496 protein-coding genes, 15 tRNA genes, 3 pseudogenes, 7 riboswitches and 3 other annotated features (1 of these 524 only partly in view) are annotated in these 461373 nt (G+C 38.8%); of the genes and pseudogenes, 416 read left to right on the top strand and 98 right to left on the bottom strand.

Annotated elements, in window-relative coordinates; translation table 11 throughout:
- Both sigK and FBF83_RS13290 read left to right on the top strand, forming a co-directional pair.
- On the top strand, positions 1–56 hold the end of the coding sequence (gene sigK / locus FBF83_RS13295) for an RNA polymerase sporulation sigma factor SigK (RefSeq protein ID WP_136947627.1). Its footprint begins 658 nt before the window's first position; 56 of the gene's 714 nt are visible here — the last part of the coding sequence; its start codon lies beyond the left edge, outside the window; it ends in the stop codon at positions 54–56.
- A 126-nt stretch (positions 57–182) separates the two neighbouring features.
- A complete protein-coding gene (locus FBF83_RS13290) occupies positions 183–413 on the top strand; it encodes a hypothetical protein (RefSeq protein ID WP_136947626.1) in 231 nt (76 codons plus the stop codon).
- A 137-nt stretch (positions 414–550) separates the two neighbouring features.
- On the opposite strand, the gene FBF83_RS13285 is transcribed toward FBF83_RS13290, so the two are convergent.
- Both FBF83_RS13285 and yfkAB read right to left on the bottom strand, forming a co-directional pair.
- On the bottom strand, positions 551–1297 hold the full coding sequence (locus FBF83_RS13285; protein WP_136947625.1) for a GDSL-type esterase/lipase family protein: 747 nt from the start codon (positions 1295–1297) through the stop codon (positions 551–553).
- 114 nt (positions 1298–1411) lie between these two features.
- On the bottom strand, positions 1412–2533 hold the full coding sequence (yfkAB, locus tag FBF83_RS13280) for a radical SAM/CxCxxxxC motif protein YfkAB (protein WP_136947624.1): 1122 nt from the start codon (positions 2531–2533) through the stop codon (positions 1412–1414).
- A 186-nt stretch (positions 2534–2719) separates the two neighbouring features.
- On the opposite strand from yfkAB, the gene FBF83_RS20925 reads away from it, so the two are divergent.
- Positions 2720–2896 (top strand): hypothetical protein, encoded by a 177-nt coding sequence (locus FBF83_RS20925; protein WP_169525442.1) that lies wholly within the window; start codon positions 2720–2722, stop codon positions 2894–2896.
- Between the two features lie 87 nt (positions 2897–2983).
- Here FBF83_RS20925 and mnhG read toward each other — a convergent pair whose 3' ends face one another.
- Genes mnhG through FBF83_RS13250 form a run of 6 tightly spaced genes read right to left on the bottom strand, consistent with a single transcriptional unit; the run spans position 2984 to position 8241 of the window.
- Entirely contained in the window at positions 2984–3346 is a 363-nt protein-coding gene (gene mnhG, locus FBF83_RS13275) for a monovalent cation/H(+) antiporter subunit G (protein WP_169525440.1), read from the bottom strand.
- Positions 3318–3608: a Na(+)/H(+) antiporter subunit F1 gene (locus FBF83_RS13270; RefSeq protein WP_136947622.1), complete on the bottom strand. Its 291-nt coding sequence runs from the start codon at positions 3606–3608 to the stop codon at positions 3318–3320. The genes mnhG and FBF83_RS13270 overlap by 29 nt, the downstream gene beginning before the upstream one ends.
- Positions 3605–4081 carry a Na+/H+ antiporter subunit E gene (locus tag FBF83_RS13265; protein WP_136947621.1) on the bottom strand — a complete coding sequence of 159 codons (477 nt, stop codon included), beginning with the start codon at positions 4079–4081 and terminating at the stop codon, positions 3605–3607. Before FBF83_RS13265 ends, FBF83_RS13270 begins: the two co-directional genes overlap by 4 nt.
- A 5-nt stretch (positions 4082–4086) precedes the next feature.
- The gene (locus FBF83_RS13260) at positions 4087–5568 is read right to left on the bottom strand and encodes a Na+/H+ antiporter subunit D (RefSeq protein WP_136947620.1); all 1482 of its coding nucleotides are present in this window, start codon (positions 5566–5568) and stop codon (positions 4087–4089) included.
- Positions 5561–5899 carry a Na(+)/H(+) antiporter subunit C gene (locus FBF83_RS13255; RefSeq protein ID WP_136947619.1) on the bottom strand — a complete coding sequence of 113 codons (339 nt, stop codon included), beginning with the start codon at positions 5897–5899 and terminating at the stop codon, positions 5561–5563. Before FBF83_RS13255 ends, FBF83_RS13260 begins: the two co-directional genes overlap by 8 nt.
- On the bottom strand, positions 5899–8241 hold the full coding sequence (locus FBF83_RS13250) for a Na+/H+ antiporter subunit A (RefSeq protein ID WP_136947618.1): 2343 nt from the start codon (positions 8239–8241) through the stop codon (positions 5899–5901). The genes FBF83_RS13255 and FBF83_RS13250 overlap by 1 nt, the downstream gene beginning before the upstream one ends.
- A 178-nt stretch (positions 8242–8419) precedes the next feature.
- Here FBF83_RS13250 and FBF83_RS13245 point away from each other — a divergent pair, with 178 nt between their 5' ends.
- A complete protein-coding gene (locus tag FBF83_RS13245; RefSeq protein WP_136947617.1) occupies positions 8420–8872 on the top strand; it encodes a hypothetical protein in 453 nt (150 codons plus the stop codon).
- 46 nt (positions 8873–8918) lie between these two features.
- Here FBF83_RS13245 and FBF83_RS13240 read toward each other — a convergent pair whose 3' ends face one another.
- A complete protein-coding gene (locus FBF83_RS13240; protein WP_136947616.1) occupies positions 8919–9062 on the bottom strand; it encodes a sporulation histidine kinase inhibitor Sda in 144 nt (47 codons plus the stop codon).
- 354 nt (positions 9063–9416) lie between these two features.
- Here FBF83_RS13240 and FBF83_RS13235 point away from each other — a divergent pair, with 354 nt between their 5' ends.
- The 8 genes from FBF83_RS13235 to FBF83_RS13200 are packed head-to-tail and all read left to right on the top strand — an operon-like array spanning position 9417 to position 14447.
- Positions 9417–9932, top strand: coding sequence for a YqeG family HAD IIIA-type phosphatase (locus tag FBF83_RS13235; RefSeq protein ID WP_136947615.1), 516 nt, complete (start codon positions 9417–9419; stop codon positions 9930–9932).
- A 2-nt stretch (positions 9933–9934) separates the two neighbouring features.
- On the top strand, positions 9935–11044 hold the full coding sequence (gene yqeH / locus FBF83_RS13230) for a ribosome biogenesis GTPase YqeH (RefSeq protein ID WP_136947614.1): 1110 nt from the start codon (positions 9935–9937) through the stop codon (positions 11042–11044).
- A 13-nt stretch (positions 11045–11057) separates the two neighbouring features.
- The gene (aroE, locus tag FBF83_RS13225) at positions 11058–11900 is read left to right on the top strand and encodes a shikimate dehydrogenase (RefSeq protein WP_136947613.1); all 843 of its coding nucleotides are present in this window, start codon (positions 11058–11060) and stop codon (positions 11898–11900) included.
- Entirely contained in the window at positions 11901–12191 is a 291-nt protein-coding gene (gene yhbY, locus FBF83_RS13220) for a ribosome assembly RNA-binding protein YhbY (protein ID WP_136947612.1), read from the top strand.
- Positions 12191–12781, top strand: a complete 591-nt coding sequence (locus tag FBF83_RS13215; RefSeq protein WP_240688093.1) for a nicotinate-nucleotide adenylyltransferase — start codon at positions 12191–12193, stop codon at positions 12779–12781. The genes yhbY and FBF83_RS13215 overlap by 1 nt, the downstream gene beginning before the upstream one ends.
- A complete protein-coding gene (gene yqeK, locus FBF83_RS13210; RefSeq protein ID WP_136947611.1) occupies positions 12768–13334 on the top strand; it encodes a bis(5'-nucleosyl)-tetraphosphatase (symmetrical) YqeK in 567 nt (188 codons plus the stop codon). Before FBF83_RS13215 ends, yqeK begins: the two co-directional genes overlap by 14 nt.
- A 20-nt stretch (positions 13335–13354) precedes the next feature.
- Positions 13355–13708 (top strand): ribosome silencing factor, encoded by a 354-nt coding sequence (gene rsfS / locus FBF83_RS13205; RefSeq protein ID WP_136947610.1) that lies wholly within the window; start codon positions 13355–13357, stop codon positions 13706–13708.
- Position 13709: 1 nt separating this feature from the next.
- Positions 13710–14447 (top strand): class I SAM-dependent DNA methyltransferase, encoded by a 738-nt coding sequence (locus tag FBF83_RS13200; RefSeq protein WP_136947609.1) that lies wholly within the window; start codon positions 13710–13712, stop codon positions 14445–14447.
- Between the two features lie 97 nt (positions 14448–14544).
- Here FBF83_RS13200 and comER read toward each other — a convergent pair whose 3' ends face one another.
- On the bottom strand, positions 14545–15381 hold the full coding sequence (comER, locus tag FBF83_RS13195; protein WP_136947608.1) for a late competence protein ComER: 837 nt from the start codon (positions 15379–15381) through the stop codon (positions 14545–14547).
- Between the two features lie 101 nt (positions 15382–15482).
- Here comER and FBF83_RS13190 point away from each other — a divergent pair, with 101 nt between their 5' ends.
- From FBF83_RS13190 to FBF83_RS13180, 3 genes are all read left to right on the top strand, one after another.
- Positions 15483–16106 (top strand): helix-hairpin-helix domain-containing protein, encoded by a 624-nt coding sequence (locus FBF83_RS13190; protein ID WP_240688092.1) that lies wholly within the window; start codon positions 15483–15485, stop codon positions 16104–16106.
- A gap of 63 nt (positions 16107–16169) precedes the next feature.
- Positions 16170–16736: a ComE operon protein 2 gene (locus FBF83_RS13185; protein WP_136947607.1), complete on the top strand. Its 567-nt coding sequence runs from the start codon at positions 16170–16172 to the stop codon at positions 16734–16736.
- The gene (locus FBF83_RS13180; protein ID WP_136947606.1) at positions 16736–19015 is read left to right on the top strand and encodes a DNA internalization-related competence protein ComEC/Rec2; all 2280 of its coding nucleotides are present in this window, start codon (positions 16736–16738) and stop codon (positions 19013–19015) included. Before FBF83_RS13185 ends, FBF83_RS13180 begins: the two co-directional genes overlap by 1 nt.
- 27 nt (positions 19016–19042) lie before the next feature.
- Here FBF83_RS13180 and FBF83_RS13175 read toward each other — a convergent pair whose 3' ends face one another.
- Positions 19043–19174: a YqzM family protein gene (locus FBF83_RS13175; protein WP_136947605.1), complete on the bottom strand. Its 132-nt coding sequence runs from the start codon at positions 19172–19174 to the stop codon at positions 19043–19045.
- A 400-nt stretch (positions 19175–19574) separates the two neighbouring features.
- Between FBF83_RS13175 and holA the strand changes: the two genes are divergently transcribed.
- On the top strand, positions 19575–20597 hold the full coding sequence (gene holA, locus FBF83_RS13170) for a DNA polymerase III subunit delta (RefSeq protein ID WP_136947604.1): 1023 nt from the start codon (positions 19575–19577) through the stop codon (positions 20595–20597).
- Between the two features lie 45 nt (positions 20598–20642).
- On the opposite strand, the gene rpsT is transcribed toward holA, so the two are convergent.
- The gene (rpsT, locus tag FBF83_RS13165) at positions 20643–20909 is read right to left on the bottom strand and encodes a 30S ribosomal protein S20 (RefSeq protein ID WP_048312761.1); all 267 of its coding nucleotides are present in this window, start codon (positions 20907–20909) and stop codon (positions 20643–20645) included.
- Positions 20910–21065: 156 nt separating this feature from the next.
- On the opposite strand from rpsT, the gene gpr reads away from it, so the two are divergent.
- The 12 genes from gpr (at position 21066) to deoC (ending at position 34959) form a co-directional block, all read left to right on the top strand.
- Positions 21066–22184, top strand: coding sequence for a GPR endopeptidase (gpr, locus tag FBF83_RS13160; protein WP_136947603.1), 1119 nt, complete (start codon positions 21066–21068; stop codon positions 22182–22184).
- A 71-nt stretch (positions 22185–22255) separates the two neighbouring features.
- On the top strand, positions 22256–22606 hold the full coding sequence (locus tag FBF83_RS13155) for a DUF3679 domain-containing protein (RefSeq protein ID WP_136947602.1): 351 nt from the start codon (positions 22256–22258) through the stop codon (positions 22604–22606).
- Positions 22607–22773: 167 nt separating this feature from the next.
- Positions 22774–24606 carry a translation elongation factor 4 gene (gene lepA / locus FBF83_RS13150; protein WP_136947601.1) on the top strand — a complete coding sequence of 611 codons (1833 nt, stop codon included), beginning with the start codon at positions 22774–22776 and terminating at the stop codon, positions 24604–24606.
- Positions 24607–24709: 103 nt separating this feature from the next.
- Positions 24710–25855 (top strand): radical SAM family heme chaperone HemW, encoded by a 1146-nt coding sequence (gene hemW / locus FBF83_RS13145; protein ID WP_136947600.1) that lies wholly within the window; start codon positions 24710–24712, stop codon positions 25853–25855.
- A gap of 136 nt (positions 25856–25991) precedes the next feature.
- Entirely contained in the window at positions 25992–27032 is a 1041-nt protein-coding gene (gene hrcA, locus FBF83_RS13140; protein ID WP_136947599.1) for a heat-inducible transcriptional repressor HrcA, read from the top strand.
- A gap of 92 nt (positions 27033–27124) precedes the next feature.
- Positions 27125–27697, top strand: coding sequence for a nucleotide exchange factor GrpE (grpE, locus tag FBF83_RS13135; protein WP_136947598.1), 573 nt, complete (start codon positions 27125–27127; stop codon positions 27695–27697).
- 31 nt (positions 27698–27728) lie between these two features.
- Positions 27729–29564, top strand: coding sequence for a molecular chaperone DnaK (gene dnaK / locus FBF83_RS13130; RefSeq protein WP_136947597.1), 1836 nt, complete (start codon positions 27729–27731; stop codon positions 29562–29564).
- Between the two features lie 395 nt (positions 29565–29959).
- Positions 29960–31069, top strand: a complete 1110-nt coding sequence (gene dnaJ, locus FBF83_RS13125) for a molecular chaperone DnaJ (RefSeq protein WP_136947596.1) — start codon at positions 29960–29962, stop codon at positions 31067–31069.
- A gap of 85 nt (positions 31070–31154) precedes the next feature.
- The gene (gene prmA, locus FBF83_RS13120) at positions 31155–32099 is read left to right on the top strand and encodes a 50S ribosomal protein L11 methyltransferase (protein ID WP_136947595.1); all 945 of its coding nucleotides are present in this window, start codon (positions 31155–31157) and stop codon (positions 32097–32099) included.
- A 12-nt stretch (positions 32100–32111) separates the two neighbouring features.
- Positions 32112–32864: a 16S rRNA (uracil(1498)-N(3))-methyltransferase gene (locus FBF83_RS13115; protein ID WP_136947594.1), complete on the top strand. Its 753-nt coding sequence runs from the start codon at positions 32112–32114 to the stop codon at positions 32862–32864.
- 4 nt (positions 32865–32868) lie between these two features.
- Positions 32869–34224, top strand: a complete 1356-nt coding sequence (gene mtaB / locus FBF83_RS13110) for a tRNA (N(6)-L-threonylcarbamoyladenosine(37)-C(2))-methylthiotransferase MtaB (protein ID WP_136947593.1) — start codon at positions 32869–32871, stop codon at positions 34222–34224.
- A 63-nt stretch (positions 34225–34287) separates the two neighbouring features.
- Complete coding sequence (gene deoC, locus FBF83_RS13105; protein WP_136947592.1) at positions 34288–34959, top strand: deoxyribose-phosphate aldolase; 672 nt, start codon at positions 34288–34290, stop codon at positions 34957–34959.
- Between the two features lie 35 nt (positions 34960–34994).
- Here deoC and FBF83_RS13100 read toward each other — a convergent pair whose 3' ends face one another.
- Positions 34995–35930, bottom strand: a complete 936-nt coding sequence (locus FBF83_RS13100; RefSeq protein ID WP_136947591.1) for a Na/Pi symporter — start codon at positions 35928–35930, stop codon at positions 34995–34997.
- Between the two features lie 192 nt (positions 35931–36122).
- Between FBF83_RS13100 and rpsU the strand changes: the two genes are divergently transcribed.
- From rpsU to FBF83_RS12975, 25 genes are all read left to right on the top strand, one after another.
- Positions 36123–36299 carry a 30S ribosomal protein S21 gene (gene rpsU / locus FBF83_RS13095; RefSeq protein ID WP_048312787.1) on the top strand — a complete coding sequence of 59 codons (177 nt, stop codon included), beginning with the start codon at positions 36123–36125 and terminating at the stop codon, positions 36297–36299.
- Positions 36300–36316: 17 nt separating this feature from the next.
- Entirely contained in the window at positions 36317–36760 is a 444-nt protein-coding gene (locus tag FBF83_RS13090; protein WP_136947590.1) for a GatB/YqeY domain-containing protein, read from the top strand.
- A gap of 532 nt (positions 36761–37292) precedes the next feature.
- Positions 37293–38573, top strand: a complete 1281-nt coding sequence (locus FBF83_RS13085) for an NfeD family protein (RefSeq protein ID WP_136947589.1) — start codon at positions 37293–37295, stop codon at positions 38571–38573.
- A gap of 20 nt (positions 38574–38593) precedes the next feature.
- On the top strand, positions 38594–39583 hold the full coding sequence (gene floA / locus FBF83_RS13080) for a flotillin-like protein FloA (RefSeq protein WP_136947588.1): 990 nt from the start codon (positions 38594–38596) through the stop codon (positions 39581–39583).
- Positions 39584–39618: 35 nt separating this feature from the next.
- Positions 39619–40053 (top strand): hypothetical protein, encoded by a 435-nt coding sequence (locus tag FBF83_RS13075; RefSeq protein WP_136947587.1) that lies wholly within the window; start codon positions 39619–39621, stop codon positions 40051–40053.
- Between the two features lie 135 nt (positions 40054–40188).
- On the top strand, positions 40189–40479 hold the full coding sequence (gene yqfC, locus FBF83_RS13070) for a sporulation protein YqfC (RefSeq protein WP_048312793.1): 291 nt from the start codon (positions 40189–40191) through the stop codon (positions 40477–40479).
- Between the two features lie 44 nt (positions 40480–40523).
- Entirely contained in the window at positions 40524–41711 is a 1188-nt protein-coding gene (yqfD, locus tag FBF83_RS13065; protein WP_136947586.1) for a sporulation protein YqfD, read from the top strand.
- Between the two features lie 6 nt (positions 41712–41717).
- Positions 41718–42680, top strand: a complete 963-nt coding sequence (locus tag FBF83_RS13060) for a PhoH family protein (protein WP_136947585.1) — start codon at positions 41718–41720, stop codon at positions 42678–42680.
- Between the two features lie 138 nt (positions 42681–42818).
- A complete protein-coding gene (locus FBF83_RS13055) occupies positions 42819–44948 on the top strand; it encodes an HD family phosphohydrolase (RefSeq protein ID WP_338109129.1) in 2130 nt (709 codons plus the stop codon).
- Positions 44945–45418 carry an rRNA maturation RNase YbeY gene (gene ybeY / locus FBF83_RS13050; protein WP_136947584.1) on the top strand — a complete coding sequence of 158 codons (474 nt, stop codon included), beginning with the start codon at positions 44945–44947 and terminating at the stop codon, positions 45416–45418. Before FBF83_RS13055 ends, ybeY begins: the two co-directional genes overlap by 4 nt.
- A 22-nt stretch (positions 45419–45440) precedes the next feature.
- Positions 45441–45791: a diacylglycerol kinase family protein gene (locus tag FBF83_RS13045; protein WP_240688091.1), complete on the top strand. Its 351-nt coding sequence runs from the start codon at positions 45441–45443 to the stop codon at positions 45789–45791.
- Positions 45792–45802: 11 nt separating this feature from the next.
- The gene (locus FBF83_RS13040; protein ID WP_136947583.1) at positions 45803–46201 is read left to right on the top strand and encodes a cytidine deaminase; all 399 of its coding nucleotides are present in this window, start codon (positions 45803–45805) and stop codon (positions 46199–46201) included.
- On the top strand, positions 46194–47102 hold the full coding sequence (gene era, locus FBF83_RS13035; RefSeq protein WP_136947582.1) for a GTPase Era: 909 nt from the start codon (positions 46194–46196) through the stop codon (positions 47100–47102). Before FBF83_RS13040 ends, era begins: the two co-directional genes overlap by 8 nt.
- A gap of 100 nt (positions 47103–47202) precedes the next feature.
- Positions 47203–47340 (top strand): YqzL family protein, encoded by a 138-nt coding sequence (locus FBF83_RS13030; RefSeq protein WP_136947581.1) that lies wholly within the window; start codon positions 47203–47205, stop codon positions 47338–47340.
- Positions 47341–47382: 42 nt separating this feature from the next.
- Positions 47383–48132: a DNA repair protein RecO gene (recO, locus tag FBF83_RS13025; protein WP_136947580.1), complete on the top strand. Its 750-nt coding sequence runs from the start codon at positions 47383–47385 to the stop codon at positions 48130–48132.
- A gap of 149 nt (positions 48133–48281) precedes the next feature.
- Positions 48282–48923 carry a helix-turn-helix transcriptional regulator gene (locus FBF83_RS13020; RefSeq protein WP_136947579.1) on the top strand — a complete coding sequence of 214 codons (642 nt, stop codon included), beginning with the start codon at positions 48282–48284 and terminating at the stop codon, positions 48921–48923.
- Positions 48924–48937: 14 nt separating this feature from the next.
- Complete coding sequence (locus FBF83_RS13015) at positions 48938–49762, top strand: pyruvate, water dikinase regulatory protein (protein ID WP_136947578.1); 825 nt, start codon at positions 48938–48940, stop codon at positions 49760–49762.
- A 256-nt stretch (positions 49763–50018) separates the two neighbouring features.
- Positions 50019–50510, top strand: a complete 492-nt coding sequence (locus FBF83_RS13010; RefSeq protein ID WP_136947577.1) for a YaiI/YqxD family protein — start codon at positions 50019–50021, stop codon at positions 50508–50510.
- 19 nt (positions 50511–50529) lie between these two features.
- On the top strand, positions 50530–52347 hold the full coding sequence (gene dnaG / locus FBF83_RS13005) for a DNA primase (protein WP_136947576.1): 1818 nt from the start codon (positions 50530–50532) through the stop codon (positions 52345–52347).
- Positions 52348–52393: 46 nt separating this feature from the next.
- Positions 52394–53509, top strand: a complete 1116-nt coding sequence (rpoD, locus tag FBF83_RS13000; protein ID WP_048308854.1) for an RNA polymerase sigma factor RpoD — start codon at positions 52394–52396, stop codon at positions 53507–53509.
- A 568-nt stretch (positions 53510–54077) separates the two neighbouring features.
- The gene (locus tag FBF83_RS12995; protein ID WP_136947575.1) at positions 54078–55217 is read left to right on the top strand and encodes an acyl-CoA dehydrogenase family protein; all 1140 of its coding nucleotides are present in this window, start codon (positions 54078–54080) and stop codon (positions 55215–55217) included.
- A 56-nt stretch (positions 55218–55273) separates the two neighbouring features.
- Positions 55274–56917 carry an AMP-binding protein gene (locus FBF83_RS12990; protein WP_136947808.1) on the top strand — a complete coding sequence of 548 codons (1644 nt, stop codon included), beginning with the start codon at positions 55274–55276 and terminating at the stop codon, positions 56915–56917.
- A 217-nt stretch (positions 56918–57134) separates the two neighbouring features.
- A complete protein-coding gene (gene cccA, locus FBF83_RS12985) occupies positions 57135–57497 on the top strand; it encodes a cytochrome c550 (RefSeq protein WP_136947574.1) in 363 nt (120 codons plus the stop codon).
- A 140-nt stretch (positions 57498–57637) separates the two neighbouring features.
- Entirely contained in the window at positions 57638–58348 is a 711-nt protein-coding gene (locus FBF83_RS12980; RefSeq protein WP_136947573.1) for a tRNA (adenine(22)-N(1))-methyltransferase, read from the top strand.
- Positions 58345–59466, top strand: coding sequence for a Nif3-like dinuclear metal center hexameric protein (locus tag FBF83_RS12975; protein WP_136947572.1), 1122 nt, complete (start codon positions 58345–58347; stop codon positions 59464–59466). The genes FBF83_RS12980 and FBF83_RS12975 overlap by 4 nt, the downstream gene beginning before the upstream one ends.
- 42 nt (positions 59467–59508) lie before the next feature.
- Here the strand turns inward: FBF83_RS12975 and FBF83_RS12970 are convergent, their stop codons facing one another.
- Positions 59509–60453, bottom strand: a complete 945-nt coding sequence (locus FBF83_RS12970) for a 4-hydroxy-3-methylbut-2-enyl diphosphate reductase (RefSeq protein WP_136947571.1) — start codon at positions 60451–60453, stop codon at positions 59509–59511.
- Between the two features lie 94 nt (positions 60454–60547).
- Entirely contained in the window at positions 60548–61159 is a 612-nt protein-coding gene (gene vrrA, locus FBF83_RS12965) for a VrrA/YqfQ family protein (protein ID WP_136947570.1), read from the bottom strand.
- Between the two features lie 193 nt (positions 61160–61352).
- On the opposite strand from vrrA, the gene FBF83_RS12960 reads away from it, so the two are divergent.
- Both FBF83_RS12960 and FBF83_RS12955 read left to right on the top strand, forming a co-directional pair.
- Positions 61353–62630 (top strand): DEAD/DEAH box helicase, encoded by a 1278-nt coding sequence (locus FBF83_RS12960; RefSeq protein ID WP_136947569.1) that lies wholly within the window; start codon positions 61353–61355, stop codon positions 62628–62630.
- 98 nt (positions 62631–62728) lie between these two features.
- Positions 62729–63622, top strand: coding sequence for a deoxyribonuclease IV (locus tag FBF83_RS12955; protein WP_136947568.1), 894 nt, complete (start codon positions 62729–62731; stop codon positions 63620–63622).
- A 266-nt stretch (positions 63623–63888) separates the two neighbouring features.
- On the opposite strand, the gene FBF83_RS12950 is transcribed toward FBF83_RS12955, so the two are convergent.
- Complete coding sequence (locus FBF83_RS12950; RefSeq protein ID WP_136947567.1) at positions 63889–64149, bottom strand: DUF2624 family protein; 261 nt, start codon at positions 64147–64149, stop codon at positions 63889–63891.
- A gap of 147 nt (positions 64150–64296) precedes the next feature.
- Here FBF83_RS12950 and FBF83_RS12945 point away from each other — a divergent pair, with 147 nt between their 5' ends.
- From FBF83_RS12945 to FBF83_RS12925, 5 genes are all read left to right on the top strand, one after another.
- Entirely contained in the window at positions 64297–65163 is an 867-nt protein-coding gene (locus FBF83_RS12945) for a YitT family protein (RefSeq protein WP_136947566.1), read from the top strand.
- 189 nt (positions 65164–65352) lie between these two features.
- Positions 65353–66045, top strand: a complete 693-nt coding sequence (locus tag FBF83_RS12940; protein ID WP_240688090.1) for a lytic transglycosylase domain-containing protein — start codon at positions 65353–65355, stop codon at positions 66043–66045.
- 220 nt (positions 66046–66265) lie between these two features.
- Positions 66266–67042 carry a metal ABC transporter ATP-binding protein gene (locus FBF83_RS12935; protein WP_136947565.1) on the top strand — a complete coding sequence of 259 codons (777 nt, stop codon included), beginning with the start codon at positions 66266–66268 and terminating at the stop codon, positions 67040–67042.
- A complete protein-coding gene (locus FBF83_RS12930; RefSeq protein ID WP_136947564.1) occupies positions 67043–67882 on the top strand; it encodes a metal ABC transporter permease in 840 nt (279 codons plus the stop codon). It begins immediately after the preceding gene.
- 17 nt (positions 67883–67899) lie between these two features.
- Positions 67900–68316 carry a Fur family transcriptional regulator gene (locus FBF83_RS12925; protein WP_136947563.1) on the top strand — a complete coding sequence of 139 codons (417 nt, stop codon included), beginning with the start codon at positions 67900–67902 and terminating at the stop codon, positions 68314–68316.
- A gap of 15 nt (positions 68317–68331) precedes the next feature.
- On the opposite strand, the gene FBF83_RS12920 is transcribed toward FBF83_RS12925, so the two are convergent.
- Positions 68332–68910: a hypothetical protein gene (locus FBF83_RS12920; protein WP_136947562.1), complete on the bottom strand. Its 579-nt coding sequence runs from the start codon at positions 68908–68910 to the stop codon at positions 68332–68334.
- Between the two features lie 160 nt (positions 68911–69070).
- Between FBF83_RS12920 and FBF83_RS12915 the strand changes: the two genes are divergently transcribed.
- A complete protein-coding gene (locus tag FBF83_RS12915; RefSeq protein ID WP_240688089.1) occupies positions 69071–69478 on the top strand; it encodes a DUF4190 domain-containing protein in 408 nt (135 codons plus the stop codon).
- Positions 69479–69550: 72 nt separating this feature from the next.
- On the opposite strand, the gene ispG is transcribed toward FBF83_RS12915, so the two are convergent.
- Both ispG and FBF83_RS12905 read right to left on the bottom strand, forming a co-directional pair.
- Positions 69551–70669 (bottom strand): flavodoxin-dependent (E)-4-hydroxy-3-methylbut-2-enyl-diphosphate synthase, encoded by a 1119-nt coding sequence (gene ispG / locus FBF83_RS12910; RefSeq protein WP_136947561.1) that lies wholly within the window; start codon positions 70667–70669, stop codon positions 69551–69553.
- Between the two features lie 159 nt (positions 70670–70828).
- A complete protein-coding gene (locus FBF83_RS12905; RefSeq protein WP_136947560.1) occupies positions 70829–71131 on the bottom strand; it encodes a LysM peptidoglycan-binding domain-containing protein in 303 nt (100 codons plus the stop codon).
- A gap of 184 nt (positions 71132–71315) precedes the next feature.
- On the opposite strand from FBF83_RS12905, the gene FBF83_RS12900 reads away from it, so the two are divergent.
- Positions 71316–72191 carry a DUF1002 domain-containing protein gene (locus tag FBF83_RS12900; protein WP_136947559.1) on the top strand — a complete coding sequence of 292 codons (876 nt, stop codon included), beginning with the start codon at positions 71316–71318 and terminating at the stop codon, positions 72189–72191.
- 72 nt (positions 72192–72263) lie between these two features.
- Complete coding sequence (locus tag FBF83_RS12895; RefSeq protein ID WP_136947558.1) at positions 72264–72920, top strand: NfeD family protein; 657 nt, start codon at positions 72264–72266, stop codon at positions 72918–72920.
- 370 nt (positions 72921–73290) lie between these two features.
- Here FBF83_RS12895 and metH read toward each other — a convergent pair whose 3' ends face one another.
- The 5 genes from metH to FBF83_RS12870 form a co-directional block, all read right to left on the bottom strand.
- Positions 73291–76728 carry a methionine synthase gene (gene metH / locus FBF83_RS12890; RefSeq protein WP_136947557.1) on the bottom strand — a complete coding sequence of 1146 codons (3438 nt, stop codon included), beginning with the start codon at positions 76726–76728 and terminating at the stop codon, positions 73291–73293.
- Positions 76709–78565 carry a bifunctional homocysteine S-methyltransferase/methylenetetrahydrofolate reductase gene (locus FBF83_RS12885; protein ID WP_136947556.1) on the bottom strand — a complete coding sequence of 619 codons (1857 nt, stop codon included), beginning with the start codon at positions 78563–78565 and terminating at the stop codon, positions 76709–76711. Before FBF83_RS12885 ends, metH begins: the two co-directional genes overlap by 20 nt.
- Entirely contained in the window at positions 78562–79755 is a 1194-nt protein-coding gene (gene metC / locus FBF83_RS12880; RefSeq protein WP_136947555.1) for a cystathionine beta-lyase, read from the bottom strand. Before metC ends, FBF83_RS12885 begins: the two co-directional genes overlap by 4 nt.
- The gene (locus tag FBF83_RS12875; RefSeq protein WP_136947554.1) at positions 79748–80872 is read right to left on the bottom strand and encodes a methionine biosynthesis PLP-dependent protein; all 1125 of its coding nucleotides are present in this window, start codon (positions 80870–80872) and stop codon (positions 79748–79750) included. The genes metC and FBF83_RS12875 overlap by 8 nt, the downstream gene beginning before the upstream one ends.
- Before the next feature lie 75 nt (positions 80873–80947).
- Positions 80948–81057, bottom strand: a riboswitch (SAM riboswitch).
- A 98-nt stretch (positions 81058–81155) separates the two neighbouring features.
- Positions 81156–81953: a DUF1189 domain-containing protein gene (locus FBF83_RS12870; RefSeq protein ID WP_136947553.1), complete on the bottom strand. Its 798-nt coding sequence runs from the start codon at positions 81951–81953 to the stop codon at positions 81156–81158.
- A gap of 233 nt (positions 81954–82186) precedes the next feature.
- On the opposite strand from FBF83_RS12870, the gene FBF83_RS12865 reads away from it, so the two are divergent.
- From FBF83_RS12865 to FBF83_RS12820, 10 genes are all read left to right on the top strand, one after another.
- Positions 82187–83815 carry a Na/Pi cotransporter family protein gene (locus tag FBF83_RS12865; RefSeq protein WP_169525435.1) on the top strand — a complete coding sequence of 543 codons (1629 nt, stop codon included), beginning with the start codon at positions 82187–82189 and terminating at the stop codon, positions 83813–83815.
- A 117-nt stretch (positions 83816–83932) separates the two neighbouring features.
- Positions 83933–84415 (top strand): DUF456 domain-containing protein, encoded by a 483-nt coding sequence (locus FBF83_RS12860; RefSeq protein WP_136947551.1) that lies wholly within the window; start codon positions 83933–83935, stop codon positions 84413–84415.
- 139 nt (positions 84416–84554) lie between these two features.
- Positions 84555–84629: transfer RNA gene (locus tag FBF83_RS12855), tRNA-Asn, on the top strand.
- A gap of 3 nt (positions 84630–84632) precedes the next feature.
- Positions 84633–84709: transfer RNA gene (locus tag FBF83_RS12850), tRNA-Met, on the top strand.
- A gap of 24 nt (positions 84710–84733) precedes the next feature.
- A tRNA-His gene (locus tag FBF83_RS12845) sits at positions 84734–84809 on the top strand.
- Positions 84810–84822: 13 nt separating this feature from the next.
- A tRNA-Ile gene (locus FBF83_RS12840) sits at positions 84823–84899 on the top strand.
- Between the two features lie 10 nt (positions 84900–84909).
- Positions 84910–85002: transfer RNA gene (locus tag FBF83_RS12835), tRNA-Ser, on the top strand.
- A 213-nt stretch (positions 85003–85215) separates the two neighbouring features.
- Positions 85216–85292 (top strand) — tRNA-Met (locus tag FBF83_RS12830).
- 205 nt (positions 85293–85497) lie between these two features.
- Positions 85498–85573 (top strand) — tRNA-Phe (locus FBF83_RS12825).
- Between the two features lie 236 nt (positions 85574–85809).
- Entirely contained in the window at positions 85810–86421 is a 612-nt protein-coding gene (locus FBF83_RS12820) for a superoxide dismutase (RefSeq protein ID WP_136947550.1), read from the top strand.
- Positions 86422–86465: 44 nt separating this feature from the next.
- Here the strand turns inward: FBF83_RS12820 and FBF83_RS12815 are convergent, their stop codons facing one another.
- The gene (locus FBF83_RS12815) at positions 86466–86756 is read right to left on the bottom strand and encodes a hypothetical protein (protein ID WP_136947549.1); all 291 of its coding nucleotides are present in this window, start codon (positions 86754–86756) and stop codon (positions 86466–86468) included.
- 101 nt (positions 86757–86857) lie between these two features.
- On the opposite strand from FBF83_RS12815, the gene FBF83_RS12810 reads away from it, so the two are divergent.
- The 16 genes from FBF83_RS12810 to FBF83_RS12740 all read left to right on the top strand — a co-directional run bounded on the left by FBF83_RS12810 (position 86858) and on the right by FBF83_RS12740 (position 103107).
- Positions 86858–88108: an MFS transporter gene (locus FBF83_RS12810; protein WP_136947548.1), complete on the top strand. Its 1251-nt coding sequence runs from the start codon at positions 86858–86860 to the stop codon at positions 88106–88108.
- 110 nt (positions 88109–88218) lie between these two features.
- Positions 88219–90261, top strand: a complete 2043-nt coding sequence (locus FBF83_RS12805; RefSeq protein WP_240688088.1) for a peptidoglycan D,D-transpeptidase FtsI family protein — start codon at positions 88219–88221, stop codon at positions 90259–90261.
- 277 nt (positions 90262–90538) lie between these two features.
- Entirely contained in the window at positions 90539–91492 is a 954-nt protein-coding gene (locus FBF83_RS12800) for a PstS family phosphate ABC transporter substrate-binding protein (protein WP_136947547.1), read from the top strand.
- Between the two features lie 80 nt (positions 91493–91572).
- On the top strand, positions 91573–92505 hold the full coding sequence (gene pstC, locus FBF83_RS12795; protein ID WP_136947546.1) for a phosphate ABC transporter permease subunit PstC: 933 nt from the start codon (positions 91573–91575) through the stop codon (positions 92503–92505).
- Entirely contained in the window at positions 92505–93383 is an 879-nt protein-coding gene (gene pstA / locus FBF83_RS12790) for a phosphate ABC transporter permease PstA (protein ID WP_136947545.1), read from the top strand. Before pstC ends, pstA begins: the two co-directional genes overlap by 1 nt.
- A gap of 54 nt (positions 93384–93437) precedes the next feature.
- On the top strand, positions 93438–94247 hold the full coding sequence (gene pstB / locus FBF83_RS12785; protein WP_136947804.1) for a phosphate ABC transporter ATP-binding protein PstB: 810 nt from the start codon (positions 93438–93440) through the stop codon (positions 94245–94247).
- A 22-nt stretch (positions 94248–94269) separates the two neighbouring features.
- Positions 94270–94929: a phosphate signaling complex protein PhoU gene (phoU, locus tag FBF83_RS12780; protein ID WP_136947544.1), complete on the top strand. Its 660-nt coding sequence runs from the start codon at positions 94270–94272 to the stop codon at positions 94927–94929.
- 129 nt (positions 94930–95058) lie between these two features.
- Entirely contained in the window at positions 95059–97038 is a 1980-nt protein-coding gene (locus FBF83_RS12775) for a glycoside hydrolase family 15 protein (protein ID WP_136947543.1), read from the top strand.
- Between the two features lie 76 nt (positions 97039–97114).
- Complete coding sequence (gene rpmG, locus FBF83_RS12770) at positions 97115–97264, top strand: 50S ribosomal protein L33 (protein WP_136947542.1); 150 nt, start codon at positions 97115–97117, stop codon at positions 97262–97264.
- 78 nt (positions 97265–97342) lie between these two features.
- Complete coding sequence (locus tag FBF83_RS12765) at positions 97343–97909, top strand: 5-formyltetrahydrofolate cyclo-ligase (protein ID WP_136947541.1); 567 nt, start codon at positions 97343–97345, stop codon at positions 97907–97909.
- Between the two features lie 14 nt (positions 97910–97923).
- Positions 97924–98679 (top strand): DUF92 domain-containing protein, encoded by a 756-nt coding sequence (locus tag FBF83_RS12760; RefSeq protein WP_205665322.1) that lies wholly within the window; start codon positions 97924–97926, stop codon positions 98677–98679.
- A complete protein-coding gene (locus FBF83_RS12755; protein ID WP_136947539.1) occupies positions 98676–99275 on the top strand; it encodes a molybdenum cofactor guanylyltransferase in 600 nt (199 codons plus the stop codon). The genes FBF83_RS12760 and FBF83_RS12755 overlap by 4 nt, the downstream gene beginning before the upstream one ends.
- On the top strand, positions 99276–100295 hold the full coding sequence (locus tag FBF83_RS12750; protein WP_136947538.1) for a ThiF family adenylyltransferase: 1020 nt from the start codon (positions 99276–99278) through the stop codon (positions 100293–100295). It begins immediately after the preceding gene.
- Positions 100296–100407: 112 nt separating this feature from the next.
- Positions 100408–100599, top strand: a binding site (T-box leader).
- An 85-nt stretch (positions 100600–100684) separates the two neighbouring features.
- Positions 100685–102070 (top strand): Na+/H+ antiporter NhaC, encoded by a 1386-nt coding sequence (nhaC, locus tag FBF83_RS12745; RefSeq protein ID WP_240688086.1) that lies wholly within the window; start codon positions 100685–100687, stop codon positions 102068–102070.
- A gap of 54 nt (positions 102071–102124) precedes the next feature.
- Entirely contained in the window at positions 102125–102298 is a 174-nt protein-coding gene (locus FBF83_RS20920; protein ID WP_169525433.1) for a hypothetical protein, read from the top strand.
- Between the two features lie 104 nt (positions 102299–102402).
- The gene (locus FBF83_RS12740) at positions 102403–103107 is read left to right on the top strand and encodes an HAD family hydrolase (protein WP_136947537.1); all 705 of its coding nucleotides are present in this window, start codon (positions 102403–102405) and stop codon (positions 103105–103107) included.
- 330 nt (positions 103108–103437) lie between these two features.
- On the opposite strand, the gene FBF83_RS12730 is transcribed toward FBF83_RS12740, so the two are convergent.
- Positions 103438–104328 carry a hypothetical protein gene (locus tag FBF83_RS12730; RefSeq protein WP_136947536.1) on the bottom strand — a complete coding sequence of 297 codons (891 nt, stop codon included), beginning with the start codon at positions 104326–104328 and terminating at the stop codon, positions 103438–103440.
- Between the two features lie 110 nt (positions 104329–104438).
- On the opposite strand from FBF83_RS12730, the gene FBF83_RS12725 reads away from it, so the two are divergent.
- The 15 genes from FBF83_RS12725 (at position 104439) to FBF83_RS12655 (ending at position 118387) form a co-directional block, all read left to right on the top strand.
- Positions 104439–105491 (top strand): M42 family metallopeptidase, encoded by a 1053-nt coding sequence (locus FBF83_RS12725; RefSeq protein WP_136947802.1) that lies wholly within the window; start codon positions 104439–104441, stop codon positions 105489–105491.
- Between the two features lie 108 nt (positions 105492–105599).
- Entirely contained in the window at positions 105600–107063 is a 1464-nt protein-coding gene (locus FBF83_RS12720; RefSeq protein WP_136947535.1) for a spore germination protein, read from the top strand.
- Between the two features lie 99 nt (positions 107064–107162).
- Positions 107163–107363, top strand: a complete 201-nt coding sequence (locus FBF83_RS12715; protein WP_136947534.1) for a YqgQ family protein — start codon at positions 107163–107165, stop codon at positions 107361–107363.
- A complete protein-coding gene (nfsA, locus tag FBF83_RS12710; RefSeq protein WP_136947533.1) occupies positions 107360–108109 on the top strand; it encodes an oxygen-insensitive NADPH nitroreductase in 750 nt (249 codons plus the stop codon). The genes FBF83_RS12715 and nfsA overlap by 4 nt, the downstream gene beginning before the upstream one ends.
- Positions 108110–108133: 24 nt before the next feature.
- On the top strand, positions 108134–109111 hold the full coding sequence (locus tag FBF83_RS12705; protein WP_136947532.1) for an ROK family glucokinase: 978 nt from the start codon (positions 108134–108136) through the stop codon (positions 109109–109111).
- Between the two features lie 294 nt (positions 109112–109405).
- On the top strand, positions 109406–111277 hold the full coding sequence (locus FBF83_RS12700; RefSeq protein WP_136947531.1) for an LTA synthase family protein: 1872 nt from the start codon (positions 109406–109408) through the stop codon (positions 111275–111277).
- A 116-nt stretch (positions 111278–111393) separates the two neighbouring features.
- Positions 111394–112581 carry a M14 family metallopeptidase gene (locus tag FBF83_RS12695; RefSeq protein ID WP_136947530.1) on the top strand — a complete coding sequence of 396 codons (1188 nt, stop codon included), beginning with the start codon at positions 111394–111396 and terminating at the stop codon, positions 112579–112581.
- A gap of 55 nt (positions 112582–112636) precedes the next feature.
- A riboswitch (TPP riboswitch) is annotated at positions 112637–112752 on the top strand.
- 97 nt (positions 112753–112849) lie between these two features.
- Positions 112850–113485 carry a thiamine phosphate synthase gene (gene thiE / locus FBF83_RS12690; RefSeq protein WP_136947529.1) on the top strand — a complete coding sequence of 212 codons (636 nt, stop codon included), beginning with the start codon at positions 112850–112852 and terminating at the stop codon, positions 113483–113485.
- Positions 113482–113679 (top strand): sulfur carrier protein ThiS, encoded by a 198-nt coding sequence (gene thiS / locus FBF83_RS12685; protein ID WP_136947528.1) that lies wholly within the window; start codon positions 113482–113484, stop codon positions 113677–113679. Before thiE ends, thiS begins: the two co-directional genes overlap by 4 nt.
- Before the next feature lie 5 nt (positions 113680–113684).
- Positions 113685–114446 (top strand): thiazole synthase, encoded by a 762-nt coding sequence (locus FBF83_RS12680; protein WP_136947527.1) that lies wholly within the window; start codon positions 113685–113687, stop codon positions 114444–114446.
- Between the two features lie 21 nt (positions 114447–114467).
- The gene (gene thiO, locus FBF83_RS12675; RefSeq protein ID WP_136947526.1) at positions 114468–115562 is read left to right on the top strand and encodes a glycine oxidase ThiO; all 1095 of its coding nucleotides are present in this window, start codon (positions 114468–114470) and stop codon (positions 115560–115562) included.
- Between the two features lie 9 nt (positions 115563–115571).
- Positions 115572–116390 (top strand): bifunctional hydroxymethylpyrimidine kinase/phosphomethylpyrimidine kinase, encoded by an 819-nt coding sequence (gene thiD, locus FBF83_RS12670; protein WP_136947525.1) that lies wholly within the window; start codon positions 115572–115574, stop codon positions 116388–116390.
- 219 nt (positions 116391–116609) lie between these two features.
- Positions 116610–117305: an ABC transporter ATP-binding protein gene (locus FBF83_RS12665; protein ID WP_136947524.1), complete on the top strand. Its 696-nt coding sequence runs from the start codon at positions 116610–116612 to the stop codon at positions 117303–117305.
- 3 nt (positions 117306–117308) lie between these two features.
- The gene (locus tag FBF83_RS12660; protein ID WP_136947523.1) at positions 117309–118082 is read left to right on the top strand and encodes an ABC transporter permease; all 774 of its coding nucleotides are present in this window, start codon (positions 117309–117311) and stop codon (positions 118080–118082) included.
- Positions 118082–118387 carry an MTH1187 family thiamine-binding protein gene (locus tag FBF83_RS12655; RefSeq protein WP_136947522.1) on the top strand — a complete coding sequence of 102 codons (306 nt, stop codon included), beginning with the start codon at positions 118082–118084 and terminating at the stop codon, positions 118385–118387. Before FBF83_RS12660 ends, FBF83_RS12655 begins: the two co-directional genes overlap by 1 nt.
- Positions 118388–118414: 27 nt before the next feature.
- Here the strand turns inward: FBF83_RS12655 and FBF83_RS12650 are convergent, their stop codons facing one another.
- Complete coding sequence (locus FBF83_RS12650; RefSeq protein ID WP_136947521.1) at positions 118415–118600, bottom strand: DUF2759 domain-containing protein; 186 nt, start codon at positions 118598–118600, stop codon at positions 118415–118417.
- 146 nt (positions 118601–118746) lie between these two features.
- Entirely contained in the window at positions 118747–119223 is a 477-nt protein-coding gene (locus FBF83_RS12645; protein WP_136947520.1) for a hypothetical protein, read from the bottom strand.
- Between the two features lie 77 nt (positions 119224–119300).
- On the opposite strand from FBF83_RS12645, the gene FBF83_RS12640 reads away from it, so the two are divergent.
- Together FBF83_RS12640 and FBF83_RS12635 are read left to right on the top strand one after the other, a co-directional pair.
- Positions 119301–119942 (top strand): MBL fold metallo-hydrolase, encoded by a 642-nt coding sequence (locus FBF83_RS12640; protein ID WP_136947519.1) that lies wholly within the window; start codon positions 119301–119303, stop codon positions 119940–119942.
- A 75-nt stretch (positions 119943–120017) separates the two neighbouring features.
- Positions 120018–121025, top strand: a complete 1008-nt coding sequence (locus FBF83_RS12635) for an SAM-dependent methyltransferase (protein WP_136947518.1) — start codon at positions 120018–120020, stop codon at positions 121023–121025.
- Positions 121026–121065: 40 nt separating this feature from the next.
- Here FBF83_RS12635 and FBF83_RS12630 read toward each other — a convergent pair whose 3' ends face one another.
- On the bottom strand, positions 121066–121311 hold the full coding sequence (locus FBF83_RS12630; RefSeq protein ID WP_136947517.1) for a DUF2626 domain-containing protein: 246 nt from the start codon (positions 121309–121311) through the stop codon (positions 121066–121068).
- Between the two features lie 251 nt (positions 121312–121562).
- On the opposite strand from FBF83_RS12630, the gene FBF83_RS12625 reads away from it, so the two are divergent.
- Complete coding sequence (locus tag FBF83_RS12625) at positions 121563–121946, top strand: Spx/MgsR family RNA polymerase-binding regulatory protein (RefSeq protein WP_136947516.1); 384 nt, start codon at positions 121563–121565, stop codon at positions 121944–121946.
- A 6-nt stretch (positions 121947–121952) separates the two neighbouring features.
- Here the strand turns inward: FBF83_RS12625 and FBF83_RS12620 are convergent.
- Positions 121953–122027 (bottom strand) — tRNA-Gln (locus FBF83_RS12620).
- A 340-nt stretch (positions 122028–122367) separates the two neighbouring features.
- Between FBF83_RS12620 and FBF83_RS12615 the strand changes: the two genes are divergently transcribed.
- The 10 genes from FBF83_RS12615 to FBF83_RS12575 all read left to right on the top strand — a co-directional run bounded on the left by FBF83_RS12615 (position 122368) and on the right by FBF83_RS12575 (position 128049).
- Positions 122368–123234, top strand: coding sequence for an alpha/beta fold hydrolase (locus FBF83_RS12615; protein WP_136947515.1), 867 nt, complete (start codon positions 122368–122370; stop codon positions 123232–123234).
- Between the two features lie 111 nt (positions 123235–123345).
- The gene (comGA, locus tag FBF83_RS12610) at positions 123346–124428 is read left to right on the top strand and encodes a competence type IV pilus ATPase ComGA (RefSeq protein ID WP_136947514.1); all 1083 of its coding nucleotides are present in this window, start codon (positions 123346–123348) and stop codon (positions 124426–124428) included.
- Positions 124403–125431, top strand: a complete 1029-nt coding sequence (comGB, locus tag FBF83_RS12605; protein WP_136947513.1) for a competence type IV pilus assembly protein ComGB — start codon at positions 124403–124405, stop codon at positions 125429–125431. The genes comGA and comGB overlap by 26 nt, the downstream gene beginning before the upstream one ends.
- Before the next feature lie 14 nt (positions 125432–125445).
- Positions 125446–125781: a competence type IV pilus major pilin ComGC gene (gene comGC / locus FBF83_RS12600; protein ID WP_255436058.1), complete on the top strand. Its 336-nt coding sequence runs from the start codon at positions 125446–125448 to the stop codon at positions 125779–125781.
- Entirely contained in the window at positions 125762–126217 is a 456-nt protein-coding gene (comGD, locus tag FBF83_RS12595) for a competence type IV pilus minor pilin ComGD (protein WP_169525431.1), read from the top strand. Before comGC ends, comGD begins: the two co-directional genes overlap by 20 nt.
- A complete protein-coding gene (locus FBF83_RS20915; RefSeq protein ID WP_169525429.1) occupies positions 126204–126524 on the top strand; it encodes a type II secretion system protein in 321 nt (106 codons plus the stop codon). Before comGD ends, FBF83_RS20915 begins: the two co-directional genes overlap by 14 nt.
- Positions 126514–126939 (top strand): ComGF family competence protein, encoded by a 426-nt coding sequence (locus FBF83_RS12590; RefSeq protein WP_169525479.1) that lies wholly within the window; start codon positions 126514–126516, stop codon positions 126937–126939. Before FBF83_RS20915 ends, FBF83_RS12590 begins: the two co-directional genes overlap by 11 nt.
- A complete protein-coding gene (gene comGG, locus FBF83_RS12585) occupies positions 126890–127315 on the top strand; it encodes a competence type IV pilus minor pilin ComGG (protein WP_136947509.1) in 426 nt (141 codons plus the stop codon). Before FBF83_RS12590 ends, comGG begins: the two co-directional genes overlap by 50 nt.
- The gene (locus tag FBF83_RS12580) at positions 127312–127809 is read left to right on the top strand and encodes a shikimate kinase (RefSeq protein ID WP_136947508.1); all 498 of its coding nucleotides are present in this window, start codon (positions 127312–127314) and stop codon (positions 127807–127809) included. The genes comGG and FBF83_RS12580 overlap by 4 nt, the downstream gene beginning before the upstream one ends.
- Positions 127810–127866: 57 nt before the next feature.
- On the top strand, positions 127867–128049 hold the full coding sequence (locus FBF83_RS12575; RefSeq protein WP_136947507.1) for a YqzE family protein: 183 nt from the start codon (positions 127867–127869) through the stop codon (positions 128047–128049).
- A gap of 33 nt (positions 128050–128082) precedes the next feature.
- On the opposite strand, the gene FBF83_RS12570 is transcribed toward FBF83_RS12575, so the two are convergent.
- Positions 128083–128874, bottom strand: a complete 792-nt coding sequence (locus tag FBF83_RS12570; RefSeq protein ID WP_136947506.1) for a YqhG family protein — start codon at positions 128872–128874, stop codon at positions 128083–128085.
- Positions 128852–130531 carry a DEAD/DEAH box helicase gene (locus tag FBF83_RS12565; RefSeq protein WP_136947505.1) on the bottom strand — a complete coding sequence of 560 codons (1680 nt, stop codon included), beginning with the start codon at positions 130529–130531 and terminating at the stop codon, positions 128852–128854. The genes FBF83_RS12570 and FBF83_RS12565 overlap by 23 nt, the downstream gene beginning before the upstream one ends.
- A 209-nt stretch (positions 130532–130740) precedes the next feature.
- A riboswitch (glycine riboswitch) is annotated at positions 130741–130829 on the top strand.
- Positions 130830–130983: 154 nt separating this feature from the next.
- On the opposite strand from FBF83_RS12565, the gene gcvT reads away from it, so the two are divergent.
- Genes gcvT through gcvPB form a run of 3 tightly spaced genes read left to right on the top strand, consistent with a single transcriptional unit; the run spans position 130984 to position 134913 of the window.
- Complete coding sequence (gene gcvT, locus FBF83_RS12560) at positions 130984–132084, top strand: glycine cleavage system aminomethyltransferase GcvT (protein ID WP_136947504.1); 1101 nt, start codon at positions 130984–130986, stop codon at positions 132082–132084.
- A gap of 25 nt (positions 132085–132109) precedes the next feature.
- Positions 132110–133453, top strand: coding sequence for an aminomethyl-transferring glycine dehydrogenase subunit GcvPA (gene gcvPA, locus FBF83_RS12555; protein ID WP_136947503.1), 1344 nt, complete (start codon positions 132110–132112; stop codon positions 133451–133453).
- Entirely contained in the window at positions 133450–134913 is a 1464-nt protein-coding gene (gene gcvPB / locus FBF83_RS12550; RefSeq protein ID WP_136947502.1) for an aminomethyl-transferring glycine dehydrogenase subunit GcvPB, read from the top strand. Before gcvPA ends, gcvPB begins: the two co-directional genes overlap by 4 nt.
- A 172-nt stretch (positions 134914–135085) precedes the next feature.
- Here gcvPB and FBF83_RS12545 read toward each other — a convergent pair whose 3' ends face one another.
- Entirely contained in the window at positions 135086–135463 is a 378-nt protein-coding gene (locus tag FBF83_RS12545) for a rhodanese-like domain-containing protein (protein WP_136947501.1), read from the bottom strand.
- A 287-nt stretch (positions 135464–135750) separates the two neighbouring features.
- Here FBF83_RS12545 and FBF83_RS12540 point away from each other — a divergent pair, with 287 nt between their 5' ends.
- The 4 genes from FBF83_RS12540 (at position 135751) to FBF83_RS12525 (ending at position 141222) form a co-directional block, all read left to right on the top strand.
- A complete protein-coding gene (locus FBF83_RS12540) occupies positions 135751–136581 on the top strand; it encodes a lipoate--protein ligase family protein (protein WP_136947500.1) in 831 nt (276 codons plus the stop codon).
- A gap of 415 nt (positions 136582–136996) precedes the next feature.
- Entirely contained in the window at positions 136997–139561 is a 2565-nt protein-coding gene (locus tag FBF83_RS12535; RefSeq protein WP_136947499.1) for a vitamin B12-dependent ribonucleotide reductase, read from the top strand.
- 247 nt (positions 139562–139808) lie between these two features.
- Positions 139809–140240, top strand: a complete 432-nt coding sequence (gene mntR, locus FBF83_RS12530) for a transcriptional regulator MntR (protein ID WP_136947498.1) — start codon at positions 139809–139811, stop codon at positions 140238–140240.
- Between the two features lie 79 nt (positions 140241–140319).
- Entirely contained in the window at positions 140320–141222 is a 903-nt protein-coding gene (locus tag FBF83_RS12525) for a patatin-like phospholipase family protein (RefSeq protein WP_136947497.1), read from the top strand.
- A gap of 37 nt (positions 141223–141259) precedes the next feature.
- Here FBF83_RS12525 and FBF83_RS12520 read toward each other — a convergent pair whose 3' ends face one another.
- Positions 141260–141649, bottom strand: a complete 390-nt coding sequence (locus tag FBF83_RS12520; protein WP_136947496.1) for an SA1362 family protein — start codon at positions 141647–141649, stop codon at positions 141260–141262.
- A 22-nt stretch (positions 141650–141671) separates the two neighbouring features.
- Positions 141672–142619, bottom strand: a complete 948-nt coding sequence (locus tag FBF83_RS12515; protein WP_136947495.1) for a DUF1385 domain-containing protein — start codon at positions 142617–142619, stop codon at positions 141672–141674.
- Positions 142620–142842: 223 nt separating this feature from the next.
- Between FBF83_RS12515 and FBF83_RS12510 the strand changes: the two genes are divergently transcribed.
- The 30 genes from FBF83_RS12510 to spo0A all read left to right on the top strand — a co-directional run bounded on the left by FBF83_RS12510 (position 142843) and on the right by spo0A (position 168236).
- Positions 142843–143373, top strand: a complete 531-nt coding sequence (locus tag FBF83_RS12510; protein ID WP_136947494.1) for a YqhR family membrane protein — start codon at positions 142843–142845, stop codon at positions 143371–143373.
- 103 nt (positions 143374–143476) lie between these two features.
- Positions 143477–143896: a type II 3-dehydroquinate dehydratase gene (gene aroQ, locus FBF83_RS12505; RefSeq protein ID WP_136947493.1), complete on the top strand. Its 420-nt coding sequence runs from the start codon at positions 143477–143479 to the stop codon at positions 143894–143896.
- A gap of 20 nt (positions 143897–143916) precedes the next feature.
- Positions 143917–144984, top strand: coding sequence for a M24 family metallopeptidase (locus FBF83_RS12500; protein WP_136947492.1), 1068 nt, complete (start codon positions 143917–143919; stop codon positions 144982–144984).
- 18 nt (positions 144985–145002) lie between these two features.
- Complete coding sequence (efp, locus tag FBF83_RS12495; RefSeq protein WP_136947491.1) at positions 145003–145560, top strand: elongation factor P; 558 nt, start codon at positions 145003–145005, stop codon at positions 145558–145560.
- A 133-nt stretch (positions 145561–145693) separates the two neighbouring features.
- On the top strand, positions 145694–146416 hold the full coding sequence (locus FBF83_RS12490) for an ABC transporter ATP-binding protein (protein ID WP_136947490.1): 723 nt from the start codon (positions 145694–145696) through the stop codon (positions 146414–146416).
- Positions 146413–147432, top strand: a complete 1020-nt coding sequence (locus tag FBF83_RS12485; RefSeq protein WP_136947489.1) for an ABC transporter permease — start codon at positions 146413–146415, stop codon at positions 147430–147432. Before FBF83_RS12490 ends, FBF83_RS12485 begins: the two co-directional genes overlap by 4 nt.
- Before the next feature lie 15 nt (positions 147433–147447).
- Entirely contained in the window at positions 147448–148101 is a 654-nt protein-coding gene (locus FBF83_RS12480) for a TetR/AcrR family transcriptional regulator (protein WP_414635127.1), read from the top strand.
- A gap of 101 nt (positions 148102–148202) precedes the next feature.
- A complete protein-coding gene (locus tag FBF83_RS12475; RefSeq protein ID WP_136947488.1) occupies positions 148203–148463 on the top strand; it encodes a DUF2619 domain-containing protein in 261 nt (86 codons plus the stop codon).
- A 75-nt stretch (positions 148464–148538) separates the two neighbouring features.
- Entirely contained in the window at positions 148539–149474 is a 936-nt protein-coding gene (spoIIIAA, locus tag FBF83_RS12470; protein ID WP_136947487.1) for a stage III sporulation protein AA, read from the top strand.
- Between the two features lies 1 nt (position 149475).
- Positions 149476–149988, top strand: coding sequence for a stage III sporulation protein SpoIIIAB (gene spoIIIAB / locus FBF83_RS12465; RefSeq protein WP_136947486.1), 513 nt, complete (start codon positions 149476–149478; stop codon positions 149986–149988).
- 19 nt (positions 149989–150007) lie between these two features.
- Positions 150008–150214 carry a stage III sporulation protein AC gene (spoIIIAC, locus tag FBF83_RS12460; RefSeq protein WP_048308951.1) on the top strand — a complete coding sequence of 69 codons (207 nt, stop codon included), beginning with the start codon at positions 150008–150010 and terminating at the stop codon, positions 150212–150214.
- Positions 150215–150226: 12 nt separating this feature from the next.
- Positions 150227–150616, top strand: a complete 390-nt coding sequence (gene spoIIIAD / locus FBF83_RS12455) for a stage III sporulation protein AD (RefSeq protein ID WP_136947800.1) — start codon at positions 150227–150229, stop codon at positions 150614–150616.
- 33 nt (positions 150617–150649) lie between these two features.
- Positions 150650–151822, top strand: coding sequence for a stage III sporulation protein AE (spoIIIAE, locus tag FBF83_RS12450; RefSeq protein WP_136947799.1), 1173 nt, complete (start codon positions 150650–150652; stop codon positions 151820–151822).
- Between the two features lie 10 nt (positions 151823–151832).
- A complete protein-coding gene (gene spoIIIAF / locus FBF83_RS12445; RefSeq protein ID WP_136947485.1) occupies positions 151833–152447 on the top strand; it encodes a stage III sporulation protein AF in 615 nt (204 codons plus the stop codon).
- 5 nt (positions 152448–152452) lie between these two features.
- Positions 152453–153091, top strand: a complete 639-nt coding sequence (gene spoIIIAG / locus FBF83_RS12440; RefSeq protein WP_169525427.1) for a stage III sporulation protein AG — start codon at positions 152453–152455, stop codon at positions 153089–153091.
- Position 153092: 1 nt separating this feature from the next.
- A complete protein-coding gene (locus FBF83_RS12435) occupies positions 153093–153647 on the top strand; it encodes a SpoIIIAH-like family protein (protein ID WP_136947483.1) in 555 nt (184 codons plus the stop codon).
- Between the two features lie 384 nt (positions 153648–154031).
- A complete protein-coding gene (gene accB, locus FBF83_RS12430; RefSeq protein ID WP_136947482.1) occupies positions 154032–154517 on the top strand; it encodes an acetyl-CoA carboxylase biotin carboxyl carrier protein in 486 nt (161 codons plus the stop codon).
- Positions 154518–154528: 11 nt separating this feature from the next.
- Positions 154529–155896, top strand: coding sequence for an acetyl-CoA carboxylase biotin carboxylase subunit (gene accC / locus FBF83_RS12425; RefSeq protein WP_136947481.1), 1368 nt, complete (start codon positions 154529–154531; stop codon positions 155894–155896).
- A gap of 10 nt (positions 155897–155906) precedes the next feature.
- Positions 155907–156302 (top strand): Asp23/Gls24 family envelope stress response protein, encoded by a 396-nt coding sequence (locus FBF83_RS12420; protein WP_136947480.1) that lies wholly within the window; start codon positions 155907–155909, stop codon positions 156300–156302.
- Positions 156303–156429: 127 nt separating this feature from the next.
- Positions 156430–156816 (top strand): transcription antitermination factor NusB, encoded by a 387-nt coding sequence (gene nusB / locus FBF83_RS12415; protein ID WP_136947479.1) that lies wholly within the window; start codon positions 156430–156432, stop codon positions 156814–156816.
- Positions 156817–156836: 20 nt separating this feature from the next.
- Entirely contained in the window at positions 156837–158195 is a 1359-nt protein-coding gene (gene xseA, locus FBF83_RS12410) for an exodeoxyribonuclease VII large subunit (protein WP_136947478.1), read from the top strand.
- Positions 158182–158418, top strand: coding sequence for an exodeoxyribonuclease VII small subunit (locus FBF83_RS12405; protein ID WP_136947477.1), 237 nt, complete (start codon positions 158182–158184; stop codon positions 158416–158418). The genes xseA and FBF83_RS12405 overlap by 14 nt, the downstream gene beginning before the upstream one ends.
- A 20-nt stretch (positions 158419–158438) precedes the next feature.
- A complete protein-coding gene (locus FBF83_RS12400) occupies positions 158439–159296 on the top strand; it encodes a polyprenyl synthetase family protein (RefSeq protein WP_136947798.1) in 858 nt (285 codons plus the stop codon).
- Between the two features lie 775 nt (positions 159297–160071).
- Positions 160072–160680 carry a hypothetical protein gene (locus FBF83_RS12395; protein ID WP_136947476.1) on the top strand — a complete coding sequence of 203 codons (609 nt, stop codon included), beginning with the start codon at positions 160072–160074 and terminating at the stop codon, positions 160678–160680.
- An 18-nt stretch (positions 160681–160698) separates the two neighbouring features.
- Positions 160699–162591, top strand: coding sequence for a 1-deoxy-D-xylulose-5-phosphate synthase (gene dxs / locus FBF83_RS12390; RefSeq protein WP_136947475.1), 1893 nt, complete (start codon positions 160699–160701; stop codon positions 162589–162591).
- 6 nt (positions 162592–162597) lie between these two features.
- On the top strand, positions 162598–163404 hold the full coding sequence (locus FBF83_RS12385; RefSeq protein ID WP_136947474.1) for a TlyA family RNA methyltransferase: 807 nt from the start codon (positions 162598–162600) through the stop codon (positions 163402–163404).
- Positions 163405–163591: 187 nt separating this feature from the next.
- Positions 163592–164041, top strand: coding sequence for a transcriptional regulator AhrC/ArgR (gene ahrC / locus FBF83_RS12380; protein WP_136947473.1), 450 nt, complete (start codon positions 163592–163594; stop codon positions 164039–164041).
- 32 nt (positions 164042–164073) lie between these two features.
- Entirely contained in the window at positions 164074–165768 is a 1695-nt protein-coding gene (recN, locus tag FBF83_RS12375; RefSeq protein ID WP_136947472.1) for a DNA repair protein RecN, read from the top strand.
- Positions 165769–165904: 136 nt separating this feature from the next.
- Positions 165905–167188 carry a SpoIVB peptidase gene (gene spoIVB, locus FBF83_RS12370; protein WP_169525476.1) on the top strand — a complete coding sequence of 428 codons (1284 nt, stop codon included), beginning with the start codon at positions 165905–165907 and terminating at the stop codon, positions 167186–167188.
- 244 nt (positions 167189–167432) lie between these two features.
- Positions 167433–168236, top strand: a complete 804-nt coding sequence (gene spo0A, locus FBF83_RS12365) for a sporulation transcription factor Spo0A (RefSeq protein WP_136947470.1) — start codon at positions 167433–167435, stop codon at positions 168234–168236.
- Between the two features lie 87 nt (positions 168237–168323).
- On the opposite strand, the gene FBF83_RS12360 is transcribed toward spo0A, so the two are convergent.
- Positions 168324–168584 (bottom strand): DUF2627 domain-containing protein, encoded by a 261-nt coding sequence (locus tag FBF83_RS12360; RefSeq protein WP_136947469.1) that lies wholly within the window; start codon positions 168582–168584, stop codon positions 168324–168326.
- A 188-nt stretch (positions 168585–168772) separates the two neighbouring features.
- Between FBF83_RS12360 and FBF83_RS12355 the strand changes: the two genes are divergently transcribed.
- From FBF83_RS12355 to FBF83_RS12290, 14 genes are all read left to right on the top strand, one after another.
- Positions 168773–170839, top strand: coding sequence for a sigma 54-interacting transcriptional regulator (locus FBF83_RS12355; protein ID WP_136947468.1), 2067 nt, complete (start codon positions 168773–168775; stop codon positions 170837–170839).
- 117 nt (positions 170840–170956) lie between these two features.
- On the top strand, positions 170957–171853 hold the full coding sequence (gene yqiS, locus FBF83_RS12350) for a phosphate butyryltransferase (protein ID WP_136947467.1): 897 nt from the start codon (positions 170957–170959) through the stop codon (positions 171851–171853).
- A gap of 31 nt (positions 171854–171884) precedes the next feature.
- The gene (gene bcd / locus FBF83_RS12345; RefSeq protein WP_136947466.1) at positions 171885–172982 is read left to right on the top strand and encodes a branched-chain amino acid dehydrogenase; all 1098 of its coding nucleotides are present in this window, start codon (positions 171885–171887) and stop codon (positions 172980–172982) included.
- Positions 172983–172996: 14 nt separating this feature from the next.
- Positions 172997–174103, top strand: coding sequence for a butyrate kinase (buk, locus tag FBF83_RS12340; RefSeq protein ID WP_136947465.1), 1107 nt, complete (start codon positions 172997–172999; stop codon positions 174101–174103).
- A 24-nt stretch (positions 174104–174127) separates the two neighbouring features.
- Positions 174128–175549 (top strand): dihydrolipoyl dehydrogenase, encoded by a 1422-nt coding sequence (gene lpdA / locus FBF83_RS12335; protein ID WP_136947464.1) that lies wholly within the window; start codon positions 174128–174130, stop codon positions 175547–175549.
- A 28-nt stretch (positions 175550–175577) separates the two neighbouring features.
- Positions 175578–176570, top strand: coding sequence for a thiamine pyrophosphate-dependent dehydrogenase E1 component subunit alpha (locus FBF83_RS12330; RefSeq protein ID WP_136947463.1), 993 nt, complete (start codon positions 175578–175580; stop codon positions 176568–176570).
- 12 nt (positions 176571–176582) lie between these two features.
- Entirely contained in the window at positions 176583–177566 is a 984-nt protein-coding gene (locus tag FBF83_RS12325; protein ID WP_136947462.1) for an alpha-ketoacid dehydrogenase subunit beta, read from the top strand.
- Positions 177567–177593: 27 nt separating this feature from the next.
- Positions 177594–178907, top strand: a complete 1314-nt coding sequence (locus tag FBF83_RS12320; RefSeq protein ID WP_136947461.1) for a dihydrolipoamide acetyltransferase family protein — start codon at positions 177594–177596, stop codon at positions 178905–178907.
- A 129-nt stretch (positions 178908–179036) separates the two neighbouring features.
- Positions 179037–179465, top strand: a complete 429-nt coding sequence (locus FBF83_RS12315; protein ID WP_136947460.1) for a BrxA/BrxB family bacilliredoxin — start codon at positions 179037–179039, stop codon at positions 179463–179465.
- 225 nt (positions 179466–179690) lie between these two features.
- Positions 179691–180491: a transporter substrate-binding domain-containing protein gene (locus tag FBF83_RS12310; protein WP_136947459.1), complete on the top strand. Its 801-nt coding sequence runs from the start codon at positions 179691–179693 to the stop codon at positions 180489–180491.
- Positions 180492–180517: 26 nt separating this feature from the next.
- Positions 180518–181177, top strand: coding sequence for an amino acid ABC transporter permease (locus FBF83_RS12305; protein WP_136947458.1), 660 nt, complete (start codon positions 180518–180520; stop codon positions 181175–181177).
- The gene (locus tag FBF83_RS12300) at positions 181170–181892 is read left to right on the top strand and encodes an amino acid ABC transporter ATP-binding protein (RefSeq protein ID WP_136947457.1); all 723 of its coding nucleotides are present in this window, start codon (positions 181170–181172) and stop codon (positions 181890–181892) included. The genes FBF83_RS12305 and FBF83_RS12300 overlap by 8 nt, the downstream gene beginning before the upstream one ends.
- A gap of 157 nt (positions 181893–182049) precedes the next feature.
- Entirely contained in the window at positions 182050–183015 is a 966-nt protein-coding gene (locus FBF83_RS12295; RefSeq protein ID WP_136947456.1) for an aromatic acid exporter family protein, read from the top strand.
- A gap of 52 nt (positions 183016–183067) precedes the next feature.
- Positions 183068–183577: a L,D-transpeptidase gene (locus tag FBF83_RS12290; RefSeq protein WP_136947455.1), complete on the top strand. Its 510-nt coding sequence runs from the start codon at positions 183068–183070 to the stop codon at positions 183575–183577.
- Between the two features lie 90 nt (positions 183578–183667).
- Here FBF83_RS12290 and prli42 read toward each other — a convergent pair whose 3' ends face one another.
- On the bottom strand, positions 183668–183760 hold the full coding sequence (gene prli42 / locus FBF83_RS12285) for a stressosome-associated protein Prli42 (protein WP_136947454.1): 93 nt from the start codon (positions 183758–183760) through the stop codon (positions 183668–183670).
- A 220-nt stretch (positions 183761–183980) separates the two neighbouring features.
- Between prli42 and FBF83_RS12280 the strand changes: the two genes are divergently transcribed.
- The 6 genes from FBF83_RS12280 (at position 183981) to FBF83_RS12255 (ending at position 191168) form a co-directional block, all read left to right on the top strand.
- Entirely contained in the window at positions 183981–185639 is a 1659-nt protein-coding gene (locus tag FBF83_RS12280; protein ID WP_136947453.1) for an acyl-CoA mutase large subunit family protein, read from the top strand.
- A gap of 21 nt (positions 185640–185660) precedes the next feature.
- Positions 185661–186497: a methylmalonyl-CoA epimerase gene (mce, locus tag FBF83_RS12275; RefSeq protein WP_136947452.1), complete on the top strand. Its 837-nt coding sequence runs from the start codon at positions 185661–185663 to the stop codon at positions 186495–186497.
- The gene (locus tag FBF83_RS12270) at positions 186497–188044 is read left to right on the top strand and encodes an acyl-CoA carboxylase subunit beta (protein ID WP_136947451.1); all 1548 of its coding nucleotides are present in this window, start codon (positions 186497–186499) and stop codon (positions 188042–188044) included. The genes mce and FBF83_RS12270 overlap by 1 nt, the downstream gene beginning before the upstream one ends.
- 25 nt (positions 188045–188069) lie before the next feature.
- Entirely contained in the window at positions 188070–189191 is a 1122-nt protein-coding gene (locus tag FBF83_RS12265) for a M20/M25/M40 family metallo-hydrolase (RefSeq protein ID WP_136947450.1), read from the top strand.
- Between the two features lie 131 nt (positions 189192–189322).
- Complete coding sequence (locus FBF83_RS12260) at positions 189323–189811, top strand: transcriptional regulator, SarA/Rot family (protein WP_136947449.1); 489 nt, start codon at positions 189323–189325, stop codon at positions 189809–189811.
- 73 nt (positions 189812–189884) lie between these two features.
- Complete coding sequence (locus FBF83_RS12255) at positions 189885–191168, top strand: DNA polymerase IV (RefSeq protein WP_240688083.1); 1284 nt, start codon at positions 189885–189887, stop codon at positions 191166–191168.
- Positions 191169–191218: 50 nt separating this feature from the next.
- On the opposite strand, the gene FBF83_RS12250 is transcribed toward FBF83_RS12255, so the two are convergent.
- Positions 191219–191812, bottom strand: coding sequence for a CPBP family intramembrane glutamic endopeptidase (locus tag FBF83_RS12250; protein WP_136947448.1), 594 nt, complete (start codon positions 191810–191812; stop codon positions 191219–191221).
- Between the two features lie 92 nt (positions 191813–191904).
- On the opposite strand from FBF83_RS12250, the gene rnz reads away from it, so the two are divergent.
- On the top strand, positions 191905–192837 hold the full coding sequence (gene rnz / locus FBF83_RS12245) for a ribonuclease Z (protein ID WP_136947447.1): 933 nt from the start codon (positions 191905–191907) through the stop codon (positions 192835–192837).
- A gap of 25 nt (positions 192838–192862) precedes the next feature.
- Here rnz and namA read toward each other — a convergent pair whose 3' ends face one another.
- Both namA and FBF83_RS12235 read right to left on the bottom strand, forming a co-directional pair.
- Positions 192863–193882 (bottom strand): NADPH dehydrogenase NamA, encoded by a 1020-nt coding sequence (namA, locus tag FBF83_RS12240; RefSeq protein WP_136947446.1) that lies wholly within the window; start codon positions 193880–193882, stop codon positions 192863–192865.
- A gap of 76 nt (positions 193883–193958) precedes the next feature.
- Entirely contained in the window at positions 193959–194744 is a 786-nt protein-coding gene (locus FBF83_RS12235; protein ID WP_169525422.1) for a glycerophosphodiester phosphodiesterase, read from the bottom strand.
- A 154-nt stretch (positions 194745–194898) separates the two neighbouring features.
- On the opposite strand from FBF83_RS12235, the gene FBF83_RS12230 reads away from it, so the two are divergent.
- The 3 genes from FBF83_RS12230 (at position 194899) to copZ (ending at position 197278) form a co-directional block, all read left to right on the top strand.
- Positions 194899–196515: a M20/M25/M40 family metallo-hydrolase gene (locus tag FBF83_RS12230; RefSeq protein ID WP_136947444.1), complete on the top strand. Its 1617-nt coding sequence runs from the start codon at positions 194899–194901 to the stop codon at positions 196513–196515.
- A 66-nt stretch (positions 196516–196581) separates the two neighbouring features.
- Positions 196582–196977: a DoxX family protein gene (locus FBF83_RS12225; protein ID WP_136947443.1), complete on the top strand. Its 396-nt coding sequence runs from the start codon at positions 196582–196584 to the stop codon at positions 196975–196977.
- 94 nt (positions 196978–197071) lie between these two features.
- A complete protein-coding gene (gene copZ, locus FBF83_RS12220; protein ID WP_136947442.1) occupies positions 197072–197278 on the top strand; it encodes a copper chaperone CopZ in 207 nt (68 codons plus the stop codon).
- Between the two features lie 63 nt (positions 197279–197341).
- On the opposite strand, the gene FBF83_RS12215 is transcribed toward copZ, so the two are convergent.
- Both FBF83_RS12215 and FBF83_RS20910 read right to left on the bottom strand, forming a co-directional pair.
- Positions 197342–197977, bottom strand: coding sequence for an FMN-dependent NADH-azoreductase (locus tag FBF83_RS12215; protein WP_136947441.1), 636 nt, complete (start codon positions 197975–197977; stop codon positions 197342–197344).
- 276 nt (positions 197978–198253) lie between these two features.
- Positions 198254–198400 (bottom strand): hypothetical protein, encoded by a 147-nt coding sequence (locus FBF83_RS20910; RefSeq protein WP_169525420.1) that lies wholly within the window; start codon positions 198398–198400, stop codon positions 198254–198256.
- 221 nt (positions 198401–198621) lie between these two features.
- On the opposite strand from FBF83_RS20910, the gene cls reads away from it, so the two are divergent.
- The gene (gene cls / locus FBF83_RS12210; RefSeq protein ID WP_136947440.1) at positions 198622–200067 is read left to right on the top strand and encodes a cardiolipin synthase; all 1446 of its coding nucleotides are present in this window, start codon (positions 198622–198624) and stop codon (positions 200065–200067) included.
- Positions 200068–200283: 216 nt separating this feature from the next.
- Complete coding sequence (locus FBF83_RS12205; RefSeq protein ID WP_136947439.1) at positions 200284–202320, top strand: peptidoglycan D,D-transpeptidase FtsI family protein; 2037 nt, start codon at positions 200284–200286, stop codon at positions 202318–202320.
- A gap of 69 nt (positions 202321–202389) precedes the next feature.
- Here the strand turns inward: FBF83_RS12205 and FBF83_RS12200 are convergent, their stop codons facing one another.
- Both FBF83_RS12200 and FBF83_RS12195 read right to left on the bottom strand, forming a co-directional pair.
- Positions 202390–203733: a sodium-dependent transporter gene (locus FBF83_RS12200; protein ID WP_136947438.1), complete on the bottom strand. Its 1344-nt coding sequence runs from the start codon at positions 203731–203733 to the stop codon at positions 202390–202392.
- Positions 203734–203806: 73 nt separating this feature from the next.
- Positions 203807–204011: a binding site (T-box leader), on the bottom strand.
- A 205-nt stretch (positions 204012–204216) separates the two neighbouring features.
- The gene (locus FBF83_RS12195) at positions 204217–205869 is read right to left on the bottom strand and encodes a BCCT family transporter (RefSeq protein WP_136947437.1); all 1653 of its coding nucleotides are present in this window, start codon (positions 205867–205869) and stop codon (positions 204217–204219) included.
- Positions 205870–206233: 364 nt separating this feature from the next.
- On the opposite strand from FBF83_RS12195, the gene FBF83_RS12190 reads away from it, so the two are divergent.
- On the top strand, positions 206234–206554 hold the full coding sequence (locus tag FBF83_RS12190; RefSeq protein WP_136947436.1) for an MGMT family protein: 321 nt from the start codon (positions 206234–206236) through the stop codon (positions 206552–206554).
- 52 nt (positions 206555–206606) lie between these two features.
- On the opposite strand, the gene FBF83_RS12185 is transcribed toward FBF83_RS12190, so the two are convergent.
- The 3 genes from FBF83_RS12185 to FBF83_RS12175 all read right to left on the bottom strand — a co-directional run bounded on the left by FBF83_RS12185 (position 206607) and on the right by FBF83_RS12175 (position 208051).
- Positions 206607–207059, bottom strand: a complete 453-nt coding sequence (locus FBF83_RS12185; protein ID WP_136947435.1) for a DUF2269 family protein — start codon at positions 207057–207059, stop codon at positions 206607–206609.
- A 195-nt stretch (positions 207060–207254) separates the two neighbouring features.
- Entirely contained in the window at positions 207255–207641 is a 387-nt protein-coding gene (locus tag FBF83_RS12180; protein ID WP_136947434.1) for a DUF302 domain-containing protein, read from the bottom strand.
- A gap of 101 nt (positions 207642–207742) precedes the next feature.
- Positions 207743–208051 (bottom strand): MerR family transcriptional regulator, encoded by a 309-nt coding sequence (locus FBF83_RS12175; RefSeq protein ID WP_136947433.1) that lies wholly within the window; start codon positions 208049–208051, stop codon positions 207743–207745.
- Between the two features lie 265 nt (positions 208052–208316).
- Between FBF83_RS12175 and FBF83_RS12170 the strand changes: the two genes are divergently transcribed.
- Positions 208317–208580 (top strand): HPr family phosphocarrier protein, encoded by a 264-nt coding sequence (locus FBF83_RS12170; RefSeq protein WP_136947432.1) that lies wholly within the window; start codon positions 208317–208319, stop codon positions 208578–208580.
- A gap of 96 nt (positions 208581–208676) precedes the next feature.
- Here the strand turns inward: FBF83_RS12170 and proC are convergent, their stop codons facing one another.
- On the bottom strand, positions 208677–209507 hold the full coding sequence (gene proC / locus FBF83_RS12165; protein WP_240688102.1) for a pyrroline-5-carboxylate reductase: 831 nt from the start codon (positions 209505–209507) through the stop codon (positions 208677–208679).
- A 375-nt stretch (positions 209508–209882) separates the two neighbouring features.
- Here proC and FBF83_RS12160 point away from each other — a divergent pair, with 375 nt between their 5' ends.
- From FBF83_RS12160 to FBF83_RS12130, 6 genes are all read left to right on the top strand, one after another.
- Positions 209883–210893, top strand: a complete 1011-nt coding sequence (locus tag FBF83_RS12160; protein WP_169525418.1) for an MBL fold metallo-hydrolase — start codon at positions 209883–209885, stop codon at positions 210891–210893.
- A gap of 12 nt (positions 210894–210905) precedes the next feature.
- Positions 210906–211700 (top strand): SDR family NAD(P)-dependent oxidoreductase, encoded by a 795-nt coding sequence (locus tag FBF83_RS12155; protein WP_136947430.1) that lies wholly within the window; start codon positions 210906–210908, stop codon positions 211698–211700.
- A 129-nt stretch (positions 211701–211829) separates the two neighbouring features.
- The gene (locus tag FBF83_RS12150) at positions 211830–212279 is read left to right on the top strand and encodes a GNAT family N-acetyltransferase (RefSeq protein WP_136947429.1); all 450 of its coding nucleotides are present in this window, start codon (positions 211830–211832) and stop codon (positions 212277–212279) included.
- Positions 212280–212375: 96 nt separating this feature from the next.
- Entirely contained in the window at positions 212376–213002 is a 627-nt protein-coding gene (locus FBF83_RS12145; protein WP_136947428.1) for an NUDIX hydrolase, read from the top strand.
- 133 nt (positions 213003–213135) lie between these two features.
- A complete protein-coding gene (locus FBF83_RS12140; protein WP_136947427.1) occupies positions 213136–213495 on the top strand; it encodes a DUF805 domain-containing protein in 360 nt (119 codons plus the stop codon).
- Positions 213496–213623: 128 nt separating this feature from the next.
- Positions 213624–213866, top strand: a binding site (T-box leader).
- A gap of 75 nt (positions 213867–213941) precedes the next feature.
- A complete protein-coding gene (locus tag FBF83_RS12130) occupies positions 213942–214484 on the top strand; it encodes a GNAT family N-acetyltransferase (protein ID WP_420875135.1) in 543 nt (180 codons plus the stop codon).
- 22 nt (positions 214485–214506) lie between these two features.
- On the opposite strand, the gene FBF83_RS12125 is transcribed toward FBF83_RS12130, so the two are convergent.
- From FBF83_RS12125 to FBF83_RS12110, 6 genes and pseudogenes are all read right to left on the bottom strand, one after another.
- On the bottom strand, positions 214507–215349 hold the full coding sequence (locus tag FBF83_RS12125; protein ID WP_136947424.1) for an STAS domain-containing protein: 843 nt from the start codon (positions 215347–215349) through the stop codon (positions 214507–214509).
- Between the two features lie 354 nt (positions 215350–215703).
- The gene (locus FBF83_RS12120) at positions 215704–216507 is read right to left on the bottom strand and encodes an SDR family NAD(P)-dependent oxidoreductase (protein ID WP_136947423.1); all 804 of its coding nucleotides are present in this window, start codon (positions 216505–216507) and stop codon (positions 215704–215706) included.
- 113 nt (positions 216508–216620) lie between these two features.
- Positions 216621–217820 (bottom strand): M4 family metallopeptidase, encoded by a 1200-nt coding sequence (locus FBF83_RS12115; protein ID WP_420875134.1) that lies wholly within the window; start codon positions 217818–217820, stop codon positions 216621–216623.
- Positions 217778–217876 (bottom strand): annotated as a pseudogene (locus FBF83_RS21450) (hypothetical protein); the annotation flags it as partial. The gene FBF83_RS12115 and the pseudogene FBF83_RS21450, both read right to left, overlap by 43 nt.
- Before the next feature lie 22 nt (positions 217877–217898).
- A pseudogene (locus FBF83_RS21445) lies at positions 217899–218171 on the bottom strand (peptidase M4 family protein); the annotation flags it as partial.
- 250 nt (positions 218172–218421) lie between these two features.
- Positions 218422–218613 (bottom strand): YqzH family protein, encoded by a 192-nt coding sequence (locus FBF83_RS12110; protein ID WP_136947421.1) that lies wholly within the window; start codon positions 218611–218613, stop codon positions 218422–218424.
- A gap of 151 nt (positions 218614–218764) precedes the next feature.
- Here FBF83_RS12110 and FBF83_RS12105 point away from each other — a divergent pair, with 151 nt between their 5' ends.
- The 5 genes from FBF83_RS12105 to FBF83_RS12090 all read left to right on the top strand — a co-directional run bounded on the left by FBF83_RS12105 (position 218765) and on the right by FBF83_RS12090 (position 223304).
- On the top strand, positions 218765–220027 hold the full coding sequence (locus FBF83_RS12105; RefSeq protein ID WP_136947420.1) for a DNA polymerase thumb domain-containing protein: 1263 nt from the start codon (positions 218765–218767) through the stop codon (positions 220025–220027).
- 17 nt (positions 220028–220044) lie between these two features.
- Positions 220045–220374, top strand: a complete 330-nt coding sequence (locus FBF83_RS12100) for a YolD-like family protein (protein ID WP_136947419.1) — start codon at positions 220045–220047, stop codon at positions 220372–220374.
- Positions 220375–220531: 157 nt separating this feature from the next.
- The gene (locus tag FBF83_RS12095; RefSeq protein WP_136947418.1) at positions 220532–221371 is read left to right on the top strand and encodes an alpha/beta fold hydrolase; all 840 of its coding nucleotides are present in this window, start codon (positions 220532–220534) and stop codon (positions 221369–221371) included.
- Positions 221372–221411: 40 nt separating this feature from the next.
- Positions 221412–221564 carry a hypothetical protein gene (locus FBF83_RS20905; RefSeq protein ID WP_169525416.1) on the top strand — a complete coding sequence of 51 codons (153 nt, stop codon included), beginning with the start codon at positions 221412–221414 and terminating at the stop codon, positions 221562–221564.
- Positions 221565–221701: 137 nt separating this feature from the next.
- Positions 221702–221805, top strand: a riboswitch (SAM riboswitch).
- A 194-nt stretch (positions 221806–221999) separates the two neighbouring features.
- Positions 222000–223304 (top strand): Na+/H+ antiporter NhaC family protein, encoded by a 1305-nt coding sequence (locus FBF83_RS12090; protein ID WP_136947417.1) that lies wholly within the window; start codon positions 222000–222002, stop codon positions 223302–223304.
- Between the two features lie 48 nt (positions 223305–223352).
- Here the strand turns inward: FBF83_RS12090 and FBF83_RS12085 are convergent, their stop codons facing one another.
- The gene (locus FBF83_RS12085; RefSeq protein WP_136947416.1) at positions 223353–224030 is read right to left on the bottom strand and encodes a hypothetical protein; all 678 of its coding nucleotides are present in this window, start codon (positions 224028–224030) and stop codon (positions 223353–223355) included.
- A gap of 293 nt (positions 224031–224323) precedes the next feature.
- Here FBF83_RS12085 and FBF83_RS12080 point away from each other — a divergent pair, with 293 nt between their 5' ends.
- From FBF83_RS12080 to FBF83_RS12070, 3 genes are all read left to right on the top strand, one after another.
- Entirely contained in the window at positions 224324–225952 is a 1629-nt protein-coding gene (locus FBF83_RS12080) for an SLC13 family permease (RefSeq protein WP_136947415.1), read from the top strand.
- A gap of 35 nt (positions 225953–225987) precedes the next feature.
- A complete protein-coding gene (locus tag FBF83_RS12075; protein ID WP_136947414.1) occupies positions 225988–227220 on the top strand; it encodes an MFS transporter in 1233 nt (410 codons plus the stop codon).
- A gap of 107 nt (positions 227221–227327) precedes the next feature.
- Positions 227328–227648 carry a GNAT family N-acetyltransferase gene (locus tag FBF83_RS12070; protein ID WP_205665321.1) on the top strand — a complete coding sequence of 107 codons (321 nt, stop codon included), beginning with the start codon at positions 227328–227330 and terminating at the stop codon, positions 227646–227648.
- A 45-nt stretch (positions 227649–227693) separates the two neighbouring features.
- Here the strand turns inward: FBF83_RS12070 and FBF83_RS12065 are convergent, their stop codons facing one another.
- Together FBF83_RS12065 and FBF83_RS12060 are read right to left on the bottom strand one after the other, a co-directional pair.
- Complete coding sequence (locus FBF83_RS12065) at positions 227694–228155, bottom strand: hypothetical protein (protein ID WP_136947412.1); 462 nt, start codon at positions 228153–228155, stop codon at positions 227694–227696.
- A gap of 91 nt (positions 228156–228246) precedes the next feature.
- Positions 228247–228783, bottom strand: a complete 537-nt coding sequence (locus FBF83_RS12060; RefSeq protein WP_136947411.1) for a topology modulation protein — start codon at positions 228781–228783, stop codon at positions 228247–228249.
- A gap of 143 nt (positions 228784–228926) precedes the next feature.
- Here FBF83_RS12060 and FBF83_RS12055 point away from each other — a divergent pair, with 143 nt between their 5' ends.
- The 9 genes from FBF83_RS12055 (at position 228927) to FBF83_RS12015 (ending at position 236564) form a co-directional block, all read left to right on the top strand.
- The gene (locus FBF83_RS12055; protein WP_136947410.1) at positions 228927–229637 is read left to right on the top strand and encodes a nucleotidyltransferase domain-containing protein; all 711 of its coding nucleotides are present in this window, start codon (positions 228927–228929) and stop codon (positions 229635–229637) included.
- A gap of 168 nt (positions 229638–229805) precedes the next feature.
- Positions 229806–230378 carry a M15 family metallopeptidase gene (locus tag FBF83_RS12050; RefSeq protein WP_420875131.1) on the top strand — a complete coding sequence of 191 codons (573 nt, stop codon included), beginning with the start codon at positions 229806–229808 and terminating at the stop codon, positions 230376–230378.
- A gap of 230 nt (positions 230379–230608) precedes the next feature.
- A complete protein-coding gene (locus FBF83_RS12045) occupies positions 230609–231190 on the top strand; it encodes a cell wall hydrolase (protein ID WP_136947409.1) in 582 nt (193 codons plus the stop codon).
- 169 nt (positions 231191–231359) lie between these two features.
- On the top strand, positions 231360–232523 hold the full coding sequence (locus FBF83_RS12040; RefSeq protein ID WP_169525414.1) for a serine hydrolase domain-containing protein: 1164 nt from the start codon (positions 231360–231362) through the stop codon (positions 232521–232523).
- Positions 232524–232575: 52 nt separating this feature from the next.
- Complete coding sequence (locus FBF83_RS12035; protein ID WP_136947407.1) at positions 232576–233529, top strand: heme-dependent oxidative N-demethylase family protein; 954 nt, start codon at positions 232576–232578, stop codon at positions 233527–233529.
- A complete protein-coding gene (locus FBF83_RS12030) occupies positions 233526–233969 on the top strand; it encodes a hypothetical protein (RefSeq protein WP_136947406.1) in 444 nt (147 codons plus the stop codon). The genes FBF83_RS12035 and FBF83_RS12030 overlap by 4 nt, the downstream gene beginning before the upstream one ends.
- Positions 233970–234011: 42 nt before the next feature.
- A complete protein-coding gene (locus FBF83_RS12025) occupies positions 234012–234956 on the top strand; it encodes a PDR/VanB family oxidoreductase (protein WP_136947405.1) in 945 nt (314 codons plus the stop codon).
- A gap of 87 nt (positions 234957–235043) precedes the next feature.
- Complete coding sequence (locus FBF83_RS12020; RefSeq protein ID WP_136947404.1) at positions 235044–235592, top strand: DUF4871 domain-containing protein; 549 nt, start codon at positions 235044–235046, stop codon at positions 235590–235592.
- 63 nt (positions 235593–235655) lie between these two features.
- The gene (locus FBF83_RS12015) at positions 235656–236564 is read left to right on the top strand and encodes a GNAT family N-acetyltransferase (protein WP_136947403.1); all 909 of its coding nucleotides are present in this window, start codon (positions 235656–235658) and stop codon (positions 236562–236564) included.
- A gap of 155 nt (positions 236565–236719) precedes the next feature.
- Here FBF83_RS12015 and FBF83_RS12010 read toward each other — a convergent pair whose 3' ends face one another.
- Positions 236720–237859 carry a S8 family peptidase gene (locus tag FBF83_RS12010; RefSeq protein ID WP_136947402.1) on the bottom strand — a complete coding sequence of 380 codons (1140 nt, stop codon included), beginning with the start codon at positions 237857–237859 and terminating at the stop codon, positions 236720–236722.
- A gap of 859 nt (positions 237860–238718) precedes the next feature.
- Between FBF83_RS12010 and FBF83_RS12005 the strand changes: the two genes are divergently transcribed.
- The 4 genes from FBF83_RS12005 to FBF83_RS11990 all read left to right on the top strand — a co-directional run bounded on the left by FBF83_RS12005 (position 238719) and on the right by FBF83_RS11990 (position 242194).
- On the top strand, positions 238719–239591 hold the full coding sequence (locus FBF83_RS12005) for an HAD family hydrolase (protein WP_136947401.1): 873 nt from the start codon (positions 238719–238721) through the stop codon (positions 239589–239591).
- A gap of 620 nt (positions 239592–240211) precedes the next feature.
- Complete coding sequence (locus FBF83_RS12000; protein WP_136947400.1) at positions 240212–240442, top strand: hypothetical protein; 231 nt, start codon at positions 240212–240214, stop codon at positions 240440–240442.
- A 102-nt stretch (positions 240443–240544) separates the two neighbouring features.
- Positions 240545–241084, top strand: coding sequence for a GNAT family N-acetyltransferase (locus tag FBF83_RS11995; protein WP_136947399.1), 540 nt, complete (start codon positions 240545–240547; stop codon positions 241082–241084).
- A 111-nt stretch (positions 241085–241195) separates the two neighbouring features.
- On the top strand, positions 241196–242194 hold the full coding sequence (locus tag FBF83_RS11990) for an LCP family protein (RefSeq protein WP_136947398.1): 999 nt from the start codon (positions 241196–241198) through the stop codon (positions 242192–242194).
- A 123-nt stretch (positions 242195–242317) separates the two neighbouring features.
- Here the strand turns inward: FBF83_RS11990 and ltaE are convergent, their stop codons facing one another.
- Both ltaE and FBF83_RS11980 read right to left on the bottom strand, forming a co-directional pair.
- Complete coding sequence (gene ltaE, locus FBF83_RS11985; protein ID WP_136947397.1) at positions 242318–243343, bottom strand: low-specificity L-threonine aldolase; 1026 nt, start codon at positions 243341–243343, stop codon at positions 242318–242320.
- Between the two features lie 266 nt (positions 243344–243609).
- Positions 243610–245775 carry a GDYXXLXY domain-containing protein gene (locus FBF83_RS11980; RefSeq protein WP_136947396.1) on the bottom strand — a complete coding sequence of 722 codons (2166 nt, stop codon included), beginning with the start codon at positions 245773–245775 and terminating at the stop codon, positions 243610–243612.
- A 242-nt stretch (positions 245776–246017) separates the two neighbouring features.
- Here FBF83_RS11980 and FBF83_RS11975 point away from each other — a divergent pair, with 242 nt between their 5' ends.
- The 6 genes from FBF83_RS11975 (at position 246018) to FBF83_RS11945 (ending at position 249686) form a co-directional block, all read left to right on the top strand.
- On the top strand, positions 246018–246503 hold the full coding sequence (locus FBF83_RS11975; protein WP_136947395.1) for a GNAT family N-acetyltransferase: 486 nt from the start codon (positions 246018–246020) through the stop codon (positions 246501–246503).
- A 112-nt stretch (positions 246504–246615) separates the two neighbouring features.
- Complete coding sequence (locus FBF83_RS11970) at positions 246616–247257, top strand: Type 1 glutamine amidotransferase-like domain-containing protein (RefSeq protein ID WP_136947394.1); 642 nt, start codon at positions 246616–246618, stop codon at positions 247255–247257.
- 44 nt (positions 247258–247301) lie between these two features.
- Entirely contained in the window at positions 247302–247802 is a 501-nt protein-coding gene (locus FBF83_RS11965) for a GNAT family N-acetyltransferase (RefSeq protein ID WP_136947393.1), read from the top strand.
- A gap of 93 nt (positions 247803–247895) precedes the next feature.
- Positions 247896–248132 (top strand): hypothetical protein, encoded by a 237-nt coding sequence (locus FBF83_RS11960; protein ID WP_136947392.1) that lies wholly within the window; start codon positions 247896–247898, stop codon positions 248130–248132.
- Positions 248133–248686: 554 nt separating this feature from the next.
- Positions 248687–249196 carry a GNAT family N-acetyltransferase gene (locus tag FBF83_RS11950; protein ID WP_169525412.1) on the top strand — a complete coding sequence of 170 codons (510 nt, stop codon included), beginning with the start codon at positions 248687–248689 and terminating at the stop codon, positions 249194–249196.
- A 118-nt stretch (positions 249197–249314) separates the two neighbouring features.
- A complete protein-coding gene (locus FBF83_RS11945; protein ID WP_136947391.1) occupies positions 249315–249686 on the top strand; it encodes a VOC family protein in 372 nt (123 codons plus the stop codon).
- Positions 249687–249813: 127 nt separating this feature from the next.
- On the opposite strand, the gene FBF83_RS11940 is transcribed toward FBF83_RS11945, so the two are convergent.
- On the bottom strand, positions 249814–250713 hold the full coding sequence (locus FBF83_RS11940) for an ArsR/SmtB family transcription factor (protein WP_136947390.1): 900 nt from the start codon (positions 250711–250713) through the stop codon (positions 249814–249816).
- 139 nt (positions 250714–250852) lie between these two features.
- Between FBF83_RS11940 and FBF83_RS11935 the strand changes: the two genes are divergently transcribed.
- The 10 genes from FBF83_RS11935 (at position 250853) to FBF83_RS11885 (ending at position 259078) form a co-directional block, all read left to right on the top strand.
- Positions 250853–251809, top strand: a complete 957-nt coding sequence (locus FBF83_RS11935) for an alpha/beta hydrolase (RefSeq protein ID WP_136947389.1) — start codon at positions 250853–250855, stop codon at positions 251807–251809.
- 423 nt (positions 251810–252232) lie between these two features.
- Positions 252233–252580: a VOC family protein gene (locus tag FBF83_RS11925; RefSeq protein WP_136947388.1), complete on the top strand. Its 348-nt coding sequence runs from the start codon at positions 252233–252235 to the stop codon at positions 252578–252580.
- A gap of 36 nt (positions 252581–252616) precedes the next feature.
- On the top strand, positions 252617–252820 hold the full coding sequence (locus FBF83_RS21180; protein ID WP_240688081.1) for a hypothetical protein: 204 nt from the start codon (positions 252617–252619) through the stop codon (positions 252818–252820).
- Between the two features lie 166 nt (positions 252821–252986).
- The gene (locus FBF83_RS11915) at positions 252987–253889 is read left to right on the top strand and encodes an EamA family transporter (RefSeq protein ID WP_136947387.1); all 903 of its coding nucleotides are present in this window, start codon (positions 252987–252989) and stop codon (positions 253887–253889) included.
- Between the two features lie 151 nt (positions 253890–254040).
- Positions 254041–254598, top strand: a complete 558-nt coding sequence (locus FBF83_RS11910; protein ID WP_136947386.1) for a PadR family transcriptional regulator — start codon at positions 254041–254043, stop codon at positions 254596–254598.
- Positions 254599–254600: 2 nt separating this feature from the next.
- A complete protein-coding gene (locus FBF83_RS11905) occupies positions 254601–255071 on the top strand; it encodes a DUF4188 domain-containing protein (RefSeq protein WP_136947385.1) in 471 nt (156 codons plus the stop codon).
- 211 nt (positions 255072–255282) lie between these two features.
- Complete coding sequence (locus FBF83_RS11900) at positions 255283–255660, top strand: GntR family transcriptional regulator (RefSeq protein WP_136947384.1); 378 nt, start codon at positions 255283–255285, stop codon at positions 255658–255660.
- Positions 255653–256552: an ABC transporter ATP-binding protein gene (locus FBF83_RS11895; RefSeq protein WP_136947383.1), complete on the top strand. Its 900-nt coding sequence runs from the start codon at positions 255653–255655 to the stop codon at positions 256550–256552. Before FBF83_RS11900 ends, FBF83_RS11895 begins: the two co-directional genes overlap by 8 nt.
- Positions 256527–258545, top strand: coding sequence for a DUF6449 domain-containing protein (locus FBF83_RS11890; protein ID WP_136947382.1), 2019 nt, complete (start codon positions 256527–256529; stop codon positions 258543–258545). Before FBF83_RS11895 ends, FBF83_RS11890 begins: the two co-directional genes overlap by 26 nt.
- An 11-nt stretch (positions 258546–258556) precedes the next feature.
- Positions 258557–259078: an RNA polymerase sigma factor gene (locus FBF83_RS11885; RefSeq protein WP_136947381.1), complete on the top strand. Its 522-nt coding sequence runs from the start codon at positions 258557–258559 to the stop codon at positions 259076–259078.
- A 57-nt stretch (positions 259079–259135) separates the two neighbouring features.
- Here FBF83_RS11885 and FBF83_RS11880 read toward each other — a convergent pair whose 3' ends face one another.
- Both FBF83_RS11880 and FBF83_RS11875 read right to left on the bottom strand, forming a co-directional pair.
- Complete coding sequence (locus FBF83_RS11880; RefSeq protein WP_136947380.1) at positions 259136–261778, bottom strand: MMPL family transporter; 2643 nt, start codon at positions 261776–261778, stop codon at positions 259136–259138.
- Positions 261775–262227, bottom strand: a complete 453-nt coding sequence (locus FBF83_RS11875) for a MarR family winged helix-turn-helix transcriptional regulator (RefSeq protein ID WP_136947379.1) — start codon at positions 262225–262227, stop codon at positions 261775–261777. Before FBF83_RS11875 ends, FBF83_RS11880 begins: the two co-directional genes overlap by 4 nt.
- Before the next feature lie 292 nt (positions 262228–262519).
- On the opposite strand from FBF83_RS11875, the gene FBF83_RS11870 reads away from it, so the two are divergent.
- Positions 262520–262825 (top strand): AbrB/MazE/SpoVT family DNA-binding domain-containing protein, encoded by a 306-nt coding sequence (locus FBF83_RS11870; protein WP_136947378.1) that lies wholly within the window; start codon positions 262520–262522, stop codon positions 262823–262825.
- Positions 262826–262970: 145 nt separating this feature from the next.
- On the opposite strand, the gene FBF83_RS11865 is transcribed toward FBF83_RS11870, so the two are convergent.
- Complete coding sequence (locus FBF83_RS11865; protein ID WP_136947377.1) at positions 262971–263729, bottom strand: TrmB family transcriptional regulator; 759 nt, start codon at positions 263727–263729, stop codon at positions 262971–262973.
- Positions 263730–263875: 146 nt separating this feature from the next.
- Between FBF83_RS11865 and FBF83_RS11860 the strand changes: the two genes are divergently transcribed.
- The 3 genes from FBF83_RS11860 (at position 263876) to FBF83_RS11850 (ending at position 267068) form a co-directional block, all read left to right on the top strand.
- Positions 263876–265051, top strand: coding sequence for an MFS transporter (locus FBF83_RS11860; protein ID WP_136947376.1), 1176 nt, complete (start codon positions 263876–263878; stop codon positions 265049–265051).
- Between the two features lie 61 nt (positions 265052–265112).
- Entirely contained in the window at positions 265113–265757 is a 645-nt protein-coding gene (locus FBF83_RS11855; protein ID WP_136947375.1) for an SDR family oxidoreductase, read from the top strand.
- A gap of 381 nt (positions 265758–266138) precedes the next feature.
- The gene (locus FBF83_RS11850) at positions 266139–267068 is read left to right on the top strand and encodes a manganese-dependent inorganic pyrophosphatase (protein ID WP_136947374.1); all 930 of its coding nucleotides are present in this window, start codon (positions 266139–266141) and stop codon (positions 267066–267068) included.
- Between the two features lie 139 nt (positions 267069–267207).
- Here the strand turns inward: FBF83_RS11850 and fabL are convergent, their stop codons facing one another.
- Positions 267208–267963: an enoyl-[acyl-carrier-protein] reductase FabL gene (fabL, locus tag FBF83_RS11845; protein WP_136947373.1), complete on the bottom strand. Its 756-nt coding sequence runs from the start codon at positions 267961–267963 to the stop codon at positions 267208–267210.
- Between the two features lie 345 nt (positions 267964–268308).
- Between fabL and FBF83_RS11840 the strand changes: the two genes are divergently transcribed.
- The 5 genes from FBF83_RS11840 to FBF83_RS11820 all read left to right on the top strand — a co-directional run bounded on the left by FBF83_RS11840 (position 268309) and on the right by FBF83_RS11820 (position 274869).
- Positions 268309–268881 carry an RNA polymerase sigma factor gene (locus FBF83_RS11840; protein ID WP_136947372.1) on the top strand — a complete coding sequence of 191 codons (573 nt, stop codon included), beginning with the start codon at positions 268309–268311 and terminating at the stop codon, positions 268879–268881.
- Positions 268865–269620 (top strand): anti-sigma factor, encoded by a 756-nt coding sequence (locus FBF83_RS11835; protein ID WP_136947371.1) that lies wholly within the window; start codon positions 268865–268867, stop codon positions 269618–269620. Before FBF83_RS11840 ends, FBF83_RS11835 begins: the two co-directional genes overlap by 17 nt.
- A 422-nt stretch (positions 269621–270042) precedes the next feature.
- On the top strand, positions 270043–271572 hold the full coding sequence (locus FBF83_RS11830) for a glycine betaine uptake BCCT transporter (RefSeq protein WP_136947370.1): 1530 nt from the start codon (positions 270043–270045) through the stop codon (positions 271570–271572).
- 127 nt (positions 271573–271699) lie between these two features.
- Entirely contained in the window at positions 271700–273949 is a 2250-nt protein-coding gene (locus FBF83_RS11825) for an FUSC family protein (RefSeq protein ID WP_136947369.1), read from the top strand.
- 143 nt (positions 273950–274092) lie between these two features.
- The gene (locus FBF83_RS11820; RefSeq protein WP_136947368.1) at positions 274093–274869 is read left to right on the top strand and encodes a 3-hydroxybutyrate dehydrogenase; all 777 of its coding nucleotides are present in this window, start codon (positions 274093–274095) and stop codon (positions 274867–274869) included.
- A 49-nt stretch (positions 274870–274918) separates the two neighbouring features.
- On the opposite strand, the gene FBF83_RS11815 is transcribed toward FBF83_RS11820, so the two are convergent.
- Positions 274919–275542: a LysE family translocator gene (locus FBF83_RS11815; RefSeq protein WP_136947367.1), complete on the bottom strand. Its 624-nt coding sequence runs from the start codon at positions 275540–275542 to the stop codon at positions 274919–274921.
- Between the two features lie 146 nt (positions 275543–275688).
- On the opposite strand from FBF83_RS11815, the gene FBF83_RS11810 reads away from it, so the two are divergent.
- The 12 genes from FBF83_RS11810 (at position 275689) to FBF83_RS11755 (ending at position 287052) form a co-directional block, all read left to right on the top strand.
- Positions 275689–276252 (top strand): GNAT family N-acetyltransferase, encoded by a 564-nt coding sequence (locus tag FBF83_RS11810; RefSeq protein WP_136947366.1) that lies wholly within the window; start codon positions 275689–275691, stop codon positions 276250–276252.
- A gap of 122 nt (positions 276253–276374) precedes the next feature.
- Positions 276375–276806: a GNAT family N-acetyltransferase gene (locus FBF83_RS11805; RefSeq protein ID WP_048309142.1), complete on the top strand. Its 432-nt coding sequence runs from the start codon at positions 276375–276377 to the stop codon at positions 276804–276806.
- Positions 276807–277005: 199 nt separating this feature from the next.
- Complete coding sequence (locus tag FBF83_RS11800) at positions 277006–277485, top strand: GNAT family N-acetyltransferase (RefSeq protein WP_136947365.1); 480 nt, start codon at positions 277006–277008, stop codon at positions 277483–277485.
- 233 nt (positions 277486–277718) lie between these two features.
- Positions 277719–279101, top strand: a complete 1383-nt coding sequence (locus tag FBF83_RS11795) for a copper amine oxidase (RefSeq protein ID WP_420875133.1) — start codon at positions 277719–277721, stop codon at positions 279099–279101.
- A gap of 236 nt (positions 279102–279337) precedes the next feature.
- Positions 279338–280576 carry an ABC transporter substrate-binding protein gene (locus FBF83_RS11790; RefSeq protein ID WP_136947364.1) on the top strand — a complete coding sequence of 413 codons (1239 nt, stop codon included), beginning with the start codon at positions 279338–279340 and terminating at the stop codon, positions 280574–280576.
- Positions 280545–281429: an ABC transporter permease gene (locus FBF83_RS11785; protein ID WP_136947363.1), complete on the top strand. Its 885-nt coding sequence runs from the start codon at positions 280545–280547 to the stop codon at positions 281427–281429. Before FBF83_RS11790 ends, FBF83_RS11785 begins: the two co-directional genes overlap by 32 nt.
- Positions 281429–282244 (top strand): ABC transporter permease, encoded by an 816-nt coding sequence (locus FBF83_RS11780; RefSeq protein WP_240688080.1) that lies wholly within the window; start codon positions 281429–281431, stop codon positions 282242–282244. Before FBF83_RS11785 ends, FBF83_RS11780 begins: the two co-directional genes overlap by 1 nt.
- A gap of 13 nt (positions 282245–282257) precedes the next feature.
- On the top strand, positions 282258–283247 hold the full coding sequence (locus tag FBF83_RS11775; protein WP_169525408.1) for an ABC transporter ATP-binding protein: 990 nt from the start codon (positions 282258–282260) through the stop codon (positions 283245–283247).
- The gene (locus FBF83_RS11770) at positions 283244–283900 is read left to right on the top strand and encodes a TVP38/TMEM64 family protein (protein ID WP_136947361.1); all 657 of its coding nucleotides are present in this window, start codon (positions 283244–283246) and stop codon (positions 283898–283900) included. The genes FBF83_RS11775 and FBF83_RS11770 overlap by 4 nt, the downstream gene beginning before the upstream one ends.
- 17 nt (positions 283901–283917) lie before the next feature.
- On the top strand, positions 283918–284499 hold the full coding sequence (locus FBF83_RS11765) for a CDP-alcohol phosphatidyltransferase family protein (protein WP_136947360.1): 582 nt from the start codon (positions 283918–283920) through the stop codon (positions 284497–284499).
- A gap of 15 nt (positions 284500–284514) precedes the next feature.
- A complete protein-coding gene (locus tag FBF83_RS11760) occupies positions 284515–285942 on the top strand; it encodes a dihydrolipoyl dehydrogenase family protein (protein WP_136947359.1) in 1428 nt (475 codons plus the stop codon).
- An 18-nt stretch (positions 285943–285960) separates the two neighbouring features.
- Positions 285961–287052, top strand: coding sequence for an FAD-dependent oxidoreductase (locus FBF83_RS11755; RefSeq protein WP_136947358.1), 1092 nt, complete (start codon positions 285961–285963; stop codon positions 287050–287052).
- 68 nt (positions 287053–287120) lie between these two features.
- On the opposite strand, the gene FBF83_RS11750 is transcribed toward FBF83_RS11755, so the two are convergent.
- A complete protein-coding gene (locus FBF83_RS11750) occupies positions 287121–290213 on the bottom strand; it encodes an efflux RND transporter permease subunit (protein WP_136947357.1) in 3093 nt (1030 codons plus the stop codon).
- 146 nt (positions 290214–290359) lie between these two features.
- Between FBF83_RS11750 and FBF83_RS11745 the strand changes: the two genes are divergently transcribed.
- From FBF83_RS11745 to FBF83_RS20900, 3 genes are read left to right on the top strand one after another with little or no spacing between them, the layout of a single operon-like run.
- The gene (locus tag FBF83_RS11745; protein ID WP_136947356.1) at positions 290360–290920 is read left to right on the top strand and encodes a PadR family transcriptional regulator; all 561 of its coding nucleotides are present in this window, start codon (positions 290360–290362) and stop codon (positions 290918–290920) included.
- A gap of 1 nt (position 290921) precedes the next feature.
- On the top strand, positions 290922–291236 hold the full coding sequence (locus tag FBF83_RS11740) for an iron-sulfur cluster biosynthesis family protein (protein WP_136947355.1): 315 nt from the start codon (positions 290922–290924) through the stop codon (positions 291234–291236).
- A gap of 20 nt (positions 291237–291256) precedes the next feature.
- Positions 291257–291418, top strand: coding sequence for a hypothetical protein (locus FBF83_RS20900; RefSeq protein WP_169525406.1), 162 nt, complete (start codon positions 291257–291259; stop codon positions 291416–291418).
- Positions 291419–291475: 57 nt separating this feature from the next.
- Here FBF83_RS20900 and FBF83_RS11735 read toward each other — a convergent pair whose 3' ends face one another.
- Positions 291476–292393, bottom strand: coding sequence for a hydroxymethylglutaryl-CoA lyase (locus FBF83_RS11735; RefSeq protein WP_136947354.1), 918 nt, complete (start codon positions 292391–292393; stop codon positions 291476–291478).
- 163 nt (positions 292394–292556) lie between these two features.
- Here FBF83_RS11735 and FBF83_RS11730 point away from each other — a divergent pair, with 163 nt between their 5' ends.
- From FBF83_RS11730 to FBF83_RS11720, 3 genes are read left to right on the top strand one after another with little or no spacing between them, the layout of a single operon-like run.
- Positions 292557–293741 carry an acetyl-CoA C-acetyltransferase gene (locus FBF83_RS11730; RefSeq protein WP_136947353.1) on the top strand — a complete coding sequence of 395 codons (1185 nt, stop codon included), beginning with the start codon at positions 292557–292559 and terminating at the stop codon, positions 293739–293741.
- Positions 293742–293766: 25 nt separating this feature from the next.
- Positions 293767–294453 carry a CoA transferase subunit A gene (locus tag FBF83_RS11725; protein WP_136947352.1) on the top strand — a complete coding sequence of 229 codons (687 nt, stop codon included), beginning with the start codon at positions 293767–293769 and terminating at the stop codon, positions 294451–294453.
- 7 nt (positions 294454–294460) lie between these two features.
- On the top strand, positions 294461–295132 hold the full coding sequence (locus tag FBF83_RS11720) for a CoA transferase subunit B (RefSeq protein ID WP_420875130.1): 672 nt from the start codon (positions 294461–294463) through the stop codon (positions 295130–295132).
- Between the two features lie 80 nt (positions 295133–295212).
- On the opposite strand, the gene FBF83_RS11715 is transcribed toward FBF83_RS11720, so the two are convergent.
- Positions 295213–296124 (bottom strand): aldo/keto reductase, encoded by a 912-nt coding sequence (locus FBF83_RS11715; RefSeq protein ID WP_136947350.1) that lies wholly within the window; start codon positions 296122–296124, stop codon positions 295213–295215.
- Positions 296125–296270: 146 nt separating this feature from the next.
- Here FBF83_RS11715 and FBF83_RS11710 point away from each other — a divergent pair, with 146 nt between their 5' ends.
- Positions 296271–296810, top strand: coding sequence for a cysteine hydrolase family protein (locus FBF83_RS11710; RefSeq protein WP_136947349.1), 540 nt, complete (start codon positions 296271–296273; stop codon positions 296808–296810).
- A gap of 81 nt (positions 296811–296891) precedes the next feature.
- Here the strand turns inward: FBF83_RS11710 and mciZ are convergent, their stop codons facing one another.
- Complete coding sequence (gene mciZ, locus FBF83_RS11705; protein WP_136947348.1) at positions 296892–297050, bottom strand: Z-ring formation inhibitor MciZ; 159 nt, start codon at positions 297048–297050, stop codon at positions 296892–296894.
- Between the two features lie 117 nt (positions 297051–297167).
- Here mciZ and FBF83_RS11700 point away from each other — a divergent pair, with 117 nt between their 5' ends.
- The 27 genes from FBF83_RS11700 (at position 297168) to FBF83_RS11570 (ending at position 319598) form a co-directional block, all read left to right on the top strand.
- Positions 297168–297701 (top strand): NUDIX domain-containing protein, encoded by a 534-nt coding sequence (locus tag FBF83_RS11700; RefSeq protein ID WP_136947347.1) that lies wholly within the window; start codon positions 297168–297170, stop codon positions 297699–297701.
- 11 nt (positions 297702–297712) lie between these two features.
- A complete protein-coding gene (locus FBF83_RS11695) occupies positions 297713–298867 on the top strand; it encodes an endonuclease Q family protein (protein WP_136947346.1) in 1155 nt (384 codons plus the stop codon).
- An 81-nt stretch (positions 298868–298948) separates the two neighbouring features.
- Positions 298949–299590, top strand: coding sequence for a stage II sporulation protein M (spoIIM, locus tag FBF83_RS11690; protein ID WP_136947345.1), 642 nt, complete (start codon positions 298949–298951; stop codon positions 299588–299590).
- Positions 299591–299710: 120 nt separating this feature from the next.
- Positions 299711–300190 (top strand): Fur family transcriptional regulator, encoded by a 480-nt coding sequence (locus FBF83_RS11685; RefSeq protein WP_136947344.1) that lies wholly within the window; start codon positions 299711–299713, stop codon positions 300188–300190.
- 95 nt (positions 300191–300285) lie between these two features.
- Complete coding sequence (locus FBF83_RS11680; RefSeq protein ID WP_240688079.1) at positions 300286–300513, top strand: YqzK family protein; 228 nt, start codon at positions 300286–300288, stop codon at positions 300511–300513.
- 12 nt (positions 300514–300525) lie between these two features.
- Entirely contained in the window at positions 300526–301416 is an 891-nt protein-coding gene (gene xerD / locus FBF83_RS11675; protein WP_136947343.1) for a site-specific tyrosine recombinase XerD, read from the top strand.
- A 142-nt stretch (positions 301417–301558) separates the two neighbouring features.
- Entirely contained in the window at positions 301559–302737 is a 1179-nt protein-coding gene (gene deoB, locus FBF83_RS11670) for a phosphopentomutase (RefSeq protein WP_136947342.1), read from the top strand.
- Between the two features lie 22 nt (positions 302738–302759).
- Entirely contained in the window at positions 302760–303587 is an 828-nt protein-coding gene (locus tag FBF83_RS11665) for a purine-nucleoside phosphorylase (protein WP_136947341.1), read from the top strand.
- 22 nt (positions 303588–303609) lie between these two features.
- Positions 303610–304911 (top strand): pyrimidine-nucleoside phosphorylase, encoded by a 1302-nt coding sequence (locus tag FBF83_RS11660; RefSeq protein WP_136947340.1) that lies wholly within the window; start codon positions 303610–303612, stop codon positions 304909–304911.
- A 196-nt stretch (positions 304912–305107) separates the two neighbouring features.
- Complete coding sequence (locus FBF83_RS11655) at positions 305108–306286, top strand: D-alanyl-D-alanine carboxypeptidase family protein (protein ID WP_136947339.1); 1179 nt, start codon at positions 305108–305110, stop codon at positions 306284–306286.
- A gap of 99 nt (positions 306287–306385) precedes the next feature.
- Positions 306386–306736: an anti-sigma F factor antagonist gene (spoIIAA, locus tag FBF83_RS11650; RefSeq protein WP_136947338.1), complete on the top strand. Its 351-nt coding sequence runs from the start codon at positions 306386–306388 to the stop codon at positions 306734–306736.
- Complete coding sequence (spoIIAB, locus tag FBF83_RS11645) at positions 306736–307176, top strand: anti-sigma F factor (RefSeq protein ID WP_136947337.1); 441 nt, start codon at positions 306736–306738, stop codon at positions 307174–307176. Before spoIIAA ends, spoIIAB begins: the two co-directional genes overlap by 1 nt.
- A gap of 12 nt (positions 307177–307188) precedes the next feature.
- Positions 307189–307944 (top strand): RNA polymerase sporulation sigma factor SigF, encoded by a 756-nt coding sequence (gene sigF, locus FBF83_RS11640; RefSeq protein ID WP_136947336.1) that lies wholly within the window; start codon positions 307189–307191, stop codon positions 307942–307944.
- Positions 307945–308110: 166 nt separating this feature from the next.
- Positions 308111–308728, top strand: a complete 618-nt coding sequence (locus FBF83_RS11635; RefSeq protein ID WP_136947335.1) for a stage V sporulation protein AA — start codon at positions 308111–308113, stop codon at positions 308726–308728.
- Positions 308725–309156, top strand: coding sequence for a stage V sporulation protein AB (locus tag FBF83_RS11630; RefSeq protein WP_136947334.1), 432 nt, complete (start codon positions 308725–308727; stop codon positions 309154–309156). Before FBF83_RS11635 ends, FBF83_RS11630 begins: the two co-directional genes overlap by 4 nt.
- Positions 309156–309614 carry a stage V sporulation protein AC gene (gene spoVAC / locus FBF83_RS11625; protein ID WP_136947333.1) on the top strand — a complete coding sequence of 153 codons (459 nt, stop codon included), beginning with the start codon at positions 309156–309158 and terminating at the stop codon, positions 309612–309614. The genes FBF83_RS11630 and spoVAC overlap by 1 nt, the downstream gene beginning before the upstream one ends.
- 13 nt (positions 309615–309627) lie before the next feature.
- A complete protein-coding gene (gene spoVAD, locus FBF83_RS11620) occupies positions 309628–310641 on the top strand; it encodes a stage V sporulation protein AD (protein ID WP_136947332.1) in 1014 nt (337 codons plus the stop codon).
- Entirely contained in the window at positions 310641–310991 is a 351-nt protein-coding gene (gene spoVAE / locus FBF83_RS11615; RefSeq protein ID WP_136947331.1) for a stage V sporulation protein AE, read from the top strand. Before spoVAD ends, spoVAE begins: the two co-directional genes overlap by 1 nt.
- Before the next feature lie 5 nt (positions 310992–310996).
- On the top strand, positions 310997–311578 hold the full coding sequence (locus FBF83_RS11610) for a stage V sporulation protein AE (protein ID WP_136947330.1): 582 nt from the start codon (positions 310997–310999) through the stop codon (positions 311576–311578).
- Entirely contained in the window at positions 311559–313052 is a 1494-nt protein-coding gene (locus FBF83_RS11605; protein ID WP_136947329.1) for a spore germination protein, read from the top strand. The genes FBF83_RS11610 and FBF83_RS11605 overlap by 20 nt, the downstream gene beginning before the upstream one ends.
- Before the next feature lie 46 nt (positions 313053–313098).
- Positions 313099–313287: riboswitch (Lysine riboswitch) on the top strand.
- Between the two features lie 101 nt (positions 313288–313388).
- Positions 313389–314708: a diaminopimelate decarboxylase gene (lysA, locus tag FBF83_RS11600; RefSeq protein WP_136947328.1), complete on the top strand. Its 1320-nt coding sequence runs from the start codon at positions 313389–313391 to the stop codon at positions 314706–314708.
- Between the two features lie 92 nt (positions 314709–314800).
- The gene (locus FBF83_RS11595) at positions 314801–315238 is read left to right on the top strand and encodes a peptidylprolyl isomerase (protein ID WP_048309178.1); all 438 of its coding nucleotides are present in this window, start codon (positions 314801–314803) and stop codon (positions 315236–315238) included.
- Positions 315239–315265: 27 nt separating this feature from the next.
- Positions 315266–315413, top strand: a riboswitch (FMN riboswitch).
- 138 nt (positions 315414–315551) lie between these two features.
- Entirely contained in the window at positions 315552–316637 is a 1086-nt protein-coding gene (gene ribD, locus FBF83_RS11590) for a bifunctional diaminohydroxyphosphoribosylaminopyrimidine deaminase/5-amino-6-(5-phosphoribosylamino)uracil reductase RibD (protein WP_136947790.1), read from the top strand.
- On the top strand, positions 316637–317290 hold the full coding sequence (ribE, locus tag FBF83_RS11585) for a riboflavin synthase (RefSeq protein ID WP_136947327.1): 654 nt from the start codon (positions 316637–316639) through the stop codon (positions 317288–317290). Before ribD ends, ribE (FBF83_RS11585) begins: the two co-directional genes overlap by 1 nt.
- A 22-nt stretch (positions 317291–317312) precedes the next feature.
- Entirely contained in the window at positions 317313–318506 is a 1194-nt protein-coding gene (locus FBF83_RS11580; RefSeq protein WP_136947326.1) for a bifunctional 3,4-dihydroxy-2-butanone-4-phosphate synthase/GTP cyclohydrolase II, read from the top strand.
- A gap of 31 nt (positions 318507–318537) precedes the next feature.
- Positions 318538–319008: a 6,7-dimethyl-8-ribityllumazine synthase gene (ribE, locus tag FBF83_RS11575; protein ID WP_136947325.1), complete on the top strand. Its 471-nt coding sequence runs from the start codon at positions 318538–318540 to the stop codon at positions 319006–319008.
- A 227-nt stretch (positions 319009–319235) separates the two neighbouring features.
- The gene (locus FBF83_RS11570; RefSeq protein ID WP_136947324.1) at positions 319236–319598 is read left to right on the top strand and encodes a GNAT family N-acetyltransferase; all 363 of its coding nucleotides are present in this window, start codon (positions 319236–319238) and stop codon (positions 319596–319598) included.
- Positions 319599–319622: 24 nt separating this feature from the next.
- Here FBF83_RS11570 and FBF83_RS11565 read toward each other — a convergent pair whose 3' ends face one another.
- A complete protein-coding gene (locus FBF83_RS11565; protein ID WP_136947323.1) occupies positions 319623–320150 on the bottom strand; it encodes a DUF309 domain-containing protein in 528 nt (175 codons plus the stop codon).
- Positions 320151–320280: 130 nt separating this feature from the next.
- Between FBF83_RS11565 and FBF83_RS21060 the strand changes: the two genes are divergently transcribed.
- From FBF83_RS21060 to FBF83_RS11490, 16 genes are all read left to right on the top strand, one after another.
- On the top strand, positions 320281–320424 hold the full coding sequence (locus FBF83_RS21060; protein ID WP_205665320.1) for a hypothetical protein: 144 nt from the start codon (positions 320281–320283) through the stop codon (positions 320422–320424).
- A gap of 297 nt (positions 320425–320721) precedes the next feature.
- A complete protein-coding gene (locus FBF83_RS11560) occupies positions 320722–321468 on the top strand; it encodes a segregation/condensation protein A (protein ID WP_136947789.1) in 747 nt (248 codons plus the stop codon).
- Complete coding sequence (gene scpB / locus FBF83_RS11555) at positions 321465–322049, top strand: SMC-Scp complex subunit ScpB (RefSeq protein ID WP_136947322.1); 585 nt, start codon at positions 321465–321467, stop codon at positions 322047–322049. Before FBF83_RS11560 ends, scpB begins: the two co-directional genes overlap by 4 nt.
- Before the next feature lie 29 nt (positions 322050–322078).
- Positions 322079–322429, top strand: a complete 351-nt coding sequence (locus tag FBF83_RS11550; RefSeq protein ID WP_136947321.1) for a hypothetical protein — start codon at positions 322079–322081, stop codon at positions 322427–322429.
- A 122-nt stretch (positions 322430–322551) separates the two neighbouring features.
- Positions 322552–323643 carry a type III polyketide synthase gene (locus tag FBF83_RS11545; protein ID WP_136947320.1) on the top strand — a complete coding sequence of 364 codons (1092 nt, stop codon included), beginning with the start codon at positions 322552–322554 and terminating at the stop codon, positions 323641–323643.
- A gap of 3 nt (positions 323644–323646) precedes the next feature.
- Positions 323647–324195, top strand: a complete 549-nt coding sequence (locus tag FBF83_RS11540; RefSeq protein WP_136947319.1) for an isoprenylcysteine carboxyl methyltransferase family protein — start codon at positions 323647–323649, stop codon at positions 324193–324195.
- A 66-nt stretch (positions 324196–324261) separates the two neighbouring features.
- Complete coding sequence (locus FBF83_RS11535) at positions 324262–325425, top strand: D-alanyl-D-alanine carboxypeptidase family protein (protein WP_136947318.1); 1164 nt, start codon at positions 324262–324264, stop codon at positions 325423–325425.
- Positions 325418–326005: a nucleoside recognition domain-containing protein gene (locus FBF83_RS11530; protein ID WP_136947317.1), complete on the top strand. Its 588-nt coding sequence runs from the start codon at positions 325418–325420 to the stop codon at positions 326003–326005. Before FBF83_RS11535 ends, FBF83_RS11530 begins: the two co-directional genes overlap by 8 nt.
- A complete protein-coding gene (locus FBF83_RS11525) occupies positions 326002–326526 on the top strand; it encodes a spore maturation protein (protein ID WP_136947316.1) in 525 nt (174 codons plus the stop codon). The genes FBF83_RS11530 and FBF83_RS11525 overlap by 4 nt, the downstream gene beginning before the upstream one ends.
- Positions 326527–326669: 143 nt before the next feature.
- Positions 326670–327407, top strand: coding sequence for a pseudouridine synthase (locus FBF83_RS11520; RefSeq protein ID WP_136947315.1), 738 nt, complete (start codon positions 326670–326672; stop codon positions 327405–327407).
- A gap of 63 nt (positions 327408–327470) precedes the next feature.
- Positions 327471–327998 carry a thiol-disulfide oxidoreductase ResA gene (resA, locus tag FBF83_RS11515; protein ID WP_136947314.1) on the top strand — a complete coding sequence of 176 codons (528 nt, stop codon included), beginning with the start codon at positions 327471–327473 and terminating at the stop codon, positions 327996–327998.
- A 12-nt stretch (positions 327999–328010) separates the two neighbouring features.
- The gene (resB, locus tag FBF83_RS11510; RefSeq protein WP_136947313.1) at positions 328011–329633 is read left to right on the top strand and encodes a cytochrome c biogenesis protein ResB; all 1623 of its coding nucleotides are present in this window, start codon (positions 328011–328013) and stop codon (positions 329631–329633) included.
- Positions 329634–329666: 33 nt separating this feature from the next.
- Positions 329667–330866, top strand: a complete 1200-nt coding sequence (gene ccsB, locus FBF83_RS11505; RefSeq protein ID WP_136947312.1) for a c-type cytochrome biogenesis protein CcsB — start codon at positions 329667–329669, stop codon at positions 330864–330866.
- A gap of 131 nt (positions 330867–330997) precedes the next feature.
- A complete protein-coding gene (locus FBF83_RS11500; protein ID WP_136947311.1) occupies positions 330998–331714 on the top strand; it encodes a response regulator in 717 nt (238 codons plus the stop codon).
- Positions 331714–333507 (top strand): ATP-binding protein, encoded by a 1794-nt coding sequence (locus FBF83_RS11495; RefSeq protein ID WP_136947310.1) that lies wholly within the window; start codon positions 331714–331716, stop codon positions 333505–333507. Before FBF83_RS11500 ends, FBF83_RS11495 begins: the two co-directional genes overlap by 1 nt.
- A gap of 191 nt (positions 333508–333698) precedes the next feature.
- Positions 333699–334508: a histidinol-phosphatase gene (locus tag FBF83_RS11490; protein ID WP_136947309.1), complete on the top strand. Its 810-nt coding sequence runs from the start codon at positions 333699–333701 to the stop codon at positions 334506–334508.
- 209 nt (positions 334509–334717) lie between these two features.
- Here the strand turns inward: FBF83_RS11490 and serA are convergent, their stop codons facing one another.
- Positions 334718–336298, bottom strand: a complete 1581-nt coding sequence (serA, locus tag FBF83_RS11485; RefSeq protein WP_136947308.1) for a phosphoglycerate dehydrogenase — start codon at positions 336296–336298, stop codon at positions 334718–334720.
- 164 nt (positions 336299–336462) lie between these two features.
- On the bottom strand, positions 336463–336711 hold the full coding sequence (locus FBF83_RS11480; protein WP_048309199.1) for a ferredoxin: 249 nt from the start codon (positions 336709–336711) through the stop codon (positions 336463–336465).
- Between the two features lie 219 nt (positions 336712–336930).
- Here FBF83_RS11480 and FBF83_RS11475 point away from each other — a divergent pair, with 219 nt between their 5' ends.
- The 4 genes from FBF83_RS11475 (at position 336931) to FBF83_RS11460 (ending at position 340815) form a co-directional block, all read left to right on the top strand.
- Positions 336931–337977 carry a helix-turn-helix domain-containing protein gene (locus FBF83_RS11475; RefSeq protein WP_136947307.1) on the top strand — a complete coding sequence of 349 codons (1047 nt, stop codon included), beginning with the start codon at positions 336931–336933 and terminating at the stop codon, positions 337975–337977.
- A complete protein-coding gene (locus FBF83_RS11470) occupies positions 337977–339518 on the top strand; it encodes a RecQ family ATP-dependent DNA helicase (protein ID WP_136947306.1) in 1542 nt (513 codons plus the stop codon). The genes FBF83_RS11475 and FBF83_RS11470 overlap by 1 nt, the downstream gene beginning before the upstream one ends.
- On the top strand, positions 339499–340077 hold the full coding sequence (locus FBF83_RS11465; RefSeq protein WP_136947305.1) for a CPBP family intramembrane glutamic endopeptidase: 579 nt from the start codon (positions 339499–339501) through the stop codon (positions 340075–340077). The genes FBF83_RS11470 and FBF83_RS11465 overlap by 20 nt, the downstream gene beginning before the upstream one ends.
- A gap of 288 nt (positions 340078–340365) precedes the next feature.
- Positions 340366–340815, top strand: a complete 450-nt coding sequence (locus tag FBF83_RS11460) for a DUF2663 family protein (RefSeq protein ID WP_136947304.1) — start codon at positions 340366–340368, stop codon at positions 340813–340815.
- Between the two features lie 3 nt (positions 340816–340818).
- Here the strand turns inward: FBF83_RS11460 and FBF83_RS11455 are convergent, their stop codons facing one another.
- A complete protein-coding gene (locus tag FBF83_RS11455; RefSeq protein WP_048309205.1) occupies positions 340819–341034 on the bottom strand; it encodes a hypothetical protein in 216 nt (71 codons plus the stop codon).
- A gap of 210 nt (positions 341035–341244) precedes the next feature.
- Here FBF83_RS11455 and FBF83_RS11450 point away from each other — a divergent pair, with 210 nt between their 5' ends.
- From FBF83_RS11450 to FBF83_RS11430, 5 genes are all read left to right on the top strand, one after another.
- A complete protein-coding gene (locus tag FBF83_RS11450; RefSeq protein WP_240688078.1) occupies positions 341245–341880 on the top strand; it encodes a CBS domain-containing protein in 636 nt (211 codons plus the stop codon).
- A gap of 59 nt (positions 341881–341939) precedes the next feature.
- Positions 341940–342338: a hypothetical protein gene (locus FBF83_RS11445; protein ID WP_136947303.1), complete on the top strand. Its 399-nt coding sequence runs from the start codon at positions 341940–341942 to the stop codon at positions 342336–342338.
- Entirely contained in the window at positions 342335–343093 is a 759-nt protein-coding gene (locus FBF83_RS11440) for a metallophosphoesterase (RefSeq protein ID WP_136947302.1), read from the top strand. The genes FBF83_RS11445 and FBF83_RS11440 overlap by 4 nt, the downstream gene beginning before the upstream one ends.
- Positions 343094–343187: 94 nt before the next feature.
- Positions 343188–344111 (top strand): MerR family transcriptional regulator, encoded by a 924-nt coding sequence (locus tag FBF83_RS11435; RefSeq protein ID WP_136947301.1) that lies wholly within the window; start codon positions 343188–343190, stop codon positions 344109–344111.
- 139 nt (positions 344112–344250) lie between these two features.
- On the top strand, positions 344251–344841 hold the full coding sequence (locus FBF83_RS11430) for a genetic competence negative regulator (RefSeq protein ID WP_136947300.1): 591 nt from the start codon (positions 344251–344253) through the stop codon (positions 344839–344841).
- Positions 344842–344870: 29 nt separating this feature from the next.
- Here FBF83_RS11430 and FBF83_RS11425 read toward each other — a convergent pair whose 3' ends face one another.
- A complete protein-coding gene (locus FBF83_RS11425) occupies positions 344871–345587 on the bottom strand; it encodes a PIG-L deacetylase family protein (RefSeq protein WP_136947299.1) in 717 nt (238 codons plus the stop codon).
- A gap of 201 nt (positions 345588–345788) precedes the next feature.
- Here FBF83_RS11425 and FBF83_RS11420 point away from each other — a divergent pair, with 201 nt between their 5' ends.
- From FBF83_RS11420 to FBF83_RS11410, 3 genes are all read left to right on the top strand, one after another.
- Entirely contained in the window at positions 345789–346706 is a 918-nt protein-coding gene (locus FBF83_RS11420; protein ID WP_136947298.1) for a D-alanine--D-alanine ligase family protein, read from the top strand.
- A 284-nt stretch (positions 346707–346990) separates the two neighbouring features.
- Positions 346991–348271 carry a Glu/Leu/Phe/Val family dehydrogenase gene (locus FBF83_RS11415; RefSeq protein ID WP_136947297.1) on the top strand — a complete coding sequence of 427 codons (1281 nt, stop codon included), beginning with the start codon at positions 346991–346993 and terminating at the stop codon, positions 348269–348271.
- A 117-nt stretch (positions 348272–348388) separates the two neighbouring features.
- Positions 348389–349384, top strand: a complete 996-nt coding sequence (locus tag FBF83_RS11410; protein WP_136947296.1) for a YpdA family putative bacillithiol disulfide reductase — start codon at positions 348389–348391, stop codon at positions 349382–349384.
- Positions 349385–349419: 35 nt separating this feature from the next.
- Here FBF83_RS11410 and FBF83_RS11405 read toward each other — a convergent pair whose 3' ends face one another.
- The gene (locus tag FBF83_RS11405; RefSeq protein WP_136947295.1) at positions 349420–350391 is read right to left on the bottom strand and encodes an asparaginase; all 972 of its coding nucleotides are present in this window, start codon (positions 350389–350391) and stop codon (positions 349420–349422) included.
- A 125-nt stretch (positions 350392–350516) separates the two neighbouring features.
- Between FBF83_RS11405 and prsW the strand changes: the two genes are divergently transcribed.
- From prsW to rpsA, 7 genes are all read left to right on the top strand, one after another.
- Positions 350517–351203, top strand: a complete 687-nt coding sequence (prsW, locus tag FBF83_RS11400; protein ID WP_136947294.1) for a glutamic-type intramembrane protease PrsW — start codon at positions 350517–350519, stop codon at positions 351201–351203.
- Positions 351204–351415: 212 nt separating this feature from the next.
- Entirely contained in the window at positions 351416–352207 is a 792-nt protein-coding gene (gene sleB / locus FBF83_RS11395) for a spore cortex-lytic enzyme (RefSeq protein ID WP_136947293.1), read from the top strand.
- A 15-nt stretch (positions 352208–352222) separates the two neighbouring features.
- Positions 352223–353572, top strand: coding sequence for a germination protein YpeB (gene ypeB, locus FBF83_RS11390; RefSeq protein ID WP_136947292.1), 1350 nt, complete (start codon positions 352223–352225; stop codon positions 353570–353572).
- Between the two features lie 21 nt (positions 353573–353593).
- Complete coding sequence (locus FBF83_RS20890) at positions 353594–353761, top strand: DUF5359 family protein (protein ID WP_169525402.1); 168 nt, start codon at positions 353594–353596, stop codon at positions 353759–353761.
- A gap of 148 nt (positions 353762–353909) precedes the next feature.
- Positions 353910–354581, top strand: a complete 672-nt coding sequence (cmk, locus tag FBF83_RS11385) for a (d)CMP kinase (protein ID WP_136947291.1) — start codon at positions 353910–353912, stop codon at positions 354579–354581.
- 4 nt (positions 354582–354585) lie between these two features.
- Positions 354586–355170 (top strand): lysophospholipid acyltransferase family protein, encoded by a 585-nt coding sequence (locus FBF83_RS11380; RefSeq protein WP_136947290.1) that lies wholly within the window; start codon positions 354586–354588, stop codon positions 355168–355170.
- A gap of 182 nt (positions 355171–355352) precedes the next feature.
- Positions 355353–356498 (top strand): 30S ribosomal protein S1, encoded by a 1146-nt coding sequence (rpsA, locus tag FBF83_RS11375; RefSeq protein ID WP_136947289.1) that lies wholly within the window; start codon positions 355353–355355, stop codon positions 356496–356498.
- Positions 356499–356711: 213 nt separating this feature from the next.
- Here the strand turns inward: rpsA and FBF83_RS11370 are convergent, their stop codons facing one another.
- Positions 356712–356849 (bottom strand): YpzI family protein, encoded by a 138-nt coding sequence (locus FBF83_RS11370; RefSeq protein WP_136947288.1) that lies wholly within the window; start codon positions 356847–356849, stop codon positions 356712–356714.
- 136 nt (positions 356850–356985) lie between these two features.
- Between FBF83_RS11370 and FBF83_RS11365 the strand changes: the two genes are divergently transcribed.
- From FBF83_RS11365 to ndk, 17 genes are all read left to right on the top strand, one after another.
- Complete coding sequence (locus tag FBF83_RS11365; RefSeq protein WP_136947287.1) at positions 356986–357588, top strand: hypothetical protein; 603 nt, start codon at positions 356986–356988, stop codon at positions 357586–357588.
- Positions 357585–358475, top strand: a complete 891-nt coding sequence (locus FBF83_RS11360; RefSeq protein WP_136947286.1) for a YIEGIA family protein — start codon at positions 357585–357587, stop codon at positions 358473–358475. Before FBF83_RS11365 ends, FBF83_RS11360 begins: the two co-directional genes overlap by 4 nt.
- Positions 358472–358657, top strand: coding sequence for a capping complex subunit for YIEGIA (locus FBF83_RS11355; RefSeq protein ID WP_136947285.1), 186 nt, complete (start codon positions 358472–358474; stop codon positions 358655–358657). The genes FBF83_RS11360 and FBF83_RS11355 overlap by 4 nt, the downstream gene beginning before the upstream one ends.
- A 195-nt stretch (positions 358658–358852) precedes the next feature.
- Positions 358853–360166 carry a ribosome biogenesis GTPase Der gene (der, locus tag FBF83_RS11350; RefSeq protein WP_136947284.1) on the top strand — a complete coding sequence of 438 codons (1314 nt, stop codon included), beginning with the start codon at positions 358853–358855 and terminating at the stop codon, positions 360164–360166.
- 52 nt (positions 360167–360218) lie between these two features.
- On the top strand, positions 360219–360818 hold the full coding sequence (plsY, locus tag FBF83_RS11345) for a glycerol-3-phosphate 1-O-acyltransferase PlsY (protein ID WP_136947283.1): 600 nt from the start codon (positions 360219–360221) through the stop codon (positions 360816–360818).
- Positions 360819–360830: 12 nt separating this feature from the next.
- Positions 360831–361886: an NAD(P)H-dependent glycerol-3-phosphate dehydrogenase gene (locus tag FBF83_RS11340; RefSeq protein WP_136947282.1), complete on the top strand. Its 1056-nt coding sequence runs from the start codon at positions 360831–360833 to the stop codon at positions 361884–361886.
- A gap of 69 nt (positions 361887–361955) precedes the next feature.
- Entirely contained in the window at positions 361956–362207 is a 252-nt protein-coding gene (locus tag FBF83_RS11335) for a stage VI sporulation protein F (protein ID WP_136947281.1), read from the top strand.
- Positions 362208–362660: 453 nt separating this feature from the next.
- Positions 362661–362858 carry a DUF2768 domain-containing protein gene (locus tag FBF83_RS11330; RefSeq protein ID WP_136947280.1) on the top strand — a complete coding sequence of 66 codons (198 nt, stop codon included), beginning with the start codon at positions 362661–362663 and terminating at the stop codon, positions 362856–362858.
- 31 nt (positions 362859–362889) lie between these two features.
- The gene (locus FBF83_RS11325; RefSeq protein ID WP_136947279.1) at positions 362890–363609 is read left to right on the top strand and encodes a hypothetical protein; all 720 of its coding nucleotides are present in this window, start codon (positions 362890–362892) and stop codon (positions 363607–363609) included.
- 220 nt (positions 363610–363829) lie between these two features.
- Positions 363830–365308: a stage IV sporulation protein A gene (gene spoIVA, locus FBF83_RS11320; RefSeq protein WP_136947278.1), complete on the top strand. Its 1479-nt coding sequence runs from the start codon at positions 363830–363832 to the stop codon at positions 365306–365308.
- Positions 365309–365808: 500 nt separating this feature from the next.
- A complete protein-coding gene (locus tag FBF83_RS11315) occupies positions 365809–366081 on the top strand; it encodes an HU family DNA-binding protein (protein WP_048309232.1) in 273 nt (90 codons plus the stop codon).
- Between the two features lie 118 nt (positions 366082–366199).
- Positions 366200–366766, top strand: a complete 567-nt coding sequence (folE, locus tag FBF83_RS11310) for a GTP cyclohydrolase I FolE (protein ID WP_136947277.1) — start codon at positions 366200–366202, stop codon at positions 366764–366766.
- Positions 366767–366789: 23 nt separating this feature from the next.
- Positions 366790–367011 carry a trp RNA-binding attenuation protein MtrB gene (gene mtrB, locus FBF83_RS11305; protein WP_048309234.1) on the top strand — a complete coding sequence of 74 codons (222 nt, stop codon included), beginning with the start codon at positions 366790–366792 and terminating at the stop codon, positions 367009–367011.
- A 214-nt stretch (positions 367012–367225) separates the two neighbouring features.
- A complete protein-coding gene (locus FBF83_RS11300) occupies positions 367226–368056 on the top strand; it encodes a heptaprenyl diphosphate synthase component 1 (RefSeq protein ID WP_136947276.1) in 831 nt (276 codons plus the stop codon).
- A gap of 3 nt (positions 368057–368059) precedes the next feature.
- Positions 368060–368773 (top strand): demethylmenaquinone methyltransferase, encoded by a 714-nt coding sequence (locus FBF83_RS11295; protein ID WP_136947275.1) that lies wholly within the window; start codon positions 368060–368062, stop codon positions 368771–368773.
- Positions 368774–368815: 42 nt separating this feature from the next.
- On the top strand, positions 368816–369787 hold the full coding sequence (hepT, locus tag FBF83_RS11290; RefSeq protein WP_136947274.1) for a heptaprenyl diphosphate synthase component II: 972 nt from the start codon (positions 368816–368818) through the stop codon (positions 369785–369787).
- 102 nt (positions 369788–369889) lie between these two features.
- Entirely contained in the window at positions 369890–370333 is a 444-nt protein-coding gene (ndk, locus tag FBF83_RS11285) for a nucleoside-diphosphate kinase (RefSeq protein ID WP_136947273.1), read from the top strand.
- Between the two features lie 78 nt (positions 370334–370411).
- Here the strand turns inward: ndk and FBF83_RS11280 are convergent, their stop codons facing one another.
- Complete coding sequence (locus tag FBF83_RS11280; protein WP_136947272.1) at positions 370412–371833, bottom strand: amidase; 1422 nt, start codon at positions 371831–371833, stop codon at positions 370412–370414.
- 441 nt (positions 371834–372274) lie between these two features.
- Between FBF83_RS11280 and aroC the strand changes: the two genes are divergently transcribed.
- The 23 genes from aroC (at position 372275) to FBF83_RS11165 (ending at position 393726) form a co-directional block, all read left to right on the top strand.
- A complete protein-coding gene (gene aroC / locus FBF83_RS11275) occupies positions 372275–373447 on the top strand; it encodes a chorismate synthase (RefSeq protein ID WP_136947271.1) in 1173 nt (390 codons plus the stop codon).
- Positions 373448–373449: 2 nt separating this feature from the next.
- Positions 373450–374523 (top strand): 3-dehydroquinate synthase, encoded by a 1074-nt coding sequence (gene aroB / locus FBF83_RS11270; protein WP_136947270.1) that lies wholly within the window; start codon positions 373450–373452, stop codon positions 374521–374523.
- 2 nt (positions 374524–374525) lie between these two features.
- Positions 374526–374888, top strand: a complete 363-nt coding sequence (gene aroH, locus FBF83_RS11265) for a chorismate mutase (protein ID WP_136947269.1) — start codon at positions 374526–374528, stop codon at positions 374886–374888.
- A 280-nt stretch (positions 374889–375168) separates the two neighbouring features.
- On the top strand, positions 375169–376680 hold the full coding sequence (gene trpE, locus FBF83_RS11260; RefSeq protein ID WP_136947268.1) for an anthranilate synthase component I: 1512 nt from the start codon (positions 375169–375171) through the stop codon (positions 376678–376680).
- On the top strand, positions 376673–377698 hold the full coding sequence (gene trpD, locus FBF83_RS11255) for an anthranilate phosphoribosyltransferase (protein WP_136947267.1): 1026 nt from the start codon (positions 376673–376675) through the stop codon (positions 377696–377698). The genes trpE and trpD overlap by 8 nt, the downstream gene beginning before the upstream one ends.
- Positions 377691–378461: an indole-3-glycerol phosphate synthase TrpC gene (gene trpC / locus FBF83_RS11250; RefSeq protein ID WP_136947266.1), complete on the top strand. Its 771-nt coding sequence runs from the start codon at positions 377691–377693 to the stop codon at positions 378459–378461. The genes trpD and trpC overlap by 8 nt, the downstream gene beginning before the upstream one ends.
- Positions 378409–379086 (top strand): phosphoribosylanthranilate isomerase, encoded by a 678-nt coding sequence (locus FBF83_RS11245; protein ID WP_240688077.1) that lies wholly within the window; start codon positions 378409–378411, stop codon positions 379084–379086. Before trpC ends, FBF83_RS11245 begins: the two co-directional genes overlap by 53 nt.
- A gap of 2 nt (positions 379087–379088) precedes the next feature.
- On the top strand, positions 379089–380276 hold the full coding sequence (trpB, locus tag FBF83_RS11240) for a tryptophan synthase subunit beta (RefSeq protein ID WP_136947265.1): 1188 nt from the start codon (positions 379089–379091) through the stop codon (positions 380274–380276).
- Complete coding sequence (gene trpA, locus FBF83_RS11235) at positions 380269–381096, top strand: tryptophan synthase subunit alpha (RefSeq protein ID WP_136947264.1); 828 nt, start codon at positions 380269–380271, stop codon at positions 381094–381096. Before trpB ends, trpA begins: the two co-directional genes overlap by 8 nt.
- Positions 381097–381105: 9 nt before the next feature.
- Positions 381106–382209 carry a histidinol-phosphate transaminase gene (hisC, locus tag FBF83_RS11230; protein WP_136947263.1) on the top strand — a complete coding sequence of 368 codons (1104 nt, stop codon included), beginning with the start codon at positions 381106–381108 and terminating at the stop codon, positions 382207–382209.
- Positions 382206–383312, top strand: coding sequence for a prephenate dehydrogenase (locus FBF83_RS11225; protein ID WP_136947262.1), 1107 nt, complete (start codon positions 382206–382208; stop codon positions 383310–383312). Before hisC ends, FBF83_RS11225 begins: the two co-directional genes overlap by 4 nt.
- 13 nt (positions 383313–383325) lie before the next feature.
- Positions 383326–384612 carry a 3-phosphoshikimate 1-carboxyvinyltransferase gene (gene aroA / locus FBF83_RS11220; RefSeq protein WP_240688076.1) on the top strand — a complete coding sequence of 429 codons (1287 nt, stop codon included), beginning with the start codon at positions 383326–383328 and terminating at the stop codon, positions 384610–384612.
- 482 nt (positions 384613–385094) lie between these two features.
- A complete protein-coding gene (locus tag FBF83_RS11215) occupies positions 385095–386054 on the top strand; it encodes a hypothetical protein (RefSeq protein WP_136947261.1) in 960 nt (319 codons plus the stop codon).
- Complete coding sequence (locus tag FBF83_RS11210) at positions 386024–387298, top strand: tetratricopeptide repeat protein (RefSeq protein WP_136947260.1); 1275 nt, start codon at positions 386024–386026, stop codon at positions 387296–387298. Before FBF83_RS11215 ends, FBF83_RS11210 begins: the two co-directional genes overlap by 31 nt.
- A 71-nt stretch (positions 387299–387369) precedes the next feature.
- Positions 387370–387906 (top strand): ReoY family proteolytic degradation factor, encoded by a 537-nt coding sequence (locus tag FBF83_RS11205; RefSeq protein WP_136947259.1) that lies wholly within the window; start codon positions 387370–387372, stop codon positions 387904–387906.
- A gap of 73 nt (positions 387907–387979) precedes the next feature.
- The gene (locus FBF83_RS11200) at positions 387980–388798 is read left to right on the top strand and encodes a GNAT family N-acetyltransferase (RefSeq protein WP_169525400.1); all 819 of its coding nucleotides are present in this window, start codon (positions 387980–387982) and stop codon (positions 388796–388798) included.
- Between the two features lies 1 nt (position 388799).
- On the top strand, positions 388800–389270 hold the full coding sequence (locus FBF83_RS11195; protein ID WP_136947257.1) for a YpiF family protein: 471 nt from the start codon (positions 388800–388802) through the stop codon (positions 389268–389270).
- Positions 389271–389405: 135 nt separating this feature from the next.
- Entirely contained in the window at positions 389406–389903 is a 498-nt protein-coding gene (locus FBF83_RS11190) for a ubiquinol-cytochrome c reductase iron-sulfur subunit (protein WP_136947256.1), read from the top strand.
- Positions 389904–389915: 12 nt separating this feature from the next.
- Positions 389916–390587, top strand: a complete 672-nt coding sequence (qcrB, locus tag FBF83_RS11185) for a menaquinol-cytochrome c reductase cytochrome b subunit (RefSeq protein WP_048309255.1) — start codon at positions 389916–389918, stop codon at positions 390585–390587.
- Positions 390588–390649: 62 nt separating this feature from the next.
- Positions 390650–391417, top strand: a complete 768-nt coding sequence (locus tag FBF83_RS11180) for a menaquinol-cytochrome c reductase cytochrome b/c subunit (RefSeq protein ID WP_136947255.1) — start codon at positions 390650–390652, stop codon at positions 391415–391417.
- Between the two features lie 87 nt (positions 391418–391504).
- Entirely contained in the window at positions 391505–392101 is a 597-nt protein-coding gene (locus tag FBF83_RS11175) for a DUF1405 domain-containing protein (RefSeq protein ID WP_136947254.1), read from the top strand.
- A 64-nt stretch (positions 392102–392165) separates the two neighbouring features.
- Positions 392166–392939: a sporulation protein YpjB gene (locus FBF83_RS11170; RefSeq protein WP_169525398.1), complete on the top strand. Its 774-nt coding sequence runs from the start codon at positions 392166–392168 to the stop codon at positions 392937–392939.
- A 109-nt stretch (positions 392940–393048) separates the two neighbouring features.
- On the top strand, positions 393049–393726 hold the full coding sequence (locus tag FBF83_RS11165; RefSeq protein ID WP_136947252.1) for a zinc metallopeptidase: 678 nt from the start codon (positions 393049–393051) through the stop codon (positions 393724–393726).
- A 43-nt stretch (positions 393727–393769) separates the two neighbouring features.
- On the opposite strand, the gene FBF83_RS11160 is transcribed toward FBF83_RS11165, so the two are convergent.
- Positions 393770–394639 (bottom strand): YitT family protein, encoded by an 870-nt coding sequence (locus FBF83_RS11160; protein ID WP_136947251.1) that lies wholly within the window; start codon positions 394637–394639, stop codon positions 393770–393772.
- A 181-nt stretch (positions 394640–394820) separates the two neighbouring features.
- Between FBF83_RS11160 and FBF83_RS11155 the strand changes: the two genes are divergently transcribed.
- The 19 genes from FBF83_RS11155 to FBF83_RS11065 all read left to right on the top strand — a co-directional run bounded on the left by FBF83_RS11155 (position 394821) and on the right by FBF83_RS11065 (position 412313).
- Positions 394821–395165, top strand: a complete 345-nt coding sequence (locus tag FBF83_RS11155) for a nucleotide pyrophosphohydrolase (protein WP_136947250.1) — start codon at positions 394821–394823, stop codon at positions 395163–395165.
- Positions 395162–395962, top strand: a complete 801-nt coding sequence (dapB, locus tag FBF83_RS11150; RefSeq protein WP_136947249.1) for a 4-hydroxy-tetrahydrodipicolinate reductase — start codon at positions 395162–395164, stop codon at positions 395960–395962. The genes FBF83_RS11155 and dapB overlap by 4 nt, the downstream gene beginning before the upstream one ends.
- An 11-nt stretch (positions 395963–395973) precedes the next feature.
- Entirely contained in the window at positions 395974–396387 is a 414-nt protein-coding gene (gene mgsA, locus FBF83_RS11145) for a methylglyoxal synthase (RefSeq protein WP_136947248.1), read from the top strand.
- Positions 396374–397081 (top strand): bacillithiol biosynthesis deacetylase BshB1, encoded by a 708-nt coding sequence (gene bshB1, locus FBF83_RS11140; protein WP_136947785.1) that lies wholly within the window; start codon positions 396374–396376, stop codon positions 397079–397081. Before mgsA ends, bshB1 begins: the two co-directional genes overlap by 14 nt.
- Positions 397078–398214, top strand: coding sequence for an N-acetyl-alpha-D-glucosaminyl L-malate synthase BshA (gene bshA, locus FBF83_RS11135; RefSeq protein ID WP_136947247.1), 1137 nt, complete (start codon positions 397078–397080; stop codon positions 398212–398214). The genes bshB1 and bshA overlap by 4 nt, the downstream gene beginning before the upstream one ends.
- On the top strand, positions 398211–399398 hold the full coding sequence (locus tag FBF83_RS11130) for a CCA tRNA nucleotidyltransferase (protein WP_136947246.1): 1188 nt from the start codon (positions 398211–398213) through the stop codon (positions 399396–399398). Before bshA ends, FBF83_RS11130 begins: the two co-directional genes overlap by 4 nt.
- Positions 399383–400360, top strand: coding sequence for a biotin--[acetyl-CoA-carboxylase] ligase (locus FBF83_RS11125; protein WP_136947245.1), 978 nt, complete (start codon positions 399383–399385; stop codon positions 400358–400360). Before FBF83_RS11130 ends, FBF83_RS11125 begins: the two co-directional genes overlap by 16 nt.
- Positions 400361–400633: 273 nt before the next feature.
- Positions 400634–401473, top strand: a complete 840-nt coding sequence (gene panB / locus FBF83_RS11120; protein WP_136947244.1) for a 3-methyl-2-oxobutanoate hydroxymethyltransferase — start codon at positions 400634–400636, stop codon at positions 401471–401473.
- Entirely contained in the window at positions 401470–402330 is an 861-nt protein-coding gene (gene panC / locus FBF83_RS11115; RefSeq protein ID WP_136947243.1) for a pantoate--beta-alanine ligase, read from the top strand. Before panB ends, panC begins: the two co-directional genes overlap by 4 nt.
- 2 nt (positions 402331–402332) lie before the next feature.
- Positions 402333–402716 carry an aspartate 1-decarboxylase gene (panD, locus tag FBF83_RS11110; RefSeq protein WP_136947242.1) on the top strand — a complete coding sequence of 128 codons (384 nt, stop codon included), beginning with the start codon at positions 402333–402335 and terminating at the stop codon, positions 402714–402716.
- A gap of 143 nt (positions 402717–402859) precedes the next feature.
- Complete coding sequence (dinG, locus tag FBF83_RS11105) at positions 402860–405655, top strand: ATP-dependent DNA helicase DinG (protein ID WP_136947241.1); 2796 nt, start codon at positions 402860–402862, stop codon at positions 405653–405655.
- A gap of 42 nt (positions 405656–405697) precedes the next feature.
- Positions 405698–406522, top strand: a complete 825-nt coding sequence (locus tag FBF83_RS11100; RefSeq protein WP_136947240.1) for a ComEC/Rec2 family competence protein — start codon at positions 405698–405700, stop codon at positions 406520–406522.
- 317 nt (positions 406523–406839) lie between these two features.
- Positions 406840–407010: a YpmA family protein gene (locus tag FBF83_RS11095; protein WP_136947239.1), complete on the top strand. Its 171-nt coding sequence runs from the start codon at positions 406840–406842 to the stop codon at positions 407008–407010.
- A 13-nt stretch (positions 407011–407023) separates the two neighbouring features.
- Positions 407024–407521, top strand: coding sequence for a DUF5590 domain-containing protein (locus tag FBF83_RS11090; RefSeq protein WP_136947238.1), 498 nt, complete (start codon positions 407024–407026; stop codon positions 407519–407521).
- Positions 407522–407541: 20 nt separating this feature from the next.
- On the top strand, positions 407542–408729 hold the full coding sequence (locus tag FBF83_RS11085) for a pyridoxal phosphate-dependent aminotransferase (protein WP_136947237.1): 1188 nt from the start codon (positions 407542–407544) through the stop codon (positions 408727–408729).
- Between the two features lie 170 nt (positions 408730–408899).
- Positions 408900–410192, top strand: coding sequence for an asparagine--tRNA ligase (gene asnS, locus FBF83_RS11080; RefSeq protein WP_136947236.1), 1293 nt, complete (start codon positions 408900–408902; stop codon positions 410190–410192).
- Positions 410193–410383: 191 nt separating this feature from the next.
- Positions 410384–411103 carry a DnaD domain-containing protein gene (locus FBF83_RS11075; RefSeq protein ID WP_136947235.1) on the top strand — a complete coding sequence of 240 codons (720 nt, stop codon included), beginning with the start codon at positions 410384–410386 and terminating at the stop codon, positions 411101–411103.
- Positions 411104–411163: 60 nt separating this feature from the next.
- Positions 411164–411826 carry an endonuclease III gene (nth, locus tag FBF83_RS11070; RefSeq protein ID WP_136947234.1) on the top strand — a complete coding sequence of 221 codons (663 nt, stop codon included), beginning with the start codon at positions 411164–411166 and terminating at the stop codon, positions 411824–411826.
- A complete protein-coding gene (locus FBF83_RS11065) occupies positions 411816–412313 on the top strand; it encodes a YpoC family protein (RefSeq protein WP_136947233.1) in 498 nt (165 codons plus the stop codon). The genes nth and FBF83_RS11065 overlap by 11 nt, the downstream gene beginning before the upstream one ends.
- A 74-nt stretch (positions 412314–412387) precedes the next feature.
- Here FBF83_RS11065 and FBF83_RS11060 read toward each other — a convergent pair whose 3' ends face one another.
- Both FBF83_RS11060 and recU read right to left on the bottom strand, forming a co-directional pair.
- A complete protein-coding gene (locus FBF83_RS11060) occupies positions 412388–415093 on the bottom strand; it encodes a PBP1A family penicillin-binding protein (RefSeq protein ID WP_136947232.1) in 2706 nt (901 codons plus the stop codon).
- Positions 415094–415173: 80 nt separating this feature from the next.
- Positions 415174–415776 (bottom strand): Holliday junction resolvase RecU, encoded by a 603-nt coding sequence (recU, locus tag FBF83_RS11055; protein ID WP_136947231.1) that lies wholly within the window; start codon positions 415774–415776, stop codon positions 415174–415176.
- A gap of 98 nt (positions 415777–415874) precedes the next feature.
- On the opposite strand from recU, the gene FBF83_RS11050 reads away from it, so the two are divergent.
- From FBF83_RS11050 to FBF83_RS11030, 5 genes are all read left to right on the top strand, one after another.
- Positions 415875–416840: a DUF2515 family protein gene (locus FBF83_RS11050; RefSeq protein ID WP_240688075.1), complete on the top strand. Its 966-nt coding sequence runs from the start codon at positions 415875–415877 to the stop codon at positions 416838–416840.
- Between the two features lie 335 nt (positions 416841–417175).
- Entirely contained in the window at positions 417176–417673 is a 498-nt protein-coding gene (locus FBF83_RS11045) for a MerR family transcriptional regulator (protein WP_136947230.1), read from the top strand.
- Positions 417674–417785: 112 nt separating this feature from the next.
- Positions 417786–418148, top strand: coding sequence for a YppE family protein (locus FBF83_RS11040; protein ID WP_136947229.1), 363 nt, complete (start codon positions 417786–417788; stop codon positions 418146–418148).
- Positions 418149–418273: 125 nt separating this feature from the next.
- Positions 418274–418528 carry a DNA alkylation repair protein gene (locus FBF83_RS11035; RefSeq protein WP_136947228.1) on the top strand — a complete coding sequence of 85 codons (255 nt, stop codon included), beginning with the start codon at positions 418274–418276 and terminating at the stop codon, positions 418526–418528.
- A 51-nt stretch (positions 418529–418579) separates the two neighbouring features.
- The gene (locus tag FBF83_RS11030; protein WP_136947227.1) at positions 418580–419077 is read left to right on the top strand and encodes a hypothetical protein; all 498 of its coding nucleotides are present in this window, start codon (positions 418580–418582) and stop codon (positions 419075–419077) included.
- A 50-nt stretch (positions 419078–419127) separates the two neighbouring features.
- Here FBF83_RS11030 and FBF83_RS11025 read toward each other — a convergent pair whose 3' ends face one another.
- The gene (locus FBF83_RS11025) at positions 419128–419331 is read right to left on the bottom strand and encodes an alpha/beta-type small acid-soluble spore protein (protein WP_136947226.1); all 204 of its coding nucleotides are present in this window, start codon (positions 419329–419331) and stop codon (positions 419128–419130) included.
- A 546-nt stretch (positions 419332–419877) separates the two neighbouring features.
- Here FBF83_RS11025 and FBF83_RS11020 point away from each other — a divergent pair.
- The gene (locus FBF83_RS11020) at positions 419878–421080 is read left to right on the top strand and encodes a D-alanyl-D-alanine carboxypeptidase family protein (RefSeq protein ID WP_169525394.1); all 1203 of its coding nucleotides are present in this window, start codon (positions 419878–419880) and stop codon (positions 421078–421080) included.
- A 48-nt stretch (positions 421081–421128) separates the two neighbouring features.
- Here the strand turns inward: FBF83_RS11020 and FBF83_RS11015 are convergent, their stop codons facing one another.
- The 7 genes from FBF83_RS11015 to kynU form a co-directional block, all read right to left on the bottom strand.
- Positions 421129–422049 carry an NAD(P)/FAD-dependent oxidoreductase gene (locus FBF83_RS11015; protein ID WP_240688074.1) on the bottom strand — a complete coding sequence of 307 codons (921 nt, stop codon included), beginning with the start codon at positions 422047–422049 and terminating at the stop codon, positions 421129–421131.
- 10 nt (positions 422050–422059) lie between these two features.
- Complete coding sequence (locus FBF83_RS11010; RefSeq protein ID WP_136947224.1) at positions 422060–422593, bottom strand: 5' nucleotidase, NT5C type; 534 nt, start codon at positions 422591–422593, stop codon at positions 422060–422062.
- A gap of 105 nt (positions 422594–422698) precedes the next feature.
- The gene (locus FBF83_RS21340; RefSeq protein ID WP_276528442.1) at positions 422699–422860 is read right to left on the bottom strand and encodes a YjcZ family sporulation protein; all 162 of its coding nucleotides are present in this window, start codon (positions 422858–422860) and stop codon (positions 422699–422701) included.
- Positions 422861–422978: 118 nt separating this feature from the next.
- On the bottom strand, positions 422979–424358 hold the full coding sequence (locus FBF83_RS11000; protein WP_136947223.1) for an alanine/glycine:cation symporter family protein: 1380 nt from the start codon (positions 424356–424358) through the stop codon (positions 422979–422981).
- 174 nt (positions 424359–424532) lie between these two features.
- Positions 424533–424814 carry a spore coat protein gene (locus FBF83_RS10995; RefSeq protein WP_136947222.1) on the bottom strand — a complete coding sequence of 94 codons (282 nt, stop codon included), beginning with the start codon at positions 424812–424814 and terminating at the stop codon, positions 424533–424535.
- A gap of 11 nt (positions 424815–424825) precedes the next feature.
- Entirely contained in the window at positions 424826–425011 is a 186-nt protein-coding gene (locus FBF83_RS10990; RefSeq protein ID WP_136947221.1) for a hypothetical protein, read from the bottom strand.
- Positions 425012–425075: 64 nt separating this feature from the next.
- Positions 425076–426353, bottom strand: a complete 1278-nt coding sequence (gene kynU / locus FBF83_RS10985; RefSeq protein ID WP_136947220.1) for a kynureninase — start codon at positions 426351–426353, stop codon at positions 425076–425078.
- A 189-nt stretch (positions 426354–426542) separates the two neighbouring features.
- Between kynU and FBF83_RS10980 the strand changes: the two genes are divergently transcribed.
- The 9 genes from FBF83_RS10980 to FBF83_RS10940 all read left to right on the top strand — a co-directional run bounded on the left by FBF83_RS10980 (position 426543) and on the right by FBF83_RS10940 (position 429666).
- Positions 426543–426627 (top strand) — tRNA-Leu (locus tag FBF83_RS10980).
- A gap of 8 nt (positions 426628–426635) precedes the next feature.
- A tRNA-Arg gene (locus FBF83_RS10975) sits at positions 426636–426712 on the top strand.
- 14 nt (positions 426713–426726) lie between these two features.
- A tRNA-Met gene (locus FBF83_RS10970) sits at positions 426727–426803 on the top strand.
- 17 nt (positions 426804–426820) lie between these two features.
- Positions 426821–426905: transfer RNA gene (locus FBF83_RS10965), tRNA-Tyr, on the top strand.
- 4 nt (positions 426906–426909) lie between these two features.
- Positions 426910–426984, top strand: a tRNA-Gln gene (locus FBF83_RS10960).
- A 4-nt stretch (positions 426985–426988) separates the two neighbouring features.
- Positions 426989–427062: transfer RNA gene (locus FBF83_RS10955), tRNA-Gly, on the top strand.
- Positions 427063–427149: 87 nt separating this feature from the next.
- Positions 427150–427223: transfer RNA gene (locus tag FBF83_RS10950), tRNA-Arg, on the top strand.
- 326 nt (positions 427224–427549) lie between these two features.
- Positions 427550–427632, top strand: a riboswitch (ZMP/ZTP riboswitch).
- Between the two features lie 45 nt (positions 427633–427677).
- Positions 427678–428520, top strand: a complete 843-nt coding sequence (locus tag FBF83_RS10945; protein WP_136947782.1) for a bifunctional 5,10-methylenetetrahydrofolate dehydrogenase/5,10-methenyltetrahydrofolate cyclohydrolase — start codon at positions 427678–427680, stop codon at positions 428518–428520.
- 207 nt (positions 428521–428727) lie between these two features.
- Positions 428728–429666 (top strand): HNH endonuclease, encoded by a 939-nt coding sequence (locus FBF83_RS10940; RefSeq protein ID WP_136947219.1) that lies wholly within the window; start codon positions 428728–428730, stop codon positions 429664–429666.
- A 121-nt stretch (positions 429667–429787) separates the two neighbouring features.
- On the opposite strand, the gene FBF83_RS10935 is transcribed toward FBF83_RS10940, so the two are convergent.
- Positions 429788–430858, bottom strand: coding sequence for a DUF3900 domain-containing protein (locus FBF83_RS10935; protein WP_136947218.1), 1071 nt, complete (start codon positions 430856–430858; stop codon positions 429788–429790).
- A gap of 214 nt (positions 430859–431072) precedes the next feature.
- Between FBF83_RS10935 and FBF83_RS10930 the strand changes: the two genes are divergently transcribed.
- The 3 genes from FBF83_RS10930 to FBF83_RS10920 all read left to right on the top strand — a co-directional run bounded on the left by FBF83_RS10930 (position 431073) and on the right by FBF83_RS10920 (position 434768).
- Positions 431073–432377, top strand: coding sequence for an acetamidase/formamidase family protein (locus FBF83_RS10930; RefSeq protein WP_136947217.1), 1305 nt, complete (start codon positions 431073–431075; stop codon positions 432375–432377).
- A gap of 195 nt (positions 432378–432572) precedes the next feature.
- Complete coding sequence (locus FBF83_RS10925; protein WP_136947216.1) at positions 432573–434060, top strand: UDP-N-acetylmuramoyl-L-alanyl-D-glutamate--2,6-diaminopimelate ligase; 1488 nt, start codon at positions 432573–432575, stop codon at positions 434058–434060.
- 105 nt (positions 434061–434165) lie between these two features.
- On the top strand, positions 434166–434768 hold the full coding sequence (locus tag FBF83_RS10920) for a trimeric intracellular cation channel family protein (protein ID WP_136947215.1): 603 nt from the start codon (positions 434166–434168) through the stop codon (positions 434766–434768).
- A 27-nt stretch (positions 434769–434795) separates the two neighbouring features.
- Here the strand turns inward: FBF83_RS10920 and FBF83_RS10915 are convergent, their stop codons facing one another.
- Both FBF83_RS10915 and FBF83_RS10910 read right to left on the bottom strand, forming a co-directional pair.
- On the bottom strand, positions 434796–435587 hold the full coding sequence (locus FBF83_RS10915; RefSeq protein ID WP_169525392.1) for a DUF817 domain-containing protein: 792 nt from the start codon (positions 435585–435587) through the stop codon (positions 434796–434798).
- A 189-nt stretch (positions 435588–435776) separates the two neighbouring features.
- Positions 435777–436196, bottom strand: a complete 420-nt coding sequence (locus tag FBF83_RS10910) for a VOC family protein (RefSeq protein WP_136947214.1) — start codon at positions 436194–436196, stop codon at positions 435777–435779.
- A 167-nt stretch (positions 436197–436363) separates the two neighbouring features.
- On the opposite strand from FBF83_RS10910, the gene FBF83_RS10905 reads away from it, so the two are divergent.
- Together FBF83_RS10905 and FBF83_RS10900 are read left to right on the top strand one after the other, a co-directional pair.
- Positions 436364–437500 (top strand): NAD(P)/FAD-dependent oxidoreductase, encoded by a 1137-nt coding sequence (locus tag FBF83_RS10905; protein ID WP_136947213.1) that lies wholly within the window; start codon positions 436364–436366, stop codon positions 437498–437500.
- 383 nt (positions 437501–437883) lie between these two features.
- A complete protein-coding gene (locus FBF83_RS10900) occupies positions 437884–438318 on the top strand; it encodes a hypothetical protein (protein WP_136947212.1) in 435 nt (144 codons plus the stop codon).
- 484 nt (positions 438319–438802) lie between these two features.
- On the opposite strand, the gene FBF83_RS10895 is transcribed toward FBF83_RS10900, so the two are convergent.
- A complete protein-coding gene (locus FBF83_RS10895) occupies positions 438803–439042 on the bottom strand; it encodes a hypothetical protein (protein WP_136947211.1) in 240 nt (79 codons plus the stop codon).
- Between the two features lie 294 nt (positions 439043–439336).
- On the bottom strand, positions 439337–439468 hold the full coding sequence (locus FBF83_RS21290) for a hypothetical protein (protein ID WP_255436020.1): 132 nt from the start codon (positions 439466–439468) through the stop codon (positions 439337–439339).
- A gap of 440 nt (positions 439469–439908) precedes the next feature.
- Here FBF83_RS21290 and FBF83_RS10885 point away from each other — a divergent pair, with 440 nt between their 5' ends.
- A complete protein-coding gene (locus FBF83_RS10885; RefSeq protein ID WP_136947210.1) occupies positions 439909–440196 on the top strand; it encodes a hypothetical protein in 288 nt (95 codons plus the stop codon).
- A gap of 145 nt (positions 440197–440341) precedes the next feature.
- On the opposite strand, the gene FBF83_RS10880 is transcribed toward FBF83_RS10885, so the two are convergent.
- Complete coding sequence (locus FBF83_RS10880) at positions 440342–440740, bottom strand: hypothetical protein (protein ID WP_136947209.1); 399 nt, start codon at positions 440738–440740, stop codon at positions 440342–440344.
- Between the two features lie 211 nt (positions 440741–440951).
- Between FBF83_RS10880 and FBF83_RS21440 the strand changes: the two genes are divergently transcribed.
- The 6 genes from FBF83_RS21440 (at position 440952) to FBF83_RS10855 (ending at position 444349) form a co-directional block, all read left to right on the top strand.
- A complete protein-coding gene (locus FBF83_RS21440) occupies positions 440952–441164 on the top strand; it encodes a DUF3221 domain-containing protein (protein ID WP_169525472.1) in 213 nt (70 codons plus the stop codon).
- 88 nt (positions 441165–441252) lie between these two features.
- A complete protein-coding gene (locus FBF83_RS10875; protein WP_136947208.1) occupies positions 441253–441714 on the top strand; it encodes a hypothetical protein in 462 nt (153 codons plus the stop codon).
- Positions 441715–441800: 86 nt separating this feature from the next.
- Positions 441801–442277, top strand: coding sequence for an HIT family protein (locus FBF83_RS10870; protein WP_136947207.1), 477 nt, complete (start codon positions 441801–441803; stop codon positions 442275–442277).
- A 96-nt stretch (positions 442278–442373) separates the two neighbouring features.
- Positions 442374–442559, top strand: a complete 186-nt coding sequence (locus tag FBF83_RS10865) for a hypothetical protein (protein WP_136947206.1) — start codon at positions 442374–442376, stop codon at positions 442557–442559.
- Between the two features lie 348 nt (positions 442560–442907).
- The gene (locus FBF83_RS10860) at positions 442908–443231 is read left to right on the top strand and encodes a PadR family transcriptional regulator (RefSeq protein WP_206895019.1); all 324 of its coding nucleotides are present in this window, start codon (positions 442908–442910) and stop codon (positions 443229–443231) included.
- Positions 443228–444349 (top strand): DUF2812 domain-containing protein, encoded by a 1122-nt coding sequence (locus FBF83_RS10855; RefSeq protein ID WP_136947204.1) that lies wholly within the window; start codon positions 443228–443230, stop codon positions 444347–444349. Before FBF83_RS10860 ends, FBF83_RS10855 begins: the two co-directional genes overlap by 4 nt.
- 355 nt (positions 444350–444704) lie before the next feature.
- Here FBF83_RS10855 and FBF83_RS21175 read toward each other — a convergent pair.
- The 3 genes and pseudogenes from FBF83_RS21175 to FBF83_RS10830 all read right to left on the bottom strand — a co-directional run.
- Positions 444705–445620 (bottom strand): annotated as a pseudogene (locus tag FBF83_RS21175) (DDE-type integrase/transposase/recombinase); the annotation flags it as partial.
- A 562-nt stretch (positions 445621–446182) separates the two neighbouring features.
- Complete coding sequence (locus FBF83_RS21435; RefSeq protein WP_136947201.1) at positions 446183–446497, bottom strand: transposase; 315 nt, start codon at positions 446495–446497, stop codon at positions 446183–446185.
- Positions 446498–446833: 336 nt separating this feature from the next.
- Complete coding sequence (locus tag FBF83_RS10830; protein ID WP_136947200.1) at positions 446834–447061, bottom strand: hypothetical protein; 228 nt, start codon at positions 447059–447061, stop codon at positions 446834–446836.
- Positions 447062–447459: 398 nt separating this feature from the next.
- Here FBF83_RS10830 and FBF83_RS10825 point away from each other — a divergent pair, with 398 nt between their 5' ends.
- The 15 genes from FBF83_RS10825 to FBF83_RS10755 all read left to right on the top strand — a co-directional run bounded on the left by FBF83_RS10825 (position 447460) and on the right by FBF83_RS10755 (position 461041).
- Complete coding sequence (locus FBF83_RS10825) at positions 447460–447906, top strand: hypothetical protein (RefSeq protein ID WP_136947199.1); 447 nt, start codon at positions 447460–447462, stop codon at positions 447904–447906.
- 332 nt (positions 447907–448238) lie between these two features.
- On the top strand, positions 448239–449162 hold the full coding sequence (locus FBF83_RS10820) for a hypothetical protein (RefSeq protein WP_136947198.1): 924 nt from the start codon (positions 448239–448241) through the stop codon (positions 449160–449162).
- Complete coding sequence (locus FBF83_RS10815) at positions 449146–450420, top strand: YcaO-like family protein (RefSeq protein WP_136947197.1); 1275 nt, start codon at positions 449146–449148, stop codon at positions 450418–450420. The genes FBF83_RS10820 and FBF83_RS10815 overlap by 17 nt, the downstream gene beginning before the upstream one ends.
- 19 nt (positions 450421–450439) lie before the next feature.
- Entirely contained in the window at positions 450440–451246 is an 807-nt protein-coding gene (locus tag FBF83_RS10810) for a SagB/ThcOx family dehydrogenase (protein WP_169525383.1), read from the top strand.
- Complete coding sequence (locus FBF83_RS10805; protein WP_169525381.1) at positions 451239–452864, top strand: ABC transporter ATP-binding protein; 1626 nt, start codon at positions 451239–451241, stop codon at positions 452862–452864. Before FBF83_RS10810 ends, FBF83_RS10805 begins: the two co-directional genes overlap by 8 nt.
- A 19-nt stretch (positions 452865–452883) precedes the next feature.
- Entirely contained in the window at positions 452884–453900 is a 1017-nt protein-coding gene (locus FBF83_RS10800) for a BtrH N-terminal domain-containing protein (RefSeq protein ID WP_136947194.1), read from the top strand.
- 38 nt (positions 453901–453938) lie between these two features.
- Positions 453939–454625: a CPBP family intramembrane glutamic endopeptidase gene (locus FBF83_RS10795; RefSeq protein WP_136947193.1), complete on the top strand. Its 687-nt coding sequence runs from the start codon at positions 453939–453941 to the stop codon at positions 454623–454625.
- Positions 454626–454796: 171 nt separating this feature from the next.
- Positions 454797–455252, top strand: coding sequence for a GNAT family N-acetyltransferase (locus FBF83_RS10790; RefSeq protein ID WP_136947192.1), 456 nt, complete (start codon positions 454797–454799; stop codon positions 455250–455252).
- A 161-nt stretch (positions 455253–455413) separates the two neighbouring features.
- The gene (locus FBF83_RS10785) at positions 455414–455866 is read left to right on the top strand and encodes a hypothetical protein (protein WP_136947191.1); all 453 of its coding nucleotides are present in this window, start codon (positions 455414–455416) and stop codon (positions 455864–455866) included.
- Between the two features lie 1068 nt (positions 455867–456934).
- Entirely contained in the window at positions 456935–457171 is a 237-nt protein-coding gene (locus tag FBF83_RS10780) for a DUF3953 domain-containing protein (RefSeq protein ID WP_136947190.1), read from the top strand.
- A gap of 164 nt (positions 457172–457335) precedes the next feature.
- The gene (locus FBF83_RS10775) at positions 457336–457566 is read left to right on the top strand and encodes a hypothetical protein (RefSeq protein WP_136947189.1); all 231 of its coding nucleotides are present in this window, start codon (positions 457336–457338) and stop codon (positions 457564–457566) included.
- 254 nt (positions 457567–457820) lie between these two features.
- Positions 457821–458033: a hypothetical protein gene (locus tag FBF83_RS10770; RefSeq protein WP_136947188.1), complete on the top strand. Its 213-nt coding sequence runs from the start codon at positions 457821–457823 to the stop codon at positions 458031–458033.
- Between the two features lie 153 nt (positions 458034–458186).
- A complete protein-coding gene (locus FBF83_RS10765; RefSeq protein WP_240688073.1) occupies positions 458187–458630 on the top strand; it encodes a pyridoxamine 5'-phosphate oxidase family protein in 444 nt (147 codons plus the stop codon).
- Between the two features lie 206 nt (positions 458631–458836).
- A complete protein-coding gene (locus FBF83_RS10760) occupies positions 458837–459661 on the top strand; it encodes a DUF4037 domain-containing protein (protein WP_136947186.1) in 825 nt (274 codons plus the stop codon).
- Between the two features lie 144 nt (positions 459662–459805).
- A complete protein-coding gene (locus tag FBF83_RS10755; RefSeq protein WP_136947185.1) occupies positions 459806–461041 on the top strand; it encodes an aminopeptidase in 1236 nt (411 codons plus the stop codon).
- Positions 461042–461373 lie beyond the last annotated feature (332 nt).

Genomic DNA, 461373 nt, shown 5'->3' with positions numbered 1-461373 from the left:
TGAAACTTTTTCATGAATTTTATCGAAATCGTAAAGAAAAAGAGAGTGGTGCATAACCCTGCTTAGCAGGGTTTTTTTTGCATATAAATCATTACCACATTTTACATCATTAAAAAAAGTGGTAAAGAACGTATGTTCGTCATATGATAAGAACAAATGATCGTGTGAGGGAGAGAACTATTATGCAAAGCATCATGCGGAAAGCTCTACTTAAGCAGGAGCCGGTTGAAATCATTTACTTATCACAAGACAATGTGACAACTCAAAGGTTTGTAACATTTCATAGTATGAATGATCTTGAAGCGACAGGATATTGTCATCTAAGAAGAAGCTTGAGAACCTTTAAACTGGAGCGTATCCTAGCCGTTTATCCTTATCGGTTTAGGTTAAGAACCAAACAATTATACGCATGAAACATAGGAATATAATACAAAAAAGCTATGAAGGTCTCCCTTCATAGCTTTTTTTAAGGTTGGTCACTGTTAGTTTAACACACAAAAGCGAAAAAGCAATAAAATCGTAAGTATAAATATTGTAATTGAAGGTTTTATTACGATTTCACTTTTTCATTTGTGTTATAAGTCGATAGGATTACACGTGTCCATATCTTATATCCTTCTCCATTAAGGTGAAGACCGTCGAAGGTATAGTTTTTGTTAAGCTGACCAAATTCGACTAACTCTTTGTGAATGTCTATATACTGATAATTATAGAGTGAAGCGAGATCCTTAAGACGCTCATTCATTTCTTTAATTACATTATTATTTATTGGATGTCCAGTTAATGCTGTATTGACTGGAAAAAGGCTTTGTACATATACTTCAGTGTTAGGTGAGTTTGTTTTGAGAGTATCAAGAATTTGCTTGTAATTTGTCTCAATTTTGTTAACCGATTGGCCCGCAATCATGTCATTTATGCCAACTAATAAATACACACGGTCAGGCTTTGCAGCTATAACTTCATCAATACGATTTAAGACTCCTGTCGTCGTATCCCCAGCGATACCTCTATTCAAAACTTTATAATCACTGAGTGCTTCACCCCACTCATAATAATCTGTCAGGCTATCTCCAAGAAAAATCGTTTCACTATCTTGATGGGTATAAGAGTCGTAAATACTCTTCTTGGTCTGATAATACTTAGTATAATACGTAATATTTTTCTTCTTGGATTCTGAATCATTCTCAGGCATCTCGTTTGCATTTGTTCTTAGAAAATCTGATTGATTCTCTGCCAGTGCAAGTAAGATAGCTAGTGAACCAACCATTAGAACCAGAATCCATATTCTTCTTTTCACAACAATCACACTCCTATAGATTACGATAGGTATTATACCCTATCTTCACTTAAGTGAAAGGTAAAAGTGCAATTATACATGAAAATGAGTAAAAAAACCCCCTTATTTGGAGGTCTAGAGAGAAAGATTCGTTTTCTGTTTGAGAAAATCGATGTCTTGATAGTATGCATCTTTGACGAGTAGATTGGGGCCAAGACACTTCACAGCCGGGCAGTGACAGCTAATACTTTTAGCGATTTTACTATCTACCCACTTAGAATAAGCATCGTTTAAATTCGTATCTTTAATATTTCCAAGTGGTGGTGTATCACCGAAATCCGTTACGATAATGTCTCCATCAAAAATATTCATATTTAAGCGGGAGCGACCATCAGGATCATTTCGTACTGTAACATTTTTTTCATTATACAATCGTTCGAGAAGTTTCAAATCTTCTGGATTTGAACTACATGGATAGAAAGGGAGTGTGCCAAACAAAAGCCAAACATTTGGGTCTCGGTGATCTAAAAGACGATGAATGCCTTCTCGCATTTCTGATAGAGATGCAATATCTAAATCTGATGCGAAATCAGAGGGATACATCGGATGTACCTCATGTCGTTGGCACCCCATATCTGCAATTTGTCGATGGATATTTTCGATATTTGGCAGTGTTCTTCGGTTAATCATCGTTTCTGCAGAAACGATCACACCCTGTGATGTTAGATTTTGAGCATTTTCGACCATGCGATGGAAATAGGCTTCTCGTTGTTCGATAGATGGTTTTCGATCCATTACAGCAAAGCCGATATCTGTAAAGTCTGCAATGCTACCATAATTATGAGAGATATGTAGCACATCAAGGTAAGGTAATATGAGATCATATCGCTTCCGATCAAGCGTTAAATTAGAATTAATTTGCGTTCTTGCTTCTCTTTCATGAGCGTATTTCAAGAGAGGTACTACGTATTGCTTCACCGATTTCATTGAAAGCATTGGTTCACCACCTGTAATACTCAATGCACGTAGTTCTTTAACTTCATCAAGTCTACGTGTTATCAGATCAAGAGGAAGTGGTTCGGGATCCTTTGATTGAAGGGTGTATCCAACTGCACAATGTTCGCATCTCATATTGCATAATGTAGTAGTTGTAAGCTCTATATTGGAAAGGACCATTCTTCCATGTTCTTCAACATCCATATAAGCTTCCCACGGGTCATAGGTGGGAGTAATCGCTCTCATAGGTTTTGTTACCATATCATCGACCCCTTTATGTAGTTAACAGACGTTAAGTCTTCTACAATTGTAGAGCATCCGAACAAGGTTGAACAGTCATTACAATGAATTTAGAAAACTCCGCCAATCCCCAGACAAAACTGTCCATCCTATCATAGACTATACTATCTACCAGAATGATGTCTGCGAGAGAGAAGGAGGGGGAATATGAAAGGCTATGGCTACGGTTACCCAGGTTGTGGTTATCCCTATCCGCCATACCCATATCCATATCCAGGCTATGGTGGCGGGTATTATGCATTAATCGTTGTCCTACTTGTTTTATTGCTCGTGATAGGCGGCGGCTACTATTATTATACAAATCATTATGGGAATTACAGATAATTATATAGTACCGAACAGAAAATAGAATTACAATGACCAAACTTTTGACAAGATTAATTCCCTATAGAAAAAGCAAGCACGATAGGATTATCCTTTCGTGCTTGCTTTTTTGTGTTCTTTTTTTTCTAGATCATTTCTTGTTGTCTTTTCCCAGAGAGGAACGCCTTTCTGATAGGCAGCCCTTGAGATCATATGCCCAGAAACTGGTGCAGTCATCAAAATAAAGATGATACCAAGAATCAGTTTGCCGCTTACCATCTGTTGCTCAAAGATAAAGTAAAGAAAGGCTGCTATTAAAATTCCAGCAACTCCGAGTGTTGCACTCTTTGAAGCAGCGTGAAGCCGAGTATAAACATCAGGCAGCCGAAAAATACCTAGTGCTCCCGAGAAAAGAAAAAATGTTCCGATAAGCAATATGATGCTAATCACGACTTCTTTCAATGATAACACCCTTTTCCAAGAATTTTGCAATAGCGACTGTTCCAATGAAAGCAAGAATACCGATCAATAGAATAATGTCGTTGAAATATTGTGTTTCTAACTTTATTGCTAGAATACCTGCTATTGCCATCAGGTTAATACCGATTGTGTCAAGTGCAACGGCGCGATCAGGATTAGACGGTCCTTTAATTGCGCGATAGAGAAGAAAAAGAGTAGAGATGGCGATGACTACAATACAAATAGTTGAAACAATTGATAATAGTGAAGTCATCTTGTCACCTCCATAATAGCTTTTTCGAATGTGCCCTTAATTTCCTTAATGACTTCGTCTGCATCCGGAGCATCCATAGCATGAATGTAAATATGCATATTATCTGGTGCTACAGAAACGGTTAGTGTTCCAGGTGTTAATGTAATCAAATTAGCCAACATTGTGATTTCCCAATTTGTGCGAACTTCAATTGGTACAGCTATAATTCCTGGTTCCATATTGAGTTTTGGAGAATAGACAAGCTTAACAACCTGTACATTTGCCATAATCAATTCTTTTATAAACAAAAACAGTAATTTCATAATGGACCAAAGTCGATAGAAGTAAAATCGATCTGGAATAAATCGCTCCATTAATAGGAGCAATCCTATTCCGAATAAGTAACCGACAAAGAATGTACTAAAAGAGTAACTTTCAAAAAGAAACATCCAGAGCACGGCAATAATTAGATTTATGATAATTTGAATTGGCATGCCATCTACTCCTTCATTACGGAATCAATATAGTTTGCTGGATCAATCATTTGATCAGCTATCATTTGTACAGTTGGATAAATGAACTCAGCACCTAATCCAAGCGTAATGGTAAACACAAGAAGAAAGGCAGCAGGTACAATTTTTCCTTTAGTAGGGTTAACGTCTGGTACTTTATCTTGCTTAGCTTCGCCCCAAAAACCGTTAATAAAGATACGGATGACGGATAAGAGAATCAACAGACTTGTAATCAGCCCAATGACAGCTAGGACATAATGTCCTTCTTCAAACGCCCCACGAAGAATTAGAAGCTTTCCTACAAATCCGCTAAATGGGGGGAGTCCTGCTAACGCAAGTGCGGCGATGAAAAATAGCCAGCCGAGCAGGGGTTGATTCTTAATTATTCCTCCCATTTTTCTGAGATCTGATGTACCAGCATAGGCAGCCATAGCACCTACTAAGAAGAACAGAGCTGCTTTAATAATCATGTCATGAAGCAAGTAATAAATTGTTCCCGCTAATGCAGTTGATGAAAAGACCCCAATGCCAAGAATCATATAACCAACTGCAGGTATGATATTGTATGCAATAATAAGTTGAACATTATTTGTTGAAAGTGCCCCTATTACTCCAAATACTAGGGTGAAACCTGCCAAAATCAGTAGAATTTGATGAGTGACAGTAAGGTTGTAAACAAAAATCAACGTAAATACCCTTAGTATTGAATATACCCCGACTTTAGTAAGTAAAGCTCCAAATAATGCTGAAATCACTGTAGGAGGAACAGTGTATGATTTCGGTAGCCAGAAATAAAGTGGAAACAAAGCTCCTTTTGTAGCAAATACAATCAATAATAGAATCGCAATGGTTGTTAATATACCATCCTGCTTTATTTCACCTACTCGCTCTGCAAGCTGTGCCATGTTTACAGTACCTACTACTGCATAAAGGAATGACACCGTCGTAACAAAAAGAATTGATGAAAATAAGTTAATGATAATGTACTTAAATGATTCCCTGAATTGCTCTTTCGTTCCACCAAGTACAATCAAACCGTAAGATGCAATCAGAAGTACTTCGAAGAATACGAAAAGGTTAAAAAGGTCTCCAGTTAGGAAGGCCCCACTTACTCCTGCAATAAGAAGCTGAAAGAGAGGATAGAAGTAGTATCTCTCTCTTTGTTCATCAAGTGAATTAAACGCATAAAAGGCACAAGCAACAGCTATAAGATTTGCTGTTACAACAAGTACAATGGCAAGCGGATCAGCCACAAGGACGATACCGTAAGGAACTGCCCAATCTCCTGCTTTTAGAACAATTGTGCCATTTTGAAGTACGTTATATGCGATCCCCGAAACCACGACAAGATTAATGATGACCATAATGCGAGTGATCATCCTTACAAGTGGCAACCTTTTATTAAGAAAGACTAATATGATCCCCGTTAGAAGCGGTAATAGAATTGGAAGTATAGCTAAATTACTCATTGTCGTTTCCCCTCAACTTCTCCATATTATCGGTACCATTCGTCTGATATGCCCGATACGCCAACACAAGAAGAAATGAAGTCACACCGAAGCTAATGACGATGGAAGTCAGGATAAGTGCCTGTGGAAGCGGATCAACATAATTCGTTACGTCTTCTGAGAGAATTGGTGGTTTTCCGCGATTCAGTTTACCCATTGTAATAATGAAAAGGTGGGCTCCGTGAGACAGAAGTGCTGTACCGATTACAATTTTAAGAATTTGTTTTTGTAGCATCATATAAACTCCTGCTGTGAATAGCATTCCTGCAAGCACTGACATGATGATTTCCATTAATCATTCCCCTCCTTCTTGCCAGGACGTAGTTTAATCATGGTGAAGATCCCGAGTGCAGCAAGGCCGAGTACAAGGATTTCGAGCATTGTATCTAGACCACGGAAGTCTACGAGGATGACGTTAACAACGTTGTCTCCCCCACCCATTTTGTAGGAGTTTTTAAGAAAGTAATCTGAAATTGGTTCAAAGAACTTTGTACTGTGTGAGGCAATGCCTATCATCGTAACAAGCACCCCAACTGAAATGGAGATAATCCAATTCACCGCGTTTGTTCGCTTTGATTCTTTTTCTTTTCCGAAATTCGGAAGATGGTAGAAACAAAGTAGGAATAGCGCAACAGTAACAGTTTCAACAATAAGCTGAGTTAACGCAAGGTCAGGAGCTCGGAAGAATACAAAGAGAAGAGATAATCCGTACCCAACAATACCAAGCACAAGAATTGCAGCTATTCGGTTGTTCATAAAGATAGTTCCAAATGCTGCAATTGCCATTACGATTGCAATGAGTATTTCTGGTGCAGCAAGAGGTGCTAAATCATCAAATGCGATTCGAAATCCACCTGTAATGCTCATCGTAAATCCTACTAGACCAACAAAAAAGACAAGAATATAGATCATGTAATGTCTAAGTGAACCAGTCATGTAGACATTTGTCAGCTTTTTCGATCCAGTGATTAAACCATTTATGATACCGTCATATGCTTTAGCTGCAGATAGCTTACCAGGCAACACGTTGTATACGCGTTCCCATTTAGTGCGGGTTAAGTATAAGGCGGTACCGAGCGCAAGAACAGCGAGACTCATATAGAGCGGCGGTCCAAAGCCATGCCAGAATTTAATATGCGTTTCACCGACATCACCAGTAATCGAATCAACCATAGGTGAAAGTAACGCATGAGCAAATATGTCTGGAACAAGCGCAATAATGATAACGAGCAGAATGAGTGCAATTGGTGATAACAACATCCCAATTGGTGCTTCATGTGGTTTCTGAGGTAATTCATCTCTTTGTTTACCTGTAAACGTTCGGAAGAATAACATAACAGAATAAACAAATGTGAAAATACTACCGCCCACTGCCAAATAAGGAAAGAATGGTGATACGGACTCAACAATGGTTGAAGCGTTCTGGAATTTGAGAGAAGAGTCAAAGAACATTTCTTTACTTAAAAATCCGTTTAAGAATGGAAGCGGGAACCCTGCCATCGAAAATGTTCCAAATAAGGCTAATGTAGCTGTGATTGGCATGAATGTGAATAATCCACCAAGACGCCTTATATCACGCGTACCTGTTTCATGGTCAATGATACCTGCTACCATAAACAGACTTCCTTTAAATGTTGCATGGTTTAAAATATGGAACACTGCTGCAAGAACAGCAAGTTCAGTTCCAAAACCGAGCATAGCCATAATCATGCCAAGCTGACTAATCGTAGAGTAAGCAAGAATTGCTTTCAGATCTGTCTGCCTGACTGCCATATAAGAACCCCAACAAAGAGTCAACAAGCCAAAGCCACTTACGATTAAGAAGAAAAGATCTGTGCCTGCAAATATTAGGCTAAGCCTTGCAACTAGATAAATGCCAGCTTTCACCATTGTTGCTGAATGTAGAAATGCACTAACTGGCGTAGGTGCTTCCATTGCATCAGGTAACCAAGTGTGGAATGGGAATTGAGCTGATTTTGTAAACGCACCTAGAAGAATCATAATTAATATGAATGGGAAGAGGGAAGACTGAACAACCATCTCTGCATTCTCAATAATCCCCCTGATGCTAGTCGTTCCTGTAATGTCTGCCATCATCAAAAATCCACCAAGCATGGCAAGACCACCAAAAACGGTAATCATCATTGATTTAAGAGCACCAGAAGTAGATTTCTCCCTTTGATACCAATATCCGATTAAGAGAAACGACGAAATACTTGTGAGCTCCCAAAATGTATAAAGTACAAAAAGATTATCCGACAAAACAACCCCAAGCATTGCGCCCATAAATAACAGAAGATAAACATAAAAATGGCCAAGTTTCTCGGCTTTACTTAAGTAATAGATGGAATAAAGAACAACAAGTGATCCAATTCCCGTAATTAAAAGCGCGAAAAACAGGCCAAGACCATCGATGAAAAATGTAACATTAACGCTGAGAGATGGAATCCACTCAAACGTTTTTAGTGTATGTACACCTTGTAAGACGTTTTCTATAAACGTAAGAAAATACCCGAATAAAACAATCGGAACTAATAGAACAAACCAGCCTAAATGGACCTGTTTGACGCCCCGATAAATAAACGGGATGAAAAACGCTGCCAGAAAAGGTAGCAAGACAGCCGCATGAAGCATTCTACAAAACCCTCCCCAATAATCCTCAATATGATAAAAGTTCACATGAACTCATATTGCAATAACTCAATTGTAATCAAAAACAGTCTAATTTATCAACTTTTCATGTTTGTAAAAGAAACTTACCCGTATAAGTTTACCAATCAACGCCGATTCTATTTGCGAAAGGAGTATGCACATGATAAAATCCATTTCTATACTTTTTACAGGTATGGTTCTTCTTACTGCCTGCCAATCGATTTATACAAGTGAAGATAAATCTCCATATGCCCCTAGAGAATACTTCAGAGCAATTGATGTAGAACCAATTGGCACAGCCATCTTGAAAGAAGACAAATCTATTTCTGCACTTAACCATATAAAAAATAAAATGCAAAATGAAGGTGCTATTAAGGATGTTATTGTTTTAACACATAATAACCAGGCTGTTGTTGTATTAAAACCTTTTGCATATGAAAGAAGACAATTGGATGAGATACTTTCCGAGTATCGCAAAAAATTAGATGAAGAAAAGATAGCTGCTGTTTTATTAACAGAGCCAGTTGATTATCGTAAGGCGAAGAAAATGAAGAATATGGAAGACGTTACTGGTGAAGAGTGGCAAAATCAGTGGGGAAGCTATTTTAATTAAAGATTGAAACAAAAAACCAACCTTTAAAAGATCAAGGCTGGCAAAATTAAATCCCGATGAGAGGAACTTGCTTATCAAGGCTTCGTCTTTCAATTTCTCTTAGAATTAATCCAATAAAGTCATTGCTAAGCTTAAGTTCCTTTGCTTTATAAAAGGATTCAATCAATAAGTCATCTGATAACTTCTCCAAGATTAAGCACCTCCTAAATAAGGTTCTAGTTTCCGTCTATTCCGCATATTGTGTATGTGGATCTTTTATTTGCAGTTAGCTTACCACGGATATAAAGCAAGAACAACCGTTCCGTTATCCACAGTTAAAGGTGGATAATTTGTGGGTAAACTGTTTATATCTAAATTATTAGTAATGAATTTATAGTCTACAAATGTGCATAATGTTATCCACAATTTGGGCGAACATCAGAATTTGTCGAAAAATTTTGATATTATTTAGATTTTTTCTTCTGCAACGTACAGAAGTTAATTGTTGTACGTGTGAAAAATATTGATACAATAGGTATGTCACAAATAGTAGGAGTGTTGATAGTTGTTAAATACTTTTTTACCTAACGAACATGTTCAAGACATTTTTCAAATTAGTCCTAAGATGCTCAAAGATCGTGGAGTAAAAGGGATTATTACTGATCTTGATAATACACTTGTTGAGTGGGATAGAGCTGATGCAACGCCAGAACTTACAAAATGGTTTAAGCAAATGCGTAATGAGGGCATTCTTGTTACAATTGTTTCGAATAACAATAGGACAAGAGTCGAAAAGTTTGCTTCGCCTGTAGAGGTGCCTTTTATATATGAAGCTCGAAAGCCAATGACCAAAGCTTTCCGAAAAGCCCTAAAGGATATGAAGATAGAGGCTAACGACGCTGTTGTTATCGGGGACCAAATCTTTACTGATGTTGTTGGGGGGAATCGTATGGGCCTTCATACAATTCTTGTTGTACCTGTAGCAAGTACGGATGGTTTCTTTACGAGGTTCAATCGCAGAATGGAAAGTGTTTTCTTAGCATGGATGAAACGTAAAGGGAAGATAAATTGGGAGGAATAGGTTTGAACAACGAACAAATTATTTGCGCTGGATGTGGCGTGCATATTCAAACAGAAGACAAAAACGCACTTGGTTATGCTCCACCATCTGCTCTCAAAAGAGATGTAATCATCTGCCAGCGCTGTTTTCGCTTAAAGCATTATAATGAAATACAGGACGTAGCACTAACAGATGATGATTTCTTGAAGATCCTAAATGAAATTAGCCAGACTGACGCACTTGTTGTTAAAATCGTAGATATCTTTGATTTTAATGGTAGTTGGCTTCCTGGCATTCAGCGGTTTGCAGGCAATAACCCTGTCTTGCTCGTAGGGAATAAAGTTGATCTCCTTCCTAAGTCTGTTAATCAGTCTAAGTTAATTAAGTGGATGCAATCAAGTTCTAAAGAGAACGGCTTAAAACCTGCTGATGTTATGCTAATGAGTGCGTCTAAAGGCGATGGAGTTATGGATGTTGCGGCAGAAATTGATCGCATGAGAGATGGCAGAGATGTGTATATCATCGGATGTACAAACGTCGGAAAATCTACATTCGTCAATCGTTTAATACAGGAGTTTGGCGGAGACGAGGAACAAATGATTACAACTAGTCAGTTTCCTGGGACAACGCTTGATTTAATTGATATCCCACTTGATGATGGTCATACGCTCTATGATACCCCTGGTATTATTAATCATCATCAGATGGCTCATTTTGTAGATGCTGAAGAATTAAAGATTATTAGCCCTAAAAAAGAAATTAAGCCAAAAGTATTCCAGTTGAATGAAGGGCAGTCGCTGTTCTTTGGAGGACTTTCTCGCCTTGATTTTGTAGAAGGTGGACGTCAGTCCTTTATTTGTCATGTTTCTAATGATCTCTACATTCATCGTACAAAGATGGATAAAGCAGATGATCTTTATGCCGAGCACCTTGGTGAACTTCTTTATCCACCTGGAGAGCAATCCAAAAAGGAGCTTCCAAAGCTTGTTAGCCATGAACTCAGAATCAAAGAAGAGAAGATGGATATCGTATTTTCTGGTTTAGGCTGGGTAACAGTATCAGGTAAAGGGACTACTGTAAAAGCGTATGCACCTGAGGGTGTTGGAGTATCAATACGTAAATCGCTAATCTAGGAGGCTTTTGGTAATGGGGAAACTATACGGACTGCTTGGTCATCCTGTAGGTCATTCAATGTCACCGGTTATGCATAACTGTGAATTCAGAGAACTTGGGCTCTCCCATCATTATCAGGCTTTCGATCTCTCGCCAGAACAGCTTGAGGATGGTGTGGAAGCAATGAAAATACTTGACGTTCAGGGGTTCAATGTTACCATTCCACATAAAGTTGCCATTATGCCTTTACTAGATGAAGTTGAACAAGAAGCTCTTGAGATTGGCGCTGTAAATACTGTATTTAAAAGCGGTGGTAAACTTATAGGAACGAATACTGACGGAAGAGGTTATTTAATGTCCCTTCTTTCAGTAACTGGTGAGAAAAGCCTCCAAGAAAAGAGAATTCTTGTGATTGGTGCTGGTGGTGCTGCGAGAGCAGTAGCGGTTTCGATTTGTCGCTCGGGTGTTGCCTCATTAACGATCGCGAATCGAACCATAGAAAAAGCAGAAGAATTAAGTAGCGTGTGCAATAAATACGCTAGAACGGTTGCGACATCTCTTTCTGAAGCAGAAACAACACTGAGTAACTTCGATATTGTCATTAATACAACATCCATTGGGATGAGTCCCTATTTAAATCATATTCCTCTAAAGTTGGATCAATTGAAAGCAGGTACTGTGCTTAGTGACTTAATTTATAATCCACTTGAGACACAGTGGATGAAAGAGGGTAAAGAAAGAGGCGCCGTTGTAGATAATGGAGTTTCAATGTTTGTCGAGCAAGGGGCACTTGCCTTTGAAAAGTGGACTGAAGTCGCACCAAATCGACAACGAATGAGAAGAACGGTTTTAAAAGAGTTAGGAGGACATAAATAAATGTTAACAGGTAAACAAAAACGTTTTTTACGAGCAAAAGCTAATCGTCTTAATCCTATTTTTCAAGTAGGTAAGGGCGGCGTTAATGAGAATATGACAAAGCAAATTGAGGAAGCACTTGAAGCGAGAGAGCTTATTAAGGTGAGCATTCTTCAAAATTGTGATGAAGACCGTAACACAGTGGGTAAACAATTATCGAGTGAAACGGGTGCAGAGCTTGTTCAAATTATCGGTAATATGATTGTTCTGTACAAAGAATCAGAAGAGAATAAAGAAATTATACTTCCATAATGACTGCTCAACAAAGAATGAAGGTCGGTCTACTTGGTGGAACATTTGATCCGCCCCATTTGGGGCACTTGGCACTTGCTCAAGGAGTGTTAGAGACGTGTGAGCTTGATGAAGTTTGGTTTATGCCTAGCCACCGTCCCCCACATAAAAATGGTAGTGATATTACAGAGAATCACCACCGAGTGGAGATGGTTCAGCGAGCGATAGAAGGTAACCCAAATTTTAAGATCTCCTTAATAGAATTTGAACGAAATGGACGGTCCTTCACAATCGATACAATTGAAATCCTAAAAGCTAATTATCCAAATATCGATTTTTATTTTATTATAGGTGGAGATATGATTGAGGATCTTCCAAATTGGCATCGAATAGATGAATTATCCAAGATGATATCATTTATTGGTGTCAATCGTCCTGGTTATAATCCGGACAAAGAACAGTACGAGGTCTCATTAATTGATGTTCCTCAAATCGATTTGTCTTCTAGCGAAATCAGGAAAGATTTGTATTTTGGTAAAAGTGGTCGATATTTACTTCCAGAATCTGTCCGAATCTTTATTGAAGAGAAGGGATTATATGAATCGAGCTAAGGCCTTAGAACTAGTAAAACCTCACTTAACTGAGCATCGATATGTTCATACGGTAGGTGTTACAGACACCGCAGTTGAACTTGCTGAAAAATACGGTGCAAATATTGAAAAAACAGAGCTAGCTGCGATTTTTCATGATTATGCGAAGTTTCGTCCTAAAGATGAAATGAGAAGAATAATTGTTGAACAATCTATGCCTGAAGATTTACTTGAGTATTCTTCAGAACTCTGGCACGCTCCAGTTGGGGCTTATCTCGTAAAATGCGAAATCGGAATAACAGATGAAGAAATACTTGGTGCAATTAAATACCATACCTCTGGTCGTCCTAATATGACCTTGATGGAGAAATGTGTCTTTATTGCTGACTATATAGAGCCTGGACGAGCATTCCCAGGAGTTGAAGAAGTTAGAGAAATGGTTCAACAAGATCTCGATAAAGCGATTGCGTTGTCTCTCAGGAATACTGTGCAGTTCCTAATGAAAAAGAATCAGCCTGTTTATCCGGCGACGTTCTATACCTATAACAGCATTGTAAAAGCACATAACTCCTGAGAAGAAATGGAGGAAACAACATGAATGAAAAACAAATGATTACACTTGCTGCGAAGGCAGCTGATGATAAACGTGCAGAAGATATCGTTGCATTAAACATGAATGGTGTCTCATTAATAGCAGACTACTTCTTAATTTGTCACGGTAACTCCGAGAAACAGGTTCAAGCAATTGCCAAGGAAGTGAAAGATCAGGCTCTTGAGAATGGAATGGATGTAAAGCGCCTTGAAGGATTTGATCAAGCGAGATGGGTTCTCGTTGATCTTGGATCTGTCATTGTGCATATTTTCCATAAGGATGAGAGAAATTATTATAACCTTGAAAAACTATGGGGCGATGCACCACATTTATCGCTGGATGAGATCCTAGCTTAACATGCACTCATATGAACGTTTTTCTTATGTTTACGATCGCCTAATGGAGCACGCTCCCTATAATGATTGGGCCCAGCTTGTTAAGAATGAAATGTCTTCTGGGAATGTTCTTGATTTAGGATCAGGAACGGGAGAATGTTCGCTTCGCCTTGCTGAGTCTGGTTTTAACGTCACGGCAGTTGACCTTTCTGAACATATGCTCTCTGTAGCACAAGATAAAGCAATGCAAAAGAAGTTGTCTCTTAAATTCCTTCATCAAGATATGCGTGAGCTTGAAACAGGCGAAATGTATGACGTGATTACAATCTTTTGTGATTCATTGAATTATATTACGGATATTGACGGCGTTAAAGAGGTTCTTCGTCGTGTTTATGATCACTTGAAACCACAAGGTATTCTTTTATTTGATGTTCATTCTCTTCATAAAATCAAAGAGTTTATTGGACAAACTTTTGCTAGCAATGAAGAAGAAATTTCATATATATGGAATAGTTTTGCGGGAGAAGAACAAGGCTCGGTTGAGCATGAGCTAAGCTTCTTTTTAGAAAATGAAGAAGGATTATATGAACGCTTTGATGAACTACATCTCCAACGAACCTTTCAAATCGCTGACTATAAAACGTGGTTGACTGAAGTCGGTTTCGAGATAATTTCCATTAAAGCAGATTTCACAGAACAATCACCAACAGAAGATTCAGAGAGAATATTTTTTAGAGCGATTAAACCACAAAAAGGTTGATTTCATATGAAATCAACCTTTTTACTATTTTCTTGAAGGTTTTTACTATTTTCTTGAAGGTTTTTACTATTATCTGACGAACTCATTTAAATGGCTCCTAGTTCTGCTTCGATTCCTCTTTAAATTGCAACTTAATTCCTCTTCTATCTTCTTCAAATTTCTTATGAGTTCTCTGTATCAAATGGTGAAACATTTCTCCGGTTTCTTGTTCTAATACTTTCAAACCTTCTCCTGTTACCCCACCTTTAACAGTTACTTTCTTTTGTAGTGTTTCTAGAGAAAAATAATCCTTTTCAAGAAGTTTACCCATACCAATAAGCATTTCCGTAGCAAGAACGGACGCTTGTTCAGCAGATAGCTCTGTTTCCGCTACGGCTCCTTCTATGAATTGTTGAATGAGGTAGCTTAGAAATGCAGGACCGCAGCTTGCGATGTCGGATGAGACTCTGGTTACTTCTTCATTTGTTTCAATTGGCGTTGAAATGTGTGACATTAAATAAAGTAATCGTTCTTTATTTGATTCTGAACATTGGCTGCTGAAAGTAACTAACGAGGGACCACTCAACGCTCGATTTGTAATGCTTGGTATAGCTCTTGCAACGTCACATGGAACAAACGTTTCGAGTTCACTCACTTTTATTGGACTAGTAATTGAAACAATCAATTGCTTTTGTTTCAATCCGGGACGTATCTTTTTAAGAAGCGGAAAATATTCATGAGGTTTTACACAAATGAAAATAATATCAGATCTACTTACGACTTCTTCTGCATTTATTGCAACATAGAGAGCCGGGTATTGATTCTTCAAATTCGTCGCCTTTTCAATTGTTCGATTTACAATACTGAGATGGGAAGGTTTTACGGCCCATGAGTCAATAAAGGAAGAAATAAGAACCGTCCCCATATTGCCGGTACCAATTACACCGATTTTCAATCGTCTTCCCCTCCTTCCATACTCATTTCTCCTAAAACATATGTAAGAAAGTCACATTATATGTTTATCTCTGAGTAACATTCGAAAGGAATGACTAAAGATTGAAGTATATTCAAAGTTTTACGGTCCGAGAGAAAATTCTATTAGCCATAGTCGTAGTAGGTCTTGGTGCTTGGTTATTTTATCATTTTGAATCGACGAAAGCAGCGAAAGAAGAGATACTATTTAGCATGCAAGATTACAGCAATAACGTGGAGAGTGATGATCTTGCTAACCAAGAAGAGACAGCTAAAGAACCTGAATTAATTATGGTAGATGTAAAAGGAGCAGTGGTTCAACCTGGCGTTTATGAAATGAAGAGTGTGAGCCGTGTAAAGGATGTTATTACGAGAGCAGGGGGGTTTGTTCAAGATGCCGATCAATCCCAGCTAAATCTAGCAGGAAAAGTAGCTGATGAAATGGTAATTTACGTCCCAGTTGTTGGTGAGGTTAGCACGATGCCTCAAATGGGGAATTTATCAGAAGGTACAGAACTCATATCAATTAATACAGCAGATCTTAATGAACTACAGGAACTTCCTGGGATTGGACCATCAAAGGCTGAAGCGATTATTCAATACCGTGAGGAGAATGGAGCTTTTAAAGCAATTGAAGAATTACAAAACATAAGCGGTATTGGTGAGAAAACCTTTGAGAAATTAAAGGATTTAATTAGTATTCAGTGAGAGATTGACGTGGAGACACGTTTCAATCAAACTAAAAGAAGATAAAACATTGGGGGGAAATCAATGGATCGAATTTCTTGGGATCAATACTTTATGGCTCAAAGCCATTTGCTCGCACTTAGAAGTACATGTACACGTTTGACTGTAGGAGCAACAATTGTGAGAGATAAGCGGATGATTGCCGGAGGATATAACGGTTCTGTTTCCGGAGGTGTGCATTGCATTGATGAAGGATGTTATGTGATTGATAATCATTGTGTCCGGACCATTCATGCAGAAATGAATGCTATTATCCAGTGTGCTAAATTTGGCGTCCAAACAACAGGCGCAGAAATTTATGTTACCCATTTTCCCTGCCTAAACTGTTGTAAGGCAATCATTCAAGCGGGTATTAAAACAGTCATTTATGCCGCTGATTACAAAAATCATCCATATGCAATAGAGCTTTTTGAAGATGCGGGCGTTACTGTTCGTCAGGTGGAACTAGAAGAAATGATTCTGGACACTAACAGTCAAGAAAAGCTGAATTTAACGGCAGATTTATTGGAAAAGCTTGCTGATTCAGGTTTGGATGCAGCAGAGGTAAGGCCGTTATATGAAAAAGCTTCAAAACTGTATAGCAAGATGTAATGAAAGGACGGCTCTGGGTTTTAGCAGTTTCTGCATTAATCGGCGTGGCGAGTGTAGAGACTTTCCACGCTATTTTCCTTGAAATTGTTCTAATTGCTTGGTTCTTAAAGAAAGATCAACGACTTTCGGCCTTTGCGGTTGCTACTTTTTTATTGTTTTTCACTTATATGTTTGTCATTGATCAAGCCAACCAGACTGTATTAGTTGAAGGGGAAAATCAACTAATAGGTGTAATTTCCACTATACCAGCTGTTAACGGAAATCAATTGTCATTTGAAATAAAAACGAATGAAGAGAAACTCCAGGTTAACTATTACATCTCTTCGGAAGACGAAAAACTAGAAATGCAGCAGTTACAGGTTGGCTTAACGTGCCATCTTTCAGGTGCACTTGAATCCCCCTCACAGCTCCGCGTACCCTCTCTCTTTGATTATAAACAGTTCCTCTACTACAAAGAAATTCACTGGATCTATACACTTAATAAGAAACCCACATGTCGGCATGTTGCTACATCCATGATGATGTCGATTCAACAGTTTCGACAACAAATGCTTTCTGCTATTAAAAATGATTATCCTGTTGAGCTCCAAGGTATAGCATCGTCACTTCTTATAGGTGACAGAAGTCTTTTGACGAATGACCTTGAGAGTGCATACCAAGATCTTGGCTTAAGCCATGTGCTCGCTGTCTCAGGTTTACATGTAGGAGTGACTGGAGGGCTGTTGTTCTGGTTCCTCATTCGTATTGGTATTACGAGGGAACGAGTTTATGTTATTCTTCTGTTTTTCTATCCTGTCTATATGGGGGTGACGGGCTTTGCGCCTTCAGTGATAAGGGCTTCCCTCATGGCCATGGGTGTTGTTCTGAGCATGCGTTTGCGAATGAAGATCAATCCGCTCGACGGCATTTCATCAGCATGTATTGCGATTCTTGCTGTTAATCCATTTTATGCATTTCATATCGGTTTTCAACTTTCTTTTCTTATTGCATTTGCACTAATCGTATCATCAAGCCGGTTGCTGAAACGTTACAAAACGCCATTTACACAGTTGCTTGCACTCTCAAGCTTGGCTCAAATCGTGTCTTTTCCAGTTGTTATTTATCATTTTCATGAAATTTCTCTGCTAAGTCTTCCTCTAAATCTTATCTACGTACCAATTGTGTCGGTTATTATTCTTCCTATGCTTCTTATTCTAACTTTCATTCGAACTTTTCATATTATGTTTCTTTTTGATTTGTTATCCAATGTATTATCCCCATTTGTTGAATTTTTTCACCACGTTTTTATATGGGCAACGAACCTTCATTACACGGTTATATTCGGGAAACTCTCGGAAGTGGAATTGTTGGTTGCGACTTTTATTTGTCTTTTAGTCCTTCTTCAATGGGAAGTCGGAAAGGTGAGAAATGGAATAGTAATCTGGTTGCTATTCTCTGCAACGCTATATGTTCTACCTTATATTAACCCATATGGAGAAGTGACATTTCTTGATGTAGGACAGGGGGACTGTATTGTAATAACGTTACCATACCAACAACAAGTCATATTAATTGATACTGGTGGCAAGCCCTCATATGGTGAAAAGGAAGAGTGGCAACAGAAGAGTTCATCATTTGATGTTGGTGAGGATATCGTTGTGCCTTATTTAAAATCAAGAGGTATTCGCGCAATTGATCTGCTGATTTTAACTCATGGAGATTATGATCATGCAGGAGGTGCAGCTGCTGTTCTAGATCAGCTCAACGTTAAGCGAATGATAATCGATCATAGTCCTGTTCAAACAGACATCGAAAATAATCTTATTGAAACGGCTCACAGAAAAGGGACAAAGGTTTCACAAGCTCTTACAGGGCAGTCATGGAGGAAAGGAAAGGCTTCTTTCTCAATTCTTCAGGCGCTTGAAGAAGGGGAAGAAAACAATGGAAGTGTTGTATTGTTTGCAGTGATAGGAGGGTATAAATGGCTTTTTACAGGCGATCTTGAAGAGCCTGGGGAGCGATTACTCCTTACAAGTGAATTGCTACCAGAAATCGACATCTTAAAGGTGGGACATCATGGAAGTTCAACATCGAGTTCAGAGGCCTTTTTAAAGAAATTAAATCCATCAATCGCTATTATTTCGGCTGGGGTTGACAATCGATATGGGCATCCAAACGGTGATGTAATTGAACGATTAAAGAAGTTTGGCATTGGAACGGTTAGAACTGATCAAAGTGGAACAATAACCTACAAGTTTATAACAAATCGTAATGGCAAATGGATCACAATGCTTAAATAGAAAATAGACTGCCTGTGGGCAGTCTATTTAGCCAAGTGCTTTAATAATTACAGCTGTGAAGAAAATGATGGAAAAGAATAGAAATGGAACAACGAAACCAACAGCTGATTGAACAGCATCATTTGACTTCATCTGAACATCTTTTTCAAACTCGTTCATTTGGCTTTCCCTCCTGCTTCCCCGTTAGTATTTACTTTCAACTACTCGAGTAGTCTTTATGTAGGGGATTTCCTATAAAGGTGCATTTCAAACCATATTGTAACATGTTTTGTTAGCGGTGTCTTTATTTCCACGAACTGATTAAGTTTGAAAATAGAATTTATTCATTGAATCCGCTCCCTTTCCTGTAAAGAGTTGTCACCCATACTTTATCTTTGCATAGGATATCCTATCTACTACACACCGATCATCGTTGTTGGGCGGGAGTCCTAGGACCCATTCAGCAGCGTTTACTATAAATGGGAGGCTGATTATAGCAGTCAGCTTCCCTTTTCTACTTGCCAACCAAGCGCTCTGCCATTAGGATAGGAATGGACGAAAAAAAACGAGGTGTACATAGATGTCCATTTCAGACTTAAAAAAGAAAATTAAACAGGACAAGCTTGATCCCCTTTACCTCATAACGGGGACGGAAGCTTTTCTTATTGATGAGCTTCAAAAATTGATCGTTGAAAAAGCACTTCCTGAAGAGGAAAGGGAATTTGGCCTTGCTTATTATGATTTAAATGAGACGCCAGTTCAATCAGCTGTTGAAGATGCGGAAACGATGCCATTTCTTGGTGAGAAGAGAGTCATTATCCTAAAAAATCCATTATTTTTAACAGCGGCTAAGGATAAAAGTAAAGTCGAACATGACCTTGAATCGCTTCAACGTTATGCAGAGGACCCGTCTCCTTTTACCATTCTCATTATTGAAGCGCCTTATGAAAAATTGGATGAACGAAAAAAATTAGTGAAGACAATTAAAAAAGCAGGAGCGTTTGTAAAAGCGGAAGCACTTCAAGAAAGTCACTTAGGCGACTGGCTAAGAAAACGCGCTGACGAACTTCATGTTACTCTTGAAAAAGAAGGGGAAGAGCGTCTCGTTCAGTTAACTGGAAGTCACTTGCTACTACTACAGCAAGAAATTGATAAAATGGCACTTTATGTTGGTGAGGGCGGTGTCGTTAATGAGGAGGTCGTTGATCTTCTAGTAGCGAGAACGCTTGAGAACGATATTTTTGCTCTTATTGATCGTATTGTAAAAAAAGACCTCAATAGAGCCTTTCGAATTCTTTATGATCTTCTTAAAATTAACGAGGAGCCGATAAAAATATTATCTTTAATCGGTAGACAGTTTAGGATTATTTATCAAGTTAGTGAGCTTTCTAAACGAGGATACGGTCAAAAACAAATGGCATCAACTCTTAAGCTTCATCCATATGCAGTCAAAATTGCACAGCAGCAAAGTAAAAGTTTCGACGAAGATAAGCTTACGTTTATTTTAGACCAAATTGCAGAATCTGATTATGAAATGAAAACAGGTAAAATGGATAAAAAGCTTATTCTTGAATTGTTGCTAACAAAAATTAAAAACAAATAAAAAAGCTGTTGGGTTGCCCCAACAGCTTTTAATTGTTTTAAGGAATTACGCAGAAATCTCGTTGTACATTTTAGTTAGACGAGATTTTTTACGTGCTACTGTGTTTTTATGAATGATTCCTTTATCAGCAGCTTTGTCGATGCGCTTAGAAGCTTGGCTAAGAGCTGTTTTCGCAGCTTCAACGTCTTTAGCTTCTACTTTCGCTTCAAAAGTCTTGATTGCAGAACGCATTTCAGATTTGAAAGCGATGTTGTTAGCGCGACGATCTGATGAAGTTCTAACGCGTTTAACCGCAGATTTAATATTTGGCATACCTTTCACCTCCTTGCAAGGCTTAACAATTCCATGTCATATCCGTGCATAGAACAAGAAACATTCTATCAAATAACCCAAGGGAATGCAATAGAGAATGAAATCCTGATTTCGAGGTTACCCTAACAGGTAACAGATAGAATACGAGGTGATCTTATGGGCCACATAGATTTAGAAAAATATCAGGTAAGAACAGATCTTGCGGTGGAAGCGCAGGAAATGGTGAAGGAAAAGAAAGCGAAGAGTATGAAGGAAGAGAAACCTGATTCGCTTAAAGGTGTCATTGTTAAAGAAAGAGATGAGCAAGGAGTGAAGATTACAACCGTTGAAGTTACTGAGCAAGGGGCAGAAGAGATTGGAAAGAAAGCAGGGAATTACTTAACATTCGAAGTGCAAGGTATCCGTAGAAAGGATTCAGCACTACAGCAAACTGTTCAAGATGTTTTCGCTCATGAGTTTGCGGCGTTCCTCAATCAGCAAGGCATTACAAAAGATGCAAGTTGCTTAATAGTGGGGCTTGGGAATTGGAACGTAACACCAGATTCATTAGGACCATTAGTCGTTTCTAATTTACTTATTACGAATCATTTGTTTGAACTTCAACCCGAAACCGTTTCGGAAGGTTTTCGGCCGGTTAGTGCTATTACTCCCGGTGTAATGGGGATTACAGGTATTGAAACAAGCGATATTATTCATGGCGTTATCGAAAAAGCGAAACCAGATTTTGTTGTTGCGGTTGATGCTCTTGCTTCAAGATCAATTGAGCGAGTAAATACAACTATCCAAATTTCTGATACAGGTATTCATCCTGGGTCAGGTGTCGGTAATAAGCGAAAGGAACTAAGCTTTGACACGCTTGGAATTCCAGTCATAGCAATTGGCATACCTACTGTTGTGGATGCTGTTTCGATTACTAGCGATACAATTGATTTTATTTTAAAACATTTTGGAAGAGAGTTAAAAGAAAAGGACAAACCTTCAAAATCACTTTCTCCAGCAGGGATGACTTTCGGTGAGCGAAAAACGTATACGGAAGAAGATTTGCCAAATGAGGAAAAACGTCAGACGTTTTTAGGTATGGTAGGAACGCTTGAAGATGCAGAGAAGCGCAATCTAATTCGAGAAGTACTTGCTCCGATGGGCCATAATTTAATGGTAACGCCGAAGGAAGTCGATGTATTTATTGAAGATATGGCAAATGTTTTGTCAGGTGGACTAAATAGTGCTCTTCACGGTGAAGTTGATCAGCAAAACAGCGGAATGTATACACATTAAGTCATAAGTAAAGTTTGAAAACATAGTTATAGGAGTAGGACAAGCTTTGGTTTAGGAAGGGGTAGGGGGTAATGGCATCGTTTTTTCTTAAATGCTTTCTCCTCGTTTCATTGTTATTATTTGGCGTGCTTCTCGGTATGGAACAGGCCTCTAAAAATATGAATCACATGCAGGCTAGCGAGAATACAGGTGCATTTCAGGTGAAAAATGCTTCTACTGGCGTTGAAGCTGAAATTCTTGGAACGTCTATTAAGCAAGATGATCTTAAAAAGAAGCAAGAAACCCTTAATCATGCGAATGAATTTAATGTACTTGGCGAATTAGGTGCTACACTAAGTAAATGGATATCCACTGTCATACAAGCTATTTTGTCGTTTGTTTTTACTCTTGTAACAACATTCTTGTCATTTTTTCAATCTTAAAAGGTCGCTTACGCGGCCTTTTCTTGTGTTTTTTTCCATCATACTTTTAAAAATTAAATCATTATTCTTTCAAGTGACTGAATAGATAGGCGGATTGCGGATTGAATCTCGACAGTGGTATTGCTATAATCTATACTAGCGTAGTTTCGCCTTAGGAGTGATTGTAGATGAACCGTGAAGAAATGTTAAAAAGACAGTCAAAGATTCGAAATTTTTCCATCATTGCTCATATTGATCATGGAAAATCGACTCTTGCCGACCGTATTTTAGAACGGACGGGCGCGTTGACTGACCGTGAAATGAAAGACCAAACGCTTGATGCGATGGATCTTGAACGTGAAAGAGGAATTACGATTAAACTGAATTCTGTTCAGCTTACTTATAAAGCGAAAGATGGCGAAGAGTACATCTTTCATTTAATCGATACACCTGGACACGTCGATTTTTCTTATGAAGTATCAAGAAGTCTTGCAGCCTGTGAAGGGGCATTACTTATTGTTGATGCTGCACAGGGAATTGAAGCACAGACACTAGCGAACGTGTATCTCGCTCTTGATAATGATTTAGAGATCTTGCCTGTTATCAATAAAATTGATTTACCAAGTGCCGAACCAGAACGCGTTCGTCAGGAAGTAGAAGATGTTATTGGACTCGATGCATCTGAGGCTGTATTGGCTTCTGCAAAGTCTGGGATTGGGATTGAAGAAATTCTTGAACAAGTCGTAGAAAAAGTACCTGCTCCACAAGGAGATCCTGAGGGATCTTTACAGGCGCTGATCTTCGACTCTTTGTATGATCCTTACAGAGGCGTTGTAGCATATATCCGAATTACTGAAGGAACAGTAAAAGTCGGTGATAGAATTCGTATGATGGCTACTGGAAAGGAATTCGAAGTAAACGAACTTGGTGTCTTTAATCCTAAGCCAGTCTCTAAAGATTATCTTTCAGTAGGCGATGTTGGTTTCCTAACTGCTGCAATTAAAAATGTAGGAGATTCCCGAGTGGGAGATACGATCACATCCGTTAAGAATCCTGCGGACAAACCGCTTCCTGGTTATCGTCGTATGAATCCGATGGTTTATTGTGGTCTATATCCAGTCGATTCAGCTCAGTATAATGACCTACGCGAGGCACTTGAACGACTCGAGTTAAATGATTCATCGCTTCAATATGAAGCAGAAACGTCACAAGCCCTCGGATTTGGTTTCCGCTGTGGATTCCTTGGTTTGCTTCATATGGAAATCGTTCAAGAAAGAATTGAACGTGAATTTAATATCGATCTAATTACAACCGCTCCAAGTGTTATTTACCAAGTAAAGCTAACAGACGGAGAAGAAGTAATCATCGATAACCCAGCAATGATGCCAGATGCTCAATCTATTACAGAGGTTCAAGAACCTTATGTGAAAGCGACTATTATGGCGCCGAACGACTATGTGGGAGCTATTATGGAACTTTGCCAGGGGAAACGTGGAGATTTCATTGATATGCAATATATGGATGAGAGTCGTGTGAATATTGTTTATCACCTTCCCCTTTCCGAAATTGTCTATGATTTCTTTGATCAGTTGAAGTCGAGCACGAAGGGTTATGCATCATTTGATTACGAGTTGATCGGCTATCGTGCATCGAACCTAGTGAAGATGGATATCTTACTAAACGCTGAGAAAATTGATGCGCTCTCTATTATCGTGCACAGAGATTTTGCTTACGATCGAGGTAAGGATATTACCGAGACGCTCAAAGATTTAATCCCAAGGCAGCAGTTCGAGGTGCCAATCCAGGCATCAATTGGGCAAAAAATTGTTGCTCGTTCAACAATTAAAGCAATGCGTAAAAACGTACTTGCTAAGTGTTATGGTGGAGACATCTCTCGTAAAAGAAAGCTTCTGGAAAAGCAAAAAGAGGGTAAAAAGCGCATGAAGACGGTTGGGAAAGTTGAAGTTCCTCAAGAAGCCTTTATGGCTGTACTTCGTCAGGATAATACGAAGAATAATTAATGCGCTTTGGTTGAAGAAGCAATTTGATTTATATACGATGTAGGTTAGAAGACCGCAGAGCGTTTCTGCGGTCTTTACATTATGTTAGAAAGCAGTGATCGAAATGGTAAACGCTGTTTATTTGCACATTCCTTTCTGTGACTATATTTGTCACTATTGTGATTTTAATAAAATTTTCATGCAGGGGCAGCCTGTAATTGATTACCTAGAACATATGGACGTAGAAATGAAGAACACACTAGACCGTTTTCCAACAAACAAAATTGACACGATTTTTGTTGGGGGCGGAACACCGACAGCATTGAGTGAAGAGCAACTTAAGAAGTTTTTAAAAGATGTCCAGTCTCGTTTTGGCCCTTATGTTACGAATGAACTTGAATTTACAATGGAAGCAAATCCAGGGAGTGTTACTCCGGAGAAGCTACGGATCATGAAAACTTACGGTGTGAACCGACTTAGTATTGGTGCCCAGGCGTTCCAGGATTCTTTATTAAATCGTTTAGGAAGAGGCCATTCCGTAGAAGAAATCGGTGAGATCGTTCGAATGGCACAGCAGGAAGGCTTTATAAACCTTTCGCTTGATTTGATGTTCGGACTACCTGATCAAACGATTGATCAATTTTCAGAATCTATTACAAAAGCACTCGAACTTGGTATTACACATGTATCGTCTTATTCGCTTCAGGTTGAAAAGAAAACAGTCTTCTATAATCAATGGAGAAAAGGTGAGCTTCCGCTTCCTACTGAAGAAGCAGAAGCTGATATGTATGCACTGCTCATAAGTCGCCTAGAGGAAGCTGGACTTTCTCAATACGAAATTAGTAATTTCGCAAAAGAGGGTTTTGAAAGTAAGCATAATATAACGTATTGGAAAAACGATGAGTATTATGGAATTGGTGCAGGGGCGCATAGCTATATTGATGGTGTAAGAAGAGCGAATGCAGGGCCATTAAAGCAATATATGAATCGAATTGACGAAAATGGTTTTCCTTATATAGATGACAATGTTTTAACGAAAGCAGAACGGATGGAAGAAGAAATGTTTATGGGGCTACGTATGAGAGAAGGCGTCTCCAAGCAAAGGTTTGAAGATAAATTTGGTCAGCCGATGTTTAGTGTTTTTGGTAAACAAATTGAGAACTTAACAAGTAAAAACCTTTTACAAGATACTGGAACACACATTTCGCTAACTGAAAAGGGCTTTTTCTTAGGGAATGAAGTCTTTCAGGAATTTCTTGCAATAGATTGATCTTCCTCACTAAACCAATCTTATAACAAGTTTAAAGAACTATACCGTAAAGATTGACAACCAAAATAATTTTCTGTTACCTTATTATTAGATTTAGCACTCAATCACTTAGAGTGCTAACAGAGGTGATGAGGGGATGTTAACAGAACGTCAACTATTCATTTTGCAATTGTTGATTAACGACTACATTCAAACTGCTGAGCCAGTTGGTTCGCGAACGATTTCGAAGCGCGAAGATGTAACCTTTAGCTCTGCAACGATACGTAATGAACTTGCGGATCTTGAAGAGATGGGGTATATCGAGAAAACACATAGCTCATCAGGTCGAGTTCCATCGGAAAAAGGCTATCGTTTCTATGTAGATAACCTTCTATCACCACCTGTACTCTCCAAGTATGAAGTGAACAACATCCAATCACTTTTTGCAGAGAGAATGGTTGAGGTAGAGAAGGTCATTCAGCAGTCTGCAGGAATTCTTTCTGAACTTACGCAATACACGTCGATTATTCTTGGCCCTGAAGTATTTGAAACAAAGCTTCGCCAGATTCAAATCATTCCTCTTTCGAAGGATACGGCTGTCGTTATTCTGGTAGCTGACAGTGGCCATGTAGAGAACCGCACAATGAAAATTCCACCTTCAGTTAGCATGTCTGATATTGAAAAAGTTGTTAATATCATGAATGAGCGATTGAAGGATGTTCCATTAATTTCTTTAAAGTCGACAATGATGAAAGAAATGGCGACTGTACTGAAGAAACATATTGAGAATTACAATGAAGTTAATACGATGCTTGAAAATCTTTTTCTCTATACCAATGCAGAAAAAGTCTATTATGGCGGTAAGACCAATATTTTAACTCAACCTGAATTTAAGGACATTGATAAAGTGAGGCTTTTATTAAACACTTTTGAACAGGATGAAGTCATGTACAATGTACTTCGACCTGAGAAGAATGGTATTGAGGTTAAAATTGGCCAAGAGAACGATCTTGAGGCAATGCAGAATTGTAGTATTGTTACCGCGGACTATTTCATCGAAGGCAAGCGAATGGGTTCAATTGCATTGTTGGGGCCTACTAGGATGGAATATCAACGATCCATGGGTATCCTTGGTTTTCTAGCAAATGATCTAACCAGAACGCTTACTGATCGATACCAAAGTTTCAAACACTGGTAAATTGGTAATAGTGAAGAAGGTGGGAGAAATAATTCTTCCATCCTTTTCTATGAGAGAACGATTTGGTATATTTCGATAGGGAGGTGAAATTCGTGGAAAAGCAAAACAGTCATCAAGAGGAAGAAGAACTTCTAACGGAAGAGAACGATAATCTTGAGCAGGATGCTGAAGAGAATGAAGAACCTGAAGTTATTGAAGTATCTGAAACCAATGAAAATGAAGAGCTTGAGAACTTGCAGAAGCAAGTAGAAGAGCTTGAGAATAGATATATGCGTACACAGGCAGAATACGACAACTTCCGCCGTAGAACGCGCGAGGAACGTAGTGCTGACGCTAAGTACCGTTCACAGAAGCTTGCTGAAGAGCTGCTTCCTGCTATCGATAACTTTGAACGAGCACTTGCTGTTCAAAGTGATAATGAGCAGGTCACGTCATTGCTTACTGGAATGGAAATGGTGTACCGCCAATTGAAAGATGCACTTGCAAATGAAGGAATTGAAGAAATTGGAACTGTAGGAGAAGCTTTCAATCCACATCTTCATCAAGCTGTTATGCAGGTTGAGTCAGATGAACATGATTCAGATGTGGTTGTTGAGGTCTTGCAAAAAGGCTATCAATTAAATGATCGTGTCCTTCGACCTGCAATGGTGAAGGTAAGTTCGTAACTACATATTAAGAAATTGGAGGTAGAAAACAATGAGTAAAATTATCGGTATTGACCTTGGTACAACAAACTCTTGTATTGCAGTAATGGAAGGCGGAGAAGCGACGGTTATTCCTAACCCGGAAGGTAGTCGTACAACTCCATCGGTTGTTGCTTTTAAAGATGAAGAACGTCTAGTGGGTGAGGTTGCAAAGCGTCAAGCAATCACGAACCCAAACACGATTCAATCAATTAAGCGTCATATGGGTACAGACCATAAAGAAGACGTGAATGGTAAAACATTTTCACCACAAGAAATTTCAGCAATCATTCTTCAGAAATTGAAGTCATATGCAGAAGACTACCTAGGTGAAGGCGTAGAGAAAGCAGTTATTACAGTACCTGCTTACTTTAACGATGCTGAGCGTCAGGCTACAAAAGACGCTGGTAAAATCGCTGGTCTTGAAGTAGAGCGTATTGTAAACGAACCGACAGCTGCAGCACTCGCTTACGGTCTTGATAAAGAAGATGAAGATCAAACAATTCTAGTATTTGACCTTGGTGGCGGTACTTTTGACGTATCGATCCTTGAACTTGGTGGAGGCGTATTTGAAGTTAAGTCTACTGCTGGTGACAACCGCCTTGGTGGTGACGATTTTGACCAGGTTATTATCGATCACCTAGTAGCTGAATTCAAGAAAGATACAGGTGTTGATCTTGGTCAAGATAAGATGGCACTTCAACGTTTGAAAGACGCTGCTGAAAAAGCGAAGAAAGATCTTTCAGGAGTAGCACAAACGCAAATCTCTCTTCCATTTATCACAGCAGATGCTTCAGGACCTAAACACCTTGAGCTTAACTTGACTCGTGCTAAGTTTGAAGAGCTTTCTGCAAATCTTGTAGAGCGTACAATGGCACCTACTCGCCAAGCTCTTAAAGATGCTGGAATGTCTCCATCTGAACTAGATAAAGTTATTCTTGTTGGTGGTTCTACTCGTATTCCTGCAGTACAAGAAGCCATTAAGAAAGAAACTGGACAAGATCCACATAAAGGCGTTAACCCTGATGAAGTTGTTGCTCTTGGTGCAGCAATTCAAGCAGGTGTAATTGCTGGTGATGTGAAAGACGTTGTTCTTCTTGACGTAACTCCACTTTCTCTTGGTATCGAAACAATGGGTGGCGTATTTACAAAGCTTATCGAGCGTAATACAACAATCCCGACTAGTAAGTCACAGACTTTCTCAACTGCTGCAGATAACCAACCTTCAGTGGACATTCATGTCCTTCAGGGTGAGCGTGAAATGGCTCAGTATAACAAGACTCTTGGTCGCTTCCAACTGACTGATATTCCTCCAGCTCCACGAGGAACTCCGCAAATCGAAGTATCATTTGATATCGACAAAAACGGTATCGTGAACGTTCGTGCGAAGGATCTTGGTACAAATAAGGAACAATCTATTACAATTAAGTCTTCAAGCGGTCTTTCTGATGACGAGATTGAAAACATGGTGAAAGACGCTGAAGCGAACGCTGAAGAAGATAAGAAGCGTCGTGAAGAAGTTGAAACACGTAACGAAGCTGATCAGCTCGTATTCACTACTGAAAAAACTCTAAAAGATCTTGAAGGTCAAGTAGAGGAAGAAGAAGTGAATAAAGCTAACGAAGCTAAAGATAAAGTAAAAGCAGCCCTAGAGAATGATGACATTGAAGAAATTCGTACAGCTAAAGACGAACTTCAAGAAGTTGTTCAAGCTCTAACTACTAAAATGTATGAGCAAGCTGCTCAAGCTCAACAGGCTCAAGCTGGCGAAGAAGGCGGCGCTGAGCAAGCTGACGACAACGTTGTCGATGCTGAATACGAAGAAGTAAACGAAGACGACAAAAAGTAAGAATATGATACGAAAAAAGTCAAAGTCAGGCGTATCTTGGCTTTGACTTTTTTCATAGTTAAGGAAATGTTTGTTTAACTATGAAAAATCTACATTGTATTACAACATTTTGAAGAACCAACCTTTTACAAAATAATCACATTCTGTCATGTCTAGCTTCAGCACCTTACTGGTTAAGCTCATATTGAGCCTGATTGGAGGAAGTAAGGCGCTTAAGCTTTTCTTATGCTTTACAAGAAAAAACGGAAGCTTACACCGTAAGAACAATGGTGATAAGGCACGTTTTACTACTGTTTGCTGTTCAACGTTCACTGGTGCTAACGATATAGTATTGCAGAGCGTATAAACTCAATGATATGATAAACGTTATGTGAAGAGAATCGGGAGTGGATACGATGAGTAAACGAGATTATTATGAAGTACTTGGCGTAAGCAAGGATGCTTCGGAAGCCGAGATGAAAAAGGCTTATCGCAAGCTTGCCAAGCAATACCATCCTGATATTAATCAGGAACCGGGTGCAGACGAAAAGTTTAAAGAAGTGACAGAGGCGTATGAGGTCCTAAGTGACTCTCAGAAAAGAGCTCAGTATGATCAGTTTGGCCATGCCGATCCAAACCAAGGCTTTGGCGGTGGCGGTGCTGACTTTGGCGGCTTTGGCGATATCTTTGATATGTTCTTTGGCGGCGGCGGTCGCAGAAACCCGAATGCACCGAGACAGGGTGCTGATCTGCAATATTCAATGGAACTAACATTTGAAGAAGCTGCTTTCGGAAAAGAAACGGATATTTTCATTCCTAAAGAAGAGGAATGTTCAACTTGTGATGGCTCTGGTGCAAAGCCAGGAACCTCACCTGAAACATGCTCACACTGTGGTGGTGCTGGTCAGCTAAATGTTGAACAGAATACACCATTTGGTCGAGTAGTAAACCGTCGCGTTTGTCATCATTGCGAAGGTACAGGTAAACTCATTAAAGATAAATGTAAAACATGCCGTGGTAAAGGCAAGGTTGAAGTGAAGAAGAAGATTCACGTGAAAATCCCAGCTGGTATTGACGAAGGTCAACAAATCCGAATTACTGGTAAAGGTGAAGCGGGAGTTAATGGTGGCCCTCCTGGGGATCTATTCGTTGTCGTTTATGTGAGGTCTCATGACTTCTATGAGCGAAGTGGTGACGATGTGTTATGTCAGATGCCAATTACATTCTCTCAAGCAGGTCTTGGTGATGAGATCGAAGTACCGACTCTGCATGGTAAAGTTAAGCTTAAAGTTCCAGCTGGAACGCAAAGTGGAACGAATTTCCGACTTAAAGGAAAAGGAATTCAGAACGTTAGAGGATATGGCCAGGGAGATCAGCATGTTAAGATACAGGTTATAACACCGAAACACTTAACTGATCGTCAAAAAGATTTGCTACGTGAATTTAGTGAAATCTCCGGACAGGTGCCTGACGAGCAGCACGAGAATTTCTTCTCTAAAGTGAAGAAAGCATTTAAAGGTGATTAAAACTGAAAGCTGGTAACAGAATGCAGGCCGACATGGCCTGCCTGTTTCCTTTCCGAAAAAAGGATCCAAAGAGGAGTGGGCAATAATGAAATGGTCTGAAATAAGCATTCATACAACGAATGAAGCGATTGAAGCAGTATCAAATATCCTGCATGAAGCCGGTGCCAGTGGGGTTGTCATTGAAGACCCTATGGATCTTGTGAAAGCTTGGGATACTACTTTCGGAGAGGTTTATCAGCTTAATCCAGATGATTACCCTGAAGAAGGGGTTATTTTGAAAGCGTATATGCCAGTAAATAGTTTTCTTGGTGAAACGGTTGAACAAATCAAAGAAGCGATTAATGGACTACTCGTTTATGACATCGATTTAGGACATAACACTGTTCAAATAAGTGAAGTAAATGAAGAAGAATGGGCTACAGCATGGAAGAAGTACTATAAACCTGTCAAAATTTCAGAACGAATTACGATTACACCAACTTGGGAAGAGTATTCACCTGTAAAAACGGATGAAATCATTATTGAGCTTGATCCAGGAATGGCTTTTGGAACAGGAACACACCCTACAACCGTTCTGTGTGTTCAGGCACTTGAGAAAATTATCCAACCTGGTCAACGCGTCATTGATGTCGGTACAGGTTCAGGTGTGCTAAGTATTGCGGCAGCAAGCCTTGGTGCAGATTCAGTAGATGCGCTTGACTTAGATGAAGTAGCAGTTAAGAGTGCTAGATTAAATACTAAACTAAATAAGGTGCATAGTAAGATTCATGTAAGCCAAAACAATCTTCTCGATAATATTCAAGAAGAATACGATGTAGTTGTGGCTAATCTTCTCTCTGAAATTATCATTCGTTTCACAGATGACGTGGCTAGAGTACTAAAGCCAGGTGGTGCGTTTATTACTTCTGGGATAATTACTGCGAAAAAGCAGGAAGTAAAGCAATCAATTATCGAGCAAGGTCTCGTGATTGAAGAAACGCTTCAAATGGAAGATTGGGTTGCATTTATCGCAAGAAAGCCTCACGAGTAAAGGGAGAGTCTAATGCAACGATACTTTATTCCTGAATCGAAAATGACCGAGAATCAAGTTACAATTGAAGGTGAAGATGTTAAGCACATCTCAAGAGTAATGCGAATGACAACAGGTGACCATATTATTTGTTGTTCGGAAGAAGGAAGATCAGCTCTTTGCCGAATTATAGAGATTGAGTCTGATCTGGTATCAGCTGTTCCAGAGCAATGGCTTGATGAGAAGAAGAAACTGCCTGTTCATGTTACAATCGTGCAGGGTATGCCAAAGGGTGACAAACTCGAAACGGTTATACAGAAAGGTACGGAGCTCGGTGCGGATACGTTCTTACCTTTTAAAGCAGAGCGGTCTGTTGTAAAATGGGATCAGCAAAAAAGCAGTAAAAAGCTTCAAAGGCTGAGGAAAATTGCGAAAGAAGCAGCTGAGCAATCACATAGAACAACGATTCCTTCCATTGAGGAGCCTTATTCAATTACATCACTTATTGAAATTAGCAAGTCCTATGAACATAAATTGATCGCTTATGAAGAAGAAGCAAAAGCAGGTGAGTCTGCTGCGCTAGTTCAAGCGCTCCACGAGGCAAACGTGAATGACCGTTTCATGATTGTATTCGGACCAGAGGGTGGACTATCTGACAAAGAAGTGGATTGGCTGAAGGATGCCGGTTTTACTTCCTGTGGTCTCGGCCCAAGAATTTTGCGAACAGAGACGGCTGCCATGTATGTACTGGCAGCAATCTCTTATCATTTTGAATTAATGAGGTGATTATATGCCTTCAGTTGCTTTCCATACATTAGGTTGTAAAGTGAATCATTACGAAACGGAAGCGATCTGGCAGTTGTTTAAAGACCATGATTACGAACGAGTAGAGTTTGATCATGCGTCAGATGTCTATGTAATTAATACGTGCACGGTTACGAATACTGGTGATAAGAAAAGTAGGCAGGTTATTCGTCGTGCGATACGAAAAAATCCTGATGCTGTCATCTGTGTGACGGGTTGTTATGCTCAAACTTCACCTGCTGAAATCATGGCGATTCCAGGTGTGGACGTTGTAGTCGGAACCCAGGATCGTGTGAAAATGCTCGATTATATCGACCAGTACAAACGTGAGAGAGAACCAGTTAACGGCGTTGGTAATATTATGAAAGCTCGTGTCTATGAAGAGCTTGAAGTACCAGCGTTTACTGATCGTACGCGAGCGTCACTTAAGATACAAGAAGGTTGCAATAACTTTTGTACATTCTGTATCATTCCATGGGCTAGAGGTCTTCTTAGATCTCGTGAACCAGAAGCTGTTATCACACAAGCGCAACAACTTGTTGATGCGGGTTATAAAGAGATCGTATTAACAGGTATTCACACAGCTGGATATGGAGAAGATTTAAAGGACTATAACTTTGCTCAACTTCTTCGTGATTTAGATGCTAAAGTACAAGGTCTTAAAAGAATTCGCATTTCTTCTATTGAAGCAAGTCAGGTTACAGACGAAGTGATTGAAGTATTAAATGCATCTGATAAAGTGGTGCCGCATCTTCATATCCCACTACAATCTGGTTCCAACACTGTTCTTCAGCGTATGAGAAGAAAGTATACGATGGAAATGTTTGGGGAGCGTCTTGATCGACTTAAAGAAGCACTTCCAGGCCTTGCAATCACATCAGATGTTATTGTAGGTTTTCCTGGTGAGACTGATGAGGAGTTTCAAGAAACGTATGATTTTATTGCGAATCATAAATTTTCGGAACTTCATGTATTTCCATTTTCTAAGCGTACTGGTACACCAGCAGCTCGCATGGAAGATCAGGTAGATGATGATGTTAAGAATAAACGTGTCCATCATCTTATTGAGCTTTCCAATCAGCTTGCTAAAGAGTATGCATCCAATTATGAAGGTGAAGTACTCGAGGTGATTCCAGAAGAAAAATTCAAAGATGAGCCTGATTCTAACTTATATGTAGGTTATACTGCAAACTATATGAAAGTTATCTTTGAAGCAACAGAAGAAATGGTTGGTAGTATTGTTAAAGTGAAAATCACTAAAGCTGGTTACCCTTATAATGAGGGACAATTTGTTCGCGTCATGAGTGAGGATGAGCCAACTACAGCAGTTGCTTCATTTTAACTAAATAAATTCGGATTTTTAAGATCCGGATTACATAAAACAGTATTGAAGGGATGAAATATGATGAATAAAGAATTAGCGAGAATGATAGACCACACAGCTCTTAAACCAGATACAAGCCGTGAGCAAATTGAGAAGCTTTGCGAAGAAGCGAGAGAGTTTAACTTTGCTTCTGTATGTGTAAATCCTACCTGGGTATCACTAGCAGCGAAGAGATTACAGGGTGCTGAAGCTAAAGTATGTACAGTTATTGGTTTTCCTCTTGGAGCCGTAACAACTGAAACAAAAGCATTCGAAACAAAGGATGCCATTGAGAAAGGTGCTACTGAAGTTGATATGGTTATTAACATTGGTGCACTAAAAGACGGGGATAACAACCTTGTTGAACAGGATATTAAAGCTGTTGTTGAAGCAGCAAAAGGAAAAGCACTTGTGAAAGTGATAATCGAAACGTGCCTCCTTACTGATGAGGAGAAAAAACGCGCTTGTGAACTATCTGTAAAAGCTGGAGCAGATTTTGTTAAAACTTCTACAGGTTTTTCAACTGGTGGTGCAACAGTTGAAGATATTAAATTGATGAGAGAAACTGTCGGTCCTGATCTTGGAGTAAAAGCTTCAGGTGGTGTGCGTGATCTTGAAGGATCACAAGCAATGATTGATGCAGGAGCAACTCGAATTGGTGCAAGTGCTGGAGTAAAAATCGTTCAGGGTGAGACAGCTGACACTGACTACTAAGAAAATCAAACAACCGTCCTAGGGCGGTTGTTTTTTTATGCTAAACGATTTCCTTTATGAATCTTTTCAATAGCAGATGCTAAAACTCCAGCTAATGGAAGAAATAATAGTGAAGAAAGCACATTGAAAATTAGAGATACATGTGCAAGTTGTACATCAGGTAGGGTAGTGACATAAGCTACTATTTCCCCGAATTTAGTAATTAAAGGGAAGAATAGTGTTACACCAATAATATTAATCCAGACATGTGCATATGCGGCGAGTTTTGCTTCCCTTGCACTCCCGATGCTTGCGATAATAGCTGTAATACATGTTCCTATATTAGCACCGTATACGATTGCGATTGCGGAAGGTAGAGTAAGAAGATCCTGGTTAATAAAGCTCATAGTGATTCCGGTTGTCGCTGTACTGGATTGGATTAGTGCGGTTAATAACGTTCCAACACCTATTCCATAAAATAAACTTGAATTGGATTCGCTAATGATATGATCAAAGAATGTGAGAGTTGAGAGAGGAACTGCCATGGCCTCAAGTCCATGCATCGCTACAAAAATACTTCCAAGTCCAAAAAGAACAGTCCCTATACTAAATAATAACTGATTCCTTATTTGCAGTAAGAGAAAGCCGACTAATAGAAGTGGAATTGTAAATTGATCTGGATTCAATGTCATAAGTTCCGCTGTAACTGTTGTACCGATATTTGCGCCAAGTATGATGCCTATGGATTGCCTGAATGTGAGAACTTTTGCTGTAATTAATCCAATCGTAATAACCATAACAGCTGAACTACTCTGCAGAATTGAAGTAACGATAATTCCGGTAATTAATCCACGAAAAGGTGTTGAAGATGCTTGATGTAGAATCTTTTGCATCCTGCTATTTGAAAGGGACTTTAAACCAATACGAAGAGTGGCCATCCCAAATAGAAAGATACTAATAAAGACGATAAAGGATGCAACGTATGGACTCATTAACTTGTACATCTCCTTTCCATTGAAAGTTTATGGGGAGGAAGATCGACACATGCTTGTTTTTTATTGCGATTTAAAATTAGTGAAAGAAATGTTGATAAATTGGACGTGATGTATTATAATTGCAGGTGACATGTCTTTGTTAGAAAGTCATGTGTTATGATTGTGTATGTTTTGGAGGGAGGGATAGAGATGGCGGAAACTCGCGTGCGTAAGAACGAGTCGATCGATGATGCTCTGCGTCGCTTCAAGAGAACGGTTTCTAAAGAAGGCACTATGGCTGAAGTTAAGAAGCGCAAGCACTATGAAAAGCCAAGTGTTAAGCGTAAAAAGAAATCTGAGGCAGCAAGGAAAAAGCGTAAGTTCTAAGAGAGGGTGTTAGGTCAGTGAGTCTAAATGACCGTTTAACAGCAGATATGAAAGTAGCGATGAAGAACAAAGAGAAAAACAAACTATCTGTTATTCGGATGGTGAAATCTTCTATTCAGAATGAATCCATTAAGTTGGGTCATGATTTAACTGAAGAAGAGGAACTTACCGTTCTCACTCGCGAAGTCAAGCAACGCAAAGACTCCCTCCTTGAATTTGAAAAAGCTGGTCGAAGTGATCTTGTACAGAATCTTGATGAAGAGCTGTCGATCTTATCTGTCTATCTGCCGAAACAACTCTCTGAAGAAGAAGTGGAGCAAATTGTTCAGGAAGTTATTTCTGAAACAGGCGCTTCTTCGAAGAAAGAAATGGGCAAGGTGATGGGTGCGCTAATGCCTCGTGTAAAAGGTAAAGCGGACGGCGGACTTGTAAACCGTATTGTACAAAAGAACTTATCATAAAGTGAAACTTTCAACATTGTGAGATGTATCTTCTCCAGTGCAGTAAGTTGAACCAATCAGACCTTTAGGGTAGCTGATTTTGGCTCTTAATTTCTATATTATATATTTTGAGCTACAAATCTTACTGTCCTAATTGTGGGATAAATATGATCAAGCGTAAGCACGTCCTGTTTCGACAGGACGTGCTTTTTTCTATATTAATAGCTTTTTTCGAAGACATTGTTGTGATAAAGCGTTTAATTTCCGCTCATACCCGCTTCCACAAGGGGGAGCACTTTTAGCTTCAATCAACTATGATGTGTGGATTATTATGCAAATGTCTTTCAAAACAACAATCTTTCAGAAAAGAGCTACTGGTTTTAATATGAATGCCATTTCAAACTAGTATTTCGGTAAACATTTTGGCATACTTAAACTACATCGTTTACATAAACTTGAAACCTTATTGTTGTTTCATACGTAAAGAAGGAAGCAGGAAGGAGGGAGCGATATCACAAAGGTAAAATGGAGGCTACTCGTATCAATTTGTTTGATGTTGGCTGTTCTCCCGTTTCTTGGACAATATGCTTCAGGTGAAGGTGATGGAAAGTTAGTTTCCTTTATTCCTGTAGAGCAGGAAGTAGAGCGAGGTTTGGAAGCGTTCCTGAAAAGATCCATTCAGGAAGCTGAGGATGAAGGTGCTGATCATATTGTATTGGAAATCGATACACCAGGCGGTGCGGTAAATGCTGCGGATAATATTGCAACCATAATTAAAAGTTCAGAGGTACCAATTACAGCCTATGTAGCAGATCGTGCTCTTTCAGCAGGGGCATATATTTCACTAAATGCCGATCAGATTATTATGGAGCCGGGTGCATTGATGGGGTCTGCAGCTATCATCGATCAGTCTGGAAATACAGCAGGTAAAAAAGCAGAGTCATTTTGGCATGCTGCTATGAAATCTGCTGCCGAATTAAATGATCGTGATCCTAAATATGCGCTTGCAATGGCAGATCCTGATGTGGACCTTCCTGACTATAACGCTCCTAAAGGCGAACTTTTAACGTTGAATGCAGAAGAAGCGGTTAAGGTTGGTTACGCTGAAGGAATTGCCGAGGATCGGACAGAAGTTTTAAGTTTACTTAACCTTGAAGATGCAGAAGTCATTGATTCAGAAGTCAGTATTGCCGAAAGAATTGCTCGATTTGTTACAAACCCAATTATTATCCCGATTTTATTATCGATTGGAAGCCTTGGCCTTGTTCTAGAACTGTACTCTCCTGGGTTTGGAGTACCTGGATTTATGGGAGCGGGAGCATTATTGCTATTTTTCTTCGGCCATATGATTGCTGGATTCGCTGGTTGGGAATCATTATTGCTCTTGTTAGTTGGTGTCATTCTCATTGTCGTGGAAATATTTATACCGGGTTTTGGTATATTTGGAGTGCTAGGAGCCGTTGGGATTGTTGCAAGTATCGTTCTTGCATCAGGGCAATCCATGCAATATGTACTTCTTGCTGTCCTAATTGCAGTGGCGGTTACAGTTGGAGGATCTTATCTTTTCATAAGGATTTTCGGCTCTAAAGGTTTCTTTAAGAAAATCATCCTATCTGACTCGACTAAATCTGATAAGGGATATGTTTCAAACACTACTCGAAATGAATTAGTTGGGCTTGAGGGAGTTGCTGTTACGCCACTTCGTCCTTCTGGAATTGCTGATTTTGGAGATGAACGGCTTGACGTTGTCACTGAGGGAGGATTTTTATCCGCAGGGACTGAAGTGAAAATAATAAAGACGAACGGCTCTAGAGTAATCGTAAGAGCACTTTAATTCAATCAAGGAGGAAAATTATGGATACTGGAACACTCGGTTTATTGGTTATTGTTGGCTTAGTTATTATTGGTCTCGCGATTTTATTCACATTTGTACCTGTTATGCTTTGGATATCTGCACTTGCAGCTGGAGTTAGGGTAAGCATATTCAATCTCGTTGGGATGAGATTACGTCGTGTTATTCCTTCTCGCGTCATCAACCCGTTAATTAAAGCGGTAAAAGCAGGTCTTGATCTTAATACGAATCAACTCGAAAGTCACTATCTTGCAGGTGGTAACGTTGACCGCGCTGTTAATGCGTTAATTGCAGCTCACCGTGCAAACATTGAACTTAGCTTTGAGCGCTGCGCAGCGATTGATCTTGCCGGCCGTGACGTACTTGATGCCGTTCAAATGAGTGTTAACCCAAAAGTAATTGAAACACCTTTCATAGCTGGTGTGGCGATGGATGGGATTGAAGTAAAAGCAAAAGCAAGAATTACTGTTCGAGCTAATATTGACCGTCTCGTTGGTGGTGCTGGTGAGGAAACCGTTATTGCACGTGTCGGAGAAGGGATTGTTAGTACAATCGGTTCTTCAACAAATCACAAAAAAGTTCTGGAAAATCCAGATATGATATCTCAAACCGTTCTTTCAAAGGGTCTAGATGCAGGTACAGCATTTGAAATTCTGTCCATTGATATTGCAGACATTGACATCGGTAAAAACATTGGAGCCGTTCTTCAAACCGATCAAGCTGAAGCAGATAAGAACATTGCTCAGGCAAAAGCGGAGGAAAGACGTGCTATGGCAGTAGCTCAAGAGCAAGAAATGAGAGCTCGAGTAGAAGAAATGCGTGCGAAAGTAGTTGAAGCTGAAGCTGAAGTACCAATGGCTATGGCAGAAGCACTTCGCTCAGGAAACATTGGTGTCATGGATTATATGAACCTTAAGAATATTGAAGCTGATACTGATATGCGTGATATGATTGGTAAACCTAATCAGGAAGAAGATGAGGATGATCGCTAAGATCTTAACTATCTTCGGCTTTGGAGGTGACAATATTGGATAATATTATTGAGTTAATTCTTAACAATATTGTTTTCGTCATTATCGCGATTGGAGGAATTTTGAGTTTCTTTAAACGCATGGGAAACGAAGACCAAAATCAGAATCAGCAGCAAAATGAACGTCCAAGAAGACAAGCGGCCGGACCGGGTGCCAGTCGTCCTCCTCAGCAAAGGGAAGAAGCCAGTGATGAGATTCAATCTGAAAATGTTAGTGCTTATAAAGAAGCTCTTGAGAGAATTTCAGAACGAGAAAATGCACAATATGACATAAAAGTTCAAAAGCCGAAAAGAAGTTCAGCTAAGCAAAAAGGAATTTCTGTGAGCAAAAGAAATGTACAAAACGGAATCATCTGGGCCGAAATTCTTGGACCACCACGTTCGAGGAGACCTCATCCTTCGATGACAACGGTAAAGCAATCGAAAAGATAATAATGTGTAAAGCGCCCTCCGGCGCTTTTTTGTTTGGAAAGAAAAAGTAATAAGTAAAACAAGTCATTCAATAAAATGAAAAAGTGATAGTTTTAGCTTCTCGCTCATAAAGATGAGATGAGAGGGGGAGTATCCATGGCAAAGTGGAAGCACAATCTAAAAACCTGGCTTACTCGAAGATTAGAGCTTCCCGCGGATGCGGTCATGGATTTACCGCGAATTACGATGGTTGGACAGCTTCATATTTACATAGAGAACCATCAGGGAGTCTTGAAGTTCTCGAATGAGGAAGTACGTCTACTCCTTAAACAGGGGCAGCTTTTGATAAAAGGGAAGGATTTTATGCTGAAAACAATTCTGCCAGAAGAAATACTGCTTGAGGGTAAAATAGAACATGTTTCCTATCTTGAGAGACCTGAAAACTGATTAAAGGCCTTTCTAATCCCAGGCTAACTATATAGGGGGCTATTATGAAGGAGTATATTCGAGAGCTTTTTTCAGGATACGTACGGATAAAGGTGATTGGTTCTTATACAGAGTTATTTATAAACCGTTGTATCGAGTATAAAATTCCGATTTGGGATATTGCTAGGCTTGACCATGAAACAATTATTCTATCGTTATATATTTCGGACGTACGTCGGATAAGGCCACACTTAAAACGGACAAGGTGCAAAGTTAGAATACATGAGAGGAAAGGCTTCCCATTTATTCTGAAACGAGTCATCTACTCAAGAGGGTTTCTTACAGGTGCCATAAGCTGTCTTTTATTATTATTTATTCTATCGAATATGGTGTGGTCTATTACTGTTAATGGTGCTACACCGGAAGTAGAGCACAAGCTTAAACAAGCAGCGGTTGAGATAGGTGTTACGAAAGGGAAGTTTATCTTCCAACTTCCATCCAATCAGGAACTTCAGCGACAGATTACGGAAAAGATGGAGGAAATCACTTGGGTAGGGGTAAAGCGGAGTGGAACAACATATCATTTCGAAGTTGTTCAAAAGCAACTGCCAGAAAAACAGCCTGCGCTTAGTCCTAGACATATTGTGGCAAAAAAGAAAGCGATCGTTACAAAGATGTATGTAGAAGAAGGACAGGCACAGGTAGAAGAGAATGCCTATGTGAAACCAGGACAACTCCTCATTTCAGGGTTTATCGGTAAAGAGGATAAGAGTGAACTTGTTCCTGCAAAAGGAGAAGTTTTTGGGAGAACATGGTATATTTCGAACGTATCCGTTCCACTTACATCAACGTTTTTAACAAATACTGGAGAAAGAAAAACAAGCTATTCAATCGGTTTGAGGCATTTTCACATTCCGATTTGGGGATTTCTAAAACCTGAATTCAGTGAATTTGAAACGGTAAAGCATAAAACAAATTTACGATTCCTGAAATGGGATCTTCCCCTTACTTTTCAAACTAAAAAGATGCTTGGTACTGAAGAAGTGACGAGAACATATTCCAAAAGTGAAGCCCTTGAAGCAGCACGTTCTGTTGCTAGAAAAGATATTGAGGACAAAACATCAGATAAAGCAGAAATTAAAAAGGAAAAGATTTTGCACCATGAGGAAGAGAATGGTAAAGTAAACGTAAAGATACACTTTGAAGTGATTGAGCAGATTGGGAAAGACATACCAATTATTCAAGGAGATTGAGGTCTATTGACAGAACGATACGTTGATCTTACATTACAGTTAGAGAATTCGAATGAAGCTCAAACTCTATTTGGTCCTGGAGATGAGCATTTAAAGATAATTGAGGAAGCCCTCGATGTGTCGTTAGTTACTCGCGGTGAAGGCATATCAGTAAAAGGCGACGAAGAAAAAATTGCGATGGTTAAAGAAGTCGTTATGACTCTTCATTCCCTCATTAAACGAGGTGCAAGTATATCCGGTAGAGATGTCGTATATGCCTGTCAGCTCGTGCAGCAGGGAATGCTTGATCAACTTCTTGAACTCTATCAAGAAGAGATTACGACCAATGCAAAAGGAAAGCCAATCAAAGTGAAAACGCTCGGACAGCGACATTATGTATCCGCCATGAAGAAGACCGATTTAGTATTTGGAATTGGTCCAGCTGGAACTGGTAAGACTTATCTTGCTGTCGTGATGGCTGTTGCTGCATTAAAATACAATAGGGTTAAAAAGATCGTTCTAACACGCCCGGCTGTAGAAGCGGGAGAGAGCCTAGGCTTTCTTCCAGGGGATCTAAAGGAAAAAGTCGATCCGTATTTACGCCCATTGTATGATGCCCTTCATGATGTTTTAGGAGTCGAGCAGACTACCCGTCTAATTGAACGAGGAACGATTGAGATTGCTCCACTTGCTTATATGAGAGGGAGAACGCTTGATGACAGCTATGTCATTTTAGATGAAGCTCAAAATACGACTTCACAACAAATGAAAATGTTTTTAACGAGACTTGGTTTTGGTTCGAAAATGGTCATTACTGGAGATATCACTCAAATTGACCTGCCAAAAGGAAAAGAGTCAGGACTAGCAGCAGCTGAAAAAATTCTTAAACGAGTTAAAGATGTTTCGTTTATTTATCTTCAACAGACAGATGTTGTACGTCATCCATTAGTTCAAAAAATCATTGATGCATATGAGCATGATACGAAATAAGCTTGAAGGCCCGTTACGTAACGGGTCTTCTTTTGCTCTTGTGAAGAACTTATTAAGGGAATCTCGTCCTTTTAATAGGAAATTCTGATAAAATATGAAGTAGAGTAATAGAAGGCTTGAACTTGTGAGGTGAAGCAATTGGTTGCGAAGATTAAACGTATAGTGCAGGATAATCTCCGTAATATAGAACGCATTAAAATGATTAAGTGGTCCCTTTACGGACTGATTGCCATCATTATGTATTTGACAATGCTTACGAATGTTATTCCTGAATCTCTTGACGTGTCCCTTTATTCTCGTGCCGATCATGATATTGCTTCACCTATTACGATTGAGAACAAAACTGCAACAGAAGACGAAAGATCAAAAGCTGCTCAGGTTGAGGCGAAATATGTATACCGTGATCAAGTAGCTCAATCTCAATTAGATAAGCTCAATGACTTATTCTCAGGCATTGAGAAGGTTAAGAAGAGTGATGCGGACAATGATTCTTCTATTCAAGAAGACTTAAAGGACTTGAAAGATCTGTTATCTGTTTCAATGGCTGATGAAATGAAAGACGAAACACTCGTTCCTTTATTGCAAGCAGAAATGTCGCAAGTAACCTTAATTAAAGAACTTACGCTATCTGAAGTGATGGAAGTTATGACTGATAGGGTATCAATCGATAATTTGGAGAAGTCTAAGAATGATGTTGAGGACCGCTTATCACTTACCTCTATACCGAATGATCAAAAGAAGGCAATGATTACTGTAGCACAACAAAGCATTATTCCTAACTACTTCCTTGATCCAGAACAAACTGAACAAAGCAGACAAGAAGCTATTGAAGCCGTTCAGCCTGTCATGATCAGAGAAGGACAAATCATTGTTGAAGAGGGGGCAATGATTAATCGTGAGGTCATGGAGCAGCTTCGATTGGCAGGATTGCTCGATGATGGTTTCGATGCAATTCCTTATGTTGGTCTTGCACTTCTAGTTCTACTACTTACCGGTTATTTGTACTATTTCTTCCAGGACGTTAGATCACGTGTCCGCACATCCAATACAAATTTATTTATTATCGTATTGATTTACTTTAGTACACTGCTAGTTCTCAAATTAACTAGTTTGTTGCAGGGGATTGAACTGCCAGGCATTGCTTATATCGTTCCTGCTGCAGTAGGAACCATGCTTATTAAAATGCTATTTAATGAGCAGCTCGCAATAGCTTCAGGTCTACTTTTTGCCGTATGTGCTGGAGTGTTTTTTAACGGAGAAATTACTGGTCCGATGAATGCTTCTCTAGCTTTCTATGTTCTAATGAGTTCCTTATCTGGAGTGTTTTTCCTCGGAAAACGTAATCATCGTGCAAACATCCTGAAAGCAGGATTACTGGTCTCATTGATAAACATTGTTTCTGTGGCTATATTATTAATGTTGAAAAATGGTCAGTACAGCGGTGTGGAGCTAACTTATCATATGGTATTTGCTTTTCTGTCGGGATTTCTATCATCTATGTTAACGCTTGGATTAATGCCATTTTTTGAAGCTGGATTCAGAATTATTTCAACAACACGACTTATTGAGCTTTCCAACCCAAATCATCCACTTTTGAGGAAAATCCTTGTTGAAACGCCTGGAACATATCATCATAGTGTGATGGTTGCTAATTTGTCTGAGGCGGCATGTGAATCGATTGGAGCTAATGGGCTTCTCGCAAGAGTCGGGGCGTATTATCATGATATTGGTAAAACAAAGCGACCTCATTTTTTTATTGAAAATCAGATGAATATGGAAAATCCGCATGATAAAATTTCGCCACATTTAAGTAAAACCATTATTATTTCTCATGCTACTGATGGTGCTGAAATGCTAAGAAAACATCGTTTACCAAAAGAAATAGTCGACATAGCAGAACAGCATCACGGGACAACATTGTTGAAGTACTTTTATTACAAAGCTAATGAACAAGCAGGTCAGTCTATATCTGAAGTTGATTTTCGATATCCTGGTCCAAGAGCACAAACAAAAGAAGCTGCCGTTGTAGGAATTGCAGATTGTATAGAGGCGGCAGTTAGATCCATGAATAAGCCAAATCCTACAGCTATTGAATCGCTCGTAAGAAAAATCATTACAGAACGTCTAGAAGATGGGCAGTTTGATGAATGTGATTTATCATTGAGAGAATTGGATCTTGTAGCAACAACTATACTAGAAACGTTAAATGGAATTTTCCATAGTCGCATTGAGTATCCAACAGAAATTAAAAAGAAGGTGACTTTATGAACCTGACAATTGACTTTAATGACGAAACAAACTCCATCACAGAAAAACAATTTAAAATGCTTGAACAGCTGGTTAATCATGCTGCTAATGAAGAAGGCGTTGAGTCTGGTAGTGAAGTGTCTATTATGTTTGTAGACAATGACAAGATTACTGAAATTAATCGTGATTACCGTGGAAAGGATCAGCCCACAGATGTTATATCATTTGCACTTGATGACGAAGAGGAGGGGGATGAACCAATTATTTTTGGTGAGCATCTACCTCATCTATTAGGTGAAATTGTAATATCAGTGGAAAAAATAGCAGAACAAGCGAATGACTATGGACATAGTTTTGATCGAGAGCTTGGATTCTTAACTGTTCACGGCTTTCTTCATTTACTCGGTTATGATCATATGACCGATGAAGATGAAAAAGAAATGTTCGAAAAACAAAAGGTACTTCTTGAGCAATATGGCCTCACGAGGTAATGGATCGCGGTTGTCACGATTTTTGCACAGCTTCAATTATGCATCACAGGGTTTTCGCTATTTAATCCGTAATGAACAGAATTTCTTATTTCACCTTATTGCAGGTGGCTTGGTTCTGCTAGCTGCGGTATTACTTGGTTTGTCTATTATCAAAATAACAATATTACTAACTGTAATCGGTGCCATGTTGAGTCTAGAGGCAATCAATACCGGAATTGAGCGATCGATCGATTTAATAACGGAAGAAGAGCATCCTATCGCCAAAACAGCGAAGGATGTATCGGCAGCAGCCGTCTTTCTTTTTGCGATCGTATCAGTTATAATCGGTATCCTTCTCTTTTTTGAACCGATTACTCATTTGATACAGTCATAAGGAGGATATTTATGGATAAGCAAATGTTGATTGAAGAAGCTAAAAAGTCGAGAGAAATGGCTTATGTTCCATATTCTAAGTTTAAAGTCGGTGCAGCTCTACTTTCTGAAGATGGAACGGTATTTGGTGGTTGTAACATTGAGAATGCTGCTTACAGCATGTGTAACTGTGCTGAACGTACAGCGTTATTCAAAGCATATTCAGAAGGACATAAGAAGTACAAAGCCATCGCTGTTGTAGCAGACACCAAGCGTCCTGTCCCGCCATGTGGTGCATGTAGACAGGTTATTTCTGAACTATGTGATCCTAACATGCAAGTGATTTTAACGAATTTAGATGGAAAAATACATGAATTAACCGTCAGTGAACTCTTACCTGGCGCATTTTCACCGGAGGATTTGAATGAGTAAAGATGTTTTTAAATCGGGGTTTGTCTCAATTGTCGGCAGACCTAATGTTGGAAAATCTACCCTATTAAATGAAGTGATCGGACAAAAGATTGCCATTATGAGTGACAAAGCTCAAACAACTCGTAATAAAGTACAAGGCGTTTATACAACAAATGATGCACAGGTTGTTTTCATTGATACACCAGGAATTCATAAGCCAAAACACAAGCTAGGCGATTTTATGATTAAAATGGCCCAAAGCTCTTTAAATGAAGTAGATCTTATTTTGTTTGTTATCAATGCAGAAGAAGGCTACGGCGCAGGCGATCAATATATTATTGAGCGACTTCAAAATGTTGAAAGTCCTGTTTTCCTTGTCATCAATAAAATTGACCAAGTTCATCCTGAACAACTATTTCCAATGATTAATTTCTATAAAGATAAATACCCATTCGCTGAAATTGTACCCATCTCTGCCTTGCAAGGTAACAATGTTAATACATTGCTTGAACAGGTAGTTGACTATCTAGAAGAAGGGCCACAATATTATCCAAGCGATCACGTGACAGATCACCCTGAACGCTTTATTGTTGCGGAACTTGTAAGGGAAAAAGTTCTTCATCTAACAAGAGAAGAGATCCCTCATTCTGTAACTGTAGTAACAGAACAAATGATAAAGCGAGAAGGTTCAGATGTCATTGATATCCATGTGACAGTTGTGGTAGAACGATCTTCTCAAAAAGGCATCATCATAGGAAAACAAGGTAAGATGCTGAAGGAAGTTGGCAAGCGTGCAAGGCAGGATATTGAAGCACTTCTTGGTTCACGCGTGTTTATGGAGATTTGGGTGAAGGTTGTAAAAGATTGGCGCAATAAACCTTCTTCTTTACGAGATTACGGTTACCGAGAAGATGACTATTAAGATAAATTTTGTTAAATATTCCATCACATAAACAAACAAGTGTAAGGTCAAGCTATAGGTAAGAGGAAAGCTTTTTACAAACTGAAAGGTGGGATCTTAAGTGTTAGAGTTTACCTGGAAAATATTTTGTGAAACGGGAAACATCGATACTTATCTTCTTTTGAAGGAAATGCAAACACCGAACGATGAAGAATGTGATTCTCTCGCCGATGTGGAAGAAGCAACTCGCCTTACTTGACCTTTTGATGGAATATTAACAAGAAACGGTTGGTGAAAGTTCTTGTTAAAAAAGGTTGAAGGAATTGTGATTCGAACCGTGGACTATGGTGAAACAAATAAAATACTCACGCTTTATACTAGAGAGACGGGTAAGGTTGGCGTCATGGCAAGAGGCGCAAAAAAACCAAAAAGCCGTCTTTCTGCTATTTCTCAACTTTTTGTGTACGGACAGTATCTATTTCAGCATACTTCAGGTCTTGGTGGACTTAATCAGGGAGAAATTATTGACTCTTTCCGTTCCATCCGCAATGACTTATTTCTTACATCGTATGCAGCGTATGCAGCAGAGCTTGTTGATAAATTAACAGAGGAAAGAAAGCCCAATCCGTACTTGTTTGAAATGCTATATCAGGTTCTCCATGCTCTTGATGAAGAAAAGGATCCAGAGGTTGTGTTATTTATCTTTGAATTGAAAATGCTACGTGTAGCCGGGATTACACCTCAATTAGATCGCTGTGCAAATTGTGGTTTGAATGAAGGGAAATTCCATTTTTCAATCAATGAGGGTGGTTTGCTTTGTCATCGGTGTCTATCCGTAGATCCATATCATATACCTATGACGAAGCGTACATCAGAACTTCTTCACCTTTTCGCTCATATTGATCTCAGTAGGTTGGGAAATATCTCATTGAAAGAAGAAACAAAAAAAGAAATTAGACATATTCTTAATTTGTATTTTGATGCATATTCAGGTCTATATTTAAAGTCAAAACGATTTTTAGACCAGCTGGACCGTTTTAATCTTGAATGAAGAGCCCATGAGATATGGGCTCTTTATTCGTTTTTATACGAATTTGAAAACGAAGAATACTATCGTTTTTCTAAAATTAGGCTGAGTACTTTCGTCTAGATGGTATAATCGTATATAATAATGAAAATAAAGTATAACATTATAAGAAGGTGGTGAGTCATATCCAACTTAATAATCGACAGGAAACAATTCTTCAAATTGTCAAAAATGAAGGCCCGATAACAGGCGAGCATATTGCTGAGAAGCTTAGCTTAACAAGAGCAACACTAAGGCCGGATCTTGCAATCCTAACAATGGCTGGCTATCTTGACGCGAGACCCAGAGTAGGATATTTTTATACTGGTAAAACGGGATCGCAGCTTCTAACTGAAAAAATCAGAAAAATTAAAGTGGATGATTATAAGTCTATTCCAGTAGTGGTACAGGAGAATGCAAGCGTTTATGATGCGATTTGTTCTATGTTTCTAGAGGATGTAGGGACTTTATTTGTGGTGAATGAGCGCGCGCACCTAGTAGGAGTACTATCAAGGAAAGATCTTCTAAGAGCTGCACTTGGCAAGCAGGATTTAGAAAGCATTCCAGTAACTATTATTATGACAAGAATGCCTAATATTACGGTTTGTTCTAAAGATGACCTTTTAATAGAAGTAGCAAACCAATTAATTGAAAAACAAATTGATGCCTTGCCAATTGTAAAAGAAGTAGAGGATGGGATCGAGGTAATCGGTCGAATTACTAAAACGAATATCACTAGATCTCTTGTTGATCTTGCCAAAGATGAAATTATTTAGCATAGGAGGTTTTTATGACAAATACAGCTAATCGAGCAATTGTGTATGTTATATCAGATTCGGTCGGTGAAACAGCAGAGCTAGTAGTAAAAGCAGCTACTAGCCAGTTTGATCCCACTGACTTTGATGTACGAAGAGTACCATATGTAGAGGATACCGCTACAATTCATGAAGTAATGACGCTTGCGAAAGAGACAAAGGCAATTGTTGCTTTCACGCTGGTTGTTCCAGAATTGCGTGACTTTCTTCTTGAGGTCGCAGGTAGAGAGAATATTCACGCAGTTGATATTATAGGCCCAATGATTGACCACATGGAAACTGTGATAGGGAAAGCCCCTCGCAATGAGCCTGGACTTGTACATAAGCTCGATGAGGATTATTTTCGAAGAGTAGAAGCGATTGAATTTGCTGTAAAATATGATGATGGCAGAGACCCACGAGGAATTGCTCTTGCTGATATTGTATTAGTTGGTGTTTCACGAACATCTAAAACGCCATTATCCCAATATTTAGCGCACAAACGATTAAAAGTTGCAAATGTTCCTATCGTACCGGAAGTTGATCCTCCAGAAGAGTTATTTAATGTTGCGGAAGGAAAATGCTATGCTTTGAAAATTAGTCCAGAGAAATTAAACAATATTCGTAAAGAACGCTTAATAGCACTTGGACTTAATGCAGAAGCTAGCTATGCTAATATGTCGCGTATTAATGAAGAACTGGAGTATTTTAATTCGATCATTAATAAGATGAATTGTCAGGTGATTGATGTATCAAATCGTGCCGTAGAGGAGACAGCGAATTTAATTTTAAGTCTTTATAAAGGCAAACATTCTTCCTAATAAAATAATTTCTTAAATGGACCATCATCGACATGAAAAAAATGATACGATGATGGTGTTTTTTTATGGTTTTTATCTGTTCAATTTAATTAATTTAGTATATAATCAAATATTGTCAATAAAAATTGTCTATAATCATAAAGTAAGGCTTTTAGATGAATTGTCAGATTTATTAAATAGTCTGAACTAAAATTCTGAAAGTTAAAACATAAATCTCAAAAGAAGGATAACTCAGGGAGATGTAGAATAGAGAATTATGACGAAAAAGAAACTGACGCTTTTTGTCGATGCAGATGCCTGTCCAGTTCCAGTTAAAGAAGAAATCATGTCTTTTAACAAAGCTTTATCAGATGTTGAAATTATTTTTGTTGCTTCTTATGCTCATATGAGCACAACATTCAGAGAAGCGAAGTGGGTTATGGTAGACTCTGAGAAGGAAGAAGCAGATCTCTACATTCATCGCCATTCGAGCAAAGGAGACATTGCAGTGACTCAGGATTATGGGTTAGCAAGCCTGCTACTGCCTAAGGGTGTATTTGTTCTTTCTCCGCGAGGAAAAAGTTATACCGAAGAGAACATTTCAACTCTTCTACATACTCGGTACCTTGCTTCTAAAAGTAGGAGGGCAGGAAAGCACACAAAAGGTCCTCGTAAATTCACTGGTGATGATCGAGTTCAATTTCGAAAAAAATTAATTGAAATTTTGTCGAATTATGAAGGAGATTATTTTTATTTGTCGAAATTATAAAACCTGTTGGTGATAATTAATGAGTGGCAGAATCCCAGAAGATAAAATTGAAGCGATTCGCCGTTCCACAGACATCGTTGATGTGATTAGCGATTATGTCCAGCTGAAAAAACAAGGAAGAAATTTCTTTGGCCTTTGTCCTTTTCACGGCGAAAGCACTCCTTCTTTTTCAGTAGCACCTGATAAACAAATCTATCACTGCTTTGGGTGCGGCACAGGCGGTAACGCTTTTTCGTTTTTAATGGAAATTGAAGGGTATAACTTTATAGAGGCCGTTCAAGTACTTGGACAGAAATCAGGTATTGAATTGCCTGAAGTCCAAGATCGAGAGAGCAGTGGGTCAAAAGCATCGGAAAACGATGTGATATACAAAGCGCATGACTTCCTTGCTAAGTTATACAATCACTGTATGGTGAAAACTCCTGAAGGAAAAGGAGCTCGTGAATACTTAAATAATCGAGGCTTTACAGATGAAATGATTGAAGAATTTCAACTAGGCTTCGCACCTGATTCTTGGGATTATGCAACGAGCTATTTACAGAAGAGAAATTATCCTCTTCCTAAAGTAGCGGATGCAGGTCTTTTAGCTAAGAGAGAGTTTGACGGCAAGTATTTCGATCGTTTTAGAAATCGCATTATGTTTCCAATATGGGATCCAAAAGGTAGACCTGTTGCTTTCGGTGGTAGAATCATTGGAAACGGTGAACCAAAGTATTTAAATAGTCCAGAGACTGCTCTCTTTCAAAAAGGAAAGTTTCTCTACGGTTTTCACCTAACTCGTTCAGCAATTCGCATGAAAGATCAAGCAATTCTTCTTGAAGGATATGTTGATGTGATTACTGCTTACGGGAATGGGGTACAAAATGTTGTAGCAAGTCTTGGAACAGCCTTAACGAAAGATCAAGCTAAACTCATCAGAAGACAAACCGAAACCGCAGTAATTTGTTATGACTCTGATAAAGCGGGTACTCAGGCTGCAATTAGAGCTGCAGATGAATTAATTGAAGCTGGTTGCTATGTGAGAATTGCTAAAATGCCTGATGGACTAGATCCCGATGACTATATCCAAACATACGGAGCAGAACGTTTTGAGAAGGATGTAATAGGGGCAGCGCCAACGGTTATGGCTTTTAAAATGGAGGTTCTCAGATCAGGAAAAAACCTATCAGATGAAGGAGAACGAATCCGCTATATCGAAGAAGTACTTAAAGAAATTAGTGGCCTCACGAAAGCTGTTGAAAGAGATCATTATCTTAGACAGTTATCAGAGGAGTTCTCGCTTTCACTTGATGCATTAAAGCAGCAGGTATTCCAATTTCACAAGGAGGGGAAGAATAAGAAGGATAATGCTCCTCCAAAAAGGGATAATAATGCTAGGAAAAATTTCTATGTGAAGAAAAAACTCCTGCCTGCCTATCACAATGCAGAACGAATTCTGCTTGCATACATGATGCGTGACTTGAATGTAGCAGAAAAAGTGCAGGAAGAGGTTGGCGGTTCGTTTAATATTGATGAGCATAGTGCGATCGCTGCTTACTTGTATAGCTTTTACGCTAATGGACATGATGCGGATGTTAGCCAATTCATGGAGCAGCTTACTGATCCTAACCTTGTCAAAATTGCTTCTGAATTGGCCATGATGGATTTAAATGAAGACGTGTCGGATAAAGAACTTCAAGATTACGTCCGACAGGTGTTAAATTATCCAGAATGGATAAAGATAGAAGAGAGAGAAAAAGAGAAAAAAGAAGCGGAAATGAAGCAAGACTTTGTCCAGGCAGCTAAGATCGCCATGGAAATTCTCGAGATGAAGAAGAATATTAAAAAATCATTTTGAGAAATGACTATCTTTATTGTTGAGATGTATGGAAGGAGGGGATCGAATGGCTGAAAAACCAACTCGCCAGCCGGCGGAAGGTGAATTAACCATCGATCAAGTGAAAGAGCAGTTAGTAGAGCTTGGAAAGAAAACAAGCTTAATTACTTACTCTACGATCGTAGAACGGTTGTCCCCGTTTGAACAGGATTCCGATCAAATGGATGAATTCTTTGAATATCTAGAGGAACAGGGTGTTGAAGTTATCGAAGATAATTCTGATAACCCTTCGCCTCAAGAAGTTAATAAAGAAGAAGAATTTGATTTGAACGACTTGAGTGTTCCTCCGGGTGTCAAAATAAATGATCCGGTTCGTATGTACCTTAAAGAGATTGGCCGAGTAGATCTTCTTTCTGCAAAGGAAGAGATCAGTTTAGCACAACGTATCGAAGAAGGTGACGAAGAGGCTAAGCGTCGTCTCGCTGAAGCAAACCTTCGACTTGTTGTTAGTATTGCGAAAAGATACGTTGGACGAGGCATGCTCTTCTTAGATTTAATTCAAGAAGGTAATATGGGTCTTATTAAAGCAGTTGAGAAATTCGATTATCGAAAAGGGTACAAATTTAGTACGTATGCAACGTGGTGGATTCGTCAGGCAATTACACGAGCAATTGCAGACCAAGCAAGAACCATCCGTATTCCGGTTCATATGGTCGAAACAATTAACAAATTGATTCGAGTTCAGCGTCAACTTCTTCAAGACCTTGGACGCGAACCATCTCCTGAAGAAATTGGTAAAGAAATGGACCTTTCTCCAGAGAAAGTGCGTGAAATCCTGAAGATCGCTCAAGAACCTGTCTCACTTGAAACACCTATTGGTGAAGAAGATGACTCTCACCTTGGTGATTTTATTGAAGACCAGGATGCTCTTGCACCATCAGACGCAGCCGCTTATGAGCTTCTTAAGGAGCAGCTGGAGGACGTACTCGATACCTTAACAGATCGAGAAGAAAATGTTCTTAGACTGCGCTTCGGACTTGATGATGGACGTACTAGAACTCTAGAAGAGGTAGGACGTGTATTTGGTGTTACCCGTGAGCGAATTCGCCAAATTGAAGCGAAAGCACTACGTAAGCTTCGTCATCCAAGTCGTAGCAAGCGACTTAAAGATTTTCTGGAATAGATTGAATATCCTCTCCGTCTGCATTTGCAGGCGGAGAGTTTTTTTGAGGAATTTTAATCGTTATAAAACATGGCTCTTTTCTAAAAGATTGGTGCTTTTGAAAGAAGTTTTGTATAAAGAACCACACTTAGCTAATTGGAGCGGAAGGATGCTCGACTCCTGCGGGATTAGCGGGACAGGTGAGACCCCACAGGAGCGTTAGCGACGAGGAGGCTCACCGCCCGCCCCGAGGAAAGCGAGCATCCTGAAGCGGAAACCCTCTCACTCTTATAGCAACAATGTTTACGAAAGCAGCCTAAAACATTAAATGTATAAACGAGTCCATACGTAAGCGAATACATTTCTTGTCATTTATTTTACTGATTTTTCATTCGTTTTGCAAATCCGCCTTTTTCCTTGAAAAGCGCACATGCTTATAAATAAAGGGTTTATTAATAAATGAACAAAAAAATAATATATTTAATTATTTTTATTTTCTAAAATGTTGAAAAAATAATTACTTAAAGAGATAATGAAATGTAAGCGCATTCACATTATGGAGTAGTTATTAACAGGAGGTTATTTTTACATGAACTTTGACTTGACGAAAGAACAAAAGATGATTCAAAAAATGATTAGAGAATTTGCTGATGAAAAGGTTGCACCTGGTGCTGAACAAAGAGATAAGGAAAAGCGATTTCCAAAAGAAATCTTTCAGCAATTGGGCGATCTTGGAATTATGGGTCTTCCGTTTCCTGAGGAGTATGGTGGAGGCGGTGCCGATACAATCAGCTTTGCAATAGTTGTAGAAGAGTTAAGTCGAGCATGTGGTTCGACAGGTATTACGTATTCAGCACATGTTTCGCTTGGTGGAGCGCCACTTAATTTATTTGGTACTGAAGAACAAAAACAAAAATATCTTGCTCCCATTTGCTCAGGTGAATCTCTTGGTGCGTTTGGACTAACTGAACCTAATGCTGGATCTGATGCGGGTGGAACAGAAACAGAAGCTGTCATGGATAACGGAGAATGGGTAATCAACGGAAGTAAATGCTACATTACAAATGCTTCATATGCTGATCACCTTGCCTTAACTGCTATTACAGATCGTAAAGATGGTAATAAAGAAATAAGTGCAATTATAGCGCCTACATCAGCCCCAGGCTTTAGGGTAGTCGATAACTATGAAAAGCTAGGACTTCATTCTTCCAATACAACGGAACTAGTTATGGAAGACGTAAGAGTGCCAGAAGAGAATTTGCTCGGTAAGCGAGGAGACGGTTTCAGACAGTTCCTTATTACCCTTGACGGAGGACGTATTGGAATAGGTGCAATGGGAGTTGGAATTGCTCAAGCGGCTTATGAGAAGGCGTTACAATACGCAAATGAAAGGAAACAATTCGGTCGCGCAATTTCAAGGTTTCAAGCGATCCAATTTAAGCTCGCTGATATGGCGATGAAGATTGAACTAGCACGTACAATGGTATATAAAGCGGCTTGGTTAAAAGATCAGGGCAAAAAATTTACTAAGGAAGCATCGATCTGCAAACTTTATGCATCTGAAATATGTATGGAGGTTTGCGATCAAGCGGTACAAATACACGGCGGTAATGGTTATATGCGTGACTACCATGTAGAGAGGTATTTCAGAGATGCAAAGCTTCTTGAAATTGGAGAAGGTACTTCTGAGATTCAGAGGATGGTAATTGCTCGTGAAATTGGCTGTTAAACTGAACGAGCGCTCGGTTAGCTAAGATTATAGATAGGGGTGTGTCTATGACAGAAATGCTACATGAGACAATAGGCTCGATGCTTGAAAGGCAAGTAAAACAATTTGGATCAAGAGAAGCTGTCGTTTACTCAAAAGAAGAGGTTCGTTATACATTTAATGAATTTAATGAAGAAGTTAATCGGACAGCAAAAGCCTTGTTACAGTTAGGTGTTACAAAAGGAGAACATATTGCAGTATGGGCAACGAATGTGCCAGAATGGCTCCTGCTTCAATTTGCAACAGCTAAGATTGGAGCGGTTTTAGTTACTGTAAACACGAATTACCAGACAACAGAGCTTGAATATGTTTTGAAGCAGTCTGAAGCAACTCGGTTGTTTTTAATTAGTGGATTTAAAGGAACCTCTTATCCTGAAGCATTTCTAAAGCTTCAAAAAGATGGCGATTACGTAGTGAATGGGAAATGCGCCATTGAAATGCTCCCACATTTAGAGGATGCTATTTTCATTGGCAATGATCCACATCCTTCATTTCTAGGATGGGATATGTTCATGGGCGAAAGTCGTTCAATTAGTGATGACGAGTTAGCCAATCGAAAAAAAGAGCTGCAACCAGATGATGTAATTAACATGCAGTACACTTCAGGGACTACTGGTTTTCCGAAAGGCGTTATGCTTACTCATTCGAATATTTTAAATAATGGACATCAAATTGGACAATGTATGGAACTCACTGAAAATGATCGTCTTTGTATACCAGTTCCATTTTTTCACTGTTTCGGGTGTGTGCTAGGGACACTTGCTGCTTTTTCTGCAGGAGCGGCAATATTTCCGATCGTTGAATTTGATCCAGAACTGGTCCTGAAAACGGTAGAAAAAGAACAGTGTACAGCACTACATGGTGTACCAACCATGTTTATTTCTGAGCTTAGTCTACCTGGATTTGACTCTTATGATTTAAGCTCACTTCGAACTGGGATAATGGCAGGAAGTCCATGTCCAATTGAAGTAATGAAAAAGGTTATGAACCATATGAATATGTCAGAAATCACAATTGCATATGGTCAAACAGAGTCTTCACCAGTTATCACCCAAACAAGAACCAATGATCCGATTGACTATAGAGTGAATACGGTAGGTAAAGCACTGCCAGGCGTGGAAGTGAAAATTATTGATCCTGTAACAGGCAATGAAGCAGAGCATGGCTTTACAGGTGAATTATGTACAAGGGGATACCATGTCATGAAGGGATATTATAATATGCCTGAAGCGACAAATGAAGCAATTGATGATGAAGGATGGCTTCATACAGGTGACCTTGCGAAAATGGATCAGAAGGGCTATGTACAGATAACAGGACGGCTAAAGGATATGGTGATACGTGGAGGGGAGAATATTTATCCACGTGAAATTGAGGAGTTTCTTTACACACATCCTGCTGTACTTGATGTTCAAGTTATCGGGTTGCCTGATGAAAAATACGGTGAGAAAGTCGTTGCTTGTATTCAACTCAAAGAAAATGAATCAGTTTCTGAAGCAGATATTCGATCGTATTGTGAAGGGGAAATCGCTAGGTATAAGATTCCTAGTGATGTATTTTTTGTAAATGAATACCCTATGACCGCGTCGGGTAAAATTCAAAAATACCTTCTCAGGGAATCTGCAGCTGATTGGGCAAAGAATAAGACAAAAACCATGTAAGTATAAATGGAAGGCATCAGTGATTGTGCTGATGCCATTTTGTTTTATCGTTAAAATTTGCTATGATAGAAGCAGAGTGAAAACTATGACAAATATGTGATTTGCCACGGTTCCCCTTTTCATTCATAGCGTTTTCAAGTAAAATAAGTTATGATTTGTTTACTCTTACATAATTGGGGAAAACGACATCAGCGAATCGGTACAAGGAGGAAAAGAAATGAAAAAAAATCCGCTTATCCCATTTGCGTGGACAGCAGTTATTGGATTAATTCTCATTATTGGTGTTTCTTTCTGGGCATTGCAACAGGGTGGCGAGGAAAGTGCTGAAGGCCATGGTGAAAAGCAGGAGCAAGCTGAGGCAGCAGCACCTGAAGAAATTTATGCTCAGAACTGTGCTTCCTGTCACGGTGGGGACCTAGGAGGCCAAGTAGGGCCAGCTCTAACTGCAGTTGGAGGAAAGTATTCCAAAGACGAAATTCTCGGAATTATCAAGAATGGTAAAGGTAGCGGAATGCCTGCTGGACTTATTGAAGGCGAACAGGCTGAGGCAGTAGCGAAGTGGCTTTCTGAGAAAAAATAAGAAGAAAAAGAAGCTTTCTGTGAGAACAGAAGGCTTTTCTATTTGTATTTCATACTAGACCTCTCTGTACTCTTTTATGTTAAGTCCGATACTGAGAGGGTAAACTAAACTAAAGAAACTAGATAAGTAGTGGTGAATAAATGAACGATAAATTATTATCAGAAAGACTTAAACTAGTGGCGAACTATGTTCCTGTAGGAAGTAGAGTTGCAGATATCGGTTCAGATCATGCATACTTGCCGTGTTATTTAATGAATCATAATCGAATTACTGGTGCAGTTGCAGGTGAAGTCAATGAAGGACCTTACCAATCTGCAGTTAGTCAAGTGAAAAGAAGTGGGTTTTCTAATCAAATTGCTGTTCGGAAGGGGAATGGACTGGAAGTTCTTTCTCCAGGAGAAGTCGATGTAATTACAATTGCAGGAATGGGAGGGCAACTTATCCGCGATATATTGCTCGGTGGTCTCGAGAAACTAGAAGGCGTGAAACGTTTAATACTTCAGCCTAATGTTGCAGCTCATCTTCTACGTGAACGACTTTCCGACTTGAATTGGGAGCTTGTAGAAGAATCCATCATAGAGGAAGATGATAAAATTTATGAAATACTAGTATTCGATGCAGGTAATGGGAAGAAACCTTACGAAGGATTTGATGGAAAGGAACTTCAGAAACAATTACTTGCTGGCCCAATTTTAATGAAAGAGAAAAACGATGCGTTTATGAAGAAATGGCAGAATGAGTTAAAGAAACGTGAACGTATTCTTCTCTCACTAGAACGTGCAGAGGGAATCTCAGAAAAAGAGGCACAAGTGAAAAATGAACGTGACTTGATTAAGGAGGTACTTTCATGAGTAAGCTAGCATCAGGTCAGGCTATTATTCAGGAATTCGAGTCCTGGTCAAAAAAGAAATATGCAGAGGATGGCGATCCAATCGGTTTGCAGGTTGGAAGTCTAAATAAGAAGATAAATAAAGTAATGACTGCTCTAGATGTCTTGCCAAATGTGGTAGACGAGGCAATTAGAGAAGGTGTGGATTTGATTATAGCTCATCACCCGATTCTATACCGCCCCCTTAAGAAAATAAACTTAGATACTGAACAGGGAAAGATGATTGAAACATTAATTAAGAACAATATCACTGTTTATGCAGCGCATACGAATTTGGATGTGGCTCCTGGTGGAGTAAACGATATGCTTGCTGACGCACTTTCGTTAAAAAATACGAAAGTTCTTGTAGAAACGTTCCAAAACCATTACAAGAAAATAGCGGTCTTTGTACCGGCCACTCATGAGGAAGAAGTAAGAGAAGCACTTTCAAACGCTGGGGCTGGCTATATTGGTGCATATAGTGACTGTACATTTAGTTCGGAAGGCACTGGGAGATTTAAGCCGACAGAGGGGACAACCCCATATCTTGGAGAAACTGGAAAATTGGAAGCAGTAGAAGAAATGAAGATAGAAAGTATTTTCCCTGCTGACTTGCAGAGTAAAGTACTACGAGCGATAACAAAAGCACATCCCTACGAAGAAGTAGCTTATGACATTTATCCGTTGGAGAATGAACCAGAGAAGCTTGGACTTGGAAGGATTGGGTACTTAGAAAATGATATGACGCTTGAGGAATTTGCTAGCTTCGTTAAAGAGAAGCTAGGGGCTAGCGGTGTGCGAATTGTTGGTGATCTTCAATCAACGATTAAGAAAGTAGCTGTACTGGGTGGAGATGGAAATAAATTTATAAATGCTGCTCGTTTTAGTGGTGCAGATGTTTTCGTGTCCGGGGATATTTATTACCATGTAGCACATGATGCGATGATGGAAGGTCTCCAAATAATCGACGCTGGTCATAACATTGAAAAGATTATGATTGAAGGCGTACAGAAGAAATTACAATCGTTTGTTAAAGAGAAGCATTATGATACTGAAATCATTGCATCTAAAGAAATAACGGATCCTTTTCAATTTAGATAATAAAGACAGAGAAGCCCACCTCATATGAGGTGGGCTTCTCTGTTATTTTTTAACCTTCACTTTAGGGAGTATTTTGGAAGCAGGAACTTTTCGCTCACGAGTCCATGTAGAAGTATCTTCAGGATCATATTGATCGAGGAATCGAATTACTTCTTTGGTAATCGGTGTAGGGGTTGAAGCTCCGGCTGTTACACCAACTGTTTCTACTCCTTTTAACCACTCAATCTCGATTTCTGAAACATCAGCAATTCGATAGGCAGGTGTTCCAGCAACTTCAATTGAAACCTGTGCAAGTCGATTGGAGTTATTACTTTTAGGATCGCCAACTACTAACACAAGATCAGTGTCGCCGGCTTGCTCTGCAACAGCTTCTTGACGAACTTGAGTTGCATTACAAATTTCATTATGGATGACAGCGTGAGGATAGCGTTCCATTGCTCTTTCCATAATTTCTTGTACGTCCCACTGACTCATTGTCGTCTGGTTCGTAATAATAATTCGTTCAGAATCAATCGAAAGCTCATCAACTTCTTCTGGCTTCTCAACTAGGTGAACAATGTCAGGGGCAATCCCCATAGCACCTTCTGGTTCAGGGTGCCCTTTTTTGCCAACATAAATGACGTGATAGCCTTCCTTTTGCTTTTCGCGAATTAAATCATGAGTCACTGTAACATCAGGACAAGTCGCATCAAGAACGGTTAAGCCTTTTTCTTCGGCGAGCTCTCGTACTTGAGGTGAAACTCCATGTGCTGTGAAAATGACTGTGCCAGATTCAACATTTTTTAAAATTTCCATTCGATTTGGTCCATCGAGTGTAATAATGCCATCATCTTCGAAGGCATCTGTAACATGTTTATTATGAACAATCATCCCAAGAATAAAAATAGGACGTGGTAGTGTTTTATCAAGAGCGGCATTTCTTGCTATAACCATAGCGTCTACTACACCATAGCAGTAACCTCTTGGTGAAATTTTTGTAACTTTCATCGAGTACCTCCTCAACCCATATAAGGATTGTTGTATAACTAATCTACATCAATTATAAAGGAGTTGACCTGATAACTCAATGAATGGCGATTGTTTAAACATACAGTCTTGGCTTTGACTTTCTAACGTTTTCTTCTGAAATCGATTCTTTTTTCTTTTTAGTAGCTGCTAAAGGCGGTTTATTTGGCTTACTCTTGTTTGTCTTTTTCTTCGTTTTAACAGGTTCATCATTTGAATCCTCATCTTCACTATCGTCAGTAGAGCCTGAAGACTTCTGATACTCTTTGAAAAGTGCAATCATTTCAGGAAGCTGCTTAACCATAGGCCCATATTGCTGAACCATTGGTTTAATGGTGTCTGCTGCTTGCATAACCTTTTGTACGTTTTGAATCATTCCCATCATATCCATACCGCCCTGGCCAGCTCCAGGAAGAAGCCTTGAAAGCATTCCACCGGCTTGCTGAGGAGCGCCTGGAATAACGCCGCGCTGAAGAGCAGGAAACGAACCAGGAGGCATAGGAAGCGATTGAGGTGATGCTCCACTTCCGCCTAGAATTCTAGAAAGGAGCCCTCCTGTTCCGGTTTGAGGTGGTTGTGGGCCTCCTGGGCCACCTGGAAATCCACCGCCAGAAAATCCACCTCCTGAGAATGGGAAACCCATTCCAGGTCCCGGACCACCTTGAGGGGATGGAGGAAATTGGTTCATGTGATACCCTCCTTTTCATAACTTGACCAATTTATACTGTTGTTACTAAATAAGATATGCCAAAAAAATCGAAGGTGTGAGAACAAGAGATATTGGGCATGACAGTTATAGATTGGTGTTTTTTGACGTATGGCGCTTTTGGGAAAATTGGTCTATAATATAAGGTGGATTAATGGATGGAGGAGCAATAATAATGAAACATTTTGATAGATTAGGATTAAAGCCTTTTTTAATTGAGGCACTTGAAGCACAGAAATTTACAAGACCAACTGAAATACAGGAACGATTGGTACCAGCTATTCGAAATGGCGAAAGTGCCATTGGTCAATCCCAGACTGGATCAGGTAAAACGCTAGCGTTCTTACTTCCTCTGATTCATCGAATTAATCACGAGAAGAATGAATGTCAGGCTGTAATTACAGCGCCTACTCGTGAGTTGGCGGACCAAATTTACAATGAAGCTCTAAAGTTGGTTACAACTTTACCTGAAGAAGAAGCGATATCGATTAAGAAGGCTGTAGGCGGTACGGATCGCAAACGCATGATTAGTCGAATGAAGAATACACCTCATATTGTTATTGGAACACCAGGTCGAATCAAGGACCTTGTTGAGGAACAGGCATTGAGTGTTTTCCCTGCTACAATGCTAGTTGTGGATGAAGCGGATCAAATGTTAGATATGGGCTTTATTGAAGATGTAGATTATATTGCCTCAAGAATGGCGAAGGATTTACAAATGTTAGTCTTCTCAGCTACAATTCCGAAAAGTCTACAACCATTCTTGAAAAAGTATATGGACAATCCGAAGTTCGTTGAAGTGAACGCTGAACAAGTGACGGCTGACAAGGTCGAAAACATTTTTATTCCTGCACGATACCGTGAGAAGAAAGAGTTACTTCTAAATGTTACTAAAGCAATTAATCCTTATTTAGCTCTTGTGTTTACAAACACAAAACAAACAGCTGATGAAGTAGCTGATTTTCTAATTGAAAATGGCCACAACGTTGAACGTTTGCACGGTGGTGTACAAGCACGACAGCGTAAACAAATCATGAAGAAGATACAAGAGGCCGAGTGCCAGTATGTTGTAGCGACTGATCTTGCCTCAAGAGGTATTGATATTAAAGGCGTTTCTCATGTTATTAACTTCGAACTTCCGAAAGATCTTGATTTCTATATCCACCGAGTAGGGCGTACAGCTCGCGCAGGTCAGGATGGAATTGCTTATACTTTAGCAGAGCCTTCAGACCAGCAAGCTGTCCAGAAGCTATCTGCAAAAGGTATTCAGATTGAATACAAAGAAGTGAAGAACGGTGAATGGGTAGAAGCGAAGCCTGTAACACCTAGGAAGAAACCTACTTCATCTAAACCAGAAGTATTCGTTCCGAAGCCAAAGAAAGTAAAACCAGGCTATAAGAAAAAAATGCAGCAAGAACGAGACCGCATCCAACACAAGCGCGGAAGAAAATAACTCAAGAAACCCTCTTTCACAGGAGGGTTTTTGTTTGCTTTACCTTGTAAAAGGCTCTGTGCTATTATATGGAGTGATTAAAGGAAGGAATGAATGGTATGTTGAAAATAGGCTCGCACGTTTCTATGAGTGGAGATAAAATGCTACTAGGTGCAAGTGAAGAAGCAGTTTCATATGGTGCAACTACTTTCATGATTTATACAGGTGCGCCCCAAAATACAAGACGAAAAGCGATCGAAAAGCTTAACATAGAAAAAGGGACAGCTCACATGAAGGAGCATGGGATAAGCAATATTGTCGTGCATGCCCCTTATATCATTAATATCGGAAATACAACAAAGCCAGAGACATTTCAACTTGGTGTGGACTTTCTTCGGTCAGAAATTGAACGGACTCATGCATTAGGAGCAAGACAAATTGTATTGCATCCAGGTGCACACGTAGGAGCAGGTGCTGAGCAAGGCATTAAGAAAATTATTGAAGGGCTTAATGAAGTTCTCACTTCTGATCAAGAAGTTCAAATTGCACTTGAAACGATGGCTGGAAAAGGATCTGAGTGTGGGAGAAGCTTTGAAGAGCTTGCTCAAATTATCGATGGTGTTACTCATAACGAGAAATTATCCGTTTGTTTTGACACTTGTCATACTCACGATGCTGGTTATGATATTGTTAATGACTTCGATGGTGTTCTAAATGAATTTGACCACATTGTAGGAATTGATCGTCTGAAAGTACTTCATGTTAATGATAGCAAGAATGAGCGAGGCGCCTCAAAAGACCGCCATGAGAACATTGGATTTGGCTATATCGGTTTTGAATCCCTAAATAAGGTGATCCATCACGATCAATTGAAGGATATACCTAAAATTTTGGAGACGCCATATGTAGGTGAAGATAAGAAAAGCAAAAAAGCCCCTTACAAACTCGAGATCGAAATGCTTCGCAACCAAACATTTGATGAAAAGCTTAAAACTAAACTAACAACTTCTTAACAAAAGGCTCTTTTCTAAAAAATTGTTGCTTTTGAAAGAAGTTTTGTATAAAAAACCCCACTTAGCTAATTGGAGCGGAAGGATGCTCGACTCCTGCGGGACTAGCGGGACAGGTGAGACCCCACAGGCGCAATGTTTTGTGCGCCGAGGAGGCTAGGCGCCCGCCCCGCGAAAAGCGAGCATCCTGGAGCAGAAATTCCTCTCACTCTTATTGCAACAATGTTTACGAAAACAGCCTAACAAAAAACCGCACTAGCGGTTTTTTGTTATTCATTAAGAAATGAGAGGATTAACCTGTTAACTTGAGAAGCAACAGCTGGACTAACTTCACGGCTGATCTTCATCAAAATACGTTTTCTTTGTGTTTGATTGGCAATATCAATATTCTCTTGCTTTAAGATCTGAACAATTTTCTTTGCATCCTTTTCAGAAAGTGAGATGCTATATTGTTTGGATAGTTGAAGAAGTTCATCGGTTGTTATACGATTCAATTTAAAGTTAACCAGTTGAAGTTGAATTGGATTCATCACGTTGCCCCCTTTGCCTACCTCATACTATGCAGGTCGCTCAAGGAAGTGTTCAATTATACTTTGAATGGACTTCATTGCTTTAAGAAGCTTGTTATTTCTTATATAATATAGAAAAAGTATACATAGATTGCCTAGGAGGGCGAAATGCAAAAAAAACAACACAGGAAAGAAAGTAAAACGCACCTGATCTATCGTTTGTTAATGATTATGATCGGAGCATTTCTTGCAGCAGCGGCTATTGAATTATTCCTTGTTCCAAATCAGTTGATTGACGGTGGTATTATAGGTGTATCTCTAATTCTAGATCATTTAACTCCGTTTAACTTTGCTACTCTCGTTATTGTTTTAAACCTTCCATTTATGTACTATGGCTACAAGCAAATTGGTAAAACGTTTGCGTTCTCAACTTTGTTTGGAATTATTGGGCTTGCCGTTTATGAGACATTACTTCATCATACAGAGCCATTTACTAACGAACCGATTTTAGGAACCGTATTTGGGGGACTTACACTTGGTCTTGGAGTCGGACTTGTTATCAGGCATGGGGGTTCAATGGATGGAACTGAAATACTTGGCATTTTATTAACCAAGAAAATCCCGTTCTCCATCGGAGAGTTTGTAATGTTTACGAATATTTTCATTTTTACATGGGCTGGTTTCGTTTTTAGCTGGGAAAATGCGATGTATTCTGTTATGGCTTACTATATTGCATTTAAAACCATCGATACGGTTATCCAGGGTCTTGATGAAACGAAAGCCGTTCTTATTGTATCTGATCATTATGAAGAAATTTCAAATGCCATTCTTGATCGACTTGGGAGGGGAACAACCAAGCTTATTGGTAAAGGTGGTTACACAGATGAAGAGAAAGAAGTTATCTATGTGGTAATTACTCGTCTTGAGGTAACTAAGCTTAAAGGTGTTATTTATGACATAGATACGCAGGCTTTCATTACCATTATGAATACTCAAGAAACAAGAGGTGCGAAATTTAAATCTCCAATCCACTAAGACTTCCTAATTCAGGGGGTCTTTTTTCTTAAGGAAATGGTCAATTTACCGAGCAGAATAGTAGAAAGGTTTGAGACTTAAATGATAGGGTATATACTTAACTGGTGCTCTCCAGCTTTATTAATACCAGTTGAAAAGGAGTGCAAGACTATCAATTTTATCAAAAATCATTTCAAAAAATCTCTGTCAATGATCACTGCTATTGTTCTAACTCTCGTCCTAGCACTAGTTCTCGTACAATCTCATTTATTCAATGAGCAAGTGGCCGATGCAAAAACAAAAGTCGGGGAATTGGATCAAAAGACATCCAAGAACGATCAGATGAAAACTCATACAGCTCTAACTAAATTAGAAAACGAAACAGGTTATTCACTTGACCCAGGTTCTGTCAATGTAGAAGAGTGGAAGCAAGCTAAAGCTTACTCGCAACAATTCTACGATGACAGTGACGGGAAGTTCAGCAAAAAATGGGGTCTTTTCTTAGCGTATCAATCCATGAAGGTAGATATTGATCCTGCGATCGCATATGAACTTCTAAAAGTAGAAACAGGTAACACATTTGATCCTGAACTAACAGGACCTGAAACAAAATATGGACATGCATATGGTATGGCTCAGTTTATGACCAACACTGCTCCTTGGATTGCAGACATGGCAGGTGTAAGCTACTCTGAGGAAAAATTATTTGATCCTTATTTCTCAATGACTCTCTCAGTCACATACCTTGATTATCTTTATGATAAGTATGGCAACTGGGATGAAGCCCTGACTGCATATAATCGCGGCATTGGCGGATTGAAGGCTTATGTATCTGAGAAAGGTACACCTAAAAGTGGCTATTCAGAAGAAATTCTAGAAATGGCAAGCCTTCATGAGTTATAATCGTCCCAATAGCACCTTCGCTTCTCTTATAGAAGCGTAAAGAAATCCCCCATTCCTAAATAGAAATGGGGGATTTTATCTACAGTTAAGTTGATTTAAGTACAAATTGTATTTGAAAACTTCTTAATTCCTTCTAAAACAAAATTTACAAATTGTCATCATATACGGTATACTACATAATGTAAATCGTAATCATTCTTATAAATGGCAGGTTTTGTTTATGAAAAATTCTAACTCAATTATTAATCTACAAAACATTTCGTTTCACTATGGAGACGATTATGTTCTGGATGATATCACCTTTTCAATTCCTAAGGGAGCTTTTGTTGGGCTTGTAGGACCAAACGGCTCAGGAAAATCAACATTAATTAAAATCATATTTGGTCTGCTTAAACCTCAAAAAGGGTATGTGAATATTTTCGGGCAGAAAATTAATAAATTTCATGATTGGAGTAAAATTGGTTACGTTTCTCAAAAAGCCAATAGTTTTAATTCTGGATTTCCTGCTTCAGTATTTGAAGTCGTATCAATGGGACTAACAAGTAAGTTGGGATTATTTAAGTTTATGAAGGCTAGTCATCGAGAGGCGGTACTCGATGCTCTTCAGCTTGTTGGTATGAAAGAGTATAGTTCCAGTAATATAGGTGATCTTTCAGGTGGTCAACAACAAAGAGTCTTTATTGCAAGAGCACTTGTAAGTAACCCAGATATTCTTATTCTAGATGAACCAACCGTTGGTGTGGATGCAAACTCCACAAGTGATTTCTACCAGCTTCTTGGTAAGCTAAATAAGGATAATGGCATTACTCTACTACTTGTTACACACGACATAGGAACAATTACAGATAAGGTTACTCATGTAGCCTGCTTAAACAAATCGCTTCATTTCCATGGCGAAACGGAGGAATTTGAACAGTTTAATGATCGTGAGCTTTCAGGATTTTATGGACACCATGTTCACGTTTTAAATCACGATCATGGTCATGGAGGAGTATAAATGATTCAGGCTTTATGGAAATTTGAGTTTTTACAAAACGCATTTATGGCAGGAGTTTTAATCGGGGTTATTGCACCTTTACTAGGCGTGTTTATCGTTGTTAGAAGGCAGGCCTTAATAGCAGATGCCCTTTCTCATATTACGCTAGCTGGGATTGCAGCAAGCCTGCTTATTGGAAAGTATTCTACATTTTGGCAGGGCATTAACCCAGTTTACATGGGTATGGCGTTTTCTGCAGCCGGTTCGTTGTTTATAGAACAGCTTAGGAAAGTATATAAACACTTTGAAGAACTTGCGATTCCTATCACATTATCTGGTGGTATAGGACTTGGCGTTGTTTTCTTATCACTTGCAGATGGATTTAATTCAGATTTGTTTAATTATCTATTTGGAAGTGTAATTGCCATTAGTCGCACTGATTTAATGGCAGTAGCAGTTATTACAGTAGTGGTTCTGCTTGTCGTAACTTTATTATATAAGGAATTATTCTTTCTTTCATTCGATGAAGAGCATGCGGTTGTTTCAGGTATAAGAGGGAAATCGATTCAATTTATTTTCATATTACTCGTTGCTTTTGTCATTGCTGTTTCGATGCAAATAGTTGGCGTGCTCCTTGTTTCAGCTCTAATGACGCTTCCTGTTGCAGCAAGTATTCGAATCGCTAAAGGGTTTAAACAAACGATTGGTTTTTCGATCTTGTTTGGGGAAATGGCTGTACTTGGTGGGCTTGTTCTTGCATATTATCTCGACATCGCCCCAGGAGGCACAATTGTGCTATTATCTGCGCTAATTCTTGTAGCCGTTCTTTTATTTAAGCGATTAAAACAAAGGAAATCTTAACATATTGAGGTGTAAGTATGAATGTATCTACTGCATTGCGGATTTTAAAAGAGGAGGGTTTTAAATATACAGAAAAACGCGAAGATCTAGTTACACTATTTGCAAAAGAGAAAAGGTATTTATCTGCAAGGGATGTACTCATCTATATGCAGAAAAGCTATCCTGGAATGAGTGTAGATACGATCTACCGGAATCTAACGCTATTTAAAGACCTTGAGATACTAGAAGAGACAGAGTGGAACGGCGAAAAACGCTATCGACTTAGTTGTTCGACTAATCATCATCATCACCATTTGATCTGTTTGCAATGTGGAAGAACAAGGCAAATTGAATCCTGCCCGATGGAAGATATTCCAGTAGGTGATTCTGAGTTCAAAGTAACAGGTCATAAATTCGAGGTATATGGAAGATGCGGAGAGTGTCAGGCACAGTAACAAAAACGGAAGAGCTTAAGCTCTTCCGTTTTTGTGATATTGTTGAAGCCAATTTCTGGCTTCTGGCCAAGTATCTAATCGTTTAACATTTGATGGAACAATGCCCTGGTTGTAGGGAGTATTAAAAAGAATAACGGGTATATTACATTCTTCAGCTATATCACAAGCATTATCATGTTTATCTTCAAAGAAAACATCGACTTTGTGCTTTTTAATGGAACTTATTTTGTCGTGTTTACCTATCAAATCAATGTGATGATACGGAACGCTATTTGTAGTAAACCAATTTCTAGTTGTATCAAGTAAATGATCACCTCTAGCACTTATATAAAATAGTTCGTAATTCCCTTTCCAATCCTCTAATATGGGGTGTGCATCTTCAGCTATGATGGCATTTGAATAAATGGTTTCTTCATTGTCTTTCAACCACTCATAGAATTCTTTATGTGAAATGCCGAGAAGGTTTGCCAGATTATATTGAGTAATATCCGAAAGAGATAGCTGTTTGTTGAACGAAGAATTTAAGTAAGGAAGAAAGGTTTTGGGACTTGTAACAGTCCCGTCAATATCAAGACCCAGTCGTTTAATTGTCATAACAGAACTCCTTTATGTTTGCTCTTCCTTCATCATATCATACATTGCAGGCTCTTTAGCTTGAGAAATTGGCAGTATCTTACTGATGTATAAAACATATTCTCCTATCCACTTACGAATACTAATCATGCTCCACAACATGCTAAAGTGAGGGATGTATATGACAGAAGACAGACATGATGAGGATCTGGATTTCATCGAGGAACGTGGGTTGCACAGCAAATCTGAAGAGGAATACCTTGAAGAAGCTGCAGCCGAAGTAGCACCAGGTGTATTAGACCGTCCTTATTTGCAGTCGCCTGAAAATGAACGTCCAACTTCTGAGGAGCGTCAAGAACACTTTGAAGCTAAGAGAAAGGAACAGGAAACGACAGGTGTAGGAGTTGGTGTAGCCGCACTAGCTTTATCGATCCTTTCGCTGTTTATTCTACCCGTTATACTTGGAGCAGCGGGTATTGTCGTAGGATTTGTTGCGAGAAGAAAAGGACTCACAACGCTGGGTTCTTGGGCAATTGGTGTCGGTGCCGCTTCAATGATCATCAGTTTATTCTTCGCACCATTTTTTTAGTGAAAATGTGTTCTAGAAAAAAGCCTGACATCCACTGGATGTCAGGCTTTTCTTCGTAAGGAAATGGATTAATCAAGTGTTAGCTTCAGCTTTCGCCTTTTCTTCTTCCATTTTCTTGTAATGTTCTTCAGCTATTTTATCGACTTCTTTTTTGAGCTCTTCGACCATTGTTTCTTCTGGAACTTTACGGATAATTTCACCGTGGCGGAAGAGCAGTCCCTCACCACGAGCTCCTGCAATACCAATATCTGCTTCGCGAGCTTCACCTGGACCGTTAACGGCACAGCCGAGCACTGCCACTTTAATTGGTGCTTTAATTGTTGAAATATATTCTTCAACTTCATTTGCAATTGAGATGAGGTCGATTTCAATACGGCCACAAGTCGGACAAGAGATTAATGTTGCTGCATTGGCTGCAAGACCAAATGACTTAAGAAGTTCTCTTGCTACCTTAACTTCCTCAACGGGGTCTGCACTTAGTGAAATACGTGCGGTATTACCAATTCCTTTTGAAAGGATAACGCCAAGGCCAGCTGCACTTTTTACTGTACCTGCAAAAAGTGTACCAGACTCGGTAATTCCAAGATGCAGTGGGTAATCGAATGAACGTGCTGCAAGCTCGTACGCCTCAGTAGCAAGATTCACGTCAGAAGCCTTCATGGATACGATAATATCGTAGAAATCAAGGTCTTCAAGAATTTTGATATGATGCAGTGCACTTTCCAACATACCTTCAGCAGTTGGGTACCCGTATTTCTCAAGAATTTTTCTTTCAAGAGAACCAGCATTAACACCAATTCTAATTGGGATGCCCTTTTCTTTAGCTGCTTTTACAACAGCTTCGACTTTCTCGCGACGACCGATATTACCAGGGTTAATTCTGATTTTATCAGCTCCACCTTCAATTGCTTTGAGTGCTAGCTTGTAATTAAAGTGGATATCAACAACGAGTGGGATGTTAATTCGCTTTTTAATTTCTGGTATTGCATCTGCTGCTCGATCATCTGGACAAGCTACGCGGACAATCTGACATCCTGCTTCTTCTAGACGATTAATTTCTGCAACTGTTGCCTCAACGTCATGCGTTTTGGTTGTTGTCATACTTTGAATAATAACTTCGTTGTTACCGCCTATTGTTAAAGGACCTACTTTAACAGGTCTTGTTTTACTACGGTGGGTAATTTCATTCATGCGAAAATCGCTCCTTTTACATGTAGGATTGCTTACCTCATGATTTAGATCGCTTTGTATATACTCCCCGAATAGGGAATAAGACTCATCTTTAGTACTACCCCATTGTAGCAACTTTAGAGAGCTATTGACAAGAAATAATGATTGACCTAATCGTCTTCAGTATGTTGGAATTCTATATTTCTTTCCGATTTGTATACGGTTAGGGGGGATTTCGTTTAATGTTTCGAAATCGTGAACAATTGTATCGATAGAAACAGGAATCGTCCCGTTTGCTTTTTCAACCAATGAAAGAACTGTATCGCCAGCCTTAACTTGATAAATAATGAAAGGTTCGGTTTCCTTTTGGATTGGCTTATCTACTACTGAGACAACAGGAGTGGCTAGAGTACCTGTTGTTAAATCATAATATGTGGTATGAAGGACCAGCAGAAAAAGCGAGATAGACAGAAGTTTACGCATAACTTTCACCGCTCCCCTTGAAAGAGTATTTTAGTTCTACTCTATGCTTGTCCATCCAGAATATGTCACAGTTCTAGTGGAATTATCTTTTCTTTCATCAAAGGGTCGAGTAAAATAACAGAGAGGTAAGGAGTAAAAGCACACTTTATCTAAGGAAGCCTAACGTTAAAAAGGAGATCATAACATGCTAAAAAAAGTAATGCCATTTATCCTGTCTATGTTGTTGATCATGTCAATTATGCCTGTTGTTGCTCTAGCAGATGCTAGTGTTGGAGATGTTATTGTCACTCTTGGAGAAGATTTATCGGAAGATCAAAAGCAGAACTTGTTAGAAGAAATGAAAGCTCCTAAAGATGCAATGACGGTTACTGTAACAAATGAAGAGGAGCATAAATACCTCGGAGAATATATAAGTAAAGCACTGATTGGAACACGCGCCCTTTCTTCATCTTCCATAACAATTGGAGAAAAGGATGCCGGTTTAAGTGTTGAAACGAATAATATTAATTGGGTAACAGATGAAATGTACGCGAATGCATTAATAACTGCCGGTGTGAAAGATGCAGATATTTATATCACAGCACCAACTGAAGTGTCTGGAACTGCAGCTCTTACAGGGCTTATTAAGGCATATGAACTTAGTTCTGACAAAGTCATCCCTGAGGAACAAAAGCAAGTAGCAAATGAAGAGCTTGTCACAACTGCAAAGCTAAGCGATAGTGTAGGAGCAGATAAAGCTACTGAATTAATGACGAAGATTAAAGATGAGATTGCGACGAACCCTCCAGAAACAGAAGAAGAACTTAGAACACTTATCAAGCAAATTGCTAGTGATTCAGGGATTGAACTGACACAGGATGAACTTGATGGTTTGGTCGCATTATTTAATCGTATGAAGAACCTTGATATTGATTGGGATCAAATGAAGAGTCAATTAGAGAATGCAAGAGAGAATCTTGATGAATTCCTAAATAAAGAAGAAACGCAATCGTTTATTAGAAAGATCCTAGATTTTTTTATTGCACTTATTGATGGTCTAAAAGGGATATTCCAATCTTAGATTGTTAATAAACTGAAACTTTATACACTCCTAAACGTAATAGAAGAGAGAAGGGAAAAGGAGGGAGCGAGGATGGGAATTTTATCGTTGCCGATTGTTGGTTTTCTTGTCATTCTAGTTAGTGTGCTCTTCTTATTTGGCGAATTACTCGTGCGTGTAAAAGGGTTTTTTGGATTGATTGGAATTCTAATGCTAACGTTCTACTTTAGCTTTCATCTTACATCACTATCTTCAATGCTCTGGATGGGGCTTGTCTTTGCAGTAGGCCTTGGTCTGGTTATTCTTGATGGAAAGCTATTAAACGATGGGACGTTCGGGTTAATTGGACTCTTGATGATGGTTACTGCTGTTGCTATACCTTCGCCTTCGTTCATTTACGGGCTACTTGTATCAAGCGGGTTCTTAATCGGTACAGCAGCGTCATTTCTTTTTCTACGCGTTTTCAAAGCTCGTTCAATGTGGACTAAGATGACGCTAAAGGATCGACTAAGTAGCGAGATGGGCTATAACTCCATGAATGAAGAGTATAAGGGCTTAATTGGGGAAACGGCTACAACCATTACGGCGTTCAGACCAAGTGGTACGATTCAATTAAATGACAAGAAATACAGTGCAATTTCAGCAGGAAACTGGATCAACAAAGATGTCGAGGTCATTATTACGTCTGTTGATGGGACGCGTATTGTCATCGAAGAACACAAGGAACAGAGCAAACGACACCCTATTTAATATGTATTGGCCCCGAGTCTTGGATTCGGGGTTTTTATCATTCGTTTAGCCTTCATTTTCACGATCATAAAAAGGGTTTACAGAGAATCGGAGAGACTAGACAGATGAAGTTAGTTGCTAGAAAAAGCTTGGTGAATGGTTAAGCGAATCTATACCTAGTTAAAAAGATAGGCTGTTTTCGTAAGCATTGTTGCTATAAGAGTGAGAAGGATTTTCGCTCCAATTAGCTAATTGTGGTTCTTTATACAAAACTTCTTTCAAAAGCAACAATCTTTTAGAAAAGAGCCAAAAGATAAGAAAATGTTACATATATATTTTCTGCAAATTAAGAAAGAGCATTTGAAAAGTACAAATGCTCCTTCTTTGATGCTTATAACACGTTGAAATATCTTCCTTCTGGATGAGCAAATACCATAGCTGTCACTGATGCTTCAGGTTCCATCATACATCCGTCGGTGAGTTCTATACCAATTTCACCTGGATTAATGAGGTCGAATAATTTCTTTTGATCATCGAGCTCCGGGCATGCAGGATAGCCAAATGAAAAACGTTGTCCCTGATATTTAGCAGAAAAGCGATTCTGCATAGTGAAATCTGTTGGATCTGGGAACCCCCATTTGTCACGCATAAGTTGATGAACATGCTCAGCAAGACCTTCGGCAGTTTCAAGTGCAAGTGCTTGTAGTGCATGACTTTCAAGGTAGTCACCTTGATTTTTGAGTTCCACAGACCGTTCTCTAATTCCACTACCAGCTGTTACTGCAAAAAATCCAACATAATCCATTACGCCGCTTGAAAAAGGACGCAGGTAATCCGAAAGACATAAAAACGGTTCTTTGTATTGCCTGGGGAATGTAAATCGCTCAATGATTGTTTTGTGATCGACTGGGTCATAGATTATGACATCATTCCCATCAGACTGAGCGGGGAAAAACTGATATTTTGCAGAAGGCTTTATCCACTTTTCCTTTTTGGCGCGTGTTAAGAGTTGGTCAACAACCCCTTTCAAATGGAATGCCTTTTCGTTCTTTTCGCTAAGAAGTCTTGATACTTTTCCTTTAAGCCCTAGATGGTGCCCAATTAACATTTGCATATTAATATATGGTTCGATGTGGGCGACTGAATAATTCCTTAAGACATGAGGGGCGAAATCATAAGGTGTAAATACTGGTGCTAAAGGTACAGTGGACTCTTTCTTAATCGCCACAGCTGTACCTGCTCCGGAAGAGGATGGAATACTAGTTGGGATAGAAGTTATTTTTCTAGAATGCTCGTCAACCAAAATTCTTTTCTCTTCTTCATTACTAAGCTTGTTCGAAATAGCCAATCCGGACATTGCATCTTTTGCATAAAATACGGGTCCGTCATACTCAGCTGAAATTTTATTATCGGTGAACTTTCTTGATAGTGCAGCACCACCAACGAGAATTGGTATAGAAATTTTTGCTTGTTTCATATCCTGAGCAGTTAATACCATCTGTTGAGCGGATTTTACAAGTAAACCAGAAAGCCCGATGAAATCAGGTTTGTGTTCTTCAATCTGTTTGATTAGATCGGTCGAGGTTACTTTGATTCCTAGATCAAGGACCTCGAAACCATTGTTACTCAAAATAATTTCAACCAAGTTTTTTCCAATGTCATGCACATCACCTTTTACAGTAGCTAATAATACTTTACCCTTCGAGTGTGACGAATCTTCTTTCTCCATATGAGGTTCAAGGTACGCAACAGATGCTTTCATAACTTCAGCACTCTGGAGAACTTCAGCTACGATTAATTGATTTTCATTGAAAAGCTTCCCAACCTCGGCCATACCCGTCATTAACGGTCCATTAATAATTTTGAGCGGAGAGGAATACTCTCTTAGAGCTTTTTCTAAGTCAGGAATTAAGCCTTCTTTTGTTCCTTCAACTACATACATTGCAAGGCGTTCTTGAAGTGTGAGAGTGGACTGCACCTTGGTTTCTTTTTTCTTACCTCTATAAAAAGCAGTGAAATCTGCGAGAGTTTGGTCAGTTGTCTTGAAAAGTAATTCATCCGCGAGCAAAACTTCTTTTTCAGAAATCGATGCATATCGTTCAAGTTTTTCGGTGTTAACGATCGCATAATCTAGACCAGCTTTTGTACAGTGGTACAAATAAGAAGCATTCAGAACTTCCCTACCCACTGGTGGTAAACCAAAAGAGACATTACTGATGCCTAGAATCGTTTGACAATCAGGTAGTTCTTCCTTAATTTTTCTAATTCCCTCAATTGTTTCGGCTGCTGAACCAATATATTGCATATCACCAGTACCTATTGGGAAAACGAGCGGATCAAAGATGATATCTGAAGACTTTAGTCCATATTTAGAAACGAGTAAGTCATGAGACCGCTTTGCGATTTCAAGCTTTCGTTCTGCCGTGATGGCCATGCCTGTTTCGTCAATGGTTCCTACGACTACTGCAGCACCATACTTGTGAATTAATGGTACGACGGATTCAAAACGTTCTTCCCCATCTTCAAGGTTAATAGAATTAATAATAGCTTTACCTTGAGAATAGGAAAGAGCTTTTTCAATTACAGCGTCATCGGTCGAGTCAATAATCAAAGGTGTTTTCACTTTATTAACAACGTATTTCATAAAGTTCTCGATATCAGCCAATTCGTCACTATCGGGATTAGCAAGACAGATATCAATAACCTGAGCACCCTTTTTCACCTGTGATCGGGCAATTTCTGATGCTTCCTCAAATTTTCCTTCAGCAATGAGACGCTTGAATTTTCGTGAACCTATCACATTTGTGCGCTCACCTACGAGAATGGGTCTTGTACTTTCGTCATAGATAAAAGGCTCAATACCTGAAATCGCATGAGGATGTGAGGGAGGTGCAATTCTAGGATTAATATTTTTTACAGATTCGGCAATTGCTTCAATATGTGCTGGAGTTGTACCACAACAACCACCTACAAGGTTTAACCACCCTTTTTTAGCGAAACCTGAAATTTTGGCAGCTAGCGTTTCGGGTGTTTCGTGATAATTTCCTTCTTCATCCGGAAGGCCAGCATTTGGATAACAGCTGACAGCTGTAGTAGCAAGGTCAGAAAGTGAACGGAGGTGGTCTCTCATAAACTCTGGACCAGTAGCGCAGTTTAGCCCTACAACTGCTGGATTCATATGTTCAAGAGATAAGTAGAACGCCTCGATACTCTGGCCAGCAAGAGTTGTTCCCATTGGTTCTATAGTACCTGATATGATCAGTGGGACAGTTAGATTAAGTTCGTTGAAAGATCTTGTAATTCCAATATAAGCTGCTTTAACGTTCAACATATCCTGACTTGTTTCAATCAGAAGAAGGTCGACACCGCCTTTTAGCAGTCCTTTTGCTTGTAAAGCATAAGAATTGCAAAGGGCTTCAAACGTTGTGCCACCTGTTACGGATAATGTTTTGGTAGTTGGTCCCATTGCACCTGCAACGTAGCGTGGTTTAGAAGGCGTGGAAACTCTAGATACCGCTTCCTTGGCAAGGAGGGCAGAAGTATAATTGATTTTTTCTGCATAATGACCGAGTTTATATTCGTCTAAAACAAGATCGGTTGCTCCAAACGTGTTCGTTTCAATAATATCAGCTCCAGCTGACAAATAGTCATCATGTATTGATCTAATGAGGTCTGGCCTTGTTAAAGACAGGTATTCGTTACAGCCATCATAAGCCTCGCCACCAAAATCATCTGCTGTTAGATTGGCCTGTTGAATCATTGTTCCCATAGCTCCGTCTAGAACTAGGATTTTCTTCTGTAGATGATCTTTAAACGATGTGTAGGCCATTACGAATCTTCCTTTCATCTTCCAAACGAGTTTTTTCTTTAATATATCGAGCTAATTCCACTGTGAGTTCGTAACGTAAAAATGGAGTAATTAAATATAGTCCATTAAATAAATCAAAAGCCGCATCAATAAGTGACTTGGCTATGGCTAGTCCTTCATTTTGAGCTTCTTGTTGATCAGAAGCTTTTGCCATTCTATTTCGTATGGTATCGGATAGTTTAATTCCAGGTACTTCATTATGAAGAAATTCAGCATTACGAGAACTTGTTAATGGCATAATTCCAATATAAATTGGACATGTTAAATGCTTTGTTGCCTCATATACCTCCACTAATTGTTCTTCACTGAATATAGGTTGACTTATAAAATAATCTGCACCATATTGTTGCTTCTTCTCAAGTCTTGAAACGGCACGATCAAGGTGCCGAATGTTCGGATTAAAAGCGGCAGCAACTGAAAATGAAGTTTTAATGCCTAGTGATTTACCTGAATAAGATAGTCCTTTATTAAATTGTTTAATTAATTTTATGAGATCAAATGATGAAACATCATAAACCGATGTGGCACCAGGAAAATCTCCTATTTTCGTTGGATCTCCTGTAACAGCAAGAACCTGATTGATTCCTAGTGTATGAAGGCCCATTAAGTGAGACTGGAGACCAATGATATTTCGATCACGACATGCGATATGCACAAGAGGCCGAACATTATATTGTGTTTGGATGGTTGAAGCCATTGCAGTATTGCAAATTCGAGGTGAAGCAAGTGAATTATCTGCAAGCGTAATAGCATCAACCCCAATATCTTGAAGTGCTTTTGCGCCTTTAAGGTATTTATCAATAGATAATTTCTTAGGTGGGTCAAGTTCTACAATGATCGATTTCTGGTAATAGGCAATCTCATGAAGATGTGGTAAACGGTCACTTTCAGATTCGAAAATGAAAGAGTCGTTATCTTTGACAGTAACCTCTTTAGAGGTGATAGGCTTTATTCCTTTTAATGCGCTCGCAGCTGCTGCGATGTATTCAGGAGTTGTACCGCAACATCCCCCAATTAATCTTGCCCCTTGTTGATGTAGGGCGAGGGCACTTTCTCTGAAATAATCCGGTGCAGTTGGATAGACCAAACGTCCATCTTCATAATCGGGCAAACTTGCATTTGGATATGCTGATAGAAAACTTTGTGACAACGGAACCTGTTCTAAAGATTGGATCATATGATAGGGCCCGAGGCGACAGTTAACTCCTGTCACATCTGCTCCTGCAGTTTCTAGTTGTTTCAAAGCAGATGAAAGTGAAGTACCATCCTGAAGAACGCCTGGTTCGTGCATGGAAACCTGTGCGATAAGAGGGAGATTAGTATGTTTCCTAGCGATTTCTAATACTGTTGTCAATTCCTCTAAATCGTAATAAGTCTCAAGCATTATTCCGTCTACGCCTTCAAGAAGGAGACAATAAAGCTGTTCTCGAAAACTACGTTTCACTTCATCAAGAGCAGTTGCTCGTGTATTTATCCCTCGTATTCCACCTATTGTTCCAAGTATATATGTTGATTCTTTCGAAGCCTTTCTTGCTAATTTAACTGCTTCCGTATTTATTTCTTTAACAAAATCCTCAAGACCATACCGCACTAATTTACTGTAATTCGCGCCATATGTATTGGTTTGTATAACATCTGAACCAGCATCAATATAAGCGCGATGAATATTCAATACCTGTTCTGGATGTGAAAGGTTTAATTCTTCAAAACATTGATGGATGCCATAGGAGTATAAGAGTGTTCCCATTGCTCCATCACCAATCAAGACGTTATTTTCTAATTCACTTAGTAGACTCATACGTGTAAGCCTCCTGACGCCAGTGTGTCATATTGATTCATTGCGTCTAGAGCATTTTTGAAATCTTCGAGCAAGTCATCGGCGTTTTCAAGTCCTACGGAAAGACGCAGTAATCCATCTGTAATCCCACGTTTTTTTCTTTGATCAGATGGCATGGAGGCGTGAGACATTCTAGCAGGATAAGAAAGTATTGATTCAACTGCCCCCAGACTAACCGCATAAACAGGAATTTGAACGTGTTTTGTAAACAATCGAACAGCGTTTTCATCTGCAAGGCGAAAGGACAGTACTGCACCAGGACCTGCCGCTTGATAAACATGGGTAGAATGACCTGGATGAAATGAGAAACCAGGGTAATAGACTTCTTCCACCATCGATTCTTTTGCCAGTGCATGTGCAAGACGGAAGGCTGATCTAGATGATTGCTCAAGTCGACAATGCAACGTTTTTAACCCTCTAAGAACAAGCCACGAATCATGTGGACTTAAAATTGCGCCAAAAGAATTTTGGAGAAATGAAAGCTTCTCGGCTAGTTTTTCATCTCTAACAACGGCAAGACCTGCCACAACATCACTATGGCCAGCTATAAACTTCGTCGCACTATGAAGAACGATATCTGCTCCGAAGTCTAAAGGACGTTGAAGTGCTGGAGTCATAAACGTGTTATCTACAAAAGTTAAACATCCATTCGCTTTAGAAAGTTTAACCACGGCCTGTATATCAGTGATTTTAAGAAGAGGATTTGATGGTGTTTCGATAAAAACGACTTTGGTGTTAGGTTGAATGGCGGTAGCCACACTTTCTAGATTCGTCATATCCACAAAAGTATGCTCGATTCCAAATCGACAAAGGACATCTTGAATCATGCGGTAAGTACCCCCGTATACATCTTCAGATACTAGTACGTGATCATGTTGAGATAGCAGCATAAACGAAGTAGAAATAGCAGCCATTCCTGAAGCAAATGCAAAGCCTTTTACACCACCTTCTAGATTAGCGATCGTCGTTTCCAATGCTTCCCGAGTTGGATTGCCAGAACGGCTGTAATCATAGCGACCAGAATGATCGAAATCGGTTTGATGAAACGTAGAAGCATGTTGGATCGGAACGCTAACGGCTCCAGTTCCCTCATCAAATTTATGGTCGTTATGAAGTAGTCTTGTTTGGAATGTATAAGAATGCTCAGTCATGTTGTACGCCCTCCCCTATAAAAATAGCCAGTGCCTGATTTAGATCTTGCAAGAGATCATCAATTTGTTCGATTCCGACTGAGAAGCGAAGTAGTCGATTGCAAATCCCTTTTTCTAATCTAATTACCTCTGGAATTTCAGCGTGTGTTTGAGTAGCAGGGTAGGTAATGAAGCTCTCGACTCCTCCGAGGCTTTCGGCGAAAGTAACAACCTTCAGATTTCTTAGGAAACTATCGATCCATTTTTCTGAACGTAAACGGAAGGAGAGCATTCCGCCCTTACCTGGATAGAAAACATCTGTAATTGCATCATGCTTCATTAAGTACTCTGCAACGAGTCGTGCATTAGCTTCATGCTGCTTGAGTCTAAGAGGTAGAGTTTTCATTCCACGGATTACTAACCAGGAATCGAATGGTGAAAGAACAGCACCTGCGCCATTCTGATATAGTTCAAGATCAGCACAAAGGGACTCTCCTCTTGCTACAACAAGACCTGCTAGAACGTCATTGTGTCCTGCAAGATACTTCGTTGCGCTATGAACGACGATATCTGCTCCTATAACAAGAGGATTCTGTAAGAGAGGAGTAAATAGCGTATTGTCCACGATGAAATGCAAGTTATAATTATGAGCAACATGAGCGATTTCACTTATATCGGCCAGTTTCATTAACGGATTTGATGGATTTTCAACAAAAATAGCCTTTGTTGTTTTGGTAACAAGTGTTTGAATGTGATCAATATTCCCACTGTCGAAATAAGTGAATTTGATACCGAAATGATTTTCAGCGTGCGAGAATAGTCTAAACGTGCCACCGTATAAATCGTCAGACACGAGTATATGATCACCGGATTTAAAGAGGGAGAGGACAGCTTGAATGGCTGCCATCCCAGAGCTGAATGCAAAACCCTGATCTCCTTGTTCAAGCTCAGTTATAGCTGTTTCGAGAATTGAACGAGTCGGATTTTTCGTTCTTGAATAATCAAAGCCTGTTGACTGGCCGATCCCTTCATGACTATATGAAGTAGAAAAGTAAACGGGTGGATTTACAGCCCCTGTTTGTGGATCAGATCTGTTACCTAGTTGGACGAGTGACGTTTCATACTGTTTTTTTGACATCATCATTCTCCTTTTCAATAAGTAAAGGGCAATAAAAAAAAGCCCTCTATAAGAAGAAGACTTTGGCTGCTCTTCTTCTTATCGTTCAAGTTGAATTCAACTTGCTGGAATTAGCACCTTTCCTGAATAATCCGGTGGTTGCTGAAGCTTCATAGGGCCAGTCCCTCTGCTTCTCTTGATAAGAATAAAAATGATATGAAGTTGTTGTAATAATTCTTGTTCATTAATCTACATGATGTGAAAATGAATTGCAAGTTTTTTTGTAAATAATCTGAAATTTACTTTATTTCAATTCCTCAGTTCGCTCATTTGTTACACGCTTTTTCGGGAGCGGTATTTCTTTAATCGTTAAGTATAGAAGCGCGATTGCTACAAACCAGTATAGCAAGAATCCTAATGGTACTGTAGTTTTTAAAGTTGCCATGATAGCAAAAAATAGAGTTGGAATTGTAACCGCATAAACAGAGAGTACCCATAGTTGTTTATAAGAAACTTTACGTTTGGAGATACTTCTCAATAGTAAACCGATTGTGGCAAGAACCGTAATGCCAATAAACTTAAGGCCAGTTTGAAATAAATAGACCACAAAAATAAGTAATGGAATAAAAATTGGCAGCAGACTATCAAGGTTTTGAGAAAGTTCACTCACATCCTGTTTGGTAAGTGTCATCGTACTGAAATTACTATAATCAAACTCCTGATTTGTACCAGCATCATTTACTATAATTCGATCTTCTAAAAAGGCGATGGCTGATTTATATTCTATAACGTCATCAGGTTTAGTTTCTCCAGTCGCATCGAATATAAAAGTTTGCCCATCATTATTTCGTACGAGCGGTTCTGATTGATCAGATGTTAGCTTCCCATCTTCCAATGTAAATTCAGGTACATCTGTCATGTGCGTTTTAAGCTCATCATAGGCATTTGTAAACGAAACAGCCGTGATAATCCCGACAGGAACAGAAGTAAGTAGCATAAGCAGAAAGACATAAAGAATAGGCTTTCCAAGCTTTTGGAAACGAAAGCGAGCCATCATTTTTGGTGAATATAAACTGAAATAGAGTTGTTTAAAAATGTTCAAATCATAATCTCCTCTCCATCTGGAGGGTCTACCCTCCAAAACCAGTTTAGCTTAAATTGACGGATGGGAACAATAAGGTTGTTGAAACTTTTCTGAAACAATTTTGATATATCAATAATATATTTACAAATCTATATTAACTCTTTACAAAGGGGGTATCGATGTAGATAATAGACAAGGGACTTTGTTGAGTATTGTCGAAAAAATAAATCTAGGTGCAAGGGGTTGAAATGATGGAACTCAACGTTCAGGAGATGATCTTTCAGTTTGTGGGAGGTCTAGGTATATTCCTGTTTGGACTTAAGTATATGGGAGATGGCCTTCAACGATCAGCTGGCGATCGCTTAAGAGACATTCTTGATCGGTTTACAACAAATCCGTTTATGGGTGTTCTCGCTGGTATTATTGTAACGATTCTGATTCAAAGTAGTTCAGGAACAACAGTTTTAACCGTTGGACTTGTTAACGCAGGGTTCATGACGTTAAAACAAGCTATTGGTGTGGTAATGGGAGCGAATATCGGAACGACCGTTACCGCTTTTATAATAGGTTTTCCTATTAAAGACTACGCACTTCCGATTATTGCTGTAGGTTCTTTATTGATTTTCTTCTTTAAGAAGAAGAAAATTAATTACGTAGGCCAAATCGTATTTGGTTTCGGAGCATTATTCTTTGGGCTTGAACTTATGAGTTCGGGTATGAAACCACTACGCAGTCTGGAAGCGTTCCAGGAGCTTACTGTAAGTATGAGCTCAAACCCAATATTGGGTGTTGTTATTGGTACTGTATTTACTGTAATTGTTCAAAGTTCAAGCGCAACAATTGGTGTGCTACAAGGGCTTTACTCTCAAAACGCCCTCGACCTTCAGGCTGCATTGCCAGTTCTGTTCGGTGACAATATCGGGACAACAATTACGGCAGTGCTAGCATCTATTGGCGCATCTGTAGCAGCAAGACGTACCGCTCTTACTCACGTTATTTTTAACTTAATTGGTACAGCGATCTTCTTAATTTTCTTATTCGCTTACACACCGTTTATCGAGTACCTTAGGGATTCGTTAAATTTAAACCCAGAGATGACGATTGCTTTCGGACACGGAATTTTTAATATCACAAATACAGTAATTCAGTTTCCATTTATAGCTGGACTTGCAATTCTTGTGACCAAGATCATTCCTGGTGAAGATTCAGAAATTGAATACAAACCTAAGCACCTTGATCCAGTATTTATTGAGCGTTCTCCTTCAGTAGCACTTGGACAGGCTAAAGAAGAAGTAATTCGTATGAGTGAATTTGCGTATAAAGGCGTTAAAGAAGCGTCTAACTATTTAACTTCTAGAAGTCAGAAGAGTGCTGAGAAAACAGTTCAATATGAAGAAGCAATCAACAACCTGGATAATAAGATTACAGACTACCTTATTCAGTTGTCTGCTACATCTCTTTCTGGGGATGAATCGACTAGACATGGCATGTTGATGGACTCTGTTCGTGATATTGAGCGAATTGGTGATCACATGGAAAACATTGTAGAACTCGTTGATTATCAAATTAGTAACAAAGTCAAAATGACTGAATTAGCAATGAACGACTTAGATACTATGTTTAACCTTACACTTTCGGCTCTTCAAGAAGCCTTTGATTCACTTGATAAGTGGGATGTCGAAAAGGCACAGGAAGTCGTTAAACTCGAAGATAAAATTGACAAAATGGAAAGAACCCTACGCAAACAACATATTCTTCGATTAAATGAAGGCGAATGTACTGGAAGCGCAGGAATCGTATTTGTCGACATCATCAGTAACTTAGAACGAATTGGTGATCACGCTGTTAATATTGCGGAAGCTGTTATTGGCGAAGAATAAAGATTCGTAGATGGAAGTAGGGAATTCCCTACTTCCATTTTTTTATGGTCTTTAGCTGATTTTTATAGAAGGTAAAAAAACTGTGTGTATATAATAGAAGGAAGAGGGGGTGAAAATATGGAAATTTTATTTTGGTCAGTAATTAGTGTTGCTTTTGTAGTAGCTTTCGTGGGATTAATTTATCCCATTATACCTGCTGTGCTATTTGTATATATAGGGTTTGTTTTGTACGGTGTGTTTTTTGAATTTGTCCCTATGACGATTGATTTCTGGATTATTCAGATTCTGCTTACTGTTTTATTGTTCGTAGCAGATTATGCAAGTAACTTATTCGGAGTAAAGAAATACGGAGGTTCAAAAGCAGCAATATGGGGAAGTACAATTGGGTTATTAATTGGACCCTTTATCATTCCGTTTGTTGGAATCCTACTGGGACCATTTATAGGAGCTGTAGGAGCAGAATTAGTTATTCACCGTAAGCCGTTTAAAGAATCTGTTCAAGTTGGAGTAGGATCACTTCTTGGATTTCTAGGAGGAGCATTAATGAAAGGTGTGCTTCAAGCAATCATGGTGATTGTCTTCTTGATATATGTAATATAACTTGGAGTTCTTGATGAGTAAAAGAAAGAATGGTATAGTGTTTTCAGAATTAATTTTGGGTGAGCGAAATAAATTTCAAATAAGTTATTGACGCTTTAATTCCTGGTATGGTATATTAGTTCTTGTCGTTAAGAAATATTCCACAGTAGCTCAGTGGTAGAGCTATCGGCTGTTAACCGATCGGTCGTAGGTTCGAATCCTACCTGTGGAGCCATATGGCGGTGTAGCTCAGCTGGCTAGAGCGTACGGTTCATACCCGTGAGGTCGGGGGTTCGATCCCCTCCGCCGCTACCATTTATTTTCATACGACACACAGTGGCGGTTGTGGCGAAGTGGTTAACGCACCGGATTGTGATTCCGGCATTCGTGGGTTCAATTCCCATCAGCCGCCCCACTTTATTACATAAGGACCCTTAGCTCAGCTGGTTAGAGCTGACGGCTCATAACCGTCCGGTCGCAGGTTCGAGTCCTGCAGGGTCCACCAAATGAATATCGGAGGAATACCCAAGTCTGGCTGAAGGGATCGGTCTTGAAAACCGACAGGGGCTTAATCGCCCGCGGGGGTTCGAATCCCTCTTCCTCCTCCATTTTTAACTTTCAAAGTTAAAAACAGTACACTGTATAATGAAACAGGCACAGCATATATTTATTCATATCGTCGCGGGGTGGAGCAACGAGCGTTACATCATTGAAACAGCAACGAGTTGTTTCGACGGATACGCATCGGAGCATAACCTTGTAGAGGAAGAAACAGTGCGCTGCATAATGAAGCAGGCACAGCATATATTTATTCATATCGTCGCGGGGTGGAGCAGTTCGGTAGCTCGTTGGGCTCATAACCCAAAGGTCGCAGGTTCAAATCCTGCCCCCGCAACCAATAACCAAATTTTCACTACGTGGAATAAGTTTCTACGTTTAAATTTAATTCGGAGTCCCTTTAGGGGCAACCTAAACTCATATCTATGTGCTATTTCCCTCAAACGTAAATGTACAATATATAAATACTGATTTTATTGTGTAGAGATTAACTTATTGTTTTTAAAGTATAAGTACATACAGCAATTACACGTTATACATTCCTCGGCTCTGTAGCTCAGTCGGTAGAGCAGTGGACTGAAAATCCACGTGTCGGCGGTTCGATTCCGTCCGGAGCCACCACTTAATAAAGATCCCACTCGTCAGTTATGGCGAGTTTTTTTGTTGCAATTTTATAATGGAATGTTTAATTTTAAATTTAGCGGGGAAAATCTATATGTGTTATGGAGATTCAAATGTTTATTATTTGAAAACGCATGACAAATCTGCTACTGTAAACTTGTGACGTTATCATGTCCATGTGACGGGCTTCCCGTCGTGACAGCAAGTTACATATTATTTTAAGGAGGAGATTCACAATGGCTAAATTTGAACTACCAGAACTACCTTACGATTACAACGCACTAGAACCACATATTGACGAAGAAACAATGAAGATCCACCACGACAAGCATCATAACGCATATGTAACAAAATTGAATGGTGCACTAGAGGGTCACGAAGACCACGCATCTAAGAGCCTTGAAGATCTTCTTGGTAACCTTGATGCTCTACCTGAAGGCATCCGTACTGCTGTTCGAAACAATGGCGGTGGTCATGCTAACCACTCACTTTTCTGGCAACTTCTAAGCCCTAATGGCGGCGGAGAGCCATCTGGTGACCTAAGTGAAGCAATCAAAAAGAAATTCGGTAGCTTTGAAAGCTTTAAAGAAGATTTCGCTAACGCTGCTGCAGGACGTTTCGGCTCAGGCTGGGCATGGCTTGTAGTTAAAGGCGGAGAACTTGAAGTAACAAGCACACCTAACCAGGATACACCTGTAATGGAAGGTGTTACTCCTATTCTAGGTCTTGATGTTTGGGAGCATGCTTATTATCTTAAGTATCAAAACAAGCGTCCTGATTACATCAGCGCATTCTGGAATGTTGTAAACTGGGATGAAGTTGCTAAGCGTTACGAAGCAGCTAAATAATAAAAGCTATTTGGTTAACCCCGACAACTCTGTTGTCGGGGTTTTTAGTATTCAATACGAACGGAGATCGAACCAAAAATATCCATTGCCTTTTCAATGACGAGATCTGTAATAGTTGAACCGTCTTCAAAGTCGTAATTACTAAATATAAGAATTTGTCTTTCCGACATGGTAATAGTAAGTTCATCCATTCCTTTATTGATGATTATTGTATAGTGATTTTTATGAAATCCATAAGGGCGGTTAAGTTGATTAAGTGCTTCTTCCAACCTTATAAGAAATTGATTTCTAACTTCAGGAATGATTGATTTGTGTTGATGTATAAAGCAGAACATATCATATCCCCTTTCAAAAACAGTTTATCCTTTTTGAAACATCCGCATAACGAGCCGGAATTAATACAAAATAAGGGTGGATGAAAAAAGGGGAGTTTGTTATGAAAGTCATTAAACACATGATTGGTGATATAGAAGTAACAAAAGACTTGTTATTATTGCTTACAATCGGTGGATTATATGCATTGAGCATCGCGCTCTCAAATACGTTTGTAAATGTATACCTGTGGAAACAGTCCGGTGAATTTACCGATATTGGTATTTATAATCTTGCAGTTGTCATAAGTCAGCCCTTGACCTTTATATTGGCTGGTAGGTGGGCAAAAAAAATGGACAGGGTAATTGTATTAAGGATAGGCGTAATATTTCTTGCGCTTTTCTATATTACGGTACTAGCTCTCGGTCAGAATGCAAGTCACTTACTCATCTTACTAGGTGCATTACTTGGCATTGGTTTTGGATTTTATTGGCTAGCTTTTAATGTGTTAACATTTGAGATTACAGAGCCAGAGACAAGAGATTTTTTTAACGGGTTTCTAGGACTACTTACATCCTTTGCAGGGATGATTGGACCGATTTTCGCAGGATTTGTTATTTCAAGTCTTGAAGCATTTACAGGTTATAAAGTGATTTTCGGAGTTTCACTTGCTTTGTTTTTTGCAGCAGTAATCTTAAGTTTCTTCTTGGAAAGACGTTCTGCAAAAGGCACATTTTCATTCAGACGGGTCTTTCAAGAAAGGAAAGCGAATTCAGATTGGTTAAACATATTGCATGCTCACTTCTTTCAGGGAATTAGAGAAGGAACATTTATTTTCATTATTGTCGTGCTTGTCTTTATCACAACTGAAAGTGAACTCGCTATCGGAACGTTCGGACTTGTAAATTCAGCAGTTGCCTTTCTTGCGTATTACTTGGCAACACGATTGATTAAACCACGCTTTAGAAAAAAAGCAATATTATATGGGGGAATCATACTTTATGCCTCTGTTTTTCTTCTCGTATCTGATTTAACTTTTGGGAAGCTGCTGGTGTATGGAATATGTATTTCTCTTGCTTATCCTTTACTTCTTGTGCCATATATTTCGTTAACGTACGATGTTATTGGGAAAGCTTGGAATGCAGCTGAAATGCGAATTGAATATATTGTCGTTCGAGAGGTATATCTCAACTTGGGAAGAATTGTTTCCATTATCCTTTTTCTAATTGCTGTGTCTTTATTTAACGATGCGGAAAGCATCCCCATTTTATTGTTGATTGTAGGTGCAGGGCACTCGTTCATTTATGTGTTTATTAGAAAGCTCAAAAGCAAACCAGTTTCAAAAACAGAATCGCCGCCTGAAGTGTTACAATAGCTCCTTAGTCCCTTTACTTTTGGAACACCAGTAAGTATAGTTAGGAGAAGAGATTACAGAAGGACACCTGTCTGGAACAGGTGTCTATATGTGTTGGAGGGGAGTTTATCTTGAAACATAATAAAAAGAAAAGCCATGTTCCATTCCGGCTTAATATATTGTTTCTATCCGTTTTTCTATTGTTCTCAACGTTGATTTTGCGATTAGGAGTTATCCAAATCGTGAATGGTGAAGAATACCAGCGTGTGTCTGAACAAACAGAAAATGTTACTGCAGAATCGACTGCACCACGGGGTAAAATGTATGATCGATATGGACGGGTACTTGTTGATAATAATCCAGAATTCGCGCTTACATATATTCGTACGCAAAATACTAAACAAGCTGAACGATTAGAGTTAGCAAAGAAATTAGCTGACTATATTGAAAAAGATACAGACGATGTGATTGATCGAGACTTGAAAGATTATTGGATCATTGTCAATCCTGAAGAGGCAAAAGCAAAATTAACAGAAAAAGAATGGGAAGAAATGGAGTCTAGTGATGCTTATCAGCTTCAAATCGAGCGCATTACAGATGAAGATCTAAACACCATTAAAGAAAATCCAGCTGAATTGGAAGTAGCAGCGATTAAAAGAGCGATGGATAGTGGATATGCACTTTCTTCCCAAACCATCAAAGTTGGTTTAACTAAGGATGAAATTGCAAAGGTTAGTGAAAATCTTGGAGAGCTCCCAGGCGTGGAAATTCAGGCTGATGCGACACGAGAGTATCCGTATGGAGACACCCTTCAAACAATCTTTGGTAATGTTGGGCCTATTCCACGGGATGAACTGAGTTACTATGGATTAAGAAACTATGAACGAAACGACCAAGTTGGCATTAGCTATCTTGAGAAAGAATATGAAGAATATTTAAAAGGACAAAAAGAAAAGCTTACTTACGTTACTGATAAATCTGGAGAACCAATCGGTGAGCCAGAAGTGATTGAAGGTAAGAGAGGAAATGACCTTGTTCTGTCGCTGAATATTGAATTGCAACAGGAAGTAGAAAAGATTCTTGATGAAGAGTTGCGTGATGCCAGACAGTATGGAGCTACTCGTGGTTATGTAGTCATGATGAATCCAAAAACTGGCGAAATCCTTTCCCTTGCAGGTAAGGAATATAGCAACGGTAAATTAAAGGACCGCACTTTTGGAGTCATTGGTGACGCATATGCAATGGGGTCGACTGTTAAGGGTGCTACCGTATTAACGGGTTATCAGTATGATGTAATTAACCCAGGGAGGATGCTTGTTGATGAACCATTGTATTTCCCTGGAGGATTAAGGAAGGCGTCCTATACTCCTAAGCCAATGGGATCTATCTCAGATCTTGTGGCTTTACAAAGATCTTCAAACGTTTATATGTTTAGAATTGCAATGATGATGGCTGATTATGATTACGTTCCAAGACAAAGAAATTCATACAATGTCTCAGCTTATGGTCAGATGAAAGAGTCATTTTCTCAGTTTGGACTTGGTGTTAAAACAGGAATTGACTTGCCAGGTGAAGGAACGGGCTTAGGTGGAAATGTGCAAGAGGTAGGTAATATTCTTGACTTTGCGATTGGCCAGTTCGATACGTACACACCAATGCAAATGGCTCAATACATTTCTACAATTGCAAACGGAGGATACAGAGTGGAACCGCACCTCCTAAATGAAGTTCATGAACCATCAGCAGATGAAGGATTGTCGAATACTATTCTTTACCAAAAAACGCCAAAAATTATGAACAAAATCAAAATGAGTGATAGTGAAGTGGCTCATGTTCAAAAAGGCATGTGGATGGTCATGAATACACGCGATGGAACAGCAGGAACGAAATACCCTTATTTCCAAAGCAATAAATACGTTGCAGCTGGTAAAACAGGTACTGCGCAAATTGGAAAAGATGAAGGATACAACCTTACCCTTGTAGGTTATGCCCCTTATGGTGATAACCCTGAAGTAGCTTTCTCAGTCGTCGTTCCAGATGTAAACGACTCAGATTCTGGTAAAGTAAATAAAAAAATCGGAGGACGTATTCTTGACGCATACTTCGATTTAAAAGATGAAGCCAAAAAGCCAAAACCTTCTGAAGAAGAAGGTTCAGAAGAAGATACGAATTAAGAAAACCGCTGAAAAGCGGTTTTTTTATTTGTTAAGGGACACATTAAAAAAAGATGCATCTCAAATATTAAAGAATTCAGATGTGCTGAATGTGTATAAAATCACTTAAATCCCCAAAAAAATACAAATTTAAACGTTTTCCCACATACATTTACAATATCTTTACATTCGGTTTATATGTCATTAATATCTGAGCTGTATTCTTAGACTTGTGATCGGGAGATGGGTAACGGCATCTCGCGAACAAAGTACAAACATCCATTTAGGGGGAAATTACATGAAGTTCAAAGGCATTATGCTTATGCTAGTTATGTCAATGATTTTAGTTTTCGCATCAGCTTGCGGAAACGGTGGTAATTCTAGCAACGGCGAAGGTTCTTCTGATCAAGTTTCTGGAAATGTGTTAATGGACGGATCTTCTACAGTATTTCCGATCATGGAAGCTATTGCGGAAGAATACGCTGCTGAACAACCTGACGTAAAAGTAAGTGTTGGTGTATCTGGTTCTGGCGGTGGATTTGAGAAATTCGCAGCTGGTGAAACAGACATCACTAATGCTTCACGTCCTATTAAAGAAGAAGAAGTAAAAGCACTTGAAGAAGCTGGTATTGACTTTACTGAATTTGAAGTCGCTAAAGATGGACTTTCTATCGTCGTAAATAAAAAAAATGACTGGGTAAATCAGCTTACAGTTGAAGAACTTCAAAAGATTTGGACAGGCGAAGCTACTATGTGGAGCGATATTAACTCTGAATGGCCTAAAGAAAAGATTCAACTATTTAGCCCAGGTACTGACTCAGGAACGTATGACTACTTCAATGAAGTTGTACTAGATGAGCAGCAAATGAATAAAGAAGCAACGCTTTCTGAAGATGATAACGTACTTGTAAATGGTGTAACTGGTTCTAAGAATGGAATGGCATTCTTTGGTTATGCTTACTACCTTGAAAATAAAGAAAACTTAAATGTAGTACCAATTGTAAACGGTGATGGAAAAGCAGTTAAGCCTAATGCTGAGACAATTCAAGATGGAACATACGAGCCACTATCTCGTCCACTTTACACTTATATAAAGCATTCTGCTGTTAAAGATAACCCGGCTGTTTATGATTTCTCTAAATATGCACTAGAAAACGCTGGTGCAATGGCTGATGCTGTTGGTTATGTAGCACTTCCTGAAGAGAAGTACACAGAAGCAACGGATAAGCTTAACGAAATCGCTGGTAAGTAATATTAAATGGAAACAGATTGGTGAGGAGGTGAAGCTCCTCACTTTATCCTGTTTTGCTCTTTTGTGAGGGGGAGTAATATATGCAAGGGTCAGTTCGTCAAATGATAAAAGATAAAAAAGAGAAGCAACAGTCTCGTTCAAAGATTGTAGAAAAACTCGTTCCAGGGTTTTTACTTCTTTGTGCGATCATTTCTGTTTTAACAACACTTGGGATTGTATTTACACTGATTGTTGAAACGATCACATTCTTTAACCACGTTTCAATTATTGAATACTTTACAAGCAAAGACTGGTATCCGTTTTTTGAAAGTGATCCGGACTATGGAATTTGGCCATTGATTTCTGGAACGCTTTTAATTACAGGTATCGCTATGTTAGTAGCAGTTCCATTTGGACTTGGAGCAGCCATTTATTTGAGTGAATATGCAACTGATAGAGTAAGACGAATCATTAAACCGATTCTAGAAGTTTTAGCAGGTATTCCTACTATTGTGTATGGTTTCTTTGCTTTAACCTTTGTCACTCCTGTATTGCAGAATGTTATTCCAAGCCTCCCAGTGTTTAATGCACTGAGTCCAGGTATCGTTATTGGTATCATGATTATCCCTATGATTGCTTCTCTTTCAGAGGATGCGATGAGTTCTGTACCAAATGCGATTCGTGAAGGGGCGCTTGGTCTAGGTGCTACTCGATTTGAGGTTGCTGTTAAAGTAGTTCTTCCAGCAGCGCTATCAGGAATTGTCGCTTCGGTTGTACTTGCTATATCTCGTGCAATTGGTGAGACGATGATCGTAACAGTAGCAGGTGGGGCAACACCGAAACTTACGTTTGATGTAACAGAGTCTATCCAAACAATGACATCTTACATTGTACAAGTAAGTCTTGGTGATGCAGGGTACGGAACAACAATCTACTACAGTATTTATGCCGTTGGTATGACACTGTTCTTATTTACTCTCATTATGAACCTTGTTGCCCAATATATTTCTCGTAGATTCAGGGAGGAATACTAATGCAATTAGTTGATCAGACAAAAGTTAAAAGTAGAATGCAAACCAGGCTTAAACAAAATAAGATTCTTAAAGGGGTTTTCTTTGGAACAACCATTTTTGCACTCGTTGTTCTAGTCATCTTGCTATATCGGATATTGACTCAAGGAATTGGTTATCTAGACTTACAGTTCTTCCAAAATTTCGCTTCAAGGTTCCCAGAAAAAGCAGGGATTAAAGCAGCGTTTTTCGGATCTTTATGGTTAATGGCCGTTATTGCTCCAGTATCATTAATACTTGGGGTAGGAACAGCGATTTACCTAGAGGAATACGCAAAGAAGAACCGATTTACGACATTTATTCAAATTAATATATCTAACCTCGCAGGGGTTCCATCTATTGTATTTGGTTTATTAGGACTAACTGTATTTGTAAGAATGCTTGAGATGGGCAGGAGTGTTCTTGCAGGTGGGTTAACGATGAGTTTGTTGATCTTGCCAATCATTGTAGTAGCAGCTCAAGAGGCAGTTCGTTCTGTACCGAAAGAATTACGTGAAGCATCTTATGCAATGGGTGCAACAAAGTGGCAAACGATTAGAAGAGTTGTCTTACCTGCTTCAATTCCTGGGATATTGACTGGAGGAATTCTAGCATTATCACGAGCGATAGGTGAAACTGCTCCACTTCTTATGATTGGTGCACTTACGTTTGTTGCATATCTACCAGAGAATTTATTATCTGGATTTACTGTTATGCCAATTCAAATATTTAACTGGACAAGTCGTCCACAAACCGAATTCCATGATGTTGCTGCTGCAGGTATTATTGTGTTATTAGCAATGCTTCTTATCATGAACTCAATTGCGGTCTTGATTCGGAATAAATTTTCAAAACGATTATAAGAGAATAGATGCTCTCATCATCAAGTAAAGGGGATTTTGATCATGAAGACAATTATGGATGAAAAGAAGGTTGTAAAAGCTCCTCGTCCGGAAGAAAAGAAAAAAGAAGGCAATACGGTCTATAGTATCGAGAATTTTAACCTGTGGTACGGGAAGGATCAGGCGCTTAAGGATATCAAATTTAACATTCCTGAGAAGCAAGTTACAGCGATCATCGGTCCTTCAGGTTGCGGTAAGTCTACGTTTATTAAAGCACTTAACCGTATGGTTGAAATGGTGCCGATTGTGAAAATGTCTGGTGACATTAACTATCGCGGGAAAAATATCTTTGATAATAAGTACAAAGTAGAAGACCTCCGTACTAAGGTTGGAATGGTTTTCCAGAAACCAAATCCATTCCCTAAATCAATTTATGAAAATGTTGTTTACGGTCCAAAGATTCATGGCATTAAAAACAAGAAGGTCCTTGATGAAATTGTAGAGAAAAGCCTAAAAGGTGCTGCACTTTGGGAAGAAGTTAAAGATCGTTTAAACGAGAATGCATATGGACTCTCAGGTGGTCAGCAACAACGTCTGTGTATTGCACGCTGTCTTGCGATCGAACCAGATGTTATTCTCATGGACGAACCAACTTCTGCGCTTGACCCAATTTCAACACTGAAAGTAGAAGAGCTTGTACAGGAACTGAAAAAGGAATTTAGTATTATCATTGTGACGCACAACATGCAGCAGGCTGCTCGTATCTCTGATAAAACTGCATTTTTCCTAAATGGAGAGGTAGTTGAGTACTCTGATACAAATCAGTTGTTCTCAAACCCTACTGACAAGCGTACGGAAGACTACATCACAGGTCGTTTCGGTTAATATTACTCGGGGGTGAGCATACATGGCAGTTAGAGAGAATTTTCAGGAACAATTAGATGAAATTAAATCACAGCTACTAGAACTAGGTTCTTTAGCGCAAATTGCTGTTGATGAAGCGATCACAGCACTTAAAGATCAAAATGTTGATAAGGCACTAGAGATCATTGATAACGATTATAAAATCAATCGACTTGAAGAAGAAATCAATGAAAGAGCGATCTGGCTTATTGCAAAGGAGCAACCTCTTGCCACTGACCTTAGACGATTAATTTCAGCATTGAAAATTACGACTGATGTCGAGCGCGTTGGAGATCTTGCAGTTAATATTGCGAAGTCGATCATCCGTATTGGTGATAAACCTTTCGTTAAACCAATTGAAGAGATTCCAGCCCTCGCTCAAAAAACGAATAATATGCTTAGAGAAGTACTTGCTTCATTCTACGATGAAGATGTTAACCAGGCGATGGCTGTTGCAGACGCAGATGATGAAATTGATAACATGTATGGTCGCCTTGTTAAAGAATTGCTTGAACTGATGACAAAGCATCCTGAAAGTGTTAGCCAAATTCAGCAGCTTTCCTTTATTTGTCGTTATATCGAGCGGATTGGTGATCACTGTACGAATATTTCAGAAAGTGTCATTTATGTTGTTAAGGGCAAACGTTATGACCTTAATGCTTAAGAAAGAAGTTAGCCACATTCCATTTGGAATGTGGTTTTTCTATTGGTTGAACTTAATTTGAGACCGACAGTAATGACCTGTCTTTTTCTGCAATACACTAATGTAGGAGATGGACAAGGGGGCGTTTAGATGCCAAGACATTTAGTGATTGGGAACGGTCAACTACTTATTAATATGGATCAGTTTTTACAAATTCGTGATATTTACTATCCATATGTAGGACAGCAGAATCACGTACAGGGGCACGCAAACCGAATCGGGGTTTGGGTAGATGGAAAATTCTCATGGCTTCACTCATCTGAATGGGAAATTAATCCTGACTATGATCAGGATACGCTCGTGACGTATAGCACGGCTTATCATCCTCACCTTGGAATTAAACTTGTTTTTGAAGAGGGCGTACACCAGAGAGAAATGTTAATGATTCGTAAAATAACGATTCATAATTTGGAGGATCGGAGCCGTGACGTAAGACTTTTTTTTCATCAAGATTTGAATATCTATGAAACTGAAGTTGGAGACACAGCGTATTACTGTCCTGATACGAAATCCGTTATCCATTATAAGCGGTATCGATATTTTCTATTTAATGGGGAACTCGACGGAACGGGAATCAAGCAATATACAACTGGTGTGAAACGATTTCAGGCAGCGGAAGGAACATGGCGTGATGCAGAGGATGGACATTTACACGTTAATCCAATTGCACAAGGGTCAGTTGATAGTACATTTTCTCTTGAAACAAAATTAGAAGCTAATAATAAGAAAACAGCGTATTACTGGATGACTGTAGGGAGAACAAAAGAGGAAGTTACCAACATTCATGAATACGTAAGTGAGATAGGAACACTTTTAACTGTTGAAAAGATCAGAATGTACTGGAATCGTTGGGTAAACAAGTCTGTTCTACCGGATTCAGACTTGGAACCTGAGCTCCTTTCGTTATATAAGCGCAGTTTGTTAATAGTGCGTACTCAAACGAATCAGAACGGGACAATTATAGCAGCCAATGACTCAGATATCTTACATTATAATCGGGATCATTATAGCTATATGTGGCCAAGAGATGGCGCTCTAATTGCTTCAGCCATGTCAAAGGCAGGTTACCACGGTATGGTTTCCAATTTCTATCGTTGTTGCGCAGAACTTCTCTCGAAGGAGGGATATTTGCATCATAAATACAATCCTGATGGATCTGTAGGATCAAGTTGGCACCCTTATATTGATCGTTCCCAACATTCACAGCTTCCCATCCAAGAAGATGAAACAGGTCTTGTGTTATGGGCATTCTGGGAGCATTACAAATCTACAGGGGATATCGAATTTGCCCAATCTCTATATAAATTTCTTGTAAGACCAGCAGCGAAGTTTTTACTTGAGTTTATGGATGAGAATCTGAATTTACCCCTACCATCCTATGATCTCTGGGAAGAACGCTTTGGAATCTTTAGTTTCACGTCTGCAGCTTGTTATGGTGGATTAATGGCGGCACATTCTTTTGCCAGGCTGTTTGGAGAAGACGACCGAGCAGACAGTTATTATGAGGGAGCGGAGCGTATCAAGACTGGGATTGAAACGCATCTTTACGATAGTGATTGTGCTTGCTTTATTAGAGGACTTTATACAAACAACGAAACAGGAGAAGTTACGAAGGATTATACAATAGAGAGCAGTGTTTTTGGACTGTTTGCTTTTGGTGTTCTGCCTGCTGATGATCCTCGAATTGTTCGAACAATGAAAGAGGTGGAAAAGCGATTGTCAGTCAAAACGAGTATAGGGGGAGTTGCTCGGTATGTAAGCGATTATTATTTTCAGCAATCCCAAAATGTCGACGAAGTTCCAGGGAATCCATGGGTGATTTGCACGCTCTGGATTGCTAAGTGGAAAATTGCTCGTGCACAAACGATTGAACAGTTGTGTGAAGCAAAGACGCATATCAATTGGGTATTTAAACAGGCGCTCTCAAGTGGTATACTACCAGAGCAGGTTCATCCATATACAGGTAAGCCGCTTTCTGTAGCACCACTTACCTGGTCACATGCAACCTATGTTGATGTGGTTAAGGATTATCTTGAGAAATATGAAGAGTTATCAACAAAAACAACTTGATTGAATAAGATTTGTTTGTTATCATAATGAAGTATGTTGTTAAATGAACAGTTTGATAGGATTTGGAGGGATATTCATGCGCGTACAAATTACATTGGCTTGCACTGAAACAGGCGATCGTAACTACATCACGACGAAGAACAAACGTACTAACCCTGATCGTCTTGAACTTAAAAAATACAGCCCAAGACTTAAAAAGCATACGTTACACCGCGAAACAAAGTAAGCAGTAGGATATCCTACTGCTTTTTTATTTGCTCAATATCCCTTAAACTAGAAGTAAAGATAAGTAGGAGGAATGATTGTGCAATCCAAACATGAGTGGCGTACGAATATGAAAGCGCGATTAAATGAAATCACAGCGCATGATAAAGAAACTCTAGATAAAGAAATAGTGGAACGACTGTTTACATATGAACCTTACCTAAAGGCAGAGACAATTGGACTAACAATTGCAATGAAAAGCGAAGTCGATACTAAGAAAATTATTGAATCTGCTTGGGCTGATGGGAAGAAGGTAGCTGTACCAAAGTGTAATCCGAAATCTAAGCAAATGACGTTTTATTACTTAACGGGTTGGGATCAACTTGAAACGGTATATTTCGGCTTAAAGGAACCTAAGCCTGAAGAGACATTCATTTGTCATAGTCATGAGATAGATCTCCTAGTTGTCCCTGGCCTTATTTTTGATCATAAAGGATATAGAATTGGATTTGGCGGAGGGTTTTATGATCGATTCTTGCAGAAGTATCCAAACGAAACAGTCTCTCTTGCTTATGAATTTCAATTAGTGGATTCGGTTCCAGTCGAATCTTTTGATTTACCTGTACAATCAATTATTACAAATGAACAAATTCTAAACGTCAAATGATACTCCTATACTTCTTGTTAAGTGGAATAACAGGTTTTATAGGATTTAAAGTTAATGCACTTACAAAAGGTGGAGCGATCGCTGCTACAATAGTTGGGACTGCGATCGCTTATGGTTTTGAATGGAGAGGACTTCTTCTTCTGGGAATTTTCTTTCTATCTTCGACTATATGGAGTAAATACAAAGCCAGGAAGAAAGAAGCGATAGGAGATATTGTAGAAAAAGGATCTGCAAGAGATCAATACCAGGTAATAGCGAATGGCGGTGCTGCCGCATTTGCGGGTATTATGATGGCGTTCTTTCCATCTAATTGGTGGCTGGTCTTTTTTCTATCGGTCCTTGCAGCTTCTAATTCCGATACCTGGGCTTCTGAGCTTGGCGTTCTTTCTAAACGACCACCATTTCACATTAAGAAAAGACAGTTTGTGCCTCCTGGAACATCTGGAGCAGTTAGCTTGTTTGGCTTAATCGCATCTTTTCTTGGAGCACTGTTGATTGGTAGTGTAGGTGCTCTAGTGTTTGATGTTTCGTTGGCAATTTTGTTATTCGTAACTCTGGGTGGGTTCATTGGGTGTCTCTTTGATACGCTAATTGGTGCGTCGTTACAAGAAGAGTTCCGTTGCCAAATATGCGGGATAAAGACTGAACGTCATGAACATTGTCAAACCGCTACACTCAGAATAAAAGGATTCTCAGGTTTAAATAACGATGTTGTTAATTTTATTTCCTCCATTATCGGTGGACTTTCGGGAGGTATCTGGTTTCTATGAAGATTAATGGTCTATTGCTTGCTGGTGGAGAATCGAGAAGGTTTGGTTCACCAAAAGCTTTTGCGACAATCAACGGGTTACCCTTTTATCGTATTGTTTTGAATCAACTTCTTCCGATTGTAAGTGAAACTGCTATCATAGCAAAGAAAGACTTAATGGATCGGTTTACTATTGATGAGGACGACAGAGTGACACTATTAACTGATAATGAGTCATTTGTAGGTATGGGTCCTCTTGCGGGCATTTATTCTGCTATGGAAAAAACTGAGGGCGATTATTATGTCACTGTTGCATGTGATATGCCCTTACTAACAGAAGGTCTATTATCCATGCTTATAAATGAAATGATGCTCCATCCGGATGCAGTAGCTATTGTACCTGTAAAGGATGGAAGGGTACAGCCACTTTGTGCAATCTATCATTCTTCTTGTGAGAATGTAATTAAAAATCATTTACAAGCTGGTAGAAAGCGAATGATTGATTTACTTAATGAAATTAAGGTGCACTATGTTTCTGTTAACGCATCTAATCAACGTCATTTTATGAATGTGAATACGATCGACGAATATGAGATCCTTCAAAAGGAGATAGACTAAATGGGAGACTTTAAACGTTACTCACGCCAGATGCTTTTTTCACCTATTGGAGAAGAAGGACAGTACCAATTTAGTCAATCAAGTGCTTTGATTGTAGGGATGGGAGCACTTGGAACAGCAATTGCTAATCATCTTGTCCGAGCAGGGTGTGGTTATGTAAGAATAGTTGATCGTGATTACGTAGAGCAAAGCAATTTGCAAAGGCAAATGCTCTTTGACGAAGAAGATGTAGCAGCCTCATTACCGAAAACTGTTGCAGCAAAGAAGAAACTTGAAAAAATGAACTCTTCCATTACGATTGATGCAGTAACAGCAGATGTAAATGCGAGCAACATCATCGAACTCCTCGATGGAATTGACTTTGTTATGGACGGGACCGATAACTTTTCGACTCGCTTTCTTTTAAATGACGCATGCTTTAAGAAGAAAATCCCATTTGTATATGGTGGTGCTGTAAGCTCAAGGGGAATGACAGCTCTGTTTGTACCTGAAGAAACGCCTTGTCTTCGTTGTTTTATACAGAGTGGAGAAGGTTCGTCAGGTGAAACGTGTGACACGATTGGTGTGATTTCACCTATTGTTGATATAATTGCATCTTATCAGGTAACAGAAATCATGAAATATGTATCCGGTGCTCATGATAAACTTCATCGCAGTTTACTTACGTTGGATATTTGGAATAACCATCGTTATGCTATGAAGTTCTCAACGCCAAAAGAAGGTTGCCCAACCTGTCAAAAGCATGAATTTCCAGCGTTAAAGATGGGAAATAGACAAGAAGTAACATCAATGTGTGGCAGAGAAACGATTCAAATTCACCTTGAATCTCAGTTTGATCTACAGGAATGGGCTACAAAACTCGATAAAACAACAACTATTAAGAAAACCCCCTTTCTTCTTAGGGCTCAGCTAGAAGAAGGTGAAAGACTTGTGCTTTTTCCTGATGGTCGAGTTCTCATTCAGGGGACAGAGGATAGTGGAAGAGCAAAAGCCTTATATGCAAGATATATAGGAATGTAGAAATGCATCAGCCTTATGGCTGATGCATTTTCTGTAAACGAATAGATCTTGACAGAGATACAGATCGGTTATAGAATAACAATGTTACTTAAACGCGCAAAAGCATAAAAGTATGAAAGTGATGATTTAGAGGAGTAACTTCTAAGAGAGCAGTAGCAGAGACCTGATGGATGGTGTGAATCAGGGCATCTAGAAGTGAATTTACGTCTAATGAACTTTGTCGGGTCCTCCCGCTATAGAGGATTTAAGGTGGACAGTTTACACTGTCAAAAAGGGTGGTACCGCGAATTCGTTCGTCCCTTCAATTAATGAAGGGCTTTTTTTAATGGAGTAGTAAAGAGAAAGCAACACTATAGATAGGACAACATAGATTGAGGGAGAGAAAGCAATTGAAGAAATTATCATTTTCTATGGCGCTAACTGTAATCGCGCTTCTGATGAGCTGGATGCTTTTTAGTATCATCGTATTAAAAGTAGAGCCACATATGCCATTGCTCGCTGGTATTGTAGGAATGGGTATACTTGGCTTATTACTCGGAATGAAGTGGGAAACAATTGAGAAAGGACTTCTTGAAAGTATAACGACTGGACTAAAACCAATATTAATTTTGTTTATTGTAGGTATGATGATTTCAGTTTGGATGCAAAGCGGGACGGTTCCAACATTATTATATGGTGGTCTTCAGTTTATTCAACCAGAGTGGTTTTTAATTAGCGCACTTATTGTGACGATTATCGTATCCAGTTTTACTGGCAGTTCCTTCACGACAATAGGTACGATCGGAATCGCGATGATGGGAATTGGATCAGCGATGGGAGTAAACCCTGCACTTGCTGCAGGAGCTGTTATATCTGGAGCATGTTTTGGGGACAAAATGTCTCCTCTTTCAGATACCACGAATTTTGCTCCAGCCGTAGCAAAAGTAGATCTGTTCACCCATATTCGTCATATGATGAGAACAACAATCCCAGCTATCATCGTGACGGTTATCTTCTTCTTCATGATGAGCAAGAACTTATCAACTTCGGTTAATCCCGAGGATATGCAGAATGCGATTAAGGTATTAAAGAGTGAATTTAACTTATCGATCTGGACGTTAATTCCTCCTTTAATTGTACTTGTACTTGCTGTGCGTCGGGTACCTGTACTGCTTACCTTATTTGCTGGACTCTTAGCTGGAATTGTTGTGGCCGTATTAACTCAAAGTGTGTACTCTGCCACAAGTATTCTTTCTACTATGCAAAATGGTTTTGTAAGTGAGACATCCAGTGACCTTGTTAATGGCATTATTAACAGAGGCGGGCTTCAATCTATGATGTGGAGCGTTTCCCTTATTGTTCTAGCTCTTGCATTAGGTGGCGTTCTTCAAGTCATGGGGATCATTCAATCGCTAATGAGTGGACTAACTAAACTTCTTAGTAGAAGAGGACATTTAATTTCTGCAACAGCCGGCTCTTCCATTGGTGTCAACCTGCTAACTGGGGAGCAGTATTTATCTATTCTCCTTCCAGGTCAAACGTTTGAACCTTTTTATGATAAAGCAGGTGTAGATCGTAAGTACTTATCTCGTACGCTTGAAGATGCTGGAACATTAGTGAATCCACTGATACCATGGGGAGTTTCAGGAGCGTTTTTTGCTGAAACTCTAGGAGTATCAGTACTGAGCTATCTTCCTTTTGCAATATTTCTATGGTTGTCACCTATATTTACAATCATTCTAGGATATTGGAATGATTTTAAGATGCGTAAAGCGTCACCTATAAAAAATGGATAAAAAAGAACCCTCCTGTAAACAGTAGAACTAAAGTACTTTTTCAGGAGGATTCTTATGAGAATATCGAAACTCATTGTGATATTATCTTTGCTCGTAGTGATCTATGAATACCGTTATCGGATTCTTAATGGGGTGCTGGGTATAGCCGTTATAAGACGCTTTGTTGTTGGAAACACCTTGAAGGTACCTGGGATAAGAAAAAAGCTTTTCACATCCTTTTTGTCTTGAACCTCTCCATCGTGGAGAGGTTTTTTACTTTTATTAAGCAGGTGGAAGGGTTAGAATAATATGGTAAACGAAAGGTCGATTGGTGTATGGAGGTGGTGTGATAAATGAAGTGGACACATATATATTTTGATTTAGATAATACGCTTTATGATCATGAACTAGCTTTTCAAAAAACCATCAAGCATTGTGCAAAGGAAATGCTTGATAGAAAAGGTTCTGAAATTTCACCAGCTCAGTGGTTTAATGTATTTAAAAGATATTGTGACCAATTCTGGGAGAATTACGAGAATGGAAAGTGGTCAAGGGGTACTTATCAAATTCAACGCTATTGCAAAGCGAACGAAGAATTTGATTTATCATGTTCAGAAGAAGAAGCTCTCGCATTCCAGAGAGAATATCAATTAAAGGTGGCGTCTTATGCAGAACTTTATTCAAAAGCTTCTCTTCTGTTATCTCGTCTTCAACTTAGAAACATTCACTTAGGTATCATTACAAATGGTCGAAAGCAAACTCAAATGGCAAAAATAGAAGCGCTTCGCATGTTACAGTGGTTTCCAAGAGAAAATATATTTATTTCAGAGGAAGTCGGTCTAGCTAAGCCGGAAATTGATTTCTTCAACTATGTGAGGAAAGAGGAGGGGCGTTACCTGTACATAGGTGATACATGGGAGCATGACATAGAGCCAGCTATAGAAGCTGGCTTCGATACCATTTATTTTAATTCACGAAATGAGCAAATTGAACAGTCCATTAAACACGTTCCTGAAGTTTCTACATACCAACATTTGTTGAATCTTCTACGTGTTTAAAAATAGAACTTTCTTTTTGGCTCTTTTCTATAGGCTCTTTTCTCTAAGATTGTTGCTTTTAAAAGTATTTTTTTATAAAAAATCAAACATGGCTGATTGGAGCGGAAGGTGCTCGACTCCTGCGGGACTAGCGGGACAGGTGAGACCCCACAGGCGCAATGTTTTTGTGCGCCGAGGAGGCTCACCGCCCGCACCAAGGAAAGCGAGCATCCTGGAGCGGAAATCCCTCACTCTTATAGCAACAATGTTTGCGAAAAGAGCCTTTCTATAAGATGGTTGTTTTGATAAGGTTTTTATATGAAAAATTACACATCAAAGTTGATTGGAGCTCTATCTATCTAAAATAGGCTCATTGAGATATTGAATGAGCTCAATATTTCTTCCGCTCTTACTTTGGAATAAAACCAGGAGGTATGGGGATTGCTTATGGAGTAAGATAATAGGAATCGTGCTGCCTATTGGTGATTCAGTTTGTCCTCCTGTTGTCTCAATTCCGAGAAAATAATTCTTATAAAGCCCCTCCCATATCCCCCCGATTACGTCTGTTGTCTGGTTCATAGATAAACCAGGTAGAGGTTTATCTTTATAAAGGTAAAGAGACGTTAAAGGGATGATGTAGTAGTCTTCGGGATGAATCTTATATTCTGTTATCATGGCTTTGAAAATCAATTGTGATTGTTGAATCATCGCATGGTCAAGGATATATTCCCATTCTTTTTCTTCCTCATTTGTTGCTTTTTTAAATGATTCAAGTGGGGTCATCGGTGAGTCGATCACATAGAGTTGATCATAACTCATTTCCTGTGCACTTCTAATGATGTCGTTAGGGTAATGAATTTCACCATAATGATAGCTGATTGCCTCATAATGACCGCTGTCTTCGCTAGTGAATTTCTCTTTTTGGAGAATCGTAGCCGTATTTTCTTTCCATGTGGAGATCGTATCAATTAAGCGACCTTCTTCATATAGAAAAGATAGATCCTGGCGAAGGTAGGCTACTTCACTAAGAGTAGATTCTGACTTCCAATTCAAGGTGTATTCATCTTCATCTTCCTGCGTTAGAATAGATAGAGAAGTATTTGCTGATATAAATGAGACGTCTGGATCGGGAGGGAAATACGTAAATGACTCTCGAACAGGATTATTATTTGTGTTAACAAGGATGAGAGCAAAAACTCCAATCATTCCTAACATTATCGTGTATTGTACTTTTTTGATCATCCCAAACCTCCAAATCATTAAGCTTGTCATCATATTTATGATGCTTAAAGCCAATTTATGAAGAGGGAATAACAATGAACGAGATTAAGCCTAAAGAGAGGATGAATGCAATGAATGACTATTTTCAAGCAGAAGAGCTTCTAAACACAACAAGGGATTTAGTGCGTATTCCAAGTCCGTCTGGCTTTACTGATGAAGTAATTAGTTGGGTAGAAGGTAGAATGCAGGAACTTAACGTCCCAACATACCGAAATAATAAGGGTGGACTTATTGCGACGATTGAAGGTGCTGATGCTTCTAAGCATCGCATGTTAACTGCACATGTGGATACCCTCGGTGCAATGGTTAAAGAAATTAAAAGTGACGGTCGTCTTCGCCTTTCTCTAATTGGAGGATTTCGCTTTAACGCTATTGAAGGAGAGTACTGTGAAATCGTTACTTCGACTGGGAAGCGTTATACAGGCACAATTCTTTTGCATCAGACATCTGTTCACGTGTACAAAAATAATGGCGATGTAAAACGTGATGAGCAGAATATGGAAGTTCGCCTGGATGAGCGTGTATTCTCGGTAGAAGATGTTGAAAAACTTGGTATTCGCGTTGGTGATTTCATTGCATTTGACCCACGAGTACAACTAACAGAGAGCGGATTCATTAAATCGCGACACCTTGATGACAAAGCAAGTGTTGCACTATTGCTCGCAAATATTAAAAAACTAAAAGAAGACAATATTACTCTTCCATATACTACGCATTTTTTGATCTCAAACAATGAAGAAATCGGTTACGGCGGAAATTCAAATATTCCGGAAGAAACAGTTGAATACATAGCGGTTGATATGGGAGCACTTGGTGACGGTCAATCTTCAGATGAATATACGGTGTCCATTTGTGCAAAAGATTCAAGCGGTCCCTATCATTATCGTTTGCGTAAGCATCTTGTTAGCCTGGCAGAAGAGTTTAATATCGCTTATAAGTTGGATATTTATCCTTACTATGGTTCAGATGCTTCTGCTGCGATTCGAGCAGGTGCAGACGTCCGCCATGCCTTAATTGGACCAGGAATTGATGCTTCACACGCATACGAACGCACGCATCAGGATTCAATGTTGCATACAGCTAATTTGATTTATAAATATCTTCAATCATCAATGATTGATTGAATTTCGGAAAGCCAGTCTCATTCATGAGGCTGGCTTTTTTGTGCCCAATTATTCAGCAGGTATGCAATGGTAAAGAATGGTGAATGATGGATATGAGGAGGGGGATCTATGTCTGATAAAAAAATAATTCATCCAGTTAGTCAGTCTTTTGAGAAGAATATAGATTTTCTACATAATGAGCTCGGCGTAGAAAAAAGCTTTGATGTTATTCAGCTTGATCTAGAGTATGCAGGAAGAAAAATGGCTATGTTTTTAATAGATGGATTTGTTAAAGATGATATTCTCCATTATTTGATGAAGCTTCTATCAAGACTTGAACCAGATCAGCTTGAACCAGATCCTCTTGAAAAGTTAATGAAAGTTCATATCCCGTATGTGGAAATTGACAGGCAGAAGGACCTTGATGTTGTTATGGACTTAGTGCTTGCAGGACCTACAGCACTAGTCGTAGAGGGTATGAGCGAAATTATTATGATTGATGCCAGAACGTATCCTGTTCGAGGTCCACAAGAACCAGATTTGGAACGAGTGACGAGAGGGGCACGGGATGGATTTGTTGAAACGATAATATTCAATACATCACTGACGAGAAGAAGAGTAAGAGATAAGACACTACGTATGGAATACATGCAGGTAGGCAGAAGATCAAAGACGGATATTTGTATCAGTTATATTGAAGATATAGCTGATCCGGAAATTGTGAAAAAAATTAAAGATTCCGTTAGTAAGATTGATACGGACGGCTTACCAATGGGTGAAAAAACGATTGAGGAGTTTATTTGTGGACGGCCACTAAATCCATATCCACTCGTTAGGTACACAGAAAGACCTGATACTGCAGCAATTCATCTTTATGAAGGGCATGTTTTGATTTATGTAGATGGTTCTCCTAGTGTATTAATAACGCCTACAACCTTCTGGCACCACCTTCAGCACGCTGAGGAATATAGACAAAAGCCTTTGGTTGGAGCATATATGAGACTAGTAAGATTTATTGCAGTGTGGATTGGTATCTTCATTCTGCCTCTCTGGTATTTGTTTGCTACAAATCCAAGGTTACTTGGTTCGAACATGCAGTTTATAGGAGTTGATGAGAGTGGCACTCTCCCACTATTTGTGCAGTTCCTTTTGATCGAATTAGGACTTGATATTCTGCGGATGGCTACGATACATACACCATCCGCATTAGCGACAGCGCTTGGTCTTGTTTCAGCTATTCTAATTGGTCAAGTTGCTGTAGAAGTTGGATTGTTTATAAATGAAGTTATTTTGTATCTTGCGCTTGCTGCAATGGGTACATTTGCAACTCCTTCTTATGAGTTAAGTCTTGCGAATCGACTATTTCGACTTGCTCTATTACTCCTAACGGCTGTCTTTGGAGTATCTGGATTTGTTGTTGGATTTACACTCTGGATGGTTCTTTTGGTCCGAACAAAGTCATTTCATATTCCTTATCTTTGGCCGTTTATCCCATTCTCTTATCGAGCCTTTAGAGACGTTATCTTCCGCTCTCCAATGCCAATTAAAAACAGAAGACCAACTGTGCTTCACCCGAAAGATCCAGATCGTTAAATCTAGAATGCATTCACTTCATAGAGGTGAATGCATTCTATTTGTGCTTAATCATTTTTTTTACAGTGAGGGATTGCTATAATAAGTGTGGTGAGGAAAATGAAAACAATATTTGATGTACAACAGCTTTTAAAGCGATTTGGTATGATTGTCTATACTGGGAATAGGTTAGGCGATCTTGAATTAATGGAAGAAGAGCTTCAAGAGATTTATGAGATGAAAATGGTTGAACAAGATGATTATCTTGTCGCTAAAATGATTCTTCGAAATGAAATCAGCAGGGAGAGAGACAAACCATGAATCAAACAATTGAAACCATGCTCGCTCATCGCTCGATTAGAGCTTTTAAAGATGAACAGCTGACTGATGAACAGGTCTTTACGCTTGTAAAAGCGGCTCAAGCTGCATCAACATCGAGCTACATCCAAGCGTATTCAATTATAGGCGTTAAGGATCAAGAGAAAAAGAAGAAGCTAGCCAAACTAGCCGGTGAACAAAGTTACGTTGAAAAAAATGGTCATTTCTTTATTTTCTGCGCTGATTATCATCGTCATCATGCCGCAGCTGAAATGCATGGGACATCCATTACAGAAACAACTCAAACAACTGAGAAGTTTATGGTTGGATTGATTGATGCTGCACTAGCAGCTCAAAATACTAGCGTTGCGGCCGAATCGATGGGTCTTGGTATTTGTTATATTGGAGGAATTCGGAATTCACTTGAAGAGGTTAGCGAACTATTAAACCTACCGAATTATGTTGTTCCATTATTTGGGCTTAGTGTTGGCTATCCTGATCAAGAGCCCGACGTAAAACCTCGTTTACCGCTTGATAATATTTATCATGTTGATGAATACGAGCAGGATAACGATGCGTTTAAAGATAGTTTAAGAGAATACGATCAAACGATTTCCGCTTATTACGAAGCTAGAACGGGTGGACAACGCAAAGCTGGATGGTCTTCACTTATGGCGAATAAATTAACCACTCCGGTTCGAACATATATGAAAAAGTTTCTCGAGAACAAAGGTTTTCCATTGAAGTAGTGATAATACTGTTAAAAAGGGTGGATGAAGATGAGAGATGAGAAGTGGTTAATTGGTGTTGATTTAGGTGGAACGACAATTAAACTTGCCTTCCTAAATTATTATGGTGAAATTCAACACAAATGGGAAATACCAACAGATAAATCGGAAGAAGGTCGTCATATTACGATGCATATTGCTCGCGCGATTGACGATAAAATAGAAGAGATCGGTGTTAAAAAAGATCATTTTGCTGGAATTGGAATGGGTGCACCTGGGTTTATTGAAATGGAAACAGGGTTTATCTACCACGCAGTTAATATAGGGTGGAGGGATTTTCCATTAAAAGATAAGTTGGAGCTAGAAACTGGGCTTCCTGTGATTATTGATAATGATGCAAATATAGCTGCACTCGGTGAAATGTGGCGCGGTGCAGGTGATTGTGCAAGAGATTTACTTTGCGTTACGCTAGGTACCGGTGTTGGTGGGGGAATTATCACCAATGGTACAATAATTCATGGTACGAATGGGATGGCTGGAGAGATTGGTCACATCACATCGATTCCTGAGGGAGGAACATCGTGTAACTGTGGTAAAACGGGTTGTCTTGAAACGGTAGCGTCTGCAACAGGAATTGTTCGCATTGCAATGGAGGATCTCCAATCTCATAAAGAAAGTAAGCTTTATGTTACATACCAGGACAATCATGAGTTAACTTCTCGCGATATTTTTGAAGCTTCAGAATCACAAGATGATTATGCGATCAATGTGGTGCAAAATGTGACATTCCACCTCGGTCTTGCCATAGCGAACCTAGCCAATTCATTAAATCCATCTAAAATAGTAATTGGTGGGGGAGTTTCTAAAGCAGGCGAAGCTTTGCTAACTCCATTAAGGGAACAATTTGAGAAATACGCGCTCCCACGAGTTAAAGAGGGTTCCGATTTCGCGATTGCTACTCTGGGTAATGATGCTGGCGTTATTGGCGGCGCGTGGCTCGTAAAAACAAAATTGATCAAATAGTCCCGACACACCTCTCAAACCCTATAATAGCAAGGTTTATGAAGCGGTCAATCGATTTTGACTGCTTCTTTTTTTGTGAAGTAGAGAAACAAATGAAACTTTTTACAGGGCTCGTTCGTTATATGTAATGGACAAGGAAGACAGAATCAGAATCTAGAAGTAAAGAAATAATAAAAATAAGGACAAAAGTTAGTTGATTAAATTTCTTAAACATACTACAATTGCGTTTATGTATGGTCGAAGAAACACATGGTAGCTTTTCCTTATAATCAACTAAGGGGGTACTAAGAAAATATGAAAAAGCTACAAAATAAGTATTCATTCTTTTTCATCGTAGCCTTTATGCTATGGTTAAAAACGTATCTAGTGTATGAATTCGCATTTAACATTGAACCAGAAAATAAAATGGAAGGGTTTATCCTATTCCTTAATCCGATTAGTTCTGTTTTGTTATTCCTCGGTTTTGCACTATTCGCCTCACCAAAATATCGCAACAGAGTCCTACTAGTTATCAATTTTATCGGATCGTTTATTCTATTTGCTAACGTAGTATACTATCGAGAATTTACAGATTTCATCACAATTCCATTGTTGTTCCAAACAAATAACATGGGCGAACTTGGTAACAGTATTGCAGAGCTTGTAAGCGGTTTTGATTTCTTATTGTTCTTTGATGTGGTTATTCTAGCTGTATACTTATTCGTTCGCAAAACAAAAGTGTATGCAGTGAAAAAGAAAGAAATTGCAATTGTATTTGCAAGTGCAATAGCACTCTTTGCAATTAACGTTGGACTTGCTGAAACAGAACGTCCGCAGCTTCTAACGCGTACATTTGATCGTGAAATGTTAATCAAGTACATTGGCACATACAATTACCATGTTTACGATGCTGTCCTTCAATCGAAAGCGAAAGCACAGCGAGCATTTGCTGACGGAAGTGAAATAGTTGATATTGAGAACTATGTGAAAGCCAACCATGTAGAGCCAAATCCTGAAATGTTTGGAAAAGCAGAAGGAAAGAACATCATTCTTGTTTCATTAGAGTCTACTCAGAGTTTTGTAGTGAATGAAGAAATTGATGGAGAAGAAATTACACCTTTCCTAAATGATTTAATTGATGAAAGTTATTATTTCCCTAACTTTTATCATCAAACAGCACAGGGGAAAACATCTGATTCAGAGTTTATTCTTGAGAACTCTCTTTATGGACTACCGAGTGGAGCTGTATTCTTCACGCATTCTGGAAATGAATACAACGCTTCTCCAGAAATCTATAGTGAACACGGCTATTATAACGCTGTATTCCATGCAAACAACAAAAGTTTCTGGAATCGTGATGTGATGTATGATTCACTTAAGTACGATAAGTTCTATGATATCAATGATTTTACAGTAACACCTGATAATTCAATTGGTTGGGGATTAAAAGACGAGTATTTCTTTGACCAATCAATTAAATACCTTGAAACGTTACCTGAACCATATTATGCAAAGTACATTACGCTAACAAATCATTTTCCTTTCTCACTCGAAGCAGAGGATGAATATATTCCTGAGTGGACATCAGAAGATGGAACTGTTAATCGATTCTTCACAACCGTTAGGTATCAGGATGAAGCAGTGAAGAAATTCTTTGAGCGCATGAAAGAAGAAGGTCTTTACGAGGATTCTATCTTTGTTATGTTTGGAGACCATTACGGGATTTCTCAGAACCATAATAAAGCAATGGGAGAGTTTCTAGGAAAAGAAATTACTCCGTTTGAAACAACAGAGCTTCAGAAAGTACCGTTGGTTATTCATATTCCTGGTCAAGAAGGAAAAGTAATGGAGCAAGTGAGCGGACAAATTGATCTAAAACCAACAATCATGCATCTACTTGGGATTGATACGAAAGATATGATTAAATTCGGTAATGATCTATTTGCAGAGGAACAGGATAATTTTACAATCCTTCGAGATGGAAGTTTTATTACCAAAGACAATTTGTATACCAATAACGTCTGCTACGATAAAGAAACAGGAGAGGAAACGGATAAAGCTGCCTGTGAACCATACATGGAAAAAGCGAAAACCGATCTAGCCTATTCTGACAAAATTGTTTACGGCGATTTACTCCGTTTCTTAGGAAAACATGATGATCAATCACCTAAGACAGAAGACAACTAATTTTACTTTACTAACCATACCTTTCTAAGGTATGGTTTTTCTTTTGTATCAACGCATATACCCAAATACAGGTCTCATATCATAGTATGAAGGCAATAATTGCGGGGGGATACAGAATGCAAATAAGAGTGAAAAGTGGGGACAGCCTTTGGAAATACAGTCGTGTATTTCAAATACCACTCAGGCTTATATTAGATAGCAATAACCTGGAGGACCCTAATCAGCTCATGATTGGTGAAATGATTCAAATTCCAGGATATGTGACGAAGGGCTATACAATTAAGAAGGGTGATACCCTGTGGAAGATTGCTGGTTGGTATCAGGCACCGCTTGACGGTGTACTTTTGCTTAATGATGCCAATCCGTTCGCATTAATGCCAGGTGAAAAAGTAAATATCCCTATTCGTGTTACATGGTCCCTCGTTAATCCAATCCAAAGTTATGACTATAATACCTTAGTTAAAGATATCCGTAAGCTACTTGCCGTGTATCCATTTATGAAACAAGGCGTGATAGGTGAATCGGTTATGGGAAAACCGCTGCCTGAATTAGTGTTAGGAAATGGAAAAAAGAAGGTACACATGAATGCTTCCTTTCATGCCAATGAATGGCTTACTTCAGCTCTGTTGATGAAATTCATAAATGATTATGCTCGCGAACTCACAAATAGCCAAATGTTAAGTGGCGTATCACTTCCACCGCTTTATGAGTCTACATCATTGTCACTTGTACCAATGGTCAATCCGGATGGGGTCAATATTGTCATTAATGGCTTACCTGAGGAAGAGCCTTATCGGACGCTGGTAGAAGATATCAATAATGGAAGTGATCAATTTAATCGATGGAAAGCAAACGTTCGAGGCGTAGATTTAAATAATCAATATCCTGCTAAATGGGAAGTAGAAGCACAGCGGAAGCCAACTAAACCATCTCCAAGAAATTACCCGGGAAAAGCCCCTCTAACTGAACCAGAAGCGATTGCCATGGCAGATTTGTCAAGACGAAAGAAGTTTGATCGTGCTCTCGCATTTCATTCCCAAGGTGAAGTCATTTATTGGGGATATGAGGGAATGGAACCACCTGAGTCAGAAAGACTTGTTACGGAATATTCGCGCCTAAGTGGATACACCGGCGTCCGCTATGTTGATAGTTATGCGGGTTATAAAGATTGGTTTATTAAAGAATTTCGAAAGCCAGGTTTTACAGTAGAGATTGGGAAAGGCGAAAGTCCTCTTCCCCTTTCACAATTTAGTAAAATATATCAGGATACGATTGGGATATTTCTTTCTTCTTTATACATGTAAGAGCATTGCTTGTATTTTAGGCTATTTTTTGTAATAATAAAACTAATTTCATAATGTTTAAGACTAGGGGTGCCTTCAAATTGGAGAGGCTGAGAAAAGGAAACCGTTATTTCCTTTACCCTTGAACCTGATCTGGTTTGTACCAGCGTAGGGAAGTCGGTAGCGGTTATTATACTACCCCATTCCATACGTGGAATGGGTTTTTTTAGTTATTGAAGTATTTTTCATGAATGAACTCACTATTTTATTATCTTCGAGGAGGGTACCTATGAAAGATTTTCAATTGTATGTTATTACAGGGGAAGAATTTCATCCCACACGTGATGTAGTAGAGGTGATGGAGGAAGCCATTCAAGGTGGAGCAGATTTAATTCAGTTACGTGATAAGACGAATTCCAAACGGATCGTACTAGACAAAGCAATGAGACTCAGAGAGTTAACAAGAAAATATAATATTCCTTTTATTGTGAATGACCATATTGATATTGCAATTGCAGTTGATGCAGATGGCATTCATCTTGGTCAGGATGACATGCCGCTAAACCTTGCAAGAGAAATTGTAGGTAAGGATAAAATAATTGGCCTTTCTACTCATCGCATTGAAGAAGCTCGAGAGGCTGAGCGAGGTGGAGCAGATTATATAGGGGCTGGGCCAATATTCTCTACTAAAAGTAAGAGCGATGTAGTCGATCCTGTCACAACATCTTATCTTAAAGAAGTTGTTTCAGAAATCAGCATACCATTTGTTGCAATAGGTGGAATTAAACTGCATAACGTAGATGAAGTCGTGAGTGCTGGAGCGAATCGCATCTGTGTAATTAGTGAAGTGGTTGGGAGTGTTGATGTTAAAGGAACGTGCGAACTGTTCGTCCAGAAGATTGAAAAAAGGGTGAATCAGTCATGAATCTTTTAATAAATGGAGAAACGTATCATCTTGATGTAACAACATTAAAAGAAGTTGTTACATATTTTGGGCTCCAAGAAGGATTAGTTGTGACAGAAATAGATGGGAAGATCATAGATCGATCTAAATGGCTGAATACAAAAGTCGAGGATGGTATGACAATTGAGCTAGTTCATTTTGTTGGGGGAGGGTGAAATACATGGAAGATAAGCTAACGATTGCTGGTATACAGTTATCATCACGTCTTTTTCTAGGAACAGGAAGGTATCCCAATCCATATGTTCAGAATCAAGCAATAGAAGCATCTGAAGCAGAAGTTCTTACTTTCGCAATTAGAAGGGTGAATTTAAGTGATTCTAGTGAAGATGCTATCCTTCAACATATTGAAGGCAAGTCATTTCGTTATTTACCTAATACCTCTGGTGCAACAACGGCAAAGGAAGCGATCCGGATTGCGCGCTTAGCAAAAGCATCTGGATTAAGTAATTGGATTAAAATTGAGATTAGTGATAATGAGAAAACGCTTATGCCAGATCCTATTGAAACCTTAAAGGCGACAGAGGTTCTTGCTCAAGAAGGGTTTATCGTTCTTCCGTATACGTCAGATGATCCAGGACTTTGCTACAGACTTCAGGAGGCTGGAGCGGCGGCAGTTATGCCAGGTGGTTCACCAATTGGTACAGGACTCGGAATATTAAATCCCTATAACATTGAAAGGATCACGGAACAGCTTAATGTTCCTGTTATCGTAGATGCAGGACTTGGAAGCGCCTCAGATGTGACGAAAGCGATGGAACTCGGGGCAGAAGGCGTTCTTCTTAACACTGCAATTGCAAAAGCAAGAAATCCAGTAAAGATGGCTGAAGCTGTTAAGCATGCCATTAATGCGGGAAGATTATCTTATTTAGCTGGCAGGATTCCAAAGAAAAAATATGCAACCGCAAGCAGTCCAATTCTTTAAAAAGGCAAGAGGGAGGCTTATATGGCAAGGATAACGATCGTAGGTGGAGGGGTTATTGGACTATCAATTGCATATGAGTGCCAGAAAAGAGGGCATGACATGACCATTGTTGAAGCAGAGGAATGTGGAGGACAGGCTTCAGGAGCCGCTGCAGGTATGCTCGCTCCTTATTCTGAGATTGAAGAAGATCCCGATGACTTTTTTAGACTGTGTCAGCGAAGTCTTCAGTTATTTCCTGCATGGCAGAATGAAATTAAACTGGCTGCACAGGTGGACTTTGAATATAACGAAAGTGGAAGTCTTTATTGTATTTTTCATGAAGCCGATCGTCTATCGCTTGAAACAAAGAAAGCCTGGCAGGAGAAATTCGGAGTTGAATCATATCTTCTGAGTGGCAACGATATCAGAGAAAAAGAACCGGAGTTATCTCAAGAAATTGTAGCTGGTCTATGGTGTCCAGAGGAATCACATATCTATGCACCTGATTACGTTTCAGCTCTACTTCAAGCTTGTCGAAATACAGGTGTTCGAGTAATTGAACATGCGGGAGAAGCGACGCTTGGAGACGATAACGTAGTCTTAGCTGAGCATTATGAAATAGAAGCTGATTATACAGTTATTGCAACTGGGGCCTGGACAATGAACTGGGAAGAGAAGCTTGGTTGTTCTTTGCCTGTATACCCAATCAGAGGGCAAATTTGTGCTTATGAAGGCCCTTCGCTTCAGCACATCATTTTTACAAGTCAGGGTTATCTTGTTGCAAAAGAAAACGGATCATTGGTGGCAGGTGCTTCTGAAGATATTGCGGGATTTAATACAGATATTACTGCACATGGAATTGGTCGTCTTGAGAAGTGGAGCAAGAAAATAGTTCCAAAGCTAATTAAGGAAACACCATTTCATACATGGGCCGGTTTGAGACCTGCAACACAAGACGGGTTCCCTCTTATTGGGAGGTTGCAGCATAATCCAAAGATTATTCTAGCAACAGGACACTATCGAAATGGTATTTTGCTTAGTCCTGTTACAGCAAAGATTATTGCAGATGAAATTGAAGGAAAAGCACAGGAATTAGCGATAGACGATTTTCGACCAGAACGTTTTCAGCTTACTTAATAGGGAGGGATGGAAATGAGAAAAACATTAACGATAGCGGGTTCAGATAGTGGGGGGGGCGCTGGGATTCAGGCGGATTTAAAGACATTTCAAGAGCGAGATGTATTTGGTACAAGTGTTATTACAGCTATAACAGCACAAAATACGCTTGGCGTCCACAAAGTATACCCTCAAACAGTAGAGGCAGTTCGTTCCCAACTTGATGCAGTGCTTTCAGATATAGGAACGGATTCAGTGAAAACAGGCATGCTTTTCTCAAAAGAAATAATTCTTACTGTGGCAGAGAAAATAAGAGAGTATCAAGTGCCTAATTTAGTAATTGATCCTGTTATGGTTGCAAAAGGTGGAGCATCTCTTCTTCGAAAAGAAGCCATTCTTGCTTTAAAGGAAGAGTTAATCCCACTGGGGAAAGTTATTACTCCTAACCTTCCGGAGGCATCTGAGCTACTAAATGGTCAGCCAATTACGTCGATTGGCGAAATGGAACAAGCAGCTAAAGCGTTACATCGAAGTGGAGCGGAAGCTGTTTTAATAAAAGGCGGTCATATGGAAGGCGCTACTTCTATTGATGTGCTGTATATCAATAATCGATTTCATCATTTCGAATCTAATCGAATTGATACGAAGCATACACATGGGACTGGCTGTACGTATTCAGCATGTATCGCAGCAGAACTTGCAAAAGGTAAAACGGTGCCAGAAGCTGTTTCAATTGCAAAAGATTTCATCACTGCGGCGATTACACATTCTCTACCTATTGGAAAAGGAATAGGTCCTACAAACCACTCAGCCTATCGCCATTTTGTGGCTACAGCAATTGAACGATAACCCTGCATTCATTGCAGGGTTTTTTAAATCCTATTTTGTAATGGATTGTACTTTTGAAAGAAGTTTTCTATAAAAACTCACACTTAACTGGTTTGAGCGGAAGGTGAACTTTGAAAAGGTAAGGTGTAAGTGTTGATTTTAAAACCATTTAGAATGGTGAATAGAAACATAATATGATATAAACGATAAGAGAAACCTATTTTATAGAAAGGTTGTCCAATGAAAACAATAATTGAAGCAAGAAATGTGAAAAATGAACGAGTGGATGATGTTCATTTCGAATTGATGGAAGGAACACTAACCACTATCATTGGTCCATCAGGTTCTGGTAAGAGCAGTTTATTAATGTTACTAAATAGACTAGAAGATCCTGATGAGGGAGAAATTTATATCAAGAGTAAGAAAATCGACCAGTATCCAATTAGTGAATTAAGGCGCGATATAGGTATGGTTTTTCAACAAGCCCATTTATTTGATGGCACAGTAGAAGATAATTTGAAATTCGGTCCTCGTCTTAAAAAGCAATGGAGTAAGAAAATGGGATCTGAACTACTTGAGAAAGTGCAGCTGCCTGTTGATATTTTAACGAAAGATGTTAGTCATTTGTCGGGTGGTGAACAGCAAAGAGTGGCCTTTGCTAGAACGCTCGCGAATGATCCTGAAGTGCTATTGCTTGATGAGGTGACAAGTGCGTTGGATATGCGTACAGTCGAGTGGATGGAAAAGTTATTACATAGGCTCGTTGATGAAGAGGGGAAGACCATTCTTATGATTACTCATGATTTGAAACAGGCGGAACGGTTGGGGAGCTATACCTTGTTTATGAATGAAGGGCGTTTGGAAGAACAAGGCGAAACGAGTGAATTGTTTCGTCATCCAAACTCTAATGCTCTAAAGAAATTTATTGAGGCTTAGCGTATGACAAATATATCCAACCTATCGCTGTTAACGATGATTCTTTTTGTCATGATACCCGTATCCCTTTCTTATCTATATTCACTTGGAATTGGTAAATCGGCCATCTGGTCGTCGCTTCGTGGTGTAATTCAACTATTTTTGATAGGCTATATTCTGACTTTCCTGTTTTCCATACCTGATTGGCAGGGAATAGGATTGTGGGTAGCTGTTATGTTAGTGATTGCTTCATTGCAGGCTAGCAGGAGAGGGAAAGGCATTCCATATGCATTTCTTTTGTCATTAAGTTCATTAATTTTAATTGAGGTTTTTGTTCTTTCACTATGGATTGTATTTGATATCATCCCGTTTCGTTCTGAACAGGTTATCCCTATGAGTGGGATGATTATTGGAAATAGCATGGTAGCCGCAGGACTAGCATTTGAACGAATGAAGAATGAGTTTCAAAGTAATCAAGGTAAGGTTCTTGCTGCGTTGTCACTTGGAGCTAATGCTTCTCAAGCGTCACAAATGATTATACGAAAGACGATTCGAGCAGCGATGATACCAAATGTAGATAGGTTGAAAACGATAGGACTTGTTCAACTCCCTGGTATGATGACTGGGTTAATTCTTGGGGGTGCTTCGCCTATTCAAGCGATCCGATATCAAATTGTGATATCCATTAGTGTCTTTTCAACAGTTTCTATATGTGCGATGATCATATCACTTGTTACTTATCGCTTTTTCTTTAATAAGAATATGCAGTTACAAACGATTGAAGGAGGGAATGACTAATGGCAATTGTAGACGTTACAGTAATTCCGATTGGCACAGAAAGTCCGAGTGTTAGTAAGTATGTAGCAGATGTACAGAAAATACTTGATTCTTACACCGATCGAATTTCATATCGTTTAACACCAATGAGTACACTCATTGAAGGAGATTTACAAGATCTTCTAGAGGTAGTACAAGCTATACATGAAGCGCCATTTCAAGCTGGAATTGAGCGTGTTGCAACGAACATCCGAATTGACGATCGACGTGATAAGAAAGTGAAGATGGATGATAAACTTAATTCTGTAAAAAAACATTTAACATAAAAAAAACAGCCTTAATGGCTGTTTTTTTTAGTGGCCTCCGCCGCCCCCAGATCCGAAAAGAATATCGATCATTGTAGCAACAGTGAAAGCTCCAAAGACTAGAACCGTTAGTCCTGCAAAGGCAAGACCCATAAAGTTCTTTTCACGAAGTGAGCGGAATACGCCCCATACGCAAAAAATTGTAACGATTGCAAAAATAATGGCTAAACCCATTCGGAATACCTCCCTATCCATGCACTCTTAATCAGTATACCCGGAAATATGCTATGGCATGGTTAAATCTGAAATTTTTTAACTTGAAGGGTATGTACTATAAGTCCTTTCTTATTTTAACCGTTTTCTTTTCGTTTGTCGAGGTGTTATTCGACCATAAATTTAAGTTGAATGCCATATGCTCGAGCAATTCCCTCTACTAATTCAATGTAACTTTGATCAATATAGAAAATATTTTGATCTTGGGCAATTAAATGTTCTTCAAACTGAAGCTTAGCCATTTTAATTTCCTCTTCTTCTCCTTGTTTTATGCTAAAACTTGTCACCATATTATTGTAGAGGTAATAGTCATGATTCTGAGATATGAAACCATAATCTGTGAAAATGGCAGTAGGTGTGGCAACTTTTGAAAGGGGAAGGAGTGTATAGCATTCTTCATATACGCCTTTGGAGATATAGTAATCTTTAAGAGCACGTGCTTCTTGCTTATTCGAAATAATAACAAGTTGTTTATCGCGGTCAATCACTGTTGCCAGTTCAGCTGTTTTTTTAACAAGTTGCGCTGTAAATCCAGGTAACTTCCCTTTAGGTGGTTTCATTTCAACTCCGTAAACGGGGTTCATTCCGAACATCTCCTTTTGTACAACCTTTTGTATAGTGTAGAATAAGAACCATAATCTTTCAATGGAGGCGATTGACAATGGAATGGAAGCAAATGCCTGTCGGTCCTGTACAAGCGAATGCTGGATTGCTGTGGAATGATAAGAACGAAGCACTACTAATTGATCCTGGTGCAGAAGGAGGCAGAATAAAGCGGAAAATCGAAAAGTTAGAGTTAAAACCTATAGCTATTCTCTTAACACATGCCCATTTTGATCACATTGGTGCTGTTGATTTAATGCGAGAGACATACCAAATTCCAGTTTATGTCCACCAATATGAAGAGAAGTGGCTGTCAGATGCATCATTAAACGGTTCGAAGCTATTTCCTGCTGTTGAGAATATTGAAGGGAAACCCGCAGATCATCTCATTGATCATGAAGGCGAAATGACAATCGGTTCATTTACGTTTCAAGTCCTACAGACCCCTGGCCATTCTCCTGGTAGTGTCTCATTCTATTTTAAAGAATCAAATATAGTATTCTCTGGAGATGCTTTATTCGCAGGAAGTATTGGTCGAACTGATCTTCCAGGTGGAAATCAGAAACAGCTGCTAGAAAGTATACATACTCGCCTTCTTGAACTACCTGAGCAAACGATTGTCGCATCTGGACATGGACCTGTCACAACAATTGAACAGGAAATGGTGGGAAATCCGTTCCTTAATGGGTTCTCTTTATAAGTGAAGGACCTTCTAGAAATTATAAGGAGCGAGATTAGGCATAGTGTCGATAATTCGATAACTTATGAAAAGTACATGTCATTAGCTTTATATCACGAACGATTTGGGTACTATCGTATTGATAAGCAAAAAGTAGGGCGTAACGGTGACTTTTACACGTCTACAACAGTTCATGACGTATTTGCACGTGTTATGGCAAGTGTAATTTGTAAGGATTTTTCAAACAACCTAATGGACCCCGTGATTGTTGATGTTGGATCAGGAGACGGAAGATTCATACAAAGTTTTCTTAAAGAAGTTAAGAAAATTGATGCCTTGTTATATAGAAAGCTCACTTATTATGTTATTGAATCAAGCCCGTATCATCAAAGATTAATTAAGGAACGAGCAGATTCAGCTAATATAAGAATTTTTTCTTCTCTTACGGATCTTCAAGAGGAAATGCCAAAGTTAAATGGTCTTATTTTCTCAAATGAATTGTTAGATGCTTTCCCTGTTAGAGTATTAGAACAATATGAAGGTGAATTATTGGAAGTATGCGTCGGTCTTGATGATGAAAATAAGCTTATAGAGGTTTACAAACCATGTACAGACGTAGAAACAGGAACATGGATGAAGCAATATGGATATCCAATCTCTCGTAATCAACGTTTTGAAGTGCCTTTAAAAATGACGGACTGGTTGCACCGCACTTGTAAGTGGTTATCGAGTGGGAAAATCTATACCATTGATTATGGTTATTCAGATGTAGAATGGAAAGATCCTGCTAGAAGGAGAGGGAGCTTGCGTGGCTATCACAATCATCAGCTTATCACTGATGCACTTCGATATCCTGGTCAGATGGACTTAACAACGCACATTCCAATCGACACTGTTCGAAAGGTTGGAGAACAACATGGGGTTAACTGGATTTCTTGTGAACCACAGGGAACGTTTCTTTCAAAAAATGGTCTGTGGGATTATCTCATAAAGCCAAATCCTGATAAGCCATTTTCACTTGAACAGAAACAGAATCGAGCGGTAAGATGGCTTGCAGAATCCAACCAATTTCATGTTATGGTGCAAGAGAAAAATAAACATTAAAAAGACGATGCCGCTAAGCATCGTCTTTTTAATGTTCTAATTAATGTCCACCTGAGCCAGGTGTCATCATGAACACAGACCAGTATGAAAACCCGACCATAAATAATGTTAAGTATACACCAAAAATATACAAATAAGTACGTTCTGTTAAGTTTAAGTAACTTAACGCTAAAAACATGCCGGCCTGGCCAAGGAACAGCAATCCTAATACTGGCATCCCACCGACAAAGCCCATTAGTGAGAAAATGCCGGTCCAGAAAGCTAAAACTCGGTACATTCTAGGCATAAAAAGTTCCTCCCTTGCTCGTTCATTCCCCATACATATCGTATTATATATGAGTTCCTGTCAAAAAGTAAATGCTAGTCTTATGGCAAAATCGTGTCTTTCATTAATTAACCTTGAAAAGGGTTCCAATTTATTATCCCAAATCGTTCACAAAAATACAAATCTTTTTCTTGTACAATATTTGTTTAACTGTTGTATAATGTGGGTAAATATTAATCATCAACGGAAAAACGAAATCGGGAGGAATTAAAATGGAAGATAAATTATTATTTTATACGTACCCAAGTTGCACATCGTGTCGTAAGACAAAAGCGTGGTTGAAAGAAAATGGTGTGGATTTTGAAGAACGTCATTTATTTAAAGACACTCCATCAATCGAAGAACTGAAAGAAATTATTACCTTGTCTACTGAAGGTATTGAAGAGATCCTCGCTAGAAGAAGTAGTTCATTTAAAGGGCTTGATATTGAAATTGAAGATCTAACTCTATCTGAAATGTTAGAACTAATGCATAATGAACCGAAATTACTTAGACGACCTATAGTAACAAATGGTAAAAAACTAATTGTTGGATATAACAAATCTGGTTTACAGAACTTAAAGCAACGCAAAAAGAAACTTGCAGTTGTTTCCTAAATGAAATGGCTGGGCTAGCTGGATTCGAACCAGCGCATGACGGAATCAAAATCCGTTGCCTTACCGCTTGGCCATAGCCCAAGAGTTAATTTCCCTGTTAGTATGATCAATGAAAAAAGATCTTATACAAAAGGTCCGATTTTTTTCTAACCAGCTTAATTTAGAGTGTTTCAGTATAGGTAGTGGAATATTTATCTTATAAATAAATTCAACTACCAATAATTTAGGTTAAAAGGAATGTCCTATAGAATTGGTGAATAAGATAAACCATAATCCATGTCACAGCGATATGTGGAAAATATTCCGCGTGTCGCTTTTTTGTGTGTGATGAGAAAGTGATGACTGATTAAAGAAAGTTCGAGATTATCAATCTGAAATAAGTTATTCTGAGAGTATAAGTGTGAGAAGGGTGTGATGCTATATGACATGGAATCAGAACTTCATAGAAACAGATCGAGGTACTTTTGAAGTATTCTCAAAAGGGGATGGACCACCTCTCTGTGTAACACATCTGTACTCTGAGTTTAACGAGAGCGGTGATTACTTTGCGGATACTTTCTCCGAGAGTCATACGGTGTATTTAGTTAATTTAAGGGAAGCTGGAAGGTCAGATGTTTCAAGGGCACCACATGAACTATTTATGATCGAATCAGTCTTTGACCTAGAAAGTATTCGAAGAGCACTACGAATAAACCAATGGGTATTTGCGGGTCATTCTACAGGAGGAATGCTTGCTTGCGTATATGGTATCCATGCTTCCTCATCGCTTAGAGCAATGATTGCTGTCGGAGCAGCAGCAAGAGAATATGGGTCATCTTCAGAAGCATGTATTTATCACGAGGAACATCCCGACTATCATTTAATGCAAGATTACATTGAAACATTGAAAGACCCAGAACTTGATGAGAAAAAGCGGAAGTTTATTTCAGAAGCACGAACAAAGCTCTCGCTGTATAAACCTGAACAGTATGATAACTATTTCTCTAAATCTATACATAAAAAGATGGCAACAGCTCGTATGAACTTTTTTGCGAGAGAAATTCTTCAGTTTGACGTAACAAAGCAACTTCACCATGTGAACGCACCAACATTAGTGATGTGTGGGAAGTATGATGTCCAGTGTCCTCTTGTGTTTTCAGAAGAGATGGCTGCAGAAGTACCTGGAGCACAACTGGCGGTTTTCAATAATAGTAATCATTATCCATTTCTTGAAGAAGAACAGACATTCAAAAGAGTGGTCCATCAGTTTATTGAAGAAGTTAATGAACTCTCTTCATTTCAATTATAATTTTTTTCAGGATGAGAAGGAATTGTCACGTAGCTGGCGAATCCTTCTTCTTACGGTTTTAAAAATCTTGACTGATTTTGCCGTCAATCGAACTGGAAGGAAGGTGTGTAATTGCTGAACATTGAAAAAAAAGGTCAGGAGATCATTAAACAAGCAATGGAGGTAGGGGCGTCAGATGTCCATTTCCATCCGAAAGAAAAGGGAGCGCTCATACAGTTTCGCGTCGATCATCGACTTTATGATGCAATGTGGCTTCCGTTAACAGTGTGTGAAAAGCTTTTATCACATTTTAAATTCCTGAGTGGCATGGACATTGGTGAAAAGCGTCGCCCTCAGAATGGTGCAATGGACATGATTCTCTATCCTCGAAAGCTTCACCTTCGTTTGTCTACCATCCCCACTCCGTATCATGAAAGTCTCGTTGTTCGAATTCTTCCACAGGATGAAACCCATACCTTTAAAGAGCTATTTCTTTACCCCTCAACAGCTAATCGACTCCTCCAAATTGTTAGTTGCAACAGTGGGCTTTTTATGATTACAGGTCCAACGGGATCAGGTAAAACGACCACTATGTATTCACTTCTCCAAACGTTAAGCATTAAGCGCCATAGACGCGTCCTCACAATCGAAGATCCCATTGAGAAAAGAAATCCTGATTTTATACAAATGGAAGTAAACGAGAAAGCGGGTCTCTCCTATTACGAAGGCTTTAAAGCAGGTCTTAGACACGATCCAGATATTCTAGTTGTCGGTGAAATACGTGACGAGCAAACAGCTCAACTCGCCATAAGAGCGAGTATGACCGGGCATTTAGTCGTTTCTACACTTCATACTGGTAGCACGCTTGAATGCATTCCAAGACTTCTTGAATTTGGAATTCCTCTCCATTACATTGCCCAAACATTAAAGGGTGTCGCTACACAAAGACTTGTGCCTCTAAAATGTCCTTATTGTAAGGTTTGTTCTTTAGAATGCTTAAAGCGACGGAGTCGTAGAAAGCTTGCTGTTGTTGAAATCCTTGCAGGTTTGCATCTACAAAAAGCTCTCAACGAGCCTGAGACCTTATCAATACCAGGTCAATCCACCATTAAAGATTTAATTCTTCGAGCATATGCACTTGGTTATATTCAAAAAGAAACAGTAGAAAAAGAACTGGGGTTATGGAATCGTGAAACGATCCAATTGGAAGCTTGATCGGAAAGCGGATTTTCTCTCCCGCATAGGAAAAATGCTGGAAGAGGGATATTCTCTTGCGAAGGCACTTGAAGTATATGCGCTATATCAGAATGATCAAACACGCACCAACATAGAAACAATCATGAACAGGCTGAAGGAAGGGGATTCATTTCACGCTGTGCTGTCTGATTTCCAATTCCCACCTGATATTCTTTCTTACTTGTATATGTCTGAGCAACGAGATTTTGCTACTGGAATATCAGCCTCTGGACAATTAATGAAAACGAGAAGTGAATGGCAAAAGCGGCTTAGAAGTACTTTAGCTTATCCAATCTTTCTCTTCTGGATGACCGCGATAATGTTATTCGTGGTAGGAAAGTACTTATTGCCTCAGTTCAATACACTGTATGAATCCCTCGATGTTCCTTTACCGCTTGTATCAAGAATTTTCATGAAGCTCGTTCAAATTATGCCTGCGATTGTAGGAATTGTTTTTCTTATTTGTATCGCGTATTACCTCTCATCATTAATGAAAAATAAGCGAACTTCGGCAGTTAACAAAATGCTCTTCTATAGTAAACTCCCTTTGGCGCACCTTTTCATTCCCCTTTACCTCACGCACCATACTTCTCTCCATCTCGGACTTCTTCTTCAAAGCGGTCTCTCAATTTCTGAAGCATATGTGTTACTTAAAAAACAATCTCATTTTATATTCTTTCAGGAGGAAGCTGAGCGCGTCTCAAGGTCGTTAATGCGAGGGGAGCGACTCGAAGTTTTATTTGATAACAGTCGATTATATGTTCCGGAGTTTAAAGAGATCCTCATGCATGGCCAGGCTAGTGGGAATCTAGGAAGTGAATTAATTCTATATGGGGAGGTGGTAGGTGAAAGATTCCAGGAATTAGTAAAGAAAGGATTTGTCATTCTCCAACCCGTTAGCTTTGTTGGTGTCGGCCTCGTCGTAATGCTGATGTTTATGTCTATTTTATTGCCAATGTTTTATTACTTACAATCCATTTAGGGAGGAAATTGAACGTGAGAAAATTAGTTCATTTAGTGAAACAGGAAAAGGGATTTACGCTTATTGAAATGATGATTGTTATTATGATCATTTCCGTATTGTTACTCATTGCTGTACCGAGTTTAACGAAAAACAATGAGGTAGTTGAGGATAAGAGTTGTGAAGCGACTGCAAAAGTTGCCCAGACACAGGTGGCTGCATATAAAGCAGATCATAAGACCTATCCTGCTTCAATCGAAGTCCTAGTTACTGACGATTATTTAGATATGGATGATGCATCATGCCCTGGTGGACAACCACTAATTTTAACAGGGGGAAAAGTGACAATTGGTGCTAAACCGACATCGTAATTGGCTTACTCCAAAAGGTTACACGCTTATTGAAATGCTCATCGTTCTCTCCGCATTCTCCATTCTCCTTTCACTTGTCTTTCTTCAAATTTCACCAACCCAAACGGCCTCCTCGACTCGTCATTTTATCGAAGAGATGCAAGCGGATATTCGATATGCTCAGGAACTGTCTTATACAGATGGAAAATCGCACCGATTTTCCATCTCAGCTGATACCCATACGTATAGTATCCAAAGTACCGCTTCAAACGTTATTAAAACACGTGATATCCCGAAACATATTTCAATTGAGAAAGGGACGCTTGGATATCAGATTGTATTTGGTGCAAATGGTAACGTCCAAAAAGCAGGAACTCTTTTTATCAAGGCTGAAGAGGAGGAGTATAAGCTTGTTGTTCAGGTTGGCGCCGGTCGTTTCTATCTTGAGAAACTGTAAAGGATATACATTACTTGACGCGTTAACGGCTTTATCGATTTTAAGCGTTTTATCCGCAAGTGTACTTCCACTATATACCAACATTTATGAAGAGCGCTCAACCATTAGAGAAAGAAAAGAGGCTACGATTCTGCTAGGACAATTTTGGAATGAACTTGTGTTAGAAGAAATGGCACCACCTAAAGAGCGAACAACAGATGATGTCACGTACACTATTAAGGAATCTTCAAATCAGCTTTGTGTATTCTTTCAAGGTACTCCAAAAAGAAATACAGTCATTTGTAGGAGTTTGCCACATGAGGAATAGTCAAAAGGGTATGACATTGCTTGAATTAATGCTCACAGTGACGATTCTTGTGGCAATTGTAAGTGTACTGCCTATTCTCATGAATGCAGCAGTTAAAAGTACAGGTGGTGATCTTCAGCATCAGGAAGCGCAATTGTTTTTTCGTCTTTTCTGTAAAGAAGTAAGGGAAGCTTCTCGGATAACAATAGTCGGTGATAACGTAGAACTATTGAAAACGGATGGAACACGTGCACTATATGAACGTTATGGATCGTCAATCAGAAGAAGGGTGAATGGAACTGGGCATGAGATTGTACTACAGCATATTAGGAAGTTGAAAGTTGTACAAATAGGAAAGAAAGTGACAATTGAGGTGGAGCTTCAAAATGGAGAAAGTCAGAAACGTATTGTTTTCCAGATTGCAGATGAGGCTTAATGAGCTAGGGTATATGACAGCTATGGTGATGCTCATTAGCACACTTTCCGTTGGATTCATTTTACATTTATGCACGATCACACAAAACGAAAGAGAGTTTCTTAATCGAGAAGAAGAGCAAGATAGAAAGGAATCCTTGCTAGTCCTAGGGATGAAAGATACAATTTCATATATAACTAAAAGTGGCAGTGCAGCTACTGAACAAACGTATACTTATGAAGAAGGTTCAGTCACGTCAGTTATTTATTTGCAATCGACTGATGAATTGAAAATAAAGCTGAATGCAGCTACGCAAACAGGTACCCGTATAGCAGCTACATTTTACTATAATGTAGTAAAGGGAAAAGTCACGAAGTGGGGAGAAGAATTAGGATGAAGGCAATATATTTAACAGGATTTATGGGGTCGGGCAAAACGACAGTTGCTGAAAAGTTATCATTCGAGTTAGCCGTACCTGCTATTGATACGGATCACCAAGTTGAGGAAGTAACGGGTAAAGCGATTCCAGACATCTTTTCATCAGAAGGAGAAGAGGCCTTTCGTAAGTATGAAACTGAGTCACTCAAGACCATACCAAATAAAAATGTCGTTATTAGTACAGGTGGAGGAATTATTCTTAAGAAACAAAATAGAGAATTTATGCGGAAACACGGAACCGTTATTTACTTGCATTGTGAGCCTGAAGAAATTTTAAAGCGTCTTGAAGGTGATTCCTCAAGACCATTGCTCTCGGGTGAAAACAGACAAGCGAAGATTCAGTCGATTTTCTCTGAACGTCTTCCATTATATCGTGAAGCGCATTTTGAGATTGATACGACTAATCGTTCTGTTAGTGAGATCGCTAACGAAATACAAGGTTTTATTGGTTAAATTGATTAAAATCTGGGCATCCTAATGGTAGAACATACTTACAAAAGGATGAGTACAATGTCATCAAATGATCTAGTGAAATATATGACGCAGCAAGTGGTTTCTTATATTGATCAACCAAAAGAAAAACGGAAGGATCAGCGTGCTGAACGTAAAGCATCGAAACAGCCCTTTTTGTTCCGTTGGTTTGGCATCATTCCTATGGCGATCTCCATGTTTGTGAAGAAGGAAAATCGTTAAGCTCGGACAATTGTCCGAGCTTTTTTTATGGCGTTAAGCTTCCGATTCAACTCCTGGTCCAAGATAGAATATGCCGCCATTAATGATGTCTACCGTGATGACGGGCTCGTATTGCTTCCTAAGCGCCTCTTTCTCAACTTGGTAGCTTTCTACATCCGTGCTTCCATCATAGAACTGATCAAGGAGAAGTTGGTCAGCTGCCCATCGTTTTTTCGCCTCGTCTGCCCAACTATGCTCTTCTTGTGAGACAAGCATATCAACAACACCTTCAAGGCGAGTTAAGCCACTTGATGGTTTTATAATTGGACTGATCGTGAAGGTGTAATCTGGAATTTTTGGTGTAAGTGATTTAGTGAGTAGTAAATCATGAAAGTCACTTACGACTGCACCACTTACAAGATGCAAACCTAGTGATAACAAGCGATGCTTTTTTCGATCGCATTGATAAGACACCTTAATATTGAGCCCAAGCCACGGGTGCAGTGGAAGCTGTTGATGCGGTGAGGTTGGAATCTCTTCATACAGCCGGATATATGACGCAAGCTTCTTGGTTGAAGAAAAAATTTGATGAAGCCTTGGTGCTCCGAAATGAATAAACTCACCATTTTCTTCAATGTGCTGGTTTGTTATGAGAGAAAGTGACATTGGACGTGGAGTTCCGCCGATTTTCTCTAAATAATGCCAGTAGAACGGACGATTCATCAATTCTTTATCGAGTTGAACTGTTAGTTGGACGGAAAGAGCACCGGGCCTTTCATTTAAAATGGCACAGTCGTTGGCAACGAAATACGAGCGTAGGTAATTATGAATATTTTCTTGTCGCATCCGTATCCTCCTTCTGATTCTGCTGGTAGTTAATTAATTCCTTAATGTTCTCCATCTTAATACGAATTTCACCTTCACTTTCAGAGTGAAGTAAAATATCTGAAATATGCTTTTCGATATCACGCATGCCAAGTCGTGTTAGAATTTCATCCAGTTGCCCAATGACGCTTTCAAAGAGTTGGATTTTTTCATAAAGCAGGGTTAGGATGTGCTCTTCCACTGTATGTTTTGTAGCAAAGTTATAAATATGAACATCGCTTTCTTGACCAAGGCGGTGGATACGTCCAATTCGTTGTTCAATTCTCATTGGATTCCATGGAAGATCATAATTGATAACATGCTGACAGAATTGAAGGTTGATTCCTTCACCACCTGCTTCTGTTGCAATTAGCACTTTTGCATGATTCTTAAATAGTTCTTTCATCCAATCCTTTTTGCCGCGCTTAAAGCCACCTCTGAAGGGAACAGAAGTGATACCGTGTTCTTTAAGGAACCATTGTAGATAGATTTGTGTTGCTCGATATTCAGTAAAAATAATCACTTTACCTTCAATTGATTGGATGAGTTCAAGAGCTTTTTGAGCTTTAGAGTTAGTTGGTACGCCTTCAATCTTCTTAATCAGCTCATTCATTAATGCACGAGCGTGATCACTGACGTTTTCTTTCTCTAGCATTTTCTTAAGTGTCATATAAGCGGCTTCTCGGCTTGAGCATATTTCTCTTAATAACGTAATAATTGAAAATTGACTACGTGTAGCGACAGGTTCTTTCTTTAATGCTTCAACGGATCGATAAAGATCCTCTTCCTCAGGGCTTAACGTAATTGGTACCGTTTCGACAATACGTTCAGGCCAGTCCATACCAGTATCCTCACGACGGTTTCGTACCATTACCTTCTGGATTAGTGCTTTCAGTCTTTCTTCATCCTCAACACTTTTTTCTTTTCCTTTATAATCTTTCTCAAAGTTCTCGTAGCTTCCTAGGTGACCTGGTTTTAGAAGTGAGACAAGATTAAATACTTCGTCCAATCGATTTTGGACAGGTGTGGCTGTTAAGAGAAGGCAGAATTTTTTAGGAAGATGCTGGACAAACTCATAGTTTTTTGTTCGGTTGTTTTTAAGTCTATGTGCTTCATCGATAATAACCATATCGTATTGCTGGTCATAAACAATAGAGCGGTGGGGCTCCCTTTTTGCTGTATCAATTGAAGAAACAATCACATCACACTGATCCCAAACATAGCTTTTTCGTTGAACAACTGCAGGGATATAGAACTTTTGATTTAACTCAATAGCCCACTGGGAAACGAGTGATGCTGGAACAAGAATCAAAACCTTTTTGACTAGTCCTCTAATCATGTATTCTTTAATAATAAGGCCAGCTTCGATGGTTTTCCCTAGTCCTACTTCATCGGCTAAGATTGCTTTTCCATTCATTTCCTCTACAACCCGCCGTGCAGCTTCAAGCTGGTACGGGTGAGGAGTTAGATGTGGTAGGTGCGCAGGTGCCTGCAAACCTGTAAAAGATGGAATTGCTGTATGCTTTTCTGCTTCGATTGCAAGTTTAAACAGCTCCCAATTTGCCCATGGCCCGTCCTCTTCTATTTGCTTAATAAAGTTATTTGTCCAATCTTGATCGAAATGCAGTTCTGTCCTCATTATGAAAACCCTTTCTAGCAAGATGTTAATTACGAATGATATTTTTTTAATATGTATTAATGTTCGCTTTTTGTTAATTAGTACAAATACTTTCAATCTTAAAAAGATTGTTGCCAACCTTACTCTGGTAGTGGTAGGATTGAAATCGAAAGCATTACTAGTATGAATCAAACGATGAAATCCAATACCTTAAAACTGAAAATAGGCGAATGAAAGCAAGAGGAGAGACTGCCATGTGCAGCGCCGAAGGAGCAAGCAAATTTGTGAATCTCTCAGGCAAAAAGACTCTTGCTAGACGCACCTCTGGAGAGAGCTATTATAGCCGCCAAAGATGTAATTCTCGCTATTGTGAGAAGAAACTTTCAGGTCAACGGGACAGAGAAACTGCGCTTTTTACAGCGGGTTTCTCTGTCCTTTTTTTGTACTGATAAATGACTCAGGGAGGTAATAAGATGAATTCCTTATTAAAAACACCATTATATGAAACTTATCAAGCAATGGGAGCAAAAACGATTGACTTTGGAGGTTGGGCACTTCCTGTTCAATTTTCGAGTATTAAAGAAGAACACGAAGCGGTTCGAACTCGCGCTGGTCTCTTCGATGTTTCTCATATGGGAGAAGTTGAAGTAAGAGGTGAGCAGGCCCTTGCTTACCTTCAGAAAATGATGACGAATGATGTGAGTAAGCTTAAGGTAAATGGTGCTCAATATACAGCCATGTGCTACGAAGATGGTGGAACAGTTGATGATTTGCTTGTTTATAAGCATGCAGATGATCATTATTTACTCGTTGTCAATGCAGCGAATACTGAGAAAGATTACGAATGGTTAGAGAAGCATATTGAACCTGGGGTTTCCATTAAGAATATTTCAAGTGAGATGGCACAACTTGCTATTCAGGGACCTAAAGCGGAGACTATTTTACAACGTCTCACAAGTACAGATTTAAGTTCAATTGGCTTCTTTAAGTTTCAAAATGACGTGAAGATTGATGGAATCAATACACTTGTCTCAAGAACGGGATATACAGGAGAAGACGGATTTGAACTATATACTGCATGGGAAGATGCACCTGCTCTATGGAACATCATTCTAGCTACTGGAGAGCCTGAACACATTCTACCTTGTGGCCTCGGCTCACGAGACACGCTTCGTTTTGAAGCAAAGCTTGCTCTTTATGGTCAAGAATTAACAAAAGATATTTCGCCTCTTGAAGCTGGAATTGGTTTTGCTGTTAAGACCGCTAAAGAAGCAGAATTTATTGGGAAGAGTGCACTTGTAGCGCAACGGGAAAACGGACTTGAACGGAAGCTAGTCGGAATTGAAATGATTGATCGAGGTATTCCTCGCACGCATTATCCGGTATATAAAGGCGAAGAGCTTATTGGTGAAGTAACGACAGGAACACAGTCACCTACTCTAAAGAAAAATGTAGGTCTTGCTTTACTTAAGAAAGAGTATACAGAGATTGGAACTGAACTAGATGTAGAGATCAGAAAGAAACGTGTAAGTGCAAAAGTCGTTCCATCACCATTCTATAAGCGAGAGAAATAAAGGGATACCGAGGAGGAGAAGAGACATGAAACATCGTTACCTGCCAACAACTGATCAAGACCGCAAAGAAATGCTTGAAACCATTGGAGTAGAATCTGTACAGGAGCTTTTTGCTGATATTCCAGAAGCTATTCGCTTCAAAGGTGAACTTAATGTAGAGAAGCAGCTTTTTGAACCGGAACTTATTCGCTATATGTCTAAACTCGCTTCAAAGAATGCGAATACACAAGAGAACGTTTCGTTTTTGGGTGCTGGAGTTTATGACCATGCTATTCCTTCGGTCGTTGACCATGTCATTCGCCGCTCTGAATTCTACACAGCGTATACACCATATCAGCCTGAAATTTCGCAGGGTGAGTTACAAGCTATCTTTGAGTTCCAGACTATGATTAGTGAACTTACAGGAATGGAAGTTGCGAATTCATCTATGTATGATGGACCAACTGCACTAGCTGAAGCTGGTTTATTAAGTGCAGGTCAAACAAAGAAGAAGAAAATTATCGTTTCAAAAGCTGTGCATCCAGAAGCTCGCGCGGTTATTGATACGTATGCAAGAGGACAGCACCTTTCTGTTACTGAAGTAGATTCACTCAATGGTGTGACAGATCTTGATAAACTGAAGAGTGAAATTGACGAAGATACAGCGTGTGTGATGATTCAATATCCAAACTTCTTCGGGCAATTAGAGCCGTTACCAGAGATTGAGAAGCTTGTTCATGAGCAAAAAGCAATGTTTGTTGTATCGAGCAATCCCCTTGCACTAGGACGTTTAACACCTCCAGGAGAAATGGGGGCAGATATTGTAGTAGGAGATTGTCAACCATTTGGAATTCCAGCACAGTTCGGAGGACCTCATTGTGGTTATTTTGCAGTAACGAAAAAGCTCATGCGTAAGGTGCCGGGTCGACTAATCGGCCAAACCACTGATGATGAAGGACAGCGAGGTTTTGTTCTTACCCTTCAAGCGCGGGAGCAACATATTCGTCGTGATAAAGCAACATCCAACATTTGTTCCAATCAAGCACTAAATGCACTCGCTTCGTCAGTAGCAATGAGTGCACTTGGTAAGGAAGGTGTTCGGAACATGGCTGAGCAGAACATCAAAAAGGCTCATTACGCAAAGGCTCAACTAGAAAAAGCTGGTGTGGAAACAGTGTTTGATGGAGTATACTTTAATGAATTCGTCGTTAAATTGAATGGTTCAGTTAAAGAACTAAATCGTAGGCTTATGAAAAAGGGCATTATTGGTGGGTATGATCTTGGCCGTGACTATCCTGAGCTAGCAAACCACATGTTGATTGCAGTAACAGAGAATCGTACGAAAGATGAAATTGATGCATTTGCAGAAGAAGTGGGGGGAGCACAATGAACACAACTAAAGACCAGGCTTTGATTTTTGAACTGAGCGAGCCAGGACGAATTTCGTATAGTCTTCCAGAACTTGATGTGCCTGATGTTGATCTTGATGAATGGCTACCTGAAGAATTTAACCGCAAAAACGAACCAGAGCTTCCCGAAGTGTCAGAACTTCAACTTATGCGTCATTATACTGCGCTATCAAAGCGTAACCATGGTGTAGACTCAGGTTTCTATCCACTTGGCTCTTGTACGATGAAGTACAACCCCAAAATTAACGAGGACGTAGCAAGATATCCTGGATTTGCATTTATTCATCCACTACAGGAAGAAGAAACGGTGCAGGGAGCACTTGAAATGATGTATAACCTTCAACAGAACCTTGTAGCTGTTACAGGTATGGATGAAGTTACACTTCAGCCTGCTGCAGGTGCGCATGGAGAGTGGACGGGACTTATGATGATTCGCGCTTATCATGAGGCAAACGGAGATTATAACCGTACAAAAGTCATTGTTCCTGACTCAGCTCATGGAACAAATCCAGCTTCAGCAACGGTTGCCGGATTTGAAGCTGTAACTGTAAAGTCAAATGAAAAAGGCATTGTTGATCTTGAAGATTTGAAGAGAGTAGTAGACGGAGATACTGCTGCGCTTATGCTCACTAACCCGAATACACTTGGCTTGTTTGAAGAACAAATTATAGAAATGGCTGAAATTATTCATAATGCTGGCGGAAAGCTTTATTATGATGGTGCGAACATGAATGCAATTATGGGAGCAGCTCGTCCAGGAGACATGGGCTTTGATGTTGTGCATTTGAATCTTCATAAAACATTCACTGGCCCTCACGGAGGAGGAGGTCCTGGATCTGGCCCGGTAGGTGTGAAAGCTGATTTGATCCCTTATCTACCTAAGCCTGTGCTAGTAAAAGAGGATGGTGCGTATCGTTTTGAATACGATCGACCTCAATCAATTGGTCGCGTTAAACCTTACTACGGTAATTTTGGCATTAATGTTCGTGCATATACGTACATCCGCACGATGGGTCCTGAAGGATTGAAGCAAGTTTCAGAGAATGCTGTATTGAACGCAAATTACATGATGAGACGGTTGCAGGATGCATTTGTTCTTCCGTATAAACAGCATTGTAAGCATGAGTTTGTTATTTCAGGGAAGAACCAGAAGAAGCTTGGTGTTCGTACGCTTGATATGGCAAAGAGGCTGCTTGACTTTGGATATCATCCTCCAACCATCTACTTCCCTATTAATGTAGAGGAATGTATGATGATTGAACCAACAGAAACAGAATCTAAAGAAACCTTAGATGAGTTTTGCGATCGTCTGCTTCAAATTGCAAAGGAAGTAGAAGACAATCCTGAAATTGTACAAGAAGCACCGCACACCACCGTTATCGGTCGCCTTGACGAAACCACAGCAGCAAGAAAACCTATTTTACGTTATCAAAAAGCGTAATAAAACCACCAAGTAAAGGCTCAATTCGAAAAGAGTGTTGTTTTTGAGTGAGTTTTTTTATAATAAAACCCCACTTACCTGATTGGAGCGGAAATCAACCACTACTCTTAAGGCAACAATATCTTCGAAAACAGCCTATAAAAAAGCAGCTGCGCGCATGCAGCTGCTTTTTCTACTTCTTTTTAACTTTGCCGCCCCATTTTTTGAAGCCGCCTTTCAATTGATACAGGTCTTTAATACCGTGTTTTCTTAGAATGCTTGCAGCACGAGCTACAATAATGCCATTGTAATCGTACATATAGACCGGCTGATCTTTACGAATTTCTTTAATGCGCATTTTTAACTGACTGACAGGAATATTTCTAGCGCCAAGAATATGGCCATTGTCAAACTCATTTGGTTCGCGTACATCAATAAGTTGAGCTTTGCGATACCCTGCGCGGAATTCTTCTTCCGTTAACGTTTTCACATTCTTTTTTTGCATGAATCGCGAAATGACAATATAGACAATAAACGCGACGAGTAGTGCGATTGCGATAATCCATTCCATAAAATGTGTTACACCCTTTCAAATAAAATCGACAACTTTAAGTTTACACGTCTTTTCAGCTTTCCGCAAAAGAAAATAACAATGAAAGAAAAAATGTGATTGATTGACTCTTATAGAAACAATGTCTACGAAAACAGCCTTATTAATAGTATGGATAAAGAAAAGTAGTTGGAATTATTTAAGCTAGTTAATTAGTCATAAATAAGTAAGTTCAATGGTCATCTATTTTATCCTCTGCTAGAATAAAATAGGAGTTAGAATATTGACGTGGTAAAGGAGTTCCTGTAATGAAGCAATGGGCATTTATTGATTCGGGAGAATGTTCTCCAGAGTATAATATGGCGCTTGATGAAGCGTTACTTAAATGGCACAGTGAAGGTTTAATTCCACCAGTAATACGTTTCTATGGTTGGGATCCTGCAACCTTATCGATTGGATATTTTCAACAAGTTGAACGTGATATTAATTTAGAAACTGTCAAAGAGTATGAACTCGGGTTTGTAAGAAGGCCAACTGGTGGACGAGCTGTTCTACACGATAAAGAAGTGACTTACAGTGTGATCGTTTCGGAAGACTACCCCGATATGCCTTCAACTGTGACAGAAGCTTATCGCGTGATTTCTGAAGGTCTTTTAATAGGGTTTCAAAAGTTAGGACTTGATGCGTACTTTGCTGTTCCTAAGACGGAAGAAGAAAAAGCAGAGCTTCGCGCACCTCGATCTGGCGTTTGTTTCGATTCACCTTCCTATTATGAGCTTGTTGTAGAAGGCAGAAAAGTAGCTGGAAGTGCACAAACGAGACAGAAAGGTGTAATTCTCCAGCACGGTTCCATTCTACTTGATATCGATGAGGACAAGCTTTTTGATTGCTTTAAATTTAAAAATGATCGGATAAGGGAACGAATGCAGCGAGGATTTCGTAAAAAAGCGGTAGCAATTAACGCACTTCGTCCAACGCCAGTATCTATGGAAGAAGCTGTAGAGGCTTTTTACGCTGGATTTGAAAAAGGACTTAACATTGATCTTGTACCATACCGATTATCTGAAGAACAAGAGAACTTTGTGAACCAACTTGCAGAAGAAAAATACGCAAGTGATAAGTGGAATTACAGCAAATAAGCACCTATACAGGGTGCTTTTGCTATTGACTTAATAGGAACAAGTGTTCTAATGTTATAGATGGTACATAAGGTAAAGAAATAAAAAGAATTGGGATAGTAGAGGAGTTGAGTGGACAGAGATACGCGTGATGTGCAATGGACAAAATTCCTCTTTTTTCATTGTTCTTCGTAGTAAATCTCGATTTATCGAGTAAAAACTTTTATTTTCATTGTATTTGAAAGTTGACAAATGCACTTCGTCTATCGTCATTTCACTATATGTAGTGTTATCTGAATATTTATTAATACTATATATGGTGGAAAATGATTGTCTGCATGATGGACATGTGCTAATATTAATCAATAAGATTTATTGCTTTTATACACATCTAGATAAACCTATATATGTATAAATGTCGAAATGGAGGGGTTATATGACTATTCAAACTGATGAAAGAAGAAGGTCAATTAACATTGAGCAGTTAAATAAAGACATTGAAATGTTTACACAGGTTCATCCAATCACTGAAGATATGCATCTTTCCCACAAAGGTGTTAGTCGTCTGGTTATGCTTGATCGCTATGCGTTTAAAGATACAGAAAAACGCACGCTACAAAAAGGTGATTTCGTTGTCCTAACGATTAAAGAAGACCCTAAATTTCCTGCACGAGGTCTTGGTTTTGTTGAAGAACTCCATTATGAATTGAATAAAGCGACTGTAGCTGTTCATGAAGATTATGTTGGTGTACTGGATACAGAAGAAGAACGTGAGTCAGGCATGATTGTTCGATCACTTGATGTGATTGAGAAACCTCTTGAAGTTTTCTATGAACAGATTGCGCGTCGAAATGCACGCGGTCTCGCAGATGTAGAGAAAACAGAAGGAGAGAAGAAATACTGGGAAGACCGCTTCTATAATGAGCTCTCTTCCTTGAATTTTGTTCCGGCGGGTCGTGTTCTTTACGGTGCAGGAGCTGACACAGAAGTAACCTACTTCAACTGTTATGTTATGCCGTTTCCCCAAGATTCAAGAGAAGGTATTTCGGAGCACCGCAAACAGGTTATGGAAATAATGAGCCGAGGCGGTGGAGTCGGAACGAACGGCTCAACGCTGAGACCTCGAAATACGCTTGCAAGAGGGGTTAACGGTAAATCTTCAGGATCAGTATCTTGGCTTGATGATATCGCGAAGTTAACACATCTTGTGGAACAGGGCGGGTCCAGACGTGGAGCTCAAATGATTATGCTAGCTGACTGGCATCCAGATATTGTTGAATTTATTATTTCTAAGATGCAAAACCCACGTATTCTACGTTTCCTTGTTGAGAATACGAAGGACGAACAAATTAAAAAACTTGCCGAAGATAAATTGAAATTCACACCTCTATCTGAATCAGAAAGATCGATGTACCAAAGCATTCTAAACTATCGAAGTATTCCTGGTACTGGTGGATTTGAAGAAAAGGTTATGCAAGATGCACAGGAAAAGCTTCTTACAGGAGGCACCTATTCTGTTCATAATCCTGACTTTTTGACAGGTGCAAATATCTCAGTTTGCCTTACGAAAGATTTCATGGATGCTGTTGAGAATGATGGAGAATACGATCTTAGGTTCCCAGATGTGGAGAACTACTCTAAGGAACAAATGGCTCTCTACAATGAGAATTGGCATGAATCCGGTGATGTACGTGACTGGGAGGAGCAAGGATTCCCTGTTAGAACGTACCGCAAAGTAAAAGCGAAAGAACTTTGGGACTTAATTAACATTTGTGCAACGTATTCTGCTGAACCTGGTATTTTCTTTATCGATAATGCGAATGAAAAAACCAATGCTACATCTTACGGACAAAAAGTAGTCGCAACAAACCCTTGTGGAGAGCAGCCGCTCGCGCCATATTCGGTATGTAACTTAGCAGCAGTAAACCTTGCAGAAATGGCAAACAAAGAAACAAAAACCGTTGATTTTGATAAGTTAAAGGAAACTGTCGAAGTTGGCGTACGTATGCAGGACAATGTTATAAACGCAACACCCTATTTCCTTGACGAAAATGAGAAACAGGCTCTTGGTGAACGCCGTGTGGGTCTTGGTGTTATGGGCCTTCATGACCTTCTAATCTATTGCGAAACAATATACGGATCTGAAGAAGGAAATAAGTTAACTGATCAAATCTTCGAAACGATTGCGACCACGGCTTATCGTGCATCAGTTGATCTAGCGAAAGAAAAAGGTAGCTTCCCGTTCCTTGAAGGATCAACACTAGAAGAAACAAATCGCCTTCGTGAAGCGTTTGTTAACACTGGTTACATGCAACAAATGCCAAATGATATTCGTGAGAGTATTCTAGATTATGGAATTCGAAACTCACACCTACTGACAGTTGCACCAACTGGAAGTACCGGTACGATGGTAGGGGTATCAACTGGACTTGAGCCTTACTTCTCTTTCTCTTACTATAGGAGTGGAAGACTCGGTAAATTTATTGAAGTTAAAGCTGATATTCTTGCTGAGTATTTTGAAAGAAATCCAGAAGCTGACACAGAGAAACTACCTGAATGGTTTGTTTCAGCAATGGAGCTTGCTCCTGAAGATCATGCTGATACACAATGTGTTATTCAGCGATGGGTAGATAGTTCTATTTCCAAAACAGTTAATGCACCTAAAGGCTATACAGTTAAGCAAGTCGAAGCTGTATATGAGCGTCTATATAACGGTGGTGCAAAAGGTGGAACTGTTTATGTAGACGGCAGTCGTGATTCTCAAGTTCTAACTCTTAAAGCGGAAGAAAACTCGTTTGAACAACTTGAGTTCGATGATGGTATGCAAGAGAAAAAGCAGGTTGTTCTTGTAGATACGATTACTGATCTCCGTTCAACAGACGTTACCATTGGTTCAGAAGTAGGTAATACTTGTCCTGTATGTAGGAAAGGACAAGTTAAAGAAATCGGTGGATGTAACACCTGTGACAACTGTAGTGCACAGTTAAAATGCGGACTGTAGAATAGTGAAGATTGAAGGATAGGCGATATTGTTTATCCTTCAATCTTTTTGTGTTGTTATACAATCTCAAACCCTAGGTAATACGTATTGGAAATTCTGAATTTCATGTTAAACTGCCTAGATAAAGCTTGTCTTAACTGTTTATGTTAGTGGTAAAAGCGAATGGAACCTTTCCTTGTATCAGCCCATACTATGGTGTATGCTTTTATTGTCTGGCTTAAATGGAATAAAAGATGGAGGGAATCCAATGGCCACTACTCCAAGTATGGAAGATTATATCGAACGAATTTATGCACTAATAGACGGAAAAGGTTATGCCCGCGTATCTGACATCGCGGAAGCATTAGAGGTACATCCCTCCTCGGTAACCAAAATGATTCAAAAATTAGATAAAGGTAAATATGTCGTTTACGAAAAATATCGCGGCTTCATGCTTACTCCTAAAGGAAAAAAGCTTGGCAAGCGTCTCGTTGATCGCCATGCTTTGCTTGAACAATTTTTAAGTGTTATCGGGGTCAATGAGGAAAATATATACGAAGATGTTGAAGGCATTGAACATCATCTTAGCTGGGATGCAATCGATCGAATAGGCGATCTTGTACAGTATTTTGAAGAAACAGGTAAACGAGTAGAGGAGCTGCGTGAAGTGCAGCGGAAAAACGAAGAGCAATCCGAATAATCATTCGGATTGCTCTTTTTATGTACTAAAAGTCATCAAGGAAGCTTACGCTGTAATAAGGTAGAAAGGGGGCGTGCATGTGTTTATTGACGGCGTGTTTTCTGGTGGTGGCGTGAAGGGAATAGCACTAGTCGGAGCCCTTCAAGCCGTCGAGAAAAGGGGTCTCACATTTAAACGAACAGCAGGAACAAGCGCTGGAGCCCTGATGGCTTCTCTTATTATAGCTGGTTATAAAGGAAGTGAGCTAGAGAAGATATTGCTTGATACGGATCTTACAACATTGCTAGAACGAAACCCTGGCTTCACTTTTCCAATGATGAGATGGTTAATGCTCTATTGGAATTTAGGGCTTTATTCAGGGAAGGATTTAGAAAATTGGGTTGGAGAACTTCTGAAGGAAAAAGGAATAGAAACGTTTGGAGACTTACCTGAGGGATCCTTGAAGATCATAGTGTCCGATATTACAAAGGGGCGATTGGTAGTCATACCTGATGATCTTGATCAATATGGATTTGTACCAGAGCAGTTTTCTGTTGCTAAGGCGGTGCGGATGAGTGCGAGTTTACCATTCTTTTTTAAGCCACAACCACTTTACACCATTGGTGGAAAAAAACACTTCATTGTAGATGGGGGTATTTTAAGTAACTTTCCATTGTGGGTTTTTCAACCTAAAGAGAAAAAGAAAGCAGTGAGACCTGTATTGGGATTTCAATTAAGCGCAAATTTCGAACACACTTCGGAACATAAAATAACCAATGCAGTGGATATGTATCATGCCCTTTTTGAAACCATGAAACAAGCCCATGATGCAAGATATATTGAAGAGCAGAAAGCTCAGAATATCGTCTTTATACCTGTAAATCAAGATGTGACGACTGAATTTAAATTAGAAAGACAGGGTCAAAAGAAGTTAATCCAGCTTGGAAAAGATCGCACAACACAGTTCTTGGATACGTGGAGGAAACTACCTGATTTCACATAAAGAAAAGCTAGCTGAAAGGACTCAGCTAGCTTTTCTTCTAAAAAAGAGCTCTATTTTTCTTTTTCCCTTTGCGGCCTTCAATGACTGTAAAGGGATTTTGCTTTTTATCATCTTGTAAAGATCGTTTTTTAGGCATGAGTCGTTTTGATGGTATAACGCGCAGGTGAGGCGCATTTCTACGTGATGCACTTTTCTTTTTCTGCATTTTGGATGATTGCTTTGCGGCTTTTTGGTAGGACGTTGATTGTTTCCCCATTCTCTTTGTCATCAGTTTCCTGACAAGAAAAATGACGAGAGCAGCAATCGCGGCGGTAATTAGAAGCTGCGTGACAAGACCCATTGGGTCAGTGAACAGTTTCCAAATGAAGCCGAGAGCAGCAAGACCAATAATCATATAAATAAGAGGTTGAACAACACGGCGCGACAAATGATTCACCTCCTGTTCGTCTTTAAACAACTTTAGTGCTAGAATCATCTTCCTCTCGTATTTTATCGCGAGAAAGTAATTCGTTAAATGAATGGATTGCCACATCAACTTGCTTGTCATCAGGGTTCTTTGTTGTGAGTAGCTGAACCCAAAGACCAGGATAGCCAAGTACTTTTAGAACTGGTACATCTCTCAATTTGTTCGTTAACTGCAGTACTTCGAAGGATACACCAAGTACAACAGGAATGAGAACAACACGATAGACTAACCTTACCCATAAAGGATCAGTAGGAACTAACAGGTAAATAAATACCCCAATGACTACTGTAAATAAGATGAAGCTACTTCCACATCTATAGTGCAAACGAGATTGTTTCTGAACATTCTCAATCGTAATTGGAAGTCCAGCTTCATAAGCGTTTATCACTTTATGCTCAGCACCATGGTATTGGAACACACGCTTAACAATTGGCGTAAGCGATATGAAGTAAATATAGCTAAGGAGAAGAATGAGCTTGATGAATCCTTCAATGAGGTTCTGCACAACATGCCCAGGGAAAATAAACTCCAGTGAAGCAGCAGCTAGTGCGGGTAAAAGCGTAAATATTGTTTTCACAAATGCAAAGGATATAACGCCAATTGCAGCAGCACCTAATAACAAAGTTAGTTTAGAAGGTTCTTCTTTCCCTAATACTTCTTCATCTTCTGAAGGGTCTACATCATAACGCTCACTTGAGAAATTTAAATGCTTAGTACCGTTTCCGCTTGCATCAATAATCGCGACTACACCACGGATAAAAGGTATTTTCTTAAGCTTTGTTCGAATTGGTTTCGGCTGCTTTGGGACTTCTAGATAATCAATTGAATCGTCCTTCCGCCGAATAGCAGTTACAGATGTATGTTTTCCTTGAAACATGACACCTTCAACAACTGCTTGCCCGCCATATGCCGGCTTGTTTGAATCTGACAATATCTCTCACCAACCTATTATGTTAAGTAGAATGTTTAACGATATTCTAGCAATTGCTAATGTACTTAACTTACATTCTACAAGAAATAGGCAAAAACCTCTAGGTAAGAGATTCTAATAATCATTTTCCCCAACATAATTTATTTTAATCTTATCAACATGTCATTTTATTAATAAATAATTCACCAATCAATTGGAGAAGCTAAGCCGTGAGGTGAATGATATGGAAAAAGAGACAAAACAGGATCAAAACGATCAAGAGCAACTGGAGCAAGATAAAAAAGAACAACCTCTTTCTTTCACATCAAAAATTGTAACAATAGGTATTGTTGGAGGGGTGTTCTGGGGTTTAATAGGGTACTTAACCTATCTCTTTAAATTTACAAAAGTACCTCCATCCCTTATTCTATCGCCGTGGGCTCTGGGTGAGTGGAAGAATGAGCAACTTGGCCAGTGGATTGGTATATTGGCAATGGGTCTCGTTTCAATTCTTGTCGCATTTGTTTACAAGGTAACACTTGTGAAAATCAATAACATGCTTGCCGGACTTGGGTATGGTCTTGTTCTTTGGGTCATTGTTTTCTACTTATTAAATCCGATGTTCCCGGAACTTCCTTCAATCATGAAGCTCGATAAAAATACAATGGTCACCACCATCTGTCTATATCTATTGTATGGTGTATTTATCGGTTATTCGATTTCGTTCGAATATCATGAGAACCAGCAGGCGAGCACATCCTATTCAAACAAATGAAGCTATGGTAGAATGTTCATGGAACATTCTCTTTTTTTTGAACGCTATTAGGACATCACCATCGTTTTACAGTGTAGAACAAGTCGTGGTAAAGGGGCCAGGGATGAAAACTTTCTATGTGCTTAACGGACCGAATTTAAATAGGCTTGGTAAACGCGAGCCAGGGATATATGGAAGTGAAACCCTCGAAACGGTTGAACGTCGATTAGCTGAGGTGGCTGATGAAAATCAGATATCGATTGTTTTTCGACAATCAAATCATGAAGGTGATTTAATCGATTGGATTCATGAAGCAGAGGATGCAGCGGGTATCATTATTAATCCCGGTGCTTTTACTCATTATAGTTATGCTATTCGAGATGCAATTGCTAGTGTTACTGTCCAAGTAGTTGAAGTGCATATTTCAAATGTACATAACCGTGAACCATTCCGACATACCTCTGTTATTTCACCTGTTACAAAAGGGCAAATTGTAGGGTTTGGAACGAATGGATATGAACTAGCACTAAGGTCATTTCTATAATCCAGAAGGAGGACGAATAAGTGGAACGTATTGAGAAACTACGTCAATCATTTAAAGAATATGATATTGATGCAATGTTAATTACTTCAACGAGCAACCGTAGGTATTTTTCTCACTTTACAGGTAGCTCTGGTGTTGTCCTTATAACAGAGAAGGAAGCCAAGTTTGTTACAGACTTCCGTTATATTGATCAAGCAGAAGAACAGGCGAAAGGCTTTGATATCGTTCAGCACAAAGGACCTATAGTGGATGAAGTTGCTAAAGTAGCAAATCAACTAGGTGTTAAGAAACTAGGCTTTGAAGAAACTCAGCTTACATATCATGTTTTTAAAGCGTATGAGAACAAAGTCGAGGGAACACTTATTCCAATTAGCGGATTGCTTGAGAAGCAACGAATGATTAAAGATTCTAGTGAATTAAAGGTGTTAAAAGAAGCAACTGAAATTGCGGATGCAGCTTTCCAACACATCACAAACTATATTAGAACTGGTTTAACAGAACTTGATGTTTCTAATGAACTAGAATTTTTCATGAGAAAAAATGGCGCTACATCATCTTCTTTTGATATTATAGTTGCGTCAGGTGTTCGCTCTGCTCTCCCACATGGTGTTGCAAGTGATAAGGTTATTGCAAAGAATGAACTTATTACCCTTGATTTTGGTGCTTATTACAAAGGATATTGCTCTGACATTACACGAACAGTAGCTGTCGGAGATCCAGGAGAAGAACTGAAGGGTGTATATCATACTGTTCTTGAAGCTCAGCTAAAAGCGATGGAACAAATTAAGCCAGGGATGAGCGGGAAAGAAGCAGACGCCATTTCTCGTGATCATATTGCAGCTAATGGATTTGGAGATTACTTTGGCCACTCACTTGGCCATGGTATTGGACTAGAAGTCCATGAGGGCCCTGGTCTTTCTGCCAAATCTGATACGGTACTTGAACCGGGAATGGTTGTAACCGTTGAACCAGGTATTTACTTGTCTGGTAAAGGCGGCGTTAGAATTGAAGATGATACTGTAATCACCGAGTCAGGAAACGAAAAGCTATCTCATTCCACAAAGGAATTGCTGATCCTCGGCGAATAATAAAGAGGGGGACTACCTATGATTTCTGTTAACGATTTAAAGACAGGACTAACAATTGAAGTAGACAACGGCATCTGGACGGTTATGGACTTCCAGCATGTTAAGCCTGGTAAAGGAGCTGCTTTTGTAAGAACGAAGCTACGTAATCTTCGAACTGGCGGCATTCAAGAAAAAACATTCCGTGCAGGAGAAAAAGTTGCAAAAGCACATATCGAAAATCGCAAGATGCAATACCTTTATGCAAGTGGAGATATGCATACTTTCATGGACACAAGCTCATATGAGCAAGTTGAACTCCCTGCAGAGCAAATTAATTACGAATTAAAGTTTCTGAAAGAAAACATGGAAATTTCGATTCGTACGTATGGTGAGGAAACGATTGGCGTTGAACTACCTAATACGGTTGAACTTCTTGTAACTGAAACAGAGCCGGGAATTAAAGGCGATACTGCTTCAGGTGGAACGAAGCCAGCAACTGTCGAAACTGGTTTGACTGTTCAAGTACCATTTTTCGTCAACCAGGGTGACGTTCTAATTATTGATACTTCAAAAGGGGAATACGTTTCCCGCGGATAGTTATAACGAACCAAAACCGCTCTTTTTGAGCGGTTTTTTTTATCGCAAAGAAATGAGTGATTACTCACTTTACGAAATGCGAGTGATCAATTAATATAATAGTGAGTAATCACTTATTTAAAGGAGGTAGCTTATGGATACGTATCCGGTTCAGGCGAGTGTAACAAAGCGCTATGGAAAAACGACAATACTTGACGGTATTGAACTAACCTTTCAAAGGGGAGAGATTTTTGGACTCCTTGGACCATCAGGTTCCGGTAAGACAACGTTGGTTAAACTTCTGTGCGGTATTGAGGAAGCGACAGAAGGAACTGTTCAAGTCTTTAATCAACAAATGCCAGATCTTAACGTAATGAACCGAATGGGGTATATGGCGCAAGCAGATGCTCTATATGTTGAGTTAACAGCTAAAGAAAATTTAGAATTCTTTGCAAGCCTTAGTGGAGTTAAGCGTACGGAACGAAAAGAACGAATTCAAGAAGTAATGAAGCTAGTAGACCTTGAACAGCATCTCGATAAGAAGGTAGAGACCTATTCAGGAGGTATGAAAAGACGACTGTCTCTTGCGATAGCGTTATTGCATAAGCCGGATATTCTTTTACTTGATGAGCCCACAGTAGGTATCGATCCTTCTCTCCGTCAAAGGATTTGGGATACGTTTGAAGCGTTGCGAATGAAAGGGGTTCTTATACTGGTAACAACTCATGTGATGGATGAGGCTGAACGCTGTTCAAGATTGGGTTTAATAAGAGAAGGCAAGTTAATCGCAGTCGGAACACCAGATGAAATTAAGACAAACACCAAATCAACAACTATTGAGCAAGCTTTTCTTACTTATGGGGGGGTGAAGAGATGAGGGTTTATGCGGTAGTAATCCGTATTTTACGTCAGTTTATTCATGATAAACGAACAATGGCGCTTATGATTGTCGCTCCAATATTGGTATTAACGATGTTATCATTTGTTTTTAATGGAGAGGACCTTAAGCTGAAAATCGGGGTAGTTAATGTGCCGAATGCAGTCATTGAAAAAATAGAAGGAAACGATGTAACGGTTACTAAGATAGAAGCTACCGAGGATATAAAAGGGGTAATAAAAGAAAAAGACTACGATGCCATCATGGATTTTAATAATGAAGAAAGAAAACTTTACTTGGAGGGAAGCGATCCTTCCATAAATAAAGCTGTTGTTGAACGAATTAAAGGAAGTATAGGCTCGGAGAGTGCTGAAACCAAAATGGTTATCCTTTACACATATGGATCAAGTGATATGACAACATTTGATTATTTTGGTCCTGTTCTAGTAGGCTTCTTTATCTTCTTCTTCGTTTTTCTAATAGCAGGGGTATCTTTTTTAAGAGAACGAACCCAGGGAACACTTGAACGTCTTCTTGCAAGTCCAATTAAAAGATGGGAACTTGTCACAGGGTACGTAATTGGTTTTGGACTATTTACAATGCTTCAATCAGCTATTATCGCTCTCTATAGTATTTATATCATCGATCTAAAGATGGAGGGTTCCTTCTTTTATGTCCTTCTCGTAACACTTATGCTTGCTCTGAGTGCATTAACGCTCGGGATTTTGCTATCAGCTTTTGCAAAGAATGAACTGCAAATGATCCAATTCATACCATTAGTTGTTGTTCCGCAGCTGTTTTTCTCTGGTTTGTTTAACCTCGATACCGTATCTGATTATTTGAGTTGGATCGGTCCGTTAACACCTCTCTATTATGGAGCAGATGCTCTTCGTGATGTTATGATCAGAGGACAAGGAATATCAGAAATATGGGCCGATTTGCTTGTTTTAATTGGCTTCTCATTTGTGTTTATTATCTTGAATGTGTTTGCGCTCAAAAAACATCGACGAATATAGTGGCAGGAGGAACAGATGAAAATGAATAATAGTAAGACCGATTCGCTCCTTAATGGAGGAGAAACTGGCGAGTTGACTGATAAGCAAAAGCGTATCGTTGAAGCAGCAATTGAAATGTTCTCTGAAAAAGGATTTGCAGCTTCATCAACAAGTGAAATCGCCCGTCGTGCTGGTGTTGCAGAAGGAACGATTTTTAGACATTACAAAACGAAAAAAGAATTGTTACTAGCTATTGTAACACCAGTTATGGGAAACCTTGTGGCACCTTTCATTGTGAAAGATCTAAACAAAGTGTTAGAAAAGAACTATGAATTTTACGAAGAATTTCTTGAAGCTATGGTACGTAATAGGCGAACCTTTATTCAAAAGCATTTACCAATTGTAAGAATTCTAGTGCAAGAGATCCCCTTTCATGAAGAACTTCGTGCCCAATTTATTGAACATGTAGCAAGAGATATTTATACGCGGTTTGAAAATATCGTTCGTCACTTTCAAGAAAAGGGAGAACTAGTTCAAATGCCTCCATCTTCCGTGGTGAGGCTTACAATTTCCTCGATTATGGGCTTTTTCTTGGCTCGCTACATTTTCTTACCTGACCATGAGTGGAATGAAGAAGAAGAAATAGAAATGACGATCCAATTTATCATGAATGGAGTTAAAGCAAGATGAACATCTGGCATAAAGTAGCCAGGTGTTTTTTTGTGGTAAAGCATCATTCTTAAATGTGCAATTTCTTCATAAGTTGTACAAACAGGCAGGGGAGGCTTAGGATGCTTCATTCAGTTCTAGTTATGGGAATTCTGCGAATTGTTTCTGGACTTATCGAACTTACAGCTGCCATTCTTATCCTTCTTTTCAATGATCTTAGAAGCGCGATGTTGATCAATGCCATTCTTGCGATAGTTGGCCCAATTATTTTGATCGTTACAATGTCGGCAGGGTTAATCGGTCTTGCAGGTGATTTATCAATTGGCAAAATTCTTCTCATAGTTATTGGAGTCGCCTTCATCCTTGCAGGAACGCTCTCTTAAATAAGTTGAGACATAATCAGATTGTGTCAGGAATACTAGTGTAGGGAGAAACAAGCATAGAAAGGGGGGACATATGTGGAGGAAGTTCTTCGTCTCCTGCCAGAAGGTGTGAAAAGAATTATTCAAAATTTTTCTCAAAATGATAAAGAATCGATGGAAGAAATTCGAATCCGCATTAATAGGCCACTTGAAATTATGATGACCGGTAAGCCTGTTTTTCCTTTATTAAACGGTAGTGAGTATTATGTCTCTAAAGATGATGCGGCCCAGATGCTTAATAAACTGAGTCAATATTCGCTATATGCCTTAGAGGAAGAATTAAAGAAAGGGTTTGTCACAATTCAAGGGGGTCATCGAGTCGGTCTCGCAGGTAAAGTTATTACCACGAATGGACACGTGAAAGCAATTAGAGACATTGCTTCATTCAATGTAAGGATTGCGAGGCAGAAGCTTGGCATAGCAACACCGCTTGTTTCATATCTTTATGCAGGAGGTTGGATGAACACGATTATCCTTGGTCCACCTCAATCAGGTAAAACAACGATGCTACGTGATTTAACTCGTATTATGGGCGAAGGAGATGAGATGAGAAGGATACAGTCATCAAAAATAGGGATTGTAGATGAGCGATCTGAGATTGCTGGATGTGTAAAAGGAATTCCGCAGCATAGACTTGGTCATCGTGTAGATGTTCTAGATTCCTGTCCTAAAGCAGAAGGTATGATGATGATGATTCGCTCTATGAGTCCAGATATTATTGTCGTTGATGAAATTGGGCGACGTGAGGATAGTGAAGCGATTATTGAAGCGATTAATGCAGGTATACAACTTGTTGTAACAATACATGGTCACGTTATGGAAGATTTGTACAGGAGACCAAGCATTCAAGAATTAATACGTTCTGGCGTTTTTGAACGTATTGTTGAACTATCTCGTTCTGACGGACCTGGCACAATTAAAGCAATTAAAGATAAAACAGGTAGAGAAATCAGACGTAAAAAGGTGATGTAGCATGAAGCTACTTGGAGCAGTTCTCATAATTTTAGCTAGTACCTGGGCAGGGATTGAATGGTCTAGAACTGTAAGTGAGCGCTCGCGACAACTAAGACAGTTAAAAGCGGCACTTCAGTCATTAGAAGCAGAAATTGTTTATGGAATAACGCCACTTAGTATGGCGTGCGGTCACATATGTAGACAGGTGGGACATCCTGTATCGTGGTTTTTTGATTCATTCAGAAAAAAGCTTGATGCAGGGCATTCAACTGCTTATGAAGCTTGGATTGAAAGTATGGAGGAGGTCTGGAAGTATACTGCTTTTAAACAAGAGGAGAAAGAAATAATGAAGCAGCTTGGCGCTACAATTGGTCAGCAAGATCGTGAACACGAGCAAAAACAGCTTAAGCTTGCACTGATTCATCTCGAACGTGAAGAAAATGAAGCAAGAAATAATCAAACAAAGTATGAACGGATGTTTAAGAGCCTTGGGGTTCTCGGAGGAATTCTACTTGTCATACTTTTGATTTAGTCACTGGGAGGAAATGCGGATGAATCATGATGTAAATACAATTTTTCAAATTGCTGGTATCGGAATTATTGTTGCCATGCTTCATACCATTCTTAAACAAATGGGGAAGGAAGAATATGCTCACTGGGTAACATTGATTGGATTTATTGTTGTACTTTATATGGTGATTACGATTATTGATGACCTTTTTCAGAAAATACGGGGAGTCTTTCTTTTCCAAGGGTAGGGGGTGTCTGCGATTGATATTATTCAAATTGTTGGCCTGGGATTAATCGCAACCTTCCTTGTCATTGTCGTTAAAGAACAAAAGCCTGTGTTTGCATTTACCATTACGGTGTTCACAGGTGCTTTAATTTTTCTCTATTTAATAGGAGAGATTCAACATATTATTCAGATGTTAGAGAGCTTAGCAGCAAAGGCAAACGTAGATCTTGTATATGTAGAAACAGTCCTAAAAATTATTGGGATAGCTTATATCGCTGAATTCGGGGCTCAAATTGTAAGAGATGCGGGCCAGGGCGCGATTGCTTCCAAAATCGAACTTGCTGGAAAGCTATTGATCTTAACGATGGCGATTCCAATATTGACATTAATCATTGAAACTGTTCTTAGATTATTGCCAGCATAAGGGAGGGGGAGAGACGTGCACAAACAAAAAATCATGTTGACGATGCTATTCCTCTTTTTTTCCCTTATTACTTATACGAGTCCAGTTAATGCACAGACCGGCGAAGACAAACCAATGCCTGATCAATTTGTAGACAAGCAGTTAACATCACTAGGTTTACAAGACATACAAGCCTATTGGAACGAAGTAATTGAAGAGTATGGTGGTTTCTTGCCAGAAAGCCAAAAAGGTTCGTTTATGGAATTTGTAAAAGGTGAGAAGAAATTATCACTTAAAGCCTATTTATTAGGTTTAGTGAAATTTTTGTTTCATGAACTGCTTGTACACGGAAAGCTTCTCGGCAGTCTAATCTTATTAGCAATCTTCAGTATCCTACTACAGAATATGCAAAATGCATTTGAGCATAAAGCTGTTAGTACAGTTGCATATGGCATTATCTACATGGTTTTAATTATTCTAGCTTTGAACAGCTTCCATGTTGCGATCCAATATACAGAGAACGCAATAGCAAATATGATGGGATTTCTTCTAGCATTAATTCCTTTATTGTTAGCTCTTATGGCTTCTGTTGGTGGAGTTGCGTCAGTTGCATTCTTTCATCCAATTGTTCTATTCCTCGTCAATACTGGTGGATTACTTATTCAAAAATTTGTGTTGCCTATGTTGTTTTTATCAGCGGTACTGGCCATCGTTAGTACAATAAGTGAACATTATAAAGTTACGCAACTGTCGAATCTCATTCGAAACATAGCCATTGGTACCCTTGGTGTATTTTTTGCAATCTTTCTTGGAGTTATATCTGTTCAAGGGGCAACAACTGCTGTGGCTGATGGGATCACAATTCGAACAGCAAAATTTGTAACTGGAAACTTCATTCCTGTCGTAGGAAGAATGTTTACCGATGCAACAGATACAGTATTAAGTGCCTCTGTCTTATTGAAAAATACAGTAGGACTAGCAGGTGTCGTTATTCTTTTAATGATCTGTGCTTTTCCAGCGTTAAAGGTTCTTTCACTTGTGTTGATCTACAACATCGCAGCAGCGGTCATTCAACCGTTAGGCGGCGGACCAATTATTCAGTCATTAAATGTTATTTCAAAAAGTATCTTGTTTATCTTTGCGGCACTAGCTATCGTATCACTTATGTTTTTCCTTGCTGTCACAATAATTATTGCATCAGGGAACATAACCTTAATGGTGAGATAGGAGGGGTTAAATGAGTATTCTTACAGGCTGGGTAACAAATATCATTGTACTCATCCTGCTTGCGACGGTTCTCGAACTCTTGCTTCCGAACTCCAGTATGCAGCGATATGTCAAAATGGTTATTGGATTAATGTTAATGGCAGTCATACTTTCTCCGGTACTCACGATTTTTTCAAAAGATTTTAATTCAATGCTTAGATCTGCCACGACAAACGATTTTAACCGAAGTACAGAACTAGAAAATACAATTGAATCAAAGAAAAGTGAAATACAAGCATCGAATGCTGCATATATTGAAGAACAAATGGCTGTCCAATTGAAAAGTCAGGTTGAAAAGGAGTTGAGAGAGCGATTTAATCTTCAAATAAGTAGTATAGCACTTCAGCTAACCGAAGAAGAAGGCGAGAAGAATATTGATCAAATTGCAGTGATGGTGGAAGAAGCGGCTACTGATCAATCTGTTAGCGATATTGAAGCTGTATCTGTTTCGTTGGTAATTGAAGAAAATAATTTAGAAGATTTCGATTCAACTGATAGCGCTTCTAGGAAAGTAGCTTATTTTCTAGCAGATGAATGGGAGCTGTATCCAAAGCAGGTCGGAGTTCAGGTGAAAGGAGGAGAATAGGTTACATGGATGAAAAACCAACTAGCTGGCTCGATCAGTTAAAGCAACCAAAGAAGAAAAAAGGAATGCCATCGATCTATTTAATTATAGCGGCAGCACTTGGAATCATCTTTATGTTTGCCGGAAATTTCTTTTCTTCACCTGATCCCGGCCAGGAAGTGTTTTCCGAACTGGCAGACTCGTCTGATAGTGAACCTGCTTTCGGTCAGAATAAGTCTAATCCGTCGACAATGTCAGAATACGAGAATTTATACGAAACCCAACTGAAGGAAGCGCTCGATGAAGTAGCTGGCGTATCTGATGCAACAGTGATTGTTAATCTAGATTCTACTGAAGAGAAGGTTGTTGAGAAAAATAGCACTTCTACTGATAAATATACTTATGAATCTCCAAAAGAAGGTGGATCACGAAAAATTGAAGAGCAATCCAGTGAAGAGCAGGTAGTGGTTGTACAAAGTGACAAAGGACAGGAACCAATTATAGTAAGTACGAAAAAGCCAGTTGTTAGAGGGGTTGTGGTTGTGGCGGTTGGTGCAGAAAACATGGAAGTAAAGAAAATGATAGTCGATGCAGTGACGAGGCTACTTGATGTAAAAAGTCATCGCGTCATGGTCTTACCGAAGAAACTAAAGGGGGAATCATGAGATGGTCTTAAAAAAGCAAACGGTTTGGTTACTAACAATGCTAAGTTTAATTATTGTTCTATCGGCCTATTATATTATGACACCTGGTACTGATAATGTAGCGTTTGTAGGAGATCAAGAGCAAAGTCAAGATGATGCAAAAAGCAATGAAGCAAAAGAAACAAATGCTGAAGGGGATGTTGTTTCATCAAGCCTCTCAAGCGATGAAGCTTTTGCAGCATTAAGACTTGAAATTCAAGAGCAAAGAGATGCAGCGATTGAAGATTATACGGCTGTGATAGCAAGTGAAGCTTCTGCTGATTTACGGAACGAAGCGCATGAACAACGTCAGGAATTAATGGCGCTATCTCAACAAGAGTCAGTACTTGAGAATGTCATTAAGTCTGAAGGTTATAGTGATGCGGTTGTATATACACTCGAAAATGATAAAGTAAGGGTCATTGTAAAAGCAGATCAATTATCTAATGAAGAGGCTAATAATATTATGGTGCTTGCTCAAGAACAACTTGGAGAAGGGCACCAAATTGCAGTGGAGTTCCAACCTGCAGCGAAATAAAGATGGAGATATTCTCCATCTTTTTTTATTTGTCTATGCAATAGAGTCTTGAATAGTTTAACAATCTAGACGTTTTTTGAAGAAGTAACAATGATATACTATTATAGGAATGAAAACGTTATCTATTTTTGTTACGCTTATTGAGAAAACGCTTGATATATGCATTCTACCCTCTAAACAGAAGATATGATATGATGAATAGGATTAGGACCAGCTTGTATACAATGGTCTTAATTTAGGGTTTTGATTCTTTGTGCTTTTTGGTGGAGATACTAATGTCAATGAGAATTATGTTATAATTGATGTAACTTGGAGCGTGTCTTCTGCACAGAATAACCCTCCTTACAAATGCAAGCGCAAAAAACGAGACAGGGAGTGGAAACTTTGTTAAAAGTTCAAGAAATTCGCGAGTTGATCAAACTAATTGATCAATCCAGCATTGATGAATTTGAATACGAAAACGACGGATCGAAAATTGTCCTTAAGAAAAATGAAGTTCAGTACACACAGGCACCGGTAGATCAACCAATCCAGCAGCCTGTTGCACAAGAAGTACCAGAGCCTGCTAAGCCTGCAGCTGCTACTCCTGAACAACCGAAAGAAGAAGCAACTAATACGCAAGCGGATGAATCTTTACATAAAATTGAATCGCCGATGGTAGGTACTTTCTACGCTCGCCCTAATCCTGACTCAGATGTTTATGTGAAAACAGGAGAAAAGGTTTCAGAAAATAGCGTTGTCTGCATCATTGAAGCGATGAAGCTTTTCAATGAAATAGAGGCAGAGGTAAATGGAGAAATTGTAGAAATGCTAGTTGAAGATGGACAACTAGTTGAATACGGACAGCCTCTGTTTTTAGTGAAAGCATAGGTGATCTCATTATGGAAATTAAAAAAATACTCGTAGCTAATCGAGGAGAGATCGCGGTTAGAATAATTCGAGCTTGTGAAGAACTCGGAATAGAGACAGTAGCGGTTTACTCTCAGGCTGATAAGGATGCATTGCATGTTCGACTTGCAGACGAAGCTTATTGTATTGGACCAACTGCAGCGAAAGATAGCTATTTAAACTTCACAAATATTATGAGCATTGCAACGGTTACAGGTGTCGACGCTATTCACCCCGGTTATGGGTTCCTTTCTGAAAACGCTGATTTTGCAGAACTTTGCAGAGAATGCAATGTAACATTTGTTGGCCCTAGTCCTGAAGCTATTAATCGTATGGGAACAAAAGATGTTGCTAGAACAACGATGAAAGAAGCTGGAGTCCCGATCGTTCCTGGTTCTGAAGGAATTATTAAGGACGTAGACGAAGGTGTAGCACTCGCAAACGAGATGGGTTATCCGGTTATCATTAAAGCTACTGCCGGTGGTGGTGGTAAGGGGATCCGAATCGCTAAAGACGAGCAAGAATTAGTCAAAGGGATTAATATCACTCAACAAGAAGCATCCCAAGCCTTTGGGAACCCTGGAGTTTACATTGAGAAATTCATTGAAGATTTCCGTCATGTCGAAATTCAGGTTCTTGCCGATAACCATGGGAACGCAATTCACCTTGGTGAACGTGACTGTTCAATTCAGAGACGGTTACAGAAGCTTGTAGAAGAAACGCCTTCTCCAGCTCTTGATGCGAAAATCAGACAAAAGATGGGTGACGCTGCAGTGCGGGCCGCTAAAGCCGTTAATTATTCAGGCGCAGGTACTGTAGAGTTTATTTTTGAGCCAACGGGGAATTTTTATTTCATGGAAATGAATACTCGAATTCAAGTTGAGCACCCTGTGACTGAAATGGTAACAGGAATTGACTTGGTTAAAGAACAGATAAGGGCAGCTTCTGATGAAACGCTTCGCTTTAAACAGGAAGATGTTACGTTCAAAGGTTGGGCGATTGAGTGCCGGATCAATGCAGAAGACCCTGACAAAAAGTTCATGCCATCTCCAGGTAAAGTAGAAATGTACCTTCCTCCAGGTGGCTTCGGTGTTCGAGTTGATTCTGCTGTTTACCCTGGATACGACATTTTGCCTTTCTACGACTCAATGGTTGCAAAGTTAATTACTTACGCGGATACGCGTGAAGAAGCGATTGCAAGAATGAAGCGTGCGCTTGGCGAATTTGTGGTGGAAGGTGTGAAAACAACTATACCGTTCCATATGCGTTTAATGAATCACGAGAAATTTGTTAGCGGAGATTTCAATACAAAATTCCTTGAAAAATATGATTTAACAGAACCATCAACGAATTCTAGGTGAGGTGTTCAAAATGAATGAACTTCAATCATTTGAAATGGAAGAGCACGATACTGGACTTGGAAAAGTCGAAATTTCTCCAGAAGTTATCGAAGTCATTGGTAGCATCGCAGCGTCTGAAGTAGACGGGGTAGCTGAAATGAGAGGTAATTTCGCTTCGGGTGTCGTCGAACGCTTTGGTCGTAAAGATCATCGAAAGGGCGTCAAGGTTGAGCTAGATGAAGATGGGATTATACTTGATGCATATGTGGTGGTAAGCTACGGATTATCAATCCCAGAAGTTTGTGAAAAAGTACAAGAAAACATTCGTCAGGCTCTACTTACTATGACTGCTCTCGAAATTAGTGCAGTTAACGTCAGCGTGGTTGGCATTACATTTGATAAAAAAGAGCAGGAAAACGAAGAATAAGCAGGGGGGCTTTCCCTCTGCTTTTTAATTTGCAGAATAGAATTGAACAGTGGAAAACCTGTATTTGTCTGCTACAATATGCTATTATCAATTGGTATAGCAATATAAGCGTAAAAGGAGTATAGCAATGAAAAGAAGACATGCAAGAGAAAAAGCCATCCAGGTATTGTTTCAAATAGATGTAACAGACACCGATCCACGTGAGGCGCTAGAGCACGTATTAAGTGAGGGAGAAGGTGACGAGTTTCTATCTGAGCTTGTCTTCGGAACGCTTGAAAACCTCGAGAAAATTGATGAAGTAATTAAAGAAAATCTTGTTAACTGGAGTTTTAGTAGAATTGGGAATGTCGATCGCTCTGTTCTTCGTATGGCTTCGTACGAAATGGTCATAAGAGATGATATACCAGTTAATGTTAGTTTAAATGAAGCTGTTGAACTAGCAAAGCTGTTCGGAGGAGAAGAATCCGGACGTTTTGTTAACGGCGTTCTCTCTAAGATTATGCAAAAAAGCTAAGTCAGGCAGGAGGGATTGTTGTGAAAGCAGATCGCTACATATCGGTGACCGCGTTAACGAGACACGTTAAGCGGATGATTGATAATGAACCTGCACTTCAAGATGTATGGCTCCGTGGTGAATTATCTAATGTTAAGCTTCATAATAGAGGTCATCTTTATTTTACAGTGAAAGATGATAAATCTCGTGTTCAGGCGGTTATGTTCGCAGGGAATAACCGTCATATGAAGTTTAAGCCAGAGAATGGTATGAAAGTTTTAATCCGAGGAGAAATTTCGGTTTTTGAGCCATACGGGCAATATCAGCTTTATGCAAAGGAAATGCAGCCTGATGGTATAGGAAACTTATACCTCGCTTATGAAGAACTGAAGCGCAAGCTCGAGTTTGAAGGATTGTTTTCTGAAGACCTTAAACAACCAATCCCACGCTATCCTACAGAAATCGGTGTTATTACTTCCCCTACTGGTGCAGCAATTCGGGACATATTCACAACTATAAAGAGACGTTATCCTGCAGCTAGGATAACTGTATTCCCTGTTCTTGTGCAGGGGAATAGTGCGAAAAGCTCAATCGTACAGGCGATTGAAATGGCGAACGCAATGAATATGATTGATGTATTAATTGTTGGACGTGGCGGAGGGTCTATTGAAGAACTTTGGGCTTTTAATGAAGAAGAGGTAGCAAGAAGTATAGCTAGCTCTCGTGTACCAATTATTTCAGCTGTTGGTCATGAAACAGACTTTACGATTGCTGATTTTGTAGCTGACCTAAGAGCGCCAACACCTACAGGTGCTGCAGAACTAGCTGTTCCTAGCATTGTTGAACTGAAAGAACGATTGGATCAGAGAGTACATAGACTTTTGAGAGCTATGAGAGAGAAGCAACTTTCAGAGCGAGAACGTTTGTCTAACTTGCAGAAATCTTATGCTTTTCGCTATCCAAATCAACTTATGAGACAAAAAGAGCAAGAGCTTGACCTCCAGGTTGATCGTCTTCAGAAGACGATGAAAAGGCTACTAGCTTATACCGGTGAACGAGTAGATCGAAACCATAAACAACTCGTTAAACAGCATCCAAATCGTTTATTGAAAGAATCAGCTCAAGAACTGAATGAAATAAAAGTATCTTTGCATAAAGAAATGCAACGAGTATTGCATGGGAAACAGCGCGATTTTTCAATGTTTGCGGGCAAGTTAAATGCTCTGAGTCCTCTAAAGGTGATGGAGCGTGGTTACAGCCTTGCATATAAAGAAGAAGAACTCATTAAATCTGTTAAGCAGGTTCAACCTGGCGATGTTCTAAAGGTTGAGATGACAGATGGAAAAATAGATTGCCATGTTTGGGGATTAGAGGAGAGTGACTCGAATGGAGAAAAATGAGAATGTAACATTTGAAGAAGCGATGCAAAAACTTGAGCAAATCGTAGGTGCGCTAGAAGAAGGAAATGTTCCGCTTGAAAAAGCGATCTCTTTATTCCAGGAAGGAATGAACTTATCTAATATTTGTCACGAGAAGCTCAAATCAGTTGAAGGAAAGATGGATCAGATTGTGGAAGAGAACGGTGAAATTAAACGCTTCTCTGTTCAGGAGGATGAAGTGTGATCTCTGACCTAACCTCTTATATGAACACTTGCAAGAAACTGATAGACAAAGAGCTTCCGCTATTTATCGAAAAAGTTGAAATGCCTGATACGCTTAAAGAAGCCATGATCTACTCCATTCAAGCAGGTGGAAAGAGAATTCGACCGATTCTTATGCTTGCTACTGTAGAAGCGTTTGGTCAGCCGATCGAGAAAGCTATTCCTACAGCGTGTGCAGTTGAAATGATTCATACATATTCTCTTATTCATGATGATCTACCAGCTATGGATGACGATGACTTAAGACGAGGTAAGCCTACAAACCATAAAGTGTTTGGTGAGGCAGCAGCGATTCTTTCAGGAGATGCCTTGTTAACCCAGAGCTTCGAAATTATTGCTGACTCATCCCTTACAAGTGATCAGAAAGTGGAAATCGTTAAGCTTCTTGCAAATTCTGCTGGACCGGGTGGTATGGTTGGGGGGCAGATGGCTGATTTAGATGGAGAAAAGCAGGAGTTAACGCTTGAGAAACTTGAATATATCCACCATCATAAAACTGGTAAACTCCTCGTGTTTTCCGTACTTGCAGGTGCTATTATCGCAAATGCTGATGACTCACAACGTTCTCATCTAAAAAAGTTTGGAGAGCATATGGGTCTTTCTTTCCAGATTAGTGACGATATTCTTGATGTAGAAGGCGATCAGGACAAAATCGGTAAACTCCCAGGAAGCGATGAGAATAATGACAAGAGCACATATCCAAAGCTCCTTACGTTAGAAGGGGCAAAGGAAAAGCTTACGTTCCATTTCGAAGAAGCTCTAAAGTATCTATCTGCTTCAGGAATTAATCATGATAGACTTCAATCAATCGCAAAATTTATTGTCGAACGTGATCATTAACACATAATTGAGGATTACTATATCATATGGTATAATAAGTTAAGCTAGAGTGGTGCAGTATTCTAGTCAGTTCGCCATTTCTGAAGGCGGGCCTAAAAATCCGCCATAGGGCACATCGATGAAGTTCCTGGTGTTGGCTTGAGTCGCCCAGACTTGGGTCGATGCTGGGAGTTAAGGTCGCAGGGCGATCCACAAAGGCATGTGGGCGTTGACCCTGCTTCCGCGGAGGCCCATTCTTGTAGCAGAGCGGTTAACGCTGCCTGCTATGAATTGGGGTATGAACCTGTTTCAGCTGCATGGGAACGCAGTTGAACAGCGTAGCCTGCCTTGAGTGGAGCTAGAGGGGATTATGGATTATTGGAAATTTGCAGCTCGGCCGGCAGTTTATTTCCTACCACCCATATGAAATCTGCTCTGCAAAAGAGGCTAGGGAATGTGTGGAACTGTTGAGGAAAACTCCTAGACTGTTCCGAGTGACACTTAAAGGGGATTATAGTGCGGACTAAGTGGTAATCCAGTCTAGCGAATGGTGACTACGCTAAGATTGATGTAAAGGGAAACCGCCTGAATGGCGACGTTCAGGTATCGATCTGGGAAAACCTACTGGACCTAAGCCGCAGTCTTTACTCTTTAAGTGACCACTCTTCACTACATACGACAACAGGGTTGTTCGACTGACAGGGAACAGGGGGCATTTGACTGATGACTGACCCTTTGAATACCTGTTAGTTGAACACCTATTTTTATGTGATTATATAATGGACAAGGAGTAGATATGAAAGCTTCCGTATCAAAATCCATAAACTGGAGTTTAGCTATTGCCGTTATCACACTTGTGTTAGCGGCTATTTTTTCAATTATATCAACAGCAGTATTGAGTGGGGTTTCGTGGGCACTTGGAATGTTTGTTGTTCTTATGATCGTTCTTATTGGTATTTTCTTTGATACAATAGGTGTAGCATCAACAGCTGCAAATGAAGTACCTTTCCATGCAATGGCTGCCGAACGACTTACTGGAGCAAAGCATGCTATCTTTGTTACTCGAAACGCAGATCGCGTAGCTAGCTTTTGTAATGATGTGATTGGAGACATTTCGGGTATTATAAGTGGTACAGCCTCTGCAACTGTTGTAGTGCAATTGACGCTTCAACTTGGACATAGTGATGGATCAATGTTTCAATATATAATATCAGTAGTATTTACAAGTGTAATTGCTGCATTAACAGTAGGGGGAAAAGCACTCGGTAAAACGTTTGCCATCCACTTCTCTACAGGAATCATCTTTCAAGTAGGTCGGTTCCTTTATTATGTTGAAAAAACATTTAAAATTAAAATGGTAGGCAATCAATCTAAAAAGAAAAAAGGCAACCGTAAATCGAAATAAAGAAGGGGAGGAAATCCCATGGATTTAGAAAAAATCGATAGTCCAAAATTCCTGAAAAATTATGATACTAATGAAATGACCGAACTTGCGGAAGAAATTAGATGTTTTCTAATTAATAAATTATCCGAAACTGGAGGTCATCTGGGTCCAAATTTGGGCGTGGTCGAGCTTACGATTGTACTACACAAAATTTTTGATAGCCCAAAAGATAAGTTCATATGGGATGTTGGCCATCAAGCTTATGTCCACAAAATCTTAACGGGTAGAGCTTCAAGATTTGATACATTGCGAAAGTACAAAGGACTTTGTGGGTTCCCTAAGCGTAATGAAAGCGTTCATGATGTTTGGGAAACTGGACATAGCTCGACTTCCTTATCTGCAGCAATGGGTATGGCAGCAGCACGTGATATGAAGGGGACTGATGAGAGCGTTGTAGCAATTATCGGTGACGGAGCTCTAACTGGCGGTATGGCATTAGAAGCTCTAAACCACATTGGTCATGAGCAGAAGGATATGCTTGTCATTCTAAACGACAATGAAATGTCAATAGCTCCTAACGTTGGTGCTCTTCATAATGTATTAGGGAAACTTCGCACTGCTGGGAAATATCATAAAGCGAAAGAAGAACTTGAATACTTACTGAAGAAGATCCCGGCATTTGGTGGTGCTTTGGCCTCTACTGCTGAGAGGGTGAAGGATGCACTAAAGTATTTACTAGTATCGGGTATTTTCTTCGAAGAACTCGGTTTTACGTATCTTGGACCTGTTGATGGTCACGACGTTGAAGCATTAATGGAAAACATTAAATATGCTAAGAAAACAAAAGGACCAGTCTTGATCCATGTTCTTACGAAAAAAGGTAAAGGTTATCACCCTGCAGAAAGCGATGAGATTGGCGTATGGCATGGAGTAAGCCCATATAAAATCGAAGCAGGAGAGCAGATTAAACCAAAAGTTGCGGCACCAGGCTACAGCAAGGTTGTGAGTGAAACTGTTCGGAAGTTAGCGGAAGATGATGATCGTATATCTGTAATTACACCTGCTATGACCGTTGGATCAAAGTGGGAAGGATTTGAGAAACAATTCCCTGAGAGGCTTTTTGATGTTGGGATTGCCGAGCAACATGCTACTACCATGGCAGCCGGCCTAGCTACCCAAGAACTCAAGCCTGTTTTATCCATTTATTCAACGTTTTTACAACGAGCATATGATCAGTTAGTTCATGATGTTTGTCGACAGAATTTAAACGTGTTTCTTGCGATTGACCGATCAGGTTTAGTCGGTGCTGACGGTGAAACACATCAAGGAGTCTTTGATGTCTCATTCCTTCGTCATATGCCTAATATGGTCTTGATGATGGCGAAAGACGAGAATGAGCTTCAGCATATGGTGTATACTAGTCTTCAATATAATCAAGGACCAATTGCCGTTCGTTATCCAAGAGGAAATGGTATAGGTATACAAATGGATAAAGAGCTTAAAGAGATCCCTATTGGTACTTGGGAGATTATTCGTGAAGGTAAAGATGTAGCACTACTTTCATTTGGTCCAACGCTTCAGGACTTATTAAAGGCTGCTGATATTCTTGAAAAAGAAGGTATATCTGCACGGGTCATCAATGCGCGATTCATTAAACCTCTTGATGAGTTGATGATGGCTGAATTGATGGAGGAAGGTATTCCAATGCTTACTGTTGAAGAAGCTATTCTTCAAGGAGGCTTTGGTAGTGCTGTCTTAGAATATGTGAACGATAGTGGCTATCAACATGGGACCATTCAAAGAATGGGTATTCCAGATACGTATATTGAGCACGGTAGTGTAAATGAGCTACTCAAGGAAATTGGATTAACACCAACCGAAATTGCTGCTAAAGCAAAGAAAATGATACCAGCAAAACAAAAGAGGGCATAAAAGAGCATGGCAAAAAAAGAAAGACTTGATGTAATTCTTGTGAATCGTGGGCTAATCGATACAAGAGAAAAAGCAAAGAGAGCCATTATGGCTGGTCTCGTGTTCTCCGAAACAGAGAGAATGGACAAGCCTGGCATGAAAGTAAATGAAGATATAACGCTTCAGATAAAGGGCGACACATTACGTTATGTTGGACGTGGTGGATTAAAGCTCGAAAAAGCGATTGAGGTTTTCTCGCTTGAACCTGAAAACAAAGTTGTACTCGATATAGGTTCTTCTACAGGAGGCTTTACAGATTGTGCATTACAAAATGGCGCAACACTCGTTTATGCTTTAGACGTAGGATACAATCAGTTAGCGTGGAAACTTCGCGTTGATGACCGAGTAGTTGTGAAAGAAAGAACCAACTTTCGTTATTCTGTAAAAGAGGATTTTGATAAAGGTTTACCGGATCTAGCGACAATTGATGTGTCCTTTATTTCATTGAAATTAATTTTACCTGTCCTTAAAGGAGTACTTAAAGAAAACGGCGAGGTAGTCGCGCTTGTGAAACCTCAATTCGAAGCTGGTCGGGGAGAAGTAGGTAAAAAAGGTATTGTTCGTGATAAGAAAGTACATCTTCGTGTTTTGAAAGAGATGATGAATTTTGCGACTCGGGAAGGCTATCAGATCAATGGACTTTCTTATTCTCCAATCACCGGTGGTGAAGGTAATATCGAATTTCTTCTTCATCTTGGCTGGAAACAAGAGATGTTGACTGAAGATGTTCCGGATCCAGAAGAAGTTGTAGAGCGAGCGCATCAAGAGTTTTAAAAGGATACACCATGTGTGTCCTTTTTTTCTACTTACGTAATGATAATCCACTTTTTACTATCTTATATAGGGCAAGTTTTTTAGTACTCATAGATGTGAATATTTATGAATGCCTATACAAAAGTAGGATAGGGCTATATAATAAGGCTGTCACAATTTACTTACCGGAATTTCTGGAGGTTTTACTATGAATAAAGGGCAACGTCACATCAAAATTCGTGAATTAATAGCTAATCAAGATGTTGAAACTCAAGATGAACTCGTATATAGTCTCAAAAGTGCAGGGTTCAATGTAACGCAAGCAACGGTTTCAAGAGATATAAAAGAGTTGCATCTTGTTAAAGTACCGACAATAGACGGAAGGTATAAATACAGTCTTCCGGCTGATCAACGCTTTAACCCATTGCAGAAGCTAAAAAGAACATTAACCGATGCTTTTATTAGTATCGATCATGCGGATCATCTTATTGTTATGAAAACGCTTCCGGGTAATGCTAATGCAATCGGTGCGTTAATTGATAACCTTGATTGGGAAGAGATTATGGGGAACATAAGTGGGGACGACACCATTCTAATTATCTGTAAGAGTGCAGAAGCCGCTCCTATGCTATCCCAACGCTTTATTGATATGCTTTAAGACAGAACGATGATCTTTGAAGGTGGGAGAATATGTTAGCCGAACTATCCATTCGTAATTTTGCGATTATAGAAGCGATTACCGTTTCATTTGAACGCGGTTTGACGGTTCTTACTGGCGAAACGGGTGCGGGGAAATCAATTATTATTGATGCAATAGGACTGCTAGTAGGTGGCAGAGGTTCAGCGGAATTTGTTCGATATGGCACGAAGAAGGCTGAAATTGAAGGATTATTTCATATAGAGCCAGAACATCCTACAGTTCAAAAGCTAGAGGATGTAGGGATTGAGTTTACCGACGATATGGTCGTATTACGACGTGATATTTCTAGTGCAGGCAAAAGTATTTGCAGGGTTAATGGCAAATTAGTAACGCTTGGGATTCTAAGAGAAATTGGCCAAACACTTATAGATATTCATGGACAACATGAACATCAGGACCTCATGCAGTCAGACAAACATCTGTCTCTCCTTGACCAATTTGGAGATGGATCGATAGGACCCGCATTAACTGAATATAGGGAAGTATATCAACGTTATAAAAAGATACAACAACAGATGAGGAACCTTACTGAGAATGAACAGCAAATGGCCCACAGGCTCGATTTAATTCAGTATCAGCTTGAAGAAATCACGAAAGCAGAACTCTCTCCTAATGAAGATGAAGAGCTGATGGAAGAGAAAATGCGTTTAGGTAATTTTGAGAAGCTTTTTTCGGCTCTTCAGGATGTTTATCATTCTTTACATGGTGATAACAAAGGGCTTGATTGGGTTGGCCTTGCGATGTCTCAGCTTGAATCTGTCTCAGATCTTGATGAAGAGCTGAAAAGTTATCATGAGGAAGTTGCGAATCAATATTATTTACTTGAAGAAACAGCAGGTAAACTAAATACATACCGTGATCAACTTGAGTTTGATCCAGCACGATTAGATTTTGTAGAAGAACGATTAAACGAAATCCAGGTTCTTAAAAGGAAATATGGTGAATCCGTAGAAGAAATTCTTGAATATGCTGCTTCAATTGAAGATGAAGTGGATGAGCTCGTGAATAGAGAAGATCGCGTAGATGAGCTTGAATCTAATTTAAAGGGTATTAAAGCCGACTTATCAGTTGAGGCCGACAATTTAACAGGTCTTCGTAAAAAAGTCGCCAGAGTCCTTGTAGACGCGATTCATCATGAACTTAGAGATTTGTATATGGAAAAAACAGAATTTGCGATTCATTTTAACGAATTGGATAAGAAGAAAGAAGTGTTTCATAAATCTGGAAAAGATGATATCGATTTTATGATTTCAACTAATCCTGGTGAGCCACTGAAGCAATTATCTAAAACAGCCTCTGGTGGAGAGCTATCGCGAATCATGCTTGCCTTAAAATCAATCTTTTCAAAGCATCAAGGCATTACGTCAATTATCTTCGATGAAGTAGATACTGGTGTAAGTGGGAGAGTTGCACAAGCAATGGCTGAGAAAATCCAGCGTCTTTCTTCTGGTTCTCAAGTTCTTGTAATTACTCACCTTCCTCAAGTAGCTGCAATGGCTGATCATCATTTGTATATCTCAAAGGAAGAGACTGGTGAAGGTCGGACGAAGACAAGTGTTGGAAATTTAAGTGATGAAGAGCAGATTGAAGAACTTGGAAGAATGATTTCAGGCGCTGAAATGACTGAACTTACGAAAAAACACGCGCGAGAATTATTACTTCAAGCTAACCAAATAAAATCATGATATGAAATGCTATCCAACTAAGGGTAGCATTTTCATTTTTAGAGGTTATAATAACGAGCAGTCAAGGCAAAATTATAGATACAGCCATGTTGGAGGTGTGGGCAAGAGCGAGGAGAGTGAAGAATTGAAGACAGACATGATTCGGAAATTGTTAGGCGTAGTTCTCCTTGGTTTTCTAATTGCACTTGGTTTCACGAAACCAGTACAATTATTTATATCGATTCCAGATGAGATTGTCATGTTTGAAGGAGATCAAGCAACTATCCCATCTGTTATACCAGCTGCGAGCACAATCGGAGGTTCGGAAGTAGTAAGTATTGATGAACAACAAAAAGAACTGACGATTAGTGGCAAGAATAGCGGTTCGGATATACTTGACTTAACGGTTGGTGATCTTCCCGTTAAGAAGGTTGATGTTAAGGTTCTTCCTGAATTCAAGGTGATTCCGGGAGGTCAGTCAATTGGTGTGAAGCTTAATACCCGAGGTGTCCTTGTTGTAGGCCATCATCTCATTCACACAAATCAGGGAGATCGATCCCCAGGAGAGTTAGCAGATATACAAGTGGGAGATATTATTACCAAAATTAATGGACAATCTGTAAAGAAAATGAGTGATATTGGTTCAATTGTAAAGAAAGCTGCAAATGAAGGCCATGCGCTACAAGTAACGATAGTTCGAGAAAATAAAGAACTAAGTAAGAAGCTTGTTCCGGTAAAAGACAAACAGAACAAATCATATCGAATTGGGTTATACATTCGAGATTCAGCAGCAGGTGTCGGAACTCTGACTTTTTATCATCCTAATACTAAAAAGTATGGAGCATTAGGTCATGTTATATCCGATATGGATACCAAAAAACCGATAGTTGTTCACCATGGAGAGATTTATCCATCTTCTGTTACTTCCATCGAAAAAGGAAGTAACGGTCATCCAGGAGAAAAGTTAGCAAGGTTCTCTAATACTGATCAGAAACTCGGTACAATTACGCGAAATAGTCCCTTTGGAATTTTTGGTGAAATGAATGTTGAAATGAAAAAGGGAATGTATGATAAACCAATGCCAATCGCTTTATCACATCAAGTGAAAGAAGGACCAGCGAAAATATTAACAGTTGTAAAAGGCAGCGAAGTTAAAGCATATGATGTAGAAGTGGTTAGCTCTATACCTCAGAAATTTCCTGCAACTAAAGGAATGGTCATAAAAGTAACGGATCCAGAATTGCTTAAGGAAACTGGTGGCATTGTTCAGGGTATGAGTGGAAGTCCAATTATTCAAGATGGAAAAGTAATCGGTGCAGTAACTCACGTTTTTGTGAATGACTCGACTTCAGGTTATGGTGTTCACATTGAGTGGATGTTAGAAGAAGCTGGAATAAACATCTATCAGCAAAATCAAAATGATAAGCGGGCAGCGAGCTAAAAAAGCTCACTGTTCGCTTTCTTTCGTTTTCTGGGCGTGATATACTTGGTATGAAGAAAATTCGACAAAATTGAAAGATTATTCAGAAATTGTTGTTATATAGAGTAAATGTAAGAAAGCAAGAGATATTTGTTGAAAAAATATTGTTTTTAAATGTTTTTAGAAATTTTAGAGGAAATTTACCAAACCCGTTGAATGTTTATACTACTACGATAACCAAACTTGTGGAAGGAGAGACGGAGCCGTGCAAAAAATAAAAGTATGTTTAGCTGATGATAACCGCGAATTAGTCAATTTGATTGAGGAATATATGTCGAGACAGGAGGATATGGAGGTAGTCGGAACCGCTTCTAATGGGCAAGAATGTTTGGAAGTACTCGAAGACGAAAATCCTGATGTATTAGTTCTTGATATTATCATGCCACATCTTGATGGTCTTGCTGTACTTGAACGCCTAAGAGAGATGAATTATACGTGCAGTGTAATTATGCTAACTGCGTTTGGGCAAGAAGATGTAACAAAGAAGGCCGTTGATCTTGGTGCATCGTACTTTATTCTAAAGCCATTTGACATGGACAATCTGGCAAGTCATGTGAGACAGGTAAGTGGGAAGAAAACGACTTTCACAAACAGCAGTTCAAGTTCATACAAGCGTCAGCCGCGAGAAAACCGTCCAAGGAACCTGGATGCAAGCATTACAAGTATTATTCATGAAATTGGTGTACCAGCACATATTAAAGGTTACATGTACTTAAGAGAAGCAATTACAATGGTATATAATGATATTGAACTACTTGGTTCAATTACTAAAGTTCTCTATCCTGACATTGCTAAGAAATTTAATACCACTTCATCTCGAGTCGAGCGAGCGATTCGACATGCAATAGAGGTTGCGTGGAGTAGAGGAAATGTTGAGTCAATCTCTAATTTGTTTGGTTATACCGTAAGCATGTCAAAAGCTAAACCAACAAATTCAGAATTTATCGCAATGGTTGCAGATAAACTTCGGATTGAGCACAACATGGATAACTACTCTCATACAAGATAGTAAGCACTTTTTATACCTTTATAAGAAAAAACAAAGCCAGATTAGGCTTTGTTTTTTTGTTTGGCTTAAATGTTATCCGGTTATATGCTATGAACGATTAGAGCCATTTTTAGGACTTCTAGAAGAAAATCTATCCTGTACCTTGTTTCGTTTTCGATCTCGATAGAAAATGAAACCTCCAACGAATGATAATCCTACAATAAGAAAAACTAATCCAAGGATAAATTGAACAATGAGAGAGGTGAAAGGTGGATTTAACACGCCAAAAAGTACATCTCTCATTAATTTAATGCCTATGACGCCGAATATACCTGGAATTAAAACGATAAGTAGAGCTATTAAACGCATTGATCGTGCACCCTTTCTACACATCACTACTTGCTATTGTAGCGGAGTCAACTTGATGTGTCTATGGGTGTCATTTGTTGTCTTCAACAATTTTAAATAAAAAACCATGCATGATTTGTCAAAATGTCGAAAGAGATGTATGATTAGTATGAAATAAATTGCATGTAGAGAATGCAGGTGATGAATATTTGCGAACATGTATGATTGTTGGTGCTGGAAAAGGTGGCCAAGCCCTTCTCAATATACTTAGGGAAACGAAGATGATGGATGTTATTGCGATCGTGGATTGTAATTTGGATGCCCCTGGCATACAAACAGCACGTGAAGCAAATATCAAGGTTTACTCTGATTGGAAAGTACCCTTAACACGTTTTGAAATCGATGTCATTATCGAGGCTACGGGTAATGAACTGGTTTTTGAAGAAATTAGAGATAGGCGAGAGAAACACACTGTTTTAATTCCTGGGTCTGTCGCTAACATTGTCCTAAATTTAATTGAAGAAAAAGAAATTCTTATTGATACATTGCAACATCAGTCGAAACAACAGGAAATTATTCTGGACTCTACGCATGATGGAATGATTGCCATCAACGTTGATGAAGAAGTAACGTTATTTAATCGAAGCGCTGAGAAAATTACAGGTATTAGTAAAGTGCAGGCTGGTGGTAAACTAATCGGGTCACTTATGGCTTCAAGTATGTTGCCAAGAGTCTTGTCTTCCGGACAGCCTGAAATTAATCAAGAGCAGCTACTTCCGAATGGCAGAAAGATAATCACCACTCGCATCCCCATGTTTGATGAAGAAGGTAAACGGATCGGTGCGCTTGCAGTCTTCAAAGACATGACAGCGATCGAGGCAATGGCGCAAGAAGTAACAAATCTAAAAAGTATCCAGTCGATGCTTGAGGCCATTATTCAATCGTCTGATGAAGCAATATCTGTAGTAGATGAGCACGGTAAAGGACTAATGATTAATCCTGCTTACACACGACTAACTGGTCTAGAGCGGGATGAAGTGATTGGAAAACCGGCGAATACCGATATTTCTGAGGGAGAAAGTATGCATATGCGTGTTCTAAGGACACGCAAACCTGTTCGTGGCGTTCAAATGAAGGTAGGACCAAGCAAGAGGGAAGTCGTAGTAAATGTTTCCCCTGTGATTGTCGATGGGCGATTGAAGGGGAGCGTTGGAGTTATTCACGATATTTCAGAGCTTCATTCGTTAAATAATCAACTGCAGCGGGCTAGACAAATTATTCGCACACTAGAAGCGAAATATTCTTTTGAAGACATTATTGGGGATTCTGAAGAAATGACATTCTCAATCCAACAAGCAAGACTAGCCGCTTCTACTCCTGCAACAGTATTACTGCGGGGAGAGTCAGGAACAGGAAAAGAACTTTTTGCACACGCCATACATAATGCAAGCGACCGTAAATATAACAAGTTTGTAAGAGTGAACTGTGCAGCTATTTCTGAGTCATTATTCGAAAGTGAACTTTTCGGTTATGAGGACGGAGCCTTCTCTGGAGCTAGACAGGGAGGAAAAAGGGGGCTGTTTGAAGAGGCGAATGGAGGGAGCATCTTTCTTGATGAGATAGGTGAAATTTCTCTTACTACTCAGGTGAAATTACTTCGCGTGCTACAAGAGCGAGAGATTGTCCGTGTAGGGGGAGCAAAACCGATCTCAATTAACGTTCGAGTCATTGCTGCAACTAATGCTAAGCTAGAAAAGAGAATAATGGATGGTTCATTTAGGGAAGATTTATACTATCGATTAAATCGTCTTCCAATTCAAATTGCCCCGCTAAGACAGCGCAAAGAAGATATTGTAGCACTTGCAGATCATTTGATAACTAAAATAAATCAAGATTATGGAAGAAATGTGGAGGGCATCACCCCGGCAGCCGCTGAGTACTTTAAGGAGTATGATTGGCCAGGAAATGTAAGAGAGTTTGAGAATGTACTCGGTAGAATTGTGATTCATATGGATACGTCTGAGTCCATGATTGATTTAGAGCATATCCCTTCCTTATTGAGTGAACAAAAGGATGCTGAATTGCTTTCAGTAGAGCGAACACCCGAAAAGACGTTATCTCAACTTGTCGATGAGTTTGAGAAGAAGACTATTAGTCAGACCCTTGAACATTATGATGGGAATAAAACAGCCACTGCAAGAGCACTAGGAGTGTCACTTAGGAACCTTTATTATAAAATGGAAAAGCATGAAATTGAAAAATCCAGCATGCAATAATTTTCACACTTTGCAAAAAATTGCATAGTGCAAGTTGTTGGATCCTTTATGTATCAACGGTTTGAAGTTGGCACAGAACTTGCATAATAGAAGAAGGGCGTAAAAGGAGGGACACCAATGAATCTAGATCAACTTTTGACTCATGCTTCTAATCATCCCAATAAAACAGTTGCAATAGCTTCTGCTGCAGATATGGAAGTCATTGAAGCAGTTAAATTAGCAGTAGAGCAGAACCTTGCTTCGTTCATTCTATATGGAGATCAAGACAAGGTTGTTAAGATGTTAAACGAGTTTAACTTAGCTCAATCTGCAGACATCAAGGTCGTTCATGAATCATCTGACAGAAATGCTTCGAAGTCCGCTGTAACCGCTGTCAGTAATGGGGAAGCGGATGTATTGATGAAAGGTATGGTTTCCACATCTGTTATTTTAAAGGAAGTTTTAAATAAAGAATACGGGCTTCGTAAAGGGAAAGTTCTTTCACATGTAGCTGCTTTTGATGTAGCTGGATATGATCGCTTAATTTTTGTCACAGACTCAGGTATGAACATTAAGCCTGATCTTACACAGAAAATAGAGATAGTTAAAAATGCGGTGAGCATCGCTAGAGGGATAGGGATAGAAACACCAAAAGTTGCTTCACTTGCTGCAGTTGAGGTTGTTAATCCGTCTATGCAGGCTACACTTGATGCCGCTGCACTTACACAAATGAATACGAGAGAACAAATTACTAACTGCATCATTGATGGGCCACTTGCACTTGATAATGCCATTTCGATAGAAGCAGCAGCCCATAAAGGAATCAAAAGTGAGGTGGCAGGGCGTGCAGATATTCTACTTGTACCTTCAATAGAAGTAGGTAACGCCTTATATAAATCACTTGTATATTTTTCAAATGCAAAAGTTGGCGGTGTTATAGCAGGTGCTAAAGCTCCAATCGTTCTAACATCACGAGCGGATAGTGCCCAAAGTAAGGTATATAGCATTGCACTTGCAGTTAGCTCAACAAATTAATCAAAGAGGAAAATCAGGGAGGAAGAATACAATGGAACTTTTTACTTATATGGAGAAATATGACTATGAGCAAGTCGTAGTTTGTCAGGATAAAGCTTCTGGATTAAAAGCAATTATTGCCATTCACGATACAACACTTGGGCCTGCTTTAGGTGGAACGAGAATGTGGACATATGCTTCAGAAGAAGCAGCATTTGAAGATGCGCTACGTCTTGCAAAAGGAATGACTTACAAGAATGCTGCTGCCGGTCTTAACCTTGGGGGAGGAAAAACGGTTATTATTGGAGACCCACGTAAAGACAAGAACGAAGCAATGTTCCGTGCGTTTGGTCGTTATATCCAAGGACTTAATGGACGTTACATTACAGCTGAGGATGTAGGTACAACGGTTCAGGACATGGATACAATTCATGAAGAAACAGAATTCGTAACGGGTATTTCTCCAGCGTTTGGATCATCTGGTAACCCGTCACCTGTCACAGCTTATGGTGTTTATGTTGGAATGAAAGCAGCTGCGAAAGAGGCATTTGGGACTGATTCTCTAGAAGGAAAAACAGTAGCAGTTCAAGGCGTTGGAAACGTAGCGTATAACCTGTGCAAGCATCTCCATGAAGAAGGAGCTTCACTTGTGGTAACAGATATTAACAAAGAATCCGTAGATCGCGCAGTCGCTGATTTTGGTGCAAAAGCGGTTGACCCTGATGATATTTATGAAGTGGATTGTGATATTTTTGCACCATGTGCTCTAGGTGCTATCATTAACGACGATACAATTGGGAAAATTAAAGCGAAAGTAATTGCAGGAGCAGCAAACAACCAGCTTCGTGAAACGACTCATGGTGACCAGATTCACGAGATGGGCATCGTTTATGCACCTGACTATGTAATCAATGCTGGTGGGGTAATCAATGTAGCTGATGAGCTTTATGGCTATAACCGTGATCGTGCTATGAAACGTGTGGACGGCATTTACGATACGATTACAAAGGTAATTGAAATCTCTAAACGTGATGGTATCCCTACCTATGCTGCTGCAGACCGTCTTGCTGAAGAAAGAATTGCGCAAATGAAGCATTCAAGAAGCCAATTCCTTATGAACTCTCAGCATATTTTAGGGCATCGCAAATAATCGGAGGGTTTCAAGTGATAGAAAAAGAATTTCGACTTCTAGTTATTAATCCAGGATCAACTTCAACGAAGATTGGCGTTTTTGATAATGAACGTGCCGTATTTGAGAAATCATTGCGGCACGATACTAATGAGATAAACCAGTTCGAAACAATTATCGATCAGTATGAGTTTAGAAAGAAAACCATTCTTGAAGCATTAGATGAGGAAGCTATTAATATTTCCAAGCTTGATGCGGTAGTGGGCCGAGGTGGATTGTTAAGACCAATTGAAGGTGGAACTTACTCGGTAAACGATCAAATGCTTGAAGATCTCAGAAACGGTTACTCTGGAGAGCACGCTTCGAACTTGGGTGGAATTATTGCATTTGAAATTGCCGAACAACTAAATATCCCATCTTTTATCGTTGATCCGGTTGTTGTAGATGAGCTTCAGGATGTCGCTCGCCTTTCAGGTGTTCCACAAATTGAGCGAAAAAGTATTTTTCATGCTTTAAATCAAAAAGCAGTCGCGAGAAGAGTAGCAGCACAGCTGAACAGTAAGTACGAAGAGTTGAATTTGGTTGTAACGCACATGGGCGGCGGAATTACCGTTGGGGCACACAAAAAAGGCAAAGTAATCGATGTAAACAATGGATTACATGGAGAAGGTCCTTTTTCTCCTGAGCGTGCCGGGACTGTACCCGTTGGTGACCTTGTTTCGATGTGCTTCTCTGGCGAATATTATGCGGAAGAAATCATGAAGAAGCTTGTAGGACAAGCTGGGTTTGTTGGATATCTCGGAACAAATGATGCGGTGAAAGTAGAGAAACGCATTAATGAAGGGGATGCGAAAGCAAAGCTTGTATTCGATGCGATGGCTTATCAAGTAGCCAAAGAAATCGGAGCAGCCAGTGCAGTTCTTGCAGGAGAAGTCGATGCAATCGTCTTAACTGGAGGACTTGCGTATGGTAAAGAATTTGTTTCTCAAATCACCGAGAACATTAAATGGATTGCAGACGTTATCGTACACCCCGGTGAGAACGAACTACAAGCACTCGCAGAAGGTGGATTGCGCGTGCTGAGAAATGAAGAAGCAGCAAAAATCTATCCGGTCTCCTCTGTAGAGTCCATGGTATTATAATACGTTCTGTAAAGGAGAATTTGAATGTCTGAAGAATACGATCTTGTCATAATGGGCGGAGGTACGGGTGGGTATGTAGCCGCAATACGTGCTTCTCAGCTTGGTCTTAAAACAGCAATTGTAGAAAAACGCGAGCTTGGTGGAACATGTTTGCATAGAGGTTGCATCCCTAGTAAAGCATTACTTCGAAGCGCTGAAGTATTTGCTACTGCTAAGCATGGCGAGAAATTCGGAGTAATGGCTAAAGAAGTAGCTCTTGACTTCAAGAAGGTACAGGAAAGAAAGCAAAGCATTGTAGATCAACTTCATAATGGTGTGAAGCACCTAATGAAGCAAGGGAAGATTGATGTATTCGAAGGATTTGGTAGAATTCTTGGGCCTTCTATTTTCTCACCTATGCCTGGTACTGTTTCTGTTGAGATGAACAATGGGGAAGAAAACGAAATGTTAATCCCTAAAAACGTCATTATTGCAACAGGCTCTAAGCCGAGAACTCTTCCTGGCCTTGATATAGATGGGGAATTTGTTATGACATCTGATGAAGCACTTCGAATGGAATCCCTCCCTTCATCAATCATTATCGTTGGTGGCGGTGTTATTGGTATTGAGTGGGCATCAATGCTCGTTGATTTTGGTGTAGATGTTACTGTTCTTGAATATGCAGATCGGATTGTCCCTACTGAGGACCACGATATTTCTAAAGAAGCACACAAGTTAATGAAGAAAAAAGGCATCAAGCTTTTCACAGGTGCGAAAGTAATGGGCGACTCTCTAGAAAAAGGGGATGGCGTCTCAATTCAGGCTGAGCATAAAGGAGAAACAAAAACTTTTACAGCTGATAAAATGCTCGTATCTGTTGGACGTGAAGCCAATGTTAAAAATATTGGCCTAGAAAACACGACAATTGAAGTCGAAAAAGGTGTTATTCAAACAAATGAATATTACCAAACGAAAGAATCACATATTTACGCAATTGGAGATGTCATTGGCGGGATGCAACTCGCACATGTCGCTTCTCACGAAGGAATTACGGCTGTTGAGCATTTAGCTGATCAAAATCCTGAACCAATCGATTACACAATGGTTTCTAGCTGTATTTACAGTAGTCCAGAAATGGCAAGCGTTGGTTTAACAGAAGAGGATGCAAAAGCTCAAGGTCTTAATGTTAAAATTGGTAAGTTTCCATTTAAAGCAATTGGAAAAGCGCTTGTATTCGGTGAATCAGATGGTTTCGTTAAGATTGTCGCTGATGCGGACAATGAGGATTTGCTTGGTGTACATATGATTGGTCCTCATGTAACAGATATGATCTCTGAAGCAGGACTCGCTAAGGTTCTAGACGCAGCTGCTTGGGAAGTTGCCCACACAATTCACCCACACCCGACACTATCAGAAGTGATTGGTGAAGCTGCACTTGCAGTAGACGGAAAAGCAATTCACTCTTAATTTGGGTTAAATAAAGGAGGTAAATACGATGGCTGAAAAACGTCATGAAGCACTCGGTCTTTCTGATGAACGTGTGCTTGAGATGTTCGAAACAATGTTGATGGCTCGTAAAATAGATGAGCGTATGTGGCTTTTAAACCGTGCTGGTAAAATTCCATTCGTTATTTCCTGTCAGGGACAGGAAGCAGCTCAGGTTGGTTCTGCATTCGCAATGGATCCTGAAAAGGATTTTGTAGCACCGTATTATCGTGACATGGGCGTTGTGCTTGCTTTTGGAATGACAGCAAAAGATCTTATGCTATCAGGATTTGCAAAGGCAGAAGATCCAAACTCAGCTGGACGTCAAATGCCAGGTCACTTTGGACAAAAGAAAAATAATATCATTACAGGCTCATCTCCAGTTACAACTCAGGTTCCACATGCAGTTGGTTTTGCATTAGCAGGCCGAATGGAAGGAAAAGATCTTGTGACGTTCTGTTCATTTGGAGAAGGTTCTTCTAACCAGGGTGATTTTCATGAAGCAGCTAACTTTGCTGGTGTTCATAAGCTCCCAGTTCTTTTCGTATGTGAAAACAATAAGTATGCGATTTCTGTTCCTGTTTCAAAACAGTTAGCTTGTGAAAAAGTATCAGATCGTGCGATTGGCTATGGTATGCCTGGCGTAACGGTAGACGGTAATGATCCACTTGCTGTATATGAAGCGGCAAAAGAAGCTGTTGAAAGAGGTCGCCGTGGTGAAGGTCCTACACTTATTGAAACGGTTTCTTATCGTTTAACACCACACTCAAGTGATGACGATGATCGTGCTTATCGTACCCGTGAAGAAGTTGAGGAAGCGAAGAAAAAGGATGCCCTTATTACATTTGCAGAGTACTTAAAAGAAGTTGGCGTCCTCACTGATGAGAATGAAAAGGAAATTCATGATCGTGTTCAAAAAGAAGTAGATGAAGCAACAGAATACGCCGAAAATGCTGATTATGCACCTGCTGAAGATGCATTGAAGCATGTTTACGGAGAGTAAGGGGGAACCATTATGCCAGTTATTTCATATATTCAAGCGATAACTCAAGCCCTCAGAGAAGAAATGCAGCGTGACGAGAAAGTCTTCGTTTTAGGTGAAGATGTAGGGGTACGTGGAGGCGTTTTTAGAGCAACTGATGGTCTTTATGATGAATTTGGAGAGCAACGTGTTATCGATACACCACTTGCAGAATCTGCTATTGCCGGAGTTGGAATTGGTGCTGCTATGTACGGCATGAGACCTGTAGCTGAAATGCAGTTTGCTGATTTTATTATGCCTGCCGTTAATCAGATTGTTTCTGAAGCTGCAAAAATTCGCTATCGTTCAAATAACGATTGGAATTGTCCAATTACAATCCGTGCGCCATACGGCGGTGGAGTACATGGAGCACTTTATCACTCACAATCAGTTGAAGCTCTCTTCGCTAATGTACCTGGACTAAAGATTGTTATGCCTTCCACTCCTTATGATGCAAAGGGACTTCTTAAAGCGGCGATTCGTGACGATGACCCTGTACTGTTCTTTGAACATAAGCGAGCTTATCGTTTAATCAAAGGTCAGGTACCTGAAGAAGAGTATACGCTCCCTATTGGAAAAGCTGATGTGAAACGTGAAGGAGAAGATATCACGGTCATTACATATGGTCTAAGCGTTCATTTCGCCCTTCAGGCTGCGGAGAAGCTTGAAAAGGATGGTATATCAGCTCATATTCTTGACCTTCGCACTGTCTATCCGCTTGATCGTGAAGCAATTGTAGAAGCTGCTAAGAAGACTGGAAAAGTCTTGCTAATAACTGAGGACAACAAAGAAGGAAGTATCATGAGCGAAGTGTCCGCTATTATTGCAGAAGAATGTCTGTTTGACCTTGATGCACCTATTCAGCGTCTTGCAGGACCAGATGTTCCATCTATGCCGTATTCACCTCCAATGGAGAAATACTTTATGCTTAATCCTGACAAAGTTGAGAAAGCGATGCGTGAGCTAGCAGAATTTTAAAGAAATGCAAGAAGAGGAGGGTTTTATGTGGCAGTTGAAAAAATACTGATGCCTCAGCTTGGGGAGAGTGTCACCGAAGGAACAATTGAGAAATGGCTTGTAGAAGTCGGAGATACTGTCAATAAGTACGATCCAATTGCAGAGGTTAATACAGATAAAGTAAATGCGGAAGTTCCTTCTTCCTATTCAGGCGTTATTAAAGAGCTTGTTGCAGGTGAAGGCGATACTATTGAAGTTGGAGAGCTTGTTTGCTATATCGATGTTGAAGGTGGCGCTTCTGAAGAAAAGCAACAGGAAGAGTCTACAGATCAACAAGCAGTCGAGAATGTCTCAGAAGACAAAAAAGAACAGCCTCAGGATGAAGATCAACCAATGAAACGCCGTTACTCACCAGCTGTTCTTAGACTTGCTCAAGAAAATGATATTGACCTTGAACAGGTTAACGGTTCCGGTAAAGGTGGCCGTATTACTCGTAAAGACATTCAAAAGGTTATTGACTCTGGTGAAATTCCTGCACCTAAGCAAGAAGAGAAAGCGCCAGAACCAGAACCAAAACAAGAACGTAAGGAAGCCCCTAAAGTTCCTGCTCCAAAACCAGCACCTGAAGCATCTAAAGGATCCGATGTACCTGTTTCTGAAGGAGACATTGAAATTCCTGTAACGGGTGTGCGAAGAGCTATTGCGAACAATATGCTCCGTAGTAAGCATGAAGCACCACATGCGTGGACAATGGTTGAGGTTGATGTTACAAATCTTGTTGAATACAGAAACGGCATTAAAGACGACTTCAAGAAGAAAGAAGGCTATAGTTTAACCTTCTTTGCCTTCTTCGTCAAAGCTGTAGTAGAAGCTCTTAAAGAATTCCCTCAAATGAACTCCATGTGGGCAGGGGATAAGATTGTTCAGAAGAAAGACATCAACATCTCCATCGCAGTTGGAACAGATGAGTCTCTCTTCGTACCAGTGATTAAGAATGCTGATGAGAAATCCATTAAAGGTATTGCTCGTGAAGTAAAAGAACTTGCTCAAAAAGCTAAAACGGGCAAACTTAAAGGTGAAGAGATGCAGGGTGGTACGTTTACAGTGAACAATACTGGATCTTTCGGATCCGTACAATCTATGGGGATTATCAATTATCCTCAAGCTGCTATTCTTCAGGTTGAAAGTATTGTCAAACGTCCTGTTGTAATGAATAATGGAATGATAGCTGTTAGAGACATGGTTAATCTTTGTCTCTCACTAGATCACCGTGTTCTTGATGGAATGATTTGTGGTAAATTCCTTGCACGGGTTAAAGAGAACCTTGAGACTATTTCAAAAGAAAACACTTCTGTCTATTAAATTAAATGGCTGTCCCATCTAAAGGGATGGCCACTTTCTTTGCATATAATAAAAGCCTTCCTTGGAAATTACCGGGGAATCGCGATACAATGTAATGTAAGGTGTCACGAAATAAGGGAGGAATATAGAATGTCCATGGACTTTAATTTATTCATGAATGACGTGGTAGCAACTGCGCGCGAAGAAATCAAAGCAGCAGGCTACCAAGAGCTTACAACGCCAGAAGCAGTTGAAGAGGCAATCACGAGCGAAGGAACAACGCTTGTTATGGTTAACTCCGTATGTGGTTGTGCAGGAGGCGTTGCTCGTCCTGCAGCTAGATTGGCAATTGCCAATGAGAAAACACCAGACAAACTTGTAACTGTTTTTGCTGGTCAAGATAAAGAAGCAACTGCAAAAGCACGTTCTTATTTCACAGGATTCGCACCATCTTCCCCTTCATTTGCTATTCTAAAGGATGGCCAAATTATCAATATGGTGGAAAGACACGAAATTGAAGGTAGCGATCCAGAAGAAGTTTCAGGTATGTTGCAATATTTATTCAATAAGTACTGTTAATTAGTATAAGTGTTTTGAAGCACTAGGCTTAGGCCTAGTGCTTTTTTGTATGGTTATATCCCATTGAAAATATGCATTATTCATTTGTTTGAAAAATGTGAAAATATAAATATTAATTAATATGAGATTTAATGTATAAAGATGTAGATTATTGTTTTTTGGTCTGGTATAGTATTTATTATTCAACAACATGAATTATTATACAAAAATATAGGGGGATTTAAGATGAAGAAAAGTTGGTTAGTTGGACTAGTTGGACTGCTTTTAGCAGTAGCACTTGTGGCGTGCGGATCTGCTGATGGCGACGGAGCGTCCAATGGAGATTCAAAAGAATCGAAAGAAACACTTGTGATGGGAACGTCAGCGGATTATCCACCGTTTGAATATATAGATTCTGCAAAAGGTGACGACATCATCGGTTTCGATGTAGACATTGCGAATTACATTGCTGATGAACTTGGATATGAGGTTGAAATTAAAGATATGGACTTTAGTGGACTAATTACAGCACTAAGCAGTGAACGAGTTGATTTTGTTTTAGCAGGTATGACTCCAACAGAAGAACGCAAGGAAAACGTAGACTTCTCTGAGATCTATTACACTGCAAATCACATGATTGTTTCTTCAGCAGATAACAAGGTCGCATCTCCAGAAGAACTAGAAGGCAAGAAAGTTGGCGTACAGCTTGGCTCTATTCAAGAAGATAAAGCAAATGAGATAAAAGACGGCGGAGTCGGCATGGAGATTATTACACTTAACCGAATTCCAGAGCTCATTCAGGAGCTTAAGTCCGGCCGTTACGACGCAATTATTATCGAGGACACGGTAGCGAATGGCTACTTAAAAAGCAATGATGATTTAACTGGAGAAAACCTTCCGAATACAGAAGAAGCTGGATCTGCCGTTGCTTTTCCTAAAGACAGTGAATTAACAGAGGAGTTTAACAATGTGATTAAAGAAATGAAGCAAAATGGCAAAATGGACGAGCTTATCGAGAAATGGTTTGGACAGGACACCGTAGAATAATACATGAAGAGAAAGGTTGAACAGGCATGAATTTGGATTTCACCCAATTCGTGCCTAATATTCCCTACATCTTAGAAGGAATATTGGTCACGTTAAAATTCGTAAGTGTATCTGCAATACTCGGATTTGTTCTTGGAACAATACTCGCGCTATTTAAGATCGGTAGAGTTAAAATACTGAGCTGGATTGCGGATGCTTATACATCTGTCTTTCGTGGAACACCACTTATTTTGCAACTCTTATTGTTCTATCATGCGACTCCGCAGTTAACGGGTTATGATATTAGTGCGTTTGAAGCAGGGGTGCTATCATTTGGATTGAATTCCGCAGCGTATATATCAGAAATTATACGAGCTGGAATTAGAGCTGTTGATACTGGTCAGAATGAAGCGGCAGCTGCACTTGGGATTCCTTACCGTCCGATGATGAAAGACATCATTCTGCCGCAAGCAATGAAGAATATTCTCCCTGCATTGATGAATGAATTTATTACACTAACAAAAGAGTCAGCAATCGTTTCGGTTATTGGTGTTTTTGATATTATGAGACGGAGTCAAATTGTAGCAGCAGAGAAGTTTAAATATTTCGAGCCTCTACTTATCGCTGGAGTTATTTACTACTTACTCGTTATGATTCTAACCCTAGTTGGCAAAATGGTAGAAAGGAGGATGAGCCGAAGTGATTAAAGTTGAAAACCTCCAGAAGAAATTCGGTGAGAATGAAGTTTTAAGAAGTATTTCCACTGAAATCAATAAAGGTGAAGTTGTAGCAGTTATTGGGCCATCTGGTTCAGGTAAATCTACCTTGCTTCGATGCATGAATCAGTTAGAAGAGCTGACATCGGGAACGATTTGGATAGATAATCAACAATTGAACCATTCAAAAACGAACGTGATGGAACTACGTCAGAAGATTGGAATGGTTTTTCAACACTTCCATCTCTTTCCACACAAAACAGTGTTAGAGAATTTAATATACGCTCCAATGAAAGTGAAGGGGATAACTAAGAAAGAAGCTGAATCGAAGGCTCATCAGCTTTTAGAACAGGTTGGTCTTTCTATGAAAGTAAATGAATACCCCAAGCGTTTATCTGGTGGACAGAAACAACGTGTCGCGATCGCTAGAGCACTTGCAATGGAGCCTGAATACATGCTCTTTGATGAGCCAACTTCCGCACTTGATCCTGAGATGGTTAAAGAAGTACTTGATGTGATGAAGCAACTTGGAAAAACAGGGATGACAATGGTCATTGTTACTCATGAAATGGCGTTTGCAAGGGAGGCGGCTGATCGGGTTCTTTTCCTGGATGGAGGGAAGCTTGTCGAAGAAAACTCACCTTCTGAATTTTTTAATGAGCCGAAAACAGATCGAGCAAAAGCCTTTCTTGAAAAAGTATTATAAAAAGCGAACCTCAACGGTCGCTTTTTTTAATGGGCTTATTTTTTCCTTGAAAACGTTTTTATATAAAAAGATGCTGTTCAACTTGTAGAAAATGGTTTAGACTCTGTAAGTTGAAGGATATTAATGGAGTAACTACATATGGAAGGAAGTATCGTGATTGAAAGTGAAAATTGGTTATCGAACGCTCAAAACAGCAGTAGGAACGGGAGTAGCGATTACGATTGCACAATTGCTTTCGCTAGATAATTATGTATCAGCAGGGATTCTAACAATCCTTTGTATTAAACCAACTACAAAACGTTCATTTCGTAGTTCTTGGGAGAGGTTTTTAGCCTGTTTATTAGGCATTGTGTTTAGTGCAGTCTTCTTTGAAGGTATTGGGTATACGCCATTTAGCATCTCGTTATTGTTGCTTTTATTTATACCGGCCGTCGTTGCAATTAAAGCAACAGAAGGCGTTATTACAAGTTCTGTTATTATTCTGCATATTTATAATTTCAATACTGTGAGCTGGGATATTGTTTGGAACGAAGTCGCAATTATAGTCATTGGTATTGGTGTTGCACTGATCTTTAACCTTTATATGCCGAGTCTTGAGAAAGATTTGCTGCTTATTAGGAAACAAATAGAAGAGAAGTTTTCTATTATTTTAGAGGAATACGCTGTCTATCTTAGAGAAGGAGAAAGTCACTGGGATGGTAAAGAAATCATTGAAGTTGGAGACCTACTTCAAAATGCTAAGAATCTTGCCCTGAAAGATATTGAAAATCATATGCTTCGTGATGATGATAAGTACTACGTGTATTTTAAAATGAGGGAGAAACAATTTGCTATTCTCGAACGAGTTCTTCCAATCATATCTTCTCTCGACCAAACGTATATTCACGGTAAGAAAATGGCTGAGTTTATGGAAAAGCTAAGTCGTTCAGTAAAACCTCAAAATACAGCGAATGTATTTCTCCACGAACTAGAAGAAATGCGTGAAGAATTTAGGAATTCACCACTCCCTGCTGATCGAGATGAATTTGAAACACGTTCGGCACTGCTTTATTTTCTAAATGAAATTGAACAATATTTATTACTCAAGCGCTATTTTAAACCAGGTGCCTTTTCTAAAAGCTGAATGAATGATGAGAATGGACGCATGCTAGTTAGTAAAAGGAGTTCAAATAAGTATGACTCAACTATTCTTGTCTTTATGCTTAGCGGCATCTATTTTGTTTCCTTTCGGAGATCAACCTCATCCCGGCGATCCTTTTATTATCGTGAATAAACAATCGAATGAACTCGCCTTTATAAATGAAGATGAAATTAAAAAGGTTCGAACAGTTGCCACCGGACGTAGTAAGGAACTAACTCCTGAAGGTACGTTTACAATCATAGTAAAAGCTGAAAACCCATATTACAGGAAGAAAAACATCGCTGGGGGTACGAAAGAAAATCCGCTTGGTACGCGTTGGATTGGGTTTGATGCGAAAAACACAGATGGGCGTATTTATGGGATCCACGGCACTAATCGACCGGATTCAATTGGACAGTATACTACTGCTGGATGTGTTCGTCTTCAAAATAATGAAATTGAAGATTTGTTTAATGAGGTACCGATTGGAACACGTATTTTAATTACATCAAGTTCAGATTCTATTGAGGATATTGGGATGAAAGCCGGGGCGCTATCTCGATAATTATAGCTTAACAATGAAAAACAGGAGGCTGTCAACTGACAGCCTCCTGTTTTGTATGATGATGATCGAATTATTGAATTGGTATTATGCCTAGAATAACATAGCGGTTGCTCCGGCAAACAAGCTAAGTAGCATTGAAATAATCATAATATAAACAACAATTTTTGTCGTCTTACGAGGCATGAGAGTCCCTCCCCAATCTGAACGTTCTAACGTTATTTTACATGGATTTGTATACTGGGACAAGATGATCTTGTTAATAACCTTTAACATATGCCACTTCTTTGCTACAATTTGTTCAAAATAGCAGGAAAACGCTTTCTTGAAACAGAATAGTATATAAGTTAGACATCTGATATTCGAAAGTATTCTACTATAGCAAGACAACCAGGGAGGAATGGAGATGGCGACAGATCAAAAAGATTTCCAAAAGCAATTTGAAGAATGGAAAGCTTTAACAGAAAAACTAATAGAGAAATTCCCAGAGAAAAAGGAAGAATTTAAGACAAGCTCTGGAATTAATATAGACCGTCTTGGACACCCGGAAATACTAGACCAAAACTACATGGATAAGCTTGGACTTCCAGGGCAATATCCTTATACACGCGGCATACAACCAACTATGTATCGCGGAAGAACGTGGACAATGAGACAATATGCAGGTTTTGGATCTGCTGAAGAGACTAATAGACGCTTTAGATATTTATTGGATCAAGGACAAACTGGGTTATCGGTTGCGTTCGATCTTCCAACTCAAATTGGATATGACTCGGACGATATGATGGCTAAGGGTGAAGTAGGTAAGGTTGGAGTAGCAATTGATTCTCTCGATGATATGGAAGCGCTTTTACGAGATATCCCATTGGATAAAGTCAGTACTTCTATGACAATCAATGCACCAGCTTCTGTTCTACTTGCCATGTACATTGTCGTTGCAGAGAAGCAGGGGGTATCCCAAAAAGAAATTTCCGGAACGATCCAGAATGATATTTTGAAAGAATATATCGCTAGAGGAACTTACATCTTTCCGCCAAAGCCATCGATGAGGCTCATAACTGATATTTTTGCGTATTGTGCTGAGAATGTTCCACGTTGGAATACGATTAGTATCTCAGGCTATCACATACGAGAAGCGGGATCCACTGCAGCTCAGGAGTTAGCATTTACAATTGCAAATGGAATTGCTTATGTGGACGCTGCGATTGCAACTGGATTAAAAGTAGACGACTTTGCACCTAGACTCGCATTTTTCTTTAACGGTCATAATGAGTTTCTTGAGGAAGTAGCCAAATTCAGAGCTGCGAGAAGAATCTGGTCGAAAATAATGAAGGAGCGGTATGGAGCTAAAAAACCAAAAAGCCTACAACTTCGCTTCCATACACAGGTGGCGGGATCAACTTTAACAGCACAACAACCTGATAACAATATTATTCGAGTTACACTTCAGGCACTTGCAGCTGTATTTGGAGGAACACAGAGCTTGCATACAAATGCAAAAGACGAGGCTTTAGCACTTCCAACTGAAGATTCGGCTCGAATTGCGCTTCGTACGCAACAAATTATTGCGAATGAGAGCGGCGTAACGGACACTGTTGATCCACTTGGAGGCTCTTATTACATTGAAAAGCTTACAGATCAGCTAGAAACTTATGTATTTGATTATATTCAAAAAATCGATGATATGGGCGGAGCCGTTTCAGCGGTAGAACAAGGCTATATGCAGCGTGAAATTCATCAGGCTGCTTACGAGACTCAGAAGAAAATTGAAAGTGGCGAAGAAGTTGTGGTTGGCATGAATAAATACAAGTTAGACGATGAACCCAAGCCTGAATTACACAGGATTGATCCTGAACTACAGCGCAAACAAATAGAGAAATTAGAAAAGCTTCGATCAACGAGAGATCAAAACCGAGTGAGCGCTCGGTTGGAAGAGTTACGAAATGGAGCAAAGGGAGATCATAATTTGATGCCACTTATTATTGATTGTGTGAGAGATTATTGCACGGTCGGTGAAATATGCGGTGTTCTTAGGGACGAGTTTGGTGAATATACAGGAATCTAACGAAACAGGGAGTGAATTAACATGAAGAAAATTCGTGTATTGATTGCAAAACCAGGACTTGATGGGCACGACAGAGGAGCACTCGTAGTGGCTCAGGCATTGCGTGATTATGGTATGGAAGTAATTTATACAGGATTAAGACAAACCCCTCAACAAATCGTAGCAGCAGCGATACAGGAAGATGTTGATGCTATTGGTCTTTCTTGTTTGTCGGGTGCGCACAATGAATTATTCCCTGAAATCGTCTCGCTGTTAGAAGCGAGGCAAGCAGGGGATATTATTGTAGTCGGAGGTGGCGTTATACCATGGGAAGACATTCCTTTTCTTGAATCGAAAGGGATCCAGAAGGTGTTCACCCCAGGTACACCTACAAAGGATACGGCAATTTATATTGAAAAAGCTGTTTTTGAACGCGACGGTATACAGAAGACGGAGAAAGAACCTCCGAAGAAAATCGATCATATTGGCATTGCCGTTTCATCACTTGAAGAATCACTGCCGTTCTATGTTAATCAACTTCATCTAAAGCTTGAAGCAATTGAAGAGGTAGCATCTGAGGGAGTAAAAGTGGCATTTATCAAAATCGGCGAGTCGCGAATTGAACTTCTAGAACCGATGAGTGAAGATAGTCCGATTGCATCTTTTATTCAAAAAAGAGGAGAAGGAATCCACCATATCGCTCTTGCAGATGATCGTATTGATGCGAGGTTGCGAGAATTATCGGCAAATGGAGTGAGGCTGATAAATGAAACTCCAGTAAAAGGGGCAGGTGGAGCTAATATTGCTTTTTTGCATCCTAAGTCAGCAGGAGGAGTACTTTACGAGCTTTGTGAAAAGGATACGAAGGAGGAAGCGTAATGGACATGTACGATAAAATTAATGAATTGTATGATCGACGTCGAGAGGTAGAGCTTGGTGGTGGAGATGAACGAATTAATAAACAGCACGAGAAGGGGAAACTAACAGCAAGAGAGCGCATTGATTTACTTGTAGATCCAGGTTCTTTCGTTGAATTAAACTCCTTTATTGAGCACCGCTCACAGGATTTTGGAATGGCAGATAATAGTGCTCCAGGTGAAGGAGTTGTGACTGGGTACGGGAAGGTAAATGGAAGGCCAATTTACCTATTTGCGCAAGACTTCACAGTTTTTGGTGGCGCACTTGGAGAAATGCACGCTAAGAAGGTTGCGAATGTAATGGACCTTGCTGCACGTAATGGGGCACCGATCATTGGTCTGAATGACTCTGGAGGTGCTAGAATTCAAGAAGGTGTGTTATCATTGGACGGGTATGGTCATATCTTCTACCGAAATTCGATCTATTCTGGAGTCATTCCACAAATTTCTGTCATTATGGGACCGTGTGCTGGTGGGGCCGTTTATTCACCTGCTATTACTGATTTCGTTTTTATGGTAGAGGACACAAGTCAGATGTTTATCACTGGACCAAAAGTAATTGAAACTGTAACACGAGAGAAAATTTCTGCGGAAGATCTTGGCGGAGCCAAAGTGCACCGATCAAAGAGTGGAAATGCCCATTTTACAGGCAAAACAGAAGAAGAAGTACTCGCAAGTGTTCGTGATCTTGTGAACTATCTACCTCTTAATAATGAAGAGAAAAGCCCAATCAAAGAAACACCTGAGCGAGATGATTTTTGTCCAGATCTAGCTGATATTGTTCCATTTGACTCTACAAGACCGTATGACGTTAGGAATGTAATTGAATCCGTGGTGGATAACGATTCATTCCTTGAAGTTCAAGAGCATTTCGCGAAGAATATCGTCATTGGCTTTGCCAGAATTAAAGGAGAAACTGTTGGCATGATCTGCAACCAGCCAAAAGTGATGGCGGGTGGACTTGACATTGATTCGTCCGATAAGCTTTCTCGATTTATTCGCTTCTGTGATTCATTTAATATTCCTCTCATCACGTTCGAGGACGTTACAGGTTTCTTCCCAGGTATAAAGCAGGAGCACGGAGGAATTATTCGTCATGGAGCGAAAATTCTATATTCCTATTCAGAAGCAACAGTTCCAAAGATAACGGTTATACTAAGGAAAGCATATGGCGGGGCTTACGTTGCATTAAATTCCAAATCAATTGGAGCGGATCTAGTTTATGCTTGGCCGAATGCGGAAATAGCGGTTATGGGTCCAGAGGGAGCAGCAAATGTTATTTTTGCTAGAGAAATTAACGAAAGCGACAATCCTGAACAGACGCGTGCCGATAAAATTGAGGAGTATCGCGAGAAATTCGCCAATCCTTACATAGCAGCTTCACGTGGCATGGTTGATGATGTCATCGATCCTCGTGAAACGAGAATTAAATTGATTGAAGCTTTGGATTTAATGAAAAATAAAAAAGAAGAGCGTCCGAAGAAGAAGCACGGCAATATACCACTTTAAACAGAATTCTAGGAGGCAAAGCACCATGATTAATGAACAAAGACTTGTTGATGAGTTTTTGGAACTCGTCCAAATTGATTCTGAAACAAAACATGAAAAGAAAATCGCTGGTATTCTTAAAGAGAAATTCACAGCACTTGGTGTTGAAGTAGAAGAAGATGATGCGGCTAGTAAAACGGATCACGAAGCTGGTAATTTAATTTGTACATTAAAAGGCACTGTTGAAGATGCAGATCCGATTTATTTCACGTCTCACATGGATACAGTAGTGCCAGGTAACGGCGTAAAACCGACAATCAAAGACGGATATGTTGTAACGGATGGCACAACGATTCTTGGTGCAGATGATAAAACAGGGCTTGCAGCTATGTTTGAAGCGATTCGTGTTCTAAAAGAACAGAACATCGAGCATGGTACTATTCAGTTTATTATCACGGTTGGTGAAGAATCAGGATTGCAGGGCGCGAAGGTGCTAAACCCAGAGAAAATTATTGCTAAATTCGGTTATGCCCTTGATAGTGATGGCGAAGTAGGCAAAATCATCACAGCTGCGCCAACTCAGGCCAAAATCAAAGCTACCATTTATGGTAAAACTGCTCACGCAGGTGTCGCACCTGAAAAGGGAGTTTCAGCTATTACAATGGCCGCTAAATCGATTGCCAAAATGCCTCTTGGTCGTCTAGATGACGAAACAACTGCTAATATTGGACGATTTGAAGGTGGTTCCCAAACGAACATCGTATGCGATTACGTAGAAGTTCTTGCTGAAGCACGCTCACTTGTTCCAGAGAAGATGGAAGGACAAGTAGAAAAGATGAAGAAGGCGTTTGAAACAACAGCTACAGAGATGGGTGGATCAGTCGATCTTGATATTCAAGTGATGTATCCAGGCTTTAAATTCAGCGACGGAGACTATGTTGTTGAAGTAGCGAAGAAGGCCATGGAGAAAATTGGACGCCCTTCTGAGCTCCTGACAAGTGGTGGAGGAAGCGATGCAAACGTCATCGCTGGTCACGGTATTCCTACCGTCAATCTCGCTGTTGGATATGAAGAAATTCACACGAAGAATGAGCGGATGCCAGTTAAAGAATTAGTTAAAGTATCTGAAGCGGTTGTATCCATCATTAAAGAAGTTGCAAGTGCATAAACGAACCTGGGAACATTGTCGCATTTTGGACAATGTTCCTTTTTGTTACTATGCTGTCTGTGGCGAGTTTCCTATATTATGTTAAAATAGATTGGTGTATTTACAATTATTGAAGTGGAAGCGGTGTTGACATGGACTCTATTCAAACTCATAAACTTATGAATTATATGCGTGGAACATATAAGGTATTAGAAAATGAATGGCAAAAAAATGCAAGGGAAATTGGACTAACACAGGCAGAGCAACATGTAATGTGGATTGTCTTTATAGAAAAGGAAGTAACGATTACTAGAATATCTGAAATTGGATTATGGGATGTATCCACAGTGATGCAAGTACTAAAACGCCTCAAGAACAAAGCGTTCGTAAAGCTTGAAAAGAAATCCAATGACCGACGTGTTTCTTATGTAAGTCTTACTGATGAAGGTCTAGAAAAAGTGGATGCTAGCACACAATATTCGTATTCTGTTATGAGGTATTTGGATGAATATCGAGAAAAGTCCGAAGAACATGCAGAGTTCTTAAAAGAGATGTACCAATTTCAGCTAGACTTTAATAAGCATTTTCACGGTAGTGAGTTTGTAAATTGGGTCGAAAAGCAAAAGCTTCCGACCAGGTGACAGGCACCACCCGGTTTAGCTCGGTTTAACTCGAATTATGTCGATAGTTGTGTTAGTTAAGGAGGTGGTCGTAATGGATAAGCGAGGGATGCAGGGACGGGGACGGATTATCTTTCATGTTGACATGAACAGCTTTTACGCTTCAGTTGAAGCAGCACATAACCCAGAATTACGAGGTAAACCACTTGCTATTGCTGGTAATGTTGAAGAAAGGCGTGGCATTGTCGTAACAAGCAGTTATGAAGCAAGAAAAAAAGGTGTAAAAACAACTATGCCCGTATGGCAAGCGAAAAAGCTCTGTCCAGAGCTACTCATTATGCCACCTAACTTTCCTCTTTATCGACAAACTTCTCTCCAAATATTCGAACTGCTAGAATCGTATACCCCTCTCGTTCAACCAGTCTCAATTGATGAAGGATATCTGGATATGACCGATGACTGTGGTGGCAAAAGCCCCGTAGTTATTGCTGAGGAAATACAGAAGAGGATCTATGACGAAATTGGCATCCCTTGTAGCATTGGGATTGCGCCTAATAAATTTCTTGCCAAAATGGCTTCTGATATGAAAAAGCCTCTTGGTATAACAATTTTGCGAAAACGTGAGATTGATAAATTGCTTTGGCCCCTCGATGTGGGGGAAATGCACGGGGTAGGAAAGAAAACAAAAGAGAAACTACAAGAACTTAAAATCACAACAATCCACGATCTCGCCCATGCCAACCCTCTTCAATTAGAAATGAAGCTTGGGATTAATGGGAAGCGACTCCATGAACGAGCCAATGGACACGATGATCGACCAGTGGATCCAGACGCTATCGACGAATTTAAAAGCGTAGGAAATTCAACCACCTTTCCTGAAGATCTTGTAGATCACAATCGAATTAATATTGCATTAACGAATCTTGCTGATTCTGTTGCAAAACGAATGGCCAAGAAAAACGTGCTGAGCTTTAATATTCAGTTAACGATTCGATACAATGATCGAACGACTGTGACTAGAAGCAGGAAACTACAAAATCCTATTTCACAGTCAGGTGATATTCTAGAAGCAGCGCAACACCTATTTGAGAAGAACTGGTCTGGACAGCCAATTCGTTTGCTTGGCGTCACAGGCCAAAGCCTCGTTGATCAGAACGAAGCAACAGTACAGCTAGATTTATTTTCGTTCGAAGACGATACAAAACGTGTTGACCTGCAGAATACTATAGGATCGATACGAGCTAAATACGGTGAAAGCTCCCTTCTAAAAGGTAACCAGCTTGGTAAAGATGGCAGTCATAAACTAAGAGATGAAAAGCGACGCGGTACGAGTCTTGACCGTGATTTTCTTTGGAATTACAAAAAGAAGAAAGAGTAACGGAAGAATGAATATGGTACCTAATACCTTGTATTTAAACATGGCACAAATCAAAGAAGCGGAAAGAAAACAAGCAGAAGCAGATCAAAAACGAGATGGGAAAGGATAGGTACCGTCATGTTCGAGGTTCGTTTATAAAGATAACCCCATACTATACCTGCTAGCACAGCAGCTACAAGCAACAGAAAAGCTCCTGCATAGATGTGTGCGCTCATGTATAGAAGCGCTGCTAGAATAATCGGATAGCGTAAATTTGATTTTTCTACCTGATCTTGTACAACTCCTCTCCAGAACAGTTCTTCTCCAGGAATAATTACAAGGATAAGGCTAACATAGTGCCATCCTTGTTCTGGAGCAACAAGACGATATAACTCTTCTAGTTGCGTTATCGACTCGGGGAAAAGGTACAGCATAACTAATTTGCCTATATAAAAGATAAGGTATAAAAGAATGCCACTTCCGAGTCCATAGAAAATGTGTAGAGGAGACGGTGTTTTCCATCTGGCGTTTCGGATTGAAAAGATACCAAGCACAAGGAGTGAAGCTGTGAAGAGCGGCCAGAATAAGTCTTTGAAAAGGAAGAATGATAAAAAGAGTAGAACGTGAGCGAGTACGATTGTTCCTAATAATTTGCGGATAGACACGAGTTTCAGCTCCTAATAAATGAATTCATACATACAGTTTAGCTGATGTGCTTTAGGTTTGCGACTAACTGATTTCAAAAGGTGGAATGGTAATGGAAATCATATTTCTTGGAACTGGTGCAGGTATTCCCTCTACAAAACGCAACGTAAGTTCTTCAGCCCTACGGCTGGACTCAGGGGACATATGGTTATTTGATTGTGGAGAAGCAACGCAACATCAAATTCTCTCTACATCCATTACACTTAGCAAAATAACGAGAATTTTCATTACGCACTTACATGGCGATCATATTTTTGGTTTACCCGGGATTCTTGGAAGTCGTTCTTTTCAAGGTGGAGAATCAGAGCTTGTCCTCTATGGTCCTAAGGGAATTAAGCCATTCATTGAATGCGCATTACGTGTGAGCAACACCCATCTCAGGTATCCATTGCGAATTGAAGAAATAGAAGATGGAATGGAACTAAAAGAAAAAGGGTTAACGATTGAAACAGGCCTTCTCGAGCACGGAATTGATAGCTTTGGCTATCGTTTAGAAGAAGATGATAAACCAGGTCCATTAAATGCTGATAAACTAATGGAGCTAGGGGTGAAGCCGGGGCCGATCTATAAGAAGCTCAAGGATGGCCAATCGATTGAACTTGAGAACGGTCAAATTATACATCCAGATGATGTCACCGGTCCTGTGATTAGAGGTCGGTGCATTGTGGTTTGTGGTGACACTCGATATACGAATAAAGCTGTTAATTTGGCGAAAGGTGCAGATATACTCGTTCATGAAGCAACATTTTCTGAAGAGAAGCGAACGCTCGCATATGATTATTTTCACTGTACTACAGCCGAAGCAGCGTACGTTGCCCATAAGGCAGAAGTTTCGAAGTTAATAATCAATCATATTAGCTCTCGTTATCAGGATCAAGATATAAATGATTTACTTAATGAGGCAAGAGCAGTCTTTCGAAATACAGACATTGCCTTTGATCAGATGACATTCCAAATCCCATTAAGAAAAGCTGGCTCATCTTGAGTCAGCTTTTCTTGTAAGAGATTATTTAATTCCATCCTCGTTCATATTGCTTCGGTGCTTGAAGTTCTGCGCCAAGTTCCGATGCCGCCGTTCGAGCCCAGTAGGGGTCTCTAAGAAGTTCTCTTGCTAGTAAAACTAAATCTGCTCGATCATTGTGAATAATTTCTTCAGCTTGTAGTGGGTGTGTAATTAGTCCAACAGCACCTGTAGGAATGTTAGCTTCATTCCTAATTCTTTCAGCGTGTGTAACTTGATAGCCTGGATATGCATTGATTTGTGCTGGAACTACACCACCTGTACTGCAGTCGACAAGATCTACACCCTGTTCTTTCATTTCCTTCGCGAAATAAATGAAGTCGTCAATTGTGTTTCCTTCTTCATCATATTCATCGGCAGAAATTCTCACAAACAATGGTCCGCTCCAGACTTCTTTCACTTCAGAAATGACTTCTCTTAGGAAACGATAGCGGTTTTCTTTTGAACCACCATATTCATCAGTGCGCTTGTTTGTTAGGGGTGAAAGAAATTCATTCATTAAGTAACCGTGAGCACCGTGCAATTCGATAACATCGAACCCAGCTTCATTTGCTCTTCTGGCGCCTTCTTTGAATGCGTGGATAGTTTCTTTTATTTGATCAAAGGTCATCTCTTCTGGGGTTTTCCTATCTTCACTGAAAGGAATAGGTGAAGGGGCAATAATTGGTCCATCTAGCACTGCTTTTCGACCAGCATGTGCAAGTTGAATACCGACTTTCGCTCCTTGCTCCTGAGAAAGTTGAACAATCTTCTTTAACCCTTCAATATGTTCATCACTCCAAATTCCCAGATCCTGTGGAGAAATCCGGCCTTGTTTAGTGACTGCTGCAGCCTCGGTAATAATAAGTCCTGTTCGACCCACAGCCCTTGAAGTGTAGTGTGTATAATGAAAGTTTGTCGCTTTACCATCTTCTGCTTCACATGAGTACATACACATCGGACTCATGACAATTCTGTTAGGAAAAGTGACGTTTTTAATTGTATAAGGTGTAAATAATGCTGATGACATCGTATCTCTCCTTTGTTACTTCTTTCGTGACCCTAAAAGTATAGCACTCGCAAGAATAGATGTCGCAAATCATGCTTTACCGTGATACAAAGCTCCACAAACTTTTCCACCATGGTTGTCTTTGCTGTGAAATTTGCTTGTTGTGCATGATATTAAGAGCGAGATCAGGAACATCTGTCATGAGACCATCTACTTCCCAATCAAGAAATTGTCTGATCCATCTTTCCTCATTTACCGTATATGGACGGATTTTAATCCCATGTGAGCGGATTGTTGTAATCTGCGATTCAGTTACAAGTTTATACTGTGGGTGAAGGGCTTTCGCTTTTAGTTTCTTTGCATACTTACATGGTTCGTTTAAATTTCCTTTATAGAGCGGCGCGGTTTCTAGTTTTGACCATAATTTATGAACATCAAGAAGACGCTGATGTTCAAAACTTGATATAACTGTATTCTTCTCAGAACGAAACTTTTTAATAAGTGGGATCGTCGTTCTCGCAAGCTGATCATCGTATTCATTGTAATATTTCAATTCAACATTTAGCCATAAATCTGGGTATTGGTTTGCCCATATGAGTACTTCTTCGAGGGAAGGAATACGTTCATTCTTGAAGTTTGAAGAAAACCAGCTCCCAGCATCAAGCTTTTTTAAATCCTCAAAACTCGTTTGAGTAACAGTACCTCTCCCAGATGTAGTTCGCTTTAATGTTCGATCATGAATCACGACAGGAACGCCGTCTTTTGAGAGCTGAACATCGATTTCAATTCCTTCTGCACCAATTTCTACAGCGCGTTTATAAGCGCTCATTGTGTTTTCAGGACATTGTCTGCTCGCTCCTCTATGAGCAAAAATGATTGTCATGATTTCCCCCATTTCTTCTGGTCTTTTCGGGATTTGTATGTATAAAATATGATAAACGGATCAAGAGTTCATAAAAGTCCGTCTATTCCCATTAAACCTACCAAAAACAGGTGTTATTTGCAAAAAGTAGAGACATAAGAGGGGGGCTTAGGATATGGGAAAATGGCAAACAAAAGAAACCTTAATGTATTTGCTATCGAGGTTGGTTGAACATCACAGTGTGACTGGTACTTATCCTGAAGTTGCTCTTGCGGAGTATATACATCTGCAACTTCAGGATTTGTCATATTTCAAGGAGAATCCTAACCAGCTCGCTCTGCATCCTACTAGTGATGGACGGTCTTTTGTTACTGGTCTGGTGAAGAACGGCGATTCCAAAAAAACAGTTATATTAATTAGCCACTTTGATGTTGTTGATGTTGAAGACTTCGGCCAGCTGAAAAATCTTGCCTTTAGTCCATACGATCTTACGGAAGAAATATATAAGAATCTTGATAAAATGCCAGAAGATGTTCAAGAAGACCTTAAAGCAGGCGAGTGGTTGTTTGGTCGAGGAGTTATGGACATGAAAGCAGGTCTAGCGCTACAAATGAGCATGCTTGAAAAAGCTAGCATGGGTGCTTTCGATGGAAACGTCCTTCTTTTAACCGTGCCTGATGAGGAAGTGAACTCTCTTGGCATGATTGAAGCTGTACCTATTCTTGTAGAGCTTGCGAAAGAATATGGACTTGAATATATAGCCTGTTTAAACTCAGAACCTGTTTTCACAAATTATCCTGGTGACCAGAATTTATATGTCTATACTGGTTCTATTGGAAAGCTTCTTCCAGGATTTTTCTGTTACGGACAAGAAACGCACGTTGGTGAACCTTTCTCAGGGTTAAATGCGAATTATATGGCAGCAGAAGTAACCAGACAGCTTGAACTTAATTCTGATTTTTGTGAAGTGATTGATGGGGAAGTTACGCCTCCCCCGACAAATTTAATGCAAAAAGATTTAAAAGAAGAATATTCCGTTCAAATCCCACATGTTGGCGTCACTCTTTTTAATGTGCTTGGAATGGAAAGTAGTATTCAAGACATTACTGATAAATTGCTTAAAGCTGTTGGAATAGCCGCAAAGCGTATAGAGGCTCACTATTTTGCAAGGGCAACTGAATTTTCAAAGCTACAAACTTATGTACCAAAACCTTTTCACGTGAAGGTTCTAACGTATGAGCAGCTCCACGAACGAGCAGTGGAATTGTTCGGAGAAGCAGAAATTAAACGTCGTCAGGATTATATCACAGCAAACTTTAAGGATCTTGGGGATCGTGATCTTTCTACGAGAATGGTATTTGATCTTGCGGCTCTATGTAAAGAGGATGGACCGATGATCATTCTTTTCTATAATCCTCCTTTCTATCCTGCAGTCTCATCACGTCATGATCCGTTTATTCAAGAAACGATTAAGGAAATTGTTTCTTATAGTAAGGCAAAACATCAAGTAACGCTTAAGCCACAGCATTATTTCCCTGGCCTTTCTGATTTAAGCTTTGTTGGACTCGAGCGAACGAAAGAAACAATTCAGCCTCTAATGGATAACATGCCATTGTATGGTCAATCTTATGAACTACCACTTGATGCATTAGAGCAACTTAAGGTTCCTGTTATGAACCTTGGACCTAAAGGAAAGGATGCTCACAAGTGGACGGAGCGTCTGGAGGTAACCTACTCATTCGAAACGCTACATGACATGCTACCATTTGCTATTAGTAAACTCCTCCGGTGAGCTTTCTGTTTAATGAGGGTAGTAAAAATTTGATATGATTATAGGGCAAAGAAAAAGGAGCCCTTTATGATTAAAACAATACGTATGATAGCACTTGTGTTATTTGCTTTCTTTTTTGTACTCGCAGGTATTGCCCACTTTGCTCAAGGAGAGGGCTTTGCCGCTATGTTACCTGAGTGGATTCCTTTTCGACTGGGACTCATTTACGTAACGGGCTTGCTTGAGATCATTCTTGCAATTCTCCTTATATGGCCAAGTACAAGAAAGCGGGCAAGGTTCTGGACAGTGGTTTATTTAATTGTTATTTTCCCAGCTAATATTTATGCAGCAATTGCGGGAATTCCGGCACCAGGCCAACAGGAAGCCAATCAAACCCTTCTGTGGGTCAGACTATTTTTTCAGCCATTATTAATCTGGTGGGTCTACTGGGCCGCGAAACCAAAAGACAGCATGACAAAATAGTCATGCTGTTTTTTTATTTGTAAATAACGTTGTTAACAACTGAAACTTTTAGGGAATAGTAGATATAGATGTAGAAGAGGAAGGAGTAGTTGGAATGGAACAAGCAACGATTAATATTAAAGGAATGACATGTGAACATTGTAAGTCAGCTGTTCGTACCGCTTTATTAGAACTTGAAGGGGTATCTGCAGTAGAGGTACATCTAGAAGACGGTCATGCAGATGTGACGTTTGATTCTAATAAGGTCCTTACTTCGAAGTTGAAAGAAGCCGTGGAAGAACAAGGATACGATGTTGTATAGCAACTCAAAAACCAGCTGACTAGTCAGCTGGTTTTTGTGTCGTTTTATCTATTAAAAGTTTATTTAGAATGTGTGAGCCGCGTCTATCGCACGTGCAATAGCATCCTTTTTAATTTGTTCTGCTTTTTCTGGCATCGCATTATGCCCTTCTACAAACAAACCATCGAACTTTGGTACACCATAGAATTGCATCATAACAGAGAAGTATCGGTGTCCCATTTCCATTTCTGCAGCTGGCCCTTCAGAATAAACGCCACCACGTGCTTGAATATGAATCGCCTTTTTATCGGTAAGAAGTCCAACTGGACCATTTTCTGTATACTTAAAGGCTTTTCCTGCTACAGAGACAGAATCAAGATACGCTTTCATGACTGGTGGAAATGAGAAATTCCATAGTGGTGTAACAAATACGTATTTATCTGCGGCAATGAATTCATCACTTAACTCGTTAAGGCGCTGAACTTTTTCCTTTTCACTTGCAGACAGTTCATCAAATCCTTGCCCAGATTGGAGTTTGCCCCATCCGCTGAAAACATCAGCATCGATTTGTGGAATGTGTTCACGGTATAGATCAATATGAACCACTTCATCATTCTGATTAACTTCTCTGTAAGTATCAATAAATGATTTCCCTACTGCCATACTATAAGATTGTGTATCATCATGTGGATGTGCTGTAATATATAAAACTTTTGCCATTTCGATATACATTCCTTTCAGGTTGAATTTATTTATCTCATATTAAGATATCTTTAATTCAAGATAAATGATAAAGCATATAAATAAATGAATCAACTAATCTGCTTATGACTTATAAAAAGTTATTTTTAGTTAAGTCTTTTTTCTGAAAGTTTTTATTGGAAAGAGGTATTGTGAAAAAACTACACTTAGCTGATTGGAGCGGAGATCAACCAATCCTTTCATTATGATCGTTTAACATATGAAAAAAGACTTGCCATATAGGCAAATCTTTTTCTACTGTTTTCCCGTGTGTAACTGATATGGATTGCAGCTAATACACTTTCTAATTTCATCAGTCATTTTAAAGGGTTCTTTTTGAAAATTACTTGAAGGGGCAGAATAGATCTTGCTTCCATCATAATGAAGAGGTTTATTCATCATTTATGGTCCTCCTTCCTTTATTATCTATATTTTACCTGCAAATAGCCTCTAAATAAATTGTTTTATTGGAAGATCGGATAATTATTTACCATTCATAGTGGGTCATTCATTCGATAAGGAAATATACTTAATATCATGAAAGAAATAAGGTAAACTGTAGTGAGTTGGAATAAGTTGGGCAGCTATTCATTCGTCCAATGTTGGTTAAAGGAGCTTTCATAATGGAAATCTCATCGATTTTATTAGGAATCTTATTCGTATTAAATCTTGTATTTGCGGTCATCGTTATTTTTCTCGAACGAAAAGATGCCGGTGCTACATGGGCCTGGCTTATGGTTTTGTTTTTTATCCCGTTTCTTGGCTTTATTATGTATTTAGTATTTGGGCAAAACCTAAGTAGAAGAAGATTATTTGACTGGGATAATATTAAGAAGGTAGGTATAGAAGATCTCATTGAAAAGCAGGTTAGTGAGATCAAGAGTGGAATCTATCCATTCAGACATGAAGAAATCGCGAGGCACAAGGATTTGATCTACATGCATCTCGTTAACGACGATGCCGTTTTGACACAGGATAATTCTATTCACGTTTTTACAGATGGGGAAGAGAAATTTGATGCTTTACTCGACGATCTAAGTAGAGCAGAGGATCACATTCATTTCCAATATTACATTTTCCAAAAAGATAACCTTGGAAGGAAGATCGTTCAGAAGCTCGCACAAAAAGCAAGAGAAGGTGTAAAAGTTCGTGTTTTATATGATGAGATGGGTTCTAGGAAAACAAGGAAGCGTTTCTTTCGAGAATTGATTGAAGCAGGGGGGGAAGTGGAAGTTTTTTTCCCTTCGCGAATTCCTTACGTTAACACGCGCTTAAATTATCGAAATCATCGGAAGCTCGTTATTATTGATGGGGCTCTTGGTTATGTTGGCGGATTTAATGTTGGTGATGAGTATCTAGGCTTAAAAGAAAAATTCGGCTACTGGCGTGATACACACTTGCGAATGGAAGGTAGTGCAACACTTGCAATGCAAACTAGATTCCTGCTTGACTGGAATCATGCTGCACGTCATAAAGTAGGGTACGAACCTTGTTATTTTCCAATCGTTCATCCTAAAGGAAAAGCTGGGGTGCAGATTGTTAGCAGTGGCCCGGACTCTGAGTGGGAACAAATTAAAAATGGTTATATTAAACTGATTTCTTCAGCAAAACATACTGTCTTTATCCAGACACCTTATTTTATTCCAGATGCAAGTTTATTGGATGCTCTGCGTATTGCAGCGCTTAGTGGCGTAGACGTGAGGTTAATGTTTCCGAATAAGCCGGACCATCCATTTGTCTATTGGGCAACATATTCTTATGTAGGTGAGCTCTTAAAAGCTGGAGCAAGAATGTATATATACCAGAATGGATTTATCCATGCTAAGACAATTGCAGTTGATGGGGAAATTTCATCAGTTGGAACAGCTAATATTGATGTGCGTAGCTTTAGACTTAACTTTGAGGTTAATGCTTTTATTTATGATGAAGACATTACGAGACAACTTGAAGAGATATTCATTAAGGATATGGAGAAAAGTGAAGAACTAACACTAGAAGGATACCATGAACGATCGATGTGGATTCGATTTAAAGAATCTATTTCAAGGTTACTTTCACCGATTTTATAAAATACCAAACATGAGAGGGTGTAGTTTATCTACTCTCTCTTTTTCATGTTTGCTTTGAAACGAATGAGCCCTGTACATCGCCTATATGAGAGGGAGGATTCGCGAAAGTACTTAGGCTGCAGGAAGTTGAATTAATTCACTTTTAAGGAAAAAAGTCCTAACAATCCTGTGTTATGATAGATGGGAAGATAAGGAAATTGTGTTAGGGGGCACTCGATGATTAAAGAAAAAATGAAAAGAACACATGTGCCATTTCGGTTAAATATTTTATTTCTTTTTGTATTCCTGCTATTCTCCGTCTTAATTCTAAGACTGGGTGTTATACAGATTGTCCAGGGAGAAGACTTTGAAAGAATTTCAGAACAAACTGAGAATGTAACAGCAAAATCATCAGCACCACGAGGAAAGATGTACGATCGTTATGGAAGGGTCCTCGTTGATAATGAGCCGACCTTTACGCTAACTTACATTCGGAATCAAAATACAAAACAGCAAGAGCGTCTAGAAGTAGCACGTCAATTAGCTCAATATATTGAGATGGATACAGATAAGGTTACTGAGCGAGATTTGAAGGATTTCTGGATTATTACGAGGCCAGATAAAGCCAAAGCGAAATTGTCAGAAGATGAGTGGACAGACCTCACTTCTAAAAAAGCATATCAACTTCAAATTGATCGAATTAAAGAAGAAGACCTTGAGGAAATTACAAATAACAAAGATGAATTGAAAGTAGCAGCGATTAAACGAGAGATGGATACAGGATATGCTCTCTCTTCTCAATCGATTAAGAAAGGGCTTACACGTAAAGAAATCGCTAAGGTTAGTGAGAATCTTGGAGATCTCCCAGGTGTGGATATTGCACCTGATGCCGAGCGTGTCTACCCTTATGACGAAACAATGGAGACAATGTTCGGGAACCTTGGTCAAATCCCTAAAGAATCTTTGAAATCTTATACTATAAAAGGGTATGAACAGAACGATGTAGTTGGAATTAGTTATCTTGAAAAACAATATGAAGATCTCTTAAGAGGTCAAAAGGCTATGAAGAAATATGTGACTGACAAATCAGGTAAACCGATTGGGGAACCAGAAGATATACCGGGAAAAAGAGGCAATGACCTTGTTCTGACAGTCGACATTGACTTGCAGCAGGAGCTTGAATCGATTCTTGAAGAAGAATTGAGGAAAGCCAGGTCACGAGGAAATCCATATGCTGATCGAGCTTATGCTATTGGTTTGGATCCTGATACGGGGGAAATATTAGCATTCGGGGGCACCAAATATAGTTCTAAAGAGAATGACTATATCGAATATTCTTATGGGACGCTTTCAGAAGCGTATGAGATGGGATCAGTCGTTAAGGGTGCTTCTGTCCTAACAGGTTACCAAACAGGTGTAATCAGTCATGGTACTACGTTATACGATACACCTATTAAGATACCGCAAACAAAAGATAAAGCATCATATAGTAATCTAGGGTATGTTAATGATTTATCAGCTCTAGAGCGGTCCTCGAACGTTTATATGTTCCGTATCGCTATGAAAATCGCAGGGTATAATTATTCTCCTAACACACCTGGAATTCCATGGAACCGCGATGCTTATAATAAAGTGCGCTATCATTTTAATCAGTTTGGACTAGGTACAAAAACTGGAATAGATATGCCGATTGAAACGACCGGAATTAATGGAGGAACACAGCAACTAGGTAACTTAATGGATTTAATGATTGGTCAATTTGATACGTATACGCCACTTCAAATGGCACAATATATCTCTACCATTGCAAACGGAGGTCAACGTATTCAGCCGCATTTCTTAAAAGAAGTTCACGAAGCGTCACAGGTAAATGGTCTTTCAAACATTATTGTTGATCAATTTGAAACGAATGTTTTAAATCACATTCAAATGTCAGAAAGCGATATTAGTCGTGTGCAAAATGGCTTTTGGAGAGTAACAAATGGGAGTAACGGTACTGCAACGAAATATTTTAAAGGGACAGACTTCACCCATGCCGGTAAAACAGGAACAGCTGAAGTGGATAAAGGATTTAACCTAACATTTGTAGGTTATGCACCATATGAAAATCCTGAAATAGCTATAGCTGTTGTAGTTCCTAATTTAAGTAGTGATCGAAACGAATCTGTTAATAAAGACATTGCTCGAAGATTACTTAAAGCCTATTTTGATTTAAAAGATGAACCCAAGAGTGCTGCACCAACTGCTGAAAAAGCGGAAGAGGAAGCTTCTTAGGCTGTAATCATAGTACAGGAAAAAACCTCACCTTGGTATGAGATCCAGGTGAGGCTTTTCTATGAGTATTTACCAGATTCCAAGCACATCCAGCATAACGAAGAGAATAAGCAAAGGCGCAACGAAGCGGATAAGGAAATACCACGCTTCAAATAAACCTTTCTTTAAACTGCTTCCGCGTTTTAATTCTTCATAAAGAGCTGATTTTTTCATTTTCCGTGGGACAAATAGAGCAATAAGTAGCGCTCCAATTGGGAGAAGAACATTACTTACTGCATAATCCGCAAGATCAAAGATCGTTTTATCAAAGAGTGTAACTTCGCTTAACACACCATATGATAGAGCTGATGGAATACCCGCAATAAAAATCGCAAGACCGATAATCCAAGCCCACTTCTTGCGTAGGGTAAGGTTTCCTTTGGAAATAACGGAAACAATGATCTCGAGCATTGAGAAAGCAGAAGTTAGGGCTGCGAACAAGAAAAGCAATAAGAATGCGATGAAAAATAGCATTCCAAATGGCAGTTGGCTGAATACTGTTGGAAGTACGTTAAAAAGTAGCACTGGTCCAGCACCGACTTCTAGGTCAAACGCAAAAACTGCTGGGAAAATCGCAAGTCCTGCTAACAGTACAATAAATATATTCATTGCTACGATAGAGAAAGCAGAACGAGGTAAGCTCTGTGATTTCGGCAAGTATGAACTATAGGTAACCATGACAGATACACCAACACTTAATGTAAAGAACGACTGTCCCATTGCTTCAAGAATGGTTTGTGAAGTTACTTTTGAGAAATCAGGTTGTAATAAGAAAGTTATTCCTTCTACAGCGCCATCGAGCGTCACAGCTCGAATAACAAGAATGATAAAAAGAATAAATAGAGCAGGCATCATAATTTTACTAGCTTGTTCAATCCCTTTTTCAACACCTCTTGCGACAACAAGAATGGTTAGGATGATAAATAGGAATTGTGCAAATACGCTAACAAAAGGATTCGATATTGTTGAACCAAAAACTTGTGCGTATTCATCGGATGAAAGTCCCGTCAATTCACCAGTTACGGCTTTATACAGGTAGGATATAATCCATCCCCCAACAACACTATAGAATGATAGCAAAATAAATGAAGTAATCATTCCCATAATCCCTACGCGGTACCATTTGGATTCAGGTGATATGGTTTTGTAAGAATCAACCGCATTGCTTTGAGCGGTTCTACCAATTGAGAATTCAGCAAGGAGTAAAGGTAGTCCGAGAATTAGAGTAAAAAGAATAAAAATAAGGAAAAAAGCGCCACCTCCGTTCTGACCGGCGGTATAAGGGAACTTCCAGATTGCCCCGAGTCCAATGGCAGACCCTGCAGCTGCTAGTATAAAGCCTAGTCTTGAGGACCATTGTTCGTTTTCATTCATGCTCATTCTCCTTTCGTTTTGTTATTGAATGCTGATTACGTTATTGCCACAAAAAAATCGCCCCTACGTTATCCGTAGGGACGATTGTCATCGCGGTACCACCCTGGTTGTGAGTTACACTCACCACTTGTTTGTTTAACGATCTTCACCGTCTTTTGCAATGCAAAAGAAGCTCCAGAAATGAAATTCACGTGCCTTTATGTACCGATTCACACCAACCATCGGCTCTCTTTAAACAGGGAAAGGGGCAGCTACTTAATTTCCTTCAAAGCAGTTCAATTATTGTAAGGTTATTCAATTTTTATCATGATCAAGTGGCGGTGTCAACAAGATTTTGGACTTGGAAATTTTATCAAACTCTTTAAACAAGCCTAAAGGTTTTTTTGAAGACCTTATTGCTATAAGAGTAGTGGTCGATTTCCACTCCAATCCTCCTTGAAGTGTTTATACAAAACCTCTTTCAAAAAAATCTTATTTCAGTTGCTATTCATCTTTTTTCTCTTCTTCAAAATGTGCATCGACTGGCCCTTTCTGTTCCTCTTCTTTTTTCTTTCTACGTCGAAGGGTTTGGAGAATTTTCTTGTAGTTTAATGAGAAAGTTTTGGGCTCGTAATGTTCCGATGCCCGTATATCTTCTGTTGAAGCCCGCATAAATGACCAGCCGAGCATGATCATGATAAAGAGGAGCGGGAATCCTCCAACGATACTTGCAGTTTGCAGTGTACTGAGACCTCCAACAAACATGAGCACCAGTGGCATTAAGCATAGTGCGAAAGCCCAGAATAGTCGATTCCAACGCAATGGTTCATCTTCAACCTCATGTTGTACAACTGATGCAAGAATGTAGGAGCTTGAATCAAAAGTTGTTGCAAGGAAGATGATCGCTAGAATAACAAAGATAAAGATCATAAGCCATGAAAGAGGAAGTTGACCGATGATTTCAATAATCGCTCTTGGTGCTCCTCGATCATTTAGAACGCTAACAACATCAAACTTGCCCATTAACTGCATATGAAGACCGTAGTTGCCCAGAATTCCAAAAAACAGGATGCTTCCAAACGTTCCATAGCCAATTGTTCCAAGGATCATTTGCTTAATCGAGCGTCCTCGAGAGATCTTAGCAACGAATAAACCAACGAAAGGTGCATAAACGAGCCACCATGCCCAATAGAAAACGGTCCAGCTTTCAGGGAAGTCCGTTTTCTCATATGGACCAAGCGAATTAAATGGTTCTGTCCATGTACTCATATGAAAGAAATTATCTAGCAGGAAACCAACGCTGTTCGTTGTAGTTTCCACAAGAAATCGAGTTGGTCCGAAAATCAAGACAAAGAGGAGAAGGACTATTGAAAGAATTAAGTTAACATCAGATAAAACTTTGATTCCTTTTCTTAAACCAGAATAAGCACTAATCGCAAATATGGCTGTCACTAGTATAAGGATCATTGTTTTCAGTACCATTGTAACGGGGATGCCCGTTAACACATTAATTCCTTCAGCGATCATTGGTGTCCCAAGTGCAAGTGTTGTACCAGCCCCACCGAGGAGTCCGAACATGAATAGAACGTCAATAACGGTTCCTAGCGGTCCATCGGCATACTTTCCAATCAATGGCCTTGTTGCTTCACTAATTTTAAGGACCGGTTTTTTGCGTACGTAATAGAAATACGCCATCGGCAATGCTGGCAGTGTATAAATTGCCCAGGCAATAGGCCCCCAATGGAAAATACCATACGTACTTGCCCAAAGAATCGCCTCTTTTGTTCCAGGCTCTACTCCGAATGGAGGCCCTTGATAATAGTAAGCCCACTCAATCGTTCCCCAGTATAAAATACTGGACCCAATCCCAGCACAGAAAAGCATTCCTGCCCATGAGAAGTTATTAAATTCGGGGCGCTCATCTTCTTCACCAAGCTTTACGCGCCCATTGTCGCTAAATGCAACATAAATTAGAAAGAAAAAGATGCCTAATCCAACAATTAAGTAAAGAACGCCAAATTGTGTTGTAATAAATTCATTTGCTTTATCCACAAACTCTTTTCCGCTTTTAGGAAATAGAACGAGTGGAACCGTAACAAGAAGCAGCAAGCTTAGAGCGCCTAAAAATGTTGGCCAATCGATTAATCGTTTATTCATCACTAACAAACTCCTTTGCAGTAGCATACTGATTCTAGTTTCTAGCAAAGAAGGGTTTTTATACAGCAAAGAATGACGTAGTGTATAGTAGAAGCAATGATTTATTGCAAAGGCTGTTTTCGTAACCAATGTTGCTATAAGAGTGGGGGATTTTCGCTCCAGGATGCTCGCTTTCCGCGGGGTGGGACGCTTGAGCCTCCTCGGCGCACAAAACATTGCGCCTGTGGGGTCTCACCTGTCCCGCTAGTCCCGCAGGAGTCGAGCACCTTCCGCTCCAATCAGCTAAGTTTGGTTCTTTATACAAAAATTCTTTCAAAAGCAACAATCTTTGAGAAAAGAGCCATTGCAAAAAAGGATGTGGAAAATGGAGAGATTCACAGAGCGTGTGATTTGTATCATTCAGCGTATTCCATCAGGAAAAGTGATGACGTATGGTCAAATAGCCAAATGTGCAGGTAGTCCGAGAGGCGCAAGACAGGTTGTGCGTATCTTGCACTCGATGAGTACGAACTATCAATTGCCGTGGCATCGGGTTATCAATTCGAAGGGTGAAATCGGAATCAAAAGTGAAGAGGGGTTTATAAACCAGAAAATGATGTTAGAGGGAGAAGGGATAAGGTTCACTTCAACAAATAGAATTGATCTTGGGGTTTATCGTTTTGAACCGGATAATAGAGATGACTGAAAAAAATGAAGGTGGTCTCATGGGAGACCACCTTCAATAGCATAGTAATGAATTAAAAAGGTTTTAATGTCATTAAAATAATTAAAATGATGGCAGATACGTGCATAATATTATTAAACGGTAGCATTTGCTTACCAATATGCATATATTCTTCGGGCAAATCTTCTCCATCCGTTTCTTCCAAAAGACTTAGTTGTTTAGCAGTCTTTTTAGGTAAGATCCCGGCTACAATTGGTTGGACTAATACATAAATGATTAAAGATGCCACAAACCAAACTTGGGTGAACAGTAATGGATTGATTGCTCCGAGTGCAATTCCAGTAACTAATAATGTTAAGCTTCCAATTTTGGCGATTTTCTCAATACCTTTTGCAACCGTATGGGCAAATTTTGCCTGAGTTACTGTTTTGGGTAACCCCATTAATACCGGCATCGCGAATGTAGCCCCCAGTCCACAAACTGCCGCAATGATGTGTACCACTAATAAAATACCGTAAAAGCTCAAATGATCTCCCCCTATGTATGATCGTTTTGCAGAATACTTATTGTACAATAATATTAGGGATAAAGTAATAGGATTTTACTAATTTAGTGGAAAAATTTTGTATTCGAGTTAAGGGGAAGTGAGGATTGTGGGTCATTAGGAGGAGGTTTGGGCAAAAAATATCCATACCCTGTGTTGCGGGTATGGACTTTCTAACTACTTGCTATTATCTATACAAGATACTAATCGCTTTTCAATATCAGTTCCGATTTCATTCAACTGATCATCGCCTGTTAATCCTAATAATGTAGTTGGTTTAGGCATACCAATCTTCGTTTGTCCCTCGTCATCAAAAACGACGATTTTGCATGGAAGAAAGTAGCCTACAAGTTTGTCTTCACTCAATACGCGCTCTGCTTCTTTAGGGTTGCATACTTCAAGAACACGATAGGGTGTGTTGAAATCCATACCTTTTTCCTGCAATTTAGCAGTAAGGTCGAAATCCCATAATACTCCGAATTTCTCCTCTTGTAATGATTCGCTTAAATCTGAAACGGCCTCATCAACTGTTTTTGATGTTTCAACTGTGTAGTGAAAACTCATGTTCAACATCTCCTTTACAAACAAATTATATCCAATCTTTGTTTACCCTGGAGAGTATGTTTTAAACGTGTTATCACAAATAGAGTCAATACACTAAGGTACTACTTCGTCATTTTAAACGCAGCATTAAGCTGACCACGAATCATTTCATCTCGAATTTTATCTTTGTCTTTTTGCTTTTCTTTCTTATAGATCTTCTTAATTTCAAATGTTTGCATACCATCTTCAATCTGGTTAGCGATATCCATTAATTTTTCTACATCCGTAAACGAGAATTTCCGAGTACCTCCACCTGATCGGTCAGGTAGAATGAGACCTCTTTCTTCGTAGTAGCGAATTTTTCTAAGAGATAGTCCGGTTAACTCACTGACAGATCCGATTGGTAAGACTTTTTTATCTTTATAAGACATCTGCAGTCACTCCCTGTGAACATATTCATAATGTAGCTATCGCCACATATACTATTGAAGTCATCTTATGAAACTGGCAATCTGGTATGATTATAGCATAATAATTTAGGATAGAGGACTATGATGTTAGAATATCTACCATATGATATGAAGGAGATAATAAAAGTGTGTAAGAAAAGGTATCATTAATATTGCGTATCTCCTAATAGGGTGTCAGAATGAAAGAGTGCAAACGGTTGTATAAGATGACAAGGAGGATGTTGCCATGACTTATAAAGAAACCGTTTTGATCACAGGGAAAGTAACGATGTCTTTTATTATGGACTTTGTAAAGAGTGCGAATCATTTTAGTAGCTATATTATCGTTGAAGTTGATGGAAAGAAACTTAATGCGAAGAGCCTATTGAGTATGGGGAGATTAACCGGACATTTTGGTCCAATCACGATTATTTCGACTGGGCTGGACAGTGAAGAGGCGCTAGAGCATCTTAAAAAGCATTGTATGGTTGTACAGAGAAAAAGCGTTTAATAGAGATAGAGGGGGGCTTTTTTTTATGGGGTTGTGTAAGCGTTCTATAAATGTGCTGTATTAAACCCGCCGTTCAAGATGGCGGGTTTAGCTGTTTTAGAAATGATTTTGTCGTTCTAAATGTTTTCCTAATTCTTCAGAACGTTTCCCAGCTTCCGTAATACAGGCGGTTATAGCTTCTTCATACTTGTATTTCTCCAAAATAGTTAAACCAGCCTGAGTTGTGCCCCCTGGACTTGTGACTCTTTCTCTAAGATGAGAAGCCTCAAAATTCGTCTCATTAAGCATTTTAGCTGCTCCTGTTATCGTTTGGATGATTAACTGACGAGCGGTTTTCTGATCAATTCCGTTTAAGATTGCTGCTTTCTCCATACATTCAACCATGTAATAGAAGTAAGCTGGGCCACTGCCTGATAATCCTGTGATGGCATTTAATTTCTCTTCTCTGACCTGAACAACTGTTCCAATCGTTTCAAATAGCTTCTGAGTAAATGATAGGTGTTCATCGGTTGCATATTCCCCTCTAGCAATCGCGGTCGCTGAATAACCAATAGCTGCAGATGTATTTGGCATTACGCGAACGATAGGAGTCTTTGTTTGAATGGATCCCTCGATATAGGAAGTGGTGATCCCTGCCAGAACAGAAATGATCACATGCTGATCAGTTAAAAAAGGTTGGATGCTTTCCAATGCCTGTGCGGCATCAATTGGCTTCATTGCTAGAACGAGAACGTTGGAGTGTCTAAGCAGCATTTCTGCATTCTGTAAAGTTCTGACGCCGTATTTTTCTTCTAGTTCAGCAAGTCTGTGGGCATTAGTTCGGTTCATGATGACGATTCGATCAGGAGTTACGAATTGTCTTGAGATCATTCCTTCTATCATGGCTTCCGTCATTGATCCAGCACCAAGGAACCCGATGTTTTTCATTTCCACTTTTTCCATCCTTTCCATATAAAAAGCCCACTCATCCTTATTAAAAGGACGAATGGGCGTGATCCGTGGTACCACCTTTTTTCGATATCCTAAGATATCCTCGAACTCCCTATAACGTGGGAAGCGGCTGTGTTTCCACAGCAGGCTAGCGGGGCAGGTTCAAAGCTGGCAATGTTAAGGAATTTTTCAGCCGGTGAATTCCTCTCTCTGGCACTTGCCTTTACTTTTACTAATCTCGCTCAAAGCCGAGACGATCGTTCTAATTTTACATAGTATGCAACGGAACTCAATAAATGTCAATCATAATTATTAGAAAATTTTGAAGTAAACTATCTTACTATAATGACAAATAGAGGGAAGAGCGATAGAATGAAAGATAAAGAACGTAAAACAGAGGTGGCGGATGAATTGAATCTTATAAAGACTAATGAAGTTCTCTCGATTACGGTACCAACACCGTTTGCAGTTGGTCCTGTCAATTGTTTTGTAATTAAAGGAGAGGCTATTACGCTTGTTGATACTGGTCCTCGGACCCCGGAGGCGAAGGAGGCTCTCATCACTCAACTTCAAAACAACGGTTTAACATTAGAAGATATTGATCAGGTTGTATTGACTCATCATCATCCAGACCATATCGGCTTTGTTGGAATGTTAATGGAACAGGGTAAGCGAGTGTTAGGTCATTGGAAAAATGACCGATGGCTACAAATGAGCGATTCGTTTTTGAAAGAACATGAAGCGTTCATGACTGGCATTTACCGTGACGCTGACGTCAGTGAACATTATTATAATCATGTTCAAGATACAAGAGGTTATCTTGCTTTTGCTGATCGGGCGAAATGTGATGTGCACCTTTCTGAAGGAGATGAGATTCCGGGATGTCCTGGATGGTCGGTAATGGAAACACCCGGTCATGCTCAGAGTCACATCTCTCTACTGCATGAACAAAGTCGTACGCTGATAGCTGGGGATCATTTAATCAAGAAGATCTCATCTAATCCGCTTCTCGAGCCACCATATGTAAAAGGAACGGAGCGTCCTAAGCCACTTCTTCAACAACGACATTCGTACCAAAAAACGTTAGATGCTCATCTATCTTATGTTTACACAGGGCATGGCGAGCCAATTCTAAACCCAGATGAATTGATAAGAGAACGTTTTCTTAAGCAGGAAGAGCGGTCTGATAAAGTAGCATCATTTCTAAAGAATGAACAGTTAACAGCTTTTCAGGTTTGCCAGAAGCTATTTCCTGGGGTTTATAAAAAGCAAATTGGCCTGACACTATCAGAAACAATTGGTCATTTAGACTATCTTGAATCTGAAAACGTGGTTAACAAAATGAAAAGTGAGGAAAAGACGTTTTATACGTATAGAACATAAGGGGAGAAACAGATGAAGAAAAATTTAAAAAACAAAGTAGTCCTTATTACAGGCGCTTCAAGTGGGATTGGGAGACAGTTAGCAATTGATTTAGCGAAACAGGGTGCAAAGCTGATCCTTGTTGCTCGTTCTGAAGAGAAGTTAATGGAAGTGAAAAAGCAAATTGAATCAAGTGGAAGCTATTCACCTGCTGTTTGGACGATGGATGTAGGTGATGGGGAGCGAGTAGATCGACTTCTCCCAAAACTACTTGATGAGATGCCTGCCATTGACATCCTAATTAACAATGCCGGTTTTGGGAAATTTGATGCTTTTGTTGATGCGGATATGAAAGAGATTGAAGCGATGTTTGATGTGAATGTGATCGGATTAATGCGATTTACATCTCACGTCTTGCCAGGGATGATTGAAGCTGGTAAAGGCCATGTTGTTAACATTGCTTCACAAGCAGGTAAGCTTGCTACACCGAAATCTTCTGGCTATTCTGCCTCTAAGCATGCTGTCCTGGGCTTCTCAAACAGTCTGCGAATGGAAATGAAGGAACACGGAATTTTCGTAACAACCGTTAATCCAGGACCTATCAAAACAAATTTCTTTGATATAGCAGATTCGAATGGAACTTATACAAAAAATGTAGAAAAAATGATGCTTTCACCGGAAAAGGTCTCATATGAAATTGTTTCGGCGATTGAAAAAGGTAAACGAGAAGTGAATTTACCTGGTTGGATGAATGCGGGGGCAAAAATTTATCATGCAGCTCCTGGTCTTGTAGAAAAGGCAGCTGGTAAGTTTTTTAATCAAAAGTAAGTTGGAAGGGCATCGAGTGATGCTCTTTTTTATTTTCTAGAGGACATTTAAGGTGTGTTATGGAAGTGAAGTGCTACTACGTGATTGTCTTGTGAGGAAAGGTCAAGTTATTAAAAGGAGCGATTTCCCATGAATTTCCGTAAAGCCACTGAAGAGGATTTGAATGCGATTGTTCGACTGCTTGTTGATGATGAATTAGGATCAGAGCGTGAGAAGTATAGAGAGCCGGTACCATTAGAATATGTTGAAGCCTTCACTGCAATAGAAGAGCAGGTCGGAAATCAAATAATCGTAGCTAGCGAAGGGCAAGAAATAATCGCATGCCTTCAGTTAACAATCATTCCTGGTCTAGCAAGAAGAGGGCTGAAGCGTGCGCAAATTGAGGCGGTGCGTGTTTATAAGAATTATCGTGGAAAAGGGATAGGAGAAGATCTTTTTAAAGAAGCAATTTCAATCGCAAAGGCAGAGCGATGTGGTCTTGTGCAATTAACAACCGATAAGATTCGAAGCGATGCTCATCGGTTTTACGAAAGGCTGGGATTTACAGCTAGCCATGAAGGTATGAAGCTCATCTTTTGATCTGTTTTTCTTTATGCATCCTCTCAATCTATGAACTTGAAATGGTAAACTGGTATATGGACTCAAGAAACTTGAAAAGCGTGGTGGTTCAGAAATATGGAAGATGAACAGATAAGAATTTATGATAATAACAGAAAACCAATTGGTGTTGCAACGCGTGAAGAAGTGCATTCCGTAGGCTATTGGCATGAGGTTTTTCAGTGCTGGTTTGTTAGTAGCGAAAACGGCATCGATTATCTTTATTTCCAACTTCGCAGTGATATGAAGAGAGATTATCCAGGGCTATTAGATATTACAGCTGCTGGTCATTTATCTGTGGATGAAACAGTAGAAGATGGAGTAAGAGAAATTGAAGAAGAATTAGGAATCAAGGTATTATACAATGAGTTAATACCGCTAACCGTGACCCTTGCCAGTATCAAGAGGGAGAACATGATTGACAATGAAATAGCCAATGTCTTTTTGTATAAAAACGATCAGGCGGTTGATGATTTCAATCTTCAAAAAGAAGAAGTAGCTGGACTTGTTCGAGCTCACTTTAACGCCGTATATGATTTATGGTTTGGAGTAGGAGAATTGATTAACATTAAAGGTTTCAAAATAAATAACAATGGAGAAAAAGTGTTAGTTGATGAGAAGGTAGAAAAAGCTCACTTTGTCCCACATGAAGATTCTTACTATAAAATGATTCTTAAGGAAATTAAACAACAGCTTTCAATGTAAAGGTACAAGTCTGCTATTGGGAGTAAATCAGGGAGATCAACCTTAGTCCGATCGTTGCAATATGATATACTATCAGTTGGGTTATAAGACTTAGTTCTATATCCTTAAACTTATTCGTAAAAGGAGAAGTAGTATGAATTGGTATATCAAAGGACTTAAGGATTACGTTAATTTCAATGGGAGAGCGCGACGTAAAGAGTACTGGATGTTTACTCTTTTTAATATCATTATTTCCGTTATCCTTTCATTATTAGAATCAGTAGTAGGTTTGGCACCATTTTTAACAACAATCTATTCATTGTTTATTCTCTTGCCTTCGCTTGCTGTAACGGTTCGTAGATTGCATGACACCGGTAGAAGCGGATGGTGGATCTTAATTGGTTTGATTCCGTTTATTGGTGGTATTGTTCTCTTGGTATTTGCATGTTTGGATAGTGAATTGAAAGAAAACCGTTTCGGACCAAATCCTAAGTGGGATGAGAATTTTAATTAATTTCTAGAAAATACATAGTAGTAAACCGCCTATTAAACTATATGGCGGTTTTTTTATGTTCGGTTATTTTGGAGTGTGCACTTGACGAATTTTGGATATAATGGTTAAATTATCTTAATTTTATAAAAAGATTAGCTGTGAAAAGAAGAGTAGATTTGCATTGTTCAAAACAGAGACCTCCAGTTGCTGAGAAGGAGGGAACGTGCTTATCGAAGAAAGACTTGGAGCTTCGTTATGATCCTGTCCTGGGGGAAATGGCGACGGGTTCTCCCGTTATAGAGGTAAGGTATACGATTAGTGTACCTGTAGAGATTGATATGGTGACGTATCAATAAACTGAGGTGGTACCGCGACTAACTTTCGCCCTCAAGAAGACAATTCTTGAGGGCGAAAGTTTATTTGTTGTTTATTTACAGAAGGGGGAAATTAGATTGGATCCACTATTTATGGAAATTGATTCACAACTAGAAACAGAACGATTGATTTTACGGATGCCAAAGCAAGGGGATGGAAAAGTAGTAAATAAAGCGATTAAATCTTCTGTCGTCGAATTGAAGCCATGGCTCGGATTTGTGCAGGAACTTCCAACTGTGGAAGAAACGGAACTCAACACGAGAGAAGCGCATATTAAATTTCTAAAGCGTGAGAGTTTACGCTACCTTATTTTCTTGAAAGAAACGAATGAATTTGTTGGTTCAACAGGTTTTCACAATATTAACTGGAGCATCCCGAAGCTAGAGATCGGTTACTGGATTGATACGTCATATAGTGGATATGGTTATATGACGGAAGCTGTTGGTAAACTGACTGATTTCGCACTAGATAACTTAGGTTGCAGAAGAATCGAAATCAGGTGTGATCGTGAAAATGATAGAAGTCGTGCTGTTCCGGAAAGACTAGGCTTTTCATTAGAAGGGATTCTAAGAAACGAAGATTTATCAATTGATGGCTCGAAAGTAACCGATACCTGTGTTTATGCAAAAATCTAATCCTCTCTTATTTATATCAGCGTTATCTTGCTACAGTTTGGCGAATACCTCTTTGAAGAAGGGCCTGTCTTAGGGTGCTGAATATCGTTAATTCGTTTAGATTGATGCCTTTTGTAACCATTGAAAGAGCTGTTGATGGCTGAATCCCGCAAATACACATGGAGATACCGCTATACGTAAGTACCTTTTTCATGCGAATTAGACTGTTTACTGACGGAAGATCTAAGTGTGATACTCCTGATAGATCAATTAAAATATCACTTAGCTGTTTGTCATAACATTGATTTAATGTTTCTTTCACGATCAAGTCGGCATGTTTTACGTGAATTGAACCTGTTATTGGCAGGAGAGCTAGGGTATCGGTTATTGGGATAATGGTGATGTGAAGTTGATCATCTGTTATTAGATCCTTTACTTGATGTTGGCTGTGGTACTCTATACAAATGTCGTTGTACGTAAACGTTACTTCTTCGATGATGGAATCAATTCTTTTACTAACATTCATAGAAAAGGCGGTGTGAGATTTCAATTGAATTTCTCTCAGTGCTGCTTCAAAACTGACGCGACGAAAAAGCGTAAGCACTCTAAAGGATTCTTCAAGGGGGATCCCGTTTGAAATAGCAAGATGGCCAGTTGCGTTTGCCCAGTTTCTAATATCAATCTTTATTTCTTCATCGTTCTGGTAAATGGCTTTGCCAATGTATTCAAGAAGCTCTGCTCGCCAGTCAAGAATCTGATCTTCCTTCACTCTAGAAAGCTTTAACTTTTTACCGTAGCTTTCATCCTGAAGTGCAAAGATCGATTTTCCTAACGTATATCGATCAGTGACAATTTTATTTCCTATTTCAAAAAGGGTATCTTCCATCCGGTCATCCACCTTCTTCCCTCGAAATAATGCTGTTGAAGAGGTTGCCGCTGCTTATGTACAAATGGATCGTCTTTATTTCATTCGACTAAAAGTGGCGGTCTCCTTTAATTTGCTTCATGGTTCTCTTAAATCCTCTTTTTTCCAAAGGCTCTTTTCGTATACTTTGTTGCTATAAGAGTGAGGGATTTCCGCTCCAGGAGGCTCACCTGTCCCGCTAGTCCCGCAGGAGTCGAGCACCTTCCGCTCCAATCAGCCAAGTTTGATTCTTTATACAAAAATTCTTTTAAAAGCAACAATCTTTGAGAAAAGAGCCTTTCCAAAAAAAGAAAAGGTGGAAATCCCACCTTTTCCTTATCGCATGACACTTCCACCGGAAATTTTCAATGATTCTCCAATAATGTTACCTGACGCATTAGAAAGAAGATAAATGATGCTGTTGGCTACTTCTTCTGGCTGTGTAATTCGTCCTGATGGCATCGCTTCTTCAACGGCTTTTAACTCTTCTTCAAAGCTCTTGTTTTCTCGTTTTCCTTTCGATTCAATACTGTTTCTACCCATCTCTGTATCAACAAATCCAGGACAAACCGCATTCACACGAATCCCATCTCGGATCGCCTCATGTGCAAATGACTGTGTAAATCCTGTTATTGCAAATTTCGATGCACTATAGGCTGTGTTACCGAAAGTTCCTCGAAGTCCTGAAAGGGAGGAAAGGTTAACGATTGCTCCTTTTTGATTATCATCACGCATACGTTGATAAACGAGTTGAGTGAGAAGAACAGTAGACGTGTAGTTTAGGTCCATTACCTTACGAAGGTCTTCTTCTGTTAGTTTATCGAGCGTATCGCCACCACCAATTCCTGCTGAGTTCACCAAGCCAGTGATGCTTCCATTTTGTTTAATAGCGTTTTCTATAAGCGCTGATCGATCTTGTTCACTTGTTAGATCAGCAGGAATGCTTGTAACCTTCGCATCTGAAGAATGTTGTTCGCACGCCTCTTTAAGTCTCTGGAGTTTCTCTTCATTTCTTCCTGTTATCGTAATAGTAGCTCCAGCTTGGACGGCTGCTTTTGCGGTCTCGTAACCAATGCCGCCAGTTGCTCCTGTAATCAGGATGTGATCGTGTTTAAGTGCGTCTTCTTTAAAAATACCCATCATTCATCCTCCTTTAATTATCTAGCCTTTTCTTTCCCGATCGGTGTTAGATAAAACATGTTGTAGCACATAAAAAAACAAGCAGTCGCTGACTGCTTGTTTTTACGTTACTATTATTGAACGCCAACTGCATCAAAAGCTTTCTTGACAGATTGTACTTCAGAGCTACTTGCGCCGTACAGGTCAGTAGCAGCCTGAACTGAAGCTGATCGCATTTGACTGAAGTTCGAAGACGCTGTCAAGTATTGGGTAAGAGTACGGTAGTAGATTGCACCAAGTTTATCTTTACCAATTCCTGAAACCGTAACGCCGTAGAATGTGCCACCTTCACTAAGAAGATAAGCTGCTTTGTTCATAATTCCGCTGTTGATATGGACACCGCCATTGTCCTGTGTTCCTGTATAGCGCTCAGAATAGTGAGCAGGGTCACCAAATTGAGTTGGATCAGACATGGAACGAAGGGCATCCCCGGATGTTCCCGGTGTATAAATGTCTTCTCCAATTAACCAGTCCGGATTGTTGTTGTCATGAAACTCAACTAGCGTACCGAACACATCTGACATCGATTCATTCAATGCACCTGACTCATTTTGGTAAATGAGATCTGCCGTTGTATCTGTTACAGCATGCGTTAATTCATGTGCTACTACATCTTCTCCTCCAGATAGAGATACGAATGTTGAACCATCGCCATCGCCATAAACCATCTGGCTACCATTCCAGAACGCGTTATTGTAGTTGCGTCCATAATGAACTGTTGATTTTAGTGGAGCGCCATTACCATCATAGCTGTTTCGGTTAAAAACATCTTTGTAATAGTCGTACGTCGCACTTGCGTAATAGTGAGCATCAACTGCTGCTGCATCATAGCTTGCATTAAATTTGTTGTCTGCATCTGCCCATAGTGATCCTGGAAGCTTTGTGCGATTAGATGCATCGTAAGTAAAGACGCCGCCGCCTCTTGTTGTATCTTGCAAGTAATACGTAGAGGAGGAGAGTAGGGTATTAAACGTTTTCTGGTCACCAAGGACGCCTGTTCCAGTTCCGGTTGTAGTTGTTCCGGTAATATTACCGCCGCCGGGTTTACCTACACCTTCTTTTTTCGCTTCATGAAGTGCGTTAAAGCTTGTGAGAACGTCGCCGCTCGTTGCATCAATTATGTATTGCCAGTTTCCTGGTTCAGGTGAGAGGAAGTTAAGGGTTACATGGTACGCGTATGTTGCAGAATCTCCTTCAGTATAGACGACCATGTTGGATTCCGGTTTTTGTTCATAATCAGGTGAGAACCCAAGATCTGCTTCTGCTTTTTGAATAGCATCCTGTTTTTTGAACTTTGTTGCTTTCTTAAGTTCTTTCTTTGATTCGAGATTTGGAATAACTGTACCCGATAGAGCTGTTAAGACGCCATCTTGGTCAACGTGGACCGTTTGGGTTGATCCATACACTGGTGTCCCTTCGTATAATTGCTGTAAACGAAAGACTGTAAAACCAAGCTCATCTTTCTCGGTTGAAACAATATTAAAGGAATCCTGTGCTGATGAGCTGAATTTATATAGGCTCTTTTGCTCATTAAGGTAATCAAATAGGATTTCTGTTGGAGTTTTAGAAGTAGCTTTCGTTAGCTTTCCTGAAACAAAAGAAGGTGTGCCAGTCGCTTTATTCATATTCGTGTCGCTTGCTGCAAACGAGGAGGTAGGAGCTAGCATGCTGCTTACCAAACCGACTGATAAACCAATTGATAACAAGTTCTTCTTTTTCATAATATATCCCCTTTGTTATTAAGATGAGATAACTGTAACACAATGGTTTGAATGTTCAAACTATTTTAATAGTTTTGATAAATCATACCTATACAAGTGGATAGATAACTAGTCCATTTCACCTGTGAATAAAAAAACACCTGATCCAAAAGGCTCAGGTGGTGAGGTGTTCATAAACGAGATCGTGAACAACCATATATATAGGGGTATCTTCCTTTTTTCTTATCAAGGTTTGTGTGACTAAATAATTTATTTCTTCTTGTGTGAGCGGAATAGATGAAGGGTCTCCAAAGTAATCCTGAAGTGTTTTGATAACCATTTTCCGTGTGAATGCTGTTGATTCCATCTGTGTGTTCTCCTTCCAAGAAGGTCGAGTGAGTCAAGATATTTTCCTATTGGAAGAAAGTACTTATTGATAAGAGAACGTATATTCGGGTAAAATACGGGTATATATAAAAGAGAACAAATGTTCCGTTGCGATTTTCATGGAAGGGGTGATGCAGGTGGATTATTCTAAATTTCCAAAGAAAACAATTCTGTGTGTTGATATGAAGAGTTTTTATGCAAGCTGCTCAGCAGTAGAGATGGGGCTAGATCCGCTCACATGTTATCTAGCTGTTGTAGGTGATACAGAGCGCCAGGGGAGTGTTGTATTGGCAGCTTCGCCGGCGTTAAAGAAAGAATTTGGTATTCGAACAGGAAGCAGATTATTTGAAATTCCAAATGATAAGAGGATTCATATTGTTAATGCGCGGATGTCCTCCTATTTAAAACAGTCGATGGAAATTACGAGGCTTTTTCATCGCTATGTCCCATCAGAATGCATTCATACGTATAGTGTGGATGAATCATTTCTACAAATTGACGGAACTGAGCGTCTCTTTGGCGACCGATTTGAGGTAGCACAGATGATAAAAGATGAAATTAGTGAGACATTCGGATTGCCGTGCGCAATTGGGATTGGACCGAACCTTTTAATGGCGAAGCTTTGCCTCGATCTTGAAGCAAAGAAGAAAGGAATTGCGGAATGGACCTACGAGGATATTCCTGAGAAGCTATGGCCACTTTCCCCGCTTAGTCAAATGTGGGGGATTGGATCACGCGTTGAGCGAACGTTAAATCGTATGGGCATTATGAACGTTAAACAGCTCGCACATTACCCATTACATCTTTTGGAGGAGAAGTTTGGGGTTATGGGAAATCAGCTCTACCACCATGCCTGGGGAATTGATCTTTCTGAGATGGGTGCTCCAATTATGCAGGGTCAAATCAGCTTCGGAAAGAGTCAAATATTGCTGCGTGATTATCATGACCAGAAAGAAATTAAGCACGTCATTCTCGAAATGAGTGAAGAAGTTGCAAGGCGTGCAAGAAGAGCAGGAAAAGCCGGGCGTACAATTAGCCTTGGCATTGGTTACAGTAAGGAAGAAGGTGGAGGGGGCTTTCATCGTTCAAGAAGCATTGATAGTGCGACATCGATTACGCTTGAAGTGTATGAGGTGTGTCTGCAATTATTTGAAGTCTTTTATGAAAAGAAAACAGTTCGCAAAATTTCAATTACCCTTTCTAACATTTGTGATGACGAAGAAGTGCAACTTGATTTATTCAACACGAAGCGTCCGAAACAGCGTGATCTTGGCTATGTAATGGATTCGATCAGAGATAAATACGGGTCGTCTGCACTGCTACGTGCTGTTTCATATACTAAAGCGGGAACGGCGCTGCATAGAAGCAAGCTTGTTGGTGGTCACAAAGCATAGAAAGGAGATGATGGCATATGATTCGTGATCGTGGCAATATTAAATGGACATCAATGATGTTACCTGAACACGTGAAAGAATTGCGGGATTGGAAGGCAGAAGAACGAAGAAAGAGTAAGCCAGTACTGGATGAACAGAAGATGGAAGAAATGAATGAAATCATTTGTGAAGCAATGGAATTTCACTACCCTCTCTATTTTCACTATTTCGAAAATGGTGAAACCAAAATTCTTTATGGGTATGTCCATTATCTGGACCAGTTAAGCAGAGAGTTACGTATTCTTGATCAAAATGAGAGAAAAAGAAAGGTTGCCTTATCTGATCTAATTCACATAGAAACAGAATGAAGAAATCGGGAACACTTCTTTGAGAGGGAAAAGTTTTTCAGTTGAAGATTGGGGTAAAATACGTATAAAGTGAAACGCTATGAATGGGTTTCTGCCCCTTGAGCGTTCATGAAACCAATACCCCCTTAAAGGTGGACAGTCCGGAGTGAGATGAAAGATGTTAGCGGCTAAGAACCTTAAACAAAACAAAGAAAATATCAAAGGAATCGACATTCATTATGAATATTACAAGAACAATGATGCGGTTGATCGACCGGTATTAACACTTCTCCATGGTTTTCTATCTTCTAGTTTCAGCTATCGAAGACTGATTCCACTACTTACAAAGGCCTATACTGTTGTGGCAATTGATCTTCCTCCATTCGGAAGAAGCGAGAAGTCCAATCGCTTTGTACATTTGTATCACAATTATGCTGAAGTGGTTGTTGAACTGCTCGAAAGATTATCGATTGAGCAGACGGTTATAATTGGTCATTCCATGGGAGGCCAGGTTGCGATGAGAGCATCAGCTATGAAAGAGGATCTGGTAAGTAAGAATATATTACTCTGCAGTTCAGGATACCTTGAGAAAGCAAAACAGAGTCTTGTGTATACGTCTTATCTACCCTTTTTCTCTGTCTATTTGAAGAGATGGCTTTATCGTAAAGGGGTGAAAGGGAACTTAATTAATTGTGTCTATGATCCAACGCTTATCGATGAAGAAATGATGGATGGCTATATTCAACCGTTCTTCAACGAAGGTATTTTTCGTTCTCTTGTAAGAATGATTCGTGATCGTGAGGGAGATCTTTCATCAGACGAATTGAAACAAATTTATACCCCAAGCCTGCTCATATGGGGAGAGAATGATCGAGTAGTGCCGCTAAAGGTTGGCAAGCGTCTTAGTAATGATTTGCCGAACGCTGAATTAATCGTCTACGAAAAAACAGGCCACCTTTTGCCTGAAGAGCGTCCGAGTTTAATTATGAGGGATATAGAGCGCTTCATTCAGGTATAATGATGACAGAAAGAGGAGCTTCAAGAAAGGAAGAAGGTTAATGAACATCATTCAACAAAATAAAGACGCTGAATACATGCGTTTCGCTTTATGGTGGCTTGTGTCAATCGCAACGTTGAAGAAGTTATCTAGGATCGAGATGAAGAAAATGGAAGTGAAAGAAAGCTTGAAATCAAATAGGCACATCATGTAAACTCCTTTTATGATAAGGGAGTTTATTTTGTTGCGGTTATTCGTAGTTGACTCATCAGAATAATGCGTGATAAAGTGAAGCTTCAATAAACAGGAGGCTACTCCTCTTGAAAGGGAGAACCTTGCATAACTGCATATTTCTTATTAAGAGAAGTGGAGGGATCTGGCCCAACGAAGCTTCAGCAACCTCTGATTATCAGAAAGGTGCTGCTTCCAGCAAGAGTAATCTTGAGAGATAAGAGTGAACGTCCTCTTCTCTTGAAGTGGGCTTTTTTTAGTTGGCTGTTTTCGTAGACTTTGTTGCTATAAACCGGTTGGTTTCCGCTCCAATCGACTTTGAAGTGTGAATTATTTATACAAAACCCCATTCAAAAACAACAATCTTTTAGAAAAGAGCCTTTTAGTTTAACTAGAATAGAAGAAGGAGATCACAATAATGGAGAACCAAATAAAAGGGAATGGCATGGCGCTACTTCCTCTCGCCGTATTTATTATACTTTTTATTGGAACAGCAATCGTAACAAATGATTTCTATAGTATGCCAGTTATTCTAGCGTCATTAATTTCGGCAGGTGTAGCACTCTCAATGAACAGAAAAGAAAGCTTCATGAAGAAGGTGGAGATCTTCTGTAAAGGGGCAGGGAATTCCAATATTATCTTAATGATACTTGTCTTTTTGTTAGCCGGAGCCTTTGCTGCTACAGCTGAGAAAATTGGTGCGGTTGACTCAATTGTTAATCTAGGGATTTCCATTCTCCCACCCAACCTCTTAATCGTTGGCTTATTTCTGATTGGTTGTTTTATTTCAATTTCGATGGGTACGTCGATGGGTACAATTGTCGCGCTTGCGCCAATTGGAATCGGGATTGCAGATCAAACAGGTGTCGCTCCCGCCCTTGCGTTATCAGCGGTAATTGGTGGTGCAATGTTTGGTGATAACCTTTCGATGATTTCAGATACAACAATTGCAGCGGTACGAACGCAAAACACACAAATGAAGGATAAGTTTAAAGTTAACTTCTTTATCGTGTTACCCGCAGCTATTGTAACTGCAGTCATTTATGGTATTTGGACAATGGGTGAGCAAGCTGTCGTTAGTGGGGAGCATGCTTTTGAATTCATTACAATTCTTCCTTATCTAGGCGTTCTAGTAGCTGCGATTGCGGGCGTTAACGTTCTCGTTGTGCTTGTTAGTGGTATCTTTTTTGCAGGGATTGTAGGGCTTTACAACGGTGCATTTGGGATGAGTGGGCTTGTTTCCACTGTAACGGAAGGGATTAAAGGCATGGAAGACCTTGCTATGATTGCGCTTGTTATTGGTGGCATGATTGAAGTAATTAAACATAATGGTGGTATTCAGTTTGTACTCGATCGAATTCTGAGTCGAGTGAAATCTCGCAGAGGTGCTGAGTTCGGTATTGCAGGACTCGCAAGTGTTCTCGATTTATCGACAGCAAATAACACAATTTCTATTATCATGGGTGGCCCCCTTGCAAAAAACATTTCGGAAGAATACGGCGTTGATCCTCGGAAATCAGCGAGTATTCTAGATATCTTTGCAGGTAGTGTTCAAGGAATGCTACCGTACGGTGCTCAGGTGCTTGCGGCCGCAGGTTTAGCATCCATATCACCGCTTGCGCTTCTTCCATATTCGATCTATCCAATATTAATTGCTGTTGCTGGAATTGTAGCCATTATGATTAATTATCCATCATTTGAGAGAAAAGAAGCAAAGGAATAAATTAGCATAGAAAAGACAGTCAGCTCACTTAAAGCCGACTGTCTTTTTTTATCCCTCAATTTGTTTTTGAAGATGAACAATGCGTTGAGGAAGAATGTACAAGTACTCAATTAAGGAATCTAGTAGGTCAATAATAAGGTTTGCTGTTTCTTCACTAGTTGCTTTCTCTAGACAAAGCAAGTGATTCAAGTTGCTTCCTTTCCCAAGGAGCTGTCCTAACTTCACGATAGGTTCTTCTAAATCAATTTGCTTTGCGAGCGTCTCAAGTTGTTTAGAAAGAGGTTGTCCTAGTTCATTATCTGATAGAAAGCTTCCAGTAATGCTCTCAAGAACTCGATTTGCCATGACGGCCGTAGCGGTCCAATCCTTCATATTATGTACATTTACAGCGGAGCGGTAAACCCGTTCAAGGTCATCAGGAAGTCGTGCAGTGCTCGCTAGTCTGCCCAGTGGTTCGCGTGTAAATGATGTTTGATGAACGAATAGCTCTACTTCTTCTCCCTGGTCGTTATGTGAGGTTTTAATTAAGATGAATAGGACTGCTTCTTTACAAACGGAGCAGCGGGATAGAGTTGAGAACACGGCCTGATTAATTTGATAATCAAACTTCAATTGAAAAGAGGCGTCGTTCCCACATTCAGGACATTCTGTGTTAGCGGATTTTGGAAGCTTTGTTTGCCCGTATTTTACAACTGAATTGATTGTTGTCTGTTGTATCTTTCTCATCAAATACCCCCTGGAATGATTTTGAGCTGCCTGTTGTGAAACATGATGAAATCGTTGAAGCTCATAGATGGATTTATTAGTTGGAATTATTGGAAAATTACATTATCAACTTATAATATTCGTCCCCTTTGGGAATATAAGGGGGTTAAATAGTGTCTACTGATCACCCCTTCTATGAAATAAAACAAAAGTCCTTATCACCCATCAAGAAAATAGTACCAAAATTGTGAATAAATTGACAGGGTGGGGTGCGAATTCTAAACTAAAGATTAATGGATAAAGGAGGTAAAGTTATGCAAGGACGTCTTTTTTGGAATCAGTTATGGAATGAGCACCATCGAGCAAAAGAGCTTTTAACATTCGCTTCTTCAAACACAAGTGGAATCCCTTCTCAAACGTCACAAAAAAATACTGGAATAAAGCAATCCGGACCAGATCCGGTTTATGATAGGCGGAAATTGACAGGTCTACTTCTCGGGCCAACGCTGTTTCTTTGTCTAATGATCTTTTTTCACCCGTCAGGACTCTCAGATGCTGGATTAGCTATTCTAGCAAGTACAGTATGGATTGCAACTTGGTGGATTACAGAAGCGATTCCAATTCCAGCGACATCACTATTACCACTTGTTCTATTTCCACTAACCGGTGGTCTTGAGGGCGATTTAACCGCTTCTGCTTATGGAGATAATACGATCTTTTTATTTATGGGTGGTTTTTTGATTGCGCTTTCAATGCAGAAGTGGGATCTACATAAACGGATTGCACTTGTTATTATATCAGCTATCGGAACAAGTACAGAGAGAATCGTACTTGGATTTATGGTCGCAACGGGATTTCTTTCCATGTGGATTTCGAATACAGCTACATCAATGATGATGGTACCAATTGGACTTGCTGTCATTTATCAAGTTTCTGAACAGCTTGATATGGATACAGACGAGGGAGCGCCACGCTTTAATTTCGGCAAAGCCATTATGCTTGGGATCGCTTATAGTGCTTCGATTGGTGGACTTGCAACGCTTATTGGTACACCGCCGAACACGATCTTTGCAGCTGTTGTGAACGAGCTGTATGGAATTGAAATATCATTCGCAAGATGGATGATGTTTGGCGTTCCGTTAATGTTGATCCTCCTGATCGGATGCTGGTATTATCTTGTGAAAATGGCGTTTCCTATGAAAATAAAAGAACTTCCTGGAGGCAAAGAAGTTATTACAAAGGAAAGAAGAGACCTCGGATCGATGTCAGTTGAAGAAAAAGTGATTCTTGCCGTTTTCTCGCTTACAGCGCTGGCATGGATTAGCCGTTCATTCGTACTAAGTGAGATTAATCCAAACATCAATGATACGGTGATTGCGATGACAGCTGCTCTTATTCTATTTCTAGTACCAGCACCTTCAAAGAAAGGAGCGTTTCTACTAGATTGGCAGACTGCGAAAGGGCTTCCGTGGGGCATTCTGCTTCTATTCGGAGCTGGTCTTGCAATTGCCTCAGGATTTCAGGAATCAGGACTTGCGCAATGGATCGGGGACCAGTTAACGATTCTAGCAGGCATTCACCTTTTCGTTATCTTGCTCCTAGTCACAATGCTCGTTATTTTCTTAACAGAAATTACATCAAATACAGCAACTGCAACGATGATGTTTCCGATAATGGCTTCCCTTTCATCAGCGATTTCGGTTCACCCTTATGCATTAATGATTGGAGCTGGAATTGCAGCAAGCTGCGCCTTTATGCTTCCTGTTGCAACGCCTCCGAACGCAGTCGTCTTTGGCTCAGGCTATTTGAAAATTCCTGATATGGCAAAAGCAGGATTCTGGCTAAATGTAACCTCAATCGTTATCATTACATTTGCAATCTATTTCTATATGCCAATCGTATGGGGGATTGATCTGACTCAATTTCCTGATGCTTTAAAATAAAAAACAGTAAGTAGACAAAAAGGGTGCTGATTCTTATGACCGATCTACCGGTTAACAACAAACCATACACATCAAAAGATTCCGGTTTCTGGCGTGCAGCGATTAGTCTTGGTTGTGGCGCCTTACTCATTTTCTCAGCACTATATGCTTTTCAGCCATTGCTTCCCGTCTTTGCAGCTGAATTCAAGCTTACGGCCACAACGTCTAGCTTACTCATGTCAACACCGGTGATGACCATGATTCCAGGGCTTCTTGTTCTTGGATTTATCTCAGACAGATATGGAAGAACAGCTGTCATGAAGATTTCACTCTTGTTCGTCGTCACGACAATACTCGCTATGCCGTTTGCAGAGTCTTTTCTATTATTAATTGTGATTCGATGCATCGAAGGATTTTTTCTTGCTGGTATTCCTGCAGCAGCCATGGGTTATCTTGCAGATGAAGTAGATCCATCAAGTTTGGGACTTGCAACAAGTATCTATATTGCGAGTAATGCAATGGGAGGGCTTGGTGGACGAGTTGCAACCGGGTATCTGACGGATTTGTACAGCTGGGAGGTAAGTTTCCTTGTGCTAGCAGCCTTTGCGGTGGTTGCTACTCTTTGCTTTTTCTGGCTGCTTCCTGCTTCTCGCTTTTTCAAAGGAGGAAGTGGAGGTGTTATGAAGGATATTAGGGGAATGCTCGTCCACTTGACAGACCGAAGATTGCTCTCGCTATTTACCGTTGGGTTCCTCATTCAAGTCATCTTCACAGGTATATGGACATACCTTCCTTTCTACTTAGAGCAGGAACCGTTTTCTCTTTCGTTGAAATGGATTTCACTCACTTATTTTGCTTATATACTTGGTGTGATTTCCCCGCCAGTAGCTGGAAGACTTTCGTTTAATATTGGGCTACGACGTACGATGATGGCTGGGTTATTTATTCTTGCTGGAGGTGCGGCACTCACGCTCTATCATGGTTTTACACTCGTCATTATAGGGTTATGTGTGGTTTGCGCAGGCTTTTTCATTGCTCACTCTATGGCTTCTGCGTCTGTTGCAAGTACAGCAGAGCACCATAAGAGCGGTGCTTCAAGCTTCTATCTTATTAGTTATTATGCAGGGGTAGCTGCTGGCAGTTCAGGGGTAGGTATTCTATGGGACCGTTTAGGCTGGGGTGGCGTCATTAGCTTACTCATTCTCATTGTGCCGATGCTTATGCTATTTACAAGCAAACGAGTTTCGAAACGATATAGCCGTCATGCACTAGAGGAGGGGATGAAATGAAGATACGAGAAGCTGTAGCTGGTGATGAAGAAGGAATGGGTTTACTTTAATCTGATATGGGCTATCCGGCATCTGTTTCACAGCTTAAAGGAAGGTTAAAGCCCATTATGAATACCAGCTCTTATGTCACACTTGTTACTGAAGAAAACGGAACGCTCATTAGTATGCTAGGCATGCATTTTGAACGTTCTTATGTTTCGGACATAGTGGTTGCGAGAATCATTACAATGGTAACAGCATCGGACTACAGACAAAGAGGAATCGGAAGAACCCTACTTAAGGAAGCAGAAAAACGAGCGGTTGAAGCAGGGGCGACACTTGTTGTTCTAAATAGTGGTAATCGTGACGAGCGCAAGGCTGCTCACAACTTCTACGAAAGCTGCGGTTTTCAAGCGAAGTCAACAGGCTTTTACAAAACAATTGGTTAACAAAAAAATCCTCACAATCCTATTGCATGGATTGTGAGGATTTTCTTATTGTCGCGTAAATCCTTCTTCGTCGAGGTATTGAACAGCTTCATTTTTGGATGGGAATGTGCCGTCAAGAATATCTCCAGCGTAAACATTCCATAACTCTAGCTCAGGCTCATACATGAGCTCAAGAGTTTGGTTTTCATCATTCATCCAGAATTCTGATTCAATATCTGATCCTGGAAGTACTGAAAGAGAGTGAATGGATTCGCCGATGATTTTACGAAGCTCGTTGCTTGAGAAATCACGGATATTGACCATGCCTCTCTCATCCAATGGATAACCTTCAATAAGGTCACCAAATACATAGCCGTTGCCATTTGGGTGAAGATGATATACAACGTTTTTCTTATCTATAACTGCTTCTTCGTAATGGAAATTAACACGACCAAGCGAAACATCTTTCCGCGTAAGTTCAGGGAATGATGCTTCAATAATTTCTAATTTTTCTTCAAAAGTTAGCATAATGCCTCCATGTGCTTCAATAGTCTTTCTGTACAGTTTAAACAGGAACACTCCTATTCAAACGTGCCGCACCTTATCTTATCACGGGTTCTCACAAAATTGTATGCTTTCTCTGCAGTTCATGAAGAAAATCATCAATTTGAGCTTTGTTCTTTAATAAAATCACGGTTTTGTTTTGTCCCGTCTGTTGAAATTGTTCAAATCTCTTTTGCATTTTATCTTTTCGTGGATAATAAGTTGTCCAGATGAATTTAAGAAATGATAATTCCATTTTCTCATTGCACCCTTCTCCCATGTCAGGTCTTGTTTGACCAAAATGAGTTACCCAACGTTTCAGAACCCGATAAAGACAAACAAGTCTTGGGACTTCTAGATAAATAATTGTGTCGGCACGGTTAGAACGGATGTCATATGAATTGCTATAATTCCCTTCAATAATCCAGATTGGGGATGTAACGATCTCTTCCTGAGAAGAACGAAACTCCTCAATAGACGCTTCTTTCCAACCAGGTTTCCAGAATAGCGCATCAAGATGATGCACATCAATTTGAATGAGCTCTCCAAGCTTCCTCGCAAAAGTTGACTTGCCTGCACCAGCTGAAATACCCATCACCATAATCCGTTTCATAGGAACCCCCTCGTAACTAGTATTCTTCAAAAGTTTACCAGAAAGATTAGAAAGTGTGTTCAATAAGAATTGGAATAGATGTAACTTTCCTATTAAGGTAGAATAAAAAGAAGTGAATTTCAATAAAAAGGTAGGTTATATAGATGACTTTACAAGAAGTTGTTCAGACAGCTAGAGAGCTTGTGTTGTCCACATTTCCTAGTTGTGAAGCAGCATTCCTTGCAGGAAGCGTAGTAAGAGGAGAAGCAACGAAGACGTCAGATCTTGATATTGTTGTGTTTGATTTGTCTGTTTCTACTTCGTATCGCGAGAGCTTCATTTATAAGGGCTGGCCGGTCGAGTGGTATGTACATAATCTAGAAAGCTACCAATTCTTCTACGAAGATGACTGCAAACGAGCTAGGCCCTCATTGCCTAAAATGGTTTCTGAAGGTATCCTCCTTCAGGACACTGGGAGCGGAGTTCGGTTACAAGAAGAAGCAAAGTCCCTTCTCCTAAAAGGGCCAGAAAAGTGGGGAGAAGAAACGATCGTAATGAAGCGTTATTTCCTTACAGACGTTCTGGATGATTTCATCGGAGCTACGAATCGAGGAGAGGAATTATTCTGTGCAGCTACACTTGCTGAGCAGCTTCACGAGTTTGTCCTCAGAACAAACAATCAGTGGATCGGATCGTCTAAATGGATTGTCCTTGCCCTTAAGGAGTATGACCCAAAATTTGCAGAAGAGTTCGTTAAAGTTTTCGACCACTATTATGGAACGAGAGAAAAGGAAGCTGTGATTTTGCTTGTTGATCGAGTGCTCGCTCCTTTTGGTGGACGTCTATTCGAAGGATTTTCGCTTGGAAAAAAGTAAGGAAGCTTAATATAAAAGGTAAAAGCTTTAGTTTCATAATTGGCAAATACGTAGATTAAGAACGTAAAATCAATAGTTCGATAGTTTCACGTTCAAGATGATATGCTACTTGATCATACATTCGTGTGTTATTCTCAACTTATAAGGATTAGTGGAGAGGGAGGGATCATGTTGAAAAAGATAAAGGGTATGCTCACCTTCCTTTTTTTGATAGGTATTGGTGTCGTTGTACTAACGATAGCAAATGACTACACTCCATCTTCAGGTTTGTTCAAGAGAGAAGAGGTCCCACCACCAAACAGCCTCCATTCTACCGTTAATGAAGCAAAAAATACGTTAATCACTAAATCTGCTGAAAAAGGAATTGAAGTCGTTATAACGGATGGCCATCGAACTGAACAGGAGCAGAATGAACTCTACGAACGTGGACGCACAAAAGCAGGGTTGGTAGTGACAAACGTAGAGGGTGGTGAATCCTATCATAACTATGGATTAGCCATTGATTTTGCGCTGAAATTAGATGATGGAGATGTCGTCTGGGACATGAAACGTGATGATAATGCGAATGGAAAAGCGGATTGGATGGAAGTGGTTTCGATTGCGAAAGACTTGGGATTCCAATGGGGTGGAGATTGGACAAGCTTTAAAGATTATCCTCATCTTCAAATGAATTTTGGTTTAACTATACGAGAATTGAAGTATGGGGAAAGACCTGATAGTGGGGAATATGCTACTAAATAAAAAAACAAAAAATAATTTAAAAAAGAGGTTTATCTATTTATATACGGGGTAAATTTAAACTAACATAATTTTCCCCCTTTTAACCGTCCGATTAATCGGGCGTTTTTTTTTTTGGAATTGATACAGTATGAAGCAAAAGTTCTGGGAATACTGGTAAGAATTAATAGTGAAAGCTATTTATCTCTTATGTTACCTTGAAATAGGACAAATTTTTAGGAGGTAGATTATAAGTGTTTAAGAAAATTACGATGTTAGGCATCGCAGCTTTTTGCGTTCTATCATTTTCATTGCCAACACAAAGCTCTGCCCAGGATCAAACGCATACCGTCCAAAAGGGCGAATCAATATATAAGATTGCTATGAAATACGGTGTACCTGCAAAGCAAGTACAAGCCATTAATAATAAAAACAATGATGAGATTAACCCTGGGGAAGAATTGAAGCTTCCCATTGTACCGAGCGAATATGAGAAAGATCTTCTTAGTCGACTCGTTGAAGCTGAAGCAAAAGGAGAAAGCTATGCAGGTAAAGTTGCTGTAGCTACTGTTGTGCTAAACCGAGTAGAAAGTGATATCTTCCCTGATTCTTTACATGGTGTTATCCATGATGGAATTCAATTCTCACCTGTTCTAAATGGAACGATTAAACAACCAGCTAGCGCAGAATCTGTGAAAGCAGTGCAAGAAGCACTTGCCTATCAAGGCTATGACAGAGAATCACTTTATTTCTATAACCCAGACAAGGCACAAAGCAGTTATCTTAGCAGCAAGGAAGTTACTACTGAAATTGGCAATCATGTGTTTTTAAGATAAATGTCAAAGGCAAGCACTCTGTAAAGGGTGCTTGCCTTTTTAATTGACTCGGAGATAAGGATAAGTCATTGCAATAATGTTTGAAATTTGAAATAATTTCTAATATAAAATAAACCCCTAGTTTGTATACATGTTAATGAAAATGTATTGAAAGTTGAGGTGAATGCGAGTGACTAAGGATAAAAAGATAGAAACGTTCGATGAATTGTTCCGTTATTTAATAGATGAACAGATGTTCAATGGGAGTGTCATAGTGAGTGAGAACGGGAGCCCAATATACACAAAGGTTTCTGGTGTAGGGCAGCGTGGTGAAAGTAGCCAGTTAAATAATCAGTCGTCTTTTGATACCGCTTCCATCTCGAAAACATTTACATCTATGGCAATCATGATGTTAAAAGAGCAACAAAAGTTACGTGTTGACGATGCCATCGAGAAGTATCTAGCGGATCTTCCCTATAAAGGAATAACCATTAGAAATCTTCTAACTCATACATCTGGCATACCTGATTATATCGAGTGGTTTGAAGAGTACTGGGATCGAAATAAGATTGCAACGAATCAAGATATTATAGAACTGTTTTTAAAAGGAGAGAAACCAGAACTACTTTCAAAGCCAAATGAGAAGTGGCACTATAGCAACACAGGTTATATACTGCTTGCTGAACTAATTGAAAAGGTATCTGGATTATCTTATGAAGAATATCTTCAACGGAATATTTTTGATCCGCTAGGAATGGAGTCAACGCGTCCATTATCTCGAAGAATGGAGAAGGAAATCAACAGTATCGTGGATGGTTACATATATGATCGCATAAATCATAAATACTTCATTCCAGATACAATTGATGAACATAGCTATGTTTATTTTCTTGATGGTGTGCGTGGAGATGGGGTAATTAACACGACTGCAGAAGATTTAGTGAAATGGGATCAAGGACTTTACTCAGATGAGTTAGTTAGCGAAGAAACGAAGATGGAAGCTTTTAAGTCAGCTGAACTAAATGATGACACAAAGCTTGGATATGGAGCAGGTTTACATCCGGATGCAGAAGCAGGGTATGGGTTTGGTTGGTCCATTGAGGAAAATGAAACCTCAGGAAAAATCCTAGCTCATGGTGGGTACTGTGCTGGTTTTCACTCGTTCATAATTCGTTACGTAGACTCTAATAAGTCTATTATTTATCTGAGTAATATAGATTATCTAGATTTTAATGAGAATAAGATTCATCACGATATTGTACTTGAGTTAGAGAATATTCTTTTTGATAGAGAAATTAGACTTCCAATATTTCCTTCATTAACGAATAGTACGGAAGAAATAAAGATGAACTAAATGTTCAGGTTAGAATGAGAACTCATTAAAGCAACTATGGCAGGTGGTTTAAATGTCAGTTAAAGTAGAGCAATTCCCTTTCCCATTTACAGAAGATCGTTATGCTTATTCGAATAATTCCTCCCTTCTAAAACCGGCTCGATCTATTACGATAACAGATCATTATTTAAAGGAAATTCAATTAAAGAGAGAACTTTTACAAGCAAACCATAAGAGGTGCTTTCGCTCGTTACCAATTTCCCTAGAATCACAGTGGGAAGCTATGAGACGGATTTTCGCTGAATTAGCTCAAAGCGAATCTGAACATTTTTCGCTCGAAAAGCGTGGAAACGAATATAGATTCCAAAACCATTTATTAGGGGAAGAAGAAAGGTTTACATATCGCGATTCTTCTTCTATAGAACTCCAACCTCTAGATATCGCAGGGCGACATGTACAAGAAGATCTAATTATCATGGGTGACCGACATGATGGACTCTTTCTAGAAGCGGGTCAATTATGCTTCCCTTCCAATTGGTCGTTGACGTTTGTGCTAGGTATGGAATTTAAGTCTATTCACACCCCTGTGCCAGGTATTGATCAAAACGACTTTATAAGTAAAGTAGAGCGATTTATTTCAAGAATACGTCTGAACGAAGCGTGGGAAAGAAAGAATTGGTCGATGACCATTTCAAATATGCTTGATACTCCGCTTGAGACGTATGCAAACTGGGGAAAGCTACGACTCAAGGTTACGGATAAGAACGTCGGAGAAATGGTTCATTTACGAGTCGAAGTTCAGCGCTTATTGAGGTTACCAATGACAAACGATATCCTTTTTTCAATTCACACCTACTTATTATCACTTAATGACTTAATCCAGAATGATCTTTGGCTGAAGAGGTTGTACACTACAATTCAATTCCTTTCTGATGATATAGCGGAATACAAAGGTATAGCTCTATATAAAAACGAACTTATACAGTTTCTAGAGAAAACTCTGAATGAAAAAGGTCTCTCTTTATGACCGAATTTCGAATCGATAACATAAGTCATGTTGTTATCTTCACGACTCAAAGTTATCTCTCTCAAGCGAATGATAGTGCTCGTAAACAAACGAAAGTGGGACATAAATGTGAAGTAGTTATCATGCCCAACACCATTGATGAAGCTCGGCAGATCCTTACTCGTCAACCGCTAGGAAGTGGTGTACTCATATATGGAGAAGAAGACAGTTCACAGGTTATCGAACATCTAGCACTTTCCGCTGGTTTCTCCAAGCATGAGATTTGGATAAATAAAAGTTCCGTAGATAACATGCGAGGATTTTGTTCTCAGTGCCACCTAATCAATGAAATCAGTAGTTTTGAGTTTTTCGAGTGTGAAAACTGTCACATTAAACTACAACCATCAAATCATTACTCAACTTACCATAGAGCTTATCTTGCGTATCCCGTAATCAATTGACGAGAAATAAAGAGTGTATTCCATGTATAAGGGTGAGGTATAATGGATGACTTTTATGAAGTAAAAGTCCGAAAAGTTGAGCAACTAACAGCTGATATAAAAAGGTATACGTTTATATCGGAGCGAACTGAACTTCCTTCTTTTGGAGCAGGATCGCATATTACCCTCCACCTTCCTATGGGTAATCGGCAATACTCCCTGATTAATAATCCTTTAGATATGGAAAATGAATATGTGATTGCAGTTAAGAAAATCGGTCAACAAGAAGGCGGTTCTTCTTATCTGCATGAAAAGATCAATGAAGGAGATGTAGTGAAGGTATCACCTCCACATAATTATTTTCCGTTACGATTAGAGGCAAAGCACCACGTCTTCTTTGCAGCGGGAATAGGCATTACGCCATTTCTGTCAATGATGGCATACTTAAAAAGTTTAGGAGAATCATTTGAACTTCATTACGCTCCATCAAGCGAGGACGATTGCCCATTTTATAACGAGATGAATGAAATGTATCCGAATCAGATCATTTATTACTTTATGGCGAGAGACAGCAAAAAAAAGAAGTTAAAAGAAACACTAAAGAACTTGAAAGTAGGTGCTCATATCTATACATGTGGGCCTCAATCCTTTATGGATTTCATAGTAGATTATTGCAGGGAACTTGGTTATCCGAAAAAATATATTCATGAAGAACGATTTAAACCGGCAAAAGTAATTGAAAATCCTCAACCATTTGAAGTGACGATCGAGAATAAGAAAAAAAAGGTCCTAGTTCAAGAAGACCAAAGCTTATTAGACGCTTTACACAAAGCTGAAATACCATTAGCATTCGCCTGCCGAAGGGGAATTTGCGGCACATGCGAAGTAAAGGTTTGTAATGGAGAAGTACTACATAACGATGCTTTTCTAACAGATGATGAAAAAAGGGATAAAATGCTGGCGTGCGTTTCGCGAGGAATAGATCATATCTCTATAGCGGTGGATTGATGTGATTTGAAACAAAGGGGATTTATAAGTAACCATTAAATGAGCTTTCTAATTGAATAAGAACTTTTACTTTAAAGGTGGAATTATGTGAAATTCGCAAAGTATATTTTTTTGTCATTGATGCTGATTATGCTATTTGGATGTAACAATACGGTTGAAACGGAAGAATCTATAAATAATAGCGTATCCGCAATTTCTTCCAAGACTGAAGAGAAGGAGCCACCGGTCAATGTTGATAAGAAGGTAATACAAAACATTGATTGGGAAGTATCCGAAACATTCAATTCTGGCAGTTATGTAATGAGAGGGGTACCTGACAAAGTCGGATTTATTGATGAGCCATTTATTAAGAGCAGTGGTAAAAAGTATATGTGGCATTTCTGGGGCGCCATACCAGAGGGAGATTTAAAGGTATTAGCTATTAAAAAAGGGAGTAATGAAATTGTTCCTGCACTAATTGACCCATCTGCTGAAGATGTACACTATGTTTGGACTTATGATTCTCCTGCTGGACCAATCAATGGTGCTGATGCTTCTTTGCCTTCTAATATGCAGTTAAATAAGAAAGGGAAATGGGCACTATTAGTTTACATTGGTGATAAGTATTTTGACAAAATAGTAGTTGAAGTTAATTAAACTAATAATAGGAATGAACGAAGTAACAAAACTATAAAAGAAAATGGGAGAATATGATTTAGAATGAAAACAATAGAAAATCCATCTATAAAACTAAAATTTTCATTAGATCGAGCAGATTACGAAGATATAGTAATTTTAAGAGAATGCTGCCTTGAAAAAGAAAATATAACACTAAAACTAGAACTTGATTACAAATTAAGTAAATCTCTTAATGAGAGTATAGGTAAAGATAAGATTAATGAATTTATGTTTTATGATGGAAGAAAGCTTATAGGCTATATGGGGATCTGTCAATTTGGTTCAGAAACAATAGAAGTAAATGGGATGGTTCATCCTGAATTTAGGGAAATGGGAGTCTTCAGACGTTTGTTTTCATTAGTGAAAGATGAGTGGAACAAAAGAGAATCGCAACATATGCTTTTGTTATCTGACCGCAAATCTACATCTGGAATAGAATTTATTAAGAGTACGGGAGCTCATTACGAAAACTCAGAATATGAGATGTTTTTGATAGGTGAAGCGAGGGGAGCCACCGCTTTGAAAAACTTGAATCTTAGGAAGGCTCTTAATAGAGATGCAAAAGAAATTGCAAGACAAAATGCAATATACTTTCAAGTGAATTCGTCGGAGGAAGATTTAACACTGCCTGAGGAAGAATCAAAGCACGGAATGGATACTTTTCTGGCTGAAATAAATCAAACTATAATAGGTAAAGTTCATATGGAAGTTCAGAATGGTGTAGGTGGAATTTATGGATTAGGAGTCCTTCCAGAATATCGAGGGAAAGGTTATGGCAGAGATATTCTGATGAAAGCTGTAGAGAAATTAAAAGAGAAACAAGTTCAACAGATAATGCTTCAAGTTGCTGTAAAGAACAGCAACGCTTTAAACCTTTACCAATCCTGTGGTTTCAAAGAGACTTCTACAATGGATTATTTTAAACTAACAAAGAATTCATTTACTTACTAAAATATTGTAACAAAATATGATTAATTGATCTTCATCAATAGTGGTGGTTGCTTAAGAAAAGTAAGCGCTCAATTTAGGTAGGTTATTACTGACGGAAGAAAATAATAAAAAAGCATGAATCGGACTAGATATCGATTCATGCTTTTTGTTATTTATTATCTTGTCGCTTCGTACACATCAACTAAGCCGTTACCATAATAGAAAGAATCGCCAAGTGGTTTGGCTGTATCATTAAGCTTTTGACGAACTTCTACGTTTGATAAGCTAGGGTTGCCTGCCAAGATAAGCGCAGCTGCTCCAGCAACGTGAGGAGAAGCCATAGACGTCCCGTTGTAGCTAGCGTAGCTATTACCAGGAACGGAGCTTAGAATGTTAACGCCAGGAGCCATTACTTCAAGCTCAGATCCAACACTTGAGAACGATGCACGTTTGTTGTTGGAATCTACTGCACCGACTGCCATCGCAGAATCATATTTTGCAGGGTATCCGATCGTGTTGAAGCCGAAGAATGTACCTTCGTTACCAGCTGCCGCAACAACTAACACACCTGAGTTGTAAGCATTATCAACCGCGTTTTTAAGTGCAGTTGAACCAGAGCTGCCGCCCAAACTCATGTTGATAACATCCATATTGTTGTCTACTGACCACTCGATTCCTTGGATGATGCCACTGTAAGTTCCGCTACCAGAGCTATCTAGTACTTTTACAGCGTAAAGACTAGCAGATTGTGCCACACCTAAGACACCAACATTATTATTTAGTCCAGCAACTGTACCTGCAACGTGCGTACCATGGCTATGGCCATCATTGTATGGATCAGGCTCACCTGAAACGAAGCTTGCACCGCCAGTAACGTTAAGGTCTTCGTGGCTAGCGTCGATTCCTGTATCTAGAACTGCAACTTTAACACCAGAACCAGTATTTCCAGTCGCATGAACTTGATCTGCTTTGATGTGAGGGATGCCCCACGGTGTTGTTTGTCCGATCGCATGTGCCACTTGATCTTCTTCTACATACGACACATTAGGGTTCTTCTTAAGAGCTTTTGCCGCTGGTTCAGGCAAGGAAACGAGCATCGTATCCATGAATTTAAACTGATGCTTAACCTGTCCACCTAATTTCTGTATGTTGTTAATCTGAGCTTGTTGAATGTTTGTTTTAAAACCAACGAGGAAGTTTTTCGGTCCTTTGTCCGCCGGTGCTGCAGATGCAGAAGGTGAAGAGAATCCAGCCAATAACGATAGAACGAGAACCATGCTGAGAATAATACTGAGTCTTCTTAAAGTAGTTTTCATTTCTTTTCCTCCATTCATGTTTTATAACAATCAAACTATGTGCTCGTGGTGCTCTGATCCCGGGCCCGGATATGTATGTCAGAAAAGTTCGACTATTACTAATTTTATGGTAACACGAACCATAAATTTATAATATTGGGAAATGTATGGTTTTGGATGAAGGTTAACGAGTTAAGAAGTACAGCATTTTCCCAATAAACAATCTCTAAAAATAGTGTTATTATAAAAGGTTTGAGTGTAATTGAAGAAAATTATAAGATTGGTGTTTAGTTTTGAAATTCCTTCCATTTAGAGTGGTTGTGTTATGACTCATAGGATTTATTAACAGCAGCTTATGTTTTCGAAGCTGGATATACTCTTTGTTCAATCAATCCAACTGTTACAGTGGCATCAAAAATATTAATCTACTAACATTTTGATAGGTGTGTACATTATCAAATACTAATCTGATTTAACAATCAGGGAGCTTATCTGTAACAAGATAGGCTCCCTTTAAAGTGAAATAACGGATTAAGCTTTTGAAGAGGAATAACATTTTATTTGCTGATAATGACTAAGAGGTGAATGCAATGCTACAATCTTAGTGGGCTTATGGTTTGGTTTGACAGCCCCAAAATCGTTAACAGTGTTATTACATGCTTTAAACCTGTTTAAGGTATCGGAAGTACTGAGATAAGTATCCTTATTATCACACCATTTGTTGCTTTCATTGGATGGATATAGAGGGTTTTTAAATAAATGAAAGGTCATTTTATTATGTGACAGCAGTAAAAATGGCAAAAAACATTTTGCAATTAGCTCTTTTAAGTTATAAGTAAAATAAAAAAATAGATTTTATAACAATATAGGGGGAATCACTATGGTAACGAAGCCAAAGGCTATTTTCTTAGATATGGATGGTACGATTTTGAATCACTATAATAAGGTAAGTAGATTAACGAAACAAATTATTGATGAATTACGAGATAAGGGAATATACGTTTTTATCGCAACAGGCAGAGCTGTGGATGAAATAAACGAGCTTGTACCTGCTGGGTTTCAAGTGGATGGGATCATCTCTTCAAACGGTATGGCTGGGTATGATGGGGAAAAGGTCATATTTGAGCATTCACTTGCTCTTGAATTGGTTGAAAAAATTATCGAAAAAGCGAGAGAACATAAAGTTTATTATGAACTCTTCCCATATGGAGCAGACCGTATAGCTTTAAAACAAGATCGTATATTTATTGAACAAGAAATTAGAAATCCAAAGCCAGAGAGTGTTGGGCTTAATGAATGGCTTTCACGTCAACAAGCAATTAAAGAAGAAATCGACTGGAAAGATCAGATCGAAGAAAATAAGTTTTCCAAATTCTATTTCTTCGCAAGAACGAAAGAACATATCAATCGATGGAAAGATGAGCTAGAAAATATAAAGCAAGACATCGATTTTACTACCTCAATATCTTCTGATCATAATGTCGAAGTGATGGTAGCAGATGTGAACAAAGCCACTGGTATCAAGGAAATGTTACGATATTTTAATTTGTCTGAGGAAGAAACATTAGCTATTGGTGATAGTAACAACGATTTACCAATGTTTCAGTTTGTTGATTATGCAGTAGCAATGAAAAATGCATCGGACCAAGTAAAAGAAATCGTCGACGATGTGACGGAATTTACATGTGATGATGACGGCGTCTATCATTATTTAAAGTCGACAATAGTGGCAGAGACTATAAAAAACACATGATCAATTAAATAATGACTTTGGCTAAAACAATGAAAAGCTAATCTGATATCTCTATTCTATTAAATGGAGCTTATCATTAATTAGATAGGTTCCATTCAGTTGAAATAAATAACTTGGTAAATTGTACTGATTTGAATATTCGTAATAACTGGAATTTCAAATGTTTTTACTGCGATCGTTTTGAAAGGCTCTTTTCTAAAAGATTTTTGCTTTTAAAAGAAGTTTGTATAAAGAACCACACTTAGCTAATTGGAGCAAGGATGCTCGACTCCTGCGGGACTAGCGGGACAGGTGAGACCCCACAGGCGCACTGTTTTTGTGCGCCGAGGAGGCTCAAGCGGCACGCCCCGCGGAAAGCGAGCATCCTGGAGCGGAAATCCCTCTCACTGTTATAGCAACAATGTTTATGAAAACAGCCTTTTGAAAATAAAATTTACTAATCAAGCATCATTAATCGCATAATTCTAAACAGCAAATGTTTTAAACAATCGGGAGCTTATCTGTAAGATGATGGGCTTCCTTTTTATGAAATAAAAGATTGAGTTCATTCCATTATTTTGAAATAATTGTAACTGTGAGAATAGGTGATTTTGTAGAGACATTATAAGTAGGGGGATTATATGATTTGGGTTATGACTCAAAATAAAAAGAGTTTATTGTATGTGAAGGAAATATCAGTAAAAGGGAGGTACATAGAAGGTGTTGTAGAAAGAAGGTTCTTTATTGAATGGAAAAAAACGCTAGGAACATATGGAACAACAGAAAGAGCTTTGGAAGTTCTCGAAGAATTATTTAAGAATATTGATGGATTAAATGAAAAAGTTACTAATGTATATATGCCGTTAAAATAACTAGTGAGCATGTCCAATTTAGACGAACGGTTGCAGTATTAAAACAAGACTATTTAGGTGTATGACTTAAAAATCATTTAAATTATAGGGAGTCGTAAAAAAGTGTTGAAACAAATTCCTAAGATGTGGGATACTAAGAGGCTCATCATTGAGGACCTTAAAGACAACGATATTCAAATCGTTCAAGAGTTATATGAACAAGGCAGTTATATTAAACAATGGAGCGGGAACGGCCTTGATAGCAAGTATATTCAACGTTGTTTTACTACAGGGGATCTACCACCCAATGGTATGAAAGAACAATTTAAGATCCAAGTATTACGGATAAAAGATACTGAACTCAATGTTGGAATACTTAGCACTTATCATGGCCATCCAAACCCTGAAACATTTTACATTAATTATCTGTACATAGATAAAGAATATCAATCACAGGGGCTAGGACAAGAGGTTGTTATTGGATTATTAAGTATTTTGAAACACACCAAATATGATGAAGTTCGTGCGAATGTATCAATAAAGAACTGGCAAGCTATTCGATTTTGGACACAACTTGGTCTTAATACTATAAATGGCTTCTTTGGAGACAAAGAACACTCTGATTCTAGTTTCGCTGATATGGAGTTAAGGAAGCGATTGTGATTTTCCATAAGTGGCTACTTAAATTAAGCGGATCGTACAGATGTTAAATTTAAATTCAATTAAATATGCTAGAATCATAGTAAATAAGTGAATGATATAAGGGAGAAAGTTATGAGTAATCGAATCAAAAATAGAAGAAGAAAAAAGCTTAAACGGAAAGTACGCATCGGTCTTTCTGTGTTTCTATTATTTCTTATTAGTGTTGGTGCATATTTGTTTTTTTCGGTATATGACACAGCAAAGCAGTCTTTTAATGAACTCGACCGAGAAAATGATATGTCAGAGTTACGAGATACAAGAGTCGACATAGGCAAGGATCCGATCTCGATTCTACTTCTAGGAATTGAAAATTATACTTCGAATGGGAAAGGTGGGAGAGCAGATACCCAAATCGTTCTAACCCTTGATCCTAAATCAAAGAATGTCACCATGACAAGTATTCCAAGAGATACGAAAGTGGAGATGTCTGGAGATAAAGTTAATACTGAATATGCTGGGAGCCATAAAATAAATGCAGCTTATACATACGGGTATCTTAGTCAGTACGGAGCCAATAAATTAGCTGTAGAAACAGTGGAAGATCTATTAGAAATCCCGATTGATCGTTATGTAGCAGTTGATTTTGATGGTTTTCATGACATTGTAGAAGCAATAGGCGGAGTTAAGGTTGACGTGAAATATCCATTCTGGGAAAAGAATTACTACTCAAATGATCGTATCTATTTCGACGAAGGAGTAACAAAAATGAATGGGGAAGAAGCCCTAGCTTTTGTAAGAATGAGGAAGCGCGATGTGAATACGGTCTATTCAAGAGAAGAGCGTCAGAAACAGTTTATTAAAGCGACTGTCGATGAAGTCAAATCAGGAGATACGATTTTTGAGATTAATAAGATTTCAGATGTGTTGAAAGATAATGTTGAGACAAATTTAAAACCAGGGGAAATCCTAGCCCTTCAGAGGAAGTTCAAATCAATGGGTTCAACTTCCATTGAAACGAAAGAAATAAAAGGAACTACGCCTGAAGTAGATGGCCCTTCTTACTTTATACCAGATCTCGAACAGTTAGATATTTTGAAGAGAGAATTAAAAGACTCTTTAAATTTATTATAAATTCAAAAAGAATGTATGAATCGGATACATTTGAGTTCGGTTATAATTCAATTAAAAAGGAGCGCTTACTGAACAAAGTGTAAGTGCTCCTTTTAATATATATTAGGTATATGATTATATTGGTTAACGATTTACTATCTTTTGAACAGCTACTAAGACATTGTCGATATCTTTTTTCGTAATACTATTGTTCGTAACAAATCGAATAATGTTCGGACCAAATGGGCCAGCTAATATATTTTGTTCTTTTAAATAATTTACAAAGTGCTCAGTTGTTGTATTAGATTTTGTAATGTCTAATAAGATAATATTTGTTTCTACTTTATTTTCAATTGTGATCCCTTCAATATTTTGAAGTCCTTCAGCAAGTTGCTTTGCGTTCTCATGATCTTGCTCAAGGTGCTTTATATTTTCCTCGAGGGCAATAATACCAGGTGCAGCTAGCACGCCAACTTGTCTTAGGCCACCACCTAATCGTTTGCGCCATTTCCGAGCTTGTGAAATAAATTCAGAGGAACCTGCAATCATTGAACCTACAGGTGCCCCCAACCCTTTAGATAAGCAAAATTGTACAGAATAGGTATACTTTGCAAATTCTTTTACTGGGATACCAGAAGCTACAGAAGCATTGAATAGTCGTGCACCATCTAAGTGAACAGGAATACCAAGTTTTTTTGATAGTTGATAGATTTTCTCCATGTTTTCAAGAGGAATAACAGCTCCGCCTGCTTTATTATGCGTGTTTTCTATGCATATAAGACCCGTTTCAGGCTGGTGAATATCGTCGCCTCGGATAGCTGCTTCTACATCCCCTAGTTTCATAGCACCATTGTCACCTTCTAAAGTCTTAATTTGAACTCCAGCAAATGCAGACAATGCTGCAGCTTCGTATAAAAAGATGTGCGCTTGGGCTTCCATAATTACTTCTTGGCCTGGCTTACAGTGTACTAATCCGGCAATTTGATTTCCCTGAGTACCACTTGTTACAAATAAGGCATCTTCTTTTCCGAGGATGTTGGCAGCTAATTTTTCTAGCTTATTTACTGTTGGATCTTCACCGTAAACATCATCCCCTACTTCAGCCTCGTACATCGCTTTCCTCATCTTTTCACTTGGTTTTGTTACTGTATCACTGCGTAAGTCTAACACAATTCGTCCTCCCCATAACGTTTACAATATAAAAATGTACAATGTAATGCACGAAAAGTATAAAGTTATTTTGTATGTGAATCAAGTTAGGATATCAGAAAAGCAAGGTGTTGAAAGAGTTTGCAGTGTTACTATGGTTTCTGTAGAATTCAACGTCTTGCGGAATATAAGATCCTGGAAGAAGACCTTAGAGTTCCAACGCTTTGTTACTGTAACAAGATAAGAATGAAAAAAGTTACCTTAACAACAAGGTAACTTTACTCTTTTCAATCTAAATCAATTAGTAGTGCATTGCCATTTTCACTTACTTTAATAATGGCTATCTTCTTATCCTCAAAAACCTGGCCTGTACCTTCTGGAATGAAGAAACTCTCGATTCCGTATTGAACATCGTTATTTCCATATGTTACACCATTGATCACAACATCGTCATCAGAAGGTTCGTATGGTTTATTCCAATTGTCTTCGATTTTATAATATCCTCCGTACTTATAGATCCCTTGTGGTGTGGGGGTGACTACCACTTTTATCTTTTTATTAGCCGGAAGTTCTGTTGCTTCAGGCAAAGTTGAGATATTGTAACGGAGCGTCACGTAGTCCCCTTGTAACATAGAGCGAGGATCAATAGGTGCAAGAACAAGACGAACCTCTTTTCCATTTTGAATCGTTACCTCGTTTTTCACACCATTATAAGTAACGAATGCAACCATCACTATGACTACTAACCATATTGATTTCCATCTGTTTGCGACGAAAGTGGGTTCTCCAACAGTAGCTGATGTGTACTTTCTTGATACCAATCGTGTAATCAATAATACGAGAATACCAGCCACCAACAGCGTGATTGATTTATGAACGAGTGACCAAGCAATGTCATAGTACTTGTAGAACAGGAACGCATACCATAAAATGAGTCCTACCCAATACCGAAACGCATTTGACTGCCATGGTTTGTAAAAGACAAGGGCAGTGGATAGAAGGAGAAACACACTATTTAGAAGCCAGTATAACCACTGCCCTTCAAAGAAAAACGTTAAGATGAATAGAGGCGCTACACTATAAGCCAGTGCATTTCGATTGAACCAGCCATCACGTACTAGAATATGAATCAGTCCGTTACAGATAACGAGAACAAGCAGCAGCAACGGTTCATAGTGATCAATTGAAATGACTGATTCTTCAAGTTTAAAAAGGAATAAGAGAACTACTCCATTTGCGAGGAGATAAGAATACGAACCAATCCATGGGTTCTTTATGAGTTTAAGCACGACACCTATCATACAAAAAGAGACGACTATAACAACCATCGCTTCTGGTTGAAAACTATAAGAAAACGAATGTGTCAAATTGGCTGATAGTATGATTGACAATCCGGATAGGAGTAAGATATTTGATAAAAACGGAATTTTATCTTTTATAGCGACACCTGGTAGTAGCAATAAAAATATAGACGAGAACATTATAGCAAGGGCATTGTCCCAACTAAAGATTAGAAACATGATACCGGAAAACGCAGAGATTAACATAACCGTACTGACTACAGTTACGACAAAGAGTATGGATGATTTAAACACGCGTTTCCACGTTTCTGAACCCTTTTCACTTAGTTCCAATCTAGAAATATACTTAACTGTTAGAAATACGATTAAGCCAACAATAGCTAATAAGAAAAACGGTAGAAAGTCACCCATTACGTTGAATAATTCTTCAAATATTTTTCCGAATATAAATAGTCCTAGTGCTATTCCAGTTATAATAAACAGTTCCTTTTGTTCACGATGCTTCCATAGAAACACACTTATCAATCCGTATCCGAAATAGAGCCAAGCGATGAACGTACTGTACTCCCAGTAGCCAAAACTTGAGGCGAAAAATACAAGATGAATAAAACAAAAGCTCCCGAAAGTAATCCATTTTGAATGCAGTAGGGAGGAGCGAGAGAGAAAAAACCACGAATGGGTGAATAGTAAATAAATAAGCAGTAAAGCTACTGCTGTTTCTGGTTTCCAATCAGGAAAATAGGAGGTTGGAAACACATAGAAATAAAAAGCGAGCTGACTTAATAAAAAACCTAATACATAGAATGCTTTGTACCTGGTGAGTGCGCCCAGAACCATAACTGGTATCAACCAGATAATATAAAGAAGGTACGAATCCGCATGTGAATTATAGGTTTGACCAATGATTGCCACACTAATACCAAACGCTATCGTTCCAATTAGCCAGAGCCATTTTTCTAGAAATCTGTGTGAATGCTGGAAGCGGCTGAGAATAGTAGATAATACGAAGAACAACAACATGAGCCCAACAGCAAGCCCGATCTTTTCAATCCGTTCAATTCCTTGCCAATTAGATGCGAAGAAATAGATTACACTACTGATAAGCAAAGATAAACCTAGTAAGTATCCTGTATGAATCCGCTTTAAATTCATTAATTCCCTCCTCTAAATTAAATCGTCTAACAAAGTTTGCGTTATATGGAGTATATGTCTTCTAGACTGTTAGTACCTCAAGTATATCAAAACCCTGAACTGACTTTATCTACATAATCCTAAGAGAATTCCTATTTATGAAATAAAAGATTGAGATATTCGTAACCTTTTGAAATAATTGGAATTGAAGAGTTGAGCCGTTAACGGAACAGCAAGTATATCGTATTAAGGGAGATGATTTGATGGAGTACAAAATACGGAAAATAAAAAAAGAGGACATTAAAGAAGTTCAGCAAGTCGCTAAAATAAGCTGGAACACTACATATGAGACAATCATCCCTCTTGATATCCAAGAAAATTTTTTAAGCACAGCTTATAGTGATGAAATGATGCTAAAGCGTATGGATGTATCATTCTTATATGTGGCTGAAAAAGACAGAAAAATTGTTGGCTTCGCTAATTTCTCTACAGTTAAAGAACAAGGAGAAGTCGAACTAGGAGCTATATACTTGTTTCCAGAATATCAAGGCAAGGGTATTGGGACTGCCTTACTCGATGAGGGTATCAAGAAACTAAAGGGTGCTAACTCAATTTACATTAATGTTGAAAAAGAGAATAATGTGGGAAGAAATTTTTATCATGCAAAAGGATTTAAAGTCGTTTCAGAATTTGATGATAATCTCGAAGGTCATATAACTAAAATGTTGAGAATGGTTTTAAACATATAAACTTAGTTCTACAACATAATGGAGCTTCTATGTAAGTGGAAGGCTCCCGTTTTTCATTACTTAGGAGTAAGCTCTTATAAGAAATAAGACGTTAATTCATTGGAGGATTGGTATGGGGACTTTAATTCTATCTGGTGGAGGAAGCATCGAACAAAATGCAGAAACAAATCGTTATTTTGTTGAATCAATTGATAAAGATAAGCCACTTCTTTATATACCGTTAGCAGGTGACCCACAATATAGATCATATGAAAGTAGTCTTGCTTACGTTCAGAGTATGTTTCTTTCTTTAGGTATAAGAGAAATCACATTGTGGAGTGATCTAGAAAACAAAACGATAGAAGAAGTGAAACAGTTCTCTGCTATTTATTTCAGTGGAGGTTATACGTTGACTTTGTTAAAAGCTATAAGGAAAAGTGGCTTCGATGAAGTATTAACTCAGTTTTATGAAAGTGGAGGCACGATCTACGGACAAAGTGCAGGGGCAATCATATTTGGAAGTAATATTTCTCATACCTTATTAAAGGAGGATACTTCATTTGATTATGCTCCTTTAAATCTATTAAATCATTATCGTTTATGGTGTCACTATGATTCTACAGACGATGAATTAATCTGTGAGTTATCTAAAGAAAATGATTCACCATTTATTGCACTTACAGAAGGTGGAGCTATTTGTTTTTCTAATAGTAATGTAAAGGTTCTTAGTAAAACGGTTTATAAATTTAAAGATTGTAAGAAGAAAAATATTTAAAGTTTTCTTATTCAGATGCAAACTTAATAGAGAAGGTGTATGAATTGAATTCAAATTTTAGTATTGAGGAATATTCGGAGGAATATCAAGAACAGGTGTCTAAGCTAATAATACATATACAGCAAGATGAATATAATATTCAAATTACCAAAGAAGCCCAACCTGATTTGCTCAAAATCCCTTCGTTCTATCAGGTTGGGAAGGGGAATTTCTGGTTAGCAAAATTAGGTGGTAAGGTAATTGGCACAATAAGCTTACTAGACATAGACAACAATCAAGTTGCTTTAAGGAAGATGTTTGTAGACAGAAGTTATCGAGGACCTGAATTCCAAGTAGCAAAAATGCTATTAAACAAAGCTATTGACTGGGCTAATGATAAATCATTACAAGCCATTTATCTTGGTACTACTCCACAGTTCCGGGCTGCACATAGGTTTTATGAAAAGAATGGATTTATCGAATTAGAAAGAGAGGAGTTACCTAGTAACTTTCCAATTATGAAGGTAGATAAGAAATTTTATAAATTTACACTAAAGAAAGCTTAAGGATAAAGCGGAAGATCGGTCTTTCCCTTTGAAGAATAGAGTTAGGGTGGTTAAATTATCAAGGTAAATAAAGTATTTAAAGGAGGGTTTGTTATGAAAACATGGCTTTCGTTACTTGGTGGCTTGATAATCGGTATAACACTTTCTTACTTTCTCTTAGACTATAACGGTTGGACAATTTACCAAACTGGTATGAACGGTGAAGTAACAAACACGATTAATGAATTAGACTTTAATCTAATAACAAATGCTTTTTTGATTGTAGCTGCTACTTCCATAGTAATTTATGCTGTTTTGACGTTAATTGAAAAGAAAACAGGAGAACTATAATAATAGACCCAATAACTTTTAAAAGTGTAGAATCAGTAGCAATTTGGAGGTTGTTTTATGTTTTTAGGAATTAGTGCTGGAGATATAATATTCCAAGTCATTTCAGTTATGGTATTACTGACTATTTCTATAGCTATCATTTTACTCTTTATATTTGGCTCTTTTCTAAAAGATTGTTGCTTTTAAAGATTTTTCTATAGAGAACCCCACTTAGCTGATTGGAGCGGAAGGGTGCTCGACTCCTGCGGGATAAGCGGGACAGGTGAGACCCCACAGGAGCGTTAGCGACGAGGAGGCTCACCGCCCGCACCGCGGAAAGCGAGCATCCTGGAGCGTAAATCAACCACTCCTCTTATAGCAACAAAGTTTACGAAAAGATCCTTATATTTAAAAGGAAAAGAAAATCTAGACTAGATAGAGTAGATTAAAAGATCGATAAGTTATTAGAACATAAACCAAAGGAAAAATAATTTTTAGACCTTAGTTACTCCAGATAATTGAGAATCGTGCTTATGTGGATATTAAAAAGAAATCACACAGAACTGGTGGTTATTATGGAAATTACCATTGAAAAATTACAATATTCAGATGCTAGAAAACTATTTGAATTTGAATGTGAAAACAGAGAATATTTTGAAGGCATGGTACCAAGTCGTGGTGATGAATTCTATCATTTTGAAACTTTTATCGAGAGGTTAGGTTCTTTAATTAATGAACAAGCGCTAGGGTTATCTTCCTTTCACTTAATCAAGAATAATCATGATTTGATTCTTGGTAGAATCAACATAGTAGATATAGATCAACTGCAAAATCTAGGTCACATCGGTTATAGAGTAGGTAAAGACCACACAGGAAAAGGTATTGCTCAAAAAGCATTAAAGCTACTTACAGAAGGAATAAGAAATGAAGGTGTTAAGCAACTCTTTGCAAAGACTACCTCCAATAATATAGCTTCACAAAAGGTTTTAGAAAAGAACGGATTTAAACAAATATCAACAAGTGAAGAAGAAATTAAGATGAGGGGACAAATTTTGAAGTTTGTTCACTATAAGCGATTAATTTAGATTAAACAATTCATACTTACCTATAGATATGGAAAACAAGGGTGTCTTTTACAAAGTTATGTTGTACACTTAAACTAAATATAATATTCGGAATTATTAATTTAAACAAGGAGGACATATGAAACTAGGTGCATTCTCTGTAAGTTTAAGCGTAAAGGACATTATGAAATCAAAATCATTTTATGAGACTCTGGGATTTGAAGCTTTAGGTGGGGACCCTAATCAAAATTGGCTTATCATGAAGAATGAAAGTTGCGTAATTGGCCTTTTTCAAGGATTGTTTGAAAACAACATTCTTACATTCAATCCAGGATGGAATCAGGACGCCGATAATCTAGATTCATTTACGGATGTTCGAGATCTTCAACAAGAGCTTAGAGAACATGGTATCAAAATAATATCAGAAGCTGATGAAACTAGTACAGGACCAACAAGTTTTACAATCGAAGATCCTGATGGAAATGCAATTCTAGTCGATCAACACAGATAAAATAAGACCGTGCTATATACTTAAGCGACAATAAATAATACTAGTGTTTAAATTTAACGGGATATACCAAAAAGAGCTTGGAGTAATGTGACTTCAAAGCTCTTTTAAATGTGTGCATATTTACTTTTCAGGTGAGTAGCAGATCTATCTTACTCTTTAAATCTGAAGTAAAGCCTTTATTCGTACTATAATAAAACGTATTTGGCTCATCAAAAAGGTGTATGTTTAATAGCCCCACTCCTCTTAGGATCGACAAATGATGATGAATATTCCCTTTTGCCATACCGATTTCTGAAACAATGTCAGTGAACGTAAATGGTCCTTTAGATAAGAGTTGTAAGATTTTCAACCGTTTTTCATCGCCTAATGCTTTAGTCATTTTAAGTACACTATCAAATTGCAGCTGATTGTTTTTAACAGGATATGTAATGTACAACTTATCTTTAAACTGGTCGACTAAGGACATTGGTTGAAAGTGAAAGGCAGGTATTAAACATATACTTGTTATCTTGTCGGTTTCAATGATGAACCTGCTTGCTTGTTGCACAATTTCCTTTGACGTATGTTCTTCAATTGAATTTACTTTTTCTTCAGCATCCTGCTTTAGGTGTTTGAGGATTTCATGGTCTATCTGTTGAAAGTACTGCTCGTTCCAAGCTTTTAGTAGCGTAATAGACCTATCTCTTTGAAAGGAAAGATCTGTTGGTAGGGTTTTCTTATTATCTAGAAATGGAGCAACACGTTCATAGATCTCACCTGCTGACATTGCGGTTAACCAATCGAAGAAAGACGTAATATCATTCTGTACAGGGGATTGTTCAATCAACAATATCATTAAATCTTCGAAGAAAAGGTTCTCTTTTAACTTAATGGCTTCCTTTAGCTCAGGGGTAATGAATGCCTCTACTTTCTCTGGCCATTTAGAACCTAATTCTAAATACTTCATAAAAGTTTGCCTACTATATAAAGAAAAGCTTAATAGCAATTCATACACAGGAGAGTATAATGTTTTTAAATCATAAGACATCAGACTTCCTCCTCATTTTCTTACTATTCTACCATGAATTGTTTCGATTAAAAATAATTGATATATTTGTTTTTAATATATTGAATTATTTTTGTAGTTCAATTAGTATTGAACTACAAACTAGTGGAGGGATGTTGTAATGAAGTTTACTGATTTACAAAAATACGTGATCGAACTTGTTCAGGAAGATAGAATTACTGAGGCTCTATCTGTTATGGAAGATGCGAAGAAGAGTTTTCCTAATAAGATCGATCGATTGGGCCATTGGAGTGCTAGCCTCTATGCCATTGGAGGAAAACAGGAGAGAGCACTTGCTGAATTGAATGAAGTTCTGGCGAAGGGTCTTTGGTGGAATCCAGATCTACTTACTTCAGATCCTGAGCTAGATATCTTAAAGGATTCACCTGAATTCCAAAATATCGTAGAGCGGTGTCATTCTATCTATGGAAAAGAAAAGGAAGCTACTTGTGCTGAATTAAAAGTCTTAGGTAATCCTCTAGCGGAAATGGCCATTTTTCCATTACATTGGAAGGGTTCTAATATAGAAGACTTTTCTCTACAATGGTCTGAGGAGAAAATATTAGATAAATACTTATTGGGGATTCCTCAATCTTCACAATTATTTAGCTACGCCTGCTATTCCTGGGATGATAAAGAGATGGCAATGAGAGATGTTAGCACCACGTTTAATGAATTTGAAAAAAACTACAACTTGAAAGATAAAGAGATTATTCTTGCAGGAGCTTCACAAGGTGCGAACATGGCAGCACAGATGTGCTTAAAGAGTGATATTGAAGCGTTTGATGACTTTATTGCAATTGTTCCTGCATTTGAGATTGATGAACTCGAAAAGGTAATAACAACTAGTCTCAATGATAAAGCGAGAGGATGCATTATAACTGGTGATAAAGATCCATTTTATGAAAGTGTTATGAAAGCGGTTACACTCTTTGATGCTCATCATATACCCTGCAAATTAATAGTGATTAAAGGTTTGGGACATTCGTTACCAGAGGATTTTCCAGAGGTGTTGGAGGAAGCTGTTCACTTTGTAACAAACAAAGAGACAGATGGGAGTATGTCTAATAGTAGATAATCAGAATAAAAAAATGTAAAAGAAAATAATGAATAAGTGATTATAGAGAGTCTATTGTATAGAGTAGGCTCCTTTTTTTAAAAGGCTCTTTTCTCAAAGATTGTTGCTTTTAAAAGATTTTTTGTATAAAGAATCAAACATGGCTGATTGGAGCGGAAGGTGCTCGACTCCTGCGGGACTAGCGGGACAGGTGAGACCCCACAGGCGCAATGTTTTTGTGCGCCGAGGAGGCTCACCGCCCGCACCAAGGAAAGAGAGCATCCTGGAGCGGAAATCCCTCACTCTTATAGCAACAATGTTTACGAAAAGAGCCTTTTTAAAAAGTAAGGTTTGTACTAAATTTATAGTTTTAAAATAATTGGTTATATCCAAGGTTGCTTATATTTGAATTTGATATCATATTGAAAAAGGAGTGATGTTCAAATGAACGTCAAAAGAATCGTTGCAAATATTGAAACTAACGACATTTCAAAAGCAACATACTTCTACAAAGAAATATTAGGACTTGATCAACTAATGAATCATGGGTGGATTTCAACTTATGGCTCAAAGGAAAAATCAAATATACAAATCAGCTTTGCCTCAGAAGGAGGTTCCAACACACCAACTCCTGATTTATCAATTGAGGTTGATGACCTTGACGAGGCATTGATGCGGATGAGGGAAGCTGGAATTCCAATAGAATATGGACCGGCAGAAGAGCCCTGGGGTGTTAAACGTTTCTTTGTAAGAGATCCGTTTGGAAAGCTTATCAATATTCTGAGTCATTAAGACGCGAACTCTTTAGTTTTCTTTAGGGGTGAAAAGATGTTTGTTAAAGTCTACGAATATTATGTTCGAGAAGAATGTATAGAAGAGTATTTAACTATTCAAGAAAAAGCTGGAGAAATTTATGATAAATACATAGACGCTCATACTATTTATTTACGTAGCAAGAAGGATGAAGCAAAATGGATGGAAATTACACGATACAAGAGTGAAGAAGAGTATAGAAAAGTATATCTCTCATAAATGAACATAAGGAGATACAGGAATTATTTTCATTGTTCCAAGCTTTGCTTTTACCTAATAAGAGTGACATCACTGAGGAGGAGTTTGTTGAAATAAAAGGGGTTCAAAAAAGATGAAAGATAAATGCTAATTGATCCACTTAAGAAATAAGAGGTGCAAGTAATTCATGAAAACTAAAGGTGTTTTACTAGTTTTAATAGGAGCTGCGAGTTTTGGACTCACACCTATATTCGTTAAAACAGGATTTGAGTACGGCTATTCCTTAGGGCAGTTAAATATATCTCAAATGATAATAGCGTTTCTTCTCTTATGGGGAATGAGTTTACTTAAAGGTTTAAGTGTCAAAAGTATATCAAATGTAGACCGTATGAAGGTTATTGCTACAGGGACATCTGTAGGCTTAACAAGTATTTTTTATTATGGAGCGATGCAGTATTTGCCAGCTTCCCTGGCAATTATCCTTCTGTTTCAATTCGTATGGATTGGTATGATTTACGAATGGATGTTCAGTAAAAGTAGGCCAACAGCAATTAATATATTCTCCATGTTCGTAACCTTAACTGGAGTACTTTTTGCATCGAATATTATTGGTGGAAATGTTTTTGAAATGTCGCCTATGGGACTTTTTCTTGGTCTCTTATCTGGCTTTTCATATGCAGGGTTTATTTTTTTCAGTGGACAAGTAGCGATTAATTCTCATCCAATTCTCAGAAGCTCTTTAATGATAAGCGGATCTCTCATTCTCGTATTGCTCGTTTTCTTCCAAGATGTATCTTCACTTCATCTTTATGACGGCAGGTTATGGCTAATAGGTGCTGGAATTGCTTTAGTGGGGGCTGTTATTCCTCCCTTGTTCTTTGCCGGAGGAGCTCCTCTCATTTCTGGAAGACTTGCCAATGTATTGAGTTCAATTGAATTACCTGTTGCCATTGTAGCAGCAATGGTTGTTCTTTCTGAAACTGTTACCCTATTGCAATGGGTTGGGATCATGTTAATCATTATGGCAATGATTATTAATGAACTAGGTGCTTATTTATTAAACGTTTTGGGTAAACGAAGAGCAAAGTAAAATATTTATGAAAATAATGTGCGATAGAGGCGCTTATCAGTCAAGAAGATAGGTGTCTTTTTATTTTTCGTTAAAAATCTGCCATTACCTGAGAATTTATGTTATTTTATAGCTAACGGATATATATCAAAAAGATATAGGTGGTGAAGGGTTGAATAAGGAAAATAACACGAGATATGCAATCTTGGGTTTGTTAACAACTGATTGCACAACAGGTTATTCGATTAAACAAATGATTGATAGGAGTTTAAATCATTTCTGGAAAATTAGTTATGGTCAAATCTATCCGATTCTTAAAGACTTGGTTGAAGAAGGATATGCCTCAGTTCGAGTTACTAAACAAGAAGATAAACCTGACAAAAAGGAATACAGCATTACAGCTGAAGGGAAGCAAGAACTTCAATCCTGGCTACAAAAGCCACTGCAGGAAATTCCAACTGAGAAAAACGAGTTACTACTCAAGCTTTTTTTCAGTCGCCATCAGGATGTTGATCAGTCTATTGAACTATTAAATCAACAACAAAATAAGCTTTTAGATAGATACAATACGTATTTGGGAATTAAAGAAATGATTACTAATGAATTAAGTGATGAAGTAGACTCTGTTTTTTGGATCTTAACGTTAGACTATGGATTAGTAACGACTAAAGCAGCAATCGATTGGTGTGAGAATTCAAAGAAAAAATTACGAAATCAAAAGGAGGAATAACGGTGGGGACTAAAGTTTTTCCAGGAAGGTTTACAGTCGAGAGTGAGGATAAGTTTACAGTTTTTATAATAGGAATGCGAATTAATAAATGGTGGGCCATCCACAAATGGCTACCAGTATTGTTATCAATGCCTCCTATGATAAAGGAGCTTTACGTGAACAAGGAACTTGGCTGTTTATCTATGGAGAACTTTTTTAGTTTACGCACAACCCTCATGATCCAATATTGGCGCTCTGAAGATGATTTGCTTTCTTATGCGAGAAGTGCAAAACATTTAAAAGCTTGGGGTGATTTCAATAAAAGGGTAGGAAACAACTCTTCGGTTGGGATTTATCATGAAACGTACAACATTTCGGGTCATAATTTTGAGAGTCTCTATGGGAATATGCCTAAATTTGGTTTAGCAAAAGCACTAAACCATATTCCGATCACTCCTTTTAAAAGTACTGCAAGGGAACGATTGAGTAAGTAACAAGTTTGAACTTCTATCATTGAATAAAGCCAAGTAAAGAAGCCCGTACCACGATGAGAAATAAATCGAGGTACGGGCTTCTTTAATAAATAGCTCACTAATTTCTAAAAAAAGCCTTCTCAAACTAAACTGTATTGTATATACTAATACTGTACTACACATGTTAATACAGATAATACAGATAAATAACTTATTGAGTGGAGGTGATGTAATGTTTGAATTGGATTTTAGAAGTCGAAAGGCAATTTACTTACAATTAGTTGATAAGCTGAAACAGCTCATTATCAAAGATGTCCTCAAAGATGATGAAAAACTTCCTTCTGTCAGAGAACTTGCTCATCAGCTTACAATTAATCCCAACACAATACAAAAAGCATATAGAGAGCTCGAGTCTCAAGGATATATCTACTCAGTAAAAGGGAAGGGGAGCTTCGTTCACCCTTCGAAAAAATTGGAGAATGTTGAGGAGTTGAAGAAAGTGCGGGAGCAATTAAAGAAGTTACTAGCAGAGGCGATTTATCTTGGCATGACGGCGGAAGAAATTGAATCGCTAATAAATGAAGTAGAGGGGGGAGAGAAATATGATTAATGTAAGAGGGATACATAAAACCTTTGAGAAAGATAAGATTCTAAACGATGTGAGCTTCACTGTTGATCAAGGTTCCATTTATGGATTGCTCGGTTCGAATGGGGCTGGAAAAACAACGTTGATGCGCATCATAGCTGGTATTCTTAAACCTGATGATGGTCAACTTCTTGTACTAGAAGAAAGTGTCTTTGAAAATGTTTCAATTAAAAAAAGAATGGTCTTCGTACCAGATGCTCTCTATTATTTACCACAATATACAGTTAGGCAGATGGCGAATTACTATCGGAATTTATACGATGGCTGGGATGAAGATCGTTATGTAAAGCTGAAGGAATCGTTTAATTTGGATGAAAATAAAAAAATAAGTCAGTTTTCGAAAGGGATGCAAAGACAAGTCGCATTCTGGTTGTCCTTGTCTATTAAGCCAGATGTTCTGATTCTCGATGAACCTTTTGATGGATTAGATGCAGTTATGAGAAAGAACGTGAGAAGCTTAATCATTCAGGATGTGGCTGATCGGGAAATGACTGTGTTGATTTCATCTCATAACTTGCGCGAAGTAGAGGATATTTGTGATCATGTTGGTATTTTACATGATGGGCATATTCTACTCGAACGGGATCTGGATGAATTAAAAGCTGACGTGCATAAAGTTCAGGTAGCGTTCAAATACGAGAATGAGAACATTCTAGAAAGTAATTTAACTATTCTACATCACGAGAAAAGAGGCAGTGTCCTTCTAATGATTGTGAAAGGGGAGGAGCAGAAAGTGATAACTGAAATTCAAAAGTATTCTCCAATCGTTTTCGATCGTTTGCAACTAACATTAGAAGAAATATTTATATACGAAATGGGAGGTGTAGGGTATGCCATCGATAACATCCTCGTTTAGGAAGGAATTATTTAAACAGAACTTTAGAAATGTAGGCTGGATAAGTATTTTGTATTTGGTTGGCCTATTATTCACTTTACCTTTGCAGCTAGCAATGGCGTTAAGTAAGGAGTATGCTAGAAGCCAGTATGTGTCAGGACTATTTGATCATACATTCTTCTTTGAATTTCAGTCTCTATTCTTGTTTACTATTCCAGTTCTTATGGCTGTCTTTTTGCTTCGGTATATGCATGTGAATGCTTCATCTGACTTTATGCATAGCTTACCAATTCGTCGCGAAACACTTTTTCGCCACCAGATAGGTTCGGGGATATTCATGCTTATTACTCCGATTTTGTTTACAAGTATGATCATGTTACTGTTTTACATATTCGTAGATGTGTCAGATTTCTATACACTCGGTGATTTAGGGTACTGGATGCTAGTAAACTTAACCGTTACATTACTAACATTCATCGCTGGTGTTTTTGTTGGAACACTTACAGGACTTTCTGCGGTACAGGGTGTGTTGACTTATATCCTCCTACTTTTCCCAGCGGGCATTTATGTTCTAATTACTTTTCATGTTAGCTACTTTATTGCTGGTTATGCAGAAATAAGTGGTTTAGATCAAACGTTTGAGCATTTTTCTCCTATTATGGATGTATTAGTGACAAATCAATTAGAAGGTCAAGCAGTTCTGCCTATTGGGTACTTAACGTTAGCTATTTATTTGGTTATTTCAATCGTTCTTTATTATATTGCAATGGTCATTTATCAGAAACGCCCACTTGAATCAGCAACGCAGGCGATTGCCTTACACTCATTAAAACCTGTCTTGAAATTCAGTATGACATTTTGCTTTGCTTTGTTTGTAGGAATGTATTTTGGTGAGACACAATCTTCCATACCATGGATTATTGGGGGCTATTTACTTGGCATTATTCTTGGCTATTTGTTAGCTACTATGCTGATAGCAAAGACCTGGCGTGTTTTCACATTCGAAAATGCTAAAGGAATTCTAGTGTATGGAATCGCTGCTAGTTTAATAGCTTCGATCATCCCGGTTTTCTGGCAAAAGTATGAAAGCTATGTCCCTGCATTAGACGAAGTTGAATATGTTTATATAGGAGATACTTATTACGAATATGAAGATGCAAAGTTATATAATGATTCCCTCTCTTTCATACGCTCGGAAGAAACGATTAATGCGATTCGTACGTTGCATAAAGAATTCATTCAACATGGAGATCCACTAAATAGAAGTGGGAAGTACTATTTTATTTCATACAAAATGAAGAGTGGAGAAGAGGTTCAGCGTTCTTACCGATTGAACCCCAAAGAGATAAACACTGAGCTTAAAGCAGTATGGGAAACGGAAGATTACAAAAAACTAGCTTATCCATTTATAAATCTGGATCCATTAAGTGTTCAGAAAATAAACATTCGCCCACATGGACCTGGTAATACAGAAGCAGTTATTGTTGATCCTGATAAAATGAAAGAGTTCTTCAGTCATATAAAATCGGATATCAATGCTCTGTCATTTGAAGAAATGATGAATCCAGTAGGATTACAATCGTACGTTTCAATATCATTAAATAATGAAAAAGACAAAAGAGCATATGCTTATCAACGAAATACAATGATTCCAACTTCTTATGAAAACACAACTAAATGGTTAAAAGAAGAGAACCTTTACGATAAAGCATTTATCAGTATTGAAGAGATTGATCATGTGAACGTTTATCTTATGAACCTAAATCAAAATGAGTATTCAGAAGAAGCGTATTACGAAATGATGAATGGAGAGGGAACTGCTGAATTGCAAAATCATTTGGAAATTACAGATGATAAACAAATTGATCAAGCTTTGAACGGAAGCCAGAACTCATTCGGTGGGAAGTACGTCATGGGTGTTCATTATGATGATGATGATTTTTTTGACGTATTGTCATTTAATGAAGAAGACGCACCTGATTTTATTAAAGACTATTTCCAAGAGGTAAAGTGAGGTAGTAGCTTATGGAAATGACATTTCATGATTTATATACCCAACACTATAACCGTGTTTACTACAGTGCGATTAAGGTAACGAAAGATCATGGTCTTGCGGAAGATGTGCTACAAGAAACGTTTATCACCGCTCACGTTAAACTAATGGATATCGATAACGAAGCAAAAGTTGGTTCGTGGTTGTCGACTGTAGCTACTCGTAAAGCAATTGATTTACTAAGAAAAAAGAAAAAAGTTGTTTTAGTATCAATAGACAGTTCCCCTCAGTTAACTAATCTACCGTTAGACTTTACTGTAGAGAAGGAATGTGAAAACGCTCAATTAGAAGAAGGGGTAGGTGTTTTAATATGCGCGTTATCTCCAAAACTTCGATCAGTATTTCAGTTGTACTATCACCATCAATTGAAAGAAAAAGAGATTGCGAGTAAACTTCAATTATCACCCGGAGCAGTTAAATCGCGTTTACACAGAGCGCGGATCGCGATGAAAAGCAAGATGATTAATGAATTTCAACATCATGATACGGCATGAAAAAAGGTGTTCCAATTGGAACACCTTTTCATATTATCTCTAGCAATTTTTCTCTTACTAAGATTTATTTGACTGTTTTTGTTTAAACGGCCACCATATTCCTTTACCAAATGAAACGGTTATCGCTGGAATGAGGAGCGGAAGGACAATTAGTCCGTAAAGAAGTAGGCCAGTAATAACAATGGTAGCAATTTGCATTAAGCTGAGTACGCCAGAAGGCATCATCGCGCCAAACGTTCCTGCAAGAATAATTGCTGCGGTGATGATGACGGTACCCATTTTTGCCATCGAGTGATGCATTGCTTCATTGACACCAATGGATGCTTCTTCTTTAAAACGGTCCAATAAGAAAATTGAATAATCCACCCCTAGCGCAATCAGCATGACAAAACCAAAGAATGGTACAGCCCAAACAATGCCATCGTAACCCATAAGATCGATAAAGATCAGCTCTGAAATAGCCATAGAAGTATAATAGGTTAGCAGAAGTGATCCAATCATAACTATCGGCATAATCATGGAGCGGAAGAGTATCGTTAAGATAACAAATAATCCAACAAGCATAATAATTACCGTTCTTGTAAAGTCACTTGTAGAAATATCAGATAAGTCGTTATTAATACTTGATACACCACTATAAGCAACGGTGGCATCTTCGAGTGGTGTTCCATTCATTGTCCTAGAGACAATATCTTTTATTTCCTGAACAGAATTTATTGCTTCAGTTGAATAAGGATCATCTTCTAAAATTACTTCTAGCATAACGGCTTTCCGTTTATCAAAAGCATATCTCTCGATAGCAGGTTCGAAGTCTTTATTTTCAAGTGTTCCATTAGGAATGAATACACTCGTATCATGCAGGGCTTGTGACTTACCCATTTCACTTACGAGATCTGCAGCGTCTTTCAAGCCATTATTTATTTCTTTCAGCCCATCAATTGAAGAGCCTATACCTTCTGATAGCTGAGAAATTCCTCCACTAAGTTCCGAAGCCCGTCCTGCTTCAGATGAAGCTTCAGATAGACCCTGCTGAATTTGTCCTAACTGTTGTTGGACTTGTCCAAGTTGTTGAGAAGCCCTATTAATATTTTGTGTTTGCTGAAGACTTTGTGAGATTGAGCCGAGCTGGTCATTGATTTGACCAAGTCCATTAACAGTCTCCTCGAGTCCACCTGAATTTTCATTTGATGGAATCTGTCCATTAAAATCCTGAAGACCTTTTTGGACCTCTGTTAATCCATCTTGAACATCATTGATACCATTAGAGGCCTCATTTAATCCATCTCCAACTTGAGAAAGTTGAGAGTCAACATAAAGTTCATCAATAATGTCACCTGCTGGTCTCGTAATGGATCTGACTGAATCAACGTTCTTGTTCTTCTCGATTTCTTTGCTGATTGTTTCGATATAAGGGAGATATTCTTCTGTCACGATCTCTTTATCCTGCTGAATAATAACTTTTATAGGCAGAGAATCCCCCTTGCCAAAGCCTTCTTCTATCGCATCAAGACCTTTAACAGATTCATAGTCTTGACCTATTTCATTAACGGTATTAAATGATAGTTGATCATTGTAAGTGAAGAGTAGTGGTACCATAATAATTGCAACTATGACCATTGACAAGATTGGCTTGTTAATTGAAAATCGACCAAAAGCAGACCAAAGCTTACTATCTTTATGTGAGATTGAAGTTTTGGAAGGCCAGAATAGCTTGTCCTTTAACAATGCCATGAAAAATGGTACGAGAGTAAATAAGACAACCATTAACACTGCGATACCGACTGCTACTCCTACGGCAGATTTAAAGATAGGGAACTCAGCAAACCCAATCGCACTAAAGCCTATGAACACAGCTAATCCACTAATTATCAATGTACGACCTGCGGTATTGTATGTGTTAACGATTGCGTCTTCAACATTATGGCCCTGCATTAGTTCTTCTTTGTACCTGCTTAATAGAAGAATACAGTAGTCTGTTCCTATACCAAATAAGATAGCAACGAGAAAGATTTGGGTGTAATTGGAAACAGGGAAGCCGAACCAGTCAATTAGAAAGGCAACAATTGATTGACTAAGTAAATAAGTAACCCCAACGGCAATGAGGGGGATAAATGGAGTAGTAATTGATCGGAATACAGCGAAAAGAAGGACGAATATTAAAACAACGGTAATAAGCTCGGTTTTCTCAAGTCCGTTCTGAGCACTCTCATTAACATCATGATTAATAATTGCTTCACCAGTCACATAGGCTGTTGTATCTTCTGAAATGACATCCTGTCGAATTCGATTTGCTAGCTCATTGACTTCATCATTAGTGCCATCAACTGTGATTGGTAAAAGAACAGTCTTGTTGTCTTCAGATACAAGTTGTTCAGCGGTTTCGTCACTCTCAAAAGGATCAAGCACTTTCGTAACGCTTGAATCCTCCTGCTCAATATCTTTTGCAATTGATGAAATCTTTTTTTGTGTTTGTTCATCAATTGGATCCTCATATGTAAAGACCACTGAGATCGTTTCATCACCAGCTCCAGCCTCTTCAAGAATATCAGCTGCAAGTTTTGAATCAGAACTTGCTGGAAGCTGAAATGTACCTGCATTTTCAGCTTGCTGTGAAAGGTTTGGCGAAAGGAAAAACAGCACAATCGTGATAGCAATTAAAACAATTGCGATCGGCCATTTATAATTTAATAGTTGTCTCATTTTTTGTCTCCTTCTGTTTTAAGAATAGTACTGAGTTTTCTAAAAATACGTAGAAATTCATCAATTTCTGATTCATGAAAATCGTCTAAAACGATTTTCTCTACGTGGTCATAAATCACTTCATTAAATAACGTAACGACTTCATGACCTTTATCTGTGAGAGCAATCGATTTTCCTCTTAGATCCTCTTCAGAATCAACTGTCGTAACAAGTCCCTTTGTTTCTAGCTTTTTAAAACGATTTGAAATTGCGCTTTTGTGCACACCTTGAAGTGAAGCTAATTTTCCAGGGGAAATATGCCCTGATTTGGAAATGATCTGAAGCATTTGAAGTTGTTCAGACGAATATTCTTCAAAAATTTGATGCTCAAATGAACGAATAACACGTTCAGTTCCATACATAATCACTTCTTCAAATAACGCAACGGCTTCACATAATTTCTTATTCATCTTTTCTACCTCCACTAGTTTACCCTCTAAACAATATTAGTTTATACCCTAAACTTCATATAGTGCAACTATAAAAGTTGCACGGTTACTATTTAATATAGTTCAAATATGATGGACTATTTAGATAGAAATTTTTCAATGGATACTTCGTTTTTTCTCACATTTTGGTTAAAAATAGATACTAAATGTAAATTTACAGAATTTTGGAACTTTTTAGTTGCTAAATACAAGTAATGGGATTATGATTAAATAAATAGTCACATGTTCTTTAAAACGAAAGGGAGGGATGAGCATGAAGAGCACTGGTGTGGTAAGGAAAATTGATGAGCTAGGCCGAATTGTCATTCCAAAAGAACTAAGGCGTACGCTTGATATTCAGGTGAAAGATCCAATTGAAATATTTACTAGCGAAAATAAAGTCATTTTGCAGAAATATCAGGCGGACATGGCCTGTATGATTACCGGAGAAGTTCTAGATGAAAATATGGCTTTCGGTAATGGAAGCATCATTTTGAGCCCAGAAGGAATGGCGATCATGAAGCAAGAGCTGGAGATGAAATTAGGACTTGATTCGAAAGAGATGCAAAAGGCAGAATAGTAGTTAATGCACATCCGTCCAGGAAATCTGGAGCGGGTGTTTTTTTGATTTAAGAATCAGGGAATTTATAGAGAGTTTATGAGAGAGTAGTAAAATGTTGTTCGTTATATAGAAAAGACGGGAGGTTCAAATGAAGGCCTATTTGTTAGTAACGTAATTTGAGTAATACATTTCTGATCTCTGGATCATTCATCATCATGCTACCGAATTTTTGCGTGATTTCGGTTAAAGCAACATCGTGATAGAAGAACTCTGTGAAAAACGTTACAAGTGGACGAGATTTCGTATGTATGGCTTGCCAGCTTGTTTCTTCAATTCCTGCAAATAGAACTTCTTCCTTATCAATAATCACAATACGACTTCGCTCAAGGCTCTGATGCTCACTATCAGGTATAAGGGTTGTTACGTTTTTGACTTGAGTGTTTAGGTTACCGATGGTGTGAATCTCAACAGAGACGCCATTGTTTTCTTTGTTCTCTAGTAATGCATTATGTTGTTCAATATCATCTGCCCAACCTGAGAAAACAATTGAAGAGCTTGCTTGATTTAGTATAGCGGATACGAGGGAGTGAATGGATTGATCGTCTTTGAGCGTCCAAACACGGTCATCCGCTGGCTTGTTTCGAGCTTGTATGGATTTCAGCTGAGTAATATTATCATTAAAATCACGACGTAATTTCGAAATAGCGGATTCAAGTGGAAGTGGCGTGTAAAGCCGTTTTTTCTCAACTGTTGATTCAAGAACCATGCCTTTTTCGCTCAGTCGACGAAGAACATCATAAACTTTAGAACGTGGCACACTAGAACGCTTAACGATAGCAGTGGCATCAAGAGCTTCATCAATTGTAATAAGAGCTTCATACACCTGGCTTTCATACTGAGTAAATCCAAATTGCTGTAGCATGTCTTCAATCTCCTTGTCATTTCAACGTTCTCTTTATCATAGCACATCATTTTATCAGTCGTAATATTTCAATCTTTACCTGTTGCCTTCTTAAGTAAAAAGGGTTACCCTTTTAGTGGTAACTTATTAGGAGAGAGGCGAAAGGTTTGAATAAACGCGTTTATTTACTGACAATTGTTTCGTTTGTAGTCGGAATGGTGGAATTAATAATTGGTGGTATTCTGGATTTAGTCGCAGAAGACCTTGAAATAAGTCTTGGGAAAACTGGTCTTTTAATTAGTGTATTTTCAATTGTATTCGCATTAATGGGGCCGATATTGCTTTCAACTACTGCTAGGATTGAGCGCAAAAAGTTAACCCTTCTTTCACTGGTTGTCTTTTTGTTTGGAAATATAGTGGCTGTATTCAGCACTTCATTTAATATCTTAATGTTAGCAAGGATTATATCAGCAGCGAGTGGTTCATTACTTGTGGTGTTATGCGTGACGATGGCATCAAATATTGTCAAAACAGAATACAGAGCGAGAGCTATTGGCGTTGTCTTTATGGGAATTAGTGCATCGCTTGTTTTTGGAGTACCGATCGGATTAATGTTAGGAAATACCTTTGGCTGGAGAGCGCCATTTGTCCTCATTATCGTTCTAACTTTATTATCAATGGCAGGCGTTTATTTCTTTATGGAAAGGATTCAGCCTAAACCTGCGATACCGATTAAAAAACAGCTTCAAACGTTAAAAGATAATCGTATATTTACTGCACAGTTGACTTCGTTTCTATTTCTAACTGGTCATTTAGCACTGTATGGCTACCTTACTCCATTCTTAAAATCAACGCTTGGATTAGATGGAAATTGGGTAAGTATTGTTTATTTGATCTTTGGCTTTGCAGCTGTAGCTGGTGGAGGCCTTGGTGGTATAGCTTCAGATCGTTTTGGGACTAGGCCAACCATTCTAATCTCAATTGTGCTTTTCGGTGTGTCAATGTTTGTTATTCCTTATACTACATTCTCATTTCCGTTATTTATCATCGTTATGGTGATTTGGAGCATGATAAGTTGGGGGATAACTCCAGCACAACAGAGTTATTTAATCGAACTCGCACCTGAGACGTCTGATATTCAGCAAAGCTTAAATAACTCAGCACTTCATCTTGGTATTGCACTTGGTTCTTCAGTTGGAGCTTTCGTAATCGATAGAGGCACAGTTGAAATGAATGCAACAGTTGGAGGCATGTTTATTGTACTCGCTCTAGCAACCGCTGTATTTTCCATGACTAGAGACAAGAAACAAATTGCCTCATCCCTCAATCACCGAGCAGGCTAATTGCGATAAAATGATGTGTTTGAAATAATAGGATAAGACAATCTGGAAGGAGAGCTTAATAATGAACGTACTAGTTATTGGAGCGAACGGACAAGTTGGTCATCAAATCGTAAATCTACTTCATGATAGTAAGGAGCACTCTGTTAAGGCACTTGTTCGAAAAGAAGAACAAGCTACTGAATTAGTGGATCAAGGAATTGACACAGCAGTAGCAAGTCTTGAAGATTCTGTAGATAAACTTTCATCTGCTATGGAAGGAAGCGATGCAGTCGTCTTTGCGGCAGGATCCGGAGGAAGTACTGGTTCAGATAAAACACTTCTTGTTGATTTAGACGGTGCAGTTAAAACGATGGAAGCAGCAGAGAAACTTGGCATTAAACGCTATGTAATGGTTAGTGCACATCAAGCGCACAATCGCGACAACTGGAGCGAGGCTCTAATGCCTTATTATGCAGCGAAACATTACGCAGACAAAATGCTTGAACAGAGTGCTCTTGATTACACAATCGTTCGACCTGGTGGGTTACTGAATGAAGATGGAACTGGGCAAGTATCGATCGCAGAAAATCTTAAGCGTGGTTCAGTTTCCCGTGAAGATGTAGCCAAAGTAATTGTTGCTTTGCTAGCAAACGAAAACACAATTCGACGCTCATTTGATCTAATTTCAGGCGAAGATTCAATTGAAGATGCGATAGCATCTCTATAAATTTGACACCGATTTTCTTTTTGAAAGGCTCTTTTCTAAAAGATTGTTTATTTTTAAAGATTTTTCTATAGAGAACCTGACTTCATTGTTGATTGGAGCGGAATGTGCTCTACTCCTCCGGGACTAGCGGGACGGGTGAGACCCTACAGGAGCGTTAGCGACGAGGATGCTCACCGCCCGCTCCGCGGAAAGCGAGCATCCTGGAGCGGAAATCAACTACTCATCTTATAGCAACAAAGTTTACGAAAATAGCTTTTTGAAAAGAATTGGTTTCCTTACTTTTCTTGTTAAGAGTTTGACAATTGATGTTGAGTTTAACCCAAGACAACTTTACAATATGTAATGAGTACATAAAATTTTTGATATTAAAGGAGTCGACCAATGGAAAAAGTATTGATTTTTGGACATAAAAACCCCGACACAGATACGATCACTTCTGCTCTTGTGTATGCAGATCTAAAGAGAAAACTTGGCATGAACGTTGAACCAGTTCGTTTAGGCGCTGTAAATGGCGAAACACAATATGCTCTAGATCAATTTAATGTTGAAGCACCAAGAATGGTTAAAACAGTATCTAATGAAGCCAACAGCGTGATTTTAGTCGATCATAATGAACGTCAACAGAGTGCGGAGGATATCGAAAATGTTCGCATTCTTGAAGTTATTGACCACCATCGAATTGCGAACTTTGAAACAGCAGATCCAGTTTATTACCGAGCTGAGCCGGTTGGTTGTACAGCTACGATACTTAATAAGTTGTATAAAGAACAGAATATCCAAATTGACAAAAGCATTGCAGGACTAATGCTTTCTGCCATCATTTCAGATTCTCTTCTTTTCAAATCACCTACTTGCACAGAGGAAGATGTCGCTGCAGCGCGTGAACTCGCAGAAATCGCTGGAGTAGATGCGGAAACATACGGTCTTGAAATGCTAAAAGCTGGGGCAGATATGAGTAGTAAAACACCAGCCGAACTAATTTCGCTTGATGCGAAGGAGTTTGGCATGGGAGATGCTAAAGTAGAAGTTGCACAGGTTAATGTGGTTGATACACTTGACGTACTTGCACGCAAAGATGCGGTAGAAGAGGAAATGAGACAAGCAATTGAAGCAAAGAATCTTGACTTATTCTTGTTAGTCGTAACAGATATTCTGACTAATAATTCAACAGCTCTTGCACTTGGCAAACATGCAAGTCATGTAGAAAAAGCATTTAATGTTGAACTCGTCGAGAATCTTGCTGTCCTAGAAGGGGTAGTCTCTCGTAAGAAACAAATAGTACCTGTTTTAACTGAAACTTTCACATCTTAATATACCTTTAATGCCCTGAGAGGTTCTATAACAGAACCTCTCAGGGCATTTTATTAGATCTACATCAGGTTATATTTATTATTTAAGTATAAACAGTGAAATTGGTTCGCCAAATTTTAAAAAGACATTTTTTTAATAATTACTCACCAAGTAATGACAGTCCTCCATCAACAATGATCGTTTGTCCTCTAATCATACGAGCCGCAGGTGTTGTTAAGAAATAAGTTGTATCTGCCATGTCAGTTGGTTCGACAAGTCGACCTGCAGGGTTTCTCTTCTTGGCAGATTCGAGTAATTCTTCTCTGTTTGGGAAGTGTTTCAGAGCGTCAGTGTCTACTGCTCCACCTGATACAGCATTAACAACAATTCCTTTTGGAGAGAGCTCAACAGCTAGGTACCTTGTTATAGCTTCTACAGAAGCTTTTGAAACGCCTACAGCAACATAGTTAGGAAGAGCTCTTATCGAGCCTAGGCTGGATAGCGCAACAATGGACCCACCACCATTTTTCTCCATGATTCGAGCAGCTTCCTGAGCGGCAAATAAATAAGCTTTTGCATTGATGTTCTGAGTCCAATCCCAATGACTTTCCTCTATTTCCATTAATGGTCTTAAAACGCCTGAAGCTGCATTATTAATAAATACATCAAGTCTTCCAAACGTTTCTTCAGTTTCATGGAACAGGGATGTGATTTGCTTCACTTCACCTACGTTTGCTTTCACAATATGTACGGTAATTCCGAAAGCCTCTTCAAGTTCCTGTTTTGTTTGTTCTGCATCCTTCTTTTTTCTCATGAAATTCAATACAAGGTTATATCCTTCGGACGCAAATTTATGAGCAATTGCTTTACCGATCCCTCGAGTACCACCTGTTATTAAAGCTACTTTATTAGTCATAGTCAGCCACCTCTTCTAATTCTAATCATTCCTATCATACAGGAACGCAAGACTCATGAAAAGTTTGTCAGAGTAAACGATTTTAAACCAAAACGTATAAAGAATGTAAAAACAAGTGTCTGTTCATTATGAAATATGATATGTATGCTATACTATAGCTTATATATAGACCATAATATAGGCTTGTTTAAAGGAGCGTGAGTCCTTCCTATTGGAGGGGCTTTTTTCAAGCAGAAGAAACTATTTTACACCAAAACACATCCAAATCAGACTGTCTAACGTTAGCTATACATAAGCTTTCTGCCTCTTCAAGCTGGCGCCAGTTATGATGAAAAGGAGAATGGTATGAGAGAACGTAACGATGCCGACCTGTATTTAAAGGTCCAGGCAAAGGATAAAGAAGCTCTCTCCCTTCTTTACGATCGATATGAGAAGCTGTTATATTCCTTCTCGTATCGTATTGTGAAGGATGGGGGACTTGCAGAAGAAGTTATGCAAGAAGTGTTCATTAAGCTCTGGAAAGGAAAGTCTCAATATAGTGACGATAAAGGGAAGTTCTCTTCCTGGCTTCTAACAATGACGCGTCATACAGCAATTGATGTGCTAAGGAAGCAGTCAAAAGAGCCTGACTTTGAATTAGACGAACGAGATTCTCTTCACAGTGACGAAGATTCTGTAGAAGATCAGGTAGTGTGGAAAGAGAGAGGTCAGGTACTTCGTGAAGCTGTCTCCAAATTAAAAGATGAACAGCAAAAAATTATTGAAATGTTTTACTTTAAAGGGATGACACATAAAAAAATCTCTGAAGAGTTCGACCTCCCACTGGGGACTGTAAAAGGCCGAATTCGGCTTGCGTTAAAGCATTTAAAAACCAGTCTAGGTGAGAAAGGAGGGGTCTCAGATGAAAGCAAATTGTGAACAGCTACTTGACTATTTCAACGGAACTTTAACAGAAGATGATAAAGTGCAGTTCGAAGCTCACCTCGAATCATGCGAAGAGTGCAGAGAGGAGTTAAAGGAGCTGGAAGAATTGACAGGTGACCTTCCTTATCTTTCAATACCGGAAGAACCGCCTGCTGGGATGAAAGAACGTGTACTAGCAAGCGTGTTTGAAAATGATAGTGAAGAAACCAATTTGAATCTTACTGAAGAAAATGATTCCGCAAAACTTAATAAAACAACTGATTTTAAGTCTGAAAGAAAATCAAGACAGAGAAAATGGGTTGCACCAGCACTTGCAGCAGCACTATTTCTTTCCTTAGCAGGAAATGTATATAATTATATGAATGAAAGTAACCCGGGGCAGACTGAGGAAATTGCTTCACTAATAAAAGCAGTCCAGCTTCAGCCTTCTGAGGCAGAAAAATCTGGAGGTTCAGCAGCTCTGATGAATGAAAATGGACAAATGAATCTAGTTGTTCAGGTGAATGATGTTGCTGATGTGGAAGGAGATCAGGTTTATCAAGTTTGGTTGCTTGAGGGCGATACTCCTTATCGCGCTGGATCCTTTACACCAAATCAGCAAGGTAATGGCGAAGTAACCTATCAGGTTGAATATGACGGTGAGCATAAGTGGGATGCTGTTGCCATCACACTAGAGCCGGATAATACAAGTGAAACACCAAAAGGGAAAGTTGTCTTAAGTTCAGGTTTATAAAATATGTATGAATGAAGAAAAGCAGAAACCACTTCTGCTTTTCTTTTTTTAGGCTGTTTTCGTAAACATTGGTGCTATAAGAGTGAGAGGGATTTTCGCTCGAGGATGCTCGCTTTCCGCGGAGCGGGACGCTTGAGCCTCCTCGGCACACAAAAACATTGCGCCTGTGGGGTCTCACCTGTCCCGCTAGTCCCACAGGAGTCGAGCATCCTTCCAAACTTCTTTCAAAAGCAACAATCTTTTAGAAAAGAGCCTTTTTTATGAGTAATGGTAAGGTTTCTAACTAATAATAAAGGGGTATATCTTACTATATTCTTATAAAAGTTTGAAAAAGTAGTCCTCTTTGACTATTATTAATAACTATGTGGTTATTATTTCAAAATATTTTTGTGATCCACATAATAGAAATGGGAGTGAATAGAATGGGGAAAGTTACAAAAGTATATTGGATAGGCATCGCGATTGCGATTGTCTTCGTAGGTTGGGGAGTGATCATGCCTGGCAATCTCGACCAGGTTATGACAGTGTCTCAGAATTTCTTTCTAAATAAGTTTGGTTGGTTCTACCAACTAGCGGCAACGTTCTTTTTAGTCTTTGCTATCTATTTAATTTTCAGCAGATTTGGAAATATCAAACTCGGTAAAGATACCGATAAGCCTGAGTACAGCAGACTCACCTGGTTCGCAATGTTGTTTAGCGCCGGGATGGGAATAGGGCTATTGTTCTTTGGAGTATCAGAACCAATGTCCCACTTTTCTACCCCGCCTTATGGTGAAGCAGGTACTGTAGGTGCAGCTCACCTTGCCCTTCGTTATACATATTTACATTGGGGGTTCCATGCATGGGCTATATACGCAACAATTGCTTTAGCACTCGCCTATTATAAGTTTAGAAAAGGTGCGCCAGGCCTTATGAGTGCGACACTTTATCCATTATTAGGTGATCGTGTTAAAGGACCAATTGGGATTACTGTAGATGTTATTGCAGTATTTGCCACGATTTTTGGAGTGGCAGCTTCCCTAGGACTAGGAGCACAACAGATTAATGGTGGGTTAAGTTATTTAACGAACATCCCGAATAACTTTACTGTACAGTTGATTATTATTTCAATTATCACAGTTCTTTTTACAATCTCAGCTGGAACTGGGATCAAAAAAGGTATTAAATACTTAAGTAATACGAATATGGTACTTGCAGTTCTATTGCTAATTGTGTTCCTCATTGTCGGGCCAACTAAGTTTGTACTAGATTTATTTGTAACAACATTTGGTGAGTATGTTCAAAACATTTTCGCAATGGGTATGCGTCTTGCACCGATGAACGAGCAAAATGAATCATGGATACAAGGCTGGACAATCTTTTATTGGGCCTGGTGGATTGCATGGTCTCCATTTGTAGGTACCTTCATTGCTAGGGTATCAAAAGGCCGAACAGTTAGAGAATTCATGGTAGCTGTAACTGTTGTTCCTACCGTAGTTTGTGCATTCTGGTTTGGTGTTTTTGGCGGATCAGGGATCTTCTTCGACTTTACGCAAGGAACTGATATCGCTGGTCAAAGTCTTGAAGCAGGGTTGTTTTATCTCTATCAACAACTTCCGCTTGGCATTGTACTAACTGTTATTACCTTGTTGTTAATCGCTACATTTTTCATTACATCAGCTGACTCTGCAACATTTGTACTTGGAATGCAGACGACAAACGGTAGTTTGAATCCGCCTATGTTTGTTAAATTCAGCTGGGGCTTCATTCTTTCTGCTTCAGCGGTCGTTTTAATGATTACAGGTGGACTAGAAAGTATGCAGACAGCTATTATTGTTAGTGCATTTCCATTAACAATTATCCTCTTATTTACTTGTTGGGGATTGATTAAATCATTCAATGAAGAAGTACCAAGAAAGCAAAAAAGCACCGATAAGAAACCAAAAGCAAAGAAAGAAATAAAAACTGTCTAATTCATTAACCTTTGAAGTGTTCTCAACTTCAAAGGTTTCTTTATTTAAATATTTTGTTCATTACTGAACAAAAAGTGATGATTAATCGGTTGAATTCAAAATTAGAGAGCTAAGGTTGGCAGATTAGATGAAAATTGGCTATGATAAGAGTATGTGGACTAAAAAAGAGAATAGACTCATTCAAAGCTGGGTGGCTCGTTTAGCTGCTGCGGATCCCGGCAGGACTAGGTTACATCAAGCAGTTAGAATTACAGTTAGTGTACTATCTTCAGTGATGACAATGATTTGGTTAACATCCATGATGGGATTATCGTTTACACCGGCAATACTTGCGGGTGTAGTAAGTCTTTTATCACTCTTACTTGTAAATGACGACACAGAGAAAAAGAAAAAAATCACCTCTGGATTGTTGGTTATATCAAGCATTGTTGCTCTTTCGTTAAGCACATTGCTCGGTTCTATTTCCTACGTTGTGGATGGTTTGTTTTTATTAGTCATTTTCTGCGCTTATTATACTCAGCATTATGGTTTCCGTTATTTTGCAATTTTTATGGTCGCGTTCTTATCCATTTACTTTTCAACTTTATTAAAGCTCCAACCTTCAGATTTGCCCGGTTTTATAGTGGGGATTCTCGTTGGTGGAACATATTCTTATTTGTATCACTTTATCGTGCTCCGCAATCAACCTAATAAACAACTTCGTCATAGTATGCGTTCATTCCATATCCAAACTAATCTTACACTTGACCTTGTTCTTGACGTAATTGGAGATCCCATCCCTAATCGCTACAGGACACTTCTACTCAAAAGAGATGTAAAAAGGCTAAATGATTATGCACAGGTGATTTCAAGTCAGTTAACTACTACTAATCCTAGTAAGGTGTGGCAAGGTATTGATTCAGAGCAATTAAGGTTGTATGTTTTTGATGCAGAAATGTTGATTGAAACACTATATCCAGCAGTGATAAGGCTTAAAGAACTGCATGCTTTAGAACATAATGAAGTAAGGAAGTTATTATATAAAGTTGTTCAATCAATAAGAGATGCGGAAGTGCTAAGAAGCCATGATATTATTGGTAATTTAAAACAGACAGAAAAAGTAATTGATGAATTGAAGCTTCAGCTGATTCATCTTCGCATGGCGAATCATCAGAATAAAGACTGGCTCTGGCTAATAAGAAGAATTGAGTCAATTGCAAATCACCTTGTTGATAGTTCTAATGAGCTTAGTGCTAGACGAATGGCCAATATTAAAGAGGAAGAATGGTTAGAGGATGCAGATGAAATCAAAAAGGAGAATATCAAAGAAGAAGAAGAAAACAGTACATTTCCTAGACTTGCTACAAAAAAGGCTTTACAAGCTATAGCTGCTGGAGCAGTTGCGATAATGTTTGGTAATTTATTATCACCAACGCATCAATACTGGGTTCTTTTATCCGCTTTTGTTGTTTTACTTGGAACGGATACAGTTGGAATGACTCTCCAGAAAGCTTTTCAAAGGTCGCTAGGAACAATCTTTGGAGCAATTGCTGGCTTTGGTCTTGCTCAATTATTAGCAGGACAGGTTATTTTAGAGCTTATTGCACTGTTTTGCTGTATTTTCTTGGCATTCTACTTTTTATCCATTTCATATGCCATGATGATGTTTTGGATGACAATGTTGATTGCGATTATGTATGATTTCATTCTGGGTGGCATTACAGAGCAAATTATTCTAGCAAGGGTTTTTGATACGTTAGCGGGAGCGTTCATTGGTTTTCTTGCTGCAGCTTTAATCTATCCAAGAAAAACCCAAGAGAAGGTTTCTGATACAGCAGAAGATTTTCTAAATAAACTAAGTACGTATGTATCTGATTACCTTGAGTCGTTCGTATATCCTGAGAAAACAGCTGATTTTACTAATCAGGCTTTTGGAATTGACGAAGAAATGAGAAGAATTGAAGAAGATGCAAGACCATTAAGAAATAGACCTGCCATTCTGGCTAGATCTGGAATTGAACGCTGGTTAACTGTTCTGACTGCCATTAATTATTTCGCGAAACACTTGCTAGCTTCAACAAACAGAAATAATCACGTTCGTATCATTGCGGGTACAGAAGACACATTGCACCATATTAATAAAGTCATTAAACATAATATCGGAACGTTATTAAGGCTCCTAAAGGGTGAGCAGGGTCTTGTAATGTATCATCTAAATAAAGAACGTGAACAGATTGAAGGATTATCTGAGGATCTAACAGATGAAGATCTTGAAGTGAAGACATTTGTAAACGACCTATATTATGTGTGGCGTATTAATCAATCGCTACTCGTTCTAGGGAAAGAGCTTGGCTCTTTGAAGAACAGGGAAGCGTCTACAAGTGAATTGAATGAGTAGCAAAAACCGAAGCTCAACTAAAGCTTCGGTTTTTACTATAGTAAGATATAAAAAATATAGGGGAATTTTAGTTTACTTATTTGCAGAAAGGGAAACAAAACAGATAGCTAAATAAAAAGCATTATTTATAGGAGGATTTACAGATGGTTAACAACAAGACTGTATTTATTACAGGTGCAGCAAGAGGAATTGGATTTGAGATTGGAGAGACATTTGCTTCAAACGGAGCGAAAGTAGTATTGTCAGATATTAATGAAGAAGGTACTGAGGAAGCAGCAAGTAATCTTAGAGACAAAGGTTATGACGTTATTGGAATTAAGGCAGATGTAACGAATGAAGAAGAGATTAAGTCTGCCATTGATCGAACTGTAGAAGAATACGGACGTCTGGATGTATTGATTAATAACGCTGGTCTTCAACATGTATCAGCGATTGAGAATTTCCCTACCGAAAAGTTTCGTATGATGCAAGATATCATGCTTACGGCACCTTTCATTGCTACGAAACATGTATTTCCGATAATGAAGAAACAAGGATTTGGTAGAATTATAAATATGGCATCAATTAATGGTGTAATAGGCTTTGCTGGTAAAGCAGCATATAATAGTGCTAAACATGGTTTAATTGGATTAACTAAAGTGTCAGCACTAGAAGGTGCAGAGCACGGCATCACTGTTAACGCTATGGCACCTGGTTATGTAGATACGCCACTAGTTCGAGGACAGATGGAAGATCTAGCAAAAGAACGTGGAGTTGAATTAGAAAAGGTGCTGGAAGAAGTGATTTATCCATTGGTACCTCAAAAGCGACTTCTTGAAGTGAAGGAAATTGCTGATTATTCTATGTTTATTGCTAGTGATGCAGCTAAAAGTATTACTGGACAGGCACTTATTATTGATGGAGGCTATACTGCACAGTAGTAGAATATTCATAAATAAACAGCGCCCGCACTGTGTGCGGGCGCTGTTTTCATTTTTCACTAAAAGCAATTTGAATCCCAATGACTGCGAGAAGAGTTCCTTTTAGTAGATTAATTCTTCTTGACGCTTTTTCGTTTCGACTTACAAAAGTAGATAGTTTACCAGCAAATAGACTAATACCACTGAAAATCAACAAAGCTTGTAAAATGAAAATTCCTCCAAGCAAAACCATTTGAAGTGCAGGGTAGCTTGCATTCTGGTCAATGAACTGTGGAAGTAGTGCAAGAAAAAAGAGAGATACTTTAGGGTTTAGAATATTCATCACAATGCCTTTTCGGTAAAGGGACGAATATGAACGTGACTGCTGATTTTTGATTGTAGATGTAGACGCTCTTTCACGAAAAGCTTGATAAGCCATGTACAGTAAATAAGCGGCACCGAGATATTTTACAATCGAGAACGCGAGTGATGATTGATATAATATTGCTGATATTCCTACCGCAGCAGCAGTAATATGTACAAGGAGTCCTGAACATAAACCTAGTGACGTAGCAAGTCCAGCTTGTTTATTTTGAGAAATGCTTTGTGCAAGTACAAATAAGTTGTCTGGGCCAGGCATCAAGGTGAGAAGAACAGCTGCTCCAAGAAAAGATAATAGTAGTGACATTTCCATAATCCATTCCCCTTTCTCGTACTATATAGTATATATGAGGTGCATCCGTTCGAACAGGTTAAATTGACTGAAGTAGAGACACTTGACAGATATCGCATTAATGATATAATTCTGACATCTTTTGGAGTTGTTGGAGGAAATGTCATATGAAACCGATTCTTATTGATTTCCCTTGTGAATTTGAAACAGAACGCTTACATATTCGGTATCCAATGCCTGGTGATGGTAAGGCAGTTCACCAGTCTATTCAGGCTTCTATCGAAGATCTGAAAAACTGGATGCCATTTGCTCGTTCAGAGCAGACGCTAGACGACGTTGAAGCAAATATACGTGAATCGCACGTCGATTTTTTGAAAAGAACAGATTTAAGACTTCTACTTTTTCATAAAGCTTCTGGCGAATTTATCGGTTCTTCTGGGCTTCATCGTATTGATTGGAATGTTCGTAAATTTGAAATTGGTTACTGGATGGATTCAAGATATTCCGGTCACGGTTATATGTCAGAAGCAGTAAAAGGTATATTAGATTTTGCATTTGATCAACTTAAAGCAAAGAGGGTAGAAATACGTTGCAACACGAATAATCTCCGCAGTCGTAAAGTAGCAGAACGAGTAAATTTTGATCTTGAAGCTATCCTTCAAAACGATGGCATATCTATTGATGGAAAAGAATTAATTGATACGTGTGTATATGCCAAAATTAATAAATAATGTTTTGCTATAGGACTTAAAATTGGTGGGTTTATCCATTATTCATAATAAGAAGGAAAGACTATCAATCATCAAGAAGTAACGAGTAATGAAATATATATAGTTGATGGAGGGGACAATGCGTGATTGAGCGAGCAAATATAGAGGAAAGGGATTATATTCTATCCAATTCCATTCAGTCAGTTAATGAAGGAACAACGAATCCAGGCATTGTAAAGGAAGAGAAAGCACTTCAAATCGTCTCATCTATTCTTGATCGTGGTGGATATCATCTTATTTACCGAGACGGTGATGAAATTGCAGGGTGGGTGTTGTTAGGTGAAAACACTGATTATTTCACAGAGAATAAACATGGGTTTATTTATGATGTGTTTGTGTTTCCCAAGTTTAGAGGCAAAGGATTTTCAAAAAAACTTGTTGAGGCAAGCATAGCGAATTTCAAGGAACAAGGATATGATGAAATTCGATTAAATGTGTATTCATCAAATTTCGCCAAGTATATTTATAAGGACATAGGTTTCAAAGAACTACAAACAATAATGGTATATAAATAGTTGTTTGCTATTCATTTCATTTATTAAAACAATGTGAAAAACAACTCATAATTAGTCAAGATGAACATGGTTCTTGGTACACTGTTTTCACAGGAACTTCCCCGGTTCCTGTCCCCCTTAAAATATAAATATAGTGTGAGCCCCATGCATTTCCCGGCATGGGGCTTTTTTAGTTTATTAATAGGAAAGTGGGAGTATAATGAACTATCATTTCGAAATGATGAATAAAGAAGAAGTGGAGAAAGTGATATCATGGAAGTATGAAGGAATTTATGCTTTCTATGATATGGAAGCCGATATGGAAGATCTGAGAGAATTCCGTGACGATGCAGCGGAGAATGAGAATTATTGGAGCGTCTATCAAAAAGATTTATTCGTAGGCTTTTTTAATTTTAATGAACAGCAAATTGGTCAGGTTGAAATCGGTCTGGGTATGAATCCTAAATTGGTAGGACAAGGATATGGGTTGAATTTCTTGATGGCAGGCATACAAAAAGCAATTGCGTTGTATCAGCCTAGTTCGCTTACGATGGCTGTTGCTGAATTCAATAAGCGAGCAATTAAAGTTTATCAAAAAGCTGGGTTTATTCCTGTTAAAACATTTATTCAGCATACAAACGGTGGAACGTACCCCTTTATTAGCATGAAAAAAGAAGTGGATCTACATCATTCTATTTAACGTTCTTTTATCTTTATTTGTACTCGCCTTTTTATCTTATCTTTGTTATTAAAGAAAAGAAGTAAATATTGAGAAAATATATAACCTACAGAAACCCTTATAAATCAGGGTTTCTGTAGGTTTTTAGAATTATATCGAATAAAAAAGAAAAAGAAATGTAGAAAAGAATGATCCAAAATGATCTTCCTTTCGTTAGCTGTGTGTAAAACAAAACAAGGGGAGTGGATTTGGAAATGAGAACGGAAAAGAATATGAAGAAGAAAGTAATAGATTGGAAAAAAGGACTTCTAATAGTGCCAATTAGTTTTTCACTATTAATCCCAACATCAGGTGCATTTGCAGATGATCATGGTAATCACATGGACAAGCCAACAGTTGAAACGGCTGCTGCTGATCTTCGAGCAGATCTAGGACATTTACTTAGCGAACATGCTTATCTTGCAGTAGAAACAATGAGAAAAGGTGCTGATGGAGCTGCAGACTTCGAGGCTTCTGCTGGCGCACTAAATGAAAATACAGAAGATCTTTCTGCAGCTATTACTTCAGTTTACGGCGAAGAAGCAGGAGCTCAATTTAACGAAATTTGGAGCAACCATATCGGTTTCTTCGTAGACTATGTGAAAGCTACAGGGAACGATGATGAAGATGCAAAGCAAAAAGCGCTTGATAACTTAGAAGGATACAAAGAAGAATTTTCTAAATTCATTGAGAACGCAACTGGTGAGCGCCTTGAAGCAGAAACGCTAGCTAAAGGTTTACAAGCACATGTTAATCAATTAATCGGTTCTTTTGATAGCTATGTTGCAGGAGACTACGAAGCGGCATATGAAAAAGAACGCGAAGCTATTGGTCATATGCACATGGTAGCAAAAGGTTTCTCAACTGCTATTACGGACCAATTCCCAGATAAGTTCGATAACACGAAAGCGGTAACTCCAGCTTCTGACCTTCGTGCAGGGCTAGGACACCTTCTATCTGAACATGCTGGTCTTGCTATGATGACGATGCAAAACGGTATTGATGGATCTGAAGATTTTGATGCTTCTGCTGCTGCACTAAGCAAAAACACTGATGATCTAACAGCGGCAATTACTTCCGTATATGGTGAAGAAGCAGGAAATCAATTTAAAGAAATGTGGTCTGGTCACATCGGTAACTTCGTGGAATACGTTCAAGCTACAGGTGCTGAAGACGAAGCAGCTAAAGAAAAAGCGCTAGAAGCTCTTGAAGCCTACCGAGCTGATTTCTCAAGTTTCCTTGAAACAGCAACAGAGGAACGCTTAGAAGCAGGAGCATTATCTGAAGGATTACAAATGCACGTAAATCAATTGATTACAGCATTTGATAGCTATACGACAGAAGATTATGATGCTGCTTATGATTCCGTACGTGAAGCATATGCTCATATGTATAAGCCTGCACAAGGACTATCAGGAGCGTTTGTAAATCAATTCCCAGATAAATTTGCAATGGAAGCAATGCCAACTGACATGCCAAAAACAGGAATGGGTGGTACAGCGGACCAGCAGTTACCTATTGAGTGGATCCTTGCAGCTGTCCTTGCAACGATGGCAGCTACTGGCGTGGTTGTTCGTAGAAAAATGCAAAAAAACTAAGCCATAAAAAGCTAAAGATAGAATAAAATATCCTATAATGAAAAAGCAATAGTCCTTAGGGCTATTGCTTTTTCTATACAAGAAAAGTTCCTTGTAAGTTGCATTACAGCATAGTCATAGTAATAAAGGTATAATTACATTAGGATAAGAGTACATAAGTGAATGATAAAACACAATCAGGTTCGTCAAAATAGACGCATGATTGCTACGATATAGAAGAGATAGGGGGATATGAAATGAAGTTGAAATCATTGCTACTAATAGGGATACTTTTTTTTATTGTTGGTTGTGAAAATGATAACGTAAACAAGGTAGAGAATGAAGATGTACTTTCAAAAAAATGGGGTGAAATTGAATCATCCTCTGAAGGTACAGAAGTGAACCTCTTTATGTGGGGAGGCGACGAAGGAATTAACCAATATATCGATGAGTGGGCTGCACCCAGATTAAAAGAAGAATATAATATTACGTTAAATCGCCAACCCATGAATACTGAAGAATTTATGCAGAAGTTATTAACAGAGAAAAAAGCTGGTAAGAATAAAGGAACAATTGATGTTATTTGGATTAATGGAGCAAATTTCAAAAATGCAAAGAATGGTGATTTGTTATTCGGTTCATTTACGAACAAACTTCCTAATTTCAATGAGTACATTGGATCAAGTGATCAAAATGCAAAATTTGACCAAGGGACGAAAATTGATGGGTTAGAAGCACCATGGGGAAATGTTCAATTTGTTTTCAATTACGATTCAAGCAAAATTGACTCACCTCCAAAAAACCTTGATGAATTAAAGCAATGGATTAAAGATCATCCAGGCAAATTTACTTACCCAAACGTTTCGGATTTCACAGGTAATACTTTCGTTAAGCATCTACTAGTACAAGGAGCGGGCGAAAATACTGATATCCTTGCAAAAGAGGTAAACGAAGACGTTCTCACAAAATCTGAAGACTACATTTGGGGTTATTTATCAGATATTAAACCTTCATTATGGAGGAGCGGCGAAACATATCCCGAGTCATTGACAAAACTCGATACTTTATACAGCCAGGGTGAAGTTTGGATGACCATGGGATTTAATAGTGCAAGAGCGGAAAGTCTAATCGCTAACGGAACATTCCCTGATAGCACAAAATCTTTTATTCTTGAACAACCAGGTTCAATCTCAAATACGCACTATCTTAGTATTCCATTTAACAGTCCAAATCCAGAAGGTGCGATGACTGTTATCAATTTTCTTGAATCGCCTGAAGCGCAAATTGCGAAAATGGATCCGGAAATGTGGGGAGAAGGAACGGTGTTGAATTATGATAAATTAAGTGAAGAAAACCAAAACAAGATAGAAAGTCTTGATAGAGGCGACAGTGTGCTTTCAACAGAAATCTTAAATCAGTACAAGCTTCCAGATTTAGATACAGGATATACGGAGTGGATAAACAATGAATGGGCAAATCGGGTTATTGAAAAATAAATGGAAAGCAGGGCTTTATCTGCTGCCTGCAGTGATGGCCATTCTCTTACTTGTAGGATATGGCATGTGGTCTGCTGTTGCCCAGAGTTTCCAAGCAATTGATGGCAGATGGACAGCTGATTCATACGTAAACTTGTTTCATAATCAGCTTTTCTTCGACTCTATCTTGCTAACAATACGTGTTACAACGATCGCTACGGTTCTTGCGTTAGCTATTGGCTTAGTTCTGACGAGACTGCTGTATCAATTTTTTAAGGACTCATCTGCAAAGATACTAGTCTGGATTCCAATTCTAATTCCCCATTTTGTAGCAGGCTATCTAGTTTTTTTGTTTTTCTCACAAAGTGGATTACTTTCTTCACTACTTTTTCAACTTGGTATCATAGATGATCGAGTCGGATTTCCGGTAATTGTTCAAGAACAATTTGGAATAGGAATCATTCTAACTTATGTGTGGAAAGAAGTTCCTTTCGTTATCTTAATGCTCTTGCCAGTTTATTACGAAATGGATCATCGTTATTCTGAAGTAGTCAGAACGCTAGGTGGTACTAAATGGGATTCGTTTAAAACAGTTGAATGGCCCTGGCTATTACCGATTCTTATTGAAACAGGCGTTATCTTATTTGCGTTTATTGCTTCAGCTTTTGAAGTTCCTTACCTGCTAGGTGTTACAAGACCAGAAATGCTCCCAGTTCGGGCATATGAATGGTTTTACGATGGAGATTGGAGTAATAGGCCTCTGGCATTTTCTTCGATGATTGTTCCTGGTTTAGTGGCTCTTCTTTTAGCGATTTCTTCGATCGGAGCTATACAGAAACACCGATTGCGATTGGTAAAGGGGAGAGTGCGGTAATGTTTCACTCGTTAAATATAGGGAAGAAAAAGATGACGAACATTTTGATAGTATTATTATTTATTCTATTATTTATTTTGCCATTCCTAACGATCATAATGAAAAGCTTCTCAGTTGGCTGGCGTTGGCCTGATTTACTACCCAATGGTTTTGGTATAGAGGGTTGGAAGATTATTTTTCGCGATCCCTCATTAATTGAAGCCATTTTCACGACAATAAAATTAGCGCTGATGGTAGTGGGATTGAATTTACTATTAGCCATTCCTGCTGCTAGAGCATTATCCACTTACACGTTTCACGGTAAGTCAATAATTGAAGCCTTTTTGCTATCTCCTATCTTAATACCCGGCATTCTAATTGCGATGGGACTGCAATTTACTTTAATTCAATATGGATTGGCTGATCGGATGGCAGGTGTTGTATTAGTGCACTTAATTCCAACATTACCATATGCTATTCGAATAATGAGAGCAGGCTATGAACGAATGGGAAATGGTCTCCATGAACAAGCCATTGTCCTTGGTGCAGGTCCTCTGATACGTTTTCTAACTGTATCACTGCCTCTTCTTTTGCCAAGCATAAGAAGTTTAATGCTTCTTACCTTTGTGATTTCGCTTGGGCAGTATGCACTTACAGCTATTATAGGCGGTGGTACGGTTGTAACCTTACCATTATTATATTACCCTTATTTTTCAGGCTCGAATGAAGCGGTAATTGCTGGTTTTTCAATTATTTTTGCTTTATTGCCACTTTTATTTATAGGAACAGCAGAAATTTTATTAAGGCTGGTAATTCGAGCAGTTAATCGCGTTTGAAAGGAAGATGGTCTTGAACCAGCTATTGCAATGTAACACACTCAAGAAAAATTATTCGCAAACTACTATCCTTAACGATGTCACATTTTCTTTGGAAAAAGGGGAGCATTTTACTGTTGTTGGACCATCGGGTTGCGGCAAAACTACCCTTCTTAGATGTCTGGCTGGTTTAGAGGTAATCGATGGTGGCGATATCATACTGAATGGAAAATCACTTGTTACAGCAAAACCAGAAGACCGTTCAGTTGTTCTCATGTTTCAGGATGCGTTGCTATTTCCACATCTTACGGTAATTGAGAATGTGACATATGGCTTAAAAAGAAGAAAAACATCAAAAAAAGATCGTATAAGACAGGCTGAAGAAATGCTCGAAAAAGTTAAGTTAACTAGGTGGAACAATGCTTATCCACATGAACTTTCTGGAGGTCAAAAACAACGGGTATCCTTAGCCAGAGCACTGGTACTTAAACCTGATCTACTTCTTCTTGATGAACCATTTAGTTCCCTGGACGCAACTTTGCGTGAATCCCTTAGAGGAGAAGTGAGGGAGTTGTTAAGACAGGAAAATATTTCTTCGTTATTTATCACACATGATCGTGATGAAGCGATTGAGATGGCTGATCGACTTGCTGTGATGGATAATGGTGAATTTATCCAAATTGGTCTTCCTTATGAAGTCGTTACTAACCCTTCAAGCATCGAAAGTGCAATGATTATAGGGGAAGGAATGGCATTAGAGGAAGGATTTATACCTCTTAACAAAGTGAGTGCGGTCAATGAGAATGAAATGATAGAACCTAACTTTATATCGATTCCTGGTAAAGTAACTGCTATTACCGTGAAAAACAATCAACCATGCTATCGAGTTTCCTGGGAAAAGGGTACGGTTCTTGTGACTTCTAGAACACAACTCCATCAAGGAGAAAGCGTCTATTTAAAAGCCGGTAGAGGGACTATAAAAAATTATATCAATCAGGAAAAGCATCGGAGACAAATTCAATGACAATGAGAACTTTATTAAAGGGATTATCCTTAACTGTCGTTCTTTTTATTATTTATTTCTTAAATCAGTATGTTTTTGACTTTCGTCCTTCCACAATTCGAGAATGGATTTCATCGTTTGGCTTCTATGCTCCTCTTGTTTTCCTTCTGATCTGCATAGTTAGACCCTTCGTACTTTTTCCTACTTCAATTCTTTCTATTGCAGGTGGATTGGTTTTTGGTCCTTATCTAGGTACGTTACTGGTCGTAATTGGAGGATCAACGGGTGCCTTTCTATTTTTTGCATTGGCAAGAAGATTAGGATTACAAATTCTTCCGAAATCTTGGCGCAGGCGCGGTGAATCACTTGAAAAACGACTTTCAGAGAATGGGTTTGTTTATGTACTTCTTTTAAGATTAGTACCCTTTCTCCACTTTGATCTTGTGAGCTACGTTTGTGGGGTTTCATCCGTAAATCGTCGGAAGTACTATATGGCAACGTTACTTGGCATGCTACCAGGAGCTCTCGCCTTAAATTTCTTAGGCGCTAGTTTTCTATCGAATAATTTAGAAACCATTATGATCGCAGCAGCTGTCTTATTGTTGTTATTGCTAGTTAGCTTATATATCCGTAAGAAAGTTTTTGGATCTGTAATGGAAGAGGAACTTAAATAGGAAAGGATGGTGCTGTCTTGCTAGATACACATGCTAGAAAATATGTTCAGCCCATCATGGATCGAACAGCGAACTTGTTGTTACGGGTTGGGCTTAGTGCAAACCAGGTGACAATTCTTTCATTTATAATTGGCGTTTCATCTGGTTTGTTCATTTATATCGATCAGTTTGCCTTGGCGATTGTAGTTCTATGGCTTTCAGGTTTTCTTGATGCTGTGGATGGGACAATGGCCAGAAAGACGAAGCCTTCTTCCTTTGGGACTATATTAGATGTCAGCTTTGACCGAGTAGTTGAAATTAGCGTTATCCTGGGTCTAGCTTTTCGTTTTCCAAGCTCGATGTGGGCACTACTGTTATTAAGTACATCCATCATTTTTGCAATGACCATTTTTTTGACTGTTGGAGCTGTGTCTGACAAGAGAGGAGTTAAATCCTTCTATTACCAAGCAGGAGTGGCGGAACGTACAGAAGGATTTATATTGTTTACGGCAATGATTATCTTTCATGATGCTTTAACAATACTAACGCTAGTTTTTTTAGCAATTGAACTTTTTACAGCTTTCCAGAGGCTGGCGGAAGCAAAGCGAATATTAGACTAGAGGAGATGATGAAGTATGCAGGAATATGACTTAATCGTTATTGGTGGAGGTTCGGGTGGATTAACTGCAGCATCGGGTGCAGCAAGTATGGGTGCAAAGGTCGCATTAATTGATGACCAGCCTGGACTTGGAGGAGATTGCTTGCATTTCGGATGTGTGCCTTCAAAGGCTTTTATTACTGCTGCTAAGGAAGTACATGCAGTCTACAAAGGCGCCGCTGAGTTCGGCCTAACTGTTAGTGGAGATGTTCTGTTTGAACGGGCGATCGAGCGTGTAAAAGAAGCTATTGATGAAATTCAGGAAATTGATAGTGATGAACGATTTGGAAAACTCGGAGTCGATATTTATAGGGGGAAAGGCGCATTCAAAGACGAACACACGGTTACGATTAATGATGAAAATCCTATTAAAGGGAAGCGCATCGTGATATCAACTGGCTCTAGCCCTAATGTTCCTCCAATAGATGGAGTAGAAAATGTATCCTTTATTACGAATGAAACGATTTTCAATCTCGATCATCTTCCAAAAAGTGTTGTTTTCATTGGAGGAGGACCTGTTGGTCTTGAACTTGCTCAATCACTATCAAGGTTTGGGTCAAGTGTCACAATACTAGAAACCTCTGAATCGATATTCAAAAAAGAAGATCATGAGGTCATTCCAATTGTAACAAAAGCACTTGAAAAAGAGCTTTCCTTCGTTTTCGAAGCAGATGTAACAGGCATCTCTGAACAAAATGGCCACAAAGTAGTGACCTATAAAGTGAACGGTGAAGAAAATACAATTGTATCAGAAGCTATTATGATGTCGACAGGGAGAAAACCAAATACAGCTAAGCTTAATCTTGAAGCAGCAGGAGTAGATGAAAGCAAAGGATATATTACTGTGAATGAATCTCTTCAAACAAGTAAATCTCATATCTATGCAATTGGAGACGTAAACGGTGCTTTCCCATTCACTCATGGGGCTGGTATGGAAGGAAAATTAATTGTACAAAATGCAGTCTTTGGTTTGAAGAGAAAAGTGAATTATGATAATGTTCCTTGGGTTACATATACGGAACCTGAAGTTTTTCATCTCGGTTTAACAGAACAAGAAGCTAAGGAAAAGCATGGAGAAGATATTCGCGTATTTAAGGTTGGAACGGATGACGTAGATCGCTTCATTGCTGAGCGAAAAAAAGATGGTCTTGTTAAAGTCATTACAGACAAGAAAGGTCATATTCTCGGTGCGCATGCTGTTGGGGAAGACTCTGGTAGCTGGATGCAAGAAATTGTATTTGCCAAAGAACACGGTCATAAGATTGGTGATATATCGACAGTCATTCATCCCTATCCAACCAAAGGTGCCATTCTAAATCAAGCAGCAGATATGTATTGGAGAGAAAAGCTATTTGATGGGTGGTTACCTAAGGTATCCGAGAAGTACATCAAATGGGTTAGGTAATTGAAAAGAGGAATTTGAATGAAGAAGCTATTGTTAATTGGAGCAGGACATGCCCATCTCCATATTATGAAGAAATTCCAGGAAGAACAACTTGATATTGAAGTAACGATTCTTTCTCCTTCAGACTATCAATATTATTCCGGGATGTTCTCAGGTTATATGGAAGGTGTTTACAGTGAAAAAGACATGCGTGTGCATCTTCCTTCACTCGCCGATCTCGCAGGAATAACCTTTATAAAAGGTGCTGCGTTATCAATTGATGCGAAAGGTAAGGTAGTATTAACTGAAAAAGGTGATGTCCTTTCTTATGATCTTCTTTCTATGGATATAGGATCATATACAGCAGGGATTGATGTCCCAGGCGCTAGAAGTCATGCGCTACGTATTAAACCAAATTATCGTATTGAAGAAGTGGCTGAAAAGATGTGGGGAGCTGAATACCCTGTTGTTGTAGGAGGGGGAGCAGCAGGTATTGAAATTGCTCTTTCTCTAACTGCTAGGAGGAAAAAGGAAGGTAAGAAAGCTGTTACCTTAATTTCACACTCTACTCTACTACAGTCATCTTCTTTAAAAGCTCAATCGAAAATAGAACAAATTGCAAGAAGCAAGAAGATGAATTTAATTTTGAAAGAAAAAGTAGCGAATGTAACTACAACTAGTGTCATAACTTCTGGTGGCAAAGAAATACCTTATGATCAACTACTATGGTTAACTGGACCAAAAGCACCTGAAATGTTCAGAGCTTCTAAATTGCCAATAGATGAAGCTGGTTACTTACTTGTTGAAGATACATTACAGGTGAAAGAGTATCCAGCAATCTTTGCAGCGGGAGATTGTGCAACACTACGTGATTATCCTGACCTGCCAAAAGCAGGTGTTGTGGCAGTTAGGCAATCAGAAGTGCTCTGGGAGAACATTAAAGCTTTCTTACAAGAAAAAGATGGTGTTCGGTTTCAACCTAAGAAAGCTTATTTATCCATACTTTCAACGGGTGAAAAAGAAGGTTTACTTCTATATGGGAAAATCACACTCCATCATAACCTGTCATGGAAATTGAAGAATAAAATTGATAGGCGTTTTATGGAGAAGTATAAAACAACTAACTTGTAATTTAATAAGGTCGAGAAAAGAAAGGAGCGATTCCCCAAATGGATAGGGGAATCGCTCCTTTTGGAGTTTTATGAACCTTTTTGTTCTTTTCTAGCTGTTTTAAAGAAGAACAATTCATAGATAACCGGTACGATAATTAATGTAAGCAATGTGGATGTGATTAATCCACCAATGACGACAATCGCTAGCCCTTTCGAAATTAATGTGCCTGATGATGTTGTAAGTGCAAGCGGGATTAGCGCTGCAATTGTAGCAAATGCTGTCATCAAGATAGGACGTAGACGTGTTTTTCCGGCTTCTACGAGTGCGTCACGAATGCTCATCTCTTTTTCATCTCGATTTTGACCAATACGGTCAACTAAAACGATAGCGTTGGTTGTTACAATCCCAATTAACATAAGCATACCTATCATTGCACTTACAGAGAGGGGCTCATTAATTGCAAACAAACCAATTAATGCACCGAAAGGTACAAAGATAAGTGATGAAAGAATGATAAATGGAATCCTTGCTTTCCCAAATGTAATTAACATGGTTAGGTATACGAGACCAATGGCAACGACCATCGCAAGGCCAAGTTGTTGGAAGGTTTGGATCGTATCATCACTACCACCACCTCCAACGACTTCAACAGATGAAGGAAGCTCTAGGTCATTGTTAACGCCATTGATTACTTCTGTTGATACCGTGCGTATATCATCACTTTCGATTTGACCGGATACACGTGCAAAAACTTTTCCATCGAGTTTTTGTATGGAAGTGACATTATCTACTTCCTTAACATCAGTGACCTCGGATAAATTAATCTGTCCCTGAGAGGTGAAGATCTGGGTTTGTTTCAGTTCGTCGATCGATTGAAGTTTCTCATCATAAGTTAATTCAATCGAACGTTCTTCTTGATCAAGATTTAGTTTTCCTACGGAAACTGGTTTTGTTTGGTCAGATACTGCCCCAAGAATTTGATAACCTGATACACCGTATTCTGCTGCTTTCTTAGGATCAATGTCAACAATCCATTGTGTTTGCTTTTCTGATAAGTTGTTCGATACATATTTAATGTCATCCTGATTGTTCAGGAAATCTTCTACAGTATTAGAAGCTTCCTGAAGCTCATTTAAGTTGCTAGAGTATAGGTCAATATTAACGTTGTTGTTCGAAGGTGGCCCTCCTGTTTGTTGTTCCTGTATTCCTAGTGTGGCTTCAGGTGCAAGCTCTTTAGAAATGTCTTCCATTTCTTTTTGAAGGTCACTAATCACAGCTGAGACGTTAGCATCATCTTGTAAATTAATAAAGTAGCTTGCTTGATTCTCTCGTTTAAGACCTGTTGTAAAGTCACGACTTCCAACGCCAGCAGTCACTTCTTTAATATCATCTTTATCACTGAACATCTTTTCAAGTTCTAGTGATACTTCATTTGTTTTTTCTAGTGTTGTGGAAGAAGGCAATTCAATGCTTGCAACGAGCGTTTTCTGTTCTTCGTTTGGTAGAAATGTAAAGCCTAGCTGAGGAACAATGGCAAACGATCCTCCAAGTAGAAGGAACGAAAGGACGATTACAACGGCTTTGTGATTCAATGATTTATGGATCAGTGATGCATACCACCTTTGAAGAGCACCTTCTTTAGCTTCATTAGGCACTTTTCTAAATGAATACTTTGCTAATATTGGTACAATCGTAATTGCTACAATAAGCGATGCTAATAACGCAAAAATAATCGTTAAGGCAAAAGGTAAAAAGAATTCCCCTGTAATTCCACCAACAAATCCAAGTGGGAGAAACACTACTACAGTCGTAATAGTAGAAGAGGTAATGGCTTTAAGTATTTCTTTTGTTGAGTCCAGAATAATTTCGTCGCTCATGCCTTCAGAAGATTTTCGTACTCTTCTAAATATGTTTTCAATCACCACGATACTATCATCTACCACACGACCTACTGCTACGGCCATGCCTCCTAGTGTCATGATATTTAGTGTGATACCGAGTTGATTCATAAAGATTACAGACACAAGTAGTGATAATGGAATAGAAATAATAGCAATGAATGTTGCACGGAGATTGCGCAGGAAAAGTAGTACCGCAATCGATGCAAAAAGAGCTCCAAGGAGTCCTTCTTTTACAAGTGTTTCAACAGATTTCTCTATCCCTGCTGCAGAATCAAAGCCAATTGCATAATCAACTTGATCACTATAAGTTTCAAGAACTTTTATGGTTTGATCAGCTACTTCAACCGTGTTGGCATCCTGTTTCTTTGTTACAGCCATAGAAAGAGAATCTTTAAGGTTATATCTTGTTATTTCTGGACGATCAGTAATTGCATTAATTTCAGCAATTTCTTTCAAAGTAATCTGAGGACTTTGTTTATTTGAAGCTCCTTCTGGAGCCGAGGAAGGTGCACTATCACCTTGTTGAGCTGAGTTGCTGAAACTTTGTCCTTTAATCGGAAGATTTTTAAGTGAGTCTAGGGATTCAAGGTCTTCTTCAACTCTCACAGGGATTTGAACACTATCATCGGTAATGTTTCCTGCTGGGAAAGATAAGAACTTGTCATTGATTTGTTGTTTAATTGATTCAAGGGTTAATCCATTCGCGAGTGCCTTCTCTCGGTCAATTGTGATTTCAACAACTTCTTCTTGCAAACCGCCAACAGATACGCTGTTAATACCTTGAATCTTATTCAGTTCGGGCATAATGTCTTCTTCAACTAGATTTTGAATATCTTCTCCTTTCTCCTTAGGGAAAAGAGAAATGTTATAGATTGGAAAAGAACCGAAAGAGAAACGATTAACCTCTGGTGTTACGTTCTCAGGAAGATCAGTTTCCTTAATGAATGAATTGACCTGTTGTTCAACGTCATCCATATTAGTGTCAAAAGGAAACTCCATATTGATAATTGAAATACTTTCGTAAGAAGTACTTTGAACTTTCTTGACGCCTTCAACAGCGCTAAATTTGTCTTCTAATTTAGCTGTTACTTGCTCATTCACATCTTGAGGAGAAGCTCCTGGGTAGACCACTTCAACCGAAAGTTGAGGGAATTCAATGTTAGGGAGCAGTTCTACTTTCAAATTTGTAAAAGAATACACACCTCCCAAAATGAGTAGAAAGGATAGAATAAAAACGGAAACAGGGTTCTTTAAACTAAACCGTGTCAAAAAATTCATTGAACATTTCCTCCTTGCTTGATATGTGCTTATTCACATATCAAGCTTACTCATAGAAAAGTAGTATTGCAACTCCAAATGTGCAAAGATCTTGTAAAGACGTTTATAATAGAGATGAAGCAAATTGCTGAAAAGGAAATGATGATATGGCTTTACGATATGCTCTTCTTGGATTACTTACTAAAAAACCATCAACTGGATATGAGTTAACTCAACAGTTTAAAGAAACAATGATCCATTTCTGGTCAGCGCACCATACTCAAATTTATCGAGAGCTAGGTAAAATGGAAAAAGAACAATTGGTAAGCTTTAAAATTGTTCCACAGGAGGATTTACCAGATAAGAAGATTTATTCGATTGAAGAGCGAGGTTATAATCAACTCATCGAATGGTTAGCACACCACACCGTTGATCCACCCAAAATGAAAAATGAACAATTGATGCGCGTCTCATTATTTCACTTAATACCAAAAGATGAAGCGATTCAATTTCTCGAAAAAAGTAAAGAGCACCACCAAATGGTACTCCAACATATGGATAGGTGGAAGGAAGAGCATGGTGTTGATAAACATATCCAAAAAGATCGATTGGGTGAATATTTAACACTTGAATACGGTAGAAGACAAATGAGAACATGGATTGAGTGGTGTGACTGGGCTATTGAGTTTATAGACGTTATTATAGAAGAGCAAGGAGAGGATAATTGATATGAAAGTAACATTTACAGATAAAGCGATTGAGAAATTGGAACATGAGCCAGAAGGTTTTTTGAAATTACATTATGACATTGAAGATTGCGGATGTGTCGTAAATGGCGTAACGCAGTTAATTCGTGAAGATGAACAGGGTAATTTCAACATGGAACTGGAATCGAATTTCAGACCAGTGCGAATTCAAGAACAGTATGCTGTCTTTTTTGATGAAGAATTGAAAATTGACTATCTTCCTAAACATCAGTGCTTTATGCTTAAAAGTGATAATGAAATTCTAAATCCAAGAATGAGATATATTAGTAAAGGATAAATATAGGAGGACAATGATACGTGACGTTTGCAATGTATTTTCTAATATTCTTCGTTGTTTTTATGGTAGTCAAAGGTATTCTGAATTTATTTAAAGGTCAAAAGATGGACCGTATTACATTAGTTGGTGGTTTGGTTCTAGCACTTATTTACAGTACGATTTTAACAATCGTAAAGGGATGAAAAAAGCACACAACATTGTGTGCTTTTTTTATTGAGTTTACCATAATATTATTACGGTTAATTAGATGGGACTTCTTTCTCTTTCAAATAGAGCGATCGGAATGGAGTTGTAATGCCTCTTGAAAGATAAGGTTCTATAAGATCAACTGCTTTCATGACTTCATCAAGGTTAATTCCAGTTGAAATGCCCATACGATCTAGCATATAGACAACACTTTCAGTAGCAACGTTACCAGTAGCACCTTTCGCAAAAGGGCATCCACCTAATCCACCAGCTGATGTATCAAATCGAGAAATACCTGCTTGAAGGCAAGCATAAATGTTAGCAAGTGCCATGCCTCGAGTATCATGAAAATGAGCAGTTAACAAAGTAGATTTAAACTCCTTTGTTAGACGACTAAAGAGGGCGCTCGCTTCTTCTGGAGTTGCCATGCCAATTGTATCTGCAACGCTAAGTTCATCTACTCCTGCTTCTACAAATTTCTTGCATACCAGAATCGTATCTTCTAAATCCATTTTCCCTTCATATGGACAGTAGAAGGCTGTTGAGATACAAGCTCTAATGAAATAACCTTCGCTTTTTAATTCTTTGACAAGCGGGAGAAGTTCATTAAGAAGTTCGTCTGTTTTTTTGTTGCTATTTTTTTGATTAAATGAGTTACTGACACCAGCAAAAACAGCAATAGCAGACACATCTGTTGATCGTACTCTCTCAATCCCCTTACGATTCGGTGCAAGAACGAAATTTCTAGTCTCATCAAGGCATGAGTCTGTTATTTCCGACGCATCCTTCATCTGGGGTACCCATTTAGGTGAAACGAAAGAAGTGAGCTCCATTTCATTAAAGCCAGCACTCTTTAATAATTGAATGAAATTTATTTTAGCTTCAGTTGGTATTAGATTAGCCTCATTTTGGAGACCGTCCCTTGGACCAACTTCAATAATCGTTACGTGTTCAGGAAGCAAGACTATCATCACCTTTCTTTTGTAAGCGCTATCTTATTAATTAAAACAAACCATTAATGAGGTTGCAAGTTAATCGTTTGAATAATGGAAATTCTTATTATTTGAAGGATTTTTCTGAATTAAGTAAGAATATTGTAGAAGAGAGTCATAGTTACATAAGGAGGAAATCGAAATGAGTCGAGAAGTCGCTATTGTAAGCGCTGTCAGGACAGCGGTAGGTTCTTTTAATGGTTCACTTAAATCAATATCTGCACCCGAGCTTGGAGCTATGGTTATTAAGGAAGCTGTAAATAGGGCTGGGCTAACGATAGATCAGGTAGAGGAAGTGATTATGGGGAATGTGCTTCAGGCAGGACTCGGACAGAATCCAGCTCGTCAAGCAGCCATAAAAGCTGGAGTACCAGTTTCAACACCTGCGATGACAATTAATAAAGTATGTGGCTCAGGTCTTAAAACCGTTCATTTGGCCGCACAATCGATAATGCTAGGTGATCAAGATGTTGTTGTAGCTGGTGGTATGGAGAATATGAGTCAGGCACCATATCTTCTGCAAGGAGCTCGAGATGGACTTCGCATGGGTGACCAGAAGATGATTGATAGTATGGTACATGATGGATTGTGGTGTGCATTTAATGATTATCATATGGGAGTAACCGCGGAAAACCTGTGTGACCATTATAACCTATCACGAGAAGAGATGGATGAGTTTGCAGCTTGGAGTCAGCAAAAAGCACAGACAGCTATTGATGAAGGCCGTTTTAAAGATGAGATCATGCCTGTTTCCATCCCTCAAAGAAAAGGGGATCCAATCACCTTTGATACAGACGAATATGTTAAACCCGGTACGACAGCAGAGAAACTAGCGAAATTGCGCCCAGCTTTTAAGAAAGATGGCGGTGTGACCGCAGGAAATGCTTCAGGAATTAATGATGGAGCTGCAGCGGTGGTTCTCATGAGTCTTGAAAAAGCAGATGAATTAGGAATAGAACCACTTGCCATTATTCGAGCAAATGCTAGTGCGGGTGTAGATCCAAGCGTGATGGGACTTGGTCCGGTACCAGCAACTAAGAAAGCACTTGAGCGTGCTGGCCTTTCGATGACTGATATGAACCTTGTTGAAGCAAATGAAGCATTTGCTGCACAGTCACTTGCTGTAGGCAGAGACCTTGATGTAAACAAAGACATTCTTAATGTAAGTGGCGGTGCAATCGCTTTAGGTCACCCAATTGGAGCAAGTGGTACTCGGATTCTAGTTACATTATTGCATGAGATGAAACGACGAAATAACCGATATGGCCTTGCCACACTATGTATTGGTGGCGGTCAGGGAGTAGCAACAATCGTTGAAAGACCATAAATGATTTAAGAGGAGGCTATTAATAATGAAACCAATACTGAATTCATTTGATGAAGCAGTTCAAGATATTCAGGATGGAGCAACGATTTTGGTAGGTGGATTTGGACTTGTTGGCATACCTGAGAATCTAATTATCGCGATTAGAGACAAAGGAGTTAAGAATTTAACGGTTATTTCAAACAACTGTGGAGTAGATGAATGGGGACTTGGCTTGCTTTTGAAAAACAAGCAAATTAAGAAGATGGTCGGGTCATATGTCGGAGAAAACAAAGAGTTTGAACGTCAGGTTCTTTCTGGCGAACTTGAGGTAGAGTTAATTCCACAGGGAACTTTGGCAGAACGTATTCGAGCAGGTGGCGCAGGTATTCCTGCATTCTACACTCCTGCTGGTGTTGGAACACCTATTGCAGAAGGCAAAGAAGTGAGAAGCTTCGATGGTAAAGACTATTTATTAGAACCTGCGATCAAGGCAGACTTCTCTCTAGTACGTGCGCTAAAAGGTGATGTGATGGGGAATCTGGTTTATAACAAGACGGCAAGAAATTTCAATCCTATGATTGCAGCTGCAGGTACCGTTACGATTGCTGAAGTAGAGGAGCTCGTAGAGGTAGGAGAGTTTGATCCAGATCATATTCATACTCCAAGTATTTATGTTCAAAAAGTAATCGTAGGAGAGCAGCAGAAGAAAATTGAGCGGCTAACAACGCGATAGGAGGATTATGATGGTTAAAGTAGATAAAGCGGCAGTTCGTGAAAAAATCGCAAGACGTGCTGAAAAGGAAATTCTTGATGGTTCTTATGTGAATCTGGGGATTGGAATGCCAACAATGGTTGCAAATTATATACCAGATGGGAAAAAGATAGTCTTGCAATCTGAAAACGGTCTTCTAGGCATTGGACCATACCCTACCGAAGGTGAAGTGGACCCTGATCTAATTAACGCTGGAAAAGAAACGGTTACTGCAATGCAAGGAGCTTCATATTTTGATAGCGCTGAATCCTTTGCAATGATTAGAGGTGGTCATATTGATGTTGCAATCCTTGGAGGAATGGAAGTATCCAAAGATGGAGACCTTGCAAACTGGATGATACCCGGTAAGATGATTAAAGGGATGGGCGGAGCTATGGACCTCGTTCACGGGGCAAAACGAATTGTGGTTATCATGGATCACGTTAATAAGAATGGTGCACCTAAAATATTATCAGCATGTACCCTTCCATTAACCGGTAAAGGTGTTGTTAATCGTATTATTACAGATCGAGCCGTTTTTGATGTTTCTGAAAAAGGTCTTGTGCTCATAGAAGTTGCAACTGGTTTTAGTATCGATGATATTAAAGAATCCACAGAGCCCGACATTATTATTGGAGATGTCCAACTGGATGCTTACTAAAAAGTTAGCTTAAAATTTTTGGTGGTTTGTTTTAATAAGAGTTAGAGCGTAGTCATGAAATGGCTACGCTCTTTTGTAGGTTAACGGTGCTTATCGTATTTATTCGCATTTGAAATTTCGCGTATTTTTCTAACTTCATCAAGTGTTAATTCCGGAGCATTCTGTGTTGTTAAATTAGCTAGAAGCTGTTCACTCCTACTTGCCCCAGGTATAGCGGTGGCTACTGCAGGGTGAGCAAGCGCGTAACGAAGGGCTGTTTGTGTTATATTACGATGATCACCTTTTAACTCTGCTAGTTGTTTAGAAATATCCAACACTTCATATTTTGAATAACCTAGGAATCCATCTTCTTTAATTTTTTCTTCGTAACGATCAGTTAGCATTCCTTTTGAAAGTGGCCCACGAGCAATGACACTAATCTCGTTTTCATGTAACAGATCAAGTATTTCTTCCTCAGGTCTTCGATCCAGAATACTATATTGCATCATAACAGTAGCAATGGATGAACGATTAACAAATTCTCGTATAACATTTGGTCGTATGCTTGAAATCCCATACTCTCGAATAAGACCTTCTTGTTTTAATTCATCAAATGCTTCAATCGTTTCATCGATAGGATCTTCAATTGTGCCACCGTGTAATTGATAGAGATCAATATAGTCTGTTTTTAAACGAAGTAGGCTATCTTTCACGGCTTCTTTAATGTGCTTTTTTGATGGGTCCCAGAACCAGCCGTCTTTACCTTCCTCCCAGTGATTTCCACCTTTAGTTGCTAAGATGGCGGAATCTCTTCTTCCTTCGAGGGCGTGACCAACAATTTCTTCATTTAATCCGAAGTCATACAGATCAGCTGTGTCAATGAAATTAACTCCGTTATCGAGTGCTTCATGGATTAGTGCAATTCCTTTATCACGATCTGTTCCGAGTGACATTGTTCCTAAACCGATTTCGCTCACATAAAGTTCTGATTTCCCAAGTGGATTTTTCTTCATTGATATCAATACCTCCCATAATATACCTGTACCAAGTGTATCGTGATAGGAGCATTGATGCCAATAATTTGAATAGTTTCATCGTTTTATCTGTCTTGTCATCTGTGTGATCTCTTGCTATAGTAATGACATTAGGAGGCGGTATGATGGGGAATGAAGCGCTTTTAATTATTGATATGAGTAATGATTTTATTCATGATAAAGGTGGACTGACTGTAGGTGAGAAAGGTCAGTCAGTTGTTTCAAATATTGTTTCACTTGCTAATTCTTTTCTTAATGAGGGTAAAGAAGTTGTGATTTGTATGGATGCACACGAAAAAGAAGATTCACACTTTGAATTATGGCCAGTACATAATGTAAAAGGGACGTGGGGACAGGAATTATATGGTGATCTGCATCAATGGTATGAAGTTAATAAAACTCATAAGCTTGTCTCATATGTTCCGAAACCAGAATATGATGCATTTTTTCAAACGAACTTAGAGGAAGTATTGAAATCAAGAAATGTTGAAACGGTCCACCTTTCTGGTGTTTGTACCGACATTTGTGACTTCTTAACTGCATATGGCGCTTATGCAAGAGGATTCAAAACGGTTGCTCATAGGTCTTGTATGGCAACTTTTACAGATCATCATGATGTTTTTCTAGAGCAAATGCAAACAATCTTCAAAACTGAAATCCGATAACTATTAACTAAGAAAAGCTGCCTTAAGTAGGCAGCTTTTCTTAGTTAATAAAACTATTCGTGGTGAAAATACGTTAAGGGGTTATTGTATTAAGCGTAAATGTGATTTTGTTCGAATGGATGGTGCTTGAACCCATTCTTCGATGGTATCGTAATGATTCATATAGTGTTTAAGCATTAATTGAATTTGCTTTGGTTTTCCTACCATCGTTACACCATTTGGTTGAATATAAACTTTCATATCAAAACCTCCTATAGATCGATACATAATGGAATGCCTTGCTTTCCCTATTATCTGTCTCTTGTGATAGACTTTATGTATCGTAACGAATTTTTAGAACGAGGAGATGAGTTATCAATGGACCATCTATATGAAAAGACCCTACATTCAGAAACAATTTATGAAGGTCGAATTATTAATGTAAGAGTAGAAGACGTCGAATTACCAAATGGAAAACAAAGCAAGCGTGAATTAATTGATCATCCTGGAGCAGTAGCTGTTATTGCGATTACATCGGATAATAAGGTATTAGCTGTAAGGCAGTATCGGAAAGCTCTAGGTAAAGCAATAGTTGAAATTCCTGCTGGTAAACTTGAACCTGGAGAAAAGCCTGAAGTAACGGCTGTTCGGGAGCTTGAAGAAGAAACAGGATACACATGTGAAGCCTTAGATAAGATTATTTCTTTTTATACTTCACCTGGATTTGCGAATGAACTAGTCCATTTATACGTAGCAAAGGGATTAGAGAAAAAAGGTGAGCAAGCTGCTGATGAAGATGAATTTCTTGATGTGCTCCATTTATCTTTAGAAGAAATGGAAGAAATGCTTAAAAAAGAAGAGATTCATGATGCAAAAACAGCATACGCGTTAATGTATTTGAAAATGAAGTAAAGGTGATATCTATGCAAAACATTTATGCTGATTTTCATATCCATATTGGCAGGACGGTTTCGGGAAAGGCTGTTAAAATCACTGGTTCCAACTCCCTTACTCTCTCAAGCATCCTCACTGAATCGTCAGAACGAAAAGGATTAGATATGATTGGAATTATTGATAGTCACGTTCCAGAAGTGATTCAGGAAATTGAGAATAGGATCTCTAATGGTCAGGGGTATGAGTTAGAAAAGGGAGGAATTAGATTTGATTCGCTCACTCTTATTCTAGGAACTGAAATCGAAATCTATGATCAAAATTGTCATGGTCCGATTCATGTATTAGTTTATTTGCCGAATTTGGCAAAAATGAAACATTTTTCAGAGTGGCTAAGAATTAGAATGAAGAATATTAACTTAAGTTCACAGCGGATATATGAAGAAGCTATTATCGTTCAGGAGAAAACAAAGGAGCTAGGTGGACTCTTTATTCCAGCTCATATCTTTACGCCATTTAAAAGTGTTTATGGTAAAGGAGTTGTCCAATCTATTTCTGAAGTATTTGACGCGACACGAATCGATGCTGTAGAACTAGGATTGTCTGCAAATACAATGATGGCTGATCAAATTGAGGAGCTTCATGCTTATCCTTTTCTAACGAATTCCGATGCGCATTCTACACCAAAAATTGCAAGAGAGTATCAGCATATGCTTCTTCAATCACCATCATTCACTGATTGGGACAAGGCAATTAGGGGAGTTGAGGGTTGTAAAATCATTGCAAACTACGGACTAAACCCCGTACTAGGGAAGTATCATGAAACAATTTGTTCTGATTGCAACAGCATTGTGATTGGAACTCATTGTATGAAATGTGGAAGCAAACATGTTATTAAAGGAGTATCGAATCGAATTAAAGAATTAAGTACTAGCTCTTGCTCACCTGCTCGGCCTCCTTATATTCATCACGTTCCACTTGAATTCATTCCCGGAATCGGTCCAAAAACGTTGGATCGGCTACTCGATTACTTTGGTACAGAAATGAATATTCTTCATCGTGCTGAGAAGGATGAACTAGCAAGTGTTGTTGGGTATAAACTTGCTCACTTAATCGTACTTTCAAGACAAGGGAATCTCACCTTTAAAGAAGGTGGAGGGGGTACATACGGCAAAGTGATTGGCTAGAAAGACAATCTAGCAATACTGTCATACCTTTTTAACCCGATTCATAGACTTAACCAAAGGAAGTGCGAAGGGGGATGTCTTATGAATCGGAGTAGGCAGTTGAAGCAAATTATTTCTGCCCATCTATCAGATCATTTATCACTATACACATTCATAGCCGTGTTGTTTCTAATGGGGATTGTGTTCGGAGCAATTATTGTAAATAGTTTAAGTCTTACTCAAAAAGAAGATCTTGCTATTTATTTAAGTAGATTCTTTGGACAAGTCTCTGACGGACAATTTGCTACAGCCTCTGAAATGTTCCAACAAAGTTTTACTCACTATGTTAAATACATTGGATTGATGTGGATTCTAGGTCTTACGATTATTGGACTTCCAATCGTTCTAATTATGTTATTCCTTAAAGGTATTGTCGTTGGTTTTACCGTAGGGTTTCTTGTTAATCAGATGAGTTGGAAAGGGTTTTTACTTGCATTTGTTTCGATCTTTCCACAAAATATCCTTGCTGTACCAGCTATGATTGTTGTCGGTACCGCCTCCTTAACTTTTTCTCTCAGGCTAATGAGGCAACTGTTTATGAAACGAAGAACGGAATTAATTTTACCTCCTTTTATGAGGTTTTCAGCTCTTGTTATTTGTACGCTCGGTGTTCTTTGTATTGCAGCGTGGTTTGAAGCTTATTTATCACCAGGATTAATTAAAGCAGTGGTTGATTTTAATTGAGCTATAGTTGTTATCATTTAATAATGATTACAAAAACTGAATGATAATGATTTTAATTTGACACCCTTTTTCCTACTGCTTATAATGAAAATGGCATCGATCGAGGGAGGGAAATGGGATATGGAAAGCAGAATCGATCGAATTAAGAAACACCTTCATTCTCAAAGCTATAAGCTAACTCCTCAACGTGAAGCAACAGTAAGAGTTCTTCTTGAGAATGAAGAGGATCACTTGAGTGCAGAAGATGTATATCTTCTCGTTAAAGAAAAATCTCCTGAAATTGGGCTTGCAACTGTATATAGAACGCTAGAGCTTCTTGCTGAATTGAAGATTGTTGATAAAATCAACTTTGGAGACGGTGTTTCAAGATTTGATCTCAGGCAAGAAGGTGCTGCCCATTTTCATCATCATCTGGTTTGTATTGAATGCGGAGCAGTAGATGAAATACAGGATGATTTACTTGGTGATGTAGAAAAGGTTGTTGAGAACGACTGGAATTTCAAAATCAAGGATCATAGGTTAACGTTTCATGGAATCTGTTATCGCTGTCAAAAGCAAGAGGATTCAGAACAACAGGAACAAGCAGCTAATCATTCATAAATGTTAACACTATTAATTAGACCCTAATAATACTAACGATGTATAAAAATCTCCATCGCTGGCATATCTTTTACTAGAGATGGAGGTGCGTTAGATTGAGAAGGGGTCTATTACTTGTTTTAGATACTATGAAAGTTTTCTTGCTGTTCACAGGGTGCACGTTACTGTTTTACTTCGGAATTCTCTGGGTAAATCAAGAATACCAGAATTATCATCGGTATGATGTGCCACAGGGGAAAGCAGTGAAAGTTGTTCAAATGGAAACCATTAAGCAACATACATTCCTTGAAAGGCTCGGTTTGTTTTACCAGACAGGTGAATAAGGAGCGTTTACAATGGAAGATCAGGTACAGGATTTTTTACACTATTTAATTGTTGAGCGGAGCTTGTCCAAAAATACTCTCGATGCATATAGACGAGATTTAGCTCAATACGTGGTTCATCTAAAAGAAAAAGAAGCGCTTGCTTCACTTGATGAAGTCCGTCGTGTTCATATTGTGAACTACTTGTATGAACTGAAAGACCAGGGTAAAGCTTCGACAACCATTGCTCGAAACATTGCTTCAATTCGTTCTTTTCATCAATTTTTGTTAAGGGAAAAAGCAGTGGATCAAGATCCGTCAGTACATATAGAAACGCCAAAGACGGAGCGAAAACTTCCCAAGATTCTTTCAACCACAGAAGTTGAAGAGTTATTAGAAGCACCTGATTATTCGACCCCTTTTGGAAAAAGGGATCGTGCAATGTTAGAAGTGCTATATGCAACTGGTTTACGGGTATCGGAACTTGTTGATTTGCAGATGGAAGATGTCCACCTTACTATGGGGTTCATTCGGACAATTGGAAAAGGTAATAAAGAAAGAATTGTACCTTTAGGTAAAATGGCCAGAGATGCGTTGACAATTTACCTTGAAGAAGGAAGAGCACAGCTGATGAAGCAGAAAAAAACTGATATGTTATTTCTAAATCATCGTGGAGAAAGGTTATCAAGGCAGGGCTTCTGGAAAATGCTTAAAAAGCTTGCAGTTAAAGCGAATATTGTAAAGCCACTTACCCCACATACGCTAAGACATTCTTTTGCAACACATTTATTAGAAAATGGTGCCGACTTAAGAGCAGTTCAAGAACTTCTCGGACATGCTGATATTTCAACAACACAGATCTATACACATGTAACGAAAGCAAGGTTGAAAGATATCTATTCAACCTATCATCCAAGAGCTTAAGGACAGGCTTTTATCCAGAAAGCGCATCTGGTCTATGACCAGATTTTTTCTTTTTCTAGATTCGCAAGCGCATTCAAGCACGTGTTTTTTGTTTTTCCAAAGGGAATAGTAATGGAAGTAGATTCAGAAGAGGAGGATTAAGATGACAAAACGTTTTAAAAGAGTATTTCTAGTTGTGATGGATTCAGTAGGAATTGGTGAGGCGCCAGATGCTGAAAAATTTAATGACAAAGGTGCCGATACTCTCGGTCATATTGCAGACCATATGAATGGTCTTAAGATGCCTAATATGGAAAAGCTTGGTCTTGGTAACATCCGTGAGTTAAACGGTATACCAAAAGCTAAGAAACCAATGGCTCATTACACTAAAATGATGGAAGCATCTAATGGAAAAGATACAATGACTGGACACTGGGAGATTATGGGACTCCATATTGAACAACCATTCCGCACATTCCCAGATGGTTTTCCTGACGACCTAATTTCTGAACTTGAAAGAAGAACTGGGCGCAAGGTTATCGGAAACAAACCAGCATCAGGTACTGAAATTCTTGTTGAGCTCGGTGAAGAGCACGTGAAAACTGGAGCAATTATTGTTTATACTTCTGCAGATTCAGTTCTTCAAATTGCTGCGCATGAAGATGTTGTACCATTGGACGAATTGTACCATATTTGTGAGATTGCAAGAGAAATGACAAAAGCAGAAGAATACATGGTTGGCCGTGTTATTGCGAGACCATTTTTAGGTGAAGTAGGCGATTTTAAACGTACCTCCAATCGTCACGATTACGCCCTAAAGCCTTTCGGGCATACCGTCATGAATGAGTTAAAAGACAATGACAAAGATGTCATTGCCATTGGAAAGATTTCAGACATCTATGATGAAGAGGGAGTAACCAAGTCTCTTCGAACAAAATCGAATATGGATGGAATGGATAAATTAATTGAGACGCAACAAATGCAGTTTGAAGGGCTTAGTTTCTTAAATCTAGTCGATTTCGATGCGCTCTTCGGACATAGACGTGACCCTCAAGGATATGGTGAAGCACTAGAAGAGTATGATGTGAGGCTTGCTGAAGTTCTAGAACGAATGAATGATGATGATCTACTCTTAATTACAGCCGATCATGGCAACGATCCAATTCATCATGGAACAGATCATACAAGAGAGTATGTTCCATTGCTCGCTTATCATAATGGCATTGAAGAAGGTAAAGACATTGGTATCCGCAAAACGTTTGCCGATATTGGAGCGACTGTTGCTGATAATTTTGAAGTGAGCTTGCCAGAACATGGTACAAGCTTTCTTGACAAGTTGTAAGAATTAAGAGGAGGAACAAATGATGACTGTAGTTAAACAAGAAATCCAAGACGCTTCGTCTTATATCGCTGATCAAGTAGGAGAACTACACCCTGAAATAGGACTCATTCTAGGTTCAGGACTTGGTGTCCTTGCTGAGGAAATTGAAAATCCTGTGCAAATTCCATATAGTGATATTCCCAATTTTCCCGTATCAACGGTTGAAGGCCATGCAGGCCAGTTTGTATTTGGCACATTGAATGGAAAAACAGTTGCAGCTATGCAAGGAAGATTTCATTTCTATGAAGGCTATCCAATGGATAAAGTAACGTTTCCAGTTCGAGTAATGAAAGAGCTAGGAATTGATAAAGTTATCGTTACAAACGCTGCAGGCGGTATTAATGAAGAGTTTCAACCAGGTGATTTAATGGTTATTTCTGATCATATTAATAACTTTGGAACAAACCCTTTAATCGGCCCAAATAGTAATGAATTTGGTCCTCGTTTTCCTGATATGTCAACTGCTTATTCTATGAATTTCCAGAACCTTGCTCATGAAACAGCTAAAGACCTCGGTTTGAAACTCCAGTCTGGCGTGTACGTTGGAAATACTGGACCGACATATGAAACGCCTGCCGAAGTACGTATGTTAAGAACGCTTGGGGGCGACGCTGTTGGTATGTCAACAGTACCTGAAGTCATTATTGCAAGACACGCAGGTATGGAAGTCCTTGGGATCTCTTGCATTTCTAATATGGCAGCCGGTATTCTCGATCAACCACTGCATCATGATGAAGTGATTGAAACGACTGAACTAGTTAAATCAAACTTTTTATTACTCGTTAAAACAATAGTAGGTAAAATGGTATAGAGCTGAAGGGAGAGCTATTCTGGTGAGAATGGTAGATGTGATTCAAAAAAAGCGTAATGGTAAGGAACTTTCTAAAGAGGAGATCAACTTCTTTATTGAGGGCTATACAAAAGGCGATATTCCTGACTATCAGGCTTCTGCCCTAATGATGGCAATTTATTTTAATGGAATGAAGTCCAATGAGACTGCTTTACTAACTCAGGCAATGGTTGAATCAGGAGAGACAATTGACCTATCTGCTATTGAAGGCCATAAAGTGGATAAGCACTCAACAGGTGGTGTAGGTGATAAAACAACATTTATTGTTGGACCTTTGGTTGCATCAGTTGGTGTTCCTGTTGCGAAAATGTCAGGTCGTGGGCTTGGGCATACGGGTGGAACGCTTGATAAACTCGAATCAATTAAAGGCTTTCATATTGAAATGACGAAAGAAGAATTCGTTAACAATGTGAATACGCACAAACTTTCTGTTGCTGGTCAAACCGGAAATCTTGCCCCTGCAGATAAAAAGTTATACGCTCTTCGTGATGTAACAGCTACAGTAGACTCTATTCCTTTGATTGCAGGCTCAATCATGAGTAAAAAGCTTGCTTCTGGAGCAGATGGTATCGTCTTAGATGTTAAGACAGGTTCAGGTGCATTCATGAAGAAGCTAGAGGATTCTGAAGCACTTGCGAGAGAAATGGTAAACATCGGAAATAACCTAGGTCGTAATACAGTTGCTGTTATCAGTGACATGAATCAACCGCTTGGATTTGAAGTTGGAAATGCGAATGAAGTTCGTGAAGCATGTCAAGTTCTTCAAGGTGAGAATATTGAAGACCTTCGTCTTCTTTCACTTGAATTGGCTTCACATATGACTGTCCTTGCTGGTGCATTCGATGATTTTGACTCAGCTTACAAAACACTTGAGCAAAACCTTCAAAATGGAAAAGCTTTTGAGTCATTTAGAACCCTTGTTAAAGCACAGGGTGGTGATGTTAGTGTCATTGATGACTTATCGAAACTTCCTCAGGCGAAGTATCATATCGAAGTCACTGCTAATCAGGATGGCTATGTAGCTGAAATTGATGCTGAATCGATTGGCGTAGCAGCAATGTACCTTGGTGCAGGTCGAGCAACGAAAGATGATCAAATTAATCATGGTGTAGGGATAACGCTTAAGAAAAAAGTAGGCGATCAAGTAACTAAAGGTGAAACGCTCGTGGTGCTTCATAGTGATGAAGAAGAACCAACGAATTCAATCGACAAAATTAATGAGGCTTATACGCTCTCAGAACAAGCTCGCGATAAGCATCAGTTAATTTACAAAGTCATTAATTAAATAGCATTTGCAAAGCCTCCATTCATTAATGGAGGCTTTTTGTGTTCTCATTTTTCTTTTAGAGATGAATTGTATACTTTCAAATTCTCCATTTTGTCAACTTATAACGGATTTGCTTCCAAATGTTGATTAGGTATTCGTATATTTTTCCATTAGGATGGAAAACCTTGTAATACTAAGAATGGAGGGATCACCTATGAAAGTTGTTGCAACGTTGCTCGCCATCCTGCTAGGAGGAAGTTTGCTGGTTCCAAGTTTTGCAAATGCAGAAGAAGCTAAGACAAAAATCGCAGAGAATTCCTCATCTGCTATTCTAATTGAGCGAGATACAGGTGCAGTATTATTTGAAAAAGATAGTGATAAGAAGCTTCCTCCTGCAAGTATGACGAAAATCATGACAATGATTTTAATAATGGAAGCGATTGAGAGTGGCAAAATAAATCTCGATCAGAAAATTAGAGCAAGTGAATATGCTGCATCAATGGGTGGATCTCAGATTTTTCTTGAGGCCGGTGAAGAAATGACGGTTAACGATATGCTGAAAGGAATTGCTATTGCATCTGGTAACGACGCGTCCGTTGCTATGGCAGAAGCAATTTCTGGTTCAGAAGAAGAATTCGTTAACAAGATGAATGAAAAAGCAAGAGAAATGGGACTTAAAAACACGCATTTTGTTAATCCTACGGGTTTACCTGCTAAGGAGCATTATTCTACAGCTAATGATATGGCATTAATGGCCAAAGAGTTATTGAAATATGAGTTAATAACAAAGTACACAGGGCTATATGAAGATTATTTACGACAGGACTCCGACAAGAAATTCTGGCTCGTTAATACGAATAAATTAGTGAAATTCTATCCAGGAGTTGATGGGTTAAAGACAGGCTTTACAAGAGAAGCAAAGTATTGTTTGACTGCAACAGCTAAAAGAGATGATATGCGAGTTGTAGCAGTGGTTATGGGCGCCCCGACACCAAAAGCACGTAATGCAGAAATTACAAAACTTTTTGACTATGCTTTTTCTCAATATAAAACCCAAAAGCTTTTTGATCGTCATCACACTGTTAAAAAATTTGAAGTAAATAAAGGTGATCAATCGTTAATGAAAGTTATCACTTCTGAACGAGTTTCTGTTCTTCTAAAGAAAGGGCAAGAAAATGGTGATATTACGACATCTATTAAAATGAATGATCACATTGAGACACCGATAAAGAAGGGCGATGAAGTTGGTATATTGTCAGTGAAAGTAAATGGGAATGTAACTGCCACTTCTCCTGTTCTGTCTTCTGAAAATATTCATTCTGCTTCATGGTGGCAGTTAATGAAACGGACAGCTGCACAGTTCGCCAAAACACATTCTCATAATGTCAGGTGATTAAAAGATTATCGAACGGCCACTAGTTTTGTCACGAAGAAGGAATTCACCCTGTAAAGAGAGAAAAAACTCACAAGCAAACATGAGGAGGAATGTTACGTGAGTCTTTCGATCAATCTTGAAGTGAGACATCCCGTTCTTTTAATTCGACTTGATGGGGAGCTGGATCATCATACAGCTGAAGAGCTAAGAGACAGGGTAGACCTGATTATTGAAGAACGCAAAATTGAACATATTGTGCTTAGTCTTGAGGGGCTATCGTTTATGGATAGTTCTGGTCTGGGCGTCATTCTTGGACGGTACAATAAAGTGAAAAGTTTTGGCGGTGAGATGGTAGTCTGTTCTATTTCCGGCCCAGTGAAGAGATTATTTGAAATGTCAGGGTTATTCAAAATCGTGAGGCTTGAGGCGGACGAGCAGCATGCCCTCGCAACTCTGGGGGTGGCGTAATGAGAAATCGAATGGACATTGAATTCTCAGCTCTCAGTCAAAACGAGTCATTTGCACGTGTAACCGTTGCTGCTTTCATTGCACAGCTTGATCCGACCGTTGACGAACTTACAGAAATTAAAACGGTCGTATCAGAAGCTGTTACAAATGCCATTATTCACGGTTATGAAGAAAATTCAGAAGAAAAAGTATTTATTTCGGTTGAGTTAAACGATGATACCGTTAATCTAACCATTCGTGATACAGGAATTGGAATTCAAGATCTAGATGAGGCAAGACAGCCGCTCTTTACAACAAAGCCGGAGCTTGAGCGTTCGGGTATGGGCTTCACAATTATGGAAAATTTTATGGATGAGGTCAAAGTGGAATCTGCAAGCGGTCAGGGTACGACAATTCATTTAATGAAGTACCTATCAAAAAATAAAGCGCTATGTAATTAAGGGGACCTGCATATGGACGTGGAGGTTAGAAAAGGAAAACAGTCGCAACTAAAGCCTGATGAAGTGAAGGAATTGATTAAACAAAGCCAGGACGGGGACCAGGACGCACGAGACACTATTGTACAAAAGAATATGAGACTTGTTTGGTCCGTTGTTCAACGATTTCTAAATCGAGGGTATGAAGCGGATGATTTATTTCAAATAGGGTGTATTGGCCTGTTAAAATCCGTTGATAAGTTCGATCTCAGTTACGATGTTAAATTCTCCACCTATGCAGTTCCCATGATTATTGGGGAAATTCAGCGCTTTATTCGTGATGATGGAACCGTTAAGGTAAGTCGTTCACTCAAAGAAACAGGAAATAAAGTTCGAAAAGCGAAGGATGAATTATCGAAATCGCTAGGAAGAACGCCTACCATTAATGAAATAGCAGAAAAAATAGAAGTAACGCCTGAAGAAGTGGTAATGGCGCAAGAAGCTGTACGAGCACCTTCCTCAATCCATGAAACCGTTTATGAGAATGATGGTGATCCAATTACATTGTTGGATCAAATTGCTGATAATACGGATACAGCGTGGTTTGATAAGCTTGCTCTAAAGGAAGCACTTCAGTATCTTGATACAAGGGAAAGGTTAATTGTGTATTTGAGATATTATAAGGATCAAACCCAATCGGAAGTAGCAGAACGTCTCGGAATCTCACAGGTACAGGTTTCAAGACTAGAAAAGAAAATATTAAAGCAAATTAAGGAACAGATGAGCAAATAGCTCGTCTGTTTTTTTATTGAGTATTTTGCCAAAGTCCTGACCTTTGAAGAATGAAGGTTGACCATTTCGAGGGAATTAATGGAACATGAGTGCCTTTAGAATGAGAGTTAATTGGCAGAAACATACTATAAGCAATATGCCCCTCGAATAAGGAGGCGGAGGATATATGCAAAATGAAATGATCTATCTTCGGCTTAGACAGAAAAACAAAGTGCCCCCAAATGCTCGATTGGTTATAGGTGATATTGCCCAACTTATTGGCGATGAAGAGTTCTGTGCCAAAGTAGAGAACATGCCAATTTATCAAATTACCAAGGAAGATAAAAACCTCATTGTAATTGATGTTATGAAAGTCATTACGGTCATTCAACGAGGTATACCTGAACTGGAGATTCAAGTGGTCGGGCCAACACAAACCATTATAGAGGTGCAGTTTCCAAAGAAAAAATTAGCACCGGTATATTTTGTGCTCATCTGGTGCTTATTATTTATCGGTGCTGCGCTTGCCATTATGAACTTCCATGAAGATGTAAGCATGAGAGAAGTTCACCAGCAGATATATAAAATTGTGACAGGAATTGATAACCCTAAACCACTTCTTCTGCAAGTACCTTATTCTCTTGGGTTAGGAATTGGGATGATCCTATTTTTTAATCATTTATTTAAAAAGCGTTTTAATGAGGAGCCAAGTCCTTTAGAGGTAGAGATGTTTAATTATCAGCAAGACCTCGATCAGTATGTCATTGTTCATGAAAATGAAGAAAACGGAAAACCGAAACCATGAATGCCCAATTTATATTCGTTATGTTAATTGGATTTGCAGAAGGAATTGCAGTAGGAGCAGGTTTTGTAGCATTCCTTTCCGTTCTCGGTATTATTCCAAGACTAACGCAGCTATCGAAGACAGTACACCTTATTCGCTTTTATGAATGGGGCATTATTATTGGGGCTGTTGTGTCAAGTTGGCTTTCACTTCGTAACCCTATACTTGGCTTGCCGAAAGTTATAGTTATCCCAATTGGGCTTGGATCAGGTATTTTTATTGGGATGCTAGCAGCTGCGTTAACTGAGGTTCTCAATGTATTACCTATTCTCACAAAACGTATTGGATTTATTGACAAAATTCTAATCTTATTAATGGCGATTGTACTAGGGAAGGTTTTCGGTTCTTTATTTCATTGGACTATCTTTGTAGATGGAGGAACAAATTAATGTCTAATTCACTTAATGATCAGAATCAATACAAGGAAAACATCAAGTCGTACCAACCTAAACCGCCTTATGTTTTAAATGCTCTAAAGGCTTTTGTTGTAGGTGGACTCATATGCATGTTGGGGCAAGTGATTCAAAATTTCTATATGAATGTATTTGACTTCTCGAAAGAAACAGCAGGTAATCCTACGGTAGCTACGTTGATTCTTTTTGCGGCTTTATTAACGGCTTTTGGTTGGTATGACAAACTCGGGCAATTTGCTGGTGCCGGTTCAGCAGTTCCAGTTACCGGTTTTGCGAATTCCATTACAAGTGCTGCATTAGAACATAGAAGCGAGGGGATTGTGCTTGGAATTGCAACGAACATGTTTAAGCTTGCTGGTTCAGTTATCGTATTTGGAGTTGTAGCAGCTTATATTGTAGGAATGATTAGAATGGTTTTTAAAGCCCTGCTATAAGGAGAGAGCATAGATGAAGCTAGGAAAGCAATCGTGGAAATTCCAAAACGTATATGTACAATCTGTTGGGACAGCTGTTGGACCTAAAGAAGCAGAAGGTCCTTTCGGAGATCAGTTTGATGTTACGTATCAAAGCCTTCATTGTGATCAGGATAATTGGGAGCTTGCTGAGCGTAAATTGCTTGAAGATGCGGTTAATACCTGCTTGAAAAAGAAAGAAATGACGCAGGATCAGGTAGATGTTTTTGTAGCAGGTGACTTATTAAATCAAATAGTAAGTGCCACTTATACAGCAAGAACAAATCACATTCCGTTTTTAGGTGTTTTTGGTGCTTGTTCAACATCAATGGAGTCTCTCGCGATTGCTTCGTCACTCGTTGAAGGAGAATTTGTTAACTATGCAATAGCTGGTGTTAGTAGTCATAATGCAACAGCGGAGCGGCAATTTCGTTACCCTACTGAGTATGGAGGACAAAAGCCAGGAACAGCAACATCCACGGTAACTGGAGCTGGAGCTGCCTTAATCGGAAGAGAGACCTCTGACATTAGGATCTCTGCAGCTACCATTGGAAGAGTTGTGGATTGGGGGATAAAGGATCCATTCGATATGGGCTCCGCAATGGCACCTGCAGCAGCAGATACACTTGCAGCTCATTTTACTGACTTAGATGTGTTGCCAACAGATTATGACCTGATCGTAACCGGGGATCTTTCATCGATTGGCTCTCCTATCCTAAGAGATTTATTGCTTGAGAAAGGGTTTGATATTACAAACAACCACAATGATTGTGGTTTAATGATCTATCGACCTGATCAAAAAGAGGTGTTTGCTGGAGGGAGCGGTTGTGCTTGTTCTGCAGTTGTAACTTATGGGCATTTAATCGATTTATTAAAAAAAGGAATGTATAACAAAATTCTTGTTACAGCAACTGGATGTTTGCATAGCCCCGTAATGGTACAACAAAAAGAAAGCATGCCTGCCATTGCACATGCCGTTGTGTTTGAGCGCGTTGGAGGTGTTAGCTAATGGAATATTTCATAGCCTTTGCAGTTGGGGGAGCCATTTGTGTTGTTGGACAACTCCTTTTGGATATTTTTAAATTAACACCTGCTCATGTTATGTCTTCATTTGTTGTAATCGGTGCTGTGCTTGATGGATTTGGAATTTATGATCGGTTGATTGAGTTTGCTGGTGCTGGAGCGACTGTGCCAATCACAAGCTTTGGGCATTCATTACTACATGGTGCAATGCAACAAGGTGAGGAACACGGATTTATAGGCATCGCAATGGGCATTTTTCAATTAACTTCAGCGGGGATTTCTTCAGCAATCGTTTTTGGGTTTATCGTAGCACTATTATTTAAACCAAAGGGGTGAGATCAATGGATAAAAAGCGGCGGGTCGTTTTCGTAACCGATGGCGATCTATATGCACAAAAGGCAATTGAAAAGGTAGCTTCAGATATTGGGGGAAGGTGTATTAGTCAGTCGGCAGGTAATCCTAGCCCGCTCGCTGGTTATGAAATTGTCTCTCTCATACATCAAACTCCTCATGATCCGGTTTTCGTCATGTTTGATGATAGCGGATTCCCAGGGGAAGGATATGGAGAACTTGCAATGCAAGCGGTAGCAGAGGATGAGAACATTGATGTTCTCGGAGCGATTGCAGTTGCTTCAAGAACACATTTCTCTGAATGGACAAGAGTTGATGTGTCAATCGATCGGACTGGTGAGCTCACTCATTATGGAGTGGATAAGAATGGCTTCGCCGATATGGAGGCAGGAAGAATAGATGGTGACACGGTATCTATTCTGGATAAGTTAAATATACCAATTATTGTCGGGGTTGGAGATATAGGTAAAATGTCCGGTATAGATGATCCATCAGTCGGTTCTCCGATTACGTTAAAAGCTGTTGAAATTCTGCTCGAAAGGAGCGGTTTTAATGACATCCAAGATAAATAACAAGCAGAAAATATTTAAGAAAATAAAAGAAAACGAAGAATTTTTATCGAAATCGATCGGAATAGGCAAAAGTTTTGATGTAGGGGTACGTAAGTTAAAAATTTTGAATAAAGAAGTTCAATTTTATTATTGTACTGGTCTTTGTGATACCTCCATCATCGTTGAAATTATGCGTGAGTTAATGTTTATTGATGATCACCATAGATTAACGATAAAACTTGAGCAGGTCATTCATAATCATTTACCCCATCAGCAAGTTACTGTTGTTGAAACCTTTGATGAAGTGGTGGATCAGGTTTTATCAGGATTAATTGCTGTTTTTATGGAAGGCGAAGAGCAGGCTTTTATAATAGATGTTCGAAAATACCCGGGTAGAACACCTCAAGAACCAGACACAGAGAAAGTCATTAGAGGTTCAAGGGATGGTTACACGGAAAATATTATTGAGAATACCGCTTTAACGAGGCGAAGAATTAGAGATGGAAGGTTACGTAACGAAATTTTACAAATTGGTGAGCGTTCTAAGACAGACGTTTGTATCACGTATATCCAGGATGTAGCCAATCCGAATTTGATTGAGATAATAAAGAAGAAGCTTGAAGAAATTAACATTGATGGTATTCCGATGGCAGATAAGACAGTAGAGGAATTTCTTGTTCATCAGGCTGCCAATCCTTTTCCATTAGTTAGGTACACTGAACGACCTGATGTAGCAGCTTCTCACTTATTAGAAGGACATGTTCTAATTATAGTGGACACTTCTCCAAGCGTTATTATTACGCCGACCACTTTCTTTCATCATGTTCAACATGCCGAAGAATATCGGGAAGCTCCTCTTCCAGGTGCGTTTCTTCGTTGGGTTCGGTTTGGGGGCATGCTTGCAGCGCTTTTGTTATTACCATTATGGCTATTAATGGTTGACCAACCTGAACTGCTTCCGAAAACGATTGATTTTATTGGCCCAAATGACAAATCAAACGTACCTATTTTTCTTCAGATCATTCTTGCTGAGATAGGTATTGAAACCTTAAGGATGGCAGCGATTCATACACCTACCCCTTTATCAACTGCGATGGGTCTTATTGCTGCTGTATTAATTGGTCAGATTGCCATAGATGTTGGATTGTTTGTTCCTGAAGTCATTCTATATGTTTCAATAGCAGCGGTAGGTTCTTTTGCAACTCCAAGTTACGAACTAGCTATTGCAAACAAATTAATTAGGTTAGTACTGTTATTTCTTGTCTTCTTTTTCGGAGTACCAGGATATATTATAGGAGTAACAGCAGTTATACTCTTTCTAGTTAGTTTAAAGCCTCTCAACACACCTTACATGTGGCCATTCATCCCATTCAATCCCAAAGCATTCATTCAAGTGCTAATACGCGTCTCAGTGCCACTAACAAAACTTCGTCCGAGTATTACAGAGCCTCAAAACAAGAACAAGCAACCGGACAAACCACTTGCTGAATCGTAAAATGTGTGGTAATTTATTTCTTAATAGAATAGACCTCATTTAAAGTAATGGGGATAGAGGCGCAAAACGAATGAGTAAGGTATCTGAGCATATAATGGATTGCGAAGAAGGTATCTGAAAGGTCAATTTGCCGAAGTGGGATAAAGGACCAACCTTTTCTTGCTGGGCTGCTGCTGAATAAGCTGCAGACTGTCACTGTTAGATGGATTTCTTTCAGTGGTGAGCTAATCCAACTCGTGAGGATACGGAGAAAACAGCCAATGTATCTATAGTTGGCTGTTTTTCTTATTGTATGGAGGGTGCTCGCATAAATCATTAGCGAGAGGGGAGAAAGATGTGAACCTATATGGTACATCAACGGTTTCAGAGGAAGGACATTTAACAATTGGAGGGGTAGATACCGTTCAATTGGGGAAGAAGTTTGGGACAGCATTGTATGTATATGATGTCTCGATGATTCGAGAGAAAGCAAGAGCGTTTCGAAGCGCTTTTGAACGTGGAAATATTAATTATCAGGTAGCATATGCAAGCAAAGCATTCTCATGTGTGGCAATGATTCAGCTGGCAGAAGAAGAAGGCTTAAGTCTTGATGTTGTATCTGGAGGAGAACTATATACTGCTCTTCAGGCTGGTTTTCCTGTCGAGCGCATTCATTTTCATGGTAATAACAAAAGCGAAGCAGAAATACGCATGGCATTGGATGCTGAAATTGGCTGCTTTGTGGTTGATAATTTTTATGAATTGTCATTACTTGAGCAACTTTCAGAAGAGAAAGGTGTTCGAGCAAATATATTGTTACGGATTACCCCTGGAATAGAAGCGCATACTCATGATTATATTTTGACTGGTCAAGAAGATTCGAAATTTGGATTTGACCTTCAAAGTGGTCAGGTAGAGGAAGCGATTAAATCTGCAAGTGAAATGAAGCAAATTCATCTTTTGGGTCTTCATTGTCATATCGGATCTCAGATTTTTGAAACGACTGGATTTGTTATGGCCATTGAGAAAATTTATAGTTACCTTTCAAAATGGTATGAATCTTTTGGTTTTGGACCTGAAGTTCTTAACCTTGGTGGTGGATTCGGAATTCGCTATACATCAGATGATGAGCCTCTACCGGTTGAAGATTATATTGAAGCAATGATCAAGACTGTTAAAAGCCAACTGAGGACAGAAATGAATATGCCAGAAATTTGGATAGAACCAGGTCGGTCACTTGTAGGGGAAGCAGGAATCACACTCTATACTGTTGGTTCACATAAACAAGTTCCTGAGCTTAGAAATTACCTAGCTGTAGATGGCGGCATGAGTGATAACCTCCGTCCTGCTCTTTATCAGGCGAAATATGAAGCAACCATTGCTAATCGAATGTATGAACCGAGTGATCATCTTTATTCGGTTGCAGGGAAGTGCTGCGAGTCAGGAGATATGATCATTTGGGATTGCGAGTTGCAAAGAGCAATCGCAGGAGATACGATGGCTGTTTTCTCAACAGGTGCGTATGGATATTCGATGGCTAATAATTATAATCGTCTTCCAAGGCCGGCTGTTGTCTTTGTTGAAAATGGTGAAGCAAGCCTAGTTGTGAGAAGAGAATCATATGAAGATCTGATTCGTCATGATTTGCCACTTAAACAGGCGATTATTTCAAAATAATATTCATTAAGTAGAAATGATATGGAAGTGCTTTAGTCTGTGCTATAATGAAAGAGCTTTTAAGAAAATTGTTTGTGCAGGAGGATATTCTAATGAAAAAAGGTACAATTGCATTTGAAAACGGTGAAGTAATTCAAATTGAATTCTTCCCAGAAGAAGCACCCAACACAGTAGCTAACTTTGAAAAACTTGCAAACGAAGGCTTCTATAACGGAGTAAACTTCCACCGCGTTATTCCTGGTTTTGTTGCTCAAGGTGGCGACCCTACAGGTTCTGGTATGGGCGGTCCTGGTTACACAATTGACTGTGAAACAGAAGGTAACCCTCATAAGCACAAAGCAGGTTCCCTTTCTATGGCACATGCCGGAAAGAACACTGGCGGTAGCCAATTCTTCCTTGTTCATGAACCACAGCCACATCTTGACGGAGTGCATACTGTTTTCGGTCAAGTAACAGACGGAATGGATACAGTTCTTCGCATTAAGCAAGGTGACGTAATGAAAGAAGTTAAGGTCTGGGACGAAGAATAGTCCTTCCTTATTCTAAAAACTAAAAAAACTTTCCTTCGGGGTCGGGTGAAAATCCCAACCGGCGGTGATGACTGGCAATAATGCTGGCTAAGTCCGTGACCCGGTTGCAGAAGCAAACGGTGGATCTGGTGAGAAACCAGAACCGACAGTATAGTCTGGATGGGAGAAGGAAAAAAGTGACCAATCTCCTTTTGAATAATAGATTCAGAAGGTTTATTTGGCATATGCTTTTACCTCCCTGACGGTTGTTTTGGGAGGTTTTTTTATGTCTTTCTCATCGCCATTAATGGAGAGTGACACAGGAGTCGATCGTATGAATCATTTAGATTATATGAAAACCGCAATTAGTATGGCTAGAACCACTCTTGGTCAGACGAACCCTAATCCAGCCGTTGGCGCGATCATTGTTAATAATGGGCGTATCGTCGGTATGGGAGCACATTTAAGAGCTGGTGAGGAACATGCAGAAGTACATGCTCTTAGAATGGCCGGGAAGGAGGCCAGTGGTGGTACTGCTTACGTTACACTTGAGCCATGTAGTCATCATGGGCGAACCCCTCCGTGTGCAGACGCTCTCATTGAAGCAGGAATAAAATCTGTTTTTATTGCTAGTCAGGATCCCAATCCTCTTGTAGCGGGAGGAGGAGTAGCGAAATTAAGGGAAGCAGGCGTTACCGTTGAGATAGGTCTCGAAGAAGAAGAAGCATTAAATCTTAACAAAATGTTTTTTTATTATATCACCCATAAACGACCTTTTGTATCGCTGAAGTCAGCTACTACGCTTGATGGTAAAATAGCAACCAGAAATAGAGACAGTAAGTGGATTACTGGAGAAGAAGCAAGAAAAGATGTCCATTCTATTCGCCATCTTCACGACGCTATACTTGTAGGGATTGGAACAGTTATATCAGATAATCCATCGTTAACGACAAGATTCGGTGAGGGATTGTCACCGATCAGAATCGTACTTGATCATCACCTTAGAATCCCATCCGATTCAATATTACTTACCGATGACTCTGCAGAAACGTGGATTGTAACAACCAAAAGTGCTTTAAATAAAAATAAGCGCAACTTTCAAAAACACGTTCAATTAATTGAAGTAACACAGGATTCGATTTCAATTGATGAAGTGCTCGATCTTCTAGGTGAGCGTAACATTACCTCGTTGTTTGTAGAGGGTGGCTCAGAAGTTCATGGAAGTTTTCTTGAAAGTGGCTGCTTTCAACAAGTTATTACATACTTAGCACCTAAGTTAATTGGGGGTAGAGATGCACCTACTTCATTTGGGGCAAACGGCTTTTCTGTGATGAGTGATGCAGTCAACTTGACGATTGAGAGTGTGGACCAAATTGGAGAAGACATTAGAGTGATCGCAACACGAAAGGAGAATGCATAATGTTTACTGGGATTGTTGAAGAAATTGGAAGGGTAGAAAGTGTTCAGCAAGCAGGCGAATCCATTGTGATGCAAATTGCTGCTTCCACTGTTTTAAAAGACGTACATTTAGGTGATAGCATTTCAATTAACGGGGTTTGTTTGACCGTAACGTCATTTACAAATTCTACTTTTACAGTGGACATTATGCCTGAAACTTTTAAATCAACTGCACTCCGTCATCTTGGTCCTAATTCTTCAATTAATCTTGAGAGGGCCATGGCTGCTAATGGCCGTTTTGGTGGCCATTTTGTCTCTGGACACGTTGATGGAGTAGGTGAAATCACTCGTGTTGAAAAGGTTGAAAACGCCGTGTATTACGATATTTCTATTTCCAGAGACCTGATAATTTATTTTGTTGAAAAGGGTTCTGTTTCGATTGACGGGACAAGCTTGACGGTATTTGGAATAGGTGACCATTCTCTTACGATCTCGCTCATTCCGCATACAGTTGAAGAGACGGTTCTTGGTCGGAAGCGCGTAGGTGACCTAGTGAATATTGAATGCGATATGCTTGGGAAGTACATTATGCAATATTTGGACCAAAGGAATGGATCTAAACCAGAACCTGCTTCACTTGGCAGCCAGTTCTATGAAGAGCATGGATTTAAATAATATGGCAACAGGAGGGTCAGATATGTTTCATACAATTGAAGAAGCCATTTATGATTTAATGCAGGGCAGAGTAGTCATCGTATGTGATGACGAGAATCGTGAGAACGAAGGAGATTTTGTTGCACTTGCAGATAAAGTTACACCTGAGACTATTAATTTCATGATAACAAAGGGACGGGGTCTTGTTTGTACGCCAATTACCGATGAGCGTGCACAGGCTTTGAAATTAAATCCTATGGTTGATCATAATACTGACTCACATGGAACTGCCTTTACAGTTAGTGTTGATCATATAAGTACGACGACAGGAATTTCAGCGGCAGAACGTGCTGCGACCATTCAAGCACTGATCGATCCAAATGCAAGACCTGCTGATTTTAATCGTCCAGGTCATATCTTTCCGCTTATCGCAAAAGACGGTGGCGTTTTGAGAAGAGCCGGACATACTGAAGCGGCAGTCGATTTAGCGAGACTATCAGGTTCAGCTCCTGCGGGAGTTATATGTGAAATAATGAAAGAAGATGGTGAGATGGCACGTGTGCCCGATCTTGCTGAGATAGCGAAGGAATTTGATTTAAAGATGATTACGATTAAAGATTTGATTCAGTATCGTAACCGTAAAGATGTACTAGTAAAAAAGGAAGTTGAAATCGAACTTCCAACAGAGTTTGGCTCATTTCGAGCTGTAGGATATTCAAATGTTCTTGATCAAAAAGAACATGTTGCACTGATTAAAGGAGAAATCCTGCATGATGAGCCAACGCTTGTCCGTGTTCATTCTGAATGTTTAACAGGAGATGTTTTTGGTTCATACCGATGTGATTGTGGACCGCAACTACATGCAGCATTAGCTCAGATTGAAGAAGAAGGACATGGCGTCTTGCTTTATATGAGACAAGAAGGTAGAGGTATTGGGCTCTTTAATAAGATGAAAGCATATAAACTTCAGGAGCAAGGGTATGATACCGTTGAGGCAAATGAGAAGCTTGGGTTCAAGCCAGATCTAAGAGATTATGGAATTGGAGCACAAATTCTACGAGATTTAGGGATATCAAAAATGAACTTGCTCACAAATAATCCAAGAAAGATAGCTGGATTAACCGGATACGGTCTTGAGGTAACTGCACGTGTTCCTTTACAAATGCCGTCAAGAAAAGAAAATGAACGGTATCTAAAAACAAAACATAGCAAGTTAGGACACATGCTTCATTTCTAAGTGATAAACAAAAACAAGGAGGATTTTCAAAATGGGACAATTATTTGAAGGAAATTTGGTTGGATCTGGTCTAAAAGTGGGTATTGTAGTAGGAAGATTTAATGAATTTATTACCAGTAAGCTTCTAGGAGGTGCTGAGGACGCATTAAAAAGGCACGGGTTATCAGAAGAAAACATTGATATTGCATGGGTGCCAGGGGCTTTTGAAATCCCATTTGCTGCAAAGAAAATGGTTGATACTGGGCGCTATGACGCAATCATTACGCTTGGAACCGTAATCCGTGGGGCAACACCTCACTTTGACTATGTGTGTGGTGAAGTTTCAAAAGGTGTGGCGAACTTAACGATGCAATCAGGTGTTCCTGTCATCTTTGGTGTTTTAACTACGAATACAATTGAGCAGGCTGTAGAACGAGCTGGAACTAAAGCAGGTAACAAAGGCTGGGATGCTGCAACAGCTGCAATCGAAATGGCGAATTTATCAAAATCATTTGAAGGTTGATTATCAGGTGATTTTTGGCTATGATGAGTATGGTGTTCGATGAAAGGCAAGGGAGTTCTACTTTTGAAGCCAGGAAAAGATCAAGAAAAATGGTTGATTCGAATATGTGTGATCATTGCGATCATCATGCTCGCTGCGCTTGTCCGTAGATTATTGTGAACATTTTATTCGTTCCTTGAATAGTTATATAAACGGCGAGCCAAGAATTACATTAATGAGGGATAATCATGCTAATTCGTTATAAGAAAGCCCATGAGAAAATTGCAATGGGATTATTAAGCTTTATGCCAAACGAAAAAGACATTAAACGATTGCAACAATCGATTAAAGACTATGAAGAAATGGATTCATGGCAGCTTTTTCTTTGGAAAGAGGAAGATATTATTGGTTTACTTGGTATTGAGTGGGTCAATGATAATGAAGTTGAGCTTAAGCATATTAGCGTCAACCCTTCTCATCGCCATCAAGGGATAGGTAAACAGATGGTGGAAGCACTTCGTGAAATGCTGAGTGAAGAGATTGATATAAAAGGTAATGAATATACAGGTACGTTCTTTGAACGGTGCCATTTAGAAGAAAACATTAAATAAATTTTCTATTTGAAAAGGAACGGCTTAGCCGTTCCTTTTCTGTTGTTTTATTCGATATTGTTGGTCTCGTTCTTCAATGATATCAGTGCGATCACGCCTAGAGTGTCTGTGTACGAGGTCCGGATTGGACAAATCACTAAAGCTGCCGTATACATATCCTAAATTGGTACACCGCTCACGGCATGTATCTAAAAGTTCCTTGCTTGTTATGGGTATTTCAAATCCAGCATATGGAGCTTTTGAATGAATTAATTGCTGTTCATCGGAAAGATGTAGAAGAAGCTGATCAACGTCAATGGCAAGCTTCTCAAGCTCAATTCGCTCAGTAGAGATAATACGCTTAGCATTCGCAATCATCCGCTCTGCACCTGTGAAATTACTTCTGCGATGGTGGTATAGTCCGACTGCAACCTGAATAAGTCCTACCCAGTGAAGCTTTCTTTTTCCTCTAGGATCTTCTTTCCAGTGCTCTTCGAGAATTTCGTGACATTCGAAGTAATCTCTGAGCCCATGGAAATGCACCAAATATTCAATGTAAGCTTCTGAATACATGTCGCCCCCTCCATTTCTTTAAGTAGTGTAGCATACTCAGGCTGGTATGATAAAGCGCATGGGTTTCGGTCAGAAGAAGCATAATAGGAATGGTTCTGATGAACCAATACGATTCAGGGAGTTGCTTTATATGGGCAAGGGAAACGGAATGATGTCTGTACTAGCAACGATCAGTGCAGGTGCTGCAGTGTACAGCTATTATCAAAATCACCAATCCAAGAGAATGAATACTGACAACGTGATTAAAAGTATTCTCTCCCAGCAAAAGCAATAACAGGACCGGGTTAAATCCCGGTCTTTCCTTTTACCTCAAGGCTCTTTTCTATAAGCTATTGTAGAAAATTTCATAAAAACCACACTACGCTAATTGGAGCGGAAGGAGGCTCACCGCCCGCACCAAGGAAAGCGAGCATCCTGGAGCGGAAAAATCCACTATTATAGCAACAATGTCTACGAAAAGAGCCTTCCTAAAGTTGTTAACTTTCTAAAGAATTTCTATTGACCGTGGGTGTATTCATCTATGATATAATCGGTTAAGAGATGGACAAGGATAAAGGAAGATGAAGACATGATGCAATATAGTGTTAAGGTTGACGCATTTGAGGGTCCACTGGATCTATTGCTACACCTAATTAATAAGTACGAAGTGGATATCTATGATATCCCTGTTTCCCAAATAACAGACCAATATTTAACATTCATACATACAATGAAAGAACTGCAACTGGATGTAGCTAGTGAGTATCTCGTGATGGCAGCAACGCTGTTAGCTATCAAAAGTAAGATGCTACTACCTCAAAGAGAAGAAGAATTACTTGAAGAAGACATGGATTTCGATGAAGATCCACGCGAAGAGCTAGTTCAGCGTCTAGTGGAATATAGAAGATTTAAAGAAGCAGCTAATGATTTAAAGGAAAAGGAAAGTAGCCGCAGTCTTCTTTACGCACGCCCTCCAGCTGATATAAGTGAGTATAGCCGTGAAGATAGTCACACCTCGATAGGGGATGTTACTCTTTATGATATGCTTGCGGCATTTCAGAAAATGTCTCGGCGAGTGAAGGAGAAGAAACCGAAGCGAACTAGAATACAAGGACAAGATATTTCGATTGAAGAACGAATGAAAGAAATTCGGAAGCAGCTACAGGGAAAGGGCAGAAGGCGATTTCTGGATCTATTCGCAGAAGAAGATCGTAGCCATATGATTGTGACATTTCTTGCTGTTCTAGAGTTAATGAAAACGAGAGATGTGGCGTGTGAGCAAGATCGGAATTTTGGAGAAATAATGATTTTTGAACGTGAAGGGAAGGTCTCGGAGTGACGAAAGAAGAAGTAAAGAGCATTATCGAAAGTCTTTTGTTTGTGGTAGGTGACGAGGGAATCACCGTTAAAGATCTCTCTGGAACGATATCACTAGAAGAAGAGACACTTCTGGATGCGCTAAATGACTTACAACAAGAATATGATGATAGAGATCGGGGATTTAAAATAGCATTTATTGGTGGGGGCTATCAACTTACGACAAATGCCAAAAACGCTCCCTTTATAGAGAAGTTAATCGATAAACCTGGGAACCATTCTTTGTCTCAAGCAGCACTAGAAACGCTAGCTATCATTGCCTACAAACAACCAATTACAAGAGTTGAAATTGAGGAAATTCGTGGAGTGAAAACAGATAAACCACTTCAAACTCTAATGAGTAAGTTGCTGATTAAAGAAGCTGGAAGAGCTGAGAAGGCTGGTAGAGCAATATTATACGGTACAACAAGAGAGTTTCTGTTTCATTTTGGATTAAGTACTATTAAAGAGCTACCTCCCTTGCCAGATGGCACAGAGGAAACTGAAGATGATGAAGCAGATTTGTTTTTCGAGAAATTTCAGGAACTTCCAGATCAAGAATAGTGGCTGGTTGTTCATAAGGAGGGCTATACATGCGGTTAACCCATATAACTTACGAACAGCTTGAGAAAGAACGTTCTAATTCCCCTGAAGATTCATTTGTTCGATCCTCTGTAACATACGAAGAAGCTGGCAATCAGAAGATTTTCTATGTGCTCTATCCTGCTATTTTTGCGATACGTGCAAAAGAGGAGGGGATATGGACCGCTGATTCGCCAGTTCATGAAGTGGTGGCCCTGAATTTGTTGCCTAGCTACCCGGGGAGAAAACGACTTTATATAAGTGACGAATCTGAGTTTCTACTAGCATTAAAGAAAGCCGATCTCTCAAAGCTCCTTGAAATCCTTCAGGAAGTGAAATTAAATGGTTCTTATCACACATAAATGATGCCTTCTTAGGCATCATTTTTTTGTTTCTGAGATCTTCTGTTCCTACCATTTCTTGTATAAAATAAGCTGTCATTTCTCAAACTACTTAAAAAGAGTAGCTAAAGGAGCTTAGCAGAATGATTTTATCGATCGGAAAACATCTACTTCCACATTGTCTTCATCAGTCAGATGCTGCAGCTTTTGCAAAAAAGCAATTTGGTGACCACTTTCGTGATATTGATCGCCTTCTCCCAGTTTTCCAAAGTGCTGAAATAGATACGAGATACTTTGCAATGCCGTTGGATTGGTATAGCAGTGGACCTAGTTTCGAAGAAAAAAATGAACGGTATATCGCTCTTTCAGTCGATTTTGCTACAGAAGCGATAAAAGATTGTCTAAACAATTCTTTTTATTTAAAGAGAGAAATAGATTGTAGCGAAGTGGCAGCAATTTTTTTTGTCTCAACTACGGGAATATCAACTCCGAGCATTGAAGCAAGAATTATGAATGTACTTCCTTTTTCACCACACACGAAACGTATTCCCCTCTGGGGACTTGGATGTGCTGGCGGAGCATCAGGTCTTTCACGGGCAAGTGAGTACTGCATAGCTCATCCCGAAGAGGCTGTACTTATTGTGAATGTGGAATTATGTAGCTTAACATTCCAACATGGAGATTATTCCAAAAGCAACTTAATAGGCACTGCACTTTTTGCTGATGGCGTATCATGTATGCTCGTAACTGGTGAAAAATCTCCGTTGCTTCAACATTCGAAAATGAACAATATACCAGCTATCATTTCAGTTCGGTCTACACTTATGAAAGATTCTGAGGATGTTATGGGATGGGAAGTAAGTAACCAGGGTTTACACGTTGTTTTCTCAAAATCGATTCCATCTATTGTTTCGACATGGCTTGAACCAAACGTTAAAGAATTCCTTACATCACAGAATAAAGTCCCTGAAGAAATTGACTATTTTATTGCGCATCCCGGAGGTACAAAAGTGTTAACAGCTTATGAAGAGGCGCTGGGATTAGAGAAGTCAATGACCAATATATCACGCGAGGTACTAAGACAATACGGCAACATGAGTTCAGTTACAATCGTTTATGTATTGGATCAATTCATGAGAAAGGGGTGCAAAACAGGTGCCTCTGGTTTAATGGCTGCTCTTGGTCCTGGCTTTTGTTCAGAGTTATTACTCCTAGAGTGGAAAGAAGGGGCGTAATTTATGGTTGTTCTTTTTACAGCGGTGTTTGTACTTCTTATAGTGCAAAGAGTAGGTGAACTCATACTCGCTAGAAAAAATGAAAAGTGGATGAAGGATCGTGGTGCAATAGAATGTGGAGAAGACCACTACAAATACATCGTTATGTTGCACATTGGTTTTCTACTTGCAGTTGCGGTAGAGACAGCTCTTCGTGGTTTCACTCTTTCATTAATTTGGACAGTAATGCTTGGAATATTTCTGCTAGCTCAGTTGCTAAGAGTCTGGACGATTAGGTCTTTAGGAAAGTTCTGGAACACTAAAATTATCGTGTTGCCTAAAGCAAGCGTTGTTGCTAAAGGGCCTTATCGTTTTTTACGACACCCGAACTATGTGATTGTAGCGTTGGAAATTCTATCCCTTCCACTTATCTTTTCTTCGTATTGGACTGCAATTGTTTTCACATTTCTAAATGCTGGATTACTATTAAAGGTTCGTATCCCAGCTGAAGAAAAAGCATTAAAAGAAGTAACGAATTATACAGATGTTTTTACCGAACCAACCAAGAATTGATATACATATCCAGCGTCTCCTCCTCATAGACTTGTACAAATACGGAGCTTAAGGGACGTGGATGGCATGATCAAATCGTTGCATACAAAAATTGGCGTCTTTATTTTGATAGCAGCTCTGCTGTTTCTTATGATTCCTCGAAATGCTTCAGGAGAAGGTGTTGGTGTCTCAGCTAGAAGTGCCATCCTAATGGAACAAGAAACCGGACGAGTGCTTTACGAAAAAGATGCTTATACACAAAGAAGGATAGCAAGCATAACAAAAATTATGACAGCAATTCTAGCGATTGAGTCAGGGAAATTAGATGATATGGTTGTTGTAAGTTCAAGGGCTGCAGGAACAGAAGGATCGTCACTTTATTTAAAAGAAGGCGAAAAAATAAAGCTCGAGAATCTGGTTTATGGGCTTATGCTCCGTTCTGGTAATGATGCAGCAGTTGCTATTGCAGAAGCAGTTGGAGGTAGTCTTGAAGGTTTTGTAAACCTGATGAACCAAAAGGCAGAAGAGATTGGGATGTCAAGTACTGTTTTTGCAAATCCTCATGGACTTGATGATCATGAGAATCACCTTTCCACAGCATATGATATGGCTTTATTAACTCAGTATGCTATGAATAATGAAATTTATCAGGTCATATCTGGGACTAAGGTACATAGAGCTCCCAACGAGAAAGAAGACTGGGATTATGTGTGGCGGAACAAAAATAAACTATTAACAGGTTTATATGAAGATTCAACCGGTGGAAAGACGGGCTATACAAAGAGAGCGAAACGTACCCTTGTTTCAACAGCAGAACGTGATGGAATGAATCTGATTGCGGTAACACTTGATGCTCCGAGCGATTGGAATGATCATATTTCAATGTTCAACTTTGGATATAAGAATTATGAGCTTACCTTGTTGCAATCTAAAGGAGTCCTTAAGGATCTGAAGGAGGAGCCTTACAAGGGTAGGGTGAAGTTAAATAGGGATCTACTATATCCATTAACTGAAGAGGAAAAAGACAGCATTGAGTCAACAATACAGCTTGCAAAACCTCCAGAGAAAAGTGATTGGGATAAGCCAGATTCTTTTCAAAATCCAATCGGTTTATACAAAATTACACTAAATAACGAAAACCTAATTAAAGCTCCTCTTACTTATGAAGGTGTTGAGAAAAAACCAAAAGGATTTTGGGGATTCTTTAGAAATCTATTCTCTCTAGATTCCGGACGTGATCTCAATGGTTAATATAATCTGGGTTGGTTTATTTCTTATCGGAATAATCTTTGCGTTCGTAAATGGGACAATGGAAGAAGTAAACAAAGCTATTTTTAGTGGTGCTGAAGAAGCAATTGCTGTTTGTATTGGTCTACTCAGTGTTCTTGTTTTCTGGCTTGGTTTAATGAAGATCGCCCAAAAAGCTGGACTTCTTGAAGTCATGGCGCGTTGGTTTAAACCAGTTGCTAGGAAAATTTTTCCTGAAGTGCCGACAGAACATCCTGCAATGGGTTATATCCTATCCAATATGATCGCTAACATGTTTGGACTGGGGAATGCGGCTACACCAATGGGTATAAAAGCTATGGAGGAATTAAAAAAACTGAACGATATGAAAGATCATGCTTCAAGATCAATGATTACTCTATTAGCACTCAACACATCTAGCTTAACATTAATACCTACGAGTGTTATCGCAATTCGAATGAAGTATGGTTCCGTTTCACCTACAGAAATCGTAGGTACTACTATTGCTGCAACGGCATGTTCAACAATAGGTGCGATAATGATTGATCGCTTTTTTAATAGAAAAAGCAAAGGGGGAATATAATCGTGAACATCTCGATTTGGATTATCCCCTTGTTAATCGGCTTTATCCTTGCTTATGGAACATGGAAGAAAGTACCAACTTATGAAGTGTTTGTAGAAGGTGGAAAAGAAGGTCTTTCAATTGCTTTCTCAATCGTTCCTTATCTAGTAGGCATGATGGTAGCTATTTCAGTTTTTCGAGCATCTGGAGCTATGGCTTTTTTAAGTGGTTTACTTAAAGCGCCACTTGACGCAATAGGTATACCGACAGAAATTGTCCCACTCGCACTGATTCGTCCTATCTCAGGTACAGGTGCTTTAGCTATGACAACTGACATTATTAACACGTATGGACCTGATTCATTCATAGGAAGATTAGCATCAACTATGCAAGGTAGCACAGATACAACACTTTATATCCTTACAGTTTATTTTGGTGCTGTAGGCATCAAGAAAATGGGGAACGCCTTGAAAGTAGGATTGTTAGCAGATCTAGTAGGAATGATTGCAGCGATCGTTTTTGTTACCATTGTTTTTGGATAAAAGTCACCGCAAAAAAGTGGTGGCTTTTTTGATTTTTACAAACGGTTTGTAGAATTCCAGATTGAGCATAATAAATGATAGAATGAATCTGTACTTGAGGTTTGACTACGACAAGAGTATGATGTTTTAGTGAGGTGAATATGATGGAACGTTTGCAAAAGGTAATTGCTCAAGCTGGAGTTACATCTAGACGGAAAGCAGAAGGATTAATTGAAGAAGGAAGAGTTAAAGTTAACGGTAAAGTCGTGACTGAACTCGGGACGAAAGTTTCTGATCGTTGTAAAATCGAGGTGAACGGTATTCAGGTAGAACGTGAAGAACCGGTTTACTTCTTGTTCTATAAACCAACAGGAGTCATTTCAGCGGTTGAAGACGACAAAGGAAGAAAAGCTGTTACAGATTATTTTCATGAAATTGAAGAGAGAGTTTTTCCTGTGGGAAGACTTGATTATGATACATCAGGTATCCTTCTTCTAACAAATGATGGTGATTTTGCAAATAAGCTTATGCACCCAAGCTACCATGTAGATAAAGTATATGTAGCTAAAGTGAAGGGACTTATGAACAAAGAAACCATTCAAAAGCTTGAAAGAGGCGTGCAACTTGAAGATGGTAAAACATCTAAGGCGCGTGCGCGAATTTTGTCAGTTGATAAACAAAAAGAGAAATCTATTGTAGAACTGACTATTCACGAAGGTAAAAATCGACAGGTTCGACGGATGTTCGAAACACTTGGCTTTCCTGTACAGAAGTTAAAAAGAGAACGTTATGGATTTCTTGAGCTATCAGGCATGAATCCTGGTGATTATCGAGAGTTAAAACCATACGAAGTTAAACAGCTACGTAATCAAGCTGTCACACAAAAGTCAAAAAAGCGATAAGTTGACACCCTAACACCACGTTATAGTGAGAGTAGTATTGCTGTTTGATTGGAGTTGGTTCGAATGAAAAAGAAAAACCGGCTGATCGTGCGGACTGTTATATTGGCAATTGTCTTTATAGCAGTCGGCTATACGTTCTATACAAACTTTTTCGCAAATGAAAGCGGAATCGTACAGGCCGGGGATCAAGCCCCTAACTTTATCTTAACTGACCTTGAAGGAAATGAAGTAGAGCTTGAAGATTATAGAGGAAAAGGCGTGTTTCTTAACTTCTGGGCAACTTACTGTGAGCCATGTAAGGATGAAATGCCTGCAATGGATAAGAAATATAAAGAGTATAAAGACAAAGGCGTAGAAATTCTTGCCGTTAATGTATCAGAGCCTAAATTGACTGCGGAAAGCTTCGTTGATCGCTATAAGCTAAGTTTTCCTGTACTTCTCGATAAAAGTAATGATGTAACAAATCATTATGGAGTTGGTCCAATTCCAGTTACATTCTTAATTGACAAGGACGGTCAAGTTATAAGAAAGACACAGGCTAGCTTGTCTGAAGAAGTGATCGATGACTATATGAAGCAAATCCAACCGTAACGGGGTGTTCCAATGAGCGACAAAAACATCACCTGTGAATGCGGACATATTAACCCTTATGGAACTGAGATATGCGAAGTATGTGGTAAGCCGCTCCAGGGAGATTCAGAATCTAATAAACTTCTTAATATGAGATATGAGGGAAGTGCTCGTAGATCTCAAACTTATAAAACGACTATAATCGATAAAATATGGAATTTCTTTTCTTCTGTTAAAGTAGGCATATGGATTATTGTTCTTCTTCTCGTTGCTTCTGCTGTAGGAACGATTTTTCCTCAAGAAATGTACATACCACCGCTGTCTGATCCCACTGTCTATTACGAAGAACAATACGGAATACTAGGACAACTTTATTTTGATCTTGGATTTCATAATCTATACGGTTCTTGGTGGTACATGCTATTAATAGCAGCTCTTGGTTTGTCATTAATAGTTGCAAGTCTTGATCGATTTGTTCCACTTTATCGTGCACTTAAAAAACAGCGTGTTGTTCGACATGAGAGCTTTATGAAGCGTCAGAAATATTTCGGTATAACTGAGCTCGTAAATAACAAAGCTGAATTATCTACCGTCAAAGAAGTCTTGCAGAAGAAACGATACAATGTAAAAGAAGAAGACGGTCATTTGTTTGCCGAGAAAAATCGTTTTTCAAGATGGGGCCCTTATGTTAACCATATTGGACTTATTTTATTTCTAATTGGTGGAATGCTTCGTTTCTTCCCAGGGATGTATGTTGATGAAGTACTCTGGTTACGTGAAGGAGAAACTGAGAAGATTAAGGGAACAGAAGAAGCCTACTATTTACAAAGCGATGGTTTTATTCTCGAAACATATGACAATAACGATGCCAAATTCAAGGATGCTATTGAAGCGTCTGGACAAGAAGCGGTTGCCAAAAACTATCAAACGGATGCAGTGCTTTACAAACAAGTTGGCGAGCGAATAGCAGGAACGGATCCTGAACTTGAAAAAATTAAAGAGCATCCGATTCAAGTAAATAAGCCACTTAAATTTGATGGGTATGCAATCTATCAAGTTGATTACAAGTTGAATGAGCTTCAAAGCATGACGTTTACAATGGATAATAAGGAGACCGATAAGCCAGTAGGTGAACTCACAGTTAACCTTTATAATCCGGAGAAAGAATATGAGCTTAACGATGGTTATCGAGTAGAAGTAATGGACTATTTTCCTGACTTTGAATTCAACGATAAAGGAGAACCCACAACCAAGTCCAAAGTTCCGAATAACCCAGCATTCATTCTCAATATGATTTCTCCTGAACATCCAGATGGGGAAGTGGCATTCGTTGCCATCAAACAGAACTTAGAACCTCTTGGTGAGAATGATTACAAGATGTCCTTCCAGAATGTTGATACAAAGAATGTATCGGGTCTTGTCGTTCGGAAAGACAATACGCTATGGATTCTTGCTATTGGTGGCGCGATCTTCATGATCGGTGTTATCCAGGGGATGTACTGGAATCACCGTCGTATTTGGGTGCTTAGAAAAGACAATGAAATTTGGCTAGCGTGTCATACGAATAAGAATTGGTATGGACTTAAGCGAGAGCTTGAAAGTGTAACAGATCAAACCGGTCTTCATATGCCGCTCGATCAATCTGAACAAAAATAATAGATTTTTTAGCACGAAGGGAGGCGCGATAAGATGGCTCAACTTAGTAGTAACTTGCTTTATATTGCTTTTTTCATCTATTTTGCAGCAAGCATTGTTTTCGCTATTTCATTATTCGGTAAGAAATGGAGGAAATCAGATGAAGCTACCCACTCAAAAAAGTGGGGAATGTGGGGCTTTATATTATCCACAGTTGGATTTCTCTTTCAACTGAGCTATTTTATTACAAGGTGGATTGCTGCAGGTCATGCACCTGTAAGTAACCTTTTTGAATTTACTACATTTTTCGGGATGGCAATGGTTTTTGCCTTCTTGATTATTTATTTAATTTACAAGAGTAATGTGATTGGCTTATTTGCAATGCCAGTTGCCATCATCGTAATTGCTTATGCTAGTGTATTTCCATCTGAAATTCAGCCTTTGATTCCAGCGTTACAAAGTAACTGGCTTAAAATCCATGTAACGACTGCAGCTCTAGGAGAAGGCATTCTGTCAATTAGTTTCGCCGCAGGTCTCGTCTATCTTGTTCGTACGGTCAATCAAGAGAAAGCGAGCAAGTCTACTTTTTGGCTAGAAGTCGTAATGTATACACTGATTAGTACAGTTGCATTCGTTATTCTATCGTTAGGGTTTGAAGCTGCTGGTTACTCTTCAACTTATCAATTTGTTGATCAAAACGAGCAGCAAGTTACAGTTGAATATACGCTACCTGCGTTAACTGGACCAACAGATGGAACTTATGTTAGCGGGAATGAGTTTGGACCACTTGTTGAGGCTCCAGCCTGGATGAAGGGCGAGAAAGCTGCTCATAAGCTTAATACCTTAATTTGGTCTATTGTTGGGGGGCTAGCGCTATATGGATTAATTCGGCTCATACTACGCAAACGAATTGGTGCAGCTATTCAACCTGCATTGAAGAACGTTAATGAAGAATTGGTCGATGAAATCCAGTATCGTGCAGTGGCAATCGGATTTCCTGTTTTCACGCTTGGGGCACTTATTTTCGCTATGATTTGGGCGCAAGCTGCTTGGACCCGTTTCTGGGGATGGGATCCAAAAGAAGTTTGGGCACTTGTTACCTTTTTGTTCTATGCAGCATATCTTCACCTCCGTCTTTCACGAGGATGGCAAGGAGAGAAGTCAGCATGGCTTGCTGTTGTAGGCTTCGTTATTATTATGTTAAATCTCGTGGTTGTTAACCTCGTGATTTCTGGACTACATTCGTATGCATAACACTGAAAACCTTCACGAGTCGTGGAGGTTTTCTTAATATTTATAGGTGTATACGGTTTCCTCGTGACTGGTCTAGAAAGCTTTATACGTGGTAGAATAGAAGACATGAGCTACTGTAGGAGGGAATCTTCTTGGAAAAAGATGCAAGAATTTTAGTTGTAGATGATGAAGAGCGTATTAGAAAGTTATTGCGCATGTATCTTGAAAGAGAAAACTATGAGATTGAAGAAGCAGAAAATGGAGAAGAAGCACTTGAAATAGCAACAGAAGATGATTTTGATCTCATCTTGTTGGATTTAATGCTCCCAGGTATGGATGGCATTGAAGTTTGTCAGCAAATGCGCGAGCAAAAAGCGACTCCAGTTATTATGCTGACTGCTAAAGGAGAAGAAGCCAATCGTGTTCAAGGATTTGAAGTGGGCGCGGATGATTATATTACAAAACCATTTAGTCCGAGAGAAGTAGTACTTCGAGTAAAGGCGCTTCTCAGAAGGTCATCAACTACCAAATTTCTACAAACGGAAACAACAACTAAGAACGTGATTGTATTTCCATACTTAACCATCGATCACGATGCACACCGGGTACTTGCAGAAGATCAAATTATTAATCTAACACCAAAGGAATATGAGCTTCTGTACTATCTTGCGAAAGCACCTGATAAAGTATTTTCTCGTGAGGAACTTCTTAAAGATGTCTGGAACTACGAGTTTTTTGGGGATCTTCGCACGGTAGATACCCATGTTAAGCGTCTTAGAGAAAAATTAAATAAGGTATCACCTAATGCTGCCTCTATGATCTCGACTGTATGGGGAGTTGGCTATAAGTTCGAGGCAGTAAAAGAGTAATGATCTGGAGAAGTGTGGTTGGGAAGCTCTGGCTTACAATTATTTTACTTGTCGCATTTGTGCTTTCGATTTTAACCATCCTCTTGCTTCAGTTTTTTGAAGATTTTCATGTTGAGAAAGAAGCAGAGCAAATGGAACGACTTGCAAATAAAGTAGCGTCAGTTATTGAACGATACGATGATCGCGATCAAGCACTTGATACCGCATGGGAGATTACTGACTTTTATCCCACTAGAGTGATGATCATTAAAAATGAAGAGGCTAATGAGGGCCTGTGGTATTCCCCTAATGCGCACGGGCTTCCTCGAATTTCATTAGACGCCTTTAAAGAGGATCCTGTTCTAAAGGATGTATTTACTAATGGAGAAACGGTTGTCAAACAAGGTAACTTTGAAACGAGAACTGAAGCGACATCATCTAATGAACTTCTAGTTGTTGGTGTCCCTATGCAAATAGATGGAGAAGATCATGGAGCAGTATTTCTATACCAATCTCTTGATGTAATTGCGAAAACAACAGGACAGGCACGTAATTTAATTTACATAGCAGCAGGGATTGCGATTGTTTTAACTACAATCTTTGCATTCTTCTTATCAACTCGTATCACGGCACCACTCTTAAAGATGAGAGAAGCTGCTACGCAAGTTGCAAAAGGGAAATTCGATACAAAAGTGCCGATGGTAACTCACGATGAAATTGGTGAGTTATCTATAGCGTTTAATCGGATGGGCCGTCAGCTGAACAACTATGTAACAGCACTAAATCAAGAAAAAGAGCAGCTTGCTAGTATTTTAAGCAGTATGGCTGATGGTGTCATTACCTTTGATAAAACAGGGGCAATACTTAGCACTAATCCACCTGCTGAACGATTTCTGAAAGCGTGGTATTACGAGCAAGGTATGGACGAACAACCGGGGACTGAAATCCCTGAGGACATTAATGAGTTATTTAGCCTTGTTGTCATGCTAGAACGCGAACAGCTTACTGAGGTCGAGTTACAGGGTAGAAGCTGGGTTGTAGTAATGACCCCGCTTTACAACCAATCGGCTATTCGTGGAGCTGTAGCTGTCTTTCGTGATATGACAGAGGAAAGACGTCTCGATAAGCTAAGGAAGGATTTCATAGCGAATGTATCGCATGAGCTAAGAACCCCAATTGCTATGCTTCAAGGCTATAGTGAAGCGATTGTAGATGATATCGCAAGTAGTGATGAGGAAAAGAAAGAAGTTGCTCAGATAATTTATGACGAATCATTGCGGATGGGTAGACTTGTGAATGAGTTACTTGACCTTGCTAGAATGGAAGCAGGACACAACGAACTGCATTATAGTAACATCCATCTTCAAGATTTTGGTCAGAGAATAGTAAGGAAATTCTCAGGTCTTGCACGAGATAGAGAAGTCGAGTTGAAATTTCACTTATCCAATCCTGAACGAATGTTAATGATTGATCCTGATCGAATTGAACAAGTTCTTACCAATTTATTGGATAATGCAGTAAGGCATACACCGAATGACGGTGAAGTAAGCTTACTTATTACATCACTTGAAAAAGGTGTACAGTTCAATGTGAAAGATACAGGATCTGGCATTCCAGAGGATGATCTACCATTTGTATTTGAACGGTTCTATAAAGCTGATAAAGCTAGGACAAGAGGAAGATCCGGAACTGGTCTTGGCCTTGCAATTGCAAGAAATATTGTGGAATCTCATCGGGGCCATATATCAGTACACAGCAAAAACGGAGAGGGCACCGTTTTCACTTTCTTTATTCCTGATCAAACCGACGAGTGACAGGCACCACCCGTTATATGTTGAAAATTGTCGAGTAGGTAGTTTAGCTCCTGAGTGTAACTTAGGAGCTTCTTTACTATATTCCTACATTGAAGATGAATAAAGTAAGGGAAGTAGCATGTTAAAGTTCAATTTATGCGATACAATAGTAGTGGAAACTGTCAAACTAGTTCGATAAAGGAGCTGACATTTTGTATACCGATTATCATAATCATTTAGAAAAAGGAACACTCACACTAGATTATTTATCACAGTTTGTTGAGGAAGCTAAACGGAAAAACGTTAGCCACTTTGGTATCTCTGAACATGCCTATCATTTCTATGAGACTGAAAACATTTTAAGTAACCCATGGGTGAATCAGCGACGATGGTATAACATGGATGAGTATGTCAAACTCTTTCAACAAGCGGAAGATCAAGGCATGGACGTTAAAATGTCGATTGAAATGGATTATACACCTGGTAAACACGCAGAAATGAGAGACTTTATTTCCAATTATAAGTTTGATTACGTCATCGGTTCGATCCATTGGGTAGAGGATTTTGGCATTGATTTAGCTGAATATCGTCATTTATGGGACGAGAGGGATATTCATACTGTTTACCGAAAGTATTTTGATCAAGTGGTTACACTTGCCGAATCGAATTTATTTGATATCGTTGGGCACCTTGATCTTGTTAAAATCTTTAAGTATAAGCCCGACAATCGAGATTTTCTTTTAGAACAGTATGACCGTGCAACAAATGCACTATCTAATTCAAAAACATGTGTAGAAATTAGTACTGCAGGATTAAGAAAGCCAGTAGGCGAATTATATCCTGACCCAGATCTTCTTAAAATGTGTTACGAAAAAGATATTCCAATTGTTCTTTCATCAGACGCTCATGTTCCAGGAGATGTAGGGGCGGATTATGACAAAGCTGTGGATCTAGCGAAATCTGTTGGATACTCTAAATTAATGACATTTCAAAAAGGGGAACGTAAATCGATTCCTCTATAGAAAAGGCTCTTTTCAATAAGATTGTTGCTTTTGAAAGAAGTTTTGTAGAAAGAACCACACTTAGTTGATTGGAGCGGAAGGATGCTCGCCCCGCGGAAAGCGAGCATCCGGGAGTGGAAGTCACCCACTACTTTTATAGCAACAATGTCTACGAAAAGAGACATAGAAAAAAGAACAAGAGCTATTCCGCTCTTGTTCTTTTTTCATTTCTACACTCCACCAATTTGTTCAACTTTTACAATATCTTGAACAGATTCAAGTGTCTCTTCAATATTTTTTGGAAGTTCACTATCAAATGAGAGCATCATAATTGCTTCTCCACCAGCTGTTTTTCTTCCAACTTGCATCGTAGCGATATTAATGTCGTGCTCTCCTAATACCTTCCCAACATTACCGATAACACCTGGTCTGTCGTTATGCTGAATATATAGCAAATGTCCCTGAGGGTGGAAGTCAATATCAAATCCGTTTAATTGGGTAATCCGATCTCCATATTCTTTTATATAAGTACCTTGTAGTGAAAAAGCTTCTTTATCACCCTTAACCGTCACTGAAATGAGGTTCGAATAACCATGCGTTTCGGAGCTATGCTTTTCTCCATAGGTTATACCTCGCTCTTTTGCGATAGAAGGAGCATTCACTTCATTAACTGTTGTATCTAATCTTGATTTAAGAAAAGAGGCCATGAGGTTTCTTGTCAAAATGGCTGTATCAAGCTCCGTTAATTTACCAGCGTAGCTTACATCAACGAGATTAACTGCTGACTTCATACACTGTGAAAGAATCCTTCCCATTTTACGAGTGAGTTCATAATAAGGTTTGATCTTCTCATACTCTTCTTTCGAGAAGCCTGGAAGATTAATGGCGTTCCTAATCGGTTTATCTTGAAGGAAATATAAGACTTCATCAGCTACTTGAGCAGCCACGTTAAGCTGTGCCTCTTTTGTAGAAGCACCGAGGTGTGGTGTTACAATGACCTGATCGTAGCCAAGAAGAGGATGGTCATGTTCAGGCGGTTCTGCTTCAAATACATCAAGTGCTACACCGCCAATATGTCCGGATTCGAGGAAAGGGATCAACGCTTGCTCATCAATAATTCCGCCTCTAGCGCAATTGATTAGAAAGACGCCTTTTTTTGTTTTTGCAATCGTTTCTTCGTTTAATAGGCCTCGAGTTTTATCTGTAAGAGGTGTGTGAACCGTAATAATATCGGCAACATCGAGTAAATGATCAAATTCCACGGATTCAACATCAAGTTTTTGAGCTCGATCATTTGTCAAAAATGGATCAAATACCACAACACTCATTCCAAAAGCTCTAGCTCTTCGTGAAAGCTCAGTACCAATTCTTCCCATACCTACGATTCCGAGTGTTTTACCGTGTAGTTCTGTACCAACATAGTGCTTGCGCATCCATTTTCCGCTCTTTAAAGAAGATGTTCCCTGTGGGATATTGCGAACAAGAGACGCCATCATAGCGAAAGTATGTTCAGTTGTAGAGATTGTATTACCGTCAGGAGCGTTAACAACAATGACACCTCGTTTAGTTGCAGCTTCAAGATCGATGTTATCAACACCAACACCTGCTCTAGCTACAATCTTTAAATTTGGCATCTGATTGAGAACTTCGGCCGTTACTTTCGTTGCACTTCTAACTAAAAGTGCCTCATATTGATTTAGACGATCGCTAAATTCTTTCAATGAGCCAATATCACACTGAATCGTACTTTCATTTAGTAAAGGTTGCAATCCATCTTCCTGAATACCATCTGTAACAAGAACATAAGCCAACTTCTCCACTCCTTTTTTCTATCTCTTCTAATTTATTAGAAAACTTAATACTATCCTTTTTATCATGAAAGCACTAAAGTGTCAATTTCAATTAGAATTTAAATGAAACCAATTTGGAAAAAAGAAATTCCCCGGCTGCATAACCGGGGAATTGAAAAACATTACTATTCGAATTTTAATGCGTCACCGTCGAAAGACTCGTCAGCAATTTTGATTGAGTCAGTAGGGCAACCTTCAAATGCATCCATCATATCTTCATGAAGTACTTCAGGAATTTCGACAATACCTTCGTTATCGTCGAGGGTTACAAACGCGATACCTTCGTCGTCATAATCGTAAATGTCTGGTGCAGCAGCGCCACAAGCACCACAAGCAATACATGTGTCTTTATCTACAATAGTATACTTAGCCATGATTTAACCTCCTATTCAATACTTCTATATGCCTTTCATCAATCTTTTATACGTAAATGAAAGTTATTAATAACTTTATTGTAAAGGTGATTTCTTGACTTTTCAATAGTCAAATACTTTTCTGAGTGCCTAATTGGTTGTTACCCGATTTTAATTTAAGTAAACACAGCATAAAATTTGATACAATGAGAGGAGAGTTAGTGACAGGGTGGTCTTATCATGGAATATTTAGATGGTGTGGTATTATTTGTTCTTAATCGGTATAAAGGTGAGCGCTCTTTATCAGCGGTGTACCACCTCTTAAAGGGAAAGAAGTCTTCACAAACGATCCAAGATGCCAGGCTTTACGATGTATCGTTTTTGTTTGGAATGCTTAAGCAACTGAACAGAGAACAGCTCAAGGAGGCAACAGTGCATCTGGTGAATGCTGGATCACTTGAGCACACAGATTCAGACCGTTATGTGACTACATCATATGGAAATGGTACACTTCAAATTTTCTTAGATACCGATCCATTTCCAATGTATTTGAACGGATGGAAGTATCATCACATTGCGGATCAATTTTGGCAGCGCCTTAGTTTATACGTGCAGAGTCTTTCTTATTCTGTTCATAACAATATGAATTTCTATCCCGTCATGAAAGATGAATTGACTCAAGATTGGGTTAGAAAGCATTTTCCTACTCGTTCGGAGGAAAGAGTAAAGATAGCAGCAGATCTTTACAAAGAGGTAACATATATCCTTGAAAAGCTTCCTAGTCAACTTGCCACTTTGTTCGTTCATCGGCTTAGTGGTGTTGAGAGAACTGGACTTACTTTACAACAAACTGCATCCGAGTTTAGGTTTACTTTAGAAGAAGCAACAATTAAGTTTTACAGCATTATACATGCTTGTCTTACTTTCGTTCAAAATAGTAGTGATTATCCCCTGCTTACTTCTCTAGCGGCAGATGAGTACGGTGAAATGCCATTAACGTCTTCTACAAGGCAAACTTATTCACTGCTACAGAAAGGTTTAACAATGGATCAAATTGTTAACAAGCGACAATTAAAGAAAAGCACGATTGAAGATCATATAGTGGAAATAGCCATCAATGTACCGGACTTTTCAATTGATCCTTTTGTTTCAAGGCAAGCACAACAATCGATTATTGCAGCTAGCCAGGAGACACAGAGTCAACGTTTAAAAACAATTAAGGAACATCTAGATCACGAGTATCCATATTTTCAAATTAGATTAACACTATGCAAAGAAGGGGTTTAATGAATCTAGCAGACGTTTTATATAAACACTTCGGATATCAGCAATTCAGAGAAGGCCAGGAAGAAATTATTGAAGATGTATTAGAGGGTAAAGATGTCTTTGCTATGCTACCAACAGGTGCAGGGAAGTCGCTATGCTATCAAATACCAGCTTATGCAGGAGCATCTCCAGTGTTAATTGTTTCCCCTCTTGTGTCCTTAATGGAAGATCAGGTTCAACAATTAAAAACACACGGAGAGAAGCGAGTAGTTGCTTTAAATAGTTTTCTTGATTTTAATAAAAGAAGGAGTATACTAAGGCAATTGTCGAGATATTCTTTTATTTATGCTTCACCAGAAATTATTCAAAATAAAATTGTTCAGGGTGCACTGAAACAACTCTCGTTTCGTTTAATGGTTGTAGATGAGGCTCATTGTGTTTCTCAATGGGGTCATGACTTTAGAACAGATTACTTGAAACTTGGACCATTAAGAGAACAGATAGGGCATCCACCTCTACTTGCATTGACAGCAACAGCAGCAAGGGATGTTCGTCAAGATATCGTTAAGCAATTGCAAATGAATACGCCTGCCTATCATGTTCATAGTGTTGATCGACCAAACATCGCGATAAAGCTTGAAAAACATAGTTCGCTAGTAGATAAAGTTAAAGCGTTGCATCAATACGCAGTACAGCTTGAAGGACCAGGAATCATTTATTTTTCTAGCAGGAATTGGGCAGACAAAATAGCCAGGGAGTTAGAGGAAGCGGGAATTGCAAGCGTGGCTTCGTATCATGCAGGGCTTAATCAAGAAGATCGTTTACTCATACAGCAGCAGTTTTTAAATGATGAACTATCGATTGTGTGCTCGACAAATGCATTTGGAATGGGGATAAACAAAAGTAATATTCGGTATGTGATTCATTTTCATCCTCCCTCTACGATTGAAAGTTATCTGCAAGAAATAGGTCGTGCCGGAAGAGATCAAGAGAAAGCCATTGCAATTCATCTTTATACAGAAGAAGATGAATTTCTTCCGTTATCTTTTATTGACAGTGAACTTCCGAATCGAGCACAAATTATAGAGGTGTTAAGCGACCTTTCTAAGCGTACTGGAGAACGGTTATCAGTAAAGCAGTATGAGAGCCAGGAAGTACCGTTTGGCTTATCTGAGACTGCTTGGCGTCTTATTGTTCATAAATTAGAAGTTCACCACTTTCTAAATAATGAAATCATCCAGCCTTTTCAATTGACTAATGCTGTTGAAATTATTTCGGCAGAAGCTGAAAACAGAAGAAAAGAAAAGCTATTGAAGTGGACAAGGTTTAAAAGCTGGTTAGAAGAAATTCAGTGCAGAAGGAATGGATTGCTTACTATATTTCACGAATCACCAGTCACTGTAGAAGATTGTTGCGATTATTGTGGTTTATCCTTAAGCAACTATTTTAAAAATGATAAAAGGACGTATCAACAAAGAAATCAAATAACCAATTGGAAGCAAGAACTGAAAAGGTTACTTGTAGTAAATAAGGAGGATCGTGGTGAGAAACCGACAGGCTGAATTAGTAAAAAACCTTTCGGATCGTGAATTGCTCATCAATGTTTATTTAACACAGGGAATCCTTCTCATCCTGTCATGTGTGATTGGTGCCATTCTATTTTCTGAAATTTGGTTTATAGATGAATTAGTAGAAATTAATTTAATTGATATCATCTTTCTAGGAGGTGGGCTGGCATTACTTATTATTCTAATTGATCAATTCCTAATGAAGGTATTGCCAGAAGACAAACTTGATGATGGGGGAATTAACGAGAGAATATTCTCCAATCTTTCTGTACCACATATATTGTTCCTATCATTTATCATTTCATTTAGCGAAGAGTTAATGTTTCGCGGTGTTATCCAAACTCATTTGGGTCTTTACATAGCGAGTGGTTTATTTGCTATTATTCACGTCAGGTATCTAGCTAAACCTGTGTTATTTACATTAGTTGTGGGGGTTAGTTTCAGCTTGGGAATATTGTTTGAATTGACGGATAATGTTCTAGTAACCATTACAGCTCATTTTCTAATTGATTCTACAATGGGAATCCTCATCAAACAAAAAGCACATTCTTGATCACATCATGAAAGGTGAGTTATATGAAGAACGAAAGTCCATTACCATCCAGGAAAGACTATCATAGGAATAAAGAAAACAAAAAAAAGCGAGCTAGAAATGGAAAAAAGGAAAGCGAGTTACCATCGCTAACATTAATCCGTGTTCTTGCACTGCTTTTTATTGGAATGGTTTCAATATTCCTTCTCTATTCGTACTTCGCTTAAATTTATCATGTTTATCACATTATCCTCAGTATTATCTGAAGCCTGAGATGCATAGACTAGTCTCAGTAAAGGGGGGAGCGAAGTGGATGCATTCAAACAGTGGAATCTTCCGCAGCCTCAATCTAACGTGACGATCGTATTGTTGCAAGAATTAGTGGAAAGGAAAAATGATGAAACACACTTTAAAGCGAAGTCTCTTTTCTATGGATATGTTCTAACGTTTTTTGTGCTTATCATTGGAGCTTTATTTTTGTACGAGCTTGAAAAGAGTACGGCGCTATTTGTACGGACGGTTTCTCCCACAACCACGCCGTTTCTCTTAATATCGATTACAATGAGTATCGTGGCATTTTATCAGTTAAGGAAGTTTACAAAAAAAAGCAAAAAAGCAGAGGATGAATTTGAATCTCTTAGATTAGAGGTATTGGATCGAAGCGATGAGCTTTTTGAAGGTCAGATTCAATGGCAGAATAGACATGATGTTTTTAAATACATGAAAGAAATCCATGACGTTAATCTATATTATAAATAGCTGTTAACGTTGCTCAGGACACCCAAAGAACAAGTACTGTTCAATTTGGAAGCAGTTACCATTGATTGACAGCTCATCCTCTACAAACATTTCAATTTTACCAAAAGCAACGGTATCTTTAAGTTTAGGGCAGAATACTTCAACGGGCATGCCAAGACGGCGATTAAAGTCTAGATCTTCATTTCCCAACAATGATTTTGTTTTTAGTTTATTAATCATTGATCCATCATCTCCGTTTATTTGGTATCCGTCCCATTCGGTCTGGTTATACTTTTATCTTACAGTAAAAAGACTGAATCTTCAAGAAATTAAAAAGCCCAATTTACGGAAATGTTAGCCCGATTTTTAGTTAATTTAGATATTGGAAGGATATTATTCTTAAATTGTGGTATTAATTAAGTGTAGTGATATTACAAAGAGGTGATAGTTGTGTATGTACGTAGTGCAATGAAAACAATTAGAGAAACGGTTTATGTGAATGATGACACAAAGTTAAATGAAACACTCGAACTACTTAAAGAGCGAGAGATTGATGGTGTTCCAGTAATTAAAGGAAATAAATATGTAGGTATCGTTACCTTTAATCGTATTTATAAAGCCTATTTTAAAAGTGATATAACTGATAAAGATAAGTTTCTAAATGAAACAAGTGCCGGAGAGATTGCTTACCAAAAAGATGTTACTGTAGATCAAGAGGCTGTGTTTGAAACAACACTCTTGCTTGCCAAAAACGCGCCACTCATTGCTGTTGTTGATGATAACCAGAATTTTATTGGGATCATTACAAGGTCTGATATTCTTGATCAATTTCAAAGTGCTTTTGGAATGCGTAAACCAGGAATACGAATTGCATTTGCCTCTTCTGAAACAGAAGGAAGAATTGCAAGGCTTGCTAAAATCGCAAAGAACTTTCATGAGAACATTATTTCGCTTTCAACCTTTGATGAAACAAATCAGAATGTTAGAAGAATAGTCATGAAAATTGAAAAAAGTGAAAACCTGGATCAATTTATCGTTAAGCTAGAACAGAATGGCTTTAAAGTATTGGATATTAAAGAAGTTTAATCACATCTTACCCATAAAACCTCCTACTCTTACATACGTTAGAGTGGGAGGTTTTGCATATGATGATTCGTCTATTTAGATTAGTAGGAGTCTTTTGCTTCCTCTATCTTGCAGAAAGTAACTTGAATTTAAATAGCATGACGTTTACAGATGTAATGTTGAATAGTGCTCGGTATGGATTAGGAGCTATTTGTTTCTTGGTAGGTTTTCTTTTTGTAGCAAGAATCATAAGAGATCACGTTGAAGGTTTTATATCATTCTCTCTTCAGAACAGTGATTATCTTAGAACTTTCATAATTGAGGTTAGTATACTAACTGGAGTATACTGGATATTGTTTCAAGATAATAAGTGGATATCTCTATCCTCCCTTGTTATGGCTCTTATGTATGGTGGACTTTCAGCAAATGTAAGTGCTGCGAAAGCGATAAAAAGATTCAGAAGGAGCAATGAAGCATGATTTATTTAATAGGATTGATTGTAGCTGGTCTATTGCTGCTAAGCTACATGTGGATTGAAGCCCACCTCAATAGAGTTGTTACACAGGAACTTCAAATAAAGGATTTGCCAGCAAGTTTCGAATCCTATCGCATCTTTTTTATATCTGATTTGCACAACCGATTGATTTCTAACCGCATTCTAAGTAAGGTGTATAACAACATTGATGCGGTGGTTATTGGTGGAGACGTGATGGAGAAGGGAGTATCATTTGAGAAAGTGAATGAAAATCTGGAGCAGTTAAGTAAACTTGCTCCCTGTTATTTTGTTTGGGGTAACAATGATTATGAAGAGAATCCAGAAACACTTAAAAAAATTCTTATTGATCATCATATAAAGATCTTAAAAAACGATGCTGCTAAAATCGTAAAAAACAACGAATCGATTAACTTTCTAGGGATTGATGACTTGTCTACAGAGAATGCTTCCCTTGAGCAAGCACTAGGTGCAGCACATGAACATACCAAAATTCTCATTAGTCATAATCCAGATATCCAATATGATCTTCCGGAAAATAATAAGATCCAACTGATTCTTTCTGGGCACACACATGGAGGACAAATTCGTTTGTTTGGTTGGGGAATTCGTGAAAAGGGTGGCATCAAGGAAGTCAATGGTACGACGGTGGTCATTAGTAATGGTTTTGGAACAACAACATTACCACTAAGACTAATGGCTCCTGCTGAATCACATATTTTTATATTAAAAAGGAAATAAATTCAATTGTTTTGATTAAATACTTATACAAAGTTTACACAAACATCATTCACCCTTTATACTAGGTGTGATAAAGATAGTACTAGAGGGGAAGATGACTATGTCTGAAGGTAAATATAATATTAAAGCGGTCTCGAAAAAACTTGGTATACAACCGGGGACCTTAAGGGCATGGGAAAGGCGTTATAATATTATTTCTCCTATTCGTAATGAAGCTGGTCATCGTCTCTATTCAGAAGAACATATGGCTATCCTGAAATGGCTTGTTCAAAAAACAGACCAGGGATTTACAATAAGTCAAGCAGTTGAGTTGCTTGAAAGCGGTAATGCATCCGCTGATTCACAAAGTATGGATCTGAGTATGGGACAAGATCGAGCAAATTTGCTCGCTGATGAAATTCTTGAAGCACTTCTTGCCTTTGATGAAAGCAAAGCACAGGAATTGTTGAATCAAGCCTTTTCTATATTTAGCATTGATAAAGTAGTTCACGATATTCTTGCAAAGCTTCTCGTGCGAATTGGAGATTTATGGGAAGAAGGGAAAATCACTATTGCTCATGAGCATTTTACAAGTGCTTTTTTACGCTCGAGAATAGGAATGATCTTTCATACGCTTCCTGTAGATGGCTATCTTCCAAAAGTAATGGCAGTTTGTTCGCCTGGGGAGTATCATGAATTAGGGTTGTTAATCTTTACGCTCTACTTAAGAAGAAAGGGATTTGAAGTTATCTACTTAGGGTCAAGTATTCCTGAATCGGATATTGAAGTAATTGTCGAGGATACGGATCCTAAAATTCTATTCCTATCCTGTACACTTTCGAAAAATCTTCCTAGGTGCCTGGACTTCGTTGACACACTTGATCAAAGGTTCCCTGAGTTGACAGTTGGGCTAGGAGGACATGCTATTACACATATTGATAATGAAAAAAGACAGGCTTATGACTCGTTTTGTGTAGGGAATTCAAAATATGAGTGGGATTTATGGATTAAAGATAAGCTTCAGAAATTAACGTATTAATGGACAGGTGTCCTGACTTGTCTACGCTTCCCTAATCGGTGTACACTAGAACAATAATGTCAACCAAGAACCAACTCTGCATAATCACATATAGTATGAATAAAGGATTTGCGGGTGACAGACGGTAGGGGGGAATTAGATGCGTCTTGAACGTTTAACTTACGACAAAATAAAGATTTTTCTAACTTATGACGATTTAAACGAACGGGGAATTACGAAAGAAGAGCTCTGGCAGGACGTACCAAAAGTTCACAGGCTTTTTCGTGAAATGATTATGGAAGCTGATGACGAGCTCGGTTTCAAAGTAGATGGTCCTATCGCTGTAGAGGTATTCTCACTGCCTGCACAGGGAATGGTGGTTATTGTGACGAAAGGCTCAAATGAGAATGACTTTGAAGACGACTACAGCGAAGATTATATCGAAATGCAGGTCACTCTTGATGAAAGCGATGAAGTGTTTTATGAATTTTCTTCATTAGAGGATGTAATCGGATTATCCAAAATGTTAATTAACGTTGGGATATATGGAGGCACTCTTTACTCGTTCCAAAATCATTTCTATTTGAAATTCGATGAAGAAGAATTTGCAGAATATGAATTAGATTCACTCATTGCGCTTCTTGCCGAATATGGGAATCCATCTACAATAACAAGCTACAGAGTAATTGAGTATGGAAAAACTTTGATGGACTCAACTGCAATAGAACAGTTAAATAAGTATTTTAAATAAAAAACCTCCCAATTGGGAGGTTTTGTTCGTTATGTGAGAAGTGGGTCTGAATTGTATTGTGGGTGCTGCCATGCTCGAATAAAGTACTCTTTATTATTAAACTTCATAAACGCTGTATCTTGAATTATTGTTGGGAAAACACGTTCTACAGATAAGTGCTGTGTTTTGTGCGCTAGAAGCGCTTCTTTTACCTTATTCATATGATCTTGCGAGAATGATTTAACCAGCGAAATCGTCTCATCAGGATCGGAGAAGGCGGGATTCCCAGTTTTATTAGCTAGTGATTGAGGGAAAGTTGTATAATATAGTTCTTTAACACCAGATGAAGAATCTTGTACTGCTTCTAGGGTAGCTTGTTGAATGGCTTTATGGTCAGAATGGCCAGATAGTCCATGTGGTGGGAATGTAACGACTACTTCGGGTTTAACAAATTGAATTTGTTTAAGTACTTCATTTTTTAGAACTCCAGAAGGTAATTCATTTAACTTACCGTCTTTGAAGTCATCAATAACTAGATGATCAATACGAAGTAATTTAGCAGCTGTCTCTAATTCTTTTCTTCTGATGGATGCTAGGTTTTCAGGAGTACAAAGAGGTGGTTCACCGCATTTTCCGGCATCTCCAGGAGTGGCACTATAAAGCACCGTTTTTGTATCTTTTTGTTTTGCTAATTCTAGTAATGTGCCACCTGATGTAAATGATTCGTCATCAGGGTGTGCGAATACAAACATAATTGTTCTAGACATAGGACATTTCCTTTCATAGTAAGACTAGTGCTAGTATAACGAAGGTTAATTACTCTTTGCCAATAATATTATTTGGAGATGGGTAAAGAGGTAACATCTCTAATCAAAAACATGGTATGATGAGAGAAGTTTTGGTAAGTTCCACACCTTAAACAATCGAATATAATGACTTACATAAATGCAGCCCAGGAGGTATAGATAATGAAAATAGGAGTACTTTATGGAGGCACATCTGCTGAAAGAGAAGTGTCGCTATCCAGTGGTAAAGGAATCGTAAAAGCTCTTAAAGAAAATGGTCATGAAGTGATCGGTATAGATTTTCATCCTGAACGATTAGGTGAGGTCATGGAGCTAGATGTTGATATAGTGTTTATTGGCCTTCATGGAAAATATGGAGAGGATGGACGCATTCAAGGACTACTTGATATGCTTCAAATTCCTTACGTAGGATCAGGCGTCCTCGGATCAGCAGTTGCGATGGATAAAGCGAAGAGTAAAAAGGTTCTCAAGGACTCAGGTATAAGACTTGCTAAAGATCTTGTATTATATAAATCGGATGATAATCATTCTATTGATTTGCCATTTGGTTTTCCAGTTGTCGTTAAACCGAACAGTGAAGGATCCACTATAGGGTTAACCATTGCTCAAAATGAAGAAGAGCTTCATAGAGGAATAGAAGAAGCATTTCGCTTTGATAATACAGTTATACTTGAGGAGTTTATTTCAGGAACAGAGGTAACTGTTGCGGTAATGGGAGAAAAGGGAAATGTCCAATCATTACCTGTAGTAGAAATTGTTCCTAAAAATGCATACTATGATTATGAGTCAAAATATGCTGAAGGTGGTAGTGAGCATATTGTACCAGCTCGCATTTCTCAGGATTTTACTGAAATGATCCAATGTCAGTCTGTCATTGCTCATGAGCTACTCGGGTGCGAAACCTATTCAAGGGTAGATTATATCGTTCCTAAAGATGGAACAGAACCCGTTTTTCTAGAAGTTAACACTTTGCCAGGCATGACACCTACTAGTTTATATCCTGATGCTGCCAAAGAAGTTGGTTATTCTTATGAACAAATGATTGAACATCTTATTCAACTAGGTTTAAAGAAAAAGTAAACGTTTGACCTCACAAAGATGTGAGGTCTTCGTTTTAATTAACATTTAGTTGCGCTTTTCCAGTAAGCGTTTTCATTTTATGCAGAACAAATTGTATAAATGTACCCAGAATGCCTTCTCATCGTTTAGTGAAACGTGTATACTATGTTTTGAAAGCAGAGCAAAGAATATTCAATAATCAATTTAAGAAAATATCCAATATGCAATTGCAAACAGGGCCATAATTGTAAGGCTTTCGAACTAAAAAACAACCAAGTAAGTGCACAGTAATGGGAGGTAAATCAATGGTCGACAAAAACGAAACAGATAATGGACAAGGGAAAAAGAAGAAACGGAATGTATTAGAGTCGACACAATCGGTCATTCATGAAGCGCTTGATAAATTAGGTTATCCAAGTGAAGTATATGAATTATTAAAAGAACCAATGAGATTAATGACAGTCCGAATTCCAATTCGTATGGATGATGGATCTACGAAAATATTTACAGGATATCGCGCTCAGCATAATGATTCTGTTGGACCAACAAAGGGTGGAGTGCGTTTCCATCCAGATGTAACTGAAACGGAAGTTAAAGCTCTCTCAGTATGGATGAGTTTAAAAGCAGGCATCGTTGATCTTCCTTATGGTGGAGGTAAAGGTGGCATCGTTTGCGATCCGCGTGAAATGTCATTTAGAGAACTTGAACGCTTAAGTCGTGGTTATGTGCGAGCGATTAGTCAAATCGTTGGTCCTACAAAAGATATTCCAGCTCCAGATGTTTTTACGAATTCTCAAATTATGGCCTGGATGATGGATGAATATAGTCGAATTCGTGAATTCGATTCCCCAGGATTCATCACAGGTAAACCACTTGTATTAGGCGGTTCTCACGGCAGAGAATCAGCTACAGCAAAAGGGGTTACAATTTGTATCCGTGAAGCAGCCAAAAAGAAAGATATAAAGATAGAAGGTGCTCGGATAGTTATTCAAGGGTTCGGAAATGCGGGTAGCTTCCTAGCCAAGTTTATGCACGACGCTGGAGCGAAAATCGTAGGTATTTCTGATGCTTATGGAGCCCTCCATGATCCAGAAGGTCTTGATATCGATTATTTATTAGATCGTCGTGATAGCTTCGGAACGGTTACGAAACTCTTTAAAGAGACAATTACTAACCAAGAACTCCTTGAGCTTGATTGTGATATTCTCGTTCCAGCTGCTATTGAAAATCAGATTACAGAAGAAAATGCTCATCAAATTAAAGCAAGTATTGTTGTGGAAGCTGCAAATGGTCCAACAACGATTGAAGCTACAAAAATTTTAACTGAGCGTGGAATTCTACTCGTACCAGATGTACTTGCAAGTTCAGGAGGAGTAACAGTATCATACTTCGAATGGGTTCAAAACAACCAAGGTTACTATTGGACAGAAGAAGAAGTTGAAGCAAAGCTCGAGAAAGTGATGGTTAACGCTTTCAATTCAATTTACCGTACTTCAGAAACTCGTCGAGTAGATATGAGACTTTCTGCTTATATGGTTGGTGTTCGTAAAATGGCTGAAGCATCTCGATTTAGAGGCTGGATTTAATTAGTTGCTAAATCAATGAAAATTCCCTATCATTCAGGTAGGGAATTTTTCTGTTAGAATGCGTACAATGAGATTAGAAATTGTAGTTTTTATGGATAGGTTCAGGAGTGAGTAGAAATGAGAAAAGAACAAGTAATCATTATTGGTGCTGGGCCGTGTGGCATGTCAGCAGCAATTGAATTAATGAATGAAGGTTATGACCCATTACTAATTGAAAAAGGCAATATCGTCAATGCAATTTATCATTACCCAACGCATCAAACATTTTTTAGTTCGAGTGAAAAGCTTGAAATTGGTGATGTTCCTTTCATTATTGAAGAACGAAAGCCAAAAAGGAATCAAGCACTTGCTTATTATAGGGACGTAGCGAAGCGCAAGGGTCTTCGTATTCACTCATTTGAAAAAGCTAACTTAATAAAAAAAGAAGAAGATGGATTTGTGATTCATACAGAGAAAGTTCACGAATCTAAAAATGTAACTTATCATGCTAAGAGCCTAATTATTGCAACCGGGTATTATGACAGCCCTAACTATATGGGTGTTCCTGGAGAAGAACTTGATAAAGTTCTCCATTATTTTAAAGAGCCTCATCCTTACTTTGATCAAGATATTGCCGTAATTGGTGGAAAGAATTCTGCAGTGGATGCTGCATTAGAGCTTGAGAAGGCAGGAGCAAGAGTTACCATTTTGTATAGAGGAGCCGACTACTCTAAAAGTGTCAAACCGTGGATTCTTCCTGAGTTTGAAGCACTCGTAAGAAATAATAAAGTAGCTATGGAATTTAATGCTAGCCTTATTGAAGTCCGTGAGAAGGAAATTGATTATGAAGTCGATGGAAAGAAAAAAACCATTCCGAATGATTTTGTTTTTGCGATGACCGGCTATCATCCTGATCATTCGTTCCTTACAAAGATTGGTATTGAAATTGACGAGAAAAGTGGGCGTCCTACATTTGATGATAAAACAATGGAAACAAATGTAGAAGATTGCTACATTGCAGGTGTTATAGCTGCAGGTAACAATGCGAATGAAATTTTTATAGAGAATGGTCGACTTCATGGTGCAATGATAGCAAATGCCATTATTAATAAAACAAAAAAACCTACCGAATAAGGTAGGTTTTTTTATGGGAAATAATAATGCTCGATTTAACGTAGAAATAGCTTGTGTAAGTCCTCTGGGTTCTCTGTTGCTTCAAGTGTAACGAGTAATTTCAATCGAGCTTTCTGACCATTTAATCCGTTTGAAAAAATAACGCCGAGCTCTTTCAATTTTTTGCCCCCGCCTTTATACCCATAAACATCTTGGACAATGCCATTAAAACAGCGAGAAACCATTACGATAGCAATGCCTTTCTTTCTTAGGTGTCTTATCCCTTCCATCATCTCAGGGGGCAGGTTACCCTGTCCAAGAGCTTCTACCACGATACCATCAATACCAAGTTCACCCGCTGCGAAAATAAGTTGGGAGTCCATTCCAGCATATGCTTTAAGAAGCAACACCTTCTTAGTTAAACCTGAAATATGGTAACGGTCTCGATTTGTTAACGTGTGATGAAAGAACACGCGCTGCTTCGTTACAATACCGATCGGTCCATATTGAGGACTTTGAAAGGTAGAAACGTTGCTCGTATGGGTTTTCGTTACGTTCTTTGCTGTATGAATCTCATCATTTAATACAACAAGAACCCCTTTTCCTTTCGCTTCTTCACAGCAGGAAACCTTGATTGACGATATGAGATTATAGGGGCCGTCTGATCCTATTTCATTACTAGAACGCATGGCTCCAGTTACCACAACAGGTAAGTCAGTCTGAAGCACTAGGTCAAGTAGATATGCTGTTTCCTCAAGCGTGTCAGTACCATGCGAAATAACGACTCCGCTAATATGTTCTTGTCTGATTCTAGTTTCAATTCTCTCAGCTATTTTAAACATGATATCAGGGGTCATATGTGGTGATGGAATGTTGAGAAAATCATCAATAATCACATCTACACCACTTAATAGGTTTTCGAGAGTTGCATTTAGAGGATTTTCTTTTCCGGGTGCTACTGCACCGGATTCTTTATTCTCCTCCATAGCAATGGTTCCTCCCGTATGTATAATTAATATTTTGCTCATGGGGTCACCTCGTCATTTTCCTAATAATTGTATCCATAAATAAAGTAACATGATACGATTATAAAAGTATAGGTACAAATGAGTCAGTCTTTTTAATTACGTGCAGATAGAAATGAGGAAAGCCTATGTTAGCCGCAATAACTGCTGGAATAGCACCGGGCATTGCGCTTCTTTGTTTTTTCTACCTCAAACAGCATCAGTACGGAACTGAGCCAATTGGACCAGTTGTACGTAGCTTTGTATTTGGTGGGATGCTTGTATTCCCAGTAATGGTGATCCAACATGGATTTAAAGTAGAGGATTTTTTGCAGTCTCCATTTAGCCAGGCCTATCTGATGTCTGGTTTGCTTGAAGAGTTTTTAAAGTGGTTTATATTCTATTTTACTGTGTACATTCATATTGAATTTAATGACTTCTATGATGGGATTGTTTATGGAGTAGCGATTTCACTTGGTTTTGCTTCCGTAGAGAATGTGTTCTACCTATTCGCTTACGGTATTCAAGAAGCATGGTGGCGTGCCCTTCTTCCTGTATCTAGTCATGCTTTGTTTGGATTAATGATGGGGTCATATCTTGGAAGAGGAAAGTTTACGTTGCAAAACAGAATTGGAAAGTGGATCTCGCTTTCACTATTTGTTCCTTTTTTGTTTCATGGGACGTACAATTATCTCGTTCTTCAAGTTAATAGTAATACGATTTATTTAATGATTCCATTTATGATCATATTATGGTTTGTCGGATTAAGAAAAATCAAGGTCGCTGATTTGAATCAAGCTGAGTTCCTCCAATCAAAAGATATGAGGATGCTATAAAGAACCAAAAAGATGCCGAGTATGGCATCTTTTTTTTGTTTAAGGCTTGCTATAAGAGTAGTGTTTAATTCAAAACCTTTAAAAACAACAATCTTTTACAAAACACCCTTGTTTAAATGAAGAAGAGCAAACTTTGATTGGATTGTTGTATAAAATGATTAAGGCTACAAAAACTACCTATATGAAAAAAGAATGATCAGGAGGTCCTCATCATGAGAAAGGTAGTTAGTATCTTGAAAATCTCTCTGATAGCCGGGCTACTATGTCTCCCGCTTATCACGGTACTTGATACAGGAAATAAGGTTGATGCTTTTTCAAATCAAATTATTCAAAAAGGAGCGACAGGAACGGATGTCATCGAACTTCAAGCTAGATTAAAGAATATTGGTTTCTATACTGGCGCTATTGACGGCGTGTTTGGTTGGGGGACCTATTGGGCAGTACGAAACTTTCAATATGAGTTTGGGATGAAGGTTGATGGGCTTGTAGGTCCTGACATGAAAGCGAAGTTAAATAAGTCTACTAAATATGATCCATCTGCTCAGAAACAACAAAATAAGGGCCAAAGTCCTAATGCAGCTCAATCTTCTGGAAATAAGTCTAAAGACTCAAACACTAACGTTCAGGGTAAAAACACTCCTTCAGGCTATTCACAAAATGATATTAAACTAATTGCGAATGCTGTATATGGTGAATCAAGAGGTGAGCCATATGAAGGACAAGTGGCTGTAGCGGCTGTCATCCTTAATCGTGTACAAAGCTCTTCATTTCCCAACACAGTTTCAGGTGTGATCTTTGAACCTCGAGCTTTTACAGCAGTTTCAGATGGTCAGATATGGCTTACTCCTAATGAACGAGCGAAAGAGGCTGTTATTGATGCGATTAATGGTTGGGACCCAACAGGAGAGGCATTGTACTACTTTAATCCAAATACAGCCACTTCGGGATGGATATGGACGAGACCGCAAATAAAACAAATTGGTAAACATATATTCTGTGAATAATGGAGGTGGTTAGATATGATTCGTTCTATACTTATCGGAGCACTAGCAATCGGTGTTGTTGGTACAGGCTACTGGGGATATAAGGAGCATCAAGAGAAAAATGCAGTGTTAATAAATGCTGAAAATACGTACCAACGTGCATTCCACGATTTGAACTTCCATATGGATGCACTAGAAGAGAAAATTGGTTCAACATTAGCGATGAACTCTAGAAGCAGTTTATCACCAGCGTTAGCAGAGGTATGGCGCTTGACTTCAGAAGCACAAAATGACGTTGGTCAGCTCCCGTTAACGCTGATGCCATTTAACAAAACAGAAGAGTTTCTATCAAACATAGGGTCATTTAGTTACCGTGTGGCAGTACGAGATCTTGACGAGAGACCTCTCTCGAATGAGGAATATGAGACACTTAAGAAACTTCACAATCATTCAAATGACGTAAAGAATGAGCTTAGAAAGGTTCAAGCAATGGTTATCGATCACAACTTAAGGTGGATGGATGTTGAACTAGCACTTGCTTCAGAGTCAGAACCTCAAGACAACACCATCATAGATGGGTTTAAAACCGTAGATAAACAAGTTGAAGGCTACAGTGAAGTGAATTGGGGACCTGAAATAAATCAATTGAATGAGAAGAAAGAAAATCTCTATAAAAACATTAAGGGTAAAGAACTTAGTGAAAAGGAAGCAAAGAAGCGTGTTATGGATTTTCTAGACATTGATAAAAATGCGTCAGTAGATATCACAACAACTGGTAAAGAATCAAAATACCAGGCCTACAGTCTTTCAATAGAGAATCCAGACAAAAAATCTAGTGTGAATTTAGATGTTACAAAAAAAGGGGCAAAGCCGATCTGGATTCTAATGGATAGGAAGATCGGTAAACAAAAACTCAGCTTAAATGAAGCAGCGAACAAAGCTACTAGTTTTCTAAAGGAACATGACATCACAAATATGGAAATATCACAAAGCAGCCAATATGACAAAATGGGGGTTTTTACTTTCATATCACAACAGGGGGATGTATCGATTTACCCAGATGCTGTGCATATTAAAGTTGCGCTTGATAATGGTGATATCACAGGATATGAATCCTTGGAATATCTCACAAACCATCATGAAAGAAAAGTAACTGAACCCACGATTACAAGAGACGAGGCGTTAGAAAAAGTCAATCCTAATGTTCAAATCATGGAGGAAGGGCTTGGAATCATCAAAAACGACCTTGGTGATGAAGTATTATGTTATGAATTTATGGGTACGATTGAAGAAGAAACATATCGCATCTTCGTTAATGCAGATAATGGTCGGGAAGAACGAGTTGAGAAAATGGATGGTACAGAAATGAATTACAATACGATGTAATAAAGGAGTTGGGGAGCGGAAATGGCGAAAGTTGAAAGGTTGCTAATCAAGTTAATCACGATTCAATTTATCTTTTTGTTCATTTCGCAGGTCCTCCTCACTCAAGATGATTTTCGGATCTATCTTAGCAAAGCACTCTATTATGAAGGTGTTGTAAAGGGGTTGCCGCCAATCACTACACGCCAATAGTCAATAGACCGAAAATAGGTCTTGTGTTATGATAAATATGACCTTTTTGGTATACAAAGAAGCAGGAATCCCTGCTTTTTTTGTATGTTAAATTGGAGTTTTTCTTTTAAATAACGATTGATGAATGGAATGTGGAGGCAAGATTTACATGAAAAAGAGAATCAATATAGCAATAGATGGACCTGCAGGAGCTGGTAAAAGTACAGTAGCTAGACAAGTAGCTGATTACCTTTCATTTCTTTATATTGATACGGGTGCAATGTATCGCGCGTTAACATATAAAGCAATTGAGAGAGAAGTAGATCTAGAGAACGGCCCTTTACTTAAAGAACTTTTAAATGAGACAGTTATAGATCTTCAAGTTGGCGAAGAAGAACAGCATGTACTACTTGATAACAAGGATGTCACAACAGATATTCGTTCTTTTAATGTAACGAACAATGTTTCATTCGTTGCAAGACAAAGCGAAGTAAGAGAAGAAATGGTTAAGCGTCAGAAGTTATTAGCTGACAAAGGCGGAGTAGTAATGGATGGGCGAGATATTGGTACGCATGTTCTCCCAAATTCAGAGCTAAAAGTATTTCTAATTGCTTCGGTTGAAGAAAGAGCCTCACGACGTTATAAAGAGCTGATCGATAAGGGAATTGAAGCAGACTTAGACACAATCAAGAATGAAATAGCATTAAGGGATAAGCGCGATTCTGAGCGAGAAGTAGCCCCACTTGTGAAAGCGGACGATGCAAAGGAAATTGACACAACTTCAATGACGATTTCCGAAGTAGTGGATTACATTCTCCAATTAGCGAAAGAAAGGGCTTGATCAAGTGAGTTTATATGGAGTAGGGAAAGGCTTATTTCGAATTTATTTCAAGCTTTTCAATAAAGTGACTGTTGAAGGTGAGGAGAATATCCCCAAAGATAGAGGGATATTGCTCTGCTCCAACCATATTAATAACCTTGATCCACCTTTAGTTGGAGCAATGTGTCCGAGAGATGTTCGCTTTATGGCAAAGTCAGAGTTATTCACTATACCTGTTCTTGGTAAATTAATTTATAAAGTAGGCGCTTTTCCTGTTAAAAGGGGAATGAGTGATAAGCAAGCATTGAGAAGTGGGATGAAAATCTTGAAAGACGGTGGTGTCGTAGGTCTTTTTCCTGAAGGAACTAGAAGTAAGGATGGGAAGTTAGGGGAAGGTCTCTCAGGAGCTGGATTTTTTGCGCTTCGACCTGAAGTTACTGTTGTGCCCTGTGCAATACAAGGTTCATATAAGCCCTTTGGTCGTTTGAAGATCGTATATGGTAAGCCAGTTGATTTATCTCCGCTTCGCCAAGAGCAGGGAGCAGCGAAAAAAGCAACCCAGGCTATTATGCAAGAAATTCAAGAACTTATCGAAAAACATCATAAATAATTCAATATTGTTAAAAAATTTAAATAAATACGTCAGGATACTTGACAAATCCGTCAATTTTAGTGAAAGTTAGAGGAAAGGGTGCTTAACTTTTCAATAAATTTCTTTCGCAACTAGTGGAAGACTTTTATAAATCATATCGAAAAGTTTTATTTCTTTTGGATTGAAGGAGGAGTTTGTCAATGGGTGAAGAGATGAATCAGGAAATGACTGAGTTCAAATCATTCGAAATTGGAGATGTGGTGACTGGTAAGGTCTCTAAAGTCGAAGAAAAACATGCATCAGTTGATGTGGGTTTTAAAGTTGATGGAGTGCTGCCAATCAGCGAGCTGTCAAGCCTTCACGTCGAAAAAGTCAGTGACGTGCTCTCAGAAGGTGATGAAATAGAAGTTAAAGTAACCAAAGTATCTGAAGATGAGCTAGTGCTTTCTAAGAAAGCAGTCGAGGCTGACCAGGCGTGGGACGCTTTGCAAGAGAAATATGAGAATTCAGTAGCATTTGATGTTGAGATTGCCGACGTTGTTAAGGGAGGCCTTGTCGTTGACCTTGGTGTACGCGGATTTATTCCAGCATCTCTTGTTGAAAGACATTACGTCGAGGATTTTTCAGATTACAAAGGTAAAAACCTGAGTGTCAAAATTGTTGAATTTGATCCTGAGAAAGCAAAAGTAATTCTGTCACATCGTGCAGTGCTTGAGCAAGAAGCGGATCATAAGAAACAAGAAACACTTGCATCTCTTCAAGCAGGACAAGTAGTTGAAGGTACTGTTCAGCGATTGACAGACTTTGGTGCTTTTGTAGACATCGGTGGAGTAGATGGACTTGTTCATATTTCTCAGATGGCACATCATCGCGTCGAAACACCATCTGAAGTTGTTTCAGAAGGACAACAGGTAAATGTTAAGATTTTATCCGTTGACCGTGACAACGAACGAATTTCATTATCCATTAAAGAAACACTCCCAGGACCGTGGGAAGAAGTAAAAGGCAGTCTTAATGCTGGCGATGAAATTGAAGGTACAGTAAAGCGTCTCGTTAGCTTTGGTGCTTTCGTAGAAGTAGCTCCTGGCGTTGAGGGTCTTGTTCATATCTCCGAAATATCGAACAAGCATATCGGTACACCTCAGGAAGTTCTTTCTGAAGGGGAAACCGTTCGAGTGAAAGTCCTTGATGTTAACCTTGATGAGAAGCGTATTTCATTAAGTATTAAGGTCCTTGAAACTGAGCAAGTTTCAAGTGAAGTTGAAGAGTATCAAAAAGAGAGCGATGGAAACTCACCATTCTCACTTGGCGATATGATCGGCGATCAACTAAAAAAGTATAAATAAGTAATGAAAAGCTTTCTGCCTTTGGCAGAAAGCTTTTTTTGGCTCTTTTCTAAAGGCTCTTTTCTAAAAGAGTGTTGCTTTTGAAAGAAGTTTTGTATAAAGAACCACACTTAGCTAATTGGAGCGGAAATACCTCTCACTTTTATAGCAACAATGTCTACGAAAAAGCCTTTTTTATGCCTTACTTCCAAGGAGCTCCGATAAAAGTTTTTTCTACTGTAAACCATTCCTTTTTCTTGCTTCAGTAGGTCCTTCAATTGTAGTTGCTCCACGGTTTTCAAGTGATTGATCACGATCTGACTCGACTTTTCTTGACTTCTTTAGCTTTTTCTCCTGACGATCTTTACCCATCATCCTCACTCCTTTTTCTTAAATTCTTCTCTTTCTTAGCATGAAAGAAATGATTAAAAGTTATGCATTTGAAAATTTTTAGTCTATACATCACTAAATCATCCCATACTGATCATAATGAAAGGAGGAGATTAGCGTGGATGGCGCGTTTTTTCTATGGTTTGCCTGGATGGGAATCGTAATAACTGTTTTCTTTATTAAAGCGTCGAACAAAAGAAATCACATAGCGTTTGTTTTATTGCTTGCGATTTGTAGTGTGAATCTGGAGTTTCAAATAATGGACTACACAATTACTGGACTATTTCTATTGGCATTGATTTATGGATATCACGTTTTGTTAACACACATGCAAGTAACTAGATCATACGCCGTCATCATAATGCTTATAGTAACAGCAGCGTATACATCAATTGAGTTGTTTTCAATATACGACCCAGTTTTTACATATTTGTATACGAAATGGTCCGTATCAGCGGTCTTATTCATTATCATTCATATTTCACTTCATAGCTCTGCTGAGAGATGTGCACTCTTGCTCCTAGGGGTTGTACACGGTGAGGTCATTCTTTCTACCTTATTTCATCAGATGGGTATCATTAGGGTGGCTGGTGAATTAGGTTCGTTCGATATCCTAGCCATCTCTATTATGAGTACTGTCGTTTGGCATTATTTTGTGCAGTTAACGGCACACTTAGAAAAGCTTGTTAAAAAACATCAAGAAAGGCGTGGATACTCATGAATGAGTATACTTTCTCAATTCTATTTGGCGTTACGGTTGGTACATTAGCGCGTATTTATATGTTCCGTACTGATTATCGTCAATATCCGACCTATCCACACGGAATGATTATCCATCTTGCGCTTGGGTTTATTGCTGCATCGCTAGGTGCATTAGTTGTGCCCTCAATTATGGAGGAGGAATTTACTGCTGTAACTTTCCTTACTTTGGCCGCTTCACAATTTAGGGAAGTAAGAAACATGGAAAGGAAAACACTAACTGAAATGGATTCGCTAGAGCTTGTTCCAAGGGGCGCATCGTATATTGAAGGAATTGCAGTTACATTTGAAGGACGTAACTATCTTGTGATATTTATTTCGTTTGTATCTTCATTAGCATACCTCTCCATCAATATATGGGCTGCGTGTGTAGCAGCATTTCTTGCATTTTTAGTTGCTAAGAAATATATGACTGGAAGTAGATTAGGGAAAATATCAGATGTCGAGCAGGCTACTGTATCATTTGATGGTGCAGGTTTATATGTCGATAATATTTATATTATGAACATAGGGATTCCAGTAAGGCAAAAAGAAATTCTGGAACATGGGTTAGGTTTTGTTATTAAGCCAAAGAATTTTGATGCTCGCTCGACAATCGGGAATCTAGGGCAACGGCAAGCCATACTTCACGATCTTGCCATCTCTCTTGGTGTGTATCGTGATTCTGGAACTCCTGCTTTGGTTCCACTAATCAAAAGGGATTTGGATGATGGTCGAATAGGTATTTTCATTCTTCCGCAAAACAAAAGCGCTGACCTCGCAATGAAAGTTATTTCACAAGTGCCAACTCTAGAGAATGCGATTAGAATGCCGACTGAAACAAAAGAAAAAGGGAGTGGACAATCGTGACTCTAGAGAAGTTGATTCTAGCTGCTGTAACTCTTTCGGTGAGTAAAGTACCAGTTGGTGCAAACGTGTTTGTGTGTGAAACGAAAGATGAAATGGATCAGGTAGCAGCTGACCTTGAAGCTATACTAGATGGGATTGCTCATAAGTTAAGTAACGATGTATATATTATCGTGAAACACTAGCTGAAAAAAGAACCACTGTAGGAAGATTCATTTTCCTCTGTTGTTCATTGGTTGCTTTTTTGATAAGATATAAAAGCTATCGAAGACTATGCCCTTCTTATAGAGGAGGGTTTTTTACAATGAACTGCTGGAAAGTTTGTCCACGACTTTCTGGAGTTAAGCTTAGATAGTTTTTTAGAAAGGGCGTGCACATAAATGACAAAACCAGTTGTCGCAATAGTAGGTCGACCAAATGTTGGGAAATCGACCATTTTTAATCGTATAGTAGGAGAAAGGGTCTCGATTGTAGAAGATACACCAGGAGTAACACGAGATCGTATTTATAGCACCGGTGAATGGTTAAACCGCGAATTTAATATCATAGATACAGGTGGTATTGAAATAGGTGACGAACCATTTCTTTCGCAAATTCGTTATCAAGCTGAAATAGCTATTGATGAAGCTGATGTTATTATTTTCATGGTAAATGGCCGTGATGGTATATCGAACGCAGATGAAGAAGTGGCTAAGATTCTTTATCGTTCTAATAAACCAGTTGTTCTCGCAGTTAATAAAGTCGATAATCCTGAACAGCAGACGCTCGTTTATGATTTCTATTCATTAGGATTTGGTACTCCGTATGGCATATCAGGCTCACATGGACTTGGTCTAGGTGACCTTTTAGATGAAGTATTTAAATCTTTCCCAGAAGATAATGAAGAAGAATATGATGAAGGTACAATTAAATTCTCGTTAATAGGTCGTCCTAATGTTGGGAAATCTTCTCTTGTTAATACCATCCTAGGAGAAGAAAGAGTAATCGTTAGTGACATTGCTGGAACAACTAGAGATGCAATTGACTCAATGTTTACAAGAGATGGACAAGATTACGTTATCATTGATACCGCTGGAATGAGAAAGCGCGGGAAGATCTATGAAACGACTGAGAAGTACAGTGTACTCCGAGCGATGAGAGGTATTGAACGTTCTGACGTCGTCCTTGTCGTTATCGATGGTGAAGAGGGCATTATTGAACAGGATAAGAAAGTGGCAGGTTATGCACACGAAGCGGGGAAAGCGGTCGTTATCGTAGTCAACAAGTGGGATGCTGTTGAAAAAGATGAGAAGACGATGCGTGTCTTTGAACAGAAAATTCGCGATCACTTCTTATTCCTTAGCTATGCACCAATTGTTTTCTTATCTGCTAAAACTAAGCAACGTCTTCACACGTTGTTACCAGTCGTGAATACTGTTGCTGAGAACCATGCTCTTCGAGTGAAGACTAACGTTCTAAATGAATTAATTATGGATTCTGTGGCAATGAACCCTACACCAACAGATAATGGTAAACGATTGAAGATTAACTATGCGACACAAGTCGCTGTTAAGCCACCAACGATCGTTCTCTTTGTAAATGATCCAGAACTAATGCATTTCTCTTACCGTCGTTTCTTAGAAAATCGCATTCGTGAAACGTTTGGTTTCCAGGGTACGCCACTTCGCATTTTTGCTCGCAGAAAAAGCGAATAGTATCTCTTTCTTTTTACAGGGGGAGTCATGCTAATACGAAGGGGGAAATGACATGATCGCGATCCTGATATGCATTGCTGCTTACCTGCTTGGTTCGGTTAGTTTCAGTTATTTAATAGCTCGAATTGTTAAAAAAATAGATATACGAGATCATGGAAGCGGTAATGCAGGAGCGACAAACACACTTAGGGTACTAGGAACAGGTCCTGCTATTGCAGTTCTTATTCTAGATGTAGTTAAAGGCATACTTGCTGTCTGGTTAGGGTATTGGTTCTCTAGTGAACCAATCGTCCCTTTCCTTGCGGGAATAAGTGCAATCATTGGTCATAATTGGCCTGTATTCTTTGGATTTAGAGGTGGGAAAGGTGTGGCAACAACAATAGGAGTGTTTGCCACACTTGCTTTTCTGCCATCTTTATATGCAGGAATTATCGCAATTCTTTCTATTTTTATTACTAGGTTTGTATCACTCGGGTCGTTGATTTTTGTAGTGTTAACTCCAGCATTTATCTTCTTGCTAGGCGGATATCCAGCTTCATATATTTGGTTAGGGACGATCCTAGCAGTTGTTTCTGTATGGAGACATCGTACAAATGTGAAACGTTTGGTTTCTGGGACTGAAAGCAAGCTCGGTCAAAAGGTCGAGCAGTAGGGAGGAAGTTCAATGGCGACTATATCAGTAGTAGGCGCAGGTAGCTGGGGAACGGCTCTTGCAATCGTACTAGCAGACAACAATCATGAGGTTAAACTCTGGGCAAGAAGAGAAGATCTTGCTAAAGAGGTGAATGAGAAGCATTCAAATGAAAAGTATTTGCCTGGTATTACATTATCTGATCGAATTAAAGCGACGAGTTCACTTGAGGAAAGTGTTAAGGATTCAGAAGCGATATTACTCGTGACTCCAACTAAAGCACTTCGAGAAGTATTACCAGAGCTTAAGACTTATTTGACCAAACCAGTGACAATTATTCATGCAAGTAAAGGAATTGAGCCAGAGACCTCAAAACGTATTTCTGAAGTGATTGAGGAAGAAATCCCAGAAGATCTTCGTAAAGCAGTAGTTGTGTTATCTGGTCCTAGTCACGCTGAGGAAGTGAGCCTTCGTCACCCAACTACAGTTACTGTATCTTCTAAATCAATTAAAGAAGCTGAGTATGTTCAGGATCTTTTTATGAACTCAAATTTCCGTGTTTATACAAACCATGACATCATTGGAGTAGAACTCGGAGGAGCTTTGAAGAACATCATTGCTTTAGGAGCAGGCTTATCTGATGGTCTTGGTTATGGTGATAATGCAAAAGCAGCTCTCATTACGAGGGGGCTAGCGGAAATTGCAAGACTTGGAGCAGCTATGGGCGCAAACCCATTAACGTTTATGGGGCTTACGGGAATAGGTGATCTAGTTGTTACATGCACTAGTGTACATAGCCGTAACTGGCGTGCTGGAAACCTTCTAGGTAAAGGAAACAACCTTGATGAAGTTTTAGAAAACATGGGCATGGTTGTAGAAGGTGTTCGTACAACAAAGGCGGCCCATTATCTTGCTAAAGAGCAGAACGTAGAGATGCCGATTACATCTGTTTTATTTGAGGTACTCTTTAATAACAAAGCTGCAAAAGATGGAGTTGACCAGTTAATGGGACGTCTTCGTACTCATGAAACAGAGGACTTAACATCTTTATTAGCAGATCGTTTTGAATTAAATCCTAAAGAATTATAAATAGGCGAAGCACGAAGTATTCCTCCTTGCATACACTATGTTGAACGTTAATGGTAAGGAGGAAACAGCGTGAGCGATTTGTTTGATAACATAGAAAAGAAAACGAATGTAAAAAAGGAAGACATCTTTAAATTGGCAAATTCGGTCCAAGGCGCAGATTTTACTGATGAAAAAACGGTGCGCAAGCTAATTGCAAATGTTGCACGCGTTGCGAACGTAAACGTCTCGAAGGAAAAAGAAGACCGGATTGTGAAGGCCATTGTGAATAAAAACATTCCGTTTGACCTCTCGTCCATATCTAAGTTGTTTAGCCAGAAATAGGAAAAGAGTTTCAAAAATAGGCTAATCAACCATACCGCCTTCAAGTAAGAACATATACTGATAAGGAACCATCAATGTGCATGAGCACACTTCAAAGTGAAATCCATATAGTCAAAGCTGAAGAAAAGCCCCTTTCTTCAGCTTTTTACTTATGGACTTTGAGTGTTTTTTGAGAAATGATGCCAAATTAGTTAACTAAAAGTTATTTAATTTTAATGCCTCTTTTCTAAATGATTGTTGCTTTTGTAAAGATTTTTTGTAGAAAGGATCACACTTAGCTGAGCGGAAGGTGCTCGAATTCTGCGGGACTAGTGGGACAGGTGAGACTCCAAAAGAGTCATGTTAAATGAATATGAAAGATGTCTATGGATTGTAAAAACCGCTATAGGTAAATCATATGAAGTTTTGTTATAATGATGGGCAGTGCAAGTTACTAAGACTAGGGGGATTATCATGTCACCAGCATTAATTAAAATGTGGGTAGCGCTGTCTGCGCTTGGTTTAATGTTTATTGCCGTTATGGCTATTATGTTGAGCCGATCAAAATTAAAAGGGTTTCTACGTGTATTAGTATCAGCCTTTGCTTATATGTGCATGTTTGTTGCGGGAGTACTCATGCTACTCGTCGTATTCACAGGTCCAACTAACTAAGACAGGAAATCTTGAATAAGGAATGAGTGTAATGAAGCGATTAGTAACACAAATGCTAGTATGGACATGCCTTGTTGCCGTTCTTTCAGGTTGTCTATACCCTGAAAGTCAAAAAAACGAGAATCAAATTCCATATACGGATCAGATTCAATCTGTTCAATCGGCAGTAGAGCAATATCAGGAGAATAAATCCATTCTGCCTATTAAAACAAGAGATCAAGGTACACCGATCTATCAAAAATATCCAGTTGATTTCAAAAAACTGGTTCCTGCTTTTTTACAACAGGCACCTGGAAACTCTTTTGAAAATGGTGGGGTCTTTCAATATGTGTTGATTCATGTTGAGGAAAACCCAACTGTAAGATTAATTGATCTAGTAACAGTGGATAAAGTTAAAGATCTTCAGCTTCAAGTGAACGATTACCGACGTAACCACAAGTATCCACCATTTAAAGATGTTTTAGCAAAAGACAGGTATTCTATCGATTATGATGCGCTTGGTATGGATGAGGAGCCAACTATAATAAGTCCATTCACAAATGATCAACTTTCTTTCTTCATAGACGAGAATGGCGAAGTACATATAGATTATAGGGATGATCTCAACAAAGCGATTGTTAATAACCCAGACCACCCGTATAAGAATGGAGACGACATTAGGGATTTATTAGCAGATAATTCGTTTTACGTTCCCGTAACTTCTGTACCATATACAATTGAAAATGATAAAGCTGTTTTTTTAACGAAATAGGTATTTTCCCTTCTCTTTAGCAATACAACTATTAAAAAGAGGAGGGACTTTTTTATGGATATTTCTAATAGAGGAGAGAAAGTTTACCTGCTGTATCAAATCCTTTTACTATGAACTGTCATATTTGTTGGACAACATCATAGAATGATAGTGTTCAAGAAAGTCTGCGGTCTAGAGTGAATCATTTCGTCCAGTGAGACGGAATTCAGGAGGCGATCACGTGGAGAGAGTGGATATCTTCAAAGATATCGCAGAGCGTACAGGGGGAGATATATACCTTGGAGTAGTAGGTTCTGTTCGAACAGGAAAATCGACATTTATTAAAAAGTTCATGGAACTTATCGTACTGCCTAATATGGAAAGTGATTCAGATCGAGCAAGAGCTCAAGATGAACTTCCACAAAGTGCTGCTGGCCGTACGATTATGACAACTGAGCCTAAATTCGTACCAAATCATGCAGTTAAAATTCATGTTGAAGATGGACTTGATGTCAATGTAAGGCTTGTGGATTGTGTTGGGTATGCTGTACCTGGAGCAAAGGGATACGAAGATGAAGATGGGCCACGAATGATTAATACACCTTGGTATGAAGAGCCAATTCCATTCCAGGAAGCAGCAGAAATCGGTACAAGAAAAGTAATTCAGGAACATTCTACACTTGGTGTTGTCATTACAACTGACGGATCAATAGGTGAAATTGCGCGACATGATTATTTGGAATCAGAGGAGAGAGTAGTAGAGGAATTAAAAGAAGTGGGCAAGCCATTTATCATGATCGTTAACTCAGCCCATCCTCATCATCCACAAACAGAAGCATTAAGAGGAGATTTGTCTCACAAATACGATATACCGGTTATTTCATTGAGTGTGGAAAGTATGACGGAGCATGATATCAACAATGTTCTAAGAGAAGTGCTATATGAATTCCCTGTATTGGAGGTAAATGTAAACCTACCAAGCTGGGTAATGGTGCTTCATCAAGATCATTGGCTCAGACAAAATTATGAAGAATCTGTTAGAGAAACTGTAAAAGATATTAAGCGCCTAAGGGATGTTGATCGGGTCGTAGGACAATTTGAAGAGTTTGAATTTATCCAGGATGCACGACTCGCAGGTATTGAAATGGGGCAAGGGATTGCAGAAATTGATCTCTATGCACCAGACGATTTGTATGATCAAATTCTTAAAGAGGTCGTGGGAGTTGAAATTAGAGGGAAGGATCATCTTCTTCAACTTATGCAAGAATTTGCTTTTGCAAAGGCTGAATATGATCATGTATCAGAGGCACTTCGCATGGTAAAGCAAACCGGTTATGGTATAGCTGCACCTGCAATAGAAGATATGAGCCTAGATGAGCCAGAGATTATACGACAAGGTTCAAGGTTTGGTGTAAGACTGAAAGCTGTAGCTCCGTCAATTCATATGATTAAAGTTGATGTAGAGTCAGAATTCGCACCTATTATTGGCACTGAGAAACAAAGCGAGGAACTAGTTCGTTATCTTATGCAAGACTTTGAAGAGGATCCGCTTTCAATTTGGAATTCAGATATTTTCGGACGTTCACTGAATTCAATTGTGAGGGAAGGTATTCAGGCGAAATTGGGATTAATGCCAGAAAATGCTCGTTATAAACTAAAGGAAACGCTTGAACGCATTATTAACGAAGGTTCAGGAGGATTAATTGCGATCATACTATAACTTAGCTGACTCCGCTATATGGAGTCAGTTTTTTTGAGTTTTGGTTTAAAGTTAAATAAAAATTGGGTACTACTATTTAGATATTAGAAGGCTCTTTTCGTAGGAATTGTAGCAATAAAGCGGTTGATTTACGCTACTGTTCAGAGAATAGAATGATCCATTTTTGTTTCTTTTGAACGATTTTTTGTAAAAAGGACCACTCTTAGCTGATTGGAGCGGGAACCGTTTATTGTGTGAAACCCTATAAAGTTAGGGAGTTGAATGAATAAACTATTCTCCTTAAAATGCACAGTACAGCGTTTACAAATGGGACTTTAAGCAGATAATAAGTAAAAAATCATCGAAAATTAGCTGAAATCAAGACAAACGTATTGAATTCTTTCGCATCTTCGTATAATATAGGGCTTGCAAACGTACTAAACGTGCATTGCAACGTATAAATATTGGTCAATAAGTGAATGAATGTAATTATCCATCTCTCTTGAGAGGAGGTGAACAGAATGAACAAGACAGATCTAATCAATGCTGTTGCAGAATCTGCAGAGCTTTCTAAAAAAGAAGCGACAAAAGCTGTTGACTCAGTTTTTGATAACATTATGCAATCCTTGCAAGAGGGTGACAAAGTTCAACTAATTGGTTTTGGTAACTTTGAAGTCCGTGAGCGTTCTGCTCGTAAAGGGCGTAATCCTCAAACTGGCGAAGAGATCGAAATCGCTGCAAGTAAGGTTCCTGCATTTAAACCTGGTAAAGCCCTTAAGGATGCAGTGAAGTAAGAAATACATAGGGCAAAGAAGAGCCGCACATCCTGCGGCTCTTCTTTTTTGCTAACTTTTTCACCTTATGCTAGAATCTTCATAGGTATTAAAGGCCCTGAATGGAGGAGTAACAACCATGTACGAAGTTAATCATGATAAAATACAAGAAGCAGTTAAAATGATTCTTGAAGCAATAGGAGAAGACCCAGAGCGTGAAGGATTATTAGATACTCCAAAACGAGTTGCAAGAATGTATGAAGAAATCTTTCAGGGACTTCATCAAGATCCTAAGGAACATTTCCAAACCATTTTTGGAGAAGACCACGAAGAGTTAGTGCTTGTGAAGGATATTCCATTCTATTCAACTTGTGAGCATCATCTTGTTCCTTTCTTCGGGAAAGCACATGTAGCATACATACCTAAAGGTGGAAAGGTAACAGGACTAAGTAAGCTTGCAAGAGCCGTCGAGTCTGTAACAAAACGACCACAACTTCAAGAGCGTATTACCTCAACCATTGCTAATTCGATGGTAGAGACTCTAGAGCCTCATGGAGTTATGGTAGTAGTGGAAGCAGAGCATATGTGTATGACGATGAGAGGTGTTAAGAAGCCTGGATCATCTACTGTTACATCTGCTGTAAGAGGCGTTTTTGAAAGTGATGCAGCAGCGCGTTCTGAAGTACTTGGCCTTATTAAGGGTTAATTCTGTTAAGCGGAGTGATAACTATGAAAAGTGAAAGTACTGATTTCTTTGTAATTAAAGCCCTAGAGAATGGCGTTAATGTCATAGGTTTAACACGTGGTTCTGATACGAGGTTTCATCATTCAGAAAAGCTTGATAAAGGTGAAGTGATGATTGCTCAGTTTACTGAACATACATCTGCCGTTAAAGTAAGAGGAAAAGCAGTTATTCAAACAGAGCACGGTGAAATAAGTACAGAAGAGTAAAGCAGGAGGTAGGAACCTGCTTTTCTTTGTTTTAAAGAACGGAGTAAGTCACGTTTTAGCTAGGGGCTTATTGTGCTATACTAAGAGTAAATACATATTTTATACTTTATGAACTTGTTACGAGTTGGATTAAAGTATAAGAAAAACAGGGGCTTCCATAGTTTGATGGGAAGCTAAATTTTTCTAATTGGAAGACATGTAAGGGGTATGGGATATGACAAATCCAAAGGAAACCACATATAAACAAATAGCTGGAGTTCGGGACATGCTGCAGTCTCGCCTATCCCATTCATATTTGCTTCAATTTATCGATTTTCCAATTATTGATGAAGAGAGGCTATATGTGTTCTATGGCATGCTAGAACAAACCAAGCTTGAACGAAAAAGGAAGGAAGATACTCTTCTATCTATCATGCTTGTGCAAATTGCACTTGATACGCATGAACTAATTTCGCTCGATGATGTTACCAATGAGAATGAAAGGAAAAATCGTCAGTTAACCGTTTTAGCGGGAGACTACTTTAGTAGCATGTATTACCATATCCTTTCTAAATGGCATGATAATGAGCTGATTCGTACATTATCTGAAGCAATTCAAGAAATCAATGAAGCCAAAATGTCCTTTTATCAAACAAATCATCGTACGGTTGAACCGATATTTGATAATTTAAAGGAAATCGAATCCATTCTAGTTAGAAAAGTAGCTGAACATTACGGGCTTGATAACTGGAAGACGTTTGGTATGCAGTATTTCTATATGAATCGTCTCCTTCTTGAACGAAAGCAGGGTTTAATTCATTCTAGTTCTAATTTGCTACAAAAGATTGCTTTAACTCTATTATCTGTTAAAGAATCTAAGCTAACATCTGATCAGCAAGCATCAAAAGCGAGAACCGTTTTGGACTCATATGTGGGACATGCAAAAAAAGAAATTGATTTTCTTTGTCAGCATTATTCAGAACTACATCGTTGGTTTCAAAATCGACTCGAATATAATTGGGGAATCATAGGAATACCGGAAGAGAAATTGGCGGAAGAGGGATAAGGCATGACTACATCTAAAGAAGAACGCGTACACAATGTTTTTCAAACGATATCAAAACGCTATGATGTCATGAATTCGGTTATTAGTTTTCAACGTCATAAAGCCTGGCGCAAGGATACAATGCGTTTAATGAATGTTCAAAAAGGGGCATCTGCACTCGATGTTTGCTGTGGTACAGCGGATTGGACACTTGCTATGGGTGAAGCTGTTGGAGAAAGCGGAAGTGCTATAGGGCTTGATTTTAGCGAAAACATGCTAGAAGTCGGCAAAAAAAAGGTCGAGGAAAAGAAAAGAGAGAATGTTACTCTCCTTCACGGTAATGCGATGAATTTACCGTTTGAAGACAATTTTTTTGATTATGTGACTATAGGTTTCGGTCTCAGAAATGTCCCCGATTACGATCAGGTCATTAAAGAAATGCATCGAGTGGTGAAACCTGGTGGTCAAGTTGTTTGTCTTGAAACATCTCAGCCAACTATTCCTGTTTTTCGACAGGTGTACTATGGGTATTTCAAACATGTCATGCCGGTTCTTGGGAAAATGTTAGCGAAAAGCTACGAAGAGTACTCCTGGTTGCAAGAATCAGCGAGCACGTTTCCTGGTAGAGATGAGTTAAAGCAGCTTTTCTTTAAGAATGGATTTAGTCGTGTAGATGTTAAGCCATATTCTGGTGGAGTTGCCGCAATGCATAGAGGGTTTAAAGCAATTCAAACATAAAAAGACAACAGATATTTTGTGATAATCAGTTAGGTGGATCTCATGAAATTAAAAACGATATACGCTTCCTTAAAAAAAGATTTATCCTTTATTGAATCCGAATTGGAGCAGACAGTGAATGCTCATCATCCTGTTCTACGTGACGCTTCTAACCACCTATTAAAAGCGGGAGGGAAACGAATCCGTCCTGTTTTCGTTTTGCTTTCAGGAAAGTTCGGAGATTATAATTTAGTACTTATGAAAAATGTTGCAGTTGCGCTTGAATTAATTCACATGGCTTCACTCGTACATGATGATGTTATTGATGATGCTGAGATGAGGCGCGGCACGAAAACGATCAAAGCAAAATGGGACAACCGTGTTGCCATGTATACAGGAGATTATATTTTTGCGCGTGCGGTTGAACTTGTCACAGAGCTTAAAGATCCAGCGGCAAATACCATCTTATCCAATGCCATTCTAGAGATGAGCATTGGAGAAATAGAACAGATAAAAGACCAATTCAATTGGGATCAAAATGTAAGAGATTATTTTCGAAGGATTAAACGGAAGACAGCTCTCCTGATTGCTACTTCATGTGAATTAGGTGCTGTAGCTGCAGGAGCATCGAAGGCAGAACAACAACATCTTAAACAATTTGGCTATTATGTAGGCATGTCATATCAAATAACGGATGATATCCTAGATTATACTGGAACTGTTAAAGAACTTGGCAAACCAGCTGGTGGGGACTTACTACAGGGTAATATAACTTTGCCAGTTCTCTACGCGATGAATCAAGGAAACATGAAACGTGAAATCATGAACATTTTCTCTAAAGAATTAAATACCTCACAAGAAAAGGTCAATCAAGTTATTTCGATTGTAAAGTCCTCAGGTGGTATTGAATTCTCACAGCGAATTAGTGATCGCTATCTACAGAAAGCCTTCAATGAACTTGAGCAGCTTCCAGCACAGTCTGCTACAACTTCACTTAGACAAATTGCAGAATATATCGGTAAAAGAAAACATTAAAAGGAAATGTTGTTATTTTTGCGAATATTTGATAGAATTTTGAAGGGCAGAAAAACGCTTTCTGCCCTGTACATATACTTTGTTGAAGGTGAGGAGATTTTCATGGAAAAGACATTTCTAATGGTTAAGCCTGATGGCGTGCAACGTAACTTGATTGGTGAAATTGTTTCGCGCTTTGAAAAGAAGGGCTTTAATTTAGTAGGTGCAAAATTGATGACGGTTTCAAAAGATCTTGCAGAAAACCATTATGGTGAACATAAAGAACGCCCATTCTTCGGTGAGCTTGTAGACTTCATCACATCAGGACCTGTTTTTGCAATGGTATGGGAAGGTGACAATGTGATCTCAACTGCTCGTACAATGATGGGAGCAACGAATCCAAAAGATGCAAATCCTGGTACTATTCGTGGAGATTACGGTGTTCAAGTTAGCATGAATGTTATTCATGGTTCAGACTCTCCAACAAGTGCAGAACGTGAGATTTCATTGTTTTTTAATGAAAATGAATTGAACGAATATGCAAAAACCATTTCTAAATGGGTTTAAAATTTTCTCTAAAATGAAAGCGCTTATATTTACTGAAGCCGGACTTAGTGTCCGGCTTTTTATTTTTTGGGAGAAAGTTTAGTAAAGTAAAGGAGTGGGGAAACCCTTTTCTAACTCAACTGTTCGTGCGATTTGAAGTAGTAAGCTATCATTAAATTTAGTTGTTGCGGCTTGCAAACCAACGGGTAATCCTTCCGAAGTTAATCCTGCTGGGATTGAAATAGCGGGATGTCCAGTGCAGTTGTATAGTTGCGTCATCATCCAATCAGAGATTGGTGAAGTGGTCCTACCATTTATCGAAGCTGGTCCTTCGCTGGTGTATGGAAAAGCAGGTACACCTAATACTGGTGAAAGAATGGCATCATAGTGATTAAGTTCACTTTGCAAGGTATTCCATACAATCGTACGTTGGATTTCAGTTTCACGAAGCTCAACGGCACTTAACTCTCTTCCAGCTTTGATCATCTCTGAAACAGATGCGCTAAACTGTTGTGGAAACTGATCGAACAGAGGGCCATAAGCTGAGGCAAGTCCTGCATACCACATTTTATTAAAGAAAGATATAAGCTCTTCTAACTTCATATCAAATTGAATGGGAACCTTTTCGACCTTCGCACCATGCTTTCTTAAGATTTCAATAGTATCTTCTATTTGTGCTTTTACTATAGGGTCACATGGATACAAGCCAAAATCTTCTGTATAGGCAAAAGTTAGCCCTTTTACACCATTTGAAAGTTCATTTAGTAGATGTTCTTCAGGTAATGGAACAGAAAAAGGGTCGTTCGGTTCGTAGCCTTGCATTATTGAAAGGAGGAGGGCTGCGTCCTCAGTTGTTCGACTCATTGGACCATAGTGGACAAACGGTTGTGTTGTCCCAAAGCGATTAATAGGAGAGCTATCAAATGGGACTCGTCCAAATGTTGGTTTTAACCCAATGATCCCGTTAAGACTTGAAGGAATTCGAATCGAGCCTCCCCCATCGCTACCTTCAGCTATAGGCACGCATTTACTGGCAACAGCTGCTGCGGATCCTCCGCTAGACCCACCAGCAGTTAACAATGAATTCCATGGATTTTTGGCGGGTCCTAATATCTGGTTATCGGTTGTTCCTTTATGGCCAAATTCTGGAGTGTTTGTTTTGCCTATAATAATAGCGCCTGCTTTTTTGATTCGTTTCACGATGGTTGGCTCATGTGTTGCTAAGTGATCTTGGAAAAGAGTTGATCCAAATGTAGTACGCCTATCGATCACAGGCGTGAGATCTTTAATAGCAATCGGCACACCATGAAGGGGACCGATTGATTCACCTTTCATAAGAAGCTCTTCAGCAAGTTGAGCTTCTTGTAGAGCTTCTTTTTCGAATACAGTAATGAACATATTTAACTTTGGATTGAGATGTCTAATTCGTTCAAGATGACTAGTAATAACATCTACTGGTGATAGTTCTCTAGTGGATATTCGATGTGCCATTTCTCTAGCGCTTAAGTCTGTAATAGACATATGTACACTTCCTTTTAAAGTTAGGATTATTCTAACTGTAGCGAATAATAGATTCTCAATCAATCATAAACAGTCATTCATAAACAGCATCTTTGCTCAATCAAATAACAGGCTCTTTTCGCATACTTTGTTGCTATAACAGGAGTGGTTGATTTGCGCTCTAGGATGCTCGCTTTCCGCGGGGCGCGTGGTGAGCATCCTTCCGCTCCAATCAGCCAAATGTGGTATTTTCTAAGAAAAATCTTTTGAAAGCAACAATCTTTCAGAAAAGAGCGATATAAAATAATATAAGATAAATCAATATTCCCTTTGGCTGTTTTTTTAGCGAGATTATGATAGGATAGCTGCAACATTAATCGAAATTTTAATAATCCTTACACTAATTATATTCGGTATGATATAGTAGTACGTAAAAGCGTCAAAGCATATGGAGGAGATAGGATGAGATACTTAACAGCAGGAGAATCACACGGACCACAATTAACGACTATACTAGAAGGACTTCCGTCAGGGCTTGAGCTATTAGCGGAAGATATAAATACAGAACTAGCTAGGCGTCAACTTGGGTATGGTCGTGGACGTCGTATGCAAATTGAGAAAGATCAAGTCCAAATTCTAAGTGGTGTACGTCATGCGAAATCAACTGGAGCTCCTATTGCACTAGTTGTTGAAAATAAAGACTGGACGCACTGGAAGAATTATATGGGTGCTGAGCCGTTAACAAAAGAACAGGAAGACAATATGAAACGACAAATCTCACGTCCGCGTCCAGGGCATGCTGATTTAAATGGTGCTATTAAATACGGCCATCGTGATATGAGAAATGTACTAGAGCGTTCTTCAGCTAGAGAAACAACCGTTAGGGTTGCGGCTGGAGCAGTAGCAAAGAAGTTACTTAAGACACTTGGCATTCAAGTAGCAGGCCACGTACGAATGATTGGTGGCGTTGAAAGTAGCTATGAAGGCGGTCTGTCGCTTGAAGAAATGCAACGGGTTTCAGAAGAATCTCCAGTTCGTAGTCTAGATGATGAGGCAGGAAAGAAAATGATGACAGCCATTGATGATGCAAAAAGCAATGGTGATTCAATCGGTGGGATTGTAGAGGTTGTTGTTGAAGGTTTACCTATTGGACTTGGCAGTCATGTTCATTACGATCGTAAACTAGATTCCAAAATAGCGGGAGCAATCATGAGTATCAATGCGTTCAAAGGTGTAGAATTTGGCATTGGATTTGAAGCTGCGAAGAAACCTGGTAGTGAAGTTCATGATGAGATTCAATGGTCTGAAGAAGAAGGCTATACACGTAAGACTAATAACCTTGGAGGTTTCGAAGGTGGAATGACGACAGGTATGCCTATCGTTGTAAAAGGTGTGATGAAACCAATCCCAACCTTATACAAACCCCTTCAAAGTGTTGACATTGATACAAAAGAACCGTTTGCTGCAAGCATTGAGCGTTCTGATAGCTGCGCAGTTCCTGCTGCAAGTGTCGTAGCAGAAAATGTTGTAGCTTGGGAAGTTGCATGCTCAATTCTTGATAAATTTGGTCATGACCGTATTGAAGAAATTTCTGAAGCGCTTAATCAGCACAGGAAGTACAGCCGGGAGTTTTAAAGGTGGATACAATTAGAATCGAAACGAGCGGTGGTAGTTATCCAGTTCATATCGGAAAGGGCATTCGGTCGAAATGGAGAGAATTAATAGACAATTATGCTTCGTATTCTAGTTTCTTTATTATTACGGATGAAGCTGTTGAAGGACATTATTTGTCATCCATTCTGGGTAAAGAGAAGCTCGCTTATTTTGTAGTTCCGTCTGGAGAAGAATCTAAATCCTTTGAACAGTATCATAAATGTATGACCGCGTTGCTTGAGGCGGATCTCGATCGAAAGTCATGTATTATTTCCCTTGGCGGCGGTGTAGTCGGTGATCTCGCAGGCTTCGCCGCAGCTACATATATGCGAGGTATCGACTTTATCCAAATGCCAACAACGTTGCTCGCGCATGATTCAAGTGTTGGTGGTAAAACAGGTATTAATCATGAACTAGGGAAGAATTTAATCGGTGCTTTTCATCAACCGGTTGCTGTTATTTATGATATTGAATGTTTGCGCACTTTACCTGAAAGAGAGTGGCGCTCAGGGTTTAGTGAAGTGATTAAGCACGCTCTGATTCATGATGAAACATTCTTGAACTGGTTATTAGATCGAAGAAAGGCCATTCGGAATTATACTGATGATGAGCTTCAGTTCATGATTAAGGAAGGCATAAACGTTAAAGGGGCAATTGTTAAAGAGGATGAGCGTGAAACAGGCGTAAGGTCTTATTTGAACTTTGGCCACACGCTTGGTCATGCAATAGAGGCTGAATTAGGATATGGAAAGATGACACATGGTGAAGCTGTAGCTATTGGAATGATCTATGCTCTTAGAATGAGTGAGGAATACTTTCAAACAAAACTTCGTATGGATGATTTAAGAAGCTGGTTCCAAGAGTTAGGTCTTCCTGTAGCAGTCCCTCGTGAACTTAACAGGAGGAAGCTTCTTCAACGGATGAAGAAAGATAAAAAAGCCGAGAATAAGAGTTTACAATTTGTCTTGCTTAAGAAAATTGGTACTCCTATTAAAGTAAGCATTGATGATGAAACTGCACTTAAGCTACTTGAAGTAAGTGTTGAAAGGAGCGTCTGACTGTGATTAGAGGGATCCGCGGGGCGACAACAGTTAATGTAAATGAAAAGACCGCTATTGTTGAAGCCACAACAAAGTTATTGAAAGAAACAATTGAACAAAATAAGGTAACACCAGATTTAGTTGCATCCATTCATTTTACAATGACAAAGGATTTGGATGCTGTTTTTCCTGCTGAAGCGGTCAGGTTATTTGACGGATGGGCAAATGTCCCTCTCCTTTGTTCATCAGAGATTGATGTAGAGGGTTCTTTACCATTTTGTATCAGAATACTAATGACAGTGAATACAACCCAAGCACAAGATGACGTTCAACATGTCTATTTAGAAAATGCTGTTTCGCTACGTCCCGATCTTGCGAGTTGACAAATATTCATCACCATACTAGGATAGTAATAAGTTTAGAGCAGAGGCAATACAGGAATTACGAGTTGAGAGAGCTGAGAATAGGATAGTTGAGTTGAGGAGAGCTTAGAGGGATACGTCTATTCACCCCCTGAGGTTATTCAGGGGGTTTTTATATACCCTTTTTCGGTATTGTGATAATTCAGACAGATAAAGTCTGTTCTTTGTCATACCACATTTTCCATCCTCGGAACGCTCAACATTTCCATTCTCCATTACTTATTATGGAGAGGTGAGAACGTTGACTACAGATTATTCTTCTTTTCAAAGAGATGCCGCAACATACGGAACAATCCCGCTAATGAAGTCGTACTTTCTTGATACGACAACACCCATTCAAATATTTCAAAACATTGGCAAGCGTGCCAGTTTTCTTTTAGAGAGTAGCGATCAGGAATCCAAATGGTCTCGCTATTCATTTATTGGCGTTGATCCCGTCTTCTCGTTAATTGAACAACACGAGCTATTTAACGTAGTTGATGCGGACGGTAACAGTATCCTTGAACGTAAGGATTTCCAATCAGGGGTTCAGGCTTTATTTGAGTACTTGAATCCAAAACTACCCGATACGTCTTTTCCTTTCTATGGAGGAGCGGTAGGTTATATAGGATACGATGCGGTTAGTCAGTTTGATAAAGTTCCTGTTCATCAAGATCGTGATGAAGAGATGCCGTTATTTCACTTTATTGTTTGTGAGAATCTAGTAATTTATGATCATCATTTAAAAAGACTAACTGTTTGTCATCATGCTAGATTAAATGAGGAATCTAATGTGGAGCAGGTTTACCAAAATGCTTTCAAAGTTATGGATGAACTTGTTTCAATTGCGTCTAAGCAAACACAAGGAGACGCGATGCACTTACCTGATGAATTCACTGATGAAGTTGACTTCTCTCAAGTTAAATCTAATTATGAAAAGCACAAATTTTTACAAGATGTTGAGAAGATCAAGAAATACATTGAAGAAGGTGACGTATTTCAGGCAGTCCTTTCACAGCGGTTCCAAAAAGATGTTTCCATTAGTGGTCTCGATTTATACAGGGTGCTTCGGATTATTAACCCATCGCCATATATGTTCTACTTGAAAATGAATAACGTTGAAATTATTGGTAGCTCACCTGAGAAGCTAGTACAGGTTAGGGATGGCAAGGTAGAAATTGATCCAATAGCAGGAACGAGAAAACGTGGAAAGACGGAGAAAGAAGATGAAGCACTAGCTGAAGAGCTTCTACATGATGAGAAAGAACGTGCGGAACATTATATGCTCGTTGATCTTGCAAGAAACGATGTTGGTAGAGTTTCTGAATATGGAAGCGTCACTGTTCCACAGTTAATGGATATCGGTAAGTTCTCACACGTGATGCATATTATTTCAAAAGTCACCGGGGTTTTAGCTCCTAGATTTACTAGTCTTGACGCAGTCGTTGCGTCTTTCCCGGCAGGTACAGTGTCCGGTGCACCTAAAGTAAGGGCAATGCAAATCCTTAATGAATTAGAACCAACTTCAAGATCCATTTACTCAGGAGCCATCGGATATATCGGTTTTGATGGAAATATTGATTCATGTATCGCAATTCGAACAATGGTGATTAAAGATGGAACGGCATACGTACAGGCTGGTGCAGGAATTGTAGCCGATTCTGTACCAGAAAATGAGTGGGAAGAGACGCGTAATAAAGCAAGTGCACTTATAAAAGCCATTCAGGTAGCGGAAGCGATTTTCGAGAAAAAGGAGGAGCGGTTAAATGTTTAAAGAACAGTTACAGAGAATGATTGACGGAGAGACACTTTCTGAATCAGCGGCAGAAAAAATAATGGATGTTATTATGGAAGGAAGAGCAGATGATTCACAGATCGCTAGTTTTCTAACGATTCTTGAAATGAGGGGCGAAACGGTTGATGAACTTACTGGTTTTGTCAGATCGTTACGCAACCATGTCATACAACTTGACCATGGTGGTCTCCCTCTAATTGATACATGTGGTACCGGAGGGGATGGGCAATCGACCTTTAACATTTCGACCGCTTCAGCTATTCTTGTTTCAAGTCTTGGAGTTAAAGTAGCGAAGCATGGTAATAGAGCTGTTTCATCCAAAAGTGGAAGTGCGGATGTATTGGATGAACTAGCCATTCCAACTCAATCTTCTCGTGATGATGCAATCCAAACACTGAAAGATAGAAACATGTGTTTCTTGTTTGCACCAAATTACCATACCGCAATGAAGCATGCCGTTAATGCTCGCAAAGCAATCGGTTTTCGAACAGTATTTAATAGTCTTGGTCCATTAGCTAATCCAGCAGGTAGTCAGTCACAGTTAATTGGAGTTTACAGCCACCAAAAAGCGTTAAAGATGGCGGAGGCTTTAAAACGTCTTGGCACAAAGCGAGCATTGTTCGTTACAGGTGGTGAAGGTATGGATGAATGCTCGATCTCAACTTACACAGATTTTGTTGAGTTGAAAAATGGAGAAGTATTCACATATCGCCATACACCAGAAGATGTAGGACTAACATCATGTAATCAAATTGATTTAAGAGTTAATACATCACAAGAAAGTGCTTCGCTCATCCTGCAAATTTTTAATGGCGTTGGGAATGAAGCGAGTACAGGAATTGTGCTTTATAATGCCGGAGCAGCGCTTTACCTTGCTGGTGCATGTGACTCGATTAAAGAGGGCGTTCAGATGGCAAGCGACGCAATCAATAATGGTACTGCAATAAATCAACTGAATCTCTTACGCGAGGAAAAGGAGTTGAATGTTCATGCTTGATCGAATAATAGCTGTTAAGCACGAAGAAATGGCGCGATTTAACATGCCTGAAGATCAAAAATTCAATAATGTATCATTCGTTGGAAGTTTACAAAACCCCAAGCATGAGTTAGGCCTTATTGCCGAAGTAAAGAAAGCTTCTCCATCAAAGGGAATTATAAATGACAATTTTGATCCGGTGGAGGTGGCTGAGGCATATGAAAGAGCAGGTGCCGATGCCATTTCAGTACTAACTGATGAAACATTTTTCAAAGGATCAAACTCTTTCCTGACAGCAGTTAAGAAACAGGTGAATTTACCGATCCTAAGAAAAGACTTTATTATCGATGAAAGACAGATCGAAGAAAGCAAACGAATAGGGGCGGACGCAATTCTATTAATTGTCAGAGCGCTTGGTGTTCAAAAAACAAAAGAGTTCTATCAGCTTGCAGCTTCATTTGGTTTAGAGTGTTTGGTAGAAGTTCATTCAGAAGAAGAACTGAAGGAACTGATTGTTTCTTTTACACCTGCTGTAATAGGAGTTAACAACCGCAACCTAGCAACTTTTGAAACATCTACAAAGCAAACGCATCTGCTTAGTCATTATATACCTGAATCAACTTTGTTAATTAGTGAGAGTGGCATTTCTACTTACGAAGACATCCAAGATGTTAAGAAAGCAGGGGCTTCAGCTGTACTTGTTGGTGAAGCACTAATGCGAGGTGGCACATATGAAGCAGGAATTAGAAAATTGTTTGGTGAAACAGTACATGAAAACGCCTGAACTTAAACTATGCGGTAATCGCTCCTTAAAGGATTGGCAAACTGTTAGGTTGAGCGGTGTTCAGTACGCGGGATTTATTTTTGCGAATAGCGTTCGACGTGTTTCAAATGAAGAGGTTGCAAAATGGCTTGAAGATTATCCGCCAGAAAAAACGATGAAAATTGTAGGAGTGTTTGTTAATCCTGAGCTAGAAGATTTGGCTCAGACCGTAAGCGAGGTTCCGTTAGATATTATACAACTGCACGGCAAAGAAACTCCAACATTTGCAGCGAAAATCAAGCAAATGACTGGAAAACAAGTTTGGAAAGTGCTTCATCATGGTGATGGCGCGCTTACTGATATGTCACGGTATTCAGAAGTAGTTGACGGTTACATCGTCGATACGAAGCTTCCTGGACAATGGGGAGGGACTGGCAAGCGATTTGATTGGAAGGCGATTCCTGAATATCAAGTCAAAGCTGAGAAACAAAATGTTCCTTTGTTTATTGCTGGAGGAGTAAGTCCAGATAATGTTCATGAGTTAATTGAATACAATCCTGATGGTATTGATGTTTCAAGCGGAATCGAAATAGATGATAGGAAAGATGAGAATAAGATTAACCGAATGAAAGAAAGGCTGGGATAAAGATGTCAACAATGGTACCTGATCAGCGCGGTAGATACGGAAGATTTGGTGGTAAATACGTACCTGAAACAGCAATGTATGCACTAGAAGAATTAGAGCAATCATTAGATGAAGCTATGGCTGATGAACAGTTTATGGCAAACTACCACGAAGAATTGAAAAAGTACTCTGGGCGACCAACACCTATTACGCATGCAGAAAATTTATCCAAACGCCTGGGTGGAGCACAAATTTATTTAAAGCGAGAAGATCTTAACCATACGGGTGCACATAAACTAAACAATGCTATTGGACAGGCACTTCTTGCAGTACGAATGGGTAAAGAAAAAATAGTAGCAGAAACAGGAGCCGGACAGCATGGTGTAGCTGCCGCAACAGTTGCTGCACGATTTGGTCTAGAGTGTAAAGTATTCATGGGTAAAGAAGATATTAGACGTCAAGAATTGAATGTCTTTCGGATGAAGCTTCTAGGAGCTGAAGTGGTTCCTGTATCATCTGGTAGTAAGACGCTGAAAGATGCTACAAATGAAGCTATTCGCTATTGGGTAGCAAATGTGGAAGATACATTTTATTTAATAGGCTCAGTCGTAGGACCACATCCATATCCTAAGATGGTTCGCGACTTCCAAAGAGTGATTGGAGACGAATCACGAGAGCAAATGGAAGATCTTCCTAATAAAGTCATCGCTTGTGTTGGCGGTGGGAGTAACGCAATGGGAATGTTCTATCCATTTCTTCAGGATGATGTTCAATTAGTCGGTGTAGAGGCTGCAGGTAAAGGAATCCATACTGGTGAACATGCAGCAACACTATCAGAAGGACGACTGGGTGTTATTCATGGTTCTATCACGTATCTACTTCAAAATGAGACTGGGCAAATTCAGGAACCTCATTCCATTTCAGCTGGTTTGGATTATCCGGGTATCGGACCTGAACACGCGTACTTATCGGAAACTGGTAGAGTAACGTATACTGGTATCACTGACATGGAAGCACTTGATGCTTTGAAAGTATTATCAGAAGAAGAAGGTATTATCCCAGCAATTGAAAGTGCACATGCCCTATCTGAAGCGATTAAACAAGCGCCTGACATGGCAAAAGACGAAACGATTCTTGTTTGTCTATCAGGTAGAGGAGATAAAGACGTTCACACGATTATGGAGCATCTTGGAGGTGAGGTTGATGAATAAACGTTTTGAAAAACACGTCGATGGACGCAGCGATTTATTCATCCCGTTTATTGTAGCGGGAGATCCAACTGAAGAAGCAACAATTAAGCTTGCGCTTATGCTACAAGAAGAAGGTGCGAATGCGATTGAACTCGGAATTCCTTATTCTGACCCGTTAGCAGATGGCCCAGTTATTCAACGGGCCTCCATTCGTGCACTTGAGCATGGGATGAGTTTAGAGAAAGCTATGAATATCGTTCCAAAAATGCGCGAACGCGGACTTGAAATTCCTGTGATTGTATTTACTTATTACAATCTTTTGTTACAATTAGGAGAAGAACGCTTCTTCGCTTTAGTGCGTGAAAATAACATCGATGGACTTTTAGTGCCTGATCTTCCTTTTGAAGAGAGTGAAGAATGGAGAGAAAGCTGTAAAATGAACGATACGGCTCTTATCTCGCTAGTAGCTCCAACAACATCTGATAAGCGTCTTACTGCAATTGCTAAGGAAGCAACAGGCTTTCTCTATTGCGTTTCATCACTCGGAGTTACAGGTACACGTACAGATTTTCATTCGTCTGTCTTCGAATTTATTGATCGCGTAAAATCTCTAAGTCCTATTCCTGTCGCTGTTGGTTTTGGGGTCTCTGCTCCAGAGCAGGTAGCAAAACTAAAAGAATACTGTGATGGAGTAATCGTTGGGAGTGCGATTGTTCGTCAAATCGAAGCGCAAGTTGATGGTTTAACAAATGAAGAAACACAGGTAGAAGCGATCGATCATATTCGTTCATATATTCGCGATTTGATTTCTCCATATGAAAAACTGAAAATTAATACGTGAGGTGTACGCATGATTCCAAAACAACAATTGAAGGGTCTTACCCCTTACAAGCCAGGTAAACCAATTGAAGAAGTGAAAAAAGAACTTGGGCTAAAAAAAGTTGTGAAATTAGCTTCGAATGAGAATCCTTATGGCTCATCTCAAACTGTTAAAGAAGCCATTCAGAAAGAATTAACACAACTGCACATCTATCCAGATGGATATGCTTCCTCTTTAAGAACAGCTGTAAGTGAATATCTTAATGTTAAAGAAGACCAGCTTGTATTTGGTAACGGTTCTGATGAAGTAGTGCAAATGATTTGCAGAACGTATCTCGAAAAGGGAACAAATACGGTTATGGCAACACATACTTTTCCTCAATATCGGCATAATGCAGTCATTGAGGATGCTGAGATTCGTGAGATTCCATTGCAAGATGGAAAACATCAGCTAAACAAGATGTTAGATGCTATTGACGAAAACACTCGCATTATTTGGGTTTGCTCGCCAAACAATCCGACAGGGGAGCATGTACCAGAGAAAGAATTAATTTCATTTTTAGACAAAGTACCAGAACATGTACTTATTGTAGTTGATGAAGCTTATAAAGAATATGTAACAGCCCAGGACTTTCCTGATACGTTAGCTGTACTAAATAACTATAAAAACCTTGTTGTACTTCGAACATTCTCAAAAGCATACGGAATTGCAGCTCTTCGCGTAGGTTTCGGTGTAGCGAACACTGAAGTGGTTTCAGCAATAGAACCATCTAGGGAGCCGTTTAACACGTCTCGCGTAGCTCAAGCAGCTGCAATTGCGGCCTTAGGCGACCAGAAATTTATTGATATGTGCCGTGTGGAGAATGAGAAAGGCCGTTCACTTTATTATGGATTCTGTGAGCAGTACGATTTAGAAGTATATCCTTCACAGGGGAATTTCGTGCTAATCGATTTTGGTATACCAGCTGATGAAGTATTTAATTATCTATTGAAGAATGGTTACATTGTTCGATCAGGGTCTGCTCTAGGATTCCCGACATCTGTAAGAATTACTGTTGGTTCCGAAGAACAGAATAGAGAAATTATTAGCTGTCTTACTCAATTGTTAGTTGAACGTAGAAAGGTCCAGTCATGAGTAAACAAGTCGCTGTGATTGGTCTTGGTTTAATAGGAGGTTCGATTGCGCTTGCAATCAAAAAAAACCACAAGGATGCATGGATAACTGGTTTTGATGTAAATGAAAATCAGCTCCAGCTTGCAAAAGCTCTTCGAGTCGTTGATGAAACAGCTTCTTCATTAGAAGAAGCTGTCCAATCAGCCGACTTTATAATGATTGCTGCACCCGTTGTTCAAACTGAACACATTTTGGCGCAACTGAGTGAGGTTTCATTAAAAAGCACCGTTATTATATCTGATGTTGGTAGTACGAAGCATTCGATTGTCAAACATGCTAAAAGTATTTTACCTCCCTCGATAACGTTTATTGGTGGACATCCTATGGCGGGTTCACATAAAACAGGCGTATCTGCCGCTAAATCTCATTTATTTGAGAATGCCTTTTATATTCTTACTCCTGATCAAGGTGTTGAAGAAAAGGACCTCAGTAGGTTGATGGATTTGTTAAGTGGTACAAATGCAACGTTTGTCGAGTTAGAAGCAGAAGAGCATGACTATCTGGTGGGGTTGATTAGTCATTTTCCGCATATACTTGCAGCAAGTCTTGTGAATTTTGTCAGTGAGAGTAATAACAATCAACGTTTTAATGTAGCTAGATTTGCAGCAGGGGGGTTTCGTGACATTACACGTATTGCGTCTGCAAGCCCTGTGATGTGGCGAGACATTCTATTACGAAATAAAAAAGTCTTGCTACAAATGACAGATGACCTGAAGCTAGAACTGGACCGAATACGAAGCTACATTGAACGAGAAGATGGCGACAAAATTTTTGATTACTTTGCAGATGCCAAAGATTTTCGTGACGGTTTACCTGTTCGCTCAAGAGGAGCTATTCCAGCATTTTATGACTTGTTTCTAGACGTCCAAGATCAACCAGGGGTCATTGCATCTGTTACACAGAAACTTGCGGGTGAAGAAATATCGATTACCAATATTCGTATTATTGAAACGCGTGAAGATATCATGGGAGTTCTGCGAATTAGTTTCAGGTCAGAACTTGACCGAGATAATGCCAAAGTAGTTCTTGAACGTGATTTCGATACGTATGTTGATGATAAATAAGGAGATCGTTAGTATGGAAACGATAATGAAAGCAAATAGCCTTCAAGGAACTATCACAATACCGGGCGATAAATCAATTTCGCACCGGGCCGTCATGTTTGGATCGATTGCGGAAGGCACAACTCATATTACGAATTTTCTTCCAGGTGCTGATTGCTTAAGCACGATTGCGTGTTTTAAACAAATGGGTGTACATATCGAACAGGATGGCGCTTCTGTAGTCGTAGAGGGTTCTGGAATAGATGGATTACAAGAACCCTCAGAGCTTCTTGATGTTGGGAATTCCGGTACAACATTCCGTCTTATGATGGGTTTACTAGCAGGGCGACCATATCACTCAGTGCTTGCTGGAGACGAATCAATTGCCAAAAGACCAATGAACCGTGTATCAATTCCATTACTTGAAATGGGAGCTGCTATAGACGGGAGAAGCAAGGGCACTTATGCACCGATCTCAATTAGAGGTGGAAATCTAAAGGGTATTACATACACATCTCCTGTTGCGAGTGCGCAGGTTAAATCAGCTATTCTTTTAGCGGGTCTTCAAGCGACTGGTGTTACAACAGTGCATGAACCACATTTGTCACGGAATCATACAGAAAATATGCTAGAGAGCTTTGGTATTGAAGTGAAGCGTGATGATCGATCCGTTAGCGTAGAGGGTGGACAGAAGCTAAAGGCAACGAATGTTGAAGTACCTGGTGATATTTCATCAGCAGCTTTCTTCCTTGTAGCTGGTGCAATTGTTCCAGATAGTACGATAACTCTTTTGAACGTCGGTATAAATCAAACCCGTTCTGGTATTCTAGATGTTTTAGAACAAATGGGAGCATCACTATCTATTCTAAATAGAAGGATCGTTAATCAGGAAGAAGTGGCTGACTTAACAATTAAAACGAGTAATCTTTCTGGCTCAACTATTGAAGGAGAGATGATTCCTCGCTTAATTGATGAGCTTCCTATTATTGCACTTCTAGCTACACAGGCAAATGGTAGAACAGTAATTAAAGATGCTGAAGAATTAAAAGTGAAGGAAACCAATCGTATTGATGCGGTCGTTGAAGCGCTTCAGAAGCTTGGAGCTTCAGTTACAGCAACGAGTGATGGAATGATTATTGATGGACCTACGCCACTCCATGGGGCAGCAGTATCTAGTCTTGGTGACCATCGTATCGGAATGATGCTTGCAATCGCTGGATGTATAACACAAGGGCAGGTAGATCTAGCTATGCCAGAAGCTATTAGGGTTTCTTACCCTGACTTTTTTGAACACTTAAAGCAGTTGAGAACAGGTTCCTAGGGGCCTGTTTTTTTCTGAAGTTATTTTAAAGATTGATTCGCGAAAACAATTCCAATTTTCTAAACAATCAGTTGATTTTCTTTAATTACCTGTTATAATAAGAATAGTAATGGTTTCTCTCCACTCCTATCCATATTTACTTTGTCCCTGTGTTTTGAAAGCGCTATCAATCGCTTTCTACACAGGGAATTTTTTTCATTGCAATTCTTTTAGGCAGGCTCTTTTCGCATATTTTGTTGCTTAAAGAGTAGAGAATGATCTGCGCTGCAGAATGCTCGCTTTCCGCGGGGCGGAAGGTGAGACTCTGCTTACGCTTCTGTACGCTTCTGTGGGGTCTCACCTGTCCTCTAGTCCCGCAGGAGTTGAGCACCTTCCACTCTAATCAGCAACCATCTTTTAGAAATGAGCCTTTAGGCAAGACATAAACGACCTCCCCTGCACATAGCCTGTCAGTACAAAGGCAGGTAAGGGGAGGAACTAAGATGAAACATCTATTTGAAAATGTTTCTATTAATGGAACTAATTATAAATTGGTTACCGAATCAAAAATAACTTACAAAACAACCGATGGACGATTAGAAAAAGGAATTAGCTGCTCATTTGATCGTCTCTTGATGAAACCCGGGAAAATCCTGTTCATAGAAGGACTACATTCAAAATCTGATGATGAATTATTTGAAGATATGAAAGAGTTCATAATGCGTGGAGCAACAACGATCCTTACAATCTCGACTATGCATCATGAAAAGACATTTGAGCAAGAATTTACGGAATCGATTTGTGCACTTAATAAAAGTCCAATTGATTACGTAATCGGAATACGAATGGATGCGTCATACCTTACACCAGAGGTAATTAGAAAATGTGCTCGTCACCATGTTCCTGTCGTTATTGCTGAGTTTAAAACAGAGGAAAGCTGGAATGATGTTGTGTTAGAATGGATCATTCAAGCTAATTTTCCATATAGGGCTGTCATAATACCAGATTTTTCATTTCTTAAAACTCTACCCAAAGATAAAATCGAGCAAGAGCGCTTAAGGCTCTTATGTGAAGCTCAATTGAAGGGACTTGATGCCTCCTTCTATCAAGAAATAATAAATAAGAAAGAACTATCACCTGAGATGTTGAAAAGAACAGGTCTCTATCCGATGAAAGGCTGTTTAGCATCTGGGGCAGATTTTGATTATAATCTCTATAGAGAGAATTCAGGCAATCAAGTTGAAGAAGAGCAAAATCTTGATTATGATGGAAGAGACCCAATCATTTCAGGACTTCGTGGAGAATTACTTAAAGTAAACGACAACATTATGTTGAAATCAGGGTACGGTAAACACCTGACTATTCATAAACCATTGTTTTTCACTGCGGATCACCGAAATAAAATAAGAAGTGTTAGAAGGAGTTTTGGAGCGTGGAGCGTCTTAAACAAGCTGTCTCGTTAATTGAGTCAGGAAATTTCGAAAAAGGATTGGAAGAACTTAAAGAAGTTCGTAAGGAAGCTGATCACGAAGGATTGTACGATCTATCCAACATTTATTACAGTCTTGGATTAATTGAGGACTCAAGGGATGTAGTTGAGGAATTATTAATTCATTACCCAAAAGAGGGCGAGTTGCTCGTACAGGCGGCTGAATGCTATGTAGATCTTGAGCAGGAGCAGGATGCCATCGCTGCACTTAATAAAATAGATGCGAACGACGCTGCTTATCCTCCGGCCCTTTTGTTACTTGCTGACTTGTATCAAACAGAAGGATTGGAAGAGGTAGCTGAACAAAAATTACTTGAGGCAAAAAGGATTTCACCGGATGAGCCAATCATTGATTTTGGTCTTGGGGAATTCTATCTAACTCAGGGACATCACCTTAAAGCTGTTCCTTATTACGAATCAGTACTAGGTACCAAGGGTGAGTTAGCTAATGAGAATATCGAACTTAGACTGGCAGAAGCACTAAGCGGAAGCGGTCAATTTGAAGAGGCCCTTACATTCTATGAGAAAGGTCTAGAGAACGGGCGTGAAATTAATGCACTATTCGGATATGGGTTCACTGCACTACAAATCAGTGAGTATCGAAAAGCAATTAACGCTTTTAACGAATTAAAAGACCTTGATCCCCAATATAGTACCCTTTATCCATATCTTGCTAGAGCATATGAAGAAGAAGGTGCAACAACTGAAGCGATTCAAACGCTTGTTCAGGGTATTAAAGTAGATGAATTTAACGAAGAGCTATATTTACAAGCAAGCAGGTTAAGCTATAAAACACATGATAACAAAAGTGGTGAGCAGTACTTACGTGAGTTACTTGCCATTAATCCAACGCATATTGAAGCAGCAAAAACACTAGCTACCTTCCTTAGAACAGAGGAGCGTTATGAAGATATTATTGACTTGCTCAACAATATTGAGGAGGGTGATCAGAGTGATCCTTATCTCGACTGGTCAGCTGCAACAGCTTATGCACAGATGGAAGAGTATAAAGATGCCATAAAACGTTATGAAAACGCATATACTTATTTCAAAAACGATCCTATTTTTCTTGAAGAGTATGGTTTGTTCTTAATTGAGGAAGGTCGCCGTGAAGAAGCTGTAGAAGCATTTAAACTCGCTTTGAAGCTTGATCCAACGTTAGTACACCTTGAAGAAGAAATTCTCCGGTTCGGTGAAGAAACATTTAACGAGGAATAAAGACGGTGTAGAAGGAAATTTATCTTCAATGACGAATTCTTAAATTAGGAAAATCTCAGGGAGGAATCGCTATGAGCAGCTCCGTTTCTGTCGTTGAAAAGAAGGACTTTCTTAAATGGTTTCTTAAGAATTATCAGGTTAAAAAACGTGAATGTGTTTGGCTATTAAATTATTTAATTAGTGATGAAGTGCTCATGGGGAACGTTCACTTTGTTGAAAATGCTGAATTTTGCCCTAAGGCACTCGTTATTTCAACTCATTGCGTTGAAAATGCACCTTTCCGTTTTTACAAACATAATATCATTACAACAGATCCAGAAAAGTCATTTCATGACATTCGCCTGAATCAGGACGAGCCTATTTACATTCAGCTCAATTTTAAAAGCAAGAATGTTTCTCCCCAATATGTTGCGGTTCTGGAAGAAAATCCATTCTTACCAGAGAACATGGCTGCAGATAAGAAATATTCCTTCCTAGCTGAAATGGTTCTTGATGAATCATTTACCCGCTTTAAGCGAGATTCAATTCTTAAACAGATCGATGAGGCTTTGGATCAAAATGATGAGGTAACATTTCAGAATTTAAGTAAACAACTAAATAACCTCTAACCCTTGAATCTTTTCAAGGGTTTTTTTATACTTTATATTGGTTCAAATGGAGGGCGGAAGAGGGGAGACTAACTTGATCCGTAAGTTGACGGCAGCTGATATTGAAGAAGTAACTGGAATGGAAACTGGTATCGAAGACGACTATGTCATTCGTATTTTCTCTAAACTAATTGAAGAAAATTACATGCTAGGGTATTTTGAAGCACATACACTTGTTGGAATAGCTGGAGTAACCATCTATGAAGGAGAAGTTGCTGTCTTGGGTAGACTGCGCACCCATAAAGAGTATCGTGGTAGAGGAATTGCTTCTACTCTAATGAACCAACTTAAGAAAGAATCCTTCCATTCATTAGACATGGACTGGGTAGGATATGCGACAGAAATGAATAATATAGCGGGCAATCGAATGGCACGCCATTTACAGATGAATCTCGAAGCTATTGTTGTATCATCACGTATAAGTCCTGGTGCTGTAGAAGGTACTCATGATACTCAACCCTATCGATCTGACTTTTCTAGAAACAGTAAGAAAAAATACTTGGAAGAGTGTAGTGAAAAAGAGAGACTTCCATTCTTCCCTCATTCAATATATTATCCCCTTCCCTATGTCCCTAAGTTAACAGTTGGATATTTAGATTCAATCGAAATGTTTCAAAATGACCTTGGAAGCTTTATGATAATGAAAGAGGAAAAAGGAGCTTCGTATCTTCATGTCAAGGTTTGGAACGAGCGAACGTTACATAGTAAAGAGATGTGGCAGATCGTGAATGCTGAGGCGGAAAGAGAAGCCAGATCAATTTGGATTGACCTACCATTAGATCAAGCGAATTGGCTAGAAGCACAGTCACACCAAACAATTTGGCACTTATACGGAAAAAAAAGGAGCATGTAAAATGAGATGGACCGAATCAGATATTGCGATTTACGAAAAAGAGAGAGAATACGTGGATACAGCAGTACTTCCCCTAATACCGATTTCAATGACATCAAGTGTTAAAACGACTGTATCAATGGGAGAATACATATCAATTATTTCGGGAGAATTGGAAAGACAACTGAAAGGGCGCCTTTTATTAATGCCTGCATTTACTTATCTCCAAACAGAAAATAGTGAATCGCGAGTTGAGCGACTTAAGCAAGTAGAGGAAGAGCTATACCAGGGTGGAATCAAACACATTATCACACTATCCGCTGATGTAGAATGGAAACAGTCTGAAGCTCAGTTATCTAGTGCACTATTATGGATGCCTGCTATCCCTCTTGAACACATGGATGAACAATATAAAATGGAAACGGTGTCAGCACAAGTTAAACAAGTTCTACAATTTGTCACAAATACATGGCAAAGTAATACAAATAGTTGATTTGAGGCATACTAATTACTAATCCGAATATTGACAGAGCGAGAGTGACTACGCTATCATAGGAATGTCCTAGTTATATGTGTTTACTATTTAAATGTCCGGCTGGACTGACTTCATAGGATAGGGGGGAAACCAATGGCGAAGAAAAATGAAGTAACAAGACGCCAATTTCTAAACTACAGCCTGACTGGTGTAGGCGGATTTATGGCAGCAGGAATGCTGATGCCTATGGTTCGTTTTGCAATTGATCCATTGTTAAAAGAAGGAGCCAAACAGGATTTTGTACCTGTTATGGACACAAGTGAGATTACGAATAAACCAGTTCGTAAGGAATTCAAAATTGACCAGGTTGATGGTTGGTATGAATCTGAAGTAACGCAATCCGCCTGGGTTTACAAAGATGAAAAAGACGAAATTGTCGCACTTTCACCTGTGTGTAAACACCTCGGATGTACAGTTGACTGGTCTTCAAATCCTGCATATCCTGATCAGTTTTTCTGCCCATGTCACGCGGGCCGTTACACCAAAGATGGTATGAACGTTCCTGGCACACCGCCACTTGCACCACTTGATGTTTACAACAAGAAAGTCCAAGATGGAAAACTCTACCTCGGAAAACCTGAACCACGTTAGGGGGCGTAATCTATGTTAAATAAAATCTATGATTGGGTAGATGAACGCTTAGATATTACGCCAATGTGGCGCGATATTGCAGATCACGAAGTGCCTGAGCACGTTAACCCTGCTCATCACTTTTCAGCGTTTGTTTATTGTTTTGGAGGACTAACGTTCTTTATTACCGTTATCCAAATCTTATCCGGGATGTTCCTTACAATGTATTATGTACCTGACATTGTAAATGCCTGGGAGTCTGTTTACTATCTTCAAAATGAAGTAGCATTTGGACAAATTGTTAGAGGAATGCACCATTGGGGAGCCAGTCTCGTTATCGTTATGATGTTTCTACATACCCTTCGCGTATTCTTTACCGGCTCTTACAAAAAACCTCGTGAGTTAAACTGGGTTGTTGGTGTTTTAATTTTCTTCGTAATGCTTGGTCTTGGGTTTACTGGATACCTCTTACCATGGGATATGAAAGCGCTATTCGCAACGAAAGTTGGTCTTGAAATTGCGGTTACAGTTCCTATTATAGGAGAGTGGGCGAAAACCCTTCTTGCCGGAGGAGAAATCATCGGCGCACAAACACTCGCACGTTTCTTTGCGATTCACGTGTTCTTCTTGCCAGCAGCTCTTCTTGGATTGCTAGCTGCTCACTTTATCATGATTCGTAAACAGGGTATATCTGGCCCGTTGTAAAATTCGTTTAAGAACTTATTACTAATTAACGACACAATTTTTTATACGAAGGAGGGGGACAGATGCATCGCGGAAAAGGAATGAAGTTTGTAGGCGACTCGCGTATCCCTGCGCAGAGAAAGCCTAACATTCCAAAAGATTATTCAGAGTACCCCGGCAAAACAGAAGCGTTTTGGCCGAACTTCTTATTAAAAGAGTGGATGGTTGGTGCTGTATTCCTAATCGGTTATCTAGCATTAACAATTGCACATCCATCTCCACTTGAGCGTGTAGCCGATCCCACGGATGCAACTTATACACCGCTTCCTGACTGGTACTTCCTATTTCTATACCAGCTCTTGAAATACAAATTTGCGGCCGGTGACTATACGCTAGTTGGAACGGTGATTATGCCAGGAATTGCTTTTGGCGCACTTCTTCTTGCTCCATGGCTTGATCCTGGACCAGAAAGAAGACCTGCTAAGCGACCAGTTGCCACAGCTCTTATGCTACTAGGATTAATTTCAACAGTTTATCTTACATGGGAATCTGTTGTAACTCATGACTGGGAAAAAGCAGCGAAGCAAGGGGAAATCGTTGAAGCAGAAGTAGACAAAGAATCAGAAGGTTACGCAATTTATTCCGGACAATCTTGTATTGGATGTCACGGTGACAGCCTTCAAGGTGGATCTGGTCCATCTCTTCTGGAAACAAAGCAAACGAAAGAGTCTATCATGGACATTGCTGTTAACGGAATTGGTGGAATGCCAGCTAACGCTTTCAAAGGTTCTGATGAAGAGCTTGAAAAGTTAGCGGAATTCATTGCAGAAACTGCAAAAGCAAATCAATAATTCGTTTAAAAAGCTGACTCCTTAGTCAGCTTTTTTTTTCACTTCTACATAATTTGACTTGATAAAGAAAATAAAAAGGAGATACCGATGATTTTCCAATTTTTTTATTTATTGAAATCAAAACCCTTTCTATGGTTGTTGCTTTTCATTAATGTGCCTGGAACAATTTACGGCTATTATTGGTATGGCTGGCAGCTAGAAGATACAAAACCCATTTTTCTTCTATTTGTGCCTGATAGTCCAACAGCGAGTCTTTTCTTTTGCTTCGTTCTAATAGCATTCTTATTTGGGAAGAACTGGCCACTAATGGAAGCTTTGGCTGCAGTGACGTTATTTAAATATGGGATCTGGGCAGTTGTTATGAATATGATGGTAATGGTCGTTACTGGACAATTGTCTCCAATCGCACTGATGCTAATCTTTTCTCACCTTGGTATGGCGATTGAGGGTTTACTATTTGCGCCATTTTACAAAATTAAACCTTGGCACCTTATAGCCGTAGCAATATGGACGTTCCATAATGATGTAATTGATTACGTATTTGGTCAACTGCCTCGTTATTCCATTCTTAGTGAGTATACATCAGCAATTGGGTATTTCACGTTCTGGCTAACGGTTGCTTCACTTGCACTTGTTTATTTGCTATCCGTTCGTAAAGGGCATTTCAAGCTACCTCTTCGTTAAAGAGAATTGGTCTACTCTTGTCCCTATCTTCATACATTGAAGTAGAATGAAGGAGGGACAAGGGATGGGTAGACGATGGCTCCTTTTGGTAATTATAATTTTGATGCCCCACGTTAATGTACATGCTTCTGAAACTGACACTAAACAAGTCTGGAATGATATAGCTGCAAATGTACTTGAATTTGGAAAACAGGAAGAGTTTGATCGAGCGAAATTAATGCTTGAAGAATTCGCACAGGCATTCCCGGGTGAAGCTGGAGATGAATTAACAACCACCGAGTTAAGAGTTGTTCTAAACGCTCATGATCGAGCGATGCAATCGATAACAGCAGTGGACAAAGCATCTGAACAAAGAATTCAAGCATTAACAGAATTTCGACTTGCAGTTGATGCTTTAGTTTCAACAGATCAACCAATGTGGCGTCAAATGGATGATAAACTTCTCCAGTTAATTGATGAAATGACTACAGCCATTGAGCACGGTGATGCAGATGTGTATGAAGCGAGTAAAAAACGATTTCTTGGAACGTATAGCATTATCAAACCTGCTATGGCGATTGATTTGACAGTTGAAACTCAACAGCGATTAGACTCTCACATTGCTTTCATAGAACGATACGCTTCTGTTAAAGATAAGCAACTTGTCGGGCAGCTTCAGACAATGCATGATGATTTTAAGAAAGCCTTCGATAAAAGTGACAAGGAAGATGAAGCATCAATTCTATGGATGATCGTGTCAATAGGTGGAATAATAACATTAACTTTATTATATGTGGTCTATCGTAAATACCGTGGGGAAAAGGAAATGAGAAAAAGGAAACAGGTTGATGAAATTTGAAGATCTTGTGAACCTGAAACTGTATAATTGACTTTTTATAAAAATTTGACTAAAATTGACGTTAATAACATAGTCATAAAGTTATTACACATGTGATGGAGGAATGGAAATGGCTAGTTTTCTAATTTATTTTGCATTACTTTTAATCATTCCACTATGGGCACAGAGTAGAGTGAAAAGAGCGTATAAAAAATATTCTAAAGTTCCTAATTCATCTGGTATGACGGGTGCACAAGTAGCACGTAAAATTCTTGATGAGAATGGGTTATATTCTGTAAGCGTAGAAGAAGTTCGAGGACATCTTTCCGATCATTATGATCCCCGATCGAAGAAAGTAAGATTATCATCTGGAAATTTCCATGGTCACTCTGTAGCTGGCGCAGCAATTGCAGCACATGAAGTGGGTCATGCCATTCAGGATGAAGAAAATTACGCACCGCTTCGCTTCCGACATGCACTTGTTCCGGTTGCGAATCTTGGTTCAAACTTTAGTTATTTCATTATTTTAGCTGGTATTCTGATGTCGTCTGCTAACTTCATATTACTTGGTATTATATTTATGAGCGCAGCAGTTCTATTTCAGATGGTAACATTGCCTGTTGAGTTTAATGCATCAAACCGAGCGATGGAACAGATTGTATCAACAGGAGTAATTCGAAATGACGAAGAAAAAGAAACGAAAAAGGTACTAAACGCGGCGGCTTTAACTTATGTTGCAGCAGCAGTAGTTGCTCTTCTTGAATTAGCACGCTTTGTGTTTATCTTTATAGGAATGAATGAAGATTAATGAGTAAATCTCGCCTACTGGGCGAGATTTTTTTTGTGTTCTCTTATTGTTCAATAGGATTTTTATTCTCATCAAGTGTAAACCCTTCACCAAGCACATCATGAACATCGTTTACAGCAACGAATGCGTGTGGGTCAACTTCACGGATAATGTTCTTAAGTCGAACAATTTCATTGCGAGCAACGACACAGTATAGAACTTCCTTTTGTAAACCAGAAAAGCTACCCTTACCGTTTAATACGGTCGCCCCTCGGTCCATCTGGCTCATGATCGTCTCGGCAATCTCTTTGTTGTTTTCGGAAATTATCATCGCTGCTTTTGCTGCATAAGCACCTTGCTGAATGAAGTCGATGACTCGTGCAGCTACGAATACAGCAAGAAGTGTATACATTGCTTCTTTGTAATTTAAATAAACTAGGGAAAGTGCAATAACACAAAAATCAAAAGCAAACATTGTCCGTCCCATACTCCATCCAATATATTTAGAGCCAAGTCTCGCGATTATGTCGACACCCCCTGTAGTGCCTCCGTAACGAAAAATAATTCCTAGCCCAACTCCTACAAAAACTCCTGCAAAAAGTGCAGCAAGTGTTAAATCATCTTGTAATGGGATTGAAAGTGCTGAGTAGTGCTGGAAAATCCATAAAAAGACCGATAATGAAACAGTTCCAATAATGGTATAGATAAATGATTTTCTTCCAAGTAACCGCCACCCTATGAGAAAAAGTGGGATGTTAAGAGCTAAATTTGAAATGGCAGGATCGATATCAAATAGAAAATATAATAACAGTGTTATACCTGTAAATCCACCTTCAGCTAAATTATTCTCCATATTAAAATGAACAAGTCCAAAAGCGAATATTGCAGAGCCAAGTAGAATGAAGATGGTGTTTTTACTACGAATTCCTTCCATATGTCGTACTCCTTTCCTTGAATGACAACCAACAGATATCATTATAATCAAATACCGAGCAGACAGCAATTTCATTCTGTTATACTCTCATTAGGTTAATTCATAGATACACCGGTTAAATATTTGTCAAACGAACTTCTTTTAGCTAACATAATAACAGATACGAAAGGTGGACTAGCCTATGTCTAATAAGACTATTAAAGAGATGCAGAATGAGGTAGACCAATACATAAGGCAGTTTAAAGAAGGATATTTTAGCCCGCTCGCCATGCTTGCTAGAATGACAGAAGAACTTGGAGAGCTTGCCCGTGAAGTGAATCATTATCATGGTGAGAAACCAAAGAAAACTTCTGAAGAAGAGCGAACAATTGAGGAAGAGATGGGCGATCTTTTGTTTGTTTTAACATGTTTTGCGAATTCTATGGATATTGACTTAGATGATGCATTTAACCAGGTAATGACAAAGTTTAATACGAGAGATAAAGACCGTTGGACAAAGATTGAAGAGGAGAGTGAAAAACGATGAATGAAGTGAAGATTGTCATCGCTGGACCTAGAGGAAATATGGGGAGAGAAGCTGTAAAGCTCGTCGATCGGACAGAACATTTTAGCTTAACAGCTGTCGTAGATAGTAAGCTTTCAGGACAAACTGTTAAAGATATTGATGGGCTTCCTTCGATCGACGCCCCGGTTTATACAGACCTAGATCGTTGTCTTTCAGAAGTAGAATGTGATGTACTTATTGATTTAACAACCCCTGAATATGGTAAGAAACACATGGAAATAGCTTTTGCCCATGGTGTACGTCCCGTGGTTGGAACAACTGGATTCTCAAATGAAGATGTTCAGGAGCTATCAGAAACAGCTGAGCAAAAGGGAATAGGAGCAATTATTGCCCCGAATTTTGCAATAGGTGCTGTTTTAATGATGAAGTTTGCTGCAATGGCAGCGAAGTATTTCCCAGATGTTGAAATTATTGAGCAACACCACGACCGTAAGCTTGATGCTCCTTCAGGTACAGCAGTGAAAACAGCAAAAATGATTTCTGAAGTACGAGAAGCAAAGGTGCAGGGTCATGAAGAAGAGCGTGAAGATATGGATGGAGCAAGAGGAGCAGACTATGAAGGTATGAGAATTCATAGCGTTCGCTTACCTGGTCTAGTTGCACACCAAGAAGTTTTGTTTGGTGGAGAAGGACAAACATTGAAGATTCGTCACGATTCGATGCATAGAGGGTCGTTTATGCCTGGTGTTCAGCTGGCTGTTGAAACTGTTTTGAAGATTGATCAGCTAGTTTATGGACTTGAAAATATTATGGAGTAGGGGATGATCAAATGAAAATCGCTTTAATCGCACACGATAAGAAAAAGGACGATTTAGTGCGTTTTGCTCTTGCTTATAAGTTGATTCTCGACCCTCACGAGCTTTTTGCTACAGGAACAACCGGGAAACGCATCATTGATGAGACGGGATTACAAGTACACCGTTTTCAATCAGGACCACTTGGTGGAGATCAACAAATTGGAGCGATGATTGCAGAGAACGATATGGACGCAGTGATTTTCTTTCGAGATCCCCTTACAGCACAGCCGCATGAGCCAGATATTACAGCGCTCATTCGATTGTGTGATGTATACGATATTCCACTGGCAACAAATATGGGCAGTGCAGAATTACTTGTTCATGCTCTTGGAAGAGGAGAACTGGATTGGAGAGACATTGTACATGGAAGAAATAACAACACTTGATATACTTGCATTCGGCGCTCATGCTGATGATGTTGAAATTGGGATGGCTGGTACATTAAAGAAACTTTCTGAAGAAGGAAAACGTACCGGAATCTGTGATTTAACAGAAGCTGAGCTGTCTTCGAATGGAACGGTTTTCATTAGACATCATGAAGCCAAAACAGCATCAGATATTCTGTCAGTAAAGATGCGCTATAATCTTGGGTTTCCAGATCGTGGTCTATCTACTTCAGATAATAAGATTAAGAAATTAGTGAAATTGATTCGAGATTCAAAGCCAGCCGCCGTTTTTGTACCATATTATGAAGACAGGCATCCAGACCACGGTCATGCTGCAACTCTTGTTGAGGAAGCTGTTTTCTCTGCAGGAATTCGCAAATATCGTCCAGAATTAGGATCTGCTCATAAGGTAAGTCAAGTTTATTATTACTTTATTAACGGTTTCCATAAACCTGATTTCACGATTAATATTACGAACCAAATTGAAGCGAAAAGACAGGCGCTTGAAGCATATGAAAGTCAGTTCACCTTAAATACAGGGAGTGTCTCTACCCCGTTAACGAATGGTTACGTTGATAAGGTTATTTATCGTGAATACTTATATGGAAAAGAATCTGGAGTAGAATATGCAGAAGGATTTATTGCTAAAAATCTAATATGTATGGAAGAACTCCCGTTAGGAGAAAGTAAATGACACTTAAAATCGGTATAACCTGCTATCCAACTGTTGGGGGTTCGGGAGTTATTGCAACTGAATTAGGCAAGATGCTTGCAGAAAAGGGACACGAAGTTCACTTTATTACGAGTAGCGTTCCTTTCCGGTTGGATACGTTTCACCCCAATATTTATTTTCATGAAGTTGAAGTTAATCAATACGCTGTATTTCGCTATCCGCCATATGACTTAACACTTGCTAGTAAGATGGCAGAGGTGATTCAAAGAGAAGACCTTGATTTGCTTCACGTGCATTATGCAGTCCCGCATGCCGTTTGTGCTTTTCTAGCAAAGGAAATGGTAGGTAGAGACATTAAAATCGTTACAACACTGCATGGAACCGATATTACTGTTCTTGGTTACGATCCATCATTAACAGAGTTAATCAGGTTCGGTATTGAGAAGTCAGATCGAGTGACGGCAGTATCTGATGATCTAGTAGAGCAGACACATCGCTTGCTTGAGACAGATAAGGAAATAGACACCGTTTATAACTTCGTAGATGAGCGGATTTATTATCCAAAGGCACCTGCAGATTTAAAAAAGGGATATGACATTGGTGAAGATGAAAAGGTCATCGTGCATATATCCAATTTTAGAGCTGTTAAGCGGGTCCCTGATGTTATTAAAGTCTTTAATAGAATTCAGAAAGAGATGCCTGCTAAGCTGTTGCTAATTGGTGATGGTCCAGAAATACAGATAGCTTGTCGTCTAGTAGATGATCTTGGGCTAAAAGGTCGAGTGAAGTTTCTTGGTAAACAGGAGAATGTAGCTGAAATTCTTTCTATATGCGATTTGAAACTATTGCTTTCAGAGAAAGAAAGCTTTGGTCTTGTTGCATTAGAAGCGATGGCGTGTGGTGTCCCTGCGGTTGGAACGAATATTGGTGGTATTCCAGAAGTAATTGAACATGGAGTAAATGGGTTTATTGCAGAAGTTGGCAATATAGAATCGATTGCTTCTTATGCAATGCGATTGCTCTCTGATGATAAACTTCATAAGCAAATGAGCTCAAGCGCTGTGGAGGCTGTTGAAACGAAGTTCGCTTCGAATCTAATTCTAGAACAGTACGAAGCTTTGTATTACAAGACGCTTCAAGGAGCACTTACTTGATTGCTTTAAAAGGGGAAGCTTTTGAATCTTGTTTAGAAGTGCTTAATGTCCTTACCAAAGCGGGTTATGATGCGTATATCGTCGGGGGAGCTGTAAGAAATACGTTACTTGGTTTACCAGTAGCGGATTTTGATCTAGCTACTTCTGCAAAACCTGAAGAAATTGTTCAACTATTTGATAAAGTAGTTCCGACTGGATTAGAACATGGTACGGTTACTGTCATATACTTCGACGAGCATTTTGAAGTGACTACTTTTCGAGCAGATCAAAAGTACATGAATTTTAGACACCCATCAGGCGTTTCGTATTTAGGATCAATTGAAGGGGATCTTGCAAGAAGAGACTTTACCATCAATAGTATGGCACTCTCTAAAGAGGGAGAGTTAATTGATCTGTATGGTGGGGAGAAAGACTTAGAGCTCAAACTTATTCGAACAGTTGGTAATCCGGTACACCGTTTCAGGGAAGATGCTTTAAGAATGCTTCGCGCCATTCGGTTCCTAAGTATTCTAGGATTCTCTTTGGAGAAGAAGACGGAAGAAGCCCTTACTGAAAATGCCATTCTCCTAAAACACGTTGCAGTTGAACGCCTTCAATCAGAAGTTTCCAAACTATTGGCCGGTAAAGCCGTTAACTCAGCTTTTACACAGCTCATTTTGTCTCGTGTGCATCATTACTTACCAGGTTTAAGTGAAATGACATCTACATTTAATGAAGAGGTAGATCTGTCTATACTTGAAACGGAAATTGAAAGATGGGCCTGGCTTTCTAGTCATGCAGATAATCCTGTTACATTTTTGAAAGAGTGGCGCTTGCCTAACAGTATAATAAAACAGGCAGTGCGTCTACTAACTATTTCAGGAGAAGTCCAGCATGAGGGGTGGAGTAATCGTACAGTTTATGATGCCTTTCCATACGCTCAATCTTGTGAACGACTGCTTGCTGTCAACGATCAGCGTGAACCAAACTTTACAAAAATTGACCAAATTACTTCAGAACTTGTTATCACATCACGCGAGAAGCTTGCAGTGACCGGTAATGATTTAATCAGTTGGGATCAATCGAAGCCTGGCCCGTGGGTTGGTGAAGCGATCAGGGAAATCGAGCTTGCTGTTATTACAGGTAAAATAAAGAATGAGAAATCCAGCATTAGAAGGTGGCTTAAACAGTGGCGGACTCAATAAGGCAGCAGCTGCTGCAAATGCTTGAAGACCATGCAGAGAACTATGTTTCAGGTCAAATGATAAGTGAAACATTAAATGTTTCCAGAACGGCAATTTGGAAGCATGTTTCAGAACTCCGAAAGAACGGATATGAAGTGGAAGCTGTTCAAAAAAAAGGTTATCGAATTGTATCTAGGCCGGATATGCTTAGTAAAGAAGAAATTGGCTTGAAATTAACGACCGAATTTCTAGGTAAGGCGATTTTTACGTATCCTTCCGTAGAATCCACACAGTTCATTGCACATGACCTTGCTCATCGAGGCGCCGCTGATGGGACAATTGTAGTAGCGGATGAACAAACTGCGGGGAAAGGTAGGCTAGGCCGTTCATGGCATTCTCCGTCAGGTAGTGGGATCTGGACAAGTCTCATTCTCCGTCCAAAACTTCCACCGCAACAAGCGCCACAATTCACTCTTATTGCAGCGGTAAGCGTTGTTCATGCCATTCGCAAGCAAACAGGTGTTGAGGCAGAAATTAAATGGCCAAATGACATTTTAATAAATGGCAAAAAAGTAGTTGGTATTCTAACTGAATTGCAGGCAGAAGCTGACCAAATTAAGTCAATCATTATTGGCATGGGCATAAATGTTAACGCTGGGGCAGAGGATTTTCCAGATGACTTACATACTGCAACTTCACTTAAAATTGAAAGTGGTCATGATGTGAATCGATCTGCCCTTCTTGCAGCAATACTTAATGAACTTGAAACACTTTATGAAGAATACTTAACTAACGGTTTTCGTATGATTAAACTTCTATGGGAGAGTTATGCCGTTAGCCTCGGGAGAAGAATTAAAGCAAGAACGCTCAATGGTGTGATTGAAGGGCTAGCGAAAGGGATAACTGAAGAAGGCGTACTCTTACTTGAAGATGAGAGTGGGAAGCTTCACTATATCTATTCTGCGGATATCGAAATCTGCTAATTATTGCCCACTTTTTGAGAATTATCTGCTATACTACAAGTGAAAGGGCGGTATCTGTTTAGAACCGCACCATTAGTTCTTTTGAATAAAATAGTCTGCCTTGATCCAAATGGACTGGGACAGAGGGATGAAACCGTTATGTAACCTCCTTATGGAGCGTTACGGCGAGTCTGTGTGTTCACAGACTGATAAGGTAACCCCTGTCAGCCGTAATGCCATATTAGGAGGTTTTTTGTGCGGTTCGATGTTCCTCTGATTAAGGAGGAAAATGACATGAAAACTACTACTGACTTCAAGAAAATGAAAGAGAGCAATCAGCCTATTGCAATGCTTACTGCTTATGATTATCCTTCTGCGAAGCTTTCTGAAGCAGCGGGAATTGATCTTATCTTAGTTGGCGATTCTGTAGGGATGGTTGCTCTAGGGTATGATTCTACAGTCCCTGTAACAATGGATGATATGGTTCTTCATACGAAAGCAGTGAAACGGGGCGCTCCAAAAACGTTTATCGTGACAGATTTACCTTTTTTAACTTATCATAGCAGTTTCAATGAAACGCTCTCACATGCAGGAAGACTACTTCAAGAAGCCGGTGCACATGCTGTAAAGCTTGAAGGTGGAGCAGAAGTAATTATGCATATTCAGAAGCTGACGGCTGCAGGAATACCTGTTATGGGCCATCTTGGACTTACACCACAATCGGTTGGCGTGCTTGGAGGATATAAAGTACAGGCAAGAGAATCCGAAAGTGCAAAACTCCTCGTGAAAGAAGCGAAAGCAATTGAACAGGCAGGAGCTTTTTCTCTAGTACTTGAATGCGTGCCTCAACAGCTAACAGAAATTGTTTCAAAAGAACTTTCCATACCAGTAATTGGGATTGGTGCAGGTATATCTGCTGATGGACAGGTTCTTGTCTATCATGATGTTATTGGGTATGCTTCAGAACACGTTCCGAAGTTTGTTAAACAATATGTGAATATTGGTGAAACAATAAATGAAGCGATCCAAACCTATGTGGCCGATGTCAAAGGTCAACAATTTCCTGAACAAATACATTCATTTAATATGAAAGAAGAACAGCTAGCAGGAATGTACGGGGGGACTCGACCATGAGAATTATTCGAACCATTAAAGAAATGCAGCAAACATCAAAATACATGATGAGGCAAGGAAAAACAATTGGTCTTGTTCCTACAATGGGATTTCTGCATGAAGGACATATAAGTCTTGTAAATGAAGCAAATGAGCAAAATGATTGCGTTATCATGAGCATCTTTGTCAATCCTTTGCAGTTCGGGCCGAATGAAGATTTTGATCGATATCCAAGAGATTTAAAGCGTGATGAAGAGCTTGCAATTCAAGCTGGAGTGGACATACTATTTTATCCTCATGTAGATGAAATGTATCCAAAAGAGCGCACCACAATGCTAAGTGTGAAGGAACGAGTCGATACATTATGCGGAAAGTCAAGGCCGGGACATTTTGATGGTGTAGCAACGGTTGTTCTAAAATTACTTCAGATTGTACTTCCAGACAGAGCTTATTTCGGTATGAAAGATGCCCAGCAGGTAGCTGTCATTAAGGGACTTATTGACGATTTTAACGTACCAGTTGAAGTTGTGCCTTGTCCGATTGTAAGGGAACATGATGGGCTTGCAAAGAGTTCGCGTAATGTTTATCTTACTCCGTCAGAACGGAAAGAAGCCATCCAACTCTCAAACGGTTTAAATGCAGCGATGAGAGCAATTGCTGATGGAGAGAAACAATCAATAAAGATAAAAGCTATGATAAAAGGGTATTTAGAACAAACATCCGGAGTGATTGACTATATTGAAGTGCTCTCCTATCCTGACTTACAACCAGTAACTAAGATAGAAGACAATGTAATCGTTGCCGTTGCAGTTCAATTCTCTGCAGCAAGACTTATTGATAATACAATTGCTTTTAGTGAAATAGCGATAGGAGTGTAACCATGTTTGTTACAATGATGAAGGGTAAAATTCATAGAGCACGAGTTACTGAAGCCAATTTAAATTATGTAGGAAGCATTACAATCGACGAAGAGATCATTGAAGCGGTTGGCATGTTACCGAATGAGAAAGTTCAAATTGTTAATAATAATAATGGGGCAAGACTTGAAACGTATATTATTCCAGGTGAGCGAGGATCAGGTGTAGTGTGTTTAAATGGAGCAGCTGCACGCCTTGTTCAACAGGGGGATGTTATTATTATTGTGGCATATGGTATGATGAGTGAGGAAGAAGCTAGACACTTTACTCCACGTGTCGCAATTATGAATGAACACAATCACATCATCGATATGATTGGTGCTGAACCTGCTGGAACAATCTTATAGTGCAAATGCTCTGGACCCTGTCCAGAGCATTTTTTTAATAAGAAAAGTATAGTGGCATTAGAAATTATTTTCCGTTCTTGATAAAAAATGATAAAGTTATAAAAGTGAACAGTGATGGGTTGAAGTAACTGAGGTGAAAATGAATGAATCGATATACAATAATAGACTTTGAAACAACTGGGAATTCTCCTAAAAATGGAGATCGTATTATCCAAATTGGCTTGGCTATCGTCGAGGGAGGGACGATTGTAGACCGCTACTCCTCATTTGTGAACCCTGAACAGCCTATACCACTTTTTATTCAACAGCTTACAGGGATAACGGATGATGATCTTAAAGAAGCACCATTATTTGAAGAAGTTGCACCAGAACTTCTCAAACGTCTTGATGGAGCTTATTTTGTTGCGCATAATGTACGGTTTGACCTTAATTTCATGAACGCTCAACTCGATGCAAGCGGATATGATCCATTTTCAGGTCCTATGATTGATACAGTTGAGTTAGCAAGAATTCTACTACCAACAGCAGAAGCGTATAAGTTATCGTGGCTTGCCGAATTTTTAAACTTTCAACATGATAATCCCCACCAGGCAGATAGTGATGCAGAAGTAACAGCTGAGCTGCTTTTATACTTATTTGATAAGTTAGAGTCGATTCCAATCGTTACTTTACAGCAGCTAACAGAACTGGCTCCAAGGTTATACAGCGATATCGAAGTCGTACTGAATGAAACAATCGATGACAAACAGAGAACAATCGAACCTGAAGGCAACTTTGAGATATTTCGCGAAATTGCTATTAAACGTCAGGATGAGCTAGCTGACAGTACGCCTATGAAAGAAGCGATTCCATTTCAATCTGCTCAAGCTGAGTTCGAAAAGAAGATGGCGGAAATCATTCCAGGTTTTGAAGTACGAGCAGGACAAACCGATATGATGAAGCAGGTTGCCCTTGCTTTCGATACAAACCAGCATGCATTAATTGAGGCAGGAACAGGTATAGGGAAATCGCTTGGATATTTACTACCTGGAGTTGTCCATGCAAAGAACACAGGAAAACCTGTGGTAGTAAGTACGCATACCATTCAATTGCAAGAGCAGTTGTTACAGAGAGATATCCCTTTTCTCCGAGACATTCTTCCTTTTGACTTCGGAGCAACAATTATTAAGGGGAGAAGTAATTACCTTGACTTAACAAGGTTCGAGCAACAACTTTACCGAGTCGAAGAAGATAATTACGATACAATATTGACGAAAGCACAGATTCTCGTTTGGCTACTCGAAACAGATTATGGTGATGTAGAAGAATTAAATCTGTCGAGCGGAGGGAAAATTTTCTGGCAACAGGTGAAAAGTGATGCAGCTGTCTCTGCTAATCATCGCTCACCATGGTTCTCAAGAGATTTCTATCATAGAAGAAAACGGTTTGCATTGAATGCAGATCTCATTATTACTAACCATGCACTCTTATTTAGCGATTTAATTAATGAACATCAACTCTTACCTGCTTATCAACAGGCCGTCATTGATGAAGCACATCATTTAGAGGATATTGCCACTGAATTCTTTGGTGTGAAAACAGATTATTTTTCAATTCTCCAGGGGTTTGTTCGAATGGGATTGAAAGATGGAGATGGCATCTACGGAAAAATGAATAGTATTTTGAAAGACGTAGAAGTAGAAATCCAGGAATATAAAGCAGAAATCGATGCGTATGTGAAAACGATTCTTGGCGATTTAGATGAGCTTTTTCGAATGCTTCATCGGTATGTGTTGAAAAATATGAATCGTTCTAATGAGATTGGTCGATTAAGTTATCGCTTAGATAATGAGAGCGGAGCGGCGTGGGAAGCGATACAGGAAGCTGCACACAGGCTGGTCTTTTATCTAAAAGACCTTGATAAAGCGTTGAAAAAATTAGAAAAAGAACTTGATCTGAAAGAAGATGAATTAACGCGAGAACAGCTTAATGCTGTCGCTGATTTTAAAGGCATTCATTCCTCCGTTCTTGAGGAGCTCGCAAAAGTAGATTACTTACTTCTTAACGAAAATGAGAACGATGTTAAATGGGTAGAAATTGACCCTAAAGGCGCCTTGAATTCAGCGTTTCTATTCAGCAGGCCGGTTGAAGTAGGCAACGTACTTTCTAGCGAATATTTCGGTAAGAAAAAGAGTGTTTTGCTTACGTCAGCTACACTAACGGTCAGAAATTCCTTTGATTACATTATCAATCGTCTTGGTCTAGAAGAATTTGGTCCACTTATACATCGTTATGAGTCTCCATTCGATTATAGTGAACAGGCGCGATTAATGATTCCGACCGATCTTCCGATGATTAAAGACGTATCTGATAGTCAATTCGTCGAATCTATAACGAATGCGATTCTACAAATCGCGCGCGTAACCCGTGGACGGATGCTTGTTCTGTTTACTTCTTATGACATGCTACGAAAAGCGCATCATCGAATGAAAGAATTAATTGAACATGATGAATTGACACTAATTAGTCAGGGAGTTGATAGCGGAAGCCGAGTGAGGCTTACGAAGAATTTTAAAGAAAGTGAAGATGCGATTCTTTTTGGAACAAGTAGCTTCTGGGAAGGTGTAGATATACCCGGTGAGGATTTAAGTTGTTTAATCATCGTCCGTTTACCATTCTCTCCACCAGATAATCCTGTGTTCCAGGCTAGATCTGAGCTATTAAAAGAAGCGGGTGGAAATCCATTTATGGAGCTGTCTCTTCCAGAGGCAATTATTCGATTTAAACAAGGATTCGGTAGGCTAGTCCGCTCACAACGAGATCGAGGAGCTGTTTTCGTTTTCGATCGACGAATCATTTCAACACGTTACGGACGTTCCTTTGTAAAATCTCTACCTGATGTGCCCCTTCTTAAAGGAAGCGTAGAAGAGTTAGTAAATGAGCTGGATCTTTGGTTATAAAGCATTCATTCGTCACACACTAATCCTAAGGGAGGTAGTGTGATGAAAAAATATGTTGCGCTATGTATTTTGTTGCTTGTTATGTTTTTTAATAGTGCCAATGCAGAAGCCTCTATTGAATCGGTTGATTTGCATTTAGGAAATCATGAAATTGCCATTACTTTTCTTGATTTATCTGTTGGTGAAGCGATTTTGCTACAACGAGCAGAAGGTGGAGCTGTGTTAATTAATACAGGTAGTTCTGCATCTGAGCAAGAGCTAATCGATCGTCTACAAATGTTTAATGTAAAAGATATTAGTAAGGTATTTTTAACGAATGCAGATGAAGTCTATACAGGTAATTTCAATACATTACTCCGGTATTTTAATGTCAATGAATTGTTGATATCTGGGCAGCTTCAAAAGTCTCTTGTTTCACCTATTCCTTCTCAAGTGGTCCAAACGAAAGTGCAAGATAAACAAAAGCTTGAACTTATGGAGGATGTTAATGCAGAAATTATAAACATATCTAAGGCAGGAGCAGTCACATATATGCTATCCTTAGGAAGCCAACATTTATTAATGATGGGTGAAACAGATGTGGAATTGGAAGAATCCATTGCATCTTCAGGACGAACGGTAGAAGTCCTGAAAGTTGCTAACTTTGGAGCTGGTAATGGCACTTCAGCAGAATTCCTCAGTGCAATCGATCCTCAAATGGCTGTTATTTTTCGCCATAAAAATATTGATGTGAGCGAATCTGTACTTGAACGTTTAAGTGAGACCTGGACAGACGTTTATTATCCTTATCGAATCGGAAGTGTCACACTAAGGTTCCAGAACGATCGATATGATGTCATCACGCTTCCAACGAAAGAAACAAGATAAACTTTCTTAAGGTTATATGTTGCAAAATACCGCAACTTATTGAAAAATAGTGTTAGAAAACGGTGGGTTATGCCTTTTGTTTATAAGCGAGTTTTCTATAAGGAAAGTTTAATTAACATGGCTAAAGTATAAGAGCCTGCGCAGTGCGCAGGCAATGTTGGAAGTGGGGCACTATTAGTAGTGCACCGCTTTTGGCGGTACTTATAGTTTGTCACTTACCTTTTCAACTATAAGTAGTAAATTTAGGGGTGAGTGGATCTCATTGAAACTTACCTATTCAGTGAGTGTATTACATACTAAACAGGGAGTTGGCAGAAATGGAAAGTAACATAGAAGTATTGTCGACTGTTAAAGTCAGCAAGTCACTAGATATTTATAAAATTGTAGACTCATTAAATCGGACGTTAAAAGAAAAGGATCTAATGTTCGGTCTTGCACTTGATGAAGAAGACCAGGAACAGATGATCTTTACGATTTATCGTACATAATCGGATGAACGTGATGAAAGTAATCGGAATTATTGCTGGTGTTATTTTCGTACTATTGATTTGGCAAGGGGTTTCATTTTATCACTCCGTTCTTGATCATCCTAACCAGCTTGAAGAAAAAGCTACGCAAAGAGCGCAGTCAGAATCTTTAATATCCACAATTGATGAAGCGATACACTACCATGGTACAAACGAGGCTTATGTCGTATTAAAAGGTCCAAATAAAAATGGTGAAGAAGTATTTGTGTTCGTTCCTGAAAAGAAAGCACCACTCGTAACTAAGAAAACCAATGAGGGTGTGACTTCTGATGCAATTAAAAACAGGATATCGGAACAGTTTTCTCCTAGGGAGATTATTGATATTAAACCGGGAATCGAAACGAATAAAGAGGATCAGCAGGTTCTTGTTTGGGAAGCAACTTTTATTGATACCGATAATCGCTACACATTTGCTTATTATTATTTCAGCAATGGAGAATACTGGCGGTCAAGAACGATTAGACAAAGTTAAGGACAATGGGAGGAATCAATATGAATTTATCAAAGCGAGTCGCGGCTCTTACGCCATCTGCTACACTGGAAATTACAGCTAAAGCCAAAGCGTTAAAAGCAGAAGGGCACGATGTAATTGCACTTGGTGCTGGAGAACCAGACTTCAATACACCACTACACATTTTAGAAGCAGCTAAAAAAGCAATGGATGAAGGATTAACAAAGTACACACCTGCTGGTGGTATTCTTCCACTTAAAGAAAGTATCATATCCAAGTTTGAACAGGATCAAAATATATCCTATAATCCTGAAGAAATTATCGTCTGCACTGGAGCAAAGCATGCTCTATATACGTTATTTCAAGTTATTCTTGATGAAGGTGATGAAGTCATCATCCCAACACCATACTGGGTAAGTTATCCTGAACAGGTAAAGCTTGCGGGGGGTCATCCAGTTTATGTGGAGGGAAAAGAGGATCAATCATTTAAAGTGACAGTTGATCAACTCGAGAAAGCTGTATCAACTAGAACAAAGGCTGTCATCATTAACTCACCTTCAAACCCAACTGGTTCTATTTATACACCTGAAGAATTAAAGGAAATTGGTGCGTTTTGCTTAAAGCATGACATTATAATTGTTTCAGACGAAATATATGAGAAACTCGTATATGATGGAACAGAGCATACTTCAATTGCTCAGCTTTCTGATGAATTAAAGCAACAAACAATTATCATTAACGGAGTTTCAAAATCACATTCTATGACAGGTTGGAGAATTGGATACGCTGCAGGTAGAAAAGAAATCATTAAAGCTATGACAAACCTTGCAAGTCATTCAACATCAAACCCTACCTCCATTTCTCAATATGCAGCACTTGCAGCATATGAAGGATCACAGGAACCTGTGGCAGAAATGAAAGAAGCTTTTGAAGAAAGACTCAATACCGTTTACGATCAGTTGAATCGCATTCCAGGATTTACTTGTGTTAAGCCACAAGGCGCTTTCTATCTTTTCCCTAATGCGAAAGAAGCAGCAGAGAAAACTGGGTTCAATTCTGTCGATGACTTTGTAAAAGGACTTCTTGAAGAAGAGAAGGTCGCACTTGTACCAGGATCCGGTTTTGGATCCCCTGATAACGTGAGACTTTCTTATGCTACTTCATTAGATGTTATTCAAGAAGCTATACATCGAATTGAGCGGTTTGTTAAAGCGAAACAAGCTGTCTAAGCAAGTTGTTGTATAATCAAATAATCGGTATAATATAGATTGAACATTTCGATTTGAAAACATTAACAATATAAAGCGATCATACGATGCAAGACATCTACCGAAAATGTCAATTGGAGGTAGGTGTTCGGTGCGATCGCTTTTCTTAATTAGTTGGAGGGAAATTAGCAGTGAAAACAACGATTTCAAATGTAGATAAACAGGTTGAACAGTCTGTAACAATTGGCGCATGGCTACATAATAAGCGTTCTAGTGGTAAGATTCAGTTTCTACAACTTCGTGATGGAACTGGATTTATTCAAGGCGTTATGGTAAAAAAAGAAGTTTCAGAAGAGGCATGGGAAGCAGCGAAGAACCTGACACAAGAGTCTTCTGTATGGGTAACTGGAATTGTTCGTGAAGATGATCGTTCACAATCAGGTTATGAACTTACAGTTACCAACGTTGAATTAATTCATGAAGCTGTTGACTACCCAATTACACCAAAAGAGCACGGAACAGAATTTTTGATGGATAACCGCCATCTTTGGATCCGTTCGCGCCGTCAAAATGCTATTCTACGCATTAGAAACGAAATTATCCGAGCAACGTACCAATTCTTTAATGAGAATGATTTCGTTAAAATTGATCCGCCAATTTTAACAGGTAGCTCTGCTGAAGGAACAACTGATTTATTCCATACAAAGTACTTTGAGGAAGATGCTTATCTTTCACAAAGTGGTCAACTTTATATGGAAGCAGCTGCAATGGCGTTTGGAAGAGTCTTCTCGTTTGGGCCAACATTCCGAGCAGAGAAGTCCAAGACACGTCGTCATTTAATTGAGTTCTGGATGATTGAACCTGAGATGGCGTTTATGAATCATGAGGAGAGTCTTGAAGTTCAAGAACAGTATGTAAGCTTCCTTGTTCAGTCTGTATTAGATAACTGTCAAATGGAGCTTAAAACACTTGAACGTGATTTATCAAAACTAGAAGCAATTAAAGCACCTTTCCCACGTATTTCATACGATGATGCGATTACCCTTCTTAAGGATAAAGGCTTTACAGACATCGAGTGGGGAGAAGACTTTGGTGCCCCACATGAAACGGCGATTGCAGAAAGCTTTGAGAAGCCAGTTTTCATTACAAACTATCCAAAAGATATTAAAGCATTCTATATGAAACCAGATCCTGAGCGTGAGGACGTTGTGTTGTGTGCAGATTTAATTGCACCTGAAGGTTATGGTGAAATTATTGGCGGAAGTCAAAGAATTGATGACCTTGCGCTTCTTGAGCAGCGTTATGAGGAACATGGCCTAACGGATGATGCATACAAATGGTACCTTGAACTTCGTCGTTATGGTTCAGTTCCACATTCCGGTTTCGGCCTAGGATTAGAACGAACAGTTGCATGGCTTTCTGGTGTGGAACATGTTCGTGAAACAATTCCATTCCCGCGCCTTTTAAATCGTCTTTATCCGTGATAGAATAACAAAGCTGACGCTTCTTTCTTAGTGAAAGAGGCGTCTTTATATGAGGAAGTTATTATACTTGATATCATACAGGTAGAAATGAATAGAGGATATAGGAATTCAAGGCATCTATTGTGCTCTAAATTTTTATACTCCCTTCACAAATTGCCCGCATGTTATAATGAAAGGTAGAGGTGGATGGGATGAAGAAGGAACACATGATTCATATATTGAATGAAGGTCATTTCTCAGTACCGAGACTGCTTCTTAATTACTACGCTAGTATTGGTCTACATGAGGAAGATACTTTTTTTCTAATTAAACTACACAGCTTCATTGAACAGGGAAACTCATTTCCTACACCAGAAGAGCTTGCATCAGCTATGACTTATTCACCGCAAGCGTGTTTAGATAAAATTCAACAGTTAATGCAAAAAGGTGTACTTACAATTGAAGAACACCGAAATGAAGACAAAAACTATTATTCAGAAGCATATTCCCTTATTCCACTTTGGGATCGGATTTTTGGTGCAATAGAACAAGAAGAGGCAGAAAAATCTGCAGCCAAAAACATAGAAAGTGAAGAAAGTCTATATACGCTTTTTGAACGTGAATTTGCTAGACCTCTGTCACCGATTGAATGTGAAACGCTAGCTATGTGGATTGATGGAGATAAACATGACTCAGAACTTATTAAAGCAGCTCTAAAAGAGTCTGTCCTTGCCGGTAAACTTAACTTTAGATATATTGATCGCATTTTATTTGAATGGAAACGAAACGGAATTAAAACAGTGGATCAAGCGAGGTCCTATGGCGAGAAATTTAGGAAACATCAGTATGACAAGAAAACACCGGTTTCCAAACCTGATTCCAAAAATGATTCAGGCCAAAGTGCTCCAATTTATAACTGGCTTGGTCGATAGAAATTAGCGTAAAGCGGAAGCACGACTTCCGCTTTTTTTTATAAGAAAGGAATGCTGAAATTGCTTACAAAAGTCCAAATTAGAAGTGTTCTTGACACTATGGGGGAGATGTTCCCCGATGCACATTGTGAATTAAACCATTCTACCCCGTTTGAACTTGCTATCGCAGTTGTATTATCTGCTCAGTGTACAGATGCCCTTGTAAATAAAGTAACCCCAGGATTGTTTGCTAAATACAAGGGACCAGAAGACTTCCTTGAGGCACCTATTGAAGAATTAGAGAATGACATTAGGCGAATCGGTCTTTTTAGAAATAAGGCAAAAAACATTAAAAAGCTTGCTCGTACAGTCGTAGAACAGTACCAGGGTTCATTGCCTGAAACGAGAGAAGAGCTTATGGAGCTTTCAGGAGTAGGCCGCAAGACAGCTAATGTCATAGCTTCAGTAGCGTTTGATGTTCCAGCCATTGCCGTTGATACACATGTAGAGCGAGTTAGCAAAAGACTTGGTATATGCAGGTGGAAGGATTCTGTGCTCGAAGTCGAAAAAACATTGATGAGAAAAATACCTGAAGAAGAGTGGGCAGTGTCTCATCACCGTTTCATATTCTTTGGAAGGTACCATTGTAAAGCCCAGTCACCACAATGCGATATATGTCCATTGCTAGATCTCTGTCGTGAAGGTCAAAAGCGAATGAAGCAGCGCGTACGAGATGGACGATAGACGAGTTTTATCTAACGAACTACATCACTCATTCTTCTTTATGGAATCTGATTGGATAGGTATACTTAAGCGACGTGAGGGACGTCTTCCGCTTTCTTTTGAAGTCATGCATGAACGAGGAGAACATACAGATAAACCATGGGAAGCACCAGATACTTATCTAAACCAGTATTTCATGGATTGGAAAGTAATTAATCCTCAACTGGGTAAACTGTTCGGAGAGCGAAGTAAGTGTAATGTAACAACTGAAATGACAGCACAAATTGGATATTTTCTAGAAGTCTTATTTTGGATAAATGGTCTACGAGCATCTCCGGGTACATGGAAAGAGATAGTTGACACTCTACCTGTTAAACCTTTAAATGGAAAAGAGCGTATCCAACATCTTTTCGATCTACCAGATCATTACGTCTCATTTATCCTGTTAGATCAGCTGATAGAAGAGATGCATAAGAAATGGAAAGCGAATTGTGTTGAACGACTATAGTGTAAGAAATAAAGAAAATAACCATAAGAAAAGCCAAACCTTATAAGGTTTGGCTTTTCTCTAGTTTTGAACGATTACTCGTCTTGATTTTTAGGTGTCGTACTGTCTGAAGCTGGTGCATTGGACTGGGTGTCTGAACTAGTTCCATCATTACCATTCCCTGAATCAGATCCTGAGTTTCCAGTATCATTTCCAGACCCTGTATCAGAGCCAGTTCCATTTTCAGACCCTGTGTTACCCTGGCCATCATTTTGGCCTCCATTATTACCATTCTCATCTGGTGTCCCACTATTATTATCAGCAGGAGGTTCTTCTCCCTGATTAGCCTCACCATCTTGGCCATCATTACCGCCTTCTCCATTACCTTCCTCAGGAGGAGTGCCTTCTTCGTCAGCAGGGTTCTCTTCTTCAGGCTCAGGCTCTGGTTCAGCTTCTGCTGGAACAGAAACAGAGGTTTCAGCAGGTTTGGTAGAGACGCCAGCCTCAGTAACTGCTGTTACTTTAAAGTTATATTTGCTACCTTTTTCTGCATTTTCAATGGTAAAGCTTGTGTCTCCTGTTTCAGTTAAGGATTGATATCCACCATCGTTGACGCTCATCTCAACTTTGTATGTGAATTTCTTATCCTCACCAGGCTGCCACGAAAGTGAAATGCTGTTTGAGTCTGGGTTGTATTGAGCAGATAAACCAGTTACACCATCAGGTTGCTTGTATTTCTCAGATGTTTTCTCTGGTGTATGTCCTTTTACAAATAGCTCATACACAATTTTATCTTTAGGTGTGTAATCACTAGGAAGTAAGCCAGTACTTTTCTCAACCCCAACTTCTACAACAGAGTCAGGTTTTTTAAAGTCAGCTGTATTAATTCCTTCAGACACCTTACTCATAATTTCTTTAAACAAGAGTTTTGAAGTATCGTCTTCGCCTTTTCCTGAGTCAAGATAATGAGCATTTGGCTTATTGAAACCAGTCCAAACGGCCATAGAGTATTCGGTAGTATAACCTGCAAACCAGGCATCTCTTACAATTCCAGAAGTAGGAAAACCTTGTGACTGAACAACCTCTTCTGGATGATTTGTTGTACCCGTTTTACCAGCAACAGGGAGCCCAGGTATTTTAGCATCTGTTCCTGTTCCTGTATTTACTACTGATTTCAACATATCGCTAATCATGTAAGCCGTGTAGTCATTCATTGCTTTCACTGATTCTGGCTCGAGATTAATTTCCTTGCCATTAGGGAAAACAACTTTTCGTACAGTATGTGGTTTGTTATATGTTCCGCCATTACCGAAAGCAGCATAAGCCCCTGACATTTGGAGTGGCGACGTACTAAATGTACCTATCGCTGCAGTAGGAACCATGTCTGTATCCTCTAGCCCCATACCTAACTTATTAGCAAATTCCTGAGCTGGTTTTTCTCCTACTTCAAGGAATGTGTTAACAGCAGGAACGTTGTAGGACATTTCAAGCGCTCTTCTCATAGAAACCTGTCCACGATAGTTTCTGTCCCAGTTACGGATGTTTGCTTCGCCAATTTTAAGCGGTTCATCTTTAATGGAGCGTCCTGTTGACCACTGCATATTGTCAATTGCTGGACCGTAAGCAATGATTGGCTTTGCTGTAGATCCAGGTTGGAATTTACCAGTTGTCGCATACGTTATTACGTTTTCATCTTTACGTGTTTCGCCAATTGCACGAATAGAACCAGTTTTGGTATCGAGTAGCACGAGACCTGATCGCATGTCTTCATTTGAATAAGGGTAGTTTGCGATTACATCCGTTGTAATGTCCTGCGCACGTGTATCAAGGGTCGTATAGATCTTAAGGCCTCCAGAGTAGATATCTTTTTCAGAAATATCGTCACGCTCTCTTAATTCTTTTACAACTTGATCCATGAAGACCTTATACTGATCACTTTCTGTGGCTTCTTTTTTTGCGACAATCATATCTTCTACTTTTTCAGCCTGGTATTTATCTAATTCTTCACCAGTAATAACGCCTTGTTTTTCCATAAGACTTAGAACAATGTTTTTGCGCTTTGTTGCAGCGTCAGGATTTTCATAAGGGTTATAGTAACTAGGTCGCTGTGGAAGACCTGCAAGCAATGCAGCTTCACCAGGAGTCAAATCTTCTTCAGTAAGGTTCTTGCCAAAGTAAGTATCAGCAGCAGCGACGACACCCCAAGCACCATTTCCGAAATAGATCTTATTTAAATACATTTCAAGAATTTGATCTTTCGAATATTCCTGTTCAAGTTTAACGGATAAATAAGCTTCCTGTACTTTCCGTTCTAACGATTTTTCGGATGTAAGCAATGAGTTTTTAATTACTTGTTGCGTAATTGTACTTGCACCCTCAGCGCCAAAGCCCTGTGTAATGTTCGCTAAGACCGCACCACCAATTCGTCTAGGATCAATTCCAAAATGCTCGTAGAAGCGAGTATCTTCCACAGAAACAAATGCTTCTTTTAATATATCTGGAATTTCATCAAACTTTGCAACTTCTCTAGCATCAGTACCAGCTAGAGTTTGAACTTCTTCATCACTCTTATCGAGGATAACAGAAGATTGTGGGTTAGCGAGGTCATCTGGATCGAGCTCTGGTGCATTATTAATATAAGCTATAGCTGTAATGCCTCCAGCTGCAATTCCAACTAAAAATAAGATAAGAAGTGTTAGAAAGATTTTCTTGAAAATACCGCTTTTTCCTCGTTTTTTAGAAGGAGGTTTTTTCTTGCTGTTTGATTTACGTCGTTCTTGACGAGATTGATAATCACTCATAACTATTCCTGCCTTTCAAGCCTATACTCTTTATAGGATTCGAAACAATCCTTTATTTTATGAATCGAAACAGAACTTCATTAATTGAAATACATTTTATCAATAATCTTCATATAGTCAATGCGAGGTTGAAATGTATATGGAATCAATATACCTTGGTTCTCTATGTCTTCCTTCTTAATTGATTTTCTGCCACCATCTTTCATGGTTTCCCAGTATGCAAAGAGGTGAGGTGCATCCAAATAAAATACCTGGTCGGTGATAGAAAAGCGAAGCAACACGAAGCAAATACCATTTTGTTCATGAACTTGTTTCATATGTGTGATTTGATGTTCATGAAAGTTACTTAATGGAAAGGATGTCTTATTGCGTGTCTCTTTCGCTTCGAAATCGATGTATCTTCCATTATAAACACCGTTGTAATCGGTCGTAGAAGCTTGTTTAAAATATGCTTCTTTAATGACGGCAGCACTTCTTTTCGGATAATCCACGTTCACGATTTGAACGGGAGTAGGCTTCTTGTGTATAACAGCTTTACCTGTTGAGAGATAATACGTATTACTCTGGTTAATATCTTCTTCAAGTGTCATTCCACGATTGCTGTATGATTTTTGTTTCTGGCTTGCGAGCTGATTCTGGGCCGAAGGGACGTACGGCTTTCCATTCGGATATCGAATCGGCATTATAATCATCCTTTCTTATGTAAAAGCTGCACTGAATCTATTCTACTTTAATTATAACGAGTTGTACGACAAAAATGTTTCAAGCAGGTGAAAAATAAATGGAGAATGAGAAATTAATGCAAATCATCAAGGAAATCAAGAAAATAACAGCAACTTGGAATGTTGATAATATTTCACGTACCGTATTTTACAACAATTTTTATAATGAACACCCTGAAATCAAGTGGGCATTTCTTGCATCTATGGTTTCTAGAAATGCAGGTTGGAGTATGAGCGATTTAAAAGGAGAATGGTTCCCAAGAGTATTAGAAGAGGATCAATTGCAGCATCTTTTTCTAACATATGAACGTGCTAATTGGACGATCTTCCATGACGCAGCACCTCAGCTTCTCCTTTATGCAAAAAGCAAAGAAAGCAATGAATCAATCATGCACTACTGCAGGGCATTTGATGTGTCAGAATTTATGCTTGAGGAGTGGGAATCTTTCTTACTAACGCGTGATGAGAAACGATTAATGTTTGCACTCATAATTAATGAGCAACATGTCATTGAAGAACCTTTATTGCAACACCATCTTTATGCAAAAAAGGTGTTTCGTTCTATGGTCTTCACCGTGCAAGATTGGTTTCATTTCAGTACAGTTTTATTTCCTACCGTAAAAGGAAGTTTATATGGTTTGTCAGTAAGTGGGTTTCGACATACGAAGAACCGAATCGAGTTAGGTAAAAAACTTGGTTCGCTTTTATTTCATCCGTTATATTTTAAGGGATTTTATCATTTTTCAGCCACAGTTCATCCAACAGGATCACGGTATGATTATGAGCGTTATATGGGGAAAAGGCGAGAGGGTCCTATGGTGAGAATGGTTTATCCGATTATTCAGCATCACCAAGAAGAGAAGACTAACTGGTATAGGGGACAGCGTTACGTTCAAAAACTCCTAAATACTGAAGTAACGCTGCCCGACAAGATTGAAGTTACAGATTGGTACGAAGGGAAAAGAAGTCAAATCAGAATTGGAATTGAATTTGAGAATTTATTGAAGCAAAAGCACAGGGAATAACTTTGCGCTTAGGTTGAAGGGCGGTCTGGACCTTCAATTTTTTTATTGCCATAACCTGTTCTCGTTTCTTCTTGATTAGGTTGTCTTTTTCGAGCTGTTTTTTCTAATTTCTGCTTTTTGCTCATTGCATCTCACCTCCTCTTATTAGTGTGAGCAGATGTTACAAAATCATTCTTTCAGCGTGTCGAATTCATCTCCCTTTAGCGGTAAACCACTACCTTTGCCGAAACGGTTCTAGTTTTGTCAGAGTGGAAGGCACTGCTTAAGAAAAGGCGAATATATTCAGTACAATATAACAGGCTAAGGCTTGTGATTGACAGAAGGGATGGGATTGCATGTTATTAAAAACGAAGCAGGTTTCAGATGAACTTGGTGTAAACCCTACTACTGTTCAGCGCTGGGTTAAGTATTTTGAGTTATCGTGTGAGAAAAATGAACTAGGGCACTTCTTATTCACCAATGAAACCTTGGAGGAGTTAAAATCAATTAAAAATGATTTGCGAAGGGGATATTCAATGGAGAAAATAAAAGCGGGCTCAACTGAAAAATCTTCTGACATTAAGGTTATTTCGCAGGAAAGATTTGAACAAAGACTTGATCGCTTTTCTGTTAGATTAGAACAACTGGAGAGGCAGTTAGAAGAAAAAGCTAATGAAGTGATTACGGTGCAAGTTCTTCAGCATCGGTCAGAACTTGATGAACTTGTTAAGAAAGTAACTTCTTTAGAAGAGAAGTTAATTGAACTTGAAGATCATACGTCTATTCAGGAGGCAGTAGGTCAGTCGTCGGGCAAAGTAAAGCGTCCATGGATCATGAGTTTATTCAGCTTCTAGAAACTGTATAATGGTTCACTTCTGACCTTATGTCCAAGAGGGATATAAGGTTTTTTTGTTTGTTGTCTATGACTCGTTCTATGTTAGGATAGACGTGATAGGAGTGACTGTTATGAAACAAACAGATAAGCTATTACGATTGACGAAAGAGTTATTAGAAATGAATGAAGAAGCTCGACATCAATATGCGACAAGGACGAAATCAGATGAATATGAAGTTAATTTCTATGAGGAAGTAAAACCCTTTGCCGATCGAACACTTGCGCTTCTAAAGGAATGGGAACCACTCGCAAGAGAATGGGTAATGGAGAATAAGCCAAAGTATTTGTATCCAATTCAAATTAAAAATACGTTTGAAAATCTAGAAATGGTATCCGTAGTTGCCTGGCAAAAAGATACTGGACCTAAGAAGTTTAATGAGCGTGTCCAATCGATTGAGTATGTTCTTGAAAAGTTACTTGAACAAGCTGAATAAACGAGCATACAGCTCGTTTATTTTTTTTCGATTTGTATATAAATTTTTTAGAAATTTCACATACCGTATTTTGTGTATAAAAATTACCATCGTTGAGAAACACTATAGAAAAAGGGAGTGACACAATGACTGCTTATTTATGTCCAAGGTGTAAAACAAATCGAATGAGATTTAATAAAATTGAACAACGAGCAACTTCGGTAAAGCTGGATCCTGAATCTGGTGAAGTCGTATCGGTTATGGAAGAAGGTGCCACAGATCCATTTCATTTAGCTTATAAGGGCCCAGAGATGCGCATTCAGTGTGCAGCGTGTGGAGAGATCGGTGATGAAGAAACATTCATTCAATTTGCACGTTCTCATCCTCGGTCTAGTTCTTAACTTATGGTCCTCCTGAATTCATGGTATAGTTGAAAAGCAGGAGGGGATTGAATGTTTGATCCAACGATTTATGAGAACGTGAAAGTAGTTCTTGAAGGTGAATTGTATGATCGGGATCTTGAAGGAGAGATCTCGATTATTAATCGAAAGGATCTTGTTGACCTTGCATCACTATCACGTATGTATGAAGTGCAATTTAATGAGAATCCACATGTTAAAGTAACCATTGGACTATATGCGGATCTTGCAAGCTTTAGCGCTGAACAGCTTCAGCTTGAAAATGGCAACCCGGGGTGTGAAATTAAAATTAGTTTTGACGTGTCGATTTCAGATACTGAGGAATGTGTTGAAATTGAGGAAGATATAAGAAGCATTTGGGGTTATCGGCCATCAATTCAACAAACCGTTTCTTTTGTTCATGATCAAGAGGAAGAGCTAACTAGTCACATTAAACTGGAATTTAATCGACGTATAAATGAAGATCAAATAAGTGACCTATCAGAACTGATCGAATATGCCGTTCAAACTTCACAGTTACTTGACGAATAAGAAGAAGGCGGATTTCTCCGCCTTCTATAACCATGCTATTCGGTTAATAATTAGTAGCTTCCGCCGCCCATTTGCTTTTCAGCCATTTGGACAAGACGCTTTGTAATTTCTCCTCCAACAGAACCGTTAGAGCGAGCTGTGGAGTCTGGACCAAGTTGTACGCCAAATTCGCTTGCAATTTCGTACTTCATTTGATCTAAAGCTTGTTGTACACCAGGGACTACCAGATTGTTTGAGCTATTATTGTTTGCCATGTTGTGTACACCTCCTTGACTAATATGATGCTCAGCAACGTAAATTCATATGCAACAAGATTAGAGGAACATAATGGTAGAATAACAACTATTGAATTCTGAATATTTAAAGGATTTAGTTAGTTAGCATAGAATAACTTACATAATGATAATGTACTGGAGGAGATGACAAGGTGGAGCGTTTCGTTAAAAAGTCTGGTTTGTATCAAAACGCTGATAAGAGAAGGTGGGAGTACTGGATGGTTTCACAAGGAGGGAACAAAGTTTTAGTTTCTTGGCTATGCTGGAGTGCTCCGAAGGATGTAGTAGAGAAGTGGAAAGTATCTAATGCATGTTAATTTACAACCGCTTTGAGCGGTTTTTTATTTTGGTAGAATTATATAAGATGATGATAATAATACATATCGTATCGATCACAAGAAAATAGAAGTATTAAATTTGTTCCTCATTAGCTATAATAGTGTTCGGATCAGGTCTTTTGTACTAGACATCACATTAGCAACTAACACGAACACTCTAAATAGCATGAAAGAAAGAGGAGCATCCATGATTCCAAAAAAGTACTGGCTTATCACCATCGTAGTCATCATGACAGCTATTTTATTTCCTGAAACGCTATTGGCTCAACAACCTCCAAACGTTAAAAGTGAAACCGCTATTCTCATTGATGGGAAGACCGGACAAGTTCTCTTTGAGAAGAATAGTCAAAAAGAAATGTACCCAGCGAGCATTACAAAAATTGTAACAGCATTAATGGCAGTAGAATCTGAAAAAATGAATGATTCAACAGAAGTCAGTAAAAAAGCTCGAGAAGTGGATGGAACGAGAGTATACCTTGAAGAGGGTGAAATGGTTCCATTAGCACAATTAGTGAAGGGTATGCTCGTTAACTCAGGGAACGATGCTGCCATTGCAATTGCCGAACAATTGAGCGGGAGTGTCGACTCTTTTGCCGATGATATGAATACGTTTGTAAAAGAGGAAGTAGGAGTGGAAAATAGTCATTTCACAAACCCCCATGGCTTATTCAACGAACAGCATGTGACAACTGCCGAAGATATGGCGAAGATTACACAATATGCAATGAAAAATCAGCAATTCAAATCCATTTTTGGTGTTAAAGAACTTGAATGGAGCGGCGAAGATTGGAATACAACGTTAATCAATCATCACCGTTTATTGCTTGATTATGATTTTGTGACAGGTGGAAAGAATGGATTTGTTTCAAAATCAGGATTTACTCTCGTTACTACAGCTACTAAAGAAAATCAGGAATTAATTGCTGTTACAATGAAAGCAACCGACGATCAGATTGCTTATCAAGATACGTTAACTCTTTTGAATTATGGTTTTGATACTTTTTCTCCAGTCGTATATGAAAAAGGAACTGAGCTTGCAGAACGGGATGGTAAGGAATATTTTTTAGCCGAAGATATAACGCTTTTTCAACAAGATAATCAAGCGGTGGAGCTCTCTGTTAATGATTCTGGAAGGTTAGAGAGTGATACTGGTTCCATTAAATCAGCCCTTGATTCTGAATTGCTATCAAGTTCTAATTCAGAATCATCAACAACTAAAGATCAGAGTAAGGTAGTATCCGCTTCAAAAGAAAAAGAAAAGGATACCTTTTCCATATCAAGCAAATTGATATTTTATATTGGTATTAGTATTTTTACTGTAATAATTATTGCACTATTCATGGGGAGGACTAAACCAACTAAAAGAAGGTCAAGAACTTTTCCTTACTGATAGGTTATAGCAAGTCACATACGAAAAAGGACCCTTGTGGTCCTTTTTCTAGTCATTAAGATAAAATGACAAACATTTAACAGCTGTCATGCCTTGTCCAACAGAAGAAGCAATACTTGATAAGAGAGGACGAGTGCAAACGTCTCCTGCTGCATAGACATAAGGAAGGGACGTTTGACCCACTGAAGTGCAAGGTATATACCCTTCATCATCAAGAGAGATCCCATCTTTAAATAAGTATGTATTTGGTTCAACCCCGATTCGAATGAAGACTCCGTCAACTGCAATTGTTGAGATGCTGTCATTAGAAGACAGAGTTAATTGTTTTCTACTTTCTCCATTTATTTCTGTCACAATCGTGTTGGTCATCACGTTAATATTGGGATGATATATGACTGGATCCTTAAATTCTTTTCTAGCTTTAAATTGTTCGGAGCGATGGATCAGAGATACATTAGCTCCTGCTTCCGCTAGTAATAGAGCACCCTCAAAAGCACGGTCTCCTCCTCCAATAACAGCCACATCTTTTTCCTTGAATTTATCTTTGTCTCTGCTAGCAGAGTACACTTCGTTCCTGTCGATCAACTTTTGCTCACCAGGAACCCGTAATTTTCTTGGTGATGAGCCAGTAGCCACAAGTATGGAACGAAACTCGTATGTTGTATTCTTATTAGTGAAAAGCACTTTTTCATCCCAATCAATCGAATCAACCACTTTACCAATTTCAAAATTGAAATCAATATTCTTAGCGTGCTGCTTAAAATGCTTTTGAAGCTCAAGGCCGTTTTCTACCATCATTCCTGGGTAATCTATAATCTTGTTATGAATGTCTGTTAATTGTCCACCTAGATCTGTTTGTGCTTCAAGTAAGAGATGATTAAGTCCTAAACGCTTAGCCCATATTGCAGCAGAAATGCCAGCTGGGCCTCCGCCAATAATGAGTAGATCGACTATCTTTTTTTGAATCACAGGATTCTCCTCACTTCCATGTTGAAAGCCACTTCTCAAATTCTAGCCAATTATTCACACGAGGAACATCGACTTGCTGATTATATACATAGTTCATTGCCACTGCAGTTCTACCTGTTTCTTTAAATGCAATTAAATTATGTGGTGCATCATCAAAAAGCATATCTCCTCGAATCATTTCTTTTCGATGTGAGAATATTAAATTTTTCTTCCCTATAAAAGGGAGGTGCTTTTCTATCCACATTTCTTTCTCTGTGTATGCGTATGTACGGCTACTTGTAACAATAAGTACATCATAATGCTTACTAATTCGTTTTAATACGTCAATCGCGTTTGGTAGAGGCTCAAGATGCAGAAACAAACCAGGTTCATCTAGATAATCGTAAATCTTCTCTCCACATTCAGCTTTGACATAGTCTTCTGATCGCCAGCACTGAAGCTTCTCAATAGATAAATTATCATTATAGTCCTCGTTGTAACGCTTATGCCACTCAGACATAAGATCACAAATAACGGAGTCCATATCAATTAGTAACGTTTTCATTAGCTCACTTCTTTCATTCACATTCCACTTTACTATAACAGTGAAGAGTATTCTCGACAATTCTTCATAAAGAAAGCAAGAACCTTATGGTCCTTGCTCTGTTTATTAGCATTTAACGAAAGCTGTTCCTACAATGATAAGTAGGATAAAAAGTACAACAATGAGCGCAAACCCATTTCCTGCAGGTCGACAAGGCATGCCATACCCAGCTCCAGCTACAGGCTGATAAGGTTCATTTCCATAAGGTGCATTGTTTGCATGGTACATATAAGGTCCCCCTTTAATTTCTCTTTCCTTACCACTGTATGTATTCGTCTAAAAAAGATATAGGCAAGAGCGGAGGGAGAAGAGAAATTAGGTGAAAAACTAGAAAAGAATACCCAAGTTAAGAGCTGATACCTTTGTCTTTCACTTGTTGTCTTAAGAAATTATATCGATAATCATCTGTTAGTTCTTTAACTTCCTTACTCAAGAACAAGATTGCGATCACGTTTGGAACTACAAACAACGCTAGAGTAATATCGACTAGTTCCCAAATAAATTGAAGGCCACCTATTGCACCTACAAAAATAGAAATGATATAAATAAATCGCATTACTTTTGAAAAAGGGATCCCAAACAAATATTCTGCCTGTTTTTCTCCGTAGAAAACAAGGACGCCAATCGTACTGATAACAAAGATTAATAATAATGATGAAACGAAAATGGGTCCCCATGTTGGCCCCATTAAACCTGAGAAGGCATCTGAAACCATATCTGCTGCATTAGCAGGTTTGACATCCTTCCAAGCACCTGACAGAAGTACAGTGAAGGCAGTGATTGAACAAAGCACAATCGTATCAATAAAGACGCTGAAAATCCCCCATAACCCTTGTCTACATGGATGTGGCGTATGTGCTGCAGAGTGGGCGATCGATGCTGTACCCATTCCGGCTTCATTTGAGTAAAGTCCTCTCGCAAGTCCCCAACGAACAGCTGCTGCAAAACCTGCACCTGCAAATCCACCAGCGGCAGAAATTGGTTGAAAAGCATGGACAAAAATTAATGTCATTACCTCTGGGAATTGATCAATATTGATCGCCATTACACCAATAGCACCTGCAATATATGTAACAACCATAAAAGGGACAATCTTTTCTGCCACAGCACCGATCCTCTTGATGCCACCAAATACAACGATGGAAATTAAAACAATTAAAATTGCTCCAGTAGCCCAAGTAGGGAGACCAAATGAGCTTTCGGTAAGAGTTGAAATGGAGTTTGTTTGCACCATAACACCTGGAATAATTTCAATCATTAGTCCAAACGCAAATAGTGATGAAGCAAATTTCCATCCTAATCCTTTTTTTATGTAGTACATCGGTCCGCCGACGTATTCCCCGTCTTCCTTTTCTTCCCGATATTTAATACCAAGAACAATTTCGGAGAACTTTGTGGACATACCAATGATCGAGACAACCCACATCCAGAAGATAGCGCCAGGTCCGCCAAAAGCTATCGCAACCGGAACCCCGACGATGTTTGTGGCACCTGCAGTGGAAGCAAGCGCTGAAGCGAAAGCCTGAAATGGTGATATCGTTCCATCGCCTTTTTCTTTCTGAAATATCTTACCGATTGTATGTTTTAAAGCATGTGGGAAAAATAAAATTTGAAAAAATCCAAGGCGGATCGTTAAAAACAAGCCACCCCCAAGCAGCAAAATCATCATAGGATAGCCCCAGATGAAAGCTGAAAATTCAGTAACAGCATTTAAAATACTATCCATTCAACATCACTCCCTATTTTGGTTATATAGTTAATAACCAATAAAAGGGAGCGTAAAACGTTATTTCCATGATCCTACAAAAATGAGTACAAAGGCATAGGCACAATTAATGAATGGTTTTTTTGGAGCCTTTTTTGTATTAACAAAGAAACAGCCGGAAGATCCGGCTGTTTGTTAGTGAACTTGTGGAGGTTGGTTATCTTGAGGGGGCGCAGCGCTAAGCTGATTTTTAACTTCTTGAATTTCATTTGCCTGAGCAGCAGCAGCAGGCTGGTAATAGCCTTTCTGCTTGGCGTATTGATAAAGATTGTATTGTCTTTGCTCATCTGTGTTTCGAATTTGTTGCAAAGCTTCACGAAGTTGCTGATTATCAGCTTGTGAAATAATATTGCCATAGCCGCTTAAGCTACTGTTTAGTACGGATAGATAGTCATTAACCATATCTTTTTCGTTCATAAGATCCCTCCTTAACTTAAAAAGCCCATTAACTGTTGTTTCGTATTTCGTGCATCCTGTGCATCATTTTGTAACATTTGCTTTAATTCTGGACACGTGCAGGATTGGGCGTATGAATCAAGTTTGTTGGCGAGCGTTTCATGTCCACCAATCATATGACGAAGATTTTGAAGTTCAAGTTCGTTTAATTGCGCCATCAAGCTTCCCTCCTTAAATTCAAATCTTTTTTATTATGAAGAAAAAAGAGGATTATATGCACAATCAAGCAATCACATTTCGTTCATTTGAGTATTCCTTATACTTCTGATTGATCATAATATCGTGGAGGATTTGAACGACGTTCCACACATCTTCATAAGAAGAATACAGCGCAATTGGGGCCAGCCGAATGACATTCGGAGAACGGAAATCAGGCACGACCCCATCTGCTTTTAATGCCTTGCAAATTCTGGCAGCTTCAGAGTGTTCAAGACATATATGTCCACCACGCTGTTCATCTTTCGTTGGATTTGCGATAGAGAATCCAAAAGGACATAATTTCTCCTCAGTGAGATTCATGAGGTAGCGAGTTAACGACAAGGATTTGTTACGAATGGATTCAATCCCGGCCTGTTGGAACAACTCTAAAGAACCAAGTAAAGGAGCCATACTAAAGATATGTGGTGTACCAATTTGATAAGCACCAGCAGATGTCGCGTGCTCGAGGTCATGACTCATATCAAACTGCACTTCTTTTTTTGAACTGAACCAACCAGCAAGACCAGGTCGCTTTCCAAGGTGTTTTTCATGGACAAAAAGGCCACCAACACCACCAGGTCCGCTATTTAAATATTTGTATGTACACCAAACGGCAAAATCAATGCCCCATTCATGCAATTCATGAGGGACTACTCCAATTGAATGAGCAAGATCAAAACCAATTATGATGTCTTTCTGGTGAGCAGCTTCTGTTAATGTCTTCATATCCAGAAGCTGTCCACTTCGATAAAGGACAGAAGGAAGGAGGATAAGAGAAACTTCATCATCCATCGCAGCAATAATATCTTCTTCATTAATTGTTCTTCCATCATCACTTTTAACTTGAATTAAATGATCGTCTGGTGATAAACCATGGAGCGTAAGCTGACTTTTAATAGCATAAATATCAGATGGGAATGTTAAAGAATCAGCAAGAATTTTTGTTTTTCTTCCTTCAGGCTTGTAGAAAGTAGACAACATTTGATGAAGATTCGTTGTAATGGATCCTGTTGTAATGGTTTCTTTAGGAAGTGCTCCTATTAGGGAAGAAGTCATGTTACCGATTTTTTCAGCCATATAAAACCAAGGTTCATTACCTTCAGTCCAACCGTCTATGCCATTTACTTTCCAATCGTTTAAAGATTGAAGGAGGGACGATTCAGCTTTTTTGGAGAGTAACCCTAATGAATTACCATCCATATAAATGTTGTTTGGCTTTAAGTAAAATTCTTCTCTAAAGGCAGATAGAGGGTCATTATTATCTAATTCTTTTGCATACCTAATGCTCTGTGATAAACTCATAGTACTCAGCTCCTTTTATACAACTAATCGTATGAGAGGGTTGCGTTGCTGTCAACGCTTTCAACCTTTACTTAACGCATTGCTGTGAAGGAAATAAAAAAACATATAAGTTTTTTTAGAATAATGATTGACTTCTTAAGACGTTCAATGATATTATATAAAACGTCGCTGATACACAACAAAGCACATGCGGGTGTGGCGGAATTGGCAGACGCGCTAGACTTAGGATCTAGTGTCTTACGACGTGGGGGTTCAAGTCCCTTCACCCGCACCATATAATTTGCGCCCGTAGCTCAATTGGATAGAGCGTCTGACTACGGATCAGAAGGTTAGGGATTCGACTTCTCTCGGGCGCACCATACATAATATAAGTGGCGGTGTAGCTCAGCTGGCTAGAGCGTACGGTTCATACCCGTGAGGTCGGGGGTTCGATCCCCTCCGCCGCTACCAATTTACAATTTCATTATGGAGGGGTAGCGAAGTGGCTAAACGCGGCGGACTGTAAATCCGCTCCCTCAGGGTTCGGCGGTTCGAATCCGTCCCCCTCCACCATGATTGGGCTATAGCCAAGCGGTAAGGCAACGGATTTTGATTCCGTCATGCGCTGGTTCGAATCCAGCTAGCCCAGCCATTTTGCGGGTGTAGTTTAGTGGTAAAACCTCAGCCTTCCAAGCTGATGTCGTGGGTTCGATCCCCATCACCCGCTCCATAAATTTTCTACAAGATTCATTTTGAAATTGACTTCCTGTAGAAAACAAAACGTGGTATACTATCAATTAGTTGCCAATTATATCATGCGCCTTTAGCTCAGCAGGATAGAGCAACAGCCTTCTAAGCTGTGGGTCAGAGGTTCGAATCCTCTAAGGCGCATACTCAAAAATCCCTTGAATGAATATCATTCAAGGGATTTTTGTAATCATTGCACAGAAAGAGTAATTTCAATTAATAGTGATATGTTAGCTTATTTGGTTAATGTCAATGATAGCTAGATTAAGTGGGGAAAGGATCTACATTTGAAATCTTACTTCCACTTCTTCTTGCCGAATCTCTTCTTGTTTTGTCATAATTATTAGGAATCTATAATAAAAACACGAACATTAATGATCTGTTTCTATTATTTATTCACCTTTTTAATGGTTTCTGGTGTGAAAACATTTGATTCCGGCGCTTTTTATGCTACTATATCCGTAGAAAACATTTACTGCAGTAACTGACGACAAGCGTGGAAGTAACCACAGGGGAGCTGCAGTGCACATAGCCGGTCGTCTGGGCGAAGAGATGAGCTTGCTCAATTCTTTACCAATGTTCAGGAGGAGTTAATATGATGAATGAAAAGGCAATCTTAGACGGTAAGGCCGTTGCGAATCGAATAAAAGATAAGTTGAAAACAAGAGTAGAGATCCTGAAGGAAAGTGGTGTAATGCCAAGTCTTGCCACTATTCTCGTTGGAGACGATCCATCATCCGAGACATATGTAAGGATGAAGGGAAATGCCTGTGAACGAGTTGGGATTATTTCAACTAAAATTCATCTTCCTGAAGATACGACAACAGAGCAATTAGTTCAAGCTATTACTGATCTCAATGAAGATGATTCCATACACGGAATATTGCTTCAACACCCAGTTCCTCCACAGATTGACGAACGATTAGCTTTTGAAACAATTGCGATTGAAAAGGATGTGGATGGAGTGACAAGTGCCGGATACGGACAAACAGCGCTTGGATTCGGTACGTATCCGTCATGTACACCTGCAGCAATCATGAAAATAATGGAAGATTATAATATTAAAGCTGAAGGAAAGCATGCCGTTGTCATTGGGCGAAGTCCAATTCTCGGTAAGCCTGTTTCTGCTCTTTTATTAAATGAGAATGCAACAGTCACAACGTGTCATTCTAGAACCACTAATCTAGCATCACATGTACGTCAGGCTGACATTGTCGTAGCGGCTGTTGGAAGACCGGAATTTATTAAAGGGGAATGGATTAAGGAAGGTGCCGTTGTTCTTGATGCCGGATACAACAAAGGAAATGTCGGTGACGTTGAATATGAAGAGGCAGCAGAAAAAGCTTCTTACATTACACCTGTTCCTGGTGGCGTAGGTCCCGTAACGATTGCTATGCTACTAAATCATACGGTTGATGCAGCAGAGAAAACGCTCAACTAAATGAGTATCTAATAGTAGTGCCAATCCAAAAGTGGTCATATTATGAATGTAATTGAAGTTGTCGTATGTTCTCTGCAATAGTAACGAGTCAAAGCCAGCTGAAGCTGGCTTTTTATTATGAAATGATTCGAAGTGTAAAAGGAGTAAAATACGCGTGTTTCATGTAGAATAGTAAAGAGATCAGCACGTAATGTTGGGGGAAAAGAAATGAATTGTTTTATAGTTATGCAAGGTGAGATATATCAGGAAGAGAAAGATGCAGGTGTAATTTGGTCGCCAAAAGAAGATAAAAGTGGCAATGAACCTCATTCGTGGAAACGATTGAAAGAAGTCCATGCCGATGATCAATTATTTCACTATGTTAGAGGAAACATTGTTGCCGTGAGTATTGCAAAGGACGATTGCCAAGAGGCGCCTAAGCCTTCTAGCTTGCCAAATCATCATAAGCCTAATGATGGGTATCTAGTGAAGTTAGAGTACCATGAATTGGATAAACCGGTTAATGTGAAAGGTCAGTTTCATGAAATTTATCCTTTATTACCTCTTAAGTATGCACCGTTTCAGAATGATGCCAATGGGAATCCTGGCTATTTGTATCCGTGTAACGAGGAATTAGCGATTAAATTACTTGAGCTCATTAGTGAATCGAATTTTTATCGAGTAGATGAAGAACAATTGGAATTAACCATAGATGAGGTTAGAAAAATTGAACGGAACACATTAGTCCCGTTAATTACTGAAATAGAATCTGAAGTGAAAGCGAAAATGCGGTGGGGCGAGCAAAAATTCAGGAAAGATCTGATGCCACTTTGGGAAGACAAGTGTGCAATATGTGCAATTAACTTACCGGAATTATTAAAAGCAAGTAGATCAAAGCCATGGAAGGATAGCACAAACCAAGAACGATTGGATCCATATAACGGATTGCTCCTTTGTAGAAACCATGATGCGCTTTATCATGAAGGATTAATAGCATTTGATGGACAAGGACGTTTGCACATTTCTTCAGTCATTAATGACGAGGATTATGAGATGTATGGATTAAAGCCTCGTGCAAAAATTCAAATTCATCCCGAGAATAAAGTGTATCTCAAGTGGCATAAACGGAACATTTTTAGCAAGGATGACGAGAATGAATTAATTTAATATGATTTTAAAAGAAAAAGCACCTTTTAGGTGCTTTTTTCATTGGAATAAAATTATTGTTTAAATCGGTAAGGATATCGTACCTATATACAGTTAAATCTAACTGCAAAACACTTACCGTTTACTCATTCTCATTCTTCTTATAAATCCGCTCAACCACTTCCTGAAGCGTATCAGGCTTATGAAACTCAACAGGAGAAAAGCCCTTCTCAAATGTAATCGAATCGGCTTCAATCGCAAGCACGTACTTGCCGTTCACCTTCGCTAGATGAATCGATTCGCCGAAGTCAGATAGCATGGCTTTGACTGACACATGGTCAAGCTTCAGCTTCCATTCGACGTCAGGGGAGTGCTCGACAATTTGTGAGGTTGCTTCTACAACTTGTTCCGTTGTAAACCGCTCCTGTAGCTCTCGCTTAGGACTTTGAGACCACTCTTCTATTGCCTGCTCGAACTCTTCCTTTTCTTCGCTTTCTTCCTGATACGTTTCTTTTATGTGTTCCTGCACCATACCCATTGTTTGTGTTTTAACAATCTCTGGCATCGACTTTTCGTATTCAACCCATTTTAAGAAGTCTTCAAAGTAACGGGCGTGAGAAGACTGATGGACTTTTACTTCTGCACTGTCGATCATGCCTTCTTCTGGCATGTAGGGGTATTGGACGGATTTCATGCTTTTTGTTGTAATTGCCATCTCTACATTTTGAATTAATGTTTCTTCGTCTGTTATTGTTGCTACTTTTTGTTCAAAATCACATTTCATAATAAATAGGAATGGGTCATCAAACAGTTTAGTTAATTTAGCTGAAGCAACAATTAGGACACCCCCACGAATTGCGCTCGTGTCGAGATACATTTGAACAATTTGATCAGCTGATGTTTCAAAATCATCTGCGGATTCTGCATAACGAGTTCGATCAAATAGATTGTAATTAGGATTAGATGTTAACTCGTGACCGGGTTCAACGACGAATCGACCGATTTTGGTAGGAGCGCCTTCAGATTTAGCGTGGCGATCTACTTTTCGTTTCATGATTTTGGTTAGTTCCCCATTTAGAAACGTTTTAAGAGAACTATCTTCGTAGCTGTCCTCGTCAAGCGTTTGATAATGTTTATAACGCGTTTCTTCACTCTCACCGCTACCTTCTACTTGAATTAAATAAAAGGAGAGGTATTGCATTTTAAATTCCATTTCATCACCTGTCTTTACGTTTCCGTTCATTCAGTATAGGCAAGGCTGAATCATTCGTCAAACCCTAAATGAAATGAAACCCAAAGATTCTTATTTTTTATTAACAAAAAGTATAAATAATCACTTTACTGAATTAAAACCGCTTTATTTTTTACATAGTTCGACATAACTCTTATAATGTAAGAAGAAATATTTGTGAAAAAGGGGAGAGGTAATGGAAGCGAAGCAAACGATTTATGTGAATGAGTTCACTAATGGAATTCTAGATCCTTCTGAAGAAATGATTGGGCCGCTTAAAGATGGTGGACATATTATTGCGAATACAGCTCCTGGCTGTTGGGGACCTATGATTACACCATCTCTTCGAGGCGGACATGAAGTAACAAAGCCAGTATTTGTTGAAGGTGCCGAAGTAGGTGATGCAATAGCCATTCGAATTAAGTCTATTCAAGTTACATCGATGGCAACTTCTTCTGGTAATGATTGTCCTTTAGATGGAAGATTTATTGGTGACCCATATGTTGCCGTTAAGTGTCCGGGATGTGGCACATTATATCCTGAGACCAAAATCGAAGGAACAGGATCTGAAGCTATTCGCTGTGCAAACTGCGGGGAGGATGTCACGCCATTTGAGTTTACAAACGGCTATACCATGGCATTTGATTCAAATCGGACAATTGGAGTAACTGTAGATGAAGCGGCTGCTAATTACATAGCAAGTGAAGGTAGAGAATTTATGGCTACGCCAGAGAACTCTGTACAAAATCCAATCGTTACGTTTGCCCCAAGTGACCTTGTTGGAACAATGGCTAGACTCCGACCATTTCTTGGACAGCTTGGTACAACGCCATCAAGACCATTCCCTGATTCTCATAATGCGGGTGATTTTGGACAATTTCTTATCGATTCCCCTCATAATTATGGGATGACAAAAGAGCAATTAGAAGAACGGACAGATGGTCATATGGACATTAATCGAGTAAGAGAAGGTGCTGTGTTAATTTGTCCAGTTAAAGTTCCTGGTGGCGGAATTTATATTGGAGATATGCACGCTATGCAAGGAAATGGCGAGATTGCCGGGCATACTGCTGATGTATCAGGTATCGTTAATCTTCAAGCGAAAATCATTAAAGGACTTACGATAGATGGTCCTATTCTTCTTCCTGTAGCAGAGGATCTTCCGTATCTTGCAAAACCATTTACTGCAAAAGAAAAGCAAGCAGCTAAGCGTTTAGCTGGTCTTTATGGTGTTGCGAAGCTTGAAGAATCTCTTCCTTTATCATTTATTGGAACAGGTGCCAATCTCAATAATGCGACAGATAATGGTTTGCAAAGAGCTGCGGATACGCTTGGGTTATCAGTTCCAGAAGTTATGAATCGTGCAACCATAACCGGCTCGATTGAAATTGGTCGTAACCCTGGTGTCATTACCGTTACACTCCTAGTTCCAACGCATCTTTTAGATGAATTGGATTTAACCGATTTAATAACGAATCATTATGAAGCGAATGCCGAGTAATAAATAAACAGACAGCTTTCATTCACTGCTGTCTGTTGTTCTTCCTGAAATAATCCACATACAAATTGCACACGCTATAAGTAGATATTATAAGCAATAAGATAAGACGAATGGTAGTAATGATTAATTGTTTACTTTCGTTTTAAAAATTTCCCAATAAAAGTAAACAATATGAATAAAAGTGAGGAAATCATCATGATCATCAATTTTAATCAACTTCAGTATATCCACGTGCGTTCTCTAATAGGTCCAACAGAACAGACAATCAAACAATTAACTTTCAATTCAAAACTTGCAGGTCCTGCATCTGTTTTCTTTGCGATCAAAGGTGAGAATCATGATGGCCATTTGTATATGGAAGATGCGATTCATAGAGGAGCGGTTGCGATATTTGCAGAGCGTGCAGACGCTGTACAAACTCTTGCACATGTTTATCCCACTTGTACTTTTCTTCTGGTCGATGACGTTCGAAAGTCGATGGCCTATTTCTCCAAACAATATTATGGCTCACCTGATGAGAAGATTAAAACCGTTGGTGTAACAGGCACAAATGGTAAGACAACTGTAGCTGCTTATGTCCGTTCTTTACTGACGTTACTTGGAATGTCATCCGGTTCGATTGGAACGACGGGGGTTTGGTCCTCTAGCAAAAGAATTCCTTATAAGAAAAGTACACCTACTACCCCGGAGTCACTGGATCTTCATCGTATTTTTAAAGATTTACATGATCTAGGGGATCATGCAGTTGCGATGGAAGTATCGTCGATTGCGCTTGATCAGAAACGTGTTGAAGGAATTGAGTTTGATGTTGCGATACATACGAATATATCTCCAGAACATCTTGAGTATCATCATACATTTGAGAATTATCAAAAGTGTAAAGAGATGCTCTTTCAACAAGCTAAAAATGCTGTTTTAAATATAGATGATGAGATGGGGCGTAAGCTCGTAAGTACATTCAAACATCGAAAAGTAACATATAGTTTGCAACCTGATGCAGAGGCTGATTTAATCGCAACCGAATTGCAATATGTAGGAACTGGAACTTCATTCAAACTACATTCTCATAGTGAAATATATGATGTATTTGTTCCGGTATTTGGGGATTATAATGTTGCTAACGTTCTTTCAGCTATTGGGACAGCGCTTTTGCTTGGATATACCATGCCTGAAATTATTCAATCTCTTACAAAGCTAGAAAGTCCAGAAGGCCGCTTTCAGGTAATCGATGGACCTTCACGGGAAACGATTATCCTTGACTATGCTCATACACCAGTTGCTTTAACAAGGCTTGTCGATGAAGTAAAGAAGATGGAACACCGTAGGCTTATAGTGATGATAGCTGGCATTGGCATTCGCGATTTTGAGAAGATGCCTAAGATGGCAAAAGCAATTGAGGGTAGAGCGGATGAAATAATCGTTACAGTAGATCACCCTGGATTTCATGACCCATCTATTATTGTAGATAAGGTGATGTCAGGGTTTACGAATCCTGATGCTCCTCACATTCATCGAACAAACACAAGAAGAGAAGGAGTGCTGAAATCACTTCACCTTGGTGCCGAGAATGATATTATCTTACTAACTAGTGGCTGTATTAACGGTGCGCAAATTGTAAAAGGTACTGAAATTCCTCATTCGGATGAGGATATCATCCAAATGCATTACCACCTCTCTTCGTGAGCCTCTAACTAGAGGCTTTTTTCTCTTCTAATAAAAAAGACTTGATAATAGAAATTGTCTCTCGTACACTTTAACTTTCAAGTGCATTAGAAAGGGCGTATTGTCGTGACTTGGGAAATTCTTAATATCATCGGTACCATTGCATTTGCAGCTAGTGGAGCACTTGTTGCACTAGAAGAGGAGTTCGATTTCCTTGGGGTAATTGTGCTTGGACTTGCAACTGCTTTTGGTGGCGGAATTATACGTAATTTATTAATTGGTGTACCTGTTGATTCCATTTGGGAGCAGGATATTCTTATTATGATTGCAATTGGTACAATACTAATTATCTTCTTGTTTCCAGCAAGCTGGATTCATTATTACTGGGAGAAGTGGGGAAGCTTTTTTGATGCTATTGGGTTAGCAGCATTTGCGATACAGGGAGCATTGTTCGCGGAACAAATGGGTCATCCGTTTATTGCGGCGATGGTTGCTGCAGCGATGACAGGAACAGGTGGCGGAATTATCCGTGATTTGTTGGCTAGACGAAAGCCAACCGTCCTCCAAAAAGAGGTCTATGCCGTTTGGGCCATGATGGCAGGTTTACTTATAGGACTCGGCTACCCACAGGAATTACCTTCATTAATGTTATTATTTGTAACGATCGTTTTCCTTCGGATGCTATCACTCCGCTATGGATGGAAACTACCATACAGGAGTATACATTAGTTTGATGGAATCTAACCAAACAGCAGCTTACAATGTAAGCTGCTGTTTGGTTATGGATTTTCTTTCATGTTTTTTATACTTTAATTGTGCGACGATTATAAAGCTAACGATAACAAGCAGAAGCCAAGAGCTAATTTTGCCAATGTGAACAACTTCCCAACCGTTTTCTTGACCAGGATACGTCCATGCACCGAAAAATGTTGCGATATTCTCTGCTATCCAAATGAAGAAACCGATTAGTACAAATGAAAATGAAAGTGACATTCGATAGGTTGTTTGGTTAACAGTAAATTGAACCATTGTTCGGACGAAAATAATGACGACGAGAATTTTTAGAACCCAGCGGAAATCATATATGTAGTGGTGGGTGAAAAAATTGGCATATATGCATACACCAAGAGTGATTGAAATCCAAGATGGTGGCCAATTTTCTAGGTGTAGATTAAGCCTCCTCCATGCCTGGCACATGTAACTTGCAACACTGGCGTACATAAATCCACTGTATAATGGCACGCCTCCTATTTTGAAAAGCGCTTCTTCAGGATAATACCACGAACCCATATGAACTTTATAAAGTTCAAGAACAAGACCAATCATATGGAAAACAAGAATAACTTTCATCTCGTCTATCGTTTCATATCTCATTAATAACATGATGATCTGCGTAAGAATACAAACAATAAGAATAAAGTCATAGCGTGAGATAAAGGAAGGTGTTATCCATTCACTTAGTGCCAAAGTTAAGAAAATTACGACTGGAAACAAACATGAAATGGCTTGTAAGTATCCAAAATGGAATAAAGTTTTGATATGCTTCATAGACAACACCTTTTGTAATGAATATAAGGAAATTGTTTTGACCATTTTACCAGGAGGAGATAACAAATGCGTGACAAAAACAATCGCAATCGTGATTTGCCAAGTAGGTTAAATGTATTACTTGTTCTCACATTTTTACTTTTCATGATCCTTATTATTCGCCTTGCGTTTATTCAGTTGTAGCAACTGTTAAGTTTGGTCGGGATAATCGCAATACTCAATAATGGTACCTTCAGTATCTGCAGGATTAAGGTAGATCAGACGCCTCCCATGTTTATTAACACGACGGGTTTCTTCCATTACTCTAATTTTTTGTGTTTGTAACTCAATTAAAGCCTCATCCAGGTTGTCGACTACATATGCAATGTGATGAACGCCTTTCCCTTTTTGCTTCATAAATCTGGCGATGGGAGATGTTGAATTATTTGTAGGCATCAGCAATTCAATACGACTATTATTAAGGTCAATAACTGCGATTTCACTTTCTACACCTTTCGCCTCACTACGATAGCGGTCAAGAAGCTCACCACCTAATACTTCTGTGTAGAACTGAATGCTTTCATCCAGGCGTCTTACAGCAATACCGATATGATCTAATGTTTTTTTCATGATGCTGTGCTCCTTTGTATGTAATGGCCCCATTTTAGCATATATCTTGTTCTTATAAATAGGATTGGGGTTGTAAAATAGAAGTTCACGTTCCCAACAATTTGAGCGTTGCAAGGAACTTCTGTAGAATAGTGAAAGAAATGAATTTAATGAAATAGGTGTTCGAAATGAAATCAATTATTATTATTGGCTCAGGTATACTAGGCGCCTCTACGGCCTATCATCTTGCGAAAGAAGGGGCAGACGTGTCCATCATCGATCGACAAGAACCAGGTCAAGCAACGAATGCAGCTGCGGGGATCGTTTGTCCATGGCTCTCACAGCGCAGAAACAAAGTCTGGTACCGACTTGCAAAAGGTGGAGCAAAGTATTACCCTGACTTAATCGATCAATTAACGAAAGATGGGGAAACGGAAACAGGCTATAAAAAGGTTGGCGCCATTAGTCTACACACTGATGAAGCGAAGCTTGATAAAATGATAGATCGAGCAATAAAGAGAAGAGAAGATGCTCCTGAAATTGGCGAGATTAAAAAATTATCTGCGGAAGAAACGCAGAAACTTTTTCCACCTATTGCTCCTGTATACCAATCCGTATTTGTAAGTGGGGCAGCGAGAGTCAACGGTTCAGCACTTCGAAAATCGTTGCTTCATGCTGCAGAAAAGTATGGCGCGAAAAATCGCATAGGAGACGCAAAACTTATCTATACTGGGAAAGAAGTGACCGGCGTTTCAATTGCTAACGAAAGGATTGATGCTGATCAGGTAATCATGACTGCTGGAGTATGGGCGCAAGAATTACTAGCTCCGCTTGGACTTCAGTTCAAAGTCACATCACAAAAGGCGCAAATTGTTCATCTCGAAATGATCGATCAAAAAACGGATGAGTGGCCTGTTGTTATGCCCCCAAATGATCAGTATTTGTTGAGCTTCGATGATGGGCGCGTGGTTGTTGGGGCTACTCATGAAAATGACGTAGGCTTGGACTATCGAGTAACAGCAGGAGGACTCTCTGAAATCTTCTCAAAAGCACTTGCTGTTGCACCAGGTCTCGCCACTAGCACATTACTGGATACGAAAGTGGGCTTTCGTCCATTTACACCAGGTTTCCTACCAGTCTTCGGTCATGTTCCGGGAGTGAAGGGACTTCTAGCAGCAAATGGTCTTGGAGCATCTGGTCTTACCGTTGGTCCTTATCTTGGACTTGAAATGGCAAGACTCGCGCTAGGGAAAGAGACTGATCTAGATCCTGCTGATTACGACATCAGTGGTGCAATCGAATTTGACTATAACAGATCAATATAAATACAGACAAAAAAGAGCCACGAATTGGATGAGAATTCGTGGCTCTATTTTAATTTGTATTTTTTCTCTCACTAATGCAGATTGCGAATTATGAAAAGAAGACAAGGTAATCGTTGAAATTTCTGAAAAATGTATTGAGTAAGATGTTAAAATTAGGTTAGATGAAAATTTGATGTTGTTCAGCAATCGGGCAGGATTGCGGAAGACTCAGTTTCGAGATAATAGACTGTATGAAACTAAATTGAATCGATTTCGTATGATTATTAGTAAGCATTATTACATAAACGTAGTAAATTGAGTTAATTACACTGACGGAGCAGAAGAGCTCAATAAGATGAAACTTAAAATAAATCAGTTCATCTTATAGGAAAGGAGGCATGCATATGATTAAAAAGCTATTATTTTTTTTACTATTTATCTCTGTTATGGGTGCTTGTAGCCAACAAGAAGCAGAAGAAAATCCGACTAAAACAATCGACATTACTTTGGAAGATATAGAAACCGTCATAACAGAGCGGGGATTTGAATTAGAAAAAGAAAAGGATTTATCAAGTAATAAAGTCTTTATACAAGAGTTAAACGGTATTACCCCTGAAGCATATACTTTAGAAGGTAATACATTATCAGTTTATGTTTTTCCTTCGGCAAGTGATAGAGGAAAGGGAATTCAAAGGTTTGAAGAGAAAACAGCAACAGCAGAATTAGTAGCACATAAAGCATATGGAATAAAAAACATATTGGTGTTTTATGTAAGTGATGATGAAAAAATACAAAATAGATTGTTTGAAGCATTACAAAAATTAGATATTCCAGAATAAAATCTTGTTCAAGTAACAATCGGAGCGTTTGCTTGATAAAAAGTAAGTTTTCTATGTTGGTTAAGGTAGAATAACGGAGTAATAAACTTGACATAGTGATTCAAGTTGGACATACCCTCTAATAGGAGGGATTCAATTTGAAAAAATTATCATTGGTCTTGTCGTAATTGGTTGTATAGCTGTTTGTGCATATTTTGTTTACCATTACACTTTCAATGAAAAAGGAACTTTGCCTGAAAGTAACCAATTCGTTGACCCCGAGAATATAAGCAGAGAAATTGCTCTTATAACAATGGAGGTTATGGAAGGTTTAAAAGGTAAAGATGTAGTGGGAGATATACATACTAATTATCAAGAATCAGTAACGATACAAACCTTTATAAATAGTTCTGATAAAGAAGCTGCTGCTTTAAAAAGTGATATAGAGGGAACTGTGAATGAAATATTGAGTTCGGAAGAACTTAAATCCGTTTCTAACATTAATTCATATTTGGAGCGGATCGTCCCAGCCTTCTGCTGACGCTTTGCTTTTATCGTTGAGGATGTGTTTCAGTAGGACGTCAACGCCTACTTCACCCATTATCTCGGCTGACTGAGCCATCTCTGCTATGTTCATTACTTCATGGTTGGTCCCATCGAGGTCGATGGTGACCGAGAGCTCTTTGCCATCCTTCGTCTCTACCACGGAAACTCTCATTCGGATTTCCGCCTTTTTCTTTGTCATAATTCACCCTCTTGTACAAGTTCGCTTGGCTATGCTCCTCCTTGTTTCTTTTCTCTGTACCTTTACACATTTCCTCTTAATCATTCGAATTACCTAATTCTTTTGGCACCCGCCATCGTTCTATCCGAAATCAGGAATGAGTGCGAGCGCTTCATCTGACCTTAACACCTTTTTTAATTGGTAGTTAAAGTCCACGATGGTCATACGGCTCATCACACGACACCGGCAAGCTCCAGTTGCCTCTTTGCCTTTCGGAAAATGTGATTCAGATTTTCGCCCGCCTTGATCGACCCGTCATGATCCAAGTGGCGATCCGGAATCCAGACAGAAGTTCTGGTTCGTGTTGTTGATGGTAAAACGCTTCGCCTTCTTGTACTTGTATTTTCGGTCGATGGCGCGCTGATAGAACTGCTGATTGTGATTCATCGGTAAGGACTCCTTTCAGAATAAAAACAATGACCCCTTCGCATGTGCAAAGTTGGCGCTTTGTCGGATAGGGGTTACACCATCCAATTCTTTGAGATATAGTGCTCGATTTCTTTATCCCGCACGCTCCTTTTTCTTTCTCTAATACATTCTTCGCTGTCCATTTCCCTTTTGTATCTATTGAAAATATAGACAACTAAGGTATATTTTAACATCAATGTGACAGGTAAGCATCGATCAACTGGAAGGATTTTGAACTTTTCAAAAGGGGTCGTTGCGCTTATCCCTCATTAAATGAGAGATGCACAACGACCCCCTAGTACGGAATCTTAACTTAGTAGAAATGCGACACTGTGTCCTATTTAAAATTTGTATTAACAAGGTATTTCCAGTTGAAAAAAGAATATGGATAATAACTCCAATTGAAAGGGTGTCTGTAAATGAAAAAATTTGCAATGTCAATTTTAGCTCTAGTCATGGCTTTAGTAGTTCCTATTTCAGTATCTGCTAGTGGTGACGTTCAGCTTGGCCCAGGAGAATGGGATACATTATATTACAATGACCTTTATCTCAACACAAGTTCGTATAATTATATACAAGTTAATTCTGGTGGAGGAAACTTAGAAATTTGCGTATACAATATGAATACAAATAATAATGGTAATTTTATAGTGTATGAAAGCGATGGAAGCACAAGGGATTTTGTTGCGCTTGGGTATATATCCTAATTCTAATGGGAGTTCTTGTACTGTATTATCGGACTTAAATCCATGGGTGGATGGTAGTAACAATAGAGCAGAATTTGAAATAGGATTTGATGCTAACGGATTTAGTGAATGGGTTACTGTTAGAGTAAGAGATTAATAAAAATTCTTATATTTCCTTAAAAACGATTTCAAATGTTTCTTTTTCGCTAAAATTTTCCGATTCTATCATTTTTAGAATTGTATTCTTTGCATTTTGTTTCTCTTTTGAAGTTGTTTCTTTAATGGACTGTATGTAGATTACTTGGGTTGGATACTTTTCCGCACGCAATATAATATTATCAAGTTTAAAATTAGTCCCGTTTAGATTATTGATAATGTTTTGTCCTAAGTCTGCAGTTCTGTCACTTAAATCATTGAGATATTCAGGTGATACTTCTTTATTGTTTATGGAAATAGTTTCGGTTGATGATTCTTTTTCATTAGCCATTAAAGAAACACCGAAAAATGGAATTGAAGTAATACTTACACCTAAAAAAAGCATTATGATAAAATTCTTTTTTTTCATTACGCCACCAACCTATTTTTATTTTTGTCTGTCAATAAGAAGTATGCGTCCCAAAATCAAATAATGCATATGATATAGTTTGGAGCAATTCAACCTATAAGTAATCAAGGTCTGGGATAGTCCATCAATTCAGTTTTCTACACTGGGTGGATTATCTTTTTTACTTTTTTAATTCATTTCAAGATAAGCCGAAGTTGAACAGAAAGCAGGTATTATTGGCTTTGTAGTAGAATGTGAGGGAGATAAAGTCCTTATTATTGACTCGGAAAATAAAGGTACATCTATATGGCTCTCAGGTGCTCCAGAAGAAATTAGAACTGGGCAAGAAGTAAAAGTTGAATATGAGGGAGTTGTTTTCTTTTCAAATCCAGCTCAAGCAGAGTTTGGTGATTATGAGATAGTTAGTGAAGTTCAATCGAATTGAAAAACATACGATTCAAATATTTAAAAACTTACTCAATAAAAGGGGCAATTTCATAATAAACATTTATAAATAAGGGGCGATGTCTGACTTGAAAATGCGTTTATCTTTATTGTTATTAATAGTATTGATAGCTGCTTGTAGCACGGATTTAAAGGGGGAAGAACCTCCTAAACCGACTGTGAAGATGTTTAGTATTGAAAATCAAAGTGATGTTGAAATTCCACACTTAGAACGAACTATTTGTTGGAATAACTGCGCTAAAGTAAAAAACACTGCTATGCTGGCACAGGAGAAACCAGAGATCGTCGATATTGGCAAACACTCGTTAAAAATTTCATTTAAAAATATGGAGCCAAAACCATCTACCATAAATTTAATTAATGAGACAACGGGTGAACGAATTCAACTTGATTCTAATTGGATAAATCTTTCACCTTCAAATGACGGAGAGGCAGTATACCGTCTACATTTTTTTTGGAAAGGAAAAGGTGGAGCTCCTTTGGGTGAGTCAACTTATAGATTTGGGGTAACAAGTAGTGGTACATATTAAAGAATCGGGAGCGATCGTTGTAGATCAAGACGGGTACAGCTTAAGCCAATGCTATTCAATGAATTTATAAGAGAAGGTGAGTAGATATGACAACAAATAAAGTAGCTTGGAAACAAGATAGGATACTAGCTGCAAACTCAGGTAATAACCCAATGGTCTTAGCTAAAATGAAGAGTGGATTCGCAGTAATGGGTGATACTCAATTTTTACCTGGATACTGTGTTCTGTTGCCTTCAATTGAAGTTAATACACTAAATGATCTAGATATAAAACAAAGAAGTGAGTACCTACTGGATATGAGTATAATAGGTGACGCAATAAGCGCTGTATGCGATCCAAAGAGGATTAATTATTCGATTTATGGAAATACCGATGCCTACTTACACGCACATATTTTCCCTAGATACGAATGGGAACCTGCCGGAAATCTCTCTAAACCAGTTTGGCAATACTCTAAAGAGAAATGGACTAATAGTAGATACCTGTACTCTGATGTCGAACATTTGTCCTTAAAAGAAAACCTTATAAAAAAGTTAAATGAACTAACCAAACAATTATACTAGTGCTCCATAATCTCGGAGCGAAAGTTGAGTAAGGTGTCTTTGCAGCTATTTCATTATTTAAGAGCAACCCAGGATAAAGGGAGGTTAGCATTGAGAATGGATGTTGCAAAAAAGAAGAAAAACAAAAAAATAGCTGGTGCAATACTATTGGTGATAGTAATAGTTTTGTCCCCATTTTTGCATGATCATTTTAATCCATTAACTTTATTAATAACTACGATTATTGTATATGCTATTGTCATGTTCATTGTTGGACTGTTATCAAAAGAAGAAAAGTCTTAACCTTAAGACAGAAGGATCGTTATTTACCATCTTCAAGTATCTCGGAGCTTTATTTTAATAAGACCGCTATAAAAGGAGGAACTTCCGGAAAATTAGAGGTTCCTCCTTTTTTTGTAATTTACAAATTTCACTTAGATTACTGACTAGGTCATAAGTTGATAGAAGTGTGATCCAACTCTTTCACCTAGCGGCCACAATGGTCTTTCTGTTGCCTTTATCCCCAGATCAAGGCAAGTTTACTGATTTGAGGAATTTTGAAGGTTAGATAACTTTAATGTTTTTGTTCAATATTATCGCTCTTTATGTCACGGTGTGACATACTTAAAAATGGAAAAAGGGGCTAGATTAATGAAAAAGCCTGAAAAAACATACATACCTATGACCGAAACTGCTTTCTACATCTTGCTTGCATTAACTGAACCCCGCCACGGTTACGGCATCATTAAACACGTTGAGAATCTGACAAAAGGAAGAATAAGTTTAGGTTCGGGTACCGTTTATGGCACGTTGACGAAAATGCAACGCGATGGTTTGATCGTCAAGTACGCGGATGGTGAGCGAAAAAAGGTATATGAAGTTACAGAAGACGGTAAAAGAATCATGAGAATTGAGATAGAAAGGCTAAATGAACTTTATAATAATGCGGTTCGATATAGGGAGGAGTTTTTATGACCACATCGATTTTTCGACCATTTTGGAGTTACGACCCGATTAAAACGGAACAATGGCTAGAAAAGAAAGCGAGCAAAGGGCATTTTCTAACTGGATTCAATCGTTGGACAAGGAAATTCCATTTTCAAATTGAGAATCCTAAAAACTGTACATATAGACTTCAATATGAAAAGGTGGACCACTTCCCACAAGCTTTAGTAGAGTCAGGATGGGAATCTATAGCGAAAGAAGGTCGTTGGAGAATCATTCGTCATGGAGGCGCTTCGAACAATGAACCCCTAAGGGATAACATGGCCTCAAGGAACAAAATACATTACTATAATTTCATGGCGGTTTTCATTTATATGCTCATCTCTGCTGGCATGGTGGGGATGCTCACTCTCACAGTACTTTTAGGTGGTGGATCTGCGACGTTCGTTCCCAGCCCATATTGGTCAATAACCATTACTGTAGGATTGACGCTTTGGACTCTAGTTCCTTATACGACATTGACATTACATAAAGGATTAAAAAAACTGAAGGTAGCCCCCTCATCTTATACTGAAGGGAACTCAATACCCATCAAATTCACGAAATGGCGGCCAGCATGGGCGTTTGCTCCTGATCGCTTAGAAAAATGGTTGGAGCGTATGGAACAAAAAGGATATCGTTTAGTAAAAGTCAGCAGACGGGGACTTCGGTTTTCCTTCAGTAAAGGAGAACCGAGAATGGTATGTTATGCGGCCGATTTTCAAAAATCTGTTGAATCGGACTATTTTTATATGCATAGCGATCGAGGGTGGTATCAATTGTTCCATTCTTCTTCTGCTTTCATGTCTTGGACCTTATGGGCGAAAATGTACACTAGTGAAGAGGAAAAACCTCAGCTGTACAGTGACCCCTATCACAAGTTAAGGCATGCTAAGCGTGTTACTCTTTGGCAAGGGGGCATATTTTTGCCTTTGACGATTTTATATATTTGGTTAATCACAATGAATATCAGTGATATTCTTCAGGGAGAGATTTTTGACTCTATCTTTTGGATGGTAGTGGTGCAAACTATGGTCGTCATCGTATTCGGTTATTTTTCTGTTCGTTCATTATTGTATTATAGGCGAGTTAGAAAGACGATACAGTGAATGGACAGAATAACTCTGACCACCACTTTAATAAGGCTGGGGTGGCTTGAATATTGGATCGTTCAGATTTATTCAACCTCCTTCAATTATCTCGAATTCAAGTCTTACATAAACTCGGAGCGTTTGCGTAATAAAAAATAAGCGCGCTATGTAGGTTTAGAGCAGGATAGTCGAAGAATAAGTTTGCTTCCAAATCGGTAAGCATTCCATATTCTGGGATAAGGAGATTGTTAAATATATCGAAATTTGAACTAATGGTATCGAGCTAATGGGGGTTAGTGAAATTAAACCACATACTAGGAAGGTTAGTTATATTCCACATATTACAGGCAGAGTTTTCGAAGTGGACAAGATAAACAAACTCGGTTTTGATGACCTTAAACATCGCTTCAGCGACAGAGTTATCATAAGGTGATCCTTTGAAACATAAGGAGGGTTTAATTTGAAAGGTTTCTAAAGCCTCATCATTTAACCTATTCTTAAACTCATTGCCGCGATCGGTATGAAATAACTCAATGTCATGCAGGTTTCCTTTAATGGAAGAAAAAGCACGATAGACAAGCCTGGAGTCTTTTCGTGGACCTGCACTGTATGTAACCGATTATTTCGCGATTAAATAGATCGACAAAGACACAGATGTAGTGTCATTTTTGACCCACTCGAACATACGTCAAGTCACTGACAACGACATTCAACTGTTGATCCTGATGAAATTCTCGATTCAATTCATTTGCCTGCTCAGACTCAAACACGAGCTTTTCGTAAGTTTGAATTGAGTGATTGTATATTTCGAAACAAGGCCCAATTCGTTCATAATACTTCCACAATACGTCCAAACCGGGTCTTTGAAACAATCCAATCTTGTTTAAAATTGAATGACCTCTTCCAGTTCATCGTCATTTGAATCTAACGCTTTCGCTTCATAATAGAAGGGACTTCGAGGCAGTTGTAGGATGTCGCACATTGCTGATACCGAGTATTTGTGACGATTATTGTGAATCACATTTACTTTCGTCCGATGGATCAGCGCGGCTTGCTTTAAAACATCATTCTCCACCGCTAAACACGGGTTTTTTTTTCGCAGCTTCATGCGCTCTGTTTCTTCAGAAGAACGAACCGGTTTTGAAAACTGACCGATCCACCGATCCAATGAAGACGGCGTTAACTCATATTCTTTGATAATTTCACTTCTTGGCTTACAATTTTTCATGTAGTTGAACCATCTGTTGCTTAAATTCCTTAGTAATCGTACGGCGTGTTCTTTTGGTCATAATAGACGCTCCTCTAATAGTAAAAGTTTTAATAAAGTCTATCTGGCCTTAATCTATTTGTCTAACTGAGTGTAGCAGATTCAGAGGAACGCTTACTGAAAAAAGGGTAAGCGATTTATTTAGTTCTCTTCAGAATTCTTGAACAACATACTTTTTAATCAACATTAAAGGAGAAGCCCCTTTGACAAATTTAGAACAAAGAATGGAGGTATATATGAGAAACTCACAAACCCTATAAGAAGTTTAGTAAATTAGTGCAAGTTTGGGACACATATCCTCAGCCCATTCTTATGAATCATCTTGAGGCACCACTAAAACATACCTATAACATGTTATGTTTAGGATCAGAAAAAGTTAATCTCAGACAAAAAGAAGTTATTTATGATGCCCATACATTTAATATATTTAGGATTGATGTTTTAGATCAAAAAAACAAAAAGGATCGTATATTTATAAGCAACTTACAACTGAAAGAAATAATGAAATCACATTTTACAGAGGTTATGGATCATGGGGGCGGTTCGAGCCCATTGAAAAACAATCGTTTTTTCCCTAAGAACGGTTAATAAGGACTTGATTTCTCATATTGTAACCAAATAATTACCAAGAGAGAGGTCGCAATCGCTGCGATCCTCTTGATGTTGACCGGGCTGGCGGCTAATTTTGATTGGATAGTCCCACTTGATAGGCCATATCCCCTGGTTCGAGATAGACCGTGAAATCGTTTGAACTCCGCAGTTTTCCCTTCGATAGGCGCTCTTTTCTTATGCTTTTCCTTGAACTCCTCTGATTTTTGGTACTGCGAGATCTCGTAGTAATCATAGGTGTTGAGGCATACGAACAACATTTTTCTTGCACTTTTTTTCGCATTTGTCATGCAGAGGACAGGATTTGCATTGCTTCAGTTCAAAATAATATTTATAGCCTTCTATGTCCCCATCTATTCTTTTTGTTTTAAAGCCACGCTTTCTTTCAGTGGTATTTCCCTGACTGCACTGCCATTCATCTGAGTCTTTACTGTACGTGAATAGACTTTCATCGAGGCGCTAAACCAGGGAACTGAAGGGGATGTAGGACTGTGCTTTTGAATTTGATTTGATCCAAAATCTCTTTTTTAAAGTAGGCTTTGTCGCCATATACCTCAGCGATATCCACCATACCTGTTTGAAGCGATTGATCAAATATTTCTTGGCGTAACCGCCACCCATGTAAGCTACTTGCAATGTGCGTAGGACGTAATTTGGTGTGTTTTCTGTTCGTTGTCAGATACATGCTTTTCGAAATGATCGATCACGGTTGAAAAGTACTTCTTCATCACTTTTTTAGCTTCAGGGTGGTCTGGTATCTCTTGATAATCTGGTGTTTCAGGAAAGTCTTCGAGCGACTGGCTGGTTTCGAGTTCATATGTTTGAATGATATTCCGAGCTAACTGATTTATCAAACGGTCCGGGGGTTTCTTTTTTTGTATTCGCTTCAACAAGAGTCGCGTCGATACTGAGACTTTTTCCTTTGAGAAGCTCCTGTTCCACATATTGGGCGCCATTTCGGTCATCATCTCATCAAGTGGTCACTTAATTCTAGCGTTTACAGGGGGGCATGGAAAAATAGGAAACTAGCTAAAAAAGTGATCTCACTAAGACTTTTACACTGGTTTCGAACCGTCCTGGTGATATATGTATATAATTTATCAAATAAAAAACAGATCAAACAAATTATTTTGTATGAAACCGCAGTTGGATATGCCATTAATGTTATAATAATGTTATTGTTCTAAAAATTCCCATTTTATTGATTTTTTATATTAACGATCCTAAATAATAAATATCAAGGGGGATATAGATGTTCCTTAAATTAATAGTAGGTATTATATTTCTAATCATTTCTGTCTTTATTGCGGTTTCATTAAATTTAGTTTCTTCTTTTTTTGAACAATTTATTTTAAGTAAGTTAAATACCAAAATTAGATATTATTTCCTATTAATTCTATCAATTCTATTTGAATTATCCTTTGTTTCTTTATTATCCTATAAAAGTAATTGGACATTTATTGATTCTTGGTTTACAGGAAGTATACTTTTGATAGCTTTAATTTGGCTCCCAAATTATTTTAGACCTTTCTATGAGAATTCAAGTAGGACGGTTGGTAAATTTAATGGGGGAATTACATCTGGGAAAGTTAAAGTTTTTAAATTTAATTTAGTTCACCCATTTCTATTAGGGACAATTATTTTTTGTTCTGTTGGAATAATTGTATCAGTATTAAATTATCTACCGTATTTAATTTAAGACTACTTTAATAATTCAGATTTTTCAAATAAAAAATTAACTTTTGATTAATTTTAATACAAAATATTCATTATATTACAAATTAAGGGGGTGAAGTCGATGAGTAAAGATTCTTCTTTAGAACTTAATGTTGTGGAAAGTGGAGAGAGTGGAGGGGTTACTCCAGATGCAGACACAGATCCTGGCTCTTGTACTGGATGCTCTTGTAGCAGTAGTAGCAGTAGTAGTTCTTATGATTCAAAATGTTGCGGTTAATTAAAATACTTAAGAATTTTAATAAGAAGAGAGACTCTTATTGTTTCTCTTCTTATTAATTTATAATGGAGGTAAGTATGAATTATCCAATAATTAGAAATTACTTTTATGAAATAATTTCAAGTAATGAACTAATTTTCTTTTATAATAAGAAAAATTTAACATTTACAGGTAAATCTGTTGGCTTAATTATCAAAATACTACCATTTTTGAATGGGGAATATAAAACTGAAGACATATCGGTTGAAACTTCTATAGGACTTTCTCAAGTAGAAGAGATAATTCAATTATTAATCAATAAAAGAATAGTTTTTTTGAAACATAAAGTGAACAATTTACAAACAATTAATAACGAACAATCTAGTTTATTTAATTCTATCAACAACAATAACTTAACTGAAAATGACGCTTTGGAAGAATTCTCTAATATAACTTTAAAAAAAGTGTATGTAGAAGGTGAAAGTACTTTAGTAGGCAAATTAGTAAATGCGGTACAAGAAATATTAGTAGTTACCACTAAACAGGACGAAGCAGATTTAATTATAGGTATCGATAATTATGAAAACAAAACTCTTTTTTCAAAGCTTAATGATTTATCACTAAGCAAAGCTAAACCATTTATAAAAGCTGTAATAGAAGAACAAGAATATAATATCGGGCCAATATTTTCTACTAAATCATCTTGCTATATATGCTATTGGAATAGACTTTATTCGAATTATCAAAATCCTAAAAAGGACTGGCAATACTATGAAAAATACAACGAAAATGTGAAGGATAAATACTATTTTCCTGGTTTGGAAGAAATGTTTATTAATTCATTAAAAATAAACATAATAAAATTTTTTGGAAGTTATAGAAGCCAACTTTTTTTTAATGAATATAATTATAACCCAATTAAAATGGAAGGTAACTTGAATTATATCTTGAAGGTACCTGGGTGTGCGAGATGCAAAGAAGTAAATTACATTGAGGAGTTAGGTTATGAAGTTAGTCGATAAATTAGTCAATAAAAAAACAGGAGTATTTTATTATTTAGAAAAAGGATTAGGTTTTAAATTACCTATTCCAATGAATATATATATATTGTATAGAAGAAAATTAATGAATGAAAATGAAGAGCTGTTAATAGAGAATTCTGGTCTATCTTTAGGGTATGATTTTTTTTCTGATGAAAAGGCTTTGACTTCTGCCCTAGGAGAAGGTGTAGAAAGGTACTGTTCCTCTTCAACAATTGGACATGATTTAATATATGGAAGCTATAATAATCTAAGAACTGATTTTAGTTTGTTAAATCCTTTGGATATAACAAGAGTTTCTGATGTTCAATATAAAGAAATAGGGATACAAAAGAGTATTGATTTAGATACTCCCTTTTATTGGACTGAGTGTTTCGATGAGATTAAAAAAGAAACTAAGTGGGTACCGGCCAATACTGTATTCATGGGTTCTGATTCTAGACTCAGAGAAAATGTAATTAGGGATATTACATCCACTGGGTTGGCTGCTGGTCCAACTCTTCAATTTGCAAAAGAACGTTCTCTCTTAGAGTGCATTGAAAGAGATGCATTTACGATTATGTGGTTGAACCAATTAGAATTACCAGTTATAGATTTAGATTCAATAAAATGCAATAGAATCAACAAAATATTAACTTTATGCAAAGAAGTTGATTTAAAGCCATATATAATAGATATTTCGTTAGATATAAATGTACCAGTTTATTTCGTTTTATTAGAAAATCTAAGGCAGAAGCCTCCTTTTATTCAAGTAGGAGCAAAAGCGCATTTCAATCCTTTAGAAGCGTTAGAGGGAGCTCTATCAGAAGCACTTTCTCTCTTCAATTTACATGGAAAATACAACACTCCAGAAGTGAAAGATATTACTAATCATGAGAACCTACAGTCATTTGCTGATCATATTAAATATTATGCATTTGGTAATGGGTTAAACTCTCTTAATTTCATTAAAAATGGTAAAGTGGTGGATTTTTCACTTTCAATTAAAAATAAGATTGATAGCTTTAGTTCATTAGTAAAGAATTTAAATGATAAGGGAATTACTGTTCTCACCAAAGATTTAACCACGGTTGATATGGAGTCCCTTTCTTTGAAAGTTGTTCGTACAGTAGTCCCAGAATTTTCATTTTTAGAGGTAGGGATCCCTATGCTTGAATGTAAAAGATTAAAAAGTGTTCCAGAAACCATGGGAATAAATGTGAATAACTACTTTAATAAGATGCCTCATCCATTCCCATAATAAAAACGGAGGAATAATTTTGAAAAATATAGATAAAATCACATTAGCCCATTCGTTTCATTTAAATACCCGCTTAAGTAAAGAAAGACTAATTAATTGGGAGTCGATAGAAGCAAAAAACGAAAACATTAATAACAACTATGAAACTGATTTTTATTTTCTAAGAGAGTATTCCCTTAAGACCGACGATAGTATTATTAACGAAAACATTATTGAAGCAGTAGAAAATAGGAAATCACTTGATAAACCTACAGTTAGACCATTGCAAGATTTTGAACTACTTTCAAATCTTCTATTTTATTCTTATGGAAAAAGAAACAAATATCAAAAAAGACCAGTACCCTCTGCAGGTTCCAAGTATCCAATAGATTTATATGTATATATTTTTAATGTTAAAGACATAGAAAAAGGATTGTATTATTATAATACTGAGAAAAATACTCTTCAATTAGTTAAAGTTGGAGACTTTAGAGAAAGTTTAATGAATGCATTTACACAACCAGAACTTTTGCAGAGATCCCCCTTCGTTGTAATAAGTGTAGCTAACTTTATGAGAACATGTGCAAAGTATGGCGATAGAGGGTACAAATTAGTTTATTTAGACCTTGGCCATATTTCTCAGAATTTTTATTTATTAAGCAGCAGTATGAAGTTAGGATGCAGAGCAATTTTTGGTTTTTTTGATGAAAAATTAAATCATATGTTGTCCCTTGGTGAAGATCAAGATGTGGTATTATCCCACGTGTTTGGAGAAGAAGCTCAGTTTATGGAGAATATATTGAACCTTAAAAGGAGCGATGTTTTACAAGAGGATAATAATGAATAAACAATTAATAAAATTTTTAGTTTTCAACATCTCTTTTCAGAAAAAAACAATCATAATATATTTATTAATCTCTCTTATTTTATCTGTTTTGTATTTAGCATTGCCCCTACTAGCTAAATATTTTATTGATAATGTTTTAATGGATACGGACTCTCAAATGTTAACCGCTTTTACATTATTACTATTAATTATAATTATTTTCTTGTTACTGTTTATTTTTCTAAAGTCATATCTCAATATTAAAACTATATCCAATAGCAATCTACATTTAAGAAAAAAGGCACTTAATAAATTGACTAGAATTAGGAGTTTAAACCAACTCAAAGGAATTAATGTAGTACAGTTAATGAATAATGATATACCTGTTTGTCAGAATATAGTTAATAATACCGCAATTAATCTGGTTTTAAATACTATTACACTTGTCGGTGTAATATTGATACTTAGTTATATAGAAATAAAAATTTTAATCGTGATGTTAATTATTTTTCTTTTTTACTTTTGTTTTTATAAAATATTGGGCGATAAAATTTATTCTGTAAACAGAAGAATTATTTCATTTAGAGACAAGATTTCAAATAGTTCCGAACAAATAAATAATAATTTCATTGCATTTAAATACTACAATGAGAATTCTCATCTGTATAAACGCCTTTTAAAGGATTTTAATTATACAAATTACCTACATCATAAAAATGGTTTTTTAAGCTCGTATTTAAGCCTTTTGAATAGCTTGGTTTTATATTTGTATTTTATTATATTATTTTTTTATGGGGGCTTAAGTGTATTAAAAGGTTCAATAACTTTGGGTGATTTTTTTACTATTTTTATATACACAGGTATGTTTTTAACTCCAGCTAGGAATTTATCTTCATTAATGATTCAGTTAAAAACACAACTTATAAGTGTAAATAGAGTCAAGAATTTTTTTGAGCTAGAAGATGAGGCAATGATACTTAATCCAGATAATTCTTTAAGAATTAGCGAAGGTAAGATTACATTAAAACAAGCAGTTGTGTCAATTGATAAAAAAACGATTGTTTCCGGATTGGAAATGGATTTCCAAAGAGGGAAAGTGAACTTTCTGTTGGGGAAAAATGGAGTGGGTAAATCCAGCTTAATCCTATCGTTATTAAAATTTAATGATAGCAGAAATATTTATATTGATGGAAAAGAGTTTGATGAAATCCCTCCTAAGCAAATCAGATCTATTATAGGAGTATCTCTTCAACAACCACAATTCACTTCTAACTTTATTAGTCAAAATATATTAAATGCACAAAAACGTGGTTCGAATTCTCAAATAAGTCTACATATCCAAAAGGAAATTGAAGAGTCAGCTGAAAAATTGTTGCGAAATATCAGAAAGAAAAATGTTGTTTCTAATTTGTCTAGCGGAGAGAAACAATTAATGTCAATTTTTTGTGCGCTATACTCTAACCCAGAAGTTTTAGTATTAGATGAGTCGTTATCAAACCTAGACCATACAGCGAAAAAAGAAATGATCGATTTGATAGATAAAATAAATGAGGATATTACGTGTATTGTAATTGATCACAATCATGTAGAAACACAAAAGAATATTAGTTCAGAATATCAACTTAACTTTGTTGAATAAGGGAGTGGAAAATATTTCTATGTTAATCTCAAAATACCCGTCATCAGTCGGAAAACATTGCGCTACTAATTCATTAGTTGAGATCAGTAAATATTATGGTAACAATTTGAGTGAGGCGATGGTCCTAGGATTATCTAAAGGGGTATCATTTAATTACGTGCCTTTTACAGATTATATGCCAAGATTAATTAACTTAAGAAATCCAATTTTAGAGAAAAGCTTTTTTGATACAATAAATTATCCTTTTAAGTGGAATTATGCGGAAAAGTTAAACTTTAAAAAAATTAATGATTATTTAAGCATGGGGATTCCAGTTTTAATATTAGTAGATATCAATGAGTTAAACATTTTTCAGCTTGATTTCAATTCACTAGGGAGTGTTGGGGCTCATACGCTTTCAATTGTAGGTTATGATGAAAATAAAGAACTATATTTAATAAGTGAGTATTTTCAAAAAGAATACATAGAAATTAAAAAGAATGATTTACAAAAAGCATGTCAAATACCAAAAGGGCCTTTTTTTGTAAAAAATATGTGGGCTCCTGTATATAAGTTTGAGATAAATAATCTTGAACAAAAAATAATTAAAGCAATAAAGGAAAATGCAGAAAGCTTCCTTTTTGGAAATGATTTTTACGGTTTAACGAGTATCTTAAAATTATCTCAAGAGATCTCTTATTGGTCAGAACTTCCGTATTGGAAGGAAAATAGTTACAATACATATATGAGGGTTGAAAGAATTGGGACTGGGGGAGCAGGGTTTAGAAAACTTTATCTGGAATTTATTAAAGAGGTCGAAATATTAATTCCAGCATTAAGAGAAGCATCATTAGCTAAACTTTTACCGGGCATCATCTCATTATACAAAAAAATGTCTTTAAATTTTTATTACGTACACCGTTACGAAAGCAAAGAGTATTTCAAAAAAATAAAGCACATATTAGAAGAATTATATAATAAAGAAATGCAATTTTGGAAAGTTGCTTATGATGTTACAAATAAAATTTCTAAAGATAGTTTAGAATTGAGGATGTAAAATGAATACACTTTAAATTAGGTGTAGCCAATAGTTTCTTGAGTTTTTGTAAAATACATAGTGGAGGGATAAAAATCGAACAAAAACTTCACGATAAAAATCAATTCATGTGGAAAAGTTTTTTTGTTGTTTCATTATTGTTGTTAATAGGATCTGTTATTTTTTCTATTGTATTTAGTATTAGGTCTCCTTTATTTAAGTATAATAACTTATCTGGTCCGTTATGGGTAATATATAGCATGATTGTTATTTTGAGTATATCTGATATTAGAACTTTTTTAATTGGTGAATTAAAACTAAAAGATATAAAAAAAATCTATTGGGTTATACCATCTCTCTTTATAATGTATACATTATATTTTATCACTTTTAAGTGGGGGATTTTTATTAGTGATAGTTTATTAAGAAGAGTAAATTATGATATTTGGTTACTCGATAAAAATACAACTTATACTCTTCTATTCTCATGTCTAATAGTACCGGTTGCGGAAGAAATTTTGTTCAGGGGATTTTTAACGGGATATCTTTCGAAAAAAATAACACCATGGATTGCTATTATTTTCTCCTCTTCGGTTTTTGGATATGTACATTTTGATAATCAATTTTTTCAGTTTCTTATAGGGCTAATATTATCTATAATATATAATAAAACAAATTCCCTTATTCCGTGTATAGTTGCTCATAGTTTATGGAACATTCTTGCCTATTTTGTAATTATGAATTAATAAATCAAAAATAAAATAATGGTTAAAGGATATGTCTCGAAAAAATATCGTTTCATAATTAGAACTGTAAGCACTAAAAATTGGCTATGTAATACATTATTCTTGTTCAATTAAATCGGAGCGATAGTTGAACTTTCTAAGATACCTTGTTTATTGAAAGAAGGAGAGAAAATGAATACTGAGTTAAAGAGGTTAAACTCAACTAATATAGAAGAAGCCACAAAGCTATATATTGACGTTTTTAATGGAGAACCTTGGTATGATGGTTGGGAACTAGAAGATGCGAGAGAACGCTTAGAGGATATATTTAATAATCCTAATTTCATAGGCAATGGAATATACGATGATAAAGAAGAGTTAATTGGATTTTTGTTAGGATATACTGAAAAGTGGTTAAGCAGCAATCATTTTTATCTTAACGAAATGTGTGTGAAAACTGATCTTCAAAGTAAGGGAATAGGCTCTAAATTATTGAAAGAATTTGAGAACATATGCGAGGAAAAGAAAATAAGTCGTATATATCTTCTAACAGCGAGAGAAGGACAGGCAGAAGCTTTTTACAAGAAAAGTAACTTTTATGTTAGTCCCAAGATGATAATGATGTCTAAAAGATTAGATTTTAGCTAAAGATTATATATCCCTTTAAATCAAGTCTTCAACAATCTCGGAGCTTATCTCTCATTAGATACGCTCCTGTTTTTTTTAGAAATAATGATTGAGAAACTTGCTTCTTTTTGAAATGATTGGTCTTGAACACAGTACAGTTGTTGGAAGTTAGGTGAATTGAAATGAATCTAATGAAAGTAATAATAGTGTCAATGCTAAGTTTTACTATCCTATGTGGGTGCGGATCCGATACTATTGAAATTGAAGGAGAGTATAAATTTCTCACTATACAAGGTGTAGATAATAATGGAGTGGCAAGTAAAGAGACTAAAAAAGAAGTAGAGGATATTGATAAGATTAGTACCTTTATACAAAAGATAGAAAGTGTTGAAGTAACTGAACAAAAACCTGAAAAAATCAAAGAGAAGAATAAGTTATTAAATGAAACTGGTAATTACATAATTGCTTTAGCAGAGAATGAAAAATTGCAGGGGAAAACCTATTTTATTAATATGTTTGAAGATGGTTCTTTCATTTACCAAGATCCTTCTGGTACCAGGCTGAAATATGTTTCGATTCAAAACCATCCGAATTTATATGAAGAGGTTAAAAAGTTGCTAATGATTTCGTATTAGTATTATTAATTGTTCAATTATTTCGGAGCAATTCTGCAATATCATAATAGCTTAAACCATGAAGAACGATCTTCATCAATCGGGCGTAATTCCGCATTTAGGAATTACGTCCTTTCTTTCAATAAAATGGTTGAGACAATGGTTCTAATTTGAAATAATTGGAATTAAAGGATTGCGGAAGTATAATCTAGAATTCAATTGATGAGTGATTTAGAGAAAGACACATTATAATCCTTATAGGAGCTCTTAAGTCTAATAAGAATAATAAACTAGTTACTTAAAGGAGGTGTCCTGTGAAAAATAGTTCTAATTCTACAATAAATTATTCTCGGATATACTGGATTGTTAATATGTTGGCGATTATCCTTTTTGTACTCGGAGGTCTATTATTAATCAACTTAGGTAATCTAACAATGTTTACAAATATCTCAATTTGTTTTGGATTTGCAATGATAATTTTCAACACTCTATACAGAAGAATAAAATTGAAACAATCTGTGGAAAATAATTAAATTTGTGTCTTAGCAATAAATAGCATCACTAGGTATTAAGTCGACTGGTATCGAAATTTTCAATACCAGCTAGAGAAGTGTTTTGTTCAATAAAATCGGAGCTTATCTGTAATAAGATAGGCTTCTATTTATGTAAAAAAGATGGATTTATTAGCACTATTTTGAAATAATTGGATCTAAGAGTGTTAACTAAGATTAGTAGCTAATAAATGTATTGTATTGCTTTAGGAGGATTTTCGTTTGAATACCAAAAAACTAGATTTGATTATCTTATTAACCCTGACCATTGCAGTTCCGGTATGTACAATTCTACCGTACCTTGGAATAATTCCAGATCTTATACTATTCTTCCTCTTTCCAGTAGGAATTATCTTTTGCCTCATAGGAATAATGGCTTCTGTTTTAAGGATACAAACCAGTGGTTGGAAACAATCATAACAAATATCTATGTACTGTAATCTCAGAGCGATAATCTAGAGAGGTTTGCGCTCATTTTAACTGTATTACAGGGAACTTTAGTAAAGGACCTAATTTCATTATTGCGGGGGAAGTGCTGGTGAAAATAATTAGAATAATTTTGGCAACTATTGTAGTTTCTCTATCTATTTATGGTTTGATGAGTGGAACAGCTGAAATTATATTGCCTTATTTAATGCTATTAATGGGTGGAATGTTTCTTGTTATGGGGGTTACTGAATTTCAAAAACGAAAACCAGTCGCTTTCACATCATTCCTTGTTGCTGGATTTAGTATTTTCGTTGGGATTTATACTTTTTTAAGTAATCTAGCGTAAACCTGAGTAAGAATTTCCAACAAAATATATCTGATTGCTTCGAATACGAGTCTTCAAGTAAATCTGACCTAATGTTGATAAAACAGGGATATCAACTCAATTTCTCAATCGTTTCGTTTAGCTTTTTACAAGCTCTAGTTGAAACACTTGAATGGAGTGATGAAATGACTAAAGATCAGTTCAAAGTGTTTCAAAATGGAATTCACATTGGAGAAGAGTACAATTTCCATTATGGAAATAATGAATATTGGATTAGCCAAGATGAAGAGAGATTTTACTTAACAAAAGTAAAAGGCTCAGTTACTCAAGAGTTTAGTACAGCGAAACAATTGTTCGAAGAGGGTAAAGTGGATGGAAGATTTATCTGTGATATTTATGAAGATATTGAGTGGTGAATTCGACAGAAATAAGTTATATCTCATACTCAATTATCTCGGAGCTTATCCGTAATTACGGATAAGCTCCAGTTTTTAAGAAATAAAGATTGAGTTAATCATTTGCATTTGAAATAATTGGTATTAAGTTGTTTGGCAAATAGCTAGAAAAATGATTAAGATTTTATTTGGTAAATGCACAATATTAAAAATGGCAGGTGATTATTATTTCCCAAGAAGATAAGTTCTTAAATAAATGGAGTGAAACTAGAAAAATGGGTAAATGGAAGTACATCCTCTTCCACGGAGTTTTTCTAGGTGGAATAGGCTTTTTATTAGGAAAAGTGGCGTTAAACTTTTTCTTGGGTAAAGAGCTCGGAAATATTGCAGAGTATATAATAACTGCAATTATATTTGGTGTTTTATTTGGAACAGGTATTTGGTTATATACAGAAAACAGATACCGAAAGTACACGGCAAATAGATAATAACTATTCAAGTAAATTCGGAGCTTATCTGTAATAAGATAAGTTCTTTTTTTGTATTGAGTTAATCTGTTTAATTTGAAATAATTGGTATAAATAACTAGGTAAGCTGTTTATTTGAACGTTATTTAATAACTACTTGAAAGGATGTATACATTGAAAATAATCGAAGGTAACAAAAGCTTTAACTTTGATGAGTTTCTTAAGAAACCTTTGTTTGCACACCTCTCAACTTCATCATCAGAAGGACCTCGAGAATCTCCTGTTTGGTTCTATTGGGAAAATAACTGCTTATGGATTATCGGAACACCTTCCTCAGATAGCTTTCCTAGGAGAATAGAAGAAAGCCCTAAGTGTGCAATTGGTATAGTTGATTTAGACCATACTACCGGAAAAGTCTTACATGCAGGATTCAGAGGAAGTGCTTCTGTAGAGCCTTTTGATAGAGGAATTGCCACTCGCTTATTAAAGCGTTATCTTGGGCCTGATGAAGACAATTGGGACCACAGGTTCAAAGGATTAGGAGATAGCAATATCTTAGTTCGATTTGTTCCAGAAACGGTTGTGGTTCGAGATCAATCCTTTATTCCAAGCATATAGTCGGTTTTAAGTAGAGAGGTTTTTGTCATATTTTTGATTGGTATTTATTTTTAGAAGAATTAAAAAGCATATCATTTCATTGTTAAGAAATCTCGGAGCGATTGCTGTACTAAAGATTGCTTTCATTAAAAGAAAAGGCTGTAAAAAACAACTAGGTGTCTTTATTAAAAATACGATTATCAAACGTAAAAATGTGGAGGTCTAACATGGATCTATTACAACAATCAATAGGTATGGCAGCGGTGTATAAGGAAAACCCAAAAATAGAAGCCATCATTCTTGCTGGTTCAGTATCTAAAAACCTACAAGATGAACATTCAGATATTGAGTTACATATTCTGTGGTCAAGCCCTCCAACAGATGAGGAGCGACGGTATCCCATACAGCAAATTGATGGAATTTTTCTATCGTATCATCCTTATGAAGATGAAGAATGGTCGGAGGCTTACTTAAATCAGAATGGCATTAAGTTTGAGATTAGCAGCTTTTTGTTTGAAACAGTAGAACGTTTCATTTCCGATGTGGTGGAAAATTACGAAACTAATTATGACAAGCAATGTATTTTAGCTTCCATTCATAGTGGTGTTGGCCTATTTGGGAAAGAAAGAATCAATGAATTAAAGAATAGGGTTGCTACATATCCATTACAATTTTCTAAACATATGATTTCTGAAAATCTCTGGTTGAGTAATCGATGGAATAACCGCGAAGCACTTTTAAAACGTAAGGACTGGTTGATGCTCTACGATGTCATTTGTGGGGTGCAAAAGAATTTGTTTGGAGTTTTGTTTGGCCTAAATCATATGTATGTTCATCACCCTGTTTTTAAATGGATGGGGAATAATATTGAACTTATGGAGATTAAACCAGAAAATCTCCATAATCGAATGAACGAAATATTAATAGGTGATCCCAAAAAAGGTGTAATAGAGTTAGAGGGATTAATTGAAGAGGTTATGAGATTGGTGAGAGAATACCATCCTGAATTGGATATAAGCGGACAAAAGAAAAATATAGGGTATGTTAAATAAGCATGAAATCTACCATGTAAACAGAAACAAGGCATAACCAGGAAGTATTATATATCTATCTTGAAATTGAGTCTTCCACAATCTCGGAGCGCAACTCTAATAATGTTTTGCTCTCTTTACTAATAAACGATAGAGGATGATTGGATGAATAATGATTCGAAACGTTTAGAAAAATACGCTGCTATTACTGTTGAGATTGGGCTGAACCTTCAAAAGGGTCAAACGCTCATTATTGATGCCCCAATTCATGCCTCAGAGTTTGTACAGCAGGTTGTAAAAATGGCTTATGACAAAGGTGCAAAGGTTGTAATGGTTGAGTATACTGATGAACAAGTTTTGTTAACCAAATATAAAAAAGCTCCAGAAGAGGGGCTAAAACACTACCCTGAGTGGAAAGCGAAGGGATACGAGGAGATGGCTAAAGAAGGTGCAGCCTTGTTAAACGTTTTTTCTCCGAACCCAAATTTATTAAAGGACGTTGATCCTAAGCGTGTATCTATGGTACAAAAAGCGATCGCAGAAGCACTTCGTACGTTCCAGTCTTACCAGATATCAGGGAAAATGAACTGGTGTATTGTAGCTGTCCCATCAAAAGAATGGGCGAAGCAAGTGTTTCCTGATCGTTCAGAAGAAGAAAGTATACAACTGCTTTGGGAACAAATATTTGAAGTGACCCGAACAAATACAGATCACCCTGTACAGACGTGGAAGGAACACGTTGAAACGATGAATAGGTCTGTGCGCTTTCTAAATGAAAACAACTTCAAGAAACTTCATTACAGAGCCAACAATGGGACCAGCTTTTCTGTTGAATTACCTAATTTACATAAGTGGATGTGTGCAAATTTCAAAAGCGAAAGAGGGGTTTCGTATGTTCCAAACATACCGACGGAAGAAGTGTTTACGGTTCCGAAGAGAGAAGGTGTGAACGGTGTGATAAAGAGCTCTAAGCCATTAAACTATAATGGCTATTTAATCTCTGGATTCTCCTTGACTTTTGAAGAGGGGAAAGTTATCGATTTTAGTGCTGAAGAAGGTTATGAAGTACTTAAATCGATACTAGGAACGGATGAGGGTGCGAAATGTTTAGGTGAAATAGCACTCGTTCCGTATAACTCACCGATTTCTAATTCAGAGCTTGTCTTCTACAATACGTTATATGATGAAAATGCTTCCTGTCATGTGGCACTTGGTAATGGTTTACCAATAGCGTTAGAGGGTGGACCAGATATGAATAAAGAGGAATTAGCAGAGCAGGACTTGAATGAAAGCCTGATTCACGTTGATTTTATGTTTGGCACTGCAGACCTTGAAATTGATGGCGAAACAGAATCAGGTGAGATCGTTTCGATTTTCCGAAATGGAAACTGGGGATTCTAATTTCGAGTCTTCTGCAATCTCGGAGCGATAGTGGGATAATCTAATCGCTCCTCCTCGATCTAAGTGATGAAATCGAGTACAATTCCCTGTTAAGCAATCGGGGAACGTTTGCAGTTCGAAAAAACGCCTCACATCACCAATACCAATGGGTTTTAAGCATCAACTATTTAGTCATAGGATTCGATTCTGGAATAACTCTAGTATGAATTTTATACTTCTGGGACATAATAGAATCAAGTTTACTTGATTGATAACCTAGGAGAGTGATGTCCATGTTATTATCGACGATATGGGAAAAGTACGAACTTGATAAGAAGATTGAGGGGTATTCC

Source organism: Guptibacillus hwajinpoensis (assembly GCF_005144865.1).
Lineage (GTDB): Bacteria > Bacillota > Bacilli > Bacillales > Guptibacillaceae > Guptibacillus > Guptibacillus hwajinpoensis_A.
The sequence above is the reverse complement of the archived record's forward strand: the minus strand, read 5'-3'. Positions and strand labels throughout refer to the sequence as shown.

Excerpts from the sequence above, each read along its gene's own strand:
- FBF83_RS11455 (WP_048309205.1), bottom strand. The coding sequence starts at position 341,034 with ATGATTAATAAACTAAAAACAAAATCATTGTTGGGAAATGAAGATCTA.
- FBF83_RS12510 (WP_136947494.1), top strand. The coding sequence starts at position 142,843 with ATGGAAAAAGAGACAAAACAGGATCAAAACGATCAAGAGCAACTGGAG.
- gcvPB (WP_136947502.1), top strand. The coding sequence starts at position 133,450 with ATGAACACAACTAAAGACCAGGCTTTGATTTTTGAACTGAGCGAGCCA.
- FBF83_RS12015 (WP_136947403.1), top strand. The coding sequence starts at position 235,656 with ATGAAAACAATAGAAAATCCATCTATAAAACTAAAATTTTCATTAGAT.
- FBF83_RS12105 (WP_136947420.1), top strand. The coding sequence starts at position 218,765 with ATGCAGGTGGATTATTCTAAATTTCCAAAGAAAACAATTCTGTGTGTT.
- FBF83_RS12485 (WP_136947489.1), top strand. The coding sequence starts at position 146,413 with ATGAGGGTTTATGCGGTAGTAATCCGTATTTTACGTCAGTTTATTCAT.
- lpdA (WP_136947464.1), top strand. The coding sequence starts at position 174,128 with ATGTCTGAAGAATACGATCTTGTCATAATGGGCGGAGGTACGGGTGGG.
- FBF83_RS11855 (WP_136947375.1), top strand. The coding sequence starts at position 265,113 with ATGAACGTACTAGTTATTGGAGCGAACGGACAAGTTGGTCATCAAATC.
- qcrB (WP_048309255.1), top strand. The coding sequence starts at position 389,916 with ATGTTAAATAAAATCTATGATTGGGTAGATGAACGCTTAGATATTACG.
- rsfS (WP_136947610.1), top strand. The coding sequence starts at position 13,355 with ATGAATGAAAAACAAATGATTACACTTGCTGCGAAGGCAGCTGATGAT.
- FBF83_RS12305 (WP_136947458.1), top strand. The coding sequence starts at position 180,518 with ATGAATTTGGATTTCACCCAATTCGTGCCTAATATTCCCTACATCTTA.
- FBF83_RS11830 (WP_136947370.1), top strand. The coding sequence starts at position 270,043 with ATGGGGAAAGTTACAAAAGTATATTGGATAGGCATCGCGATTGCGATT.
- FBF83_RS12680 (WP_136947527.1), top strand. The coding sequence starts at position 113,685 with ATGGAAGATAAGCTAACGATTGCTGGTATACAGTTATCATCACGTCTT.
- FBF83_RS12565 (WP_136947505.1), bottom strand. The coding sequence starts at position 130,531 with ATGAGGACAGAACTGCATTTCGATCAAGATTGGACAAATAACTTTATT.
- spoIIIAG (WP_169525427.1), top strand. The coding sequence starts at position 152,453 with ATGGATGAAAAACCAACTAGCTGGCTCGATCAGTTAAAGCAACCAAAG.
- FBF83_RS12995 (WP_136947575.1), top strand. The coding sequence starts at position 54,078 with ATGAACTTTGACTTGACGAAAGAACAAAAGATGATTCAAAAAATGATT.
- FBF83_RS12815 (WP_136947549.1), bottom strand. The coding sequence starts at position 86,756 with ATGTTCTGCTTTATACATCAACACAAATCAATCATTCCTGAAGTTAGA.
- FBF83_RS11245 (WP_240688077.1), top strand. The coding sequence starts at position 378,409 with ATGAAGCAGGAATTAGAAAATTGTTTGGTGAAACAGTACATGAAAACG.
- FBF83_RS12915 (WP_240688089.1), top strand. The coding sequence starts at position 69,071 with ATGACAGAAGACAGACATGATGAGGATCTGGATTTCATCGAGGAACGT.
- FBF83_RS11420 (WP_136947298.1), top strand. The coding sequence starts at position 345,789 with ATGAAAATAGGAGTACTTTATGGAGGCACATCTGCTGAAAGAGAAGTG.
- FBF83_RS11565 (WP_136947323.1), bottom strand. The coding sequence starts at position 320,150 with ATGTATTCAGAAGCTTACATTGAATATTTGGTGCATTTCCATGGGCTC.
- rnz (WP_136947447.1), top strand. The coding sequence starts at position 191,905 with ATGGAAATCATATTTCTTGGAACTGGTGCAGGTATTCCCTCTACAAAA.
- FBF83_RS12290 (WP_136947455.1), top strand. The coding sequence starts at position 183,068 with ATGACTCAACTATTCTTGTCTTTATGCTTAGCGGCATCTATTTTGTTT.
- rpoD (WP_048308854.1), top strand. The coding sequence starts at position 52,394 with ATGGCTGAAAAACCAACTCGCCAGCCGGCGGAAGGTGAATTAACCATC.
- FBF83_RS11780 (WP_240688080.1), top strand. The coding sequence starts at position 281,429 with ATGTTTCACTCGTTAAATATAGGGAAGAAAAAGATGACGAACATTTTG.
- FBF83_RS11075 (WP_136947235.1), top strand. The coding sequence starts at position 410,384 with ATGAAGAAGGAACACATGATTCATATATTGAATGAAGGTCATTTCTCA.
- recN (WP_136947472.1), top strand. The coding sequence starts at position 164,074 with ATGTTAGCCGAACTATCCATTCGTAATTTTGCGATTATAGAAGCGATT.
- FBF83_RS11045 (WP_136947230.1), top strand. The coding sequence starts at position 417,176 with ATGTTATTAAAAACGAAGCAGGTTTCAGATGAACTTGGTGTAAACCCT.
- nusB (WP_136947479.1), top strand. The coding sequence starts at position 156,430 with ATGAAAAGAAGACATGCAAGAGAAAAAGCCATCCAGGTATTGTTTCAA.
- FBF83_RS12055 (WP_136947410.1), top strand. The coding sequence starts at position 228,927 with ATGACTTTACAAGAAGTTGTTCAGACAGCTAGAGAGCTTGTGTTGTCC.
- FBF83_RS13260 (WP_136947620.1), bottom strand. The coding sequence starts at position 5,568 with ATGAGTAATTTAGCTATACTTCCAATTCTATTACCGCTTCTAACGGGG.
- FBF83_RS12140 (WP_136947427.1), top strand. The coding sequence starts at position 213,136 with ATGAATTGGTATATCAAAGGACTTAAGGATTACGTTAATTTCAATGGG.
- panB (WP_136947244.1), top strand. The coding sequence starts at position 400,634 with ATGAAAACTACTACTGACTTCAAGAAAATGAAAGAGAGCAATCAGCCT.
- FBF83_RS13040 (WP_136947583.1), top strand. The coding sequence starts at position 45,803 with ATGGATAAGCAAATGTTGATTGAAGAAGCTAAAAAGTCGAGAGAAATG.
- ribE (WP_136947327.1), top strand. The coding sequence starts at position 316,637 with ATGTTTACTGGGATTGTTGAAGAAATTGGAAGGGTAGAAAGTGTTCAG.
- FBF83_RS21340 (WP_276528442.1), bottom strand. The coding sequence starts at position 422,860 with ATGTACCATGCAAACAATGCACCTTATGGAAATGAACCTTATCAGCCT.
- FBF83_RS12385 (WP_136947474.1), top strand. The coding sequence starts at position 162,598 with ATGGCAAAAAAAGAAAGACTTGATGTAATTCTTGTGAATCGTGGGCTA.
- FBF83_RS11880 (WP_136947380.1), bottom strand. The coding sequence starts at position 261,778 with ATGAGACAACTATTAAATTATAAATGGCCGATCGCAATTGTTTTAATT.
- trpC (WP_136947266.1), top strand. The coding sequence starts at position 377,691 with ATGCTTGATCGAATAATAGCTGTTAAGCACGAAGAAATGGCGCGATTT.
- FBF83_RS12175 (WP_136947433.1), bottom strand. The coding sequence starts at position 208,051 with ATGTCTTATAAAGATAAAAAAGTCTTACCAATCGGATCTGTCAGTGAG.
- FBF83_RS10775 (WP_136947189.1), top strand. The coding sequence starts at position 457,336 with ATGACTAAAGATCAGTTCAAAGTGTTTCAAAATGGAATTCACATTGGA.
- FBF83_RS12970 (WP_136947571.1), bottom strand. The coding sequence starts at position 60,453 with ATGAAAGTTACAAAAATTTCACCAAGAGGTTACTGCTATGGTGTAGTA.
- FBF83_RS20910 (WP_169525420.1), bottom strand. The coding sequence starts at position 198,400 with ATGATGAATAAACCTCTTCATTATGATGGAAGCAAGATCTATTCTGCC.
- cmk (WP_136947291.1), top strand. The coding sequence starts at position 353,910 with ATGAAAAAGAGAATCAATATAGCAATAGATGGACCTGCAGGAGCTGGT.
- proC (WP_240688102.1), bottom strand. The coding sequence starts at position 209,507 with ATGAAAAACATCGGGTTCCTTGGTGCTGGATCAATGACGGAAGCCATG.
- FBF83_RS11915 (WP_136947387.1), top strand. The coding sequence starts at position 252,987 with ATGAAAACTAAAGGTGTTTTACTAGTTTTAATAGGAGCTGCGAGTTTT.
- FBF83_RS12325 (WP_136947462.1), top strand. The coding sequence starts at position 176,583 with ATGCCAGTTATTTCATATATTCAAGCGATAACTCAAGCCCTCAGAGAA.
- FBF83_RS10910 (WP_136947214.1), bottom strand. The coding sequence starts at position 436,196 with ATGAAAAAAACATTAGATCATATCGGTATTGCTGTAAGACGCCTGGAT.
- FBF83_RS12120 (WP_136947423.1), bottom strand. The coding sequence starts at position 216,507 with ATGGGTATTTTTAAAGAAGACGCACTTAAACACGATCACATCCTGATT.
- FBF83_RS11095 (WP_136947239.1), top strand. The coding sequence starts at position 406,840 with ATGGAAAGTAACATAGAAGTATTGTCGACTGTTAAAGTCAGCAAGTCA.
- FBF83_RS11850 (WP_136947374.1), top strand. The coding sequence starts at position 266,139 with ATGGAAAAAGTATTGATTTTTGGACATAAAAACCCCGACACAGATACG.
- FBF83_RS12225 (WP_136947443.1), top strand. The coding sequence starts at position 196,582 with ATGATTAAAACAATACGTATGATAGCACTTGTGTTATTTGCTTTCTTT.
- der (WP_136947284.1), top strand. The coding sequence starts at position 358,853 with ATGACAAAACCAGTTGTCGCAATAGTAGGTCGACCAAATGTTGGGAAA.
- FBF83_RS10760 (WP_136947186.1), top strand. The coding sequence starts at position 458,837 with ATGGATCTATTACAACAATCAATAGGTATGGCAGCGGTGTATAAGGAA.
- FBF83_RS11315 (WP_048309232.1), top strand. The coding sequence starts at position 365,809 with ATGAACAAGACAGATCTAATCAATGCTGTTGCAGAATCTGCAGAGCTT.
- FBF83_RS13265 (WP_136947621.1), bottom strand. The coding sequence starts at position 4,081 with ATGCCAATTCAAATTATCATAAATCTAATTATTGCCGTGCTCTGGATG.
- FBF83_RS11410 (WP_136947296.1), top strand. The coding sequence starts at position 348,389 with ATGAGAAAAGAACAAGTAATCATTATTGGTGCTGGGCCGTGTGGCATG.
- FBF83_RS11040 (WP_136947229.1), top strand. The coding sequence starts at position 417,786 with ATGAAACAAACAGATAAGCTATTACGATTGACGAAAGAGTTATTAGAA.
- FBF83_RS13010 (WP_136947577.1), top strand. The coding sequence starts at position 50,019 with ATGACGAAAAAGAAACTGACGCTTTTTGTCGATGCAGATGCCTGTCCA.
- FBF83_RS11720 (WP_420875130.1), top strand. The coding sequence starts at position 294,461 with ATGATGGTTAAAGTAGATAAAGCGGCAGTTCGTGAAAAAATCGCAAGA.
- FBF83_RS11330 (WP_136947280.1), top strand. The coding sequence starts at position 362,661 with ATGTCACCAGCATTAATTAAAATGTGGGTAGCGCTGTCTGCGCTTGGT.
- FBF83_RS12065 (WP_136947412.1), bottom strand. The coding sequence starts at position 228,155 with ATGCTAACTTTTGAAGAAAAATTAGAAATTATTGAAGCATCATTCCCT.
- FBF83_RS12205 (WP_136947439.1), top strand. The coding sequence starts at position 200,284 with ATGATTAAAGAAAAAATGAAAAGAACACATGTGCCATTTCGGTTAAAT.
- FBF83_RS12315 (WP_136947460.1), top strand. The coding sequence starts at position 179,037 with ATGTCCATGGACTTTAATTTATTCATGAATGACGTGGTAGCAACTGCG.
- FBF83_RS12230 (WP_136947444.1), top strand. The coding sequence starts at position 194,899 with ATGGGAAAATGGCAAACAAAAGAAACCTTAATGTATTTGCTATCGAGG.
- FBF83_RS11740 (WP_136947355.1), top strand. The coding sequence starts at position 290,922 with ATGAAAGTAACATTTACAGATAAAGCGATTGAGAAATTGGAACATGAG.
- FBF83_RS11030 (WP_136947227.1), top strand. The coding sequence starts at position 418,580 with ATGTTTGATCCAACGATTTATGAGAACGTGAAAGTAGTTCTTGAAGGT.
- FBF83_RS12195 (WP_136947437.1), bottom strand. The coding sequence starts at position 205,869 with ATGAATAAACGATTAATCGATTGGCCAACATTTTTAGGCGCTCTAAGC.
- copZ (WP_136947442.1), top strand. The coding sequence starts at position 197,072 with ATGGAACAAGCAACGATTAATATTAAAGGAATGACATGTGAACATTGT.
- FBF83_RS11945 (WP_136947391.1), top strand. The coding sequence starts at position 249,315 with ATGAAACTAGGTGCATTCTCTGTAAGTTTAAGCGTAAAGGACATTATG.
- FBF83_RS11050 (WP_240688075.1), top strand. The coding sequence starts at position 415,875 with ATGGAGAATGAGAAATTAATGCAAATCATCAAGGAAATCAAGAAAATA.
- FBF83_RS11595 (WP_048309178.1), top strand. The coding sequence starts at position 314,801 with ATGAAAAAAGGTACAATTGCATTTGAAAACGGTGAAGTAATTCAAATT.
- prsW (WP_136947294.1), top strand. The coding sequence starts at position 350,517 with ATGTTAGCCGCAATAACTGCTGGAATAGCACCGGGCATTGCGCTTCTT.
- deoB (WP_136947342.1), top strand. The coding sequence starts at position 301,559 with ATGACAAAACGTTTTAAAAGAGTATTTCTAGTTGTGATGGATTCAGTA.
- FBF83_RS12935 (WP_136947565.1), top strand. The coding sequence starts at position 66,266 with ATGAAAAATTCTAACTCAATTATTAATCTACAAAACATTTCGTTTCAC.
- FBF83_RS11370 (WP_136947288.1), bottom strand. The coding sequence starts at position 356,849 with ATGGGTAAAGATCGTCAGGAGAAAAAGCTAAAGAAGTCAAGAAAAGTC.
- FBF83_RS20925 (WP_169525442.1), top strand. The coding sequence starts at position 2,720 with ATGAAAGGCTATGGCTACGGTTACCCAGGTTGTGGTTATCCCTATCCG.
- FBF83_RS12615 (WP_136947515.1), top strand. The coding sequence starts at position 122,368 with ATGACATGGAATCAGAACTTCATAGAAACAGATCGAGGTACTTTTGAA.
- FBF83_RS10880 (WP_136947209.1), bottom strand. The coding sequence starts at position 440,740 with ATGAAAAAAAAGAATTTTATCATAATGCTTTTTTTAGGTGTAAGTATT.
- FBF83_RS12475 (WP_136947488.1), top strand. The coding sequence starts at position 148,203 with ATGCTTCATTCAGTTCTAGTTATGGGAATTCTGCGAATTGTTTCTGGA.
- phoU (WP_136947544.1), top strand. The coding sequence starts at position 94,270 with ATGGCAGTTAGAGAGAATTTTCAGGAACAATTAGATGAAATTAAATCA.
- FBF83_RS12010 (WP_136947402.1), bottom strand. The coding sequence starts at position 237,859 with ATGAAAACTACTTTAAGAAGACTCAGTATTATTCTCAGCATGGTTCTC.
- FBF83_RS10800 (WP_136947194.1), top strand. The coding sequence starts at position 452,884 with ATGTTAATCTCAAAATACCCGTCATCAGTCGGAAAACATTGCGCTACT.
- panC (WP_136947243.1), top strand. The coding sequence starts at position 401,470 with ATGAGAATTATTCGAACCATTAAAGAAATGCAGCAAACATCAAAATAC.
- FBF83_RS11480 (WP_048309199.1), bottom strand. The coding sequence starts at position 336,711 with ATGGCTAAGTATACTATTGTAGATAAAGACACATGTATTGCTTGTGGT.
- FBF83_RS11085 (WP_136947237.1), top strand. The coding sequence starts at position 407,542 with ATGAATTTATCAAAGCGAGTCGCGGCTCTTACGCCATCTGCTACACTG.
- FBF83_RS20890 (WP_169525402.1), top strand. The coding sequence starts at position 353,594 with ATGGCGAAAGTTGAAAGGTTGCTAATCAAGTTAATCACGATTCAATTT.
- thiO (WP_136947526.1), top strand. The coding sequence starts at position 114,468 with ATGGCAAGGATAACGATCGTAGGTGGAGGGGTTATTGGACTATCAATT.
- FBF83_RS12775 (WP_136947543.1), top strand. The coding sequence starts at position 95,059 with ATGCCAAGACATTTAGTGATTGGGAACGGTCAACTACTTATTAATATG.
- FBF83_RS12155 (WP_136947430.1), top strand. The coding sequence starts at position 210,906 with ATGAAGAAAAATTTAAAAAACAAAGTAGTCCTTATTACAGGCGCTTCA.
- mtrB (WP_048309234.1), top strand. The coding sequence starts at position 366,790 with ATGAAAAGTGAAAGTACTGATTTCTTTGTAATTAAAGCCCTAGAGAAT.
- FBF83_RS11520 (WP_136947315.1), top strand. The coding sequence starts at position 326,670 with ATGGAACGTTTGCAAAAGGTAATTGCTCAAGCTGGAGTTACATCTAGA.
- FBF83_RS10905 (WP_136947213.1), top strand. The coding sequence starts at position 436,364 with ATGAAATCAATTATTATTATTGGCTCAGGTATACTAGGCGCCTCTACG.
- FBF83_RS10825 (WP_136947199.1), top strand. The coding sequence starts at position 447,460 with ATGTTCCTTAAATTAATAGTAGGTATTATATTTCTAATCATTTCTGTC.
- FBF83_RS11340 (WP_136947282.1), top strand. The coding sequence starts at position 360,831 with ATGGCGACTATATCAGTAGTAGGCGCAGGTAGCTGGGGAACGGCTCTT.
- FBF83_RS12990 (WP_136947808.1), top strand. The coding sequence starts at position 55,274 with ATGCTACATGAGACAATAGGCTCGATGCTTGAAAGGCAAGTAAAACAA.
- aroA (WP_240688076.1), top strand. The coding sequence starts at position 383,326 with ATGGAAACGATAATGAAAGCAAATAGCCTTCAAGGAACTATCACAATA.
- FBF83_RS12540 (WP_136947500.1), top strand. The coding sequence starts at position 135,751 with ATGAAGCAATGGGCATTTATTGATTCGGGAGAATGTTCTCCAGAGTAT.
- FBF83_RS12625 (WP_136947516.1), top strand. The coding sequence starts at position 121,563 with ATGGAAGATAAATTATTATTTTATACGTACCCAAGTTGCACATCGTGT.
- FBF83_RS12030 (WP_136947406.1), top strand. The coding sequence starts at position 233,526 with ATGACCGAATTTCGAATCGATAACATAAGTCATGTTGTTATCTTCACG.
- FBF83_RS12715 (WP_136947534.1), top strand. The coding sequence starts at position 107,163 with ATGAAAACAATATTTGATGTACAACAGCTTTTAAAGCGATTTGGTATG.
- cccA (WP_136947574.1), top strand. The coding sequence starts at position 57,135 with ATGAAAAAAAATCCGCTTATCCCATTTGCGTGGACAGCAGTTATTGGA.
- FBF83_RS11840 (WP_136947372.1), top strand. The coding sequence starts at position 268,309 with ATGAGAGAACGTAACGATGCCGACCTGTATTTAAAGGTCCAGGCAAAG.
- FBF83_RS12905 (WP_136947560.1), bottom strand. The coding sequence starts at position 71,131 with ATGCGTAAACTTCTGTCTATCTCGCTTTTTCTGCTGGTCCTTCATACC.
- FBF83_RS11020 (WP_169525394.1), top strand. The coding sequence starts at position 419,878 with ATGATTCCAAAAAAGTACTGGCTTATCACCATCGTAGTCATCATGACA.
- FBF83_RS10940 (WP_136947219.1), top strand. The coding sequence starts at position 428,728 with ATGAATTGTTTTATAGTTATGCAAGGTGAGATATATCAGGAAGAGAAA.
- FBF83_RS11405 (WP_136947295.1), bottom strand. The coding sequence starts at position 350,391 with ATGAGCAAAATATTAATTATACATACGGGAGGAACCATTGCTATGGAG.
- FBF83_RS12980 (WP_136947573.1), top strand. The coding sequence starts at position 57,638 with ATGAACGATAAATTATTATCAGAAAGACTTAAACTAGTGGCGAACTAT.
- FBF83_RS12000 (WP_136947400.1), top strand. The coding sequence starts at position 240,212 with ATGATTTGGGTTATGACTCAAAATAAAAAGAGTTTATTGTATGTGAAG.
- panD (WP_136947242.1), top strand. The coding sequence starts at position 402,333 with ATGTTTGTTACAATGATGAAGGGTAAAATTCATAGAGCACGAGTTACT.
- FBF83_RS10790 (WP_136947192.1), top strand. The coding sequence starts at position 454,797 with ATGAATACTGAGTTAAAGAGGTTAAACTCAACTAATATAGAAGAAGCC.
- FBF83_RS11710 (WP_136947349.1), top strand. The coding sequence starts at position 296,271 with ATGGGGAATGAAGCGCTTTTAATTATTGATATGAGTAATGATTTTATT.
- FBF83_RS12260 (WP_136947449.1), top strand. The coding sequence starts at position 189,323 with ATGGACTCTATTCAAACTCATAAACTTATGAATTATATGCGTGGAACA.
- FBF83_RS11440 (WP_136947302.1), top strand. The coding sequence starts at position 342,335 with ATGATTTATTTAATAGGATTGATTGTAGCTGGTCTATTGCTGCTAAGC.
- cls (WP_136947440.1), top strand. The coding sequence starts at position 198,622 with ATGGAAATCTCATCGATTTTATTAGGAATCTTATTCGTATTAAATCTT.
- FBF83_RS11580 (WP_136947326.1), top strand. The coding sequence starts at position 317,313 with ATGTTTCATACAATTGAAGAAGCCATTTATGATTTAATGCAGGGCAGA.
- FBF83_RS10900 (WP_136947212.1), top strand. The coding sequence starts at position 437,884 with ATGATTAAAAAGCTATTATTTTTTTTACTATTTATCTCTGTTATGGGT.
- FBF83_RS12170 (WP_136947432.1), top strand. The coding sequence starts at position 208,317 with ATGACTTATAAAGAAACCGTTTTGATCACAGGGAAAGTAACGATGTCT.
- FBF83_RS11770 (WP_136947361.1), top strand. The coding sequence starts at position 283,244 with ATGACAATGAGAACTTTATTAAAGGGATTATCCTTAACTGTCGTTCTT.
- FBF83_RS11475 (WP_136947307.1), top strand. The coding sequence starts at position 336,931 with ATGGAATATTTAGATGGTGTGGTATTATTTGTTCTTAATCGGTATAAA.
- FBF83_RS11060 (WP_136947232.1), bottom strand. The coding sequence starts at position 415,093 with ATGAGTGATTATCAATCTCGTCAAGAACGACGTAAATCAAACAGCAAG.
- FBF83_RS11415 (WP_136947297.1), top strand. The coding sequence starts at position 346,991 with ATGGTCGACAAAAACGAAACAGATAATGGACAAGGGAAAAAGAAGAAA.
- FBF83_RS21180 (WP_240688081.1), top strand. The coding sequence starts at position 252,617 with ATGTTTGTTAAAGTCTACGAATATTATGTTCGAGAAGAATGTATAGAA.
- FBF83_RS11540 (WP_136947319.1), top strand. The coding sequence starts at position 323,647 with ATGGTTGTTCTTTTTACAGCGGTGTTTGTACTTCTTATAGTGCAAAGA.
- FBF83_RS12070 (WP_205665321.1), top strand. The coding sequence starts at position 227,328 with ATGAATACCAGCTCTTATGTCACACTTGTTACTGAAGAAAACGGAACG.
- FBF83_RS12025 (WP_136947405.1), top strand. The coding sequence starts at position 234,012 with ATGGATGACTTTTATGAAGTAAAAGTCCGAAAAGTTGAGCAACTAACA.
- FBF83_RS11035 (WP_136947228.1), top strand. The coding sequence starts at position 418,274 with ATGACTGCTTATTTATGTCCAAGGTGTAAAACAAATCGAATGAGATTT.
- FBF83_RS11990 (WP_136947398.1), top strand. The coding sequence starts at position 241,196 with ATGAGTAATCGAATCAAAAATAGAAGAAGAAAAAAGCTTAAACGGAAA.
- FBF83_RS11735 (WP_136947354.1), bottom strand. The coding sequence starts at position 292,393 with ATGATAGTCTTGCTTCCTGAACACGTAACGATTATTGAAGTTGGTCCA.
- spoIVB (WP_169525476.1), top strand. The coding sequence starts at position 165,905 with ATGATTCGGAAATTGTTAGGCGTAGTTCTCCTTGGTTTTCTAATTGCA.
- FBF83_RS12875 (WP_136947554.1), bottom strand. The coding sequence starts at position 80,872 with ATGTCAAAAAAACAGTATGAAACGTCACTCGTCCAACTAGGTAACAGA.
- FBF83_RS13180 (WP_136947606.1), top strand. The coding sequence starts at position 16,736 with ATGAAAGGACGGCTCTGGGTTTTAGCAGTTTCTGCATTAATCGGCGTG.
- FBF83_RS12580 (WP_136947508.1), top strand. The coding sequence starts at position 127,312 with ATGAAGGCAATATATTTAACAGGATTTATGGGGTCGGGCAAAACGACA.
- FBF83_RS10820 (WP_136947198.1), top strand. The coding sequence starts at position 448,239 with ATGAATTATCCAATAATTAGAAATTACTTTTATGAAATAATTTCAAGT.
- prmA (WP_136947595.1), top strand. The coding sequence starts at position 31,155 with ATGAAATGGTCTGAAATAAGCATTCATACAACGAATGAAGCGATTGAA.
- FBF83_RS13175 (WP_136947605.1), bottom strand. The coding sequence starts at position 19,174 with ATGAACGAGTTTGAAAAAGATGTTCAGATGAAGTCAAATGATGCTGTT.
- plsY (WP_136947283.1), top strand. The coding sequence starts at position 360,219 with ATGATCGCGATCCTGATATGCATTGCTGCTTACCTGCTTGGTTCGGTT.
- FBF83_RS11165 (WP_136947252.1), top strand. The coding sequence starts at position 393,049 with ATGGCTAGTTTTCTAATTTATTTTGCATTACTTTTAATCATTCCACTA.
- ybeY (WP_136947584.1), top strand. The coding sequence starts at position 44,945 with ATGAACCTGACAATTGACTTTAATGACGAAACAAACTCCATCACAGAA.
- FBF83_RS11895 (WP_136947383.1), top strand. The coding sequence starts at position 255,653 with ATGATTAATGTAAGAGGGATACATAAAACCTTTGAGAAAGATAAGATT.
- FBF83_RS13100 (WP_136947591.1), bottom strand. The coding sequence starts at position 35,930 with ATGAGTCCATACGTTGCATCCTTTATCGTCTTTATTAGTATCTTTCTA.
- FBF83_RS11025 (WP_136947226.1), bottom strand. The coding sequence starts at position 419,331 with ATGGCAAACAATAATAGCTCAAACAATCTGGTAGTCCCTGGTGTACAA.
- FBF83_RS13085 (WP_136947589.1), top strand. The coding sequence starts at position 37,293 with ATGTTGGCTGTTCTCCCGTTTCTTGGACAATATGCTTCAGGTGAAGGT.
- resA (WP_136947314.1), top strand. The coding sequence starts at position 327,471 with ATGAAAAAGAAAAACCGGCTGATCGTGCGGACTGTTATATTGGCAATT.
- FBF83_RS12215 (WP_136947441.1), bottom strand. The coding sequence starts at position 197,977 with ATGGCAAAAGTTTTATATATTACAGCACATCCACATGATGATACACAA.
- FBF83_RS11790 (WP_136947364.1), top strand. The coding sequence starts at position 279,338 with ATGAAGTTGAAATCATTGCTACTAATAGGGATACTTTTTTTTATTGTT.
- FBF83_RS12490 (WP_136947490.1), top strand. The coding sequence starts at position 145,694 with ATGGATACGTATCCGGTTCAGGCGAGTGTAACAAAGCGCTATGGAAAA.
- ndk (WP_136947273.1), top strand. The coding sequence starts at position 369,890 with ATGGAAAAGACATTTCTAATGGTTAAGCCTGATGGCGTGCAACGTAAC.
- gpr (WP_136947603.1), top strand. The coding sequence starts at position 21,066 with ATGGGCCACATAGATTTAGAAAAATATCAGGTAAGAACAGATCTTGCG.
- FBF83_RS13250 (WP_136947618.1), bottom strand. The coding sequence starts at position 8,241 with ATGCTTCATGCGGCTGTCTTGCTACCTTTTCTGGCAGCGTTTTTCATC.
- FBF83_RS11535 (WP_136947318.1), top strand. The coding sequence starts at position 324,262 with ATGATCAAATCGTTGCATACAAAAATTGGCGTCTTTATTTTGATAGCA.
- FBF83_RS12570 (WP_136947506.1), bottom strand. The coding sequence starts at position 128,874 with ATGCGACAAGAAAATATTCATAATTACCTACGCTCGTATTTCGTTGCC.
- FBF83_RS11605 (WP_136947329.1), top strand. The coding sequence starts at position 311,559 with ATGACATCCAAGATAAATAACAAGCAGAAAATATTTAAGAAAATAAAA.
- pstA (WP_136947545.1), top strand. The coding sequence starts at position 92,505 with ATGCAATTAGTTGATCAGACAAAAGTTAAAAGTAGAATGCAAACCAGG.
- rpsA (WP_136947289.1), top strand. The coding sequence starts at position 355,353 with ATGGGTGAAGAGATGAATCAGGAAATGACTGAGTTCAAATCATTCGAA.
- FBF83_RS12645 (WP_136947520.1), bottom strand. The coding sequence starts at position 119,223 with ATGAACCCCGTTTACGGAGTTGAAATGAAACCACCTAAAGGGAAGTTA.
- FBF83_RS10925 (WP_136947216.1), top strand. The coding sequence starts at position 432,573 with ATGATCATCAATTTTAATCAACTTCAGTATATCCACGTGCGTTCTCTA.
- FBF83_RS11755 (WP_136947358.1), top strand. The coding sequence starts at position 285,961 with ATGAAGAAGCTATTGTTAATTGGAGCAGGACATGCCCATCTCCATATT.
- FBF83_RS12180 (WP_136947434.1), bottom strand. The coding sequence starts at position 207,641 with ATGAGTTTTCACTACACAGTTGAAACATCAAAAACAGTTGATGAGGCC.
- FBF83_RS11925 (WP_136947388.1), top strand. The coding sequence starts at position 252,233 with ATGAACGTCAAAAGAATCGTTGCAAATATTGAAACTAACGACATTTCA.
- FBF83_RS12130 (WP_420875135.1), top strand. The coding sequence starts at position 213,942 with ATGGAAATTGATTCACAACTAGAAACAGAACGATTGATTTTACGGATG.
- FBF83_RS11280 (WP_136947272.1), bottom strand. The coding sequence starts at position 371,833 with ATGTCTATTACAGACTTAAGCGCTAGAGAAATGGCACATCGAATATCC.
- FBF83_RS13270 (WP_136947622.1), bottom strand. The coding sequence starts at position 3,608 with ATGACTTCACTATTATCAATTGTTTCAACTATTTGTATTGTAGTCATC.
- FBF83_RS11545 (WP_136947320.1), top strand. The coding sequence starts at position 322,552 with ATGATTTTATCGATCGGAAAACATCTACTTCCACATTGTCTTCATCAG.
- thiE (WP_136947529.1), top strand. The coding sequence starts at position 112,850 with ATGAAAGATTTTCAATTGTATGTTATTACAGGGGAAGAATTTCATCCC.
- FBF83_RS12125 (WP_136947424.1), bottom strand. The coding sequence starts at position 215,349 with ATGGAAGATACCCTTTTTGAAATAGGAAATAAAATTGTCACTGATCGA.
- spoIIIAC (WP_048308951.1), top strand. The coding sequence starts at position 150,008 with ATGAATCATGATGTAAATACAATTTTTCAAATTGCTGGTATCGGAATT.
- pstB (WP_136947804.1), top strand. The coding sequence starts at position 93,438 with ATGGATGAAAAGAAGGTTGTAAAAGCTCCTCGTCCGGAAGAAAAGAAA.
- FBF83_RS12405 (WP_136947477.1), top strand. The coding sequence starts at position 158,182 with ATGGAGAAAAATGAGAATGTAACATTTGAAGAAGCGATGCAAAAACTT.
- FBF83_RS12655 (WP_136947522.1), top strand. The coding sequence starts at position 118,082 with ATGGCAATTGTAGACGTTACAGTAATTCCGATTGGCACAGAAAGTCCG.
- FBF83_RS10755 (WP_136947185.1), top strand. The coding sequence starts at position 459,806 with ATGAATAATGATTCGAAACGTTTAGAAAAATACGCTGCTATTACTGTT.
- FBF83_RS11825 (WP_136947369.1), top strand. The coding sequence starts at position 271,700 with ATGAAAATTGGCTATGATAAGAGTATGTGGACTAAAAAAGAGAATAGA.
- dnaJ (WP_136947596.1), top strand. The coding sequence starts at position 29,960 with ATGAGTAAACGAGATTATTATGAAGTACTTGGCGTAAGCAAGGATGCT.
- FBF83_RS12755 (WP_136947539.1), top strand. The coding sequence starts at position 98,676 with ATGAAGATTAATGGTCTATTGCTTGCTGGTGGAGAATCGAGAAGGTTT.
- spoVAD (WP_136947332.1), top strand. The coding sequence starts at position 309,628 with ATGAAGCTAGGAAAGCAATCGTGGAAATTCCAAAACGTATATGTACAA.
- FBF83_RS12190 (WP_136947436.1), top strand. The coding sequence starts at position 206,234 with ATGGAGAGATTCACAGAGCGTGTGATTTGTATCATTCAGCGTATTCCA.
- FBF83_RS11870 (WP_136947378.1), top strand. The coding sequence starts at position 262,520 with ATGAAGAGCACTGGTGTGGTAAGGAAAATTGATGAGCTAGGCCGAATT.
- spoVAE (WP_136947331.1), top strand. The coding sequence starts at position 310,641 with ATGGAATATTTCATAGCCTTTGCAGTTGGGGGAGCCATTTGTGTTGTT.
- FBF83_RS12660 (WP_136947523.1), top strand. The coding sequence starts at position 117,309 with ATGACAAATATATCCAACCTATCGCTGTTAACGATGATTCTTTTTGTC.
- FBF83_RS11010 (WP_136947224.1), bottom strand. The coding sequence starts at position 422,593 with ATGAAAACGTTACTAATTGATATGGACTCCGTTATTTGTGATCTTATG.
- ypeB (WP_136947292.1), top strand. The coding sequence starts at position 352,223 with ATGATTCGTTCTATACTTATCGGAGCACTAGCAATCGGTGTTGTTGGT.
- yqeK (WP_136947611.1), top strand. The coding sequence starts at position 12,768 with ATGAATCGAGCTAAGGCCTTAGAACTAGTAAAACCTCACTTAACTGAG.
- FBF83_RS20920 (WP_169525433.1), top strand. The coding sequence starts at position 102,125 with ATGAGAATATCGAAACTCATTGTGATATTATCTTTGCTCGTAGTGATC.
- FBF83_RS12865 (WP_169525435.1), top strand. The coding sequence starts at position 82,187 with ATGGAACTCAACGTTCAGGAGATGATCTTTCAGTTTGTGGGAGGTCTA.
- ispG (WP_136947561.1), bottom strand. The coding sequence starts at position 70,669 with ATGAATGAAATTACCCACCGTAGTAAAACAAGACCTGTTAAAGTAGGT.
- FBF83_RS12730 (WP_136947536.1), bottom strand. The coding sequence starts at position 104,328 with ATGATCAAAAAAGTACAATACACGATAATGTTAGGAATGATTGGAGTT.
- FBF83_RS11835 (WP_136947371.1), top strand. The coding sequence starts at position 268,865 with ATGAAAGCAAATTGTGAACAGCTACTTGACTATTTCAACGGAACTTTA.
- recU (WP_136947231.1), bottom strand. The coding sequence starts at position 415,776 with ATGCCGATTCGATATCCGAATGGAAAGCCGTACGTCCCTTCGGCCCAG.
- FBF83_RS12945 (WP_136947566.1), top strand. The coding sequence starts at position 64,297 with ATGCAAAAAAAACAACACAGGAAAGAAAGTAAAACGCACCTGATCTAT.
- deoC (WP_136947592.1), top strand. The coding sequence starts at position 34,288 with ATGAATAAAGAATTAGCGAGAATGATAGACCACACAGCTCTTAAACCA.
- FBF83_RS11295 (WP_136947275.1), top strand. The coding sequence starts at position 368,060 with ATGACTACATCTAAAGAAGAACGCGTACACAATGTTTTTCAAACGATA.
- dinG (WP_136947241.1), top strand. The coding sequence starts at position 402,860 with ATGAATCGATATACAATAATAGACTTTGAAACAACTGGGAATTCTCCT.
- FBF83_RS11495 (WP_136947310.1), top strand. The coding sequence starts at position 331,714 with ATGATCTGGAGAAGTGTGGTTGGGAAGCTCTGGCTTACAATTATTTTA.
- FBF83_RS12705 (WP_136947532.1), top strand. The coding sequence starts at position 108,134 with ATGAAGATGAGAGATGAGAAGTGGTTAATTGGTGTTGATTTAGGTGGA.
- FBF83_RS12955 (WP_136947568.1), top strand. The coding sequence starts at position 62,729 with ATGTTGAAAATAGGCTCGCACGTTTCTATGAGTGGAGATAAAATGCTA.
- FBF83_RS10865 (WP_136947206.1), top strand. The coding sequence starts at position 442,374 with ATGGATGTTGCAAAAAAGAAGAAAAACAAAAAAATAGCTGGTGCAATA.
- FBF83_RS11760 (WP_136947359.1), top strand. The coding sequence starts at position 284,515 with ATGCAGGAATATGACTTAATCGTTATTGGTGGAGGTTCGGGTGGATTA.
- namA (WP_136947446.1), bottom strand. The coding sequence starts at position 193,882 with ATGTCATCAGCATTATTTACACCTTATACAATTAAAAACGTCACTTTT.
- hemW (WP_136947600.1), top strand. The coding sequence starts at position 24,710 with ATGGTAAACGCTGTTTATTTGCACATTCCTTTCTGTGACTATATTTGT.
- FBF83_RS11160 (WP_136947251.1), bottom strand. The coding sequence starts at position 394,639 with ATGGAAGGAATTCGTAGTAAAAACACCATCTTCATTCTACTTGGCTCT.
- resB (WP_136947313.1), top strand. The coding sequence starts at position 328,011 with ATGAGCGACAAAAACATCACCTGTGAATGCGGACATATTAACCCTTAT.
- dapB (WP_136947249.1), top strand. The coding sequence starts at position 395,162 with ATGAATGAAGTGAAGATTGTCATCGCTGGACCTAGAGGAAATATGGGG.
- hepT (WP_136947274.1), top strand. The coding sequence starts at position 368,816 with ATGAAATTAAAAACGATATACGCTTCCTTAAAAAAAGATTTATCCTTT.
- FBF83_RS12080 (WP_136947415.1), top strand. The coding sequence starts at position 224,324 with ATGCAAGGACGTCTTTTTTGGAATCAGTTATGGAATGAGCACCATCGA.
- FBF83_RS11800 (WP_136947365.1), top strand. The coding sequence starts at position 277,006 with ATGAACTATCATTTCGAAATGATGAATAAAGAAGAAGTGGAGAAAGTG.
- FBF83_RS13215 (WP_240688093.1), top strand. The coding sequence starts at position 12,191 with ATGACTGCTCAACAAAGAATGAAGGTCGGTCTACTTGGTGGAACATTT.
- FBF83_RS11065 (WP_136947233.1), top strand. The coding sequence starts at position 411,816 with ATGGACGATAGACGAGTTTTATCTAACGAACTACATCACTCATTCTTC.
- FBF83_RS11470 (WP_136947306.1), top strand. The coding sequence starts at position 337,977 with ATGAATCTAGCAGACGTTTTATATAAACACTTCGGATATCAGCAATTC.
- FBF83_RS11900 (WP_136947384.1), top strand. The coding sequence starts at position 255,283 with ATGTTTGAATTGGATTTTAGAAGTCGAAAGGCAATTTACTTACAATTA.
- FBF83_RS11975 (WP_136947395.1), top strand. The coding sequence starts at position 246,018 with ATGGAGTACAAAATACGGAAAATAAAAAAAGAGGACATTAAAGAAGTT.
- FBF83_RS21290 (WP_255436020.1), bottom strand. The coding sequence starts at position 439,468 with ATGAATCACAATCAGCAGTTCTATCAGCGCGCCATCGACCGAAAATAC.
- FBF83_RS12400 (WP_136947798.1), top strand. The coding sequence starts at position 158,439 with ATGAACACTTGCAAGAAACTGATAGACAAAGAGCTTCCGCTATTTATC.
- FBF83_RS12860 (WP_136947551.1), top strand. The coding sequence starts at position 83,933 with ATGGAAATTTTATTTTGGTCAGTAATTAGTGTTGCTTTTGTAGTAGCT.
- FBF83_RS12665 (WP_136947524.1), top strand. The coding sequence starts at position 116,610 with ATGAAAACAATAATTGAAGCAAGAAATGTGAAAAATGAACGAGTGGAT.
- FBF83_RS12075 (WP_136947414.1), top strand. The coding sequence starts at position 225,988 with ATGACCGATCTACCGGTTAACAACAAACCATACACATCAAAAGATTCC.
- FBF83_RS12810 (WP_136947548.1), top strand. The coding sequence starts at position 86,858 with ATGAAAGTCATTAAACACATGATTGGTGATATAGAAGTAACAAAAGAC.
- FBF83_RS12005 (WP_136947401.1), top strand. The coding sequence starts at position 238,719 with ATGGTAACGAAGCCAAAGGCTATTTTCTTAGATATGGATGGTACGATT.
- FBF83_RS12920 (WP_136947562.1), bottom strand. The coding sequence starts at position 68,910 with ATGACAATTAAACGACTGGGTCTTGATATTGACGGGACTGTTACAAGT.
- FBF83_RS11435 (WP_136947301.1), top strand. The coding sequence starts at position 343,188 with ATGACTATGTCTGAAGGTAAATATAATATTAAAGCGGTCTCGAAAAAA.
- FBF83_RS11865 (WP_136947377.1), bottom strand. The coding sequence starts at position 263,729 with ATGCTACAGCAATTTGGATTTACTCAGTATGAAAGCCAGGTGTATGAA.
- FBF83_RS13115 (WP_136947594.1), top strand. The coding sequence starts at position 32,112 with ATGCAACGATACTTTATTCCTGAATCGAAAATGACCGAGAATCAAGTT.
- FBF83_RS10935 (WP_136947218.1), bottom strand. The coding sequence starts at position 430,858 with ATGGAATTTAAAATGCAATACCTCTCCTTTTATTTAATTCAAGTAGAA.
- FBF83_RS11950 (WP_169525412.1), top strand. The coding sequence starts at position 248,687 with ATGGAAATTACCATTGAAAAATTACAATATTCAGATGCTAGAAAACTA.
- yhbY (WP_136947612.1), top strand. The coding sequence starts at position 11,901 with ATGTTAACAGGTAAACAAAAACGTTTTTTACGAGCAAAAGCTAATCGT.
- FBF83_RS12535 (WP_136947499.1), top strand. The coding sequence starts at position 136,997 with ATGACTATTCAAACTGATGAAAGAAGAAGGTCAATTAACATTGAGCAG.
- pstC (WP_136947546.1), top strand. The coding sequence starts at position 91,573 with ATGCAAGGGTCAGTTCGTCAAATGATAAAAGATAAAAAAGAGAAGCAA.
- FBF83_RS11715 (WP_136947350.1), bottom strand. The coding sequence starts at position 296,124 with ATGAAGAAAAATCCACTTGGGAAATCAGAACTTTATGTGAGCGAAATC.
- FBF83_RS12720 (WP_136947535.1), top strand. The coding sequence starts at position 105,600 with ATGTCTGATAAAAAAATAATTCATCCAGTTAGTCAGTCTTTTGAGAAG.
- FBF83_RS12695 (WP_136947530.1), top strand. The coding sequence starts at position 111,394 with ATGCAAATAAGAGTGAAAAGTGGGGACAGCCTTTGGAAATACAGTCGT.
- metC (WP_136947555.1), bottom strand. The coding sequence starts at position 79,755 with ATGACTGAGCATTCTTATACATTCCAAACAAGACTACTTCATAACGAC.
- mce (WP_136947452.1), top strand. The coding sequence starts at position 185,661 with ATGAAGAAAATTCGTGTATTGATTGCAAAACCAGGACTTGATGGGCAC.
- FBF83_RS11875 (WP_136947379.1), bottom strand. The coding sequence starts at position 262,227 with ATGAATAAGAAATTATGTGAAGCCGTTGCGTTATTTGAAGAAGTGATT.
- FBF83_RS11445 (WP_136947303.1), top strand. The coding sequence starts at position 341,940 with ATGATGATTCGTCTATTTAGATTAGTAGGAGTCTTTTGCTTCCTCTAT.
- FBF83_RS11570 (WP_136947324.1), top strand. The coding sequence starts at position 319,236 with ATGCTAATTCGTTATAAGAAAGCCCATGAGAAAATTGCAATGGGATTA.
- FBF83_RS13290 (WP_136947626.1), top strand. The coding sequence starts at position 183 with ATGCAAAGCATCATGCGGAAAGCTCTACTTAAGCAGGAGCCGGTTGAA.
- FBF83_RS11175 (WP_136947254.1), top strand. The coding sequence starts at position 391,505 with ATGATTTTCCAATTTTTTTATTTATTGAAATCAAAACCCTTTCTATGG.
- gcvT (WP_136947504.1), top strand. The coding sequence starts at position 130,984 with ATGAATTCCTTATTAAAAACACCATTATATGAAACTTATCAAGCAATG.
- FBF83_RS12265 (WP_136947450.1), top strand. The coding sequence starts at position 188,070 with ATGATTAATGAACAAAGACTTGTTGATGAGTTTTTGGAACTCGTCCAA.
- era (WP_136947582.1), top strand. The coding sequence starts at position 46,194 with ATGAGTAAAGATGTTTTTAAATCGGGGTTTGTCTCAATTGTCGGCAGA.
- FBF83_RS11610 (WP_136947330.1), top strand. The coding sequence starts at position 310,997 with ATGGATAAAAAGCGGCGGGTCGTTTTCGTAACCGATGGCGATCTATAT.
- thiD (WP_136947525.1), top strand. The coding sequence starts at position 115,572 with ATGGAAATGAGAAAAACATTAACGATAGCGGGTTCAGATAGTGGGGGG.
- fabL (WP_136947373.1), bottom strand. The coding sequence starts at position 267,963 with ATGACTAATAAAGTAGCTTTAATAACAGGTGGTACTCGAGGGATCGGT.
- FBF83_RS13015 (WP_136947578.1), top strand. The coding sequence starts at position 48,938 with ATGACAAATACAGCTAATCGAGCAATTGTGTATGTTATATCAGATTCG.
- FBF83_RS11325 (WP_136947279.1), top strand. The coding sequence starts at position 362,890 with ATGAAGCGATTAGTAACACAAATGCTAGTATGGACATGCCTTGTTGCC.
- folE (WP_136947277.1), top strand. The coding sequence starts at position 366,200 with ATGTACGAAGTTAATCATGATAAAATACAAGAAGCAGTTAAAATGATT.
- FBF83_RS11685 (WP_136947344.1), top strand. The coding sequence starts at position 299,711 with ATGGAAAGCAGAATCGATCGAATTAAGAAACACCTTCATTCTCAAAGC.
- sleB (WP_136947293.1), top strand. The coding sequence starts at position 351,416 with ATGAGAAAGGTAGTTAGTATCTTGAAAATCTCTCTGATAGCCGGGCTA.
- FBF83_RS12545 (WP_136947501.1), bottom strand. The coding sequence starts at position 135,463 with ATGGAATGGATTATCGCAATCGCACTACTCGTCGCGTTTATTGTCTAT.
- FBF83_RS11980 (WP_136947396.1), bottom strand. The coding sequence starts at position 245,775 with ATGAATTTAAAGCGGATTCATACAGGATACTTACTAGGTTTATCTTTG.
- FBF83_RS11155 (WP_136947250.1), top strand. The coding sequence starts at position 394,821 with ATGTCTAATAAGACTATTAAAGAGATGCAGAATGAGGTAGACCAATAC.
- FBF83_RS11700 (WP_136947347.1), top strand. The coding sequence starts at position 297,168 with ATGGACCATCTATATGAAAAGACCCTACATTCAGAAACAATTTATGAA.
- spoIIIAF (WP_136947485.1), top strand. The coding sequence starts at position 151,833 with ATGAGTATTCTTACAGGCTGGGTAACAAATATCATTGTACTCATCCTG.
- FBF83_RS11970 (WP_136947394.1), top strand. The coding sequence starts at position 246,616 with ATGGGGACTTTAATTCTATCTGGTGGAGGAAGCATCGAACAAAATGCA.
- bcd (WP_136947466.1), top strand. The coding sequence starts at position 171,885 with ATGGAACTTTTTACTTATATGGAGAAATATGACTATGAGCAAGTCGTA.
- FBF83_RS11635 (WP_136947335.1), top strand. The coding sequence starts at position 308,111 with ATGCAAAATGAAATGATCTATCTTCGGCTTAGACAGAAAAACAAAGTG.
- FBF83_RS12330 (WP_136947463.1), top strand. The coding sequence starts at position 175,578 with ATGGCTGAAAAACGTCATGAAGCACTCGGTCTTTCTGATGAACGTGTG.
- trpD (WP_136947267.1), top strand. The coding sequence starts at position 376,673 with ATGTTTAAAGAACAGTTACAGAGAATGATTGACGGAGAGACACTTTCT.
- thiS (WP_136947528.1), top strand. The coding sequence starts at position 113,482 with ATGAATCTTTTAATAAATGGAGAAACGTATCATCTTGATGTAACAACA.
- FBF83_RS13255 (WP_136947619.1), bottom strand. The coding sequence starts at position 5,899 with ATGGAAATCATCATGTCAGTGCTTGCAGGAATGCTATTCACAGCAGGA.
- FBF83_RS13155 (WP_136947602.1), top strand. The coding sequence starts at position 22,256 with ATGGCATCGTTTTTTCTTAAATGCTTTCTCCTCGTTTCATTGTTATTA.
- kynU (WP_136947220.1), bottom strand. The coding sequence starts at position 426,353 with ATGAGTTTATCACAGAGCATTAGGTATGCAAAAGAATTAGATAATAAT.
- FBF83_RS10785 (WP_136947191.1), top strand. The coding sequence starts at position 455,414 with ATGAATCTAATGAAAGTAATAATAGTGTCAATGCTAAGTTTTACTATC.
- FBF83_RS11885 (WP_136947381.1), top strand. The coding sequence starts at position 258,557 with ATGGAAATGACATTTCATGATTTATATACCCAACACTATAACCGTGTT.
- FBF83_RS10930 (WP_136947217.1), top strand. The coding sequence starts at position 431,073 with ATGGAAGCGAAGCAAACGATTTATGTGAATGAGTTCACTAATGGAATT.
- FBF83_RS12940 (WP_240688090.1), top strand. The coding sequence starts at position 65,353 with ATGATCACTGCTATTGTTCTAACTCTCGTCCTAGCACTAGTTCTCGTA.
- FBF83_RS10915 (WP_169525392.1), bottom strand. The coding sequence starts at position 435,587 with ATGAAGCATATCAAAACTTTATTCCATTTTGGATACTTACAAGCCATT.
- hrcA (WP_136947599.1), top strand. The coding sequence starts at position 25,992 with ATGTTAACAGAACGTCAACTATTCATTTTGCAATTGTTGATTAACGAC.
- spoIIIAB (WP_136947486.1), top strand. The coding sequence starts at position 149,476 with ATGAAGCTACTTGGAGCAGTTCTCATAATTTTAGCTAGTACCTGGGCA.
- comGG (WP_136947509.1), top strand. The coding sequence starts at position 126,890 with ATGGAGAAAGTCAGAAACGTATTGTTTTCCAGATTGCAGATGAGGCTT.
- FBF83_RS12145 (WP_136947428.1), top strand. The coding sequence starts at position 212,376 with ATGGAAGATGAACAGATAAGAATTTATGATAATAACAGAAAACCAATT.
- dnaK (WP_136947597.1), top strand. The coding sequence starts at position 27,729 with ATGAGTAAAATTATCGGTATTGACCTTGGTACAACAAACTCTTGTATT.
- FBF83_RS12095 (WP_136947418.1), top strand. The coding sequence starts at position 220,532 with ATGTTAGCGGCTAAGAACCTTAAACAAAACAAAGAAAATATCAAAGGA.
- efp (WP_136947491.1), top strand. The coding sequence starts at position 145,003 with ATGATTTCTGTTAACGATTTAAAGACAGGACTAACAATTGAAGTAGAC.
- FBF83_RS11695 (WP_136947346.1), top strand. The coding sequence starts at position 297,713 with ATGCAAAACATTTATGCTGATTTTCATATCCATATTGGCAGGACGGTT.
- FBF83_RS11940 (WP_136947390.1), bottom strand. The coding sequence starts at position 250,713 with ATGTCTTATGATTTAAAAACATTATACTCTCCTGTGTATGAATTGCTA.
- FBF83_RS11180 (WP_136947255.1), top strand. The coding sequence starts at position 390,650 with ATGCATCGCGGAAAAGGAATGAAGTTTGTAGGCGACTCGCGTATCCCT.
- FBF83_RS11745 (WP_136947356.1), top strand. The coding sequence starts at position 290,360 with ATGGCTTTACGATATGCTCTTCTTGGATTACTTACTAAAAAACCATCA.
- spoIIM (WP_136947345.1), top strand. The coding sequence starts at position 298,949 with ATGAATCGGAGTAGGCAGTTGAAGCAAATTATTTCTGCCCATCTATCA.
- spoVAC (WP_136947333.1), top strand. The coding sequence starts at position 309,156 with ATGTCTAATTCACTTAATGATCAGAATCAATACAAGGAAAACATCAAG.
- FBF83_RS13200 (WP_136947609.1), top strand. The coding sequence starts at position 13,710 with ATGCACTCATATGAACGTTTTTCTTATGTTTACGATCGCCTAATGGAG.
- aroE (WP_136947613.1), top strand. The coding sequence starts at position 11,058 with ATGGGGAAACTATACGGACTGCTTGGTCATCCTGTAGGTCATTCAATG.
- FBF83_RS10945 (WP_136947782.1), top strand. The coding sequence starts at position 427,678 with ATGAATGAAAAGGCAATCTTAGACGGTAAGGCCGTTGCGAATCGAATA.
- FBF83_RS11810 (WP_136947366.1), top strand. The coding sequence starts at position 275,689 with ATGAAACCGATTCTTATTGATTTCCCTTGTGAATTTGAAACAGAACGC.
- FBF83_RS12060 (WP_136947411.1), bottom strand. The coding sequence starts at position 228,783 with ATGAAACGGATTATGGTGATGGGTATTTCAGCTGGTGCAGGCAAGTCA.
- mciZ (WP_136947348.1), bottom strand. The coding sequence starts at position 297,050 with ATGAAAGTTTATATTCAACCAAATGGTGTAACGATGGTAGGAAAACCA.
- prli42 (WP_136947454.1), bottom strand. The coding sequence starts at position 183,760 with ATGCCTCGTAAGACGACAAAAATTGTTGTTTATATTATGATTATTTCA.
- ribD (WP_136947790.1), top strand. The coding sequence starts at position 315,552 with ATGAATCATTTAGATTATATGAAAACCGCAATTAGTATGGCTAGAACC.
- FBF83_RS11430 (WP_136947300.1), top strand. The coding sequence starts at position 344,251 with ATGCGTCTTGAACGTTTAACTTACGACAAAATAAAGATTTTTCTAACT.
- FBF83_RS12950 (WP_136947567.1), bottom strand. The coding sequence starts at position 64,149 with ATGAATCCAATTCAACTTCAACTGGTTAACTTTAAATTGAATCGTATA.
- FBF83_RS12960 (WP_136947569.1), top strand. The coding sequence starts at position 61,353 with ATGAAACATTTTGATAGATTAGGATTAAAGCCTTTTTTAATTGAGGCA.
- FBF83_RS12050 (WP_420875131.1), top strand. The coding sequence starts at position 229,806 with ATGTTGAAAAAGATAAAGGGTATGCTCACCTTCCTTTTTTTGATAGGT.
- FBF83_RS12110 (WP_136947421.1), bottom strand. The coding sequence starts at position 218,613 with ATGGAATCAACAGCATTCACACGGAAAATGGTTATCAAAACACTTCAG.
- FBF83_RS12255 (WP_240688083.1), top strand. The coding sequence starts at position 189,885 with ATGGATAAGCGAGGGATGCAGGGACGGGGACGGATTATCTTTCATGTT.
- yqfD (WP_136947586.1), top strand. The coding sequence starts at position 40,524 with ATGAAGGAGTATATTCGAGAGCTTTTTTCAGGATACGTACGGATAAAG.
- FBF83_RS11000 (WP_136947223.1), bottom strand. The coding sequence starts at position 424,358 with ATGGATAGTATTTTAAATGCTGTTACTGAATTTTCAGCTTTCATCTGG.
- yqiS (WP_136947467.1), top strand. The coding sequence starts at position 170,957 with ATGAATCTAGATCAACTTTTGACTCATGCTTCTAATCATCCCAATAAA.
- FBF83_RS12930 (WP_136947564.1), top strand. The coding sequence starts at position 67,043 with ATGATTCAGGCTTTATGGAAATTTGAGTTTTTACAAAACGCATTTATG.
- FBF83_RS21435 (WP_136947201.1), bottom strand. The coding sequence starts at position 446,497 with ATGACAAATGCGAAAAAAAGTGCAAGAAAAATGTTGTTCGTATGCCTC.
- FBF83_RS11750 (WP_136947357.1), bottom strand. The coding sequence starts at position 290,213 with ATGAATTTTTTGACACGGTTTAGTTTAAAGAACCCTGTTTCCGTTTTT.
- FBF83_RS12035 (WP_136947407.1), top strand. The coding sequence starts at position 232,576 with ATGTCAGTTAAAGTAGAGCAATTCCCTTTCCCATTTACAGAAGATCGT.
- accC (WP_136947481.1), top strand. The coding sequence starts at position 154,529 with ATGGAAATTAAAAAAATACTCGTAGCTAATCGAGGAGAGATCGCGGTT.
- FBF83_RS12895 (WP_136947558.1), top strand. The coding sequence starts at position 72,264 with ATGGGAATTTTATCGTTGCCGATTGTTGGTTTTCTTGTCATTCTAGTT.
- FBF83_RS11960 (WP_136947392.1), top strand. The coding sequence starts at position 247,896 with ATGAAAACATGGCTTTCGTTACTTGGTGGCTTGATAATCGGTATAACA.
- FBF83_RS12800 (WP_136947547.1), top strand. The coding sequence starts at position 90,539 with ATGAAGTTCAAAGGCATTATGCTTATGCTAGTTATGTCAATGATTTTA.
- FBF83_RS21060 (WP_205665320.1), top strand. The coding sequence starts at position 320,281 with ATGGGCAAGGGAAACGGAATGATGTCTGTACTAGCAACGATCAGTGCA.
- FBF83_RS10815 (WP_136947197.1), top strand. The coding sequence starts at position 449,146 with ATGAAGTTAGTCGATAAATTAGTCAATAAAAAAACAGGAGTATTTTAT.
- xerD (WP_136947343.1), top strand. The coding sequence starts at position 300,526 with ATGGAAGATCAGGTACAGGATTTTTTACACTATTTAATTGTTGAGCGG.
- FBF83_RS12235 (WP_169525422.1), bottom strand. The coding sequence starts at position 194,744 with ATGACAATCATTTTTGCTCATAGAGGAGCGAGCAGACAATGTCCTGAA.
- FBF83_RS12635 (WP_136947518.1), top strand. The coding sequence starts at position 120,018 with ATGTCATTAGCTTTATATCACGAACGATTTGGGTACTATCGTATTGAT.
- FBF83_RS12280 (WP_136947453.1), top strand. The coding sequence starts at position 183,981 with ATGGCGACAGATCAAAAAGATTTCCAAAAGCAATTTGAAGAATGGAAA.
- trpA (WP_136947264.1), top strand. The coding sequence starts at position 380,269 with ATGAATAAACGTTTTGAAAAACACGTCGATGGACGCAGCGATTTATTC.
- FBF83_RS12100 (WP_136947419.1), top strand. The coding sequence starts at position 220,045 with ATGATTCGTGATCGTGGCAATATTAAATGGACATCAATGATGTTACCT.
- FBF83_RS11215 (WP_136947261.1), top strand. The coding sequence starts at position 385,095 with ATGAAACATCTATTTGAAAATGTTTCTATTAATGGAACTAATTATAAA.
- FBF83_RS12885 (WP_136947556.1), bottom strand. The coding sequence starts at position 78,565 with ATGAGTCTACTAAGTGAATTAGAAAATAACGTCTTGATTGGTGATGGA.
- FBF83_RS20905 (WP_169525416.1), top strand. The coding sequence starts at position 221,412 with ATGAACATCATTCAACAAAATAAAGACGCTGAATACATGCGTTTCGCT.
- FBF83_RS12085 (WP_136947416.1), bottom strand. The coding sequence starts at position 224,030 with ATGAGAAAGATACAACAGACAACAATCAATTCAGTTGTAAAATACGGG.
- FBF83_RS11100 (WP_136947240.1), top strand. The coding sequence starts at position 405,698 with ATGAAAAAATATGTTGCGCTATGTATTTTGTTGCTTGTTATGTTTTTT.
- trpB (WP_136947265.1), top strand. The coding sequence starts at position 379,089 with ATGTCAACAATGGTACCTGATCAGCGCGGTAGATACGGAAGATTTGGT.
- FBF83_RS12650 (WP_136947521.1), bottom strand. The coding sequence starts at position 118,600 with ATGGGTTTAGCCATTATTTTTGCAATCGTTACAATTTTTTGCGTATGG.
- FBF83_RS11630 (WP_136947334.1), top strand. The coding sequence starts at position 308,725 with ATGAATGCCCAATTTATATTCGTTATGTTAATTGGATTTGCAGAAGGA.
- FBF83_RS12590 (WP_169525479.1), top strand. The coding sequence starts at position 126,514 with ATGAGGAATAGTCAAAAGGGTATGACATTGCTTGAATTAATGCTCACA.
- FBF83_RS10805 (WP_169525381.1), top strand. The coding sequence starts at position 451,239 with ATGAATAAACAATTAATAAAATTTTTAGTTTTCAACATCTCTTTTCAG.
- FBF83_RS12435 (WP_136947483.1), top strand. The coding sequence starts at position 153,093 with ATGGTCTTAAAAAAGCAAACGGTTTGGTTACTAACAATGCTAAGTTTA.
- ccsB (WP_136947312.1), top strand. The coding sequence starts at position 329,667 with ATGGCTCAACTTAGTAGTAACTTGCTTTATATTGCTTTTTTCATCTAT.
- FBF83_RS12725 (WP_136947802.1), top strand. The coding sequence starts at position 104,439 with ATGAATGACTATTTTCAAGCAGAAGAGCTTCTAAACACAACAAGGGAT.
- vrrA (WP_136947570.1), bottom strand. The coding sequence starts at position 61,159 with ATGAACCAATTTCCTCCATCCCCTCAAGGTGGTCCGGGACCTGGAATG.
- nfsA (WP_136947533.1), top strand. The coding sequence starts at position 107,360 with ATGAATCAAACAATTGAAACCATGCTCGCTCATCGCTCGATTAGAGCT.
- FBF83_RS12925 (WP_136947563.1), top strand. The coding sequence starts at position 67,900 with ATGAATGTATCTACTGCATTGCGGATTTTAAAAGAGGAGGGTTTTAAA.
- FBF83_RS10870 (WP_136947207.1), top strand. The coding sequence starts at position 441,801 with ATGACAACAAATAAAGTAGCTTGGAAACAAGATAGGATACTAGCTGCA.
- bshA (WP_136947247.1), top strand. The coding sequence starts at position 397,078 with ATGACACTTAAAATCGGTATAACCTGCTATCCAACTGTTGGGGGTTCG.
- FBF83_RS13245 (WP_136947617.1), top strand. The coding sequence starts at position 8,420 with ATGATAAAATCCATTTCTATACTTTTTACAGGTATGGTTCTTCTTACT.
- FBF83_RS11795 (WP_420875133.1), top strand. The coding sequence starts at position 277,719 with ATGAGAACGGAAAAGAATATGAAGAAGAAAGTAATAGATTGGAAAAAA.
- FBF83_RS12480 (WP_414635127.1), top strand. The coding sequence starts at position 147,448 with ATGAAAATGAATAATAGTAAGACCGATTCGCTCCTTAATGGAGGAGAA.
- FBF83_RS11725 (WP_136947352.1), top strand. The coding sequence starts at position 293,767 with ATGAAACCAATACTGAATTCATTTGATGAAGCAGTTCAAGATATTCAG.
- dxs (WP_136947475.1), top strand. The coding sequence starts at position 160,699 with ATGGATTTAGAAAAAATCGATAGTCCAAAATTCCTGAAAAATTATGAT.
- FBF83_RS12975 (WP_136947572.1), top strand. The coding sequence starts at position 58,345 with ATGAGTAAGCTAGCATCAGGTCAGGCTATTATTCAGGAATTCGAGTCC.
- FBF83_RS11665 (WP_136947341.1), top strand. The coding sequence starts at position 302,760 with ATGACTGTAGTTAAACAAGAAATCCAAGACGCTTCGTCTTATATCGCT.
- FBF83_RS11195 (WP_136947257.1), top strand. The coding sequence starts at position 388,800 with ATGAGATGGACCGAATCAGATATTGCGATTTACGAAAAAGAGAGAGAA.
- rpmG (WP_136947542.1), top strand. The coding sequence starts at position 97,115 with ATGCGCGTACAAATTACATTGGCTTGCACTGAAACAGGCGATCGTAAC.
- FBF83_RS12750 (WP_136947538.1), top strand. The coding sequence starts at position 99,276 with ATGGGAGACTTTAAACGTTACTCACGCCAGATGCTTTTTTCACCTATT.
- FBF83_RS12310 (WP_136947459.1), top strand. The coding sequence starts at position 179,691 with ATGAAGAAAAGTTGGTTAGTTGGACTAGTTGGACTGCTTTTAGCAGTA.
- FBF83_RS12900 (WP_136947559.1), top strand. The coding sequence starts at position 71,316 with ATGCTAAAAAAAGTAATGCCATTTATCCTGTCTATGTTGTTGATCATG.
- FBF83_RS11730 (WP_136947353.1), top strand. The coding sequence starts at position 292,557 with ATGAGTCGAGAAGTCGCTATTGTAAGCGCTGTCAGGACAGCGGTAGGT.
- FBF83_RS11190 (WP_136947256.1), top strand. The coding sequence starts at position 389,406 with ATGGCGAAGAAAAATGAAGTAACAAGACGCCAATTTCTAAACTACAGC.
- spoIIAB (WP_136947337.1), top strand. The coding sequence starts at position 306,736 with ATGAGAAATCGAATGGACATTGAATTCTCAGCTCTCAGTCAAAACGAG.
- aroC (WP_136947271.1), top strand. The coding sequence starts at position 372,275 with ATGAGATACTTAACAGCAGGAGAATCACACGGACCACAATTAACGACT.
- FBF83_RS11550 (WP_136947321.1), top strand. The coding sequence starts at position 322,079 with ATGCGGTTAACCCATATAACTTACGAACAGCTTGAGAAAGAACGTTCT.
- FBF83_RS12420 (WP_136947480.1), top strand. The coding sequence starts at position 155,907 with ATGAATGAACTTCAATCATTTGAAATGGAAGAGCACGATACTGGACTT.
- rpsU (WP_048312787.1), top strand. The coding sequence starts at position 36,123 with ATGGCGGAAACTCGCGTGCGTAAGAACGAGTCGATCGATGATGCTCTG.
- FBF83_RS11425 (WP_136947299.1), bottom strand. The coding sequence starts at position 345,587 with ATGTCTAGAACAATTATGTTTGTATTCGCACACCCTGATGACGAATCA.
- FBF83_RS11890 (WP_136947382.1), top strand. The coding sequence starts at position 256,527 with ATGCCATCGATAACATCCTCGTTTAGGAAGGAATTATTTAAACAGAAC.
- FBF83_RS11820 (WP_136947368.1), top strand. The coding sequence starts at position 274,093 with ATGGTTAACAACAAGACTGTATTTATTACAGGTGCAGCAAGAGGAATT.
- FBF83_RS12575 (WP_136947507.1), top strand. The coding sequence starts at position 127,867 with ATGTCATCAAATGATCTAGTGAAATATATGACGCAGCAAGTGGTTTCT.
- FBF83_RS12820 (WP_136947550.1), top strand. The coding sequence starts at position 85,810 with ATGGCTAAATTTGAACTACCAGAACTACCTTACGATTACAACGCACTA.
- FBF83_RS11300 (WP_136947276.1), top strand. The coding sequence starts at position 367,226 with ATGACAAATCCAAAGGAAACCACATATAAACAAATAGCTGGAGTTCGG.
- lepA (WP_136947601.1), top strand. The coding sequence starts at position 22,774 with ATGAACCGTGAAGAAATGTTAAAAAGACAGTCAAAGATTCGAAATTTT.
- ahrC (WP_136947473.1), top strand. The coding sequence starts at position 163,592 with ATGAATAAAGGGCAACGTCACATCAAAATTCGTGAATTAATAGCTAAT.
- FBF83_RS11560 (WP_136947789.1), top strand. The coding sequence starts at position 320,722 with ATGCAATATAGTGTTAAGGTTGACGCATTTGAGGGTCCACTGGATCTA.
- gcvPA (WP_136947503.1), top strand. The coding sequence starts at position 132,110 with ATGAAACATCGTTACCTGCCAACAACTGATCAAGACCGCAAAGAAATG.
- FBF83_RS12640 (WP_136947519.1), top strand. The coding sequence starts at position 119,301 with ATGGAATGGAAGCAAATGCCTGTCGGTCCTGTACAAGCGAATGCTGGA.
- dnaG (WP_136947576.1), top strand. The coding sequence starts at position 50,530 with ATGAGTGGCAGAATCCCAGAAGATAAAATTGAAGCGATTCGCCGTTCC.
- FBF83_RS12360 (WP_136947469.1), bottom strand. The coding sequence starts at position 168,584 with ATGCGTTTAATAGCTCTACTTATCGTTTTAATTCCAGGTATATTCGGC.
- ribE (WP_136947325.1), top strand. The coding sequence starts at position 318,538 with ATGGGACAATTATTTGAAGGAAATTTGGTTGGATCTGGTCTAAAAGTG.
- FBF83_RS13185 (WP_136947607.1), top strand. The coding sequence starts at position 16,170 with ATGGATCGAATTTCTTGGGATCAATACTTTATGGCTCAAAGCCATTTG.
- FBF83_RS11815 (WP_136947367.1), bottom strand. The coding sequence starts at position 275,542 with ATGGAAATGTCACTACTATTATCTTTTCTTGGAGCAGCTGTTCTTCTC.
- holA (WP_136947604.1), top strand. The coding sequence starts at position 19,575 with ATGTCCATTTCAGACTTAAAAAAGAAAATTAAACAGGACAAGCTTGAT.
- mtaB (WP_136947593.1), top strand. The coding sequence starts at position 32,869 with ATGCCTTCAGTTGCTTTCCATACATTAGGTTGTAAAGTGAATCATTAC.
- FBF83_RS10895 (WP_136947211.1), bottom strand. The coding sequence starts at position 439,042 with ATGACAAAGAAAAAGGCGGAAATCCGAATGAGAGTTTCCGTGGTAGAG.
- mgsA (WP_136947248.1), top strand. The coding sequence starts at position 395,974 with ATGAAAATCGCTTTAATCGCACACGATAAGAAAAAGGACGATTTAGTG.
- FBF83_RS12200 (WP_136947438.1), bottom strand. The coding sequence starts at position 203,733 with ATGAATGAAAACGAACAATGGTCCTCAAGACTAGGCTTTATACTAGCA.
- FBF83_RS11530 (WP_136947317.1), top strand. The coding sequence starts at position 325,418 with ATGGTTAATATAATCTGGGTTGGTTTATTTCTTATCGGAATAATCTTT.
- rpsT (WP_048312761.1), bottom strand. The coding sequence starts at position 20,909 with ATGCCAAATATTAAATCTGCGGTTAAACGCGTTAGAACTTCATCAGAT.
- FBF83_RS12395 (WP_136947476.1), top strand. The coding sequence starts at position 160,072 with ATGAAAGCTTCCGTATCAAAATCCATAAACTGGAGTTTAGCTATTGCC.
- FBF83_RS11655 (WP_136947339.1), top strand. The coding sequence starts at position 305,108 with ATGAAAGTTGTTGCAACGTTGCTCGCCATCCTGCTAGGAGGAAGTTTG.
- floA (WP_136947588.1), top strand. The coding sequence starts at position 38,594 with ATGGATACTGGAACACTCGGTTTATTGGTTATTGTTGGCTTAGTTATT.
- FBF83_RS10855 (WP_136947204.1), top strand. The coding sequence starts at position 443,228 with ATGACCACATCGATTTTTCGACCATTTTGGAGTTACGACCCGATTAAA.
- FBF83_RS12150 (WP_136947429.1), top strand. The coding sequence starts at position 211,830 with ATGAATTTCCGTAAAGCCACTGAAGAGGATTTGAATGCGATTGTTCGA.
- FBF83_RS12090 (WP_136947417.1), top strand. The coding sequence starts at position 222,000 with ATGGAGAACCAAATAAAAGGGAATGGCATGGCGCTACTTCCTCTCGCC.
- FBF83_RS10770 (WP_136947188.1), top strand. The coding sequence starts at position 457,821 with ATGGGTAAATGGAAGTACATCCTCTTCCACGGAGTTTTTCTAGGTGGA.
- FBF83_RS10860 (WP_206895019.1), top strand. The coding sequence starts at position 442,908 with ATGAAAAAGCCTGAAAAAACATACATACCTATGACCGAAACTGCTTTC.
- FBF83_RS11170 (WP_169525398.1), top strand. The coding sequence starts at position 392,166 with ATGGGTAGACGATGGCTCCTTTTGGTAATTATAATTTTGATGCCCCAC.
- FBF83_RS12630 (WP_136947517.1), bottom strand. The coding sequence starts at position 121,311 with ATGCCTAGAATGTACCGAGTTTTAGCTTTCTGGACCGGCATTTTCTCA.
- FBF83_RS11935 (WP_136947389.1), top strand. The coding sequence starts at position 250,853 with ATGAAGTTTACTGATTTACAAAAATACGTGATCGAACTTGTTCAGGAA.
- aroQ (WP_136947493.1), top strand. The coding sequence starts at position 143,477 with ATGAAAACTTTCTATGTGCTTAACGGACCGAATTTAAATAGGCTTGGT.
- FBF83_RS11360 (WP_136947286.1), top strand. The coding sequence starts at position 357,585 with ATGAATGAGTATACTTTCTCAATTCTATTTGGCGTTACGGTTGGTACA.
- FBF83_RS11225 (WP_136947262.1), top strand. The coding sequence starts at position 382,206 with ATGAGTAAACAAGTCGCTGTGATTGGTCTTGGTTTAATAGGAGGTTCG.
- yfkAB (WP_136947624.1), bottom strand. The coding sequence starts at position 2,533 with ATGGTAACAAAACCTATGAGAGCGATTACTCCCACCTATGACCCGTGG.
- metH (WP_136947557.1), bottom strand. The coding sequence starts at position 76,728 with ATGGCCTACACATCGTTTAAAGATCATCTACAGAAGAAAATCCTAGTT.
- FBF83_RS11205 (WP_136947259.1), top strand. The coding sequence starts at position 387,370 with ATGAGCAGCTCCGTTTCTGTCGTTGAAAAGAAGGACTTTCTTAAATGG.
- yqfC (WP_048312793.1), top strand. The coding sequence starts at position 40,189 with ATGGCAAAGTGGAAGCACAATCTAAAAACCTGGCTTACTCGAAGATTA.
- FBF83_RS10990 (WP_136947221.1), bottom strand. The coding sequence starts at position 425,011 with ATGGCGCAATTAAACGAACTTGAACTTCAAAATCTTCGTCATATGATT.
- mntR (WP_136947498.1), top strand. The coding sequence starts at position 139,809 with ATGGCCACTACTCCAAGTATGGAAGATTATATCGAACGAATTTATGCA.
- FBF83_RS12740 (WP_136947537.1), top strand. The coding sequence starts at position 102,403 with ATGAAGTGGACACATATATATTTTGATTTAGATAATACGCTTTATGAT.
- FBF83_RS11090 (WP_136947238.1), top strand. The coding sequence starts at position 407,024 with ATGAAAGTAATCGGAATTATTGCTGGTGTTATTTTCGTACTATTGATT.
- sigF (WP_136947336.1), top strand. The coding sequence starts at position 307,189 with ATGGACGTGGAGGTTAGAAAAGGAAAACAGTCGCAACTAAAGCCTGAT.
- FBF83_RS10995 (WP_136947222.1), bottom strand. The coding sequence starts at position 424,814 with ATGAACGAAAAAGATATGGTTAATGACTATCTATCCGTACTAAACAGT.
- FBF83_RS12700 (WP_136947531.1), top strand. The coding sequence starts at position 109,406 with ATGAAAAAGCTACAAAATAAGTATTCATTCTTTTTCATCGTAGCCTTT.
- FBF83_RS11785 (WP_136947363.1), top strand. The coding sequence starts at position 280,545 with ATGAATGGGCAAATCGGGTTATTGAAAAATAAATGGAAAGCAGGGCTT.
- hisC (WP_136947263.1), top strand. The coding sequence starts at position 381,106 with ATGATTCCAAAACAACAATTGAAGGGTCTTACCCCTTACAAGCCAGGT.
- FBF83_RS12270 (WP_136947451.1), top strand. The coding sequence starts at position 186,497 with ATGGACATGTACGATAAAATTAATGAATTGTATGATCGACGTCGAGAG.
- spoIIIAE (WP_136947799.1), top strand. The coding sequence starts at position 150,650 with ATGTTGACGATGCTATTCCTCTTTTTTTCCCTTATTACTTATACGAGT.
- FBF83_RS12160 (WP_169525418.1), top strand. The coding sequence starts at position 209,883 with ATGAAAGATAAAGAACGTAAAACAGAGGTGGCGGATGAATTGAATCTT.
- FBF83_RS10885 (WP_136947210.1), top strand. The coding sequence starts at position 439,909 with ATGAAAAAATTTGCAATGTCAATTTTAGCTCTAGTCATGGCTTTAGTA.